Source organism: Yersinia sp. 1652 StPb PI, from assembly GCF_041538345.1.
Lineage (GTDB): Bacteria > Pseudomonadota > Gammaproteobacteria > Enterobacterales > Enterobacteriaceae > Yersinia > Yersinia enterocolitica_E.
In genome coordinates this window covers 2,992,808-3,454,180 of the sequence record NZ_JAULSM010000001.1, presented here as the reverse complement: position 1 = coordinate 3,454,180, position 461,373 = coordinate 2,992,808, and the positions used below count along the sequence as shown (strand labels likewise).

Below are 461,373 nucleotides of genomic sequence, written 5' to 3'. Positions count from 1 at the left end.
GCGTCCAGGGTGGGGGTGAGGATTGGGCCACCTGCCGAGAGCGAATAAGCCGTCGAGCCGGTAGGGGTGGCAATGATCAGGCCGTCTGAACGTTGAGAAAAAGCGAAGCGGTTATCGATATACACTTCGAATTCAATCATATGTGCCACTTTACCCGGATGCAAAACCACTTCATTGATTGCTGTGCTGATGCGGCTTTGCTGATTGGTACGAGTCACTTGTACTTCTAGTAAGAAGCGTTGTTCGCTTAGATATTCGCCTTCCAGTACATCTGAAAGTTGTTGTTGGGCATTATCCGGGTCCAAATCAGTCAGAAAGCCCAGATTGCCTCGGTTGACACCGATGACTTTGATATCATAGCGAGCGAGTACTCGCGCGGCACCGAGCATATTGCCATCGCCCCCGACCACCACGGCTAAATCGGCTTTTTGGCCAATGTCAGCCAAGCTGCCGGTAATGGCATCGGTTAAATTTAGATCTTTGGCGATCTGCTGTTCAACCATCACGTCATAACCTTTGGCGTTTAACCAGTGGTAGAGCATCTCATGGGTGGCAAGTGCAGCCGGATGCCGTGGGTGACCGACAATACCAATACAATTGAATCTTTTATTATTCATTGCCGTGATTTTCCTTACTGGGGCGTCTTTTACCCCACATTATGACCGGTTCCCTTGAATCCCCGGTTTTGATCCCCATAATAAGCCAAGTAGCGAGATTAATGCTAAAACGCGGAGATATCCATGAGTAGTAAAGAACAGAAAACACCAAACGAGCAAGTCTCGGAAGAAATGGAAAATGCAGCAGAGCAGCAAGTGGAAGCGACACAAGAGACGGGTGAAGGTGTAGATCCGCGTGTTGCCGAGCTTGAAGCGCAGTTGGCTGCAGCCGTACAGCGTGAGCGCGAAAGCTTGCTACGCGCTAAGGCTGAAGTTGAGAATATCCGTCGTCGTACTGAATTGGATGTTGAAAAAGCGCATAAGTTTGCACTGGAAAGATTTTCATCTGAATTATTGCCAGTGATCGATAATCTGGAACGTGCACTGGATACTGCTGATAAAAGCAATACCGAACTGACTTCGATGATTGAAGGTGTCGAGTTGACGCTGAAATCACTGCTCGATGCAGTAGGTAAATTCGGCATTGAGGTTGTCGCTGATACCCATGTGCCGTTTAATCCTGATGTTCATCAGGCAATGACGATGCTTGAATCTGCTGATCATGAACCAAATCATGTGATGATGGTGATGCAAAAAGGCTATACGCTAAATGGCCGTTTGCTACGCCCGGCAATGGTTGCGGTATCTAAAGCGAAAGCTTAAGGTGTCCTGACGTGAAAAAGGCACCTTCGGGTGCCTTTTTTTATTTAACTATCTTGGTATTTTATTCTGCTGTTGGTAGTTTGGGTTGCCAATCAATAGCTTGTTGATTGTGCTGTTGCAGTAGCTGATTTGCTTGTGAAAAGTGCTTACAACCAAGAAAACCACGATGGGCAGACAGCGGCGATGGGTGCGGCGCTTTTAAAATAAAGTGGCGTTGGGTATCAATGATCCGGCCCTTCTTCTGGGCATGTGCTCCCCACAGCATAAAAATCACCCCATCACGATGTTCATTCAGGGCTGCAATGACTTTATCAGTGAAGGTTTCCCAACCAAGGTTAGCATGAGAGTGCGCATTACCTGCTTCAACGGTTAGCACGGTATTGAGTAGCAAGACCCCTTGTTCGGCCCAGCTTTGCAAGAAGCCATGATTGGGGCGCTCAAAGCCTGGGATATCGGTAGCCAACTCTTTGTACATGTTCACCAAAGAGGGAGGCGCTGGCACACCAGGTAACACAGAAAATGATAATCCATGTGCTTGATTGGGGCCGTGGTAGGGGTCTTGCCCTAAAATAACCACTTTAACCTGATCCAATTCAGTCAGGCGGAATGCGTTAAATACATCTTTTTGCGCAGGATAGATAGTCTTGCCAGCACTGCGTTCTGCTGCCACATAGGCCAGCGTATCTCTAAAGTAAGGCTGTTCTTTTTCCAGGCCGATCACATCGTGCCAGGTAAGGGAGGCAGACATAAACACTCTCCTTGGTTTCTGCAAAGTATTGATGTGCGTTAGCTTACCGGTTCAAACCGGTGAGTGAAACCGTTAAACCTGACTCTGTGACGTAATGATGATTTCTTGACCTTTTTATGCAAAAAATGTTGAAAATTTACAAAAATATTTGCTGTCAGTTGTTTTGATAAAATTGATATAAAACATAAATTTGGCGATGGAGTTATTACTGATGTGGTCGAAAGATTGATTTAAGTCAAAGAATTGCGGCGGTCTGACTGGTATATAGAACAATAAGACAACAATGGTTTTACCAAATAACCAAGATAGTTTCTCCCCCTTGGAATTTATATCCGCATTATGGAGGCACCAAATGATTACTGGTATTCAAATTACTAAAGCTAACAATGAAGCCTTAGTGAACTCTTTTTGGCTGTTAGATGATGAAAAATCTGAACTGCGCTGCGTTTGCGCTAAAGCGGGTTATGCCGAAGATCAGATAGTTCCTGCCAGTGAGTTAGGCCAGATTGAATATCGCGAAGTTCCACTGGAAGTGCAGCCTACTGTGCGTGTTGAAGGTGGTCAGCATTTGAACGTTAACGTTCTGCGCCGCGAAACACTGGAAGATGCAGTGAAAAATCCAGAAAAATATCCTCAGTTGACGATTCGTGTTTCTGGCTATGCAGTGCGTTTTAACTCCCTGACACCAGAACAACAACGTGATGTAATTACTCGTACTTTCACTGAAAGTCTGTAATTTTTGTCATAACGTTTAAGTCATTCAAAAATTCTAAGGGAGCTTCGGCTCCCTTTTTCATCTCTGCTATTTAGTGGTCGATAAATTTGATAACGATCACACTTCTCTATATTTATAAGTAAATCTTATCATTTCCATTTAAGAACATCATCCGATGTGTCGATAGATAAACCCATAACGCCGAACTAATTATCTGGATTATCTTTCGACAAGGAGTTGGCATGAGTGGACCTGTCAGTTTGATTAGGCCTACTGCATTAGTAGGTTTAATGAGTCAAGTGAACCCATCGGAACTGCCAAAGAGGGATGTCACCACCGCAGACAAGCCTTCAGTGGGACAACCGACTCATCTTACAGCAGCAACACTGGCAGGTAATGAGCTTTGTTATAGTATGCAAGCTAACGTTAGCCTGACACGAAGTAACGGAGCTGCGACGGGGAGTGAGTATGTTGCGATATCAAATGGACAAGGATCACAGCAAGGGGACTATTCATTAGCATTACTCGCTAAAGATGTTTACGCTCCTGCTGCTGGTAGCATCGGCGGGTTTACACGTTTGAGTGATGGTGAGTTACTGGCTGCGGGAATAGATCCGGCGAGTTTATTTAATAGTGCTTCAGGATTTCAGGCTGGGATTTATCATGATAATCAGCAGTATGTTTTATCCTTTGCCGGTACCAATGATGTAAATGATTGGTTAAGTAACATCCGGCAAGCCACTGGCTACGATGATGTACAGTATAATCAAGCCGTTGCTGTAGGGAAAACCGCAAAAATGGCATTTGGTGATGCGCTGGTGATTACCGGGCACTCATTGGGGGGCGGTTTGGCGGCGACCGCAGCATTAGCGAGTGGAACATTTGCGGTGACATTTAATTCCGCGGGTGTTTCAGACCACACCATAAATCGCCTTGGTATGGACCCCACTCAAGCACGGATTTCAGCAGGAAACGGTGGTGTGCGCTGCTATAGCGAACAATATGATTTGCTGACAGATGCACAGGAATCTACGTGGTTAATTCCTGATGCGGTAGGCCATAAAATCACTCTGACAAATAGTGACAAACTCACTGGGATAGATGATTGGCTGCCACATAAGCACCTTGAACGCCGCTTATCGGCACACAGTATTGATAAAGTGATCAGCTCAATGAGTGAACAACAACCTTGGGAGCGGCAGTATGCCTGAATCGACACTGGCAATGAGGGTGAGGCGCCATTTGCGTTATGCCATCTACGGTGTTTTGATGCCATTAATAAGTTTTGAGGGGCAGGCGATGACAGATATTAATACAGCTTTTACTGATCCGATTGTAATACCGATCGCTGATGCGATTGTCCACGGAGATGTAAAACAGATCCATCAGTTAGCAAATGAAAAGTTGTTGCAGCAGCAAGGTGATCGGTCGGTAACCCTGATGCAGTGGGCTATTCTCAACCAACAGCCAGAAAGTTTAGCGGCGTTGCTGCAAGAGCATGCTGATCCATTTCAGTCGGGCATGCAGGGTGATACCGCCTGGCATACGGCGGCTAGTGTGCAAGATGCGCATTACCTGCAAATTTTACTTGAAGGCCGTATGAAACCTAATGCGCGCAATAGTGTAACACTGGCGACGCCATTGGCTGCGGCTGTTATGGCTGGGCGCGGAGTTCAGGTTATCCTGCTGTTAGTTGCTGGGGTCGATCCGAATATGGCTGATCGGATGGGGGATACACCACTGCATTTAGCGGGCAAAACCAATGCGCCAGATCTGGCATTGCGGCTATTAAAAGCCGGTGCTGATCCTGAATTACGCAACAAGCAGGGGGCAACCTTTCAACAATATTTTGCCATGACGCCTTTGAATATTCAAAGTGCTGAAATGCAACAAAAACACCAGCAATTGAATACCTGGCTGCGCGGGAAGAAACTCGCTGAGGTTTATCAGCAGTAGCAGAATATTAGCCGGATAGGCTAAAACGCAACTTGAGTGCGGAATACAGTAAGGTTGTCGCCATCGTGCTGATAATAAAAAAGCCGCTGTTATAAGCGGCTTTTTCGCAAGAATGCTAAATCAATCAGCACTCTTGGTATCAGGTTTTTCCTTTGGCTTACGCCGCTTACCAACATTTTTGGCATCGCGGTGACGTACCTTAACCTTTACCTTCTCTTTGCTGGCTTCTTTTAGCTCTTTACGCTTTGCTAAAACCTTTTTAGAAGGTTTACCGGTGGTTTTTTCGCTTGGTGCCTTGCTGGTCGGGCGTAATTCATCAATAACCCGTGGCTTCAATGGTTCGTTCAGATAACGGCCAATTTTACCCAGCAATAGATGGTCATGCGCTTCAACTAATGAGATAGCAACACCTTTGCGCCCGGCGCGGCCAGTACGGCCAATACGGTGCAGATAGACATCAGATGTCAGCGGCAGATCAAAGTTGAATACATGACTGATATCGTCGATGTCGAGACCGCGTGAAGCCACATCAGTGGCAACCAGAACGTTAACCCGGCCATCGCCTAAACGAATAACGGCTTCGGTGCGCTTCGCCTGAACCATTTCACCTTCGAGGAACCAGGCGTTAATTCCGGCCTCACGTAGCCAACTAACCAGTTGGTGTACCTTTTCACGGGTTCTGACGAAAATGATGGATTTCTGCACTTCCGGTTGCTTGAGCAGATGCACTAGCAGCGCGGTTTTGTGTTCGATATTGTCAGCACGATAGTACCATTGCTGAATTTTTTTACGTTCGCGACGAGATGGATCGGCTTCCAACTCTACCGGCTCATTCAGGATGCGTTCCGCAAACTCACGGATAGCTTCACCTTCAAGCGTGGCGGAGAACAGTAAGGTTTGTTTACGCCAGCGAGTCTCTGCGGCGATGGTTTCAATATCCTGCGCAAAGCCCATATCCAGCATACGGTCGGCTTCATCCAGAATCAGGGTTTCTACTGCCCGACAGTCAAAGTTCTCTTCTTTGATGTATTGCAACAAGCGGCCAGTGGTCGCAACAACGATATCCTGATTTTCACTAAACACTTCCGCGTGGTTCATATAAGCCACACCGCCGGTGATCGTGGCGATATCCAGTTGTGTATGCTTGGCCAATTCACGGGCTTGATCCGCAACTTGCATGGCTAATTCACGGGTTGGCGTCAGGATCAGTATCCGTGGCGGGCCAGATTTTTTGCGTGGGAAATCGAGCAAATGCTGCAAGGCAGGCAGCAAAAAGGCGGCAGTTTTGCCAGTACCTGTTGGAGCCGAACCCAATACATCGCGCCCATCCATAGCTGGCGGAATAGCCGCAGCTTGAATGGCGGTAGGGCGCTCATAGCCTTTGTCGCGCAGTGCGTCAATCAGGCGTTCATCGAGATCGAGTTCGGAAAAATTGGTTACAGTCATGGTCTTCCTCTACTTGGGGCGCCGATTATAGACGGGTTAGCCGAATTCTTCACCTGTTTAAGCGGTAATGATGTCTTTTCCCTTCAATCATATTGTCCTATGCTACGCCGGTTATGGATTCTGGTGACTAATGTGGGCGAACAATTGAAAAAAAAACCGGTGTTACGTGGTGGTGGTTTCACTTTTAAACAATTCTTTGTGGCACATGACTGCTGTGCGATGAAGGTAGGCACTGATGGTGTTCTACTTGGGGCTTGGGTGCCGGTGGAAAAAGCCCGTAAAGTGTTGGATATCGGTTGTGGCAGTGGACTTATTGCTCTAATGATTGCTCAACGTTCAACATCTGAGGTATTGATTGATGGCGTTGAACTGGAGCCAGAAGCCGCACGGCAGGCAAGCAGCAATGCGGCGTCATCTCCCTGGGCTGAGCGGGTTCGTATTTATCAGCAGGACGTGCACCAGTTTGCTGAAAACCACCCTCATCAGTATGATCTGATTGTCAGCAATCCACCTTATTTTGCTCCGGCGGTCGCCTGCCGGGATGAGGCCCGCGATACTGCGCGTTACACCGGCTCCTTAACGCATGATGCTTTACTAAACTGTGCTGAGAAGCTTATCACACCGAGCGGTGCGTTTTGTGTGGTTTTACCTCATGACTTGGGAATTGAACTTTCCCGCCTTGCTATTCAACAAAACTGGTTCGTTCACTGCCAAGTAGACATCAGGGATCGTCCTGGTAAGCCGCTAAATAGAATGTTATTGACGTTATCGCGCCAGACGGGAGAGACGGAGTATCAGCATTTAGCTTTGCGTCAATCTGAAGGGGTCTACTCCCCTGAGTTTTGTCAGTTGATCAGCGAGTTTTATCTCAACTATTAGTTATCGTGATAAGTGGTTGTAGTGATAAGTCAAAAATCAGGATAAGCAGGGCGCGATAGTGAACCGCGCCCTGAAAAGCTATTATGGATGAAGAATGGTAGGCTGTGGATTCTCTATTTGATCAGGATAATCAAGCGTATAATGCAAACCACGGCTCTCTTTACGTTCCATGGCACAGCGCACGATTAACTCAGCGACCTGTACGAGGTTACGTAATTCCAGCAGATTATTGGAGATACGGAAGTTGGCATAATATTCATCAATCTCCTGCTGTAATGTATTGATACGGCGTAAAGCGCGCTCTAAGCGTTTGGTGGTGCGCACAATACCGACGTAATCCCACATGAATAAACGCAGTTCATGCCAGTTATGCTGAATGACGACACGTTCATCAGAGTTATCAACACGGCTTTCATCCCAGTCTGGCAAATGTTTCGCCAATTTGGCATGTGGCAAGCGCATAAGAATATCTTCAGCGGCAGACCAGCCATACACCAGGCACTCGAGCAGAGAGTTAGAAGCCATGCGGTTAGCGCCATGCAAGCCGGTATAGCTGACTTCGCCAATCGCATATAAACCATCCAGGTCAGTACGCCCATGTTGGTCTACCATTACACCGCCACAGGTATAGTGAGCAGCAGGTACGATAGGAATGGCTTCTTTGGTCAGATCGATACCGAGCGACAGTAGTTTTTCGTAGATCATCGGGAAGTGCTGCATCACGAAATCAGTCGGTTTATGACTGATATCCAGATACATACAATCAGCACCGAGGCGCTTCATCTCATGGTCTATGGCACGGGCGACGATATCACGCGGGGCCAATTCCCCTCGGGGGTCAAAATCAAGCATAAAGCGGCTGCCGTCAGGGCGCTTAAGGTAAGCACCTTCGCCACGTAATGCTTCGGTCAGTAAGAAGTTACGCGCTTGCGGATGGAACAAGCAGGTAGGATGAAATTGGTTAAATTCTAAATTAGCGACACGACACCCAGCACGCCATGCCATGGCGATACCATCGCCAGAAGAGATATCAGGGTTAGTGGTATATTGGTAAACTTTGGCGGCACCACCGGTAGCTAAAACGACCGCTTTAGCCCGAAAAGTTTCAACTTTCTCAAGCTCCCGGTTCCAGATATAAGCGCCGACCACACGTTTAGTGCCCGTCAGACCAATTTTATTGGACGTGATGAGATCGACAGCATTACAGCGTTCTTTCACTAAAATGTTAGGGTGGGTCCTTGCTTTACCTACCAGGGTGGTTTCTACTTCTTTACCTGTAGCATCAGCAGTATGCAGTATACGGCGATGGCTATGGCCGCCTTCACGGGTAAGGTGATAACGTTCTTCGCCGCTGGCATTGGTTTCGGTATCAAACAGGACGCCTTGATCAATAAGCCATTGCACGCAAGAGCGGGCGTTACTGGCAATAAACTCTACGGCGTCTTTATCACAAAGCCCGGCCCCAGCAATCAGGGTGTCATCGACATGTGAACTAATGCTGTCAGTTTCATCAAAAACGGCAGCAATACCTCCCTGAGCATAAAAAGTGGCACCTTCATTAAGTGGCCCTTTGCTCAGAACAGTTACTTTACAATGTGGCGCCAGGCGTAAAGCCAATGACAAACCGGCAGCGCCACTCCCGATGATCAATACATCGCTAACGTGTTCAGATGATGATTGCATATCGTATGATGTGTGCAGAAGAAGAGTGAAATTCATGTTAGCCTATCTGCCAGAGCAAAAGCTATGGCTATAAGATGTCTAAAGAATATTCAGACAAATAATCTGGCAACATGGAACTTTGCAATTTTTATAAACTCCAAGCGTGTGCTTGCTCAGGAAAATAAAGATATGGCTGGCAGTACTACTTTTAGCGTGAGGATAGATTTCGGGAGAGTTCACCTCGGATGAGCGAGCAGTTAACGGATCAGATGCTGGTTGAACGGGTCCAGAAAGGTGATCAGCAATCGTTCAATTTACTGGTAATTCGATACCAGCATAAGGTTGCGAGCCTTGTATCCCGCTATGTGCCTCAGGGTGATGTCCCTGATGTAGTTCAGGAATCTTTTATCAAAGCTTATCGTGCATTGGAGTCATTTCGTGGCGATAGCGCTTTCTATACGTGGCTTTACCGTATTGCTGTGAATACAGCAAAAAATTACTTAGTTGCTCAGGGGCGGCGCCCGCCATCCAGTGATGTGGATGCAAATGATGCTGAAAATTACGAAAATGCGGGTGCATTGAAAGAAATATCGAACCCTGAGAACTTAATGTTGTCTGAAGAATTGAGGCAGATAGTTTTTAAAACCATAGAGTCACTTCCTGAAGATCTGCGGATGGCGATTACACTCAGGGAGTTAGATGGTCTAAGCTATGAAGAGATAGCTGTGATTATGGACTGTCCGGTCGGTACTGTTCGTTCCCGTATCTTCCGTGCCAGAGAGGCTATCGATAATAAAGTTCAGCCGCTAATTCAGCGATAAGCGGACACATAAAGGGTATTTGGCATGCAGAAAGAAAAGCTTTCCGCTCTGATGGACGGAGAAACTCTCGATAGTGAGCTGCTTGGTTCTTTATCGAAAGATAAAGCATTGCAGCAAAGCTGGCAGAGCTATCATTTAATCCGTGATACCCTGCGGGGGGATGTTGGTGAAGTCTTGCATCTGGATATCGCCAGCCGAGTCGCAGAGGCACTCAAAAACGAGCCTGCTCGTTTTGTACCTATTGCTGTGCCTGAATCTCAGCCACAACCTCATGTCTGGCAGAAAATGCCTTTCTGGCAAAAAGTTCGCCCATGGGCCAGCCAGATTACTCAGGTTGGGGTTGCCGCGTGTGTTTCTCTAGCGGTAATTGTTGGGGTCCAACAATACAACCAACCCGAATCAGGTAATTTGCAACCAGAATCACCTGCATTTAATACCTTACCGATGATGGGTAAAGCCTCGCCAGTAAGTTTTGGTGTGCCTGCTGATGGTTCTTTCGGAACGTCTCAACAGCATCAGGTTCAGGAGCAACGTCGGCGAGTCAATATGATGACTCAATTGCAAGATTTTGAATTGCAACGCCGCTTGCCACAAACTGACGTGTTGCAGCAGCCTTCAACATCGACACAAGCCGCTATTCAGGTTCCCGGAACTCAGTCCTTAGGAATGCAGCAGCAGTAATGAAGCAACTTTGGTTCTCCGTCTGTTTAATGACGGGCAGCCTGTTCATGCCAACAATTGCTTCGGCGGAAACGACGCCGATAGCAATGTTGCAGGAAATGAGCAGTGCCAGCCAGTCGCTCAACTATGAGCTATCCTACATTAATGTTAATAAGCAAGGGATTGATTCTCTTCGCTATCGACATGCTATTTTAGATAAAAAAACCTTTGCGCAATTGCTGCGTATGGATGGCCCACGCACTGAGATCTTACAGCGTGGTAATGAAATAAGTTATTTCGAGCCTGGTTTCGATGCTTTCACTCTGGCGGGTGAACATATAGTTGATGCATTGCCGTCTATCGTATTCCCCGATTTTGAAAAGCTGTCAAAATTCTATAACTATATTGCACTTGGCCGTGCCCGTATTGCAGACCGACCATGTCAGGTTATTCGGGTAGTCGCCCGTGACAGTACCCGATACAGCTATATTATTTGGATGGATGAAACGAGCAAACTCCCAATGCGGGTAGATTTGTTAGATCGTGATGGTGAAACACTTGAGCAATTTCGTGTGATTTCTTTTGCTATCGGTGAACCTATTCAGGATATTTTGCAAGGTATGGTAAAGCTCTCTTTACCGCCATTGCTTGCATTACCCGCTAAAACCAAGGTTGATTTTACCTGGGCCCCACGTTGGTTGCCGGAAGGTGTTTCCGAGGTTTCACGCAGTCGCCGTACATTACCGAATATGGATGCACCAACAGAATCACGGTTATATTCTGATGGGTTATTCAGTTTTTCAGTAAATATAAATCCGGCGGGTAAAGATGCGCCTTCAGAGCAATCCTTACGTCAAGGTCGTAGAACTGTGCATACTGAAGCTCGTAATAATGTTGAAATTACCATAGTTGGCGAGCTTCCGCCTACAACTGCAAAACGTATCGCTGACAGTATTGTTTTGGAATCAACAAAATGATGAAAGAATGGGCTACAGTTATTTCGTGGCAAAATGGTGTTGCTCTATTGCGTTGTGAACCACAGTCTGGTTGTGGGAGTTGCAATGCGCGCACTGGATGCGGTAGTCATTTATTAAATGAATTGGGGCCGGAGTCGGAGCACCAATTACAAATAGCTATCTCGCAACCGCTTGAACCTGGTCAAAAGGTTGAAGTTGGTATTAGTGAGGGGAGTTTATTACGTTCTGCTTCTTTGGTTTATCTAACGCCTTTAGCCGGATTGATTGCGGGTGGCGGTTTATTTCAGGCTTTATTTGTTACCGATGCTTTTACTGCTCTAGGCGCTATTTTAGGTGCTGGGCTAGGTTTTTTGCTCGCCAGAACATTAGCCAGCAGAATTGAAGGACAGAGTGACTATCAACCAATGATTCTACAGATTGGTTTACCCCCAACGACTATACGAATTCAGTAACAGAATAATTCCTTTCTCTTAGCCATGATAGGCCGGAATACGGTTTTGTATCATGTGTTCAACTAAAGCAATAAAAAGATCGGCACTGATAAGCGCTGAGTAATCTACTGAGAAAAGTATGTTACCTTTAGCATCAAATAAGCGTATTTTATCATGATCTTTCTCGCGTAACGTCTCGACACGCAGGATGTCTTCAATGCTGATAATACCGTCTGTTGTAATTAATGAGTGTGCACTAAGTGAAAGTGGAGTTGTATCCATCTGAACATTTTTCACCATGATTACATTTAAAAGACCATGGTATATGAGTGATTTTAGCCAGTTGTCATTCTTTTTAATTACATCAAATACAATTGCTTTCCCTCGGGATAAAGAGTTTAAACTTACTATCCCGACATGCATGACTTGTTGATGGATGATTGTGTTTATCAGCGGGTAAGCATTAGTTATATTATTAATTATAATATTCCATGGCTGAAGTTTAGAGGTGCGAAATGCCATTGTGTTAATTTTGCCATTAGGGTTTACTCCTGTATGGTATTTATGAATGTATTGTATTTTATTAAATGTAATAAAATAGACATTTCCACTGTGATGATTGAAGACCCGTACTCCTTTCTCATAAAGAAAGTAGGTAAACATTGGATTACAGTGTAAGCGCAAATACAGGAAGGTACTCAGCGAGATAGCTGCAATAGCGACACATAAGATCGAAAGAATTGATGGGGTTGAAAAAATAGATGTCGCCATTGATAAAGTAATTATTATAAAACTAAATACTAATATAAGTATTATTGCGACGATAGTGGCTCTGGAGTTATTTTTTCTAAACTCATGGCGGCTCAGTATTTTTCCTTCATCAATCATAATATTCTCCATATGGCCGCCAAGAGGATATTTCACTTGGTTGTTATAAAATCACATGAATACTTTAAATTATTATCCAACAGGGTAAATGAGCATTTTCCGAAAATGAATTAATCATCAGTTCGACAAAATAGAAATATGTGCACCACTAAATTAGGCGTGTAGGGTATCTATCGTGCTGATTATAATCAGTTAAATAATACACACTAGCGAGCTTTATAAGCTATAGGCACAATAAAGTTATTGGTATTAAACTATTTTTACCGGGATATCAGCACGGAACAGCGCTAAGAGTATGTACTATCAATAGCGATGTAAGGTAAGGCGTTGATACATTTTAACAGGATAAATCAGCTAACAAGCTAAGTGTGATGCCTTTCACGAGGCAGACTTACAGTGTAAGATGCGTGCATATTTATGTGGGTAGTTTTGGGTTTGAGTCCATCGCTGTGTCCACCAATAATTAATTAAAGACAACGACTAGAGAAAAATTCATATAAATGAAGCACATAAGAAACTTTTCTATTATTGCCCATATTGACCACGGTAAGTCGACGCTGTCGGACCGTATTATTCAGATTTGTGGCGGATTATCTGAGCGTGAAATGGCCGCTCAAGTACTGGATTCTATGGATCTGGAGCGTGAGCGTGGTATTACCATCAAGGCACAGAGCGTGACGCTTGATTACCATGCTAAAGATGGTCAAACCTATCAGCTCAACTTTATCGATACGCCTGGTCACGTTGACTTCTCTTATGAAGTTTCCCGCTCCTTAGCGGCTTGTGAAGGGGCATTGCTGGTTGTTGACGCCGGGCAAGGCGTTGAAGCACAAACGCTGGCGAACTGCTACACCGCGATGGAAATGAATCTGGAAGTGGTTCCTGTTTTAAATAAAATCGACCTGCCGGCTGCTGACCCTGAGCGTGTTGCGGAAGAAATTGAAGACATCGTGGGCATTGATGCGACTGATGCGGTACGTTGCTCAGCGAAAACTGGTGTAGGTGTACCCGATATCCTTGAGCGTTTGGTGCGTGATATTCCGCCGCCAGAGGGTGATCCTGATGGTCCATTACAAGCGCTAATTATCGATTCCTGGTTTGATAATTATCTGGGTGTTGTATCGTTAATTCGTATTAAAAATGGCTCATTGCGTAAAGGCGATAAGGTTAAAGTAATGAGTACCGGGCAGAGTTATAATGCTGAGCGCCTCGGTATTTTTACACCAAAACGTATAGATCGCGATATGTTGAACTGCGGTGAGGTTGGCTGGTTGGTGTGTGCGATAAAAGACATTTTAGGCGCACCGGTCGGCGATACATTGACTCTGACCCGTAACCCGGCGGAGAAGTCATTACCTGGCTTTAAGAAAGTAAAACCACAGGTTTATGCCGGTCTGTTCCCTATTAGTTCAGACGATTATGAAGCTTTCCGTGATGCTCTGGGCAAGTTGAGTCTTAATGACGCCTCTTTGTTCTACGAACCAGAAAGCTCCACCGCATTGGGCTTTGGTTTCCGCTGTGGCTTCCTCGGCTTACTGCATATGGAGATCATTCAGGAGCGTCTGGAGCGTGAGTACGATCTGGAGTTGATCACCACCGCACCGACGGTCGTATATGAAGTGATCACCACCAGTCAGGAAACCGTTTACGTTGATAGCCCATCTAAGCTGCCGGCGTTGAACAACATCGAAGAGCTACGCGAGCCAATTGCTGAGTGTCATATGCTGTTGCCGCAGGAATACCTGGGTAACGTCATCACGTTGTGTATTGAAAAACGTGGTATGCAGACCAACATGGTTTACCACGGTAACCAAGTGGCGCTGACGTATGAAATTCCGATGGCTGAAGTGGTGCTCGATTTCTTCGATCGCCTGAAGTCGACATCCCGTGGCTACGCCTCGCTGGATTACAATTTCAAACGTTTCCAGACCTCTGACATGGTGCGTGTTGATGTGTTAATCAACAACGAGCGTGTAGATGCGCTGGCGCTTATTACCCATCGTGATAATGCGCAATACCGTGGCCGTGATCTGGTTGAGAAAATGAAAGAATTGATCCCGCGCCAGCAATTTGATATTGCAATTCAGGCTGCTATCGGTAACCACATCATTGCCCGTTCTACTGTGAAACAGTTACGTAAAAACGTACTGGCGAAGTGTTATGGCGGTGACGTTAGCCGTAAGAAGAAACTTTTGCAGAAACAGAAAGACGGTAAAAAACGTATGAAACAGGTCGGTAACGTTGAATTACCGCAAGAGGCTTTCCTGGCTATTCTGCACGTTGGAAAAGACAGCAAATAAGGAGTTTTGATGGCTAACATGTTTGCCTTGATTTTAGCGATAGCAACACTGCTGACAGGGATTATCTGGTGCTTCGAGCGGTTTAAATGGGGACCGGCTCGCCAGGCAAAAATTGCGGCAGTTAATGCGCAAACTGCGGCGATCAAGGCACAAACGGGTTGTGCTGTAGATAATAAGACTTTAGCACAGGCGGCAAGGCAGCCTGGCTGGATAGAGACTTGTGCTTCAGTCTTCCCGGTGTTAGCTCTGGTATTTATCGTTCGTTCGTTTATTTACGAACCGTTCCAGATCCCTTCTGGTTCGATGATGCCAACGCTATTGATCGGTGACTTCATTCTGGTTGAGAAGTTTGCTTATGGTATTAAAGATCCCATCACGCAAACTACGCTGATCCCTACGGGACATCCAAAACGTGGTGATATCGCGGTATTTAAATATCCGCTCGATCCGCGTTTGGACTATATCAAGCGTGTAGTGGGCTTACCGGGTGACCGCGTTAGCTATAATCCAATCAGCAAGGAAGTGACGGTGCAGCCTGCATGTAATACCGGTACTTCTTGTGATAGTGCGTTGCCAATTACTTACAGTGCATCTGAGCCAAGCGATTTTGTGCAGACATTCCGCTATAGCGGCAATGGCGAGGCTTCTGCTGGCTTCTTCCAAATCCCGACAAATCAGGCAGTGCCTGATGGTGGGGTACGTTTGCGTGAGCGCACCGAAACTCTTGGGCCGGTGGCACACCATATTCTGACCGTCCCTGGGCGTCAGGAGCAGATAGGCGCTTATTATCAACAACCTAACCAGCCTTTAGGGGTTTGGGTGGTGCCGGAAGGTCACTATTTTATGATGGGCGACAACCGGGATAACAGTGCAGATAGCCGCTTCTGGGGGTTTGTGCCGGAACGTAATCTAGTTGGCAAGGCCACTGCTATTTGGATGAGTTTTGAAAAGCAAGAAGGTGAATGGCCAACGGGTGTTCGTTTAAGTCGAATTGGTGGAATCCATTAGTATCGGCTATACCCAGATGGTGGAGTTGCAGCCAGGTAGCAAACGAGCACATCCCGATGAACCGACAAAAGTCAGTAATTCGGGTGACAAATCTGCTGGGAGTAGATTTGAACGCCGCTAGCACTGCTGCAACTTCAAGTAAGCAGGGTATTTAAACGCAGCATTATATTTCCACTCGTTGTAGAATAACCCTTCGAGCGATAAAAGTTGGCTTCTTTATGGGAGCCACTGCAAACGAAACAGTTTTGTCCTGCAATATTGGCGGATCAGACCTGTTCCGTATGCTGTAGTTTTTGACGCATTCTTGATCTATTGGTAACTCATGAACCCCATCGTAATAAACAGGCTACAGCGGAAGCTGGGCTACACTTTTCAACAGCAGGAGCTCTTGCTGCAAGCACTGACTCATCGTAGCGCCAGTAGCAAACACAATGAGCGTTTGGAGTTCCTGGGTGACTCTATATTAAGTTTCGTTGTTGCCAATGAGCTGTATCGTCGCTTTCCCCGTGTCGATGAAGGGGACATGAGTCGGATGCGTGCCACATTGGTTAGAGGAAATACACTCGCTGAAATGGCCCGTGAATTTGACCTCGGTGAATGTTTACGCCTTGGGCCGGGTGAATTGAAAAGTGGTGGTTTCCGTCGCGAATCAATTTTGGCGGATACAGTAGAAGCCTTAATTGGCGGTATATTCTTAGATAGCGATATTCATATGATTGAACGGCTGATTCTCGACTGGTATCGCAGTCGGTTGGAAGAAATCAGCCCTGGTGATAAGCAGAAAGACCCGAAAACGCGCTTGCAAGAATATTTGCAAGGCCGTCATCTGCCATTGCCCTCTTATCTGGTTGTGCAGGTTCGCGGAGAAGCACATGACCAGGAATTTACTATCCACTGCCAGGTGAGTGGCTTGAATGAACCGGTAATAGGTACCGGCTCAAGTCGCCGTAAAGCTGAGCAGGCGGCAGCGGAACAAGCGCTGAAACAGTTGGAGCTTGAATGAGCGAAGTAGAAAAAACGTATTGTGGTTTTATTGCAATTGTAGGTCGCCCGAATGTGGGTAAATCTACTTTGCTAAATGAACTGTTGGGGCAAAAAGTCTCCATCACTTCACGTAAACCACAAACCACACGCCACCGTATTATGGGGATCCATACTGAAGGGCCTTATCAGGCCATTTATGTTGATACCCCGGGGCTGCATATTGAAGAAAAACGCGCGATTAACCGCTTAATGAATCGCGCGGCAAGCAGCTCTCTCGGTGATGTGGAATTAGTGATTTTTGTAGTCGAAGGCACCAATTGGACTGCCGACGATGAAATGGTCGTTAATAAGCTGCGCAGTTTACAATGCCCGGTATTATTGGCGATCAACAAAGTTGATAACGTAACAGACAAAACCAAGCTGTTGCCCCATATTCAGTTCTTAAGTAAGCAGATGAATTTCTTGGACGTCGTACCAATCTCTGCCGAGAAAGGGATGAACGTGGATACCATCGCTGGCATCGTGCGCAAGCTTATGCCGGAAGCGGGTCATCATTTCCCGGAAGATTATATCACTGACCGCTCTCAGCGTTTTATGGCGTCAGAAATCATTCGCGAAAAGTTGATGCGCTTCTTGGGTGAGGAATTACCTTACTCAGTAACAGTTGAAATTGAACAGTTTGTCCCAAATGAGCGCGGTGGTTATAACATCCATGGGCTGATTTTGGTTGAACGCGAAGGCCAGAAGAAAATGGTCATCGGTAATAAAGGTTCGAAAATCAAGACCATTGGTATTGAAGCCCGTCAGGACATGGAACAAATGTTCGAAGCAAAAGTGCATCTTGAGCTGTGGGTGAAAGTGAAATCAGGCTGGGCAGATGACGAACGTGCATTGCGCAGCTTAGGCTATACCGACGATCTGAAGTAAGACTCGCCAATGGACGGTTGGCAACGCGCATTTGTCCTGCATGGGCGACCCTATAGTGAAACCAGTTTGATGCTGGATTTATTTACTGAAGGGGAAGGTCGCATGCGGGTGCTGGCCAAAGGTGCGCGGGGTCGCCGCTCCAATCTAAAAGGCTGCTTGCAGCCTTTTACGCCATTATTGGTTCGCTGGACCGGGCGTGGTGAAGTTAAAACCTTACGCAGTGCTGAGCCAGTATCACTGGCTCTTCCATTGACTGGCTCTATGTTGTATAGCGGTTTATATGTCAATGAGCTGCTTTCCCGCGTGTTAGAACATCAAACCAATTACTCTGCTTTATTCTTCGATTATCTGCATTGCTTACAGGCTTTGGCAGGCAGTGATGGATCGCCCGAATATGCCCTGCGCCAGTTTGAATTGGCGATATTGGCTCATCTTGGCTATGGTGTGGATTTTCTCCACTGTGCGGGGAGTGGTCAGCCGGTGTCAGAGACCATGACCTACCGCTATCGGGAAGAAAAAGGATTTATCGCCAGCTTGGTGGTTGATCACTATAGCTTTACTGGCCGCCAATTATCGGCTTTGGCTAACCGTGAATTTCCTGATGCCGATACTTTACGTGCAGCCAAGCGCTTCACCCGCATCGCCCTCAAACCCTATTTGGGGGGTAAACCGTTAAAAAGTCGCGAACTGTTTCGTCAGTTTGTGATTAAGCCACCAGCGGATCCAGTGCCGTAGTAGCAATACCTTCATGTTTTAAACTGCCCATCATCAACTTTCCCGTACAGTTACCTATCCGCTGACAGTCTAGTCGGTGTAAACTGCAAGGCACTTATGCGTTTAAGGGCCGGTTTTTGCGTGCTCATTGACCTATTAAAGATGCATCCATATCTGGAGGGCTGTCATGGCTGATTTGTTGTTGGGCGTCAATATCGATCACATTGCGACATTACGAAATGCACGTGGGACCATTTACCCCGACCCTGTTCAGGCCGCGTTTATTGCCGAGCAAGCGGGTGCCGACGGTATTACCGTGCATTTACGTGAAGATCGCCGCCATATCACTGATCGAGATGTACGCATCTTGCGCCAAACTATCCAGACCCGCATGAATCTGGAGATGGCGGTTACCGATGAAATGGTTGATATTGCTTGTGAGTTACAACCGCACTTTTGCTGTCTGGTGCCGGAAAAACGCCAAGAAGTTACCACCGAAGGCGGGCTAGATGTTGCCGGTCAACTCGATAAAATGACCATTGCGGTGAGTCGATTATCTGAGGCCGGTATTCTGGTGTCACTGTTTATCGATCCCGATATGCGCCAGATTGATGCAGCCGTTACCGTGGGTGCCCCTTATATTGAAATCCACACCGGTGCGTACGCAGATGCCACCACCGATTTGGTGCGTCAAGCTGAATTAGTGCGTATCACCAAAGCTGCGACCTATGCCGCAGGCAAAGGGTTGAAAGTGAATGCCGGTCATGGCCTGACCTATCACAATGTGCAACCAATCGCAGCCTTACCAGAGATTCATGAGCTGAATATCGGCCATGCAATTATTGGTCAGGCCGTAATGACGGGCCTTGCAGCTGCCGTTACTGAGATGAAAGTATTAATGCGGGAAGCGCGTCGTTAATGGCGATTTTGGGGTTAGGCACTGATATTGTTGAAATTTCAAGGATTGAAGCGGTGGTGGAGCGCAGTGGCGAAAAACTGGCGCGGCGTATCCTTAGCCCATCGGAATGGCAGCACTATCAGCAGCATCAGCAGCCAATTCGTTTTCTGGCAAAACGCTTTGCCGTTAAAGAGGCCGCGGCCAAGGCATTTGGTACTGGTATTCGTAATGGCTTGGCATTTAATCAGTTTGAAGTTGTTAACGATGCACTGGGTAAGCCGACGCTGCGTTTACATCAGCGCGCGGCAGAATTGGCCGCTGAGCTGGGTGTTAAATCCTTACATGTAACGTTGGCCGATGAACGGCGTTATGCCTGCGCGACCGTAATTATTGAAAGCTAGGCCCGTTTTAGCCGCGAATAGTGGTGAAAGAGAGCAGGGGCGTGCATGCGAATGCCGCCCTTTTTGTTATGCGCGAGTATATTGTTGGTATTAAAAACGAGTCTTGCTGCGGGGATTACAAACGTTCGGCGTGATGCAGTTGGACAAACTTATCCCACAATTGTTCGTTACTCTCAACCCAGGCAGGATCGATAGCAATCGTATTATCGATAGGACAGACCAACTGGCAGGTTGGTGTTTCGTAATGACCGACACATTCCGTACAGCGCATCGGATCAATCTGATAGATCTCTGCACCCATGGAAATTGCCTCATTAGGGCATTCCGGCTCGCACATGTCGCAATTAATACATTTACGAGTGATCAACAGGGCCATGCTTTCTCTTACCTTAGGTCGGGTATTCTCAACTGCGGGGGATTATACCCCTCTGGTATCCTTAGACCAGTTTTTTTACCAGTGCCGCACTGTGCTTAATATGATCCTGCGCGCTTTCCAAGTCTTGTTGGATCATCGCCATAAATAATAGATCAGTCAGAGCATATTGCGCGGTACTTGAGGAGATCGCGGCACTGCGAATCGCGGGTTCTTCCGAAATGGTATATAAGCAATGATCGGCACGTTGCTGCAAACTGTTGGGGGAAAAACTGGTCAATGCCAGCACTTTGGCACCACAACGCTGTGCTTCTTCAGCCGCCAGATTTATCTCACGGCGTTCGCCGCTAAATGAGATAGCCAGCAGTAAATCCCGTGCATCCAATGCTTGTACTGCGGCCAGTTGTGCATGCATATCGGTTTCGGAGACCGCCATAATGCCTATTTTCAGTAACTTATAAGCCAGATCTTTTGCCACCAGCCCCGAAGCACCAATACCGGTTAGAATAATCCGTCGTGCCGACAATAACATCTCTAATGCTTGCGTAAGTCGTTCTTCACTATTGATATCCAAGGTGGCCCGTAGTGCTGCGGCTTTCTCGCTCAGGAGTTTTTCCCCAACGATTTTTAAACTGTCAGTGCTCAAGATCTGATTATGCAGTGTCACTGCCTGTGCCGGGGCCGCGACAATTTCACTCAGGGCCAGTTTTAGCGCCGGGAAGCCTTTATAGCCTAATTTTTGGGCAAACTTAACCACTGCAGATTGGCTAACCCCGGTTTGCAGCGCCAACTTTTGCGAACTAAGATGACGTGCCTGCTCAGGATTAGTGAGCAGAAAATCGGCTAACTTACGGTCATTTTGTGCCAGCGTTGGATAAAGCTGACGAATGCGAAGAAGACTACTCATAAATCAGTTCCTGAATGCGGGAGAGCTTAATAATACCCGGAAAGACTCAAGATAAAGGGCAAGTGATGGAGCATAGCACCCTTTTTTGCTGATCATTCGATGAATGGCGCAAGAAAATAGTCGCTTTATAGAATATAATATTCAATTATATATTATATTTTATGAATTAAATATTCAAAGAGGAACATGTCATGAATCTAGGAGCATTGATTTCAGAAAGTCGTAATCCGGCCACGATGGAGCTGGATAAGCTCTCTACGCTCGAAATGTTGACCTGCTTTAATGATGAAGATCGCAAAGTGCCGGAGGCCATTCGTTTGGTGTTACCGGCTATCGCTCAAGCGGTAGATTTAGCCGCGGAGTCCTTAAAGCAAGGTGGGCGGCTCATTTATCTGGGGGCCGGTACCAGTGGTCGGCTCGGCGTGCTGGATGCTTCCGAATGCCCACCGACCTTTGGTGTGCCTCATGGCAGGGTGATTGGTCTAATTGCCGGTGGCCCGGGTGCTTTATTCAAAGCGGTGGAAGGTGCTGAGGATGATATCGCGCTCGGTGTGCGGGATCTGCAAGATTTAAAGCTGACGGCAACTGATATGGTGGTCGGGCTGGCAGCTTCTGGTCGCACGCCTTATGTCATCGGTGCGCTACGTTATGCCCGCCAACTTGGGTGCCCAACGGCGGCTATTTCTTGTAACCCAGACTCTCCTATCGCGCAAGAAGCTCAGGTTGCGATTTCACCGGTAGTAGGGCCGGAAGCCCTCACTGGTTCTACGCGTATGAAGTCGGGCACCGCGCAGAAGTTGGTACTGAATATGCTATCCACTGGGGCGATGGTGAGACTGGGTAAGGTTTATCAAAATCTGATGGTAGATGTGAAAGCGACTAACGTGAAGTTGGTTGATCGCGCTTGTCGTATTGTGGTTGAAGCCACCGGGGCCAGCCGTGCAGAGGCTGAAAATGCCTTATCACAAACCGAGTTTAACGTAAAACCAGCCATTTTGATGATTCTGAAAGGCGTGAGTGCCGAGCAGGCTCGCCAGGATCTACAGCAACATAATGGCTATTTGCGTGCAGCATTGTAAGACGCACCCTCAGGGGATTAGCACTCGTTGGTAATTGGCCTCGATGCCGCAGGCAAAGTGATGTTGTATTTAGTCGCGATGATTGTCACCATACTTGCAGGTTTCATATTTAACTGGTTTATGGGATTCAATGATCCTGAGGAGTAACGTTTGAGCGCAGAGCAGGCCACATCGACCTTTGAGCAAACTGACAGTAACCGCGAGGGGACGGCCGAGGCATTATCAGAAAACGCCAAACGCATTGTCTTCTTTGATCTGGATGGCACGTTGCATCAACAGGACATGTTTGGCAGTTTTTTGCGTTTTTTGTTGCGACATTTACCGCTAAATCTGTTGCTGGTGGTCCCATTATTGCCGGTGATTGGGCTGGGATTGCTGCAGGGCGGTCGTTGCGCTCGTTGGCCAATGAGCCTGTTACTGTGGGCGATAACCTTCGGTCGGCGCGAAGCGCATTTGAAAGATTTGGAATTACGTTTTGTGAATGATTTTCGCCAAAAAGTTACCGAATTTCCCGTGGTCGTGATGCGTTTGCGCCAATATCTGGAGAGCCATGACGCACAGGTATGGTTGATAACTGGCTCGCCGCAACGGCTGGTGGAACAGGTTTATCATGATTCGGCGTTTATTCACCGTTTGCGGTTGGTCGGTAGCCGCATGGCGCGGCGTAATGGCGGCTGGGTGCTACCTCTGCGCTGTTTGGGGCCAGAGAAAGTGGTGCAACTGGAACAGCGTTTGGGATCGCCGCTGAAACTTTATAGCGGATACTCGGACAGTAAGCAGGATAACCCGCTATTGTATTTTTGCGAGCATCGCTGGCGGGTCAGTAAAAGCGGCGAATTACAGCAATTAGAATAAACGCCCATTGCAGTCATTCGCCATTTTAAGTGGTTGTGGCTCTAGTGTGTGACGTCATTATCATGGTGGCCGAGCCGCCATATTCGTTCGGCATGCCGACCCAGTAACCACAAGCTAATGCCGAGCAGCAGGAAGAAGATAGTTTTCGGCATCGCATCCCAGAAGAACTCAAAGAAACGGGTATACAAGTTGATGGCCAAAAATGTCAGGCCGAAGCCGCGCAACATGGCATCATCTCGTTTTAGTCCCAGCCAAATAGCGACGCTGGCGGCAATGGCAAACAATAGACTCCAATGCAGCAACTCTATCTGGCGCACCTGATACCAATAGTCCAGGTCACCGTAATTGCCAAAAATAGACAATAACCACAGGGCAATAAACAGATAAAGCAGCCCCATCGCCTGTGACACCCGATCTAGCCGACGTTGTGCCAACTGCGGTTGCAACACCAGTGCCGCTGCACAAAGTAGCAGGCCAAAAGCAATAAAGCGTATCGGGTAGCTCATTCCCAGCCAGTAGGCGCCCCAACCGGACAAATAGCCAGTTTCTGCCCCAAACGCATTACCCAGTGACAGCAAGGCAAATAGCCATACTAATGGCGCACGACCAAACCAGCCCACCACACCATAGATGACGGTACCCAACAGCAGTAATACTGAGATGCGACCACTACCATTATCCAGCCACTCACCGAGTTGGCCGATGGCGGCTGCGGTAAATATTACGCCGAGAAAGAGTACGGCTTCATTACTGTAAATCTTACTGGGATCTCGCCGGCGGCGGTTAAAGCCCCAGCCGTAAAATGCGGCGGCCAATATCGCCGTGACCACCACCCGCACCGGGGGATCAAAGCGGAAAAACTGGCTTATCCAGTTGAGTAAGAAAGTATCAGCCATCAGGCTGCCAATGGCGATAACCAGCGAAGCCAGTGCGGCAAGAAAGGCGTAACCGGCTAATCTGCGCCAGTCAAACGGTTGAACATCAATATTCTGTAACAGACGTTGATGCTCTTCCTCAGGGATAACGCCTTCACTGGCCCATCCATTCAGGGTTTTACGTACTACCGCGGCATTTTTCTTGCTGAGCTTCATGTAGCTGGCTTCCATATGCTGATAATTTATATCAGGAATGATTTATATCCTGCCGGAACATTAACCGATCATTATGGACTGAGCTACTTTATATTGGAGATAGCGGGTATAGCGGTTGTCGCTGGCTGTGTATAATGCACGCCGCCAAAGTACCAGAGAGGTTAATGTGTCTGCTGATAAAAGTTTGTTTTCTGAATTTGATTTACCTGCTGAATACAGTGATGAGTACTGGATGCTACGGGCGTTGACGCTGGCTCTGCGGGCACAAGAAGAGGGAGAAGTCCCGGTTGGCGCGGTGTTAGTGCTGGGCAACCAGGTGATTGGCGAAGGGTGGAATAAGTCTATTCGCGATAACGACCCTACCGCTCATGCAGAAATCATGGCGCTACGGCAAGGCGGGCAGGTGGTGCAGAACTATCGTCTGCTGGAAGCCACGCTATATGTGACGCTGGAGCCATGCGTAATGTGTGCCGGAGCCATGATACACAGCCGGATCCGTCGCTTGGTCTATGGGGCCAATGATTTAAAAACCGGTGCTGCCGGTTCGCTGGTGGATATCTTGCGCCATCCGGGGATGAATCATCAAATAGAGGTCAGTGCCGGGGTACTGGCACAGACGTGTTCCCACCAATTAAGTGCTTTTTTCCGCCTACGACGTGAGCAGCAAAAGGCGTTGAAACTCGCGCGGCAGCCATGATTCGGCCCATCCGTGGGCCTTGCGTCTAGGATGCGGTGGTTGGCAGCATCTTGAAATCTATTAGGTAGTTACGTGTTTTCGCATCATGTTAGTTATTGATTGACCAGCCTGGGCCGACAACCGGATAAGCTTTACCCAGTTCAGCTTCGATAGCGGCATGTTGGGCTGCTTTTTTCTCTCTTTCCTGCAAATATCCCACCAGACTGACCTGATAACGACGGATGTTTTCGACATAGTTATAAGCCTCATGGCCACGGGCGTAGCCATAAGTGGTACTTGGGTAGTAGCGCTTTTGACTCAACATCGGTAGGCGCATTTTTACATCAACCCAACTGTCTGGATTACCATTCTGATTTTTAGTCAGGCGACGAGCATCCAGCATATGACCATAACCCAGATTATAGGCGGCCAGCGCGAACCAGATGCGCTCATCTTCTGGAATACTCTCCGGCACTTTTTGCATTAACCGCTGCAAGTAAATGGAGCCACCTTTAATACTCTCCTCAGGATCAACCCGGTCTTTAACCCCTAAACCATTTGCTGTGGCGCGGGTTAGCATCATTAACCCCCGCACGCCAGTCGGTGAGGTGGCTTGTGGGTTCCAATGGGATTCCTGATAAGCAATTGCCGCCAGCAGTTTCCAGTCAATTTCCCCGGCATGTTTTTCAAACAAGGATTGGAAAGAGGGCAACACACTGTCGATGGCTGACAGGAATGTTTTGGTATCGACATAATCAAAGCTACCGACATGGCCGAGATATTTTTCCTCCAGCCGCGCCAGACTACCGTCTTCAACCATCTCGCTGTAGAAATCGAGCATGGCGGCATACAGGCTATCATCGTCCCCCTTCTGGAAATACCAGGTTACTGGCTCTTCATCCGTAACATCAAAGGCAACCGCTAATTGCGGATGGATGCGTTGCAGTAGGGCAATGGTCACCGAATCACCCAGGGTATAGTCAAGTTTGCCGTCCGCGACCTGTTCCAGTAACTCTTTGCCAGAACGATCAACGGATGATCCCCAGTTAAGATCGGGATATTTGCTCTGCTTAAGTTGTTTGAGGGTGGTCATATGGGCTGATCCAGAGGCGACAATCAATTGGCCCTTCAGATCACTGAATGATTTTGGCCGTGGTTTACCCAATCGGTATACTAACTGTTGCGAGACTGAATAATAGGCAGGGCCGGTACGCGCCCGATTAAGACGCTCACGGTTATAAATTAGCCCGGCAGCCAGCATGTCTGCATCATCGTTATCAAGTGCATCAAACAAGTCATCAATATTATGATGAGGGGTAATGACGAGCTTAACCCCCAGATAGTCCGCAAAACGGTTGGCTAGCTCATAGTCAAGACCGGAAGGGCCATCCTTTCCGGTAAAGTAGATAAGTGGTGAGCTAATCGTGCTAACACGTAGCTCGCCACGGGCTTTTATACGGTCTAGTTGTCCTTCTTGACTACTGCGCCAGGGAATATTGGGCCACAGCGCGAGGGCCAGAAGTAAGGCAACTACACCGATAACAAAGTAATTTAATTTTATGCGCGTCAAATAGTTATCTCTCGGCAGCGCTCTTTATCTGTGTGTTGTGAAGTAAGAATCGACATGGTTAAAACCCCAGTGGAGTGGCATTTTGCGCAACAAATCGTCAGTGTGCAACTTTATTGCGAGCTTATTTATTCAGTATTGGTGTTCTATAGATAACGACAATTTCTGACTCAATTATTAATAATAGCTACGCAAACGGTTTCGTCGGAGGCGTAGATTCACTATAATGCCCGCGTTTTCCCCTGTTTTGCGCCAATAAATGCTGCGCCCAATGAAGTGCTGTTCCAGTCGCTTCGAAGAGAGAGAAACTTAGATTATGGAAATACTGCGTGGTTCGCCCGCTTTGTCGGCTTTTCGTATTACCAAACTGCTGTCCCGTTGCCTGGATGCTCACCTTTTGGTGAGTGATATCTACGCCGAATATGTTCACTTTGCCGATGTTAGCGCTCCGTTAAGTGCTGATGAACACGCCAGGCTCCAACGGCTGCTTAAGTATGGACCCTCTCTCCCTGAACACGCGCCAGAAGGGCGTTTGTTACTGGTTACGCCAAGGCCGGGGACCATTTCTCCGTGGTCTTCCAAAGCGACGGATATTGCACACAACTGTGCGTTGCCACAGGTTCTGCGTCTGGAACGTGGCCTGGCTTTCTATATTCAAGGCCCAGACCTGAATGAAAACCAATGGCAACAATTGTCGGCGCTGCTGCATGACCGCATGATGGAAACGGTATTCACCGATTTGCAGCAAGCAGAGCAGTTATTCTCTCATCATCAACCCGCCCCAGTACAACGGGTGGATATCTTGGCGCAGGGCCGCAGTGCACTGGAGCTGGCTAATATTAAGCTGGGCCTGGCTCTTGCTCCAGATGAAATTGACTATTTGCTGGCCGCCTTTACCGGTCTGGGGCGTAACCCGACCGATATTGAGCTGTATATGTTTGCTCAGGCAAACTCTGAGCATTGTCGGCATAAAATCTTTAATGCAGATTGGATAATTGACGGTGTTTCTCAGCCTAAAACACTGTTTAAAATGATCAAAAATACCTTTGAACACACACCGGATTACGTATTGTCAGCCTATAAAGACAATGCGGCGGTGATGGAAGGTTCTCAGGTCGGGCGCTTCTTTGCTGCACCTGATAATGGCGTTTATGATTACCATCAGGAAGCGGCGCATATCCTGATGAAAGTAGAAACTCATAACCACCCGACGGCAATTTCACCCTGGCCGGGTGCTGCTACCGGGTCTGGTGGCGAAATCCGTGATGAAGGTGCTACCGGGCGTGGTGCTAAACCTAAAGCCGGTTTGGTGGGTTTCTCTGTTTCTAACCTGCGTATTCCCGGTTTTGAACAACCGTGGGAAGAGAATTTCGGTAAGCCGGATCGTATTGTGACTGCGCTGGATATCATGACCGAAGGTCCACTGGGCGGCGCGGCCTTTAACAACGAATTTGGCCGTCCGGCGCTGCTGGGCTACTTCCGTACTTATGAAGAGCGCGTCAACAGTCATAACGGCACTGAGTTACGTGGCTACCACAAGCCGATCATGTTGGCTGGTGGCATCGGTAATATTCGGGCCGACCATGTACAAAAAGGCGAGATAACGGTCGGTGCCAAGCTGGTGGTGCTCGGCGGCCCGTCGATGAATATCGGTCTGGGTGGCGGCGCGGCCTCTTCCATGGCATCGGGTCAGTCAGATGCGGATCTGGATTTTGCTTCGGTACAACGTGATAACCCGGAAATGGAACGCCGCTGTCAGGAAGTGATTGACCGTTGCTGGCAGTTAGGTGACCACAACCCGATTCTATTTATTCATGACGTCGGTGCAGGCGGTTTGTCTAATGCCATGCCAGAACTGGTCAGTGATGGTGGTCGTGGCGGCCGTTTTGAGCTGCGTGACATCCTCAATGATGAGCCGGGCATGAGCCCGCTGGAAGTGTGGTGTAACGAGTCTCAGGAGCGTTATGTTCTGGCTGTTGCCCCCGCGCAGATGGCTCAGTTTGATGAAATTTGTCGCCGTGAACGTGCGCCCTATGCCGTTATAGGTGAAGCCACTGAAGAAAAACATCTGACACTGAATGACCGCCACTTCGATAATCAACCAATTGACATGCCTTTGGATGTCTTGCTGGGTAAAACGCCGAAGATGCTGCGTGATGTCACCCGCCTTCAGGCACTGGGTGATGCATTGCAACGTGCTGAGATAAGCATCGCTGATGCGGTCAAACGGGTGATGCATTTACCGGCAGTGGCAGAGAAAACCTTCTTGATTACCATCGGTGACCGTAGTGTGACCGGCATGGTGACACGTGATCAAATGGTTGGCCCGTGGCAGATTCCGGTGGCCGACTGTGCGGTTACCAGTGCCAGTCTGGACAGCTACTATGGTGAAGCGATGTCATTGGGTGAACGTGCGCCAGTGGCATTGCTGGACTTTGCCGCCTCAGCCCGCCTGGCGGTAGGCGAAGCACTGACCAATATCGCGGCCACTCAGATTGGTGAGCTAAAGCGCATTAAACTGTCAGCTAACTGGATGTCAGCAGCCGGTCATCCGGGTGAAGATGCCGGTTTGTACGAGGCGGTGCGTGCGGTGGGCGAAGAGCTATGTCCTGCGCTGGAGATTACCATCCCGGTGGGCAAAGACTCCATGTCGATGAAAACTCGCTGGCAGGAAGGTGATGAGCAGCGCGAAATGACCTCGCCGCTCTCTCTGGTCATTACTGCTTTCGCCCGTATCGAAGATGTTCGCCATACGGTGACACCACAGCTACGCACTGATAAAGGCGATAACGCGCTGTTACTGATTGATTTAGGTGCCGGCCACAATGCTCTGGGTGCAACTGCCCTGACGCAAGTCTACCGCCAGTTAGGTGATAAACCTGCTGATGTGCGCGATGTACAGCAACTGGCTGGTTTCTTTAATGCGATGCAGCACTTAGTGGCCTCTCAGGCATTACTGGCCTATCACGATCGCTCTGACGGCGGCTTACTGGTGACACTGGCTGAAATGGCCTTTGCCGGTCACTGTGGGGTGCAGGTTGATATTCACACCTTGGGTGATGACGCGCTGGCGGCGCTGTTTAATGAAGAGCTGGGAGCAGTGATTCAGGTACGTGCTGAACAGCGTGCTGAGGTGGAAAAAGTTCTGGCAGACCACGGTCTGGCAAACTGTATTCACTATCTGGGCCGTGCTGTTGAGGGTGATAGCTTCGATATTCGCAGTGGTACTGAGGTGGTATACCGCGAGAAACGCAGTACTCTGCGCTTGTGGTGGGCAGAAACTACCTGGCAAATGCAGCGCCTGCGTGATAACCCTGATTGTGCTGATCAAGAGCATCAAGCTAAACAGGTTGAAACTGATCCGGGCCTGAATGCCCAACTGACCTTTGATCCCGCAGAAGATATTGCCGCACCTTATATCATCAAACAGGTACGGCCAAGAGTGGCAGTCTTGCGTGAGCAGGGGGTTAACTCCCACGTTGAAATGGCAGCTGCCTTCCATCGTGCTGGTTTTGATGCAATCGACGTGCACATGAGTGACCTGCTGGCTGGCCGAACTGATTTGCAATCGTTCCAGACCTTAGTGGCCTGTGGTGGTTTCTCTTACGGTGATGTGCTGGGCGCGGGTGAAGGTTGGGCAAAATCGATACTGTTTAACAACCGGGTTCGTGATGAGTTTGAAGCTTTCTTCCATCGCCCAGAAACATTGGCATTGGGGGTCTGCAACGGTTGTCAGATGATGTCTAATCTGCGTGAACTTATTCCGGGAGCCGAACATTGGCCACGCTTTGTCCGCAACCTGTCTGATCGCTTTGAAGCGCGCTTCAGTTTGGTTGAAGTGGCCAATAGTCCATCACTGTTTATGCAAGAGATGGCCGGATCTCGCCTGCCAATTGCTGTTTCTCACGGTGAAGGGCGAGTCGAAGTGCGTGATGCGGCCCATCTGGCGCTGCTTGAGCAGAACAATCTGGTGGCATTGCGCTTTGTGAATAATCAGGGTGAGGTGACCGAGGTTTATCCGGCTAACCCAAATGGTTCTGCTAACGGTATCACTGCGGTGACGAGTGCCAGTGGACGGGCAACGGTGATGATGCCACACCCAGAGCGGGTCTTCCGCACCGTCAGTAACTCCTGGCATCCAGAAGAGTGGGGCGAAGATAGCCCGTGGATGCGTATGTTCCGTAATGCGCGTAAGCAATTGGGTTAAGTGAATCGGCTTTGATTGTGATAACAGGGGCATCAGTTGATGCCCCTTTTTTACGCATGCTGATAAGGGTTTAAGATATATTCATTTATCTTTTATAACTTGAGTCATACCCAGTGGTCTGATTCGCTAGTGTCATATGAAAGGTTTTGCTAGAAATCTGGTGGTTGGTCGCCAATCCTGTAACAACCAATCGATAGTTTCCAGGTGGTAAGTTCACTAAAAACAAGGTCATATTCTTAGAGCGATTATCGATAAGTGTCGCGGTCTGTGTTTTCTCATCATCATATTGATCATAGAGATAGGTCGTAATTAGTAGGTGATCAAGCGTTGTTACCGTCATCGGTATCTCAGCCAAACTGTTTTCGAGCCAATAATGTGTTTGCACGCCATGTACGGAAAAATTATCAGTGAGAATATGACTATTATTTATCAGTATTGGTTTTACCCGTAAATCTTCAAGGGTTATGGGTTGTGCCATTGCAGATAAATTGATCAACATAATGTTGGCGAGAATCATAAGACTGATTTTCATATGAGTACCTTCCTAATGATAAGTTGTGAAACTCCAAGGCAGATACCTGTAAATCACCTTATGGGCATAAACAATTGCCAGTGTTTTCTTTTGCTGCATTTTGGCGGTTTCTTGTCGGTACCTGAGCCAGGTAATCAACGTGACTCATTCTTGTAAATTATTAAACATCATAATTTATAAAGTAATAATGATTTAAACAGCATGCTTCCAAAGGGAAGAGTAACCGGCAGCCAAAAGATGCACGGATAATTAAATGCCATTATGTTTTTTAATTTACTGATTTTAAATGGTTTTATTATTTTGTCGGTAAATTGCGACAATAGCCTTGTAACCTGTCTCAAATAGGAGACATATAAGCAGTTGATTTACATCATTTTTATTTAATAAGAGGATTGCTGTCGGGGATTGGCGACAAAACAGCAGTAATTGATGCAAGTTGGCGGGCATTACGTGGATAATAATCGGTATGATAAGTTTATTTTTCTTTTAAATCATGGTTTTAATTTATTTTTAATAAACTTGGCACGCAAGCTGCATTATTACTTACAGTTGCTCATTCAACTTATTATGATAGTCCCGCAGTTAAGCGGAATATGCGCTTCATAAATCATCGAATGATGCCTAAGACTGGTACCTATCGTCCACCAAACCGATATCGTGTGAATTCACTTTATCAAACATCGGACGACACGTTGAGTGAGGTACCGCCTATGTCCTGCTGTGATGAATGGTTCATCAATTTTGGACATGTTTGGATGCTATTCGTCTCATCCTCCCGATGATTGCTTCGGCTTCATCAAACTGGAGACGATGCTTAAGGGCATCCACATATTCTGCGACGGGGCAATTTATTGCCCCGTTGTCACATCTATACCCGCCATACTTCAAGCTGCATGTGCGCTGGCCGCCTCCCGCAACTCGAATTATTTAGGGTATATTATGGTCAAAGATAAGCTACGCTCTCCGTTTTTACTGCAAATAACAATAAAAGCAGGTCTGATGATGATTCTGACGATAATGGATAAGCCGCATTAATTAAAAGCACTTAGCTCAAAGCCAGGTGCTTTTTTTTTATCTCAATCAAGAGACGTTGTTCCTGGTACATACCCAATAGATTTCAAGTTGCGGGCAGGCGGAAAACGAGATACAAATCGGTCGGGAACCGATTTGAACAGCATTTATGCTCGCCCGCAGGGTGAGGCTCATTAATCCCGATGAGCTGACATAAGTCAGTGATTCGGGTTATTGAGTGCAACCAACACACCTGCAACTTAAAAAATGACGGGTAATTGTGCCACAAGCATTGTAATCCTCACGCAGTCAGTTAGCATCACCACAGCATGATAGGTAATGAGATGATTTCGTTGAAAAGATGGCGTTTATTTCCCCGTTCTTTACGTCAATTGGTACTCATGGCATTTCTGTTGGTGCTGCTACCTTTATTGGTGCTGGCATACCAGGCTTATCAAAGCCTTGACCACCTTAGCACGCAGGCGGCTGACATTAATCGTACTACGCTGGCAGATGCGCGGCGCAGTGAGGCGATGACCAGTGTGGCGCTCGAAATGGAGCGTAGTTATCGCCAGTACTGTGTATTAGATGATGCAACACTGGCAAAGTTATATCAGCATCAACGTAAACAGTACGCTCAAATGCTTGATACGCACGCCCCTATCCTGCCAGATGCCCGTTACTATCAGACTCTGAGCAGTTTACTGACACAACTTTCTGATATTAAATGTAAAAATAGTGGCCCGGAACAAAATGCGTCAACACTATTAGAGCAGTTTTCCCGCTCCAATGCCGAAATGGTACAGGCAACGCGCGATGTGATTTTCTCCCGCGGTCAGCAATTACAAAAAGATATTGCCGAACGTGGGCAATTCTTTGGTTGGCAATCCCTGTTGCTGTTTTTGGTCAGTGTGCTGTTAGTGGTGTTATTTACCCGGATGATAATTGGGCCGGTTAAAGGCATTGAGCGGATGATTAATCGCTTAGGTGAAGGGCGACCATTAGGTAATACGGCGCTATTTAAAGGGCCACGCGAGTTACGCTCACTGGCACAGCGTATTATTTGGCTCAGCGAGCGCTTAGCGTGGTTAGAGTCACAGCGCCACGAGTTTTTGCGCCACATCTCTCATGAATTGAAAACACCACTCGCCAGTATGCGCGAAGGGACCGAATTGTTAGCGGATGAGGTTGCCGGGCCATTGACGCAAGATCAAAAAGAAGTTGTGGCAATCCTTGATAACAGCAGCCGTCATTTGCAATTATTGATTGAGCAATTATTAGACTATAACCGTAAACTGGCAGATGGCCCCGGTGAACATGAGAATGTTGAACTGGCGGAAATGGTTGAGGATGTTATCTCAGCCCATAGTTTACCCGCACGGGCCAAGACTCTACATACTGAGACGGATCTGCAAGCGGACATTTGTTGGGCAGATCCGACATTATTAATGCGGGTATTGGATAATCTCTACTCCAATGCGGTGCACTATGGCGAGGAATCCGGTACCATTTGGATTCGCAGCCGTCGGGTGGATAACCGCGTACAAATTGATATTGCCAATACCGGGGCGCCGATCCCTATGTCCGAAGAAACCATGATATTTGAACCTTTTTATCAGGGAAGCCATCAGCGAAAAGGGGCCGTCAAAGGTAGTGGGTTGGGGCTGAGTATTGCTCAGGACTGCATCAGACGTATGCAGGGCGACTTGCAACTGGTGGCTGTTGATTACGCTGCGGTTTGCTTTCGTGTTGAATTGCCATTAACCGCCGAGAATGAATGAATAATGTACAAATGGTCTATGAGCAGCATTATTAAAAAGACCGTCTTTTTATCATGTCCGACATCAACTGCGGCAGCTATGCCCGCGGGCAAATCTGGTACGGGTATTTTTTGGCGAGCATTGTTGCTGGCCCCACTCTTACTTACCGGATGTACTGATAATCCAGCCAGTAGCCGTTTTTCACAAGCAGTGCAGTTGGTCATACCGGAAACGAAAATCGTTGATTATCGGACCTTATCCTGCGATGTGCTGTGGGATCTTGATGATAAAGAGACACTGGAGAACTCCCTGTACTGGCTACGGGCAATGGACTGTGCAGAGCGTATGGGGTCTACTCAAGCGCGAGCATTAGCGAAGTCATTGCCGGTAGTGGCATGGCCTTCGGCCTTCAAGCAGGGCATTTTAGTCAGCAGTGCCGAGCCTACAATGGCGGAACGTCGTCAAGTGGTTGAGCGTTTGAACAGTTATAGCCAAAGCGTCCCTGGCGCGGTGCGCCCACTGATTCAGCTATGGCGTGAGCAACAGGTGCTGCGCATCTCTCTGGCAGAAGAGCGCATTCGCTACCAGCGCTTACAGGACGAATCGGACACCCAGATTGATCGCCTGCGAGAAAGCCAGGTCCGGTTGCAATATAACTTACTGGATACTACCCGTAAGCTGGAAAACCTGACTGATATCGAACGGCAGCTTTCATCACGCAAGCAGTTGCAGAATGAAATTCCAGAAACGGATGTGGATAGCAAACCAGCCGTCGTGCCGAAACCGCTAGAAGCTAAACCACAGCCCAAAGTTGAGCCAGCTAAACCGGTTGAAGCCAAACCAACTGAAGCTAAACCGGTTGAAGCTAAACCGACCGAAACTAAACCGGTTGAAGCCAAACCGACCGAAGCTAAACCGGTTGAAGCTAAACCGACCGAAGCTAAACCGGTTGAAGCTAAACCGGTTGAAGCTAAACCCGTTGAAACCAAACCGGCAGAAACCAAGCCGACAGCGCCTCAAGCTGATACTAAACCGGCCCCACAATCGGTAGAAAAACCGGCTGATACTTATACTCCGCCAGTGGTACCACCAACGGATGTACCACCTGCCACCAATAAGGAATCTCATGACGCCACGCAAACCGGCCAATCTACTGCTGGTTGATGACGACCCCAGCTTACTTAAGTTACTGGGGATGCGTTTAACCAGCGAAGGGTTTAATGTCACCACGGCTGAAAGCGGCCAGGAAGCATTGCGTTTGTTAATGCGTGAAAAGATAGACTTGGTTATCAGTGACTTGCGTATGGATGAAATGGACGGCATGGCGCTGTTCGTCGAAATTCAGAAACATCAGCCAGGTATGCCAGTGATTATCCTGACCGCCCACGGCTCTATCCCTGATGCGGTGGCTGCCACCCAGCAAGGGGTGTTCAGTTTCCTGACCAAACCGGTTGATCGCGATGCTTTGTATAAAGCCATTGATGCAGCTTTAGAGCTTTCTATTCCTGCCGGTGATGATACCTGGCGTGAAGAGATAGTGACCCGCAGCCCGGTTATGTTGCGCCTGCTGGAGCAGGCCAAAATGGTGGCGCAATCTGACGTCAGTGTGCTGATTATCGGGCAAAGTGGAACCGGTAAAGAGGTTCTGGCGCAAGCTATCCATGCTGCCAGCCCTCGAGCGAAAAAAGCCTTTATTGCCATTAACTGTGGCGCATTGCCGGAGCAGTTATTGGAGTCAGAACTGTTTGGTCATGCCAAAGGTGCATTTACCGGTGCGGTCAGCAGCCGTGAAGGGCTATTTCAGGCCGCAGAAGGCGGCACGCTGTTTTTAGACGAAATCGGCGATATGCCGCTGTCTTTACAGGTGAAATTACTGCGAGTGCTGCAAGAACGCAAAGTACGGCCGCTGGGCAGTAACCGTGATTTAAGTATCGATGTGCGGGTCATTTCAGCCACCCACCGTGATTTGCCTAAAGCCATGGCAAAAAATGAATTCCGCGAAGATCTCTACTATCGTTTGAATGTGGTGAATCTGAAGATCCCGGCACTGCATGAGCGCTCAGAAGATATCCCGCTGCTGGCTAATCATCTGTTACGTGAATCAGCTAAGCGGCATAAGCCCTTTGTCCGCAGTTTCTCAACTGATGCTATGAAGCGGTTAATGACCGCCAGTTGGCCGGGTAACGTGCGTCAATTGGTCAACGTGATTGAACAATGTGTGGCACTCACCTCAGCTCCGGTCATTAGTGAAGCATTGGTTGAGCAGGCACTGGAAGGGGAAAACACGGCATTACCAACCTTTGTTGAAGCTCGTAATCAGTTCGAATTGAATTATTTGCGTAAGCTGCTACAAATCACCACCGGTAATGTGACCCAGGCTGCCCGGATGGCGGGGCGTAACCGTACCGAGTTTTACAAGTTATTGTCGCGCCATGAGCTGGATGCCAATGATTTTAAAGAATAACTTATACCCGTCATACTTCAAGCTGCATGTGCGTTGGCTGCTTTCGTTACTCGGCCCATCCATCGGCCTCGCCTCTACGAGGCCGCTGCAAGCAGCGTTCAAATCTGCTCCCGGCAGATTTGTCACCCGAATCATTGACTGGCGTCAACTCATCGGGATTTACTCGATTGCCGCCTTCCTGCAACTCGAATTATTTAGGTTATATATTATTTATCAATAAAATGTTAGCTACAGGCACACTGATAACCGAGTTTAAATACCCATGAGCAGAAAACTTTCCATTGCATTAGCCCAGTTGAATTGGCTGGTTGGCGATATTGAAGGCAACACTGAACGTATGTTGCAAACCTTAAATGAGCAGCAGAAGGCGGGTGCCTCACTGGTTATGTTCTCCGAGCTGGCTTTGTCCGGTTATCCGCCAGAAGACCTGCTGTATCGTGATGATTTTTATCAACGTTGTGAAGCGCAACTGGATCGTTTGCAGGCGGCAACGCAGCATACGGCGATACTGGTGGGGCATCCGTGGCGCGAAGAGGGCAACTTGTATAACGCATTGTCCCTGTTTGCTGATGGCAAATTGCTAGGGCGCTATTTTAAACAACAATTGCCTAACTACGGTGTGTTCGACGAAAAACGTTACTTCTCTGCCGGTCATGAAAGTTGTGTTGTGGAGCTGAACGGTTATCGTTTGGGGCTGCTTATCTGTGAAGATTTATGGTTCGATGGCCCGGTAGACGCCACTAAAGCTGCCGGTGCAGAGGTGATATTGTCGATCAATGCCTCGCCATATAACCGTGAAAAACCGTATATTCGTAAAACTCTGATGGCAGCACATTGCCAGCGTACCGGGTTGCCATTGGTCTATCTCAACCAGATTGGTGGGCAGGATGAACTGATTTTTGATGGTTGCTCCAAGGTATTCGATGCGGCGGGTAATATGACGCATCGTTTGGCGGCTTTTGCGGAACAGACCACCTTATTGCAATTGAATGAGTGCAATGTGGTCCCTATGACGGCCCCTGTCGCAGAGTTACCGCCATTAGCGCAAGTGTATGAAGCGCTGGTGTTGGCGGTGCGTGATTACGTGACCAAAAATGGGTTTAATGGCGCGGTGCTGGGCTTGTCCGGTGGGATTGACTCGGCGCTGACACTGGCGATTGCAGTTGATGCGCTGGGCAAAGATAAAGTCCAGGCATTGATGATGCCATTCCGCTACACCTTAGATATCAGTATTGCGGATGCTAAAGAAGAAGCTGAAATTCTCGGTATTGAATTTGATGTACTGTCCATCGAGCCGATGTTTGATGCTTTTATGGGCCAACTGGCACCGATGTTTGCCGGTACAGGGCGCGATACCACGGAAGAGAATCTACAGGCACGCTGCCGCGGTGTCGTATTGATGGCCTTGTCTAACAAGCGTCGCAGTATTGTATTAACTACCGGTAACAAAAGTGAAATGGCGGTGGGCTATGCCACGCTGTACGGTGATATGGCCGGTGGTTTTGATGTGTTGAAAGATGTGCCAAAGACCTTGGTGTTTAAACTGTCGGAATACCGTAATACCGTCTCTTATGTGATTCCACAGCGGGTGATTACTCGCCCGCCATCTGCTGAGCTGGCTCCTGATCAGAAAGATGAGGACAGTCTGCCACCTTATGATATTTTGGACGCTATTCTCGAAGGGTACGTCGAGCAGGATAAGTCGGTGGCTGATTTGGTCGCAGACGGTTTTGATGAAACTATCGTGCGTAAGGTCATTCGCCTGGTAGATATCAATGAATATAAGCGGCGTCAGTCGGCTGTCGGGCCACGTATTACTGCCCGCAATTTTGGTAAAGATAGACGCTATCCGATTACATCAGGCTTTGGCCGCAAGAATTGGTAAAACAGGGATTCACCATGAAAAAAATTGACGCGATTATTAAGCCATTCAAACTGGATGATGTCCGTGAGGCACTGGCTGAAGTCGGTATCACCGGGATGACAGTGACAGAAGTAAAAGGTTTTGGTCGCCAGAAAGGGCATACCGAACTGTACCGTGGCGCTGAGTATATGGTGGATTTCCTGCCAAAAGTAAAAATAGAAATTGTGGTTGCTGACGATATTGTCGATACCTGCGTTGAAGCGATTATGCAAACGGCCCAGACAGGTAAAATTGGCGACGGCAAAATCTTTGTCTTTGATGTCTCTCGTGTGGTGCGTATCCGCACCGGTGAGCAAGACGAAGAAGCGATTTAAATTCTGCATATTTAAGTCATCAATAAAAAGCCCGTTTCGTTTCCACGAACGGGCTTTTTTACTCTCTACGCAGCAACCCTGCAACGTCAAGTACCAAGGATTTATGCTGGAACAAATAACCCCAGCCAGTAGAACAGGTTCAACACGATACCGGCAAGAATCACCGCCACCACTGGTGCGGCAATCTTCATCACCGGGCGACCAATGGCTTCATTCAGGAAATATAAGGCGGTAGTGATAGTGAAACCGGTATAACCGGCCATCTTGATCGACGCAAAAATTGCCCCGATTAACAGCGCGTATTCCATCAGCAAGTTCATGGCGTTACGGATATTATCAGACGCATTACGTACTGACGGGAAGCGGCCTAACCATTTTCCGATGGAACGCAGCATTAGCACTTCCAGTGATATCACCACCGCGCCGATTATCCCTGCCAGTAAGGGGTTTGGAACCAGATAACCGACCACAAACACGAAAGTGAAACCTGCAACGGCATAAACACCGGTCGCCAGTGCCGTAGTAGCAATCAGCGGCACAAATCCGAGGCCACGCATAAACTCAGCCAGTGATGCCTGATGGATTAATGCCAATGACTCTTCCGGCGTGATACCCGGCGCGTAAGCTTTTGCCAGTGTATAAATTGATACTTCGCTACCACCAAAAATCTTCATACTGGCGACGGCTGAAATTAATCCACCCACTACCGCCAGCATCGGCAAGTTCTTAATAATTCGCTGGGTTCGTTCTTCAAATACCGAGTGTCCGCCACCACCTCCCAGGTGGGTTTTTGCCCGTAAGTCTTGGGCAATGGCAATGCCGATAAGCAGAATCATACCGACAAAAATTTCAATTGATTCAGGGAATAGCCCGGTGAAACGGGTAATCAGCAGACGGGTCAGCAGCACGATAAAGGCGGAAATAACCGCGGTCTTCCAGCCAAATTGGTAGAAAATAGCCACCAATGGGAATAGGGCAAAGGCGGATATCACCGGGCTACTCAATTCCCCCAGAGAACCGATAAAATTCACTGGTAATGAGGTGAGCGCAGTATTAACTGCCGGTAAGCTGGTAAGGGCCAAAATACCCCACGCAGCACCCAGAGCAAATGCCAGATAGCTATTGATTGCCAGCACACCAATGATGTCAGTCGGCAAAAACAGTAACCAGGAATTAAGTAAGCCGGTCGAGAGGGTAAATGAGATACCGACTGAGGCGATAAAACCTACACTCAGACCGAAAGCAATACTCCCCGCTTCACGGCGGCTCATATTCCCTTCAACCAACTGTGGCAAAATAGGGCGGATACCGTCATGAAACACGGCAACGGAACGGTGAGAAAGCAGCGCGGTCATCCCTGTCAGCAGAGCAACCACAACAATATGAATATAATCCACGGTGGTGTCCCCTTTAGCGCAACTGTGTAATCAGCAGTGGGATTGCATGTTCAATATGTTCGACGGATAAGCCAAATGCCACTTTGCCCTCAGTCACCAACTTCTCTATTTGCTCAGGTTTCGCCTTGATTCCAGGCTTGGCGATAGTGGCACTTTTGTTATAACCAATAATCGCGATAGCCATTGATAATGCCGCTCCGGCACCGGTGTTACAGGCACCGATATAATAGTCCAATTGGCCTTCTTTCACTTTGATAGCCGCATCCATGTCCGAGAGAATAAATGTCTCAAAGGTATTAGGTGCCGTCTGCTCAATCATTTCGCGTATTAACTCTCGTTGCAGCCCGGCAATGCCAATCTTCTTCATAATCACTTTCCTTGCGTGGCGAAAAATTTATTAGGATTGTGGCGCAACATCATTTCCACCTGAGCGTGGGAAATCCCTGCGGCCAGTAACATGGGAACAAACGAATCAACTAAGTAACTAAACCCGCTACCGCCATTGGCTTTTAAATGTGAGCGACGGGTGATATCCATCGACAACATGACTCTGTTCAGCAGCCCGCGTTCAGCCAACGCCACTAACATCGCGACCCTGCGTTGGTCCGGGAAATAACTATTTTTACCTATGGTGTCGAATTGAACATACACGCCCATCTCGATCATTTGCACAATAAGATCAGTTTGCTCTTTCAGGTCACAATGGCCGATAACGACGCGATCGAGCGGGACACCATGTTGTTTGAGTAGTGCAATTTGCTGCAATCCCATGGTACTGAAACTGGTATGGGTTGAGATGGGCAGGCCAGTTGCATGATGAGTCAGTGCTGCGGCATGAAACACTTTCTCCTCATCAGGGGTAATAACCCCTTCGCTGGTCCCTATCTCGGCAATGACGCCCGCTTTTAGTGCCGTGCCATCAATACCTGTCTCGATCTCATCAATCATGGTTTGTGCCAATTGCTGTGCGCTACTTTCACGCACCCTCGGCGGGTAAAAACTGTCAGTGTAATAACCGGTTGATGCGATGATATTTATGCCACTGTCACGCATCAGATTCAATAAAAACTGAGGGTTACGGCCCATGTATCGGTTGGTCACTTCGATGATGTTCAGCACCCCTTTACTCACCAGTTCACGCATTTCGTCACAGATCGGCTGATATTGATCGAGGCGACAGTCCAGATTATTTTTAAATCCAGACAAATCAATGTGGAGATGCTCGTGCGCGTAGGTGTATCCGTTAGGATTGATCATCGGGTAGGCTCCGAAGAAAGTCAGTGTGTAAGACTATCATGGGTATACATTAAATAAACTAACGTATTGGTCTGATGGCTTTTTTTATTGATTAACCCAGCCTATTACCCTGGCTGTCATAGCAGCCAAGAATGCGGGGAGTGCCACTTTGAATGCCATCTATCAAGACGACATCACTGCGAGTTACAAATATCTGGGAGCGGAAACACATAATAACCGGACTACCAACTGGGAACTGGCCCGCCAGACGCAGACAATAATCGATACTGTCATTATCAATCGGTAATACTGAGGATTGGCTAAATTGGTTATCGTGCCAAATTAACGCATTTTGCAAATGGCCACGGCGATAATAACCGCCGCCAAATACATAGCTATTATCAGCAAAATGATGGGAAATCTCGGACAGATATAGCATAGATATCTGTTCTGGCTGGTCGCCATGCTGATTGGTGGGCATGGTTCCGGTGAGCGCATGGCCGGGTTCGCTGTGTGTTATCCCTAATTGGGCCAACTCGGGGAGGGTGGTACAACTAGTTGCTGAGGGGGCATTTAGCTGTTCAATGGTGACACCTTCTGCTTGCAGGGTATTCCGTGCGGTCAATAAAGTTCGCATGTTGGCTGTTGGCAAAGTTTGCCGCAACTGGGGGTCATACACCATGCAAGGGAAATGCGTTATTCCAACCAATCGTACGCCCGGCATCTCTCGTAGAGCCGCAATGACAGCCGGTAAATGATGTAACTCGAATCCCGCTTCTTGCCCTGAATAGAGCAAATCTCCTGATTGGCAAACCTTCAACATTATGGGTTGGATAATATGTTGGCGATGCGCCGCCTGTGATATCTCCACTGCCTTCTCCAACGAGAAAACAGTAATGACCTCTGGCCGCTGGCGCACTATCTCCTCGACCATTGCTGAGGGCGGCTGCACTAAATGACCTACATGGGCGACAGGAATAGCATGGCGGTAGAGCTGCCGCGCCTCCTTAAAATCAACCGCGACCATTCCCTGAAAACCACATGCCAGCAGACGGCGGCATAGTTCAGGGTTACGCCCGAACTGTTTACTCATCAGATACAGTTTTATCTGGTACCGACTGGCGGTTTCAACCAGTAGACGGGCATTAGCCTCAGTTTGTTCGACGTCAATAACATAGCTGTCTGGATAAATTTCCCCCTGTTGCCAATATGATATAGCGGCATCGATTAATTTAGTATTTTGTTTTAAAAGGGTTTTTAAAAACATTTGATGTCCTAAGGGCGCCCGAGGCAGAATTATTTTGCTAAATTATTATTATTTTGAATATTTAGTGAAAAAAGACCCTGATGTTGTTTATTTAACGATACTCCCGCGAAGCCCATTTCAGCGCAGCGGAGGGACGTCACTAGAAAGGTATAGACCGTAAAGGTTCGCGAGTAAATATCCTATTTCGTTTTCTGTCGGTTTTAGTGAAAAATAGGCCAATAAATCCTGATTGATCTCACGGATATAGTGAATTTCTTCACTTTGGGTAATTTCCGCTAATATCGCCGGATCCAGGGCATGGATCTCTTCGCCCCGGCGGGTGCGCATTAATGCATTCGCCATATGGGTAATGGCCATCATGCCCTGCTCACCCCTAACCGGTAGCTGCCAAAAATTCTCTAAACGGTTGATAACTTGGTCTAAACCTTGACCAATATCGGTATCGATAACCCCTGATTGACACAGAATATTAAGACGCGCATCAATACAAATTTCCAAAGAGTTGGCCTCCTGAAAATGGCTTAGTTTGCAGCCAGGCAAATAATATTAATAGCGAGGCTCTATCTCGCCATTCTGTACTGCCCGCTGATGGTTAAGCAACAATGTCTCATTGATGCCTTTTTCCAGTAATAATTTGATCGGATGGTTATCTGGCCGGATGAGGATAACCGCCTGCGAAGCCTGAATATATCGCTCATCACCTTGTAATTTGATCGCCTGCAAGTGTTCATGAGGAATATCTTCGGCCAGATTCCAGATAGCAGCATCAATATCACCACGGTTAATATGTGCGATACAGTCACTATAAGGTAATTCAACCCGCTCAATGGGTTGGCCAGCAAATTTAATGTCAGTCAGCAAACATTGGTCAGGTGAGCGCGGGTCCAATCCTACCCGCTGGATTTTGTGCTGCTCACCAGGGCGGCAAATAAGCTGGTGGCCATCCACGTAAGAGCCATTACCCAGATTTAATGCCAGTGACACTTTCCCTTCGTTCAGATAACTTTTCGCTGCCAGATGCGACACGACGGCCATATCGTAGACACCATCTATCAGGCATTCGATACGCACTTCGGCCCCACGCATATGGGCAAAATAGAGCGGAAGTAGGGTGAATTGTTCTCTTAAGCCGCTGGCCAGGCCTTCATAAAGCTTGGTATAGGGCAGTGGCATGGCGCATACCATATTACCTAAATCAGCCTGTTGCAGTAACTGCGGCATATTCAGGTCAATAAGCAAGGTACCATTACGGCCTCGACGCTCAACGATGATAGCCCCATCAGCTTCCAGTACTTTTAATGCGTGCTGAACTACACCGACTGAGATACCGAAATCTTCTGATAATTCATCGATGGTTTTAAGTCGATTACCGGGGCGCTCACCAATTAAATAGCGCGCCATGGATACCAATGCCAACCCTTCTTTTTTTATGAATTTCTTACTCATGGTAGGTCAATTCAGCCTTATTTCACTCAGCAATAAATTCTATTACCGGGTAATAAATAGTAAGGGGATAATTGTAGCCACACTATTAATTTTAGTTGTATGGATAGCTAGACATTCATCCGAATGTCTCATCGTGGCAATATTAAGGTAGGATATATGAGATCTATATCACGTTCTACCAAATTTAAACGTAATAACCAGATGGTTTTTTTAGAACAGAAATAGAGGAGAGGCTGAGTAGCCTCTCGATGATAAATTCAATAGTTAGATGACTTTATGTGGGCCGAAACACTCATAATGTATATGCGCGGATGCTACCCCTTGCGCCAATAACTGGCGGCCAGCATATTGCATAAATGCCAGCGGGCCACAGAAATAATAATGTCTATTGGGATCGGCCGCCAGCCACTGATGTGAACTGAGATCCATCAGCCCTTGGCTGTGATAATCATCACCGGCACGGTCCTGAGCGGTGGGTTCGCGGTACCACACGTGGCGGCTAAGATTCGGCATATTCTGTGCAATAGTCGCGACTTCATCGGCAAACGCGTGTACCCGGCCATTTTCAGCGGCATGTAGCCAATGTATCGGCGCTGCATGTTGGTTATCATGAAGGGTATTGAGCATACTTAACATTGGCGTCTGGCCGACACCGGCAGAAATCAATGCAACAGGCGTTTCTGCTGAGATATCGAGAAAGAAATCGCCACGAGGGGGAGCGATACGTACACTATCTCCTTCGTGCAGTTGCTGGTGTAAATAGTTAGAAACTGTGCCTTGCTCTTCGCGTTTCACCGCAATACGGTAAGTCTTGCCATTGGGTGCCGCAGTCAGGGAGTATTGGCGGATTTCCTGATATTCAAGTTGTTCATCTTCAATATAAATTCCCAGATATTGCCCCGGTTTGAAATCCAATACCCGGCCACCGTCTTCCGGCGCTAACACAAAGCTGCAAATCACCTCGCTCTGCATCTCTTTTTTAATGATACGAAAACGGCGCAAGGTCCGCCAGCCACCGGTGCTGGCCTCTCCCTGCTGATAAATCTGACTTTCTCGCTGAATAAAAACATCTGCCAACACACCATAGGCCTTACCCCAGGCATCTAACACTTCCTGGCCGGGGGAGAACATCTCATCCAGAGTGCTGATCAGATGATGGCCGATAATGGCATAGTGCTCAGGTTGAATATTCAGGCTGGTATGTTTCTGAGCAATACGCTCAACAGCGGGCAGTAGTGCCGCCAAATTATCGATATTGGCTGCATAGGCGCAAATCGCATTAAACAGAGCTTCACGCTGATCGCCATTAAACTGATTACTCATATTGAAAATGTGCTTCAGCTCAGGATTGTGCTCAAACATGCGATCGTAAAAATGTGCAGTGAGTTTGGGGCCGGTGGCGGCAAGTAACGGAATGGTGGCCTGAACGGTAGCGATGGTTTGGTTATCTAGCATGGTGTGCTCCTTATTCCCGTGGTACTTGGCGTCACAGCGGTTTTGTTACTCGGCCCATCTACGAGCCTCGCTGTCACGCTAATTACTTTGGGTATTATAGTGTGTAAATCAATACATGTATTTTAAATGCATCTTATAGATTGCACCCTAATTTGTAAATGCAGATTCCACTTATAAGGGATTACCTTGACGTGTCAGCTCACAGAATGTGAAAAAAACACATGATGAATATGAGGATAATTCCGTTGCACTGGATGAAGTCTGAACAGGTCAAAGCCTTACGCAGTCTGAAGCCAATCGTTTGCGTAAAAACCTCTGTCAAGACCTATCTTAACGGGGGGGAAACAGTTTACACTGTGGGCTAGAACCCAAACGGGTAGCCCACTATACCCTTCGTACTTGAAGCTGCAGCGGTGTTCGCTGCTCTCACTCACCCGAATCACTGACGTGAGTCAGCTCATCGGGATTAATGAGCCTCAAAGAGGCTCACCCTGAGGGCTAGCATAAATGCTGTTCAAATCGGTCTTCAACCGATTTGTCGCTCATTGGTTGCCTAGCTGCACCTCCAATGACTTTGGGTATAGGTATAACTTGTTAGCTAAGTCAGGAGAGCCGGATGTTAAAGCGTGAAATGAACATTGCCGATTATGATGCAGATTTATGGCGTGCAATGGAGCAAGAAGTGGTGCGCCAGGAAGAGCACATTGAGCTGATTGCCTCTGAGAACTACACCAGCCCGCGTGTTATGCAGGCGCAAGGTTCTCAGTTGACGAATAAATATGCTGAAGGTTATCCAGGCAAACGTTACTACGGTGGCTGTGAGTATGTTGACGTTGTTGAGCAACTGGCCATTGACCGTGCTAAAGCGTTGTTCGGTGCCGATTACGCTAACGTTCAGCCACATTCCGGTTCTCAGGCAAACGTCTCTGTTTACTCTGCATTGCTGCAACCCGGTGATACTGTATTGGGGATGAACCTGGCCCATGGCGGCCACCTGACCCACGGCTCACCGGTTAACTTCTCCGGTAAACTGTACAATATCGTACCTTACGGTATCGATGAATCTGGTCAGATTGATTATGAAGATCTGGCGCGTCAGGCCGAAATTCATAAACCAAAAATGATTATCGGTGGCTTCTCTGCTTATTCCGGTATCGTTGATTGGGCAAAAATGCGTGAAATCGCTGATAGCATCGACGCATGGTTCTTTGTGGATATGGCTCACGTAGCAGGTCTGGTTGCTGCTGGCGTTTATCCTAACCCGGTCCCACATGCACATGTCGTTACCACGACCACGCACAAAACATTGGCTGGCCCACGTGGCGGTCTGATCTTGGCGAAAGGCGGTGATGAAGATCTGTATAAGAAACTGAACTCTTCTGTTTTCCCTGGTAACCAGGGTGGCCCATTGATGCATGTTATTGCCGGTAAAGCGGTAGCATTGAAAGAAGCCATGGAGCCTGAGTTCAAAATTTATCAGCAACAAGTAGTTAACAATGCCAAAGCGATGGTGTCAGTGTTCCAAGAGCGCGGCTATAAAGTGGTTTCTGGCGGTACTGAGAACCACCTGTTCCTGTTGGATCTGGTGGATAAAGATATCACCGGTAAAGACGCCGATGCCGCTTTGGGCCGTGCGAATATTACCGTGAACAAAAACAGCGTACCTAACGATCCGAGAAGTCCGTTTGTGACTTCAGGCGTGCGTATCGGTAGCCCAGCGATTACCCGCCGTGGCTTCAAAGAAGCGGAATCTCGCGAACTGGCTGGCTGGATGTGTGATGTGTTAGATAACATCAACGATGAAGCAACCATTGAGCGCGTGAAACAGAAAGTACTGGCTATCTGCGCCCGCTTACCGGTTTACGCATAATATTGCTGGATATCGTTAAGCTGTAATGAAAACCCGCGAATGCGGGTTTTTTTATATCTGATATTGATATCTGTAGCGTGAATGTAACGATGCGATAGCGGCCGCGCAATCTGTTGTTACTTTGTAAATCACCCTATTTAAATGTGAAGCTCATCCCAAACTGTATGTTTGCATAATTACAACATTGCCAGCGGAAGAGGCCTCTGTCACAGTATCGGGCTGAGCCTGGAGGGATTCATGGTATTGCAATCAACACGTTGGCTGTCGCTCAGCTATTTCACCTATTTTTTTTCTTATGGCATTTTCCTGCCTTTTTGGGGCATCTGGTTACAAGGGGAAGGCATTCCACCGGAAACCATTGGTATCTTGTTGGGTGCAGGCTTAATCTCCCGTTTCCTTGGCAGTCTGATCATTGCCCCCAGCGTCAAAGATCCTTCTCATCTGGTTACAGCAATCCGAATTTTGGCACTACTGACATTGGCCTTTGCGGTGGGTTTTTGGTTTGGTAATGGTTGGGCCTGGTTGATGGTGGTTATTGCGGGTTTTAACCTGTTTTTTGGCCCACTAGTGCCACTGACCGATGCGTTGGCAGCCACCTGGCAGAAACAGATAACCATGGATTATGGCAAGGTCCGGCTGTGGGGGTCACTGGCTTTTGTTATCGGTTCGGCATTGACCGGTAAGCTGGTCTCTGTTTGGGGCCACACGGCTATTCTCTATAGCCTGACTTTCGGTATCGCCGCCATGTTACTCGGGGCGTTACTCAAACCCAGTATTATGCCGCAGGGTGAGATTAAACATCGTAATGTTGTCGCCACCCACTGGAAAGTATTACTGTCTGAGCCACAGGTCTGGCGTTTTTTACTCTGCGTGACGCTATTACAAGGTGCGCATGCCGGTTATTACAGTTTTAGCTCTATTTACTGGCAAGATGCTGGTTATTCCGCCGCCACCATTGGTTATTTATGGTCGTTGGGCGTGGTCGCTGAGATTCTGGTGTTCGCATTTAGCAATGTACTATTTCGCCGCTGGACTGCCCGCAGCTTATTACTGCTTTCGGCGATCACCGGGATAGTGCGCTGGAGCTTAATGGCATCAACCACCGAATTGCCGTGGTTGATCTTGATTCAGATTTTACATTGTGGCTCGTTTACTGTCTGCCACTTGGCAGCCATGCGTTTTATTGCCGCGCGACGTGGGCCGGATGTGATCCGTTTACAGTCAGTTTATTCTGCACTGGCGATGGGCGGGGGAATTGCGGTCATGACGGTGATCTCCGGTTTCCTGTTTGAGCATTATCAGGGAGGGGTGTTCTGGGTTATGGCATTGATTGTGATCCCGGCACTGTTTATTCGCCCTCGGGTAGTGCCGAGTCAGCCAGAGTCTGCCAGTTAAGGCAGCTCCAACACACTGCGTAACTGCTTGTTTTGTTGCTCAGTGAGCGGTAGTAGTACCTGAATCAGCGGGGGCGTTGATTCAGGTTGCCGTACGGCATACGGTGTGAGCACCACAGTAGTGCCGGGCGGGGCACCCGATTGCAGATAAACGTCGTGGGGCAAATATTTAATATGTAATGGCAGTAAGGTTAACTCACGTACCTGCTGTTCCACTTGCTCTTCCAATTCTGGATTATTCCGCGTCAGCAGTAAAATCTGCTTTTCCTGTAATGCATTTTCCTGCATCAGCCAGGCACCAAAGCTAATGGCAATCAGACCGACTTCGTCGACAGAGAATTGAATCTGATATTCCTGTTCAAAAGTAGCCAGCGCCTGTCGCGTGGTTCGTAACAGCCGCGGGTATTTTTGGATAACTTCTTCCAACAAAGAATTATCAATCCCGATATTGAAATAACAGCGCTCAATTGCGGGAGCGAGATGGGCAAAAAGTTGGCTGATCAGTGCTTCATTGCTACTAAGTGTCATCCCTGAAAGTTGCTGAAAATGCGTGATCAATTGGTGAATGGCGTTGATTAGACGGGCATCTTCCGCTGATTGAGTGCTGTGATAGCTGTGTGCTTTAATCATCGTTAGCATCAGAATCAGCATATCCCGTTCAACTCTATTCAGCGCATGACCTAATAATGGATTAAATGAATCAAACAAGCTGTCAGCCGCTGCCAGTGCGGGTTTGCATTCTAACCACTGCTGCTGGGTGGGTGATAATTCTGGCAACACCTGCTGTCGATTTTCCCAAGCACAATAAGCCAAATACAGTTGTAAAAACTGACGGTCTCTTTCATTTAACTGCCGACTGAGATGGGGTTCACATTGGCTGATTATCTGTGGCAGATACTGCGATAGTACCGTGTTATCCCATGACAAAGCCTGATACAGATGGGGAGCAAACTGGTTCTCAACGAAATGCGGGCAATAGCGTAACCCACGCCGTAGCCAATGAATTAGGCACAGTCTTTTATCAAGATGGCTACCGTGAATCAGACAACTATCGTCACTATCGGCGCTGAGCTGCAAATGGTAGAAACGCTGGATTTCATTAGCAACCTCGGTTATATCTTGCCGGGTAGTCGCTAGCCCGACGCCATTGAATTGGCTGATGGTGTCCAGTTGTACCTTGTGTGCAGGCATGAATAGCATCAGCACCATATGGCAGCGTCGTTGTTGACCGGATAGCGGTTGATCGGATAACTGGGGCACAGAGGGAGTGTCCAAGCTCATATAACCTTCCGTGATGAATGTGTTGTTGTTTATCAGGCTTAAGCATAGCAAAAGAGATTCTATTCGGTTTAGTGGGGCTGTGGGCTTTTACATCGACTTATAACTTACATCACAGTTTTCCCCGGAGTGCTTGAGCTATAGGGTCGTTAGCTGACTGCCTACCGGTAACACCAATGACTTTGGGCTCATCATAGAATATCTAAGGATTGATTAATGTGTGATATGTTATACCATAACAATGTGATGATGGTTAAACGGCTGATAGCTTTGCTGCTGGCGGGGGGGATTTTTGTTTATAGCCAGTTGGCGCAGGCCCATCCGCACAGTTTTATTGATATGGATACCACTTTTGTTAGCGATAAACAGATGCTGGTGGGGATGAAAATGGTATGGACTATGGATGAAATCACATCTGCCGATCTGTTATATGATGCAGAAAATGCCAAAAGTGACTCTGAAATCTGGAAAAAACTGGCGGCTGAAGTGATGGCTAATGTGCTGGGACAGCACTATTTCACCGATATTTATCGTGACGGTAAGCCGTTGAAATATAAAAACTTACCAACAGAGTATCACTTATCCCGCAAGGGGCATCAGGCAGTTTTAGCGTTTATTTTGCCACTGGCAGAACCCCAACCGCTGGCGGGGAAGCCTTTCATCATCTCCACTTACGACCCGACCTATTTTGTTGACATGACCTATGCGGGCAACAAGGCGGTAAGGTTATCAACTGACATGGAGAAAAGTTGCCAGTTAACCTTATTTACCCCAGATCCCAATGCTTCGTTACAAGCGTATGCATTATCGTTGGATAAAAGTGATTCGCCAGGAGAAGACATGGAACTAGGAAAACAGTTTGCACAGCGGGTTACCGTACAATGTCAGTAGGTATCACGGCAGTTTCACGGCCCCGGCACTGGCTGATAAATTTATGGCCGCTAATACTGTTTTTACTGATCTTAGCCGGTGCAGCCCAGGTGGCATGGCTCTATTGGCCTGAGTTGCTGTTCAAAACAGTCATTTGGCAGAAAAGCATGCATCAGCAGATGGCCCAATTACTGCAACAAGTTAAAGCTAATCCTCATCAGACTGGTTTTACATTGATGATGTTTAGCCTGATTTATGGCGTATTGCATGCAATGGGGCCGGGGCATGGCAAAGTGGTGATTGTCACTTATCTGGCGACCCATCCGGCACAATTAAAAGAGAGTCTGAAGCTAACTTTTGCCGCCTCACTATTGCAAGGTGGTGTGGCTATCTTGTTGGTAACGTTACTGCTGGGTGTTTTACAACTCTCATCACGGTATCTGCATCAAAGCAGTTTCTGGTTGGAGAAGGGCAGTTTCCTGCTGGTTATCGCACTGGGGGTTTTGCTGTGTTTACGGGCCTTAAAGCGTCTTTATCAGCAGATTAAACTACTCAAACCGCAAAAAATCAGCATCCAACGTATACAACCGTTGCCTGCCAACCATGTTCATAGTGACCATTGTGGTTGTGGGCATCGCCATCTCCCCAGTGCTCAAGAGCTACAAGCTGGGGATGACTGGCGCACTCGTCTGGCGATTGTTCTGGCCATGGGGATGCGGCCTTGTTCCGGCGCGATTATGGTGCTGTTATTTGCCAAAGTGATCGGCGTCTACGGGTGGGGGATTTTGTCAGCGATAGCGATGGCAATCGGAACATCCCTGACCATTTCGCTACTGGCGCTGTTTGTCCATTATGCGCGGCGTCTGGCGGTGTACTTAAGCCGTCATCGTGCACCGGTAGCCTGGGGAGCTATTGCGTGGTCTACGCTGGCATTAACCGGCGGGATTATTCTGCTGTTTGCCGGTGTGCTGCTCTATCTTTCTAGTCAGCCGGAGTTTATCGGCGGCATACGGCCCTTTGGCCGCTAAAGTTAACAATGAAAAAAGCCAGTCGGTTAACCCAGACTGGCTTTTTTCATATGGCTGGATGCGTATATACCCTATAGATTTCAAGGTGTAGGAAGGCGGCAAACAAGAGAACCCCGATGAGCTTACACGAGTAAGTGATTCGGGTGAACGAGAGCAGCCAACACACCTGCAATTTGAAAGATGACGGGTATATGATATTAACGTTTCAATGCATCACTAATCTCATCGCTCATCGCTTGAACGATAGATTTAACAATACGTGGATTACCGGCTACGATATTGCCAGAACTGAAATGGTTATGACCGCCAGCAAAGTCAGTCACGATACCGCCAGACTCACGTACCAACAGTTCGCCACCAGCAAAATCCCATGGCTTCAGACCAATCTCAAAGAAACCGTCAACACGGCCAGCGGCCACATAAGCCAGATCCAGTGCCGCTGAACCGGTGCGACGAAAATCTGCACACTGTTCAAACAGTTTACCCACAACGCGCAGATAAGCTGGCGCATGTTGTTTTACTTTGAATGGGAAGCCGGTCGCCAGAATGGTGCCGTCTAAATCTTTAGCATTGGTGCCGCGCAGACGATAGCCGTTTAATTGCGCGCCCTGACCACGGGTGGCTGTAAACAATTCGTTACGCATTGGGTCATAAACCACTGCCACTTCGGTACGGCCTTTGATGCGTACAGCGATAGAAACGGCGAAATGAGGGAGGCGTTTGATGAAGTTGGTAGTGCCATCCAGTGGATCAATAACCCATTGTACATCATCGTCTTCACCAACCAACTCACCGCACTCTTCACCAATAATGGTGTGTTTTGGGTAAGATTTACGGATGACCTCGACAATCAGGCGCTCTGCATCACGGTCTACATTAGTAACAAAGTCGTTAGTCCCTTTCTGGCTCGCTTCGACAGCGTCCGGGGTTTCATAATTTTTGGCAATCAGGTTACCGGCCTTACGCGCAGCGCGTATGGCGATAGTCAGCATCGGATGCATGGGTATCTTCCACTAGGATGTTAAAGAACGAGAAACGGGGCGCAGTATAGCAGGGGTTCTGATAAATGCCTATACCCGTCACCCTTCAAGATGCAGAGGTGTTGACTGCCTTTATTTGCCCTGGCTACTTAGTTATCTAAGTAACCAGGAACTAATGAGCCTCATCCTTGAGGCTCACCCTACGGGCGAGCATAAATGCTGTTCAAATCGGTTCCCGACTGATTTGTCACTCGGTTGCCGCCTGCCTGCAACTCGAAGTAGCTTGGGTATATGTCTGTGTTAAGATATGGCGATTCCCCGTTATCTTCAGAGTTTGTATGCTACACAATATTCGTATCGTTTTGGTCGAAACCTCGCACACCGGCAATATGGGTTCAACAGCCAGGGCCATGAAAACCATGGGATTAACCAACTTGTATCTGGTTAACCCTTTAGTCAAACCCGATTCGCAGGCGATTGCGCTATCTGCCGGTGCCAGTGATGTCATTGGTAATGCTACTATTGTCGATACTTTAGATGAAGCATTGGCTGGGTGTAGTCTGGTTGTCGGTACCAGTGCCCGTTCACGCACCTTGCCTTGGCCAATGTTAGAGCCGCGTGAATGTGGTGTGCGCAGCGCCCACGAAGCAGAACATGCTCCGGTTGCATTGGTATTTGGCCGCGAGCGGGTAGGGCTGACGAATGATGAACTACAGAAGTGCCATTATCATGTGGCGATCCCGGCAAACCCCGAATACAGTTCATTAAATTTGGCGATGGCGGTACAAATTTTAGCCTATGAAGTGCGGGTAGCATTCCTTGATCGCCAGCAGGCTGCGGCACCGGTAATAGAAGAAGAGGAAGCCCCTTATCCTTTGGTGGATGATCTGGAGCGCTTTTATCTGCATTTGGAGCAGGTGTTATCCCATACTGGTTTTATCCGACAGGCACATCCAGGCCAGATTATGAGTAAATTGCGCCGTCTGTTTACCCGTGCACGCCCAGAGGCTCAAGAGCTAAATATCTTGCGCGGTATGCTGACATCCATTGAAAAACAGGATAAACACCCACAGCATGATGCGGGTGAAAGTGCGTTAGATAACAAAAAATAAGGTTTTATATCAATTGGTTATTATTAAAATCCTGCCATATTATTCAAAATGGAATAGGTTAATAATACTTGAGTAAATTACTAGGTTAAATAGTTGACTAAAACAGTCAAGAATGTCAGAATTCTGGCTTGTTTTCACCAACAGGTAATTTTAGCTATGAGACTGACATCCAAAGGCCGTTATGCCGTGACCGCCATGCTTGATGTGGCATTACATTCCCAGGACGGGCCAGTTCCTCTGGCAGATATTTCTGAACGCCAAGGGATCTCATTATCCTATTTGGAACAACTGTTTTCACGGTTACGCAAAAATGGCTTAGTTGCCAGCGTCCGTGGTCCAGGTGGCGGTTACCTGCTGGGCAAAGATGCATCAGCAATCGCGGTAGGTGCAGTAATCACCGCCGTAGACGAATCTGTCGATGCTACCCGTTGTCAGGGTAAAGAAGGCTGTCAGGGCGGAGATCGTTGCCTGACTCACACCTTGTGGCGTGATCTGAGTGAGCGCATCAGCAGCTTCCTCAACAATATTACGCTGGCAGAACTGGTGAATAACCAAGATATCCTAGAGGTTGCGGATCGTCAGAATAACGATACGCGCCGTACGGCTAATGGCCGACCGCAAGAGACGATTAACGTCAATCTGCGCGCATAAGCAGAATCTGCGGAATTTTACGTTTTGGAAGTGATGTACGGAGCATAAGAGCAATGACCGAATCAAAAATAAAGACACCTATCTATCTGGATTATGCAGCAACCACCCCGGTAGACCCTCGTGTCGCTGAAAAAATGATGCAGTATCTGACTCTGGACGGTATTTTCGGTAACCCCGCCTCGCGTTCTCATAAGTTCGGTTGGCAGGCAGAAGAAGCCGTTGATATTGCACGTAATGATATTGCTGCTCTGGTAGGTGCTGACCCTCGTGAGATTGTCTTCACCTCCGGTGCAACTGAGTCTGATAACCTTGCAATAAAAGGTGCGGCTAATTTCTATCAAAAGAAAGGCAAGCACATCATCACCTGTAAAACCGAACATAAAGCGGTGCTGGATACCTGTCGTCAACTGGAGCGTGAAGGCTTCGACGTGACTTATCTGGCACCACAGTCTAACGGTATTATCGACCTGAAACAGCTTGAAGCGGCCATGCGTGAAGACACCATTTTGGTCTCTATCATGCACGTGAATAATGAAATCGGTGTGGTGCAGGATATCGCTGAAATCGGCGAAATGTGCCGCAGTCGCGGGATCATTTTCCACGTCGATGCAACGCAAAGTGTTGGTAAATTACCGATTGATCTGAGCAAACTGAAAGTTGATTTGATGTCCTTCTCAGCCCATAAAGTTTATGGTCCGATGGGCATTGGCGCGCTGTTTGTTCGCCGTAAACCACGCATTCGCATCGAAGCACAACAGCACGGTGGTGGTCATGAGCGTGGTATGCGTTCAGGCACCTTGCCAGTCCATCAGATAGCCGGTATGGGTGAAGCTTACCGTATCGCTAAAGAAGAGATGGAAAGCGAAGCTGCGCGTCTGCGCTCACTGCGCCTGCGTTTGTGGAATGGTTTGAAAGATATCGAAGAAGTTTACCTGAATGGCGATTTAGAGAATGGCGCACCTGGCATTCTGAACATTAGCTTCAACTATGTTGAAGGTGAGTCGCTGATCATGGCACTGAAAGATCTGGCTGTTTCATCAGGTTCAGCCTGTACCTCCGCGAGTCTGGAACCTTCTTATGTGTTGCGTGCGTTGGGGATGAACGACGAACTGGCTCACAGTTCAATCCGTTTCTCTCTGGGGCGTTTCACCACTCAAGAAGAGGTAGACTACGCCATTGTGCTGGTGCGTAAATCTATTGGCCGTCTGCGTGATTTGTCCCCGTTATGGGATATGTTCAAACAGGGCGTGGATATTAGCAGCATTGAATGGTCTCACCATTAATTCCAGACTTTAAGACTCAGGAGTAATCACATGGCTTACAGCGAAAAAGTAATCGATCATTACGAAAATCCACGCAACGTCGGTTCATTCGACAACGCAGACCCTACTATTGGTAGTGGCATGGTTGGCGCACCCGCTTGTGGTGATGTCATGAAATTGCAGATCAAAGTCAACGAAGCCGGTATTATTGAAGATGCTCGTTTCAAGACTTATGGTTGCGGTTCAGCCATTGCTTCCAGCTCTCTGGTAACTGAATGGATGAAGGGCAAATCTCTCGATCAGGCTGAAGCGATCAAAAATACTCAAATCGCGGAAGAACTGGAGTTACCGCCAGTCAAAATTCACTGCTCGATTCTGGCTGAAGATGCCATTAAAGCAGCTATCGCCGACTACAAAAGCAAACATACTGCCAAGTAGTTGTAACATAGGTTATCAATTGTTAGCAGAGTTGAGGAAGATGTATGTCGATATCAATCAGCGACAGTGCTGCACAACGGGTCAGTGCCTTTTTAAATCACCGTGGTAAAGGCTTGGGTCTGCGCTTGGGCGTAAGGACATCAGGCTGCTCTGGTATGGCATATGTACTCGAATTTGTTGATGAAATGAACGACGATGACGTCATTTTTGAAGACAAAGGTGTGAAAGTGATCATCGACGGCAAAAGCATGGTCTATCTTGATGGCACCGAATTAGATTTCGTCAAGGAAGGGCTGAACGAAGGCTTTAAGTTTAACAATCCGAATGTCTCAAGTGAGTGCGGATGTGGTGAAAGCTTTAACGTCTGACTCCTGTTTTTGTTTCTACCTCAGGCACTTGTGCTTCATACAGCTCTCTTGCATAACAAGAGGGCTGTATAATATTTGCTAAGCCATCACTATATTCCAGAGCATGCTATGGATTACTTCACATTGTTCGGGCTGCCGCCTCGCTATCTGGTTGACGGCAACCAACTCACTACCCGCTATCAGGAATTACAACGTCAATTCCACCCTGACCGTTTTGCTAACCAGCCTGAACGCGAGCGTTTAGCCTCGTTGCAACAAGCCGCAACCATCAATGACGCTTACCAAACCCTCAAACATCCGTTAAAACGTGCCGAGTATATGTTATCTTTGCAGGGTTTTGATTTAGGCAATGAACAGCACACCATGCGTGATACTGCATTTCTGATAGAGCAGTTGGAACTGCGTGAAGAGCTTGATGAGATTGAACGCAAACCCGATGCCGAAACGCAGCTTGCTGCATTCAGTAGCCGCTTAGCATTGATGACACAAACGCGCAGTCAGCAAATGGTGGAGCAACTGGATAAGCAACAGTGGGAACTGGCGGCTGATACTGTGCGTAAATTGCGTTTTTTGGATAAGTTACAACAGCAGGTTGAACAACTTGAAGAGCGTTTGTTTGATGATTTATCTTGATTTATACCCGTCATACTTCAAGCTGCATGTGTGTTGGCCGCTTTCGTTCACCCGAATCATTGACTGGCGTCAACTCATCGGGATTCACTCAATTGCCGCCTGCATGCAACTCGAATTATTTAGGGTATAACCGTGGTCTCTAATTGATAAAATAACTAAAACTCAATTTATTAATTGTCGTAATGTCTGATTAATTCAGAGCCTATCACCGGATAGATTTTGCTCTTTAGACTCATGATTGATGGAAGTTCAACATGGCCTTATTACAAATTAGTGAGCCTGGTTTAACTGCGCAGCCGCATCAACGTCGGCTGGCCGCAGGCATAGACTTAGGTACGACCAATTCATTGGTCGCCACCGTGCGTAGCGGTAAAGCACAAACGCTGGTTGATGAGCAACAGCGGGATCTTTTGCCCTCAGTGGTTCATTATCAAGCAAATAGTATTGATGTTGGTTGGAATGCCCGCAATCTGGCGGCATTGGACCCGGTCAATACCATCAGTTCAATTAAACGTATGATAGGTCGCTCTTTGGCAGATATCGTACAGCGCTATCCTAATCTGCCTTACCAATTCCAGCCCAGCGAAAATGGCTTGCCGATGATCCAGACTGCCAGCGGGTTGGTGAATCCGATCCAGGTGTCTGCTGATATTCTTAAAGTATTGTCTGCTCGAGCCCAAGCGGCACTGAGTGGTGATCTGGATGGTGTGGTGATCACTGTGCCGGCGTATTTTGATGACGCTCAGCGTCAGGGTACCAAAGATGCGGCACGTCTGGCGGGGCTACATGTATTACGTCTGCTTAATGAGCCGACCGCAGCGGCAATTGCCTATGGCCTGGATTCAGGTCAGGAAGGGGTGATTGCCGTTTATGATCTTGGCGGTGGCACCTTTGATATCTCTATTCTGCGTTTGAGCCGTGGTGTGTTCGAAGTGTTGGCAACCGGTGGTGATTCTGCCCTGGGGGGCGATGACTTTGACCATCTATTAGCCGATTGGCTGCGTGAACAAGCAGGTATTGACTCCCGTGATGATCATGGTATTCAGCGGCAATTACTTGATGCAGCGATCGCGGCTAAAATCGCGTTGAGTGACGCCGAGGTTGCAGATGTCTCTGTTGCTGGCTGGCAGGGGCAAATAACCCGTGGGCAGTTTGAATCGCTGATTGCAGCGTTAATCAAACGGACATTAATGTCTTGTCGCCGTGCGTTGAAAGATGCCGCAGTGACCCCTGATGAGGTGCTGGAAGTGGTGATGGTTGGTGGTTCAACCCGTGTGCCGCTGGTGCGTGAGCAAGTCGGGCAATTCTTTGGCCGCACGCCGCTAACCTCGATTGATCCCGATAAAGTTGTGGCAATCGGTGCCGCCATCCAGGCCGATATTTTAGTGGGTAATAAGCCCGATAGTGACATGCTGCTGCTTGATGTTATCCCGCTTTCATTGGGGTTGGAAACCATGGGCGGTCTGGTGGAGAAAGTTATTCCGCGCAATACCACTATTCCAGTAGCCCGCGCGCAGGAGTTCACCACCTTTAAAGATGGGCAGAGTGGGATGAACATCCATGTGCTGCAAGGCGAGCGTGAATTGGTGCAAGATTGTCGTTCATTAGCCCGTTTTACCTTGCGTGGCCTACCGCCACTGCCTGCAGGTGGTGCGCATATTCGTGTTACTTTCCAGGTAGATGCTGACGGTCTATTGAGTGTTACCGCGATGGAGAAGTCCACCGGTGTTGAGGCATCGATTCAGGTTAAGCCATCCTATGGGCTATCTGATGATGAAATTGCCAATATGATTAAAGATTCGATGGCGAATGCGCAAAGTGATGTCAGTGCGCGTAAGTTAGCGGAACAACAGGTCGAAGCATCCCGTGTGCTGGAGAGTTTACAAGGCGCATTGGCAGAAGATGCAGCATTACTCAGTGAGCAAGAAAGTACCGCTATCGTTCAGGCGATGGCCTTATTACAGCAGCAGATGCAGGGTAACGACCCACACGCAATCGAAGCTGCGATCAAAGCGTTAGATGCGCAAACGCAAGATTTTGCTGCGCGCCGGATGGATGCTTCCATTCGCCGTGCGTTGGCTGGTCATTCAGTGGATGAGGTTTAATCATGCCCAAAATAGTATTTCTGCCCCATAAAGATCTTTGCCCGGATGGTGCAGTACTGGAAGCAACCCAAGGTGAGACTATACTCGACGTTGCCTTGCGCAATGGGATCGATATTGAGCATGCCTGTGAGAAATCCTGCGCCTGCACCACCTGCCACTGCGTGGTGCGTGAAGGGTTCGATTCCTTACCAGAAAGCAGTGAGTTGGAAGATGATATGTTGGATAAAGCCTGGGGTCTGGAGCCGGAGAGCCGCCTGAGCTGCCAAGCCAGAGTGACCGACGAAGACTTGGTAGTTGAGATCCCGCGTTATACCATTAACCATGCGCGGGAGCATTGATATGAGCTTAACGTGGCAAGATACTCGGGAAATCGGTGAAGCACTCTACGACAGATTCCCGGATACCGATCCGAAAACCGTGCGTTTTACCGATATGCATCAATGGATTTGCTCTCTGGAAGATTTTGACGACGATCCGCAGAAATCGAATGAAAAAGTGCTAGAGGCCATTCTATTAGTGTGGTTGGATGAGTTTGAGTGAGTATTGTAGGGTCGCGAAAGCGGCCTTTTTTGTACCTGATCTGATATCCTATACCCAAAGTCATTGGCGTTGCAGGCAGGCAGGCAGCAAGTGAACGACAAATCGGTTGAAGACCGATTTGAACAGCATTGATGCTAGCCCGCAGGGTGAGCCTCTTTGAGGCTCATTAATCCCGACGAGCTTACTTAAGTAAGTGATTTGGGGGAGTGCGCGCAGCTAACACCCCTGTAGCGTCAAGGACGAAGGGTATACAGCAAAAAATAATAACGAGGTAATAATGACAACAGAATTGATGCAAGTATCCCTGTCGCATAATCCGGCAGATGCCCGTTGGGGCGAGAAAGCGCTGTTGAGTACCGATGCTGAAGGGATGACTATCCACCTGACGGACAACGGTAAATTAGGTGCGATTCAACGTGCTGCACGCAAAATAGATGGGCAGGGAATCAAGCACATAAAACTGGCTGGCGAGGGCTGGGGGTTGGAGCAAAGTTGGGCATTTTGGCAAGGGTTCCGTGGGCCAAAAGGTCAGCGCAGCGTGGAGTGGGCAGAACTGCCAGAGAACGAAAAAACTGAACTGAAACAACGCATAAAAATTATCGATTGGGTACGCGACACGATCAACGCACCGGCGGAAGACCTAGGTCCAGAGCAATTGGCTAAAAATGCCATTGATTTGATGTGTGCCGTCTCGTGCGATGCGGTCAGTTACCGTATTACCAAAGGCGAAGATCTGCGCGAGCAAGGCTATGCTGGGATCTATACCGTGGGTCGTGGATCTGATCGCGCACCGGTATTGCTGGCCTTGGATTATAACCCAACCGGTAATCCTGATGCGCCGGTAATGGCCTGTCTGGTAGGTAAAGGAATTACATTTGATTCCGGCGGTTACAGCCTGAAGCAGAGTGCGTTCATGGACTCGATGAAATCCGATATGGGCGGTGCAGCCACCGTGACGGGAGCCTTGGCCCTGGCGGCGGCGCGTGGCTTGAAACAGCGTGTGAAGTTGTATCTGTGTTGTGCCGACAATATGGTTAGCGGTAATGCCTTTAAACTGGGTGATATTATCCGTTACCGCAATGGTAAAACTGTAGAAATCATGAATACCGATGCTGAAGGGCGTCTGGTACTGGCTGATGGCCTGATTGATGCCGCCGAGCAAAACGCACCGCTGATTATTGATGCTGCCACTTTAACCGGTGCGGCCAAAACGGCATTGGGTAACGACTACCATGCTCTGTTCAGCTTTGATGATGAACTGGCACAAGCGCTGTTGAACAGCGCGCAAAGTGAACATGAACCTTTCTGGCGTTTACCTTTGGCGGAATTTCATCGCAGCCAGTTGCCATCTAATTTTGCTGAATTGAATAATGTGGCGGGCGCTGCCTACAGTGCGGGTGCCAGTACTGCCGCCGCATTCCTGTCACATTTTGTGAAAAACTACCAACAAGGTTGGCTCCATATTGACTGCTCTGCCACTTACCGTAAAAGTGCGGTTGAACAATGGTCTGCCGGTGCTACCGGTTTAGGTGTTCGTACTATTGCTAATTTGTTGTTGGCGAAAGCAAAACAGTAAGTTTGGTGAATGAAGGGGCAAGCACACCTACGGGCACTCCGGCGGCTCACGCCGCTACGACCCGAACGGTGCGCTTCCCCTTCGTTTGGCTTTGTAAGCTACTAATGGGGCGTATTTACGTCCCTTTGTTCGATCTGCTTGACGTTTTTCGGAGTACAAGATGAGTTTGCTACAACCACCTGCCGATGATAACCACGATCACCACCATGATGAGGACCAGAGTCTGGAGTCGTTGCTAAAACTGGCGGCAACTGAGTCAATTTATCGCACTGCTTTTTTCCGCACGTTACTGGACGCCACAGTGTTAGTGCTGGTGGCCGGCTCAGAACCGGGCGGTGAGGATAGTGAGATGACCTTCACTGCGGGCAATGGGGTCAATATTTTACATTGGGAAAAGCAGGATGGTGAATCAGTAATTCCTTTTTTCAGTTCGCCAGAAGTATTGCAACAGGCGCTGAGCCAGGCTGAGGATGAGCAAACTGACCTCGAAAAGCAGCCTTTTGTTGCTATGCCAGTACGGGTGTTATTTGAAATGACACAGGGTGCACATCTGTTCCTGAACCCGAAATCAGAACATGGCAAAGAGTTTTGGCCGCAAGAAGTGGCGATGCTATTGGAAAATGGCGGTTTAGCCCAACCGGCTGAAATGATGGTGGATAAAGAGAGCCAAATCTTGTTGGGCCAGCCGGAAGAGTATCCGGCGGCGATGGTTGATGCTTTGATCCAACTGTTTAGCCAGCGCAAACCGGTGCGGCGTGCTTTTCTGGCATTGATGCATGATAAAAGTGTGGATGAGCAACCTAACTTACTGATTGGGTTGGAAGTGGATGGTTCGCCCGAAGAGATAGATCAGCTAATTCAGGAAGCGGGCAATGTGGCCAGTGACCATGCACCGGATGAACACCCGGTCGATTTCTGTCTGGTTAATGAGAAAGAGCGTGGGGTAAGCCACTATCTGATGACCCATACGCAGGCGTTTTATCAGCGCCGCTGGGGCAGTTGGCTGAGAAATGTTATTCCCTCGACCAGCCATTAACTCGCTGTTGGCGGGCCAGATTAGCTAGCTATAGGAAAGGGAGCCGTAAGTGGCTCCCTTTTTTGACACACAATTCTCATTGCTACATGAAGAACTTAACGTGTTATTTAGAAGGTGTAAGCAACGCCCATATTAATGGTCATTGGGGTCGCAATGTTTTTACCTTTAGAGACTTTCACTTCAGAACCGATTGACAGGTTAGAGGTCAGGTTTACATTGACACCCACACCTGCGTTAGCTCGGGTCCCTTTCAGGCTGTTATCAAACATTTCGTTGTTAACCATCACCTTGTTACTTGCCATCAGGTCATGATCCACTGAGAAGATAGCGTAAGGCTTAATTTCAGTACCACCATTCAGCACAAAGCGATAACCGGTGTTCATCCCCAGAGTACCGGTGGTAGAACGTGCGCCTTGGCTTTGTGCTTCCATACCGTTAGACAGTTGGTACTGGCTCTTACCGGAGCTAAAGGTGTTCAGCGCGACATAAGGGGAGATATACATCTCATTGATATTGATATGTTTACCTGCCTTCATGGCCAGACCCAGACCGGAGAAGTTAGTATTGCCGGTGGCGCTGCCGTCTTTAGCGGTCACACTGAGGTTCTGTTTAAACTGGTTAGTTTTCAGCACACCATTAATGTAATAACCGCTGTTAGCCAAATATTGCGCGTAAGCACCCAATGAGTTGCTTTCCACACTGCCGCTGCTCTGGTAATCCGATTTGATATTTGAGCTGCTGTAGCTGGCGAAACTACCCACACTGAATACGGCATTACCTAAATCAATGGCTTTATCGCCACCTAAAGTCATGCCATTCAACTTCTGGTTGAAGTTGGCCGCTGTGCCTTTCACGTTATAGCTGTCGTTCAGGTAAGTGAGCCACACGCCGCTTTCGTTAGCTGACGAGCTTTGCTTATCCAAACGATTCTGAATCGAACTTAATTCAGCATTAAAGATAACCGGCATGGTATTGGCGACAGCCAGCACACCCGCAGTACTTGGTGTCAGGGCTGCTTTATCGGCTACCAGTTTGAAGCCGCCTTGACCATCACTGACCAGGTTGTGCTTATAGTTACCCAGATCTACCGGGCCATTAGCCAGTGCAAAGCGCGCGTTATTGGTACCCTGTACATCAACGACATTCAGGTTAGCCGGAGCAACACCGCTGGCATCGATCTGAACGTTGAAATCACCATCAGCATCACCCGTTACATTCAGTGGTGCCGTGGTATGGCTGTGCAGGGCTGAACCTAAGTTAAAGCTACCGTTACCTGCCAATGAGTTCATGGTCAGTTGCGCTTTCGTTTGGCTCATATCGATAGAACCTCCCGCCAGCGTGACATCTTTAAAGGCGAATTTAGCGGGTTTGCCATTCATGGCGCTAAAGGCCGCACGGGAAGTTGGGTGTAGCCTGACATAAGGTGCATCTTCGGCCACCAGTACCATGTTACCGGCTAAATTCAGGTCTGCATGCTGGGTTACTGCACCGTCATGGACGCTCAGGAAACTGCCTTGGTTGGCATTAATGATCCCTTCGACAGCGGCAGTTTGGGTGAAAATGGTGGTACCGCCATTTAACTCCGCGTCTTTCAGCGAACTGTAGATCAGCGCATAACCGTCTTCAACCAGTATCTTATTGGCTTGCATGCGCGACTTAAGCTTCAAGATACCGCCGTTTACCGTGGTGTTGTCAGCTTTCGCATCGCCACTAACGGTGAATTCTGCACCGTTATTAACCGTGGTATGATGGGCGTTTGCGCTACCAGCAAGCTCGAAATGACTGTTATTCAGTTCGGTATGCTCGGCCGTGGCACCATCGTTAACAACGAACTTGCCGCCATTAACCGTGGTATACTCTGCTGTGGCACCGCTCGCCAGAGTGAAGGTACCGTTCTCAAGTGTGGTTTTATAAGCACTGGCCTTGTCATTAACCGCGAATTCGCCGCCATTGATAGTCGTATCTGTCGCTCCTGCGCCAGCTTCAACGGTGAAAACACCGCCATTCAGCGTGGTATCCATGGCAATGGCTTTATTTTGCAGGGTTAAGCTCCCACCCTTGATGATAGCTTTAGAGATAATAGCGTTATCTTTGGCAGTAATATCACCTTCACTGACCAGATCACTGACAACAGAATAATCTCCCGCTGTAACCTGGCCGCCTTTGGCAACAATAGCCCCTTCTGATATGGCTCGTTCAGTGTCACTTATCCCTGTAAGGGTCAACTGACCTTCTGCACCAACATTGGTATTTTTATCCGTACCACCGTTATTTTCCATAATGCCTTTGGTGATAACAGTGCTATTTGCCAGTGCGCCAAGCGCCAACTTTACGGTGCCATCTTCGCTAACAATGCTGCCAATGATTTCGCCGTCTTTTTCCACATTTTGTGTGCCGCCCGATACCAGGGTATCGAGTGCAAAGGTTCCCGTATCGACGGTTTGTTGCTCAGCGCTGGCAATTTTTTGCTCAAATGCAGGTATATCAACAGTCGTAGTCGTTACTTTCTGTAAATTAGCTAATGCTGCTGTCGCATTTTGCATTTCTGTGGTGCTAGTAGCGAGTTTAGCCGCAGCGTCAATTTTAATCTGATTGGCAGCAGTAACCTTAAGCTCAATGTTTTTAAAATCATCATCGGCAGACTGATGTTTCTTGGTTGCGTCATCAGCTACCTGCTGTGCTGCCGCTGCATCCTTGATGGCCTTTTGCGCGTCTTCAGCCTCGGTTTTTTTGTCCACAGGCGTGCTTGGATCATCAATCAGTTTTTGTAGCTCGTTGTCAAGATCTGGTGTCTTATCATCCCAGGCTGCATTGACAGCTTTAATTGCCGTGGTTTTTTCAGTATCAAGTTGTTTTAAGTTATCTTCAGCTTGAGTTTTTTCTTTCTCAGCGTTTTCAACACTTGTCTTAAGAAGAACGGATTTAACATTCAAGACTGCAGCATCAGCTTTTGCCTCGATGTTTGCTTTTTTGGCTTCTTCCTCTGCCTGCTTAGCAACAGCCAGCTCGTTGAACTTAGCTTGTTTCTCAGCAAAATAAGCTGCCAGTTTTTCTTTTTGTTCCTGGCTAATCACACCTTGAGTCAGGTAATTTTGCACCTTAGTCAGGGTATTTTGGCTTGCTTGTTGCTGCTGTTGGACTGCCGTGGTTTTTTGCTCAAGTTCTGGCGAAATAGCTGAGTTGTCGTTGGTTAATGATGCATTAAACAGTGAGTTGGCTTCTTCAGCGGTGAACTGCCCCGGCGCTTTGTTATTGAGTGAGGCTGTAAAGGCATCTTTTGCTGCTGCATTGAGTTTGTTTTTGTTGTCTTCGGTCTTGTCTTTTGCATAAGCAATAACGGCTTCTAACTGCTTGATATTTTTTTCAAATACATCTTTAAATTTGTCTAGTTCTTTGTGTGCTTGTTTTTGTTGTGCAGGTGCTAATGTAGCAATGCTGCTTTCAATATCTTTAGTCTGCTGCTGGTGATTCTGTTGCATTGTCGCAATTTGCGACTCAGCCTGAGTGATCATCTCTGGTGTGATTGGTTGACCCGCAGGAGCAATGCTTTCCAGCAAGATATCTTCAGGGGCTTTGGTGTTAACCACGGTGTTAGTGGTTACGATGAAGCTGCCACCATTGCCCATACCGAGAGTTGCACCGGGTGTAAATGCAGATGTTGACGCAGCAATTGACCCACCAGATATCAATGATGAGACCAAAATAGATAACGGCAATAAACGTGTATTTAATGTGTTGCGATGACCCATGGTTTATACATTCCTATTTACAGATGAATTTAAAAGACGAAATACTCAAGAGGGGTAATAACGACAAAATGTTGGATGAAATATAAAGAAGTGTGTTGGGTATTCCTATTTATTAAAATATTAATACAGGTGGTTTATATTATTTTTATTTTTAATTTTATTTTTTTTGTGGCTATTTTACTTTTATTTATTGATTTTGTTGGTTTTTATTTTAAGTTTTGCCTTGTGGTTCATTGATGGGTTGAATTATTTAATTTTTATTAAAAAAATATTAAATAGGTTTTTGGTGTGTGTTGTTTAGAAAAATAGATATAAATGCGAGCCAATGCGCATTTTTTTATCAAGATAATCACTTGATTCTTCCCTCCCTATATTCCCTTTCATACCGATGCTATAATCTTGCTATCAGCCAGGGAGCAAGATATGAATCACAATGGTTTGCGTCGGTTAATGTCAGGAATTAAAGGGTATCGAACGACTATAGTGGTCGCTGCGGCGTTGTTATTAGCCGCCTGTGATGACAGCAATAATAAGGGTGTGGTCACACCACCTGCGACTCAAACCAGTACCTCGGCGGCCAAAACACCGGCGAGTAAACCCCAAGATACGGTGGCGCTGGCGGCACTGGCAAAACGCCATGCGGGTCAGCCGCTCACCTTGCTGGATGCCTCTGAACTGCAACTTGACGGGGCCAGTGCCATGGTATTGACCTTCTCGCAGCCACTGAATCCAAATCAGGATTTCGCCGCGCAGGTGCATCTGGTTGATACCGTCAGTGGCAACATCGACGGTGCCTGGGAGCTATCCGACAATCTAATGGAGCTGCGTTTACGCCACCTCAAACCGGAGCGTAAATTGCTGTTGACTGTCGACAGCACGCTGCAAGGGGTCGGTGGCGCGCAACTGGGTGCACAACAACAGCAACAAATCACCACGCGTGATATTAAACCGAGTGTCGGTTTTGCCAGTAAAGGCTCTTTGCTGCCGGGCAAACTGGCGCAGGGCTTGCCGGTGATGGCGCTCAATGTTGATAACGTCGATGTTAACTTTTTTCGCATTAAGCAAAGCAGCCTGGCTAACTTCCTCGCTAACTGGCAGAACCGCAGTGCGCTCTCTAACTGGGAGTCGGACGAACTGCTGAAAATGGCTGATTTAGTCTATACCGGCCGTTTTGATCTCAATCCTGCGGTTAATACCCGTGAAAAGCTGTTGTTGCCCTTAGCCGATATCAAGCCGTTACAAGAATCCGGCATCTATCTGGCCGTCATGCAGCAAGCCGGTCACTACAGCTATACCAATGCTGCCACCTTATTTACCCTGAGTGATATCGGTGTTTCGCTACATAGCTACCATAACCAGATGGATGTGTTCACTCAGGCATTAGCCGGTGGTGCGGCATTGCAAGGCGTGTCACTGCAACTGTTGGATGATAAAGGCCAGGTGTTGACTCAGGCCGAAACCGACGGCAAGGGCCATGCGCAGTTGGAAAAAAACGCTAACGCCAAACTGCTGCTCGCCGCGCAAAATGGGCAGACCAGTCTGATCGACCTTAATGCACCCGCGTTGGATCTGGCCGAGTTTGATATTGCCGGTCCTGAGGGCTTCCAGAAGCAGTTCTTTGTCTTTGGCCCGCGCGACTTGTATCGGCCAGGTGAAACCTTAATTGTTAATGGGTTACTGCGCGATGCCGACGGTAAACCCCTAACAACCCAACCCGTTAAAGTCGATATCCTCAAACCGGATAATCAAGTGGTGCGCAGCTTTACCTGGCAACCACAGGATGGCCTGTATCAATACCAATATGCCATACCTGAAGGTGGCCCAACTGGCGAGTGGTCACTGCGCCTGAATTTGGGTGATAACCAGCCACGATTGTACAAATTCAAGGTAGAGGATTTTCTACCAGAGCGTATGGCGCTCGATATTGCTACCAGTAAAGAACCGATCGCCACGGACAGTGAAGCCAGCTTTGCCGTCACTGGCCGTTACTTATATGGTGCCCCGGCCTCGGGCAACCGTCTGCAAGGCCAATTATTCCTGCGCCCACTGCGTGAAGCTGTTGCCACGCTGCCCGGTTTTGAATTTGGTTCGATTATCGAAGAGAACCTCTCCCGCACCTTAGATGAGTTTGATACCACCTTAGATAACGAGGGGCAGACGAATGTTGCGGTGGATAACAGTTGGCAGCATGCCCAATCGCCACTGAAATTGATATTACAGGCCAGCTTGTTGGAGTCGGGTGGGCGGCCAGTCACACGCCGTGCTGAGCAAGCGGTGTGGCCTGCTGATGCGCTGGCGGGTATTCGCCCGCTGTTCAATAAACAGCAGGTTTATGATTACCGCAGTGACAGCTATAAATCACAGGCGATGGTGGATCAAGATACGCAGGCTGATTTTGAAATTATCTATGCTAATGCCAGCGGCGAAAAGCTGGCCGCCAATGGCATTAAAGTTAAGTTGGTACGTGAGCGGCGTGATTACTACTGGCAGTGGTCAGAAAGTGATGGCTGGCAGTCGCTGTTTGATAAAAAAGATCTGACTCTGGCGGAACAAAGCGTGAATATCGCCGCCAATGGGAGTGCTAAAGTCAGTTTCCCAGTGGAGTGGGGCGCATATCGAATTGAGGTCAGTAATCAGGATAACTCGCTGGTGAGCAGTTCTCGCTTCTGGGCCGGTTACAGTTGGCAGGATAACACCGCTGGCAGTGGTGCGGTGCGTCCTGATCAGGTCAAATTAACGTTGGATAAACCCGCTTACCGCCCGGGCGAAAAAGTGAAGTTACATATTGAAGCGCCAACGGCGGGTAATGGTTATCTGCTGGTGGAATCCAGCGACGGCCCGCTGTGGTGGCAGGAAGTGACTATTCCTGCGGGTGGCGCGGAGGTCGACGTGCCGATTAACAAAGAGTGGAATCGGCATGACCTGTATCTCAGTGCCACAGTGATTCGCCCGGGTGATAAATCACAACAGGCGACGCCAAAACGGGCGATTGGTTTATTGCATCTGCCGTTGGTGGATGAAACCCGCAAGTTGGCAGTGCAATTGGATGCCCCCGAGCGTATCCGGCCCAATCAAACTTTAACGGTAAAAGTGAAGGCCAGCCGGAGCGGCGCGCCGTTGCCGGAAAAAGTGCAAGTTTTGCTGTCAGCCGTTGACAGCGGGATCTTGAATATTACGGATTACGTCACGCCAGATCCGTACGACGCCTTTTTTGGCCGTAAGCGCTACAGCGCCGATCGCTATGATGTTTATGGGCAATTGATAGAAGGGCAAGGGCGCTTAGCCAGCTTGCGTTTTGGTGGTGATGGCGATGAGGAAGATGCGCTGTCCCGCGGGGGCAAGAAACCCATTACCGAAGTGACTATTGTAGCGCAGCAAGCCCAACCGGTGACATTAAACGCGCAGGGTGAAGGCACCGTTGAGCTGGCGATTCCAGACTTTAACGGTGAGTTACGTTTAATGGCCCAAGCCTGGAGTGATGAAGACTTCGGCAAAGCAGAATCGAAAGTGGTGGTGGCCGCACCATTGATTGCGCAACTGGCAGCGCCACGTTTTCTCGCCGGTGGCGACAGTACCCAACTGGCTCTGGACTTAAGTAATTTATCCGGTCAGGCGCAAACCTTAGCGCTGAAATTGGCCGCCAGTGATTTACTGGCGCTAAATGGCACGCAAGCTCAGTCAGTTACGCTGGCGAATGGTGAGCGTAAAACGGTACTGATCCCGGTTCGGGCGCTGAACGGGTTTGGGCAAGGTGATCTTGGTCTGACGATCAGTGGCATGGTACTGCCAAATGAAGAACTGCCAGATTACCAGCATCATTGGAAAATCGGCGTGCGGCCAGCCTATCCGGCCCAAACGCGCCATTTCGCTAATGTGCTGCGCAGTGGTGAAAGCTGGAGCCTGCCCGCGCAGGCTACGGCGGGATTGAGTGCTGAAACATTACAAGGTCAACTGCTGATAACCAGCCGCCCACCTCTCAACTTGGCACGTTATATCAGCGAGTTATACGCCTATCCTTATGGCTGTCTGGAGCAGACAGTCAGTGGACTGTATCCCTCACTGTACAGCAACCATGCACAGTTGACTGCGCTGGGTATCAAGGCCGATAGCGATGAAAAACGGCGACAGACGATTGATGTCGGGATTGAGCATCTGCTCAGTATGCAGCGCTACAACGGCGGCTTTGGTTTGTGGAGCAACGACAGCCCGGAAGAGTTCTGGCTCACCGCCTATGCCACTGACTTCCTCTACCGTGCCAGCCAACAAGGCTACAGCGTGCCTGTGGCGGCACTGACGGCGGCGAATACCCGATTACAGCGTTATTTACAGGATCCTAATCAGGTTGAAATTCGCTACAGCGAGCAAACCAAGCATACCCGTTTTGCGGTGCAAGCCTATGCGGGGCTGGTATTGGCGCAGCAGCAGCAGGCTTCGCTCGGTGCATTACGGCAGTTATATAGCCGTAACAGTGAAGCGCGTTCTGGCTTACCACTGGTGCAGTTGGGTGTGGCATTGAAATTGATGGGCGACATGCCGCGTGCCAAAGAAGCCATTACTCAGGGGTTAAATACCACACGCAGTGACAAAGATTACTGGCTGGAAGATTACGGTAGCCCGATACGCGATGATGCTCTTATTCTGGCGCTGTTAACTGACAACAATCTACTGCCGCAAGCACGTGATAGTCGTCTGCTGGCCCTGTCTGATGCCTTGACCAGCCGCAACTATCTGTCAACGCAGGAGAGCAATGCTATATTCCTTGCGGGGCGTACCTTGATGAATGGCGCTGAAACACCGTGGCAGGTTGCTATTGCGCCACAAGCTGAGCCAATTGCGGATAGCGTGACGCTGACCCAAAGTACCGCGTTAAACCAAAACTGGTCAGCATCACAACTGGCCGCGGGGATGCAACTGCAAAATCGGGGTGATACGCCATTGTATAGCCGCGTTGCTGTGGTGGGATATCCGCAGCAAACCCCTGCACCATTCAGTAATAATTTGCATATCACTCGTAGCTACATTGGGCTAGATGGCAATCCGTTGCAGTTATCACAACTGAAAAGTGGTGAGTTAGTCTTGGTGCATCTGGATGTTTGGGCCGATAGGCGGGTACCGGATGCGCTGGTGGTTGATTTGCTGCCTGCTGGTCTGGAACTGGAAAACCAGAATCTGGGCGATAGCAGCGCCAGTTTGGGAGAGAGTGCCAGCAGCGTGACTGAGCTATTACAGGATATGCAGCAATCGGATATCAAACATCAGGAGTTTCGTGATGATCGTTATGTCGCTGCCGTCAATCTCGATGGTTACCGTCACACCACGTTGCTCTATCTGGCGCGGGCGGTCACACCAGGCCTCTACCAGGTGCCTGCACCACAAGTAGAATCGATGTATGTACCCGATTGGCGTGCGCTGGGGAGTACTCCAGTGCAGCTTGAAATCGTTAAGTGAATACTCACTTCCCCTGAGTGGCGAAACAGTTGTCAGGGGAAGTAATACGATTCATGCGCAAAAATATCTATTCCCGCTATCGGCGTATGGGCTGGGCGTTGGCGCTTATCCTGGTGTTGTTTCCGGCCACTCTTTGGCTGGCAGATAGACTTTGGCCATTGCCTCTGGCCGAGGTCCAGGTCGCGCGGGTAGTGGTAGGCGAAGATGGCACACCGTTATGGCGTTTTGCCGATGCTGACGGCGTATGGCGTTATCCGGTGACGTTGAGTCAGGTTTCGCCGTATTATCTGCAAGCACTGCTCACTTTTGAAGACCGCTGGTTTTACTCTCATCCCGGGGTAAACCCATTGGCGCTAGCTCGTGCCGCCTGGCAGGATCTGCGCGCTGGTAAGATACTTTCAGGTGGCAGCACGCTATCTATGCAGGTTGCCCGCTTGATCGACCCACATCCGCGCACGTTAGCTGGCAAATTGCGTCAAGTCTGGCGTACTTTTCAGTTGGAATGGCATTTTTCCAAAGTTCAAATTCTCGAGATCTACCTTAATCGCGCTCCATTTGGTGGCACCCTACAAGGGATTGGCGCTGCCAGTTGGACCTATTTAGCTAAGCCGCCCTCTCAATTAACCGCGGCAGAAGCCGCATTGCTGGCAGCATTACCGCAAGCCCCTAGTCGGCTACGTCCCGATCGCTATCCTCTACGGGCAAAGGCTGCTCGAGACAAAGTGTTAACCCGACTGGCGGATTATCAGGTTTGGACAGCAAAGGATGTGGCTGATATTAAACAAGAAGAGGTCTGGCTGGCACCGCGTCAGATGCCACAATTGGCTCCTTTGCTAGCTCGCCGTTTAACCAGTGGTAATCAGCGCGAAGTGATCCACACCACGCTTGATACCGGATTACAGCGTCAATTGGAAGATATGGCGGCGAGTTGGCGTCACCAATTACCTGAGAAAACCTCGCTAGGCTTGCTGGTGGTTGACCATACCACGATGAAGGTGCGCGCTTATCTTGGGTCGGTGGATTTTCAGGACAACAGCCGCTTTGGTCATGTGGATATGGTCAGTGCATGGCGCTCACCGGGGTCGACACTCAAACCTTTCCTGTATGCCATGGCACTGGATGACGGCCTGATCCATGCTGAATCTTTGCTTCAGGACGTGCCACGCCGCTTTGGTGATTACCGGCCTGGCAATTTTGATACCGGATTCCATGGGCCGGTCAGTGCCAGTGAAGCTCTGGTGCGTTCGCTGAATTTACCGGCGGTTCAATTACTGGAAGCCTATGGCCCAAAACGTTTTACCGCCAATTTACGCAATGGTGGTCTGAACTTACGTTTCCCCTCTCACAGTGAACCCAGTCTGGCGGTCATTTTAGGTGGAACCGGTTCACGGTTGGATCAATTGGTTGCCGCGTATAGCGCTTTCGCCCGTGGCGGAATGGCAGCAACATTGCGTTTTGAACCGCAGCAACAAATACAAGAACGGCGACTATTCTCACCGGGAGCGGCATGGATTATCCGGCGTATTATGGCCGGTGAAGCCAGACCGTTACCGGATGATATTCTGCCGGCCAGCGTACCACTGGCATGGAAGACGGGTACCAGCTACGGCTATCGTGATGCTTGGGCTATTGGCATCAATGCGCGTTATACAATAGGCGTGTGGGTGGGGCGTCCAGATGGCACTCCGGTTGCCGGGCAGTTTGGTTATGCCACCGCAATACCGATACTTAATCAGGTCAATAACTTGTTGATGGCAGGATTGCAGCAAAGCATCCGCAGCTTACCGTCAGATCCGAGGCCATCGTCAGTCAGTCGGGAAGAGATTTGTTGGCCGGGTGGGCAACCGCTAGCAGTTGGTGATAGCAACTGTCGACAGCGGCGTCAAAGCTGGGTGCTCGATGGCACGGTACCGCCCACACTGACCGCACCCGGCCAGGAAAATATGCAGGGTAGTCAACTCAGTATCTGGCTAAATCAGCAAGGCGAGCGGGTTGCCGCGGATTGCTTAGGAGCCAAGCCAACGCAAGTGGCCTTGTGGCCACTGCCACTGGAGCCATGGTTGCCACTGGCTGAACGGCGTAATCAACGGTTACCCGCCGCAAGCCAGCAATGTCCACCGCAAGGGGAAGGTAGTGCTGCGCCATTACTGATTTTAGGTATACGTGATGGTGCTGTCGTTAAGCGCTTACCTGGTCATAATAGCCTTGATCTGCGCCTGGTGGCGCAAGGCGGGAGAGGTCAACATTGGTGGTTCCTCAATGGTGAGCAAGTAGCGGTGACCGAGAATAATCAATCATGGGTACAAAACTTATCTGTGCCGGGAGGTTATCAGCTTAATGTATTGGATGAAAGTGGCCAGGTGGGTAATATAATTTTCCGTATGGAATAGTAATATTGATAAAACTAATTAATAACAATGGTTAATTGGTTTTTGTATTTGTCATTTAAATAACATTCCTGTGATAAATAAAATGATATCAATGCTTTTATTAGCTAGATAAAGTAATCACATCACGATTTTTGACACTGTCATTTATTACTGGGGATTATTAGATGAACCATAATTACTTGATAATATTTTTCACGCTAATATTAACTGCAAACGTTTCTGCTCAACAGACAAAAGTGTGTTTCTTTGCTGATGGTGGCTATCTGGGTAAATCAATTTGTGCCAGCCAAGGACAAGAAATTGGTGATCTTAAGGAGGAATGGAATGACAAGATATCATCTATTTTTGTTCCATCGGGTATGATTGTTACGGTTTATGAAAATAATAATTTCTCAGGCAAGGCATTAACATTTAGAGATGATGTCGATTTACTCTCCTCCCGCAGTTGGGCTGATTTAAATAATGAAATTAGTTCCTTTAGAGTTAGAAGTGCTGCCTGTTTCTATGAGAAAGATAACTTTTTAGGTGAATCAATTTGCCTATCTGGTAACGAATACATTGATCTTTTCAATAATACTGATCGCCGTAGGAAACAATCACATATTTTAAACCCACTTAATGATCAAATTAGTTCGATAAAACTACCACAAAATACCCAAGTGACAGTTTATAAAAATGATAATTATAGTGGCGATTACTTTATTCTGACTGATGATTACTCAGCTTTTGACTTGCAAAAAATAGGCATGGATTATGATATTAGTAGCATTCAGGTTTCTCAGCAAGAATATTTTATTTGCGACCAATATTGTGTTGTAAAAGATAAGATGATTATCCCGATACAATACACTTTCGGTGACTATTGGGGTGACGAACGAATAGGTTCAAAACAAACCTTGGTCAGTTTTCATTTGGATAGTAAAAATAATTATTCTGTAGGAATAGTCGATGGTGGTATATTTAAGATAATGGATCGTGAGCTTTTTTTCATTCATGAAAGCAGTAATAATAGCGCTATATTCAAATTGAGCGATGAAAGCGATACATTATCAATGTTATCGACATTTAATGGTGGTTATTTCGAAGTTCAATTTATGGAATCTATTGGCGAACAGGCAGTCGATTACTATCCATTGATCACCTATTTATTCGATGCGGATAAAACGGATGTTAAATTCTTCATTAATAATAACAGTAAAACTGAACCATTAATTATAAATAAAATAGTGCTGACGGCTGAAAAAAATCAAAGTCGGGCAGGGCGCAGTTTTCTTGGGAAAAGCGCTTGCTGGTTACTTCCCCTGCTTAATATTTATAATTATGTTGTCCAAGGGCGGTGTAATCAGGCAGATCAGTTTGTCACCAATATTTATGATTTTTTCAGTGGCGGTAACAATAAGATATTGCAAGTATCCGGCTCTTCGAAGCCCCTCCCTAAATTAATGACGAATGAAGCGTTGTCTGCTGACGTGTTCTTGGCACCGCTGCCAACTGAGGCGGTTGGCATATTGACTCAAATTAATTCTGATATGAACGGGAAATCATTGACGGTACCGGCCAGTGCGCTGGCCTGTAAAGTTTCAATGAAAGATGAAGTGCTGCCTCATCTACGTTTTCGCCGCCAGCTTATTCCCCCTTGTATTGATTGGACATTGAGTATTTTGACTGACTTTACCATGCTCTTTGGTGACAGTCTTGACAGTTGGAACGCCGAAAATTTTGGTCGGGTTATTGAGCGGATTATCAGCGCAGGCGATACCGGCTATGCGGCATCAGACACAGTGACCGATGCGCGGTTTATTGAAAGTGTCCAGCTCTATGTCGCTAATAATATTGATAATGCGATACTGTTAAAAACAGCATTTGATTTTTCACAGCTCAGCTATGCCGATTATTTATATCGTAATGTTCTGGATTCTAGCGCCGAAATACCACAAGTAGCACAAATACTACCTCAAGGACGCTATGAGTTGGCACTGCAAAATTTCCAGTTTGTCGAAACCATCCCCAGAAGACGGGAAAACAGTCAATGGCTAGAACAGCCTGAAATGCATTTTGATATTGAAATCATTAGCGGCGTTACCGAAAACTCGCTGTCTGCCAGGCACAATATCCTCCCGTATATCGAAGAATGGGAACGAGTTTACAGTCGGGCCTGGCACACCTTGAAAACTGAGACGGATATTGAAAGCATTGACAATCCCAATGTGTATAAAGGGATGGATGCGGTTATTTCCGCCTCGAGTCTGGTGAGTGACGTGGTGCAGAGTTGGCTAAGAACGGCCCGCGATGATTATATCTATGTGATTGTTCGTTTATCAGGGGTGGTCATTAGCATCACGCTGGCAGTGGATATTAATGAGTTTGATGTTGGTGTTGCCGGTTCATTGACTGACCCAGCTTACGTGCTTTATCCAATGGCTGAAGGCACTATCAGAGGCGCAGGTACCGCGGCTATCAGAGCATTAGCCGACTATTTGGCCAAAAAAGGGAAACGCGCACTGGTATCGGATGTGATCAGCCAACCTTCAGCCATTGTGAAAAAAAAGGTAGGCTTTCAATTTATCAATGAACTTTGATATTAATAACGTTTTGCCTACAAAACACTGCGAGTATGACAAACGGTTTTTTATGCAAAGTGTGAGTTGTGCGTAAAAATGAGTAATTAAGATAAATATTTTTTAATGAAATGTTGTGATTCCCGTATGCAAGCGTTAATCACGCACCTATAATCGGCGGCCACTGTACAGGGGTCGGCATAATTTTGTAGTAAAGGAACCGTTCGCCAGCCAAGTTTATATCCTTATTTAGGGTATTTAGCGGGGCAGGTTCCACGTCCGGTCAATATTAGAAATTCAATAGAGGTTATCATGGCTTTAGAACGTACTTTCTCCATCATCAAACCCAATGCTGTTGCCAATAACGACATTGGTGCCATTTATGCGCGTTTTGAAAGTGCTGGTTTCGAAATCATTGCTGCAAAAATGCTGCACCTGACCAAAGAACAAGCAGAAGGTTTTTACGCAGAACATAAAGGCCGCCCGTTCTTCGATGGTTTGGTTGAATTTATGACCTCTGGCCCAATTATGGTACAAGTTCTGGCAGGCGAAAATGCCGTTCAGCGCAACCGCGATATCATGGGGGCTACTAACCCAGATAACGCACTGGCGGGTACTTTGCGTGCTGACTTTGCCGACAGTTTTACCGCTAACGCAGTACACGGTTCTGATGCGGTTGAATCAGCTCAGCGTGAAATTGCCTATTTCTTCGCTGCGGATGAGATTTTCCCCCGTCGCTAATGAGTTGATTCTGCGTAGGAATGGCCGAGATTTAATCAACTGAAACAATAAAGTTGCCCGGACACCTTTCCAATCATGGAATCCATGCTCTAAAATTTGTACAATGCCGCGCCCCGGTGGAGACATCTCTCCCGGGGCGTTCTATTATTTATTTATCGCCGTTTCGAAAGCCTATCCGGTTTAAAGCGCAGCGCCGTAAAGTGTAACAACGAGGCCACGACAACTCATGTCTGAACAATTACTAACTTCATCAGCGCCAATTGCTGCTGCCCCTACGCCTGACAGCACGGTCGTCACCACCGCGCCCGTCACTGGCAAAATTAATCTGCTCGATTTAAATCGTCAACAAATGCGCCAATTTTTTGCCGAAATGGGCGAGAAGCCTTTCCGGGCAGATCAGGTCATGAAGTGGATATATCACTATTGCTTTGATGATTTCGAGCAAATGACCGACATTAATAAAGTGCTACGCGCCAAATTGCAGCGGGTAGCAGAAATCCGTGCACCGGAAGTGACTGAAGAGCAGCGATCAACGGATGGCACCATTAAATGGGCCATCAAAGTTGGTGATCAGCAAGTTGAAACCGTCTATATCCCGGAAGGCGACCGCGCAACACTGTGTGTGTCATCCCAGGTAGGCTGCGCACTGGAGTGTAAATTCTGCTCCACGGCACAACAGGGCTTTAACCGTAACCTGCGGGTATCGGAAATCATCGGTCAGGTATGGCGTGCGGCCAAAATTATCGGCGCAGTAAAAGCCACCGGTATCCGCCCAATCACCAATGTGGTGATGATGGGGATGGGTGAACCTTTGCTCAACCTGAATAACGTGGTGCCGGCCATGGATATCATGATGGACGACTTTGGTTTCGGCTTATCTAAACGCCGTGTGACCTTGTCTACTTCCGGCGTGGTTCCGGCGTTGGACAAGCTGGGTGATATGATTGATGTGGCGTTGGCTATCTCATTGCACGCGCCGACCGATGATATCCGCGATGAAATCGTGCCAATCAACCGTAAATATAATATTGAAACCTTCCTGGCTGCGGTACGGCGTTATTTGGATAAATCCAAAGCCAATGGCGGGCGGGTTACCGTCGAATACGTTATGCTGGATCACATCAATGACAGCGTGGAACAAGCTCATCAACTGGCGGAATGTCTGAAAGACACACCATGTAAGATTAACTTGATCCCATGGAACCCGTTCCCTGGCGCACCTTATGGCCGTAGTTCAAACAGCCGGGTGGATCGTTTTTCTAAGGTATTGATGGAATATGGTTTTACCACCATTGTTCGTAAAACGCGTGGTGACGATATAGATGCTGCATGTGGCCAGTTAGCGGGTGAGGTGATTGACCGCACCAAGCGTACTTTGAAAAAGAAAATGGCCGGTGAACCTATCGCTATTAAGACAGTCTGATTGAAAGTATTGATTTGTTCTATATAACTAATTGTTATTTAACTTATAATTTGTTAGATGCTCAATACTGAAAAAGCTATACCCTAAATAATTCAAGTCGTGAGTATCGCGAACGAGCATGACGCTGAGGTATGACGGGTATCTTCACATATAAGGACAATTGAGAAAGCATGAAGCTGACAAGACTGTGGAGAGTTTGCCTGATTGCGACCGTATTGGCTGGTTGTTCCGGTTCATCGCCGGAAAAGGTTAGCCAACCCGCCGCCGGGCAGACGCGTTTACAACTGGGTTTAGAGTATTTGGCGCAGGGTGATCTTAATGCCGCGCGGCAGAATCTTGAGAAGGCTGTAGAGGCTGATCCACAGGATTATCGCGCTCAATTGGGTATGGCGTTTTACGAACAACGTATCGGTGAAAACAGTGCCGCAGAGCAGCGTTATCAGCAAGCGATGAAACTGGCACCTGGAAATGGCACGGTACTGAATAATTACGGTGCGTTTCTGTGTGGTTTAGGGCAGTATGTACCGGCCCAACAACAGTTTAGCGCAGCAGCGCTGCTGCCCGATTACGGTCAGGTGGCAGATAGTCTGGAAAACGCTGGATATTGCTTTTTACGGGCCAATCAAAATGACCAGGCTCGGATACTGTTGAGTCGGGCATTGAAGTATGATCCTGATAAAGGTGAGCCGCTGCTTGCAGAAGCTCAAAGGCATTTTGGAGAAGGGAATCGCGCTCAGGCGCAACTATTACTGGATGTTTACCAACATACACTTCCGGCCAGTGCTGAAAGTTTATGGTTACAAATTCGTTTCGCCGCGCTAGCAGGCCGTCAAGATAGTGTTCAACGCTATGGCAAGCAGCTTGCGCGAAGTTTTCCACAATCCAAACAGTACCAGCATTTTCTAGCTAATGAATACTGAAGCCTCCCAAGATCAAACTGTTCCAGAGACGACAGGTGTGCGCCTGCGTCAAGCCCGCGAAGCTCTAGGGCTAACTCAGCAGACGGTTGCAGAACGTCTGTGTTTGAAGGTATCCACAATCCGTGATCTTGAGGAGGATAAAGCGCAAGCTAATCTCGCCTCAACATTCCACCGTGGTTACATTCGTTCCTACGCCAAACTGGTTCACCTTCCTGAAGATGAACTGTTACCTATGTTGGCAAAACAAGCACCAATCAGGGCAGCAAAAGTGGCCCCAATGCAAAGTTTTTCATTGGGGAAAAAGCATAAAAAACGTGATGGCTGGTTGATGAGTTTCACCTGGCTTATTGTGTTGGTTGTGCTGGGGTTGACAGGAGCATGGTGGTGGCAAAATCATCAGGCGCAGCAAGCAGAGATAGCCACTATGGCTGATCAATCCTCTGCCCAACTGTTGCAAAATGGCGGGCAATCTGTGCCGCTGTCTGATGAGAATAGCGATCCTAACGCGCCGACCGATACCCAGGCTCCGATTGCGAATAGTCAGCCTGCCTCTACACCAACGGCAAGTGGTACTGCACCGGTAACAAACAGTACAGCACCTGTGGATACGGTAAATAACCGTGTCGAGACAGCAACTAATCAGGGAGCGACTCCGGCGGAGTCTGTGGTTGTTTCCCCGAGTCAGGCAGTTGTGCCTGATGCTTCTACCGCGCAATCACCACTACCTACAGCAGACGCTGGGGTAAATGGTGCGGCATCATCTGTGGGTTCATTGGTAATGAACTTCAAAGCTGATTGCTGGTTACAGGTTGTTGATGCGAGTGGAAAAACATTGTTTAGCGGTATCCAAAAAGGAGGCGCGACCCTCAACCTATCGGGGAAATCCCCTTATAAACTGACTATCGGTGCACCTGGTGCGCTGACAATCACATATCAGGGTAATCCGGTTGATTTGAGTAAGTTTATTAAGGCTAATCGCGTAGCGCGCCTGACTGTCGGTGTAGAGTAATATTGTGGTTTTGACAAACTATGTTGTGGTTCAGCTAAACCGCCACTGTAGTTTTGAAAAACTGCTTTGTTGTATAAACTACACGACTGTAAAGGAGAGTGTGTAATGCATAACGAAACCCCAATTATCCGACGTAAATCTACCCGGATTTACGTCGGTAAAGTGCCAATTGGTGATGGTGCGCCGATTGCAGTGCAATCGATGACCAATACTAAAACCACGGATGTTGCTGCGACTGTTGCCCAAATCGTAGCATTGCAACGTGTTGGTGTGGATATCGTGCGAGTCTCAGTACCTACCATGGAAGCGGCTGAGGCGTTTAAATTAATCAAGCAGCATAAAGACGTCATTGTGCCGCTGGTTGCTGATATTCATTTTGACTACCGTATCGCCCTGAAAGTGGCTGAGTACGGTGTTGATTGCTTGCGCATTAACCCCGGTAATATTGGCAACGAAGCCCGTATCCGAGACGTGGTTGCTAGCGCTCGCCACTACAACATCCCTATCCGTATCGGTATCAATGGTGGATCGCTGGAGAAAGATATTCAGGAGAAATACGGTGAACCTACGCCGGAAGCCCTGCTTGAATCCGCGATGCGTCATGTTGACATTCTTGACCGCCTCAATTTTGATCAGTTTAAAGTCAGTGTTAAAGCCTCAGATGTTTTCCTGGCGGTAAACTCCTATCGTTTGTTAGCCAAAAAAATCGACCAACCTTTGCATTTGGGTATCACCGAAGCGGGTGGTGCGCGCAGTGGTTCAGTTAAATCTGCCATTGGATTAGGTTTGTTGCTGTCTGAAGGTATTGGCGATACGTTGCGTATCTCGCTGGCGGCTGATCCGGTTGAAGAAGTCAAAGTCGGTTTCGATATTCTTAAATCTTTGCGCATCCGTGCCCGTGGGATTAACTTTATCGCTTGCCCAACATGCTCGCGCCAAGAGTTTGACGTTATCGGTACTGTGAATGCTTTAGAACAGCGGTTAGAAGATCTGATTACACCTATGGATGTCTCTATCATCGGTTGTGTGGTCAATGGCCCGGGTGAGGCCTTAGTGTCGACTATCGGTGTGACCGGTGCTCATAACAAAAGCGGTTTCTACGAAGACGGTGTTCGTCAAAAAGAACGCTTTGATAACAAAAATATGATTGACCAGTTGGAAGCCAAAATTCGGGCTAAAGCATCAATGCTTGATGCTAATAATCGGATTGTTATCAATCAATTGGATGATGAATAAACATCGTTGGTCATGGGTTGTCGGTCAGCACAAAAGCGGGTTTTAGCCCGCTTTACATTGCGCCAGTAGGGGTAACAAGTTGTCATCATTGAATATATGGGTGGCAAGCCTCTATAATCGGCTTTATTTTTTGCACCATGCCCAAAGTAATTAGAGTGGCTGCGAACGGCGCTGCTGCTTCAAGTAAACAGGGTATAAAACTACAGAGAACAGACGTGGCAAAGAACATTCAAGCCATCCGTGGTATGAACGACTACCTGCCAGCCGATACGGCAGTATGGCAGCGCATTGAAAGTATCTTGAAGCAAGTGCTTGCAGGCTACGGTTATAGCGAAATTCGCATGCCGATTGTAGAGCAGACCCCGTTATTCAAGCGCGCGATCGGTGAAGTCACCGACGTGGTTGAAAAAGAGATGTATACCTTTGATGATCGCAATGGCGAAAGTCTGACACTGCGTCCTGAGGGAACCGCAGGGTGTGTACGTGCAGGTATTGAACATGGTCTGCTGTACAATCAGGAACAGCGTCTGTGGTACATCGGTCCGATGTTCCGCTATGAGCGCCCACAGAAAGGCCGCTATCGTCAATTCCATCAGTTGGGTGCGGAAGTTTTCGGTCTGCAAGGGCCGGATATTGATGCTGAATTAATTTTGCTGACGGCCCGCTGGTGGCGTGCTTTAGGTATCTCAGAGCATGTGCAACTTGAACTGAACTCCATTGGATCATTGGATGCGCGTGCTGATTACCGTGAAGCGCTGGTGACTTTCCTCGAGCAACACGTTGAGGTACTGGACGAAGATTGTAAGCGCCGGATGTACAGTAATCCGCTGAGGGTGTTGGACTCCAAAAATCCCGATGTTCAATTGCTGCTAAATGATGCGCCTAAGCTATCTGAATATCTGGATGAAGAGTCAAAACAACATTTTGCAGGTCTGTGTGAACTTTTAGACCAGGCCAGCATCCCATATACCGTCAATGAGCGTTTAGTTCGTGGTTTAGATTATTATAACCGTACGGTATTTGAGTGGGTCACCAATAGCTTGGGCGCACAGGGCACTGTGTGTGCCGGTGGGCGTTACGACGGTTTGGTTGAACAACTCGGTGGGCGTGCAACGCCTGCGGTTGGTTTTGCCATGGGCCTTGAGCGTTTGGTTCTGTTAGTGCAGGCCGTAAATGCTGACTTCCAGGTACCAGCGACAGTAGATGTTTATGTCATTTCGTCTGGTCAGGGTACGCAAAGTGCCGCAATGCTACTTGCTGAAAACCTGCGTGATGCCATGCCAACGCTGAAATTAATGACCAATTACGGCGGTGGTAATGTCAAAAAGCAATTTACCCGCGCTGATAAGTGGGGTGCCCGTGTGGCATTAATGCTTGGCGAAAGCGAAGTAGCAGCACAGCAAGTGGTCGTAAAAGATTTGCGAAATGGTGAACAAGAAACGCTGGCGCAAGCGGATGTTGCTGCGCGTCTGGCTTTGATGTTGGGTTAAGGAGAGAGACACCGTGGAAGTCTATACCACTGAAAATGACCAGGTTGATGCAGTGCGCCGTTTCTTTAGTGAGAATGGTAAAGCGCTGGCCGTGGGTGTGGTGCTCGGGATTGGTGCATTAGTGGGTTGGCGTTACTGGCAGAGTCATCAGAACACTGTCTTGACGGAAGCCTCCTCTGCCTATCAGCAAGCCAGTGATGCTTTGTCAGCTAACAGTGCTGATGGTGTTGCTGTTGCTGAAAAATTTGTTCAGGGCAATAGCAATAACTACGGCGTACTGGCCGGGTTAGAGCTGGCTCATCACTTTGTTGAGCTAAATGAGTTTGATAAAGCGGCGCAACAACTCACTCAGGCGCTGGGTCAGACCAAAGATGAAAATCTGTTGTCACTGATTAATTTGCGTCTTGCACGTCTGCAATTGCAATTGAAGAAACCAGACGACGCATTGAAAACGCTGGATGCGGTGCAGGGTGATGGTTGGACTGCGATGGCTCAGGATGTCCGTGGCGATGCGCTATTGAGTAAAGGTGATACCGCAGGTGCGCGAGCTGCTTACAGCAAAGGCGTCGAATCAAATGCTTCTCAGGCGCTGCAAGCTTTGCTGCGCATGAAATTGAATAATTTGTCCAGCTAAGGGGTATTCCCATGCAATTGCGTAAAACACTCTTAGTAGGACTGGTATCTGTTGCCCTATTGAGCGGTTGTTCACTGTTTAACAGTGAAGAAGATGTGGTTACCATGTCACCACTGCCAAAAATTGAGAATCAATTCACACCAACTAAAGTGTGGAGTACCTCAGTAGGTGGTGGTGTCGGTGATTATTACTCCCATTTGCGCCCAGCCTGGCAGGGGACGACTGTCTTTGCCGCCGACCGTAAAGGTTTGGTGAAAGCCATGGACGCCGACAGCGGTAAGCAAATCTGGCAAACCGATTTGTCTGAAAAAACCAACTTCCTTTCCAGCAACCGTTCTGCAATGTTATCTGGTGGCGTCACTGCATCAGGTGCCCATGTGTATGTCGGCAGCGAGAAAGCGGTAGTTTATGCGCTTAATTCCGATGATGGTCAGGTTGCATGGCAGACCGTGGTGGCGGGTGAAGCATTATCTCGTCCGGTTGTCAGCGATGGGGTGGTACTGATCCATACATCAAATGGCATGCTGCAAGCACTGAATGAATCAGACGGTGCGATTAAGTGGACATTAAACCTCGATACACCAGCGCTCTCTCTGCGCGGTGAATCTGCGCCAGCAGTCGCATTCGGTGCAGCGATTGTCGGTGGTGACAATGGCCGCGTCAGTGCGGTAATGATGGAACAAGGCCAGTTGATCTGGCAACAGCGTATTTCCCAAGTGACAGGTACCACTGAAATTGACCGCCTGAACGACGTTGATACCACGCCTGTGGTTGTTGATGGTGTGGTTTATGCTTTGGCATACAATGGTAACTTGACTGCATTAGATCTGCGTTCCGGCCAGATCCTGTGGAAGCGTGAAATGGGATCAGTGAATGACATCATTGTCGACGCGGGTCGCATTTATCTGGTCGATCAAAATGACCGAATTGTTGCGCTGAAAACAGATGGCGGTATAACCCTTTGGAGTCAAAGCGATTTATTACATCGTAACTTGACAGCTCCTGTGATGTATAATGGGTATCTGGTTGTAGGTGATGCCGAAGGTTATCTGCACTGGGTGAATACCGATGATGGCCGTTTTGTCGCTCAGCAGAGCGTAGACAGCTCCGGCTTCCTGAGTGCGCCAGTGGTTGCCAGCGATAAGTTGTTGGTTCAGGCGAGAGGCGGCACGGTATACGCGTTCACCCGTTAATCCTGATTTAGTGCCTGTTTAACAGGCCAATAATAGGTCAATACCCAAAGTTATTGGTGTTGCAGCAAGGCAGCAAACGAATGAACCCTAATGAACTGATACCGTCAGTTATTCGGGTTAGTGAATGCCGCTAATATCGCAGCAACGTTCAAAACGCAGGGTTTTAAGCGGCTCCTGAGATTCAGGGGCCGTTTGTCTTCTAAAAACTGCGCTGTTGCAGGTTTGGTACAGCGCTGTAATGATTTGAAAATTAAGTAATGAGGCTTCAACAATGATACCTGTCATCGCGCTGGTCGGGCGCCCGAATGTGGGTAAATCCACTCTATTTAACCGTTTAACGCACACCCGTGATGCGTTAGTTGCGGACTTTCCCGGGCTAACGCGTGACCGTAAATATGGTCGTGCCGAGGTCGAGGGTCATGAGTTTATTGTTATCGATACCGGAGGTATTGATGGCACAGAAGATGGCGTAGAAACCAAGATGGCAGGTCAATCGTTATTGGCGATTGAAGAGGCCGATATTGTCCTGTTTATGGTTGATGCCCGTGCGGGCTTGATGCCTGCGGATCAGGGGATTGCCCAGCATCTGCGCAGTCGTGAAAAAGCGACTTTCCTGGTTGCCAACAAAACTGATGGTATTGATCCAGATACTGCTACAGCAGATTTCTATTCATTGGGCTTAGGTGAAGTTCATGCTATCGCGGCGTCCCATGGCCGTGGTGTGACTCAGTTGATTGAAGATGTTATGGCACCTTATATGGATGCTGTAGAACCTGAAATTGAATTGACCGATGAAGAAGCGAATGCGGCTTATTGGGCCGCACAGGAAGCTGAGGACGACGCTGTTCCTGAAGATGACGCAGAAGATGATTTTGACCCACGGACTCTGCCAATCAAACTGGCAATTGTCGGGCGTCCTAATGTAGGTAAGTCCACACTAACCAACCGCATTCTCGGTGAAGATCGGGTGGTGGTCTATGATATGCCGGGCACCACGCGTGACAGCATTTATATTCCTATGACCCGCGATGAGCGTGAATATATCCTGATTGATACTGCGGGGGTGCGTAAACGCGGCAAAATCACCGAAACGGTTGAAAAATTCTCAGTAATTAAAACCTTGCAGGCCATCGAAGATTCCAATGTTGTACTGTTGGTTATTGATGCTCGTGATGGTATTTCGGATCAGGACCTGTCGCTGTTGGGCTTTATTCTCAATAGTGGGCGCTCACTTGTTATTGCGGTCAACAAATGGGATGGCATGACAGAAGAAGCGCGTGCGCAGGTTAAAGATATGCTGGATCTGCGTCTTGGTTTTGTCGATTTTGCGCGGATTCACTTTATCTCAGCCTTACATGGCAGTGGCGTGGGTAATCTGTTTGAATCTATTCAAGAAGCTTATGACTGCTCAACCAAACGTGTGGGCACTTCCTTACTGACCCGCATTATGCAGATGGCCGAAGAAGACCATCAGCCTCCTTTGGTGCGTGGCCGTCGCGTCAAATTGAAGTATGCCCATGCTGGGGGTTACAACCCGCCGATTGTCGTAATCCACGGCAACCAGGTTACTGACCTGTCGGATTCGTATAAACGCTACCTGATGAATTACTTCCGTCGTTCATTGAAAGTAATGGGGACGCCAATTCGCATCCAGTTTAAAGAGGGCGAGAACCCATTCGCGGGTAAGCGCAATCCATTAACACCAAATCAGATGCGTAAACGTAAGCGTTTGATGTCGCACTTGAAAAAAGGTAAATAATCTACCCTTCATCTGTCAAGTTGCAGGTGTGTTGGCTGCTATCAATAACCCGAATCACTTGACTGCGTAAGCTCATCGGGATTAATGAGCCTCATCCTTGAGGCTCACCCTGCGGGCTAGCATAAATGCTGTACAAATCGGTTCCCGACCGATTTGTATCTCGCTTGCCGCTTTCCTGTATCTTGACATCTATTGGGTATACTAAAAAGCGCGGGCATTCCGCGCTTTTTGCACATTTAACGACCGCGGTCAGTAAAACGCAGCTTTGGCCGCTTAACCGTAAACAAAGGGAGTTGAAAGTCAGTCATGTCTTGGGAAACCTGGAGTTTTGCATTTAGTGTCACGATGCCTAACTTGCTGATGATGTTACTCGGTGTGCTGTTACGGCGCTTTGGCTTGATGGATGATCGCTTCTGCGATGGTGCCACCAAGCTGGTCTTCAATCTCGCCCTCCCTTGTCTACTGTTTTTTAGTGTCGCGACCAATCATGTCAGCTTATTGGATAACCTACCCTTGGTTGTTTATGGCGCTATTGGTACGTTGGTGACCTTCTTGCTGTTGGAAGTCGCCGCCAAGTGGTTGGTAAAAGACCCAAAAGAGCGTGGTGTATTCGTGCAGGGAGGGTTCAGAGCCAATACTGCTATCGTGGGGTTGGCTTTTGCCATGACGGCATATGGTGCCGAAGGGGTGGCACTCGGCTCGATGTATCTGACGGTGACAGTAATTTTATTTAATATGCTGTCGGTGATCACCCTGACTCGCAGTCTGCAAGCTGGGCAGGGCGGCAAAATCAGTAAATTGGCACTGTTACGCAGTATTGTGACTAATCCGCTGATAATTGGGCTACTGTGCGGTTTACTCTACGCACAAACGCAATTACCCCTTCCTCAGGTGATTGTCCAGACGGGGAGTTATATCTCTGCTTTGGCATTACCATTGGCTCTGTTGTGCACCGGAGCGAGCCTCGACTGGCACGCGATGTTCCGTTCTTCCAATGTGGCAGCGTTATCTTCAACAGCTAAATTATTCGTGGTGCCAATATTGATGACCGTTGGTGGCTTGTTGATGGGCTTTCGTGGGGCGACATTAGGGATTATATTTCTGTTCTCTGCCACTCCAACGGCGGCTGGCAGTTATGTTATGACCCGCGCCATGGGAGGCAATGCCACCCTGGCGGCGAATATCATTGCCATCACCACGGTCGGTTCATTCTTTACCACCGCGCTGGGGATTTACTTCCTACGATCGCTCGGGGTGATGTAGTTTTTAAGGAGAAGTCGATGGATGCATTATGCCCGGTTTGCCAAAAACTGATGACCGAAGTAAGTGGCCACTTTCATTGCTCTAATTGCCATGGCAACTATCAGCAACAGGCGGAGTGCCCTGATTGCGCCAAACCGTTGCAGGTGCTGAAGGCGTGTGGCGCGATTGATTATTTCTGCCAGCACGGTCACGGACTCATTTCGAAAAGCCGCGTTCACTTTAGTTACTTGCCGACGATATGACTGGCAGCAATTGAGCCAGGCGGCGTTACTCTTTTGCCGCTTTCCGTTGACGAACCTTCTTCGCCACATTGATTTGGGTGATTTCACTTTCTACCCAACCGTCCTGCAATCGGGTGGTCAGCTTATCACCTGTCTGCACCTGCTTAGTGGTTTTCAGCACTACCCCAGCCGGAGTCTGCGTGACACTGTAGCCACGGGCCAAGGTTGCTAATGGGCTGACGGCCTCTAACTGCGAGCAGGCGATACCAAAACGCTGCCGATAACCATTAAGCTGGCGCTCTAATGCCTGACGCAAACGGTATTCCTGCTGCTGCACTTGCTGGCTGTAACGGTGAATTTGCCCTTGCGGTTGCACTTGCGCGAGGCGCTGCTGGAGCCGTTCGGTGCGCCGGCTTAACCAGCGGATTTGGTTTTGCGCGCTCTCTTCCAGGCGGCGTTGCAGCTTTAATAACAGGGTCTGCTGACGTGCCAGTCGCAAATGTGGATGTTGTTGCTGTAAACGGTGTTCAAGGCGGGTGAATTGCTGGCCGCGCTGCGCCAGATAATAATCCATCGCCATTTCCATCCGCTGCTGCTGCCCTTGAATTTGCCTGACCAGCTCAATCTGGTTACGGCTTACTAATTCTGCGGCAGCAGACGGTGTTGGCGCCCGCAAGTCAGCGACAAAATCAGCAATAGTGATGTCGGTTTCATGGCCGACCGCACTGACTATCGGGATGTGGCTATTGAAAATAGCGCGGGCGACCCGTTCGTCGTTAAAACTCCACAGGTCTTCCAGCGATCCGCCGCCGCGCCCGACGATTAATATATCGCACTCGGCACGTAGGTTAGCTAACTGAATGGCACGGACTATCTGCAATGGAGCATCAACTCCTTGCACTGCTGTTGGGTAAATAATTACCGGCAATGATGGGTCACGGCGTTGCAAAACCTGTAGAACATCATGCAGCGCCGCACCACTGGCAGAGGTGATGACGCCAACTTGCCTGGCAGGACTTGGCAACGGTTGTTTATGATGTTGATCAAATAGCCCTTCCGCCGCCAGTTGTTGCTTGAGTTGATCAAACTGTTGTTGCAGCAATCCGTCACCGGCAGGCTGCATGCTTTCCGCAATTAACTGATAATCGCCACGCGGCTCGTACAGGGTAATCGATGCCCTGACCAACACTTGCTGACCATTTTGTGGACGAAACGTGGTGCGGCGGTTAGTGTTGCGAAACATCGCGCAACGCACCTGCGCTTGAGCGTCTTTTAGGGTGAAATACCAGTGACCGGATGACGGTTGGGAGAAATTGGATATCTCGGCCGTGAGCCAAATCTGGCCCATTTCCATTTCCAGCAGTTGTCGCACCGTCTGATTAAGACGGCTAACAGTAAAAATTGTTGATGCGGAAGATTGTGACATGTGACCTGGATCAAATTTTAAAACAAGCACTTAATTGATCGATATTACCTACCTCAGACCGGTTGGCAAGAAAAATTATGAGAAAGTGCTGGAGGCAACCGATTACGCTCTGTATAATGCCACGGCAATATTTTATCTTTTCACATCCACCTTGGTGAGATATTGCCCATGCTACGTATCAAGAAAGAAGCTCTGACATTTGACGACGTTCTCCTGGTTCCAGCCCACTCCACAGTTTTGCCTAATACGGCCGAACTTGGCACTCAACTGACCGCAACTATCCGCCTAAATATCCCTATGCTGTCCGCAGCCATGGATACCGTTACCGAAGCTCGTCTGGCCATTGCGCTGGCACAAGAGGGCGGTTTAGGTTTCATTCACAAAAATATGTCCATTGAGCGCCAGGCTGAAGAAGTCAGCCGCGTGAAAAAACACGAAAGTGGCGTTGTTACCGAGCCGCAGACTGTTACCCCAACCACCACACTGCGCCAAGTGAAAGAATTGACTGCCCGTAACGGTTTTGCTGGTTACCCGGTGGTAACCGAAGATTATGAGCTGGTTGGCATTATCACTGGCCGTGATGTGCGCTTTGTGACTGACTTAGACCAACCCGTGACGGCGGTGATGACACCGAAAGAGCGTCTGGTTACCGTCAAGGAAGGCGAAGCTCGCGAAATTGTCTTGCAAAAAATGCATGAAAAACGTGTCGAGAAAGCATTGGTTGTTGATGATAGCTTCCATCTGCGCGGCATGATTACTGTAAAAGACTTCCAGAAGGCAGAGCGCAAACCTAACGCCTGTAAGGACGAACATGGCCGTCTACGTGTTGGGGCTGCTGTGGGTGCCGGTGCCGGCAATGAAGAGCGTATCGACGCGCTGGTCACCGCAGGTGTTGATGTTTTACTGATTGACTCATCCCATGGTCACTCTGAAGGTGTTCTGCAACGAATCCGTGAAACCCGTGCCAAATATCCTAACCTGCAAATCGTTGGCGGTAACGTTGCGACGGGCGCGGGTGCAAAAGCCTTGGCTGATGCCGGTGTGAGTGCCGTAAAAGTAGGGATTGGTCCAGGTTCAATTTGCACCACCCGTATTGTGACTGGTGTAGGTGTGCCACAGATCACGGCGATTGCTGATGCGGTCGAAGCACTGGAAGGTACCGGTATTCCGGTGATTGCTGATGGCGGTATCCGTTTCTCTGGCGATATTTCTAAAGCCATTGCCGCGGGTGCTTCCTGTGTCATGGTGGGGTCTATGCTGGCAGGGACTGAAGAGTCTCCGGGCGAAATCGAACTCTATCAGGGTCGTTCATTCAAATCTTACCGTGGTATGGGCTCACTGGGCGCGATGTCCAAAGGCTCTTCTGACCGTTACTTCCAAACTGACAATGCTGCCGATAAACTGGTACCGGAAGGTATTGAAGGTCGTGTCGCATACAAAGGTTTGTTGAAAGAGATTGTACATCAGCAAATGGGGGGCTTGCGCTCCTGCATGGGGCTTACCGGTTGTGCCACTATCAATGAATTGCGTACCAAAGCTGAGTTTGTGCGCATCAGTGGTGCAGGGATTCAAGAAAGCCATGTGCATGATGTGACTATCACTAAAGAATCCCCTAACTATCGCATGGGCTAATTCCAGGGGCTTAAACCGGCGAATTTGGTCATCGTTCGCGGCTCGCATTGCTCATTGACTTAGTGTCAACTGCGTATGCTGTGCTGCGGGCGTTAACTAACTTCTTAGCTTCGCCGACTGGAATGATTCATAAATAATTATGGTAACTATTTAATTTTATTATTTCTCTGTGGAATACGCCGCACATGACAAAAAATATCCATAAGCATCGCATCCTTATTCTTGATTTCGGCTCGCAATACACCCAACTGGTGGCGCGACGCGTTCGTGAAATCGGTGTCTATTGTGAACTATGGGCGTGGGACGTAACCGAAGCTCAGATCCGCGAATTTAATCCAAGCGGCATCATTCTTTCTGGCGGTCCTGAAAGCACGACTGAGCACGACAGCCCACGCGCACCTGATTACGTGTTCACTGCGGGTGTCCCGGTATTAGGTGTGTGCTACGGTATGCAGACTATGGCGATGCAACTGGGGGGGAAAGTTGAAGGTTCAAATCAGCGCGAGTTCGGTTATGCGCAGGTGGAAATCAAAACTGACAGCGCACTGATCCGCGATATCAAAGATGCTATCAATCCAGCCAATGAAGCAATATTGGATGTATGGATGAGCCATGGTGACAAAGTCACTGCCATCCCAGCTGATTTTGTGACGGTTGCCAGCACCGATACCTGCCCGTTTGCCATTATGGCCAACGAAGAAAAGCGTTTTTATGGCGTGCAGTTCCATCCAGAAGTCACACATACCAAACAAGGCCAACGCCTGTTAGAGCGCTTTGTGTTGGATATCTGCGGCTGTGAAGCCTTATGGACCCCGGCCACCATTATCGAAGACGCCATTGTTCGTCTGCGTGAGCAAATTGGTGAAGACCATGTGATTCTTGGCCTGTCCGGTGGTGTTGACTCCTCTGTGACGGCAATGCTGCTGCATCGTGCTATTGGTGACCGCCTGACTTGTGTGTTTGTCGATAACGGGCTGCTACGGTTGAACGAAGCCGACCAAGTGCTGGAAATGTTCGGTGATAAATTCGGCCTGAATATTGTTCATGTTGCCGCCGAAAATCGTTTCCTTGCAGCGCTGGCTGGTGTCGATGAACCTGAAGCGAAGCGTAAAATCATTGGTCGCGTGTTTGTCGAACTGTTTGATGAAGAAGCGTGTAAGCAAGATCAAGTGAAGTGGTTGGCACAAGGCACCATCTACCCTGATGTGATTGAATCAGCCGCGTCTGCTACTGGTAAAGCACACGTAATTAAATCTCACCACAATGTGGGCGGTTTGCCGAAAGAGATGAAATTGGGGCTGGTTGAGCCGCTGAAAGAGCTGTTTAAAGATGAAGTACGCAAAATTGGCCTGGAATTAGGTCTGCCGTACGACATGCTATATCGCCATCCATTCCCAGGTCCAGGTTTGGGTGTACGTGTTCTGGGCGAAGTAAAAAAAGAGTATTGTGACTTGCTGCGCCGCGCTGATGCCATCTTTATCGAAGAGCTGCATAAAGCTGATCTGTACAATAAAGTGAGCCAAGCCTTTACTGTATTCCTGCCAGTGCGTTCTGTTGGTGTGATGGGCGATGGGCGTAAATACGATTGGGTGGTTTCACTGCGCGCAGTAGAAACCATCGATTTTATGACCGCACATTGGGCGCATCTGCCATACGACTTCCTGGGCCGCGTTTCAAACCGCATTATCAATGAAGTGAATGGTATTTCCCGTGTAGTTTACGATATCAGTGGCAAGCCACCCGCTACCATTGAGTGGGAATAGTATACGGCCGTTTGAATACTATTTAACACGATAGAAAAACCCTTAAGCCCTCTGCATTCATAGAGGGCTTTCTCTTTTCTACGATTGATAAAGATTGACGGAAGACTCAAATTTCTGACGGTATATTAAATGATGCTCAGTTCATTCCTACCGGCCTGGCCGATGCCGCAATGAATCGCGTTGCTACTGCGCGTGACGTGTCACTCGCTCCGGTTATTCGCATATTTCGGTTCTGATGATTTCGTTATCTAGCTGCGGCAAGGACTGAACAGTAAGTGCATTGACACTTATCCTCGCACAACAGATGATTTGATATTCAGCCAAGCGTATTACTGATTTTGAGGGCAAATACGGGGTCTGACGCGGTGTTTATCGATTTTGGCTAAGGCAGCAGCATTAAATCAGTGAGTAATAGCTGGAAAAAAGAATAGATCGCTCATCAGGCAAGGGGGATGCTCTCGTACTGACCTTTGTATTCCCAGTTACCACGCGACAGCAACATTTGCCCGGAGCCCAGCGGCAAGGCCGGTGTATTACTGATCACGACCCGTATGCGTGATTGTTATTTTGTAATAAAATTATCATTTCTTTTGATTTGGTATTATTGTCTTCCCTTTTAGAGTTCGATTTACGCGAACAATTGAAGAATCTGTACTGTCTGCTTTAAGGGGATTAGATCGATTATTTGTTCTTAATTTATTACGAGCCTCATCAAGCTGTAATGTTAATTCGAGCATGTCTTGAGATAGTTTATTATTGGTTTCTAGCATGACTTCTTTCTCTGAAATCAATTCATCCCTCTCGACAATTAGACTTTTTTTCTCAGAAATTAGTGCTTTTTTCTCAGCAATCAATTCATTTTTCTCTTTGGTTATTTCTCCTGTTTTTTCCTTGGAAATTTCAATATCTTCCTTCATTTTCTGGATTTCCTCTTGACCGCCTGTTATTTCTCTTTCATAAGCGATATCTGCGCGGGCACGTTTTTGCTCGGTGATTTTTTTTCTATCTAAGGTCGCGTCATTTCTATCCGCATATCCCTCCATGGATGCCATGGTTGGCTTGTTTTGTATCGATATAACTTTCGCCGAGATAATTGGTAATAATATAGTTATTAATACGGTTGAAATGATAGGAAATATCATCGCTGTTAGCATCGTCGAATTGTCTTTTATCATGACAATTTTATCTTCGATGGTGGCTGCGCTGAATAGCATCACAAGAATGTTATCCCAATTAAAAATTAGCCAAGAAAAGCACAGAGCACCAATTACCGGACTTTTTATACGCTCAACAGCAGTCGCACGCATAGCAGTAAAGAGTTCTTTAAAAAAATCGAGCATGACTTCACTTTGTAAGTGTTTGTGTGTGAATGTGATTATAGGCAGAAAGCACAGGGGATATAAGGGTTTTAGAGAAAAAAAGCCCCTCTGCGTAGAGGGCAAGACACAGCACTCACCGGTTAACTGGGTGTTGATGCGGTGGCTGGACTTGAACCTGCGGCCTTCTTCCCGTGTTGCTAGCTACAATTCTGTAAGCCGCTCTTTCTACTGAGTTGCCCCACAACGCTAAGAGTACTCAGGTAAAGCATTGCAGATGTACACCAGCACGATCTTATCCGCCGGATCACGCTCTATGAATGAATCGCAAGAGCCTCAGTAATCGGAATTTACCATAGTGAGGTTGTCATAATGGCTGTTAGCTTAATTCAACCCCCCATTCTTAGGGGCTTTTTATTTTGGCTGCGATTAAATAAAAATTTATATTTTACCTTCACGGATAAATAAAAAATGAACGATGCTTTTGTGAGTATCGCTTTTAAGTAAGGTTACTGTATGTGAATATAAAATTTGTGACGCTTACCTTCCCATTTGATGTGAAAAATTATATTTGGTTTCTTTATAATTAACAGGTGAAATATGAATGCTAAAATTAGTATTTTGATTGTTCCTTGTGTCTTTATATCAATATCCACAATGGCAGAGCATAATAATGAAGATAATGTCTGTTTTTATTCAAAAGATAATTATTCTGAAAAGGAGGACGGCACAAAATTTTGCGTGCCTTATTATACCGAGGATGAATGGCTATTTAGTCAATGGAATAATAATATTGCATCAATAAAAATCCCGCTAAATTTACGGGTTGAGGTTTTTAGTGATTATTCATTTTTGGGGAAGTCTGCTACGCTTTATAAAAACACCAATGCGGCTGAGTTGGCGCAGTATGGATTAACAGCAGACATCAGTTCTTATCGTGTATTACCAAAGAATTTATATCCTGAGAATAAGAGGGTGACATTCAATTACCATTCAGACATTTTCGCTGAAAAATATTTCAGCTATGATTATTATGTTAACAATGGTCATAGCATCTTTTTAACCAAGCAAAGTCAGCCTATTGGTGCTGATGGACAAAGTTCTTACTTCTTTTATAGTCATGCAGGGCAGATAATGACGGCCTTTATCGGGCAAGGGTTTGATCGCAACCTTTACTGTTTGTCACCGGTGGTTCGGCGTAGTTCCCAGCTTGATGCTGATGTGGCATTTACCTATTGTGATTTTAATAATTCTGGCCAGTATTGGTTCCCTCAGGTGGTAGAAAATGAAATAAGATTAGTCAATCAAGGGACGGGTACCGCGTTATCATTAGATCAAATCGGTTTCTATGTGAGCTTACATACTAGCCCGATTAATATTCTACATGGCAGGGAACAACATTTTCAGCAGGGAACCGTGGATAAATACACTCTATGGTTTGATGCGTCTACTATTGAAACGTGGCAGGAAAAGGCAGTCAGACCATTATTACAATATAAGGAAACGCTTGAATCAAGGGGGGTAAATGACCAACGTGAGGTAATAACCCATCGGTTGGACCAACCAGATGATACCTATATCTATTTGGGAAATAAGGAAGGTAGGAATCATATTTATTATGATGCGGAAACTCAATCACTGATGGCTTATAATAAATTAAGTAAAGGTAAAGCGTTAATAGAGTCCTCGTGCCTTTCATTATTGAATGATGGCACTGACCAACCTTCGGCGATTAGCTTTACCTACCATCGCAGTAACTACAGTGATAATAGTTTAGAGTACCGTTGTGATAATGGAGTAGCTTATAATATATACAGCAAAAAATGGTACTTTATGGCTGACTGGGAATATCATTATCTGGTTAATGGATATAAAAATAAAGTTTTGCATTTTTATATGAATGAAAAACCACCATATATTAACTTCAAAGGTGTGATGACCGGGCCAAAATTAGGTGAATACATTGGTGCAGCAGTGAACTTTAATGAGCGAACCCCCCATGATGCAGTATTCATTAATAGTCCGGCCTTAGGCTATGTGCTTGATGTAGAAAAGGCTATTTGTGCATTGCACGGATTTACCGATGATCAAGGCACACATTGTGATTATCTAAGTGCCACATGGTCTGCAACAGATGCTGATACTTGGGATGTAAGCCTCAGTCGCGACTATATGCCCTGGCTGCTGGCGCAAATTTCTCACAAGTTGCATACAAGTGAATGGACTGCTGCGTTGGATGCTTACCTGCAAAAAGTTGAAACACTGGAAACCTTCTTTGAGACCAATAAAGAGCATCCGGTCGATGATGCAATATGGCAACAAACCAAAACACTGCTGGTGGAATTTTTACGTACCTATAACTCAACCGAATATCAGCAAGTTTGGCATCAAGTGGCATATGTCCTTAATCGTATTGAAGTAATGATTGAGGTGAAGGCATGATCCGGCTCTATAGTTACAAAATGTGATATGAATCACGTTTTGCTTTACCCCTTCACTGAGGAGGTATAATCTTGACGAATCTTTACAACTCAACTAAATATTTAACATCTGCATCTCATAACTTACATCGTCAATAAGACGAGAAGTCCATTCATTATTAGTCAAGATTGCCACTGCCGCTGTGTAACACGCAGGGTAGTTTAGCTCGCAGTAGCCCGCATCTGTTAGCACATGCCGATTAGCAGCATGTTCCTAAATACAACGGATGAATACTGCGTGCGTGCTGTTTTGTGGAGAAAAAACATGTCGGTAAATCTCTCTCCGATACCTCAGGTGCGGGGTATTTCACGCCGCCGTCTGCTGGGATATATCGGCGTCGGGCTAGTCAGTAGCCTGATGAGTCCCCTTTCATTAGATGCTTTCGCGGCATCGACCCAAACCTCGCCGCAGAATTTAGAAAGATTCATGTTGGTATCACGCGCATTGACCGGTAAGCGCCAGCTTAATGTGCAGATTGGTCAACGAATCTATCAGGTTTTGCTCGGGAAAATAGGCGGTTTTGACCAAAAACTCTCCTTGTTACAACCGTTGCCTGCGGGTGAACCTCAGCAATGGCCACCTCTGCAACAGCAAATCGCTCGGCAAATATTGCAAGGCTGGTATGTCGGCGTGATCGGTGAGGGAATCGATGCGGCGGTAATCAGCTATGAGAATGCGTTGATGTTCGATGCGGTATCCGATGTGTTGGTTATTCGCTCTTATTGCCCGAATAAACCCGGATACTGGGCTGTAAAGCCTGATGTCGCCTTATAATTTTGGAGAATACATTTATGGCTGACACACTAAAGGCGGATATCGTCGTTATTGGCTCGGGTGTTGCAGGAGGGCTGGTTGCCCATCAACTGGCCATGGCTGGCAAGTCAGTACTGGTTTTAGAGGCAGGTCCGCGCCTCTCTCGCTGGGAAATTGTAGAAAACTTCCGTAATCAGCCGGATAAATCAGACAACATGGCGCCATATCCTTCCACCGCGTATGCGCCTCATCCTGAATCTAACCCAAATAATAACTATCTGATTCAAAAGGGTGAACATCCGTATGATGTGCAATATATCCGCGCAGTGGGTGGCACAACCTGGCACTGGGCGGCTTCTGCCTGGCGCTTTTTGCCTAACGATTTCAAACTGAAAACCGTGTATGGCGTCGGGCGAGATTGGCCAATTGAGTATGCGGTGTTGGAAAAGTGGTATCTGCGCGCTGAACAGGAATTAGGTGTTTGGGGGCCAAGTGATGAAGATCTAGGATCACCCCGCAGCGAACCCTATCCGATGGCACCATTGCCATTATCGTGGAATGAACAGCGCATCAAGACGGTGTTAAATAGCCATGTTTTTAACGGTGGCAGCTTTAACGGCGGAAGTTTCAATGTGGTCACTGAACCGGTCGCCCGTAACAGTCGCCCTTATGATGGCCGGCCAACCTGTTGTGGTAATAACAACTGCATGCCTATTTGCCCGATTGGCGCCATGTATAACGGTATCACTCATGTCGAAAAAGCCGAGCAGGCGGGGGCAGTCGTGCGCCCCAAAGCGGTGGTTTATAAGTTAGAAGTTAATGATAAACAGCAGATTATTGCGGCACTGTTTAAAGATGAACAAGGCAATGAGCATCGGGCTGAGGGTAAATACTTCGTACTGGCCGCCAATGGCATTGAAATTCCGAAACTGATGCTGATGTCCACCGATGAGAAAAATCCACGGGGAGTGGGTAATAGTTCCGATATGGTGGGGCGCAATCTAATGGATCACCCCGGAACTGGGGTGACTTTTATGGCCAGTGAACCCTTGTGGCCAGGGCGTGGGCCGCAGGAAATGACGTCGATGATCGGCTTCCGTGATGGTGCATTCCGCGCTGATTTTGCAGCGAAAAAAATTCATTTATCCAATTTGTCACGTACCGATCAAGTCACGATTGAATTACTCAAACAGGGGGATTTGCAACTCGGGCCACAGCTTGAGGCCAAAATCCGTGACAGGGCCGCGCGTTTTGTACAATTCGACAGCTTCCACGAGATTTTGCCTCATGTCGAAAATCGTATTATCCCCAGCGCTAGCGAGAAAGACGCCATCGGCATTGCGAAACCCGAGTTTTACTATGCAATGGATGATTATGTGCGAAAAAGTGCGGTACACACTCAGCAGGTCTATGCCGAGGCGGCAAAGCTGATGGGGGGAACCGAGGTTAAATTCAACAATAACTTCGCCAATAACAATCATATTACGGGTACCACCATTATGGGCAGTGACCCGAAAGACTCGGTAGTGGACAGCGATTGTCGTACCCATGACCATAAAAACCTGTTTATCGCCAGTAGTAGTGTAATGCCAACTGTCGGTTCAGTTAATTGTACTTTGACGATTGCCGCACTCTCGCTGCGTATCGCTGAAACATTAAAGGCCGAGGTGTAAGATGAGAAAACAAACCTTGGGCTGTTCAGTGAATCTCCTGTTTATCGCATTAGGTTTAGCCGTAACTGGGTATGCCAGTGCTGATGCTGACCTGATTGCACGTGGTGAGTACCTGACTAAGGCCGCTGACTGTGTGGCCTGCCATACCACCAAAGACGGCAAGCCTTTTGCCGGTGGACTTGCCTTCAAGACGCCGATGGGCACGCTATATTCGCCCAACATCACGCCCGATAAAGAGACCGGAATTGGCAATTGGACGGATGAAGAGTTCTTGCGCGCATTACATGAAGGGAAAGGGAAAAATGGTGAGAATCTCTACCCGGCATTCCCTTACACCTCATATACGTTGTTGACGGATGCTGACGTCAAAGCCATTAAAGCCTATCTGTTTAGTCTGCCAGCAGTGCATCAAGCTAACCGCGAAAATGACATGCCTTTCCCATTCAACCAGCGTTGGGGATTGTGGTTCTGGAATTTGGTCAATTTCGAGGGGGAGCGCTTTCAGCCGGACAACACTAAAGATGCACAATGGAATCAGGGGGCTTACTTTGTTGAAGCATTGGGGCACTGTGGTGAGTGCCATACCCCGCGTAATATCACCATGGGGATGAAAGAGAGCAAAGCCTATGGGGGGGCAGAGATTAATGGTTGGACGGCGTTTAATATTACCGCTGATCCACATGCCGGTATTGGCGGCTGGAGTCAGCAACAGGTGGTGCAATATTTGCGCACCGGCCATGTTGACGGTAAAGCACAAGCTGCCGGGCCGATGGCTGAAGTTATTGAGAACAGCACTCGCCACCTGAGCGAGAGTGATCTCAATGCCATGGCGGTGTATCTGCGTACCCTGGAGCCATTAAATCCAGATGACGAAACCAAGAGTCGTTCGGATTGGGGGCAAGCGGCGAGTAGTGTTAATTCCTTACGCGGTATGCCTTTCACGGCAGATAACAACACTGACGGCGCGCGCCTGTATTTGGGGAACTGTGCCAGTTGCCACAGTTTCACCGGTGAGGGCGTAAAAGACGGTTATTACCCTTCATTGATGAAAAACTCGGTGGTCGGGGCATCCGTGCCCAATAACCTGATTAATGTGATTCTCCACGGTGTGTCACGCAAAACCAATGACGGTGAAGTCTTTATGCCCGGGTTTGCCAACACCTTGACCGATGAGCAGGTTGTTAGTTTGAGTCATTATCTGCTACAGCAATTCGGACAACCGGCACTGAATATAAAAGCCGATGATGTGAAGGCGCTGCGCGGGGAATAGAAAATAAGCACCAGGAAACCCGGTTCCCTTGTGCTTATTTAACCTTCTCATTATGCCAATGCATTAATGTATATTCGCCATCATTACTGATGCCGGTGGCTATAGCTACCCACCCCTGTTTTTGATAAAACGCCAGCGCCTGCTGGTTTTTTGCCAGACATTTGAGTGAGCCGTGGCTGGTAAATAGCTGTTGTGCTGCCTGCAATAAGGCTTTTCCCGTACCGGACTGTTGTAGCGCAGGGTCAATAAACAGATGATGCAGGAAACTCTCTTCCATAAAAATTGAGGCAAAACCTAAGTGTTGATCGCCATCAACGGCGACCAGCACAGTTTCACCGATGGTTGAGCGATCAAAATCTTCCAGCCTAAAGTGTTCAACGTCCAGCCAGGTAAAGGCTGCTTTACGTGATGCCAGATACAAGGTGCGCAGGAATGGCCGGTCACTTTCCTGATACTGACGAATCTTGATACTCATCCTACGGTTATACCTCCAAAACAGGGTGCTTTCGCGAAATTGATCATTGGTTGAGCCAATACATGATTGATCTTCTACCACCTGCCCATGATAATAACAATTCTGACTCGGGGTGCCTGCCACAAACAGTGGCATGGCTGAGATATTACCCGTATTACCTGATCTGGATTATGCCAGCGTAGGGAAGTCTCGGCACCTTATGGTTCCGCCTTCTTGACCGCCGGTTAGGAGGAATATGTTCGTTCAACCTGCCGTTTTCTCTTTAGCTATTCTCGCTGTTGCTGCCATTCGAACTCCCATTGATATGAGTGTGGAGAGATATTCATGAAGCGAATTAATTCACTCACGATTGCCGGAACTGACCCTAGCGGTGGGGCCGGTATTCAGGCTGATTTGAAAACTTTCTCTGCTTTGCAAGCTTACGGCACCAGTGTGATCACCGCCTTGGTGGCACAAAATACCTGTGGTGTGCAGTCAGTTTATCCCATCGAACCGGCGTTTGTTGCAGCTCAACTCGATTCTGTTCTCAGTGATGTGCGCATCGATAGCGCGAAAATCGGTATGTTGGCTAATGCTGACATTGTCGAGATTGTTGCCATACAACTGCAACGTTATCCCATCCCATTTGTGGTGCTAGATACCGTTATGGTCGCCAAAAGCGGTGATCCTTTATTGGCGCCAGAGGCCGTAGACGCAGTACGTCAACTGCTGTTACCGCGGGTGGCTTTGATTACCCCGAATCTGCCAGAAGCAGCCGCGCTACTCAATTGCCAGCCTGCCCGCGATGAGCAACAAATGTGTGAACAGGGGCGAGCACTGTTGGCTCTGGGCTGTCAGGGAGTATTGATGAAAGGAGGGCATCTGAGCGGTGAGGATAGCCCCGATTGGCTGTTTACGGCACAAGGCGAACAGCGTTTTGTTACCCGCAGAGTAAATACTCGCCATACCCACGGCACCGGCTGCACCTTATCGGCCGCATTGGCGGCCTTACGGCCACGGCACCACGATTGGGCAGATACGGTGAATGCCGCCAAACACTATCTGCAAGGTGCATTAGAACAAGCCGATTCCCTTGAAGTCGGGCAGGGGATCGGGCCGGTGCATCATTTTCACCAGTGGTGGTAATCCCCTTCGTCCTTGAAGTCGCAGGGGTGTTAGCTGCGCTCACCCCCCCGAATCACTGACTTGAGTCAGCTCATCGGGATGTGTTCACTTGCCGCCTACCTGCAACTCCAATGACTTTGGGGATCCTTCGTCCTTGAAGCCGCAGGGGTGTTAGCTGCGCTCACCCCCCCGAATCACTGACTTGAGTCAGCTCATCGGGATGTGTTCACTTGCCGCCTACCTGCAACTCCAATGACTTTGGGGATCCTTCGTCCTTGAAGTCGCAGGGGTGTTAGCTGCGCGCTCCCCCCCGAATCACTGACTTGAGTCAGCTCATCGGGATATGTTCACTTGCCGCCTACCTGTAGCCCCAATGACGAAGTGCATGCCTTATCTATTGAAATAGCAGGAATTTTCATGCTAATAAATAGCGCTGAGTCATCACAAACATCGCGATGGCACGTTGTAAGTGATGGGCATCAAAACGGTTAAGCAGATAGCTGTCCGCGCCTTTGCGCGGGCGAATACACAGTGAGAGTTTTGGCTCGCCTGTTTCATCGTTAATCAGATCAAATTGATAACTGCCGATATCTTTTTCATCTTCACGCCAGGAGATTTGTACCGCAGGTAATGGGTTGCCTGCGCTAGGCTGGCGAACGGCAAAAAAGTACTCTCCGGCCCAGAACCCGGCGTAATCCCCATCAGCCTGTAGATGTTTGGTGCGAAAAATAGGCGCATCGACTAACTGACGGATAGCCTCGGGCGTTATCTGTTGTCGGGTTTGTTGCCACAGCGGGGTGTCATTTTCAAGTTGCCAGCAGGCTGCACCAAGATAATCATTCAATTCGCGCCAATCGGCATCGAGTTGCTGTAGCAACTCTTCATCGAGGATATTACGGTACTGCTGCATACCGCTGGGTTGCTCGCCCAATGTTTCGTAGGTGATTAACTCCATGGTGCGGGGTTTACGGCGAAAGCTCATCCACAACACGGCCTTAGGAATGCGAAATTCAATGGATTGAATGCTCAGACGATAGCGATCGCCTTTATTCACCACAAAACCATTGGCTGTACCGCGCTTATTTTGGTAATTACGTACCACCACCACGCTATTTAGTCCCATCCAGCCAGTGACATAATGTTCGCTGTCGGAATTGGCAACATCCAGATCGATAACCATCTGGATAATTTTATCCGTTTCAAGCTTAGCCAGCGGGTGGGCATCCCCGGCAGAGTAATACAGCTTCTCGGGTTCTTCGGGTAACTTAATGGTTAACATGGCATGGCCTTTTATCGGGTGGGATCGGCTGATAGCTATCTGGTTCATAGCTTAACTCAAGCTGTCATACAGATTGTGGTATAACTGGAATTAGGATGAAAATTCGTGCTATGGATCAACTTTTTCGCTGGTTGATGGTCATAGACAGGCAAACTAATACCACGCCCGCTAAGCCGTTGCACAGAGCCTGGCTCACTGTCCGGCGAGTAGATTAATCAGATAATAAGGATTTCGATAATGAAAGGTAACAAAACCCGCCATTGTCTTGTGGCTGCGGTGATGCTCAGTGTCAGCTCCTGGGCTTTCGCGCAGCCAGCCACCACAACTGTCACAACCACGTCAGTTGCCCAGACTTCTTCTGTCAAAAGCCGCCCGACTACGGCGGATCTGCTGCAACAGCCGGTTTATAAAAATAGTTGGCAAAAAATGGTGAAAAGCCAAAAGAATCTCCCCGCCTGGGCACGCAAAGGGGTGGGGACGTCAGCACCTTATGAGGTGATAAATTGGCAAGGGCAGCAATATAAGGTGGGGCGAATTTGTAAACCTCATGATTGCAGCAATAACTTTATGTGGGTGGCGTTTAGTCAGGATAAAAAACAAGTATGGCAGGCATGGGGAATGCGTATTTCCGTGGCGGACAAGCCACAAGCACTTGATAAACCGAGTGAGTTCGCGACCTATCAATGGCTCGGTCGCCCCAATGACAGTATCCAGGCCATGCTCAAAAAGCAGTTACAGCAAGATCCTAATTGGCACTGATTGCAGGCAGGCCGCTAATAAGTAAATTTATCTAGATTAATTGATTATATTGATGAAGATGTCACTGGCGGATTTGAATGCTGGTTGCAGCGGCCTCGCAGCAGCGAGGCCTGAATCGTGAATGCAACCAACACAGCTACAACTTGAACAATGACGGGGATATCAACCAACGCCAGCTTGATGCAGGTCGTGCAGATTAATGGCTCCGACCAGTTTCCCATCCAGATTCACCACCGGTGCGGCACTGAGATGGTGCTGATGCAGTGCCTCCAGCGCTTCTCCTGCGCGCCATTGCTCAGGTAATCGGTAGCCTGGCCGTGTGATGGCATTTTCTAAGGGGTGCTGTAAGGTGCCACCTTTTACCAGCCAGCGGCGTAAATCACCGTCGGTGAATACCCCCACAACCCGTTGCTCCGGGTCACATACAGCCACCAGCCCTAGTCCTGTACGGCTCAGTTCTAACATGGCTTCCATTACGCTGTCGGATTCATTCACCATCGGCAAGCGATCACCGGTTCTCATTAAGTGATGGACTCGATTAAGTAGCCTTGCGCCCAAGCTGCCGCCAGGATGTGAGCGGGCAAAATCTTCTGCACCGAAACCGCGATGGCGCATTAATGCCATTGCCAGAGCGTCCCCCATCATCAGGGTATTAACCGCGCTGGAGGTAGGAGCCAACCCCATCGGGCAAGCTTCGTGCTCGACACTGATATCCAAGACACAGGCAGCACCCAGCGCCAGCGGGGACTCTTTGCCGCCAGTGATGGCAATCACGGGGATCTGGCTATCCGCCAACAAGGGTAGAATCAGGTCCAGTTCTTTGGCGCGCCCTGAGTAGGAGATAAAAATCACCACATCCTGAGGGCCAATCATGCCCAAATCGCCGTGCAATGCTTCAGCCGGATGTACAAAGAAGGAGGGGGTGCCAGTGCTGGCCAGTGATGCAGCAATCTTTTTACCAATATGGCCAGATTTGCCAATCCCTGAAACTACAGCCTTACCGGTGCAGGCTAATAATAGCTCACAGGCGCGAATAAAATTATCATCTAAACGTGACAGCAGCTTATGCGCTTCTGTCAGTTCAATTTCCAGTGTTTCACGGGCATAGGTAATCAACGGATTAGTCATTTTTATCAACCAGAATGATGTTAATGCCCATGTCCTGTAGCGCTTGCAAATATTCTGGGCTAATACCTTTATCTGTAATCAGGATATCAACGGCACTTAACGGGCACACTACATTTGGGCTTTTACGGCCAAATTTGGAGGAATCAACCAGCAAAATAATGCGGCTAGCGGCACGGCACATCGCCGTACTAACATGATAAACTTCGTTAAACGTGGTGACACCTGCTTTCAGATCGACACCATCTGCACCGATAAACAGTTGATCGAAACTAAAATTATCAAATGCAGATTCTGCCAGACTACCATGAAAAGAGGCTGAACCTTTACGGTAAGTGCCACCCGGCATCAAGATAGTTTGATCGTTATCCAGCTCAACCAGTTCATTGACGATATGCAGGCTGTTGGTCATCACCGTGATATTGTTGAATTTTGTCAGGTGGGGAACCATTTGCAACACGGTACTACCGGCATCAAAAACCAGGCTATCACCGTCTTTAATCAGTTTGCTGGCAGCTTGAGCAATTTGTTTTTTCTTATCGGTATTAATGTGAGTTTTACGGTCAATGGGTTGTTCTATATCATCACGATTTAATACGACCCCACCGTAGGTACGGATAACCGCCCCTTCATTTTCAAGACTGGTTAAATCCTTACGAATAGTGGTACCGGTGGTTGAAAAATGTGCGGCGAGTTGATCGACGGCCGTCTTTCCGTGTTGTTGGAGATATTCCAGTATTGCAACCTGTCGCTGCTTTGGCTTCATAACGATCCCCGCTCAAGTATTTCCATTGCCTCTTTTTCAGGCATAACTTTCACATGAAAAAGAATAGCTTTCATTGTGAAAATATCATGATTTCGGTTTAATCGCTAATAATAGTGCAGTTTGACATGCTTTATCCGTAGGGAAGATCACATCCGGGATTAAATCCTGCTGATGTAAGCCATGAAGCTGAGGTAATGGGCGTGGGCGGGCGAAAACGCTAATGCCACGCATGATCATGCTGTCACTGACCCGCATATTTTCATCGAAAGCCAGCGCCATTACCACGCGGGGCTTAAAGCGCCCGCCAGATCGGCCAACACCAACTGATTTACTGTGCTGACACAGGCGGTCAAAAGCACGGTTAAACCGATTGATCTGCCACCAGCCAAGCATGATTTGCAGCACCCAGGCGATGATAACAATAGTGATCAGTGCTGATGTTGGAGACATATTTTTATCCTTCTTACTTGACGTTGCAGCAGTGTTAGCTGCGTTCGTTGCTTGGCCCATCCTTGGGCCTCGCCTCTGTGAGACCGCTAGAAACAGTCCCCTTCGCTTGCTGGGATGACAAACTGTTTTTTCAGACAACATCACACTTAAAACATCACCTGACCACCGGTAATATTAATTGATTGTCCGGTGCAATAGGCGGCTTTATCGCTAGCGTAGAACAACAGCATGTTAAGCACATCCTGATAATCACAACCCCGTTTTAGTGGCACTTTATCGGTGTAATATTTTTCAACTTCTTCTGGTTGAATGCCCAACTTTGCAGCGTACTGCGGTAAAAGTGATTGGAACATCGGTGATTTCAACAGATTGCCTAACATCAGGGAATGCACCGTGATACCGTAGTCAGCCAAGTCCAGAGCCAATGATTGGGTCAAACCAACGCCACCAAACTTGGCAGCACTGTAACCCGAGTTGTGTTTACTGCCCACTTTACCTGATTTGGAGTTGATCTGGATAATTCGCCCGGCAACGCCATCACGGATCATCAGGCGAGAGAATTCACGAGCACATAAGAAGTAACCGACCAGATTGACCTGTAGTGAGCGGTCAAAATCATCCAGTGGGAAATCAGTAATCGGTGCTGCCTTGGCAATGCCTGCGCTGTAAACGAGCAGGTTAGTTTGATGGAAACTTTGATCTACTGCTTTTGCCAGCATTTGCACGCTGCTTTCATTGGTGGCATCAACCTGAAAACCACGGGCGCTATCTGCGCCGTATTCGGCATTAATCTGATCAGCGACTAACTGTGCGTTAGCTGAATTTAAATCAGCAACTGCAACTTTATACCCTGCTTCGGCAAGACCATGACACAAGAATGCGCCTAATGTTTGTCCACCGCCAATAACTACTGCTACTTGTGACATAACTACCTCCAAAATTATCCTTGGTACTTGAAGCTGCAGCGGTGTTAGTCGAACTCACTCACCCGAATCACTGACGAGTGTCAGCTCATCGGGATTTGTTCGTCTACTTCCTTTGCAATTCCAATTACTTCGGCTAATACCCTTAGTACTTGAAGCTGTCGCAGGGTTAACTGCGATGCTAATGACATCGGGTATAAATGAATAAATTAACGAATAAATTTCAGTGAGCTACCGATAGGAATATCATCGGGTGTTGGCCCTATTACATGGATAGAACCGGGGAACTCAGGCTGCTTATCACCATTAAAACGAATGGTGACATGACCCAATTCACGCAGGTTCTGAGTTGCCACCTCGCCAACTGCGGTGATGACATAGCGCAGATCAGCCAGTTCCATAATGTTGCCAGCCTGTAGCTCTCCATCGGTATCGCTGTGCTGATGGATAAAACAGAACTCTTCAATATCTTTGGGTGCCCCTTCGCGGAAGGTGATAAGCATGTCATCAAGCAGCGCCTCGCGGGCGCTGTCGCCGATATTGGTAATAGTTGTCTGATAAATAGTATTCATACGTACATCCTTAACCGTTGAATGTATTACAGATAATTTTGTATTTAGTGCTTACTGATAGATAAAGGCTGATGCTGCCCAGGCAATCAATACTGTTGGCGCTCCGGTAAGGAAACGGCCAACCAGAACCGAAGGGACACCGACACGAACGGTATCTTGTTTCGCTTCGGCCAAAGACAGACCTACTGGGATAAAGTCACATGCTGCTTGGGCATTAATTGCAAATAACGCTGGCAGGGCTAATTGCGGTGGAATATTCCCCAAACCAATTTGTACCCCAACCAATACGCCGATAACTTGTGCGATAACGGCCCCTGGGCCTAAGAACGGTGACAACAGTGGGAAGGAGCAGATCAGTGCCAAGAGCACTAAGCCTATCGGGCTGCTGGCCAGCGGTGTTAAGCCGTGGGCGATAAAGTCGCCCAAACCGGATGCCATAATGATGCCGATTAACGCCGAAACGAAGGCCATAAACGGCAGGATAGTTTTCAGTACGGTATCGATGGTGTCGCGGCCTGACTGGAAGAATACCGCCACAACAGACCCCATCCCCATCCCGACTTTCGCCAGTAACCCGTCACTTTGTTCGGTAATTTTCTTGCTGGTATCGTAATCACGACCAGCTTTGCTTGCGGTTGCTGTCGCCGGTTCTGCTGGTGCAGCCGTTGCGGTGGCGTGATCGGTTCCACTGACTTTATGGATATTTTTTTCACGCACACCGGAAACATAAATATCTTCCAGTATATATTGCGCCATCGGCCCGGATTGACCGGTTGAATGGATATTAACGGTTGGAATACGGCGTTTCGGATACAGGCCACAGCGCAGGGTGCCACCACAGTCAATAATCGCCACGGCGATCTCTTCGGCTGGTGGCTCACCTTCTTTGAACCCATCCACCGCTTCCCAGCCAGTCAGTTCACTGATACGGTCAATAATGGCCGGGCGGGTACCCGCGGTGATATAGACAATTTTCTTACCCGGTACGATTGGCAACACTAATGGGCCACCCCAGCCGCCTTCGCCTTTTTCAATCCTGATGAATTCACTCATGCTCTGCTCCACACAGTATGTATTTAATTTACATATTAAAGTTGTACGTTACGGTCCAGACGGATGCCCATTTTGCGTTCAAAGATGGAGGTCGTCAGATCGGTAACCCAGCCACGGAAGAAGTTGGTGAACAACCCAACCAGGAAGTAGCTAACAGCCAGCGGGCCGAGGGGTAAGCCCAGTGTGGTTAAACCACTGGCAATACCTAAGAACACGAACAACTCACCTGGGTTAATGTGTGGGAACAAACCATTCATTGAGTGGCAACTGTAAGAGGCGGCCGCGTAATAACTTGGTTTATATTTTTCTGGCATAAAACGCCCGAGACTTAAGGTCATCGGGTTACAAAATACAAAGGTACCGATCAGTGGCAGCAACAGGTAACGGGAAACAGGGTTACCGGCACAGCGTTGAGCCAATCGTTCAATCCTATCCTGACCAACAAACTTGATCAGTGCATTCATGATTACTAACAAACTGATTAATAAAGGTAAGATCCCGGTGACCATGCCAACAAAAACTTCGCCCCCTTTTTGGAAGAGTCCGATAAACCACTCGGCTCCATGGGTTATGAGTTCAATCATTTTTTTCTCCTGTAATCGAGGTTATGGCTGTTTTTATAAACTTTTGTTTTGAAAAGAAACTTCAGGAACCGCGTAATAAAGCGGTATTCAAAATACTGAGGTTCCAGCATGGACTTCAGCATCTTGTCTGTCGCCATGTGAACTACCATAATCATTTTTTAGATCTATTTATTGCATATGGATCACACTTTGAAAGTAAAACCTTTCAAAGTGAAAATTAAATGTAAAAGAAAAGAAGTTTGAAATGAAAGGTTTTTGCGTAAAAAAATGCGTTAACTCGAGCTAAAGCCAGGTCAACGTTGAGTTAGGCAGAGCGATAAGGGTAATAAAATCGAGAGGGATCATGGGCTAACTGAAGATAGCCCACGGATAGATATTTAGCCCAGCAGTTCACAATTTGGCGGCAGACGGCAGCCAATCGCATTGGGGATTATTTCGATACGGAAATGCTTGCCTGCCAGTGGTTCGCCATCCAGATTAAAAGTGATGTCATGGGGGGCTGTGATTTCCAGCCAAGGCAAGGTAGCCTCCACTACATTTTTATTTTTCTCACCACTGAACACGCTGGTCAGTAGGGCAGGAAGCAATTCCTCTGCGGTCAGCAACCGCAATTGCAGCAAGCCATCATTAACTAGCGCATCGGGGCAGAGAGGCTGTCCACCACCGGCTTGCCGACCGTTGCCGATACCTATTACCAGTGCATCACCCGCCCATTCGAAACCCGGCCCATGTATTTCACAACTGTCTGCTTTAATCGCATCCATACGCATCAGGCCATGAATAAAGTATGAAGCCCCACCCAGTACGGCTTTGAGTTTTTCCGGTGTCTCAGTGGTAATGCGGGTGCCAAAGCCACCGGTCGCCATATTGATAAAGTAGTGTTCGCTATTTACTCGCGCGATATCAATGGTGACCGCCCGGCCTTTGACTGCCAATTGAAATGCATTTTCTATGTGCAGGGGAATGTTACAACTGGTGGCAAAATCGTTGGCTGTACCTAAGGGCACAATACCTAAATTGGGGCGGTTGTAGGAGGGCAGGGCCATCAGCGCGCTGGCGACTTCATTAATAGTGCCATCTCCCCCGCCCGCAATTACCGTATCGACCCCCAGACCGGCAGCTTCGCCAACATAACGCTTCGCATCCCCGTGTTCCCAAGTGACTCGAACATGAAGCATAATGCCTTCATCACGCAAGTTCTTGACGGCATTGCGAACTTCAAGATTACCCGATTCCTTACCGTTCAAGATGAAAAGGGTACGTGGCATTGAGGTCATAACGTGCTCCAATCGTTTCTGCGATAGGAGTAACAGTAACCCATAGCTGTTTAATTTACCTATCCCCTTCTTACTTGAACTTGCAGGGGTGTTAGCGGCGTTCACTTACCCGAATCACTTACTTGAGTAAGTTCATCGGGATTAGTGAGGGGCTAGCATAAATGCAGCTCGAATCACTTGCTGGTAGTGGGTTTGGCTTCTTTAGCTATATGAGATTATTCCGACAATATTGCAAATATCAATTATCTTTAAGTTTAATAAAAAGAGGTTTTATTTTTGTTGGGATATTTATTTAACGGAGATAATTATTATTTGATGGTGAGGTTATTCATAAAACAGGCTTTCTTATTATTAGTTAATAGCTTAACAAGAATCATTAATAATAAAATTTAGGAAAAATTAATTGTAATCAGATGGATAGAGCCGTAAAAAGAAAAGGCCAGCCCAAGGGAGATTGGGCTAGCCAAGGAGGTGGTTCCTAGTCTTGCTGTAAAACTTTTTTAGTTCTTGATTGTACTCGAGCTATGCTACCCCAGCGTAATTATAATTGATGTGATCCATTTCTAATATTTGCTAAAAATGCCATCTTGGCGATGGCATTATTTTTTTATCGCTTTACGTTACGCTTTTTCATGGGGGTTTCGGCTATTTGTCCCATTTAGATTACGTACCAGTAAGCCATATTCCACGTTAATGTCCGCGGGGATGGGCAAATACATGATATGACCATTACCCGGTGCAATATCTGCCGGCTGACCTTTTTTATCTTGCATGCTGTCGAGAATAAACTGGATATTGCCGTTTGGTGTCATCAGCTCAACACTATCACCAACCGAGAATTTGTTTTTGACCACCACTTCAGCCAAGCCGTCACGACGCACTCCGGTAAACTCACCGACAAATTGCTGGCGCTCAGAAACTGAATAGCCGTAATCGTAAGTTTGTTGCTCTTCATGCACATGACGGCGCAGGAAGCCTTCGGTATAACCCCGGTGAGCCAAGCCTTCCAGTGTGGTCAACAAGGTTGGATCAAAAGGTTTACCCGCAACCGCATCATCGATAGCACGGCGGTAAACCTGTGCGGTACGGGCGCAATAGTAGAAGGATTTAGTCCGACCCTCAATTTTCAGTGAATGCACACCTAATTGCGTCAGGCGTTCCACATGTTGAATAGCGCGTAGGTCTTTTGAGTTCATGATGTAAGTGCCGTGCTCATCTTCGGTGGCGGTCATGTACTCACCAGGGCGCTGTGCTTCCTCAATCATAAACACTTTATCGGTCGGTGCACCGATACCCAGTGTTGGCTCGATATTCTTTACCGCAATCGGTTGGTGAATATGCACGATGTTGCCGATTTCATCTTCTTTGCCTTCCTGAACATTATATTCCCAGCGGCAGGCATTGGTGCAGGTTCCCTGATTCGGGTCGCGTTTATTGATATAACCAGATAGCAGGCAACGGCCGGAATAGGCCATGCACAGTGCGCCGTGGACAAAAATCTCCAGCTCCATATCAGGAACTTGTGCGCGTATTTCTGCAATTTCTTCCAGTGATAACTCGCGGGAGAGAATAACGCGGGTCAAACCCATCTGTTGCCAAAATTTGACGGTAGCCCAGTTGACGGCGTTAGCTTGTACTGACAGATGAATATCCATCTGCGGGAATGCCTCACGTACCATCATGATCAAGCCGGGATCCGACATAATCAGTGCATCCGGCCCCATATCGATCACCGGTTTTAAATCACGCAGAAAGGTTTTCAGTTTGGAGTTGTGGGGGGCAATATTCACGACCACATAGAAGCGCTTACCGAGGGCATGCGCTTCCTGAATACCTAATGCCAGGTTCTCGTGATTAAATTCATTATTACGCACCCGCAGGCTATAACGCGGTTGGCCGGCGTAAACCGCATCCGCCCCATAAGCAAAGGCATAACGCATGTTTTTAAGGGTACCGGCAGGCGATAATAATTCCGGGGTAAAAGGAATAGATGAAGACATATAAGTGGCTCTCAGTCTGAGTTCAAGTCAGAACCACGCCCGAAGGGGTGGTTAAAAGCCGGGGATTGTAACCTCGCCAATCATGAAAATCAGCCATTGCACAATTTTTGTAGGGTTTAAATGATCTGGATCAGTTTAAGCGGATTTTAATGTCTTAGAGCCTAAGGAAATAATCCGTTAATTGAGCAGTTTTTTGCACATAAATGCTGATTTATTCTTTTTATGAGCAGTTTTTTGCTCAAGAGGTGTTGGTGGCTAAACTAACGATACAGATCTTCAATCACGGTCTTTGGCATGATGCCGCAATACTGCATTAATTAAACGGCCTGAGGGGATCTGGCTCTCGCCTATCTATAATTTTGCCCCGATGAAAGCAGATCCTAAAGGTATTCCCAGAGTGACTCAATGGGACTCGCCCTATGAAGAGGGAGGGAATTTTGACTGGAAGGGCATTATTACTGAGTTATCTGATCTTGCTGACCCTGACCCTGACCCTGACCGTGTCTTTTTGGCATTCCAGCAAATGGCTGAAAATCTAATAGGTTTGAAGGCTCGTCTTAAAATGCGAGGAGTACCGGACAGCATTCTTAATATGCCGGGAATGGCTTTTGATTATTTGGATGAAAAATTACAACGCTGGGCACATTTATGAAAGTGAAACTTTCACCGCAAGAGCGTGAGAACTTGTTGCTGCTGTTACTAAGCCAGCTATTTAGTGAACAGATATCTACAGGGGAATTACTGCGCAAACTTAGAAAAGAGATGCTAACCATGTCTCAGGACGAGTTTTCATCTTTGGTTAATATCAGCCGACGTACTTTGTCTGATATTGAAACGGATAAAGGGGGCCAGACGTTATCTGTGCTTGGGCGTGTTTTTCGGCCTTTTGGTTTGAAAATAGGTTTATTACCACGTAACCAGCAGGTATTGAAAAAAATGCTGGAGAAAGAGTTTGCAGCGGTAACCGAAGATCAGAAACGTTTGAAGTGAGATGCGCGGTCACTCGCCCCGCGCAGGTACGTTTAAGCAACGAATGTAGGTAAAATAGCGCTATCAGATAAATAAAAATTACAGCGTCAAATCTTTAATTATGGTGGTCGGGCCATTTTTTATTACGGAGGCAATGCCTTTTTTGGCAGCAGCGTCAGAACTGTAGGATTCACTGACGCCAATAACCTGATGGTTTTTCGCTTTCAAAACGAAATAAGGTTCATTTTTGACGTTGTGCTTCAGCTCATATTGGCTTTCCAGTGGGGAGTTACTTTGCACTGATGATATGCCGTTTTCAGCCGAAGCCTTACTGGCGTACATCTCACTGGAGAGAATAGTTTCGCCATTGCTGGCTTTTAGATTGAAATAGTGCTGCCCATTCTTTGCCTTATTAAGCTCATAGTAACCCATGGTCATAGTGGTTCTCCTGTTGGTTGTGATACCTCTAATGAGTGTAGTCAACGTTGACCGGATGTCAGGTCAATGCGCCATGCACCACCAACATAACGCACCTTTGGCAAAGACGGCATTACAGTAAACGACAGATCTCTGCTTCCCAGCGATACCCCATACCGTACACTGCACGGATAAATGGCTTCTTGCCATCGAGTGATTCCAGCTTGCGCCGGAGATTTTTGATATGGCTATCGATAGTGCGATCCGTCACCACGCGGTAATCGTCATACAGATTATTCAGCAGTTGCTCACGGCTAAACACATGGCCTGGTTGGGTTGCCAGTATTTTCAGCAGACGAAATTCTGCCGGGGTCAATTCCAACTGATGGCCCAGATAACTGGCCTGAAAGCGGGATTCATCAATCAGCAGTGGCACCGTATCACTTGGCTGCTGCGGTAGCGGTCGGCAGCGGCGCAGAATGGTTTTGACCCGCGCCACCACTTCCCGCGGGCTATAGGGTTTGCAGATATAGTCGTCAGCACCGATCTCCAGCCCCAGTAATCGATCAATCTCTTCGGTTTTTGCCGTCACCATCATAATCGGCACATCAGAGAAACGGCGAATTTCTCGGCAAATGGTAATGCCATCGCTACCGGGTAACATTAAATCCAGCAAAATAATGGCCGGTGGCGACTGACGGACTGCCGCCACTACCTCGTCACCCCTGGTGAGCCATTGGGTCTGATAACCCGCAGCTTGCAGGTAATCGACCAATAACTGGCCGAGCTTCGGTTCATCTTCAACAATCAATACGGAGCCAGATTGGCTGGCAGACTGAAGCGGCTCGTGCATTACAATGAACTACCCTATGGAATGGAATAGCGGAAATACTACCGTAATCCGCAGGCCACCCAAAGGTGAATGTTCGGCGCTGATTTTGCCACCGTGGGCCTCGACAATATTGTGGCATATCGCCAGCCCTAGTCCTGAGCCACCGCTTGCGCGGTTACGTGAGCTTTCGGTGCGATAAAAACGCTCAAAAATACGTTGTAGCTGTTCATCACTAAGGCCCGGTTTACTGTCCTGCCAGTGTAGGGTTAATGCTTCTTCTTCTGGCAGTGCGATAATCTCAAGCTGCCCGCCTTCATTGGTATAACGCAGACTGTTTTCCAGTAAATTATGAAATAGCTGATTCAATCGGTCGGGGTCGCCGAACATTATTGCCTGTTCAGGCAGATGGGCGGTAATGGTGATATTTTTACTTTGGAAACGACCATGAAAGCTGGCGATAGCGATTTGTAACAGACGCACGGCATCCAGTTGGGTTTTACGGTAGGCCAGTGCACCACGATCTGAGAGCGATAACTGATGCAGGTCGTTGACCAGTTTGGTCAGAATTCCTACCTCGGCTTGCAGTGAGATCAAGGATTCAGGTGTTGGTTGGCGCACACCATCCTGTAGCGCCTCCAACTCGCCGCGCAATACCGCCAGTGGCGTGCGTAATTCATGCGAGACATCGGCCATAAAGTCGCGCCGCATTTGCTCGTTTTTCTCCAACGAACTGGCAAGTTGGTTAAAATCTTGTGCCAAACGGCCCAGTTCGTCACGGCTACTGACCGCCACTCGAGTGCTGAAATCACCGGCAGCTAAGCGGTGAGTACCTTCCACTAACCGTTTTACCGGTGCCAACATCCCGCGCGATAAAACCCAGGTCACCGCTGCCGCCAGCAGGGTTGATAAGCCGACAATAATCCAACTGGTGCGGCGCTGTTGCTGGTCAAAGTTAATATCTGCATTACGCGTCAGTTTTTCGGGGGGAGTGGACATCACCCAGCCCACCACGTTTTTATTCACCTTGATGGCGCGACGGCTAGCTTCTTTCGGCACCTGACCGGTGTGCCCGACCAGTAGATTATTGTGATTATCGACCACCCAGAACTGAGCGCGCCAGCCTCGTGGCGGCAGATTGCGGCTGTTATCACCGCTCTGCTCGAAAGAGCGCATGATCTGATAAATCACCTGATCATTATTACGCAGGAAATCCCAGTTACCGTAACGCTGATATTGCACCTCAAGCGCGTCTCCCAACATGGCGATACGTTGTTCATTGCTCTGTTTGATGTAATCAATGAATCCGCGCTCGAAGCTGGCTCTAACCCCCCAGTGCATGGTGATCAACACCAGCATGCAGGTAGCAAATATTGCCATAAACAGTTTTCCGGTAATGCCGATTCTCATTATGTTTTCACCTGTTCTATCGGTTGGCCGGTTTAATGGGTTGGCGGGCCAGATTACGATTGGTGCCGGTATCCGGCGGCACGCGATTAAATATCAGGGCGGGCAGAGCAATAATAATGGCCATACACATATAGCTGTACAAGAACGCGCTGTGGGTTGCCGGGGTATTGGTTACCACCTGATTATGTGCAAACACGCCCAACAATATCCCGGCGGTACTGACCCCCAGACTCATGGAGAGTTGCATCACCATCGACAGCAAGCTATTGCCGCTACTGGCAAGGCGGTTTGGTAAATCTTTCAGGGTTAAGGTATTCATGGTGGAGAAGCGCAGTGCGTTAACCATTCCCTGGAAAAATAGCACCACTGGCAGTAGCCATAGCCAGCCCATCAGTGCCACCAGCGGGAAGCTCAGACTAACCACCGCCAGCAGCAATGTCGCGCTGACCAACACTTGCCGGTAGCCGAAGCGGTTAACCACCTGCACGATAATTCGCTTCATGCCCATACTGCCGATAATCATCGGGATCATCATTAAACCTGCATGGAACGGCGTGAATCCCAGCCCGATTTGCAGGAAAACCGGGGTCATAAAGGGCAGCATGCCACTGCCAATGCGCGCAGTCATACTTGCAGTCAGGCCAAGGGCATAGGATTTGTTTTTGAACAATCTCAGTGAAAATAGCGCAGCGTTATTACCTCGGGCATGCCACCAATATCCGGCCAGAGCCAACATCCCAGACAAGACTAAACCCGCAATTGCCAGCGGTGGCAAACCCAGCCCTTTATGGCCATCTAACGCCAGTGTTAGGGTTGCCATGCCGATAGCCAGCATGATAAAGCCGCTGATATCAAAGCGACGGGTACGCATGGTGTAGTTAGGCATCAGCAGCAGAGTAGCTAACGCGCCAATCACCCCCACCGGTAGGTTGATCAAGAAGATCCAGTGCCAACTGGCGTATTCCACCAGAAATCCCCCCAGCGCCGGGCCAACCAATGGCCCAATCTGGCCGGGTAGGGTGACAAAGGCCATCGCCGACATATATTGTTCGCGTGGCACGATCTTCATCACCGTCAGGCGGCCCACGGGTACCATCATTGCGCCACCGACCCCTTGAATCACGCGAGAGGCGATAAGCTCATTCAGGGTTTCAGATTGCGCGCACATCAGTGAACCAAGGGTAAACAGAATGATTGCTGAGAAAAATACCCACTTAACCCCGACACGATCAGCCAACCACCCGCTAGCGGGCAGCATCACCGCCACCGTCAACACATACGACACAATGACCGATTGCATACGCAATGGGTTCTCACCCAAACTGGCCGCAATCGAGGGCAGGGCGGTATTGACGATGGTGGTATCCAGCGTCTGCATAAAGAAACCGAAGGCAACGATCCACAGTTGCCAGCGTATACTCGTCATCTTTCAACCTGCTGCTGTGTTGACTGCATTCGCTTACCCGAATCACTTACGGGTTTTGACCTTAAAATATAAGTCAGCTCATCGGGACTCTCTCGCTTGCCGCCTGGATATATCGCCATAGGCTATTCCAGCTTCATTAGCGGCTGCTTACTAAAGCGGCTACGTAATCGGTCAAAATAGAGGTAAACCACCGGTGTGGTATACAGTGTTAGCAATTGGCTCATTACCAGCCCACCGACAATGGTTATCCCCAGTGGTTGACGTAACTCTGCCCCATCACCACTGCTTAGCACTAGTGGCAGCGCCCCGAACAAGGCGGCCAATGTGGTCATTAGAATCGGCCGAAAGCGCAATAAACTGGCCTGAAAAATAGCATCGCGGGCGCTGAGATTGCCATTACGTTGCGCGTCGAGGGCAAAGTCCACCATCATAATGGCGTTCTTTTTCACGATACCAATCAATAGCATAATGCCAATAAGTGCGATCAGGCTAAAGGGGGCGTCGAACAGTTCTAGCGCCAGTAGCGCGCCCACCCCAGCAGAGGGCAGTGTGGACAGAATGGTCAGTGGATGAACATAGCTCTCATACAACATCCCGAGCACGATATACACCGTAGCGATAGCGGCCATAATCAGCCACAACTGCGATTTCAGTGTTTCCTGGAATACCTGTGCGGTACCAGTAAAGGTGCCGCGCACGGTGGCAGGCACCCCAAGTTCCGTCATTACCCGCTCAACGGCAGCGGTTGCTTCAGATAAACTGCCGCCTTCCGGTAAGTTAAATGAGATGGTCGAGGCGGCGGATAAGCCTTGATGATTAACCGACAGTGGCGCATTGGCCGGTTGCCACTTGGCGAAATAAGACAATGGAATTGACTGACCGCTGCTATTAATCACAAACATCTTATCGAGCGAACTGACATCCTGAGTGTATTGGGGGGCGACTTCCATTACCACTTTGTATTGGTTCAACGGTTGATAAATGGTGGAGATCTGCCGTTGACCAAAGGCGTTGTTTAACAGGGCATTGGCTGTGGACACATCAATCCCCAAGCGCGCCATGGTCTCGCGATCGTAAGTCAGTGCCATCTCCGAGCCTTTATCCTGCTGGTCAGAGTTAACATCTGCCAGCTCCGGCAATTTAGCCAGCGCGGCGCGGACTTTGGGTTCCCATTCACGTAGTGCGGCTAAATCGTCAGCTAACAGCGTAAATTGATAACTGGCGTTGGCTTGACGGCCACCGACGCGAATGTCCTGCACTGGTGCAAGGAACAGGCTCGCCCCCGGTTCTTTGGCTAGTTTGGCACGCAGACGAGTGATAATTTGCTGAGCGCTCTCACTGCGCTCACTCAAGGGTTTGAGCGAGATAAACATCGACCCGCTATTCGTGCGTGAGCCACCGGTGAAGCCGGTGACATTGTCGACCGCCGGATCATCGTTGACTATCTTCATGAAATCCTTCAGCTTCTGCTGCATCGACTGAAACGAAATACTTTGATCAGCTTGGATAAAGCCCATCATCCGGCCAGTATCCTGCTCGGGGAAAAAGGTTTTCGGGATACTGATATAGAGCCAAACATTGAGCGCGATAGTGGAAAGCAGCACCACCATCACCCAACGTGTATGACCCAGTACCCAATTGAGTGAGCGACCATAACCTTGCTGAATAGACAGCAGCATTTTACCAAACCCGCGAATCCGGGGTTGCTGACCAACCGGGTGTGATCGTAGCAAATGGGCGCACATCATTGGCGTCAACGTGAGGGAAATGACCAGTGAGATGCCGATAGCCACCGACAGTGTTATGGCAAACTCGCGGAATAAACGGCCCGGTAACCCTTCCATCAGCAGCAGTGGAATAAACACGGCCACCAGCGAAATACTCATCGACAACACGGTAAAGCCCACTTCGCGCACCCCGCGCAGGGCGGCGGCCATTGGTTTTACCCCCGCTTCCAGATGGCGGGAAATATTCTCCAGCACCACAATGGCATCATCAACTACGAAGCCGGTGGCGATGGTCAATGCCATCAATGACAAGTTATTCAGGCTAAAACCGCACAGATACATAGCGGTAAATGTTCCGATCAACGAAACCGGCACGGCAACCGCGGGAATAAGCGTGGCACGGCCGGAGCGCAGAAACAGGAATACCACCAGAATCACCAAAGCTACGGCTATCATCAATGAGCGCTCCACTTCATCTAACGAAGCACGAATGGTCGGCGAGCGATCTTGTGCAATAGTCAACTGAATTGAGGCGGGGATCGAGGCACGCAGGGCCGGAAGTTCTGCTCGGATCCGGTCGACGGTGGCGATAATATTTGCCCCCGGCTCGCGGCTGATTACTAACAGCACCGCCGGTTTGCCATCGGACATCCCGGCGTTACGCACATCTTGCACTGAGTCCACCACCGTGGCGACATCCTGTAGCCGTACCGCTGAACCATTGTTGTAATGAATTACCAGCGGGCGATAACCCTCTGCGGTTTTGATCTCATCATTGGCCTGCACCTGCCAGTGCTGTTGGCTGGAATCGATAGCGCCTTGTGGGCGGCGGACGTTGGCGGCGCTGATTGCTTGTCGCACTGCATCCAGCGAAACGCCTTGGTTAAACAGCGCACCAGGGTTCAATTCAACCCGCACCGCAGGCAGGGAACTGCCTCCCACCGAGACATCACTGACCCCCTCGGTTTGAGCAATTTTCTGCGCCAATTTGGTAGAGGCAAAATCATACAACTGACCTTGAGTAAAGGTATCCGAGGTCAGCGTCATTATCATGATGGGTGCATCCGACGGGTTCATCTTGCGATAGGTCGGGCGGTTTGGCATGCCGGTAGGTAGCAAGCTTTGCGCGGCATTAAGCGCTGCCTGCACATCACGGGCCGCACCGTTGATATCTCGATTAAGATCAAATTGCAGAATGATCCGCGTGCTGCCCAATGAACTGGTAGAGGTCATTTCATTGACGCCCGCAATTCTGCCCAGAGCGCGTTCCAGCGGTGTGGCAATTGAGGACGCCATGGTCTCAGGATCGGCCCCTGGCATCGATGCACTCACCGAAATCACCGGATAATCCACCTGCGGCAGCGGTGATACCGGCAATAAGCTAAAACCGATAATTCCGCTGAGGGTGATAGCCAGTGTCAGCAGGGTGGTAGCCACCGGGCGATGGATGAACAGAGCGAAGAATTTCACGGCTGCTCCTGCCCATGGGGTAATTCAGGTGTGTCAGTATCCTGATGGTGATAGCGATTTTTGCCATGGGAGTTGCGTGCCAGTTTATCGAACAACAGATAGATAACCGGGGTGGTAAACAGGGTTAGTACCTGACTGACAATCAGCCCGCCGACCATACACACACCCAGCGGTTGGCGTAGCTCGGCCCCGGCCCCGGTACTGAGCATTAATGGCAATGCACCAAACAGCGCTGCCAATGTGGTCATCAGAATGGGGCGGAAACGTAACAAGCACGCCTGATAGATAGCATCATACGGGGTCATCCCCTGATCCCGTTCTGCGGCCAGTGCAAAGTCGATCATCATGATGGCATTCTTCTTCACAATCCCGATCAGCAGAATAATGCCGATAATGGCAATCACATCCAGCTCATTGCCGGTCAGCATCAGCGCCAGCAAGGCACCGACACCGGCGGTGGGCAGAGTTGACAAGATAGTGACCGGATGAATAAAGCTTTCATATAACACGCCGAGCACGATATACATCGCCACAATCGCGGCGATAATCAGCCACAGCGTGCTACCGAGTGCGGCCTGAAATGCCAGCGTAGAGCCTTGGAAGCGGGTGGTGATATCCGCCGGTAGCTGAATTGCCTGCTCAGCTTGTGTCACCGCGTTTACCCCCTCACCCAAGGAATATCCCGGCGCCAGATTGAAGGAGATAGTGGCTGACGGGAATTGATTCAAATGGTTAATCGATAATGGCCCGAAGCGCTCCTCAATGGTGGCAATACTGCTCAGCGGCACCCCTTTACCGTCGCTGCCGGTCAGGCGGATATCGTTAAACGCCGCCAACCCCGGCGTGGCCTGCACGTCATGTTCCAGCACCACGCGGTATTGGTTGGCTTGGGTATAAATGGTGGAAATCAGGCGTTGACCGAAGGCGTTATATAGCGCGCTGTCGATAGCCGCCATCGTGATACCTAAACGGCTGGCGCTATCACGATCGACATTAACAAACGCCACCAATCCTCGATCCTGCCAATCACTGGTGACATCCTGGAAGGGAGCTTGTTGCTGCAACTGACTAACCAGCTTCGGTACCCAAGTGCTCAACTCCTCAAGTGTCGTGGCTTGCAGGGTGAACTGATATTGTGTCCGGCTCAGTTGCGTATCAATGGTCAGATCCTGTACCGGCTGTAAGTAAAGTTTAATCCCCGGGACGCCGGTAACGCTTTCCTGTAAGCGGGTAATGATCTGTGGAATGCGATCGTCACGGCTGTTAAGTGGTTTAAGGTTAATCTGCAACCGGCCATTGTTCAGCGTGGCATTGGTACCGTCAACGCCGACAAATGAGGTCAAGCTTTCTACCGCTGGATCTTTAAGGATAATGGCGGCCACTTGTTGCTGGCGTTCCGCCATATTACTGAATGAAACGGATTGCGGTGCTTCCAGGGTTCCTTGAATCAGACCATTGTCTTGCAACGGGAAGAAACCTTTCGGCATCAGCAGGTAAAGCAGCACCGTCAGGACCAGTGTGCTCACCGCTACGCCCAATGTTATCCATTGATGATTAAGCACTTTTTTTAGTGCCACGGCGTAATGGGCGATCACCCAGTTAAAGAACTTCTCACTGGCGCGTGACAGGCGGTTTTGCTTACGCAGTGACTCATAACTGAGCATCCGCGCGCACATCATTGGGGTCAGGGTCAGCGAAACTACCGCTGAAATCAAGATCGCCACCGCCAGTGTTACGGCAAATTCGCGGAACAGCCGGCCCACGATATCGCCCATAAACAGCAACGGAATCAACACTGCAATTAATGAGAAGGTGAGTGAAATAATGGTAAAGCCAATCTCACCGGCCCCTTTTAGTGCCGCATCCAGCGGTCTCTCGCCTTTTTCGATATAACGGGAGATATTCTCTATCACCACGATGGCGTCATCGACCACAAAGCCGGTGGCAATGGTCAGCGCCATTAACGTCAGGTTATTGATTGAAAACCCGAGAAAATACATCGCCGCAAAGGTCCCAATCAGTGATAGCGGTACTGCGACACTGGGGATAATGGTGGCGGCGGCATTGCGCAGAAACAGATAAATCACCATCACCACCAGCACAATGGCGAGCAATAACTCAAACTGCACATCACTGACGGAGGCGCGGATGGTGGTGGTACGATCGGTGAGTACCTTGACATCAACCGACTTGGGCAAGCTTTTGATCAACTCCGGCAGCATCTCGCGAATACTGTCTGCGGTGGCAATGACGTTGACCCCCGGCTGGCGCTGGATATTCAACACAATCGCCTGCTGGGTATTGGCCCACGCAGCCAGTTTGTTATTTTCCGCGCCCTGCTCAATGGTGGCGACATCCTGCAAGCGGATCGGCGCTCCATTTTGGTATGCAATGATCAGATCACGGTAATCCTCGGCAGATTTCATCTGGTCATTAGCCGACAATGTCACCGAACGGGTGGGGCCATCGAGGCTACCCTTGGCGGAATTGACGTTAGCATTGCTGATGGCAGTACGAATGGTTTCGCTGTCCAGCCCCAATGCGGCGACCGCTGGGGCATTCAGTTTCACCCGCACGGCGGGGCGCTGTCCGCCGGAAATAGTGACCAGACCGACCCCGGTGACTTGCGATATTTTCTGCGCAATCCGGGTTTCGACCATATCTTCTACTTGCGTCATCGGGATGGCAGTGGAGGTCACAGCCAAGGTCATAATCGGCGGATCAGCCGGATTCACTTTGCTGTAAATCGGGGGATAAGGTAGGTCATTGGGCAGTAGATTGGTGGCGGAGTTAATGGCAGCCTGCACCTCTTGCTCTGCTACATCCAGTGGCAAGGTAAGCTGGAATTGCAGCGTAATCACTGACGCACCACCCGAACTTTGTGATGCCATCTGCTTGAGGCCGGACATTTGGCCAAACTGGCGCTCCAGTGGCGCGGTAATGGATGATGTCACCACATCCGGGCTGGCCCCAGGATAGAGTGTCACGACCTGAATCGTCGGGTAATCAACCTCCGGCAGGGCAGAAACCGGCAGTGCGCGGTAGCCGAGAATCCCGGCCAGCAGAATGGCAATCATAAATAATGTGGTGGCAACCGGGCGTAGGATAAACAGCCGTGACGGCCCGCCACCAGGTGTTGGAGGCATCACTTGCATCAGGATTTCTCCGCAGGAACAGTGTTACTCGCCGCTCTTGTGCCCCGATGTGTGGCTTTCTCCCCCGTGGCTGCTTTCTCTGCGACACCCGTTTGGTTTGCTGCTGCGGCCCGTGGTGTTACTACTTCGACCTGTAAGCCTTCGGTCAGGCGATCAATACCGTCAGTGACCACGCGTTGACCTGCATTGAGGCCGGCGCTAATAACCACTTGTTTGCTGTCTTGAATACCGGTAGTGACCAGATGCTTACTGACTTTATTCTCATCATTTAGGGTCCAGACAAAGCTCCCTTCGTTGCCCATTTGTACGGCGGCGGTTGGCACCACCACGGCATTTTGCAGTAAATCTACTTTGATACGGGCGTTAACAAACTGGTTGGGGAACAGGATGTCATCGTCATTGGCAAAGCGTGCTTTCAGCTTAATGGTGCCGGTGGTGGTATCAATTTGGTTATCAATACTGAGCAAATAGCCCTGTGCCAGTCGCTGTTTATTGGTGCGATCCCAAGCTTCTACTGGCACGGTAGTGTTATTTTTGGCCGCATTTTTCTGCGCTTGCATGATGGCGGGGATATCGCTTTCTGGCAGCGTAAAGACCACATCAACCGGATGTGTCTGAGTGATCACCACTATGGGGGCTGTGGTACCGCTGGTAATGTAATTACCGACATCGACCTGTTTTAGCCCCACTTTGCCAGATATGGGGGCGGTAATTCGGCTATAAGCCAGTTGCAGTTTGGCACTGTCGATAGCGCCTTGATCGGCTTTAACACTGCCTTCACTTTGGCGCACTAATGAGGCTTGAGTATCGAGCTCTTGTTGTGAAATGACCCCGGTTTTCACCAGTTTTTGGTAGCGGGCCAAATCACGGCGGGCATTGTCCAGCGTGGCCTGATCCTTTGCCAGTTGGCCCTGTGCTTGGGTCAGTTGTACCTGATAAGGGCGCGGGTCGATCTCCACCAGTAAGTCACCGGCGTTGACCTGTTGCCCTTCAGTAAAGTGGATTGCCATTAATTGGCCATCGACCCGGCTGGTCACGGTGACGGTATTGGCGGCAATCACGGTACCTAGGCCGGTAAGATAACGGGGTACGGCTTGTTCGGTGGCTGTGGCCGCCTGTACCGGCGACATGGGCATATTACGTCGGCCACCGGTGCGGGCTGTTGTCGTCCCGCCAGCGGTGTGCTGCGCACCTGGCGCGGTGTTGGTGGCGGCCGCGCTAAAATAGCGCCAGGCAAATATAGCAACAGTAATCGCCACCACCGCCCCGAGTAACATCAGTACCCTGGAAGTGCGTTTGGATTGAGCTTTCATGATGGCGGGAGTCCTTTTTGTTTATTTTGTTATGCGCACATAGATGCAATCAATTGGGTATTGATATGTTACTAGTTTAGCGGGGATTTACCGGATAAAAATGGAGGAAATATGGAAGTAGTGTCAGGGTATGTGGGATTTTGGTTTTTATAATTTTAGGATTCAAAACTGATAGGGTTTGGTTGCGGTTGATATTCGATTAAGTGATGTGATCTGTTTCTTGATTACCCACTGCGCAGTGGGTAATCAAAATAGCATTAACGATACAGGGTCTGCGCCCAACGGGCCAAACCGGCGGTCACTGAGCCGAAGTCATTGCCACCCACTAGCGGGATACCCGGTAGTTGCTGTTGCAGAGCGGCTCGCAATAACGGGGAGCGAGCACTGCCGCCTGTCAGATAGATGACATCTGGAGTGATATGGCTGGTGGATAATGCCAAACTGACTTGTTCCTGAATCCGTTGTAGTGGCTGAGATATGGCTTCAGCAAGCTGTTGCTGGTTGATAGTCTGGCCTAACTCAGGCTCGACAAAATTCAGTGCAGTCGCCACTTGTGCTTGTTCGGATAGCGCGATTTTGCTCTCTTCCGCCGCCCGAACTAAACGATAACTCAGGCGCTGTTGATACACTTTCAGCAGGCGCTCTACTTGCTGTGGATTTGCCGCGTCACGAATCAAATCACGCAGGAAGCGGCCGTTAACCGTGCTGTAGAAATCGCTCTGTGCCGGAACATCGTTAGTCGCAACGGCATTCCAATAGGGCAGTGACGGCAGAGCAATCCCTTTTTCGGTTTCGCCCCCCATACCAAACAGCGGCATCAGTTGTTTAAACGCGAGCATAATATCCAGATCGTTACCACCAACGCGACAACCACTGTGACCCAGCAGGCTTTGTTGACGGTCTGCCAGCCCCTGCCATTTAGGCCCCATCAATAGCACCGAGCAGTCAGTGGTACCACCACCGATATCCACCACGAGTACGGTTTTTTCTTCTGTCAGCGTCGCTTCAAAATCCAGCCCTGCCGCGACCGGCTCAAACTGGAAAGCAATATCGCGAAAACCGGCGCGTTGGGCGGCGCGCAGTAAAATCCCTTCCGCCTGGCGGTTAGCATCCTCACCGCCAGAGCCTTGGAAGTTGACTGGACGACCAATTACGGTCTGACTGATTTCTGATGCCAGTACGGATTCTGCCTGACGTTTGATATGGAACATCATGGCGCAGACCAAATCCTCAAACAGCGCCAATTGCTGAGGTTTCAGCCCATTGGCACCCAGGAAGGATTTAGGTGATTTTACAAAGTATACGTCTTCAGGGTCTTCGATATAGTGGGCGAGGGCAGACAGGCCAAATGTCAGACTGTCGGCGGCAACCGGAATATCCTCTTCGCGATTGAATGCCATGGCCCGGCGTAATAGCTGCTGATTTTCGTCGCTACCGGTGGGTACCTGCCAGTGGCGGTGCAGGCATTCACTGACCGCTTCCCGTGTTGGCGCGCACAACATGGAGGGCAGATAGACGTCATTATTTTCCAGTGCCAGTAAGTTGGGAGCATCATCCCGCATCACGGCAACTGAGCAGTTTGCTGTGCCGTAGTCAAAACCAATGAACATAATTGCCCCCCAGGCCAAATAAAGGGGTGCGACTTTACCCGAGAGTGGGCAGCGGGGCAATCGTCATGTTAGTGATTTTTTAATCATGGTTGAGGATGCAACATGATGAGCCGGTTATTTAATCGCAAAATAGCCACTGTTGAGTAAATCAGACAACGGCTGCGGCGGGCTAATGGTTTCACCGTCAGCTAAATCGACACCGATGGTTATCAGTTTATTGAGCGTCAGAGGGAGTTCTGCTGGCCCAGCCAGAGTGGCGATATTGGCTCGCTGAGCGGTACCATTAATGATAGAGACCAGCACTTCATCCATCTGATTAATATGGATATGGGAAATTAAGTCGCTGTTAAACTTAAGATAATCGATAGTGTGATCCGCCAGTAACTCGAAATCATTCAGGTTATGACCAAACTCTTTAACGATGAGTTTGCAGCCCAGTTGTTGCAATTTGGCGAGAAAATTGCCAATCGCGAAGGGGTATTGCAGTAAGGTGGATTCATCGACCATCCAATAGAGACTTTGTGTTGGCAGTACGGTTTGCCGCACCAAGGTCAGCAATGATTGGCGGAACTCTTCTTTGAGCAGCGCCGCCTCTGACAGCGGGATAGCCAGCGCCAGCCCTTTATGTTTGATAGCTTGGGCATGTGTCATTAACAGTTGCTCACAGACCCAATTATCAATCTGCGGCAGCAAGCTATAGAGCAGCGCGGCTTCCTGAAACTCGGCCTGGCTGATGTTAAGGCTATGTGGCCGATTAACCTCGAAACTGATTTGATAGAAACAGACAGACAACGGCGTTCTGGGGGGCGCGGTTGGGGTGAGTTGCAATACCAGTTGGTTATCATTGAGAATATTCTCAACATCTTCCCTGCTCAACAGCTCGTGTTGGCGTGCTAATAGCTGCTTTTGCCGTGGCTGATAGAGATAAACCTGACCGCGCCCACTGTGTTTAGCGGTGTAACAGGCGATATCTGCCTGTGCCATAATTTCACTGCGCTGATTGTTATTGCTACTTATTTGCGTCACACCGGCGCTGGCCCCAACACGATAGAGCTTATCTTCCCAGTAGAAATGATAGCCATTAATCAGTGATACCAGACTTTGGGTAATGGCTTTAGCATGGGGTAGGGTGCAGTTGAGCATCAGTAAGCCAAACTCATCACCGCCGAGGCGTGCAACACAATCACTGTTACGTAAGTGCTGGCGCATCAACTGGCTCAACTCTTTCAATAATGCATCTCCTGCTGGGTGCCCGGCAGTGTCATTAATGGCTTTGAAATAGTCCAAATCAAGGAAAGCCAATGCATGTTGTTGGTTAAGTTCGACGCTAATTTGGATTGCCGCTTTCAATTTATTCTCAAAATTGGCGCGGTTTGGCAGACCCGTGAGATTATCGTGAGAGGCGCTGTGGCTGAGTTTGCGCATCATTGCGCGCGATTCGCCGACATCCTGGAACACCAGTACCGCCCCGACAATGTCCCCTTCCAACGTTTTCAGCGGCGCGACCGACTCCTGAATATCATAATACTGGCCATCACGATGGTGTAATACCATTGACTCATTGAACGAAGAGTATGGGCGATGATTAAGACAATGCTCTATCGGGTTATCAATCTCCGCGCCGTCTACGCCGTTAGTCAACTTGATGATATGGTTGACCGGTTGGCCCAATGCGATGGTATTTGCCCAGCCGGTCATTTTCTCGGCCACCGGGTTCATAAAGGTAATCTTCATCTCCTGATCGGTACAGACCACAGCTTCACCGATGGAGTCCAGCGTGATATGCAGTCGCTCTTTCTCTTCGTGCAGCGCTTCCGTCAGATTTCTGATTTCCGTCATATCCAGCGTGGTGCCAATCAGACGCAGAATATTGCCATTTTTATCACATATCATATTGGCTTGATTACGCAGATGGACAATTTCACCATCCGGTAATAACAGCCGGAATTCCAGACGGTATGGCTGGCGCTGCTTGAGGGCGGCGCTATATTCGCGATTAACCCGATTGATATCTTCCTGATGAATGTATTTCTGCCAAACACGCTCATCAACCTGGGTATTAAAAGGAATATGATAGAGTTCATACATCCGCTTATCCCAACTGATAACCTGCGTTTTGATATCCAATTCCCAGATACCGATCCCCCCAGCCTCGTTAGCCAGCGTAATACGCTCCATTAGGCGGCGGTTAATAATCTCGGTTTTTTTCAGCTCATTGATATCTTCAGCCTGCGAGATGAAATAGAGCGGTTGCTGTTGGTGATCCCGCACCACACTGACCACCAGTAGTGCCCACACAATTTCACCATCGCTGCGGATATAGCGCTTTTCCATCGAATAGCTGGGGATACGGCCATGATACAGGTCGTCGAGTAATTTCAGGTCCGCAGAGAGATCGTCTGGATGAGTAATTTGCTGGAAAGTCAGGGTCAGTAATGTCTCTTGGGAATAGCCTAATAACTTGCATAAGGCCTGATTGACCTGCATCCATTGGCCTTGCGGTGAGACCAAGGCCATACCGATGGCTGAATATTCCATCGCGTTACGAAAGCGATTTTCGCTTTCAATAATATGCTCTTTCTCCATGCGAAAAGAGTGCATTACCATTGCCATGGCATGGGGCGGAATTAACACCATTAATAAAGGAATAAAGGAGAACGCTTGAATTGACAGGTTAGTATCGGAATTAATGGTATACAGCTTGAAATTAAGCATCAATGCAATCAGCAATGTTGCCATAAAGCAGATGGAAAATGTCTCAAAACGCGGTAAGCGGATTGAGGTCCAGATCAACGTCATGATGACAAAAGTAAAGGGGAAAGGCAGATAAATCAGTCCGATATAACAAGCTGATAGTGATATTATCATCATAAAAATCATATCAAACAGCGCTTTGGATTTGGTCGCGATATCGAAGTAACCTCGACGGTAAAGTAACCCGACCGGCCCTAAGGCCAACATTCCTACCGCCTCGGACATAAACCACACCGTGAGCACTTGGGTAAAGCCCCCGTTTTGTGGGGATAAATACCAAGCCGCTGCCAGCCCACTGGCCAGAGGGACCACAATCACAGTGCAAACCGAGAATTTAAGCCAACTGAGCAGGTTATTGAGCGGGTCTTTGGTTTGCAGGAATTTACGCAGTAACCAGGCCCCGGCGGATGCCTCTGCCAGGTTGATAAATGTTAGGGGTAACGGGAACCAACTGAGGCCATATAAAATAAAATTAGCGGCAACAATACATATCCCTGCGGCCAATAATTGCCATAACCAGTAGCGCATAGGATGGTGGAACAGCGCCACCATTAATACTGCCGTCGGGAACCATAATGGGGCAAGGTTTTCTGACTGTTCAGAAAGCTGGATACAAAAGAGTGCGAGCAAAAATACGACTATGCTGATGATAGTAATGTGGAGAATGGTTCTATTGTCAGGTGCCGGTTTTTCGGACGCACTGAGATCCATATAACGCCTTATTTTGCTCACACAGATTTAGATTATGATAGGAAAAGCCCATCACATAAAGAATATACCGCCGTTAAAATACGGTCATATTCAAAAGTTTAGTATAGATAAACACTGTCGAGTGTTATTCCTCTTCTCAGTGCTTAATTAATGATTTGTTTATTAGCATAATAGTCAGACCAAGAATATAGTTGCCAGTCCCAGAAAGATGAAAAACCCACCGGTATCTGTGATGGCGGTGATCATAACACTCGATCCGATAGCCGGATCACGCCCCATCCGAGCCATGGTCATCGGGATAATAACCCCCATGAGTGCTGCCATCAGCAAGTTAAGGATCATGGCTAATGTCATCACCCCCCCCATTGCCGGATCGCCATAGAGCAGATAGGTGACTACCCCCATAATCCCGCCCCACACCAAACCATTAATCAACGCCACGCCCAATTCTCTGAACATCAGGAAGGTCACGTTACCTTGTTGAATATGGTGTAATGCCAACGCTCGGACAATCATGGTAATGGTTTGATTACCGGTATTGCCGCCAATACCGGCCACAATCGGCATTAATGCTGCCAGAGCCACTAATTGTGAGATGGTGTCCTCAAATAAGCCGATCACGCGTGAGGCAACAAATGCCGTACAGAGGTTGATTGCCAGCCATGACCAGCGGGTGCGAACCGCGCGGCCTACCGGGGAGAACACATCTTCTTCCGGGCTTAAGCCCCCCATGCGTCTTAGGGTGGTGTCGCTCTCTTCGTTGACCACATCAACAATCTCTTCGATGGTCAAACGACCCATCAGTTTGCCTTTGGCATCAATTACCGCGGCACTGATTAAGTCATAACGTTCAAAAGCACCGGCAGCATCTTCTGCTTTCTGTTCGGGTTGGAACGTGGTCGGGTTGCTATCCATCACCTCAAATACTTTAGCATCGGGCGCATTGAGCAGGATAGAGGTCAATGGTAACTCGCCAAGTAAGGTATTTTTGCGGTCAACCACAAAGATTTTATCCGTGGCATCGGGAATATTTTTCCGATAACGCAAATAGCGTTGCACGGCTGCCAGCGTAATATCGGCACGTACCGTCACCAGCTCGAAATCCATCATCTGACCGACAGTGTCACGGGCATATTGGATAACTTCCCGCACTCGGGCGCGTTGATCCGGGTCCAATGAGGTGAGCAGGCGGCCCATCAAATTACGTGGCAGGTATTCAGCCAAATAAGCCTGTTCATCGACATGCAAAGTGCGCATGGCCCTCAACAGGTCTTTATCACTCATCTCTTTAATCAGCGAATCCCACACTGTTTCAGAGACTTCAACCAGCGTTTGGCCGCGTTTCTCATTTTTGACCAACCGCCACAATGCCAAACGTTCGTCATGAGGCAACGCCTCCAGTAAGTCAGCAAGGTCGGCAGCATGCAGATCATCAAGTAGACTTCTGATTTCTAACGTTTGCTCGGACAGTTGTTCATCACTGAGCTTTTCTTTCTCTTCCTGACGGCCAAGAATGCCATCAACCAAAGCCTTATTATTCAATAATAGAGAAAGTATCCGGTTGCGTATTTCAGCCAGTTTTTTCGTATTATTTTTAGTTTTATTCTTTATAACGGCAGAAATTGGCACAGGAATAATCGGCACTGGCATAATGTGTCCTTAATTCGAAAACGACCCTTTGCCCCTGAAGTCGTAGGGATAGGCACTAAAACATTAACGACAAAACATCTAGGGGCTGAGATCGCTCTCATGGGGGCCAGGTGGTTCGCCTTCTACAGTCAGTTCAAGTTGCTGTGACTGCCTGCGCTCCTGATGATGGGAAATAGAAGCGACCGCCGCATACAATAAACGGCCAAACAGAATGAGAAAGCTCACCAGTAGGATTATTTTTGTTAGCTGTGTCGATGGCCGTCTTCTCATCATTTACCTTCCTACCCTTCGCTCTTGGCGTTGCAGCTGTGTTAGCTGCTCTCACTCACCCGAATCACTGACGAGAGTCAGCTCATCGGGATTATGAGCCTTATTGAGGCTCACCCTACGGGCCAGCGCAAGCGCTGTTCAAAATGGTTTATAACCAATTTGTCTCTCGTTTGCTGCCTTGCTGCAACACCAATATCTTTGGGTAATACACTGTATTACTTGGCGTTGCAGCGGTGTTTGTCACAATTAATGTTAGCTGCTCTCACTACTCGTCCCATCCATGGGCCTCGCCTCGTTGAGGCCGCTGCAAGCAGCGTTCAAATCAGCGCCCGGCAGATTTGTCACCCGCATCACTGACTACAGTCAGTGATGCGGGATTGATTCTGATTACTCTTTGACGGTAACCACATCCGCTGCTTCTGGCTCTTCTTCTTCTTCAATGATCAGCTTCCAGCCTACTACATCATCCCAGTATGCCTGCTCACGCTCAAAATCCAGTTGTACCAGATTATTTTGTGTCAGATAACCGACGGGGAAACGTAATGTCCAATGGCTATCGTCAGTTATCAAACGCAGACTCTCTGGCGTGGTAGTCGACTGACGCTGATTATTCAGTAACGTACTCAAACGTAATAACTGAATTAACGGTAAATAATACTTTTTCTTGAATAAATTTAAACGCGGTAATTCATCCAGCTTGATGCCTTTACGATGCATCCGTACCAACGTTGCCAGCAGCAGTTGTTGCTCCTGATTAAAGCCCGGTAAGTTGGTGTTTTGCAGGATATAGGCAGAATGGCGGTGCATCCCACTGTGATTAATACTCAGACCCACTTCGTGCAACATTGCCGCCCATTTCAACAATGCTTCAAGCTGCGGCTGCACCAACTTGGTGTTCTGCGCTAACCACTGGGTATAAAGTTGTTCGGTTGTTTCCAGCACTCGGCGGGCTTGTTCGCGGTCAATATTATAGTGTTCCGCCAGGCTTTTTGCCGTGCGTTGACGAATATCCTGATGGCGGAAACGGCCTTCCATCTCATACAGCACACCTTCGCGCAGCGCGCCGTCGGATAAGCGTAACTCTTTGACTGCTAACGCATCAAATACCCCACACAAGATAGCCAGGCCCGGTACAAATACCGACTGGCGATCTTCTGACAATCCCGGCAGGCTCAGGGCTGAGAAGTGTTTGAATTGTAACACTTGCTCAACCAGCATTTCGAGGCGCTCTGGTGTTATCAAACCGTCTTTTTCGCCCATTTCCACCAACACTTCATAGGTGGCCTTAATGGTACCGGATGCCCCCAGCGCATATTGCCAACCCTGAATGCGGTATTGCCATGCCAGGTTTTCCAGTTTCTGTGCTGCCGCAAGACGGGCACGTTTGAAATTGGCCTTACTTATCTCACCGTGTGGGAAGAACTGCTGGGCAAAACTCACGCACCCCATACGGCGGCTCTCTACCAACAGAGGCTCAAAATCTTCACCAATAACTAACTCTGTTGAACCCCCACCAATATCGATGACCAGCTTGCGGCCTTTTTCCGGCTGAGTGTGTTCGACGCCCATAAAAATCAAACGGGCCTCTTCTTGGCCGGAAATGATTTCGATCGGATACGGAATAACCGCCGCCGCCCGCTTGAGGAATGCCTCCGCGTTAGCGGCTTGGCGCAGCGAATGGGTGCCAACAATACACACATTATCAGGTGAGAAACCCTGCAAGCGTTCTGCAAACAGCGCCAAACAGGCTAAACCCCGTTCGATGGCTTCTTCGCTAAGCATGTTATTGTGGTCCAAACCATCAGCCAGATGTACGCGCTGCTTTAGGCGACCTAAAACCTGTAGCGCGCCGTTGACGACCCGGGCAATGACCATATGAAAACTGTTAGAACCCAAATCGATAGCTGCAATTTCCTGCGGCTTGGTGGTCGATGAACTGTTGGATAGCGGCATAGTTTTAGCTCGATGCGTCTGGTTGTTCCAGCGCTTTTAAATAATCATAGATGGCAATCTGTGCACGTACTTTGCGCCTATTACCACGCGGTACATAACGATTACTCAGTTCTTTATCAATATAACGGGCTTTTACCGTGTCGTTGAATAACAGCTCTAAAATATCTAGCACCCGTTGTTTTAATTTCGGATCCAGCAATGAGACCGCGACTTCAATACGGTAATCGATGTTACGGGTCATCCAGTCAGCTGAAGAGAGATACACCAGTTTGTCGCCTTTATTCTCGAACACATAGACCCGGTCATGTTCCAAGAAACGGTCAACGATACTGGTGACCTGAATATTATCGCTGATCCCCGGCATATTGGGGATTAACGAGCACATGCCACGTACCAATAATCGGATTTTTACCCCAGCACTGGAGGCGCTATATAACCTATCTACCAGACCTTTATCTACTAAATTATTTATCTTCAGGGTAATACCGGCGCTTTCTCCGGCCTGAGCATGAATAATTTCCTGATCAATCAATTGATACAACATTAAACGCGAGTTCTGCGGTGACACCATCAGATTATCGAATTTGACCGGGCGATAAGGATTTTCGATAAAGTTAAATACCCGCCGTACTTCATTGGTAATACGGGCATCTGCGGTCAGTAATGAGTAGTCGGTATAGATTCGGGCGGTTTTCTCATTGAAGTTGCCGGTACCGATATGGGCATAGCGCACGATCTCCTCGCCTTCAAGGCGGGAAATCAGGAATAATTTGGCGTGGATCTTCAGACCAGGTGCTGAGAAAATAACGTGTACACCAGCGGCCGTCAGGCTTTTGGCCCAGTGGATATTGGCTTCTTCATCGAAGCGCGCCTGTAACTCTACCACTACCGTGACTTTCTTGCCGTTATGGGCGGCATGGATCATCGATTCGATGATGCGTGAATCCTTGGCGACCCGATAAATATTGATTTTAATCGCTAATACGCTGGGATCGAAAGAGGCTTGACGCAGTAATTCCAATACGTGTTCAAAGGTGTGATAAGGGTAATACAGCAGGACATCTTGTTCACGGATAGCATCAAAGCCATTGCGGAATTTATCAAACCAAATATGGCGCAGGCGCGGCATTGGCCGGTTAACCAGATTGCTTTTGCCCACATTCGGGAAGCTGATAAAGTCTTTGAAGTTATGGTAACGGCCACCTGCAATAACCGAGTCATCATTAGAGATACCCAATTTATTGCGCAGTAATTCCACCATCTCATCGGGCATATCACGTTGGTAAACAAAGCGCACCGGCTCTGCCGTCAGGCGCTGTTTAAGGCTCGACGACATCAGCTCCAGCAGGCTGGATTCCATTTCAGTGACCAAATCATATTCGGCATCACGGGTCATCTTCATGGAGTAGGCGTTTAGCGCATCGTAATCAAAGAAGCCTTTAAAAATCTCATCGAGGCAAAATCTCAATATATTATCAAGTAATATCATTGGCTTGCGGCGGCGAGGTGCTTCTGGTGGCAAATTGACAAAACGCGGGACTTTATCTGAAGGAATCTCCAGCAGGGCATAGGCAATTTCCTGCCCGCGGATAATCTCCACCGCCAGATAGGTGTAATCGTCTTTTAAGAACTGCACCAGGTTGGTGTCATGGTTAATCAAGATCGGCGTAATGTGTTGGCGCAGATGCTGTTTAAAATAGATTTTTAGCCAGGCTTGCTGATTTTCGGAAATCTGCCGTTCATTAATCAGGAAAATCTGATTACGCGCCATTTCCAGTAAAAGATCATTATATAACCCATCAAATTCTTGATCGGCTTTCACCACTTTGCTCTGAATTTTTTTCAGCAAATGGCGAGAGGTCACGGCAGAGCCTTGCTCTTCGCTGATCAAAATGCGCCGTTTCAGATCGGCAAATCGGACTTTATAGAATTCGTCCAGATTATTGGAGTAAATGCCAAGAAATCGCATCCGCTCGATGAGTGGATTGCTCTTATCTGCTGCTTCCTGCAATACCCGCTCATTAAAAGATAACCAGCTAAGTTCTTTTTCGATGTAGAGCTTTTCCTGACCCATTGCAACTCCAGTAAGATTATTGTGGGAGTATTTAGTGTCCTCAATCATTATTGCGAAAGTTTGACAAGAAAGTCCAACAGATATCATTAGTTAACTTTGTCCGTTAAACCTTATACCCAATCGATCTTAAGTTGCAGGAAAGCTGTAAGCAACAGGCAGATTGGTCAAAGACGGGTTTGAGCAACACACCTGCATTTTGAAAGATGATGGGTATAAAACATTGTCATGCAAACGCCACAAAAGTGACATAAGATGCTCGGTCATCTGGCGGTATAGATATACGCTTGGATTGATAATAGTAGACGGGGCATGGGGCAATCGAAGAGTATGCAGCGAACAGGCAAAGCAACACCATCAGGGAGAGATAAGCGCCGGGCTGCCATTGATCGTTTAGTGCACATGGCGGTGACGAGTAGTGGCTTGTTAGTGCTGCTGACACTGATGTTGATTTTCGTTTACCTATTGTATGCCGTATTACCGTTGTTTAAACCGGCCTCTATCAGTTTGCATAATCAGTTCGCTGTCACTCGCAGTGCGCCGACGGCCGCGCTGGGTATTGATATTCAAGGGCAGGTCGGATATCGCATTGATAATCAAGGCTATGGCTACTTTATTCGGCTCAATGCACTGGGGGCATCCCCGGCAGGTAGTCTGATAAGCGAACAGCGGTTATCGCCGCCACCGGTATCAATCAGCCGTGCAGCCAATGGGCAACCTTTGTATGGCGTTGGCCTGAGCAATGGCCGTCTTACTCTACTGCAACCCGATTTCTCAGCCACACCGCCACGCTGGCAATTTCCGCTGGGTGAACAGCCGCGGTTTATGGATTTGAAAGGCCAACGCTTGCAGCATTTGGTGCTGGCTGAACCGCAACCACAGCAATTTACCCTTGCCGCGGTTACCGATGATGGCCGCTTGCTGGCAGGGACGTTTACTGCCCAGGGGCAGCAGGTCACTGAACTGACGGATGTGCCGAAAACGGTCAGTCAACTGTTATTGGCACCTGACGGGCGTTTGCTCTATCTGTTATCCGGCCAGCAGTTATCTATCTATCAATTTGGTCCGGAACTGAAATTGCGTGAAACTGTGTCGTTACTGGATGACCAGCATGCGTCTGATGGGCCATTGACCCTCTCTCTGCTGCCAGGTGGCAAGTCGTTGCTGGTGCAAGCGCCGGGCGGCGTAATCAGCCAATGGTTTGATGTGCAGAAAGGGCCGGATAATCAATTTCACTTGACGCGCATACGCAGTTTCACTCCGACAGGTAAGGGCTTATTGACCACGGAGAGCGCGCGTCGGGTTTTTGCCTCATTATCGCCACAAGGCGAGCTATCACTCTTCTCCAGTATCCAGTCAACGCCTTTGCTGCAACATAAATTAGCTGACGGCGTTACCGACGCTGCGTTCTCCCCTTGGGGTGATAGTTTGCTGCTTGAGAATGCTGCCGGTTGGTCTACCTATCAATTGGACAATCGCTATCCAGACATTAGCTGGCGTAGCTTGTGGCAACGGGTGTGGTATGAGAATTACCCTGAGCCAGCCTATGTTTGGCAATCAAGCTCGGCCGAAGAGAGCTATCAGGCTAAATTCAGCCTGGTACCGATTATTTTCGGCACATTAAAGGCTGCCGCCTATGCCATGTTATTCGCCGTTCCATTGGCATTGGCGGGGGCAATTTATACGGCCTATTTTATGTCGCCAGGTTTGCGGCGAGTGGTTAAACCGGCCATTGAGATGATGGGGGCATTCCCAACCGTGGTTATAGGTTTGATTGCCGGTATTTGGTTGGCTCCGGTAATTGAACATTATCTGACGGGCATTCTGCTACTTCCGCCGCTGTTGGCGCTGGCTATTTTATTGTGTGGCTGGGGGAGTAGTTGTCTGGCGGAAAAGACACAATGGCGGTTACCTGCGGGCTGGGACGTGATTGTGCTGTTGCCGGTTATCCTGCTGACCGGCTGGTTCGCATTATGGTTGGGACCACAACTGGCGCAGTGGGTGCTAGGAGGGCCATTACATGAGTGGTTGGGTGACAACTACTCTCAACGTAATGCGCTGGTGGTCGGTGTCGCCATGGGGTTTGCGCTGATCCCGGTCATCTTTTCGCTGGCAGAGGATGCACTATTCAGTGTGCCGCCGTCACTCAGCCAAGGCTCATTGGCACTAGGGGCGACCCCGTGGCAGACGTTAACCCGGGTCATTCTGCCCTCAGCCTACGCTGGTATCTTCTCTGCACTGATGATTGGTTTTGGCCGTGCGGTGGGGGAAACCATGATTGTGCTCATGGCGACAGGCAATACACCCATTATTGATGGCAGCATTTTTCAGGGGTTACGGGCGATGGCAGCCAATATCGCTATCGAGATGCCGGAAGCGGTCGTCGGTAGCGGCCACTATCGGGTGCTATTCCTGACCGCACTGGTGCTGTTTTGCTTCACATTTTTAGTCAATACACTGGCCGAGGCTATTCGTCTGCGGTTGCGTGAACGCTATCAGATGGAGCGGACGGCGTGATGAACATTAAGCCTAACGTGTCTGGCGTGACCAAAAAGTGGTTTGCATCGGGTTCCCCGTGGATCTGGCTAACCGCCAGTGCTGTCAGTATCAGCCTGCTGGCGTTGCTTGGGATCATATTATTGTTGGCAGGCCAAGGGATGCGATATTTCTGGCCCGCCCCGGTCTATCTGTTTGAGCTTAAACAAACGGCGGCAGGCCCGGTCAAAATGATTGGCGAAATTTATCAACAGCAGACGCTGTCACGTCAGCAATTAGAACAAGCCGGCGTGATGTTACCGTCGCAGGCCGGTGAGACCGTAACCCGCTATTTGATTAAAACCGGTAACCGCGAGATTCAGGGTCAGGATTTCCATCGCCTGCTGGACAGTGATATCCAGCAACGCACTTTGCCTAAAGATCTGCTGGTGCTGGATCGCCAAAACAATGGTACGGCATACGGTTTCCTCGCTGGCATGTTGGATAACGGCCAACCGTTAGTGGGCAATGATTTGGCTCAGGAACTGCAAAAACGTATTCCTGTGATACAAGGTCTGGTCAAGCGCGCGAATGATATTCAGTTCCGTCAAATGAATATGCTCAATCAGCAGTTTGAGGCGTTGCGGCTAGAGAAAAAACGGCTACAAATGAATGGCGACCTTGACAGTAAATCGCAGGACCGTATCGAGGCGGAGTGGGGGGCGCTGCAACGTAGCCATCAAGCCATGATGGAAACATTACGCGGGCTACAAACCGAGCAAAGTCGCTACACACTGTTATTGCGCGACATGAATGGGCAAATCCACCCACTGTCACTTAGCCAGATTAACCGCGCCTGGTATCCCAATGACATGACTTTCGGGCAAAAACTACATCATTGGGCAGCACAAACTCAGAAATTCCTGACCGATAATCCGCGCAATGCCAATACCGAGGGCGGTGTGTTCCCAGCGATTTTTGGCACGGTACTGATGGTGATACTGATGTCTATCGTGGTCATGCCATTAGGGGTGATTGCAGCGGTGTATTTACATGAATATGCCGGCAAAAACTGGCTGACCCGCATGATCCGTATTTCTGTGGTGAATCTGGCTGGGGTGCCCTCTATTGTTTATGGCGTATTTGGCCTCGGTTTCTTTGTCTATCTGATTGGTGGGTCACTGGATAAACTGTTTTACCCAGAGGCGCTCCCCAACCCGACATTCGGTACCCCTGGCGTTTTATGGGCGGCGTTAACGCTAGCACTGCTGACGTTGCCAGTGGTGATTGTTGCCACCGAAGAGGGGCTGTCACGCATTCCGGCCAGCTTGCGGCAAGGCTCGCAAGCGCTGGGAGCCACTAAGGCTGAAACACTGTGGCATATTGTGTTACCGATGGCGGCACCGGCGATGATTACCGGGCTTATTTTGGCGGTGGCACGGGCTGCGGGGGAAACCGCGCCGCTGATGCTGGTAGGGGTGGTGAAATCAGCGCCGCTCTTGCCAGTCGATGGTATCTTCCCGTTCCTACATTTAGAACGTAAGTTCATGCATTTGAGCTTCCAGATATACGATATGGCATTTCAAAGCCCCAATGTGGAAGCGGCTCGCCCATTAGTCTTTGCCACAGCTCTGCTGCTGGTGATCATTGTGGTCGGCCTTAATTTAGCGGCTATTGGTATTCGCCATCATTTGCGTGAAAAATATCGAGGTTTATTGTTGTGACTGAACTTTTTAACCCGCAGGACGAAATATGGGACTTTTGACGCCGGATTCGCTGCCGCTGCTTGATGTACAGCAATTGACCGACGAGCAAACGGCGCTGGCGGTCGAAAAGCTCAATTTATTTTATGGTGACAAACAGGTGTTGCACGATATTTCATTTAATGTGCCTAAGCACCGTGTTACTGCGCTGATTGGCCCGTCTGGTTGTGGTAAATCTACCTTATTGCGCTGCTTTAACCGCATGAATGATTTGCTGGATAACTGTCATCTTGAGGGTGAAATCCGGCTAGGTAGTGAAATTATCACCGATAAAACCACTGACGTTGCCGCATTGCGTCGGCGGGTTGGCATGGTGTTTCAGCGGCCCAACCCATTCCCTAAGTCAATTTATGAGAATGTGGTATATGGCCTGCGCTTGCAGGGGATTCGTGACCGTCGGGTGCTTGATGATGCTGTTGAGCGCTCATTGCGGGCCGCAGCATTGTGGCATGAAGTGAAGGACCGATTGCGGGAAAATGCCTTTCGTCTCTCCAGCGGCCAGCAGCAGCGCCTGGTCATCGCCAGAGCCATTGCTATTGAACCTGAGGTGTTATTGCTCGATGAGCCGACATCCGCTCTGGACCCAATATCCACCCTAACCATCGAAGAGTTGATAACCACACTCAAGCAGCAGTACACCGTGGTACTGGTCACCCATAATATGCAGCAGGCGGCGCGGGTCTCGGATTACACCGCCTTCATTCATCAAGGGAGCCTGGTGGAATATAACGATACCGATGCGTTGTTCACTTCACCGCGTCAGCGCCGGACGGAAGATTATATCACCGGGCGTTACGGTTGAACATTTAGCGCCAGTACAGCAGTTTCTAAGGTGTTTGCTTTATTTATCAATTGCGATTTAAGTTTACACTTTCATGTGCCGCTCGTTATTTAGGTGACTACTGAATGGAAGCGTTAAGTGAAAGAGCTATTGATAACTCAGCCTGATTTTATGGAGACATTTAGTTGTGTCGGCACAGCATGTCGCGAACACTGCTGCAAAGGCCAAAATGTCACGCTTGATAGAAATCGTTATCAAAAATACATTAAAAGCCCTTACGCAGAAATTAAACGTATTGCCATTAACCAGATTTCTGTTACTCAAGCCAGCCTTGCCTCTTGGGCTAATATTCACCCAGATAGTCAGGGGAATTGCCCCTTTCTTGATGAACAACGGTTATGTCAAATTCACAAACATGCCGGCGCTCATGCACTGAGTCACAGTTGCGCAACTTTCCCCCGCGTTGAACATGTTTATAAAAATCAGAAAATCAAAAGCATGTCACTCTCTTGCCCTGAGGTAACCCGACAGGCGTTATTTTCCGATGACGCGCTAACGTTGCGTTTTTCTACTATCAACCAATATGACTATTACAAAGCACCGGATATTGTTATTGAAGAGCGGTTGGTTAATCGCGCTTGTGCGGCAATTGCAGCCAGCCAGCAACCGAATATTGAAGAAAATCTTTGGGCGATAAATTGTTTTTTACATAATTATCAAGCCTGGGATGACGTGAATAAAATTAAAATGGTTGAGATAGACAACCTGCGCACTGAACTTATCGCCACTATGACGGCAGGGCAAGCAGCCCATGAACTGGCAGCGATGAAGATAGCTCCGGCTATCAGTGATGAACTATTAAATTATTTGGCTGATTTTATTGCACAACTGGCTGATATTCGGGGGCGAAATACGCTGGCGGCTTATGCCCAACCGTTGCTGAGCTACGCCACTAATGATTTGGTTGGGCAAAATAATAATAAGCAACAATTAAACAATGCATGGCAACAATATGCCTTGCCCTTTTTTACCAAATACCCGTCGGTATGGCGCAATTATTTTCTGTTACGCATTCATCATGACCAATTGGCGATGGGGGATGATCAAGCGGCGGTTACGGTATTTAATCTACAAGCCATAGATTTCTTCTATTTGAAAGCACTCATTTCAGCCTATGCCAGCCAGCATGGGGAGCTAACCGAAGATGACGTGATTGGTATTATCTATTCTTATCATGCGTGTCGGGAATCCACGGATAGCTCAAGCCAGAAATTTAAACAAGACGTTATGGCTTGGGCGCTAAAAGAAGATTTTTCATTATTATCGTTGTTGGCGTGAAATAGTATTTAACTTAGTGGCGGGTTGTATCGTTTGTTATCTGTTCTTAATAGGGTGCTATCCAGTGATGAATATGTTGAATTGATATTGGGGCCAACTGAACTGGCCCCAGTGGATTAAGCACTCTTTATCGATGGTGTTTTATATTTAGCCAAATATTGTGGCTGGAAAATACACATACGAATTACAGTACGGTATTCACCATTGATAAAGAACTCTTGCTTTAATTCACCCTCTATTTCAAAGCCTAATTTTGTATAGATATGGATGGCTTTTTGATTTTCTTTATCAACAATCAGATAAAGTTTGTACAAATTCAGTACCGAAAAACCATATTCCATCGCCAGTCTTGCGGCAGCCCCGGCATGGCCTTGACCCTGATGAGCCGGATCGATAATTATCTGAAACTCAGCACGGCGGTGAATATGGTTAATTTCAACTAACTCCACCAGACCGACTTTTGTCCCCTGGCTTTCAATAATAAAGCGGCGCTCACTCTGGTCATGGATATGTTTATCATACAGATCAGACAGTTCAACAAAGGCCTCGTAAGGCTCTTCAAACCAATAGCGCATTACGCTGGCATTGTTATCTAACTGGTGAACAAACGGCAAGTCATCCCGTTCCAGTGGGCGTAACCTGACGCTGTTAGTGGTAGACATACATATTCCTCATTGGCGACAGCGGTTGCTGCCCTAAAAATTATACTATTAGCACAAGAGGTAAGCACAGGGAATTAAAAAAGGCGCTAACCATTAATGGCCGCGCCTTTAATCAATATTTATTAACTTGTTTTATTCAGCCGCGTAGCCTTGCGCAGGTAGGCGTTCACCATCCAGCCAGGCGGCATTATCACGCATAGCAAGACGGCCATCGGTAAACCAACTGACTACCAGCGGATAAATGCTGTGTTCCTGAGTTTGTACTCTTTCGACCACATCCTCTTCGCTATCCTCACTGAAAACCGGTACTTTGGCTTGCAGAATAACCGGGCCGCCGTCCAGCTCTTCAGTAACGAAATGCACCGAGGTGCCATGCTCCTGATCACCGTTTTCCAGTGCCTGACGATGAGTGTGCAGACCGGGGTATTTCGGCAACAGTGACGGATGGATATTTAACATTCGTCCAGCATAGTGCTGAACAAACTCTGCACTGAGAATGCGCATATAACCGGCTAACACCAGTAAGTCAGGCTGATAGTAGTCAATGGCTTGCGCCAATGCCAAATCAAAACTGGCGCGATCCGCATAGGACTTGGCATCCACAGCATGGTGGGGAATACCCGCCAATTCAGCTCGTTCCAACCCATAAGCATCGGGGTTATTACTGAACACGGCACTGATGGTGCCTGAAATACGCCCTTGTTGTTGGGCGTCGATCAACGCTTGTAGATTACTGCCCTGGCCGGAGACCAAAACCACTATCTTTTTCATATACCCTTCGTACTTGAAGCTGCGGGGTGTTGGCTGCGCGCATTACTCGGCCCATCCGTGGGCCTCGCCTCGTTGAGGCCGCTGCAAGCAGCGTTGAAATCTGCTCCCGGCAGATTTGTCACCCGAATCACGGACTTGAGTCAGCTCATCGGGATTTTGAAGCTGCGGGCTGAATCAGCAATGTTATGGATTGATGATGACTTGATCTGCACCATCAGTCGCCGCCGCAATCACACCGATTTTCCAGGCTTTCTCACCGGATGCGGTCAGTAACTCAACGGCGATATCAGCCAGTTCTGCCGGGAGCGCAACAACCATGCCGACACCACAGTTAAAGGTGCGATACATTTCGTGGCGGCTGACATTGCCGGCTTGCTGCAACCAACTAAATACCGCAGGCCACTGCCAGCTAGCTTCATCGATAACCGCTTGAGTCCCTGCGGGTAATACCCGTGGGATGTTTTCCCAGAAGCCGCCACCAGTCAGATGAGCAATAGCATGAATATCAAGCTGCTCAATCAGGCTGAGAATGGATTTAACGTAGATTTTGGTCGGTTCCAGCAAATGGTCAGCCAGCGATTTACCATCCAACTGAGTTTGCTCAGGATTGGTGTTGCTGACTTCCAGAATTTTGCGTACCAGGGAATAACCATTGGAATGCGGGCCGCTGGCACCTAAGGCAACCAACGCATCACCCGGTGTCACTTTGCTGCCATCAATGATTTCAGACTTTTCAACTACACCAACGCAGAAACCGGCAACGTCATAATCTTCACCGTGGTACATCCCCGGCATTTCTGCGGTTTCGCCGCCAACCAGTGCACAACCTGATTGTTTACACCCTTCGGCGATACCGGTAATCACACTGGCGGCAGTATCCACATCCAGTTTACCGGTGGCAAAGTAGTCAAGGAAGAACAGCGGTTCAGCACCCTGAACCACCAGGTCATTGACACACATGGCCACTAAATCGATACCAATGGTATCGTGGCGTTTCAGGTCCATCGCCAGGCGCAGCTTAGTGCCTACGCCGTCGGTGCCTGAGACTAAAATAGGTTCACGGTATTTTTGTGGCAAAGCACACAGGGCACCGAACCCGCCCAATCCACCCATCACTTCTGGGCGACGAGTTTGTTTAACCACACCTTTTATGCGATCAACAAGGTCATTACCGGCATCGATATCTACGCCTGCGTCTTTATAGCTGAGAGAGGTTTTGTTGGTCACAGCGAGGTCCCCACGGCGGTTGGCTGTTTGAGCTTATATCCTTCATACTTGAAGCCGCAAGAGGGCTCGCTGCACGAACTCATCCAAATCACTGACTTGAGTCAGCTCATCGGGGTTCGCTTGCTGGCAGCCTACCTGCAACGCCAATTACTTTGGCTATAGGAAGAAAACGCGACAATTCTAACAGCGCAGGCAAACGTTTGCGAGTAGCTTGTGATATCACGCTGATTTTTAGCTTTCTTGACTTAAGATTGATTTTCTATTGATCTGAATCAGGCTATTCATTGTGGTGTTCAAAAAAAAAGGCGGTATAATCTCGCGATTTTTTTGGCCGTCAACCGCCTAACCAGGAGAAAAATAATGAAGATCGTTGAGGTGAAACACCCGCTAGTAAAACATAAACTTGGTTTGATGCGTGAGAATGATATCAGCACGAAGCGTTTTCGCGAGTTAGCGTCTGAAGTAGGGAGTTTGCTGACTTACGTGGCAACCGCCGATCTGGAAACTGAGAAAGTCACCATCGAGGGTTGGAACGGGCCGGTAGAGATTGAACAGATTAAAGGTAAGAAAATTACGGTGGTGCCGATCCTACGTGCTGGTTTAGGCATGATGGAAGGGGTGTTGGAAAATATACCGAGTGCCCGCATCAGCGTGGTGGGTGTCTATCGTGATGAAGAGACACTAAAACCGGTACCGTATTTCCAGAAACTGGTTGCTGATATCAACGAACGTATGGCGTTGGTTGTTGACCCTATGCTGGCAACCGGTGGTTCGATGATTGCGACTATCGATTTGCTGAAGAAAGCCGGCTGCCAGAGCATTAAAGTGTTGGTATTGGTTGCCGCACCGGAGGGTATCAAAGCGCTGGAAGAGGCGCATCCAGACGTAGAGCTGTATACCGCCGCCATCGATCAGTGCCTGAACGAACACGGTTATATCATTCCAGGTTTGGGTGATGCCGGGGATAAGATTTTCGGAACAAAATAAAAGGTCACACCATTATGCTATTCGCTTGCCATTTTGAACCTGAGCAGTGCTCGGAATCCTCACGTACTTATGATTTACAAGGTCATGGTGTACGCTCCCGGTTTCTATGCGCTGTCCGTGTCCAAACTGCCTGTGCTCATTACCGCATACTGGAATAACCTTTAGATAGCCGACTCGATAGTCGGCTTTTTTTTGAATAACTTTTAGCATAATCATTTTTAAACACACCATTAAGAGGATAGAGAAATGAGCCGTCGCACCATCGGTGTCAGCGAGCGTCCACCGCTGCTCCAGACGATCCCCCTGAGTTTTCAACATTTGTTCGCCATGTTTGGTGCCACCGTTTTAGTTCCTATTCTATTTAAAATTAACCCGGCCACGGTGCTGCTGTTCAACGGTATCGGAACCTTGCTCTATCTGTTTATTTGTAAGGGAAAAATCCCGGCTTACCTCGGCTCAAGTTTTGCGTTTATCTCACCGGTACTGCTGCTATTACCCTTGGGATACGAAGTTGCCTTGGGTGGTTTTATCATGTGCGGCGTGCTGTTTTGTCTGGTGGCGCTGATTGTGAAAAAAGCCGGAACGGGTTGGCTGAATGTGCTGTTCCCGCCCGCGGCGATGGGGGCGATTGTTGCCGTTATCGGCCTTGAGTTAGCTGGCGTTGCTGCGGGTATGGCCGGATTATTGCCCGCCCAAGGTGTGACAGTAGATTCAACCACTATCATCATTTCAATGGTGACGTTAGGGGTAACCATTCTGGGATCGGTGCTGTTCCGTGGCTTCTTCGCCATTATCCCTATCTTGATCGGTGTGTTGGTCGGTTATGCTTTGTCATTTGTGCTGGGGGTGGTTGATTTAACCCCGATTAGTCAGGCCCATTGGTTTGCCTTACCGACGTTTTATACCCCACGTTTTGAATGGTTCGCTATTTTAACCATCTTGCCTGCGGCGCTGGTGGTTATTGCTGAACATATCGGTCACTTGGTGGTGACTGCTAATATCGTGAAAAAAGATTTGATTCGCTCACCCGGTCTGCATCGCTCGATGTTTGCCAACGGTATTTCGACGGTGATTTCCGGCTTCTTTGGCTCAACCCCCAATACCACGTATGGTGAGAATATCGGTGTTATGGCGATCACCCGTGTTTACAGTACTTGGGTGATCGGTGGCGCTGCGATTCTGGCGATCATGCTGTCTTGTATCGGTAAATTGGCTGCTGCCATTCAAGCGGTGCCGGTACCGGTGATGGGCGGTGTTTCACTACTGCTGTACGGTGTTATTGCCGCATCAGGTATCCGCGTGCTGATCGAGTCAAAAGTTGACTATAACAAAGCACAAAACCTGATCTTAACCTCCGTTATCCTGATCATCGGGGTGAGTGGCGCGAAAGTGAACATCGGCGCAACCGAACTGAAAGGCATGGCTTTGGCAACGGTTGTGGGGATTGGCTTGAGCCTGCTGTTTAAAGTGATCAGTCTGATTCGCCCTGAAGAAGAGATTATTGACGCCCAGGAGGACGAGTCCACACGTTAATATCGGTGCAATAAAAAGTGATATCTGGCCGGGCGGTTATTGTGGGTTCGGCCAGTTTTTCGCTTCAGATCAGGTTTTTATGCTGTTGTTAATTTTTGTGGTAAGCTTGCCACGTTTTCCCGCCCGTTTTGTTGGTTGAGGTGCTTCTGAATACGCCGGCACAGCTTTCACTGCCACTCTATCTTCCCGATGATGAAACTTTTGCCAGTTTTTATCCGGGGGAGAACCCGTCCCTGTTAGCGGCGATCCAGTCTACTGTTCATCAGTCCCACGGCAGTTATATCTATTTTTGGTCGCGCGAAGGCGGTGGTCGGAGTCATCTATTACATGCAGCTTGTGCGGAGTTATCGCAAAAAGGCGAGGCGGTAGGCTATGTCCCGCTCGATAAACGCGCTTATTTTGTGCCCGAAGTATTAGATGGTATGGAGCAGTTGGCGCTGGTGTGTATTGATAACATTGAGTGTATCGCGGGCGATGAGCAGTGGGAAATGGCGATATTTAATCTCTATAACCGCATTGTTGAAACCGGCCGCACCCGTTTATTGATTACCGGTGATCGCCCACCACGGCAATTAAATCTCGGTTTGCCTGATTTAGCTTCACGTCTGGATTGGGGGCAGATCTATAAATTGCAGCCGTTGTCGGATGATGAAAAATTGCAGGCTTTACAGTTACGTGCCAAATTGCGTGGTTTTGAATTACCCGAAGACGTTGGCCGTTTCTTGCTAAAACGGTTGGATCGGGAAATGCGCACACTGTTTATGACCCTGGATCAACTTGATCGGGCCTCTATCACCGCCCAGCGTAAGCTCACCATTCCTTTTGTAAAAGAAACTCTTAGCCTTTAATACCCTTCCTTTGGCAAGTGGTAGGGGGCGCTGCGTTGGTGACTCGGCCCTTCCATCGGCCTCGCTTCGATACGCAGCGTTCAATCATGGGTTGCAATCAAGTTACGGTAAAATCTCAAGCACCTGCTCTGGCGGGCGGCCGATACGTGCCTGGCCGTTATAAACCACAATCGGGCGCTCGATAAGTTTTGGATTATCGCTCATCGCTTGCAGTAACTGATCCTGCGTCAATGTCTCATCTGCCAAATTCAGTGTTTGGTAGAGATCTTCTTTGGTGCGCATAAGCTGCCGCGCGTCATGAAAGCCGAGTTGTTGCAGTAACGCTTTTAACCCCGCCACAGACGGTGGATTGTCTAAATATAATATGACCTGTGGCTGAATCCCCTGCTGTTCAACCAGTGCGAGTGTTTCCCGGCTTTTAGAGCAGCGTGGATTATGATAAAACGTGACATCTTTCATGATAAATTTCCTTAAGACTTCTGGTATTTCTGGAATCGCTTATCTAGCTGGCGTAACTGGTCAATGCGCGCATCATAACGCGCCTGTTCCAGACTCCCCAATTTCACCCGAGCACTGGCATCGCTGAGCAGGCCGATGGCCTGTGGCAATTTGCCGCTCAAAGCCAGGCTCTCTGCCCGAGCAGCCAGTTCCTGATCACGTAAACCCAGTGCAGCAGCTGCCTGGGCTAACAGATCCCAGCCATTAGGGTCGTTTGGATTAGCAAAGGTGTAGCGATTTAGTATCTTGACTGCCGCTGCCGGTTGGCCACCTTGGACATAAGCGTTGGCCAGGTTCAATTGCAACACCGGCTCATCATTTTGTTTAGCGGTTGCCGCTTGCAGGCGGGCAATGGCGGCGGCGGCTTTGTTTTGCCCCAGATCAATATCAGTCATCAAATCAAGGAACCAAATATTGCCCGGTTGTTGCGCTAACAGGGGCTGTAACAGATTGCGGGCTTCATCGTACTTTTTGGCCTGATACCACAAAATGGCCTGACCGTATTTGGCCGCCAATTGCTCGCGCACCGTGCCTTTACTCAATGTTTCCAGTAGGTCTGGCGTGAGGCTGTTCTCAGTTGAGCCATACATGCCCAGAATACGAACTTTGGCGAATAAATAATCTTGTGATGACGCGATAGGGTGCGGTTTCATCTGATTAGCACGGTTACGCGCATCAGATAAACGGCTATCTGGTAAGGGGTGAGTCAGCAGCATTTCCGGTGGTTTTGATGTATATCGTGACTGATCGGCTAACTTTTGCAGGAAGTTAGGCATGGCCTGCGGATCAAACCCCGAACGCTGTAATACCTGAATACCTATACGGTCAGCTTCCTGTTCGTTGCCTTGAGTAAAGCTGATGACGCCTTGTTGAGCGCCTGCTAACGTACCGCTCAAACCCGCCATCCCTGCTTGTGGGCTGGCCATGGTTAACAGAATAGAACCTAGTACCCCGACCCACGTCAGCGGCGCCATTCTTTGCTGTTCTTCCATCGCGCGCGCCAGATGGCGTTGAGTCACATGAGATATTTCATGTGCTAATACAGATGCTAGTTCACTTTCGTTTTCGGTATAGCGGAACAGGGCAGAGTGGAGTACCACATTGCCACCGAAGAAAGCAAAAGCGTTAATTTGATCGTTATTCACTAAATAGAAATGAAACGGCGTACGTACTGAGTAGGCATTGGCGACCAGCCGATTACCCAGCGTATTGATATATTGAGTCAATAGCGGGTCATAAATCAGCGGGGTGCTGGCGCGCATTTGGCGGACATAAAAATCCCCCATTGCCTTTTCCTGATCGATACTCAAAGTGGCACCCGCAGAGGTACCAATATCGGGCAGCAGGTCTTGTGTCTCAGCGCTGGCAGGTATTGTGCCAGTGAGCAGCAAGCTACTGAGTAGTGTGGCGATCATTGTCTTACTTAACCGACCTGTTTTAGTTAACCGATAAGTCATAAACGAGGCTGCCCTTGCTAATGTAATGACAATTAGACTCCGAGATGTGTAAGAGTTCTTCTTCCTTACTCTACTCTCCAGTACAATTGGGTATAGATCACATAAATAGCATCAAATACGTCAAAGGTTAAGCTCAACCTCCGTGCTGAGGCCCGCAACTATCTTAGCCAGCATGTGGAGATAAGGGAACGTCTGACGAAAACAATTTACCTTCGTTATGTCCCTGCATGTCGGGGCGGTTAAAGGGATCGACTAATTTGTCGATCTCTCATGGCACTTAAGGAGCAATTACGGATGCTAGAGCTGTTGTTACAGTGGTATCGTCGGCGTTTTACCGACCCGCAGGTTATCGCTTTATTGGTTATTCTGTTGGCTGGATTCTGCATTCTCTACTTCTTCAGTGGCATTTTGGCTCCTCTGCTGGCGGCGATCGTGTTGGCGTATTTGTTAGAATGGCCAACCGCCCGATTACAACGTATTGGTTGTTCTCGCCCATGGGCGGCCAGTATCGTACTGGTGATTTTCGGTGGTATCACACTACTGGCGGTATTTGTTGTGGCGCCAACGGTGTGGCAACAGGGCAATAATCTGATATCAGACATGCCGAAAATGCTAAATAAATTCAATGCGTTTGCTCAGACGTTACCTGCGCGTTATCCCGCGCTGGTGGATGCCGGCATTGTCGATATGATGGCAGAAAATCTGCGAAGCAAGCTGTCGGGGATGGGGGAGTCCGTGGTTAAAATCTCTCTCGCTTCATTGATAGGTTTACTGACATTGGCAATTTATTTGATTCTGGTGCCACTGATGCTGTTTTTCCTGCTCAAAGATAAAGAGCAGATGCTGAATGCAGTACGGCGTATTTTACCGCGTAATCGCGGTCTGGCTGGGCAAGTCTGGCTGGAAATGAACCAGCAGATAACCAATTATATTCGTGGCAAAGTATTGGAGATGGTGATTGTTGGCATCGCCACTTATTTAGTGTTCTTTGTTATGGGCATGAATTACGCGCTGTTATTGGCAGTGTTAGTCGGCTTCTCGGTACTGATCCCTTATATTGGCGCAGTGATTGTCACTATTCCAGTGGTGTTGGTGGCGTTATTCCAGTGGGGGGTTGGGGCCGATTTCTGGACACTTTTTATCGCCTATCTGGTAGTACAAGGGCTGGATGGTAACTTGCTGGTGCCGGTACTGTTCTCTGAGGCCGTAAACCTGCATCCTTTGGTGATTATTCTGTCAGTGATCATTTTTGGCGGCATGTGGGGCTTTTGGGGGGTATTTTTTGCTATCCCGTTAGCTACGCTGGTGAAAGCGGTTATTCATGCCTGGCCGGAGGAGTTTATCCCCGACGCAGATTAACTATCCCCTGTGCCCTTGATACCGCAGCGGTGTTAGCTGGCTGCGTTGCTGCAACAGCAATGGCTTTGGGGAACATTCGATCTATTGCCAATAAAAAGAGCGCTTGAGCGCTCTTTTTTTGCAACTTATCGGCCAGGACCAGGGTGTGATGACTCAGGCACTTTGGCGCAAGTAATCCATTACGATATCGTGGTGGTTGGTGGTTTTGAAATTATCAAACACATGCTCCACCTTACCGTCGGCATCAATTAAGAAACTGATACGGTGGATACCGTCGTAGGTTTTACCCATAAAGCTTTTTTCGCCCCAGACACCAAACTGCTCTGCGACCTGATGATCTTCATCAGACAGCAATGTGAAGTTCAGTAGCTCTTTTTCAGCGAAACGTGACAGCTTTTCAGGTTTATCGGTGCTAATACCGAGCACTTCGACACCCGCTTTCTTCAATTCATCCATGTTGTCGCGCAGACCGCAGGCCTGAACAGTACAGCCTGGTGTCATGGCTTTAGGGTAGAAGTAGACCAAGACACGTTGTCCCTGGAAGTCGGCCAAACTAATCTGCTCGCCATCTTGGTCGGGCAAACTAAACTTCGGCGCTATATCACCGGCTTTCAATGGGCTCATTACTAACTCTCCATTCGTGAGTCATGCTGTGGATAGTTCACAACGCTAATACTGCCTTGCGCGTTGAGTTCTGTACATAGCTGATAAAAAGCGTGTTCAATTATCGAACTGTTTTGGCTGGCGGGACTGTGCGCACTAATCTGGATATGCAACCGAGGAGGGTTGCCACCTTCAGCCGGCTGAGTTTTGGAAACCAACTCGGCGATATTCATATTGTGACAATGAAACAAGTTGGTAAACCGTTCAATAATATGGGGGGAGTCATTGACTTCAACTTTTACCCATACTGTAGCAGGCATCGCTTTTTGGTCCTGGGCATTGGTTCGCTTCATCACAATCAGCAAATCAAGCTCTGCCCCTTTTTGCGGTAAGGTGGATTCCAGTAGGGTAATCGCATTCCAACTGCCTGAAAGCAGCATAATAAATGTGAACTCCTCACCGAACATGGCTAGCCGGCTATCTTCAATATTACAACCGCAGCTACTGACATGGCGGGTGATGGTATTCACGATTCCTGGGCGGTCAGCACCCAGTGCGGTAATGACCAGATAATGTTCATCAAGCTGCGGCAAAATCGCTCTTCCTGTCATGCTCTTTGGGGTTACCATGGTAAACATAAAAAAAACCTGCTGCCAAGCGCTTACAACACAGTTGTTTGCTTGCTTTTGGATAGAGGTCAAAAGTACCATGAGGAACTTGTTTAAGGAGGGGGTGGGCAATGTTTACGGGAAGTCCAATGTTTACAGGAAGCATAGTTGCACTGGTAACGCCGATGGACGACAAAGGTGCGGTCGATCGTGCAAGCCTGAAGAAACTGATTGATTACCATGTAACCAGTGGTACTGCGGCGATTGTCTCCGTGGGCACAACTGGTGAGTCTGCAACACTGAACCATGACGAACATGTCGATGTGGTCATGCAGACGCTCGAACTGGCCGACGGCCGAATCCCAGTCATTGCCGGAACCGGCGCTAATGCCACCTCCGAAGCAATTTCTCTCACCCAACGGTTTAATAATACCGGTGTGGTGGGATGTTTGACTGTCACGCCATATTATAATCGGCCAATGCAGGAAGGGTTATATCAACACTTCAAAGCGATTGCTGAAAGTACCGATTTGCCACAAATTCTCTATAATGTGCCTTCGCGTACCGGTTGCGATATGTTACCGCCGACCATTGCTCGCTTAGCCAAAATTAAAAATATTGTTGCTGTTAAAGAAGCAACAGGGAACTTAAGTCGGGTTAGTCAGATCCAAGTGCTGGTTGATGATGAAGATTTCATCCTGCTCAGTGGTGACGATGCGAGCGGACTGGACTTTATGCAACTGGGCGGCAAAGGGGTTATTTCGGTGACAGCGAACATTGCTGCGCGTGAAATGGCTGAACTTTGTGACTTGGCTGCACAGGGTAACTTTGCAGAAGCACGCCGTTTGAATCAGCGCTTGATGCCGTTGCATCAGCATTTATTTGTAGAAGCAAACCCAATTCCGGTGAAATGGGCCGCGAAGAAGCTGGGATTAATGGCGAATGACACTCTTCGTCTGCCAATGACCCCACTGACTGACCCGGCTAAACGGATTGTGGAAGATGCGCTGAAAAGCGCAGGTTTGCTGTAACTCTTAGGGAAATTTGATGGCAATAACATTGCAAAAGTCGACGGTGGTAACGGTAGTGGGTGTTTCGCTGGCAATGCTGCTGGCAGGTTGCTCCACTGACCAACGCTACAAACGCCAGGTTGGCGGTGACGAGTCTTATCTTGAAGCTCCGGGGCTAAAGCCGCTTAACTCACCAGCAGGGATGATTCTGCCGATACAAAATGGTGAGTTTGATATCCGTTCCGTCAACTCTCAAGGTGCTGTGGGCAAACAGTTGGACATCCGTCCTCCGGTACAACCACTGGCATTGCTTAGCGGTTCTCGCGCTGAAAATGCTAACGATACCAGCAAGCTATTGTTAGAAAATAGCCCGCAAAACCGTAATCTTTGGGCGCAAGTTACCCGCGTTCTACAGGATAAAAACTGGGCGATAGCCAGCCGTCAGGATGCCAGCCAAACGTTGACAACTGACTGGGTCAAATGGAATCGTGCAGATGAAGACGTGCAGTTTGAAGGCCGTTATCAGATAAGCGTGCAGGAGCAAGGTTATCAGTTGGTGTTAGTGGTGAAATCTCTTGCTTTACAGCAAGGTGGGCAACCGGTCACCAGCTATACCGAAATCCAGCGCTACAACGGTGCAATGCTGAATGCCATTATCGAAGGTCTGGATAAGGTGCGTTCTGATAGCGAAAGCAGTCAGGCTTCCCGTAAAGTCGGCACGCTAGATGTTCAAAGCGGCAGCGATGATACTGGTTTACCGCAACTGATTGTACGTGCCCCTTATGCTGTATTGTGGGAACGTCTGCCAGCCGCCCTTGAGAAGATTGGCATGAAGGTTACTGATCGTAGCCGTCCACAAGGTTCGATTAACGTTACCAATAAATCCATGAGTAGCGGCAGTTGGGATGCGTTGGGTGCCAAAGACCCTGAATTGCCAGAAGGCGATTATAAGTTACAGGTCGGTGATCTCGATAACCGCAGTAGCTTACAGTTCATCGGTCCGAAAGGGCATACTCTGACTCAGTCTCAGAACGATGCTCTGGTCGCGGTGTTCCAGGCAGCATTTAGCCAAACTGGTGCTACAAGTACCAAATAAAACCAAAGGGGCTTCGGCCCCTTTAAACCCGTCATACTTCAAGCTGCATGTGCGTTGGCGACGTTCAATCACCCGAGTCACTTACAACACAGTAAGCTCATCGGGATTATGAGCCTCTAATGAGGCTCACCCTGCGGGCCAGCGCAGGCGCTGTTCAAAATGGTTTACAACCAATTTGTCACTCGCTTGCCGCCTTCCTGCAACTCGAATTATTTAGGGTTTAGTCATTTTATAGCGAGTTATATTTTCACATTACTGGAGTAATTAAGATGCAAAAGCTAGCTGAGTTGTATCGTGGGAAGGCGAAGACCGTCTATACCACCGAAAATCCTGACCTGTTGGTATTGGAGTTCCGTAACGATACGTCAGCACTGGATGGTCAGCGCATTGAACAATTCGATCGTAAGGGAATGGTAAATAACAAATTTAACTATTTCATTATGACTAAATTGGAAGAAGCCGGTATTCCAACGCAAATGGAACGCTTGCTGTCAGATACCGAAGTGTTGGTCAAAAAACTGGAAATGATCCCAGTTGAGTGTGTTATCCGTAATCGTGCCGCAGGCTCGTTGGTAAAACGCTTAGGAATAGAAGAAGGTTTGCAACTGAACCCACCACTGTTCGACCTGTTTTTGAAAAACGATGCCATGCATGACCCAATGGTCAATGAGTCTTATTGCAAGACCTTTGGCTGGGCGACAGAAGCACAATTGGCCCGCATGAAAGAGCTGAGCTATCTGGCGAATGATGTGTTGAGTAAACTGTTTGATGATGCCGGTTTAATCCTGGTGGACTTCAAGTTGGAGTTCGGTTTGTTCGGTGATGAAGTGGTATTGGGTGATGAGTTCTCACCTGATGGCAGCCGTTTATGGGATAAGGAAACCCTGAACAAGATGGACAAAGACCGTTACCGTCAAAGCCTGGGTGGTTTGATTGAAGCCTACGAAGAAGTTGCACACCGTATCGGCGTAAAATTAGACTAACCGCGCAATCGATTCCGTTTTGTCTGGCGCAGGGGAGATAGTCGCTATCTCCCCCATGCTTTTCTTTCTTAACGCTACAGCATTATTAGCGATGTTCACCACTCAGCCCCTCTCTGGGCCAGCCGTAGCAAGCAGCGTTTAGTTCAGCTCCAGACAGATTTGTCTCTCACTTGCCGCCTTCGCTAAGTACTTTGAGCATGTATTTGAATGCCCAACTCCGCTAATAACACCAATCATTTAAGCTTTTAATGGTATTAGCTCAACAGATTTCCTACGATAATATGTAAGGAAAATATCTGGGAGTATTGCTATGCGTTGGCAAGGTCGTCGTGAAAGTGACAATGTAGAAGATAGGCGCGGGGATGCATCCGGGGGCGGTGGTGGGTTCCGGCCTCCGATTGGCGGCAAGGGCGGTATTGTTATTCTCATTGTGGTGTTGGTTGCGGGCTACTACGGGGTTGACTTGACCCCGCTGTTAAATGGCAGTGATCCGATGTCACAAACTCAAACTCAAACACAGCCACGTTCTCCAAGTTCAGTCAGCACTAAAGATGACCAATATGCCAAATTTACCTCGGTCGTTCTGGCGGATACAGAAGACGCCTGGAAACCTATTTTCCAAAAGATGGGGCGTACCTATCAGGAGCCTAAACTGGTGATGTATCGTGGTGCAACGCGCACCGGTTGCGGTACCGGTCAGTCCGTTATGGGACCGTTTTATTGCCCAGCAGATAGCACGGTTTATATCGACTTATCTTTCTATGAAGATATGAAGAATAAACTGGGTGCGGGGGGCGACTTTGCTCAGGCCTATGTGATTGCTCATGAAGTTGGCCACCATGTGCAGCATTTGATGGGTATTGATACTAAAGTGCGTCAGCAGCAGCAGGGTGCATCTCAGGCTGAAGCTAATCGCCTCTCGGTCAAAATGGAATTGCAGGCGGACTGTTTTGCCGGCGTGTGGGGCAAAGCCATGGAAGACCAGCAGGTGTTGGAAGTGGGTGATTTACAAGCGGCACTAAATGCGGCACAGGCAATTGGGGATGATCGCTTACAGCAGCAAAGGCAAGGGCGTGTCGTTCCTGATAGCTTCACTCATGGCACATCACAACAGCGCTATACCTGGTTTAAACGTGGTTTCGATAGCGGTGATCCTAATAGCTGCAACACGTTCTCCACCCGTTAAACTGATCAGCTAAAATCATTGGCGTTACAGCGAACAGCGCTGTAGCGTCAGGTACGAAAAGTATAAATAGATTATCATAAGACCACTTTCCTCTTACCGGCACGCTAGCTGCCGGCATTTATTGCAAGGCAGGGATAACCATGGCCGCTCTTGATCCAACTTTATTGATTCTATTGGCGTTGGCTGCGCTTGGCATCATTAGCCACAATATGACCGTCACATTAGCTATTCTGACACTACTCGCCATTCGTATTACTCCGTTAAATCAGTTTTTCCCATGGATAGAAAAGTATGGCTTAACCATCGGTATTTTGATTCTGACCATTGGCGTGATGACGCCGATTGCCAGTGGTAAAATTAGCGCCAGCGAGGTGCTGCACTCCTTTGTGCAGTGGAAATCGATATTAGCCATTGTGGTCGGGGTTGCGGTCTCTTGGTTAGGTGGCCGTGGCGTGTCGTTGATGACTCACCAACCGTCCGTGGTGGCAGGGCTATTGGTCGGAACGGTACTGGGGGTTGCGTTATTTAGAGGCGTTCCGGTTGGGCCGTTGATCGCCGCGGGCTTGCTTTCACTGGTGATCGGTAAATCGTAACGTGATCGATCAAATAGTGCTCAGCCAACCACTAATGGCACGGCAGGGGATACGGCGTTTACTGGTCCTCAGCGGTTGCGCGGATTGGTCGCGCCAGCAGGCATTAAATCTGCGTCAGCAATTGCCGGGTGATTGGTTATGGATAGCAGAACAGGCCGCTGACACTGGCAATGCAATTCACCCGACAGCGGCAAAAACCTTACTCGGGCAGGAAGGGTTACATGGCGTATTTGATGCCACCGATGGTTTGAATACCGAAGCACTGGCGGTGCTGGCCGGCGCATTGCAAGCTGGTAGCTGGCTGGTGCTGCTAGTGCCGCAGTGGGATAGGTGGCCGTGCTTACCAGACGCTGATAGTTTGCGCTGGAGTGAACAACTCACCCCCATCACTACACCGAATTTTATTCACCATCTGCAACGTCAACTTCAGGCTGATCCTGATGTTATTTTGTGGCAACAGAACCAGCCGCTATCCATGACTATGCTGAACTCTCGCCCAGACTGGCAGCAGCCCGACGGTTCCCCTACCACGGAACAGCAAACTATCCTTCAACGCCTGATGCAGGCAGAACGCGGCACTTGGGTGCTGACGGCAGCCCGTGGGCGCGGTAAATCGACGCTGGCCGGTATGTTGGTAGCGCAGTGGCCCGGTCGCTGCTGGGTCACCGGGCCGGGTAAAGCAGCCACACAAGTGCTGAATCAGTGCGCGGGAGAACGAGCGCACTTCTGGGCGCCAGATGCACTATTAGACTACTGTCGGTTAAACGATGTCAGCGGAATTGACTGGTTATTGATTGATGAGGCTGCGGCTATCCCTGCCACACTCCTATCGGCGTTATTGGTGTACTTCCCACGGGCATTATTAACCACCACCGTGCAGGGTTACGAAGGCACCGGGCGTGGTTTCTTGTTGAAGTTCTGTACAACACTACACGATTGGCACCCTTTGGCGCTAACAGACCCTATTCGTTGGGCCAGCGGTGATCCGCTAGAGCGTGTCGTGGATGAAGTTATGCTATTTGACGATGAGCTACCGCGCCGCGAATCTCTCTCAGCGTCAGTCGATATTATGCCCTGTAAGCAGCGCGATTGGCTGCACTACCCCGAATTGCTGCGACGTTTTTATGGTTTGCTTGCCAGTGCGCATTATCGCACCACCCCCCTTGATTTGCGGCGTTTGATGGATGCGCCAGGGATGCATTTTTCTGCGGCCAGGGTGGCTGATTCAGTCATTGGTGCACTGTGGCTGGTGGATGAGGGGGGGCTTAGCAGTGCATTAGCCCATGCCGTTTGGGCAGGGAAACGGCGGCCAAAGGGGAGTTTGGTGGCTCAGTCACTGGCGGCTCATAGTGGGCAATGGCATGCACCCACCTTACGGTCGCGGCGAATCAGTCGAGTCGCGGTAGCACCGTCATGGCGGCGGCAGGGGATAGCACTACAGATGATTGCCGCCGAGCTTGCGCGTGGGCAGCGCGAGAGGCTTGATTATATTTCAGTCAGTTTTGGTTATACCCCCGAATTAGAACGCTTCTGGCGTGCCTGCGGCTTTCATCTGGTGCGTATTGGTAGCCATAAGGAAGCCAGCAGCGGCTGTTATGCGGCAATGGCGATATTACCCCTGAGTTTAGCGGGACAATCGCTCTGTGAGGCAGCACGGCAGCAATTAGAGCGTGATTGGTATTGGTTGCAGCAATGGGTCGACATTCCAACGCCCTTATCGCTATCCCAGCCTCAACAACCTGACATTGCCTTAAATGACGACGACTGGCGTGAACTGGCTGGTTTTGCCTTTGCTTTTCGGCCGTTAGAGGCGAGTTTACCCGCACTACAGCGTTTGTTATTACGCAGTCAATTACCCCTTCCCGCATTACGGTATTATTTACAGCAGGGTATTTCGCCCGCGCAGATTGTTAACAATCTAGCCCTAACAGGGCGAAAAGCATTAGTGGCGCGGTGGCGGCAAGAGGCAGCCGAGGGGATGGCAGAGGATTGATGACAGTTATCTTTTATTGTCTTAACACTCAATTTCTCATGATGTGGCGAAGAGGCTCTTAGGGTAAGGTATTCGCCATATTCAGGATGAGTATAGCGAGGATATCCACCGAGTCAGATCCCGCATCCGCCGTTACCTTCAATAATTCCCACCAACTCCATCAATAAAACCCAATATCTCTGCGAAACCAGCAGCGTATAGTAACGTTATTGTTATTTAATGATTAAAGGCCGCTTGATGAATCAGACTTTTATCGTAGTGCAGCAACCCGCAACGCCAGAACAATTAATACTATTGTTTCATGGTGTTGGTGATAGCGCCGCTGGAATGGCACCGGTCGGTAGCCATTTTGCACAAGCCTTTCCTCAGGCGCTGGTCGTCAGTGTTGATGGTATATTCGCCAGCAACATGGGGAGTGGGCGTCAGTGGTTCTCAGTGCAAGGTGTTACTGAAGATAATCGTCAGGAGCGAGTTGATGCAGTGATGTCGCAATTCATTGATATTATACGTTATTGGCAACAGAAGAGTGGCCTTGGGGCACAGCAGACCACCCTGGTCGGTTTTTCGCAGGGCACGATTATGTCATTGGAGGGGGTGAAAGCTCAGCCGCAGTTAGCCGGGCAAGTTATGGCGTTTAGTGGCCGTTTTGCAACATTACCACAGCAACCCATCGCTGACGTGGTGATCCATTTTATTCATGGTGAGCAGGATGGGGTGATTCGTGTGGAACATGCCAAGGCTGCAACCAGTAGCTTAATGGCTTTGGGCAGCCGCGTAACACTGAGTCTGGATGCCAATACCGGGCATGGTATTAATCAACCGATGCTCAAACTGGCTATCGACCATTTACGTGACGACCATTTGCGTGACGACATTGTTGCGAGGTAATTCACCTTGACGAAGGGGCTGACCCCTTCGTTTGATGTGACTCGAGCTTCACTTATTTTTTCTTGTTCTTATCCGGCCAGTCGTCATCGTCGTCCCATTGCGCATTGTTATCGCGATGAGGCGGTAATTCTGGTTTGTTTTTTAAAAAGCTTTTATGATCAAGACGGCGTAACTCTTTGATACCGTTTAAGATAATACCTGCAAGCAGGATAAGTATGATCCACCAATAATCTGCTAACCAGTGCATGGTTAAGTTCCTTCCGTTGATATACCTGTCATCTTTCAAACTGCCAGTGTGGCTGCATTCAAGAACCTGAATCACCTGACTGCGTAAGCACGTCGGGATTAATCAACCTTATTCTCGCTTGCCGACTTCCTGCATCTTGAAATCTATAGGGTATGAATAAATCGCGAAAAAATCATGGGTAAATGGCTTGTCAGCCACTCACTGCCTGCCACATCCTGTGATTGCCAAGCTTCTAGTAGAATGTTGGGTGTCAGTAAATGTTCCGCCGCCGCAGCTAACGGGCGATAACTTAGGTGCCAAGGTTCTGCTGCAATACCGCCGTTGTCCTCGCTAAATGGCCGGTAAAAACCAAATTCAGCCATATGAACATCCAGCCACTGGGCCAACGGATAAAAATAGCCACTCGCTTGGTATTCCCATGGCTCCAGCTGTAATTTGGTCTCTGCGGGCAACAGGGAGGGATCGTAAATATCCAGATCACTGCCCCAGTGATGGCGGCTGGCTCCCGGCAGGGCAGACCAGCGTAAAATAGCCTCACAGCGAGCCTGAGCATCAAGTTGGCAAATCTCTATCGGCTGGCTGTCTTTATCTAATACTGGTCGCTCACCGCGAAATTTACCATTCCAGATCGCTAATTGGCGGTCAAAATCGCGAAAAGTGCTGGCAGGTTGTAAATCAAACCCCGCTCGTTTAGCGGCTTGTTGCATAGCCTGAAAGGCCGCAACAGCTTGTGGTTGCAGGCGATGGTTGCCGCTTAACACCGTCAGATGATCGGTTGAACGGCCGGTAAGCATCTCTGGTGTTAATGTATTAGCTGTCATGCGATGAGCTGCTCCATAATTCGCTGATACATCCGGCTCAGTAGCTGCAAGTCAGCGGCGTGAACACATTCATTCACTTTATGGATAGTGGCATTAACCGGCCCTAACTCCACCACTTGAGCGCCCATTAACGCGATAAAACGGCCATCAGAGGTGCCCCCGGTGGTTAACAGTTGCGGCGTGATTTCAGTGTAGTGCTCAACAGCATTAATTACTGCATCGACCAGCGCACCCCTTGCGGTAAGGAAGGGTTGACCAGACAACACCCACTCGAGGGTGTAATTTAGTTGATGGCGTTCCAACAGCGCCTCTACTCGCTGCTTAATCATGCTGTCAGTCAGTTCTGTACTGAAACGGAAGTTGAACTGCACATAGAACTCACCGGGAATCACATTATTGCTGCCAGTTCCGGCATGCAAATTGGCGATCTGCATACTGGTGGCAGGGAAGAACTCATTGCCTTCATCCCATTGTGTAGCAACCAGCTCATTCAGCGCTGGTATTGCCCGGTGAACCGGATTATCTGCTAAATGAGGATAGGCCACGTGTCCTTGAATTCCATGGATACGCAAGTTGGCAGTAATAGAACCCCGGCGGCCATTTTTCACCACATCGCCGACTCGGTCAGTACTGGAGGGTTCGCCAACCAGACAGTAATCCAGCCGCTCGTTACGCGCCATCAACGCATTCACGACTTTGACCGTACCGTTAATGGCCTTGGCTTCTTCATCGGAGGTAATCATAAATGCCAACCGGCCTTTATGCTCTGGATGAGCCGCGACAAAACGTTCGGCGGCGACCACCATTGCAGCCAGTGAACCTTTCATATCAGCAGCACCACGGCCATACAGCATGCCATCACGGATGGTCGGCTCAAACGGTGGGCTGCTCCAATGGCTTTCATCACCGGTGGGGACCACATCGGTATGACCGGCAAATGCCAAGGTTTCACCTTCGCCGCGCCAGGCCCAGAAGTTAAGGGTATCGCCAAAATTCATAGGTTCTACCGTAAAACCGATAGCCTCTAAGCGCTTAATCATGATCGCCTGGCAGCCCGCATCAGAAGGGCTGAGCGACGGGCGTCTAATTAATTGTTGGGCCAGTTCGATTACCGGACAGATCATGTTATTGCACCTCGATAACGTGTTGTTTAATATTATGTTGTTGAATAAAGAGTTGATAACTTTCAATTTTGAAGCCCAGCAGCATTTCGCCATTGGTGGCTTCCAGTAGCGGGCGTTTAATTATGGCTGGCTGTTCTAGCATCAGCGCTTTGGCGGCCAGAGCATCGGTTATTGCATCACGTTGGGCTTGTGGCAATTTACGCCAGGTGGTACCGCGCGTATTGAGCAATGGTTCCCAACCCAGTTGATCGATAAAACCTTGCAGGTGTTCGTCACTCAATCCGTCTGCACGATAATCGTGAAACTGATAGGCAATACCTTGCTCTTCCAGCCAGCGGCGGGCCTTTTTTATGGTATCGCAATTTTTAATGCCATAAAGGCGCAATGATGGAGTGGCTAGGCTATCTGACATGGAAAAATAATACCTCGGCTAGAATGGCAAATCAGGTCAGCCGTATAGACGACTGCCCGGCTCAAGGGGAGCAATTTGCCCATAATGCGGGAAAATGTGATTTGAATCCAGACGGCTATGCGTTGTTGAGCGCGGCGGTAATCAGAACTGACCTGTTGATTTAGCCGATACGGTCAAGGTTAGCGGCATATTGGCGAATCGCTTTTTGGTAGAGGCTGATGTCCTGATGGCTTGAGGTTTCAGCCAGCAATATCAATAACGTAGCGACTGCCTCTTTGGTTTCACCGAGGTTATACAGTGTCATGGCACGGAATAAGGTAATCTCTTTCGCTTGTGGGAAATGGGCTAACGCGCGGTCAAATGTATCCAGTGACTCTTGATATAGCCCCAGAGCGCGATAAGTGCTGCCCAGCCCCAGATAAGCCTCCTGCAACTCTTTACCTACCAGATTGTGCTCAATAGCGGCCCGATAGAATGGGATTGCCTGCAACTCCAACCCCTGCACATCATACAGTGAGGCAATCTTATACAGCAGACTGGCGTTATCTGGTGAACGACGCAGTAAGTCCAGCGCCATTGCCACCGCATCATCATAACGGCCCAGCTCTTTTAATGAGTCGATGGAGTGTTTCATGGTTGTGCTCTGTATTTTGCCAATAACGGGTTTTGTCAAAAACGGCGTTTACCCCTATATATCTGAGCACGCTACTCTCGAATGATAAAACAGGCAAGTGATGTAATGCTGGCTGAGGAAACTCAGTGACAGGGCAAAATTCAAGATCTCTGCGACAGATCTCATTTCAACCGTTAGGTAGCTTACTTTCGATTTTGACTGTTCAAAAAATAGGCGTATAATTGGCCGCGATAATTAGAGAGGATGTTATGGTTGAATTTGAGTTAAGCACGTGGAAAGAGTTTATCGATGCTATGCTGCGTAAGGCATAAGCGAATAAACCGGCAGTAAGAGTAACTATCTTTTTGTTGTTTTAACGATTGACTTATTACACACCCAGGGGCGAAAAATCGCTCGCCAGAAAGGCAGAGACCATATTGGCTCTGCCTTTTTTATGCCCGTCATCTTTCAAACCGTAGGTGTGTTGGCGGCTCTCGTTCACCCGAATCACTGACTTGATGTCAGCTCATCGGGGTTCTCTTGCTTGCCGTCTGCCTACAGCTTGAAATCTATTGGGCATAATCAGGAGTCATCTTTCAAACCGTAGGTGTGTTGGCGGCTCTCGTTACCCGAATCACTGACTTGATGTCAGCTCATCGGGGTTCTCTTGCTTGCCGTCTACCTACAGCTTGAAATCTATTGGGCATAATCAGGAGTCATCTTTCAAACCGTAGGTGTGTTGGCGGCTCTCGTTACCCGGCCCATCCTTGGGGGTTAGCGGCTCTCGTTACTCTTTCGCGCGCGGTGGCCTGCCTGGGAAGCGACGACGCACCAGAACAAAGAACAGCGGTACAAAGAAAATCGCCAGCACGGTAGCTGAAATCATCCCCCCCATCACACCAGTACCTACGGCATGTTGGCTACCTGAGCCTGCACCCTGGCTGATAGCCATGGGTAACACACCAAAGATAAATGCCAGCGAGGTCATCAAAATAGGCCGCAACCGCTGGCGGGAAGCCTCAAGAGTGGCTTCGACTAAATCTTTACCTTTATTGTTTAATTCGCTGGCAAACTCGACGATTAAAATGGCGTTTTTGGCCGATAAGCCAATAATGGTCAGCAACCCGACCTGGAAATAAACGTCATTCTCCAACCCGCGCATCCAGGTGGCCGCCACCGCACCTATAACCCCGAGAGGCACCACCAACATCACAGAGAACGGTATTGACCAGCTCTCATACAATGCCGCCAAACACAAAAACACCACCAGTAACGAGATGGCATAGAGGGCCGGGGCCTGTGAACCCGATAGCCGCTCCTGATAGGACATACCTGTCCACTCCAGACCAAAACCATTCGGTAGCTGTTTGACCAGATTCTCCATTACATCCATTGCAGTACCGGTACTGATACCTGGTGCCGCCTCACCGACAATTTCCAGTGCAGAATAACCGTTATAGCGCTCCAATCGTGGTGAGCCATATTCCCAGCGGGTAGTAGAGAACGCCGAGAAGGGCACCATGCTGCCGCTTTTATTACGGACATACCATTTGTTAACGTCTTCCGGCAGCATACGGGCGGTGGCCTCAGACTGCACATAGACTTTCTTCACCCGCCCACGATCAACAAAGTCGTTAACATAAGTCGAACCCCAGGCCGTTTTCAGGGTGTTGTTAATATCATCCAGTGCTACGCCCAACGCTTGTGCTTTGCGTTGATCGATATCTATCTGCAACTGCGGACTATCGTCCAATCCGTTATGTCGCACCCGGGTCAGGGCTGGCTCTTTAGCAGCCATCTGTAATAACTGATCGCGAGCAGCCATCAATTTGTCATGGCCCAAACCGCCGTGATCTTGTAATTCCATATCAAAACCTGATGAGCCACCCAAGCCTGAAATGGCCGGCGGGCTACTGACCGACACTCTGGCCTCGGCAATTTTATTAAATACTTTGGTGGCGCGTTCAATAATGGCAAAAGAAGAGTTATTACTCTCTTTACGCTGATCCCAATCAGACAACCGGATGAAGAGGCGTGCCACATTTTGGCCGTTACCACCTGGGCCGGACCCCACCGTTGAGAATACCGACAATACATTATTCTTTTCTTCCGTCAGGAAGTAGTTCTCTACTTTTTCAACCACTTTCAGTGTCTGTTGTTGGGTTGAACCCACCGGGAGCTGGACTTGGGCCATAAACACACCACGGTCTTCCAATGGTAAGAACGACGTCGGTAACTTGATGAACAACAGCGCCAGCCCGCCCAACAGCAGAAAATAGAGCAACATATAGCGCAGACTATGATGTAACACCTGAGCCACACCTTTCTCGTAACGGCGAGTGTTACTATCGAACATACGGTTAAACCAACCGAAAAAGCCGCGCTTGGCGTGATGATGGCCCTGCTGAATGGGTTTGAGCATGGTGGCGCAAAGTGCTGGGGTTAGAATCAAGGCGACCAGCACCGAAAGCACCATGGCAGAAACGATGGTAATGGAGAATTGGCGGTAGATGGCCCCGGTGGTGCCACCGAAGAATGCCATTGGGATAAACACGGCAGACAGCACCAGCGCAATACCCACCAATGCGCCCTGAATTTGCCCCATAGACTTACGAGTGGCTTCGCGCGGCCCTAGTCCTTCTTCGCTCATCACTCGTTCGACGTTTTCCACCACCACGATGGCATCGTCAACTAACAGTCCGATCGCCAATACAATGGCAAACATGGTTAGGGTATTAATACTGAATCCGAACGCCGACAGTACTGCGAACGTGCCCAATAGCACCACTGGGACGGCAATTGTTGGGATAAGGGTGGCGCGGAAATTCTGCAAAAAGAGATACATCACCAGGAAAACCAACAAAATGGCTTCCAACAATGTTTTTACCACATCCTTGATTGAGGCTTTAACGAACGGTGTGGTTTCATAAGCGATTTTGGCTTCAAGACCGTGCGGGAAAAACGGGGCCAGTTCTGCTATCCGGGCCTTAACCAACTCATCGGTTTGCAATTCATTGGCACCGGAGGCGAGCTTGATACTCATCCCTGATGCAGCCTGACCATTAAAGCGACTCAGATAATCATATCTTTCAGCACCCATCTCAATTTTAGCCACATCACCCAATGTGACCAGCGACCCGTCCTGGTTGACCCGCAGCGTGATCTCCCTAAATTGCTCTGGTGTCTGTAATTGAGATTGAGCATTAATGGTGGCATTTAATGCCTGATTATCGACGGCAGGGGTTCCACCTAATTGGCCCACCGCAATCTGACTATTTTGCGATTGGATAGCGCTGACAATATCTTGGGTGGTCAGTTGATAATTATTGAGTTTATTGGGGTCGAGCCAGATACGCATAGCATATTGGGAACCGAAGGCATCAATGCTGCCGACCCCTTCGATACGGCTAAGTGGGTCTTGTAGATTACTGGCGACATAGTCGGCAATATCTTGTTTATCCATACTGCCATCGGTGGAGACAAAGGCCACCATCATCAAGGTGTTATCACCGGATTTTGAAACTGAAACCCCTTGCTGTTGTACGTCTTGTGGCAGTTTTTTAATGGCAGACTGCAACTGATTCTGTACCTGCTGCATCGCTTCGTTAGGATCAGTACCCGCTTGGAATGTCAGGGTTATTGATGCGCTGCCAGAGTTGCTGCTTTGCGATGACATATACAACAGCTTATCAAGGCCGGTCATGCTTTGCTCGATAACCTGCGTGACGGTATTTTCCAGTGTTTGTGCCGAGGCTCCTGGATATGAGGCACTGATGCGGACGTTAGGTGGTGCCAGATTCGGGTATTGCTCAACCGGCAGCGTTGAGATTGCTAAAGCCCCGGTAAGACACAAAATTATCGCCAATACCCAAGCAAAGATCGGGCGGTCGATGAAAAAATTAGCCATGCAGTGCCAGCCTCTATAAATAAAAAATCATATCCAGCAGAATCTACTGTGCACTTTACGCGGGAATGCGGGTGGAAACGTGAAGAAAATATGGAGAACCTGTAAAAAACCTCGATAAAACTGAGTTAATCCATCTCAATGTAGAAAATAATGATAAACAGGTGTTTTTTCTGGCATCAGGTAAACTGATTATATCCCAAGAATTTAGCGTGGCAGCCAGGTTGCAATGTTAAATAAGCAGGGAATAGCAGTCACTCAAAATAGGAATTTTTATGGAGCTAAATCCAGTGTTTGCCCGCCGTCTCTATCTCTGCTGGTTAATCAGCAGTGGTGACTCGCTTAATGTACCGCGCTTGATGGAATTGACCGGCTGGCCACGGCGCACTTTGCAAGATGTCTTGAAGGCGCTACCCGGTTTGGGTATCACTCTGACTTTTGTGCAGCATGGCGTGCGCAATAACGCGGGTTATTACCAGTTAGATAGTTGGGGGCCACTGAACAAAAAATGGATATACGATAACCATGATTTTATTTTAGCGGCCATTGAGTAGCCTGACAGCCAGCGAATAGTTTGGTGGCTATTAAATAATTGGGTGGTGGTTAGTACTTTTTATTTTCCAAAAACAAAATGGTTGCTGCCACTCGCGAACGCACATTTAACTTACGCAATAAATTGCGAATATGTACTTTTACGGTTTCTTCTGAAATGTGTAATTCAAATGCGACTTGCTTATTGGACATACCGCGCGCCACTTCTTGCAGCACATCTAATTCACGCTCGGTTAACTCGGAGAAAGGATTAATCTCTTCATGGCGGGAGGATAAGTACTGTGCAACTTCATTGCTGAATACATTCTCGCCACGCGCTGCCTGACGGATATTTTCCAGTAATACTTCCGGTTCGCTATCTTTGAGCAGATAACCATCAGCACCGGCATCAATCATGGCATATACATCGCTGCGCGCATCAGAAACTGTCAGCACGATAATTCGCGCATCAATCCCGTCATGTCGTAATGCTTTTAGGGTATCTAGCCCAGACATCCCTTTCATATTCAGGTCGAGCAGAATGACATCCGGCTGACATTTGGCCGCTGCGGTAATAGCCTCACTGCCGCAGTTAGCTTCGGCAACGACATCAAAACTGTGGTCCATCTCAAGTAATTGCCGAATACCACGGCGCATAAGGGGATGGTCATCAACGATCATAATGGTGTGACTTTTGGTCATATAAGTAATGTCCCTGTAACCGATATATGCCCATTATCTTGCAAATTGCATGGGGGGATTGACGGTTGATGTTACTCGGCCCCTGTGAGCGGTGAGCACATCTGTTCCTGACCGCCTTCCTGCACTTTGTAATCTATTGGGTATAGACGTTAAATATTTTGGCTGTTGAATACAGATTATTTTTGATAGCCAATTTAGCAGGCTACGTTATCCATTATTGTTAGTAAAACTGCGATCTAAGTGTACCTCAAAACTGAGGCCAAATTCATTTAACCGCAACAGTTTACCCGAAGAAATAATTACCAAAGTATCATCTTGTTTGATAGCTATTCTCATTAAACAAATCGTTATATAAAAAAGGTAATAACGCAAATAGATTTAACAGTGACAAACTGCGTAAATAACCACTAAATTAATTGATCTTGCTCAATATCTACCACCGATTAACCCTAAAGAGTAATTATTTTATTACTCATTATTCTGTATCTAATACCTAAACACTGGGGAAATCTTTTAATAAAAATAAGAATTATTATCACTAGCTAATGTAAACCTCCGGGCTTTGAATGAACTCTCTCTATCGCACATGCGGGCGCGCCAGTAGATGTTAAGGATATCAGTATGACTGATTTATCACGGCGTAAATTGCTGACTGGCCTTTGGCAAGCAGATAAACGAGAACTTTCAGTGCATAGGCCCCCCTGGTCGGTGATGGAAGCCGATTTTATTGCTGGCTGTACCCGCTGTGATGCCTGTGTGACTGCCTGTGAAACCGGCGTATTGGTGGTTGGCAGTGGCGGATTCCCCGAAATAGATTTCCAACGTGCTGAATGTAGTTTTTGCCAGGCCTGTGCACAAGTGTGTGAGGCCGGTGTTTTTACCGCAACAGCTCTGACGCCCTGGCGACTTAAAATCAACATTTCAGAGCGCTGTTTACCTTTCCACAATATTGAATGCCGTAGCTGTCAGGATAGCTGTGAGAGTAGGGCAATTCGATTTCGTCCGCGCGTAAACGGCATTGCTCAGCCCGAATTAGACCTTCCTGCTTGTAACGGATGTGGTGCCTGTGTGCCCAGTTGTCCGGTTCAGGCAGTAACCCTTACCCGGAGTGAAGATGGACGATAAAGAATGGCATGTCTGTGGATTGGTGCTGCAAGCCAAACCGGCGCGAATTGCACAACTGATCGACGACCTGTTGGCTATCCCGGGAACAGAAATACCCACCAGTGATGCCACTCTGGGCAAGTTGGTGGTGGTTATGCAGGCGGCGCGCTCAGACGTGCTCCTGAATCATATTGAGTCAGCACGTAATCTGGATGGTGTGCTGGCTGTATCGCTGGTTTATCACCAGCAGGAAAGCCAAGGTGAGGAAATGCCATGAAACTCAGCCGCCGGGATTTTATGAAGGCCAATGCTGCGGTAGCCGCAGCCGCCGCCGCCGGATTGACCATACCTACTGTCGCTAAAGCCGTGGTGGGTGAAACAACAAATGCAATAAAATGGGACAAAGCACCTTGCCGATTCTGTGGCACTGGCTGCGGTGTATTGGTCGGAACACAAAATGGCCGTATCGTGGCGTCGCAAGGGGATCCCGACTCTCCGGTTAACCGTGGGCTAAACTGCGTCAAAGGCTATTTCCTGCCGAAAATCCTGTATGGCAAAGACCGACTGACTCAACCGCTGCTGCGCATGAAAGACGGTCAGTATGATAAAGAAGGTGATTTTACCCCGATAAGTTGGGAGAAAGCCTTTGATATCATGGAGCTGAAATTCAAAAACGCGCTAAAAGAAAAAGGCCCAACCTCGGTGGGTATGTTCGGCTCTGGCCAATGGACGGTATGGGAGGGCTATGCGGCTTCCAAGTTGCTGAAAGCAGGCTTCCGCTCCAACAATCTGGACCCGAATGCTCGTCATTGTATGGCCTCTTCGGTGGTGGGTTTTATGCGTACCTTTGGTATGGATGAACCTATGGGTTGCTTCGATGATATTGAAGAAGCAGATGCATTCGTGCTCTGGGGATCCAATATGGCAGAAATGCACCCGATTTTGTGGTCGCGCATGACCAGCCGCCGCCTGACCGATGACAATGTCAGGATCGCCGTCCTTTCTACCTTTGAGCACCGTAGTTTTGAGCTGGCAGATAACCCGATCGTCTTCACGCCACAGACCGATCTAGTCATCATGAATTACATCGCCAATTACATTATCCAGAATAATGCTGTTGATCAGGGTTTCCTCGACCGCCATGTGAATTTCCGCCGTGGTGCCACCGATATCGGTTATGGTCTGCGCCCAACCCATCCGTTGGAAAAAGCCGCCAAGAATCCGGGTAGTGATGCCTCCGAGCCGATGAGTTTTGATGATTTCAAAGCCTTTGTCGCGCAATATACCCTAGAGAAAACCGCTAAAATGAGCGGCGTGCCGGAGGATCAACTGGTGTCATTGGCGCAGTTGTATGCTGATCCGAAAGTAAAATTAGTCTCCTACTGGACCATGGGTTTTAACCAACACACCCGCGGGGTTTGGGCCAACAACATGTGCTACAACCTGCACCTGTTAACCGGCAAAATCTCTAAACCGGGGTCTGGCCCATTCTCTCTGACCGGCCAGCCTTCGGCTTGTGGCACAGCCCGTGAAGTGGGGACCTTCTCCCATCGTCTACCGGCAGATATGGTGGTGACCAACGAAAAACATCGCCAGATTGCTGAAACCAAGTGGCAACTGCCTGCCGGCACTATCCCTGAGAAGGTGGGGCTGCATGCGGTGGCGCAAGATCGCGCGCTAAAAGACGGCACCCTTAATGCTTACTGGGTGATGTGTAATAACAACATGCAAGCGGGTCCGAATATCAATGAAGAGCGCATGCCGGGTTGGCGTGATCCGCGCAACTTTATTGTGGTTTCTGACCCTTATCCCACTATCAGTGCACTGGCTGCTGATCTTATTTTACCGACTGCGATGTGGGTGGAAAAAGAGGGTGCTTATGGCAATGCAGAGCGACGCACCCAATTCTGGCGTCAGCAAGTCCCTGCACCAGGCGAGGCGAAATCTGACTTATGGCAGATTGTCGAGTTCGCCAAACGCTTCAAAGTTGAAGAGGTTTGGCCTGCTGAGTTGGTCGATAAAAAACCGGAGTATCGCGGTAAGACGCTGTATGACGTGCTGTTTGCCAACGATGTGGTCAGCAAATATCCACTGAGTGAAATCCCCGCCGATCAACTGAACGACGAAGCACGCGATTTCGGCTTCTACATTCAGAAAGGGCTGTTTGAAGAGTATGCCGATTTTGGTCGCGGACACGGCCATGACTTAGCACCGTTTGACCGTTATCACCAAGAGCGCGGCCTGCGCTGGCCGGTGGTGAATGGTAAAGAAACCCTCTGGCGTTACCGTGAGGGGTTCGATCCCTTCGTGCCGAAAGGCGAAGAGGTGCGTTTCTACGGTAAACCTGACGGCAAGGCGGTAATTTTTGCGCTACCCTACGAGCCTGCGGCTGAAAGCCCGGATCAGGAATATGACCTGTGGCTCTCTACCGGCCGTGTGCTGGAGCATTGGCATACCGGTTCCATGACCCGTCGCGTTCCTGAGTTACACCGTGCTTTCCCTGAAGCGGTGCTATTCATTCACCCACTGGATGCCAAAGCCCGTGATTTGCGGCGTGGTGACAAAGTGAAAGTAATTTCACGCCGTGGCGAAGTGACTTCATTGGTAGAAACCCGTGGTCGTAACCGCCCACCACAAGGACTGGTGTATATGCCGTTCTTCGATGCCGCGCAGTTGGTCAATAACCTGACGCTGGATGCCACCGATCCGTTATCCAAAGAAACTGACTTCAAAAAATGTGCAGTGAAGTTGGCACGGGTAGTGGCGTAATTGAGATTGCCTGCCCTGCGGGGCAGGCATGAGCAGCCAGTTATAACCCTCATCCAGGGATGCTCAGGATAAAGACGGTGTACTCAGGAGAAAATAATGAATAACACGATTTTTAAATCATTCAACCGCCGGTTTTTGTCAGTTATATCGCTGCTGGCGGTGTTGGTGATCGCCGGTGCAGCCACTGCTGCCAGCAATGTCGAAATGGACTTGACTCAATCACCAGAAGTTTCTGGCACGGCTGAAGGCAAAGTGAAAATGCCGAAACAGCAACAGCGCATGGCACTGAACTATGTTAACCAACCCCCGCTGATCCCGCATAGCGTGGATGGCTATCAAATCAGTAAAAATACCAATCGTTGCCTGCAATGCCACGGTGTGGAGCACTATCGCACCACCGGAGCACCGCGTGTCAGCCCAACCCACTTTATTGACCGTGATGGCAAAGTATCGAGTGAAGTCTCACCACGTCGCTATTTCTGCCTGCAATGCCATGTGCCACAAACCGATGCCGCACCGATTGTCGGTAACAGCTTCCAGCCAGCCCCTGGCTTTGGCCAATAACCGAAATGAGCGATAAGCGAGATAAGTTATGAGCGAAACTAAAAAGCCCGGTGTTATCAGACGTATATGGCAGTGGTGGCGCAGGCCAAGCCGGCTGGCGCTCGGGACTTTACTGCTGATTGGCTTTGTCAGTGGCATCATTTTCTGGGGGGGATTTAACACTGGCATGGAGATGGCGAATACCGAGAAATTCTGTATTAGCTGCCATGAGATGAAAGATAACGTTTATCAGGAATATATGGGGACCATCCACTACAGCAACCGCAGTGGTGTGAAGGCGACCTGCCCGGATTGTCACGTTCCCCATGAGTGGGGGCCAAAGATGCTGCGTAAAATCAAGGCGAGTAAAGAGCTGTATGCCAAGGCTTTCGGCCTGATTGATACCCCGCAAAAGTTTGAGGCTCACCGCCTAACCATGGCCGAAAATGAGTGGGCGCGAATGAAAGCCAATGGCTCGCAAGAGTGCCGTAACTGCCATAATTTCGACAATATGGACTTCACCGCACAAAAAACGGTCGCGGCGAAAATGCACAGTAAGGCGATAACCGAAGGGAAAACCTGTATCGACTGCCACAAAGGGATAGCCCATAAGTTACCGGATATGAAGGATATTCCTACCGGCTTCTAACATCGCCTTTCTCCTTGGCGTTGCCGCAGTGTTAGCTGTTGAGTGACCTTGAGATGCCCTGTGGACGTCGTGTCGACAGGGCATTTTTTATTATGCGGGTTCCTATTGCAAAAAAGCAGGCACTAGCGTTAGCTAAGTAAATAAAATTTTATGATGTTGTTCGGAGTAGAGAAGGGTTTATGTCAGTCAAAATTGAAAATATTCAGAGTGAATTATTATCCAAAAACTGGTTCAAACTACACAAATACACCTTTGATTTAATAACTGATAACGGGACTCCGGTACAACAGATTCGTGAAGTGTATGACCGGGGTAACGGCGCAACCATTCTGCTGTATAACCGCCAGAAGGGTACCGTGGTACTGATTGAACAATTCCGCATGCCAACCTATGTGAATGGCAATCCTGGTGGCATGTTGCTGGAAGCCTGTGCCGGTTTGCTGGATAACGACTCACCGGAAGAGTGTATTCGCCGTGAAGCGATGGAAGAGACGGGTTATCAGGTTGATAAAGTGCAGAAGCTGTTTGAAGCTTATATGTCGCCGGGGGGCGTGACTGAAATTATCTATTTCTTTGCGGCGGAATATCATCCAGATCAGAAAATTACTGATGATGTCGGCGTGGAAGACGAGGTAATCGACGTGGTTGAACTGCCGTTTAGCGAAGCCATTGCCATGATTGCTGATGGCCGCATTAAAGATGGTAAGACGATTATGTTATTGCAATACGCCCAAATTCATAATTGGTTCAAATAAATACCTTTCTTACCGATATTGCCGTGATGTTAGCGGCATTCACTCCCCCGATTGTTGACCATCCTCTCTGATTGATAAGTAAATTCTTCAATTGAAGCAAAAATGTTATGCAGAGTATGGCCTGCTTCATAGATTGTGATAAATCACTCACTATACTGGTTCTGTTATTGGTCATATATACCCTTCGACCTTGAAACCACCGTGGTGTTAGCTACGTTCACTCACCCGAATCACTTATCATCGTGCGCTTATCGGGATTGGTTCACTTGCTGCCTGCCTGCAATTTCAAGTTTATTGGGTATAACCTCGAAGAATAAAATCAAAGGGAACCTACAATGGACGAACAGTTGAAACAGAGTGCGCTTGATTTTCACCAATATCCAACCCCAGGGAAAATTCAGGTGTCGCCAACCAAACCGCTAGCAACCCAACGGGATTTGGCGCTGGCTTACTCGCCCGGTGTGGCGGCTCCGTGTTTAGAAATTGCTGCTGATCCTTTGGCTGCTTACAAATACACGGCGCGCGGCAATCTGGTTGCTGTGATTTCCAATGGTACTGCGGTGCTGGGACTGGGCAATATTGGCGCATTGGCCGGTAAACCGGTAATGGAAGGTAAGGGCGTTCTGTTTAAGAAATTTTCAGGTATTGATGTATTTGATATTGAAGTGGATGAACTCGATCCAGACAAATTGATTGATATTATCGCGTCGCTGGAACCGACATTCGGTGGCATTAATCTGGAAGATATCAAAGCACCGGAATGTTTCTATATTGAGCAAAAATTGCGTGAACGCATGAAGATCCCGGTATTCCACGATGATCAGCATGGCACGGCGATTATCTGCACCGCTGCGGTACTCAATGGCCTGCGGGTGGTGAAGAAAGACATCAGCGATGTGAAACTGGTGGTATCAGGGGCAGGGGCGGCATCGATTGCCTGTTTAAACCTGCTGGTGGCGCTGGGATTAAAACATCACAATATCACTGCATGCGACTCCAAAGGTGTGATTTATAAAGGCCGTGAAGCCAATATGGCACAAACCAAAGCGGCGTATGCGATTGAAGATAACGGTCAACGCACGCTGGGTGATGCGATGCCAGGTGCGGACATCTTCCTCGGCTGTTCTGGCCCGGGGGTTTTAACTCAGGACATGGTGAAAACCATGGCACCGAACCCATTGATTTTGGCACTGGCGAACCCGGAACCAGAGATCCTGCCGCCGTTGGCGAAAGCGGTGCGCCCTGATGCGATTATTTGCACTGGCCGCTCGGATTATCCCAATCAGGTTAACAACGTACTGTGCTTCCCGTTCATCTTCCGTGGCGCGCTGGATGTCGGTGCCACCACCATTAATGAAGAGATGAAACTGGCTTGTGTGCATGCCATTGCGGACCTGGCGCTGGCTGAGCAGAGTGATGTGGTGGCATCCGCTTACGGTGAGCAAGACCTCTCCTTTGGCCCTGAGTACATAATTCCTAAACCATTCGACCCGCGTCTGATTGTAAAAATTGCACCGGCAGTGGCCAAAGCGGCGATGGACTCTGGTGTGGCAACCCGGCCAATTGCCGATTTTAGTGCTTACATCGAAAAGCTGTCTGAGTTTGTCTACAAAACTAACCTGTTTATGAAACCTATTTTCTCGCAGGCGAAGAAAGAGATGAAACGGGTGGTATTGGCGGAAGGGGAAGAAGAGCGGGTGCTGCATGCTACTCAGGAGTTGATCTCGCAGGAACTGGCTTATCCTATTCTGATTGGCCGCCCGAGTGTGATTGAGACCCGACTGAAGAAGTTGGGCCTGCAAATTACAGCAGGTAAAGACTTTGAGGTGGTTAACAATGAATCCGATTCGCGTTTTAACGAGTACTGGCAAGAGTATTATCAAATCATGAAACGTCGTGGCGTCTCGCAAGAGCAAGCCCGTCGTGCAGTGATTGGTAATCCCACACTGATTGGTTCGATCATGGTGCATCGTGGTGAAGCTGATGCAATGATTTGTGGCACTATCGGTACCTATCATGAACATTACGATGTGGTAGAGAAAGTATTCGGTTTCCGTGAAGGTGCTCATGTGGCGGGTGCGATGAATGCACTGTTGCTACCTACCGGTAACACTTTTATTGCGGATACTTATGTCAATGATGATCCGACACCAGAGCAGTTGGCTGAGATTACCTTAATGGCCGCTGAAACTGTGCGTCGCTTCGGGATTGAACCGAAAGTGGCACTGTTATCTCACTCCAGCTTTGGCACCTCAGACTGCCCAGCCGCGCGTAAAATGCGCCGCACGTTGGAATTGGTTAATCAGATGGCACCAGAGCTGGAAATTGACGGTGAGATGCATGGTGATGCCGCGCTGGTGGAAAGTATTCGCCATAACCTGATGCCAGACAGCCCATTGAAAGGTGCTGCCAACGTGTTGATTATGCCGAATATGGAAGCGGCACGTATCAGTTACAACCTGCTGCGGGTGACATCATCGGAAGGAGTAACGGTTGGGCCAGTGCTGATGGGGGTGGCGAAACCGGTGCATATCTTGACGCCAATTGCTTCAGTGCGTCGGATCGTGAATATGGTGGCGTTAGCGGTGGTTGAAGCGCAAACCGAACCTTTATAAGTTACTTGCGTTATAACACAATGAGCCAAGGGGCGACCGCACCTACGGGCGCTCCGGCGACTTACGTCGCTACGACCCGAACGGGGCGTTTCCCCTTGGTTTAGCATCGTCAGTTTGCTGAAACCCATCTTCTGAAGTGGATCCTATTTATATTGAATACGTTATTTGGCGGTTTTTTGTTTATCAGGATCTAACCGCAGTTTTTGCAGGCTTGCTGTAACCACTTATCCAGTTCGTTGGCAAATTGCTGGCGGTCACGCTGATTTAAGGTGTTAGGTCCACCGGTTTGAATGCCGCTGGCACGCATGGTATCCATAAAGTCACGCATATTCAGCCGTTCACGGATGGTGTCTGGCGTATAGCGCTCACCGCGTGGATTCAGGGCGATACCGCCTTTGTCTATCACTTCGGCGGCCAGGGGAATATCTGCCGTGATAACCAGATCATTTTTCTCCACCCGTTGCACGATTTCATTATCAGCAACATCAAAACCGGAGGCGACTTGTAAGGTACGGATAAATTTTGATGGTGGGGTTTTCAATGGCTGATTAGCCACCAGCGTGACCATCATGCCGGTACGATCTGCGGCGCGAAATAACACCTCTTTAATCACATTCGGACAGGCGTCCGCATCAACCCAAATTTGCATCAGTGCTGTTCTCCGGTCGCTAGCCACTCTTTTACGGGCAGAAAATCGCGATATAGCGCCGCTTCAGCGCTATCTTCTGCCGGCTGATAGTTATATTCCCAGCGCACCAGGGGTGGCAGCGACATCAAAATAGATTCGGTACGACCACCGGTTTGCAAACCGAACAAGGTGCCACGGTCCCACACCAGATTAAATTCCACATAACGGCCACGGCGATAAAGTTGGAACTGACGCTCACGCTCCCCCCAACTCAATGCTTTGCGCCGTGCAACAATAGGCATATAAGCATCAAGGAAACCATCACCTACCGCCTGAGTAAAGCGGAAACAGGTATCAAAATCAGGGCTATTCAAGTCATCGTAAAACAGGCCACCAATGCCTCGCGCTTCATTGCGATGCTTGATATAGAAGTAATCGTCACACCATTTTTTATAGCGTGGGTAGATTTCTTTACCAAAAGGTTGGCACAACTGATGGGCGGTCTGATGCCAGTGAATAGCATCTTCTTCAAAGCCGTAGTAAGGGGTTAAATCGAAACCGCCACCAAACCACCACACCGGATCTTCGCCAGGTTTCTCAGCAATAAAGAAACGCACATTGGCATGGCTGGTGGGCAGATAAGGGCTTAGTGGATGAATCACCAGCGACACCCCAAGTGCCTGAAAACTACGACCGGCCAATTCGGGGCGATGCGCAGTAGCGGATGCGGGTAATGCTGCACCAGACACATGAGAGAAATTAACCCCCGCCTGTTCAAATACCACCCCATTAACCAATACCCGACTGCGCCCACCGCCGCCTTCTTCGCGGGTCCAGCTCTCTTCTGTGAAGGTTGCTCCGCCATCGGCATGTGTCAGTGCGGCACAGATTTTATCCTGCAAAGCTAGCAGGTAGGTTTTGATTTGGGCGGTATCGGGTGAATTCATCAGCGAGGGTTCTATTAGCTTGCAAATATTTAGGGGCCAAGTATACCCCGATTCGCCGCCATTATTGTACTTTCTGTGTGGATTTGCGGCTATTAAACTACAAGATCGGCAAGATTTATCTGCTTCTTCTCAAATATCATTACTCACTATCACGGTGGGAAATATCACTTTAATATTGCGTGATATAATATTGCCACGATAATCAGAATATCCATATTACTCAAGGGTGCAAACATCCATGGAAATCCGCGTATTTCAGCAAGACGATTTTGAAGAAGTGATTCTGCTGTGGGAGCATTGCGACTTGCTGCGGCCTTGGAATGATCCAGAAATGGATATTGAGCGTAAGTTGAATCACTCGCCCGAACTGTTTTTAGTAGCGGAAGTGAGTGGGGCGATTGTGGGGTCAATCATGGGCGGTTACGATGGCCACCGTGGCTCGGCTTATTATCTGGGGGTCCATCCTGACTTCCGTGGCCGTGGCTTTGCCAATGCGCTGATCAGTCGCCTTGAGAAGAAACTCATTGCCCGTGGCTGTCCGAAGCTGAATATCATGGTGCGCGAAGACAATGATGCGGTAATTGGCATGTATGAAAAGCTTGATTACGAAACCCAAGACAGCATCATGTTGGGCAAGCGGCTGATTGTCGATCAGGAGTATTGAGGGTTTAGTTAGTTGAATTTAAAGGATATTAATTTTAAATTCACTTTTAATTCGATAGCGCCACTGGCTGAAATTACCGAGCAACAGATAAGGTGATTTTGGCCTTTGTCTCAAAAGTTTTAACCGCCAATTTTTCTGTTTTCTGCTGTTTCTCTTTCCTAAAATCGATCTTATTTGCCATAACTTATCCATGCGCATAGATAAATAAAATCTTTTTTGCCACACTCTTGCCACAGTTAGAAATAAAAGAGTGCAGAATGGCGACGATCCGCAAGCGTGGTGCCTATCAATGGGAAACTCAAATCCGTAAACGTGGCTTCCCGTCACAAACTAAAACGTTTAATACCAAAGCCGAGGCTGATGCCTGGGCAAAAATGGTTGAGTCGGAAATGGCTCGCGGCGTGTGGCTTAGCCGTAGCGAATCGGAATCGACAACGCTATATGACTCGTTAGTGCGTTATGAGAATGAAATTGTCACCAACAAAAAGGGAGCGGTGCAAGATAGGTCTATTATCCGCATCTTTAAGCGGCAACCATTAGCCAAATGTTATATGGCCAGTATTCGTAGTGCCGATGTTGCCAAATTAAGAGACGAATGGTTAAAAGACTATGCGCCGGCCACGGTGCTACGCCGGCTATCTCTGCTTTCTCACTTATTTAATATTTCCCGCAAAGAGTGGGGAATGGAAAGCCTGATTAATCCTGTTGACCTGATCCGCAAACCCCAACCCGATAATGCACGTACACGGCGTATAGCGGTTGAGGGTGTGCCAGCCATAGACGAATCAAATAATGAGCTTAAAACGCTAAGAAACAGCACTCAGAACGAAATCGAGCGGATTATTACCAATACTCAATCTCCGATATTGCCATCAGCAGTTTGCCTAGCGTTGGAAACGGCTATGCGACGTGGTGAAATTGTTGGGTTACGCTGGAAATATGTCGATTTAAAGCTGCGTGTCGCTCATCTGCCCAAGACGAAAAATGGCGATTCGCGTGATGTGCCGCTTTCCTCAAAAGCGGTAGCAGTATTAGAAAAGTTAAAGATTATCGCGGAGGCCAGGGAAGAGGACGAGAATTCAACTGATGATCGGGTATTTAAAGCCCGAGTTGACGCAATAAGCTGTGCATTCGATAGAGCCAGAAAGCGCGCTCGTAAGTTGTATGAGCAAGAATGTGCTTCTTTAGGAAAGAAAGCCAACTCAGATTATTTACTGGATTTGCGATTCCACGATTTACGCCATGAAGCCACCTCACGCCTGGCTGAAATCTTTCCCATGCACGAACTCACAAAAATAACTGGCCACAAAGACCCTAGAATGCTGATGAGATACTATCATCCTAGGGCAGAGGATTTGGCTAAGAAATTAAATTAACAAATATTAAAAACTAAAAAAAACAGTAAAACAATATTATATATTCATATGCATATTATCCGATGTAAAATATTTACATTTATAATGTATTTCGTTAGTTTTTAATTGAAACAATTTGTAAAATTAATTAGAGGTTTTTCAAATGGCAAGTCGTAATTTTGCAACAAGAATGTCGTGCTTTTCACTTATTTCCTCAATTGAAACAGACCTTAGAACTATTATAATTAACGAACTACAAGATGGAGATAATGATTATAATGAATATCTTCCTATAGACATAATTAAAGTAGCTAAGGAAAGATTTTATGAGCATAAAAAAGAAGTATTTTCTAAGGAATTGGATTTATTAGAACTTCTTGATTTTATTGATTTTTATGATTTAAGTAAGATTTTACATAAGATTAGTAATGTACAGAAAATTTTTAAAAAAGATGATGTTACTAAAATAGCAAATGATTTAGAAAAACTAACTAAATGTAGAAATAGAGTTTGCCATTCAAGACCCTTAGAGCCTAATGATTTTATGAGTTTATTAGATTTTTCTTATGAATTAATTACGATGGGAAAAATTAGTGATTGGAAAAGTATAAATAAGGCTATAAAGAATTTAGATAATCCAGGGTTCGCTCTGTCTCTTGAAATACCAAGTTTTTGGAAAGTACATACAAAAACAATTAGCAATAACTTACCACTCCCTGAATTTGATGATACAGGCTTTATGGGACGAGATAAAGATAGAAAGTCAATTAATAAACTCATAATGTCAAATACAAAGGTTATATCGATAGTTGGTGAAGGGGGGGTTGGAAAAACAGCATTAGCACAGAGGTGTTTATATGATATATTAGAAGTTTGTGAGTCAGATACATTAAGTGAATCTATATTTGATATAATTGTATGGGTATCACTGAAAACTAATCGGTTAACAGTAAATGGAACCAGCCAAATTAAGAATGCCATTAACTCTAGTTCTGGCTTGTTTCAAGAGATCTCATTCAATTTGATGGGTGATGTTAGCAATAATATAGATGTAGATCTAAATGAAATATTAGAGTACATGTCAGAGTTTAAAATATTATTATGCATTGATAATCTAGAAACTATTTCAAGCTCTGAAGTAAGGGATTTCCTAGCTGACATACCAAATAATTCAAAAGTTATTATAACTACAAGGATTGGATTAGGGGAAATAGAATATAGATACAAACTTGACAAGTTGGATGATAAACCATCAGTTGAATTGATGAAAAATATGTCTAGATTGTTAAACGTAGAGAAGTTGTATAAAAAGAAGAATGATGCATTATCTCAATTATGTAAGCTCCTTTATAATAACCCACTTTTAATTAAATGGTATGTCTTGGCCGTTGCAGCAGGAAATACAAATTCAGAGCTAATAAATAAACAAAGTAAAAACTTCCAAGAAGCACTGTGCTTCTGTTTCGAAAGCTTATACGATAAATTAGGTGAGATAGAAAAACAATTAATATCAGTAATAGCATGTATCAGAAAGCCTGTATCAGCAGTAGAGTTGAGATTTTTTCTGAGTGGCACTCCAGACCTTCAAATTGAAGAAGCATTACATCAGTTACATAACTCAAGTATGTTAATTTCCACTGGGGATAAAATAACACAGGCTGGGCAGGTTTATAATTTGACTAGTGTAGCTGAGGAATATATTAACACAGTAAGACCAGTGCCAAATGAAATATATCAAGATATTAAAATAAAGCGAAAAGAGCTTCAAAGTATTGTATCAGACACTTCGGTTAAGAAAAATCATTATAATTATGATCTAAATATTATATCTTGGTCAACGAGAGACGAAAAGATATGTTCCATTTATTTAAAGAAAGCGCTTTTTGAAGCTAAGACAGGCAGTTTTCTTCTAGCTGAAGAGCATATAAAGAAAGCGAAATCCTTAATGCCAGGCTTTTCTGAGTGTTATAGAATACATAGTTTTATTTTAAAAGATTCATCACCATTTAAAGCTGAAGTTGAAATGGAAAAAGCAATTGAAATTAATCCAGATTCCGTCGTTTCGCGGTATGCATACGCACAATTTCTAATTAGCGAAGAGGAGTTTGAAAGGGCAAATGAGCAAATAGATGAAGCCTTAAGAGTAGATAGTGAAGATATAGCACTTAAAACATGTAAGGCATGGATCCTTACTCTTAATGGGGATTATAAATCAGGGTCAAAACTTTATGAAGAGTTAATCCCAAACCAATCATCTCGTCATCGTAAATTTAGAATTAGTACTTATGATCAGGCTGCTAGTTGTTACAGAAGAATGGCAGAGCAGTATATTAAAGACTCCGATTATTCTAAAGCAAAAGTTAGTTTAGAAAGATGTGTTGAATTAATTGAGACTGCAGTAAATACTGAGGATTATGATCATGGAACTATAAAACGACTTTTCGATATATTTAATGTTACAGAAGTTTATTATACTAAGACATCTGATTTCAGTATTATTAAAAATATATTTAATTTCATTGATGCTAACCTTAATAGCATTTCTGTTAATTCATTGCAAGCAATAAAGCTAGGGTTAGAACAGCTTAATAAAAATAACATCTCACAATATAGTTATAAAATAGAAGAACTACTTGAAAAATTTAAACCTGTAACTGAGAGTTATAATTCAGGTAGAGTTATTGGAACTATAGATAAAGTTATGTCAACCGATAGGGGAGTATCCTATGGGTTTATTAATGCTTTAGACCAAAATAGGTATTTTTTCCATAGAAGTGAATTATATCCTGCTACTCTTTTAGATGATGATGATTCTATTAAAAATGTATCCTTTATAGTTGGGAACAATGATAAAGGTATGTGTGCATTAGATATTAGGAAGAGATAATATTATTTAAGCCAAGGAAGGCTTATCTAACAAGAAATCAAATGTAATATCACTAATGTTTTGGAGATAAATAATACTTCACTCCTGTGGATAGAGACTTTTATTTTTTACCCCCTAATAATTTTCCCTTGCATGGAAATAATATCTTCTTCCAATAAATCATTATATTGTGTGCGGTCGGTTGTCTTGTCTTCTGTGATAAATAACCATATAGATGCATGATTTTTGGGCTGAAAAATCCCAGTATTGATTGTCGCATCTGTAATATTAAAAAGCTTTTTGAGATCATTTCTTGTATAGAGCTGGCCAACAACCAAGCTATCTGATGTTTGAATATTATTCATTTCTTTATTTTTTTAATCCCAATAAGTAGATAGAGTCCAGCCGATTTTTATATTTTCTGTATGCTTCCATCTGGATATTTTTTAACCCATACCCCATTAACCTTCACTGGTTCCGGCAATCCAAGATCTCTATTCTCTTGGGCTGCCTTGGCCACTGCTGCTGCCATCAGCCTGTTGGCTTCTTCTCTGCCAATTAGGTCGATAATAGACTTTGCCATATTGTTCTCCCCTGAAGGTTAATAGATACTAACCTAGCACTGTTTAGTATAAATACAAGCCGATAGGAGCGATATGGATACTATTTCACGAGAGCCTACAACTGTAGCTGTCATGCTGGTTGAGGAGTTTATGAACCCAATCAGCCTATACTTGCTGAAGGGCTTGGACTTTCTATTGAGCGGGTTAGGGCGATCTGTGAAGGAACTGATCGGATAAATTGTATTAGCTCAAACTCGACCTGACACTATTACATCACAGAGCTATACCTAATCTGACAGGCTGCTCTGTGCCAGAAGCAGACATTGTTAACTTCCATACTAATAACCGGGGAGCAGATCACTGCAAATTTGATGTTTTGAGATGGGTAATTAGCCCCTATTTCCCTTCTGTTTTTTTTCGAATTTTGTCACAACGTTACTCAACTATTTGGGTTCTTCTTTGAGATCTGAGTAATAGCAATTCTCTGGAACTGCTTTCCAGAATTCAGTTATTGTGTCAGCAAACTCTACAAATTGCTCTTCTGATACATGTAAATCATCATGGTTAGGTACGTTCTGTGTACCTCGAACATCGGTAGGGTGTGGATAGTACTCAGGATGATTGAATGATAGTGTTTGATGCGCAGGGCCGTCCCCATGCTTGTATACGTTTACTACCAAGTTACAAGTTTTGATCCTTTCTCCGTATCCGGTTCCATTGATTTTGAGGCCAATCCATTCGAGCAAATCAATAAGCTGATGGAAAGTTAAATTCCAGATCATGGGAGTAATTAATTCTCTTTTGCACCAGTTGCTTAGTTCTTTGATGGTGTGTTCTCTTAGTTTTTTATCAAACTGGTGGTACATTCCTGCTGTTACTGCCAACAACACGGTATTTTGCATCTCCAGAAGCGACCATGCATAATTAATTCCCTCGTGGTAGGCTTGCTCGTAGGCAGCCATTGGATCATCGTTATCAGGATCGAAATATTTTGCGGTAGCCTCCAAATACTGTTGTTCTCTCCTTTCTGCTTCTTGTTCTAAATCGCCAAACTGCGATAGAAGTCTACGCTTGGCCTCCGAAACGTAAAATTCATGAGGTTCAAGAAAGTATGGAAGGTCGGCTCTAGCGAGCCAGAAGGTGACAAAATTTTCTGATGACATACTTTTCCTCAATGGAATGATAGACAGTTGGCGATATGTTGACTCTGAAGATGATACATGACCTGTTTTAATCAACTAAATCTTCTAGAGGGCACTAGAAATCCACTCAGCCGCACTAGCAGATGCGGAAGCATGCCGGTAGATAACCACTCTAAATCTTTGACAGCTGAGTTTTAAGAAAAGTGCCTTTTCTGGGTTTTATCTATGTAAAGTAATTAGATGTGACCATAATTACTACTCTTTAAAATTTAACGATTGTAAAAAACGCAATAAAAGAAAATCATCTGGCGCTATAAAATTAACGTATCCATCTGGCTCAACATAACCTTGCGCTATTCTAGGATGACTTAGTGTCTCTTTAGGCAGTGGATGCTTGGAAAATGGGTTGTGTAAAATATATAACCCATCCGCTAGGTGTTCTACATAGTCACTTTTTGGGGTTTGATGAACTTCAGGATATAATGAGTTTTCCTTTGGAGTAAATGATGTATAAATCGTTAGAGCTGAAGGGTTGTCCGCAAGGGCTCTTACTTTTCCCCAAGTAGCTAAACTACTATAAATCACAGCACTTACATCCGAATATTCAGGTGTGCAGAATAACCCCATATCTATATTAACATTTTCTTTTTTTACTGCAGCGTCGACGTTATAAGAAATTATACTCTTTGACCCTGATTCAATGGTTGCTTCTTCATCATGGTATAGGCCATATAATGTTGCAAGTATGGGCCTAGATGCTGCAAAGTGCGCAAAAGGTCTGTCGAATGAAGCTATGGCGATTACAAAAGGTTTTTCTTTACATTGAGGAAGTAGAGAATATCTCGATCTTAATTTTTTAACCTTTGATATAAAGCTATTACTAAGTCGAATAGATGCTTCAGAATTAAATTTATTAAAATCTCTCGGCATATCTTCCTTACTGAAACCATGCGCTCCAAGGTCTCCTTGTGCTGGAAGTGCAATGGTTGCCTCAATGCAAAATTCTGGATCATGGACGACGAAGTCAGGAGCGTCGTATGAAAAGTCGTTCCTTAAGCCCAATTCTTTCAGATAAGCAAAAAGATATAACTCCCATAGGCAAGGTTCAAAACTTGTTTGAAATTCTTTAGCAAATTTATTGTCTCGGTTTTGAAATCCTTTTGCCCATTGGTTAATTACTTCTCTCTCCGGTTTGTAGCGTTCTTCTTTCATCATTATATATATTGGATGTTGTTTTTCTAAATGCACTACATCATCGAATAAATTAATATTGGACATTTTTTCCTCAGTAAAATGCTTTATTATAAGAGATATATGATAATGCATTAGAAAATATGTAAAATAAACTTACCTCACATTTTAAAAATTACGGTGTACTCAAAGGGGGGCTTTGAACTCTTAGATTGCATTGCACTGAGATGACAGATAATATTTTTTTACTTAACCCTTTGAATAACGGTGCATTAAGTAAATATCGAGTCATAGGTCGTTCATGATTGTCTTCAACTGCCGCTTTTCGCTCATAGCAGTCCCTCAGCACCACGTCCCGCCAAAAGCTGAAGTTGCTAAATTGGTTTATTTCTTCAATATGCAACATCACAACCATCCGACGCTCTCTCGCCACTTATGATTAGTAATTTTATCATTTTCGATTATTTTTTTAGAAATAGAGCGAGGTTCCCTTCCAAGGTAATCAGATATTTCTGTTGGGGACATGTCAAAATCTACTAGCATGACTCTTAGTTTTTCCATTTCCTTTAAAGTCCAAGGTTTACCATGATTTTCATAAAGAGAAATCTTATGGTTCCTAATTTCTCGCTTTCTCAGAGTTTCTTTTTCTCTCTGAAAAACTTCACTTTCAAATTGTGAATGGAATTCTTTGCTAAAGTTTTCATCAATTTCTTTAGAAAATAAATTGTTAAAAATAATTTTGGACGCCGCGTCTACATCAGGAGAATCAATAATAAAATATTTAATCTTTTCTAAATAAGGTTTTTCAATTTTACCCAAAATACTTAAGTCTTTAGCATTAAAAAAACCCCTTAAATCAAAAGATTTAATGAGCTTTGATTGGATTACACTTTCAATTTTAGTTGCATTTGAATAAGAGTAATTGGCCATTGGAAGGGCCCACACTACCAGTTGAGGGATATACTTTTCAAATCCAATGCTCTCCCATGTAGCATCAAAAGTCTGGTTTTTTGCTAATATATTTTTAGGTGAATCAAAATATAGTGTAGTTGAACCCCATATTTCATAATTCTTTGCCAAGGACTGATAGTATTTTATATGGTTTCGAATTTTGTAAGTTGACATAAGACAATAGACGTCATCATTGTGACCTGCATTGTAAATTGTTCGATTTCCTCTCAGATAGCCTTCATAATGTTCATTTATCCTTCTACCTACATTACAACTCACTCCAACATACACAACACGATTAAAAATCCCTTGATGAACGATAAGATAAACTCCACTACAGCCAGACTTTCTGGCATCTGATATAGAACCTAAAAATCTCCATTCCATTTTAAAATTCCATCTTTGCATTAAAGTTATTTACTTATCATTATTTAATAATGATATCAACCAGTTAAATTAAACCCTGATGAATTTTTTAGTCATGTACAGTTTTATTCACTATTACCAGTGATTGTACAGTGCTGTGATATACGAAATTTTGTCATCTGACTAGAGGCGATCATGTAGTGGTCAACAAAAACTGGCCACGGCTTTAGAGTTTTTCCAGAACAATCGTTCTGATTCATTCGGCGTCAAACCACCATTATATTGATGAGGTCTGAGCTGACTGTAATATCCCGTAATGTAATTCGTTATCGCTATGCTGGCTTCGCTAAAATTCACGTAGCCATTATCCGGTATCCACTCTGTTTTCAGGCTTCTGAAGAACCGTTCCATTGGGCTGTTATCCCAGCAATTCCCCCGGCGACTCAAGCTTTGCTTTATCTGATACCTCCACAGTAACTGCCTGAAATTCCTGCTGGTATAGTGACTGCCTTGATCCGAGTGATACAGTAAATTAGCCGGCTTTCCTCGCGCTTCCCAGGCCATGGACAGCGCTTTAGCTGTCAATGCAGAATCCGGGAAAAATGACATCGCCCAGCCAACCGGTTTACGGGAAAACAAATCGAGTACAACAGCCAGATAAGCCCAGCGTTTTCCCGTCCAGATATAAGTCACATCACCGCACCAGGCCTGATTAGGCTCGGTAACAGCAAACTGGCGATCCAGATAATTAGGGATCTCAATGTGTTCCTTAGACGCCTTCTTATAACGATGGCCAGGTTGCTAACAGCTGATAATATTGAGCGCTTTCATCAGCTTTGTTGCCCGCCAGCGGCTCAGTTTTATACCTTTGGTGGTGACCATCGCGGCAATGCTTCGCGCTCCTGCTGAGCCGTTACTTTCGCGATAAACTTCACGCACAAGGCTCAGTAATGCCACTCTCGTGGCGTCAGGCTTCCTGGGCTGCCGCCAGTATTTATAACTGCTGCGATGAACCCCAAACACGTTGCACACAACGGCAACAGGAAACCGCGCCCTGAGTTTCTCAACTAATGAGAATTGTTCAGGGAGTCCGACATCAAGAGCTCGGTAGCCTTTTTTAATATATCCCTTTCTATTTCAACGCGTTGAAGTCTTTTCTTCAACTCACGTATCTCAATCTGCTCAGGTGTCATGGGTGAAGCTATGGGTGATTTTCCCCCTCGCTCTTCTTTCAGTTGTCGAACCCATTTGTCCATCGTGGATTTGCCGACATTCATCGCAGTGGCAGCGGCAGCAACGGTGTAGTGCTGATCGAGTACAAGCTGGGCAGCTTCGAGGCGAAACTCGGGGCTAAAATTGCGTCTGTTACGTCCGGTCATAATGTCACCTGTTTTGACTATGAGGTGATGATATCACCTCTATTCAGGTGGCCAAATTCACTATGCCACTACAAAGTGCCTGATACACCTCAACCGACAATCACCGTAAGCACCCCCCTGGGATTGGCGAAAAGCGATGACATACCGACCCAACTCTCCATTGACGACTTTATCGAGGGATCAGAGATGAACTTAACTGATTCACTAGCCATTGAGTTAAGCAGTAGCGATAGTGACGTTGATACCGCCTATAAAGAAGCGTTAGTGCTATTTGAGCGGTCAATGTTGGGGGAGGTCAGCGATTCGGAAGTCTATTCAGGGGCGATGATAGCTGCTGATGGCGGTAGTCCCAATGGGATGTTGTTGGTTGGTATCTGCCATGCGGACGGTATTGCTGTTAGTGTTGATTATGATCTTGCTCATTACTGGTATTCAGTCGCCGGTGATGCGGGAAGTACTGAAGCCGCTTATCGAATGGGCGAAGTATATGAATTCGGTTGGGAGGGGGTCGCTACTGATCTGCCAACTGCTGCGGAATGGTATAAAAAAGCTGATGGCTTCATTCTTGCAACTGATGCCTTAAGACGAATAGATCGCCGTTTACTGATGGAGATTGATGTGACACAGCTGGCGTCACAACCCTTAGCCAAACTTTCCGCTTCATTGGACGTTCCGGAGATGGAAAGTATAGATAGTGATGAAGTCCTTAAGCTTCATGGCAAATTAAATGAGTTGCATGTCAGAGAGTGTTTTCTTCAGGCTAATTTGCAAGATTGGCTGGCAGAGCAAAACCACCCGCGTCGGGATACCGATAGTATTGCGTTACCATCTGGCCAGGTACTTGATATACAGCGTTCAGATAATTTGGTGCTACTTAATAGCCATTTGATCAGTTGTATCAGCAAAGCTGTCACCTCGCGTAAGCAATCTGGTACTGGAGAACTATTTGTTGGTGATTATCGGGGGATGGCCATTGAGGTATGCTCATCTGAAGATGCTTTACAGTTTAAACTTAAGGGGGTCAATGAACATTGTCCTGGCTCGTTGCGTTATGAAAAAGGGGTGAGAGAGAAATTTAAGCTACCAGAATTTATAATCAGTATCGGTGATTTTATTAAGAGTATTGACCAAAATTGCCAGCAAATAAAACAGCAATTGGTTGAGGTTCGTAACAATATTGATACGGTTAAGCTGGCTATAGAACAGGTTCAGGGGAATGTGAGTCCTGTAGTACAAAGCTCGCCAGTTCATCAGAATACTGATTCTAATAGTGGGGAGCGCCTGTCACGGCCCTCAAATCACTAATTAATTTGTAACCGTGAAAGACCATCATTTGAGGCTCAATTCAACTTGATGGTCTTTTGTCTGATGTTTTTTGTATAGTAGAAGTGTTAAGGTAATGAAGTGGAAATATATTAACTTTATGATTTAACATGAATTTAGCGAAGGCTAAGTTGTAACTACCTCCGCTTGTTATACCACAAACAGGAATAAGAGCTAATTTGAACCAAAAACTGTATAGTGTCGGTCAGTTAATCGTATAATAGTTTGAGCATTTCTGTGATTAGAGCTTAAATGAATTTAAACAGCAAGATTACGTACTTACTCGTTTGAGATAAAAAAACTTTCAATTTCTTCGGCAAGGCTGATTAATTTTATATCATTATCTATTGCCCCATTTAACTCAAAACCAACGTAATAATTATCATGAGTTTTGCCTGCTGGAATAGTAATGGCTGGTAGACCAGCATTACTTGCGGGTAATGTATTTCTTAAATAGGCATAATTCGATGAAACTTCCTTTCTATTTAAGATGGCAATGTCTTCATTGCTTGTAATTTCGGTTGCAAGAGCAATTGTAGTTGGAAAAGCAATTGCATCAATATCGTTATCAATAAATAGATTTGAAAATTTATCAATAAGTTTAATTCTTTCGTTATTCATTACACTATTATAATAATCGTAGTCTATCTTAAAAGTTGCATCTGGTGACATAAAACCAACAAGTAACTGTTTTATGCTATTAGATGATATTAATTTTACAAGTTTTGTCATGTCAGTTTCTGGATGATTATTTTTTAAGTAATTTGACATGGCAGGCCAAAATTCATAAAACCCAATAACTGTACCAACGATGTCATTTAGTTCATTTAACTCAGGGAAGTCTAGTTCAATAAAATCAAAGCCATTTGCCTTGAGAAGATCAATTCGCTTTTCCACAATGGCTAATATTTTATCATCTACACCATTGAAAAAGAAATCTCTCACTATTCCTATTCTCTTACTATGTGAGGGGGAAGGAGTAGTACAAAATTTTTCATCACAGAGTAAGGCATCAACAATTTTAATATCCTTAACTGAAGCTGCTATGATTCCTGGTACATCCCGACTGGGAGTTACAGGGGTAACTCCCAGTGTCGAATAACGATTTAAAGATGGGCGAAAACCAACAACTCCATTAAGTGCAGCAGGGATTCTGACAGAACCGGCAGTATCTGTACCAATAGCTATGGGAGATAAACCCATAGCTACAGCCACCGCACTTCCACCACTTGAACCACCTGCTATAAGAGATGGATTATGCGCATTTTTAACATGTCCAAATAAACAATTATGGGAGGTGGCTCCAAGAGAAAGTTCATGCATATTGGATTTACCAACGATAATCGCTCCATGAGATTTTAATTTCTCGATAATAATTGCATCTTTATTCGGAAAAAAATTTGAGAGTGCTAATGTTCCTGCTGTATTAGAAAAATCTTTTACATGGATGTTATCTTTAACGACGACGGGTATACCGTAAAGGGTGTGTCCCTTATGTTGTAGTTTGTACTCACTATCCTTGCTTTTTATAAGGCAATATATCTCATTATACTTTTCTGATATCATGACATTATTGTTTATTGCTATTTTGTAATTGTAATGACAGCGTTCAACAATGCTTTCTGGTGTGGCTATACCACTAGATATATCCTCTAACAATGTATCTAGCGTCATGTGCTTATTTTCCTTCACTATTATTTCCTTTAATTTATCAATTGATTTTTGAAGCCGAAATTTGTAATTCTACTTTTTGAATGAAATCGTTAATCCGTGGTGATGTTAACAAACAGACTGTTGGTAATTTTATTCCAAATTTTTTATTTATATTCATTACTAAATTTATTGCACTCAGAGAATGACCCCCAGAAAGGAAAAAGTGACTGTTTTCATTAGGTTTCACAAACAGTATACTCTCCCATTGGGCATGGATAAAACTTGCCACTTCACTTTCCTTTTCTGGACATGTATCTGAATTTTCATCTAAATTAATAGGGTGTGAGGATGGATGTATATTATTCTGGCTAAGATTTTCCTTTAAGTTTAGAATGAATTTTTTTCTGTCTAACTTTCCATTAGGCAATGATGGGAATTCTATTTCTTTAACGAAAGAAACCGGGATCATATATTCTGGAAGATGTTTGATAAGATATTTTTTTAATTTTGAAAAATCCAGATCATCATTGTTTAAGTTAACATGTGCGACAAGTTGTTCATTGCCGTTAATTAAAACAATAGACGAAGTTACTTCATTGCTAAATGTATTGATTACTTCTTCTATTTCTGTAAGGTCTATGCGAAGACCCCGTAACTTAACTTGGTTATCAACTCTTTCTATGAAATGATAGTTTCCTGCCTTGTCTCTTCTTACTAAGTCACCGCTTTTGTATCTGCGGTGACCACTGCTATCATTCAATGAGAATTTATCTGCAGATTTTGATTCTAACTTATAGTAACCATCACTGACACATGGTCCTTCAATAATTAATTCACTTATTTCATTATCAGATAGTTCAAATTTTACTTTAGGTATTGGTTTTCCTATTGGAAGAAATTTGCTTATAAGTACATCACCTGGCATGTAAATAAAGTAAGAACACTGGATAGTAGCTTCTGTAGGGCCATAAAGATTTATAACTGGTATGGATAACCGATTATGTATAATGTTGGCTAATCTTACTGATAGGGATTCTCCACCACAAAAAACCTTTTTTAGAGTAACCAACTCACTGATGTCGAAATTTTTTGTGATAAATTCTAGAACAGTAGGAACTAATTGTATCACCGTCACATTGTGTTTTTTTATATTTGTGACTATATCATATGGCGATGATTCGGAAATTACCATTTTGCAACCAAGCATTAAAGGGGCGAGATATTCCCAAATAGAAGCATCGAATGATGATGACGTTTTCTGTAGGAAAATATCATCGCGTAAAAAGTTAAAGGAACTTATAAACCATTTCATATGATGGGTTAAAGCAGTGAGAGGCACAACGACCCCTTTTGGCTGTCCGGTTGAACCTGAGGTATAAATCATATAAGCAGGAGAGCTGACATCCCTGCCTCTAGATATAAAGTGACCATTGAATTCTTGAAGGGATTGTATTGAAATAGCATCCCTTATATTGCTCGTGCTTACATTTTCATCAATAATAACAGCTTTTGCTTCAGAGTTGTCAAGACAGAAGTCGATTCTACTTTTAGGATAATTAGGATCCAAGGGCACATAGGCTGCACCTGATTTTAAAATCCCTAACATTGAAATAATCCATTTTGTAGATCTTTCCATATAAATCGCAACATAGTCTCCAACACCTATACCTCTAGAGTTCAAATTGTGAGCAATATTGTTGGATTGAGTTGATATATATTCAAAGTTGTAACTACCATATTTGTCAATAACGGCAGTTTTTTGAGATGATTTTTGGGCTACTTCATCAATAAATGAAAGTAAATATTCATCATTCATAAATATGTTTCCTTGGTTTTAAAAGCTAAATTTATATATGTGTATTGGATAAAACGTCTATTGGAGTGAGATATTTCTTGCTCGAATTCAGGTGGAATATGACGGAACATACATGGTGATAATAAAGTTGTCCATAGCACTGATAGTGAAATTGAGGGTTTAGTGTGGATTGTTATACTGATTTTTTTGATAAAGCAAGTATTTTATTTTGCTTGTCTTGCGGTAGTGCAGTAGTTTTATTTATTTGTTTCTTTAATGTTAATATTAAATTTCATTTATAATATTTATGCACTTTAGTTAATTATTTCTAATGTAATTTAATTTTCCTTCACTGAATACTTCAGATTAAATGGTTATTAATCAGTGGCATGAGCTTCTTAGAGGAAAGATAGCATATGCATATCTAACGTTAAGCATTAAAAAACACTTGCAATATTGTATACATATCGATAACAATTTAGGCCATAAAATGGAATTGTAGTGCGAAGAAAAGGAATAGTTATATGATGTTATTAATTGGATTGGCTGTCCTGATTTTTGGCTTTGCGCTAAGGTTTAATCCGTTATTAGTTATTACCGCCGCAGGGATCACTCCAGGCATATTTTACGGTGTTGATATAAGTGAACTCATTAGTGAGATAGGAAAATCATTCTCAAATAGTAGATATATGGGTTTAGTTTGGCTTTCATTGCCATTGGTAGCCATGTTGGAGAAACAAGGATTAAGAATAGAAGTACGAAACCTCGTTAAGAGAATAAAATCTGCTAGTGTTGGACGTGTCCTTTTTCTCTACCTATTTATTAGACAATTAACAACAGCAATTGGTTTAGCATCATTGGGGGGGCAGGCTCAGATAGTGAGACCAATACTTGTGCCAATGCTTGAGTTTTTATCTAGCCGGAGTGGAAAAGAACTTGATGACGACATTAAGGATACCTTAAGAGCTAAAGCTGCCTCGGTAGATAATGTTGGTGCTTTTTTCGGCGAATGTTTATTCATAGGTATGCCGGCTATATTACTTATAAAAAGTTTTTTAGCTAATTATGCTGTATATTTAGATCCTTTTAATATTATAATTTGGGCTATACCAACTGGTATTGTTTCATTATTTATACATGGGTATCGGATGCTATTAATTGATAAAAATTCCGTTTCCTTGATATAGATAAAGAGAATAAGAATGTATGATAACAATTGAGTTTGTATATATTATTATAGGCATCTTGTTTTTTATTTATGCGTTAACAAGTCTTTCAAATAAAAAATTAAGTGAGAGGAAAAGGGTTTGTCAGTTTCTTTTCTGGGGGGGGTATTCTGCAACATATTTTCTTCCGGGAAAAATATCAGATATGTATATTGGTGTTTTAGTTATATTTTTAGTCTTACTTTCATTAACTGATGTTTTTAAGGCGGAAAGTCAGGGTTGCGTTAACAATGAAATATCTAAAGTTGGAAAGGATACAAAACTAGGTAAATTAATATTTATTCCAGCGTTATCTGTTCCATTGATGACTATAACGGGTATTTTTATTTCAGATCATATATCCTTGATAGAAAAAGGAAGTGAAACCTTAGTGATGTTGTCTATTTCCACATGCTTAATATTCATAATTTGTATTTTTATATTTAGAGAGAAGCCTATACCAATATTTACTGCATCAGAACGTATCATGGGCACAATTGGTATAAATGTTCTTTTACCTCAAATGTTGGCTATGCTAGGAGGTGTTATTTTAGCTCTTGGCGTGGGTGGTTCCATAGCGGAGCACTTTGATAAATACCAAGAAATAATTGGAAAAAATGCATTAATTGTAGTTTACGCGATTGGGATGTTTCTTCTATCAGTAATTATGGGTAACGCATTTGCGGCTTTCCCTATTATGACTGCTGGTATTGGCATGCCTATTATTGTAGATGTTTATGGAGGGAATCCAGCATTGCTTTCTGTATTAGGAATGTTATGTGGCTTTTGTGGGACAATGTTAACACCGATGGCTGCTAACTTTAATATAATTCCGGAAAAACTTTTGGGAATTAAGAAAAAAGGATTAGTTATTAAAGAACAAGCTATGACCGCGATCGTTGTTCTTTTCTTTAATATTATTTTTATGATTTTTTATGTGTATAAATGAGAGCGCAATGAAAAAAGTATTAATTGTATGTTTCGAACCATTTGGTGGCGAACTTAGGAATCCTGCCTGGGATGTTTTGTCCACATTTAAATATAACAGTCGCGATGATGTTATATTAAGCAATATCGTATTACCCTGCACTTTCTCTGACAGCAAGAGTATTATTTTAGGCAGACTTAATAAAGAAGATTATGATGCTATTATTATTTTTGCGCAAGCAGGAGGACGATGGGATATTAATCTTGAAAGACTATCAATAAATTTCATTGACTCACCTATTCCTGATAACAATGGTATAAAAATTGTCGATGATGAAGTTGAGACAGAGGGTCCAAGCGCGTATTTCTCCACACTTCCTATAAAGAAAATTGTTAAGCAGTTACGAGATAATAACATTCCGGCAAGTGTATCTAATAACGCAGGGACTTTTTTGTGTAACTATATATTTTATACATTGCTTCACCATGCCGCAGAAAGTAAAAGAAAAACAAGTATTGGTGTAGTGCATATTCCATACACTCCCGAACAAGTTGTCTATAGACCTGGTGTACCATACATGTCAGAAGAGGTCATTGTAAAAGCATTGGTGCATATTATTACTAACTGTATATCTTAACTATTTGGATAGTATGATGTCTTATATTAATTGGTGTGATATGGATTTAGAGTGTCAAGATAAATATGAATCAGAGTTGATCGTCGATATAAAAAAAATGCTTAATGATCAAACTAAACCAGAAAACAATCTAGGTACATATACTACAACATTAATGGATGCAGACGTAAGTGAACTTTTTGAATCACTATTACCTTATAATAAGGTAAATCAACATGAGTATCCTAAAATAAAACAGATGGAGAACTATTGTCTGTCTTTTATGTTAGATATGATTCATGCTCAGTCTGGCGAAAAATCATTTGGTGTAAGTACAAATGGATCCAGCGAAGCCATTTTACTTGCTTGTATGTCTTGGAAGCACAATAACAACGTAAAGGATGTAAGTAATATAATTATAAGTAAGAACGCTCATTCTTCATGGATAAAGATAGCCAGTATACTTGGCTTAGAAATTAAAGAAGTTACTTTTGATGCCAGTTCCTTTGAAGATGATATGTTATCTGCAATAGATAATAAAACAATTGGCATTGGTGTAACTCTGGGAACAACGAGCACAGGTTTATTTGAACCTATTGAATTAATAAATGATTTTTTAGAAAGTTATAATGATAAATTTAATAGATTTATTCCAATACATGTAGATGCTGCAAGTGGAGGATTTATAGCCCCATTTAAGTATCCGGATTTTATTTGGGATTTTCGCCTTACCCACGTTGAGTCGATAAATATTTCAGGTCATAAATATGGAATGGTTTATCCGAGTGTAGGGTGGTTGTTTTGGAAGGATAAAGATAAAATCCCAAGAAATATGATAATTCCAGTTGAATATCTTAAAAATGACTTTACTCATATTGGTGTCAATTTTAGTGCTCCTGCCGCATACATAGTTGCTCAATATTACAATTTAAAAAGATATGGTTTTTTGGGGTATCAAAATAAAGTTTCTAATTTATATAGAATAAAATTGGAACTTGAACGTGAGCTGAAAAACATATCATTAGTTGTTGTTATTTCTGATGATGATAGATATAGACTTCCAGTTGTATGTTGGTCATATAAGAATCCAGATTTATATGAAGTAATTAGTAAAAGGTTTGATGAGCTTGGATGGGTTGTTCCACACTGTAAGATCTCAAGAGGAGATAATGAGCGTTGCTTCAGAATTGTTATTAGACATAATTTTGACAACATTCATTTTCAAAAGCTAATAGATGATTTGAAATTTATTCATACATTATAAATGAGGGATGATATGGCTGGTGATGTTTATGACTTGATTGGTATTGGTTTTAATGTTTCTAATGTAGGTCTTGCCATTTCTTTAAAGGAAAAGAAGGTGGATATATCGACTTTATTTATAGAGTCGGGTGTTAATTCTATGTGGCAACCAAATATGTTAATTCCTGGTACGGACATCCAGAATTCACCACATCGGGATTTAATAACACCAATTAATCCACGAAGTAAGTATACATTCATTAATTATCTATTTGAACATGATCGTCTATTTGAATATTTTAATCTAGGATTAAGTCATCCTTTTAGAACAGAATATTCGCGATATATTAAATGGTGCGCTGATGATTTTAGCCATAATGTCATTTACAATGAAACAGTTGACTCTATTACCATTGATGATGAGACAATAAATGGAATCAGATTGTATAAGTTGACTACGATTTCAGGTAGAGAATTTTTTGCTAAAAATATAGCCATTGGCACTGGGCGGGAAATAAATATTCCTAATGAGTTCAAAAATATTAATAATAAAAGGGTATTTCATTTAACTAGTTATGTTTCATCTTTAAAAAATCTATCTGCCTTAGATAAATTTAATGTTGCTGTTATTGGAACTAGTCAAAGTGCAATAGAAATAGTTTTGGATATAAAAAAATGTTATCCAAACTCTCATGTTACAAACATATCACGTGGTTTTGGTTACAAACTGAAAGATACCAGTCCATTTAGTTATGAAGTTTACTATCCAGAGTTTATTGATTTCTTTTATAATCTGGATAAAAGTCAGAAAAAAGAAGTTTCTCATCAGTTAAGGTCTACGAACTATTCAGCAGTAGATAGTGATGTACTTCATGAATTATATAATGGAATGTATGAAGATCGGATTGTTAATAATGAAAGAGTTTGTTTGTTAAGAAATAAAGTTATTGACTCGGTTGTTGATTATGGCTCAAGAATTGATTTGAGCATTTCAGATAAATATAAAGATGAAACCAAGTTATTAAGTTTTGATTTTGTTATTTTAGCTACTGGATTCAAAGATTATGAATTTAGCAATGATACTTGTGTAACTATACCATTACTAAACAATCTAGATTATATGTTTAAGAATGATGACGGGAACTATAATATTAGTAGAGACTACAAATTAAATCCAGTATACCGAAATGATGCAATTAAAGTTGGAAATATTTATTTAAATGGCTTATGTGAATCCACTCATGGGCTTGGTGATGCAGGCTCAATTAGTTCTGTTTCTATCCGGGCTAATGCTATTGCTTTGAGCATTGTTTCTAGCATACGAGAATTAGTGTGATTATGAAAAATATTATCTTTATAGATGCATCTCATGTTAGTGCAAAAGCATCGTATGACGCATGCCTAAACTTGGGCTTTAATCCTATTTTTATTGTTAATCCTGATTCTTATAAAGGGGATACTCTAAATGGTATACCGACGGATTGTTTGAAATATGCGGATACATCAGATTACAATAATATATTGATGATTATAGAAAATGAAGAGATTAATGATGTTGTGGCTGTGTTTTCTCTGACTGATCGCGCAATGAGGAATGCAATACTTGTAGGTTCTCATTTAAAAGCTGCCACTTTAGATAAAACGTTACTTTTCTTATTACAAAAAGAAACCGTTGGAAATATTATTCCAGACCATTCCCCGAAGACTATTTCATTTACAGTTGGAAATATAAAAAAGGAAAGGTTGTATGAAATGGTGAAATATAATGGCGTGATTGTTATTAAACCATCAGAAACCAGTGCAAGTATTGGTTCTTTTTTTATAAATTCAGATGATGATGTTGATAAGTTAAGCACATACATAAATGATAATTTTTCTGAAAAACTAGCGAAAGGAACATGGTTAGCACAGCAATGCATTGAAGGTGAATTTTTTAGTGTTGAGGGTTATGTCTGTAATGGTCATGTTGTTTTTTTAGGTATTACATATCGTAAACGGATAGAAAATACTTTAACTGCAGCGTATTTCCCTGGCGAGAAACATCTTAGTGAAAGTATTATTTCTAACGCTCAGTGTGCAGTGCGCAGTTTGGTTGTTAGGTCTGGATATAAAAATGGATATTTTCACTCAGAATTCATATCTAATAGTGATAAACCTTACCTTATTGATGCTAATTTTGGAAGAATTGCAGGTGGCTCAATATCTCAATTAATTGCGGATTCTTATTCAATTCCACTTGAAAAACTGATGCGGCATGTAATAAGTCTAAGTTTATTTTCTGTATCAGAAAGCGAATTCATTTACCCTGTTAAGCAAAGAGAACCGTGTCTCGGGATTACGTATGGTGTAAGTGAAAATTGTACTTTTGAGGAAGTTGTTATTCCTAACTCATTACAAAGTAGACATATTACTCTTTCTAGAAAGGGGGACAAACTTTATAAAACAGGAATTGATGGTGCTGGATGGGTTGGTATCCTTGCAGGAAAAGAGAGAGATGTGTTATTAGAAATTGAAGAAATAAAAATCAAAAACGATTCTGGTTTATTATTATACCCAGCTTGGTAGGAGTTTTTTATGTGCGGTTTTATATGTGAATATAAATTTTCAGGGAAAGTTCAGGTTTCTAAAGTTATTACAGCACTTAAAAGTTTGCAGCATAGAGGACCAGATGAGAGTAATGTATGGGTTTCAACGAGTAATAATGTTTCATTTGGCCACTCGAGGCTAAGTATTATTGGATTAAAATCAGGTCTTCAACCATTACTTAATAATGATGATACTCTAGTTACAGTAGTAAATGGTGAGTTTTACGACTATAAGGAAATAGCTCGAGAGTTTCCTCTTCACAAATTCAAGACTGAGTCTGACAGCGAACTTATTTTACCTATCTATGAACAGCTTGGTATCAGTGGTTTCCGTAAGTTACGTGGGGAATTTGCTTTTGTCATTTGGGATGAAAAAAACAAAAAAATAGTATCAGGCAGAGATAGGTTTGGAGTTAAACCACTTTATTATACGATAACTGATGATTCAGTTATCTTAGCTTCTGAGATCAAGGCTATTATTGCGTTGGGAGTAAAGCCTATTTGGAACCCATCTGCTATTCATGGTTCTGAAAGAATGCTTTATCCAAACAAAAAATCTTGTTTTAAAAATATATATCAGGTACCACCAGGCCATGTGTTGACAGTAAGTGAAAATGAAGGTGTTTCTATTACTCCTTACTGGGAAAAAAGTGCTAGCAGCATAAGTGAAAATTTAGATGATTCTCAGCTAATTTCTACTTTCCGGGATAAATTTGATAATGCAGTAGAAACTAGATTGAAAGCTGATGTTAAAATCGCTTGTTACTTAAGTGGTGGGATTGATTCCTGTGCGGTTTTAGGGACATCGCAGTATATAACTGGAACCGCTCCAGAATCGTTTACTATAGCTTTCGATGATGATAATTATAGTGAGTTAGAACGAGCAAAACTTCAAGCAAACTATGTAAATTCTCATTTAAATGTTTTAGAAGTGTCTGAACAAGACATTGTCAATAATTATGAAAGAGCAATTCATTCATTTGAAGTTCCTTTCGGAAATACGCATGGAATTGCAAAAGTTTTGCTTAGCGAAGAAGTGCGCAAGCATGGTGTTAAGGTTGTACTTACAGGTGAGGGCGCGGATGAAGTTCTTGCTGGTTACCCTCATATTCGCGAAGATATGTTTAGATTTGAGCGAGGGTCGCTTTCTGAGCATGAAGGGTTGAGATATCTAAAGGAAATGTATAATGACTATTCAAAATTTCCAGGTTTTCTTATCCAAGGTAATGTTGAGAAAGACTTAGATGCATTTGGTGCTATATGGGGATATGTTCCTGGTATGTTGCGCACTGGCTCTCAAAGAGGGAGCATATTCTCTACCCTATATCGGAATAAGTATCTATCTTATCATCACATGGCTAAGCCATATAGTGACATATTGACTCATGTTGAGTGGCTGAAGAATCGTGATTATGATATTGTTCATCGCTCTCTTGACCTGTGGCAAAATACTGTACTCCCATCTTATATATTAACCGTTCTTGGTGATAGGGCAGAAATGGCTAATTCTGTCGAGGGTAGGGTCCCTTTCTTAGATCATCATCTTTTTGAATATTTAATGAATGTTCCTACTAGGTTAAAAATATCAGGAAAAATCGAAAAATTTATACTCAGAGAGGCTATGCGAGAACGTGTACACCCTGATATTCTTAGCCAAACTAAAATGCCTTTTATGTCACCGCCAGCTAAAATCACCAAAAACTCCTCTCCACTAAGAGAGTATATGGGTGATATATTTAATACTAAATACTTAGATGAACAGCCTTTTTATAGCCCTATGAAAACGCGAAAATTATTTGATAGTGTTAACTCAATGCCTGTCTCCCAACGCTTGGAAACTGATAGAATATTGACCTTTATTCTTTCTGTTTGTGTGATGCAAAAAGTTTTCGGATTCAGTACTGATGGAGAGTTCTAATGTCATCTTGTGTTGTTTGTTCAATTTCTAGTAGAAAATTAGATGCTTGTATCATTTTTGAGAATGACAATCTAATTTGTTTTTTAGATCATGTCCCTATAAATGAAGGGCATGTTCTAATATGCCCCAAGAAACATTACCCCAATATTACTGACTTGCCTGATAATCTTCTTTTTGAAATATTCTTAATGGCTAAAAAAGTTTCTTTTTTTTTAGAGGAAAGATTTGGCTGTGATGGTGTTTCCTTATTGCAAAATAATGGTCATTTTAATGATCTAGGTCACTTCCATCTTCATGTATTCCCTCGTTTTATAAATGATGGTTTTTCATGGAATTCGTTGAATAATGAGGCGAAAAATGTCACAGAACTTTTTAATTCAATGAATAAGTTCTCTGATTTTTAATTTTTTCCTATGTGGAGTATGGTGTTATTATCCTTACTCCTCTTTTATGTTCCGACTGTTAATTTAATTTCTGGTATATTAGTTATTGTCAGCGACCGATTCATCTATTATCAATCGTAGCCTTCAGTATTTCCTATGGTGTAGTGGCATAGTTAATTTGGCCACCTGAATAGAGGTGATATCATCGCCTCATAGTCAAAACAGGTGACATTATGACCGGACGTAACAAACGCAATTTTAGCCCCGAGTTTCGCCTCGAAGCTGCCCAGCTTGTACTCGATCAGCATTACACCGTTGCCGCCGCTGCCACGGCAATGAATGCCGGTAAATCCACGATGGATAAGTGGGTTCGGCAGTTGAAAGAAGAACGAGGAGGGAAATCACCCGTAGCGTCACCCATGACACCTGAGCAGATTGAAATACGCGAGCTGAAGAAAAGACTTCAACGCGTTGAAATGGAAAGAGATATATTAAAAAAGGCTACCGCGCTCTTGATGTCAGACTCCCTGAACAGTTCTCGTTAGTTGAGAAACTCAGGGCGCGGTTTCCTGTTGCCGTTGTGTGCAACGTGTTTGGGGTTCATCGCAGCAGCTATAAATACTGGCGGCAGCCAAAGAAGCCTGATGCCGCACGCGTGGCATTACTCAGTCTTGTTCGTGAAAGCTATCGCGAAAGTAATGGCTCCGCAGGTGCACGTAATATTGCCGCGATGGTCACTACCAAAGGCGTAAAACTGAGCCGCTGGCGGGCAACAAAGCTAATGAAAGAACTTAATCTCATCAGCTGTCAGCAGCCTGGTCATCGATATAAAAAGGCGTCTAAGGAACACGTAGAGATCCCCAATTATCTGGAACGCCAGTTTGCAGTAACAGAGCCTAATCAGGTCTGGTGCGGTGATGTGACTTATATCTGGGCGGGTAAACGCTGGGCTTATTTAGCCGTTGTGCTTGATTTGTTTTCCCGTAAACCAGTTGGCTGGGCGATGTCATTTTTCCCGGACTCTGCACTGACAGGTAAAGCGTTGTCGATGGCTTGGGAAGCGCGAGGAAAACCCGCTAATTTGCTGTATCACTCGGATCAAGGCAGCCACTATACCAGCAGGAATTTCAGACAGTTATTGTGGCGATATCAGATAAAGCAAAGCCTGAGTCGCAGAGGGAATTGCTGGGATAACAGCCCCATGGAACGTTTTTTTAGAAGTCTGAAAACGGAGTGGGTACCGGATAATGGATACGCTAATTTTAGCGAAGTCAGGACAGCGATAACGAATTACATAACTGGATATTACAGCCAGCTCAGACCTCATCAATATAATGGTGGTTTGACGCCAAATGAATCAGAGCGATTGTTCTGGAAAAACTCTAAAGCCGTGGCCAGTTTTGCTTGACCACTACACGTGTGGCATCGCTGCGGATACTGGCCACGGTTTTATGGATGATTTTAGAAAGTTGTTCGGCAGTCATTAAGTCTTGCATAAGCACTCCATCTTGCGACCATGTTTCTTGCGTTAGATCGCATCGGGTTTCACATGAGTGCAATACTTGCAGAGTGATTAAAAGACATCGCGGTAGAGGAACAGGAAAAATCTTACACTAAATCTTGATGTTACTACGCCACAATCTTGCCACACTTATAACGCACAATACTGCTATTCAACCTCGTGTTCTGCAATTCTTTGTTTGTATAATATTTTGATTTTTATTGAAAATATAGTATCAACCCCAGTTCGTACCAGAGTTTAAATTGGCTTTGCCAATGCGCTGATCAGCCGCCTGGAAAAGAAACTCATCGCCCGTGGCTGCCCGAAGCTGAATATCATGGTGCGCGAAGACAATGACGCGGTAATTGGCATGTATGAAAAGCTCGATTACGAGACGCAAGACACGATTATGCTAGGCAAGCGGCTGATTGTTGATCAGGAATATTAAGGTCGCCCTTTTGGCCTCACCCTTAATATGGTAATAACCCTATCCCCAAAAGCTGATAAAGCCGCAGAGGATAGGGTAAAGATTAATTACTTAATCTTGGTAATACTTTTCACATCAACTTCTACCGAGTTCCAGTCTTTATCAACTTCGCCTTCGATTTGGACTTTATCTTGTGGCGAGATGGTTTGACCGTTCCAGCGCTTGTTATCAATATCAACGGTAATGGTACCGGTGCTGTCGCGGAAGGTGTAAGTATCGTGGCCAAGGCGCTCGACAATATTCCCTTGCAGAGTGACATGGGTGTCATCACGCATGGTTTTGACTTTATCTACCGTGGTATTGGCCGCACTCGGACCCGCAAATCCGCCCTGAGCCGTCGGTTGTGTCTGTGTTGCTGCCGGGCCATCGAAGCCCCCTTGTGCTGTGGCACTCTGTGCCAGCAATGGCGTGCTGCATAACATAACCAAGGTTGCCGCTAAGGTTAATTTCTTCATTTTATTGCTCCTTCAATGCATGAATCATTACGTTTGAAAACAAAAACTACACAAGCCTTTGTGGTACCCAATAGTAGACCAAATTTGCGTTAAGGCGTGCTGAAGTATTGCAATACGATGGCCGCGAGTCTATCCGATTAGACCTATTTATTGGTTATAACAATTAAAGCCGGTAGTGTTATGGCACTTTTTTAGCTGTGTGGACTCAAACCACTGGTTATCATTTTTAAACTGCGCATGTAGATGCCCTCTGTAACTTGTACAATGCAGAACAGCTTACCGGATGCGGTGGTTTTATAAGGAGCTTTAGATGAATATTCGCCCACGGTTATCTGGGGTGAGATTGTTATTACTGGGTGCCCCTTTGTTGTTAGCCGGGTGCTCAACCACGTCAGGTTTTTCCTGGTCCAGTCTGTCACCACTGAATTGGTTTGGCAGCAGCAGTATGCAGGTGACTGATCAGGGGGTTGGTGGAATTACCGCCACTACTGCGTTGACTGAGAGTGATATCAAAGAGGGGTTAAAAGGCGATTTCCGGCTGCGTAGCGGTATGGCGACCAACGACGGTAAATTGATTTCCTTCTATCAGGCGATGAAAGAGAACCAAATCAAACTGGTTATCTCAGGGCAACCGAAAGGCACGGTAGAGCGCATTGATGTTATGGATAAGTCTATTCCCAGCCAATGGGGTGTTACGATTGGTACACCATTCAGTGAACTATATAAAAAAGCCTTTGGTGTTTGCCGCAAAGGCAGCGGTGATGATAGTGCGCAAATAGAGTGTGCGGCACCGGACAGCAAGCACGTCAGCTATTTATTTGATGGCGACTGGCATGGTCCTGAAGGTTTAATGCCATCCGATGATACATTGCAAAGTTGGAAAGTGAGCAAGATTATCTGGCGAGCTAAAGGCGAATAACCATCCCTTGGTTCCTGACGTTATAGCAGTGTTAGCGGCACTCATTACTCGGCCCATTATTTGGGCATCTGAAGGTGAGGCCGCTGCAAACCGCGTCCAAATTGGCTTCTGGCAGATTTATCATTACTAGCTAATAATATTCCCACCTTTGGTCTCACTTCCTCTGCCTAAATTTATTTTGCGTTGCCGCAAGGTAATCCTAATCGGTTCAGCTATTATATTCGCCATAATTAATACCGATATTTTGTGAGGAACCAAACATGACTCAAGTTCAGAGTGGCATTCTGATGGAACATTGTCGTTTTGCCATTTTTATGGAAGCAAAAGTACAGGGCGAGCTAGATGCTATTCGTCAGGGGTGCAAACAATTCTGTCAGTCATTGCAGGAGTTACAGCAAAAATTTCCTAACGAGTATTTAGGTGCTGTGATTGCTTTTGGTTCTGATATTTGGCATGACCTATCCGGTGGTAAAGGGGCTAATGAGTTAAAACCTTTTGTGCCATTAGGCAAAGCACCAATGGTTGCCCCCGCAACACAACGCGATTTATTGATTCATATTCAGTCATTGCGTCAGGATATCAACTTTACTTTAGCCCAGGCCGCGATGGCTGCTTTTGGCGATGCCATCACCGTTGAAGAAGAGACACATGGTTTTCGCTGGGTAGAAGAACGTGATTTTACTGGTTTTATTGATGGCACCGAAAACCCACAAGGGGAAAGCCGCTCGGAAGTGGCGGTGATTGCGGATGGTGAAGAAGATGCCGGTGGCAGCTATGTGTTAGTACAGCGTTATGAGCACGACCTGAAAAAATGGCAGCGTATTCCTGAACATAAGCAAGAGCAAATTGTTGGGCGTACCAAGCATGCTAGCGAAGAATTGCCATCAGATAAGCGCCCGGAGACCTCCCATGTTAGCCGGGTCGATTTAAAAGAAAATGGCAAAGGATTGAAAATTCTGCGTCAAAGCTTGCCTTACGGTACCGCCAGTGGCAAACACGGTTTGTACTTTATTGCTTATTGCGCACGCTTACATAATATCGAACAACAATTATTAAGTATGTTTGGCGCGATAGACGGTAAGCACGATCTGTTATTAGGTTTCAGTAAGCCAGTAACCGGTAGTTATTACTTCGCACCGTCGCTGACTCAATTATTATCGCTGTAATGACGAAAGGCTGAAGGGCCGGTTTTTCGCAACCGACAATTTTTACTCAATAAGTCTTTGCTATCACCCGGTGCCGGTTGGCCGGGTTTTTTAATGGGCAAAAGGGAGTGGCTTGCGACCAGCGTTGTTGCTGGCTTAGAGCATTTGATACTTGAACATCACTAAACGGTATATAAAAGCATTATAGGTATGCACCTAGTTATAAATACACTGAAGATATTAAAGGCACTGTTCACATTTAATGACATGCCTGTCGGATGAACTCAGTGAATAAGGTGCAGCATGAAACAGACTTCAGTGAAGAACGGTACGCGTAAAGGATGGCACCGTGTTGCCTTATTAAGCGCGTTAATTTTCGCCAGTGCAACTGCCTCTGCCACTGAGTTGCTTAACAGCTCTTATGATGTTTCCCGCGAGTTATTCACGGCCCTCAATCCCGGCTTCCAGCAACAGTGGGAGCAGCAAAATCCCGGCGACAAGCTGACCATCAAACAATCTCATGCTGGGTCGTCTAAACAGGCACTGGCTATCTTACAGGGCTTGAAAGCAGATGTGGTGACTTATAACCAAGTCACCGATGTGCAGATCCTACATGACCGGGGCAATCTGATCCCGGCCGACTGGCAGGCGCGGTTACCTAATAACAGCTCACCGTTTTATTCCACCATGGCATTCCTGGTACGTAAGGGTAATCCAAAGAATATCCACAATTGGGATGATCTGGTGCGTGAAGACGTCAAACTGGTGTTCCCGAATCCAAAAACTTCCGGTAATGGCCGTTACACCTATCTGGCGGCATGGGGTGCTACCCAACAAGCGAATGGTAAGGATGAGGCTAAAACCCGCGACTGGATGAAGCGTTTCCTGACCAATGTAGTGGTGTTTGATACTGGTGGCCGTGGTGCTACCACTACCTTCGTTGAACGCGGGTTGGGTGATGTGCTGATCAGTTTTGAATCGGAAGTTAACAATATCCGTAAAGAGTACGGCAGTGATAAATACGAAGTAATTGTCCCGCCGGTAGATATTTTGGCTGAATTCCCGGTTGCCTGGGTGGATAAAAATGTCGAGAAGAATGGCACTGAGAAAGCGGCTAAAGCTTATCTCAACTATCTCTACAGTCCGCCAGCACAGCAAGTGATCACCAGCTTTAATTATCGGGTTTACGACAAAGCGGCAATGGAAGCGGCCAAGTCCCAATTCCCACAAACCAAACTATTCCGTGTTGAAGATCAATTCGGTAGCTGGCCGCAGGTGATGAGTACCCATTTCGTGACTGGCGGCGTGCTGGATAAATTGTTAGCGCAAGGGCATCAGTAATGTTGTCGGCATCCAGTAAACGGGTTCTGCCCGGATTTACCCTCAGTCTCGGGAGCAGCCTGCTTTACACCTGCCTGATCTTATTATTACCGCTCAGCGCGTTAGTCATGCAGGTTGCACAGATGAGTTGGGCACAGTACTGGGAGGTGATTACTAACCCCCAAGTGGTTGCTGCTTATAAAGTGACCTTACTGGCCGCAGGCGTCGCCAGCGTATTTAATGCGGTTTTCGGTATGTTGATGGCGTGGATTCTGACCCGCTATCAGTTCCCCGGCCGTAGTTTGTTGGATGGTTTGATGGATTTGCCGTTCGCCTTACCCACGGCGGTGGCGGGTCTGACATTAGCAACGCTATTTTCGACCACCGGTTGGTACGGTGCCTGGTTGAACGAACTGGGGATTAAAGTCTCCTTTACCTGGTTGGGGATTGCCGTGGCGATGGCGTTTACCAGCTTGCCGTTTGTGGTGCGCACAGTACAACCGGTGTTGGAAGAATTGGGTCCCGAATATGAAGAAGCCGCGGAAACTCTCGGCGCCAGCCGTTGGCAGAGCTTCCGGCTGGTGGTGATGCCAGAACTGGCTCCGGCATTACTGGCAGGCACTGCTTTATCCTTTACCCGCAGTCTGGGGGAGTTTGGCGCAGTTATCTTTATCGCCGGTAACATTGCCTGGAAGACCGAAGTGACCTCGCTGATGATCTTCATCCGACTACAAGAATTTGATTACCCGGCTGCCAGTGCCATTGCCTCCGTTATTCTGGCCGTTTCATTGGTATTGCTGTTTGGTATTAACACGTTACAAAGCCGCTTTGGTCGGCGGATAGGCGGGCACTGATGGCTGATATCACTGAATTTAACGGCGTAGCCCGCCCACCAATCAATTGGGGCAAATGGACCCTGATCGCCATCGGTGCGGTGTTCTCATTTTTACTGTTAGTGATCCCGATGGTGTGGATCTTTATCACTGCTTTTTCCAAAGGGATAGCGGTGGTCGGGCAGAATTTATTAGACCCGGACATGTTGCATGCCATTTGGCTGACTGTGCTGGTGGCACTGATTACGGTGCCGGTTAATTTGGTGTTTGGTGTGGTACTGGCATGGTTGGTGACGCGGTTTGTATTTCCCGGTCGCCAGCTATTGATGACCCTAATTGATATTCCGTTTGCGGTCTCACCGGTAGTCGCCGGCCTGATGTACCTGCTGTTTTACGGTTCAAATGGTGTGGTGGGGGGCTGGTTAGATTCTCACGACATTCAATTGATGTTCTCGTGGCCCGGTATGGTGTTGGTCACCATTTTCGTCACCTGCCCATTTGTGGTGCGTGAACTGGTGCCGGTGATGATGAGTCAGGGCAGCCAGGAAGATGAAGCCGCAGTATTACTGGGTGCATCCGGCTGGCAGATGTTCCGCCGGATAACGTTACCGAACATTCGCTGGGCATTGTTGTATGGCGTGGTGTTGACCAATGCCCGCGCCATTGGCGAGTTCGGGGCAGTCTCTGTGGTATCCGGTTCTATTCGTGGCGAAACCTATACCTTGCCACTGCAAGTTGAGTTGTTGCATCAGGATTACAATACTGCCGGGGCATTTACCGCCGCCGCGTTACTGACCCTGATGGCAATATTGACCCTTTTTCTGAAAAGCGGCCTGCAATGGCGCTTAGCGCGTCAGGTTGTTCGTCTCGAACAGGAGCAAAAGCATGAGCATTGAGATTGATAATATCAGCAAGTATTTTGGTCGCACCAAGGTACTAAATGACATCCGGCTTGATATTCCTTCTGGCCAGATGGTGGCTTTGCTTGGTCCTTCTGGTTCGGGGAAAACGACCCTTCTGCGCATTATTGCCGGGCTGGAGAACCAGAACGCCGGACGTTTAAGTTTCCATGGCACTGACGTTAGCCGCCTGCATGCCCGTGATCGACGTGTCGGGTTCGTTTTTCAGCATTACGCCTTGTTCCGCCATATGACAGTATTCGATAACATTGCATTTGGTTTGACGGTGTTACCGCGCCGTGAGCGGCCGAATGCGGCAGCTATCAAACAGAAGGTGGAGCAACTGTTGGAGATGGTGCAATTAGGTCATCTTGCCAGCCGTTACCCATCACAACTTTCTGGTGGACAGAAACAGCGTGTGGCCCTGGCGCGGGCGTTGGCCGTTGAGCCGCAAATTCTGTTGCTGGATGAGCCATTCGGTGCGCTGGATGCACAGGTGCGTAAAGAGCTACGTCGCTGGTTGCGCCAGTTACATGAAGAGTTGAAATTTACCAGCGTCTTCGTCACTCATGATCAGGAAGAAGCCATGGAAGTTGCTGATCGGGTGGTGGTGATGAGCCAGGGTAATATCGAGCAGGTCGGGACGCCAGATGAAGTGTGGCGCTACCCTGCGACCCGCTTTGTGCTGGAATTCCTGGGCGAAGTTAATCGCTTGAGTGGAGAGATTCGAGGCTCACAACTCTATATTGGCGCGCACCACTGGCCGCTGGATTTGGCCCCAATGCATCAGGGCAGTGTTGATTTATTCCTGCGTCCGTGGGAGATGGAGGTCAATACACACGCCAGTGATCGTTGCCCACTGCCGGTCCAAGTGCTTGAAGTTAGCCCGCGTGGTCACTTCTGGCAACTGACGGTGCAACCTATTGGTTGGCATCAGGATCCTATCAGTGTGGTACTGCCGGAAGGCGAAATTGACGCTCCGGTGCGCGGTAACCGTTATTATGTGGGCGGGTTAAATGCACGCTTATATTCTGGCGACCAATTATTACAACCCATTGCTTTAGCCCAAAGCGCCTGATAAGTTTTTCTTCTTTTGGTAAACATAGAATTATACCCAACGTCATTGGAGTGGCAGCAAGGCAGCTAACGAGCGAATCCCGATGAGCTTACATAAGTAAGTGATTCGGGTTCGTGAGAGCAGTGAACATAGCTGCCGCTTCAAGGAAGAAGGGTATTTAATAGGTATTTACAGTGACAACCCTCGAACAATGCATCGGCAACACCCCACTCGTCAAACTGCAACGTTTAAGCCAAGGGCTGGATGCGCAGATTTGGGTCAAATTGGAAGGCAATAATCCGGCAGGCTCGGTCAAAGACCGTGCGGCACTGACCATGATCCGGCAGGCAGAATTACGTGGAGAAATAGCTCCGGGTGATGTGTTGATCGAGGCGACCAGTGGTAATACTGGTATTGCGCTGGCGATGATCGCGGCGATGAAGGGCTATAAGCTAAAGCTACTGATGCCGGAAAATATGAGTCAAGAGCGGCAGGCCGCAATGCGTGCCTACGGTGCGGAGTTAATTCTGGTGAGTCGTGAGCAAGGAATGGAAGGGGCGCGCGATGAAGCGCTAAGGATGCAGGCTGAAGGGCAGGGTAAGGTGTTGGATCAGTTCAATAACAGCGATAACCCCTACGCACATTTCAGCGGTACCGGGCCAGAAATATGGCAACAAACCGCGGGTAAAGTGAGCCATTTTGTGTCCAGCATGGGAACTACCGGGACGATTACCGGCGTTAGCCAATATCTGAAAAGCCAAAACCCGCAAGTTACCATTATCGGCCTGCAACCCGCTGAAGGAAGTAGTATTCCCGGTATCCGCCGTTGGTCACCGGGATACATGCCGGGGATTTTCCGCCCGGAGTTGGTTGATCAGGTACTGGATATCTCCCAGTACGAAGCAGAGGAAACGACACGAAGGCTGGCCACGGAAGAGGGCATTTTTTGTGGTGTCAGTTCTGGCGGTGCGGTTGCCGGCGCGCTGCGGGTGGCGGCACAGAACCCCGCAGCGGTGATCGTGGCGATTATTTGTGACCGTGGTGACCGATACTTGTCGACAGGTGTTTTTGATTAAGTAGGCCGAGCGTTACGTATCAACCCTATCTGATCGCGCTATCAGATGGGGTTGATATGATATTTTGCCTTCCTCTCAATACTTCACTTTTATAGTTTTGCACCTATAAATTATAAAACTGAGCGGATTTTTGGTGCCAGAGATTTTGATTTATAATTAATCATATTTAAAAGCCTCAGAACCCCGTAGCTGTCCTTTCCCTGTAAGCAAATTGTCTGCTAGATGCTATCTAGTGGTAAATGAAATTTATGCAATCAACTGTGGCTATTAGTACAAGCCTGCTTTGCTAATAGAGTTAATTCACGTCACATTGTTAGAATAAATATTGTAGGAATATTCGTACAATTAGCTTCATTGATTCCGTGGTGAATTTGAATGTGAGTTTTTTACAGGCATGAGTTATAAGGGTATTTTAATTTAATTTTGAGAAATTTCTTATAAATCAACTGACTATATCTAATTTATTTGGCTATCAATGGTTACATTCTGTAACATTTAACCAATTGGTGTTAGCTGTCTATTCTTCCTATACTGCTGCTGTTCGTATTTTTCTTATATTTTCTATTGGAATTACATATAGATTTTATTTGATTTTTAGTTATGTGAGTATTTATTTCACTGATTTTAGCAAGTTAACGGGTTGTAATATTTATTAAAACTCGTTAAATGTAAATTATAATTATCAACAGTGTTGTAGCCGCAATTTTTATTGATTTACCCCTTCATTTAGAGTTTTGCTGGCAAAACGTCTGTATTTTAGCCCAATGTGGGCTTATTCCTCTGGGCTAGTCGTATGTTGCGACATGTGTTGATTGAACATGATACGGACGATCGACGAATTTAATTTACCTGAGCTGGGTAATGATCATTTTATTACTCGAATTTTCTGTTGATGATTGCATTAGACGTGATGGGGAAATGCCCGCGCAAATAACAAATGATGAAACCCATGTTTATTGAAAAAATAAAGTCGGCTTGGCCAGGTGATATGTTGAAGCGCGTGCGCATGTCACACTTAACTCTGTCTAAGCTACAGCGCCATTTAGGTAAGGTTATGATTCTGATACCGATGTTGCTGCTGATTCTCTACTTGTTAATTTTTAGCCAATCACGCTATCTCAGTGAATCTAAAGTCGCCATCAAACATTCCAACGATATCAATGGCAGTAATCTGAATGTCGCTTTGCTGATGGGGGCTGGCAACCCTAGTTCTGCGGAAGATGCCTTATATCTGAAGGAATATATTAATTCTCCTGATATGTTGGCGGTCTTGGATAAACAGCTCGATTTTCGTCAGGCATTCGGCCATAGCGGTTGGGATTTTTTCTATCATTTGTCAGATAGTGCCACTCGCGAGCAATTCCTTAATTATTACCGTAACCGTATCTCCGTTTCTTACGATGACAAAACCGGTTTGCTCACCATTGGTACTCAAGGATTCTCGCCTGAATTTGCTCAACGGTTCAATCAGGCTGTTTTGAAAGAATCCGAAAGATTTATCAATGAGATCTCACACCGCATTGCCCGCGAGCAGTTGCTGTTTGCCGAAAACGAAATGCAGGAAGCACGCGTTCGTTTGAATAGCAGCAAAACCGAACTACTCACTTACCAGAACAGCAATAATATTCTTGACCCTGAAGCTCAGGCTTTGGCTGCCACTACGTTGATTAATACCTTGGTTAGCCAACGTATTCAGATGGAAGCGGAATTGCGTAACCTACTGACTTTTCTCCGTGAAGATGCACCTCAGGTCATCAGTGCGAAGAACGCACTCAAGTCGCTCTCCAGCCAGATTGATAATGAAAAAAGCAAAATTACTGCGCCCGATGGTCACAAATTGAACCGTATGGCGGTAGATTTTGAAGAGATTAAAGCCAAGGTACAGTTCGATACTGATATCTACAAATTGACCCTGACATCGATTGAAAAAACCCGTGTTGATGCGGCAAGAAAACTGAAAATGTTGTCAGTGATCAGCTCTCCTCAGCTACCGCAGGAGTCAAAGTTCCCCAACAGTTTGTATCTGCTTATCAGTTGGTTACTGGTATGTTGCTTACTTTTTGGTACTGTCAAATTATTGCTGGCGGTGGTTGACGATCATAAAGATTGACGCCGTTTTAACGCTATTTCTAGCTTGTCGGAATGACACCGCAGGCAGTAACTCAGAGCATGCTATGAAATTATTGAAATCTGTTCTTCTGATTATTGCCATACAGGCAACACCCGCTCAGGCCGTTGATCTGAATGCCGATCCAAATATGACCGGGGCCGCACCGTTACCGTCGATTATTTCAGGTCAAAGCCAGAGACCTTATAGCGATAGCCAGTTTGACGATACCCCCCCTCCGGTGATCCCGGTGGTGATGAGTCGGATGTTTGGCGCGCAACTCTTTACCTCGGTCTCGGCGGCAGATAGTGGTTCCAGTATCGGTTTCAATCCAAACTACGTAGTGAGTTTGGGGGATCAGATTCAGGTACGGTTATGGGGCGCATTTAACTTTGAAGGTGCGCTGAGTGTGGACCCGAAAGGCAATATCTTCTTGCCAAACGTTGGCCCGCTGAAAGTAGTTGGCATCCCGAATAGCCAGATCAACAGTGTGGTGACTGCCAAAGTCAAACAGGTCTATCAGTCGAATGTGAATGTCTACGCCTCTTTATTACAGGCCCAGCCGGTCAAAGTGTTTGTCACCGGTTACGTTAATAACCCCGGATTGTACGGCGGGGTGGCATCTGACTCGTTACTCTCCTATCTCAGTAAAGCCGGTGGTGTCGATACTCAGAGAGGCAGCTATGTGGATATCAGCATCAAACGCGGTAACCGCGTGCGCTCACAGGTTAATTTGTACGACTTTCTCCTCAACGGCAATTTGGGGCTATCACAGTTTGCTGACGGCGATACCATCGTAGTCGGCCCACGCCAGCACACTTTCAGTGTCGAAGGCGAAGTGTTCAACAGCTATGACTTTGAATTCCGCAACAGCACGATTCCAGTGAGTGAAGCGCTGAGTTGGGCGCGCCCTAAACCAGGGGCCACACATATGACCATTATCCGCCAGCAGGGTACGATTAAGCGCAGTGAATACTATCCACTTAGCTCTGCACCGGGGCGTTCATTACAAGATGGCGATAAGCTGATTATCAGCACTGATCGCTACTCAGGAACCATTCAGGTTCGGATCGAAGGGGCACATTCCGGCGAGCATGCCATGGTACTGCCTTATGGTGCGACTATGCGTCAGGTTCTGGCAAAAATCCGCCCTAATAGCATGTCGCAAATGGACTCGATCCAACTGTATCGCCGCTCGGTCGCGCTGCGTCAGAAAGAGATGCTTGACCTGTCACTGCAAAAACTCGAAGAAGCCTCTTTATCAGCACAGTCTTCCACTTCAGAAGAGGCTCGTCTGCGAATGCAAGAAGCGCAGCTTATCAGTCGCTTTGTTACCAAAGCCCGCAACGTGGTACCTAAGGGTGAAGTAGTGCTCAACGAAAGTAATCTTGATCAGGTGATTCTGGAAGACGGTGACATGATTAAGATCCCTGAAAAGACCTCGCTGGTCATGATCCATGGCGAAGTGATGTTCCCGAATGCGGTGAGTTGGCAGAAAGGTCTTAGCCCGGATGATTACATTACCAAGGTTGGCGGTTACACGCAAAAAGCCAGTAACACCAAAGTCATTCTGATTAAACAGAATGGTGAAGCACTGAATGCTGAAGACGTCAAAACGCTACAACCGGGTGACGAACTGATGGTATTACCGAAGTTTGAATCGAAGAACATTGAAGTGACGCGGGGAATTTCGACCATTCTTTACCAGTTGGCAGTTGCAGCTAAAGTGGTGCTAACACTCTGATGATAGGCATCTTTTCGGCAGGGATTTATCGTATCGAGCATCTGGAAAACTTTCTGGCTGAACCCTGCTGCAAGCTTTCATCGTTGCGCTCAATTCCACCGCAGATAAGTGCGGTGGCGGTGTGGGGCCATCGTCCAAGTGGTGATAAAGCGGTTGCGTTGGCGCGAGCTTCCAGCTTGCCTGTTGTTCGTCTTGAAGACGGTTTTATCCGCTCGTTGGGGTTGGGCGTGTCAGGTTGCCCGCCACTGTCGATGGTGGTGGATACTCAGGGTATCTATTACGACGCCAGCCGGCCAAGCTCGCTGGAAAGGCTGATTCTTGACCGGGCCGGCAACCAGCCACTTTATGCTGATGCGCATGAGGCAATGCAGTTGATTGTTGATGCTGACCTGTCGAAATATAACCTGGCTCCGGCATTCAGCGGCGCGCCTGCGCAGGGTGACGCGGTATTGGTCGTGGACCAGACTTTTGGTGACATGGCGGTTAAATACGGCAATGCCGATGCGGCAGACTTTGAGGCAATGTTGGATGCCGCGCTGAATGAAAATCCACAGGCTGAGGTTTGGCTGAAAATTCATCCCGATGTTTTACAGGGCAAGAAAGCCGGCTACTTCAGAGCAATACCAAAAAATCCACGCATTAAGTTGCTGGCAGAAAATGTCAGCCCGCAGTCGTTATTGCGCCAGGTCAGTCGTGTGTATGTGGTGACCTCGCAATATGGTTTTGAAGCACTGCTGGCGGGTAAATCCGTCACTGTATTTGGTCAACCCTGGTATGCCGGTTGGGGATTGACTGACGATCGCCACCCGCAAGCTGATGGGTTATCGGCACGACGTGGGCAGGCCAGTTTGTTGGATTTATTCAGCGCCGCCTATTTGCGCTACAGCCGTTATATCGATCCCTGTAGTGGCCAGCCGGCGACATTATTTGCTGTGTTAGACGGCCTGTTGATGCAAAAAAACCATCAACTACAACGCCAGGGGCAGTTATGGGCACCAGGGTTAACACTTTGGAAACGCAGCATTTTTTTACTTTTTTTAAAAACCACACTGAACAACGTCTCTTTCAGAGAAGGTAAAACATCGAATACAGCCTGTGTGGTGTGGGGCAATAAAGGCGAACAGCGCTGGCAAGCAAAGGCTCAGTCGCAAAAAGTACCGGTATGGCGTATGGAGGATGGGTTTATACGTTCATCTGGGCTGGGTTCTGACTTGCATCCGCCGCTGTCGCTGGTGTTGGATAAAAGCGGTATTTACTACGATGCCACCCGGCCAAGTGATCTTGAGTCGTTACTCAACAGCAGCCAGTTAACCGACCTACAGCGAGTGCGGGCCGCAAAGCTTCGCCAGCGATTGGTCAGTGACAAAATCAGTAAATACAACATTGGTGCGCCATTCAGTGTGCCGCCGCAAGCCAGTGGCAAACGTATTCTGCTGGTGTCAGGTCAAGTGGAGGATGATGCATCCATTTTGACCGGAACTATCAGTATTCGTACCAATAGTGAACTGCTGAAAACGGTGCGCCAGCGTAACCCGGACGCTTTCATTATTTATAAGCCGCACCCGGACGTGTTGGTTGGCAACCGGCAAGGGCATATTCCTGCGGCTGATATTGCGCGTTGGGCTAACACTCAGGCGCAGGATGCCGACATCATCCAGTGCATTCAGGCAGCGGATGAGTTGCATACCTTGACGTCGCTTTCCGGTTTTGAAGCGCTGCTGCATGGGAAGCAGGTATTTTGCTACGGCATACCCTTTTATGCCGGTTGGGGGCTGACACAGGATGAACATCGTTCACCGCGCCGGTACCGCACATTGAAGCTCGATGACTTGGTATATCAGGCGTTGATCGCTTATCCGACCTATGTTGACCCCCTCCGGCGCGAAGCAATAACCGCAGAACGGGCGTTAGACATTTTGGCGGCTCAGCCACGTGCTGAAATGCAATTTAGCAAAAAAAAATCGGGCAGGATTATGCGTAATTATAGAAAACTGCTCATGTTAACTAAAGTGACAATGAATTTATAAATCAGTCTGTTAAATAATAATGGTGACGTGTTTATGCTTACAGATTGCCGTGCACTGACAACACTTCTTGCTGGGAAGAAGTACCTACTGTTACAAGGCCCGATGGGACCTTATTTCAGTGATACCGCTGAGTGGCTTGAATCTCAGGGGTGCGAAGCGGTGAACGTGGTATTCAACGGCGGTGACAAGTTTTATTGCCGTAAGCGTGACTATTTGGTGTTCAGGCAGACGCCGAAAGAGTTCCCCACCTGGTTGAAAGATACCTGGCAAGATTACCACTTCGACACTATTTTGTGTTTTGGTGATTGCCGCCCGCTACACCAAGTTGCCAGGCTCTGGGCGCAAACCAAAGGGGTGCGTTTTCTGGCGTTTGAGGAGGGATATCTTCGCCCGCATTTTATTACCCTCGAAGAGGGCGGGGTGAATGCGTTTTCCGCCTTGCCACGTAATCCTGATTTTTACCGTAAGTTGCCAGAAATTAAAGCTCCGGTCGCCAAAAAACTGACATCGTGCTTTAGTCTGCGGGTGCGCCGCTGTATAGGTTATTATCTGGCTGGCTGGTTTTACCGCCATCAATTCCCGCAATATCGTCACCATAAATCCTTCTCGCCGTGGTACGAAGCACGTTGCTGGATACGTGCTGCCGCGCGTAAACAATGGTATCGATTCTTGCAACGAAAAGTATTGAACCAACTACAAGGCGAGCTTGACCAGCGCTACCATCTGGTGGTTTTACAGGTCTACAATGATAGCCAGATTCGCAACCACAGCCCGTACAATGACGTGCGTGATTACATCAATGACGTGATGTATTCATTCTCAAAAAAAGCTTGTAGCGACCAGTGGTTAGTTATCAAACATCACCCTATGGACCGGGGGCATCGCCTGTACGGGCCATTAATCCGTAAACTGGGTAAGCAGTACAACATCAGTGAGCGCATCAAATATGTGCATGACTTGCCAATGCCGGAATTACTGACTCACGCCAAGGCGGTGGTAACGATTAATAGCACTGCCGGGTTATCAGCACTGATCCATAATAAACCGTTGATCGTGATGGGAAACGCCCTGTATGACATGAAAGGGTTAACGTTTCAGGGACACCTTAATCAGTTTTGGCAGTCTGATTTTAAGCCCGATATGAAGTTATTCAAAAAATTCCGGTTGTATATACTGAGAAACACCCAGATTAACGCGGTTTATTATGGTGATAATCAGCTTGAACTGATACCTATGGTAAAGACCGAATATAAAGACGAATATTACCGGATCCCGGTTTAGTGAGTTTTGGGGATACTTTTCAGGATGGGGCGGAGAAATGATTATTGCTAATGCCGATAAATAATACAGATAACACTGCTGTAACCATTTCCCGATTGTTGTTGCGTTGTCGCCTCGGGTTAATATTAACCTTAGCCATCTCATTCACTTTATCTTCACAAGCTGCTCAACTGCCATGCTATTTGCCTGATGCTACCGAGTTACAAGGGAATATCGGTTTGCAGCCGCACTGTATTTATCGTCAATCCCTACTGATATCGCACAGTAATACTCATCTCGACTGTCAAGGGGCTACGCTGGAAGGGGATAATCATCTGCCCTTTGGCATAATGGTCAATAGCAAAGGCAGCCCACTGAAAAATATCAGCATCAAAAATTGCCATATCCGCAACTTTAGTCGCAGTGGTATCCGCATTACCTCTAATATTCCGGCTAATCAACTTAGCACCGATCACCAGATTAATTATCACCGAACGCCGACGGCTATTCTTATCGACGCGGTGGTAGTGACCGGCAGTGGGCGAGTGGGCATCTATTTTGATGACTACGTGACAGACTCCACACTCAGTAATTCTACTGTTCAGCAGTCTTATATGTCGGGAATATATCTGGAACACTCATCACGTTACAACCGGATTATTAATAACCGTATAGTGAATAATGGTCACGAGAGTTTTGGACGGGGCAAGCGAGAAGGATTAGCGGTGGATTCATCTGCCAATAATCTGATCGAGGGAAATCTATTTGAAGGCAATGGTGCGGGTGGTGTGTTTTTGTATAAGAACTGCGGCGAGCATTACAGTAGTGGAAAGTCGGTTATCCGCTGGCAACACAGCGACAACAATATTATCCGCAATAACACTTTTACCGACGAGCAGGTCGGCATTTGGCTAGCTTCCCGCCAAAGCAGAGATCTCTCTGGTTTTGATTGTGGTGATAAAGCCAAAGATAACTCTGGTCAGTACTTTGCGGATTATGCCAATAACAATGTGCTGGAAGGGAATAAATTTATTGGTACTCAGGTAGATATTAAAGATGAGGGGGTGGGGAATAGGGTGAGTGAGTGAGGTTATGGTCTCTTATAGCCACATGGCTATATTGCTAGCATTATGGCAATAAAAGTAAGGAAATTCTGTGTTGTTCATTAATCACACAAGGAAAGATCTGGACTAGTAAATATATATCTAATGTACTAATCATTAGGACAATACAGTACCTATCGATAATTTCACATTTCACATTTCACATTTCACATTTCACATTTCACATTTCACATTTCACATGTAGGATGCTTTTGTAACCACTCAGCTAAGTATTTCCAAAAATTGAATATCTTTCTAGCAGGGAGTATAGATCAGAACAACAGTTAAGATCAGAAAGAGCATATTGTAGTAATAGTGATATTTCTCTCAGTACTGGCATTAGTAATAGCTTATTAGAAATGTTAATTATTAACCTATACTATAAATTGATATAAAACAGTAACTCAATATAAAAAATTCACTTAAAACGATACGTCCGCCCTAGATCAAGTGTTTTGGTTGAAATGATATATTTTATTATAATTACTCATTAGATATAAGTTTTATTTCTTCTTGTTTTCTTTTTATATCTTCGGTTATAAATCTTTTTAGAGAATCTTTAAATGATTTATTTCCAGGGTTTATTTTTGTGGCTGTTCTGAAATTTATCTCAGCCATTGGATAGTTTTTTTTATCTTGAAAGAGAAGACCTAAAGTATGATAAGTATGAGCACCAAAAGGGTTTATTGATATGGCTTTTGTTAGATTATGATATGCATCATCCAATTTCCCTTTTAGTCTTTGAATTGCACCTAGCTTAGCGTGCGCTTCAAATTGATAATCACATATTTTAATACATTGTTTCCAAGCACTGATGGCACCAGTATCATCATTATTTTTTAATCTTGCTTCTCCCAACTTTGATAGGACTATTGCAGTTTTAGGGAACTCTTTATTAATTTCCTCTAATGATGATAGCCATGCATTATAATTGTTTTCTTTTTTAAGTTTTACGGAGTCGTATAATTTGGGAATTAACTTTGAATTAGGGGTGATTGAGCTTTCTCTTGGAATAGGAAGGTGTATTTCTAAAGTATCTGCAAAATCCTTGATTAGCTTACCAATTGTATTATCCATGTGAAAAATCTGTACTGAAGGATGATCCATACCACATAAAATAATATTCCTTATGTTAGGAATATTATTTGTTGCCATCCTATAGGCACTCATTAAATCTATTTCATCCATCTCTGAAGAAAATAGAATTAATTTTGAAGTGTTATTTGTTAATATAGGACTTAAATTAGGGTGGGTTTTTTTTATGTTTTTTAAAATATATTGCTTGCTTCTACTTGCAGGTAACCCCAATTCTGGTTCAACTCCAAATGCCAGACAGCCATCAGCACCACCAAGACTACAATACAATAATGCACCATATGCCCCCATAGAAGTACCGAAAGTTATAACTTTACCATTTCCGATTTTTCTTCCTATTTTGACCAGTTCTATTGCTGTAGTTTCTGGAGATTCCGATAACCCTTTTATTCCATTTTGGTACCACCTATTTCCAAAGTCATTAACAAAAATAATATTAATCTCTGATGCTAATAATATGCTATAGGGTTTAAATTTACCTGCTTCAGTATTTACTGAGGAAAATGCAATGACAGTAGGAAGTGACTTGTTAACTGAAATTATTTTTATGTATTGGCTTTCCATTTTTTTTCCAAAAATATTTTGAGATTATATATACTCTTCTTATTTATAAAATAGATAACATTTATCACATCATCAAAAAAATAATTATTTTTTCTTATAATTACTAATGCAATAGTACAATAATCTACCAAAGAGCCAAAGCTATGTGGAATACTTAAGGATTAGATTGTTTATAACATTATTTAAAAGTACTTGAGAGTTCTTCCTAGGTAAATATCTTATCAAGAGTAGTTCTCCCACCGATTAGATGATAATATAATTTAAAGGTCAGGTCAGGTCAGGTCAGGTCAGGTCGAAAGAATACTGAGATATAAGTTATTAGTTACATATAATAAGACATTTATCAATGTTATTTACCTAACAAAAAGGAGTGGTCGTAACCACTCCAACCGTATCTATATTTTATTCCCAAATACTTTCCAGTATATTACTAATGGAATACGTTTGGAGTCAGAAAAAAACATTTTTCTATTCTCAATATACTTTTCTCTTTTACGTGATTTTTTCATTAGTAATTTAAATAAAGATGATTCAATCTTAAATAGGAGTCCATTCTTCTTTGGGATAATATTATCTTTATGGTGAGATGAATAGGATGTCTTTATGGTTTTTTTATTTCTAATTTCTTTAGAAAACAAGTCTGGTCTCCTTGCAAATACTGCCGTTCCTTCTTTCCAAACAACATCGGAGATTTTATACTTTCCTATAGTTATTAGCTTTCTTGGAGGCACAATGTATCTATTCTTACTTCCTGAGAAATTATCATCGAAAATACATCCTTCAAAAATTTCGGCATCTCGACCACTAGGATTCATTATAAAGTCTGATAGTAATCTCGAGGCTGTTGTTGCGTTGATATGAAATTCATGTAGATTTCTTAGAAAGTGCTCTCTAAGGTCTTTCGCAAAAACAACCGCAGCGTCATGGGCTCTTTCAACAATAGTTTGTCTAATATTATCTGATGGGGATGTATTAAATTGCGAAACTATATTACCATTAGAGTTTTTCTTAAAACAAACAAATGTCGAGTCGGAACTACAGAATAATGTCTCAAATAAAAAACCATTTCTGCAAATTAAATCATGATGAATCGTTCGTTTAACAAAATCCCCAGCATAACCTCTCATGGCCCCTGTTTTATTTATCGATTCTAATGCTGTATCAAACGTTATGTAGTAATATCCATTAATATTTTTTGCTTTGGTTATTCTCTCCATTGCGACTTGCATCGTACCAGCGTAACCAATATCTACCACCCCTATTTTAGACGTAGAATTAACCCCAAGTTCTAGATAATGAGCTGCTAGCAGATCACGTTCTAAGGAAGCATTGTCAAGGATCTCAGCAGACAAATGATATGCAAGTTCCCGTAAACTCGCTCTTTCATTTTGAGTGACTCTTGCATCATATGCAGAAAAACCAAATTTAGTATAATCATCGCTAGGATCAAGACTAATACCAAACTTACCAAAGAAAAATGAATCAAGGGTGGTTGTTGCAATGGATGAATCAACCAGTTTAGATATATCATTTATATTATAAATAGATGCAACCCTTGCAGCTCTTCGAGAGCTCATTGCATAATCTATTTCTGGCCAGCCCTCGGAGGAGGGAAATAGAATTTTCGCCATACGCCAAAGAACTTTTCCATCTCTCGACAAGAATAGTAACTTGTGGATGCCATCCATTTTAGCCTGTGTCATCGTCCACTGTAAAAAACCAAATAGTACAGGAGCTAATCCCATATATCCCAAGGCTAAAGAGTTTCCACCGAAGTGAGTGTCTGCTGGGAATACATTATAGGGATTATCAAAATATTTACGCTGTATTAATCCATAAATAGCTGATTCTGCGTTACTTCTGGCCCTACGATCTTCTTTCAATATAGGAAATAGCTTTTTATTACTCTCAACTATACGAAATGCACTTTTAATTTGGTAAGTATTAATTCCAAATTCACGGGGTTTAGATATATCTCCATGTGGATTATCACCTACATGCAACCACTGTTCATAAGCTATATTTTCATTTTCGAAAACATAGCGGAAAAGATCTCCTTCATGTTTTCTGAGGCCAATAGTCGAAGACAGATAAAGTGTGATATTTTGTTCATAGCCTGCCTTTTTGAGCATTTTTAAAATAACGTATTCAGGTAAATACATATCACTAATTAAAATTACCTTTGCACCTGATTGTTTTGCAATATTAAATAACTTCCAACCAGATTCTCTTCTCTTCAAAACACTAACTTCATTTTCAATCTCACATTTTTTTATTTCCTCACATTGCTCTAAAGACAAGTTACAAACACTAGATATTTCAATGTAAATTTCGTTTAGTGTTATTTCCTGTTTTTGTTCAGCTACTATTTTTTCACGTAACCTTCTTTCTGCACTCTGACGTACAATTTGGAAATTTGATAATGAACCATTGGTTATTTTATCAACAGTATCTTCCATCATTTTAAATAGATGTGATGGCTGTTCTATAACGCGATCTATTAAAGTGTCAAATATATCAAATGATATCAATTTGGGTTTTTTTTCAATTATTTCATTTTTAAATGAATCTGATAATTTTGAATTATTTTTCGATGGGAAGCTACGACGTAAAATACTCTCTGAAAGATCTTTTTTGCTTAAGGAAATAAACTCATCTTCGTAATTATTAACTAATTCAAATAAATTAGGGAGCTTATTGTTATTTTCTTTTATTGATAATAACCAATTATTTAAAAATGATGGTGAATTTAACACTAATGAAGCCAAAGGTTGGTGATACGTTAGGCACCATGAAAGGATTTTATCATTTAAAATATCATTTACGGAGTTATTTGACGCTACATAATCTTTAATGTTTTTATAACTTGCGATTTTTGATAAATAGTTGTCTCTCAATGAGATTAATGGTTTTTTCCACAAAAGAGCTTGCATTCCAATCGATGAAGAGACGGTTGCGACTGCATCGACACTAGCCAATAGATATTGACTAATGTTATCTAACTTACTAAATCTCGCATCCCAAATTAAATTTGGGTATAATTCTTTTAACCTTTTAAAGTTAGATGGATTAATTACAGTGTCAGAGGTTGATGCTGTAGTATATTGCGTCACAACAACACCTATATTTAAAGGTGTTTGCATTAAAACATCAATTAATAAAGCCATCTGAGATTGGTAACCACTCTCAGATAAAAATGCATATTGGTCAGTGACCTGTAACGGAAGTAATATTAGTTTGTCAAATTTGAACAAAGGGTCAAGTTCTGACTTATCGAAAGGATTATTATCAGAAATGAATGTTAACAGCTCATTTCTGATGTAGTTAATTAAATTATGCCCCCTTTCATCCTGATTATTATAATAGCTTACATCCTGATTTAGACAGGACTCATTAAATAAACCATTTACATCTAAAATAAATAATTCTGGATAAGGTACTCGGCTTAAAAAACCTGGCATCTCATGAATAAGTGTTGCTCTAGGATAAATCTTTCGTAAAAAGTTCCCGGGTGTTTCCCAACATATTATTGTATCAATATCATCTGGTAATACCTTAGACATTAAATCTATTAAATTAACCTCCTTATTTTTATTTTTTTTATAGAGGTCAATTTCGATGTTATTTAATGTACCAGTATAAGTATAAATTTGCTGCTGCGTTATTGTATAGACTGTTGCCTCAGGAAGATTTTCTTTTAAAGATGCACTATCAATTTCGTTAACTAAAAAACTGACATCATTACCATTAGTTATTAAATTTCTCGCTTGTTTTATTAGTTTTTTTTGAATTGCACCTTCATAAAAAGATGGATTACCTCTAACGATAAATGGGTTTATGTAAAACAGTATGTTCATATTATTTTCCACTTTAATTTAAATAATATTAATTTGCCTTGAGGTTAACTGGATGCTTTCATTTGTTATTATATAATTCTAACTTTATAGATAATAATACCAGTGTGCTAACTACTTGATAAATAATCCCCATTCCTTAACTTACATAACTAACAGGATAGACTCTCTGTTAGATTAAATAATATGAACGATAGAGTTCTATAGTAAGTAATTCCAATCTTATTTTAGTTTAGTATATTGTGAACAGATGCACTTCGTATGACATTAAGTATAATAGTTAGATGGAGATTACTAACGCTTTTATTCAGAAATGAGTAATGACAATTTTTTCATCTACTTCCAGTTTCAAAATAATTATCTGTATCAGGATGTTTATTGTTCTGTGACGTATGGTTTCCTCAATGACATATCTATTTATACTAAATTAATAAATATATAAATTATCTTTGTTATTTAGTGGTTTTATAATAACTTTAATTTGTATTTTTTAACAAGAAAACTATATCCCTTCATCCACTTTATAAACCGCAATCGCTTCATCCACTGACTCGAAATATTTCACCTGATTATCTCGGCCAATAAATAGCGCGGCATCGCAGAACTCTTTCAGTGAACCGAGGCTATGGGAAACCATAAGAAAGCTTGATTCCTGGTGGCGGGATTTGAACAGGTCTGCACATTTTTGTTTAAAGCGCGCATCACCTACAGCGGTGACTTCGTCCACCAGATAGTAATCAAACTTAAATGCCATACTCAGGCCAAAACCCAGGCGGGATTTCATGCCAGAAGAGTAGGTTTTGATTGGCATATCAAAGTATTTGCCGAGTTCGGCGAACTCTTCAACAAAGGCCACTTTCTCTCGTAATTCACGCTCTGCTGCATACAGGCGGGCGACAAACTTAACATTTTCACGCCCGGTCAAACTCCCCTGAAATCCACCTGCCAGTCCTACCGGCCAGGAGATCGTTTTATCGGTAATAACTTTGCCGCTATCAGGCCGGTCGATACCACCGATAACCCGTAATAACGTTGATTTACCTGAACCATTGCGACCAATTAGGGCCACACTTTTATTGGCAGGGAACTCGACATGCAGATTTTTAAAAACATAATGGCGCCCAGCAGGGGTACGATAAGATTTGGTTAGATTTTCAATTCTGATCATGAGGTTAGCATCGCCTCTTCACCGTTACGGTACAACACAAGCCCAACAAATAGACTGACCAACGTACAGAAGGCCAGATAGTATAAGTTGGCACCTTCGCTGACATAACCCGGAACGACGGCTTCACGACATAGCTCAACGACATGAACTAACGGATTCCACAGTAAGTACGGCCAGTAATCCTTTGGAATTGAATGGAGCGGAAACATAATGCAGGAAATAAAGTAGAGCGGCTTTAACAGAATGGGTAGAAACTTCTCGGTTTCGGGGAAGGTTTTTCCTATCACCATAAAACTTAGACCGACGCCGCAGGAGAAAATGATTAGCATTAACCAGACCAGAACCAGCGAAATAAGGTTAATGACTTCAAACTCCTCGCCAAGCAGGCCGACGATCGCCATCAGTAAGATGTAAACTACCGCATAAATTAATGATTCTAAAACAGCGCGGGCAATGATGGTGTCTATCGGCCTTACCGGGCGATAGTTAAATAAGCCTTGGTTGGCTTCTATAGCACCAATCGACCGGTTACTGATATTAATGAATACGAAGTAGGGAACAATCCCATTAATCAGAAAAACCGGGAAGGAAATATCTGGCATGGTACGCTGCATAATGTAGCCGAAAATGCCTAGTAGCATGAGCATGTGAGCCATAGGCTCTAGCGCCGCCCAAAGATAACCCAGCCGATACTTGCCAAATCTGGTTTTAATTTCCCTTAGAAACAAAGCGTTAACGGCAGCTTTTTGTACTTCGAAACCACTACGAGCCATCTGTTGTTGTCCAAAAATTTAATCTGGTTTGTCCACGCTACCGCCCCTGATTTACAGCACCCAGTATGCTGAAAACAAAAATAGATTGTGGAATACCAATATGACGAAAATAACTACGCCAAAAGGATAGAGATATTTATACGTGTATTATAAAAAATAGATAATACTATGCCAGGCATGGTCTGGAATTTAAATATGTATAGCCACACATTACCGTAGGTAATTAGAGGTGTAAAGGTTCTTCAGGCTATTAGCTTAAATTTAATAAAGTTAATTTGCTATTATTGAGAATAATCTTGTTTTGTGGGAATTGTCTTATAATAATATGGCGGTTATGATTGAGTTATATCTGATGCTCTGGTTGGTCATGACTTACTTTGTTGTTGATATAGGCTGCTGTTATTTTTATGTTTCTCTATTTTATCGATAAATAATATCGAGATTGTATTGATTGTTAGTCTATTGAAGGGGATATAGATGATGATCCTAATATCCCCAATCATCTTCACTCCCGCTCTAAAGCTCTGATAGGGTCCATCTCGGCTGCCCGTTTGGCAGGGAAAAAACCAAAAATAATCCCAATCAAACTAGAACATATAAAGGCCATCATGATGGATGTTGTTGAATAAACCATTGAAAAGTTACTACTGAACTGACTGAATATCAGGCCGATTGCTAGCGATAATATTACGCCAAGGCCGCCGCCCAATAAGCACACTAATACCGCTTCTATCAAAAACTGCTGCATAATATCGCTGGCACGGGCACCAACCGCCATCCGCACGCCTATTTCTTTAGTACGTTCGGTGACCGATACCAACATAATATTCATCACTCCAATACCACCAACGACCAAGGAAATAACCGCAATCATTGATACCAGCAATGTCATGGTTGAGGTGGTCTTCTTAATGGTTTGACGGATACTGTCGGTATTCATCACGAAGAAATCCTGTGTCCCGTGACGTTGAGTGAGCAATTTTGTTACACCCTGCTCAGCATTAGCCAGATCAATATCATCGTTCACCCGCACGGTAATACTCTTGAGATAAGGCTGGCCGAGCATACGTTTCATCGCCGTCGTATAGGGGATCCACACATTGAGGTTCTCGTCGCTACCAAAACCACTTTGTTTCTTGGCCGCCACACCAATCACGCGGCAGGGCAGAGCGCCAAGTAAGATAACTTTTCCGATGGGGTTTTCGCCCTGGGCAAACAGCTTATCGCGGGTGTTTTCATCAATGACTGCCTCTTGTATCAGGCCATCGACGCTAGCACGGTTAAAGGCCATTCCCTGGTTGATATTGTAGCCACGCACCAGAAAATATTGCTCACCGACCCCATTGACGGTGCCACTGACCGATTTATTACCATAACGTAGCGTGGTGCTGGTCGAAACCGTTGGTGTCACGCTGTGAATATAACCTTGTTGTGCCAGGGCATCCGCGTCGGTCGCCCGTAGAGTATGGATCGCCGCTGAGCGCATATCACCAAAATCCTTGCCGGGGAAAATCTCCAGCGTGCTGGTCCCCATCGCATTGATATTAGCCAGAACCTGTTGTTGCGAACCTTTTCCTAGTGCCACCACCGATACCACCGAGGCAATGCCAATAATAATCCCCAGCATGGTCAGTACGGTGCGCAAACGCTGTGCGGCCATCGCCAGTATTGCCATTTTAAACGCCTCTTGTAGGCGGTCGCGCTGCGCTTTCCACGAGGTGAGTAGTGGTTTATTGGCAATGTCTGGTTCTTGTGCGACGGTTGCTATACTTACTGATGTTGTCGACTGCATTTGTCGGTCAGCAATGACCTCGCCATCTCTCAATTCAATAATTCGCTGCGCATGTTCTGCAATCGACATATCGTGGGTGACAATTACCACGGTGTGGCCTTGCTGGTGTAAGTCTTTAAGGATATTTAAGACTTCATGACCACTGTGAGTATCAAGTGCTCCGGTGGGCTCGTCGGCCAGAATAACTTCCCCGCCGTTCATTAGTGCCCTGGCAATACTGACCCGCTGCTGCTGCCCACCGGAAAGCTGGCTTGGGCGATAATCCAGCCGCTCGGCCAGACCGAGGCGAGACAACAGGCTGGCGGCTCGCTTTTTACGTTCCTCGCGATTGATACCGGCGTAAATTGCCGGAATTTCCACATTCTCCCGCGCACTCAAATCATTTAGCAGATGGTAGCGCTGAAAGATAAAGCCAAAATGTTCACGGCGCAGTTCGGCGAGCGCATCACGGTCCAAATGTTGCGGGATCCGGCCAGCGACCAGATATTCGCCTGCGCTGGGTTTATCCAGACAACCGAGAATATTCATTAGCGTTGATTTACCGGAGCCTGATGCGCCAACAATCGCCACCATTTCTCCGCTGTAAATAGTTAGATTGATATTTTTCAGCACTTGAACCGTCTGTTCGCCATTAATAAATTCACGGCTGACATTATCAAGCTGAAGTAAGATCTTACTGTGGTTGAGCTCTGGCATCAGTTACATCCCCATCGGCGGCCCCATACGTTGGGCCTTATTGTTGGCGGTGGTACTGCTGCCTTGGCTGACGATCACCTGTTCTCCGGCTTGCAGGCCTGAGAGGATCTGTGCATCAACATTGTTATTTAGCCCAACGGTCACTTCACGCCAACCGATGTTGCCGTTGTTGCTCACCACTTGAACCTGATACTTTCCTTTTACGTTGTTTAATGCGGTCGCGGGGATAACGATGGCGTTCTCGGCTTTGTTGAGCACGATGTAGACCTGCGCGGTCATTGAAATTCGTAACGCGCCATTTGGGTTAGCAACATCAAACAGGCCGTTATAATAAATGGCAGTGCTACTGGAACTGGAGCTGCTACTGGAGCTGGATGAGGTGGTGGTGGTTTCATCGTTGATCGAATCAGGCGCCGGTTCTATTGCTCGCAGCGTGGCACTGAATCGTTCTTCCGGCTCACCTAAAATAGTGAAGTAAACCGGCATACCGGCTTTAACTTTCACCACGTCAGCCTCAGAAATTTGTGCTTCTATCGTCATGGTGTCGAGCTGAGCGACTTTGATAATCGTTGGCGCACTTTGTACTGCGTTGACGGTTTGCCCCTCTTCAACCGGGATAGCCACCACGGTACCTGTGATGGGTGAGCTGATTTTAGTGTACCCAAGATTGAGTTTGGCGGTACTGACGGCAATTTCCGCCTGTGCAATCTGGGCATCGAGCGCAGTAATTTCCGCCTGAGTGCTTTCTAATGTGGCTTTGGCGCTATCAAAATCAGCGCGTACACCGAGACCTTTGGCCAAAATTTGCTGCTGCCGCTGGTAGGTCAATAGGTTGTTTTTCTGTGTTGCCACTTTCGCCGCTCGTTGGGCGAGCACATTTTTCAGCGCTTCTTCGGCATCTTTCAGGGTATTTTGCTGAGTCAGATCATCAATTTCAGCCACTAACTGGCCTTTCTCAACCTGCTGTCCTAGGGTGACATGGAGCGCTTTGATTTGCCCTGAAACCTGAGCCCCAACAGTGACTTGTTTTTGTGCCTTGATGGTGCCATCAGCCAAGACAGTTTGTTCCAGAGTGCGAGTTTCGGCGGCGGCGGTGATGTAAGCGGGTTTATCCGCCGGTGAAATCAATCTGAATAGCAGCACGCCGCCCGCTATCAGCAGCAGTACAGCCAGCCCGATAAAGCGTCGTTTCGACCTTGTAACCTGTTGCATAATCAATCAAAGATCCTTGAACCACAATGAAGAAAACGGTGAAACCAAATGCAGGGGGATAATTTACCGCCAACACCGATGAGTGTGAGTTAAGTGAGATTCAAGAATATGTAAGGATTGAGTAAAACCGGCTGCGCGCGAGTCAAATAGGCATGAAAATAGCCGAAATCAGGCAGGAGAGTTAAAAATGAAGATTTTGTTAGTCGATGATGATGTGGAACTGGGCACTATGCTGAGAGAATACCTGAGCGGTGAGGGCTTTAATGCCGAATTGGTATTGACCGGTAAAGCGGGTATTGCCGCTGCCTTATCTGGAGACTATACCGCCTTGATCCTCGATATTATGTTGCCTGATATGAGTGGTATTGATGTTTTGCGGCAAGTGCGTAAAAAAAGTCGCTTACCGATCATTATGTTAACCGCCAAAGGGGATAATATTGACCGGGTTATCGGGCTGGAAATGGGGGCAGATGACTATATGCCTAAACCCTGTTATCCCCGTGAGCTAGTCGCACGCTTGCGCGCAGTATTGCGCCGCTTTGATGAACATCCTGAAATGCCGTCAGCCGATGACAGTATCATCAGCCATGGCGACCTCACACTCAACCCGTCAACGCGCAGCAGTGAATGGCAGGGTAAACCGTTTGATCTGACTGCATCGGAATTTAACTTGTTGGAACTGCTGTTGCGTTCACCAGAGCGGGTGGTTACCAAAGATGAGTTATCCGATAAAGGATTAGGCCGACCACGGGAAGCCTATGACCGCAGTGTTGATGTGCATATCAGCAATATACGTCAAAAACTTGCAGCCCTGCCGGGGAACAATCTGAATATTGAAACGGTACGTAGTATTGGTTATCGCATCAGATAATAGCCTTGGGTGGAGTGAGATTGCTTATGCGCGGACGGTTGTTTTGGAAAATTCTGCTGGGTTTTTGGTTTACCTTTATTTTAATGACCCAGATGATGTGGCTGGTGTTCTCCTTTTACGGCAATCGCCATGAACCCCCTGAGCGTGAAATGGTGCGGCAAATTGCCAAATTACAGGTTGCCTCGGCGGCGTCGGTATTACATTCCGGTGGTTTGCCTGCGCTAAGTACCATGACAGCTAACTGGTCGGAGGCAGCTAAAGCCCATTTTTCTGTATTACCGGTGGCGGCGCTGCCACCGTTGACTGAAGAGGCGCTTACCGGGAAATCGATTCCCCAAGGCGGTGAACCTGAGTTTTATCGTCGTGAGGTTACCACTTGGGCCCAAGGCCCTGATGGACAAAACTATCGCGTCAGTTACGACATCGATGGCTTGCGCCCCGTTAATCAGCAGGATGGCCCCGATGAAAAGCGCCATGAAATACTGAATATTCCTATCCCTATGATTTGGATGGGCGTATTAGGCGGTTTGTTCTTCAGTGCGTTATTAGCCTGGAATCTAACGCGGCCGATGCGCCAGTTACGTGCCGGTTTTGAACGGGTGGCACAGGGGGATTTGTCGGTACGATTGCTGCCGGTAATGCGGCGGCGTCATGATGAGCTGACCGAAGTTGCACGTGACTTTGACTCAATGGCCGAACGGCTCGAAGCTCTGGTCAGTGCGCGGGAACAACTACTGCATGATGTGTCCCATGAGTTGCGTTCTCCGCTGGCGCGTTTGCAACTGGCGATTGGCTTAGCGCACCAGAATCCCGGCAATGTTGAAAGCTCATTACAGCGTATTGAGCATGAATCGGAACGGTTGGATAAGATGATTGGTGAGTTGCTGGCACTTTCACGAGCTGAAAACCACCTTCTGGCTGACGATGACGAGTATTTCGATTTGCATGAGTTGGTCAAAGTGGTGGTAAATGATGCGCGCTTTGAGGCACAGGTGCCGGGCGTTGAGATCTTGCTACAGGTGTTGCCCCCTATCGAGTATACCGTCAGAGGTAATGCTGAATTGATGCGACGGGCTATTGATAACATTGTCCGCAATGCGCTGCGTTTCTCCGTTCATGGGCAACAGGTAAAAGTGACACTTTCGCTGGTGGATAAGAGTTATCAGATTCAGGTTGCTGACCAAGGACCAGGCGTTGAAGAGAGCAAGTTATCCAGTATTTTTGACCCCTTTGTGCGCGTTAAGTCGGCGATGTCTGGCAAAGGTTATGGCTTGGGATTGGCCATTACGCGTAAGGTGATTCAGGCCCATGGCGGACAGGTTGAAGCACGCAATGGTGAGCAGGGGGGATTAGTGATTACACTACGGATTCCACGTTGGCTTGCAGTAGAGTAGTTTGACAGTAACGGTAATAGCAGAAAACAAAAACGGCACCCTTAGGCGCCGTTTTTTTATTCGTATGAGATTACTTCTTGATACGAATAATTGGTGTTTCACCAACGGTGACACTACCGGACAGCTTAATCAGTTCTTTGATCTCGTCCATGTTGGAGATAACAACCGGCGTCAATGTAGACTTGGCTTTCTCTTCCAGCAGGGCCAGATTGAACTCAATAACCACATCACCTTTCTTGACGCGCTGGCCTTCTTCAGCGATGCGTTTGAAGCCTTCGCCTTTCAGTTCAACAGTGTCAATACCGAAGTGGACGAACAGCTCAATGCCGCTGTCTGATTCGATAGAAAAAGCATGGTTAGTCTCGAAAATTTTACCGATGGTGCCATCAACAGGAGCAACCATTTTATTGCCTGAAGGCTTGATAGCAATACCATCACCAACGATTTTCTCTGCAAAAACAACATCAGGAACATCTTCAATGTTGACGATTTCACCAGACAATGGCGCAACGATTTCAATAGTACCACTGTCTTTTTTATCATCTGAAACCAATGATTTCAGTTTATCGAACAAACCCATGATCTTCTCCTAAGTATTTATACTCGTCATACTTCAAGCTGCATGTGCGTTGGCTACGTTCAATCACCCGAATCACTTACAACACAGTAAGCTCATCGGGACTCTCTCACTTGCCGCCTTCCCGCAACTCGAATTATTTAGAGTTTATATTGGGCAGCGTTCCAGTATCGTGGAATTAGCAGAGTGTTTTTTCTTCGATGAATGTGGTAATCAAATCCATCAATTCTTTCGCTGTTGGTTGAGCTAATGCCTGCTCTGCCAACACCTTCACATCTTCGAAATTTGTATTACGGATAATTTTCTTGATGCGTGGGATCGAAATCGCACTCATGCTGAACTCATCCAGCCCCATGCCCAATAGCAACAGTGTAGCACGTTCATCACCAGCAAGTTCACCGCACATACCGGTCCACTTACCTTCAGCGTGAGATGCATCAATAACCTGTTTGATCAGGCCCAATACCGATGGCGACATTGGATTATAGAGATGAGAAATCAGCTCATTGCCACGATCTACTGCCAGAGTATACTGAGTTAGATCGTTTGTCCCAATACTAAAGAAGTCAACTTCCTTAGCTAAATGGCGAGCGATAACCGCCGCCGCAGGTGTTTCAACCATTACACCGACCTCGATAGTTTCATCGAAGGCCTTGTTTTCTTCACGTAATTGGCCTTTCAGCAGCTCAAGTTCTGCTTTCAGTTCACGTACTTCTTCAACCGAAATAATCATCGGGAACATAATACGTAATTTGCCAAATGCTGAGGCTCGCAAGATTGCGCGCAGCTGTGCGTGCAGAATTTCTTTGCGATCCATAGCAATACGGATAGCACGCCAGCCCAGGAATGGGTTCTCTTCTTTCGGCAGGTTCATGTACGGCAAATCTTTATCGCCGCCGATATCCATGGTACGGACGATAACAGCCTGAGAGCCCATCGCTTCAGCAACGGCTTTATATGCCTGGAACTGCTCTTCTTCTGTTGGCAAAGAATCGCGGTCCATAAACAGGAATTCGGTACGATACAGACCAACACCTTCAGCGCCATTACGTTCAGCACCGGCGATATCACGCACAGTACCGATGTTGGCAACCACTTCAACCTGATGGCCATCAAGGGTGATAGCAGGCAGATCTTTTAATTTGGCCAGATCATTTTTCTCGGTGATGTATTGAGTATTCACCGCTTTCAACTGCTCAATAATATCGGCAGTCGGGTTTAAATAGACTTTGTTGTTTACTGCATCAAGGATCAAATAGTCGCCATTCTGGACTTGTTTGGTCACATCGGAGGTGCCGACGATAGCAGGGAGTTCCAACGAACGAGCCATAATCGAGGTGTGAGAGGTACGGCCACCTAAATCGGTGATAAACCCTAACACTTTATCCAGATTAAGCTGTGCGGTTTCTGATGGCGTCAAATCGGTGGCAACCAGAATAACTTCATCCTGAATGGCACTCAGATCAACAATGGTCAGACCGAGAATGTTCTTCAGCAGGCGTTTACCAATATCACGCACGTCAGCCGCGCGTTCTTTCAGGTATTCGTCATCCAGTTCTTCCAGGGCTTTTGCCTGCCCTTCAATCACTGAATAAGCGGCTGCATCAGCAGAGGCATGCTCATCTTTGATGAGGGCTATGATTTCCTGCTCAAGCTCTTCGTCTTCCAACAGCATGATATGCCCTTCGAAGATGGCAGCTTTCTCTTCGCCGAGGCTTGCTTCAGCTTTGGTCTTAATCGCTTCTAACTGCTCAGACGCTTTGGCCCGCCCAGATTTGAAACGTTCGACTTCCTGCTCCACTTGGTCAGCAGAGATCTTTTTCCGGTTGATGACAATCTCATCTTCTTTCAGCAAAAGTGCTTTACCAAAAGCGATACCCGGTGATACTAAAATGCCTGAAATCATAACCCTACCTTACTCTTGACTGGTGTTAACTAAAAAAGCGTGCGTGATTACTCAAGCTCAGCCATCAGTTTTACCAGATGCTCAACAGCTTTCTTCTCATCTTCACCAACAGCCGAGATCGTAACAACAGTACCTTGGGTCAGGCCCAGAGTTTGTAGTTTAAACAGGCTCTTGGCGCTGGCGCTTTTACCGTTAGAGATCACAGTAATTTCAGACGCAAAGCCTTTTGCTTCTTTTACGAACTGGGCAGCCGGGCGGGTATGCAGACCATTTGGTGCAGTAATAGTAACTTCTTGCTGGAACATTGTATTTCCCCAACTTATTGGATTTATGTTGTGGAGCTAAAGTTTAGTGTAGAACCCAAACTTTAGCCTGTATTGGTGCGCGTATAACAAGACCATCTGACTTGCGCATGACTATGCCTCAACCACCGGCAAGTCACAAAGACAGTTTCTGATGCAACCTGAATTCAGGTCTAAAATCGACACTGTCGTATCTAAGAATAATGCTCTCTTTGCGTTATGTCTTCAATCCACGTTCGGTGATGACATTTTTTGTCGCATTGCATAATTGTTAAATCGATTCAGCCAGAGATTCACTCAAGATACGATTAATTTCGCGTATCAAAATAATTGACCGGTTAAATACTAAACCCAGAGGGTAAAATCAATCTTTATGTAGTAAAAACTTTGAAGTGCGCCACAAAAAAAGCACCCATGAGGGTGCTTTTTTAGCATTTAGTGCGACAGCCTGACTACTGTTGCAGCTCTTGCTCAGTGAACAAATCTGCAAACAAAGCTGTGCTTAAATAACGCTCACCCGAGGAGGGAAGAATAACCACAATTGTTTTGTCAGTAAAGCCATCTTCTTCGGAAAGTTTGACTGCTGCCGCAACTGCTGCACCGGAAGAAATACCGGCCAAAATACCTTCTTCGTCCATCAAACGGCGAGCCATTGAGATAGCTTCATCATTGGTTACCAACGCTACGCGGTCAACCAAACTCAGATCGAGGTTGCCGGGAATAAAGCCAGCACCGATACCTTGGATTTTATGTGGGCCGGGTTTGATTTCCTGTCCAGCCAAAGCTTGCGTGATAACCGGGGAGTCAGTCGGTTCAACCGCCACAGTGATAATCGCTTTGCCTTTGGTATTTTTAATGTAGCGGCTAACACCGGTCAGGGTACCACCGGTACCGACACCTGCGATAAAGACGTCCACTTCACCATCGGTATCTTCCCAAATTTCCGGGCCGGTGGTTTGTTCATGAATTTCCGGATTCGCTGGATTACTGAATTGCTGCAAAATCAGGTAACGGTCAGGGTCAGTTGCTTGAATCTCTTCCGCTTTAGCAATGGCTCCTTTCATCCCTTTGGCCCCTTCGGTCAGGACCAGATTAGCGCCGAGCGCTTTTAGTAGCTTACGGCGCTCAATGCTCATGGTTTCTGGCATGGTAAGGGTTAATTTATAACCGCGAGCGGCGGCAACAAATGCCAAAGCAATGCCGGTATTACCGCTGGTAGGTTCTACCAGCTCTTTGCCTGCGGTCAGAATGCCGCGCTTTTCGGCATCCCAAATCATATTGGAACCGATACGGCATTTAACGCTGAAACTTGGATTGCGTGATTCAACCTTCGCCAAAATGCGCCCGTTACCGATACGGTTCAGACGAACCAGCGGCGTATGGCCGATTGTTAAAGAGTTGTCTTCATATATCTTGCTCATAGCCCGTCCTTTAACTCTATGAAAATGTAGGAAACGTTCAAAGCATACGCTAACAGTATGGCTATGGAAGTAAGTAATTAGTATATCGATATGTTATTAGGAAATAAGTTTTAATCCCAATAGCTTTTGATCTTAACAATGAGGGCGTGGCTGGCACGCCCAGAGGAAATTAACGAGGTGGTTGAGTAAACTGGTCGCGGTAACGATCTACCCACATTGCGGTGGCTCCGCAAACGGCAACCGGCAAAATCACCAGATTAAGGAATGGGATCATAGTAAACAAACTCACCAGTGCACCAAATTGCAAGTTATCGACTTTATTCTGTCGCAATGCACTGCGCATCTGCTGGAAACTCACTTTATGGTTATCAAAGGGATAATCGCAATATTGAATTGATAGCATCCAGGCACTGAATAAGAACCACAATACCGGCGCAACGGTCTGACCAATGCCAGGGATAAAGTAGAGCAGCAGTAGCCCTAATGCCCGGGGCAGGTAGTAAGCCAGTTTTTGCCACTCGCGCGCCATGATGCGGGGCAAATCTTTAACTATTCCCCATATACCGGTGTCTGGCAGTGGTTTACCCGTCAGACTGGCCTCCAGTTGCTCAGCCAGCAAGCCGCTAAAGGGGGCTGCGATAATATTGGCCAGGGTACTGAACAGGTAACTGAATACCAGTAGCACCGAGATAACCATTACTGGCCACAACAAATAACTCAGCCACTGTAACCAGTCGGGAACATGGCTCATCAATTGTGGAACCCAATCACCTATACGGTTGAATAACCACCAGAAAGCGCCCCCCATCAGCAGAATATTTACCAGTAAGGGCAAAATAACAAATCGCCGGATACCCGGACGGGAAATTAATTGCCATCCTTGGGCAAAATAATGGACACCACTCACCTTTTTTACCGCTTTTTGCGTATACGCCATGCCATTCAGTTCTCTGTAAGTCTATTGACCCACGTATCATATCGGTATGATTTCCCACTGCATAGTCACATATTGTGCAAAAAACGAGCGAAACATCTAGCATAATCATCTTTCTTCGAAGAAAATTGAGCACGGACTTGCACTTGTGTTCGTTGGCAAATAGAGTTAAAGGGTGAATGTTTGCCGCGGTGGCAATGTATTGGAACAACAGAGATAGTAATGATGCAGGATTTGCGTCTGATATTAATCGTTGTTGGCGCGATCGCCATAATAGCGTTGTTATTGCATGGTTTATGGACCAGCCGTAAAGAACGCTCTTCACTTTTTCGCGATCGCCCAGTTAAACGTCCGAAACAAGAACGTGTTGAAACCCCGATCGAGAGTCTCGATGAAGGGGTAGGAGAAGTGCGCGTCCGCACTGCTCATCCACAGGAGAAGCCTTCGTTTAGTCATATTGATGACGACGACGAAGACATGCCGGTTATTCAGCATACTGATACCAAACCGGCTCAGTTCAAGACGGAACCTCGTCACAAGCCTTTTGCTTCAGTGCCAACAGACTATGACGACCCTCTTTTGGGTGGGCTATCGGCTGAGCAACCACCGCATGCATCACCGCGTGATCCTTTGCTTGGATCGGTTGAAGAGTCGTATTCGCAACCGCGACACGCAGAGCCACAGCATGTGGCAGAACCTGCACCTCGTGTGGCACCACAACATGTGGAATCACAACCAGAGCCTGTCGCTCCGGCAGCAGAGGTGAAACCACAGAAACTGAAAGAGACCGTTTTGGTGCTGCATGTTGCTGCGCATCATGGTGGCGCTCTTGGCGGCGAGTTGCTGCTACAGAGTGTTCTTCAGTCTGGTTTCCAGTTTGGTGAGATGGGTATTTTCCATCGTCATCTTAGCCCGGCAGGCAGTGGCCCAGTATTATTCAGTTTGGCGAATATGGTAAAACCGGGTTCTTTCGATCCTGATACCATGTCTGATTTTTCAACGCCGGGTGTCTCAATGTTTATGATGGTGCCGTCTTATGGCGATGCCAATCAGAACTTTAAATTAATGCTGCAATCAGCCCAACGCATTGCTGATGATGTCGGTGGTGTAGTGTTGGATGATGATCGCCGCATGATGACCCCGCAGAAGCTGGAAACGTATAAGGCGCGTATCCGTGAAGTGCTGGATGCAAACGCTAGCGCCTGATAACGTTACCTCGCAATGAATCGAATTAACCCGAACCCCCGCATGCCGGGGGTTTTTTATCTTTGATGGTGAGCCATGGAATCGATAATTCAGCAAATTAATCAACTAAGAACCTCATTGCGCCATCACGAACATCTTTATCATGTGTTGGATGCCCCTGAGATCCCTGATGCTGAATATGACCGTTTGATGCAACAATTACGTTCCCTGGAAGCACAACATCCTGAACTGATTACTCATGATTCACCGACACAGCGGGTTGGTGCCGCGCCGCTTGATGCATTTGAACAGGTTAGACACGAAGTGCCGATGTTATCTCTTGATAACGTTTTCGATGAAGAGAGTTACCTGGCTTTTGACAAACGGGTGCATGACCGGCTGAAAACCGCTGAACCGTTGACCTTCTGCTGTGAGCTGAAGCTCGATGGCCTGGCGGTCAGCCTATTGTATGAGAATGGTGAGTTAGTTAGAGCAGCTACCCGTGGTGACGGTACCACGGGTGAAAATATTACCGCGAATGTGCGTACCATCCGTGCCATTCCACTGCGCCTGCATGGGGAGAATATCCCGCATCGGGTGGAAGTTCGCGGTGAAGTCTTTATGCCACAAGCCGGTTTTGAGCAACTTAACGAAGAGGCGCGTCGCAAAGGCGGTAAAATTTTTGCCAATCCACGCAATGCTGCTGCCGGATCGTTACGTCAGCTCGACCCCCGCATCACAGCCAAACGGCCATTAATGTTCTTCTGTTATGGTGTGGGTTTACTCGATGGCGGTGAGCTTGCGCGCAGTCATATTCAGCGCCTGATGCAATTTAAAGCCTGGGGTCTGCCGGTCAGTAATCGAGTGAAGTTATGCACCGGTAGTGATGAGGTAATTGCCTTCTATCGTCAGGTAGAGCAGGACCGTGCCAGTTTGGGGTTTGATATTGATGGCGTGGTTATCAAGGTTGATTCGCTCGACTTGCAAGAAAGATTGGGATTTGTAGCACGCGCTCCCCGTTGGGCTACGGCGTTTAAATTTCAAGCGCAGGAACAGATAACCCAAGTTCGCGACGTGGAGTTTCAGGTGGGGCGCACTGGTGCTATCACCCCGGTCGCACGTCTGGAACCGGTGCAGGTGGCGGGTGTGGTTGTCAGTAATGCGACACTGCATAACGCCGATGAAATTGAGCGTCTTGGTATACGCATTGGTGATACCGTTATTATTCGCCGCGCTGGAGATGTGATCCCGCAAGTGGTTGGTGTGGTGATGGAACAACGCCCGCAGGATGCCAAAGAGATAGTTTTCCCGGAGCACTGCCCGGTATGTGGTTCTGATATCGAGCGGGTAGAAGGTGAGGCGGTTGCCCGCTGCACCGGTGGTCTGTTCTGCGCAGCGCAGCGTAAAGAGGCGTTGAAGCACTTTGTCTCGCGCCGGGCGTTGGATGTGGACGGGATGGGTGACAAGATTATCGAACAACTGGTAGAGAAACAGTATGTCGAGAACCCAGCGGATCTATTTGAGCTGACCGCAGGCAAACTGACCGGTTTAGATCGGATGGGGCCAAAATCGGCACAAAATCTGATTGCGGCGCTAGAAAAGGCGAAGCAAACGACGTTTGCCCGCTTCCTGTATGCTTTGGGTATTCGTGAAGTTGGGGAGGCGACAGCGGCTAATTTAGCAGCTCATTTTCGCAATCTGACTAATTTGCGCGCGGCAGATATCGATGCATTAAAAAGTGTGCCAGATGTCGGGGAAGTGGTAGCCAGGCACGTGCGGAATTTCCTCGGTGAAGAACACAATCAGAAAGTGATCGAGGCGCTAGAGCAAGTGATTAGTTGGCCTGAGCCACAGCAAATTATTGCTGCAGAGATTGATAGCCCCTTTGCTGGGAAAACCGTGGTGTTGACGGGGTCACTGACCATTCTCTCACGGGACGAAGCGAAAGATCGTCTGGCTGCTTTAGGTGCCAAAGTGAGTGGCAGTGTTTCCAAAAAAACGGATCTGGTTATTGCTGGTGAGGCGGCTGGCTCAAAACTGGCGAAAGCGCAGGAGCTTGGGATTACAGTCATTGATGAAGCGGAAATGATTCGTCTGCTGGGTGAATAGTGGTAACGCCAGAGGGCTGTATGGAAAAAGAGAATTTGATTGAGATTGCCAATACCCGGATGCCGTTTGGTAAATACCAAGGGCGGGTATTAATCGACTTACCTGAAGAGTACCTGCTCTGGTTCGCCCGCAAAGGGGAATTCCCACCAGGCAAGTTAGGTATGTTGATGGAGCTGACGCTGACCATTAAAATCGAGGGATTGGATAGTTTGGTAAAACCCCTCAAGCGTGGTTGATTTTACTTTCTAAAACAGGGCGATAGCCGTTATGTTGCCATCGCCCTATCACTGTTTAACCGAACATCAATGTTATTAAATATAAACGTCAATCTGGTTCTGTGCGGAAGGGCGGTTTACTCCATCACCGGCGGGCGCAGTTGCCGCATTGTTGTCACCTTCTTTGGTTTTATCCGCTTCCTTGGCCTGAATACGGGCAAGCTCAGCTTGCAGCGCTGCAATTTGACTCTGAATCTGTTGCTGCTGCTTTTGCAATTCATCCGCAGTCAAACCAGAATCTTTTAAGGTACTTAATTTTTCGGTCAGTTTTTGGATCTGCTGATTAATGGATTTAATTTGTGCCGCCGCACTGTTATCAGAAGAGCTACTGCTGCTCACTGACACGGATGCTGCAGAGATAGTATTCGACATCATTATTCCTTAGTAAAACCTGGATGGAGTAATGCTTATCGACGGGAGGATATTAACCTTTAACTTTTGAGGGCTACTTTACACAATCTTATCACTTGCTTATCACTTGGTTGTTTTTTAAACGCCGCCATACGGTTCTGAAACGTTAAATTACCAAACGCAGTTCAGGCCAATGTTGCAGCCAACCTTTGCTATTTACCCGTTGGTAGTAGGTATCGACCTCACCGTTTTTCGGGTTCAAGGTGATCGTGCGGGTAAACAGTGCGTCCAAACCCAGTGGAGCCACCAGCTCAATATCGCCGCTCGCATTGAGCCTGGCACCGATTGCTGTTTCTACTTCAACCCAGTAGCTAATGGCATCGTCGGTACTGGTATAAGGTTGGCGACCCCTATGCAGGTGCATTCTGGCTTGATTTTTTACTGACCAGGGGAAGGAGAGATGCTGAGCCGTACTTTTTTGCTGTAGCTGCGCTTCGTGCTGTAAGTCATGCTGCTCGTGGGCATGTTGCTTATCGAAATAGACTAAATCGATGTCATTGAGTGCGGTCGCTAACGGGTACCCGTGCAATTGATCCCACACCAGATTACGCACAAATCCTGCCGCCAGACACCACTGCTTTAACCCGAGCTGTCGGGCAATCGACAAAGCCTGCATACGATGAGGGTCAGCCTGTAGCCATTGAATGATTTGTTGCTGCTGATTCATGCCTATTTCCACCGTAATCAATACCTTTGATTAGTTCGCAGGATAACAGAGATAAATGACAAAGAGTGAGGGAGGCTTACGCGAGAAAGCAAAAAACCGGCCATAAGCCGGTTTTTTAAAGAGTGGTGGAGCTAGACGGGATCGAACCGTCGACCTCTTGCATGCCATGCAAGCGCTCTCCCAGCTGAGCTATAGCCCCACAAATGTGGTTGTTCGTACTGACTTATCTATGATGCCACCCTTTTCCGGCCTGATGATGCAATCAAACAAGAAATTTGGTGGAGCTAGACGGGATCGAACCGTCGACCTCTTGCATGCCATGCAAGCGCTCTCCCAGCTGAGCTATAGCCCCAATGCGCACATAATAAATCGTGTGAACGGGGCGCATGATATGAAACCACTGAAACAGTGTCAACGGCTAATTCGATTTCTCGCGTTAAGCGCTGAAAAAGCCGCCAAATCAGCGGGTAATTAGCATTAAATATTATATGTCGCTCACAACTATCTAACGAACAATAATAAAAAGGCGGCCTGAGTAGCCGCCTGATTGAATGAGCAATAACCGTATTATTGTTGTGTTTCGCGCTCGCTGATAAAGGCTAATGCTTTATCAATACGTGCCAGTGAGCGTGCCTGACCGATAGCATGGACAGTGACATCCATCCCTGGCGATTGACCCGCACCAGTGACTGCGACACGCAGCGGCATCCCCACTTTACCCATACCTACACCTAACTCATCAGCCGTGCCCTGAATCGCGTTGTGAACGTTTTCAGTGGTCCAGGCGGTGATGGCAGCGAGTTTGGCTTTAACTGCTTCAAGTGGCTGGCGGGCCACTGGGCGCAAATGTTTTTTAGCCGCATCAGCATCGAACTCGTCAAACTCTTCGTAAAAGTAACGGCAGGACTCGGCCATCTCTTTCAGCGTTTTGCAGCGCTCACCTAGCAGTTTTACGATTTCAACTAACTCAGGGCCATTACGGGTATCAAGCCCCAGTTGTTCAACATGCCATGACAGGTGAACAGCAACATGCTCTGGTGGCAGGCTATTGATATAGTGATGATTCAACCACTGTAATTTTTCAGTATTGAATGCACTGGCTGACTTACTGACCGCATCGAGGGTAAACAGCTCGGTCATCTCGGCCACAGAGAAAATCTCCTGATCACCATGAGACCAACCCAAACGCACCAAATAGTTCAGTAGTGCCTCTGGCAGATAGCCGTCATCGCGGTATTGCATAACACCAACAGCCCCGTGGCGTTTAGACAGTTTTTTACCGTCATCACCCAGAATCATTGATACATGAGCATACTCAGGCACTGGCGCGCCTAATGCTTTCAGAATATTAATCTGGCGCGGTGTATTGTTGATATGGTCTTCACCACGGATAACATGGGTGATTTCCATATCCCAGTCATCGATGACGACACAGAAGTTATAGGTTGGTGAACCATCGGTACGGCGGATGATTAAGTCATCCAGTTCCTGATTGCTGAATTCAATAGGGCCACGGATTTTGTCGTCGAAAATGACCGAGCCTTCCTGCGGGTTGCGAAAACGCACCACTGATGGCTCATCAGCGCCATGAGTGCACTGGCTATCGCGGCAACGACCATCGTAGCGAGGTTTCTCGCCATTGGCCATTTGGGTTTCACGCAACTCTTCCAGGCGCTCTTTAGAACAATAGCAGCGATAAGCGGTGCCCTTTTCCAACATTTGGTCAATCACCGCATTGTAGCGATCGAACCGTTTGGTTTGGAAATACGGGCCTTCATCCCAATCCAGATTCAACCAGTTCATACCGTCCATAATAGCGTCGATGGCTTCCTGAGTTGAGCGCTCAAGATCGGTATCTTCAATGCGCAGAACAAATTCACCACCTAAATGACGGGTGAACAGCCAGGAGTACAATGCGGTGCGTGCGCCACCTACATGGAGATAGCCGGTAGGACTGGGTGCAAAACGGGTTTTGATCTTCATTGGAATCGATGCCTTATTACGCTACGCCGGTCAGCAAAAGCTGACAGTTGCTCGAAATTTGAAAAAGTAGGCGACATTCTACCACCCTGTAGTAATTCCTCAACGATGTTACCGGTATGCAATTGATGATATTCCCATCATCTTTCAAATTGCAGGTGTGTTGGCCGCACTCACTCACCCGAATCACATACTTGGGTAAGCTCATCGGGTTCATTTGTTTGCCGCCGTCCTACACCTTGAAATATTTTGGGGATCATTTAATAAAGGTTCATAGCGGCGATAAATATCGCATCCTGTTTAAATTTGCGGCGAACGATTGTTTTCGTTTTAAAAACCGTTGACTCACTTCGAACTATCCCTATAATGCGACTCCAACAACACGGCGGGGCGATTAGCTCAGTTGGTAGAGCATCTCCTTTACACGGAGGGGGTCATCAGTTCGAATCTGGTATCGCCCACCACTCATCACTCATTGTTAAAAGTATTAAGATTCAAGGTAGTAGAAGTGGGCGATTAGCTCAGTTGGTAGAGCATCTCCTTTACACGGAGGGGGTCATCAGTTCGAATCTGGTATCGCCCACCACTTCTTTTACTTCGTATTATCATATAATGGGTCGTTAGCTCAGTTGGCAGAATAGTTACTTTTAATCAATTGGTTAAAGGTTCGAGCCGAGCGAAGCGAGACAGCAACGCGTAAGCGTTGACCCGAAGGGCGAATCCGCAGGATGAGTAATCCCGTATGACTCGTGTTAAAAATGTCGAATAAATCTATATAATGGGTCGTTAGCTCAGTTGGTAGAGCAGTTGACTTTTAATCAATTGGTCGCAGGTTCGAATCCCGCACGACCCACCATTATATTTACTACCTCACTACCTCACTACCTCACTACCTCACTACCTCACTACCTCACTACCTCACTTAGAACGCCTTCTATTGCTTATTAACGTGCATATCACATCAGTCGCGGCATTAAACTTACCCACTAAAGTTCTCCAGCCTTTGATTACTCAAAGAGTCATCATCCGTGTAAATAGTCCGGGTATGGATCGCAGGTATAAAAAAAGGCGCCGTAGCGCCTCTTTAGAGATTTTTTTCTGATACTTAGAGTACCAGGCCCGCAATAGAGGCGGACAGCACACTGACCAGCGTAGAGCCGTATAACAGCTTCAAGCCAAAGCGTGAAACTACATTCCCTTGGTGCTCATTCAAACCTTTAATCGCACCGGCTACGATACCAATAGAGGAGAAGTTAGCGAATGAAACCAGGAACACTGACAGAATACCCACGCTGCGTGGTGACAGTTCTGATGCCACTTTCTGCAAGTCCATCATTGCCACGAATTCGTTAGATACCAGTTTGGTTGCCATGATGCCACCAACTTGTAAGGCTTCATGAGTCGGTACGCCCATCACCCAGGCAAACGGGAAGAAGACATAGCCCAAGATACCCTGGAAGCTGATACCGAACAGCAAACTAAATAAGGCATTCATCGCAGAAATTAACGCGATAAAACCAATCAGCATGGCTGCAACGATGATAGCAACTTTGAAACCGGCCAGAATGTACTCACCCAGCATTTCAAAGAAGCTTTGGCCTTCGTGCAAGTTGCTCAGTTGCAACTCTTCCTCGTCCTCTGCTTTATACGGGTTGATCAATGACAACACGATAAAGGTACTGAACATGTTAAGTACCAGCGCCGCAACCACAAACTTCGCGTCCAGCATTGACATATATGCACCCACGATTGACATAGAAACTGTCGACATCGCGGTTGCTGCCATGGTGTACATGCGTTTTTCAGACATTTTGCCCAAAATGTCTTTATAGGCGATGAAGTTTTCAGATTGACCCAGAATCAGTGAGCTGACGGCGTTGAATGATTCCAGCTTACCCATGCCGTTAACTTTAGACAGCAAAGTACCAATGATACGAATAACGACGGGGAGAACTTTGATATATTGCAGAATACCAATCAGAGCAGAAATAAAGACGATAGGGCACAGCACTCTCAGGAAGAAGAACGCCAAACCTTTATCACCCATATTACCAAAGACAAAGTCGGTACCGTTGGCGGCAAATCCAAGCAACTTGTCGAATAAACCGGCGAATCCTTTCACAAAACCCAATCCAGCTTCCGAATGGAGGAAGAAGTACGCCAACAACACTTCAATTACCAGCAATTGAATAACAAACCGAATGCGGATGCTTTTACGATCCTTACAGATCGCCAGAGCTAATATGGCCACCACGACTAAGGCCAACGCAAACTGCAGAATATGGGACATGTGTGCTCCAAATTTGAGGCAGGCTAGATTTCGGTGGACATTTTATGTAACGGCTACATTAAAAACGAGATGTAGGCAGCAAATATAGAAATTCACTTGCACTAATGCAAACGAATTAGTGGAGTGGATCACAAAAAATAGGATGTTAATAATTTGCTACGGAAGTAGTTTAAATATGCTAGGTTGATCAATTGTAGTCATTCGTTACGAAAAGGGCGATGGAACATTTAACCCAACTTTTCAGAAAGCTACCACGGGTGATTGCTACACGGCTGATTATACGGTGTTAGCTATCAGAGAGATAAGTTCTACCACGCCAAGTGCGCTTGATAATTATTATCATTTAGATATTATTATTGATAAGAAAGTAGACGTAAGTTTTCAAGGGTAATACTGAATGCTGAATAGCCGTGCTGTCGATACATCCCGCCGTACATCAAGGAGGATAAAACTCTCCCTGATGGGGCCTGCTTTTATCGCGGCCATCGGTTATATCGACCCCGGTAACTTCGCAACCAATATTCAGGCGGGGGCCTCTTTCGGTTATACCTTATTGTGGGTGGTGGTTTGGGCCAACATCATGGCTATGTTGATCCAATTACTGTCCGCTAAACTCGGTATTGCCACGGGTAAAAATCTGGCTGAGCATATCCGTGACCGGTTTCCACGGCCTGCGGTATGGGCCTACTGGGTACAAGCCGAAATCATCGCTATGGCCACGGATCTGGCCGAGTTTATTGGGGCGGCAATCGGGTTTAAATTACTGCTAGGTGTGACCCTGCTTGAAGGTGCTGTCCTGACCGGCATTGCCACTTTCCTGATTCTTATGCTGCAAAAGCGTGGGCAAAAACCTCTCGAACTGGTTATCGGTGGGCTGCTGTTATTTGTAGCGGCGGCTTATATTGTCGAACTTATTTTCTCCCGGCCAGAACTGGCGGCGTTGGGCCGCGGTATGTTGGTTCCTGACTTGCCTAACCGTGACGCGGTGTTTCTAGCGGCCGGGGTACTAGGTGCCACTATTATGCCGCATGTTATTTATCTGCATTCATCCTTGACGCAAACGGCGGGAGAAAACTCCAAGGCTTCTCGTTATGCTGCGACTAAATTGGATGTGGCGATTGCCATGACAATTGCCGGTTTTGTGAATCTGGCGATGATGGCAACGGCGGCGGCGGCTTTCCATTTCAATGGCTATGGCAGTATTGCTGAAATCGAGCAAGCGTACCTCACACTACAACCCCTGTTAGGTAATGCCGCAGCCACTATTTTTGGTTTGAGTCTGGTTGCCGCTGGGTTGTCATCGACAGTGGTGGGGACCTTGGCAGGGCAGGTCGTGATGCAAGGCTTTGTCCGGTTTTATATCCCTATCTGGGTGCGCCGCACGGTCACGATGTTGCCTTCCTTTATTGTCATTCTGGCGGGTATGGATGCAACACGGATCTTGGTGATGAGCCAGGTACTGCTGAGTTTTGGTATTGCGTTGGCGTTAGTTCCATTGCTGGCCTTTACTGGCAATAAAGAATTGATGGGAGAGATGGTTAACTCAAAATTGATTCAGATTTTGGGGAAGATGATTGTGTTAGTGGTGGTTGGATTAAATGCTTATCTGTTGATTAGCTTGCTCTAACTTCTTCATACTGGCGGATCGATAGCCAATCATCCGCCAGAAGCTTTTTTAATTAGTCATCATCATGATGGCGGTCATGCCCTTTCCCGCGATGATGTTTCTTGCCGTGGTTGTCATAATGTTTATCGTGTTTCTGATAGCGCCCTTCACGGTAATAATAGTTCTTTTGCCACCAGTCTCTGTTTTGCCAGCGGTGCCCATCCCAGTAATGTCCATGGCGGTTTCGTTCGCCTAAATCCCGCCCCTGATGATCCTGCCACCATCGTTGATCGCGCCAGTCATAACCATCCCAATAATTGCCACGGCGATCTTGCTCACCAATCTGCAATGAAACACTGGGGAGTAGCTCAATACTTTCGGCATTTGCCATAGGAACGAGAGGAAACCAGGCTAATATCGTTACTAATAACAGTGGTCTTAACGAAATAGGTCTAAATATCGTTGGTTTCAAAATATCCACTTTTGACATGATTTATCCTTGCGCAGCTTTATTGGCTATGGCCTATCTTAAACTGCGGTTCGGCCACTGTGATTCAGATAAAACTGTAAAATAAAAAATTGAGATTTATCTGTAACAATGGTGGATTAGGGGCACCGGAGTGCCCCTGTTGGGGGACTTTGGCGAGAGCGTTTACACCAGAATATCTTCAATACGTTTGATTTCTTCGGTGCTGAAATCAGTGTTGGCTAGCATACCAACCGCGTCGTCAATCTGGCTGATTTTGCTGGCACCAATCAGTGCTGAAGTCACCCGCCCGCCACGTAATACCCAGGCTAAAGACATCTGTGACAACTTCTGGCCGCGCTCGTGGGCCAATGCGTTCAACTGGCGCACCTTGGCCAGTTTTTCTGCGGTAAGCTGCTCGGGATTAAGGAATTTACTGCCACTGGCAGCCCTTGAGTCCTGCGGAATACCCGCCAAATAGCGATCCGTCAATACGCCGCCTGCCAACGGAGAAAAGGCAATAGATCCTACGCCATACTCATCCAAAGTATCTTGCAGCCCGGCTTCAATCCAGCGTTCGAACATAGAGTATTTAGGCTGATGAATCAGGCAAGGCGTACCAAGATTTGCCAGAATTTCACAGGCCTGACGGGCTTGCGCCGCTGGATAGTTGGACAACCCGATATACAACGCTTTACCTTGGCGCACCAGCAGGTCCAATGCGGCCATGGTTTCTTCCAATGGTGTATTAGGATCCGGGCGATGGTGGTAGAAAATATCTACATAATCTAGCCCCATACGTTGTAGGCTTTGGTTGATACTGGCTACCAGATATTTCTTCGAACCCCAGTCACCATAAGGGCCGGGCCACATGGTGTATCCCGCTTTGGAAGAGATAATCAGTTCATCACGATAGGGGCGCAGGTCTTGTTGCAGGATGCGGCCAAAGTTCAGCTCGGCTGAACCGGGTGGCGGGCCATAGTTATTGGCTAAATCAAAATGGGTGATGCCACTATCGAAAGCGCGATGCACTAAATTGCGGCTATTTTCGTACAGCGTGCTGTCACCAAAGTTATGCCACAAGCCAAGAGAAATTGCCGGAAGCATTAATCCACTACGACCACAACGATGATACTTCATCTCTTGATAACGGGAGGAAGCTGCCTGATAGACCATGATGACCCTTATTAACGAGAGTAAACGACAGTTTAGTGTATGCGTTTTCACCGACGACGTAAGCTAACGGGATCACAAGATAAGGCGGAGAAAGGGATGTCAGAAAATAATTACAGTGGTAGCTAATTAATAATTTCAAAACATTAGATCTATTGATTAATTGCTTAATACTTAATGCAATATAATAAGTATTAAGGTTGGTGTCATGATGGCAAGCAGTTACAACGTGGCTGATTATCTCTTGGATCGTCTGGCGCAAGTGGGAATCCGGCATCTATTTGGTGTTCCTGGCGATTTTAATCTGCTTTTTTTAGACCGTGTCATCAGCCATCCCGTCATTAAATGGATGGGATGTGCCAATGAACTTAATGCAGCTTATGCCGCAGATGGCTATGCCCGGGTGATGCCAGCGGCAGCACTGCTGACCACGGTTGGCGTCGGTGAATTAAGTGCTATTAATGGTATTGCAGGCAGCTTTGCTGAATACCTTCCGGTGATTCATATCGTTGGTACCCCGGCATTGCGTTCGCAAAAAGCCGCAGAGTTGTTACATCACTCACTGGGGGATGGCGACTTCAGCCATTTTTCCCGTATGGCGAAAGAGGTCACCTGTGCGCAGGCCAATCTAACCGCTGAAAATGCAGTTGCTGAAATTGACAGGCTACTGGTGGCGGCGCTAAGTCAGCGGCGTCCGGTCTATTTGCAATTACCCTGCGATGTTTCACAGGCGTCAGTCACCAGTCAGCCTGGCGCTTTGGCCCTCTATCAACCCCTGTTATCGCCATCATCATTACAAGCCTTTATTGACGCCGCACGTGAAAAGCTACAGTCAGCACACCGGGTCGCATTGTTAGCTGATTTTCTGGCGGATAGATTTGGTGGCCGGGAGTCATTGAACCACTGGGTGTCGGAGGTTAACCTGCCATATTCGACATTATTGATGGGAAAAGGATTACTGGACGAATCACATCCGAGGTTTATCGGTACTTACGCCGGGGCGGCCAGTGATGCCAGTATAAGAGAATATATCGAAGGGGCTGATGTTCTTATCACCGTTGGCGTTTGGTTTATCGATACAATTACTGCCGGATTCAGCCAGCATATCACTCAGGAAAATTGTATTGATATCCAGCCGGAACAGGCACGGATAGGGAAACAGATTTTCAGTCAGATTCCCATGCTGGCTGCGATTGGTGCCCTGCATGAGCTGTGTAAATCGTTACAAGGCGAATGGCAGCAGCCGACGATAACTCATTCAATAGCGCCGGCTACACAGCATAATTTACTGAACCAACAAACGTTTTGGTATCACATCCAACACTTTCTACGCCCAAACGACATTGTGGTTACCGATCAGGGCACCTCTTGCTTTGGTGCTGCCACATTGACCTTACCTTCCGGTTGTACTCTTATTGCTCAGTCACTGTGGGGCTCGATTGGTTTCAGTTTGCCTGCCGCTTATGGTTCGCAAGTGGCGCACCCCGCACGACGGGTTATCTTGCTCGTCGGTGATGGTTCTGCCCAACTGACCATCCAGGAACTGGGTTCCATGCTGCGAGATGGGTTAAAACCAATAATTTTCTTACTAAATAATCAAGGGTATACCGTTGAACGAGCTATTCACGGGCCACTGCAACCTTATAACGATATCGCTGCGTGGGATTGGAGCCAATTGCCACACGCATTCAGCAGGAATAAAGCCCTTTTTACCCGCACTGTCACTGAGGTTGAACAATTACAACAACTCATGGCACAACTAGAACACTGCGATCAACTGGCTTTTATCGAGGTGGTGCTGCCGCAAATGGATATTCCTGAATTATTGAACAATGTGGCGAAATCTATTCAGGCGCGTAATGCGGCAATCTGATTTAGCTGACACTATTTTTTAGCTGACACTGTTTTTTAGCTAACACTATTTTTTAGCTAACATTGTTATTACGACCAGTTAATTGGTCTAACAACCAATAGCCCGCTGGCCCCGGTGGGCTTTTTTTCGACCAAACCGCATCAATAGAGATCATTTTCGGCCAACCAATGGTGGGCAACGCGACCAGTTTTTGACGGCTGTATTGCTCCACCAGCCAGCGTGGCAAAATCGCCCAGCCGAAGCCTTGCTCCGCCATTTCTAACAACATTAAGTAGCTGGGGGCAGACCACATTAGCCCTTGCGACTGGTTGCGCTCAGTACGATTGTAAGTATTGAGGCAAAGTTGCCGGGCGGTAGCCAGTTGTTCGGGGTGAACCTGAGGGAGCTTTGCCAGCGCATGACCCTGCTGCACGAATATCGCCATTTCAGTCTGTGCAGCTAATCGGCTGGCCGCAATATCCGGTGGATAGTACGACTGAACTTCTACTACACCGATATGCGCTCGCCGTAGTTGCAGCAGGTCAATGACGTCGCCCTCTTCGGCAATCAGGCACTCAAATTCGATATCAGGGTAACGCTGCTCAAAGCGACGCAGTAAGTCCTCATGATGTGTTGGTTGATAAGTATCAGAAAGGACAAAAGTCAGTCGGGTTTCAACCTGACCTGCCAGACGTATTGATAGATTATCCAGCCGTTCGCTGGCCGCCAGAATTTCCTGCACATGGGATAGCACACGGCGACCATGGTCAGTTAATACCGGCTGGCGCGCCTGACGGTCAAATAAGGTCAAACCCAGATCGGCTTCCAGATTGGCGATGGCGGTGCTGATAGTTGATTGGCTTTTGCGTAGCTTACGGGCCGCCGCGGAGAAGGACCCAAGGGCTGCGGCTTCAACAAATGCAATTAAGGCTTCGGGAGAATAATGCATAAACTATCTATTTTATCGATGGGTTCTATTTTTAATCTATCTTAAAAAACGATGATAATCACCTCTAACAATCTGTCATCAGTTAATTTAAGTAGGTGTTTTATGCAAGTTCATCACCGATCTCTCTTGGAGCGGATTATTCATGCCGTTGGGTTTGAAGTGATTGCCGTCGCCATTTGTGCGCCCGTCGGCGCATGGTTACTGGATCGCTCCATACTGCAAATGGGAACATTGGCCTTGATCCTCTCCTCAGTGGCAATGCTGTGGAATATTGTTTACAACAGTCTGTTCGACCACTTCTGGCCAGTCAGTCGGGTAGCAAAGACTCTGCTCGTGCGAGTACTCCATGCGCTGGGTTTCGAGGGTGGTTTTATCCTGATAGGCTTACCTATTGCGGCTTTCACGTTGGGTGTTTCGCTATTACAGGCATTTATGTTGGAGATCGGTTTCTTCTTGTTCTTCCTGCCTTACACCGTATGTTACAACTGGGCCTATGACAGCCTGCGGATGCGGGTTATCCGCTCGCGCCAGCTTGCGACATTGCAGCCGGTTTCTGAGGAAGGGCGCAATTCACGCTAAATATTTACGTCATTTTTCACCTTCAGCAGCGGTATTTTGCTGTTGCTGAAACGTTTTTATGTGATCTTTATCGCAAAGCGAAAGGGTTTAGCGCATTGATATTGTTGTTTCTCCAGCCTGATTTTACAGTGGACATAGTTGAAGTTAAGCATCCCTGTAACGGAGAAGTTTCTGATGACAAGCTATGCCCTGGTGGGTGACGTTGGCGGCACTAATGCCCGTTTGGCGCTTTGCGCTGTGGCGACGGGCGAAATATCACAAGCAAAAACATATTCAGGGTTGGAATTCGACAGTCTGGAAGATGTCATTAAGCAATATCTGTCAGACCATACCGTCACCGTAAAGGATGCCTGTATTGCTATTGCTTGCCCGATTACCGGGGATTGGGTGGCGATGACCAATCATACTTGGGCATTTTCTATTGCAGCTATGCAGCAAAGCCTGGGGTTGGATCATCTGGAGGTGATCAACGATTTTACGGCAGTATCGATGGCGATTCCGGTGTTGTCCGAACAGGATGTGTTGCAATTTGGTGGCACAACGCCTCAAGCGGGTAAACCAGTGGCAGTTTATGGTGCAGGTACTGGGCTGGGGGTGGCCCATTTAGTTAATGTGGACCGCCGTTGGATTAGCTTACCGGGAGAGGGCGGTCATGTGGACTTTGCCCCGAACAGCGAAGAAGAAGACTCTATTTTGGCGGTATTGCGTCAGGAACTGGGCCATGTCTCTGCCGAGCGAGTACTTTCCGGGCCAGGGCTGGTTAATTTATACCGAGCTATTGTGATTTCTGATGCACGCCTACCGGAACATCTGGCACCGAAAGATATTACTGAACGCGCTCTGGCGGATAGCTGTACTGACTGTCGCCGCTCCTTATCACTGTTTTGTGTGATTATGGGCCGTTTTGGCGGCAATCTGGCATTGAATCTCAGCACTTTTGGCGGCGTTTATATTGCCGGCGGTATCGTGCCACGCTTTATGGAATTCTTTACAGCTTCGGGCTTTCGCAGTGCTTTTGAAGATAAAGGCCGTTTCAAAGATTTCCTGCAAGATATTCCTGTTTATATGATTACCCATCAGCAACCGGGTTTGCTGGGGGCCGGCGCTTACTTGCGTCAGACATTAGGGCATGAATTATAAGGTTTTTGTTCGCCATCGCTGAAACATGAAAGCAGAGCCAAGGCTCTGCTTTTTTACATCATTGCTTTAAACCAGCCCCCATACTTTACAAACTCTGGCTGAGTTGTATTAGTTATGGTGGTCTCCGTCACCCTCTATTAGGCATGGCTACGGGCAGTTACGCCCGCTGTTGCGGTTGGTGTACTTTCAGTCTCGGTTGCCGCACCTTTTGGCGGTTTGATTATCAACGTCAGCAGCAAGGAAAGTACTGACAGCACTGCGATAACCATAAAGGTCGCCTGATATCCACCCAGTTGTGCGGCAATAAACGAACCTGCCAGAGCACCCAAACCAAACCCTTGATAGATGACACCGTAGTTTTTACTGTGATTTTTCAGACCGAAGAAGTCGCCCACAATCGCTGGGAACACCGTAATATTGCCGCCGAAGCAGAAGGCTATCGCCCCGACACACAAGAAGAACAGCGCATGAGTCAGTGGAACAAAACTCAACACGGATACCGCTAATGTGGTGACCAGCAAGGTGAAGCTGATTACGCGCAAACGGCCCACTTTGTCTGATAGTGCGCCAAGGATAATGCGCCCGGCGGTATTAAAGATGGCAATGGCTGAAACGGTGTTGGCAGCCGTCACCAAGTCCATTCCTGCCAGTTGTACGCCTAAATCTTTCACGATACCAATCAGATATAAGCCACTCATACATGCGGTGAAGAAGATGATAAATAAGAAGTAAGACTCTTTAACCGCCAGCATCTCTTTGACACTAAAATCACGCCCGGCACGGGCGGTTTGCAGGCTGTTATTGACCTGTGGTGCCACCGCTTTTTCTTGTAGCAGGAAAGAGCCAGCCCCTACTAATACCATCACGATGAGGCCCCAGTAGAAGAATGCCAGCGACACTCCTTGGTTGGCAATCAGACTGGCATTTACATATTTGAACAATAAGCTGCCGGTACCAAATGCCCCCACTGAAATGCCGGAAATCAGCCCTTTACGTTCCGGGAACCATTTGATCAGATTCGACAGGGTGGTGATGTAGGCGGTACCATCGGCGAAACCGACCACGATACCAGCCAATAGATAAATCATTCCCAATGATGTGGCAAAAGAGCTGGCAATCAGGCCCAAACCAAGAATGATACCGGAAAGTAACGTCAGTTTACGGATACCGATGCGCTCTTGCAGGCGGCCAGCAAACAGAGTGGCAATAGCGAGAGAAAAACTGGTAATGGAAAATGTGGTTGCAACTGCCCCTAACGACCAACTGAACTTCTCTCCCAGTGGCTGATTAAATAAGCTCCAGGTATAGATAGTTCCCAACCCCATTTGAACGATGATGGTACCCGCAACAATTAGCCAACGATTTACCGGTTTACTGCTCATGCCGGACTCCTTAAACATCAATGCAATGTGGCCCGAATATGGCTATTGCGAACATAACAATGATTTGCAATAGCGTCGGAAGCCAAAGATTACGCGCTGATGGGGCACCGGAAATCTTGTCTTGAGGTGTTATCAGCCCGCCGAATGAAACCAGTATACGGGCGGGCTAATCACTATAGATCGAAAGGGGAATGAGCTGCATTCCACGCGGAATGAAATGCATTTAAAGGCGCATCAGTTGCCTGAATTCTTTTATCTTGCTGCGGCTGACTGGGACTTCAAAGTCCAAATCACTGAGCCGCAGAATATAGGTATTATTAAACCACGGCACAATTTCACGGATTTTGGCTAAATTGACACAATAGGAGCGATGGCAGCGGAAGAAGTACTCCTCCGGTAGGCGGCTGAAAAATTCAGTAATATTCATCGGCATAATGAATTCTTCGCGCCGCGTATAGACCAACGTGACCTTTTCCTGTGCTGCGGCATAATAGATATCATTGATGTCAGTGACGATAATGCGCTCATCTTTCATCAAATTGATGGTATGCGCCGCAGAACGGTGGTTGGTACTGCTGGTCTGTTCTCTATTTTGGTGCTCACGCTTATGCAGCGCTTCGAGTTTTTGCAGCATAGTGACAATACGAGACTCATGATAAGGCTTTAAAATATAGTCAAATGCTTCAATTTCAAAGGCTTCAACTGCATGCTCTTTATAGGCTGTGATAAAGATAATATAAGGCTTATGGGCAAATTTACTGATGTTCTGTGCCAATAACACGCCATCCAATGATGGAATATTGATATCGAGAAAAATAGCATCGACCTGATGGTTCTGCAGGTATTTAAGCACATCCAGCCCATCTTCAAAGGTTGCCTCAATGGTGATGTTGCTATGCTGGCGAATCAGGTAACTCAACTCTTCTTGAGCCAGAAACTCATCTTCAACAATGATTGCTTTCACGGATTAGACTCCGGCTGGAATACGGGGGTCAGCATGGATTTTGCCGCCATTTTTGCTGATATAAAAAGAGATCTCGGTGCCCGGTTCCATGCGGCGTATCTGTAAACCTTCCCCATACAGTAATTTCACTCGATGATGCACATTGAGTAAACCAATTTTATTGCCCGGCATTTCATTATTCGCCACGCGCTCAATTGTCTCTGGGTTAATACCATTACCGGTGTCTTTTACGGAAATTTTTATTTGGTCGCCACTGTCTTTAACCGCAATGACTACCACACCTTTACCACGACACGGCTGAATGCCATGCACAATGGCATTTTCAACCAAGGGTTGAATTAACAAACTGGGTATTTTCAGCGCAATATCGTCGTCAATATCATAAATCACAGTTAACTTGCTGCCGAAGCGGGCCTGCTCGATGGCGATATAATCCTGAATTTGATGTAGTTCTTTGCGAATATCAATCTGTTCGTCATTCAGCTCAAGGTTATAACGCAGATAACGGGATAAATTGATGATCAATTGGCGCGCGGTATCTGGATTAATACGAATTGAGGACGAGATAGCATTCAAGGCATTAAATAAGAAGTGCGGGTTAATTTTACTTTGTAGTGCGCGCATTTCCGCTTTATTTGCCATTTCGCGCAGTTGTTCTATACGGGAAACTTCAATCTGGGTTGAGATGATTTGTGACAAGCCGACCGCCATCACTTTCAGTGAATAGGTAATTTTATGTGCATGGCAATAGTAGATCTTCAGTGAGCCAGTGACTTCACCTTTTTCCCATAACGGAATAATGATGAGGGAGTGAATTTGTGGCGTGCGATGGACTTCATCATTATTGCGGATGGTAATCTTCCCACGCTGAATGCTCTCTTTGGTAATATCACTGATGATCTCATGACCGATATTATAGGCTTCAACGCCCACCCCCACATAAGCCAAAATATGTTGGGTGTCGGTAATGGCGACAGCATCTGCCTTAATATCGGTGCGAATAATCTCACACACACTGCGCAGTGATTCGCCATTGATATTGCGAAAATAGGGCAGGGTTTTATTGGCGATATCCAGTGCCAGTTTTGCTTGCCGCGCGGCAATAACCTCTTTTTCATCTTCGACACTCTGTACCAGCAGGACAATTAACCCGATACAAACCGCCCCTAAGATCATCGGAATTGCGATTTTAGACACAATATCAATACCTAATGCGGTCGGCCTGGCCCAAATAATCACCAATAGCATGGTGAGTGACTCACAAATCATGCCTGCCAGAATACCGATACTCCATTGCCGCTCTTTCTTTACTTTCAGATTTATATAGCCGGACATCAGGCCGGCTATAATGCTGGTAATCAGACAGGGGATTGATGTAATTCCATCAATATCAATTAAATATCGGTGAGAACCGGCGATAAGCCCGGTAATGATACCTACCCACGGGCCAAATAAAATACCGCCAGACATGACGGCAATAACCCGAACATTCACTAATGAACCTTCGACGTTAATACCGGAATAAGTACCAAAAATAGCGAACAACGAGAAGATAGCGGTTACCGCTGCCAGTTCCAGTGGTGTGTGCTTCTCTTTTTGCAATAACTGACGAAACAGGTGGGTGCGAGTCAGAAAGAATAAACAAATCAACATTAATGCGGCACGATCAAACACCGCCAGTAGCATTTCAAATATCTGGTGCACACTATTTTCTCTTGGCGACAGCCTTGAATCTTAGTTTGGGACCATCAGATTCGGCGGCGAATAAGCGGCTAACTATAAGGAAAATGAGCGGCAACTGCTACTTTATCCGCGTTATCCGGTGAATCGACGCGGCGGATTGCAGGGGAGTCTGCTGGCGGGTCGCGCCAGCAGAGATAACGTTGAGGAGATTATTTATATCGTTATTATTGGCAGAGAAACACGGGATTGATAGGAATGTTATTCAGCCATACCCAACTGTTGTTTGCCAAGGGTGGTTAGGTTATCGGCGGTGGCTCTGCCACTGAAATCCACCTCGAAATCATCGGCGGCAAAGTCTGGTGGTGAGCGGCCATCAATAAAACTGGCTAACTGGCGTGGCAGGTATGCGGCGTTCTTGTCGCACCATGGCGCCGCCGCGATATACATGACGTTGCTGTCAAACTCACCATTATGTTCATTTTCCACTGAGTGAATCACGTCGCAATGCCAGAATACCGTATCACCTGCTTCCAAATCTGGAATAGGGGAAATGGCTTCGATTAAAAGAGGATGCCACTGCTCAGAGGCGGATAAAGCGCGCCCTGGTGCTGCACCGCACAGATCATCGTCAGCAACATCATCTTGTAATGCGCGCAGCAGGATATAGGCCATGGCATTAGCGATCGGGATAACATTCAGCGTCCCCGCATGGGTTCGCTGTGGTGTCAGTGCTGTCCAGCCTTGGAAGGTGCGGAACATCGAGCACACTGCCGGTGAGGGGAACTCACGCACTTGTGGGCGGCCTTCAGCGGCGAATGGGTCATACTTCTGCCAGTCACCCGAGAACACGTGGCGGTACACATGACGGAAGTTCTCATCCAACCAGCGCTCTATGGAGCCACCATCAACGTGGGGTGATAAGCCCAGTGACGATGATTTTGGCGGGCGGCGACGGGTCCGGTCGGCATAAGTCACCACCCGGTTAGCATCAAAATGTTGCTTGCCGTTACTCTCGGTTTGCCACAGATTATTTAAGAATACCTGCACCGCATTCATGCGCTGATCCTGGCGAGCCTCAACCTGCGGTGTTGACCAGTAAATTCCGTAAATTTGCGGTTTGCTGGCAGCCAGCGTACCGAAATAGTTATCTTCCGCCGCATTTTTCAGGCGTTCGACGAAATTATTACGTTCGAGATAGTTACCGATTTCACGGTTCCACGCTGCTGCTTTTTCCGTTGGGAAGACACCGAGAATGGCGCAGCATCCTCGTTGTTTTATTTGTGCTTTTTGTTCTTCAGTGACGTTACCATTGATAATATCATCGGCATGAATTTGGGGAACAGGGTTCTCACCCTGCGCCAAACTACGGCGGATTTCGGTGACTTGCTGGCGAATATTCTCTTCCACGGCTTGGAAGACCTGCTGATAATCAGGCAGCGCCTGACGTAATTGCTGCTTCACCGCTTTGATTGCTGCGGGAATATCGTTTATTTGTAATGAAGCCATAATACTGATTCTCCGATAGCTGTAGGGGAGGGCCGTGGTAATGGCGCGCGCGATGCTGACCATTTGTTTGTTTTTTGTTATCTTGAAGTGAACATTATTTAAGTAAAATGGAGAAGAATAAAGGGATGAGGTTATGGAAAAATTTCCTCTTTAATATTCTGCGTTCTGTTTATGGCTAACATCTTCAATTCGAGGGAAAAATGTCACCAGTGATCCCGATGTTCAGTAGCTCGCCGATTTCTCTGAGAACACCACGGTTGGTGCTCGAGAGCCTCAAAGAGCAGGATTGGCCGCTGTTTTTAGGCTTATACCAGGATCCTGTGGTTCAGCGTTATATGGCAGATCCGATGGATATGGCCGAGATTCGCGCGCGGTTTGAATCACGTTTAACCCCTTGGGAAAAGACCTCCAGTCATTGGCTATGTCTGGTGGTTCGTGAACGCGCCAGCGGGCAGAGCATGGGGCTTACCGGCTTTTTGGCTGATTGGTTGCCGTTACAGCAAGCTGAAGTGGGTTATGCCATGTTACCGTCCTGCCAGGGCAAAGGTTTTGCCAAAGAATCCTTGTTGGCTGTATTGGCGTTTGGTTTCCAGCAATGTCAGTTTCATAAAATGAAAGCCACGGTTACTGTGGGTAACCATGCTTCACGCGGGTTACTGGAACGCTGTGGTTTTCAGTTGGAAGGGACGTTGCGTGATAATTATCAACTTGGCGGGCAATGGTGTGATGACTGGGTGTTAGGGATGCTGGCTAGTGAGTTTGATTCTCAGTAACTTCTCCGATGAGTTAGATATTTGTTACCAGCCACTCGACAGCCCTTTAGCGCTGGGATATGTTCATAAACAGACCATCTGATGGTCAGCGTCGCTCGGACGGTCCGGGCGCTAACGTATCCTCGAGGAAATTATGGCTGAACTCCCTGCTAAGCGTCGTTTTACCCGTATTGATCGCCTACCCCCTTATGTTTTCAATATTACCGCTGAGTTGAAAATGGCGGCCCGCCGTCGCGGTGAAGATATTATTGATTTCAGTATGGGGAATCCCGATGGTCCGACACCACCACATATCGTTGAGAAAATGTGCAGTGTCGCGCAACGTGAAGACACCCACGGCTACTCAACCTCTCGGGGTATACCGCGGCTGCGTAGGGCCATTTCTAACTGGTACGCCGAGCGTTACCAGGTGGATATTGATCCTGAAACTGAAGCTATTGTCACTATCGGTTCGAAAGAGGGGCTGGCTCATCTGATGCTGGCGACACTGGACCACGGTGATACAGTGTTGGTGCCGAATCCTAGCTACCCGATTCATATTTATGGTGCGGTGATTGCAGGGGCGCAAGTTCGCTCGGTCCCATTGACCGAAGGCATTGATTTCTTTTGTGAATTGGAACGTGCGATTCGTGAAACCATTCCTAAACCGAAAATGATGATCCTCGGCTTCCCGTCTAACCCTACAGCACAATGTGTGGAGCTGGAATTTTTTGAACGGGTGGTGGCGTTAGCGAAGCAATACGACGTGCTGGTGGTGCATGACTTGGCCTATGCCGACATTGTATATGATGGTTGGAAAGCGCCGTCAATCATGCAAGTGCCTGGGGCAAAAGACATTGCGGTTGAGTTTTTCACCTTATCCAAAAGCTACAATATGGCCGGTTGGCGTATTGGTTTTATGGTGGGTAACCCGGAATTGGTTAATGCGCTGGCTCGCATCAAAAGCTATCACGACTATGGCACTTTTACCCCGTTGCAGGTGGCGGCAATTGCTGCCTTGGAAGGGGACCAACAGTGTGTTCGTGATATCGCTGAAAAATATCGCCAGCGGCGTAACGTGTTGGTGCGTGGGTTGCATGAGGCTGGTTGGATGGTTGAAAACCCCAAAGCGTCGATGTATGTCTGGGCGAAAATCCCAGAGCCTTACGCCCATTTAGGCTCACTCGAGTTTGCCAAGCGCCTGTTGTCTGAGGCAAAAGTCTGCGTTTCGCCGGGGATAGGATTCGGTGATTACGGTGATACTCATGTCCGTTTCGCCTTGATTGAGAATCAGGACCGGACTCGTCAGGCGGTGCGCGGAATTAAGAGTATGTTCCGTACTGATGGTTTGCTGAAACCGAGTAAAGCGGTTTCAGGTGACGGTATCTAACCCCGCGCTTACCATCAACTAAATAGCTAACTCTCTATTCTGACCGGCGACCCACGCTGTCCGGTCAGAATAAAGTACCTTGTGTTCAAAACGTTATCCGCCCTCCTTAATGTTTTCTTCATCTATTTTGCACCATACTGATTATTAACTTGATGAAGTCAGTGGAGCACCACAATGAGAAATCGCTATTCACTACCCCAAATAACCCTGCACTGGCTGACGCTAGTGATGATCATTCTGACTTATGCCGCCATGTTACTCAGTGACAGGGTACCGGATGAAGATCGTACATTAGTGAAAAATCTGCATTTCAATTTTGGTATTTCTGTCTGGCTACTGATGTTGGTGCGGCTGTGGTTGCGCCAGCGCAATACAACACCAGCGATCACCCCAAGGTTACCTAACTGGCAGTTGTTAGGGGCGCAGATTATGCATTGGGGTCTGTATTTAATGTTCTTATCATTACCGGTGCTGGGCGTGTTGGCTCAGGCTTATGGTGGGAAAACCTGGTTCTTGCTGGGGTGGCAGGTACCGCAGTGGGTAACACCGGATGATGTCGCGCGTGGTTATCTTAAGCAGACTCACGAGCTAATTGCCAATTTAGGCTATTTTGTGATTGGCGCTCACGCACTGGCCGCGCTTTATCATCACTATATTCGCCGGGATGATACGTTACGCCGAATGATGCCAGGAAAATGATAAAGGGCGCGAATGCGCCCTCTATACGATGTCAGATTGTGGATGGTTCGAGTTAATATTACTCGACCATCATCATGAAGGTGCCAACCCAAACCACCAACATAATAGAGATACCCATAAAGAAATATTTCACTGAACAACTCCCCTTGGAGCTACCTCGCCAGTAACGATCCAAATTGCTGTGCTACGTTTACCGTTGTTACTTAAAATTACAGTGGTGTTCGCTACGCTCACTCACCCGAGTCACTGACTGATGTCAACTTGTCGGTATCAACTCACGTTCTGCCTGACTGTAATGCCAAGTTCTTTGGGTATTAAATGTGGACGAATCACGCTTTTAATCAATGGTAGCCATTTCATCACAACTGGCCAGCTATCAATCTGAGATACATCCGAATTGTCGTGCCAGCCTGAGCTAACTCAGTGGCATACGACAGGATCGGGCTAATGTAATCCCAACAGGGAGAAACTTTCAATACTGTAATTTTATGCATTAGATCACGTTTTCGTATATAAACCGCAAATATTGTGAGCCAATGCATTGAAGTGTGAAGCTATTAACGTTTTTTTAAATTATCGCTAAATAACAATTTGTTACTCTCTTGGTTATAATCTAAGCCAATCTGGCCGACGTTAAGACAATCAGCTTATTTTTTTCACCGCGATATTGGCCTCAAAGCCCAGTAAATACAGGGCTTGCTCCAGTGCTTCAACCTTGGAAGCGTGGTACACATCCAGCAGGCGATCCATCTGTGCGGCATTCAAACCGAGCTTGCGCGCCATATCTGCTTTGCGGGTATTGGTGGTTAACATGGCATTGTGTAATTCAGCTTTCAGTCGCACCAGAATGGGCACATGAACTGCAATATCACCCGGTTGCAGCGCTGAGGGGGCGGGGACGGGGCGGCGCTCTTCCATTTCTGCTGCAATACCATTCTTAATACCGTCCTGTGCTTCCAGTTCAATATCTTCCTGAGAGTAGGTCACTGATTCCAATTCAGGGAAGTCGCGATACTGGATGTGGTACTCGCCGCTGGCTTCATCAAGGGTATAATGGGCTGGGTAATGGAACACGGTGTCACTCCTGTGGGGTACAAGCTACTAAAGGTAGTGGCATTGTACTGACATCAGCAGGTCGGGGTTACTTATTTAACGTAGTAGCACTTTGATTCAATCGGCCATTTTGGGTGATGTCAGCCGCATTTCCAGCGCCCTTGCCGGGCATCTGAATGCACACTCACCGCAGCCATCGCACTGCGCTAAAGCCAGTATCGGCGGCTGGTGGGGCTGCCACGCCAAAGCCTGTTTATCACAGTAATCGGCGCAACTGTCGCAGTAGATATAGGTATTTTGACAGATGTTTTCTACGTGAGGGTGCGCCGTAATATAGTGGGTAGAGGGGGATAAAGCACCGGTTTGGCAAGCAGTGGTACAGGCCAGACAACGGCTGCAATATTGGGTAGAGAAATCCAACTCAGGCCGTTGACTGACCATGACTATCAGATGCTCGTCGCAGACGTGCATGCAGGCTTCACACCCCGTACACGTTTGCGTGAAAGCACTTTCAATAATGGCTCCCGGTGGTCTGATTGCGCTCCCCGATGGGAGAGTAAGTGGTTGTTGGCGGGCGCTTTTTAGCAAGCCACGAAATAGCCCACGGCGACTGATGGTGCGGTTTTCCAGATACGCCTTGTAGTAGCGCTCGTCTTTTATCACCGAAATAGCTCACGGGGCTGAGGAAATAGGCCCAGTTCAGTTTGTAAGGTTTTCAGGTAGCACTCGGCGATTTTTGCCAGCAACGGATATACCTGATGCTCGGTTTGGCTGTTGGTTACCAGCTCAAGATAGCGATAGGCCCATGGCAGTAAATGCTCAGTGAGCAGTGCTAGCGCGGCTTTATCCGATGGGGGCTTAGTTGTCGGCTGCTGTTCAATTAAATGAACCCATGCCAGTAACATGAGGCCAAATTGATCTTCCGGTTCACGTATCGCACTTTGATTCACCAACCCGAATGTTGACAGGAATTGGCGATATTGCAGGGTGCTCGCCCCCATCAAGATATTTTCTTTATCCAGATAAACTGACCCCCAAGGTGGGGCGGGCATTTCACCTTGTCCCTCAAACAAAATCGAGAAATCATATTCCAGTTGCTCGGGTTGGATACTCGGCATCTGTTGGCAATATCGTGCAATTTTAGCCGGATTGGGCCACGGAAAAATCTCAGCAATCTGTGGCAGTAGTGGCCAAAGGCGCTGTACGGTATTGGACTGTGGTGGATAGTAAAAACAGGCACCTAAAATCCTCGGCAGAGTGGTGTTCAGTAACATCAAAATTTTCTCTCTTCAGGTCCAGCTATCTCAATACGGCTTAGCCGCAGGTATCACGGCTAAACAGTTATTTGTCAGTAGGCCAATAGAATCAATATGTTAATTTACATTGGCACTTGCCAGAGATTGTAGAAAGCGATACGCCCAGCCAACTCACCGATCACCAGCGCCGAGGCACTGACCGCGAGCGTAACCCGAGGGATCCTGTCTTTCAGTAATGCTGCGGCAGCAACAAAGATACCGAGCGTTAGCAGCAGAATTTGAATTCCCCAAAACAGCGCCTGCTGGCTACTCAGTTGTGCTGAACTTTGACCCAGAAAGCTGAGGTAACCCGGTTTATTCACCAAAGTCACAATGGCACCGACCAACACGGCTGATGCGCCAAGCTGACGAGCGCCGGTCAGAATAGCGCAAGCGCCGCCCCCGACCAGTACCGTCATCCACAGTTGTAGGGAGGTGTACGAGGTATCCCAATTAGGCACGGTTGTCAGTTGATAAACTTGGGTGATTGACCAGGCGAAGGCCAGGCCGAAGATAACCGTTGCCACATTGCACAGCATTGGCAGTAATGTATTTTTGGCTATGGTTGAGAAAAATACGGTGCCACAGGCCATGGCGACAAACAATCCACTGAGCACTATCTCATTACTCATCGGTGAGCGACCAACACCCAAGAGCATGGTGGCGGCGCGCAATGGTTGCCCAACATGCAGTGTGCCAACGATCAGGCCTACCATCATCAGTATCAGGCCGATGATATTGGCTTGTTTGAGTTGCAGTGGCGTGGTCATACCGAGTTTGTGGCTCAGTAGCACCAGTGCAAACAACCCGACAGCGGTTTGCCCCAGTACGGTAAAAAACACCAAGGGTAATTCATGCATTTTATACCTCCGCCGGATTTTGGATGCGGCCTGATGTATCACCGGATGGCTTGGCATCACGGTGGCTTCTGATAACCAGATTGGGGTGTGTCAGATGCGCGTGCGGCAATGGCGCAATGGCATTCTCTTCACCGTATTTATCCCTCAATAGCGTGATTTCATCAAAATCTAACGCCCGCTGCGGGCAGGATTCGACACAAACTGGCTTATCACCTGCGGCGACCCGCTGATAGCAGCCATCGCACTTGGTCATCAGTTTCTTCTTGGCATCAAATTGTGGCGCACCATACGGGCAGCGCATCTCGCAATAGCGGCAGCCGACACAGAGATCCTGATTAACCACCACCAAACCATCTTCTTCGCGTTTATGCATGGCACCGGTTGGGCAACCCGTTACGCAGGTAGGTGATGAGCAGTGGTTACAGGCGATAGAGAGGTAGTAGTTAAAGACATTTTGTACCCAGATATTGTTCTGCTGAGTCCAACTGCCGCCGCCATATTCGTAAACCCGACGCAGCTTCGGCCCGAGATCCAACTTCTTCTCATCCTTGCAACTGATTTGGCAGGTCTTACATCCGGTGCACTTGGTGGAGTCGACAAAAAAACCATATTGCTTCATTATTCAACTCCTTATATACGTTTTACTTCAACGAGGTTGGTGTGTTGTGGGTTACCTTTTGCCAGTGGCGACGGTCGCAGTGTTGTTAACGTATTGATACACCCTCCCACATCAATGCCGTCCTTATTGGTATTTCGCCATGCACCCTGCGGCACGGTAATAACCCCCGGCAACACCCGTTCGGTAACCTTTGCTGCAATACGCATGCGGCCTCGGCTGTTAAAAATTTCGACCATATCCCCTTGTTGGATACCGCGAGGCTGGGCATCAATAGGGTTAATCCAAAACTGATGTGGTACCGCTTCCCGCAGCATGGCTACGTTGTAGTAGGAGGAGTGGGTATGGCCTTTGATATGGAAGCCTGTCATCTGCAAAGGGTAGGTTTTCATGGTTTCTACATCGCTAACACCTTCAAAGGTTGGGCAATATTCTGCGACAGCGGTAATGCGATCACCGGGTGCCAGTTGCCACTCTTTTTCCAATGTTGCCAGCGCTTGCGAGTAGATCTCAATTTTGCCAGACGGGGTTTTCAACGGGTGGTTCACAGGGTCATCACGGAAATCTTTTAACGCGATATATTGACTGCTGTCGGCATAAATACGATCGATGATGCCTTGGTCGTTGGTCTGTTCAAAAGGTGGCAAGGCAGGGTTTTTCTCACGCATTTTGTTATAACTGATTTCAATCCATTCTTGCTGGGTATGGCCTTCGGTAAAGGCATCGCCAATTCCTAACTTGGTGGCAATTTCGGCTAACACATCATAAGACGGGCGGCACTCCCACAGCGGCTCGATCGCATTTTGCAACCGTGTGACGTAGTGATAAGCCCCACTGGCGTAGGAGTTATCAATTAAATCATTTGATTCAACTGAGGTGACATCGGGCAGTAATAAATCAGCATATTTGGCAGAGTTGGTCATGTGGTTTTCCCACACCAAAATAAACTCGCACAGTGATTCATCTTGTAAAATACGGTGGGTTTTATTCAGATCAGAATGCTGATTGCCGATAACATTACTGGCGTAGTTCCACATAAACTTAATATTGGTATCAAGTTTATCTTTATTCTTCACATGCGCATTTTTCGCTGTCATTTCAGTGCCACGAAAAATAGCATCGGTCCACATAAAGCAGGGAATAGCAGTCTTCACTGGGTTCGGAATACTGAATCCCGGCACCGGATATTTCACATTCCCGCCCCAGGCTCCAGTATTGGTTCCGGCGCGGCCAATATTACCAGTCATCAATGGCAACATCATAATAGCGCGCGCCGCCTGTTCGCCATTAGCACTGCGCTGAATCCCCCAACCTTGTGATATCCATGCTGCACGGGCATTTCCCAACTCGCGGGCTAATTGAATAATCCGCGTTGGCGCAATACCGGTTATCTCACTGGCCCATTGCGGTGTTTTTTCTACCCCGTCGAGGCCGTTACCTAAAATATAGTCTTTGTAAGAACCATTGGCGGGGGCTGAGGCGGGTAATGTTGTGGCATCCCAGCCGACACAATATTGTGCCAGGAAATCTTCATCAGTCAGATTTTCTTTAATTAATACATGTCCTAATGCCGCCACCAGCGCGGCATCGGTACCTGGGAAGATGGGGACCCATTCTGCATTGAGGGTCGTTACGCTGTCGGTCATCCGTGGGTCGATAATAATGACTTTGGCTTTGCTTTGCCCCAGAGCATGAACGGTTTCGATATATTGCCCGCCGCCCGACATCCGAGTCTCTGCCAGATTATGGCCAAACATAACCACCAGGTCTGAGTTTTTAATTTCATCCAGCAAAGTTTCGTCTGCATTGCCATAGATATACGGCATTACCGTATTTATTTGGGCGGTGGAATAAGTACCGTGTTGATCGAGAAAACCACCTAGCAAGCTCAGCATTCTTTTACAGGCATTGCGGCCTTGTAAATTAGCGCCGGTCGAACCAGAACCATATTGATAATAAATTGCTTCGTTGCCGTATTGTGCAATGGTTCTTTTTAGATTATCAGCCACAATAGTGGTAGCTTCATCCCAACTGATACGTTTAAATTTACCTTCGCCGCGTTTGCCAACACGCAGCATGGGATATTTTACTCGATCCGGATTATATGTTTTCCATCTTACCGATCTGCCACGTAAACAGGGGCGAATTTGATGCTCACCAAAGGTGGAGTCATCATAAATTGCTTCATTAGCAATCTTAATAATTTCGCCATTTATCACATGTACTTTTAGTGGGCAGCGGCTACCGCAGTTGACCAGACAAGCACTGTATTTAATGGTTTCTTCTGTTGTTGCTGCGTGCTCTTCTGGCGCGGCATGTACTGAAAAAGGAAGGGTGATAGAACCGGCAATAGCCGCAGCCCCGGTGACTGCGGCGGATGTTTGAATAAATTCACGGCGGCTTAGTGAGCCGGTGATAGGTCTTTTATTGTTATTCATCGACATTACCTTTGCGGAGGACACTTTTTTAATGAAAAATAAGAAAATTAGGGTTGAGCGGCAATGTCTCACCTTAGGAAATAACTTGTTACTTTTATATGATGTAAATCAATTAAGACGATATAACGGAAATATCGCGCTGTTTTTTGTGAGTGAGGCGAAGGTTATTAATAATTTACCGTAAGATATTAACCATTTCCTATACATAAAATTAATGTATTTATATAAAGTTAGTGGTTGTAATAAAGAATCAATCTCAAATGACCGGGTGCTGTTATTATTTCCATTATTTTATGGGTTAATTTAATTTATCTTTATGATCTTAAGAAAAGTCTTAATAAAGCAACGGCTGTTTTTACCGCTATTCTTTATCACCATAACGCCAATGGTTGGTGATATTAACCCTAACTAAATAATGGCTAAAATGACATGCTGATCTATTTATCCAGATAAGAGGAGATCTACATCACGATTCTTATCTCTTCCAGCTTGCAGTCGTGCATTAACATGGTAGTTTACCGAATAGTTGGATTGTTACCGTCAATGGCGGGCAAAACCTGATTTAGTAGCGTGATGAATGCTGCTGAGTCGGGTTTTTTTGTTTTCAGGGCTAAAGCATGCAAATCGCTAAAATACTTAACAATAATGTAGTTATTGTTCTCGATCAGCATGGTCAGGAACAAGTCATTATGGGGCGTGGTCTTGGCTTTCAAAAACACCCAGGTGAATCGCTAGATAACACATTGATCGAAAAAGTGTTTGCTCTAAAAGACAATGAATTGGTTTCGCGGCTGAGTGAGTTACTGAGCTGTATTCCATTAGAAGTAATGATTGCTTGTGACTGTATCATCACGCAGGCAACGGCAAAACTGGGTAAGTTGCAGGATAACCTCTACATTTCGCTGACTGACCACTGTTTCTATGCGATTGAGCGGCATAAACAAGGTTTGGATATAACGAATGGATTGCAGTGGGAGATTCGTCGGTTGTATCCCAAAGAGTTTGCCTTGGGTCGTGAAGCCTTGCTGATTATTAAACAACGCCTTGGGGTGCAATTGCGTGAAGATGAAGCTGGATTTATCGCGCTCCATCTGGTGAATGCTCAGTTGAAGGGTGAAATGCCTGAAGTAATGCAAGTGACGAAGGTAATGCAGGAGATACTGCATATCGTGAAGTACCAATTTAAGCTGGAATATGATGAGGACGGGCTGAGTTATCACCGTTTTGTTACCCATCTGAAATTTTTCTCACAGCGAATGTTGGGCCGTAATGGGGTCACCAGTGATGATGATTCCTTACACGATGCAGTGAAAGATAATTATGCTGAGGCTTACCGCTGTGCGGGTAAGATTCAGCAGCATATGAAATTGCAGTATCAACAAGATTTGAGCAAAGAAGAGCGGATGTTTTTGACTATCCATATTGAACGCGTTCGCCGGGAAAGTTTTAATCTACCAGATTAAATGATTTAAAAGGGAAGGGTTCTAAGTAGTAAGAGAATTTCGCCAAACTGGATTGTTACTGCTTCGGCAGGCAAAACCTGAATGTACTTGTGTCGCTGGGTCGCGGTGCGGAGTGCGTTTAGGTTTTTTTTTGCCCGAATCTTTACCTGTATAAACAAGAGTGTTACCGAAGGAAAACACGATGCAATACACAACGGTCGCCAGCGAGATCCTCGCCGGAGTAGGGGGTCAGAGTAATATTAATAGCGTAGTACATTGCGCTACCCGTTTGCGCTTTAAACTCAAGGATATGGCGCGGGCTGATGCCCAAGCGCTGAAAGATAATCCTGGCGTTATTATGGTAGTGGAAAGTGGTGGCCAGTTTCAGGTGGTTATCGGAAACCATGTTAGTGAGGTCTACCAGGCGTTAGTGAACCAAGCGGGGTTGGCTGATGCTGAAGAACATGACAACAAGTCAGGTAATCAAAAAGAGAGTTTGTTCAGTCACTGTATCGATATCATTTCGGGTATTTTCACCCCCTTGCTCGGTGTATTGGCCGCCTCCGGTATTCTTAAAGGTTTTCTGGCTCTGAGTCTTGTTTGCGGCTGGTTACAACCCGACAGCGGCAGCTATACAATTTTATTTGCTGCCAGTGACTCACTGTTTTATTTCTTCCCACTGGTATTGGGTTATACCGCCGGTAAGAAGTTTGGTGGCAGCCCATTTATTACCATGGCGATTGGTGGTGCATTAGTGCACCCCTTGATGCTCGCTGCATTTAACGCAGCCGGGCAACCCGGTGCTTCTGAGACCTATTTCCTTGGTATTCCGGTCACATTTATCAATTACAGCTCGTCGGTTATCCCTATCATATTAGCGGCTTGGGTTAGTAGTCGGTTAGAAAAAGGGTTTAACCGGGTGTTACACAGCAATATTAAGAACTTTTTCACGCCATTACTGTGTCTGGTAATAACCGTTCCAGCCACCTTCTTACTGATTGGCCCGCTGGCAACCTGGCTTAGCCATTTATTGGCGTCGGGGTTCCAAATTATCTATTCGGCTGCTCCTCCTGTTGCCGGTGGTGTATTGGCAGGGCTATGGCAGATTTGCGTTATCTTTGGGCTGCACTGGGGTTTGGTCCCTTTGATGATAAACAACCTGAGTGTACTGGGCTATGACGCCATGTTGCCGCTGTTATTACCCGCAGTTATGGGGCAAGTGGGGGCCACGCTCGGTGTCTTTTTACGTACTCGCGATGCAAAAATGAAGGTGCTGGCTGGTTCGGCATTTACTGCGGGGATATTCGGTATTACTGAACCCGCTGTTTATGGGGTGACGTTACCGTCGAAAAAACCGTTTGTTTTTGGCTGCGTGGGCGGGGCGATAGGGGGTGTCATCGTCGGTTTCTGCCAGACCCATGTTTATTCATTCGGCCTTGCCAGTATCTTCTCTTTTGCCCAAATAATTCCCGCTACAGGTGTCGATGCCAGCGTATGGGGCGCCATTATTGGCACCCTGATTGCGTTGATCTTTGCTGCCATCAGCACCTTCTTTTTTGGCCTGCCAGCGCCTGTTGCTAGCGCAGAAACAGAGGATTTGTCTCACACCTCATCCATCACCGATAACCACAGTGGTATCGGCGAAGTGATATTCAGCCCGATCAGTGGCGAATTGTTAGCGCTAGCGGATGTCAGTGACAGTATTTTCGCCAGTGGTTTATTGGGGGCGGGAATTGCGATTATTCCACAACAAGGGCGGGTCGTGTCACCGGTTAATGGCGTTGTAGCGTCACTGTTTAAAACCCACCATGCGATTGGCATTGAATCTGATTCTGGTGCTGAGGTCCTTATCCACGTTGGTATTGATACCGTCAAACTCGATGGCAAATATTTTACCGCTCATGTTAAAGCCGGTGACCGGGTCAACGCAGGTGATTTACTGCTGGAGTTTGATTGTGCGGCGATTACCGGAGCAGGTTATGACCTGACGACGCCGATAATTATCAGCAACAGTGAAAATTATCAGGATGTCCTGTGTGCTAAAGGCACCTCTATTACTGAGCAAGCCCCGTTATTAACCGTAATTCGTTAATACTGATTTAGGAGAAAACCGATGAAACATGCATTTCCAGATAATTTCCTTTGGGGCGGTGCGATTGCCGCTAATCAGGTAGAAGGGGCTTATCTTACTGAGGGGAAAGGGCTATCTACCTCTGATTTACAACCCCATGGAATTTTTGGCGATATCATTCCCAGGGTGAGTGGTGACAGTTATGTCAAAGATGTCGCTATCGATTTTTATCATCGCTACCCAGAGGATATCGCGCTATTTGCTGAGATGGGGTTTAAATGTTTGCGGATATCCATTGCCTGGACACGTATTTTCCCACAGGGCGATGAGCAGCAGCCTAATGAGGCAGGCCTGGCATTCTATGATCGTGTATTTGATGAAATGGCGAAATATAACATTACGCCATTGGTGACATTATCCCACTATGAGATGCCTTACGGGCTGGTTAAGAATTATGGTGGTTGGGGTAATCGTAAAACAATTGGTTTCTTTGAACATTATGCCCGCACCGTGTTTCAGCGTTATCAGCATAAGGTTAAATTGTGGCTGACATTTAATGAGATCAATATGTCGCTGCATGCGCCATTCACCGGAGTAGGATTAGAGCAAGCAAGCAGTAAGAGTGCCGTGTATCAGGCTATCCATCACCAGTTGGTTGCCAGTGCCAAAGCGGTTGCTGCATTGCATGAAATTATCCCTGATGGCCGAATCGGGAATATGCTGTTGGGTGGGCTGATGTATCCACTAACTTGCAAGCCTGCCGATGTATTGGAAACATTACAGCAGAATCGTGAATGGCTATTCTTTGGCGATGTGCAGGTTCGCGGTTATTACCCCTCTTATATGGCTCGTTATTTTAAACAGCACGGCATTAGTGTTGAAATCACTGCTGAAGATAAACTGGCATTAAAACAGACTGTCGATTTTATCTCCTTTAGTTATTACATGAGCGGCTGCGTGACCGCCGATGAAGAGTTAAACCGTAAAGCCCGAGGTAATATTCTTAGCATGGTGCAGAACCCGCATTTGGCCAGCTCGGAATGGGGGTGGCAGATCGATCCTGACGGGCTGCGTATCCTGCTCAATGAATTATGGGATCGTTATCAAAAACCCCTGTTTATTGTTGAGAATGGGCTGGGAGCGAAAGATAAGCCGGATGTTAATGGTCATATTGAAGATGACTATCGCATTGAATATCTCAATGACCATCTGGTCCAGGTCGGTGAGGCTATCGAAGATGGCGTTGAGGTTATGGGATATACCAGTTGGGGGCCGATTGATTTGGTTAGCGCCTCAAAAGCTGAATTATCCAAACGTTATGGTTTTATTTATGTCGATCGCGATGACAGTGGTAATGGCACATTGGAACGCCGTCGTAAGAAGAGCTTCTATTGGTATCGCGATGTGATTCAGAGTAATGGCGAGGCATTGAAACGCTAATAGCGACGTTTGTATGTTGCAGTGATATAAGCAGCTCTCAACTGTTTTGCCTCACTGCAACACGACTTATTTTTGGGGAAGTACTGAGTATTTATTATTAGATGTGCGGGTTATTCTAAAAAGGGAAAATAATGAAACCAACTTTATATCTGACTCGTCAGATAAATTCTGCTGCATTTTATTTACTGACCTCTACTATTTTATTTTCATCATCGGCATTAAGTGAAGGTTTAACGGGCAGTGGTGAATATGTGGAACAATCAACGCCGGAGTGGCAGGGGATCGCATTAGGTTTTGAGCCACAGCAAACAGGGCTGCTAGGCGATATGTTAGGTATTCGCCCTATTTTATCGGAGCACGGTTTTAATTATTCACTCGGTTACTTGAGTCAATTATCATATAACGCGGGTGGTGGCTATAATCATGATAAACAAGCGTCTTATATTGATCAGTTTTCACTGACTTTTCAGCAGGATCTTGCGTTATATACGGGGATTCCCGATGCAGTAATCGAAGGGAATATTGTTAACCGCAATCATGATAACAACCTCACGCGGGATCGGTTACAAGATCCTCGGGCGAATATAACCGATTTGTCGCAGGAAAGTTTTGGTGGTCAGTCGATTACTCGCTTGGGCTGGTTAACCTTTGCGCGCAGTTTTGCGAGTCAGAAACTGCACTGGCGAATTGGTTTGATGAATAAAGTACAGGATTTTGACCAAATTATTCCCTGCGATTTTCAAACTCTTGGATTATGTGGCGGTAAATCAGCAAACTCGCTGACCTGGTTTAACTGGAACGTTCATTATTGGGGAACCACGCTGCAATATAAGCTTACCGATGGCTTAACATTAAAAACCGGGGTGATGGAGCAAAACCCTGATGCACCGAGCCGTGGTAGGGCGTGGAGTTGGTCAACCAAGGGCAGCAAAGGCATATTACTGCCGCTGGAATTGGAATTAAAAACCAATGCGTTCCAGGATTTACCCGGTATTTATAACCTTGGTGTTCTTTATACCAATGCTGAACAACGGGATCTTTATAACGGGGTCTCTGGTGCTCCCGGAGCGACTGACCCAGGTGGCTATCGTTACCATAATAATACTTGGTTCTTTTACAGTGGATTCAATCAGCAGGTAACAAAACATCAGGATGACGCCAACCGTGGTTTAAGTGTGTTTTACAGCATGTCGTTGGCGGATCAACGGACCAATTACATGCATTACGCTACCTCTGCGGGCATCCGTTATCGCGGCTTATTTGATAGCCGCCCACAAGATTGGTTGGGATTCGGCGTATCAATGGTTAAACTGAGTGATTATTATAAAGATAATCAACGCTATCTGAATCAAATCAATAATGTTTCTGATTATAATAATCCACGTTACTCTCCAATACCTGGGCATTCGGTTACTGCCGAACTGTATTATCGTTTCCGTGTCACTTCATGGCTGGAATTACAACCTGATCTACAATATTGGCACTCACCAGCAGGGGTAAGCCAAACGCAAGATGCATGGGTCACTGGATTAAAAACAGTTATTACATTCTAAGGCACCTGTATTGCAGATAATACGGTTATGACGTGGTGCTTTAACTGGCACCACGTAAACTGTTACGCTATTCTCCATCGAGTATTATATTGTAGAGAATCAGCGTGATGTTGAATATGAAAAACAGATTCGATGGTAACAACATCTTAGGTGAAAGGAATATTCACGCAGTTTTTGAACTGAGCTTATTACTGAAAGCAATCTTAGCCGTGATGGAGATTATCAGCGGTATTTTAACCTATTTTGTGACGCCGCAGTTTTTGCTAAATATTCTGCATCGCATCACGCAAGTTGAATTTATTGAAGACCGTGGCGATGTAGTAGCCCATTATTTACTGCATGCGGCACAAAACCTCTCTATCAGCAGTCTGCATTTTGCCGCATTTTATCTGCTCATCCACGGCGTGGTTAAGTTGTGGATCATTATTGGATTATGGCGCAAAAAACTGGGTTATTATCCGGCGGCAATAGTCATATTCAGCTTATTCATTATCTATCAACTCTATCGTTATACCTTCACTCACTCGGTGTTATTGATCGTAATAACTGCGCTGGATGTGGTGGTTATTGTGTTGACGTTGCTGGAGTATCGAAGATTACGCCAGCAGCATAAAGCCCCTTAGCCGGATAAAGGCCATACTGAGCAATGCGAGCCAAAAACCAAGGTTGCAATGCCCAGTGAGGTTACTCAGTTAGCAAAAATATGCGCTTGGCCAATAATTGTCAGGTCAACCATTAAACCGATACTTATACCTTCGCGGCTGATGGTTTTAACCTCTACCGTTTCATTACTTTCAACCAGATATAGGGTGAGTGTTGAGATAAAACCCGCAAAATCAATATTGATAACCTTGGCCAGACAATGAGTGGTGTAGTGATGATCTGCGGGCAAAGGGGTGATAGTAATCTGTTCTGGCCGTAACATAATCCGGCTCAATCCATGGTGTTGCTCATCATCAACCCTGACGCTGCCCAGTGCGCAATCAGCCCATCCGGTATCAATATTGGCGGAAAGAATCAATGTTTCGCCAAGGAAAGTCGCTGTCGGTTCATCAATCGGTCGCAAATAGAGTTCTTGCGGCGGGCCAACATGCGCCAGTTTACCCGCCCGCATTACCGCGACTTGCGAGGCAAATGATAATGCTTCGGTTTGATCATGCGTCACTAAAATGGAGGCAATATTTGCCTGTGCCAACAGTTCAGCCACCGCTTTGCGCGTTGAGGCGCGTAAGGCGGTATCCAGAGCTGAAAAAGGTTCATCCAACAGCATCAGTACCGGCCGCTGTGCTAACGCTCTGGCGAGAGCGACCCGCTGCTGTTGCCCACCCGAAATCTCATGGGGCCAAAGTTGTGATAACCGCCGATCCAGTGCGACCATCTCCATCAGTTCATCAATTCGGCGGGCTTTGTCCTGCTTGCTCCCTTTTAGTCCATAACCAATATTGCCCGCGACGGTAAAGTGGGGGAACAGCGCACCATCTTGCGGTACAAAACCAATCCTTCTTTTGTGCGCTGGCACGTGGGTTGAATTGTCGAATACCGGATGACCTTGCAGAATAACTTTACCGTGATCGGGGGTTTCGAACCCGGCAATAATCCGCAACAACGTGGTTTTGCCTGAGCCGGATGGCCCAACAATTGCGGTGCGACTGCCGGCGGAAACCTGCAAGTCAATTCGGTCTAATACGGTAACAGACTGGAAAGACTTACCGATTTGCTGAAGTTCAAGCGTGCTCATAATCCTGCCGTACGTTGCGATTGAGAATAAAGAAGCCAGGTTAACGGCAGAGATAGTGCCACCATCAGCAGTGCATAGGGTGATGCCGCGACATAATCAATTTCACTGGTCAACGCCCAAAAGCCAGTCGCCAGTGTTCGGGTGCCGTTCGGGGCCAGTAATAGTGTGGCGGTCAGCTCATTGGAGATAGCGAGGAACACCAGTGCCGCCCCGGCAGCGGCGCCAGGTGCAGCAAGGCGCATGGTGGTGCTCCATACGGCTTGAGTGGGTGTTTTGCCCAAGCTGCGGGCCACGTTTTCCAATTCGACCGGGGCGGTCGCAATGCCGGCCCGTAAACTGATTAAAGCGCGTGGGGTAAACATCAATAAATAAGCCAGCAAAATAGTGAATTCTGTTTGATACAGCGGGCGAGCAACACGGATAGTGATGGTCACCAGCGCCAGCGCGACCACGATACCGGGCAGCGAGCTGGTGACATAATTACAGCCTTCCATCACACGGTGCAAGCGCCCCGGATAGCGCACCGATAGCCATGCCATGGGGACGGCACACAATGTGATAATAACCGCACCGCTCAGTGCTAATGCCAGTGTTTGCTTCAAGGCTGGTAGCAGTTCAGGATTCAGCCACACATCAATTCCACCAATATAGAGCCAGCGGGCCAGCGTGATAAAGGGCACGCCGAGCGAGAGTGCAGTGAGTAGCAATGGCAATAACAGACACAGTAGTGTGATGGTTGTACCCATTGAATATGCAGTTTGGCGCCTGGCGCTACCGGAGCCGACCCGGGCATAGCGGTTGTAGCCACGGCTGGTGGCTTCGATTAATAATAGCCCCAGGCAACATAACGCCAAAACCCCTGCCAACATATTGGCCGCCGGACCGTTAAACGTGGATTGAAATTGGTCAAAAATAGCGGTGGTAAAAGTATCGAAACGGATCATGGCATACAAGCCATATTCCGCTAATAGATGCAGCGCGATCAGTATCGAGCCGCCCCATACGGCTAATTTTAGTTGCGGCAGAACCACGCGAAAGAAGACCACTGTTGGGGGACTACCCAATGATGATGCTGAGTCTTCAAGGCCGGGATCAAGGCGGCGTAATACAGCGGATGCGGGCAGATAAATAAAGGGGAAATAGGCAATTACTGAGATAAACACGCCAGCGGCAAGGCCATGCATTGATGGCACCAGACTAATCCATGCATAACTTTGTACAAAAGCCGGTACGGCTAGCGGTGCAATAGCCAATAGTGACCAAATCCGCCTGCCGGGCAGGGCCGTACGCTCGGTCAGCCATGCCAGTGCAACGCCAATAATGGCGCAAAGCGGTAAGGTAAAGAGCACCAGGAGTGCGGTGTTAATCAGTAATTCGCCCACGCGGGGGCGAAAAACCAGGGCTTTGACTGTTGGCCAACCGGTATCAATAGCGATACCAATAACAAACCCTAATGGCAGCAGGGATAGCAGTGACAGCAGAACCGCAATAGCCACAATCCCAAACCCCGGGCGATGGTTATACTGCCGTTGGGCTGCCTTATGCAGTGGAACCGATACAATATCGGTGCTTATATTAGCCATAATAGTCAAGGCGCTCGGCTTGTTAAATGCCCGTCGCCATAGTGATGTGACGGGCTAAAAATGCATTCTATCAGTCGGTTGTCCTTATTACAGCAGACCGGCTTCAGTCATTAACTCAACCACTTTTTTACTGTTGAGTTTAGACGGCTCAACGTTCGGTGCTTGCAGGTCTTTCAGTGGCACCAATTTAGGGTTTGAAGCGGCATCGACACCAACGGCATACTCAAATGCGGTGTTGGTACGCAAGATATCCTGGCCTGATTTGCTGGTGATCCATTTGACGAATTCCTGCGCTTGTTTCTGGTGCTTACTGGATGCCAGAACACCGCCGCCGGAGATACTCACAAATGCGCCAGGGTCTTGATGTTTGAAATAATGCAGTTTGGTTTTACCGCTGTTCTCACCTGTTTTGGCCTGATCGACAAAACGGTAATAGTGATAGATAACTCCGCCATCGATTTGGCCCGCATTCACCGCTTTCATCACGGTGCTATTACCTTTGTAGGCAGTGAAGTTGGTTTTCATGGCTTTTAGCCATTCCAACGTCGCTTTTTCGCCTTTCAACTCCAGCATGGCACTGACAATGGCCTGGAAGTCGGCACCCGATGGTGAGGCAGCCCAACGGCCTTTCCATTCAGGTTTTGCCAAATCCATAATGGATTTAGGTAATTCGGCTTCGCTGATTTTTTCCGGGTTATAGACAAACACGGTGCTACGAGCCGCAATACCGGTCCAGCGACCATGTTCAGGGCGATACTCTTTCGCAACCTGTGCCTGTGTGGCTGCATCCAGTGGTGCGAACAATTTGGCGTTATCGACCAGCACCATTGCCGGCGAGTTTTCAGTCAGGAAAACGTCGGCGGGGGATGAGTTGCCTTCCTGAACCAGTTGATTACCTAACTCGCTGTCGCCGCCATTACGCAGAGTCACTTTGATGCCGGTATCTTTGGTAAAACCGTCAACCCAGGATTTCACCAGATTTTCGTGTTGAGCATTATAAATCACGATACCTTCATCATTTGATGCGGCATTGACGGAGAACGCCAGCATCATTGAGGAAGCCAGTAGGGCGACAGGGCCGAAAGAGGGGAAACGTAACTTCATAAACTGAGATCCTTTTAAAAGCTCAAAGAAGAAAACGAGATTGTCAGGCAACCGCAAAACAGAGCAATTGTATAGAAAGAAATTAACAATGATAGTGAAAATCATTCGCGTTATTTGCTACCAAATGTTTCATTTTCAGCACTATTTTTTGTATGGGTAATTTGGTTCAGAATAAAATCAGTGGACTGCTGCTTACGGTTCGGTAACTTACAGGTTTTGCGCAGTGTCTGTATAATCTCCTCCTCTGGTAGTGTGGGCAGCCAACATCTATATGGATGAGGTGCATCCAGGCAAGAAAATCGCTGATTTGTCCGAACCTGATAAGAGAATTATTAGTGCGATTAGTACCTTAACTGCCGGTATCCTGGGTGGCTTAAGTACTGATAGCAGCACCGGCCTTCTCATCGGCGCGCAGGCTGGGAAGAATGCGGTGGAGAATAATGTGCTGAGCTTCGGTTCTGGCATGGACAGTATCGGTGCGGCTTATGCATCGTGGAATCAGTACGCCGTGGACCACAATCTGACGCCAGAGGAAAAGCAGGTTGGACTGGATAAGATCGCGAAAGGTGATTTGCCGGAAGGGGCGAACATAACCAAAGCGATAGTAGAAGGTTATCAGAATGGGGTTACGATAGCGGGGGCGTGGTATTTGGGGCCTGCGGCATCGTTAGGTAAAGTCATAGGTGGTGGAGTTATTGCGGAAATTGCCAACGGAAGTTATCAGTGGTTTGATCTGAGCCAGCCGGATAATGGAAACAAAGCCTGGGATTACAAGAGCAGCGTCAGTTCCGGGATCTCGGGAATGCTTGCACCGGGGAGAACTGTCTGGCAGAACGTCGGAATAGCTGCGGGTAGTGCATTCTTTACTGATGGACCGAATACTGGTTCTATTGGCGGGGCTGCTATAGGCACTTGGGCTGGAGGAATGTTCGGGGAATATGCTCCTGGTATTGTAAATTCATTAACAGGTAAAGAAATCCCAGGATTTATTTATGATTATTGGGGAAGTGTTGCCTCAGAGTTTTCATCTGGATTTATTAAAGACCTTAATAAGCCAAAAGATGCTTCTGAGGAGAAAAAATAATGAAACAGCTATATGCTTATGCAGTATTATTTCTTTATAGTTGTTTATCTTCTACGCTTATGCTGTTGCTTTTAGGCGGAGTGATTGCGACTTTTTACTATTTGAAAGGTGATGGTTTTTATTTTCCACTAAATCAAGTAAGAAGGGCTATAATTTTCGGTTGTATAGCTGGCTCTGCAATCACACTGGCTACAACAGTCTTTAATTTAATAGATAAATTTAACTCCCGTAAAAAGCCTCCTTCAGATCCTGAGTGAGATTTACAATAATCTCAGCCCATGCGGTTGGGGTTGTCGTGGAGAATAACTATCTGAGTGCAGATAAAGGACTCGCTTTCGATAAAGAATTGTCGGGTTGCCGTAAGTCGGGCGGTGACTGTCAATCGATTATCGCTAAATGGAGGCAGGTTAGTGATAAACAAAGTGCGGAAACTGACCAGAAGCTGAAAGACAACTCACTGGAAGCCCAAGTGATAGATAAGGAAATCACTCAGGGCGGTTCCGATATGTCTGAACGTCCAGGCTGGACGAAGTTTGTGGTATTTGTGTCTGACCCAGAAAATCAGACCATGCTTGCTTCTGGTGGACTATTGGTTAAAGATTTGGCCAAAGCTGCAATTTCATTTATGAGCTGCAATACGTCGACCGCGACAGTAAAAGCTTCTGAAGTGGGTATGCAATGGGGACAGGGCAACATGAAGCAGGGAATGCCATAGGAGGATTATGTAGGCAAATCATTACCAGCCGATGCCCGTTTACCGCAGAACTTTAAAACCTTTGATTACTATGATGGTGCAACTAAAACAGCGGCAATTGAAGATGTTATTCTTTATGTAGACAATTCCCCGACTGAAATCGGTGCCGGATTACGGTTCGTACTCGGTCGTTGTAAATTTTCACCTAGGCCAATAATCATCCGAAGATGATTTATAAATGCATCGGACCTAACTTTATTGTTCGAATTTTCCTGTTTGTTCGTGGCAGACAATGACTTAACATAGCTATCACTTTTTTGTATGGTTTATGGGTATTCGATGCGCTACCTGGCTATTATTGTTCCCTTACTTACGTTGCTCTCTGCCTGTAGTAGCAAACCGACACCTCCTGTTGCTGCCGAGCCCTCGGCGGGCCTGATACAAAGCGGTTTCTTGCTTGAGCCGCAACATGTGGGGCATTTGCAAAACGGTGATTTTGCTTATAACGCCGACACTGCCCGATTTGTTGACAAAATGGTGCGTGAACACGGTTTTGAGCCTCAACAACTGCATGATGTATTGGCCCAAACTAAAAAACTGGATTTTGTTATCCGCCTGATGGATAAACAAGCACCATCGGCAGGCCGCCCTTCCGGCCCTAATGGTGCGTGGAACCGCTATCGCAAACAGTTTATTACCCCTGATAATGTGCAAAACGGTGTTAACTTCTGGAATCAGCATCAAGAGGCGTTGCAACGTGCCTATGAGGTTTACGGCGTGCCACCGGAGATTATCGTCGGAATCATTGGGGTTGAGACTCGCTGGGGCCGGGTGATGGGGAAAACGCGCATCATTGATGCCCTGGCAACACTCTCCTTTGCCTATCCACGCCGTGCTGAGTACTTTTCTGGCGAGCTGGAAACCTTCCTGTTGATGGCGCGTGCGGAGGGTAATGATCCGCTCAGCTTGCGGGGGTCTTATGCGGGCGCGATGGGGTACGGCCAATTTATGCCATCGTCATTCAAAAGCTATGCTGTTGATTTTAATGGTAACGGCCACATCAATTTATGGGACCCGGAGGATGCCATCGGCAGTGTCGCTAACTACTTCAAATCCCATGGCTGGACCAAAGGTGCGATGGTCGCGGTGCCCGCTAATGGGCAAGCGCCGTACCTTGATAATGGCTTTAAGACGAAATACCCTATCTCGACGTTATCTGCCGCAGGGCTAAGCCCGTCTGGTTCGCTAGAGGGTTATCAAGAGGCCAGCTTACTGCGTCTGGATGTTGGCACCGGTTATCAATATTGGTATGGGTTACCCAATTTCTACACGATTACCCGCTACAACCACAGCACCCATTACGCGATGGCGGTATGGCAGTTAGGTGAGGCAGTAGGCAGGGCACGATCAATACAGTAAATGATGAGTGATAAGCGTTGCTGACGGTTCGTGCCGTGATGGCAAGCAGTAAAAGGGCCACATGTCACGATGTGGCCCTTTTCTATTAGTGGTTGGTGCTGCTTACAACAGGTGTGAAATATCATCTGGATTAACGGATGGCGGCGATTTACGCCAGCCGCGAGTCAGCCACAGCAAGTAGATAAAGCCTGCCAGCAACCACAATAAGCCGACTTCAAGCGCCCGTTGTTCAAGGTGAACCCACAGCCACACCGACATGACGAATCCCATCATGGGTAATAACCCGTACTTAAACATGGCCGCAGTACCGCGACGTTTCTCATTGATAATAAAATGCTTTATCACACTCAAATTAACAAAGGTGAAGGCGCCGAGGGCACCAAAGCTTATCATCGATACCACTAAGTTCAGGTCAAGGAATAGGGCCAGCAGCGAGATGGTGGCAACGAACAAAATGGCCCGCCACGGTGTGTGGAATTTGCGATGCAGATGGAAGAACACTTTGCGTGGCAGTACACCTTCACGCCCCATGGCATAGAAAATACGCGACACACTGGTCTGCGCGGTCATTGCGGAGGCATAAACGCCGGTCAAATAAGTGGCCATAAAGAAGTTATACATCCACTTCCCACCGACATGCTCGGAGATAATCAGGCTGGCGGTATCCTGATGTGGAATCAACGATTTCCAGTCGGGATAGGCCAAATGGGCAGCATAGGAAACGGCGATAAAAATAGCACCGGCGCTGATCACCGTAAAGAGAATGGCCCGTGGCAGAGTGCGTTTGGCGTCGTGCGCCTCTTCGGCCATGGTCGCGATGGCATCAAAACCGAGGAAGGCCAAACAGAGCACTGCCGCACCAGAGAGTAACCCGGATAGGTCACCGGCATTCACCAGAAGTGGCTTCATTAACGCTTCCGGGCTTAAATCGGCCTGACTGAAAGAGAGCGCAATAAATAATATGATAAAGACCATCTGTGCTGCGATCAGCGAGAAATTAACTGAGGTGAGTAAACGCACGCCCAGAATATTAAGCAGACTGACACTGATGATAGACGCAATAATAAATACCGGAGCAGGGATAGCCGGAAATGCCTCATGCAAGAAAATGCCTAAAACTAAATAATTAAGGATTGGCAGGAACAGATAATCCAAAATTTGCGCCCAACCCACCAGAAAACCGGTTTTCCCGCCAAAACTACGCTGAACATAGGAATAGGCGGAGCCAGACAGCGGCATGGCGCTGGTCATCCGGCAATAACTGAGGGCGGTAAACAGAATGGTGGCAACAGTCACCAGATAGGCAACGGGCAAATGCCCCTGACTTAATACGGTCACCTGTCCATAGGTAGTGAATACGCCTAAAGGCACCATATAGGCAAGCCCGAAAGCGACCAGCGCGGGGGTTTTAAGCACTCTGCGCAACTGAATATTTTGTGGCATTACCGTATCATCTCCTGGTGAGAAAAAGCACCGTTACGCTGCATTTTTATGCAGCTATAGAACATAAAGGAGCGGATTTTGACATAAGGGTCGCTGTAACGCCAATGACTTCCTTCTTAGCCTATGTTGTCGTGCTCAACTCTGCTCCTGACAGAGTTGTCCCCCACATCACCGACGTGCATCAATGATGCGGGGCATTTACTAGGCTTGATAAACCACATTACCGCCGATCAGCGTAGATTCCACCTGTGTCTGGTAAATAGCGTTTGGCGACTGCTCAAACAGGTTATTTTTCAGAATGATAATATCGGCGAACTTCCCTGCTTCCAGTGAACCGATATATTGCTCTTTGGCAATCATATAAGCGGCATCAATAGTGGCAGAACGTAATGTTTCAATCAGCGTCAGGTCACGATCATTATCCAGCCGTGGGCCAGCCGGATGACCGTCGAGATCCCATGCACGACGGGTCATACCCACTTGCAGGTTGTACCATTCATCTAGCCGGTCAATGGGCCAGTCACTGCCATACGCAATACGTGCGCCAGCATCAAGGAAGCGTGCTGCGGGCTCCATATGCTGGAAACGGGCCTCGCCCAACATCTCACGCTCTTCATCAATTAGCACCCCCGGCAAGCCAGCCCACTGGAAGGAAAGCACTGCTGTTGCTCCCAGTTTGGCAAAACGATCATATTGATGGGGGGCAACCAGCTCGTTATGTGCTAATCCTGGGCGGATATCTTTGCCCGGCAAGGCGGCGCGCATCTGTTCCACTGCATCCAGCACCATCTCGATGGCCCCATCACCCACGGTATGAGTGTGTGGATGAAGACCTGCGCGGGCGCACTCCAGAATCACGGCATTGACTACTGGCGCGCTAAAATAGAGGTCGCCATAGCGCTCGGTATCTTGCCAGTCAGGTTGTTGTGCTGAACCCTGGTTGGCACGATACGGCTCCAGTAATGCAGCGGTCATGGTTGGGGGTTGCAATACCCCGTCGATAAACAATTTCAGGTGATCGACGGCGAAACCCGGTGCGGGTGTCCATGCGTGGCTTCCCCATTGACGGGCGAACTCTACCACCTCTTGTACCACGCGAGCGGCGTCCTGTGGGCCTTGCAGGCTATCTGGAGTCACTTCTTTAGCGCCCAGAACCCGTAAGGTTAAGGCATCACGTTCATGCAAACGGTGGAAAGCCAACAACTGTTCGGCAAAAACACGAGTATCCATCACGGTAGTGACACCCTGCGCATTAAGTACTTGCTGCACATGGGCCGCAATTTGCACATTCTTTTCCGCTGTGGCGGAGGGGATACTGTCAAAGGCGCGCATGGCGGGCGCATCTTCCAAAATACCGGTCAATTTACCGTGGGTATCGCGGGCAATTTTGCCATCTGGCGGTACTGGAGTGTATTCATCGATACCCAGCAATTCCAGCGCGCGGCTGTTGGCCGCCAGCGTGTGGCAATCATTGGAAAACAATGCGATTGGACGGCTGGTATTGAGCGAATCCAAGGCCTTTCGGCTCATATCAGCGCCGACGGGTGTCATCGCCTGACGCTGCCAGGCGCGCACGGTCAGCCAGTCATTTTCACCGTTAAAAGGATCGCTATCGAGGTGTTTCTGGATAATATCCAGTGTCTGCTCAACACTTAGCGCAGCATAATTGAGGTTACAACCAATCAGTTGTTTCCCCCCCCAAAACGGGTGCATATGGCTGTCAATCAGGCCGGGCATCATAAACTTACCTGCCAGATCGATAAGTTGAGTTTGCGCGCTAGTGAATTGCTGTTTGATCTCATCACCGCCCGTGGCCAGAATATAACCTTGGCCGATGGCGATGGCACTGCAAACCGTGTTATCAGCATCTGCCGTATAAATTGTGCCATTGTAATAAATACAGTCGGCGACAGGAGTCTGTTTAGTCATATTATGTACTTTATAAAATGCCCTTTCCTCCTTGACGTTAGCTGCTCCCGGCATGTTTATCACCTGAATTGCTAACCTCTGTCAGCTCATCGGGATTGGTTGCTGTGCTGCCACGCCAATGACGTTGGGGATTTGAGGAATCAGATAATCATTATAGCCTGTCCTATCAGGGAAAACTCTCCGAGTTAAGTACCGGCCAAGGTGAGAATCTATTAATGGTTTTTCAATAACTCGCTTCTCATCATTGCAGCCAGATGGCGCAAGATTTCTGCTTCTGAAAAACCTAACTCGGTAAACTGGGTTAGACCATCCAGACCGCACACCAGCCCGATCAGCCGCCAGGCAACATCACTGGCATTTATGTCTGAGCGAAATTCATCGTTGGTAATGCCGGTATGGATCACCGCCACGGTAGCCGCATGCCAGTCTGACATCGACGCCGCATAGGCTTCCTTAATAAGTTCATCGCGCTCGGCTAGCATTGAAATTTCATTCCACAACCGGGTTTCTCTTCGGCCGGCTTCATCTTGTGGATAGCCCAACACTTGCTGTATCCGTTCAACGGCAGGTAAGTTTTGACTGTTTAGCGCAAAAGCAGATAACGACTGTTTAACTAAGAGTAGAAAAGCATCTGCTCGTAGTCGTGAGACTGATGTGAAATGGTGATGAACTTGCCCAACAGCCACGCCCGCTTCGCTGGCAACACGACGTACAGTGGTTGCCGCCATCCCTTCACTTATCGCGACACGCATCGCAGCCTGCAAAAGGGTGTCGTGGCGTTCCTCACGGTTCAAATAGGCCAAAGAGACTCCTTATCTGACTTATTAGTGTTTCAGCCATTATGTGATGAATTGGACGCTAGTTCAACTTTCCGCTATTATTGACATATTGAACAGGTGTTCAACATTAATCTATGCCTTATTTGAGCGTTTTGTATGTCTAAAAAGTGGATGATTTTCTACGTTATTATTCTGATGTATCTCCCAGTTTCTATTGATGCAACTGTATTACATGTGGCCGCCCCACGACTGGGTATTGCGCTGTCAGCCACGGGCAGTGAATTGCTGTGGATTATTGATATTTACTCACTGGTTATGGCCTGTTTGCTGCTGCCAATGGGGGCGCTGGGGGATCGCATCGGTTTCAAACGCTTGGCGTTGTTGGGGTCGGTACTGTTCGGGCTTGCCTCACTGGCGGCGGCTCTTGCACCATCGGTTGCCGCGCTCATTGCGGCACGCGCTTTTTTGGCGATAGGTGCGGCGATGATCCTGCCGGCAACCTTATCGGCGGTGCGCCATATCTTTACCGATGAACGAGAAAGGGCATTGGCGCTGGGGATATGGGTTGCCATCGGAACGACGGGTGCCGCGATGGGGCCACTAGTTGGTGGATTATTGATGGAATATTTCTACTGGGGTTCAGTCTTCCTGATCAATATCCCTATTATTATTGCAGTGGTTATTGCCACGCTGCTGGTTATACCGAGCCTGCCAGTGCGGGTGGAACAGTCATGGAAATTGGCTCCGGCACTGGTATTGATTACTGCGATCCTATTGCTGGTCTATGCGGCCAAAACCGGGCTGCGCGGCGGGGGAGATATGAGGGTAACTTTCCTAACCGCGTTTATCGGGGGCGCGATGCTGTTTGCTTTTGTTCGTCACCAGTTATCAACGACAGCTCCAATGATTGATTTTCGCCTGATAAGCCAGCGGGTGATCGCTGTTGGTATGGCAATGGCCATGACGGCAATGATAACGCTGGTTGGTTTTGAACTGCTGCTGACACAGGAATTGCAGTTTGTGTTAGGTAAAAGCCCACTCGAAGCGGGTATTTTTCTAATGCCATTGATGATTGCCAGTGGTGTTAGCGGGCCGATATCCGGTTGGCTGGTGGCTAAATTGGGGTTACGTACCGTTGCAAGCGCGGGTATTGCATTTAGCTCATTGAGTTTTCTCGGCCTGGCCTGGACCGATTTTGCCACGCAAGTTTATCTGGCATGGGGATGGATGATAGTGCTGGGGTTCAGTATTGAAGCCTCGTTATTAGCTTCTACCGCGGCGATTATGAGTGCGGCTCCCCCGGAAAAAGCCGGTGCGGCAGGGGCGGTTGAGGGTATGGCTTATGAGCTGGGGGCGGGATTTGGGGTGGCAATATTTGGTTTGATGTTATCGCGGGCCTATACCGCGTCTATTGAATTACCAGCAGATTTACCCGCTGATCTGGTTGAGCAGGCAAGTGCTTCTATCAGTGAAACTATTCAGGTGGTCAATAGCCTTGGTGGGAACGAGCATCTACTGACCAGCGCCAAACTTGCCTTTTCTGCCTCGCATAGTTTGGTATTAGGTACTGCCAGCGCACTGTTAATTCTGCTGGCGGTGGTGGTGTGGTTTACCCTGCCGGGGAAGAAAATACGGCAATTGGGCAAACAGAGTGCCACACCTCACTGATTAGCGGGTGGTTAACACTTCATTAATTAAACAGTCATTACTCTTACTTAACTGTGTGATATACCTATTTAGGGTTTGAAACATTAGGGTTTGAAATAGGTAAGGTCTGAGCAATGACTGAGCAAACGTCCTCCGTACAACTTGATCTCGATAGCGCGGCTCAGCCTCCCATAGTGTATATCAGGGGGGATTGGGTACTGGCGCATTACCGCTTTTTGGAACCCCAAGTGGCGCAGTTGCGCGTTAATATGCCCAGTGGCGTGGTATTTGACCTCAACCAACTCGGGGCGTTAGATACCGCCGGTGCAACGTTGCTAGCTCTGCTTCTGGGTGAGGATCGTGTGGCAAATTTACGCGAACTTGCGCCTAAATTGCCAGAAGAACGGCGAACCTTACTTGAAACGGTAAGCCATGTATTGCCTGACTTAGCCCCTGAGCCGTCAGAAAAACCCGCACGATTTTGGCTGGAGATGCTGGCTAACACCGGCCGTTCGGTCGATAACTTATGGCAAGATATTAAGTCACTATTGGGCTTTATTGGTCTGACGCTGGAAACCTTGCTGGGGACACTCTTTCGCCCCTCACGCTGGCGCATTACCTCATTAATTGCCAATATTCAACAGATTGGCCTCAATGCTGTACCGATCATTATGTTGCTCACCTTTTTGGTGGGGGCAGTTATCGCTTTTCTCGGTGCCACCGTACTCACTACCTTCGGCGCGGGCATTTTTACCGTCGATTTGGTGGTATTTTCTTTTCTGCGTGAATTTGCGGTACTGCTTACCGCGATCCTGATGGCAGGGCGGACAGCCAGTGCTTTTACCGCTGAAATTGGCTTGATGAAAGCTAATGAAGAGATTGATGCTATCCAGACGCTGGGCTTGAATCCGGTCGAATTGCTGGTGTTACCGCGCGTCTTGGCACTATTGATTTCTCTGCCGATGCTGACATTTATTGGTATGGTTTGTGGTATTTTTGGTGGCATGGTGGTGTGCGCCTTAACACTGGATATCTCTCCAACCATGTTTTTGTCGATTATGCAAAACAGTAATGGGTTGCAGCATTTTCTGGTGGGTATAAGCAAAGCCCCTATTTTTGCTTTCCTGATTGCCATTATTGGCTGTCTGGAGGGGTTCAAAGTGACGGGTAGCGCTGAATCTGTCGGGGTCCATACCACCACCAGTGTGGTGCATTCGATCTTTGTGGTGATTTTGCTTGATGCCGTGGCAGCACTATTTTTCATGGAAATGGGGTGGTGAGCCAAATGACGCAAGATGCAATTATTCAAATTCGCTCTCTGGTTAACTGCTTTGGCGCACAGTGCGTGCATCAAGGGTTAAATCTTGATGTTAAGCGCGGCGAGGTTTTGGGCGTGGTTGGCGGCTCGGGTACCGGTAAATCGGTTCTGTTACGCAGTATTGTTGGGCTACGTCGTCCGACTGACGGGCAAATTCATGTTTTTGGTGAAGATTTAATGACTCTGTCAGGTCAATCCCGCTCCATGGTCGAGCGCCGATTTGGCGTATTATTTCAACGAGGCGCACTGTTCAGCTCTCTAACCGTGACCGAGAACGTGGCGTTGCCATTAATAGAAAACGCCGGGTTACCCCGGGCTGAGGCTGAGCGTCTGGCTCAGGTTAAACTGGCACTGGCCGGGTTACCGCCGGGCACTGGCAGCAAGTATCCGGCATCACTGTCGGGTGGTATGGTCAAACGTGTTGCGTTAGCCCGTGCCTTGGCGCTGGACCCAGATATTCTGTTTCTTGATGAACCGACAGCGGGCCTTGATCCCATCGGTGCGGCGGCGTTCGACAGCTTGATCCGCACTCTGCGGGATGCCCTCAATCTGACGGTATTTTTGGTAACTCACGATCTGGATACGCTGTATACGTTGTGTGATCGTGTGGCGGTGCTTTCGCAGAAAAAAGTGCTGGTGGTTGATACTCTGGATAAAGTTGCGGCGACTGATGATGCCTGGATTCAGGCGTATTTTCATGGCCCACGAGGCCGGGCTGCTTATCAGGCAGCGGCAATTAACAGTGGAGAGAGGTGGTAATATGGAAACCCGTGCTCATCATGTTGTTATTGGATTGTTCACTCTTATTGTGGTGAGTGCCGCGCTGCTGTTTTGCCTATGGCTGACAAATTCCGGTTCTGACCGCCAGTTCAGATTGTACGATATCGTTTTCAATGAACCGGTGAGTGGCCTGTCACAGGGCAGCACCGTTCAGTACAGCGGGATTCGAGTCGGTGAGGTGACACAATTGCGGTTGGACCGAGAGAATCCTAATAAGGTTTGGGCACGTATCCGCGTCTCTGCATCTACTCCGATACGCGAGGATACTCAAGCCCGGCTGACAGTTGCGGGTATTACCGGCACTTCAAATATTCAATTCAGCAGTGGCAGCCAAGACAGCCCGCTGTTGGAAGGCAAAGATGGCGATGTTCCTATCATTATTGCCACCCCTTCGCCGATGAGTCAGCTACTGGCTAACGGTGAGAATTTCATGACCAATGCTAATGAAGTGTTGGTGCGCTTGAACCAGTTGCTGGCACCGGATAACCAGCAGCGCCTGATAACGACACTGGATAATCTCGCGCTGGTCACTCAAACCGTGGCTGATCAACGTGGTGATCTTCGTACCCTGTTGCAGCAGTTGGCGCAGGCCAGTAAACAGGCTAATGAGACACTGGCCCAAACTAATCGCCTGCTGCGTAATGCTAACGGCTTAATGGATGGGCAGGGGAAACAACTGGTCAGTGATGCCGCCAAGACCATGGCATCGTTGCAAAATACCAGTACCATCCTCAATAAATTGGTGAGTGAAAATAAAACCTCACTCAATAACGGGATGCAAGGGATGAATGAGCTGGGGCCGGCTGTGGATGAGCTGCGCAGAACATTAGCGACATTACGTGCCGCCGTTTCTCGTTTGGAAGAAAACCCAGCGGCCTTGTTGCGCGGCCGTGAAAGAACACAGGAGTTTACGCCTTAATGCTCTCTCTTAATCTAATGCGCTATGCAGGCCGCCGTGTGTGGCTATTGATGATATCCGGCGGGGCGATACTGCTCTCTGCCTGTACCATTTTACCCTCGGCCCCCGTATCACAAGTTTATCTTCTGCCGGTGCCACCAGCAGTGAGTGCGCCGCGCACGCAGACAGTAAACTGGTCATTACGGGTTTCACAACCGGCGACGAACCAGTTTCTTAATAGCTCACGCATAGCGGTGCAGCCTCAGGGCCAGGAGATTGCAGTTTATAAAAACTCTCGTTGGAGTGATTCAGCACCGATTCTGGTGCGCAATCGTCTTATTCAGGCGTTCCGTAGTGATGGCCGAATCCGCGCAGTCAGTAGCGATGATGACAGCCTACAGGCTGATGTGGAGTTGAGTGGTGATTTGTCTGCGTTCCAAGGGGTATATCATGTTGGTAGCAGCGAAGTGCTGATCCGCTTTGATGCCCGGCTGGTAAGAATTTCGGACCGTAGGATTATTGCGACCCGCCAGTTTGAAATTCGCCAACCGATAACAGGTAGCGAGATGAATGAGGTGATTCAGGCCTTTGGCCTGGCCAGTGACCAGTTAGCCACCCAAGTGCTCAACTGGACCATGCAGCAGTCTTCTCAGTAGCACGGGTTATCAAACCAGGACAGGCTGAAGCGAGTATATCGCGATAGCTTAGATTTTATTTCAGGCGAGTTGGCAGTAGCTAACTCGCCTTTTTTAATCGGCAGTTTACGGGTTCAGAGAAAGAATCTCGCCCAAGGGGGAAAATATTCTCTTTATTGTTTTGTGACTAGTATCTCATTGGGTGTAGTGCTTATGGTAAATAAATTATTTAACTTGTTGTATTGTATAAGTTTTTAATTAAATTGATCTGTGTTTTAATTTTTCATTAAAGAGAATAATATTCTCCAGCTATTAAAAACAACAGGAAAATATGAAAAGTATTTCTCCCGTTAAAACCATAAGATAAAAATAAATAAAATTACTGATTAATTATTTCAAATGCAAAAAATTACGCATCAACAGTTGCTCGATTGGTTGAAAAAAGAAGTAAAACTTTCATTAGGTTGTACTGAACCTATTGCTATTGCGTATGCTGCTGCGGTGGCTGCCAAATATCTCAACGCACCGATATTAAAAATAACGGGGGAGATATCGGAGAATCTGTATAAAAATGCGATGGGGGTCACTATCCCAGGAACAACCTATTGCGGAGTGACTCTTGCTGCGGCGATAGGGGCTATTGGCGGTAACGCGGATGCCGATTTAGAAGTATTGAAAGACATTACTGCGGCACAAATTACCCAAGCTTATATGTTCAATGAATCAGGTAAAGTGTGTTTAAACGCAGTAGATGCTGCGGACTTTATTTTTATTGATATTACGTTATATAGCCTTGATGATCACTGCCGGGTTGTGATTCAAGGTGGCCATACCAATGTCACGCAAGTATATATTAATAATATAAAACGAATATTAGCCCGAGACTTAATCACCGACAATGAAAATGGCGCACTACCCGAATTTTCACTTAACGACGCATTTAAATTTGTGACCGATGTTGGCGCTAAAGATATTATGTTTATGCTGAAAAGTGCTGAGATTAATACTGCGCTTTCTGATGAGGGGCAAAGGAAGAGCTATGGTTTGAACGTGAGTGGGGCGTTGTCGCAGGCCAGGAAAAACGGCTTTATCAGCACTGACTTACTGAGCCAAATGTTGATCAACACCACTGCGGCGTCAGATGCCCGTATGGGAGGCGCACCCTTACCCGCGATGTCAAATTATGGCTCAGGTAATCAAGGGATTACCGTGACAATGCCGGTAGTGACACTTGCCAGACATCTAAAGACCGATGATGAAACCCTGGCCAGGGCATTAGCATTGGCTCATTTGGCTGCAATTTCAATTCATATGCGTTATACCCGATTGTCTGCATTGTGTGCGGCTTCAACGGCAGCAATGGGCGCAGCGGCAGGTATGAGTTGGTTATTGACCCAGGATTTTCAGACTATCTCCTACGCGGTCAGTAATATGATCAGTGATATCAGTGGGATTATTTGTGATGGTGCATCAAATAGTTGTGCGATGAAAGTGTCTACTGCCACCGCCTGCGCATTTAAGTCGGTGTTGATGGCGCAACAAAATAGCGTTGCAGGGGAGCGTGATGGCATTGTTTCTTGTAATGTTGAAGGTTCTATCAACAATTTATGTAAATTAGTGTTATCGCCGATGAGGCAAACAGATAAAGAAATTATCAGTATAATGACACGTAAATAAATATTACGGTTTAACTGCGTGGCCTAACGTCATTATTAATAATGATCGGCGGGTTATCGTAAAAATTTAAAGGGACAAATAATGAATAAGTCAAAATCGATCGCGACTCTGGTTATCCATGCCGGAGATCAAGTTGACCGGGGCAATAATGCTATTTTTCCACCAATTACGACTGCCAGTTCTTTCATTCAACCCAATTTAGGCGAAGAAGGGGAGTTTTGTTATTCCCGTTGCAGTAACCCGACAAGATATGCGTATGAAACCGCCTTGGCTGAGTTAGAAGGTGGTATCTATGCTACGGCGACCGCTTCCGGTATGGCAGCAACTGCACTTATATTGGAGTTGCTACCTAAAGATTCCCATGTATTAGTAATGAAAGGGGTCTATGGCGGTACTTATCGGTTGTTTGAACGTCTGCGTAAACACACTTCAGGTACCACATTCAGTTATGTCGATCTTAACGATCTGGCGTCAGTAAATAGCCATATTCAGGAGAATACAGCTTTAATCTGGATTGAAACGCCCACTAACCCACTGTTGGAATTAGTTGATATTGAAGCGGTATGCCAGGTTGCCAAAAGCAGGGGCATAATGAGCTGCGTGGATAATACCTTTGCCAGTGCCTGGAACCAACGGCCGCTCACTTTAGGTGCTGATATCGTTATGCTCTCTACCAGTAAATATATTGGTGGGCATTCAGATTTAATTGGCGGTGCAGTTATTACCAATGTGCAGAATATTGCCGACCAACTGGATTTTTGTAAAACCACCGTTGGGGCTATTGCTTCGCCGTTTGATGCCTATTTGGCATTGCGCGGCATGAAAACACTTGATGTTCGTATGGAACGTCAATGCAGTAATGCTTTAAAAATCGCGCAGTTTTTAGCACAACATTCTAAGGTACTAGATGTCCATTACCCTGGTCTGGAATCACATCCTCAATATCAATTGTGTAAAAAACAGATGCGTTCTGGCGGGGCGGTAGTCAGTATCCGATTAAAAGGCGATATAACAGCGGTGAAAACCTTTATTGCCAAGCTAAATTATTTTGTTTTAGCCGAATCACTGGGGGGCGTTGAAAGTATGGTTAACCATTCTGCTTCAATGTCGCATGGTTCTATGTCTCAAAACGAGAGGGAAAATATAGGCATATACGATACAACACTACGGCTTTCAATCGGTATCGAAGATATTAATGATTTAATAGCAGACGCAGAGCAAGCCCTTTCCTTTATACAATAATTAATAGGGTAGTCATATGCATGATTATGGCGTGTGGACAATTATAACTCCACTAGTAACTATTTGTTTGGCGATTTTTACTCGGCAGGTAATATTGTCGTTATTAATGGGGATAGTTGTTGGATTTACGGTTATTAACGATCACAATCTACTTCAGGGGATCAGTGGCACTTTAAATGGAATTATTGATACATTCTCTTCTCCAGGTAATACTCGTACCGTTATTTTTATGGTGATGATTGGCGGGATCATGCGCTTAATTGTCGTGACCGGGGGCGTTCGAAGTTTAGTTCGCGCCTTAACAGAAAAAACTCAGTTTGTTACTAATAAAAAAGCAGTGCAGTTGTTGGCGATGGTGATTACGTCAATTATTTTCATTGAAAGTTCGATCAACCAACTTATTGCCGGTGCATCGACCAAAGATCTGGCAAAAAGATACGGTCTATCACCAGAGAAAATGTCTTATATTGTCCAAACCTCCTGTGTATCAGTCTGTTCTTCAGCAATGATAAATGGCTGGGGTGCGGCAATGATGGGGGTCATCGGTGTTCAGATCGCCAAAGGGTACATCGATGGACAGCCTTTTGAGATTCTGGCCAGATCGATGGTGTGGAATCTGATGGCATGGTTCTCGTTGGCGTCCGTACTGTTCTATATTTTCTCTGGGGCATCCTGGGGGCCGATGAAGAAGGCTGAAGCGAATTACATCAGCAAACAGGATCTGCACGTTGAGAAAGAAAAAGATGAAGTCATTGATCATCCGGCGTGTAATTCATTACTAAACTTCCTTATCCCTATTCTGTCGACTGTTATTGCTGTGCCGGTTGCACTTTATGTCACTGGCGATGGCGATTTCACTAAAGGTAGCGGCTCTATGTCGGTATATAGCGCCGTGATGTTTGGGACAACGGTTTCTTTTGTTTGGTTCTGTGGGCGACGGATCCTGAATATAGAATCCTTCTTTAAAGAGTTGTATATCGGTTACGCCAGTATGGTGAAAATTAGCTCAATTATGGTATTGGCATTTTTGATGGGGAATGTCTCTGCTGATCTCAATACCGGGCAATATATTGCTACTATCACCTCCGGTGTTATTTCTCCTGGATTCTCAATTGGCTTTATTTTTATTATCAGTGCAATTATGTCGCTAGCGACGGGGACGTCATGGGGCACGTTTGCCATTATGATCCCCATCGGTGTTCAGCTTGGGGTCTCTTTGGGGATGCCCGTGGAATATATGATTGGTGCGGCCATTGCAGGTTCTATTTTTGGTGACATGACATCGCCTATCTCTGGTGATGCCATTGTGGCGTCTATGGCGACGGATTGTGACCATATTGAGCATATTCGAACACAAATGCCCTATGCCATTGCAACTGCAAGTATTGTGTTGGCAATCTATCTCTATCTCGGTTTTACGGTATAACCTGATGGCCTTCTATCTTACTGTTAGATAAGAATGGTCAATGGATACCCCTCCAAATAATGCCATTATAAATATTTGTAATGGCATTATTTCTGCTTTTAACTCCTGCTATTTCCCGCTGGAAATGCTTAATTTAATGAATTCATCGCTTTTATTTCTGCTGTATTTACCTGCTTGCTTACTGTGCTTATGTCAGGTTAAGTAAAGTCCAACAATTAAACTGACCGAGTAATTATCGACTCCCGCAAAATAACTGACGGCGGTTGGAAAAATATATCTTATATAAAATAAGTGTTGATTTTATGTTTCGAAATGTTTGACTATTGCTCTGTAAATTGAGCAAAAGGGAATCATTATGCTTTGGAAAAATACCAGGGAGCAGTTCGGGCGCATGACTATTGCTATCCACTGGTTAGTGGCATTTACGGTGTATGCGTTGTTTGCCCTGGGTTTATGGATGGTAACTCTGGGCTACTACGATGGCTGGTATCACCAGGCACCTGAAATACATAAAAGCATCGGATGCATATTGTTTGCGGTGATGTTATTTCGGGTGATTTGGCGCTTTATTTCGCCGCCACCTAAACCCTTATCGAGTTATAGCCGCTTAACTCGGGTAAGCGCGATATTGGCGCATTTGATTTTATATATTGTCCTATTTTGTATCATGTTCAGCGGTTATTTGATCTCAACAGCAGATGGGCAACCAATCAATGTATTTGGTTGGTTCAATGTCCCTGCAACACTGACCAATCTACCTGACCAGGCAGATACTGCCGGAACTGTACATCTCTATTTGGCTTGGGCAGTCGTCGTGCTTTCACTCTTGCATGGACTGGCCGCGATTAAGCACCACTTTATTGATGGTGATGTAACCCTTAAGCGGATGCTGGGACGTAGCACCGATTAACCAACTGTATTATGGAGAATTAAATATGTTTAATAAGACCCTGTTGGGCCTGGCTGTAGGTGCACTGATGTTTACCGCAGGCAGTGCCGTAGCCGCCGAATATAAAATCGATAAAGAAGGGCAGCATGCCTTTATCGAATTCAGGATTAAACATTTAGGATATAGCTGGTTATACGGCAGTTTTAATGATTTTGACGGTTCTTTCACTTTTGATGAGAAAAATCCGGCCGCTGATAAAGTTAATGTGGTGATCAATACCAATAGTGTTGATACCAACCATGCAGAGCGTGACAAACATCTGCGTAGTAAAGATTTCCTGAATGTCGGTAAATTCCCACAGGCAACGTTTGAGTCGACCGACGTTAAGAAAAATGCAGAAGGTTATTCGGTCGTGGGTAACCTGACATTAAATGGTGTCACTAAGCCGGTGACATTGGAAAGCAAGTTGACTGGCCAAGGTAGTGATCCTTGGGGCGGTTATCGTGCTGGTTTTGAAGCCAATGGCACTATCAAGCTGAAAGACTTTAATATCACCACTGATTTAGGCCCGGCATCACAGGAAGTCGAACTGATTTTGTCAGTCGAAGGTGTTCGCGCCAAATAGTCAGAGCGATACCAATACCGTCGTTGTTTGACCTAAAGGAGCCTTGTGCTCCTTTTCTTTGGGGGCTACTCCGCACTGACTTCTGGCGTTAAATGCTAAACTAATTAATCAGATATCTTTCCAATGACTATACTTAAAAAACGAGCCGTAGCGTGCAAGCATCATTAAAAGATTGATCTGACTCACTAGTCGTATTTAATTGTTTGTGGGGTATATATGGCCAATGTTCCCAAAAAAACGCGCACTATCAAGCCTCCTTCCTATTTAGATGCCATTATCCCGATGTTGTCGTTGGTGTTACTCGTCGGCGCATCTGTCGCTCTGTTTGGCCTCAATGCCGTCAATGGACCATTACAGGTCGCGCTTATTCTTTGCACCATGATTACCGCTGTAATCATTATGAAGAATGGTCATGTATGGGAGGATATTGCCCAATCCACGCGTAAGGGAATATCAACAGTGGTTGGCGCGATATTTATCTTACTTGCTGTTGGTGCATTAATTGGGACCTGGAACATGTCGGGGACGATACCGACTTTAGTTTATTACGGCATTATTCTGATTACACCAAATTGGTTTTTCCCCATTACCTTTCTTGTTTGTGTCGGGGTTTCTCTAAGTATTGGCAGCTCCTGGACAACGGCGGGAACCATTGGGGTAGGCTTGGTTGGGTTATCCAATATGATTGGTGTCTCACCAGAGATAACTGCAGGTGCCGTGATTTCTGGTGCCTATGTGGGTGACAAAATCTCGCCATTATCCGAAAGTACTGTGTTGGCCGCACAGTTGAATGGTGTTGAATTGTATCGCCATATACAGGCACAACTTTGGACCACAATTCCTGCCGCATTGGTTGCTTTGGTGGCATTCATCATATTGGGTATCAATCAACAAGCCAGCTTTGATGCCACAATTACGCACGCCGAATTAGCCCGATTTGATGAGTTATTCAACATTACGCCTTGGAATTTACTGCCACTGGTATTCTTGCTTGGATTATCTGTCGGTAAAGTCCCGGCACCGTTGGCCATTATTAGCGCGGCGTTATTGGCTGGTGTGATGGCAGCATTTATTCAGCCGCAGGCCATTGCGCGTTTTATTGCTGAACCTGATACCGCGTTACCCATTGCTGCGGTGAAGGGCGTTTGGCTGGCGATGGCTAATGGTTTTCAGGAGAACTCCGGTATTCCACAGATGGATGCGTTGTTGTCGCGTGGGGGAATGGACAGCATGCTGCTGACTATCTGGTTGATTATCGGTGCAGTGACGTTCGGTATTATGGTGGATGACTTTGGCCTGCTTAATAAACTGGTAACCCCTATTTTGTTGCGGGCTAAAACCGTTGGGCAACTTTTTGCTTCAGCGGTTGCTACGGCCATTGGGCTTAATATCGTCGCGGGTGATCAATATATTGCTTTATTGCTGCCAACACGGTTATTCCACGGTGAATTTGCCAAACGCGGGTTAGCACCTGAAAATCTCTCACGCCTGGTGGGGGATGCCGGTATCGTCACCTCTCCGTTGATTCCCTGGAATTCTTGCGGTGCTTATATGGCGGCGGTATTGGGTGTATCCACCATGGGCTATCTGCCATTTGCGGTATTTAATATTGCCGCACCGATAGTCACGCTAATACTGGGTATCACCGGCTATAAGGTCCGCCGTATTGTGGTTGAGAGAGCATCATCGGTGCCACCAATAGCCAGTGATCGCCGGGAGGATGGGCTATAAACACCAGTTGGCCCTTGCTATGCCCAATATACGCCCAGTGAACTGGGCGCTTTATTGATGGTTGAGCGCTGATTGGCTTAAATATGGCCCGTCACTGATTGAATCCCTGATAATCAGTTCAGACTGAAATATATTTTCAGTTGATAAATATCCTCCGTCCAGCATTGAAATTAGCCGATTAATGACGTCATTTATCATACCGCTGACCGGGTCTTTAATACTGGATAACGATGGACTTAGAAAAGGTGCTATGGGGATATTGTCGAAGCCAATAAGAGAGACCGCTTCAGGTACTCTGATCCCTGCCTGATTTAATCTTTTCATGGCACCAATTGCCATATCATCATTGCTGGCGATAATCGCACTAAATGGTTGTTGGCTGGTTAATAACGATTCTACCGCAGTTGCACCACTGAGCGGGGTCCATTTCCCTTGAATAATAAGGTTATCGCGCAGCGGAAGAGAAAATGCATTTAATGCTTCTTTATATCCAGAAAGGCGCTCAATCGCTGTCGGTGAATCCAGTGAGCCGGTGATAAATGCAATATCCTGATGGCCCCGCTCAATGAGATATTTTGTCGCATTATAACTGGACCCTTTATGATCGCAGAAAGTACAGTGGCTGTGGTTTTTTCTTAATTTTCTGTTGACCACCATAATGGGCTGCTTATATTTATCAATAATAAGATCCATATCATCCACAGTTAAAAATCGGGGATAAATTATTATTGCGTCGCAACGTAAATCGAGCAGGAATTGGATTGCTTCTTGTTCCTCTTCCGCACTGTGTTTCCCGTCAACCAGCACCAGCTGACGGCCATTATTCTCTAATTTTTTGGCCGCTTGAGACAGTATCTCATTAAAGTAGTTACCATTATAAAGAGTATTGGTCACCACCAAACCAATGCATTGTGATTTATTGGTCGCCAGATTTCTTGCCAGCAAGTTTGGCCGATATCCGCTCTCTTCAATCGCTTTATATACCTGCGCTTTAGTCACTTCACTGACATAGCCTTTGCCTGACAGAACACGCGAAACAGTGGCTTTCGAGACACCTGCTTTTTTTGCCACTTCTAGCATTGTAGACATAGGTCTTTCCTACCCGTTGAAAATTATTGTCATTCTATACCTTTCGCCCTCGAAACTGCACGGCTGTTAGCAATATTCACTTACCCTATGGGCGGGCAGACATGCTGTTCCAATTGGGTTCTGGACCATGCGCTATAGACTGGCGGCTGACTGGCAATACTCCGTTCTTTAGGCCCACAGCTACTGTCGTGCACAATAACACGCCTAATCAATGCTGATCGTTATCACAAAATAAGAATTTAATTGCTCCATCTATTGAATTGCAGTCAGTAATTTAAGATTCTCGTGTGGAACCGGTTACCTAGTTGCCTGATAATAACTAAAAGCAAGGGTGTATCGGCAGGTAATATTTAAATAACACTATGAATATAATAGCTAATTACCATTTATGCTGGTGAGGATAGTCCCTCTTCGATTACAAATGGTTTGCTTAGCTCGGCGTGCGTCATTACGGGGAGTTGCTACTCATGTCAAAGAATTATGCCGCAGTATCTGCATCGATAGTCGATGCCATTGGTGGGGCGAATAACATCGCAGCGGTGACCCACTGTATGACGCGTTTACGCTTTGTGCTTAACGATGATAGTGCGGTTGATCTGGCGAAGTTGAAGTCCATCACCGGTGTGCTGGGTGTGGTGCGCAATGAAAACCAGTGTCAGGTTATTATTGGTAATAACGTTTCATATGCCTATGCTGAAGTGCTAAAACTGCTGCCGGAAGGCCTGGTAGCTGAAAATACGCTGCCGCAAAAAAATAAAATAACCTTGAAACGCATCGGCGCGGGGATCCTTGATGCGCTGATTGGCACCATGTCACCTCTGATTCCTGCCATTATCGGTGGTTCGATGGTCAAACTGTTGGCCATGATTCTGGATATGACCGGTGTTTTTGGCAAAGGCTCATCGACACTGATTATTCTCAATGTCATTGGTGACGGAGCGTTCTTCTTCCTTCCGGTTATGGTTGCTGCTTCTGCCGCACTCAAATTTAAAACCAATATGTCGCTGGCTATCGCCATTGCCGGGGTGTTGGTTCATCCCGCCTTTATTGATTTAATGGCTAAAGCTGCACAAGGTCAACAAGTTGAGTTTATGGGCGTTTCGGTCACGGCGGTGAAGTATACCTATACCGTAATTCCGGCATTATGTATGACCTGGCTGCTGTCTTATATTGAAAGATGGGTGGATCGCATTACACCGGCGGTGACCAAAAACTTCCTTAAACCAATGTTAATTGTGCTGATTTCCGCGCCTATTGCCATCATGTTTATTGGCCCTCTGGGAATTTGGATTGGTAGCGGTATTTCTTCGTTAGTGTACACCGTTCATGACTATCTGGGCTGGCTCTCGGTAGCGATTATGGGGGCACTCTGGCCTTTATTGGTTATGACCGGCATGCACCGTGTCTTTACCCCAACCATTATTCAGACCATTGCGGAGACCGGCAAAGAGGGCATGGTTATGCCATCAGAGATTGGCGCTAATCTTTCACTGGGTGGCTCATCGTTGGCTGTCGCATGGCGAACCAAAAACCCGGAATTACGCCAAACGGCGCTGGCTGCGGCCGCATCAGCGATTGTCGCAGGTATCTCTGAACCGGCACTTTATGGGGTGGCATTGCGCCTTAAACGCCCGCTGATCGCCAGTCTTATTAGTGGTTTTATTTGTGGTGCAGTCGCCGGAATCGGTGGGCTGGCAAGTCATTCGATGGCGTCCCCTGGATTATTTACCAGTGTCCAGTTCTTCGATCCGGCCAATCCAATGAGTATTGTATGGGTGTTTGGTGTGATGATTCTGGCCATCGTGATTTCGTTTATTACCACGCTGTTGCTGGGTTTTGAAGATATCCCGGTTGAAAATAGCGAAAGCGATACCGCCCATTCTGCTGTTGCGCCAAGCGCAGTAAAAATTAACTAAATACGAGGTATGTAATGCCAGTATCAACATTTCCCGACGGTTTCTTATGGGGCGGCGCATTAGCCGCAAACCAGGCCGAAGGTGCTTGCTTTGAAGGTGGAAAAGGGCTGACGACGGTTGATATGATCCCTCATGGACCACACCGTTTGGCAGTAAAGCTGGGGCAGGAGAAGCGTTTTACCCTAAGAGATGATGAGTTTTATCCCAGTCATCAAGCGATCGATTTCTATCATCGTTATAAAGATGATATCGCGTTAATGGCTGAAATGGGGTTCACCGTATTTCGTACCTCAATCGCATGGAGTCGGATTTTCCCTAACGGTGATGAGTTAACCCCGAATGCGCAGGGCATCGCATTTTACCGTGACCTTTTTGCCGAGTGTAAAAAGTACAATATTGAGCCGCTGGTGACGCTGTGCCACTTTGATGTTCCCATGCATCTGGTCACAGAATACGGCTCGTGGCGTAACCGGAAGATGGTTGATTTCTTCGCCCGTTATGCGCGCACATGTTTTACGGCGTTTGATGGATTAGTTAAATACTGGCTCACGTTTAACGAAATTAATATCCTATTGCATAGTCCGTTCTCTGGTGCCGGGCTGGTGTTTGAGCAACAGGAAAATCAGGAGCAAGTAAAGTATCAGGCGGCTCATCATGAGTTGCTTGCCAGTGCCTTGGCGACAAAAATTGCCCATGAGGTTAATCCGAATAATCAGGTGGGGTGCATGCTGGCGGGGGGGAACTTTTATCCGCGCACGTGTAAACCCGAGGATGTGTGGGCCGCGCTGGAGAAAGACCGTGAAAATCTGTTTTTCATTGATGTACAGGCCCGAGGTGCTTATCCGGCTTATACCAAACGGCTTTTCAGGGAGAAAGGGATTTCAATTGTTACTGAAACGGGTGACGACGAGATACTCAAGCATACAGTGGATTTTGTCTCCTTTAGTTATTATGCCTCCCGCTGTGCGTCGGCCGATATGAACGACCATAACAGCAGTGCGGCGAATATCGTAAAATCGCTGAAAAATCCTCACATTGAGGCCAGTGAATGGGGGTGGGGTATTGATCCTTTAGGTTTACGCATCACCATGAATATGATGTACGACCGCTATCAGAAACCGCTATTTTTGGTTGAGAATGGGTTAGGTGCCAAGGATGAAATTAACCCGCAAGGCGAGATTGAAGATGATTATCGCATCAGTTATTTGCGCGAGCATATCAAAGCTATGGGGGAGGCCATTGCTGATGGCATTCCGGTAATGGGTTATACCTCATGGGGTTGTATTGATCTGGTTTCTGCTTCTACCGGTGAAATGAGCAAGCGCTATGGTTTTGTTTATGTTGACCGTGATGATCAGGGCAAGGGTTCTTTAGCCCGTAAGAGAAAGAAATCCTTTTATTGGTACAAAAAAGTTATTGCCAGTAACGGTGCCGATTTGGATTAAGTCATCTGCCGGGATATCGTCTATAGCCGATATCCCCAGTGGATAAATATAGTCGGGAGCGGGTCCATTTTCTCCTTATGACGTATTACCCGGCACTATCATTACTATCGTGCGGGCCTTTCTTCAGATGAATCATGAAATCGGTAAATGCGGTGCGCAGCGGCGCAAACAGTGGGTGTTTACGGTTCTCCAGCATCGTTTCTGAAAACAGTTTCAGCCCGAGAGCAAATGCTGCGGTTTTCTCTTTGCCGAAGTCTATATCTTCTCGCATTTGTAACCGTTCGATGATGCCGAGGATCTCGTCATGATTCTCGGCTTCGAACGTTAGCGGGGCTTTCTCAATAGCGTCACCTTTGCGGTCGGTCAGCGGCTCAATGGTGATGCGATAACGATATCCCGGCATCAGCTTTTCTCCTGATCTTTTTCATCAGTTGTAGCCGAAGGCGGTGCTAACTCTTTTTCAATCACTTCTACCGCCGCCAGTAGTGCCGCGTTAATGCGCACGACTTGCTCTGGTGCGACATCAGAACGCATCATACTGCTACGTAGAATGTGGCGTAAGCGATGCATAGCATCAGCAATACCTTCTGCCAGATTCCCTTCTGGCCGGCGATTTACCTGTGCCAAGCGGGAGAAAATCACATCCACCATCTGTTGATTTTGTTGTAATTCAACTTTACCGGCATCAGTGATTTGGTAGCTTTTACGGCCATTACCGGTTGCCACTGGTGTGACAAAATCTTGCTCTTCTAGCAGGGTTAGCGTTGGGTAGATAACCCCAGGGCTTGGAACATAGAGCCCGGAGGACGCCTCTTCAATTGCCTTAATCAGCTCGTAACCGTGGCTCGGTTTTTTATCAACCAGCGCCAAGAGGACGATGCGCAAATCCCCATGTTCGAACAAGCGATGCATTTTATCACCGCGACCACGCCTGCCGCCCCTTACTGCTTCAGCGCCTTCAGCGGTTATATGATGACGACCTCCGCGATGCATCCTTTCGCTACAGTGGCGCTGCCCTTCATGGTGTTCGCCGCCCTGATGATGACCACGTTTTGAAAAACCAAACATAATGTCTCTCCTTTAGATATATCTAAACAATTTAGATATATCTAATTTAGATCGATATATCTAAATTGACAAGCAGAGAGTGATAAATAGTGGATTTTCTGGGTAAAAATAGAGAGGATTTGTACTCTATTCATTGATATTTATGATAAATATTTATTATGTGCCAACGAGGAATGGAGTGAAGATAAAGTCCATATAGTGAGGGGAATGGGTTGGCTGATGATGTTTTATCTGGAGTAAATGAGCTAAAAACTCTGTGCGTTTCCACTGCTGGTCGTCGTTAGGCAACTTTTGTTTTAGTGTTTCAACCTTGATTATTAATTCTTTGTACTGAGCTTCAAAGTAGGGAGCGTAAGTAGTCTACCCAGTCGATTCTCTGGAAAATCCATATTGTTTAGTTTTTGTCGATATCGTTGTTTTCAATTGATTTTATGGACTTATTGGGATGTGCTGAGAAGTGATAATGGTGTCCCCGACTGGAATCGAACCAGTAACTAGCCCTTAGGAGGGGCTTGTTATATCCGTTTAACTACGGGGACCCGGACATTGGCAGAGTGACTGCCGCTGAAGTGTACTGCCGAGCATTATACGCATTTTTATCCAGATAATAAGCGGTTAGCTGGCTGTTTGGTCACTCTGTCACCAACTTAGAGTGATTAAGTGATAGTAATAACCGAAAAACGATGTTTTCTCGACACAGCTACAGTTACCCAATGTGATTAAGAGCCATCATCTAAGATGAGTGTGGCTATCGAATTGCGTCAGACGCGAGAGATGATTAAATTACACAATTAAACAAGACAGCTTAAGGCTCTAAGGATAGAATTTTTTGTATTGCATCCAGCGCGCTAATTTTTTTTAAATCTTTTCGCCAAGAGAGATAAATATTAATACCGAATTTATCTTCGTAATAAGGTGTCATACGTTTATAGGCAATTCCCGCTCTGCTAACCATGCACATAGAATAAGGAATAAAGGCCATTCCACGTCCTAATGCAATTTCTGATAACATCCGTAATGGATCACCAGGCTCAGGTTTTCGGGTTAGATTAAAAGGTAACGCATTGAAAATCTTCTCACATTTATCAAAGTAATCAATATTAGCCAGCCGGCTAAACCAATATAACGGGAGATCACTGACATCTTTTAAATCAATAAACTCTTTTTGACTGGCAGGATGACTACTTGGAATAGTTATCAAGTTTATCTCTTTATAGATGAATTTAAATTCCAATAATTCATTTTGGTATGGTTTTTCTGCAACAATCGAAAAGTCCAGATGTCCGTTAAGCATTTCCATTAAGAGTTGTTTAGATGTATAGGTGTCTTTGTAGATTTTATTTGTATGCGCTAAACCATCAAGCGTGTCCTGAATTTTAGGCATTAAATTAAAGTCTAACGTTTTAGTCGTACCTGCACGAAACCCTTGATCATAAGTGCTGTGTTTTTTTATTTCTGCCAAATCAGCAACCATGGTGTTCAAGAGTTTTCTACTCTGTAATTCAAACAGTTTACCGGCTTCTGTTAGAGATACCTGATGTGTATTGCGTAGGAATAGGGCTGTTCCCAGATTTTCTTCAAGATTACGAATTTGCGTCGATAGCGGAGGTTGTGAAACCCCTAGTCGCTCGGCTGCCCGTCTGAAACTCATATCGTCACACACAGCAAGGAAAAACTGTAACTGCCTGATAGTAGGAAGTCTTTTACTAAATATCTGCATCACTTTCTCCAACATCCGTGTTCACGTTTAAGCGACATTTCAGTAAGGTCTATCTCAAGTTTTAAACCTGCTGATATCTTTATACTATCACAAAATGAATATTTCAAAACATTGTTTTAAAAACGTAAGCTCCTTTCATCGAAATAACGATTAACCCACAATTGATTGAAAAGGAAATATACAATGTCATCTAACTACCTAATGATTTCTCGCTACCCTTTAAAGAAAGGGATGGAATCCAAACTCGCAGGGTTATTGCAGTCATCCGCAATGAAAAACTATTATCTTTCGATGCAAGATGAAGATAAGGAATTGCTGGAATTCAATAGCTACACTGAGATAAGTGAAATTCAGTATGACGAGAATCATCTGAACGATATTCTTGCTGACCTTACGGCACTATTGTCTGGTGATGTAAAACGTGAACTGGTTAAGTATGTTGAAAGCCCGATTGTGTCAGAGAAATCTGTTCCTGACTCTGAATATGTCCAGTTACGACATGTAGAAGTTGTTCCAGAATTTCACTCGCAATATCGTAACTGGCGGGAAAATACAATTTTTAACGTTGTTCGTAGCAATAAGGACAAGATCGAATCTTTTGAAGCTTATCACTCAGTATTTAGTACTCAACCTGGTGTTATGTTTGTTTCATCTTTTTCGGTAGAACCTGAAGAATACATAAAATCATTCACCGATGAAAATTACCAGAGAATAATTCAACAAGCAGGTGATAGATATATCACTGGCGGCAATGACGGTTTGTATACAAAAATTTATCAAAAAATTTCATTTAATTAATGAAAAATGAGGCAGATGAACATGCTAACAAAACAAAAAACAGACCTATTGGTGGTCGGAGATAAGTTCCACGATTTCGCTATGGGTAATGATATTGTTACATTGAGTCAGTTAGACTTAATGACAAAGATTCCATCTAAAGTTTTAGCTAAAAATAATACTTTAGTTGTTGGGCAAGGTGTAAGAAAAGATACTATTAGTAATATATTAGAAAATTATCATCACTATAATAAACAGGTCAGCAATATTGACTTACATATGTTATTACAAGAGAGATATCCACAAGGTAGTAATAGTTATACCCATAAGAAAGAAGAGCATAATATCCTGATCGGCAAAGCCCAAAAGGTCGATAAAGATATTTATAACTTACCACTTATGATTGATGAGCGCTGTGAGTTAATGGGTGATCATCAATCAGGTAAACACTTGCAAGGTATGTTATTAGTTGAGGCATTTAGGCAAACATTTATTGCCGTTACTGAGGAGTTTTATCCGTTCCTCGGTGATATCAAAAAATACTTTGTTATTAATTCACTCAATATTAATTTTTATAATTTTGTTTTCCCAATCGCAGCTAATATTACCTATAAGGTTAATGATATTGATGTTAATGAGCGACGTGAGAAAATAAATTCCACGATAGAAGCATGGCAAAATGATGTTTTATGTGCCTCTATGGAAGCAAGTTTTACAGTCTACCCACTCGATATTATCAGTAAGAAAGAGGCTGAACTTGCAGAGAAAGCTATTGGCGACCATTTTATTAAAATAAACTCAAGCAAGGTGATTTCAGAGTAAATATGATGGATAGTAATAAAAAATATATTTACGAATTATCAATTACTACACAAGGGCCACTTTATCCGCCAAGTGAAGTCATCGATAAAAATGGGGATTTTGTGGTTATTGGTACTTTGCCACAAAAGGATAAAAACCTTTGGGGAATGGCGATTGTTGATAAAGAAACACTTGTCCCCCCATTTGGTAATATAGAACCTTATTTAATTAAGAAAGATTTATCTAGTGCCTCAATAGATGAATTAAGTGATATAGAGCTTTTTACATTGCCGTTACCGTTGCCTTTAAATAATTACCCAATGGTATTTGCACCGGAACAATGCCCGAAGGCTAACGGAGTGGTTCGAGATAGCTTCTCTCTTAATCAGGCATATATTTCTGATTATCGTGAAAGTGATGGACGAAGGAAAATAGACAAAATAACTTTAGCGGACTGGGTAAAAGCGGAAGGGAGACTAACTGTTACTGTTTTGGATGACAGTAGGTCGGTACGGTTTGATTTCGATTTTAGTCATCTTATTCCTAATAGTTTATATACAGTAATGAGCCTTAGAGAAGATGATTTAAATCCAGATATGCTAACCAGACCTGGACCCCTTGGTATTCCAAATGTATTTATTACTGATGCACATGGATGTGCATCTTATTGGGCTATTTTAGATAATCCATTTCCAGCGAAAGTAAATAAAGAGGCTAATCGTATTATCAATATAGTCGTGCTTTTTATGAGTTCACAGCAAAGCTATGGCGGAGCAATAGGGCTATATGGATTAGGCGGCGACATTCATGCTCATCTGAAGTTAAAACAGTCAGACTTTCACAATATTACGACACTAGGGTAGATAATTATGCCAATTATTAAGATAACGGCTTGGCCATTTGCTAATGAAAAATCGGCTAGTTTACTTATTGCAGACATCACACGAGTAGTTCATACCCAGCTAGGTTGCCAATTAGATAAAATTACAGTTTATATTGAAGAGGTCTCACCTGCTCGGTGGGGGGATGCCGGTATTGCAGGAAATGACCCTGATTTTAAGGAAAAAAGTCGAAGAATGCGCTATGAGGATGGGGAATAAATATGTGCCGGACTGCGTTTTATGATGTGGATGATACGCTAATAAATATAAAAAGCATGTTTGATTTCTTCCATTTTTGGGCAAGTGAAAATAAATTAGACAGTCAGAAAGAAAAATTTGATTCACAGTTTTCTGTTCTGGCTAGAAAAACGAATAGCCGCGAGGAATTAAATAGAGCTTATTATCGTTTTTTTAAAGACGTCCCTTTATTAAAAATTGAAGAGTGTGCAGTTAGCTGGTTCAAAAAAACATTTTCAACTACTGATATATTCATAACTTACACATTAAAAAGTATTCTAGCGCATAGAGTTTTAGGTCATAATATAGTGTTAGTGTCTGGCTCAATGGCTCCGTTATTAAAACCTATCGCTAGATTATTAGGTGTTACAGATATTCTCTGCACAGAATTAGTCATTGACAATTCAGGAGTAGTAACTGGGGAAATTTTAGGAACGCAAACAATTGGTGATGGTAAAGCTTTTGTTATTAGGCAATATGCCGAAAAAAATAACATTAAGCTATCGACGTGTTTTGCCTATGGGGATGATGTTTCTGATATACCTATGCTTTCCTGTGTTGGCCATCCAGTATGTATTGGTGAGGGAACGAAACTCAGTAATTATGCAGCAGATAATAAATGGCTTACTGTGAGTATTTAATTAACATTACCAGAATGCACATTGTGATAAATGCAATGTTATATTTTAATGATATTTTTTAGAATAATTTAAAAGGAACTCTCCGTGGAAGACATTGTTATTGTAGGTGCCAAGAGAACAGCCATAGGTTCATTTCAGGGCGGACTGTCTACTGTCCCGGCTACTGAATTAGGTACTACCGTTATAAAAGACTTACTATGTACCTATAAGATTAAAGCTGAAGATATTGACCAAGTTATTATGGGGCAAGTATTAACCGCGGGTTGTGGTCAAAACCCTGCACGTCAGGCTGCATTAAATGCTGGTCTGCCAAATGATGTTTGTGCGCTAACTATTAATAAAGTCTGTGGGTCAGGACTTATTGCAATACAATTGGCTGCTCAGGCTATCCGCAATGGAGATGCTGAAATAATTATTGCCGGAGGGCAAGAGAATATGTCTCTGTCACCACATATTTTATTGTCCTCACGTCAAGGAACTCGTGTTGGTAATAGTAATATCGTTGATTCAATGGTTAATGACGGATTAACGGATGCCTATAAGGGCTATCATATGGGGATCACCGCTGAAAATGTTGCTAGTCAATATAATATTTCGCGTGAGGACCAAGATACATACTCAATACTGTCTCATCGCAAGGCACTGACAGCAATTGAAGAAGGGAAATTCAAAGCTGAGATATCACCTGTTATCGTAATGCATAAAAAAGGCTCACAGGTTATTGATACTGATGAAGGGCCAAGAGTAACTGAGCCTGGCAGGCTAGCAAAGTTAAAACCCGCATTTGATTCTCAAGGAACAGTAACGGCTGGCAATGCATCTTCATTAAATGATGGTGCCGCTGCAGTCATTGTTTGTAGTGCCAGTAAAGCCAAAGAGCTGGGGTTGATACCTTTGGTGAAAATTTCTGCTTTCGCTAATACAGGTATTTGTCCCTCAATCATGGGTGTTGCACCCATTGCAGCAATTACTCAGTGTTTGGATAAGATCAATAAAGATATTTCTCAGATAGATCTCTTTGAATGTAATGAAGCTTTTGCTGCACAGTCGTTAGCCATTAAAAGGGCATTAGCTATCCCGAAAGAGAAGATCAATATTAATGGTGGTGCGATTGCCTTAGGACATCCGATTGGTGCTTCAGGTTGCCGCATTTTGGTTTCACTTATCTATCAACTGAGTGCTCGTAATCTAAAAAATGGAATCGCGGCGTTGTGTGTCGGTGGTGGTGAAGGTTTAGCAATGGCAGTGACACGATTATAGCTACATATATTAAATATCTTTCTGCCTTGATTTTATATTAGAGACTCTTATCTAAGTGAATCGCTGAATCTAAATCTGACTATTGTAGTGAGTTATTATACAGCGGTGCCAAGGAAACTTTGGCATAACTGATAATACCTATCTCTAGCTAAATAGCGAAAGATATTTAATTATTATAAATGAAAGTAATAGGTGTAATTATGCATTCAAATAACATACTCGGAAATAGTAATTCAGACGGCGAGTTTTCTAGCCTGATCATATCGGTTATCGGGGTTATTTTATCGGTAGGTGCAGTTTATATCACACAGCTAATTTTTCAGGAAATATCAGAAAGTTTTCATGTGGCGGTACTAGATGCACGCTATTCATTTAGTGTGTCATGCTTTATTTATGCTATTTCATTTTTTATATTTGGTCCTCTATCTGACAGAGCGTCAGCTAAGTATTTGAGCTTGTTTGGATGCGCAGGTGTTATTTTCTGTTTGATTATTTGCCTTTATATTACAAACTATAATGTTTTTCTTCTCGTTATGGCATTACTTGGATTTTTTGCTGCTGCGGTTCCTGCTGCTTTATTTGCTTATACTGCTAAAAATACTGCAGCGGATAGACTCCCACAAGCAATGGGATTAATGATATCGGCATCAATTGTCGGTATCATTTTTAGTCGTAGCATCATTGGTATTTTATCCGATCACTTTTCCTGGCGTACTGCGTTCTCTATGTATGCAGTGCTAGTTCTGATTTCAGCACTGCTGATAATTATTGGGCTAAAAGAAAACTCTACTGTCGAGCGTAATCATAAAAAATTGAGTCATGTTTATATAAATGCAGCAAAAATGCTCACTGATAGAAATATTATTCTGTTTTTATCTTTAGGTTTTCTCCTTTTCTTTAGTTATTTAGGATTGTCTTCATTTCTAACTTACTACCTTAGAGGAATGCCTTTTACTCTATCATCGACAGCTTTGGGTTGGTTGAACTTCGTTGGAATAAGTGCAGTTGGTGGGGCATTTATAAGTGCAAAACTTGCAATGGCTATTGATAAGAAAAAAATTATAATCACATTCTTATGTGGGGTATCTGCGTCTATATTAGTTATTGCCTTTAGCAATAATATTTATATTGTTGCGTTGGGGATTTTTGCTTTATTTATATTCGTTTTTGGTATACAGCCTATTGTTATGTCTATCCTTAACCAATTTGTAGATAGTTCATCTAAAGGAACAGTTTCATCATTATATCTTTTGTCCTGTCTAGCTGGAGGGAGTTTTGGCACATTTGTTCTTGGTTTAGTATGGCATTCGATGAATTGGTTGGGTGTGGTGATAGTCTGTGTTTCTGTATCAGTGATTAATATTATTCTGGCGATTAATTATATTGGGAAGTCTAAAGCCAGCAGTTTTTTAACCCTATTGAGAGTTCAAAATAAAATCATGTTAAATAAATTAGCTATAGTGACGGGGGCAACGGGTTCCATTGGTAAGGAAATAGTCCGGGGGTTGGTGGAAAACAATTATAAAGTAGTATTGGTCGGGCGCAACGATAACAAATTGGAACGAGTAAAGCAGGAGATAATTAACCAGACGAATAAGCAATCTTATGTTGTTACGCAAAAGATAGATATATCTAGTCAGATCTCTGTGGATCAAGGGGTGGCCTATATTGATGAATATTATGGTCCAATTGATGTACTGATAAATGCAGCAGGGAATGGTGAGCCGACAGATTTTTTCTCTACTACAGAGGATGACTGGCAGGTGACGATGCAGGCAAAGCTTATGGGAACAATCCGAATGACCCAAGCGGTGTCCAGGATGATGTCAAAGTATCAACGCGGGAAAATAATTATTATTAATGGCACTTTCTGCTATGATCCTGATCCACTTTTTATTATTAATAGCACTGTTAATTCAGCATTAGCTGGGTTCACCAAAGCATGTTCAAAGTATTTAGCCGCTGAGAATATCAATTTAAATGCAATTAATCCCTGGATCACTGAGACTGAGTCTTGGAGTCAGACATGCGATAAATTAGCTAAGTTTAAAGCGATTGAAAAAGATGTGTTAGATGCAAATCTACAATCTATGAATCCATATAAGAGATACGCCCGTACTGAAGATATCAATAATGCAATATTATTTTTATTAAGCGAGAAGTCATCATTTATTAATGGTGCCTCATTGAATATCGATGGTGGCGCAACTATTGGTTATTAAAGAATGCTAATAAGGAATTTTTTATGAAAAAATTAAGTGTTTTTTTATTTATACTGTCTGCTGTTTTTTTAATGAGGGACTTATGGCTGATTCATCAATTATTTATACGGGATTTAATGCACCTACAGGGATTGCTGTCAACCAACAAGGCGTTGTGTATGTAACTAATTGGTCCGCTGGCTCGATCACTAAAATAAATACTAATGGTAAAAAGGAAGTTTTCGCAGATAATATATCATCTCCTGCGGGCATTACCATTAATCAGAATGGCGATGTCTATGTGTCCTCATATTCTGACAATTACATTCTAAAAATTAGTCCCGAGGGCGTTCAGCAGAAGATATCGACAGGTTACCGAACCCCAACAGGGATTGCATTTTCTAAGTCGGGTAATTTATTGATTACGAATCGGTCATCCGGTGATATATCTTCACTTAATCTAGATACAGGCAGTGTAATAACTCTTGTTACAGGGTTAAATCTTCCTGTGGGGGTTGTTGAACTCAACGATGGAAGTTTAGTCGTGACCCAATATAGCGGTCGGTTAACTCATATCAATAAAGCGGGCGATAAGCGGGAGTTAGGTCATGACTTTATTCGCCCCGGTGTGGGTATTGTTGCTGAGTCGGATGACGTTATTGTCGCTATCGATAATGGTGCGGATGCTGTTAAACGTGTCAATGTCATTTCGGGAAAAACCGAACTATTGGATGATAATTTTAGTGGCGCAGTTGCATTAGCGAAACACGGGAATAGTTATCTCGTAGGTACTTGGAATGACGGAAATATTCATTTAGTGAGATAATTAAGAAAAGGGTTCAAGTGTAAAAATTGGATATAGATAGCGAGATTTGATCATTTAAATATAAGGAAATAAAATGAATAATAACGAATTGCCACAGCGAACTTTAGGTTCTCACTTACAGGTATCTGCGATTGGATATGGTGCTATGGGGCTGAGTGAATTCTATGGGCCTAGTGATGAGATTGATTCACTGAAAGTATTGCATACAGCGATAAATGAAGGGGTGACTTTTTTTGATACGGCAGATATGTATGGTCGTGGTCATAATGAATCATTGATTGGGCGCTGTTTGTCTGGTTTGACGGCTAATGATCGTGCAAACTTAACTATCGCCACCAAGTGTGGTATTGATCGCGGAAATAGCGCTGGTTATGAACGAAAAATCAATAATTCTCCTGATTATATAAAGCAAAGTTGTGAATCATCATTAGAACGATTGGGGTTGTAAAAAATCGACCTTTATTACATGCATAGGCTTGATGCTGAAACACCTATCGAAGAGACTATGTATACTTTGGCGAACTTAGTCAAAGAGGGCAAAATATTGCATATTGGCCTATGTGAAGTTTTTGTTGATATTCTTCAGCGGGCGCTGTCGGTATTTCCTGTCGACGCTTTGCAAACGGAGTATTCTCTTTGGACTCGGGATATTGAAGATGAAATATTACCATTTCTGAAAAATAATAATATTGGATTGGTACCTTATTCACCACTTGGCCGAGGCTTTTTAACTGGAAAATATACTTCAGTAAACGACTTTTCAGTCGATGACTTCCGGCGTTTCAATCCTCGTTTCTCTGAAGAGAATATGGCCAAGAACCTTGCTATTTTAGAGGCTATTACACCATTAAGTCATAAATATAATTGTAGTCTTGGTCAGATAGCACTTGCCTGGTTATTGGCTCAAAGTGTTAATATCGTACCTATTCCTGGCACGAAAAAAGAACGATATTTAAGAGAGAACGTCGCCTCGTGTCATATTAAATTAGAAGATGCGGATATAAAAATTTTAAATGATATTAAGAATAAACTAGATATATATGGGGAACGGTACACCAGCGAAGGAATGAAAGGAATATCATACTAATTTTACCTTGTGTACTATCATTAGATGTTTGAGAAGGGCATTATTAATAAATACTCTTCTCATTTTTTATCTCTAGCCTAGCCTCCATCTTATTTACCGATAATTTCATATTTCTCCACATGACTAATAAAAGCACGTAAGCGAGCGGGAACATAATTTCTATCTCTAAACATAAGATAAGTTGGTCTAAGCCCACCATGCCACTCCGGTAAGATATGTACCAATTCCCCACGTTCGATAAGTGATGTGACAAATTGAAAAGGAGCCAGACAAATCCCTAAGCTTTTCTTTGCCGCACGGATAACTAACTCGGTATCATCAACCACCATATAGGGAGTGGCTGAAATAAGATACTCACTACCTGATGATTTATTTATTATCTGCCATTCTGTATCTGATTTCGGCATGATCAACTTATGTTGATTAACCAAGTCTTCAGGAATTAACGGGACGGTATTTTTAGAAAGGTATTCTATTGAGGCACAAAAAACATAATGTGAATTCATGATTTTTTTTGCTATCCAGTTGCTGTCCTTCAATTTACCGACTCTAATCGCTGCATCAATATTGAGAGATTCGAGATCAATAACTCGGTTGGTCACCATTAAATCAATGCTGATATCTGGGTACTTCTGCATAAAATCAAAAATACAATTGCCGACCCACTGGTGGGTAAGATTTATTGGCGCGGTTATCACCAATTTTCCCGTTAAGCTATGGTGGTAGTCATCAAGTAATGTTGTTGCTGACAAACATTCAGATAGCGGGCCAACACAGCTATCGTAATACATACGGCCTAAAGGGGTGAGAGTGATCGTTCGGGTTGAGCGATTAAGTAGCCGGCCACCAATGCATTGTTCAAGCTTTGTTATTCGGCGACTTAAGGTAGGCAGGGGGATGTCAGTTATTTCAGATACCTTTGTCAGACTGCCAGCATCGACGACACTTATAAACAGGTTAAGGTCGTCCAGAGAAATTTTATCTTTCATTTTTGAAATTCACCTATTCAATTTCAGCTCTTATCCTCAATAGATGAATATTATAGTATTTAACCCGAGATATAAACATCGCATCAGATTTTTAGTGTAAATAAAGGAAAATAACATGAATATATTTATCACTGGTTGTGAAAGTGGAATTGGACAAAGCTTAACAAAACGGATTCTAAAAGATGGACATTCTGTTTTTGCCTGCCATTTTAAAGATATTCCAGAGAAAGAAACTACATTATTAAAAAATAAATACCAAGATAAAATACACTTTATTCAGTTGGATGTTACTCAGCGGGGAGCAGTAGAACAGGCTGTTTTAAATGCTTTAGAGGTTATGAGTTCTATTGATGTACTTATAAATGTTGCAGGTATTGCCTATTTCAGTAGTCCACTAACCACTACGGATTTAGAATGGAAAAATACATTTGATGTTAATGTGAATGGTTATTTTTATCTGACTCGCTCGCTGTTGCCGGTACTGATTAATAGCCCTTCAGCACAAATAATAAATATGTCATCAGTATGGGGTACCAGAGGAAACAAAGATATGTATGCATATTCTGTTTCTAAATATGCAGTTCAAGGTATGACTGATGGGTTACGAGAATATTGCAAACCATTAGGGATTAAAGTAACAAGTATTATATTGGATAAAGTTGATACGTCATTTAGAGAGCTAATGGATGACCATATTAATATTTCAAGGGAACAAAAGAAGAGAATGCTTGCGGCCTCTGATGTTGCTGACACGGTCAGTTATTTATTGAAAACATCCAAAAATGCACTTGCATCTTCTATTGTTCTTGACGCAGTACTTTGGAGATAGTCAGATGAATAAATATCTTGTTTTGCTTTGTGTTGTCCTCTCCACTTTTTTCTGGGGATCGAATTTTAATGTCGCAGCATTAATTGTCAACCACGTTTCTCCTCTGTTAGCTGCAACTGAGAGGTTTGTTATTGCTAGTGTCACTATATTAGCGGTACTTTTGTTACGAGAAAGAAATAGCTGGATTGTCCTGAAAAAGAATTATCTGGCATTTGTCTTACTGGGTCTTTGCGGTATTACAGGTTTTAATTTGGCTTTCTTTATTGGATTACAAACCACTACGCCGATAAATGGCGCGCTTATTATGGCCACCTCGCCAATTACAACTGCGCTTCTTTTCACTCTTTGTGAAAGGCAGAAAATATCACGGGTACAATGTGTCGGCATGCTGATCAGTTTATTAGGTGTTTTATTGGTTATCAGTAAAGGTTCTATTAGTAACCTACTTAATATGGAGTTTAATCAAGGGGATATGATTATCTTACTTGGGAATATTGCATGGGCTGCTTATACTGTTGGCTGCCGTAAATACACTGTAGGTGCTACCCCCTTGCAAATAACCAGTTTTACGATGCTGTTTGGTACGTTAGGTATCGTTATGTTTGCTTATTACACTGAAGGTACATTCAGTGGATTGTATAATATTTCCGCATTTAATCATGGCGCATTAATTTACATGGGAATTGCAGGGTCGGTATTGGCCTATTTATTCTGGAATGTGGGTATTAAGAATTTAGGCGCGGCTAACACGGCTGTTTTCTTCAACCTCGTACCGGTATTTACCATGATATTAGCTATTTTTAATCATATTTTACCTACGGGATTGCAGTTATCAGGTGCTGTTTTGGTCATCGCGGGTGTTATTTGTGCAACCCAGTCTTATAAAATGTTTATTCGCCGCAAGCCATTAACAACACCGAATGTTGGCTCCGCGTGAGAAGTGAATAGTTTAATTAAGGACACGAGGCAGTCGCCACTCGTGTCCGGGAAACTCCGCAACCAGCGGTAACCCCCAGAGTCAGAATCGCTATTTGGGGGTAACTCATTGATTAAAATATCAACTCTTCTTAACGAACTCTGATTTCAACTTCATTGGACCAAACCCATCAATTTTACAATCGATATTGTGATCCCCTTCAACCAGGCGGATGCCTTTCACTTTGGTGCCAATTTTCAGCGTTGAAGAACTGCCTTTTACTTTCAGGTCTTTAACAACAGTTACTGAGTCACCGTCAGCCAACAAATTACCGTTGGCATCGCGCACCACCAGGTCGTCCTGGCCGGTGGCTGAAGGGCTATTTTCCGACCACTCATGACCACACTCCGGGCAATTCAGTTGTTCACCTTCTTGCCATGTAAATTCAGAACTACATTTTGGACAGTTTGGTAAATCCTGCACGTTAACCTCTTGAAATTTAATTGAATAAATATAAAAAAGTGACAAATAACAGTCTGCTATATTGATGTTCACATATTTTACACTTTTTATCGCATTAAAGAATAGCCAAGTGGCCAGTAACCCAGGTAAATAATTACGGGTGTATCGGTGTAGCCATCTTTGAATCCTGCCACGTGATGGCATTTTTTATGGTTTAGATGATATAAGGATGATTGGCTGAACTAAGGGGATTTTATTAAAAATTGTCGGTATACCCTGTTACCACCTGTTAGTGGAACAGTGATAACTGAATCCCGCTTACTTTTGCCCTAAGCGCCGATGTTGTTCAAGTTCATAGTCGATAAAAGCATGGATCATCGTCCGGTAAACTTTCTCTATGATCTCTTCTGCTAATCCCGCTTTGCTGGCTTCTGCTGTGACACGATCTATTACCATCTGCACCCGATCTGGCGCCCGTACTGCGTTCTGATCCTGCTTAAATGCGGCGGCCGCTTTTACACATTGGCTCCGTTGCGCGATTAACGCGACAATTTGCGAATCTATGCCATCAATAGCCGCTCTGATATCCTCGATCGAAGAGAAATGCATTAGTTGTACCTCTTTGCTAGTACGAAATTATCACGTTAACACAGTGGTTAAGTTGGTGCTATTCAGAGGGGGGCGGAGTGTCTTTGGCTGCCTTATCACCATTTTTCGGTTGATGGGTCATATCACTGCGGATCTGCGCATGGCTTATCAGGGCAAAAATAAAAGTACCGCCGATAATGTTGCCTGCCAATGTTGGAATAGCGAACGGATAAATAAATTGCTGCCAGGGTAATGAGCCATTAAATACCAGATAGAAGATTTCGACCGAACCAACCACAATATGGGTAAGGTCGCACAGCGCCACTAAATAGGTCATCAGGAAAATGACCCAGATCTTAGCGCTTCCTGCTGATGGCATCATCCATACCATAGTGGCAATGATCCAACCGGAAAATATGCCGTTAGCAAACATCTCAGATGGCGAATTCTCCATCACCCCTTGTGCCAGAGTGACAAATGATGCGCGTGTCGACTCATCAAACACCGGCATATGGATAAAGGAATAGGCCGCAATTCCTGTACCGATAAGGTTGCCCAGTAGCACCAACCCCCATAGGCGAAATAACAGAAGAAAGTTTTGCCCACTCGGTTTTTGCATGATGGGCAGTACCGCGGTCACGGTATTTTCGGTAAATAGCTGTTGGCGGGCCATAATGACAATAATAAAACCAAAGGTATAACCGACATTCTCCAGCAGGAAACTTGCCGGTGAGTCAGGTAGTTTTGCGTGAAAAATGCCTTTGGCAATAAGCGATGCCCCCATTGAAAGGCCGGCAGCAATGGCGGACCACAGCAGTGCAAAGCTGTCGCGCTCTAACTCTTTTTGCCCCTCGAGGCGGATCAATTCATGGATTGCGGCTGCTTTTGAGGGAAGTTCCTTCTCATTTATTTCTATCTCTTTTCCCTGCTTTTGTTCCTCACTTTCCACTTTCAATTCACCCTTATTCTGCGACAGTTTTTCATCATTCATAGGGATTTCCCGGTTGGTAGATAAATAATTGTGGTGGTTGGAACACAAAAAATAAGGGAAGGCCGACATAATAAGCGTAGTCGCTATTTATTATTCTTGGGCTAATGGTGAGTTGTTAGTGGGTCTTTGTTGGGGGGAGTAAAATAGCCATCAGAAGAGGGGGAAAAGTAACCAAACGTTAATCTTGTTGGTTTTTTCTACAGAAATTTGATCTTATACCGAATAATACCTCTATAAGGGTAGGGTCAGGGTTAGACCCACGCTACGTAAGGATTAAGCCTTATGTTATCATTCGGTTTTCCTGAAACAACAATCCTACGATGGAAACCAATCCTTCATGTTGGAAGCTAAAAACCTGACCTGCATCCGAGATGAGCGAAGCTTGTTCCAACAGTTAAGCTTTTGTGTGGCTGCTGGGGAGATAGTGCAGGTTGAGGGGCAAAATGGTGCAGGTAAAACCAGTCTGTTGCGGATTTTAGCCGGACTGGCCGATGCAGATGAAGGGCAGGTGAGCTGGTTGGGGGCGAATATTCGCCGAGATCGCGCTAAATATCATCAGGATTTATTGTTTTTAGGCCATCAACCGGGAGTTAAGTCGGTACTGACGCCTTTTGAAAATCTGGCGTTTTATCAGTCGGTGTTACAAAAGGTCGATAGCGCCGCAATCTGGCAGGCTTTGTCTCAGGTCGGGTTGGTGGGTTATGAAGATTTACCGGTATCTCAATTATCGGCTGGGCAGCAACGGCGCGTGGCCTTGGCCCGTTTGTGGTTGAGCAAGGCTCCACTATGGATTCTGGATGAACCGTTGACCGCGATTGATAAGCAGGGGGTTGCTACCCTGTTAGATCTGTTTGTTGAGCATGCAGCTAACGGTGGCATGGTACTGCTTACCACACATCAGGATCTGAACGGTGTTGGTCAGAGTGTGCGTAAAATCCGTTTAACCAACACGCAGGAGAATTAATGTTTATCAGCGTGTTGCGTCGTGAATTAAAAATAGCCTTTAGAAAAGGGGCAGAGATAGTTAACCCGCTCTGGTTTTTTCTGATTGTCATCACACTGTTTCCGTTAGGGATAGGCCCAGAACCGCAATTATTGGCGCGTATTGCACCGGGGATTGTCTGGGTGGCGGCATTGCTTGCATCGTTACTCTCTTTGGAGCGGCTATTTCGCGATGATTTCTACGATGGCTCCCTTGAACAGTTGTTGTTATTACCCGCGCCACTGGCACTCACGGTGTTAGGCAAAGTGTGTGCTCACTGGGTCGTTACCGGATTACCTTTGCTTATTTTATCTCCGCTGGTCGCTCTGTTGCTGTCTCTTGATAGTAATACCGCGATTGCCATGGCGCTCACGCTGCTGTTGGGGACGCCAACCTTAAGTTTTATCGGGGCTATTGGTGTGGCACTGACGGTGGGGTTACGCAAGGGAGGGGTGCTGCTGAGTTTATTGGTGTTGCCGCTGTATATCCCGGTGCTGATATTTGCTACTGCGGCCATTGATGCGGCTTCTATGTCACTGCCGATTGATGGGTATCTGGCGATTTTGGGGGCAATGCTCGCGGGGAGTGTAACACTTGCGCCTTTTGCCACCGCCGCTGCATTGAGAGTGAGTGTGCACTAGCAGTTGAATGCCACTCAGAAGGAAACAATTTCTTAAAAGAAGCCTGTAGTTAAAATATAAGAATTTTCAGAAGCTTAAGCGCGGTAGCCAACGCAGTCAGAGCAGATTGTGCGCCGTACCCTGCGCCGGCATTGCCACTGAGTGATGCCTGTCCAATTTTACTGTGAGCAATGAAAAATGTGGAAATGGTTTCATCAATTCGCTAAACCCGAGCGGCTCTATACGCTGTGTGGTCGGTTTGTCCCGTGGCTGGGTATTGCTGCTGTGGTCTGTTTGATGGTGGGCTGGGTGTGGGGATTTGGTTTCGCCCCCTCTGATTATCAGCAAGGCAACAGTTTCCGTATCATTTACTTGCATGTCCCGGCGGCGATCTGGTCGATGGGGATCTATATGTCGATGGCGATTGCGGCACTTGTTGGCCTGGTCTGGCAAATGAAAATGTCTGATAACGTCGTAGCCGCCATGGCGCCGGTCGGCGCGGTGTTTACCTTTATTGCCTTGGTCACCGGTTCTACCTGGGGTAAACCGATGTGGGGAACCTGGTGGATTTGGGATGCGCGATTGACCTCTGAGTTAGTGTTGCTATTCCTCTATCTTGGCGTGATTGCGCTGTATAACGCATTTGACGACCGCAAGTTGGCCGGGCGGGCTGCGGGTATTTTGGTGCTGGTCGGTGTGGTCAATATTCCAATCATTCATTTCTCCGTGGTGTGGTGGAACACCTTGCATCAAGGTTCCACTAACATGCAACAAAGCATTGATCCAAGTATGCGTTCGCCGTTACGTTGGGCGATTTTTGGCTATTTGTTGTGCTTTATTACTCTGACATTAATGCGCCTGCGCAACTTGATTTTGCAGCAAGAGCGCCATCGCCCTTGGGTAAGCGCCCTATTGCGTAAGGAGCCACGTCTATGAATCCGGCCTTTAACTCTTGGGCGGCATTTTTCGCCATGGGCGGCTATGCCTTTTATGTCTGGCTGGCGGTGGCGGTTACTTTGCTGTCTCTGCTTAGTTTGTGGGGACATACGCTGTGGCAGCACAAACAATTATTAGCGGATATTCAGCGTCGTCAGGCGCGGGAACTGCGCATTCGGCAGGCAAATCAGACTCAGCATTCCGTCCGTTCGCAGGAGAAACAGCAGTGAACCCACGTAGAAAAAGTCGGCTCTATCTGGCGATGGTGGTTTTGATCGGTATCGGTCTGACCACCACTCTGGTGTTGTACGCACTGCGTGCCAATATCGATCTGTTCTATACCCCTGGCGAAATCTTGCAGGGTAAAGGGGAGCGCCACGAGAAGCCGGAAATAGGTCAGCGTTTACGTATCGGCGGCATGGTGATGCCGGGGTCGGTGAAACGTGATGATAAGACGCTGGAAATGAGTTTCAAGGTTTATGATGCGCGCGGCGCAATCACCGTCACTTATACCGGCATTTTACCGGACCTGTTCCGCGAGGGGCAGGGGGTGGTAGCGCAAGGTGTATTCGCTGAGGGCAATACGGTAAATGCGAAAGAAGTGCTGGCAAAGCATGATGAAAAATACACACCACCAGAAGTAAAAGAGGCGATGAAAGAAAACCACACCCGTCCCGCAGAGGCTTACAGTAGCACTAAGCGTGAGGATAATGCCTCATGATGCCTGAAATGGGGAGTTTTCTGTTATGCCTGGCACTGGCTATCTCGCTATTGCTGAGTTTGTATCCGCAATGGGGCGCTGCGCGTCAAGATGCCCGTATGATGGCGGTTGGCAGACCCTTGACGTACGGTATGTTCGCTACCATCGCACTGTCATTTATATGTCTGGTGTATGCGTTTGTGGTGAATGATTTCACTGTCTCCTATGTGGCGGCGAACTCAAATTCACACCTGCCGGTTTATTATCGTATTGCGGCGACCTGGGGCGCACATGAGGGATCGCTGCTGCTGTGGGTGTTGCTGCTAAGTTGCTGGTCGCTGGCCGTTGCGCTCTTTAGCCGTTCAATGCCGGATGATGCGGTAGCCCGAGTACTGTCGGTGCTGGGGATGATTACCGGCGGTTTCCTGTTGTTTATTATTCTGACGTCAAATCCGTTTACCCGCACCTTGCCGGACTTCCCAATTGACGGTAATGATTTAAATCCGTTGTTGCAGGATGTCGGGTTGATTTTCCATCCGCCACTGCTTTATATGGGGTATGTGGGGTTCTCGGTAGCTTTTGCTTTCGCGATAGCTTCCTTAATGGCTGGCCGACTTGATAGTGCCTGGGCGCGCTGGTCACGGCCGTGGACTCAAGCGGCATGGGTGTTCCTGACCATGGGGATCGTGCTCGGTTCGGCGTGGGCCTATTATGAATTAGGCTGGGGCGGCTGGTGGTTCTGGGATCCGGTTGAGAATGCCTCGTTTATGCCTTGGCTGGCAGGTACGGCGTTAATTCACTCACTGGCGGTGACCGAAAAACGTGGCACATTCAAAGCGTGGACGGTATTGCTGGCGATTACGGCATTCTCTCTATGCCTAATGGGCACCTTCCTGGTGCGTTCCGGCGTATTGGTTTCGGTGCACTCTTTTGCCTCTGATCCGGCTCGTGGCATGTTTATTCTGGCTTATCTGGTGATTGTTATCGGTGGCTCATTGCTACTGTATGCAGTTAAAGGCGCACAAGTGCGCAGCCGTACTCAGCATGAGGTGTTCTCACGCGAGACTTTCCTGCTCGGTAATAATGTGCTGCTGATCGCCGCAATGTTGGTGGTGCTTCTGGGGACTTTGTTGCCATTGGTGCACAAGCAACTGGGACTGGGCAGTATTTCAATCGGCGAACCGTTCTTTAATACCATGTTTACCTGGTTGATGGCCCCAATGGCACTGTTGATGGGGATCGGGCCGTTAGTGCGTTGGCGTCGTGATGAGCCGAGCAAACTCTGGAAACGCCTCAGTGTGGCTCTGGTCATCACTTTGTTGTTGTCGATATTGGTACCCTGGCTGCTGCAAGACACTATTGCCGGTATGACCGTGGTCGGTTTGATGATGTCTATCTGGGTTATTATCCTGACATTGATGGAGTTGCATGAGCGAGCAACTCACCGCCATGGTTTTTGGCGTGGTTTAACGCACTTATCTCGCAGTCATTGGGGCATGGTGTTGGGGCATTTGGGTGTGGCGGTGACGGTGATCGGTATTGCCTTTAGCCAAAATTACAGTGTTGAGCGTGATGTACGCATGAAGGCTGGTGATAGCATCGATATTCACGATTATCACTTCGTGTTCCGCGATGTTCACGATATCAAAGGATCGAACTATACCGGCGGTGTTGGCATTATTGATGTCACCCGTCATGGTAAACCTGAAGCCACCTTACATGCGGAGAAACGTTATTACAGTGTGGCCCGTTCTATGATGACTGAAGCTGCTATTGATGGTGGCTTCAGCCGTGATCTCTACGCCGCACTGGGTGAAGAACTGGATGACGGGTCATGGGCGGTGCGCTTGTATTACAAACCTTTTGTCCGCTGGATCTGGTTCGGTGGGGTATTTATGGCTATCGGCGGCATCTTCTGCATGCTTGATCCGCGCTATCGGATGAGCAAAAAGTTAAAGCGCAGTGCTGCATCGGAGGCTGAATAATGAAATCTCACTTTTCATTCAATAAGCTGATGTTTATTCCGCTGGTACTGTTTTTACTGCTGGTTGTGGCCTTTTTAGTGCAATTGACTCGCAATGCTAATGGCGAGGATCCGACGATGTTGGAGTCCGCGCTGATTGGTAAACCGGTGCCAACGTTCAAGCTTGAATCGCTTGAGCAACCGGGGAAAACCTTTGATCAGGCAGTATTACATGATGGTAAGCCGATGTTACTTAATGTCTGGGCAACCTGGTGTCCGACGTGCCGCGCTGAGCATCAATATCTGAATAAGCTGGCGGCCCAAGGCATCCGTGTGGTGGGCTTGAACTATAAAGATGATCGTGTCAAAGCGGTGCAATGGCTCAATGCACTGGGTAATCCTTACGCGCTGAGTTTGTATGATGGTGATGGCATGTTAGGGCTGGATCTGGGGGTTTATGGTGCGCCGGAAACTTTTCTGATCGACGGGCAGGGTATTATCCGTTATCGCCATGCCGGTGATCTGAACGATCGCGTCTGGCTGCAAGAAATTCTGCCGTTGTATAAGAAGTATCAGGGGGGCGCATGAGATTACTAAGCCTGATCTTCGGCCTTATGCTGAGTTGGAGTTTGTTTGCCGCCATCGATACCTACACCTTTAAATCGGAGGCACAAGAGCAGCAGTATCGGGAACTGACCGAACAACTGCGCTGCCCTAAATGTCAGAACAACAGCATTGCCGACTCCAACGCGATTATTGCTGCTGATATGCGTGCCAAAGTGTATGAACTGATGCAGCAGGGTAATTCCAAACAGCAAGTCATTGACTATATGGTGGCCCGCTACGGCAACTTCGTCACTTACGAGCCGCCGGTGACGGCTGCAACGCTGATTCTGTGGGTAGGGCCGGCTCTGTTTGTGCTATTTGGGGCCGTAGTGGTGATATTACGTGCACGGCGACGAGTGGAGAAAGAGACCCCACTGTCGGCGCAGGAACAGCAACGGTTACACCATCTGCTCGCCGAACATGCTCGCGGTGTGGAAAAATCGACGGTGGTGCAACACAGCATCGCGACTAAACACGCGAAGACAAACAGGAAACAACCATAATGGCTTTTTGGCTGATAGTGATCATTTTGCTGGCGGTCGCGGGTGCCTTGTTGGTTATACCTGCCATGCGGCAAGACACGGATTCACCGACGACCACCCGGGATGAATTGAACAAGGCTATTTATCAGGATCGGTTATCTGAACTGGCAGAAGATGAAGCGCAAGGCGTGGTAGAACAGCGACCTGAACTGATTCAGGAACTGCAACAAAACCTGCTGACAGATATCCCCCAACAACCGGACGAGGAGATAAGCCCGATTAACCGCTGGGTGTTACTGCCCGGGGTGGTGATACTGGTGGTGGTCGCCGTGGGGTTATACCTAAAAACCGGTGGTTTGGCTCAGGTGCAGGCATGGCATCAGGTTGTTGCACAAATGCTCGAATTACGTGCCAGAGTTGCCAATGAGCGGGCGGAGCCTTTGAGTATGGAAGAGGTCGCACGTTTAGGGCTGGGCTTGCGTACTTCTTTGCAGCAAGATATTGCTAACGTCAATGATTGGATGATGCTTGGCCGGGTGGGGATGGCACTGAATAATGCCACTACGGCGACGCAAGCTTTTGCTAAAGCTTATCAGCTTGCGCCCGATAATGAAGATGTCAGACTCGGTTATGCTGAGGTGCTGACACGTTCCAACGATCCACAAGATAATCAGCTGGCAACTCAGATGTTGCGAACGATGGTTGGACAGGATCATACCAATCTGCGCGCCATGAGTTTATTAGCTTTTAATGCTTTTGAGCAGGGTGACTTTAAACAAGCCATTGGTGCATGGGAAGTTATGCTAAAATTGCTGCCTGCTGGCGATTCCCGCATAGAAGTGATAAAACGCAGTATCCAGCAAGCCAAATCACAGGCTGGGCAGGAAACAGCTACACTGGGAATAGAGGTTTCACTCTCCTCTGATGCAGCTCAGAAATTACCTCAGCAGGGAACCCTGATTATATCGGTAACCGATGGAGCAAACCCGGTACCGGTTGCCGTCAAACAACTGCCTGTGAGCCGATTCCCGTTATCAGTAACGTTGGATGACAGTAATGCAATGATGCCAGAGCGTTTGCTCTCTTCGTTGTCTCAGGTGAAAGTGCGGGCACGTCTCTCGCAAGATGGTACGGCCAATCCGCAATCAGGTGACTGGTTTGGTGAGAGCAGCGTGCAGAGTTTCGGTGGGACAGCAAAGCCACAAACAATTAATGTACAGATAAACAAACAGATCCCTTAAGCGTAAGGGGCTGGACAGAATTTCATGGAGAAAATTATGAACTACCGCCTGACTGGGCTGGCTTTTGCCACCGTGCTATTAGTAGGGTGTGCCAGTAGCTCGCCGGATCATATGGAGCAGGGCCGCTCAGATCCGCTGGAAGGTTTTAACCGGGCAATGTTCAATTTTAACTATGAGGTTCTTGATCCTTACGTGGTGCGCCCGGTAGCCGTAGTTTGGCGTGATTACGTGCCACAACCCGCACGTAATGGCACAAGTAACTTCCTGAGTAACCTTGAAGAGCCAGCCAGTATGGTCAACAGCTTCTTGGTGGGTGACCCGTATAATGGCATGAAGCACTTTAACCGCTTCTTCCTGAATACTATTTTGGGCATGGGTGGCTTGATAGATGTGGCGAGTATGGCTAACCCTAAGCTGGCTAAACAAGTCCCTCACCGCTTTGGCAGCACACTGGGCCATTATAATGTTGGTTACGGCCCGTATGTAGTGTTACCGGGCTATGGCAGCTTCACCATTCGTGAGGATGGGGGGAATGCGGCTGATTACGTTTATCCGGTGTTGAGCTATCTCACGTTCTGGATGTCGGCAGGTAAATGGATGGTTGAAGGGATTGAAACCCGTGCTCAGCTATTGGATTCCGATGGGTTGCTGCGTAACTCGTCAGATCCTTATCTGATGGTGCGCGATGCCTACTTCCAACGTCATGATTTCCTGGCGAACGGCGGGCAGTTAAAACCGGAAGTCAATTCGAATGCACAAGCCATTCAGGGTGATTTGGACAGTATCGATTCAGCCAACTGATTCTGATACCTGATTCGAATAATAAAAAAGCGCCGAAAGGCGCTTTTTTATGGGCAAAGGAATTGCCAGTATCCGCTAATTAGAACGCGTAGTTAAAGTTCACGCCGTACAGCAGTGCCGTACCTTTGGAGTCGAACTGATAAGTAGTGCCGCCCACTGCCGCTGGTGTTTTTTCAGTAATATGCACGCTTTGGCCATGCATATAGGAAATACCAACATCCACTGAGGCATCTTTGTTGAAGGCGTAGGTAGTACCAGCACTGATCCAGAAACGGTCCTGGTCTGGAATTGAGATAGTGCGGTTATCTGCCGGAACCGGGCTGTCATCGAAGGCAATACCGGTACGGAAGGTCCAATTATCATCGTGATAATAAGTGGTACCCAGCGCGATGCGGTAAGCATCATGGAAGCCTTCATGTTTTTCAAACAGTGTCTGGCCATTAGTGCCGGTTGCTTTCAGTTCCTGGAACTGGCTCCAACTGGTGTAGGCCATGCTGTAGTGAATCGCCCACTGTGGTGCCACTTTGTTATAGCCAGACACTTCCCAGACTTCTGGTAGGTTCAGAGTTAAAGCACCCGGGATCGTATTACCGCCAGTGCCTCTTGGTGGTGGCAGTTGGTTGCTAAAATCACCATCAAAGTCGATTTTCACTTTTGAACGGTAAGTGAAGCTATAACGGTTTTCTTTATCAACTTCATACAGCACGCCCGCATTCCAACCATACCCCCACTCTTTACCTTCCATACGGGTAACTTCGGTATTAGCAGGGCGACCCGATAACGGACCAACTTCACCGAGATGGCGTACAATCTTCGCATCGGCGTACACTGCATTAAAGCCCAGGCCGAAACTGAAGTTTTCATTCAGGCGATACGCGGTGCTCAGGTTCAGGTTGGCGGTTTTCAGATCAGTCTGACCGCCAAGAGAACCCGCAGGATAGTCGTCATTGAATTCAGTAGCCAAACCGTAGTTTGAGGTACCAGAGGCACCAATTGCCCATTGCTCATTCAGTGGCATAATAAAGTGGATATTTGGGATCCACTCTGAAGGCGCGATGTTATTGGCATCGGTACTTCTGCCTGAAATGGGTGATGTCCCACTAATGTTGACGTCAGGATCAACATAAACAAAACCGCCAGAGAAAGAAGGGCGGTCGAACAAAGTCATTGCTGCGGGGTTACGGCTACCAACTGATGCGTTGTCGGCAACGGCGCCTTCACCAGAGAAAGAACGCCCCAATGCAGCGGCTGAATATTCATTCAACTGGAAGCCAGCCGCAGAAACGTTCGACGATATGATTGCCACTGCAGCTGCCAGAGCTGATCGGGTAAACAGGTTTTTCTGGTTCATGACCAAAACCTCATTGTTTTAATTAATGTTACACACCGTAACAAGAGAATGCGGGATTGTAGGGTCCGTTATCGGTCAGACAAAGCAGACCAGTGGCTGAAGTATAGGTCCGACCTGTGTCAGTGTTGCAAGTATGTTTTGGGATTTGTTCAGTTTTGATTGCAAAAAATAGACACAGTTAACAAAAAACTCACAATTTAGTATCAATTATTACATTATCAATGAATGAGCATACAATTTGACTGTGACCTTTATCACTTAATAAGCCTATAAACAGTAAGTCCTAGTGCCAAGTGACCGACGGTAGTAAAATAGTGACAGAGAAAATATTTTTTTTGCGCCATGCCTTTTTGTGCTATTTGCACTAACGAATTGGCAATTTGCACCTATTTTGAAATGTCCGTTGAGGAGAATTGAAGATGTCAGATGCAAGTATTCGATCAACAAGTAATCGCTGTAGTGCGGAAGAAACTGCTGCCTGCTGCTGTATAGATGTTGGTACTATAATGGATAATACTGATTGCACGGCCTCTTACAGTTGTGTGTTTGACAACCGTACTGAAGCTGAAGCGATGCTGAAATCGCTGACCGAAAAAGCGCGTGCTATTGAGTCAGAACCTTGCTTGATTGAGCATAAATTGGAAGAGAAGGACGGCGGTGTTTGTTTAACCATCGACTTTACTTTTGCCTGCCAGGCAGAAACCATGATTTTCCAGCTGGGTCTGCGTTAATTCATGCCGGTAGTCACCGCAACTCAGGTAAGTTGAACCGATCTCTAACGCGAAGCCTTTTGCTTCGCGTTTATTTTTGTCTAATTTCCTCTGTAAATTTATCGCGTTAGATTCATCATTCTTCCCCATCCCCAATTCATCTTTCCCACGATTTTGTCGCTAAAAGTTGCTCCTGCTCTCACTTTCCTGTTCTGTAGGTTTACCAAATGTAAATTTTTGGTTAAAAATAATTAGATCAGGTCAGACCTGTTATTTGTTATGCTTAACTAAAAGCCACTCTATTTATCAGGAGCGTTTATGAGTAAGCCATTACCGCTAGTGACGCGCCAGGGCGATCGCATTGCAATCGTCAGCGGTCTGCGGACCCCTTTTGCCAAGCAAGCAACTGCTTATCATGGCGTACCGGCCGTCGACTTAGGCAAAATTGTGGTCAGTGAGTTGCTGGCCAGAAGTGGCGTTGCTCCTGAGTTAATTGATCAACTCGTATTCGGTCAAGTGGTGCAGATGCCTGAAGCGCCAAATATTGCCCGTGAAATCGTGTTGGGTACCGGCATGAGTGTGCATACCGATGCTTACAGTGTCTCACGCGCGTGTGCCACCAGTTTTCAGGCGGTAGCCAATGTGGCAGAAAGTATTATTGCAGGCTCAGTCACGGTAGCGATAGCCGGTGGTGCCGATTCCTCTTCCGTGCTGCCAATTGGTGTCAGTAAAGCACTGGCGCGAACCTTGGTTGATGTTAATAAAGCGCGAACCCTCTCCCAGCGGCTGAAGTTGTTCAGCCGCTTAAAGTTACGCGATTTGCTTCCTGTTGCCCCGGCAGTGGCTGAATACTCTACCGGCTTGCGCATGGGGGATACCGCAGAGCAGATGGCAAAAACCTATGGTATCAGCCGTGAAGATCAGGATGCTCTGGCGCTACGATCGCACCAAATGGCCGCGATTGCCTGGCAGCAAGGGTTATTACACGATGAGGTGATGACGGCTTATATCCCGCCTTACCGTGATGCTATTACCGAAGATAACAATATCCGCAAAGACTCCACTATGGCGCAATATGCCAAGTTACGCCCCGCATTCGATCGCCAACACGGCAGTGTCACGGCGGCCAACAGCACCCCTTTGACGGACGGTGCCGCAGCCGTGATGATGATGAGTGAAGCGAAAGCAAAAGAGTTAGGTTTGCAACCGTTGGGTTATCTGCGCAGTTTCGCCTTTTCCGCCATCGATGTTTGGCAAGATATGCTGCTAGGCCCATCTTATGCCACGCCACTGGCGCTGGACCGTGCCGGCATCACGCTGGCTGATTTGACCCTTATCGATATGCATGAAGCATTTGCGGCACAAACACTGGCTAACCTGAAAATGTTTGCCAGTGATACTTTCGCGCGTGAAAAATTGGGTCGTAGCCAGGCTATTGGTGAAGTTGATATGAGCAAATTCAACGTATTGGGTGGTTCGATTGCCTACGGTCACCCCTTTGCGGCCACTGGCGCCCGGATGATTACCCAAACATTAAATGAATTGCGTCGCCGTGGCGGAGGATTAGGGCTAACGACGGCATGTGCTGCCGGCGGGTTGGGTGCCGCGATGATTTTGGAGGTGGAGTAATGCGTCAGGAAAATTTACTTAACAGCGGTAGTGAAACAGCCTCAGGGGATAGCCGTACCCCAACCGATTCGGTCTTTACCCTCAATGTGCGGCCAGACAATATCGGTGTGATCACCATTGATGTTATTGGTGACAAAGTGAATACCTTAAAGGCTGAATTTGCAGAGCAAATTGCCGAGATACTGCAACAAGCGCAGGCTTTATCACAATTGCAGGGGCTGGTTATTATTTCTGGTAAGCCAGACTCTTTTATTGCTGGTGCTGATATCACCATGATTGCCGCTTGTCGTACCGCGCACGATGCGCGTGTATTGGCACAGAAAGGGCAATCTGTTCTGGCGCAGATCGCTGCATTCCCCATACCGGTGGTGGCTGCTATCCATGGTGCTTGCCTGGGCGGTGGTTTGGAGCTGGCGCTAGCGTGCCATAGCCGCATCTGTTCGCTAGATGACAAAACGGTACTCGGTTTGCCAGAGGTTCAACTCGGTCTGTTGCCCGGATCGGGTGGCACACAACGCTTGCCGCGCTTGGTTGGTGTCAGCAAAGCACTGGATATGATTCTCACCGGCAGACAAGTCCGTGCGCGCCAGGCGCTTAAGATGGGGCTGGTGGACGATGCGGTGCCCCACGATATCTTGTTAGATGTGGCGGTCAAACGGGCCAAAGCGGGTTGGCTCGACAGGCCAGTTTTACCTTGGCAGGAACGTCTGCTTAGCGGCCCATTGGGTAAAGCATTACTGTTTAAGATTGTGCGTAAAAAAACGCTGGCGCAGACCAAGGGCCATTATCCGGCGGCGGAGCGCATTATTGATGTGGTGCGTAAAGGATTGGACTACGGTGGCCCCAGTGGTTATGAAGCAGAAGCCAGAGCCTTTGGTGATCTGGCCATGTCCCCCCAGTCAGCTGCTTTGCGTAGCTTGTTCTTTGCCACAACATCACTGAAAAAGGAGACCGGTGGTACAGCGCAGCCTCGTGCTATTCATCGTGTTGGGGTCTTGGGTGGCGGTCTGATGGGTGGCGGAATTGCCAATGTAACGGCCACTCGTGCAGGCTTACCGGTACGTATCAAAGATATTAATCCGCAAGGGATTAATCAGGCGCTAAAATACACTTGGGATGCCTTAGGCAAGCGGGTTCGCAGTAAGCGTATGCGCCCGGCTGAACGGCAGCGCCAGATGATGCTGATTTCCGGCAGCACAGATTATTGTGGTTTTGACTCGGTTGATATCGTAGTTGAAGCTGTATTTGAAGATTTATCATTGAAGCAGCAAATGGTTGCTGATATCGAACGTTTCGGCGCAGCACATACCATTTTTGCCTCCAATACCTCCTCATTGCCGATAAGCCAAATTGCTGCGCAGGCACAGCGACCAGAACAGGTGATCGGCCTGCACTACTTTAGTCCGGTCGATAAAATGCCGCTGGTTGAAGTGATTCCTCATGCAAAAACCAGCGAAGAAACTATCGCAACCACAGTAGCTTTGGCGCGTAAACAAGGTAAAACAGCTATTGTCGTGGCTGATTGCGCTGGGTTTTATGTAAACCGAATTCTGGCTCCGTATATTAACGAAGCTGCTCGTTGTGTACTGGACGGTGAACCTATCGATTCTGTTGACAAAGCGTTGGTGAATTTCGGCTTCCCGGTTGGACCGATCACGCTGTTGGATGAAGTTGGCATTGATGTGGGTACCAAAATCATGCCGATTTTGGTTGAGCAACTAGGGCCGCGTTTTGCTGCACCTCCATCATTTGATGTCATCTTGAAGGATGGACGGAAAGGGCGTAAAAATGGCCGTGGCTTTTATCTCTATCCGGCAGCAACCAAAGGTATTAACTGGAAGAAAAAGCAGGATAAACAAGTCGATACCAGTGTTTATGTCTTGCTGGGTGTGACGCCGAAAGCCCATCTCGAGTCCTCGGTGGTAGCACAGCGTTGTACCATGATGATGTTGAATGAAGCGGCACGCTGTCTGGATGAATCGATAATTCGTAACCCACGCGATGGTGATATTGGTGCTGTGTTTGGCATCGGCTTCCCGCCATTCCTGGGGGGGCCTTTCCGCTATCTGGATAGTCTGGGGGCGGAGAAGGTCGTGAAAACACTCAGATTGTTAGCACAACAATACGGCGAACGTTTTGAACCTTGCCAACTGTTGGTGAGCATGGCCGAACAGCAACAGACGTTTTACCCGCAGGAACGTAATCCAGATGAGGTGCCTGGCGAAGAGCGCTGAGTCTGCAAAAGGGTATTGCTCACGGGGCTTGGCCGCATTTTTCCACTAAACAGGCGGCCGACTAACACCTATTCTTAAGAGTGTGAGCAGGATCACCACCTGCAATTCTAAGGGATTAGGTGGCTGTACACTGGGGGCAACCCGCGCTACCTTAACCAGAATCACGTTAAGTGACTATTCGTGCCAAAATGTATTAATAGGTACTTATTGCGCAGGTGATAAAGTTTAGATTAAGCTGTTGATATGGTTATTATGTAACCATTCAAGGTTGGCTGCCGGTATGCTCGGTGTAAAAAACAGCCATTTTCTTTACCTTAAGTTTCAGGCAAAATGCCCGGCCGCCATAGAGAGACGGCGCGTTATCGTTATGAAGTTTCTTTGCCCATGGCAAAGGTTTCGGCGGTACAGCACGCAAAGCGTTTCTGTATAGCGTTATTTTGTTAACAAAAACGGTGCAATATGCAAGTTTTCATTATGCGTCACGGTGACGCGGCCCTTGATGCAGCAAGTGATGCACAACGGCCTCTTACTCTGTGTGGTCAGGATGAGTCACGTCAGATAGCAAGCTGGCTAAGCGAGCAGTCTGTTGATATCGATCAGATTTTGGTTAGCCCTTATCTACGCGCAGCGCAAACATTAGATGTCGCGCGTGAGGTGATGACGCTACCGGCAGAGCAGGAAGTGATGCCAGAATTAACGCCGGGTGGGGATGCCGCTTTTGTCTGCTGCTATTTGCAGGCATTGGCAAAAGAAGATTGTGCCGCAGTGCTGGTCATTTCGCACTTGCCGCTGGTCGGGTATCTGGTTTCTGAGCTTTGTCCAGGGCAATGCCCACCAATGTTTGCCACCTCGGCAATCGCCTGTGTTGATCTTAATGGTGATACCGGGAAGGGGACATTTGATTGGCAGGTCAGCCCGTCACAACTGTTGGCAAAGGCTTGCCACGGTTAAAACAGTGTTAGTGAATATTCAATCGGCGCGGCATCTCTGTCGCGCCGTTGTTTTTCTGTCAAACCGCATTTCGCGTCTATTCTTCTAACTCAATTAAGACCAGTAATGCCGCAGTCCCACCCCAATCTTTAGGGGCTTGATGGAATGCCAGCACATCAGGGTGTTGCGCCAGCCACAAAGGGGTTTGCTGCTTCAGAACATGTTTGCCGTGACCATGCATCACGCAGGCACAATGCACATGCTCCCGCTTACAGGCAGCAATCAGTGCGCCCAACTCCTGTTTGGCCTGTTTCTGGGTTAATCCGTGTAAATCCAAAAACATATCGGGCGAGTAATCACCGCGCCGCAGCTTTTTAACTTCAAAATGATCAACGCCAGGCCGCACATAGCGGGTGGGACCGTCGTAATCCAACTGCGGTTGGAATTCATCGGAAAAATAATAACTGGCATCAACCTGCTCTTGCAGTAATTTTTCCGGTGCGATTCTTTTGCCCAACTTGGGCGGTGTATGCAGAACAATCGTATCTTGTTTCAGCTTCTTCGCCCCAACTATTGACTCCTTAAATAGCTGTAAATCATCAGTCGTGAGGTGATATTTATTTTTCATCATCAGTTCGTTGTACTTATTTGATTACCTCCAGTTTACCTGTTGAGCGTCATCTGTCTAAATAAATGTCTATACCCGTCATATTTCAAGGTGTAGGTGTGTTGGCTGTTCTCGCAATCAAGCGGTTATCCATACAATTTTCAATGTTAATGTGCTTTTCATTATTCGGTTATCATTCAACTGATGTATTGCTGCTGATTTGTCGCGGGCTTCATGGCAAACTAGGGGGATAGATAATGATTTTTCGCACCGTTGTTGGAGAATACCTTGGACAAGATTTTCGTCGATGAAGCAGTAAATGAGCTGCACACCATTCAGGATATGCTGCGCTGGGCAGTTAGCCGGTTTAATGCGGCCAATATTTTTTATGGTCACGGTACTGATAATCCGTGGGACGAAGCAGTACAACTGGTTTTCCCAAGCCTGTTTTTACCGATAGATATTCCTGAGGATATGCGCAGTGCGCGCCTGACGTCGAGCGAGCGGCACCGTATTGTCGAACGGGTGATCCGCCGGGTTAACGAGCGAATTCCGGTTGCTTATCTGACCAATAAAGCTTGGTTCTGCGGCATGGAATATTATGTTGATGAGCGTGTATTGGTGCCACGTTCACCGATAGCTGAATTGATTAATAACAGCTTTGATGGTCTGATCAGACACCAGCCTAAGCATATTCTGGATATGTGTACCGGCAGTGGTTGTATTGCTATTGCTTGTGCCTATGCCTTCCCAGACGCTGAAGTGGATGCTGTCGATATCTCTAATGATGTTCTGGCAGTAACTGAGCATAATATTCAACAGCATGAGATGGAACATCAGGTCACACCGATTCGCTCTGACCTGTTCCGTGATTTACCACCAATCAAATATGACTTGATTGTCACTAATCCACCGTATGTCGATGCCGAAGATATGGCCGACTTACCGCAGGAGTTCCGCTTCGAGCCTGAACTTGGGTTGGCTGCTGGCACCGATGGCTTGAAACTGGCTCGCCGTATTCTGGCTTGCGCCCCGGACTTCTTGCAAGATGATGGCGTGTTGATTTGCGAAGTGGGCAACAGCATGGTGCATTTGATGGACATGTATCCTGATGTGCCGTTTACCTGGCTGGAGTTCGACAACGGCGGTGATGGCGTATTTATGCTGACCAAACAGCAACTGATTGACTGCGCTCCGCATTTTAGTATGTACCGCGACTAATCGATCTCTGCTTATAAAGTCTGTCAGTGTGATAAATATCATGCTGGCAGATTGTTTATGACTAAATGGTAAGGAGCCGTGATGGCTGGCAACAGTATTGGGCAGTTTTTCCGCGTCACCACTTTTGGTGAATCTCACGGCATCGCCTTGGGGTGTATTATTGATGGCGTCCCTCCGGGCATTCCAATCACCGAAGCTGACATTCAGTTGGATCTCGACCGGCGTCGCCCGGGTACCTCACGCTATACCACTCAACGCCGCGAGCCGGATCAGGTGCGTATTTTATCTGGCGTGTTTGAGGGGGTAACCACCGGTACCAGCATCGGGTTGATGATTGAGAATACTGACCAGCGGTCACAGGATTACAGCACGATTAAAGATGTCTTCCGCCCAGGCCATGCTGACTATACCTACGAACAAAAATACGGTGTGCGTGACTATCGGGGAGGAGGCCGCTCTTCAGCCCGTGAAACCGCGATGCGTGTTGCCGCCGGTGCCATTGCTAAAAAGTATCTGGCGCAGAAATTCGGGGTGCAGGTGCGTGGCTATCTGGCACAAATTGGTGATATTAGTTGTGATTTGATTGATTGGGATTTGGTTGAACAAAATCCGTTCTTCTGTCCAGACGCCAGTAAATTGGAGCCGCTGGATGCGCTGATGCGTGAACTGAAAAAAGCCGGTGACTCTATTGGAGCCAAAATTACCGTGGTCGCTGAACACGTGCCAGTTGGTTTGGGTGAGCCAGTATTTGACCGTTTAGATGCAGATTTGGCCCATGCGCTGATGAGTATCAATGCGGTGAAAGGGGTGGAAATCGGTGATGGCTTTGCTGTTGTTACTAAGCGTGGTAGTGAAAACCGTGATGAGATTACCCCACAAGGTTTCCAGAGCAATCATGCCGGGGGCATTTTAGGCGGCATCAGCAGCGGGCAACCGGTTGTGGCCCATATCGCTTTGAAACCGACATCCAGCATTATGGTACCAGGGCAAACCATTAACCGGCAGGGTGAGGCGGTTGAGATGGTTACCCGTGGTCGCCATGACCCTTGTGTCGGTATTCGCGCCGTCCCTATTGCTGAGGCCATGATGGCTATTGTGTTAATGGATCACTTGCTGCGCCAGCGTGCACAGTGCGGTGATGTGGTTTCCGACGTTCCGCGCTGGTAGGCACAATGAACAAATGGATTGTGGCTGCAGTGGCACTTGCCGCTACCGTAGCACTCACCGCTATAGCCCCGGTCATGGCGGCGACGCCATGGCAACAGATAGCCAACCCGGTTGCAGGTTCTCCACAGTCGATTGGTGGTTTTGCCAACGGCTGCGTTATCGGTGCAATGCCTTTGCCGCTCCAATCGGCAGATTATCAGGTGATGCGCCCGGATCAGCGCCGTTATTTCGGTCATCCTGATTTACTGAACTTTATCCACCGTCTGAGTGCGCAGGCTGAGCAACATCGCTTGGGGACGGTATTGATTGGCGATATGGCAATGCCCGCCGGTGGGCGCTTTAGTAGCGGGCATGCCAGTCACCAGTCTGGTTTGGATGTGGATATCTGGCTACAACTGCCAGTACAGCGCTGGAGCCAACAGCAATTGCTGAAACCGCAACCTGTTGATTTGGTGGCAGCCGACGGCAAACGGGTCGTCCCCGCACTCTGGCAACCTCAGGTCGAGAGTCTTATCAAGTTGGCGGCGAACGATAACGAAGTGACGCGTATTTTCGTCAATCCGGCGATTAAAAAGCAACTGTGTCTGGATGCCGGAACGGATCGTAATTGGTTGCATAAAGTGCGCCCGTGGTTCGGCCATCGTGCACATATGCATGTAAGATTGCGCTGCCCGGCAGATAGCCTGGAGTGTTTGGATCAAGACACGCCTCCTGCGGGGGATGGTTGTGGTGCAGAACTGGAAAGCTGGTTCCAGCCCCATCAACCGAGTGCTAAACCGGGTAAAACCTTACCCCCACCATTGCCGCCTTCATGTCAGGCTTTGTTGGATAACCATTTTGCTGCGGAATAAATCATGGATTGGTTTACGCTGGGCCCTGAGGTTTTAGGGATACTGTTTGTCGTCGCCTTATTGGCGGGTTTTATTGATTCCATTGCGGGTGGCGGAGGCTTGCTCACCGTGCCGGCATTACTGGCGGTTGGATTACCACCGGCACAGGCGTTGGCGACCAATAAATTGCAATCGGTCGGCGGGTCATTATCCGCCAGCCTCTATTTTATCCGCCGTGGGGCGGTGAATTTAAAAGAGCAAAAGCTAACCATTGCTCTAACGCTGGTCGGCTCAATGCTGGGTGCTATTTTGGTTCAGCATATGCGGGCCGATATTTTGCGGCAAATTCTGCCATTGCTGGTGATAGGGATTGGTGTTTATTTTCTGCTCACCCCCAAACTGGGTGAGGTTGATCGGCAACGCCGTCTATCCGCACTACCCTTTGCCTTGATTGCTGGCGGTGGTGTCGGTTTTTATGATGGTTTCTTTGGCCCCGGAGCCGGTTCTTTCTATGCGCTGGCCTTTGTGACGCTGTGCGGATTTAATCTGGCGAAATCCACCGCTCATGCCAAAGTGCTTAATTTTACCTCCAACTTGGGTGGCCTGACCTTCTTCATCGTCGGCGGCAAAGTAGTGTGGAGTATCGGGTTGGTGATGCTAGTAGGGCAGGTGTTGGGCGCACGCCTTGGTGCACATATGGTGTTGACCAAAGGCCAAAAATTAATCCGCCCAATGATTGTCGTGGTGTCATTCGTAATGAGCTGCAAGCTGCTGTATGACAGCCACGGTTCTGAGATCTCCTCCTGGTTAGGGTTACACGTTTTCGCATAACTTAAGGTATCAAAATAGCAGTGAGCCTGACTGTCGCTGACGATACCGCTCTTACGGACCCAAGTATGACCCATGATTATCAGCAATTAATCGATGTTTTTAATGCCTGTTTTAGCGACCAATATAATACCCGGCTGGTAAAAGGTGACGATGAGCCTATTTATCTGCCTGCCGATGACGAATTTCCCTATCATCGGGTGATTTTTGCCCATGGTTATTATGCCAGCGGGATGCATGAGATCTCCCATTGGTGTATTGCCGGTGAAGAGCGGCGCAAGTTGGTCGATTTTGGTTATTGGTACTGCCCGGATGGGCGTGATGCATTAACCCAGAGCCAGTTTGAAGTGGTTGAGATCAAGCCACAGGCACTGGAATGGATGTTCTGTGTAGCGGCGGGTTTCCCTTTCAACGTCAGTTGCGACAACCTGGAGGGTGATTGTGAGCCGGATCGCATCACATTCCAGCGCAAAGTACGCGAACAAGTGCTATGGAATTTAGAAAACGGTATATCCCCACGACCTGCAGGCTTTATTCAGGCACTACAATCGTTTTACAATACGCCGCCGTTGGTAGCCGCGCTTTTCCCTTACCCGGAAGATCTCGTGTAGCTTGCAGCCTGGCTGCAACGCCATTATTTTTGGATAGAGAGGAAAATTGATGATCGCAGAGTTCGAAACGCACATATTAGCGCAGATTGATGACATGGTAGAGCACGCCAGTGATGATGATTTATTTGCCGGCGGTTATCTGCGCGGCCATCTGACTCTAGCCGTGGCAGAATCTGAAGAGTTTGGTGAACATACGGCTGAGCAGTTACATGCCCGCGTGCAGACCAGCCTGGAAAAAGCGATCAAAGCCGGGGAGCTTTCCCCACCGGATCAGGTTTTGGTATTGGGCTTGTGGGATCGTTTACTTGAGCAAGCTATTAAATAGCGTTCATTGCTGGAGTCGCGGGGAGGTTAGCGATGTTCGTGATTTGGCCTCACCTCAGCGACTCCAATGACTTTGACGTCGCTGCAAGTCACCCCGCGAGCTGCCCGCTAAGATAACCTCGCAACGCGCTGTTGTACCGGCCTGCCTTTCAGCAATTTTCGAATCCAAAATCGATTGGGATTGAGTGCCGCCAGCGTCGGCGCATCTAATGGCTGCGGTTCCCCGAACATTTGTGCGGCCAAAATTTCTGCCACCAATGGCGCACTGCACAACCCCCGTGACCCCAATGCCCCCACCATGAATAATTCCGGCCATACCGGCGCTGGCGCTATCTCATCACCACGCTGAATTTTGCGTGGCAGATCCTGATATTGTGCCAGTGTTGCAGCATAATCCGGTACCGCGCCCACCATCGGTAAGTGATCACGAATAGCGCACCGCACCCCGCAGCGCGCTTGATTATCACTGATATCAACCTGATGCGGCCAATTTACTTGTGGCAGACAGCGTAACAGGCGGTCCCGGTTCTCTTGCTGTTCATCGGCACGAAAATCAGTGGCAATATCGCCGCGCTGATAACTGGCACCAATACAGTGATGCTGGTTAGCCGGGTTCACTGGCGTCAGATAGCCGTCATAGCACAGCACTTGCTGCAACTGACTGAGTACTGAGGTCGTGGGAATGTGCGAGACCTGCCCGCGCACGGCTGACAGCGGCAGATGCTGGGTTTGTTGCCACTCAGCTAAGCGGTGGCCGGTGGCCAGCACCACTGTAGCATGTTGTTTCGCCGCCAGTGGTTGTTGGCTATCGTGTTGTTGGCTATCGGTGGGGTGGGCACTGAGTTGCTGGAAGCTGAGCTGCCATTGCCCGTCAACATGCTCTAACTGGCTCAGTTCATGCTGATAGTGGCAAGCCATGCCTTTTTGTTGGGCCAGCAGCAGCAGCGCTGTGGTGAGGTCTGATGGGCATAACCAGCCTCCGGCGGGATAATGTATACCATCGTGGGCGCAATCCAGCCCAGCGAGCGCACTGAGCTGTTCACGGCTCATGGCTTCGGCGAATGATACCGGCCAGCTTATTTGCAGCATTTTATCAATCTTGCCACGGCTTTTTTCATCAAATGCCAATTGGCTGACACCGCACCATTGATGATCAAAATGAATGCCTTGTGCTAACAATTGGTCATATTGGCGGCGGGCAAAGGTAAATGCGCTGGTGAAAAAGTTTTCCAGTGCATCATCTTTGCCGTTTAGCAGGGGATAGAGCGCACCTTGCCGGTTACCTGATGCACCTTGCGCCGGTTGTGCATCGGCGCAATAGAGCGTGACCTTGGCCCCACGGCGCAATAAGGCTAATGCTGTCAATGCACTGACGATACCGCCGCCAATGATCGCGATATCATCACAACGGACCGCCGCTGGCCGATGGTACCAAGGCGCTGAGGCTGACCCGATGCTTTGTGGCAATCTGCCCGTGAGCATTTCACGTTTTTGCCCAAAACCTTTCACTTTAGCTACGTCAAAACCTGCTTGTTGCAAACCACGGCGAACAAATCCGGCGGCAGTAAATGTGGCAAAAGTGCCCCCCGGCCTTGCCATCCGCGCCATGGCATTGAACAGCATATCATTCCACATATCGGGGTTTTTCGCCGGGGCAAAGCCATCAAGAAACCAGGCATCTACTTGATTATTCAGGCTGGCATCCAACTGGGGCAGCAAGGTATTGACATCACCAAACCACAGATCCAGAGTGATACTCCCCTGCGCTAGCAGAATACGATGGCAGCCAGCAAGAGGTAACGGCCATTGCGCGCGCAATTGTTCGGCAAAAAATGCCAGTTCTGGCCAGTGGTCATGGGCGGCAGCTAAATCTGCCACCTGTAGTGGGTATTTTTCGAAGCTGATATAGTGTAATCGCTGGAGTTTTGCACTGGCGTGTTGCTGTTTGAACTGAGCAAAATCGCGCCATAATGTCAGAAAATTTAAGCCAGTTCCGAAGCCCGTTTCGGCAAAAATGCAGTTATCCCGCGGGTGTTGAATGAAACGCTCAGGGAAGCCATTCCCCTTAAGAAAAACGTAGTGAGTCTCTTCCAGGCCATCTTCATTGGAAAAATAGATGTCATCAAACTGTTCCGATACAGGTGTACCCTGTTCATTCCAGCTTAATGTCGCGGTTTGGATTGGGGGGTGGCTCACGTTGAAAGACTCGTATCTCAAGGGGTAGGGCGATTCTAACTATGTGACCGGCCGCGTGCAAATCGTAAAATTATCTGGGTATATTACGCTGATCGGACTTGTTCGGCGTACAACTGTACGCTAAAGTGCGTTGCAAAATCCCGAATGTAAAATAAGTGGAAGAGGTATTGAATGAAGCGTGCAGTAATTACTGGCTTGGGTATTGTCTCCAGCATTGGTAATAACCAGCAGGAAGTTCTGGCATCTTTGCAGGAAGGCCGCTCTGGCATTACTTTCGCTCAGGAATTTAAAGACGCAGGTATGCGCAGCCACGTATGGGGCGATGTAAAGCTGGCATCTGAGCCTAAAGACCTCATTGATCGCAAAGTGCTGCGTTTTATGAGCGACGCCTCAATTTATGCTTTTCTTGCGATGGAAGAAGCGATAGCAGACTCTGGCCTGTCAGACGATCAGGTATCTAATTTCCGCAGTGGACTGGTGGTGGGTTCCGGTGGTGGTTCACCCCGTAATCAGGTTGCCGGTTCTGATGCAATGCGTACCCCGCGCGGTTTGAAAGGTGTTGGTCCTTATATGGTGACCAAAGCCATGGCATCTGGTGTGTCCGCGTGCCTGGCAACCCCCTTTAAAATCAAAGGTGTTAACTACTCAATCAGCTCTGCCTGTGCGACGTCTGCGCACTGTATTGGCCATGCTTTGGAGTTAATCCAACTGGGCAAGCAGGATGTCGTGTTTGCGGGTGGTGGTGAAGAACTGTGCTGGGAAATGGCCTGCGAGTTCGATGCCATGGGTGCGTTGTCGACCAAATACAATGAAACCCCGGCTAAAGCCTCTCGTACTTATGATCAAGACCGTGATGGCTTCGTAATCGCCGGTGGTGGCGGTATGGTGGTGGTTGAAGAACTTGAGCATGCTCTGGCGCGTGGTGCTCACATCTACGCTGAGATTGTTGGCTACGGCGCAACCTCTGATGGTGCAGATATGGTTGCACCATCAGGTGAAGGTGCTGTGCGTTGCATGCAGATGGCAATGGCAGGTGTTGATACACCAATTGACTACATGAACGTACATGGCACTTCTACACCGGTCGGTGATGTGAAAGAGCTGGGCGCGATTCGTGAGGTGTTTGGTGATAACACGCCAGCTATTTCCTCAACAAAAGCCATGACCGGTCACTCTCTGGGTGCGGCGGGTGTGCATGAAGCTATCTTCAGCCTGTTGATGGTAGAGCACGGCTTTATCGCACCAAGCATCAATATTGAAAATCTGGATGAGAAAGCAGCAGGGATGAATATCATCACTGAGCCAACTCAACGCGAACTGACTACTGTTATGTCTAACAGCTTTGGTTTTGGTGGTACTAACGCCACTCTGGTCATGCGTAAATACCAGAAATAAGGTCAATCGCAGATATTTCTGCTCATTGATACTGAGTCATTAAGGCCCGCGAGCAATCGCGGGCCTTTTTATTCGCTATAAATAAACACTTCTACGGAAAAATACTATAATCATCAGGTGATTAACCTTTTTTAGTAATTTCATCTTTTTGTATCAAAGAAGACTAGTTGATCACTGACTATTCATAAAAATATCTTATACTCAATAACCAAGGTGAATAACATTGTAAAATGTAGGTGATTGAATATTAATGCGTTAGCCCTAATTTTAGCTATTTTTAATGTTTTTTATTCCTTTAAAGCCAAATTTGAAGTTAAAAAATCCTTGCCTGCTCAAAAACGTTAATTACAATATTAGAACAATAATTAAACAATTTTATTTTTTGTCTTTTAATTTACCAACACAGCAGGGTAGTTCAATGAGCCATAATCCAAGTGATCAGAAGGTTAAGATTGCCGATTTAAACGAGCGCGTTGTTCATGAAATTCTGGAAGTGATAAGTGATGGTATCTGGGATTGGAATGCCAACAATGGATTTGTTTATCGTAATACTGGCTGGTATGAAATGCTGGGCTATCCCGCCGATGCATTTGAAAATACAGTCCATACTTGGGAGAAAATCATCCATCCAGATGATTTTGACCGAGTGATGTTTCAGTTTGATGCCTATATTAATAATCAGGCCGAGAGATACCAGATTGAATACCGTTGCCGGACTCATGATGGCGACTATGTGTGGATTGAAGATCGCGGCAAGGTGATTGAGCGTAATAGTGATGGTTCAGTATCGAGGATGATCGGCGCTCACCGTAATATCCATGACAAAAAGCATCGTCTGGAAAAGTTAGAGTTAAAGAATAAATCTCTGGAAGCGTTAGTCGAAGAGCGAACCGTTGAATTACGCGAAACTAATTTCCGCTTACAACAGCAACTCGATATCAAAAAAAGTCTATCTGAAACAGATGTATTAACCTCTGCGGCCAACCGTTATTTGCTGGAAAAAGTACTCAAGCACGAATATAACCGCGCAAAACGATTTTGCCAGCCGTTGTCATTGCTTTCGTTGGATTTAGACAATTTTAAATCTATTAATGATAAGTATGGCCATTCTGTTGGGGACCTAACCTTGACGCATATTGTTGATGTAATTAGGAATAATATTAGGGAAATTGATGTTTTAGGCCGTTGGGGCGGCGATGAGTTTATGATTGTGTTACCTAACACGCAATTAAATGAGGCTAAATGTATCGCCGAGAAAATCAGGCAACGTATCGAAACCATGCCCGTGGAAGGGAGTATCAATGTGACAATGAGTTTAGGTGTGGTGGAGCTGGGGCAAAATGAAGCACAGGAACAACTATTAATTCGCGCAGATAAAATGCTCTATAACTCAAAAGCGGCGGGCCGGAATATTATTAGCGGTTGATATTCTTCGAACGTAATGGCGCATTGATGTAGCAGCCTTTATTACCCGGCCTATTGCTGAGCCTTGCAAGGGAGGCCGGAGTAAGCGGTGTTAAGCTCTGCTGCCATTGGGACATGGGGCATAATCACTATTAGTATTTCAGTGCATATTCTGCGGCCGCACAGGCATGTATTGCGGTGGTATCAAATACCGGCACGCTCGCGTCTTGTGCGTTAACCAACAATGTTATTTCAGTGCAACCAAAGATAATCCCTTGCACGCCTTGCTGCTCTAATTTGCCCATAATGCGGCGATATTCCTGACGGGAAGTTTCACTGATAACGCCCAGACACAGCTCTTCATAAATAATACGGTTAACAATCTCGCGATCGATACTATCGGGGGTAATCACCTCAATACCGTGTTTTTGCGTCAATCGTCCCCGATAAAAATCTTGTTCCATGGTGTAGCGGGTACCCAATAAGCCAATTTTATTGATCCCTTGCTGCTTAATTTGTGCGGCAGTGGCATCGGCGATATGCAATAACGGTAATCCGCTGGCCGCTTCAATGTCATCAGCCACTTTGTGCATAGTATTGGTGCATACCACGATGACGTCAGCCCCGGCCTTTTTTAATGAAACGGCGGCATCAGACAGCAACTGTGCTGCGGTTTCCCAGTCACCCTTGGCCTGAAGTTGTTCAATCTCATGGAAGTCGACACTGTAGAGAATGATTTTGGCACTGTGTAAACCGCCAAGTTGTTCTTTAACCTGCTGGTTAATCATCCGGTAATAAGGGATGGTTGACTCCCAACTCATTCCGCCAATAAGACCCAAAATTTTCATTAGTTTATTCCTATGCAAACATCAGCACTGAGTATGGATAAGAGTTTAACGATGCGGAAACACCCGGATACGTTGTAACGAAGCAATTAGCGGAACTGTGACAAGACTCCGGCTATAGCTGTTATCTCTGTCTATCATGTTTGTTGTAACAAATCTGTAGCAATAGAAAAATCTATTTATTCTTCTATCTATTTTTACACTATTACCATCAACAGGATGACGGAGATTAGGATGATAAAAATAAAGACGGCATATACCCTGACACTATTAGCGCTACTCTTGCCAGCGTCAACCCATGTTGTAGCACAGGATAAAAGTGACAACTATAAACTTGAACAAGTGTTGGTGATGAGCCGGCATGGTATACGCGCACCTTTAGTTAATTATGGCGATATGCTTTCCAGTGCGACACCCGATAAATGGCCACAATGGACCACCCCAGGGGGGTATCTGACACCGAAAGGGGCAGAGCTTGAGGCGATGATGGGGGGGTATTTCCGCGAGTGGCTGGTTAATGCCAAATTACTGAAAGCGGCAGGATGCCCGGCAGATACCACCGTATTTACTTATGCTAACAGCTTGCCAAGGACCATTGGTACCGCGCAGCATTTCTTATTCGGCGCTTTCCCTGGTTGTAATGTGCCAGTGGCGCACCAAAAAGATATCGGCAAAATGGATCCGGTTTTTAATCCGATCATCACGCTAGATGTCACACCAGAATTTAAAGAAAAAGCCTTGGCATCGATTAATCAACACGCCGGGCCGGGTGGGGTCGAAGGGCTGAATAAACGTTTACAGCCTAATTACGACTTACTTTCCCGCGTATTGGATTATAAAAAATCACCCGCCTGTTTAACGGATAAGAAATGTGACTGGAGTACCCAGCCAACCAATATTGTATTGGTACAAAATAAAGAGCCAGGCATTACCGGCCCGTTAAAGTTAGGTACTGGTGCATCAGATGCGTTTATGCTGCAATATTACGAGGGTTTTCCGATTAAAGATGTGGCCTGGGGACGGATTCAGTCAGCGGAAGAGTGGCGTAAATTAATCGATATCAAAAATCTCTACCATGAGACGTTATTTGGTTCTCCTGCCATTGCGGATAATGCGGCTGAGAAGTTAGTCGGTTTTATCAGTGCTGCTCTTGATCCCATCGGTGAGAAAACGCCTAATGAATTAGCGGCGCAGAAAGCTAAATTGGCGGTATTGGTTGGGCATGACTCCAATATTGCATCATTGTTGGCAGCCCTTAAGACTAAAGAGTACCAATTGCCAGACCAATATGAGAAAACGCCAATCAGCGGCAAAGTGGTATTTGAGCGTTGGAAAGATACGAAACAGAATAAAGATATGATGAAGATCGAATATATCTATCTGTCGACTGAGCAAATTCGTAATAAGACGCCGCTGACCCTTCAGGCACCACCAAAACGTGTCACGCTGGAAATTAAGGGCTGTCCGATTGATGCCAACGGGTTCTGTTCAATGGATGATTTCAGAAAAGCGATAAAACACAACACGCAAAGTTAAGTGCACACTACCTCGCCGCAGGGTGCGGCAGCCAGTAGATAATAGGGGCTGGCATAAAATGATAGGCTACGCTAACGTAATCTCTCTTTGTCAGCCCCAGGCCATTTGTAGATTTTCTGATGACATTATTTGCCACGACTCAGCGAGCAGTAAAAACACTATTCAGACCTTTTCTGGAAGATCGTCTATTACATATTCTATTGATTTTGGGGATAGGGTTAACCGTCTTAATGCCGGCCCAAATTGTCGCCTTTCCACAGTTTATTGACTGGACCACCATTGTTACTTTATTGGGATTAATGCTACTGACTAAAGGGGTTGAGGTCAGCGGTTACTTCGATTTTATTGGTCGGAAGATTATTAATACACTTCACACCGAGCGGCATTTGGCGCTGTTTTTAGTCTTAGCCGCGGCGCTGTTGTCATCCTTTCTAACCAATGATGTGGCGCTATTTATCATCATTCCACTGATTTTGACGTTGAAAAAAATATCGTCTCTGCCGGTTTCTCGTCTGATCATTTTCTCGGCGCTGGCAGTCAATGCCGGGTCGCTATTAACACCGATCGGCAATCCACAAAATATTCTGTTATGGAGCCGTTCCGAACTCTCCTTTATCGGTTTTACCCGCCAAATGGCACCTTTAGCAGCCATTATTCTGCTGACATTATTAGCGGTAACATGGTGGCGTTTTCCGGCGCGTAAAATAAAGAAACAGGCCTCAAGCCCGATTTATCCTTACCAGTTCCGCCTGTTGCTGAGTTGTTTGGCGCTGTATGTGATTTTTATTATCTGCGTGGATTTGGGCTGGGCAGGCTATGGGCTACTTATCGTTTTTGCCGGTTTATTGCTATTGGCGCGGCGGGTGTTACTGGCCATTGACTGGAGCTTGATTGTGGTCTTTATGGCGATGTTTATTGACGTGCGCCTACTGACGGAATTACCTGCTTTACAATCGCTGTTCGGTGAAATCAAAACATTGTCTACGGCTGCCGCCTATATTTTGGCTATTGGCCTATCGCAATTGATCAGTAATGTCCCCGCCACAATATTGCTGCTTAATTATCTGCCTTCCAGCGCGCTGGTGGCTTATGCGGTCAATATTGGTGGTTTTGGTTTTGCGTTGGGTTCTATGGCTAATTTAATTGCGCTGAGAATGGCGGCAGAGCCGGCCATTTGGTTAAAATTCCATGCTTACTCACTGCCATTTTTGTTGTGGAGTGCTCTGGTTGGCTGGTGGTTATTATGGTAGTCACAGGCGCGGCTCAGCGGGAAATAACCTGAGCCGACATCTGTCATTAGAAGAAGATAGCCAACAAAAAGACCATCACTATAATCAGCGCTACAAATGCCAGTGACGGTTTTTGCAACAATGGCTGTAATGATTGGGGTAAGGCGGCAATTAGCGGGTTAATCACTGGTTGCAGAATTTTTTGGTCTTCTGCTAAACGTTGGGCTGCATTGGCCCGATCCAATCTGGCGGTAAACAGGACATTGATAATGTCGTTCAACTGCGCTTGCGTCAGAGGCGTGGTGGGACTTGCCTGGAAGCGACTCTGGCTGTAATCAATTAATAATTGTTGTTCCTGCGCATCAGCGGGCTGTTTCAACGCGGTTTGCAAGTTAACCAATGTAGGTGCTGTTTGCTGGCTGAGTGCCACTTTGGTCTGTAAAAACTGGCTGAGTATCTGGAAATGGCGCGCAGGTAACGGATCATTACTTTTCACCCCCACCATATCAAACAATGCCTGCCATATTTTGGCCGGTTGCTCGCCGGTTGCGGCACTAAGTTTTGCTACTAGCGATTGAATATTCTGATGCTCCGCAGGCAGTAACGGCCGATCAGTTATTGTTGCCAGTTGTGGCTGTGGAATATTCAGTGTACCAGATTGCAGCAGCACCAGAACTTGTTGTAACTCCGAATGGCTTAACTGACTTAATACAGTATGACCAAAGTGCTGGCGGATAAAATCACTGACAGCCTGCCGGTTATTGCCTTGAGGCAGCAGTTCGGTCAGTTGTTGGCGCAACTGGTGATTGGCATGATTTTCCTGTGCCTGCGCCAGACGGATTTGCAGCAATTGCTCAGCGGGCTGGAAGTGGCGTGCCAGTAAGTCGCTAGTGCTACCCAAGGATAAATCATGACGCAGACCGGCCCAGATCTCGGCAGATTTGATTGGGCTAAGGGCCATGATCCGCACAATTAACTTCTCCAGCGTAGTGCGTTGCGCAGGGGTAAGTGCCTGATCTTCCACTTGGCCCTGATGAGGTATTTTGGTCGGTGCGACATTGCGATCATTGGCAATCGGCACACTTGGGCCGTTCAAAGGTTGCATATAACCGGTCCTTCGCTGTGGAGGCGATACTGTGGAAATTCATAAAGTACCCGGCAATAGATGCAGGCTACCAATATGATACGCGCAAATGTGGGCGACCCATACCGTCAGATTATGTTTTTTTGTTAACTACGTTTGTAATTAAATGTCACTTTGAGTGATTGTTTAAGTTCAGACATTGATAATCTTGATTATGCCGCTAAGATGGGCGCTCGGTCTTGAATGAGACTAATTTATCAATTTTACTGATGAATTATACGGGTCAGGATTAAATACGGATAATGGTTAAACACCAATAATGGTTAAACAACAGCGCGCGGCAAAGTGGTTCCTCTGCCTGGCTTGCCTGGTCATATTAGTTTGTATGACACAACGCATCGCCAGCCTGCACGCGTTGGAAAAAAACCTCCTTCAGACATCATCATCACAGGTTGCTGCCGATGCTGATGAGGCTCCCACCCCTTGTGAGCTAAGTGCCAAATCCCTGTTGGCATCCCCGCCTGTTCTGTTCGAATTAGCGATTTTTTCTCTGGGTTTATTACTCTTGCTATTGGGGCCGGTGATCCCGACCCGCATGAGGTTTCCGCCACCCCGAGTGATATCACCCAGCCGTTTGAGGGTGCATCTGCGATTGTGCATTTTCCGGGAATAGAGATGCTTTTGGCATAACTACGGCACCCCTTTGGGTTGCTGTGATTAATCTATTTCTGGAGAAGAATCATGTTCAATTTAAGCAAGACAGCGTTGTTCTGTCTGTTACTGCTATGGATGCCCACCCTTTGGGCGGCAGACAGCGGCTGGTTGGTCAGCCCACAAAACTCACATGCTAAGGTGCGGATTCGTGCCGAACCTTCAACGAGCGGTGAAACCCGCCTGTTACTTTCCGTTCAACTGGAGAAAGGCTGGAAAACCTATTGGCGCTCACCGGGTGAAGGGGGCATTGCACCGACCATTGCCTGGAGCACAGCTCTTGACGCGGTAAAATGGTACTGGCCTGTACCACAACGGTTTGATGTTTCTGGTATCTCTACTCAGGGCTATCACGAGCAGGCCATGCTGCCGATCGTCATTTCCGCTAAGGCACCCAAAACGCTAAGTGGCATCTTGACCCTATCGACCTGTAGCAATGTCTGCATTTTGACTGACTACCCGTTTAGCATCGATCTTTCCTCGCCGTTAAGTGGCGAAAACCAACAGCAATTCCAACATGATTTTGCCCAGGCGATGGGGCAGGTACCCATTGCCAATGCCCTGACCCAACAGATCCAAGCTGGTTTTGGCCATGGCGAGGTGCAAATTCTGGCGGTGCGTGACGAAGGTTGGCAACAGCCCGAGTTGTTCTTCGATACCTTGGCGGACGTGGATCTCGGTAAACCGCTGGTCAGTGTGCAGGGTAATCAGTTATCGGTACGGGTTCCTGCGACTGATGGTTGGGGGGAGGGCGTGGGGGATCTACGTGGTAAACCCCTGACGATGGTGATTACTGATGCGGGTCTGGCGCAAGAGGCCACGGTGACCATTGGGCAAGCGCTCACTTTACCGCAATCCTCCACTCGTTTTTGGTCTTGGATAGTGATGGCGCTGGCGGGCGGATTTATTCTTAATCTGATGCCTTGTGTGCTTCCGGTCCTTGCCATGAAACTGGGGTCGATTTTGCAGACTGGGCAGCAAACCCGCCGTCAGGTCCGTTGGCAGTTTCTGGCATCGTCTGCTGGGATTGTGACTTCGTTTTGGTTGTTGGCATTACTGATGACCGCCTTGCGCTTAGGTAATCATGCCCTTGGTTGGGGAATTCAGTTCCAAAGCCCTTGGTTTATCGGCTTTATGGTGTTGGTTACCGCACTCTTTACGGCCAACCTGTTCGGCTTGTTCGAAATTAACCTCTCCTCATCGCTCAATAGCCGTATTGCTGCGCCTCGTGTGGAGCAAGCGGGGGCTCGCGGTTTGGCCGGCCACTTTGGACAGGGCGCATTGGCGACGCTACTGGCAACCCCGTGTTCCGCGCCATTTCTGGGGACGGCGGTAGCCTTTGCACTGGCCGCCCCTTTACCGGCGCTGTGGGGCATATTTACCGCCCTGGGGGTTGGCATGAGCCTGCCGTGGTTGGCGGTGGCGCTATGGCCTAGATTGGTGCTGTTGTTGCCCCGTCCAGGTCGTTGGATGAACCGTCTGCGTATCGGAATGGGGGTGCTGATGCTGGCATCAAGTCTGTGGTTACTGAGCCTGATGGTGAGCCATATTGGCTCACCACTGGTGATGGTGATTAGCGGAGTGTTGCTGTTAGCGCTATTACTGGCAATTGGCTGGCGCTATGGCGTGCGTGTTGCCGCAATCGTCAGCTTAATCGGGGTGTTGATTATCGGCGGATTACTGTTGGCGGGTTCGCTGACGGCTAATCTGTGGCGCAAACCGCTACATGACACCATCCCGTGGCAGCCATTAACTGAATCAGCCATTAAGAAAGCCTTGATGGAGCATAAGCGGGTGTTTGTCGATGTCACTGCCGATTGGTGTGTGACCTGTAAAGTTAACAAAATACACGTCCTGATGCGTGACGATGTACAGCAGGCGTTGCAAGCGCCTGACGTGGTGGCGTTACGCGGTGACTGGACGCGACCTTCTGCTGATATTACTGAGTTTTTGCGCCAGCGCGGCAGTGTCGCAATCCCATTTAATCAAATTTATGGGCCACAGCAACCGCAGGGTGTGGTGCTCTCGCCACTGTTGGACCGTGACGTGTTATTAAAAATTTTGGCCGATGCTAAAGGAAATAAAGAATGAAAATTATCATGGTTGTGTTGTTAGCGCTGATCTCGACGTCACTGTGGGCGGCTGCACCCTTTACGCCGGAGCAGGAAGTGCGGATTAAAGCGTTAATCCGTGAAACGCTGGTCGCCAATCCAGACATTCTTGAACAATCTATCAATGCCTTGCAGCAGCAAGCTAATGAAGCGCAAGGGCAGCAAATGGATCAATTTATCGCCGCCAATAAGCAGGCGCTGTTCCAAGACCCTGGCAGCCCACGTTTTGGGGCTGCAACTCCAGCCCTGACATTGGTTTCATTTACCGATTACAACTGCCCATTTTGTAAAACTTTTGATCCGTTGCTGGAAAAGGTAGTGAAGGAGTACCCGCAAGTGGCGGTGGTGATAAAACCGCTACCGTTTAAAGGGGAAAGCTCGGTGACCAGTGCACGGTTGGCGTTGACACTGTGGCAACAACATCCGAATCAATTTCTGCCATTTCATCAGCGCTTGATGGCGAAAAAAGGTTTCCACGATGCTGACAGTATTGCCGCGGCGCAGAAAAAAACCGGTGTTACGCCGGTAGCACCAAGCGAGCAGAGCTTGAATGTGTTGCGTACCAACCTGAAATTAGCGGATCAACTGGGTATCCAAGGCACACCTGCCACCTTGATTGGTAATCAGATAATCCCAGGAGCTATTTCCTATGAGCAACTGGAGGAGATAGTGAAGCAGCAACTGGCTAAGGCGGGTAAATGAGTCGCTTGAAGCGGTGGGGTAAAGAGCTGGTTATTCTGCTGGTATTGGTCACGGTGGTCTCTTTGGGGATGGATTGGTTGCGTAGCCCGCAGGTACCTGCTGATTGGGGCGATGTGTCATTACAAACCCTGGAGGGCCAGACTGTCTCGCTAAAGGCGATGAGCCAGGACAAACCGTTGCTCATCTATTTTTGGGCAACATGGTGCGGCGTGTGTAAATTCACCAGTCCCAGTGTCAATCAATTGGTGCAGGAGGGCGAGAATGTGATGACAGTGGCGCTACGCTCTGGTGAAGCACCACAGCTTGAGCGCTGGCTGACCAAAAAAGGCTACCGGTTACCGGTGATAAATGACCCACGCGGCGAGTTGTCAGCGCAGTGGCAAGTCAGTGTTACACCGACGTTAGTGATCCTTTATCAAGGCAAGATGGTACAAAATACCAGCGGATGGAGCAGCTATTGGGGGATGAAACTGCGTTTATGGCTGGCCTCGTTCTGAGGTAACGCTGTTTAGCCAACGCCACAGTGAAACGCACGCCAAACGTTGGACTCAGTCTGACTTTTGGTGGTGCGTTTTTTTGATTAATATTATGCCTGGCACTGACCAATCGCCGCACTTAATCTGGCTATTCCTTGGCTAATCAGCTCGGGCGAATTAGCGGCAAAATTCAAACGTAGGGTGAACTCTCCATCTGACTCTTCGCGGTAAAACCCGCCACCTTTAGCGAAAGTGACCCCCGCCTGCCACGCCAGCGGCATTAATTGAGTCATTGGCACGTTTGCTGGCAATTGTAGCCAGATAAATAATCCCCCATCAGGAACTTCAAACTGGCAGCCGAGCGGCAGTGTCTGCTGGAGGGCATCGACCATGGCATCACGGTGCTGGCGGTACAAACGGCAAGCCCGACGAAGTTGTTTGTCATAGCGCCCGACTGTGACAAATGCATCCAACGCCCGTTGGATCAGGTTCGAGCTGGTAAAACTGTCAACATGCTTTAAGCGCGCCAGTTGGATGTAATGGGGCGCGTCTGCCACCAGATAACCAATGCGCATGCTGGGCAGTAACATTTTGGAAAAAGTACTGACATAGATAACTTCACCCGCGGCTGCCAGTGAGCGCAGCGAAGGCAGCTTTTTGCCGCTGTAACGCAAGTCACCCACATAATCATCTTCAAGTATCGGCACCCCAGCAGTTCTGGCTATTTGCACTAACTGATGGCGGCGCTCTTCACTCATACAGCGTCCGGTGGGGTTATTAAAGTTGGGAATGCAATAGATAAGTTTCGGTTGATGCCTGGCTAACAGCGCAGGCAGGGTCGCCAGATTCATGCCTTGTTGGTCGCTGGGCAGAGCAATAATATTCACTTTATGCAGGCGGAACAGGGCTAATGCTTCGGCATAAGTGGGTTCTTCTACCAGCACACTATCACCTGGGGCCAGCAGTGATTGACTGATCAGACTGATGGCGTGTTGCGAACCATTGGTTATCAACAGTTGCTCTGGCCGTGTTGGGATACCTTGTGCGGATAGAATGCGGCTGAGTGTATCGCGCAATGGATAATAGCCACAGTAATCGCCGTAACTGAATGCTTCTTCAGCATGGCGGCGCAGAATTGAATGCAAGATTTGGCGGAATTCATCCAATGGGAAAATTTTGGGGCTACCGATGCCAGCAGCAAAATTGATGGTATCTGGCGGTAAGGGGATATCGGCATACCCGTCCAGCCTTGAGGTGACAGTGGTAAAACGATCCAGTGGGAACTCACCATGTAGCCGTGGATGCGGATGGCTTGGCGGCGGCGAGAGGTGACAGACATAGGCACCGCTGCCGCGACGTTGTTGTAATAACCCCTTCGCCGCCAGCTCGGCATAAGCATTATCCACTGTGAGGCGGCTCACTGATAATTCTGCTGCCAAGGTGCGGGTTGAGGGCAGTTTGTCGCCATCAGCAAACACCCCACTGAGAATAGCACGGCGCAATGCCTCTTCGATTTGTAGATACAGTGGAATGTCTTGCTGGCGATCTAACGGAATATGCATGTCTCACCGACCAAAAGTGGCTCACTGTGGATAATATATTGTCACTATACTCAAGGTTAACAAGGCTTCAAGAGGAAAAAAGTGGCCTGTATCAATCAGTGGGAAAGTGGCTCTGGTGGCCGAGAACATGGGGGGTACAATCGCTATCTGATTAATATCCTGAAAGTAGTTATGAGGTTGTTATGGCGATTCCGGCAGATTTATTCCCATCAGCATTTGGCTCTATCGGGGCGGGCAACGGCGGGTTTAGTGGCAAACGACAAGGCTATCTGCTGGCGATCATTAGTGCCATGTTGTTGGGTTTTACCGGCATCATAATTCGCATCCTCACGGCGCATTATCATCTACCCACTTCGGTATTGGCTTTCTGGCGGGCAGCACTGGTCGCCATGGTGTTATTACCTATTTTACTTCTGACCAAACCGGAATGGGCCAAATTACGCGGGTGCCAGCTAAAGTTCTATACGGCGTATGGCTTATTGCTGGCGGTCTTTAATGGGCTGTGGACTGAATCTGTCGCTTTAAACGGTGCGTCGATCTCCACCATTCTGGTCTATTGCTCAATCGGTTTTACCGTGTTTCTCGGCTGGGTTTTCTATAACGAATATATGGGCTGGCGTGAATTACTGGTTATTATTATCAGCCTGTTGGGTTGTTTCTTAGTCAGCGATGGCCTGAATATTACTGCATCAGACTTTAATTTTGTTGGCTTATTTATCGGATTGGCCTCCGGTATTGGTTACAGCTTTTATACTCTGGCTGGGCGCATTGCGACTGAACGCCGTTATCCGGTCTGGAACACTATTCTTTACGTCTTTGGTTTCTCCGCCATCTACCAACTGATATTTAATCAGTTATTGCTGTGGTTTCCATTGCCTGGGTTACAGCCAATGGTGGGTGATCTATTTTTCTTATCCCATGGAGCTAATGGCATTCAATGGTCTGGTTGGGGGCTATTGTTAATTTTAGCCGCCGGTCCAACGTTACTAGGGTTTGGCCTGTTTAATCTCAGTTTGAAAACACTCTCTTTGGCGGTGGCCAGCCTACTATTAACGCTGGAACTGGTCTTCACTGCGGTGATTGCATATTTCTTGTTGGGTGAAACACTCTCTCCCTCCCAATTGTTGGGCAGCGCGCTGGTATTACTGGGGGTGTTGATGTTGCATCGTAAAGATAAAGCTCAAGCAGCAATGGTGGCGGTTAGCGCGGAATAAAAAAAGGGCAGGGGGTAGCCGCGCAGAATATACGCCGCTACCTTATTTTTACTGCGCCGCCGCTCTTCGCAATGGGGTGCGCAGGCGCTGAGCTAATATCACCCCAGCCAGCGTGATACCCCCGCCAATCAGGTGATAGCTGTGTAATTGCTCATGAAGGAAGGCCACGGCAATAATGGCGGTAAATACCGGTGTCAGATTCATAAATATCGACGCAGTATTTGCCCCTAACCGCATCACACCGTGGATCCACAAATAAGGCGCAATAATTGAGGCTGGGATCCCAGCAAATAGCACCAATGGAATATTCTGCGCCGTCAATTGCACATCTGAGGCCATCAGGAAATTAGGCAATAACAGCACCACGCCGAAAACGATCTGCATATAAAGGGACTGCCAGTTGGGTAATTGAATCGCCCAGCGTTTGGTTAATACGCCATACAGCGCATAGGATGCCGATGCGCCGAACATCATCAATTCGCCTTTGCCGATACCATGTTGCAACAGTTGTGCCGGGTTACCTGCACTAACCAACCACACTAGCCCCCCTAATGACAGCACGCTACCTAATGCAATGCCTACCGTGGGGGCGACACGTAACACCACAATGCTAATAAGCACAGTCAGTAAGGGAATTAACGAACTGAGAATCCCCATAAACAGGGCGCTAACACTGTGAGCCGCGTAGTACGCCAGGCTTTGGTACAGCACCATACCCAGCATCCCCAATATCATCAATTTCCACCAATAAACGCGGATTGCCCGCCAATTGCGGATAACACCCAGCAGCAAGAATGGGGTTAACGTTAGCAACGCCAGCACCCAGCGATAAAACGAGATGGCGGCGGGATCAATTGCGGTGGCAGAGACCTTACTGACCACGGCATTGATGGACCAGATGATCACCGCGAACAGGGGGAATAACATATTCATGATAATAATTCTCATCTAAATAACATGTGACGTAGTCTACAGTTGTCTGATTTATTCTATATACTGAAAATCAGACAATAACTGCTGCGATTAGGACAATCTCGGCAGGAATCATTTTTTACAGGAGACAGTTCACGATGGCAGAACCCTCTTTCCCGGTGGTTGCCACGACCGTGCCACTGAGCCTTTCCTTTCGCTGTGAGGCCTTTAATGCCAATACTGAGTTTTTGCCGCATACCCATCCTTACGGGCAGTTGATCTGCGTAAAGTCAGGTGTGGTAGCGATGAGTATCGGCGGGCAGCGTTTTCTGGCCCCCCCTGAATTCAGTGTCTGGATACCGGCCGGCATGGAGCACTCCAGCCATAACCGTAAGCCGATGCAATTTCGTGCCATTGATATTGCACCTACGCTGTGTGATGAGTTACCGCTATCAGCTTGCCTGATTAATGTCAGTCCAATCTTTAATACCATTGTGGAAGATTGCTTCTCCCGTGGTTTATTGATGCCGGAAAGCGAGCAAGATATGCGCTTAGCCCACGTATTGATTGATCAGCTCAGGTTGTCACCGGTACAGCGCACCTATCTGCCCACCTCACAGGATAAATTACTGTCACCTATTCTGGCGGCGCTAGAGCGCTGCCCGGCGGACAATACCTCGCTGGCGCAGTGGGCTAAGCGGGTCTATACCACCGAGCGGACGTTATCGCGCCGCTGCCAACAAGAACTGGGTATGGCTTTTAGCGAATGGCGGCAGCGGTTGCGTTTTTTACATGCGATCTCATTGTTAGAAAAGGGTAAAACCGTGCAAAGTGTCGCACTGGATGTAGGGTATAGCTCCGCATCAGCTTTTATCGCCATGTTCCAGCAAATTGCAGGGACTACGCCGGAGCGTTTTCGTCGCAGTAATCCCCTTCATCCTTGACGCCGCAGGGGTGTTGGCTACGCTCACGCACCCGAATCACTGACTTGAGTCAGCTCATCGGGATTTATTCGCTTGCCGCCTACCTGCAACGCCAATGATTTTGGGGATCGTCTTCATCCTGAAGCTGTAGGGGGTTGGCTGCAACTCCAACTTCTTTGGGTATATACTAAGTCCCTGCTTTTCATCTATAGGGCAGTAAGCTGCCGGAGAATAAAGTGAAAATCCTGGTTGATGAGAATATGCCGTACGCAGATGTGCTATTTCGGCGTTTAGGTGAGGTACAGGCAGTGCCGGGGCGGCCAATCCCCCGTGACGCACTGGTTGGTGCAGATGCGCTGATGGTGCGCTCGGTCACCAAAGTGAATGAGGCGTTGCTGCAAGGCACGTCAATTGGCTTTGTGGGAACGGCAACCGCCGGTACCGATCATGTCGACGATAACTGGCTACAGCAACAGGGAATCGGTTTCTCCGCAGCTCCCGGTTGTAATGCCATTGCGGTTGTGGAATATGTTTTTTCCGCACTGATGATGATGGCCGAACGTGATGGTTTCCAATTGCGTGACAAAACCGTCGGTATTATTGGGGTGGGGAATGTCGGGGCCAGATTGAATACCAGGCTACAAGCCCTTGGTGTGCGGACTTTGCTGTGCGATCCACCACGAGCAGACAGAGGTGATAACGACACTTTCTGGCCGCTGGAAAAACTGGTGCGAGAGGCAGATGTTCTCACTTTCCATACGCCGTTGAATAAAACCGGCCCTTATCAAAGCCTGCACATGGCGGATGATGAATTACTGGCAGCCTTGCCGGATGGCCGTATTCTGATTAATGCCTGCCGCGGAGCCGTGGTGGATAATGCCGCGCTGCTTGGTGCGTTGGAAAAAGGTAAAAAACTCAGCGTGGTTCTGGATGTATGGGAACCGGAACCGGAATTATCTTTGCCGCTGTTAGGGCGGATTGATATCGGGACACCACATATCGCCGGCTATACGCTGGAGGGTAAAGCTCGTGGTACCACACAAGTGTTTGAAGCTTTTAGTCAACATCTGGGGCAGCCGCAGTCGGTAGAGCTAGCTTCTTTGTTGCCTCAACCGGAGTTTAGCCACTTGAGACTTAACGGTGCGTTGGATGAAGGCAAATTAAAACGATTGATGCACTTGGTGTATGATGTGCGCCGCGATGATGCGCCACTGCGCCATGTGGCCGGTATCCCCGGTGAGTTTGATCGGCTGCGTAAGCACTATCAGGAACGCCGTGAGTGGTCATCACTCTGCGTGCAGTGCGATGATGCTGCCAGTGCTGAACTGTTGCAGAAATTAGGCTTTAGTACACAGTTATTATAAACGCGGTATAAACGTTAATTTATTGATTGTCAGGCGGTTTTTTACCGCCTTTCTCTTTCAATCGATCTTAGTATCTGAATGAACCCTTGTAATTTAATGAACGTTAGTGGAGAAAACCAACATGTCTGACGGCTGGAATATTGCTCTGTTAGGAGCAACGGGCGCAGTAGGTGAAGCTTTGCTGGAGCTGTTAAATGAGCGCCAGTTCCCGGTTGGTGAATTGTATCCGCTGGCCAGCGAACGCAGCGCCGGTGCTTCTGTGCGCTTTAATGGTAAAAGTTTACTGGTTGAAAATGTTGCTGAATTTGACTGGTCTCAGGCGCAGTTAGCTTTCTTTGTTGCCGGGCGCGAAGCCTCACAACTCTATGCGGAAGAAGCAGCGAATGCCGGTTGCCTGGTTATCGACAGCAGTGGCCTGTTCGCGATGGAACTGGATGTACCGCTGGTGGTGCCAAGTGTGAATCCTCAGGTGCTGGCAGAATATCGCAATCGCAATATTGTGGCGGTAGCCGATAGCCTGACCAGCCAGTTGCTGACTGCGATTAAACCACTGACGGAACAGGCTGGCTTGTCCCGCGTGCATGTCACTGCATTGATTTCAGCCTCCGCCCATGGCAAGGCCGCTGTGGACGATCTGGCCGGTCAAAGCGCCAAGCTGTTAAATGGTATTCCTGCTGAGCCAGGTGTTTTCGCTAAGCAATTGGCATTTAACGTGTTGCCGCTGCTGGCGGATGAAGAGGGCAGTGTGCGCGAAGAGCGCCGTCTGGTTGATCAGGTGCGCAAAGTATTGCAAGACGATGGCTTGCCTATCTCGGTGAGTTGCATTCAATCACCGGTATTTTACGGTCAGGCACAAGTGGTTCATCTGGAAGCCTTGCGCCCGATCTCCGCGGAGGACGCTCGCAGTGAGCTGGAAAATTGCGACGATATCCAGTTATCAGAAGAAGATGATTACCCAACACAAGTCACTGATGCCTCTGGCAGTGATGTTTTGAGTATTGGTTGTATCCGCAATGATTATGGCATTCCCGAAGTGTTGCAGTTCTGGTCAGTGGCCGACAACATTCGTTTCGGCGGTGCGTTGATGGCAATTGAAACGGCGGAGCGCCTGTTGCAGGAGCAACTGTACTGATGTCCGAACTTGAGTTGACTCAGCCACAAGAGATAGTGGCTGAAACGGCCGGTATAAAAATTGCGCTGGGTATTGAATATAACGGCAGCCGCTATTTCGGCTGGCAACGGCAGTTGGAGGTTGCCAGTGTGCAGGCTTGTCTGGAGGCTGCCTTGTCAAAAGTTGCCGATGAATCCATTGGCGTATTTTGTGCTGGGCGCACTGATGCTGGCGTACATGCCACCGGGCAGGTGGTGCATTTTGTCACCTCGGCGGTGCGTAAAGATGCCGCCTGGACGATGGGGGTCAATAGCCATTTACCGCCTGATATCGCCGTGCGCTGGATAAAAACAGTGGATGACGATTTTCACGCCCGTTTCAGCGCTACTGCCCGCCGTTATCGCTATATCATCTTTAACCATCGCTATCGTCCAGCGGTGTTGGCGCAAGGGGTAACTCATTGCTACCTGCCGCTGGATGCTGAAAAAATGGAACGAGCGGCGCAATGTTTACTCGGCGAGAATGATTTTACCTCGTTTCGTGCGATACAGTGCCAGTCGCGTACCCCATGGCGAAATGTAAAACATGTCAAAGTTACCCGACATGGCGCGTATATCGTGGTAGATATCAAGGCCAACGCTTTTGTTCATCATATGGTACGTAATATTGTTGGTAGCTTGATTGAGATTGGCGCTGGTAATCAGGATGTCAACTGGATGGCCCAGTTGCTGGCACTGAAAGACCGATCACGTGCTGCGGCAACAGCGAAAGCCGAAGGGTTGTATTTAGTCGCGGTTGATTACCCCGAACGCTTTGCGCTACCAACAGCGCCAATGGGACCCCTTTTTTTGGCAGACGACTGATTTCTCTACATTGATGAGTGAGGTCGCCTTGGGCTAAGGAATACCTAAGGAAGTTCAGCTAATCTCACTCACTCAAAGCACAAGTATGTTTACCATTTGAGAGTATTTATGGAATTTATACGTTTCGTTATTGATTTTATTTTGCATATTGATGTCCATCTGGCGGAGCTAGTGGCGCAGTATGGGGTTTGGGTTTACGCCATTTTATTCCTGATCTTATTCTGTGAAACCGGTCTGGTGGTGACGCCGTTCCTGCCAGGGGATTCTTTGCTGTTTGTGGCCGGTGCGTTGGCAGCATTACCGTCCAATGATATCAATGTGCACATTATGGTGGCACTGATGGTTACCGCCGCTATTTTGGGCGATGCTATTAACTACACCATTGGGCGGGTGTTCGGAGAGAAACTATTCAGTAACCCGGACTCCAAAATTTTCCGCCGCAGTTATCTGGAAAAAACCCATCAGTTCTACGAAAAACATGGCGGTAAAGCGATTGTTTTGGCACGTTTTGTCCCGATTATCCGCACTTTTGCGCCGTTTGTCGCCGGAATGGGTAAAATGTCTTATCGCCACTTTGCGGCTTATAACGTGATTGGGGCGTTGGTATGGGTGCTGTTATTCACCTATGCTGGTTATCTGTTTGGTAACGTACCTATCGTGCAGAACAATCTGAAATTGCTAATCGTTGCCATTATTGTGGTGTCAATTTTGCCGGGTGTATTTGAGGTATGGCGGCATCGGCGCGCGCAATCACGGCAAAAAAATCAGTAAAAACGTTACCTAAGCCGTGGGTTCGACCAGTTTTTTATCTACACTGTCGAGCCAATATGGTTTAATGAGTGACATTTATGGTCTGTTCCTGCGGACAACCCGAGTTCCTGTGCCTTAGCCACGTTGTAATGGCGTGTATCTCAGGCATTTTTTGTTGGGATGTTTTCAGGGAGATGGTTAAAGCATGAACAGCGGACTGGCAACAGCCAGGTTCAAACAGAAAGGTCATCGATGAGCTGGATTGAACGAATTCTTAACAAAAGCAATATTACACAAACCCGTAAAGCGAGTATTCCTGAAGGGGTGTGGACGAAATGTGACAGTTGCGGTCAGGTGCTTTACCGTGCCGAGTTAGAGCGTAATCTGGAAGTTTGTCCTAAGTGTGATCACCACATGCGTATGACAGCCCGTGCACGGTTACATATGCTACTGGATGCAGGCAGTGAAGTTGAATTGGGTAGCGAACTGGAGCCGAAGGATATCCTGAAATTTAAGGATTCCAAAAAGTATAAAGATCGCATTTCTGCCGCACAAAAAGATACCGGCGAAAAAGACGCTTTGGTTGCCATGAAAGGGACCTTACAAGGGATGCCGATCGTTGCCGCTTCATTTGAATTTGCCTTTATGGGTGGATCAATGGCGTCAGTAGTGGGTGCCCGTTTTGTGCGTGCAGTTGAGCAGGCGCTGGAAGATAATTGCCCGTTGGTGTGCTTCTCCTCCAGTGGTGGTGCTCGTATGCAGGAAGCATTGATGTCACTGATGCAGATGGCAAAAACCAGTGCTGCTCTGGCTAAAATGCAAGAGCGTGGCTTGCCGTACATTTCTGTGCTGACGGACCCTACCATGGGTGGCGTCTCCGCCAGTCTGGCAATGTTGGGTGATATCAATATCGCAGAACCAAAAGCCTTAATCGGTTTTGCTGGTCCACGGGTTATTGAGCAAACCGTTCGGGAAAAACTGCCGCCGGGCTTCCAGCGCAGTGAGTTCTTGATTGAAAAAGGCGCTATCGACATGATCGTTCGCCGCCCGGTGATGCGTCAGACAATTGCCAGCATCTTGTCTAAATTAACGCATCAGCCACAACCTGATGTGGCTGAGAGCAAAGCTGATACAGTCCAGGCGGATAATCAGGCTGAAGCCTGATTATCCCCACGGGCATCACCCTGATAAGGTGATGCCCGGTGGTTGTGCATGGTCGCAACTTAAGCTTTGCTGCTTTCAATAAGAAAAGATATACCCAAAGTAATTGGAGCCGCAGGTAGGCAGCAAGCGAATAAATCCCGAATCACTGACTTAAGTCAGTGATTCGGGTGAATGAACGCAGCTAACAACCCTGCGGCTTCAAGTACGAAGGATATAAAGGCCAGTGACGGGACTTATGAAAAACCATCAAACTCCCCAAGCCACGTCGCCTTTGGCCGCGTGGCTTTACTATCTTGAACGTTTGCACTCTCAACCCATCGAGTTGGGTCTGGAACGTGTTAAACAGGTTGCTGAGCGTTTGGATCTGCTTAACCCTGCCCCAAAAGTCTTCACCGTTGCCGGTACTAATGGCAAAGGCACCACCTGTTGTACCCTGGAATCAATTTTACTTGCAGCGGGTCTGCGGGTCGGGGTTTACAGCTCACCTCACCTTTTGCGTTACACCGAGCGAGTCCGTATTCAGGGGCAAGAACTGTCTGAGGCTGAACACAGCCACTCTTTTGCTCAAATTGAAGCCGGGCGTGCGGGTATCTCACTGACTTACTTCGAATTTGGCACCTTATCTGCGCTGCAATTATTTAAGCAGGCTAAGCTTGATGTAGTGATTCTGGAAGTGGGGCTGGGTGGACGTTTGGATGCGACCAATATAGTCGATTCTGATGTTGCGGCTATCACCAGTATTGCCATAGACCATACTGACTGGTTGGGCTTCGATCGAGAAAGCATTGGCCGCGAGAAGGCCGGTGTTTTCCGTGCGGGGAAACCTGCCGTGGTTGGCGAACCGGATATGCCGCAGTCGATTGCCGATGTTGCGGCGCAATTGGGGGCGCCGCTGTATCGCCGTGATGACGCATGGCGGTTTAGCCAACAACAGCCAGGTGAACAACAAGAAAATAGCTGGGATTGGCAGTGTGGCAACCATCATTGGACCCATCTACCCTTACCCAATGTACCCTTGGCGAATGCGGCGACAGCTCTGGCAGTATTGCACTATTCCGGCCTGCCTTTAAGCGATGAGGTTATTCGCCAGGGTTTGTTGGCTGCCAGTTTGCCGGGGCGTTTTCAGGTTGTCAGTGAGCAACCACTGCTGATTTTGGATGTAGCCCATAACCCGCATGCAGCACGTTATCTCACCGACAGGCTGGCTCGATTGCCGAAACACGGTAAAGTACGGGCTGTGGTAGGTATGCTATCAGATAAAGATATCGGCGGGACGCTGGCCTGTTTATCTGAACAAGTCGATGAATGGTACTGCGCGCCGCTTGAAGGGCCGCGTGGGGCGACGGCGGAGCAATTAGCCGAGCATTTGGTGTTATCACGCCAGTTTAGCGATGTAGAAACGGCCTGGCGTCAGGCTATGTTGGATGCAAAACCACAGGATGTGGTTATTGTCTGTGGCTCTTTCCATACTGTCGCTCATGTGATGGCTGTATTGGATTTGTGACAGCCTGAATTTGTGAAAACTTGAGTTTATCAAGGCATTGAATTGGGAGTGCGAGTGGCAAGTAAGTTCCAGAACCGTTTAGTCGGGACCATAATTCTGGTGGCGTTAGGCGTGATTGTGCTGCCGGGGCTACTGGATGGTAAAAAGAAGCATTATGAGGATGAGTTCGCCGCTATCCCATTAGTGCCAAAACCAGGTGATAGTCAGGAGATCGATGCGGTTGGTCCGGTCAGCCAACCTCTGCCTATTGCTCCACCGGAAGGTGCGGCGCAAGCCGTGGATGTCCCCAAAGATGATTCCGCCTCTCAGGCTGCTAATGATGCTGGTAACCCTCCGTCTGAACCGACTATCGTGGCACCGCCAGTGATACAGAGTAAGCCGGTTGAGGTGAAACCTGTTGAGAAGAAACCGGTTGAGGTCAAACCGCTACCGGTAGAGAAAAAACCGCAGGAAGTGAAACCTAAACCTGAGGTTAAACCGGACGTTCAGCCGGAAACTAAACCGGTCACAGAAGAAAAAGCACCGGTAGGGCAGGCTTATGTCGTCCAACTGGGCGCGTTGAAAAACGCAGCTAAAGTGAATGAAATCGTGGCGACGCTGCGCTTGTCAGGTCATCGGGCGTTTACGGTGCCAGCAACACCGGTTCAAGGCCAAATAACCCGTGTGTATGTCGGGCCAGATGCGTCAAAACAAAAATTGCAATCTGCGCTGCCAGAGCTTAATTCATTAAGCGGCCTGAATGGGCAAGTTAAGCCCTATGGCACGGCGCGTTAAGGTTTATGCCGAGAGTTAAGATATCAGGGTGTACGGGGTTTTTGAGCTAAGTTTGTGCGGCGATTGTTGTTTTTAAAATCGCCGCACTTTAATTTGTCGCGGGTAAGAATTCCCCTACGCAAACGTTTTCTTTTTCTGTTAGAATTCGCCGCGAACAGGATGCAGCGGCGATTTCGTCATTGGAATAGTCATGGTCTGGATTGATTACGTCATTATAGGGATTATCGGATTTTCTGCATTGGTCAGCTTAATCCGAGGTTTTGTCCGTGAAGCATTGTCACTTGTAACATGGGGATGTGCGTTTTTTGTTGCCAGCCATTTTTACACTTACCTTGCTGTCTATTTCACGCGTTTTGAAGATGAAGTAGTTCGCAACGGAATTGCCATCGGCATTTTGTTCATCGCGACATTGATCGTCGGGGCTATTGTTAACTATGTGATTAGTTCGTTGGTTGAACGTACTGGTTTATCAGGAACTGACAGGGTGCTGGGTGTCTGTTTTGGCGCGCTGCGAGGTGTTCTGATAGTCTCTGCCATGCTGTTCTTTCTGGATACGTTTACCGGCTTCTCACAGAGTGTTGACTGGAAACAGTCACAATTAATCCCGCAGTTCAGTTATATAATCAGGTGGTTCTTTGACTACCTGCAGAGCACGTCGAGTTTCTTACCGAATCAATTACCGATTCGGAGCGGCTTATGAGGAAAAGACAACATGTGCGGTATTGTCGGTATCGCCGGTTTTGCACCGGTAAACCAGTCGATTTATGATGCGCTGACGGTGCTTCAGCACCGAGGCCAGGATGCTGCGGGCATCGTTACCATTGATGCCCATAATGGGTTCCGGCTGCGTAAAGCAAACGGCTTGGTGAAGGATGTATTTGAAACCCGGCATATGCTGCGCTTACAGGGGAATATGGGTATTGGCCATGTTCGTTACCCGACGGCTGGCAGTTCCAGTGCTTCCGAGGCTCAGCCTTTCTACGTTAACTCACCGTTTGGCATCACTCTCGCTCATAACGGTAATCTGACTAACGCTCACCAACTGAGAAAGAAATTATTCGAAGTTTCTCGCCGTCATGTGAACACCACTTCTGACTCGGAAATTTTGCTGAATATTTTTGCCAGTGAATTGGACCGTTTCCAACATTATCCGTTGGAATCAGACAATATTTTTGCTGCTGTTGCCGCAACACATCAGTTGATCCGTGGGGCATACGCTTGTGTTGCGATGATTATCGGCCACGGGATGGTCGCGTTCCGTGACCCTAACGGTATTCGCCCGCTGGTTATTGGTAAACGCACGTTAGTTGATGGCCGCAATGAATATATGGTCGCTTCTGAAAGTGTGGCACTGGATACCCTTGGCTTTGAATTCCTGCGGGATGTTGCGCCGGGCGAAGCTGTGTATATCACGGAAAAAGGCCAGTTGTTTACCCGCCAGTGTGCTGAAAATCCGAAATACAATCCGTGCTTGTTTGAGTATGTGTATTTTGCTCGCCCAGACTCCTTTATGGATAAAATTTCTGTCTACAGTGCGCGCGTGCGCATGGGCCAGAAGTTGGGTGCCAAAATTGCCAAGCAGTGGGAAGATCTGGATATTGATGTTGTCATTCCTATCCCGGAAACATCTTGCGATATCGCGCTGGAAATCGCCCGTATTCTGGATAAACCGTACCGCCAGGGGTTTGTGAAAAACCGTTATGTTGGCCGTACCTTTATCATGCCGGGTCAGCAGGAACGTCGTAAATCTGTGCGCCGTAAACTGAATGCCAACCGCGCAGAGTTCCGTGATAAGAACGTCTTATTAGTGGATGACTCTATCGTGCGTGGCACCACATCAGAACAGATTGTCGAGATGGCGCGTGAGGCTGGGGCGAAGAAGGTCTATTTCGCCTCTGCGGCACCGGAAATTCGTTTCCCGAATGTGTATGGCATTGATATGCCAAGTGCGAACGAATTGATTGCCCATGGTCGTGAAGTGGATGAAATCCGCCAGTTGATTGGTGCCGATGCGCTGATTTTCCAGGACCTTAGCGATCTTATCGAGGCAGTACGCGAAGATAACCCAGACATCACCCAGTTTGAGTGCTCGGTCTTTAACGGCGTTTACGTGACTAAAGATGTCGATCAGAGCTATCTGGAATATCTTGAGTCGTTACGTAACGATGATGCGCAGGCATTACGTAATCATAACGAAGCCGAGAATCTGGAGATGCATAACGAAGGGTAATATACCCTTCATACGTCAAACTGCATGTACGTTGGCTGCCATCACTAACCCAAGTCATTGAGTTATCTCAACTCCTTGGGTTCATTTCGTTGCCGCCTTCCTGCAATTTGAATTATTTTGGGTATACCTGGGTATATTTAGCGAAAAGCAGATCATGAATCAAAAAGGTGCAACCAGCGTTCCGGCGCGGTGCACCTTTTTTGTTATCTAGCCGAGGGCCATGGGTATTGTGGAAAAACGGGGCCAATAACTTGCTAATCCGTACTTGATACGGCAAAGTCGGGCGATATTTCTTTATGTTATGCTCACTCTATAAGGCATAACGTCAGTGCGAGGCTATACCCCATGAAACGACTTATTATCGGCATTAGCGGTGCCAGCGGTGCCATTTATGGCGTACGGCTGTTACAGGTGCTGCAACATGTCGAGGGTGTGGAAACTCATCTTATTCTCAGTAATGCGGCGCGCCAGACGCTGGCGCTGGAAACGGAATTCAGCGTGAAGGATGTGCAGGCACTGGCCGATGTTGTACATGACTCACGTGACATTGCTGCTTGTATCTCATCCGGATCATTCAAAACGCAAGGTATGGTTATTTTACCCTGTTCAATCAAAACGTTATCTGGAATTGTCCATAGCTATACCGAGGGTTTGCTCACCCGCGCCGCGGATGTGATCTTAAAAGAGCGCCGCCCGCTAGTGTTATGTGTGCGTGAAACCCCGTTGCATTTAGGGCATTTACGCCTGCTGGTACAAGCCGCTGAGCTGGGCGCTACCATTATGCCGCCAATGCCTGCGTTTTATCATCGACCACAAACCATTCAAGATATTGTTGATCAGACCGTTAATCGGGTTATCGATCAATTTGACATCGAACTGCCTGAAGACCTGTTTACACGATGGCAAGGCAATAATTAACATTTTTCCCTTAATTGATACATTTGTGCAACATCGCACTGAAATGGGGCGGATTATGCACCACAATGATGCTGTTTTAGAACGCGTATCATGGCATGAGTGTGGTATTCGATTTTTGTATACGACTTGATGCCTGTATTTCGTGGTGATCGTGCTAATTAAGCGGTGGTGGAATTAGCTTTCCTACCAGATGATTACTGGCACGATTACTGCAAATTGATTTATGAACGCTCTGGGTTGTACAGAACATTAACGCGCTTTCTGGCATCGAAAATCAATTTGAGGGTTATGTATGAATAAGAAGATGTTGGTTCTTCCGCTAGTCTTAGCATTAGCTGCTGCCAGCAGTGCTTTTGCTGCCATTCCGAAAGATGTCAAAATTGGTACTGATCCAACTTATGCTCCTTTTGAATCCAAAAATGCCAGTGGTGAATTGGTAGGTTTTGATATCGATATAGCAAAAGAGTTATGCAAACGTATCGATACTAAATGTACTTTTGTTGAAAGTGACTTCGATGCATTAATCCCATCACTCAAAGCCAAAAAAATCGATGCCATTATCTCCTCACTCTCCATCACTGAAAAACGCCAGAAAGAGATTGCTTTCACCGACAAACTTTACGCTGCCAATGCCCGTTTAATCGCGACCAAAGACAGTAAAATCGAGCCAACATTAGTCGCCTTGAAAGGCAAACGTGTTGGGGTGTTGCAAGGCTCTACGCAGGAAGCATTCGCCAATGCTGAGTGGCAGCCAAAAGGTATCGATGTGGTTGCCTATCAAAATCAGGACTTGATCTACGCTGACTTGGCTTCAGGGCGCATTGATGCGGCTTTCCAGGATGAAGTTGCAGGCAGTGAAGGTTTCCTGAAACAAGAAGCGGGTAAAGGCTATGCTTTCGCCGGCCCATCAGTAAAAAATGATCAGTTCTTTGGCGTAGGTACCGGTATGGGCTTGCGTAAAGATGATGCGGAACTGAAAGCGGCGCTGGATAAAGCCTTTGCAGAAATGCGCAAAGATGGCACCTACGACAAGCTCGCGAAAAAATATTTCGATTTTGATGTTTACGGCGGTTAAGCACCTTTGCCGTTAGAGCCTCTGCCGAGAGTGGCAGGGGCCTCTACATGCAATTAAACATAGCAATTAACCAGACTCCTTACTCAGTAAAACAGGATAACCCAGATGCTGGATGGATATTCGAAACTGATATTTGAAGGTGCGCTGGTGACGCTGGAGTTGGCACTGTGTTCAGTGCTGCTGTCAGTGATTATCGGCTTGATTGGTGCCGGTGGAAAGTTATCATCAAACCGGCTGTTATCTGGCTTGTTTGAGTGTTACACCACGCTGATCCGTGGTGTACCCGATTTAGTCTTAATGCTGCTTATCTTCTATGGTTTGCAGATAACCCTAAATAGCATTACTGAATCAATTGGTTTTGAACAAATCAATATTGATCCTCTCTCCGCTGGGATTATTACCCTTGGCTTTATCTATGGTGCTTATTTCACTGAAACCTTCCGTGGCGCATATATGGCCGTACCCAGCGGCCAAATTGAGGCGGCGACGGCATTTGGTTTCACCCCTAGCCAGATTTTCCGCAGAATAATGTTTCCTGCCATGATGCGCTACGCACTGCCGGGTATTGGCAATAACTGGCAAGTCATTCTAAAGGCAACGGCATTGGTCTCTATTCTGGGATTAAATGATGTGGTTAAGGCCACACAGTTGGCAGGCAAAGGGACTTACCAGCCGTTTTTCTTCGCTTTAGTGGCCGGTGTGGTCTATCTCATCTTCACCACGGTATCGAATGGCGTATTACTGTGGCTAGAACGGCGCTATTCCCATGGGGTGAAGAGGGCTGAGCTATGATAGAAATCCTGCAACAATATTGGCAAGCGTTGCTCTGGAGCGATGGCTACCGCTTTACCGGGATGGCTGTCACCTTATGGTTACTTATTTCCTCGGTAGTGATGGGCGGGTTGCTGGCAATTCCTTTGGCCGTCGCAAGGGTAGCCGAACGGCGTTGGATTCGTTTGCCGGTCTGGGTTTTTACTTATATCTTTCGTGGCACGCCTTTATATGTACAATTATTGGTATTCTATTCCGGTATGTACAGTTTAGAGATTGTCCGAGGCAATGACCTGTTAAATGCCTTTTTCCGCAGTGGCTTGAATTGCACTATTTTGGCGCTGACACTGAATACCTGTGCTTATACCACTGAGATTTTCGCCGGTGCCATTCGTTCGGTGCCACACGGTGAAATCGAAGCCGCCAGAGCCTATGGTTTTTCACGTTTTAAATTGTATCGCTGTATTATTTTACCTTCTGCACTGCGTATTGCCTTACCGGCCTACAGTAATGAGGTCATCTTAATGCTGCACTCTACCGCTCTGGCATTTACTGCCACAGTGCCAGATATTCTGAAAATAGCGCGAGATATTAACGCCGCAACTTATCAGCCGTTTTATGCTTTTGGTATTGCTGCCGTACTTTATCTGATTATCTCCTTTACGCTAATTAGCCTGTTCCGCCAGGCAGAGAAACGTTGGCTGGCTCATATAAAACCTCAGGCATCGCATTAAGTACGGAGACCTTATGACTGACACATTAGAAACTAAAATAGCTGAAACCAAACTGTCTGTGACGGAATTGCATAAGCATTACGGTGAACACGAAGTACTCAAGGGCGTTTCACTTTCAGCTAAAGCAGGTGATGTTATCTCCATTATTGGTTCTTCCGGTTCAGGGAAAAGCACCTTTTTACGCTGTATCAACTTTTTGGAAAAACCCAGTGAAGGCTCGATTAGTGTAAATAATCGTGATATCCGTTTGGTACGAGATAAAGATGGGCAGTTGAAAGTTTTTGATAAAAAAGAGCTGCAACTGTTACGAACTCGCCTGACGATGGTATTCCAACATTTTAATTTGTGGAGCCATATGACGGTGTTGGAGAATGTGATGGAGGCGCCGGTTCAAGTCTTGGGGCTGAGTAAGTCAGTAGCCAAAGAGCGGGCTATCCGTTATCTGGATAAAGTCGGAATTGATGAGCGCGCACGCGCCAAATATCCGGTGCACCTATCTGGTGGGCAACAGCAACGTGTCTCCATTGCCCGGGCATTGGCGATGGAACCGGATGTATTACTGTTTGATGAACCCACCTCCGCACTGGATCCTGAATTAGTCGGTGAAGTATTGCGTATTATGCAAAAGCTGGCAGAGGAGGGGAAAACTATGGTGGTGGTAACCCATGAAATGGAGTTTGCCCGTCATGTCTCCAGCCATGTTATCTTTTTACACAAAGGCGTAATTGAAGAGGAAGGCCCGCCGGCTGAACTTTTTGGTAACCCAAAGAGTACCCGCTTGCAGCAGTTCCTTTCTGGTGCACTGAAGTAACATCGCTGCGGGATAGCGATTTTATCTATCCCGCAGCAGTTTGATTAAGCTGAGGGTTTGTGCAGCACATTGCGCAGTGCTTCTTCCAGTTCAAAATAACGAAAACCAAAACCGGCTTCTTCCAATCGTTTCGGCACTGCCCGTTGCCCGCCCAACACTAACGCTGCGGATTCACCCAGTAATAAACGAATCGCGGCGGCAGGTGTGCGGATAACCGCTGGTCTGTCTAACACGTCGGCCAGCGTGGCAATAAATTGCTCGTTATGTACCGGATAAGGCGAAACCATATTAAATGGACCCTTGAGGCCATCGGTGGTCAGCAAATAATGGATACCATGTACCATATCATCGATATGGATCCAGGGTAGATATTGGCGACCATCCCCTATCGGGCCACCCAATCCAAGACGTAATAGCGGGACCATTTTGGCTAGTGCACCGCCGTGTGGCGCTAATACAATACCGGTGCGTAACAGGCAAACACGGGTATGACTACTTTCAGCCGCCCGCGCCAGATTTTCCCAGCGCTCGCACAACTGATGGGTAAATTCATCATGTGGCGTCTCTTCTTCGGTAACCAGAGCTTGCCCCTGATCACCATAAAAGCCAACGGCGGACCCTGAAATAAATACTGCTGGCGGTGTAGTGCTGGCCTGTATTAGCGTGGTCAGGCGCTCGGTTATCTGCCAGCGGCTTTGGCATAGAATTTCTTTTTGCTGCGAGGTCCAGCGTTTTTCCGCAATAGGCTCACCGGCCAGGTTGATTACTGCATCAAAATCATTGAGATCATGTTTATCATCCAGCGTTGACCAGCAGGTGACTTGTGCGCCGAGTACCTGATTTGCCCGCTGAATGTCACGGGTCAGTGCGGTTACTTGATGGGCTTGCGATAAAAGGAAGGCAGTCAGACTGCGCCCTATTAGGCCTGTAGCTCCGGTTATTAATATACGCATAGCCAACCTCCATTTATTCCCTTCTTATTTGAAGCCGCAGAGGTGTTATCTGCGTTCACTTACCCAAATCACTTACTTGATGCCTGAATAGTGGCAGTCTGGTGTCTCTTTCAGCATAGGCTAACCTACGCTCTTCTCCTACGATACTGAGCATATCTTGAGATTAAAATTTTTATCTCATCAGAGCGTCTGGTGAGTCACATCATTTGGAAAAATAAAATTTTTTAACTAAATAAATGCACCAATCTGTCCGATTAATACGGTATTGAGTGCTTAAGTAATACCACTTCGACGGTAGAAAACGGCCGGGATGGTTATTTTTTCTGAGCAACAAGAACGACTATAAGCCATACCCTGATTATTTTTAAAACACTGATTTTGCGAATTTCTGCTAGAGTAAACAGACTAACCTGAATGGACGAGAGGGCAGTTGGCCTTCTCCCTTGTGAAGTTTGGATGTTTTATAAATAAATATTGGGTGTTTTATAAAAACTCACGGTGGCTTATAAATCCTCCGGCTGAGATCTGGTTGTGATCTCATTGTTGTCCATACACTTTTTCAGGTGCGCATGAAGCTAAATATCGAAGTTAATTGTTCTTATGTATGCGAACCCATACATAGACAAGATGGTAGCTTACTGGCAGTAGAGCTATTAAGCCGATTTTCAGCTAAATCGGTTGATTTGCCCATCGATGTTGAAAAGTTTATTAAAGAATTAGATGTCGACGGAAAGACTAATTTATTCCAGGATCAATTGCGTGCAGTAAAAGCCTATAGCGCTTGGTTTATCACGCACCATGTTTTGCTCTCAATCAATATTGATTTTGATTTGGCGGGAGTGATTGTGACTGATGCCGCAACGCGCCAGTTGTTAGATGAGATGCCCTTCCTACGGTTGGAGATCATGGAGACTTTTTCTAATTTATCCGATGGTATGAATAACCCATTGTTACGGGAATTGGCGCAGCGGTATCCGTTATGGCTGGATGATTTGGGCAGCGGCGGCTCCACCTTGAATGCGGTCACAGCCAATATTTTTGAATATGTAAAAATCGATAAGCATTTTTTCTGGCAGCACAATAAGCATACCTTCCCGATCTTAATCAATAACATTAAGAAATATTGCCTCGGTGTCATTGTGGTGGGCGTGGAAAATGAAGATGAGTCAGCGCAACTTAAGGGTAGCAATATTGATGCAATGCAGGGATATTTATTCAATCCTGTGACATTGGATGAATTGGTATCTCAACCCTCATTATAACGGTTTCCTCGTATTGTCGTTCACCTTGCGCTGATATTTTTTTTCATGTCGGCGCTGCTTTTTGCGATAAAATTTTTGCATAACAGATATCGATTTTTATCGGATTAATCCGATCAATTGGATGATAGAATAGGCTTCTTTTATCTCTCATTAAGTGCCATGGCGTTTACGTCGCCTGATTTGCTGAGAGTAGACCTAAGAGAAGACGATATCATGAAGTTAATGTTTGCTTCTGACCTGCATGGTTCGTTGCCCGCAACGGAAAAGGTGTTGGCTACCTTCGAGCGCAGTGGTGCGCAATGGCTGGTGCTATTGGGTGATTTTCTTAACCACGGGCCACGCAATGCGTTGCCCGCAGGTTATCAGCCAGCAGAGGTGGCACAGCGCCTTAATGCCTATAAAGAAAGGGTCATTGCGGTTCGTGGCAACTGCGACAGTGAAGTGGATCAGATGCTATTGCAGTTCCCGATGATGGCGGGTTGGCAGCAGATTATTATGCCAGAAACCCGTCTATTTTTGACGCATGGTCACCTTTATCACCCTGGCGCACTTCCTCCGTTGCGTAATGGTGATGTCTTAGTCTATGGTCATACTCATCTGCCTGAAGCTCGGTGGCAGGGAGAGGTTATTTGCTTTAATCCAGGTTCAGTCAGTATCCCCAAAGGTGGGTACCCGGCAAGTTATGGCATGTTAGAAGAGGGGGTTTTACAGGTTCTGACCCTACATAATGATGAATCTGTCACCCAATTGAATTTAAAAAAACTATTATAAATAGTTAGTTACCCAAAGTGATTGACGTTATGTCAGAGGGTAAACATATAATTAACAATTGCGCGAGTCTCACCGCGCCCAGATAGAAGGTTTCAGAGGATGGTGGAGCAAAATCCAGCAGCAGTCATCGAGTGGGTTGATATTGTTGATGAGCAAAATGACGTTATTGCTCAATCCAGCCGTCAACAAATGAGAGCTCAACGACTACGCCACCGTGCTACCTATATTGTGGTGCACGATGGAATGGGGAAAATTCTGGTACAACGTCGTACCGAGAGTAAAGATTTCTATCCCGGTAAACTGGATGCCACTGCGGGGGGGGTGGTGCAGAGTGGTGAAAACTACCTGGAATCTGCGCGGCGTGAGGCAGAGGAAGAGTTAGGGATAGCCGGTGTCCCGTTTGCCGAACATGGCCTGTTTTATTTTGAAGAAGAGTGCTGTCGGGTATGGGGCGGATTATTCAGTTGCGTGTCCCATGGGCCGTTTGCACTACAGGCTGAGGAAATTGAAGAAGTATGCTGGATGGTACCGGAAGATATCACTGCCCGTTGTGACGAATTTACCCCTGACTCTCTGAAAGCGCTGTCACTGTGGCTGACGCGCAACAATGAGCAGGATTACGGTAAAATTACCCCACGCGAAGATTGATTCCCGCTTAGCCATATAAAAAGCCCCTTCTCAGGGGCTTTTGTGTATCTCACCGTCATCCCACTGATTATCTTACAATAATACCCAGCAAGATACCCAGCGCACCAAAGTCGGCATCACTGAATGTGGTATTGGCAAAGCCGATATCACCCAGCACTGGCAGTAGGAAGACTGGCAGGAAGGTAATCAACAAGCCCTGTGCGAAGGCACCTAAAATAGCGCCACGGCGGCCACCGGTTGCATTACCAAATACACCCGCTGCCGCACCAACGAAGAAGTGAGGAACGACGCCTGGGATAATCACGGTCATGTTCATCAAATAGAGCGCGAACATACCGATAAGACCTGCGGCAAAGCTGCTCAGGAAGCCAACCAGAACCGCATTAGGTGCATAAGGGAACACCACCGGGCAATCCAATGCAGGTTTTGCATTAGGAACTAACTTATCTGAAATCCCTTTAAATGCTGGCACTATCTCAGCAATAACCATACGTACACCTTGCAGGATGATGTACACACCTGCGGCGAAAGTGATGGATTGCATCAGCGAGAACATGAACCAGTTCTTACCGCCACTCAGGCTTTTCACTACTTCCGGCCCGGCGAACAGGCAAGTCACGATGAAAATGATACACATGGTGAATGAGATAGCCACTGGTGTATCACGCAGAAACAGCAAGCTTTTCGGCACATTCATATCTTCAGTCGAATGTTCTTTATTACCGAATTTGCTACCAATAAAGCCAGCCAGCACATAAGACAAGGTAGAGAAGTGGCCAATTGCCACATCATCAGAACCGGTCACTTTTTTCATGTAAGGGTGGGCAATGGCTGGGAAGAACACCATCGCAACCCCAACCACCAACGAACCGATCACAATCAGTGTCACGCCACTGATACCTGCGGTGGCCAGAATTACTGCCACCATCATCGACATAAACAGGGTGTGGTGACCGGTCAGGAAGATAAATTTCCATGGCGTAAAGCGGGCAATCAGAATATTGATCACCATAGCGAAGAACATAATCATCGCCATCTCTTTACCAAAACTCTTTTGTGCCACAGAAACGATCGCTTCGTTATTTGGCACCACGCCCTGAATACCGAAAGCGTGTTGGAAGATATTGGCAAAATCACCCAGAGATGAAACCACCAGGCCAGCACCCGCACCTAAAATCACAAAGCCCATGATGGTCTTTACGGTGCCTTTAATACACTCAGTCACCGGTTTTTTCTGGGCAATCAGGCCGATTAACGCGATCAAACCGACCAGAACAGCCGGCTCAGAAAGCACATCACTCATTAAGAAACGAAAGAAATCCATACCAGCCTCCGCTTACAGCGCGCCTAATTCAGTTAATGCCACAGACAAACGTTCTTTCATGGCTTTTTTATCAATCATGTTATCAAGAGCAACGATTTTGCCACCAACGGCCTGAGCAATGAGCTGTTCGGCAATATCTTTGGTACCGATGAAGATGTCGCTTGGTGTCCCTTTGGCAGAGCCAAGATCCACATGATCCACTTCGGCTGTGACTGCCAGCTCTTTCAGAATACTTTTGATGCTGATTTCCATCATCAGGCTGGTACCTAAGCCGTTACCGCAAACCACTGTAATTTTCATTTTTTTTCCCCTTAAAATTATTATCCGTACAGAATGCTGTGATTAATAACGCGCAATGACAGATTGGATCTCTTGCGGCGTTTGCGCATTAAGTAGGGTTTGTACATCGTTATCGTTATCGAACAACTGAGCGAGTTGAGAAATAGCCTCGATGTGGCTGTTGCTGTCTGTCGCGGCTAACACTATGAGCAGTTTGACCGGGTCATTACCTTCAGCATTAAAAGTGACACCCTCGGTAATGACGGTTAATGCCAAAGCGAGTTTATTCACACCTTCTTCCGGGCGGGCATGTGGCATCGCAATGCCGGGGCCGACGACGTAATAAGGGCCAATCGCCTCATGGGAGCGATAAATAGCCTCGACATAACGCGCTTCAATAGAGCCATTATCAATCAGTGGCTTACATGAAATGGCGATGGCATCACGCCAGTCTTTTGCCTGGCTAACCACCTGAATGACGTCTGACGTTAACAGTGTTTTTAACATGATATTGATGACTCCCGATGACTGTTAACCTGAGAGTAGATAGTTATCGTTGCTATTAATGTGACGAATATCTCAATTGGTAGCGCTACCTGATAGCGCTACCAAATTTTGTGATAGCGCTATCATTTGTCGCGTCAGGGCCTTTGGCTATCTCGGAATAAGCCATATACAATGCAATGTATTGTCGAGACCCCGCGGACTGGCTTGTTTTATCCAGACAGAAAATTTTAATCGACAAGAAATTTTAATTAGGCAGGAACTCAGCATGGAAAAAACGCGCAAGCGCCGTAATACCGGGCGGGTCACTCTATCGGATGTGGCGAATTACGCTGGGGTAGGGTCGATGACTGTTTCCCGAGCGCTGCGAACGCCGGAGCAGGTTTCAGATAAGTTACGTGAGAAGATAGAGCAAGCGGTTGAAACATTGGGATATATTCCCAATCGCACGGCAGGGGCTTTGGCTTCGGGGCATAGTGATACTGTGGCGGTTTTGATTCCGTCGCTGACCGATAAAGCCAGCTCCCGATTTATGCAGGCGCTGCAACAGATTCTGAACAAAAATGAATTTCAGTTATTGCTGGGTTGCCATGAATATAGTCAGCGGAAAGAAGCTGAAATACTGATGACGTTACTGCAAAGCAATCCGGCAGCCGTGGTGATATTTGGCTCACAACTGGCAGATAAAACCTATCAACTGCTCGAGCGGGCCAATATTCCTACCGTTAATGTGGTGGGGTCCTATTTTAAAGGGGCGAAAATTACCCTTGAGGCGGCATTTTTTGAATCCGCTTATGCACTAAGCCGTCATTTACTGGAGCGCGGCTATCACAATATTGGTTTTATTGGCGCTCATATGGATAACCGCTTACAACGTCAGCAACTGAATGGCTGGCATAAAGCGATGCTGGAACATTATAAAAATGCTGATCAAACCGTCACCACACCAGAAACAGCCAGCTTACAGTTTGGTCGCTATGCCTTGACGGAAATTCTGCAACGCCAACCTGAGCTGGATGCTGTTATTTGCAGCCACGAAGATATCGCTTTGGGAGTACTGTTTGAATGCCAACGTCGCTTGCTGAAAATTCCCGGCGGGATCGCAGTTGCCTGCCTGGATGGTTCTGATAACTGCGATCAGACTCACCCGACGCTGACTTCGATGCGTATCGATTACCGGAAGATGGGTAAAGATGCTGGCAAGATGTTGATCGAACTGCTCGAGAGCGATGAAGATGACGAATGGAGTGAACCCGTTAGCCAGAGTTTCAACTATAAATTTGAGCCACGGCAAAGTACCTGAAGCTCGCGCCAAGCAATAAAGGAAAACCGCCCCGCAGGGCGGCCTACCGGGCTTACTTGCCTGACGTGTTGATTATTACCGTGATTGAGTTGTTGAAAATACGCCAACCCCCATTCCCGGATGTTAACAACGCACCAAATACAACGAGCACAATACAAAAGTATCGTTTCATTGTGCGGTCCATGCTTAAACCGCTTCACGCCAGCACCACCGGTGATACTACCGTGAATACAAGCGCTGGGGTGCGCCTGCGTTTACGGCCATTGGATATCCTTCCCTTAAACCGATGCCCGCTTGCTTAAGGCGGCGAAAAGGCCCAACGCGATTGTACACTAATGCATCCGCAGCAGATACTTGACAGTGAATAGCAACTGGCCCAAACTGTTCTGGCTGGGGTGCACTTGCGATACGTTGGTAGCTGTTGTTTTGATACCAACAACCCCGCTGGAATGGCCGCTTACCGGACCAGCACAGAGAAACCGCCTATATGGCGGTTTTTTTGTTGGCGTATTTTACCGATGCGGTCTTTTGGCGAGTGTGGTTGCGAGGTGAAAGCGTTCTAACCAATCGCTTTGCCAACAAACAAAAACGCCAGCACAAGGCTGGCGTTTCTTAGACAACGTAATCTTAGAATTAAGATGCGCTGGCGTCAGCCTGAGCGGATTGAATCGCCGTTAGTGCCACGGTATAGACGATATCGTCAACCAATGCACCACGGGACAAATCGTTAACTGGCTTACGCATACCTTGCAGCATCGGCCCGATGGAGATCAGGTCAGCAGAGCGTTGCACCGCTTTATAGGTAGTGTTACCGGTGTTCAAGTCTGGGAAGATGAACACGGTGGCTTTACCTGCAACCGGTGAGTTAGGCGCTTTGGATTTAGCCACATCCGCCATGATTGCCGCGTCATATTGCAACGGACCATCGATGATCAAATCTGGGCGTTTTTCCTGTGCCAGACGGGTCGCTTCACGTACTTTTTCGACATCGCTACCCGCACCGGAATTACCGGTAGAGTAAGAGATCATCGCCACACGTGGTTCAATGCCGAATGCCGCAGCAGAATCCGCAGATTGGATAGCAATCTCAGACAGTTGTTCAGCCGTTGGATCTGGGTTGATTGCACAGTCACCATAAACCAGAACCTGGTCAGGCAGCAGCATAAAGAACACCGAAGAAACCAGTGAACTGCCCGGCGCGGTTTTGATCAACTGCAATGGTGGGCGGATGGTGTTTGCGGTGGTATGTACTGCACCGGAAACCAGACCATCAACTTCACCTTTTTCCAGCATCAGGGTGCCGAGAACGACGTTGTCTTCCAACTGTTCACGCGCGACCACTTCGGTCATGCCTTTGCTCTTACGCAGCTCAACCAGACGCGGAACATATTGCTCACGTACAGCAACAGGATCGATGATTTCAACGCCTTTGCCCAGCTCAACACCTTGCGCGGCAGCAACGCGTTGGATCTCTTCTGGGTTACCCAGCAGCACACAAGTTGCGATACCGCGTTCAGCACAGATAGAAGCGGCTTTAACGGTACGTGGCTCATCGCCTTCTGGCAGCACGATGCGTTTACCCGCTTTACGGGCCAATTCGGTCAGCTCGTAGCGGAATGCTGGTGGTGACAAGCGACGTGAACGCTCAGACGTTGCACTCAGAGAGTCAATCCAATCACTGCTGATATGGCTGGCAACATAGTTTTGCAGCTTTTCAACACGCTCATGGTCATCTGCAGGGACTTCCAGATTGAAGCTTTGCAGGCTCAAAGAGGTCTGCCAAGTATTGGTATCAACCATAAATACTGGCAAGCCAGTTTGGAAGGCACGTTCACACAGGCTGTTGATACGCTCATCAATAGCGTAACCGCCAGTCAACAGGATGGCACCAATTTCAACGCCATTCATGGCTGCCAAACAAGCAGAAACCAACACATCAGGACGGTCGGCTGAGGTAACCAGCAGAGAACCCGGGCGGAAGTGTTCCAGCATATGCGGAATGCTACGAGCACAGAAAGTCACAGATTTAACGCGGCGAGTGTTGATATCACCTTGGTTAATGATGGTGGCTTTCAGGTGCTTGGCCATATCAATGGCGCGAGTTGCAATCAACTCGAAGCTCCACGGCACACAGCCCAGAACTGGCAGTGGGCTGTTGGCAAACAGTTGGCTTGGATCGATGTTCGCGACGCTGGCCTTGGTGGAATCATCAAAGATTTCAGACAGGTCAGGGCGGGTACGACCTTGTTCATCAACCGGCGCATTCAATTTGTTAATGATAACGCCAGTGATGTTTTTGTTTTTACTGCCACCGAAACTGGAACGAGCCAGTTCGATACGCTCTTTCAACTGATCTGGTGAGTCATTACCCAGAGCAATAACAAAGACGATTTCAGCATTCAGGGTTTTAGCAATTTCATAGTTCAATGCATTGGCAAACTGATGTTTGCGTGTTGGCACCAAGCCTTCGACCAGAACCACTTCTGCGTCTTTGGTATTTTCGTGATAACGGGCAACAATCTCTTCCATTAACACGTCTTGCTGGTTAGAACTCAGCAAGGTTTCCACATAACCCATATTCAGCGGCTCAGCAGCAGTGATGCTGGAGTTCGCACGAATGATGGTGGTGGTTTGGTCAGGTGCATCATCACCGGCACGAGGCTGGGCGATTGGCTTGAATACGCTCAGGCGTACACCTTTTTGTTCCATGGAACGGATGACACCCAAGCTTACGCTGGTTAAACCAACGCTGGTGCCGGTAGGAATCAACATTATTGTACGGGACACGGCTAAACCTCTTTACGGTTATGCCCTTCGTCCTTGAAGCCGCAGGGTTGTTGGCTACGCTCATGCACCCGAATTACTGACCTGAGTCAGCTCATCGGGATTTATTCGCTTGCCGCCTACCTGCAACTCCAATGACTTTGGGGACATCCTTCGCCCTTGAAGCCGCAGGGTTGTTGGCTACGCTCATGCACCCGAATCACTGACTAGTCGTTGACCTTAAAGTAAATAAGCTCATCGGGATTTATTCATTTGCCGCCTACCTGCAACTCCAATGACTTTGGGTATATGTCAAAAACTCTTACGCAGTCAGACGGGCTGCGTCTTGTGCGATGACCAGCTCTTCATTGGTTGGGATAACCAGAGCCAGGCGGCTGCCCTCTTTGGTGATGGTGCCTGATTTACCAAAGCGTGCTGCCAGGTTGCGTTCGTGGTCAATTTCAAAGCCCAACAGGCCCAGTTTGTTCAAAGTCAGCTCACGTACCATTGCGGCGTTCTCACCAATACCGCCGGTGAAGACCACGGCATCCAGACGACCATCCATCAGCGCAGTATATGCACCGATGTATTTCGCCAGGCGATGACAGAACACATCCATTGCGCGGCGTGCATCTGCTTTAGTTGCATAGTTGTCTTCAACATAACGGCAGTCACTGGTGACTTCAGTCAGGCCCAGCAGGCCAGATTCTTTGGTCAACAGCTTGCTGATCTGTTCCATGCTCATGCCCATGGCATCATACAAATGGAAAATGATCGCCGGGTCGATATCACCACTACGGGTGCCCATGACCAAACCTTCCAGTGGTGTCAGGCCCATAGAGGTATCAACACATTTACCGTTACGAACCGCAGTGACAGAACCACCGTTGCCCAAATGGCAAGTGATGACGTTCAGTTCTTCCAGCGGTTTGTTCAGGGTTTTAGCGGCTTCCTGACTGACGTAGAAGTGGCTGGTGCCGTGTGCGCCATAGCGACGGATACCGTTTTCTTTGTATAAACGGTACGGCAGGGCGTAGAGATAAGACTCTTCCGGCATGGTCTGATGGAAAGCGGTGTCAAAGACAGCGACATTTTTATCAGCCAGATTTGGGAATGATTTCAACGCTTCAGCGATACCAATCAAGTGAGCTGGGTTATGCAGTGGTGCAAATGGGATGGAATCTTTGATACCCTGAATAACTTCTTCGGTAACGATAGCTGATGCTGTAAATTTCTCGCCACCATGAACAATGCGGTGACCGATAGCTGTCAACTGAGCGGAAAGCTCTGGTTTTTGTGCCAGAATAGTATTAACAATGAAATTCAGTGCTTCGCTGTGTGCTGCACCAGCACCCAATGCTGCTTCCTGTTTGCCACCATCAAGTTTCCATTTGATGCGGGCTTCAGGCAGATGGAAGCATTCGGCTAAACCAGAGAGGTGTTCTTCACCGTTGGTCGCGTCGATGATAGCAAATTTTAGGGAAGAGCTACCGCAGTTAAGAACCAGTACTAGCTTACTCGACATGGAAGTACCTATTTTATAGTCGTGTTCAACATTTGTTTTGCAAAAACAGCGCGCATGCGACATTTTTGATGCAAAAACAGCGAAAAACATATGGTTAATAAAACGTCAATCATTCCAAAAGCGTAGCGCATATTGGCGTCGACATTAATGATTAACATCATGCGATAGAGAAAAAGGCATGATGATGGAAAAATCGCGGATTAAACGTTAAGTGCAAACGTTAAAACCTGGTGGTGAAAATCGGTGCGATTTAACAAAAATGATTTAAAAGCTGCAAAAAGTTGACATATTTAGTGTCATCTTCTAGCGGCCAAAAGGCCGAGTTAGGATACCGATAGCGGAGCCTAAAAACAAAATATATTTAACAGACTAATTTTTAGTTTGTGGATTACAAAAAAAATTTTAATTTTTGCTTGTGAAGTTGAGGTGAGCCATGACAACAAAACCCTCTGATTCTGTAAGTTGGTTTCAGGTACTCCAGCGCGGCCAGCTTTATATGAAGACCTGGCCTGCCGATAAGCGCCTGGCGCCGATGTTTCCCGAAAATCGCGTGGTTACGGCGACACGCTTTGGTATCCGCTTTATGCCACCACTGGCCATTTTTACCCTGACCTGGCAGATAGCCCTCGGTGGCCAGTTGGGACCAGCCATCGCTACGGCGCTGTTCGCCTGTGGTTTACCATTGCAAGGGTTATGGTGGTTAGGCAAGCGCGCGATAACCCCGTTACCGCCAACCTTACTCCAGTGGTTCCATGAGGTACGTAACAAGCTAACAGAAGCGGGGCAGGCTGTTGCGCCTATCGAGCAGACGCCGACTTATCAATCCCTGGCCGATGTGCTGAAACGAGCCTTCAAACAGTTGGATAAAACGTTTCTTGATGACCTCTAGTGGCGGTTTCATGCCAGCGGGCTTTTATGCCTCACAGGATTAGTGGTGCAAAATCCCCTGTCAAATCAAAGTATGGCCCAAGCCTGTGTGCGATGATTTCCTCATTATTTATGTCTTAGGAGTTAGTGATGGATATGACCAACGCCCAACGACTGATTCTGTCGAATCAGTACAAAATGATGACCATGCTGGATCCGGAAAATGCTGAGCGTTATCGTCGCCAGCAAACCATTGTCGAGCGCGGCTTTGGTTTGCAGATGCGTGAATTGGACCGTGATTTTGGTGAGATGAGCGAAGATACTTGCCGTACTATCATTAATATCATGGAGATGCACCACGCCCTGCAAGTCTCCTGTGGTAACCTGAAAGACAAGCAAGACTTGGATGAACGCCGTATCGCGTTCCTCGGTTTTGATGCTGCTACCGAATCCCGTTACCTGAGTTATGTGCGCTTTATGGTCAATACCGAAGGGCGCTACACCCATTTTGACTCAGGGACTCATGGTTTCAACTCTCAAACCCCAATGTGGGATAAATACCAACGTATGCTGGCTATCTGGCAATCATGTCCACGCCAATACCATTTGAGTGCTGTTGAAATTTCGCAAATTATCAATGCCTGATAGCACGTAACTTGTTTGCTATCAGTAAGTTGAAAAATAGTTTTACTGATGAGGATGTGCTTGTGGAGTGTAAAGGTTTTCTTTTTGATTTGGACGGGACTTTGGTTGATTCTTTACCTGCTGTCGAACGAGCCTGGATTGGCTGGGCGCAAGGCCGAGGCATCAACCCAGCAGAAGTTCTTGATTTTATCCATGGCAAACAAGCAATTACCTCTTTACGTCATTTTATGTCGGGTGCAAGTGAGGCTGAAATTCAGGCTGAGTTTCTGGCATTAGAGCAGGTTGAAGCTAATGATACCGATGGTGTGAGCGCATTGCCGGGGGCGGTGGCGCTGTTGGAGCGACTAAACAGCCTGTCTATTCCGTGGGCTATTGTCACTTCAGGCTCAGTACCGGTCGCTTCTGCGCGCCGTGCCGCCGGCCATCTGCCGGTACCTGAAGTGTTTATCACCAGCGAACAAGTTAAGCACGGCAAACCGCAACCAGATGCTTATCTGCTGGGGGCCGAGCGCTTAGGGCTGGCACCGGCTGATTGTATCGTAGTGGAAGATGCCCCTGCGGGGATTTTGTCAGGCTTGGCGGCGGGCTGTCAGGTGATTGCGGTCAATGCTCCGGCTGATACTCCCAAACTTGATCAGGTTGATTTAGTGCTCAGTTCGCTGGAGCAGATTAGCGTTGAGGTTACCGCTAACGGCGCGCGGGTTGTGCGAGTAGGTTAATTTTTCGCCAGATACCTTAATGTCACCACTGAGAGCGCCTGATGGCGCTCTTTTACTGTCTGGCACCTCACAAATTGATAAACTTTTTTCAGGAAAAAAACACAATAAAACCCTTTGTGGGATGGTAAGCACATAAATTTGCAGTCATTATTGATCTCAGACAGCGGCCGCTGCTGATTTTAATGTTTTACTGCCAGAGCCGGATATTCCCTTTCACTTTTTGCCAACGAGGCCATTTTGAACCGCGAACTATTGTGGGTGTTGACGCTACTTCTAATAGCTATTGTGCTGTTTACTACCAATAAACTGCGCATGGACGTGGTAGCTCTGTTGGTCATTATTGCCTTTGTGATGAGTGGTACGTTGTCATTAGGTGAGGCGACCAGCGGATTCAGTGATCCTAACGTGATATTGATTGCGGCGCTGTTTGTTATTGGTGAAGGGTTGGTCAGAACCGGTGTTGCTTATCAGGTGGGTGATTGGCTGGTCAAGGTCGCCGGTCACAGTGAAACCAAAATGCTGGCGTTATTAATGGTAACGGTTGCCGGATTAGGCGCTTTTATGAGCTCTACCGGAGTGGTGGCAATCTTTATCCCAGTGGTATTGAGTGTTGCCAGCCGGATGAAAATTTCGCCGGGGCGGTTAATGATGCCGCTAAGTTTTGCCGGCTTGATAAGTGGCATGATGACGCTGGTGGCAACGCCACCAAATATGGTAGTTAACAGTGAATTACTGCGCGAAGGTATCAAAGGGTTTGGCTTCTTTGGCGTTACCCCTATCGGCATTATCATTTTGCTGATGGGTGTCGCTTATATGTTAGTGGCTCGGCGCTGGTTGGGCGGGAAGCAGGAAAGCTCAGAGAAAGAACAGCAATGGAAACGCCGCACTTTCCGTGACCTTATCCGCGATTATAAACTGACTGGCCGTGCGCGCCGTTTGGCTATCCGCCATGATTCTCCTTTGATTGGCCGTTCTCTTGACGAACTGCATCTGCGCGCCCGCTATGGGGCGAATGTGGTGGGGATTGAACGCTGGAAGCGTTTCCGGCGTGTGATGGTGAGTGCCACCGGTTCATCTGAATTACACGAGAACGATGTCTTACTGATCGATATGTCAGATTGCGACATAGATTTACGTGAATTTTGCACTGAACAGATGCTGGAACCGATGGTGCTGCGCGGTGAATACTTCTCAGAGCAGGCGCGCAACGTCGGGATGGCCGAGGTTTCGCTCATTCCTGATTCCGCACTCTTGGGAAAGAGTCTACGTGAAGTCACTTTCCGTACCCGCTATGGTTTGAATGTGGTGGGTATTCGTCGTAATGGTAAGACTTTGGAAGGCAAACTGGTTGATGACAAATTACAGTTTGGCGATATCTTACTGGTGATCGGTGATTGGAAACTGATTCGCCAGTTGCAGTTAAAGACCCGTGATTTCATCGTACTGAACCTGCCGGCGGAAGTGGATGAAGTGGCACCGGCCATTTCGCAAGCCCCACATGCATTATTCTGTCTGGCGTTGATGGTTGCCATGATGATGACCGACGAGGTGCCAAATGTGATTGCGGCATTGGTAGCCTGTTTGCTGATGGGTCAGTTCCGATGTATTGATATGGAAAGTGCTTATCGTTCAATTCATTGGCCGAGCTTGATTTTAATCATCGGGATGATGCCCTTTGCACAAGCATTGCAAAAAACCGGTGGGGTAGATTTGATTGTCCGTGGTTTGATGGATGTGGCCGGTGGGATGGGGCCGCGCGTCATGCTGCTATGTTTGTTTGTGTTGTGTGCCACGATTGGGCTGTTTATCTCTAATACTGCCACGGCAGTTCTAATGGCACCGATTGCGATTGCTGCTGCGCGGGAGATGTCGGTCTCGCCGTATCCCTTTGCGATGATTATTGGTATTGCAGCTTCAGCGGCCTTTATGACGCCGGTTTCGTCACCGGTGAATACCTTAGTATTGGGGCCAGGTGGTTATAAATTCGGTGATTTTGTCCGCATGGGGGTGCCATTTACGATATTAGTCATGATTGTTAGTGTGATGGTGGTGCCGTTGTTATTTCCCTTCTGATTATCCTGCGTCGGGAAAGTAGTGTTAGGTTCGGTTGCCAAGCTTCTGTGCTCACTTAGATTCAGGAACCTCAACCGGTTAAGGGTGTGTTGGCGCACACCCTTAACAATCCCGCGCCTACGCACGTATCGCCTGCCCACTGCGTGGGTTTCCTCACTCATCATTTTGCTGGCGGGACGGCTATTATAGCCTCTTCGAGGCTACCCTCCGGGCCAACGCAAGCGTTGTTCAAAACTGCTTCGCAGTGTTGTCGCGTCCCTGCTCATGACGCCTAAATCCGCCGTCCATGGCGGATTTCCCTGGCTACATTCTTCACTCGGCGGCTCAAATGTGCTTTTAAACGTCAAGGGCTGGAATATTCGTTGCTGGTTAATCCAGCGAATCGAGGCTGATTTCATCCAGTGATAGGCTAAAGCTGGGCACAAACACCTCCATAAAGTAATCCATTTCTGGGCTTTGGCGCATCGCGAGGGTTTTCTCCAACCGCGCTTTGGCTTGAATAAACTCGTTATTACCCGCCGATAACTCTTCCAGACATTTTAGATAAGCACACAGGGCATCAGCTTGTTTAACCAGCGCTTTCTCTTCTTCGCTGTAATAGTGCTCATCCAGCAGACAGCGGAAATCATGTTGTAACTCTTGCGGCAGCATTTCGATCAGTTTCTGTTGGGCAACTTTTTCGATCTTTTTGTATTCGTGGGCGATTTGTGGATTGTAATACTTGATAGGTGTAGGTAAATCCCCGGTAATCACCTCGCTGGCATCGTGGTACATCGCCAGCAGCGCAATACGATCGCCATTGAGATTGCCGTTAAACTTACGGTTCTTAATGATAGCTAGCGCATGAGCGACAAATGCTACCTGCAAACTGTGTTCAGAGACATTCTCAGTGCGAACATTGCGCATCAGCGGCCAGCGGTTGATCAGTTTCAGACGAGATAGATGGGCGAAGAAGTGACTCATTATTTACTCTCTTTGTACTTTTTAAGTGCAGGCATGGGGGGAGTTTATCAGATCGGGTTTCAGTTGATGCGCGATTAGTTCGGATCAGGTTTCGGTTGTTAGAGCTTCATAGCTCATCTAACCTCTGTAGTGGATTTGATCGGATCCTATTTCGGTTGTTATTCGTTCAGTGATTACTTTATCTCTGCGGCCTCAACCGAGCAGGAGGGCAAGCCGGCCCTCCTGCACCTGCGGCTTGCGCGAAATATTACTGCTATTTGCAGTCCCCTCCGGCAGCCGTTGGCCTTGTCGAGCCAGCGCGATGGGCATCCCTGCCCAAGCGCGCTTTTCGCGGGCGTCCATGCCCGCTTACTCGGGCCATCGCCTTTGTCGGTAATATTCCTGATTGCGCTTAAGGTCAAAATCCAATTCGAAACGCGGGTTTTGACCTTGATGTTTAAAAGCACATTTGAGCCGCCGAGTGAAGAATGTAGCCAGGGAAATCCGCCATGGACGGCGGATTTAGGCGTCCCGCCAGCGGAATGATGAGTGAGGGCACCCACGAAGTGGGCAAGCGATACGTGCGTAAGCGCAGGGGTTCCAAGGGGGTTACGCGCTTGTAACCCCTTTGGCGGTTGAGGCTAGGGGAACACTGAAGCCCTAACAACCGAACCAATCACCCCAATAAAATCAAATAGTTACTGATGATATGTCTCCAGGAACCGCCCTAACTTCTTCACTGCCATCTCCAGCTCATCCACGCGCGGTAACGTTACAATCCGCACATGATCAGGATAGGGCCAGTTAAAGGCGCTGCCTTGAACCAACAGCACTTTTTCCTGCAATAGCAGATCCAATACCAGTTTCTGATCATCTTTCAGGTTAAAACGCTTCTGATCAATACGTGGGAACATATACAACGCGCCTTGAGGTTTCACGCAGGAAACCCCCGGTATTTGGTTGATCAGTTCCCAGGCACGGTCACGCTGTTCGTACAAGCGCCCGCCTGGCTGAATAAACTCGCTAATGCTCTGATAACCACCTAATGCCGTTTGAATGGCATGCTGCATAGGCACGTTGGCGCACAGACGCATTGATGCCAGCATCTCTAAACCTTCAATATAACCTTTAGCGTGTTTTTTAGGACCATTCAGCACCATCCAGCCCTGACGGAAACCGGCAACACGGTAAGTCTTGGATAAACCATTGAAGGTCACAGTTAACAAATCAGGTGCCAGAGCCGCAATAGAATGATGCTGAGCCTCGTCATATAAAATCTTATCGTAGATCTCATCGGCGAAAATAATCAGGTCATTTTGACGGGCGATTTCAACAATCTCCAGTAACAGCTCTTTGCTGTATACCGCGCCGGTCGGGTTATTCGGGTTGATAATCACAATCCCACGGGTACGCGGCGTGATTTTACTACGGATATCATCTAAATCAGGGAACCAGCCCGACTCTTCATCACACATATAATGTACGGCGGTACCACTTGAAAGCGAAACTGCCGCCGTCCATAACGGATAATCTGGTGCAGGTACCAGCATTTCATCGCCCAGATTCAGCAATGCTTGCATGGATTGCACGATCAGCTCAGAGACCCCGTTTCCAATGTAGATATCCTCGACTGTCAGGTCACGCATATCCCGTGCCTGATAGTGCTGCATAATAGCTTTGCGCGCCGAAAACAGGCCTTTGGAATCGCAATAGCCCTGTGCAGTTGGCAAATTACGGATCACATCCACCAGAATTTCATCGGGTGCATCGAAACCAAACGGGGCAGGGTTGCCGATGTTCAGTTTCAGAACTTTATTACCTTCTTCTTCAAGACGCTTAGCTTCTTTTAGCACTGGTCCACGAATGTCGTAACAGACGTTGTCCAGTTTGCTGGATTTCTCAATGGGGGACATAAAAAATTGAGCCTTTTGCTGGTAAAAGCGTGTCCTCAGCGTGGAACACTGCAAGGTATCCAATGTACTCCGACGCTGCTGCTTTTTGAAGTTCTATGCACATCTTTAGTGCCAATGGCTGCTCTTATTTTAAATGACTACCAGTTTCATTGGTATGGAATATAATCGATGTTTTTGTCTTTAAATCTACTTTTTTATGCCTTATTTATTGGATTACCTGGGTTTTTATCCTGGATAATTGCGTGACATACAGCAGTTACCAACAAAATATATCTATAAGATGAGGTTCACTTTCGCTGCCAAAATCGCGGGTTGATACCGGTGATAATGAGACGCGATTATGCTGCATCCTATTAACCGGGATCTCAATCCAACAATTTATATCATCATACATATTATTAAGATGTGAAAAGAAACAAAACTGTAGATAGGAAAACTATTAAGAATAATTAATGTTAACTAGGCTGAATCTTAGAGAATATCTATGTTATTAGTTGAATTTGCTCAATTAGATAAAAAATACACATAGAGATATATTGATATTTTTTGATATTTCGAAAAGGGTCAGTGCGGATTTGTTTAATTAAAATAGCATTTCAGCACTTAAAAATGCCTGAGGAAAAGCAAGATCCTAAAGGGAAAAAATCTTCATTAATCGAAGATTTAGTGATTTTTTATGACCGTATTCACAAATGAATACATAACTTACTCAATAGATTTTTATAAAAAGAGATAACGGTAACGAAATATAAGTAAATTTTTTGCCCTACTCTAGTGAGTGGGGTACTGTCATACTTAGCGTTGTCCCTTATTGATGGCGCGATACTTATACACCAGGGTAGTTTGTAATTAGAATTCAAAAAAGTGAAGAATACACTATGACAAATGCAAATCGTCCGATAATTAATCTCGACCTCGATCTGCTTAGAACCTTTGTAGCTGTTGCTGACTTGAATACTTTTGCCTCTGCTGCCGCAGCGGTTTGTCGCACTCAGTCAGCAGTTAGCCAACAAATGCAACGGTTAGAACAGTTAGTCGGTAAGGAGTTATTTGCCCGCCATGGGCGTAACAAATTATTGACTGAACATGGTCTCCAGTTACTTGGCTATGCCAGAAAAATTTTGCGTTTCAACGATGAAGCTTGTACGTCACTTATGTACAGCAATATAGAAGGGTCACTCATTATCGGCGCATCTGATGATACTGCCGATACGTTGTTGCCTTTCTTGCTGAACCGAGTGGCGACGCTATATCCTCGGCTAGCGATAGATGTGCGGGTAAAACGCAGTCCATTTATCGCTGATATGCTGAGTAATGGCGAAGTGGACCTGGCTATTACTACAGCCAAGGTCGACACTCATCCTCATGTGATCTTAAGGACATCACCTACGCTTTGGTACTGTTCCGCCGACTATCAGTTCCAGTCCGGTGAATCGGTACCGTTAGTGGTGATGGATGAGCCAAGCCCATTTCGCGATATGGCAATAGAAAATCTGACCAGAGCCGGTATTGCATGGCGAATCGCCTATGTAGCCTCTTCACTTTCTGCCATTCGTGCGGCAGTCAGGGCTGGGCTGGGTGTGACCGCCAGGCCAATAGAGATGATGAGTCCTGATTTACGCGTACTGGGTGAAACAGAAGGGCTACCTCGGTTGCCTGAAACACATTATGCATTATGTAAAGACAATCAGTGTGGCAACGAATTGGCTTTAGCCATTTTCGATGCCATGCAGACGGGCCACCAACATGGCTTGCAGTCTGGATCGGATTTAGTGCTGGATTCTGATTATTTAATAGACGAGAGCAGTTGATCGTCTAACGTGATTAAAAAATCGTAAGCCCCTTATTTTAGGGGCTTTTTTATTTATACCTTTTATAAAAAACAGTTTTCTACTACTCCAGTTTAATTTCATGCTTCAAACGTCGTTTTATTTCATTTAGCGGTATATCTGCGTACTGGATCAGAGGGAATAAACCAGATAAAGACAGTGGTTAATATTTCTGCTCATTTTCTGTTATTTGTTTTTTATTAAAACAGCGTTCCATTATTTATTTTTTTAAAAAAACAACTTTTCATGCCGAATATTTATGAAATAACACTCAAAACGTGTTCTGGATCAAAAAAATACCCCTAGCTAGTGAGTGGAAGAACCGGTTATTCCTGAGACAATGGTATAGTTAAAGCGAACTTTCCACGTTGGGTTATATGTGTATGTTCTGACTTAACAAATTACTGACTCGATTTAGCTTTATACTTCGCACCAAATGTTAAGTAAGATCGTGCGTTTGTAAATTAATCTGTAGTTACTTTTGTCAAAGTTGACAAAAGGTTACTGAAAGGAGTAAAAAGCCCACAGTAAAACACTGGCTAAACAGTTGTAAAGACAGTGTGTTTCGTGTGGTTTTTATCCTTCCCTTTGAATCGATGTGGTGCACTAACTGCCAACATAAGAGCAGGATGTCCGACGCCACTTTTGATGAGTAAGCAATGAGTATGTCAACAACCACTGAAGTTATCGCTCATCATTGGGCGTTCGCTGTATTTCTGATCGGCGCTATCGGGTTATGCGGCTTGATGCTATTGGGTGCGTTCTTTCTGGGTGGGAGAGCTCGGGCCCGCGCCAAAAATGTCCCCTATGAGTCCGGTATTGACTCGGTTGGCTCGGCGCGTATGCGTTTGTCCGCCAAGTTTTATCTGGTCGCCATGTTCTTCGTTATTTTCGATGTTGAAGCCCTGTACTTGTATGCGTGGTCAATCTCTATTCGTGAGAGTGGCTGGGTAGGCTTTATCGAAGCAACCATTTTCATTTTGGTGCTCTTGGCTGGTTTGGTTTATCTGGTGCGTATCGGCGCGCTGGATTGGACTCCTACGCGTTCTAATCGCCGAGTGAGCAAACCGAGCATAGTCAAATACGCCAGCAGTCCTCCACAAGATATACCTAACGATCTTGGCGTTGCAGGTCGGCAGCAAGCGGGCGATAAATCGGTCACGATTTGAACCGCATGTATGCTAGCCCGTAGGGTGAGTCTCAACCATGAGGCTCATTAATCCCGATGAACTGACTCAAGTCAGTGATTCGGGTGAGTGAAAGTAGCTAACAACCCTGCAGCTCTAAGTACAAAGGGTATAGTGGTCAATAAATACAGCGAGGCATTAACATGGACTATACGCTCACCCGCATAGACCCTAACGGTGAGAATGACCGTTACCCCCTGCAAACTCAGGAAACCGTCAGCGGCGATCCTCTCGAGCAACATGTCCACCGTAGTGTTTACATGGGTAAACTTGAGAACGCCATGCACGACATGGTGAACTGGGGGCGTAAGAACTCTCTTTGGCCGTATAACTTCGGTCTTTCCTGCTGTTATGTGGAGATGGTGACCTCGTTCACTGCCGTACATGATGTGGCACGTTTCGGTGCGGAAGTGCTGCGTGCTTCTCCGCGTCAGGCTGACTTCATGGTCGTGGCGGGCACTTGTTTTACCAAAATGGCCCCGGTTATTCAGCGCTTGTATGAACAAATGCTGGAACCCAAGTGGGTTATCTCCATGGGTGCCTGTGCCAACTCCGGCGGCATGTACGATATCTATTCCGTAGTACAAGGCGTGGATAAATTCCTACCGGTCGATGTGTATATTCCTGGCTGCCCACCGCGCCCTGAAGCTTATATGCAAGCACTGTTACTGCTACAGGAATCTATCGGTAAAGAGCGCCGTCCTCTCTCTTGGGTTGTAGGTGACCAAGGCGTTTACCGCGCCAATATGCAACCAGAAAGAGAACGTAAGCATGCTGAACGAATTGCAGTAACTAACCTGCGTACACCTGACGAGATCTAAGCTTGTTATTTTGGAAAAAATAACGGCTCAGGATCGCGGTGCGTAAGTGATTTGTTTTGGGAATGAATGATTTTCTTCCAGAACATGTGTGCGGCAAATGACCACAAAATGACACATTCAGTGTGGTGAAAAAACAGTGTGGTGAATAAATAATGACCGATTTAACGACGTCCGATAGCACTCAGCCTGCATGGCAGACCCGTGACCATCTCGATGATCCGGTGATTAGCGAGCTGTCGAACCGTTTTGGGCCTGAGGCCTTTGTTGTTCAAGCGACCCGTACCGGTATGCCCGTGGTATGGGTAAAGCGTGAGCAATTGCTGGAAGTAATGACGTTCCTGAGAAAACAACCGAAGCCGTATGTCATGCTGTTCGACTTGCATGGTGTCGATGAGCGTCTTCGTACTCACCGCCAGGGCCTCCCTGAAGCGGATTTTTCTGTTTTCTATCATCTGCTTTCCATCGAGCGTAACCGCGACATTATGCTGAAAGTGGCACTGTCTGAAAAAGACTTGCACGTGTCCACAGCGACTAAGATTTTCCCCAATGCTAATTGGTATGAGCGGGAAACTTGGGAAATGTTCGGTATTACCTTCGATGGTCACCCACATCTGACGCGCATCATGATGCCGCAGACTTGGGAAGGGCACCCGCTGCGTAAAGATTACCCGGCGCGTGCTACCGAATTCGATCCCTTTGTGCTGACCAAGCAGAAAGAGGATCTGGAGATGGAATCTCTGACCTTCAAACCCGAAGATTGGGGGATGAAGCGCGGCACCGAAAACGAGGACTTTATGTTCCTTAACCTCGGTCCGAACCATCCTTCTTCACATGGTGCGTTCCGTATCGTGTTACAGCTTGATGGTGAAGAGATTGTCGACTGCGTACCGGATGTGGGTTACCACCACCGTGGTGCGGAGAAGATGGGCGAGCGCCAGTCCTGGCACAGCTACATCCCCTACACCGACCGTATCGAATATCTGGGTGGTTGTGTTAACGAAATGCCTTATGTACTGGCAGTTGAAAAGCTGGCGGGTATTGAGGTTCCTGATCGCGTTAAAACCATCCGGGTAATGTTGTCTGAATTATTCCGTATCAACAGTCACTTACTGTATATCAGTACCTTTATTCAGGACGTAGGTGCAATGACGCCAGTGTTCTTCGCCTTTACCGATCGTCAGAAAGTGTATGACTTGGTTGAAGCGATTACCGGTTTCCGTATGCATCCGGCCTGGTTCCGTATTGGTGGTGTGGCGCATGATTTACCACGCGGCTGGGAACGTTTGCTGCGTGACTTCCTTGACTGGATGCCAAAACGGCTCGATTCCTACGTCAAAGCGGCGTTGCAGAACAGTATCCTGAAAGGGCGTTCTATCGGCGTTGCTGCTTACAATTCCAAAGAAGCACTGGAATGGGGTGTGACCGGGGCTGGCCTGCGTGCCACCGGGGTTGAGTTTGACGTGCGTAAATGGCGTCCGTATTCCGGCTATGAAAACTTTGATTTTGAAGTTCCGGTCGGGAATAACGGCGACTGTTATGACCGCGTGATGCTGAAAGTGGAAGAGTTACGTCAAAGCCTGCGCATTCTGGAGCAATGTTATAAAAACATGCCAGAAGGGCCATTTAAGGCTGACCATCCACTGACGACGCCGCCGCCGAAAGAACGTACGCTGCAACATATCGAAACGCTGATTACCCACTTCCTGCAAGTTTCATGGGGTCCGGTAATGCCAGCCAACGAATCATTCCAAATGGTTGAAGCGACCAAAGGGATCAACAGCTACTATCTGACCAGTGACGGCAGCACTATGAGCTATCGCACCCGGATACGTACGCCAAGCTATGCCCATTTGCAGCAGATCCCCTCGGTTATCCGTGGCAGCCTGGTATCTGACCTGATCGTCTATCTGGGCAGTATCGATTTTGTAATGTCTGATGTGGACCGCTAATTATGAGCTACCAAAAAGAGACTCAGAATCATAACGAAAGCCAAAATGTGGTGGATCTGGCAGTCAATGCGGCTGAACCGGCGACCACAACTGAAGTTTTTGAGTTGAGTGCTGAAGAACGTGATGCTATCGAGCATGAAAAACACCATTACGAAGATGCCCGCGCCGCGTCGATCGAAGCACTGAAAATTGTGCAGAAACAACGTGGTTGGGTGCCGGATGGGGCGATTTACGCCATTGCTGAAGTGCTGGGTATCCCGGCCAGCGATGTCGAAGGTGTGGCCACATTCTACAGTCAGATCTTCCGTCAACCGGTTGGGCGTCATGTGATCCGTTATTGTGACAGCGTGGTGTGTCACATCACCGGTTATCAAGGGATTCAGGCCGCGATTTCGAAGAAACTCAGTATTGAGCCTGGCCAGACCACGTTTGATGGCCGCTTTACGTTGCTGCCAACCTGCTGCTTGGGCAACTGTGATCGCGGTCCGACCATGATGATCGACGACGATACCCACAGCTATCTGAAACCTGAAGATATTGAGAAGTTACTGGAGCAATATCCATGACAACTAATTCGGGTTTTACCAAAGAGGTTATTCGCACGCCAGAAATGCATCCGCTGACCTGGCGTTTGCGCGATGACAAACAACCGGTATGGCTGGATGAATATCGCAGCAAAAACGGCTACTTGGGTGCTGAAAAAGCGTTAAAAGGCATGGCAGCTCCTGATGTTGTCAATTTGGTAAAAGACGCTGGCCTGAAAGGGCGCGGCGGCGCAGGCTTTTCCACCGGTTTAAAGTGGAGCCTGATGCCAAAAGACGAAAGCATGAACATCCGCTATCTGCTGTGTAACGCCGATGAAATGGAGCCGGGTACCTATAAAGACCGTCTGCTAATGGAGCAATTGCCTCATCTGCTGGTGGAAGGGATGCTGATCAGTGCGTTTGCGCTGAAAGCTTACCGCGGCTACATCTTCCTGCGTGGCGAATATATCGAAGCTGCCGTGCATTTGCGCCGTGCGATAAGCGAAGCAACCGAAGCCGGCTTGCTGGGCAAAAACATCATGGGCAGCGGTTTTGATTTTGAACTGATTGTTCATACCGGTGCTGGCCGTTATATCTGTGGTGAAGAAACCGCCCTGATTAACTCGCTGGAAGGCCGCCGCGCCAATCCACGTTCCAAGCCGCCTTTCCCGGCATCGTCCGGGGTATGGGGCAAACCGACTTGCGTCAATAACGTTGAAACCCTGTGTAACGTTCCGGCCATTCTTGAGCACGGCGTTGACTGGTATCAGGGGATCACGGCGGGTAAGAGTAACGATGCCGGTACCAAACTGATGGGCTTCTCTGGCCGGGTGAAAAACCCAGGTCTGTGGGAACTGCCCTTTGGTATTTCGGCGCGTGAAATTCTGGAAGATTACGCCGGTGGCATGCGCGATGGCTTAAAATTCAAAGCCTGGCAGCCGGGTGGGGCAGGGACCGACTTCCTGACTGCTGATCATCTGGATTTACCGATGGACTTCGAGAATATTGCCAAAGCAGGTAGCCGGTTAGGCACCGCACTGGCGATGGCGGTAGACCATGAGATCGGTATGGTACCGCTGGTGCGCAATCTGGAAGAGTTCTTTTCCCGTGAATCCTGTGGCTGGTGTACTCCTTGCCGCGATGGGTTGCCGTGGAGCGTGAAGATCCTGCGCGCACTGGAGCGCGGCGAAGGTCAGCCGGGCGACATTGAGACACTGGAACAACTTTGCCGCTTCTTGGGGCCGGGCAAAACCTTCTGTGCTCACGCGCCGGGCGCGGTTGAACCACTACAAAGTGCTATCAAATATTTCCGCGAAGAATTCGAAGCCGGGATCGCGAACAAGGACTATGGCAACACCCGAGCCATAGCCGGTATTCAACCAAACCTGTTAAAAGCGCGCTGGTAGCATAGATACCCTTACGGTTTTGCCGTGGGGTCAGAATTTTGGATTAACGCCTGCCGTAAGGTAGGTCATTTGGAAGCATGCATATGGCTACGATTCATGTAGACGGCAAAGAATACGACGTAAACGGGGCCGACAACCTGTTACAAGCTTGTCTCTCCCTGGGACTCGATATTCCTTACTTTTGCTGGCATCCGGCGCTGGGAAGCGTCGGCGCTTGCCGCCAATGTGCGGTAAAGCAATACCAAAACGCCGATGATACCCGTGGGCGTTTGGTGATGTCCTGTATGACCCCGGCCACCGATGGAACCTTTATTTCCATTGATGACGGCGAAGCCAAAGCGTTCCGTGAGAGTGTGGTTGAATGGTTGATGACTAACCACCCACACGATTGCCCGGTCTGTGAAGAAGGGGGTAACTGTCATCTGCAAGATATGACAGTGATGACCGGACACAGTTTCCGCCGCTATCGCTTCAGTAAACGTACTCATCAGAATCAGGATCTCGGTCCGTTCATCTCACACGAAATGAACCGCTGTATCGCCTGTTATCGTTGTGTGCGTTACTACAAAGATTACGCTGATGGCACCGATCTGGGTGTTTATGGCGCGCACGACAACGTCTACTTTGGTCGTACTGAGAGTGGCACGCTGGAAAGCGAGTTCTCTGGCAACCTGGTAGAAGTGTGCCCGACCGGAGTATTCACCGATAAAACCCATTCCGAACGTTATAACCGTAAATGGGATATGCAGTTTGCGCCAAGTATCTGCCAGCAGTGCAGCGTGGGTTGTAACACCAGCCCTGGCGAACGCTACGGTGAATTGCGCCGCATCGAGAACCGCTATAACGGCAGCGTCAACCACTACTTTTTGTGTGACCGTGGCCGCTTTGGCTATGGCTATGTCAACCTGAAAGACCGCCCACGTCAGCCACAACAATTGCGTGGTAATGACTGGATCCACCTGAATGCCGAACAGGCAATGCAGGGGGCGGCGGATATTTTACGTCAGGCGAAGAAAACCATCGGTATCGGTTCACCGCGTGCCAGCCTGGAAAGTAACTTCGCGTTACGCGAGCTGGTCGGTGCGGAAAACTTTTATACCGGTATTGCCGCGAGTGAACAACAACGCCTGCAACTGATGCTGAAAGTGCTGCAAGAAGGTGGGGTTTACACACCATCGCTGCGCGAGATTGAAAGCTACGATGCGGTGCTGATTCTGGGTGAGGATTTGACCCAGACTGGCGCACGTATCGCACTGTCTGTCCGTCAGGCGGTGAAAGGCAAAGCCCGTGAAATGGCCGCAGCACAGAAAGTGGCTGACTGGCAAATCGCGGCGATTATGAATATCGGTCAGCACGCTAAACATCCGCTGTTTATCACTAACGTTGATAACACCCGTATGGATGATATCGCGGCGTGGAACTACCGCGCACCGGTGGATGATCAGGCACGTTTAGGCTTTGCTATCGCTAACGCGCTGGATGCATCGTCACCGGCTGTCACGGATTTGGACCCTGCGCTGAAAGGCAAAGTGGATATCATCGTGCAGGCCCTGGCGGGCGCGAAGAAACCACTGATCGTGACCGGCAGCAATGCAGGCAGCGAAGCCATCATTGCTGCGGCAGCTAACGTGGCAACCGCGCTGAAAGGCCGTGGCTCTGATGTGGGTATCACCTTTGTTGCCAGTGCAGCGAACAGCATCGGCTTGACCATGATTGGCGGTGGTTCACTGGAGAGTGCGCTGGAATTGTTGACCCGTGGTGATGCTGACAGCGTTATCGTGATGGAGAACGACCTCTATCGCCATGCGGCGCAAGACAAAGTTGACGCCGCGCTGGAGCAAGCAGCCAACGTGATCGTGGTTGATCATCAACGCACCGCGATCATGGCAAAAGCAGACTTGATTCTGTCTGCCGCCAGCTTTGCTGAAAGCGACGGTACGCTGGTCAATCAGGAAGGCCGCGCTCAGCGTTTCTTCCAGGTTTACGATCCAACCTATTACGACGACCCGAAAAAACCGGAAAACAACAGCATCATGCTGGAAAGCTGGCGCTGGCTGCACTCGCTGCATTCAACCTATACCAATCGCCATGTGGACTGGACGCAACTGGATCACGTGATTGCGGCTTGTGTTCGTGCATTACCACAGTTGGAAGGTATTGTTGAAGCGGCACCGGATGCGACCTTCCGTATTCGTGGTCAGAAACTGGCGCGTTCACCTATCCGTTACAGCGGCCGCACGGCTATGCGCGCGGATATCAGTGTGCATGAACCGCGTCAGCCACAGGATATCGACACGCCGTTCGCTTTCTCAATGGAAGGGAACAACAGCCCATTGGCCGATCGTCAGCAGATCCCATTTGCCTGGGCACCGGGCTGGAACTCACCGCAGGCATGGAACAAATTCCAGGCTGAAGTGGGGGGGAGCTTGCGCTTTGGTGATCCGGGTGTGCGCCTGATTGAAGCAGGTGAGGGGACGCTCGGTTACTTTGATTCAGTACCGGCAGCCTTTACCGCGCAGGCTGATGGCTGGCAGATTGCCCCTTACTACCATTTATTTGGTAGTGAAGAGATGTCGCAGCGCTCAGATGTCATCCAGCAGCGCATGCCAGCACCTTATGTGATGGTCAATCCAGCCGATGCTGCAACGCTCGGGGTTAACCTCGGTACGCTGGTGGAGTTCAACTGTGCCGGTCAGACATTGCGTCTGCCAGTGCGTCTGAGTGAAACCTTGGCTCGGGGTCAGGTCGGCTTGCCGCTTGGCTTACCGGGCATTCCGCCGATGATGGTGGGCGCGCTGGTTGAGAATCTGCGGGAGGCAGTATTATGAGCTGGTTTACCCCTGAATTGATTGAGATTTTAATCTCTGTCCTGAAAGCGGTAGTGATTTTGTTGGTGGTGGTGACCTGCGGCGCATTTATGAGCTTCGGCGAGCGTCGCCTGCTGGGCTTGTTCCAGAACCGTTACGGGCCAAACCGTGTCGGTTGGGGCGGGTCATTGCAGTTGGTTGCTGACATGATCAAAATGTTCTTCAAAGAGGACTGGGTTCCGCGCTTCTCCGACAAGGCTATCTTTACATTGGCCCCGGTGATTGCCTTTACCTCACTACTGCTCTCTTTCGCCATCGTCCCGGTCAGCCCGACCTGGGCGGTTGCTGATCTTAATATCGGTATTCTGTTCTTTCTGATGATGGCCGGGCTGACGGTATATGCCGTGCTGTTCGCTGGTTGGTCCAGTAATAACAAATATTCTCTGTTAGGGGCGATGCGTGCATCTGCGCAAACCCTGAGCTACGAAGTGTTCCTCGGCTTATCATTGATGGGCGTAGTCGCACAGGCGGGTTCGTTCAATATGCAGGATATTGTTAACTCTCAGGAACACGTCTGGAATGTTATTCCGCAATTCTTTGGTTTTCTGACCTTTGCCATTGCGGGTGTTGCAGTATGTCACCGTCATCCCTTTGACCAGCCAGAAGCTGAACAAGAGCTGGCCGATGGTTACCACATTGAATATTCCGGTATGAAATTCGGTCTGTTCTTCGTCGGTGAATATATCGGTATCGTGACCGTCTCTGCTCTGATAGTCACTCTGTTCTTCGGTGGTTGGCAAGGTCCGTTCCTGCCGCCATTTATCTGGTTTGCGCTGAAAACGGCTTTCTTCATGGTGATGTTCATTCTGATCCGTGCATCCTTGCCGCGCCCACGTTATGACCAAGTGATGTCATTCGGCTGGAAAGTTTGTCTGCCGTTGACCCTGCTGAATCTGCTGGCGACTGCCGCGGTCATTTTGTACAACGCTCAATAAGGGGTGAATGAACCATGACGTTGAAAGAGTTAGTGGTTGGTTTCGGCACCCAAGTGCGCAGCCTGTGGATGATTGGCCTTCATGCCTTCCACAAGCGTGAAACCCAAATGTATCCTGAAGAGCCGGTTTACCTGCCGCCGCGCTACCGTGGTCGTATCGTGTTAACGCGTGACCCTGACGGTGAAGAGCGCTGCGTTGCTTGTAATCTGTGCGCTGTTGCTTGTCCGGTTGGCTGTATCTCATTACAGAAAGCTGAGCACCAAGATGGCCGCTGGTATCCTGAGTTCTTCCGTATCAACTTCTCCCGCTGCATTTTCTGTGGTTTGTGTGAAGAGGCTTGCCCAACAACTGCTATCCAGCTAACGCCGGATTTCGAAATGGGTGAATTTAAGCGTCAGGATCTGGTGTATGAGAAAGAAGACTTGTTGATCTCCGGCCCGGGTAAATATCCTGAATATAACTTCTACCGGATGTCCGGTATGGCAGTAGACGGCAAGCAGAAAGGCGAAGCCGAAAACGAAGCCAAACCGATTGACGTTAAAGGTCTGATGCCTTAGGAGCCGCTTTCCATGGAATTTGCATTTTATATTGCAGCATTGGTGGCAGTGGTGGCGACTATTCGCGTCATCACTCACGCCAACCCGGTACATGCGCTGCTGTACCTGATTATCTCTTTACTGGCTATTTCGGCGGTGTTTTTCTCGCTGGGTGCTTATTTCGCCGGTGCGTTGGAAATCATCGTCTACGCCGGGGCCATTATGGTGCTGTTCGTGTTCGTGGTGATGATGCTGAACTTGGGCAACGTCGAACAACAAGAGCGTGACTGGCTGAAACCGAGTCTGTGGATTGGCCCTGGCTTGCTAGCACTGGTGCTGCTGTCGGTACTGATTTATGCCATCAGTTCAGTGACTGATTCCGGTATTAGCGGTGAAATGGTCGATGCCAAAGCTGTGGGTATCAGCCTGTTTGGTCCTTATGTGCTGGCAGTTGAACTGGCGTCAATGTTGTTGCTGGCCGGCCTGGTGGTTGCCTTCCATATCGGGCGCGAACATAAGCCGGGTGACGTGATGGGCGCGAGCGACAGCGCGAAAAGAAAAACGGAGGAACAAGCATGATCCCTCTACAACATGGCCTGATTCTGGCGGCCATACTGTTTGTGCTAGGGCTGACGGGGTTGCTGATTCGTCGCAATCTGTTGTTTATGCTGATAAGCCTTGAAGTGATGATCAACGCAGCGGCGCTCGCCTTTGTTGTGGCGGGCAGTTATTGGGGTCAGGCTGACGGTCAGGTGATGTATATCCTGGCGATCACGCTGGCAGCAGCGGAGGCCAGTATTGGCTTGGCATTGCTGTTACAGCTATATCGTCGCCGTCATACTCTGAATATCGATACAGTCAGTGAGATGCGCGGATGAACCTATTATATTTAACAATTCTGCTGCCACTGCTGGGCTTCTTGCTGTTGGCATTCTCCCGTGGGCGCTGGTCTGAAAATACCTCAGCCACGGTCGGGGTGGGATCGATTGGCCTGACGGCGTTGGTCACACTGTATGTTGCTGTGGATTTTCTCAGCCAAAAGGCCACCGGTGTCCAAGTCTTTAACCAGACGTTGTGGAACTGGATGTCGGTTGGCACCTTCAACATTCCGTTGACCCTGACACTGGATGGCCTGTCGCTGACCATGTTGTCTGTGGTCACCGGCGTGGGTTTCCTGATTCACATGTATGCCTCTTGGTATATGCGTGGGGAGGAGGGTTACTCTCGCTTCTTCGCCTACACCAACCTGTTTATCGCCAGCATGGTGATTTTGGTGTTGGCAGATAACCTGATGCTGATGTATCTGGGTTGGGAAGGGGTGGGTCTGTGCAGTTACCTGCTGATCGGTTTCTACTACACCAATCCGGCCAACGGCGCGGCGGCGATGAAAGCCTTTATCGTGACCCGCGTTGGTGACGTATTCCTTGCCATTGCCCTGTTCATCCTTTACCAAGAACTGGGTACGCTGAATATTCGCGAGCTGATGGTATTGGCACCGCAGAAACTGGAAATGGGCTCTACCGCTATTACCTGGGCGACGCTGATGTTGCTCGGTGGTGCGGTGGGTAAATCGGCACAGTTGCCGTTACAAACCTGGTTGGCCGATGCAATGGCAGGCCCAACCCCGGTCTCCGCGCTTATCCATGCAGCAACCATGGTGACTGCGGGCGTCTACCTGATTGCGCGTACCCACGGCTTGTTCCTGATGGCGCCTGAAGTGCTGCATTTAGTGGGCATTATCGGTGCGGTAACCCTGGTGCTGGCAGGCTTTGCCGCGCTGGTGCAAACCGACATCAAGCGGGTGCTGGCTTATTCCACCATGAGCCAGATTGGCTACATGTTCCTGGCGCTGGGCGTTCAGGCGTGGGATGCCGCCATTTTCCACCTGATGACCCATGCCTTCTTTAAAGCGTTACTGTTCCTCTCTTCGGGTTCAGTGATTCTGGCCTGTCACCACGAGCAGAATATTTTCAAAATGGGCGGTCTGCGCAAGACGATCCCATTGGTTTATATCTGCTTCCTGGTGGGTGGTGCGGCATTGGCTGCACTGCCAGTGGTTACCGCAGGCTTCTACAGTAAAGACGAAATTCTGTGGGGCGCATTGGCCAGTGGTCATATCAATCTGATGGTCGCCGGGCTGGTTGGGGCATTCCTCACCGCGCTGTATACCTTCCGTATGATTTTCATTGTGTTCCACGGCGAGCCAAAAACCAAAGCGCATCCGGTTAAAGGGATCACTCACAGCCTGCCGCTGATGGTGCTGCTGGTGCTGTCGACTTTCGTCGGCGCGCTGATAACACCACCGCTGGCGGGTGTGTTGCCAGAGCTTCACTTCGGTGAAGAGGGTAAAATGCCACTGGAAATCTTCTCCGGCGTGTTAGTGGTTATCGGGATTGCACTGGCTGCGGCACTCTATCTGGGCAAGCGTCAGTTGGTCAACAGCATCGCGCAAAGTGCGCCGGGCCGCTTCTTTACGGTCTGGTGGTTCCATGCGTGGGGCTTCGACTGGCTGTACCACAATGTGTTTGTCCGCCCGTATTTGTGGATTGCAAGGCTATTGCAGCGTGATCCGCTGAACTCACTGATGAATACCCCGGCGATACTTTCGCGCTGGAGTAATCGCGGTTTGACGCTCAGTGAAAATGGACAGGTGCGTTGGTATGTCGCGTCTATGGGTTTGGGTGCAGTCGTCGTACTGGCTCTGTTGCTTTTCGTTTAATTAGGGACACAAAACGCCATGCTATTACCTTGGCTAATTCTTCTCCCCTTTATCGGCGGCCTGCTGTCTTGGCAGTGTGAGCGCTTCGGTACTAAGGTACCGCGTTGGATAGCGCTATTCGCGATGGGGCTGACATTGGTGCTCTCCTTGCTGTTGTGGGGGCAGGGCAACTATTCACTGGTTAACCCAGCGGGTATCCCGCAGTGGCAATCAGAGTTCATCTTGCCGTGGATCCCACGGTTTGGTATTGAATTCCATCTGGCGCTGGATGGGTTATCACTGCTGATGGTGGTGCTAACCGGCCTGCTAGGTGTGCTGGCTATCCTCTGTTCGTGGCGTGAAATTCAGCGCAATCAGGGCTTCTTCTACCTGAATCTATTGTGGATTCTGGGTGGGGTTATCGGCGTGTTCCTCGCCATCGACATGTTCCTGTTCTTCTTCTTCTGGGAAATGATGTTGGTGCCGATGTACTTCCTGATTGCCTTGTGGGGTCACAAAGCATCAGACGGTAAAACCCGTATCGCGGCGGCAACCAAGTTCTTCATCTATACCCAGGCCAGCGGTCTTATCATGCTGATTGCCATTTTGGGGTTGGTGTTTGTGCACTACAACGCCACCGGTATTTGGACCTTCAACTACGAAGATCTGTTGAAGACGCCGATGTCCCACAATGTGGAATATCTACTGATGCTGGGCTTCTTTATCGCCTTTGCGGTAAAAATGCCGGTTGTGCCACTGCACGGTTGGTTGCCAGATGCACACAGTCAGGCACCAACCGCAGGTTCTGTTGACCTGGCGGGGATTTTGCTGAAAACCGCAGCTTATGGTTTGCTGCGCTTTAGTCTGCCGCTGTTCCCGAACGCCTCTCATGAGTTTGCACCTATCGCCATGTGGTTAGGTGTCATCGGTATCTTCTACGGTGCGTGGATGGCCTTCTGTCAGACTGATATCAAACGCCTGATTGCTTATACCAGCGTGTCGCACATGGGCTTTGTATTGATTGCCATCTATACCGGCAGCCAACTGGCTTATCAAGGTGCGGTTATCCAGATGATTGCCCACGGCTTGTCTGCCGCCGGTATGTTCATCATCTGTGGCCAGTTGTATGAGCGCCTGCATACCCGTGACATGCGTCAGATGGGCGGCCTGTGGGGCCGAATCAAATACTTGCCTGCACTATCGCTGTTCTTCGCGGTAGCTACATTGGGGATGCCGGGCACCGGTAACTTCGTCGGCGAGTTTATGATCCTGTTTGGCAGCTTCCAGGTGGTTCCGGTGATTACCGTGATCTCTACCTTTGGTCTGGTCTTTGCTTCGGTTTATTCGCTTATCATGATGCAGCGTGCTTATTACGGTGCGCCAAAATCACAAGAAGCGTTACCGGGCATGAGCGCAAGGGAACTGTCCATCATCCTGCTGTTAGTGGTGTTATTAGTGTTGCTGGGGGTTTACCCGCAGCCGATTCTTGACACCTCCCATGCTGCGATGAGTAATGTACAGCAGTGGTTCAATGCTTCATCTATTACAACTACAAGGCCGTAATTCGCCATGACAATAACTCCTCAACAACTGATCGCAATGCTACCGCTGTTGATCGTCGGATTGACGGTGGTGGTTGTGATGCTCTCCATTGCGTGGCGACGCGATCACTTTATTAACGCCACCCTGACGGTCATCGGGCTTAACCTGGCGCTGCTGTCACTCTATTTTGTCGGCCAGGTCGGGCCGATGGATGTCACGCCGCTGATGCGGGTTGACGGCTATGCGATGTTCTATACCGGGCTGGTGATTGTTGCCAGTCTGGCAACCAGCACTTTTGCTTATCCTTGGCTAAATGGCTATCCAGATAACCGCGAGGAGTTCTACCTGTTGGTGCTGATTGCTACCATGGGCGGCATTCTGTTAGCCAGTGCCAACCATCTGGCGTCGCTGTTCCTGGGTATTGAGCTTATCTCCCTGCCGCTGTTTGGCCTGATTGGTTATGCCTATCGCCAGAAGCGTTCATTGGAAGCCAGTATCAAATACATGCTGCTGTCTGCGGCGGCATCGTCATTCCTGCTGTTCGGGATGGCGCTGCTGTATGCGGAGTCTGGCAGTTTGTCTTTCGCCGGTCTGGGTAAAAGCCTAAGTGACTCCGCTATCCACCAGCCGCTGATTCTGGCGGGCCTCGGGATGATGATTGTTGGTCTTGGCTTTAAGTTGTCGCTGGTGCCGTTCCAACTGTGGACGCCTGATGTGTATCAGGGGGCTCCCGCTCCGGTATCTACCTTCCTGGCGACCGCCAGTAAGATTGCCATCTTTGCGGTAGTCATGCGCTTGTTCCTGTACGCGCCGGCTGCCGACAGTGAAGCGGTGCGTTTGGTGCTCTCCTTGATTGCGGTGGCATCAATACTGTTCGGTAACTTAATGGCTATCAGCCAGACCAACATCAAGCGTCTGCTGGGTTACTCTTCTATCGCGCACCTTGGCTACTTGCTGATTGCGCTGGTGGCGGTGCAGACCCATCAGTTGGCACTGGAAACCGTCGGTGTTTATCTGGCCGGTTACCTGTTCAGCAGCTTGGGTGCGTTCGGTGTGGTTAGCTTGATGTCCAGCCCGTACAAAGGCCCGGATGCAGAGTCACTGTTCTCTTACCGTGGTCTGTTCTGGCATAAACCGATTCTGTCGGCGGTGATGACTGTAATGATGCTATCACTGGCCGGTATCCCAATGACGTTGGGCTTTATTGGTAAGTTCTTTGTGGTCGCAATGGGTGTGAGTGCCAACCTGTGGTGGTTGACTGGTGCGGTGGTCTTAGGCAGTGCCATCGGCCTGTACTACTATCTGCGTGTGACGGTGAGCCTGTTCCTCAGCGCGCCGGAAACACTGGTGCGTGACACACCAAGCAACTGGGCATTGACTGCCGGTGGTGTGGTAGTGCTGATTTCCGCGATTCTGGTACTGTTCCTGGGTATTTACCCGCAACCGCTGATTTCGCTGGTTCAGATGGCTCAGCCACTGATGTAATACTGCGTTAAGTTTGTCATGCCAACCCCCTGTAAGCTGAAACTTGCAGGGGGTTTTGTTTTTTTACTCTGCGCTGAAATTAAGGTTATTTAAGGTGGGGGTGGGGTAAATAGTGGATATGGCCGCTATTTAAGCCAGCATAAAATACAGACTTTATAGGCAACACCATTAATGAACGTATTCATTATGGGAAATGTTTTTTAAGGTGGTATTTATGGGTTTAGTGGGTATTGTTTCTCAAACTTTTTGCACTATCAAAGAATTAGTTAATCATGATCCTAACGATAAGTCTTATTTAAAGGCTAAGCCGGAGGAATTCAGCCGACAAGAAGAAATACTGTTTAATATTTTAATAGAAAGGTTAAATATAAGGCTCAACGATACGTCTATAAACGAGCGACGCTCCACTCAAAGTGAAATAGATAAAATGTTAAATAAGAGCGAAAAACACCTTGGTCATTTTCTTTTAAAAGCACAAAAATATGAAAAATCATGTGGTCATCTTATTGAACGGGCATGTTTTAATCAGTATAAAATTGAATTTAAAAACGAGCATGAAGCGAAAGAACATTTGTCTTATTATGCAATAAAAACAATTACTAATGATATTTTGGAAAAAATAAACCCTGAAATTTATTCACCTGATGGCGTATTAGATACAAAAGGAGACGTTAGCCATAAAGCTAAAGAGTATTTACCACCACACATGTGTAAAGGTCTAGTAATAAGATTGATTAATGCTGAGATGAATAATTTGACAAATGTAAAAAATAAATTATGTGCTGATATCTCTGATAAACCCTATGATAGTATGGCACTTATCTTGGCTGACTATATAAATAACCATGCCAGCTACACTGTTGGGCCTGAGAAGTTTAGTGATCTATTAATGGCATATTATGATTACAACGCGGGGAAGTTTGATTTTCCTTCGGCAGCACAGTTAAAAACAATCGTCGAGAAGACCGTAAAAAAATTTGAATTTGTAAAAAAATCTGATCTAAATATGTTAGAAAATTTGCTGAAGTGCTCTGACAACAAACGTAATGCTATATATGTGCCAGAAAGATATAATAAAGATTAAATGTGATTTTCATCACAAAATAAATGTATGTCATGTTGGTTAGTGGCTATTTTTGTGATCATTGTGCATGAAAAGGTATTGAACTCAGGTAAACTGCGTAACTTTCACTCAATAGATATTCTATTTAACGTTTTTTACGCAGGTAACACTGATGAACATTATTCTGATGATTGCCATTACCACCGGCATTCTCTCGGGTGTCTGGGGCTGGGTAGCGGTCAGTTTAGGGCTAATCAGTTGGGCTGGTTTCCTTGGCTGTACCGCCTATTTCGCTTGCCCACAAGGTGGTTTAAAAGGATTACTGATTACGCTGTTAACCTGCCTGAGCGGGGTGTTCTGGGCGATGATGATTATCCAGGGCAGTGCCTTGCAACCGGAATGGACCATCCTTGGGTATGTTTTAACAGGGCTTGTGGCGTTTTTGATGTGCATCCAGGCCTGCCAGCAGTGGTTATCATTTGTTCCAGGTACTTTTATCGGCGCTTGCGCTACTTTTGCCGGTAATGGTAATTGGAAGCTGGTGGTTGCTTCATTGTTAGTCGGGGTGGTGTTTGGCTACGCCATGAAGAACAGCGGGTTGTGGTTGGCGGCGCGGCGGGGTCAAGGGAGGCGTTCCTTGCAACCCTCGATTGGGCAGGATTGAATTTGATTGGGTTAGATGATCCGATTCGGTTGACATGAGATCGGTGTTCACTTGACCTCCTGCGCCTCAACCGCCAAAGGGGTTACAAGCGCGTAACCCCCTTGGAACCCCTGCGCTAGCGCACGTATCGCTTGCCCACTTCGCGGGTCCCCTCACTCATCATTTCGCTGGCGGGACGGCTTTACGCGGGTCCCTCCGCGTGACGCCTAAATCCGCCGTCCATGGCGGATTTCCCTTGCTACACTCTTCACTCGGCAGCTCAAATGTGCTTTAAACGTCAAAACCTAAAAGCAAGGTTTTTATTTTGACCTTGAGCGCAATTAGGAATATTACCGACAAAGACGATGGCCCGAGTGAGCCGCCATGGACGGCGGCGAAAAGCGCGCTTGAGCAGGAGCGAATCGCGCTGGCTCGATAAGGCCAACGACTGCCGGAGGGCACTGCGAATAGCAGTAATATTTCGCGCAAGCCGCAGGTGCAGGAGGGCCGGCTAGCCCTCCTGCTCGGTTGAGGCGACAGAGGTAAGGTGATAACTGAACGACTATCAACCGAAACCTGATCCGGTATCTATCAACCGAAATAATACCGAATCACAAAAGATGATTCGCCACTTTAACCACGATCTTACGAATCGGCGCGACGTCACCTAATGTTCCCATCGGGCGATGTAACTCGCCGGGGAACAGCAGGGCAATATCACCCGGCGCCAGTGTTAACAAGGTTTCGGTAGTTATACCTTCAAACAATCCATAATCCCGCTCGCTATCAAAATCCATCGTCGGGCGCTGGCCCTGTGTGGATGGCGACGTACCAATCACTTCACTACCTTCCAGCAAAATATGAATATCAATATAGTAACGGTGTAATTCAGGGGCTTGTTCATATAGTGGCTTGGTCGCGGCGATAATATGATTTAAGTAAATCTCACGCCCTTCGATTTCTTGCTCGCCTGCTGGCAGGTTAACCAAATCCATTTTGCTGATAGCCGCTAGGGTGCGGCGGATAACATCTGGATAGATTGGATTATTCGCCGCGCTTTTCAGTTCATCAAGTATCATAACTCTTCCTATATGCTTATGTGGCCCGCGCGTTTAGGCGCAATGACTCACGCTATTTTCATGCTCCAGCGCGGCAATACAGTGCTTAACCACACCGGCGACGTCGGGCGAAATATCTATCTGGATAACATCCGGTTCACTGATACCCGGTACTTCCAGGGTTGCGAATTGGCTTTGCAACAGGCTTTCAGGCATAAAATGCCCAGCGCGCTGCTGCATTCTGTGTAGCACCAAATCGTAATCACCGCTCAGCCACAGAAAACGTATCCCTTGATTGCCGGCACGCAAACGATCGCGATACTGCTTTTTCAGCGCCGAACAGACTAAAAAACCGACTTCATTTTTCTGTTGCAGGCTATAGGCCACATCACTTAACCGTTCTAACCAAGGGGCACGATCAATATCATTTAGCGGCTGACCTGAGGCCATTTTTTGGATGTTGGCGCGCGGGTGTAGGTCATCACCATCAATAAACTTGGCGTTAAGCGCTTGTGCCAGCGCTTGTCCAACACAGGATTTACCCGTGCCGGATACGCCCATAACAATAATGCATTTACCAGACATAATGTTCCTCTGTTCCCAGTTAATTGAAGCATTAACCAACGTTATTGATGGGACGAATAACGAAGGTCGCTAATCCCCCAATCACTTCAAGCGAAGGTTAAACTGCAACTAACATCCCACCATCAACAAACAACAGATGACCATTCACGAAATCAGAGGCTTTGGAGGAGAGATAAACCGCAGCACCAATCAACTCTTCCGGGTCGCCCCAACGGGCGGCCGGTGTCCGTTTGCATAACCAATCAGTAAAGGCTTTATCGTCTACCAGCGCTTTTGTCATTTCAGTTTTGAAATAGCCTGGTGCGATACCATTGACCTGAATATTATAGCGAGCCAGCTCAACACACATACCGCGAGTTAGCATTTTTACCGCACCTTTAGAGGCGGCATAGGGGGTAATAGTGTCGCGGCCTAATTCACTTTGCATCGAGCAGATATTGATAATTTTGCCGCGTTGACGTTTAACCATATAGCGGGATACGGCCTGTGAAACCAAGAATACGGACTTCTGGTTGACCGCAATCACGTCATCCCAATCTTTTTCTGGGAATTCAGTAAAGGCATGGCGGCGCTGAATGCCGGCATTATTAATTAAAATATCGATAGCACCGATGCTACTTTCTATTTGTTCAATGGCTTCATTAACCGCATCGTGATTAGTTACATTAAAGGCGGCAGCATGAGCAATAAAACCGCTAGCACGTAATTCCGCCACGGCTTTTTCCGCTCGTTCTGCGGTAATATCATTAATAACTATCTCTGCACCAAATTCGGCCAGGCCTTTCGCTAATAAAAAACCAATGCCTTGAGCAGATCCCGTAATTAATACTTTGCGGTTTTCTAACGAAAATAAATTCTTCATAGTCATTCCTGATGGCGTTAATTTGGTCGTTATTTAAAATATACTCTAAATAATTCGAGTTGCAGGAAGGCGGCAAGAGAGAGAACCCCGATGAGCTTACGTCGTAAGTGATTCGGGTGATTGAACGTAGCCAACGCACATGCAGCTTGAAGTATGACGAGTATAAATATTATTGAATAATGACGGTGTGAAAACATGTGCATATCAAACCGTTTTCCGCCTGGGTAAACTGTGATGCAGATCACTTTAAATCATGTTACAACAAGCTGTTACCACATACGTGAGCGATATCCCCTTGATGAAGGGGAAATACTGCGGTTAGCCGGTTTTTTTGCTGTTTTATTGCAGAGTTGCAGATTAACTTATTGATAATAAATTAGATTAATAATATGCCACATGACTGTTATTGTATTTTAAAGCAGTAACATGCTTTTCATTACACAAGCTAACAGTGCATAATCACCTTACCCATTGCGCACTCTTGTTCCAGGTATTTGCCATGAAAAACCAGCGTGTTACGTTACAGGATATCGCGTTACTTGCGGGAGTGACCAAAATGACTGTCAGCCGCTACTTACGCACGCCGGAAAAAGTGGCTCCAGAGACGGCTGAGCGTATTGCTCAAGTGATGGCGGAGGTTAACTATGCTACTGATTCTGAAGGGGAAAGTGGTCTTAATCAAAAGATCCCGCGTATTGGTATCTTAATACCTTCCTTTAATAACCAGATTTTCTCTGACTTGCTGGCGGGTATTGAATCGGTAACCGCTGCCAGCGGCTATCAAACGCTGGTGGTTAACTATAACTATGATAAAGAACGTGAGGAGCAGCAGATCGTTAATCTGTTGTCCTGTCAGATCTCAGGTCTGATACTCACCGATTCAGAACATACCTTACGTGCTGATAAGTATTTGAATGCAGCCGAAATTCCGGTTGCACAAGTGATGGATTTAGAGCCACAGTTCAACCGTATTACCGTTGGTTTTAATAATTATCAGGCTGCCTACGATATGACAGCGACACTATTGGCCAGTGGTAAGCAGAATATTGTCTATTTTGGCTCGATGTCAGATGTACGAGATCGCAAGCGTTATCAGGGATATAGTCAGGCGATGGTAGATACAGGTTTTACGCCATTGCATATCACTCCTAATAAGGTCTCTTCTGTCTCGATCGGGGCTGGGATGCTAGCTCTGGCACGACAAATGTATCCGCAGGTTGATGCTATTTTCTGTACTAATGATGATATGGCCGTCGGCGTGTTACAAGAATGTCTGAAAATAGGCATGGCGATACCGGCTGAAATGGCAATTTCGGGTTTCCATGGCTTAGATATCGGCCAGGCAACCACCCCGGTGCTGGCCAGTGTTACCACCCCACGGTTTGAAATGGGTAAAGTTGCAGCGGAAATTCTGATTAAGAAAATAAATAAAATCCCTACAATTGAACAGGTTGACTTGCATTATCGCATTTCACTCGGTGGGACTATCTGATCTTCTTATCACCGCTAGCAGCCATGGCTCTGGATGATGGCTGCGAATCACTGTGGTCAATGGCCGCTAAATTATCCCTCCGTCAATCAATAACAAATAACGCCAACCGATAACATTTTACTGAGTTAATTCTATAAGTTTTTAACCGGTATTTGCCTGGCTGAAACAATTCAGCACTAGCAATGATAGGTCGATCACGTTACCGGTAACATGTTTTCTTAACATGATTTACAGTGACCTGCATCACAAAATAAAACATTGAAAACAGGTCTTATAACGACATTCGCTGAATGGCTAAATCATCCGATGATTACCTGTCGCCATTCTGGTTTTTTATGATTTATTGACATGATCAGGTACCCGTAATGAAAAACAGCAAACAAGCCGTATTAATCATCGCTCCGGTAATGGACTATTTAACTGAAAAATTGGAGCAAACCTTTACTGTTCATAAACTCTTCCAGGTTACCGATCATGCTGAGTTTTTTGCAGAACAGGGTCAGAATATTAAAGGCATCGTGACCCGTGGTGATATTGGTGTCAGCAATGAGGTGTTGGCACTGTTGCCTGAAGTGCAGATAATCTCAATCTTTGGCGTCGGTACCGATGCGGTGGATTTAGCAACCACCCACGAGCGCAATATTATTGTGACTACCACTCCCGGTGTACTGACTGACGATGTTGCTGATACCGCGCTGGGGCTAATCATTGCCACGTCTCGCCGCCTGTGTCTGGCTGATAAATTCCTGCGTGCCGGACAGTGGCCGCACAGTACTTTGCCATTATCATCTAAGGTTACCGGCAAGCGTTTGGGGGTCTTCGGTATGGGGCAGATTGGCCAAGCCATTGCTCGCCGAGCCGCGGGGTTTGATATGCAAATTGCTTATACCGACAAAGCACACAACGAAACTCTGCCCTACCAATATGTGCCTGATCTTATGAGCCTTGCCAGTCAAAGCGATATTCTGGTGGTCGCAATCTCGGGAGGGAAAGACAGTGCCGGTTTGGTTAATAACACCGTTTTTGCTGCGATGCCTAATCACGCCATTCTGATCAATATTGCCCGTGGCAGTATGGTGAATCAGGATGATTTAATCCTTGCGTTGCAGCAGCAAAATATTGGTGGTGCGGGCTTAGATGTTTTTGCCGATGAGCCTAATGTGCCACTAGCATTGATCGAGATGGATAATGTGGTCTTGCTGCCACACATTGCCAGTGCAACGACTGAAACTCGAATTCAAATGAGCGATATTGTCTTCTCAAATATATTAGCCCATTTTTCTGGTGAAAAAGCCCCTACGGCGATCACCTATAAATAATAGATAATTACTTTTAATTAAATATTAAAAATGGCCAGTGAATTTTAATTAACACCAGAGAATAAACTTCTGTTTATTTGCTTGCGGCATTCCCTACACCATTATTCATGGTGCGGGTAATACTCTGCTATTATCATGAGGCGTGTTTATATGGACAGTAAGATCCCTAATGCCCGTTGGTTTCGCGTTATTGTTCCAATAATGATTGCTTGTATTATTTCTTTTATGGACCGGGTAAATATTAGTTTTGCATTACCTGGTGGTATGGAAAGTGATCTGGCAATTACCAGTCAAATGGCTGGTTTAGCGGGCGGTATTTTCTTTATTGGTTATTTATTTCTACAAGTACCGGGTGGCCGTATTGCGGTTCATGGCAGCGGCAGAAAATTTATTGCTTACTCTCTTTGTGTTTGGGCCGTCGTCTCGATTCTGACCGGTTTTGTCACTAATCATTATCAACTGCTATTCCTGCGCTTTGTGCTCGGGGTGTCAGAAGGCGGCATGCTGCCAGTGGTGCTGACTATGGTCAGTAACTGGTTCCCGGAACGCGAAATCGGCCGGGCCAATGCTTTTGTCATGATGTTTGCCCCAATTGGCGGCATGTTCACCGCACCGCTATCGGGTTTCATTATTAATGCTCTGGACTGGCGTTGGCTGTTTTTCCTCGAAGGTTCACTGTCAGCCGTGGTGCTGGTGATGTGGTGGTTTGTTATCAGTGACCGACCAGAGGAAGCCAAATGGTTGTCGGCAAGGGAGCGCGATTATCTGGTGACTGAGTTGGCGCGGGAACGGGCTGAACGGATGCTCGATGCTCCGGTGACCAATGCGCCATTAAAGGCGGTATTCCTGAATAAAGGCTTGATGAAACTGGTCGCACTGAACTTCTTTTATCAGACCGGCGATTATGGTTATACCTTATGGCTGCCGACCATCTTGAAAAACCTAACCGGCGGTAATATGGCTTCTGTCGGTATTCTGGCGATTTTACCCTTTATTGCCACCACTGCCGGTATCTACCTCATTTCTGCCTTGTCGGACAGAACCGGTAAGCGCCGGCTGCTGATTATGGTTTCCCTGTTCTGCTTCGCCGCCGGTCTGGTGACGTCGGTGATTTTCCGCCACAACGTACTGGTCTCTTACTTGGCACTGGTGGTGTGCGGTTTCTTCCTCAAAGCCGCAACCAGTCCATTTTGGTCAATTCCGGGCCGTATCGCGGTGCCAGAAGTGGCGGGTGGCGCACGCGGGGTGATCAATGGCTTAGGCAATCTGGGCGGTTTCTGCGGCCCGTATCTGGTAGGTGTGATGATTTTCTTCTATGGACAGAGTGCGGCAGTTTGCATGCTGGCAGGCTCCCTGATTATTGCGGGATTGATAACCTTAACCCTGCCGAAAGAGTGTGATGTTGAAGTTAGCACGGCGGGGAAGGGCATCGCTGACAAAGGTTTGGCTAAAGCTAAACGCGCTTAAGCCGTGGTGGGGTTTTGGTGGATAACCACTATGCCCCGCCATTTATCACCGGAGAATTTCATGAATCTACAACAGCAATTAGCTCGCTGTCAGCAGCATCAACAACTACTGCAATTGCCTCATTTTAATCATGAAACGGCCTGGCGGTTGGGTGAGAAAATAAAGTGTCAGGCTGAGCGGCAAGGCGTGGCTCTGGCCATCGATATCACGGTAAATCGTCAGACACTGTTTAGTTATGCCATGTTGGGGACTAGCGCTGAAAACCATGACTGGCTGCGACGTAAACGCAATGTGGTAGAGCTACTTAATACCAGCTCTTATGCCGCTGGCTTGATGTTACAGCAGCGTCAAACTTCACTGGAAGCACGCTATGGTGTCAGCTTGCGGGATTATGCCGCCTTGGGCGGTGGCTTTCCGTTACAGGTTCAACAGGCTGGTGTGATTGGTAGTGTGAATGTGTCCGGCGCCCCCCATCTGGATGATCACAATCTGTTGTTACAGGTATTGGCAGATTTTATCGGCCTGCCTCTGGGCAGCATTGAACTTTTAACACCCTTGAGTGAATAAGGAATGGCGATGAACGCGACCCTCACCCGAGTCACGCAACGTATTACTGCGCGATCGGTAGCCACCCGTACTGCCTATTTGCAACGTATCAGCGCGGCTAAGGAAAATACAGTTCGCCGTTCGCAACTGGCCTGTGGCAATTTGGCGCACGGTTTTGCGGCCTGTCAGCCGGACGACAAAATTGCGCTGAAGAACATGGTGCGCAGCGATATTGCGATTATTACCTCCTATAACGACATGCTATCGGCACATCAGCCGTATGAACATTATCCGCAACAACTAAAAGACGCCTTGCATACGGTGGGGGCGGTCGGCCAGGTGGCGGGCGGTGTTCCGGCGATGTGTGACGGGGTGACGCAAGGGCAGGATGGCATGGAACTGTCGCTGATGAGCCGCGATGTAATTGCGATGTCTGCGGCGATTGGCTTGTCACACAATATGTTTGATGGAGCACTCTATCTTGGGGTGTGCGACAAAATTGTCCCCGGTTTGTTAATGGCGGCGTTGTCATTCGGTCATTTACCGGCGGTTTTTGTTCCTGCCGGGCCGATGGCCAGCGGCCTGTCTAATAAAGAAAAAGTGCGGGTGCGCCAGTTGTTTGCGGAGGGCAAAGTCGATAGACAGGCTTTATTGGACGCGGAAGCTGCCTCCTACCACAGCGCCGGTACCTGTACTTTTTACGGTACCGCCAACTCCAACCAGATGGTGATGGAAGTGATGGGGTTACACTTGCCCGGCTCTTCCTTTATCCAGCCCAATACGCCGCTACGTGATGCGCTCACCGCCGCCGCCGCCCGTCAGGTCACGCGCCTGACAGAAACCAGCGGTAGCTATTTACCCATTGGTCAGTTGGTGGATGAAAAGGTGGTGGTCAATGGCATTGTGGCACTACTGGCGACCGGCGGTTCGACTAACCACACCATGCATTTAGTGGCGATGGCGCGTGCGGCGGGGATCATCATCGATTGGGATGATTTTTCTGAGTTATCGGAAGTGATACCACAGTTATGCCGCATTTATCCCAATGGCCCAGCAGATATCAACTACTTTCAGGCGGCCGGTGGTGTAGCGCTGCTGGTAAAAGAGCTGTTGCAGGGCGGTTTACTCCATGAGGATGTCCATACCGTGGCCGGATTTGGCTTGCAGCGCTATACCCAAGAGCCTTATCTGGAGCAGGGGCAATTATGTTGGCGTGACGGGGCGCAGCAATCGCTGGATGAAACTGTTATCGCCAGTATCGCGATGCCTTTCTCACCACATGGCGGCACCAAAGTCTTAAGTGGCAACCTGGGGCGGGCAGTGATGAAAACCTCGGCAGTACCGCGTGATCATCAGATCATTGAAGGCCCGGCCGTGGTGTTTGAAAGCCAGCACGACGTCGGTCCGGCATTTGACGCCGGCGCACTGGACCGCGATTGCGTGGTGGTGGTGCGTTATCAGGGGCCGCGTGCTATTGGTATGCCGGAGTTGCATAAACTGATGCCACCCTTAGGTGTATTACTGGACCGTGGATTTAAGGTGGCACTGGTCACCGATGGCCGCTTGTCTGGCGCGTCAGGTAAAGTGCCCTCAGCCATCCATGTGACACCCGAAGCGTATTGTGGTGGTTTGCTGGCGAAAATCCGTAATGGCGATCGGGTGCGTGTTGATGGTGTCACTGGCGAGCTTTCACTGTTAGTGGATCAAGCTGAATTGGCTGCCCGCCATACCGACTTGCCAGATATTGCTGCCTTCCACGTAGGATGTGGCCGTGAATTGTTTGGTGCATTGCGCGAACAACTTTCCGGTGCTGAGCAAGGGGCTTGTTGTATCCGTTTTTAGTCATAAAACAGGGGGAAGGGGCATCAGTAACCCTTTTTCCCCTCATATTACTTGCCATACAGATTAATCCTGAAAACTCCATTTCCACCTTGAATCAATATTACGCCGGCTATTTTCGACTATCCTTATGAGATGTCCTTTTTTCACTCATGGAGAACGCAGATGAACCGAGATAAAGAACAGCAAACCTCGCTGGATGACGATCTGACTATGCTGACCGATACGCTGGAAGAAGTGCTGCGCGCCTCGGGTGATGCAGCTGATGAAAGCTATCAAGAGATTAAAGCCCGGGCGGAAAAAGCATTAAAGGAGGTTCAGAACCGTTTGAATGGCCGCAGTGAATGCTATATCAAACGGGCGAAAGCACTGGCGTGTTGCACCGATGATTATGTGCGTGAAAAACCTTGGTGCAGCGTAGGGATAGGGGCGACTGCTGGCTTGATCGTGGGGCTATTGATCGCCCGTCGCTGAAGGATTGACGGCTGATCACTGGATCCATTACCCGGGGCTGCGGCCCCTTTATTTTTCAATTGCCACTTTGCTGCAACGCGACATAATTGGAGGCTAGCCAGTAGACACCTGTGCTGAGTGTCAGATAACACTTATTGAGTATACAAAACCATCAATATCAAATATTAGTGTGATAACTAACAATAACTTTTGAATCTGACTTTTCTTATTATTCACGCCCCGTATAATCCCACTCTTTCTGTTGATTTGCCGAGGTGGTCGTGAAACAACTTTCTGGTTTGCTGGGTGAATTACGGCAGAAATTACGTGCCGGTTTCCCTGACCAGGCAGGTATCCGGCAAATTATCGTGCCCGCACCGGGTCGAATCGGTAGCCAACTATTAGAGTGGCTGGCCGCCCAATGCCATTTCCCACAATTTTACTGGCTCCATCGCGAAGGCCATGAAGAGGCTGCGGTCTGCGGTCAAACTCGGCTCTTCAATGATATGCAAGCGGCTGACCATTTTATTCAGCAGCATCGGGATGCGAGCGGATTACGTATTTGGGGCTTGAATGCCTTTGAACCGGTGATCGTTAACCAGCATGCCGATGGCGCGCCACAGGCGCAGGCCAGTTTCCTGTTTCTGCCCCGCATTGAAATATTACGTCGGGGTGAGCAGACCTATTTAACGCTCAATTTGACCAGCGACTTCTCCCTACAGCAAGATGCTCTGCACGCAATTAGCTTTATCGACCAACTGGTGGCTGCCAGGCCGTTGCCTGCACTTGATACTCAGGTGCAACATGCCCACCATATGCCGGAATATCCGCAGTGGCGCCATCTTATTCAGCACGCGTTGGCTGAGATTGAGCAGCAGAAGATGGAGAAAGTGGTACTGGCGCGTGCCACCCAACTGACGCTGGATAAGCCTCTCTCCAGTGGGGCATTTATGGCCGCCAGCCGGCAGGTCAATCATCACTGTTTCCACTTTATGCTGCGTTTTGATGCGCGGCGCGCATTTCTCGGCTCCAGCCCTGAGCGCCTCTATCTACGCCAGCAGTTGCATCTGGAGACTGAGGCTCTGGCGGGCACGGTATCCAGCGCAGAAAACCCGCAGCAGGCGGCAGAACTGGCCGATTGGCTGATGCATGATGAAAAGAATCAACGCGAGAACTTGTTGGTGGTAGATGATATCTGCCAGCGATTGCAGGGCGGGGTGGCAGCAGTCGATGTAATGCCACCGGAAATCATCCGTTTGCGTAAAGTGCAGCACTTGCGTCGCTGCATTCATGCCCAACTCACCCGCGCCAGTGATACCGATTGCCTGCAGCGTTTGCAACCGACGGCGGCCGTCGCCGGTTTGCCTCGCAACGTCGCGCGGCAGTTTATTGCGCAACATGAACCTTTTTCCCGCGGCTGGTATGCCGGTTCTGCCGGTTATCTTTCGGCAAAACAGACTGAATTCAGTGTCGCCCTGCGTTCTGCCAGGGTAGAAGAACAGCAGGTCCATCTGTATGCCGGAGCCGGCATTGTGGCAGGCTCTGACCCGGAACAGGAATGGCAAGAAATTAACAATAAATCAGCCGGGCTACGCACCTTGCTGGAAAGTCAGCCGTAGGATAATAAAATGCTGTAATTAACCGCACTCATTATGTGGGCGGATTGTGACACCTAAGCGGCAGGTGTAAACTGTGAGCACTTTCCTTACTTATAACCATTAATCAGTCACTCCGGGCTTTTTTAACAGGATGAAGCACTATCCTCATGTTGATTATCGGGGTCGCAGTGTCTGTTAACTGACTGTTGAGCGAACCATGTCGACAAGTGTTTTTAACCGTCGTTGGGCGGCGTTGCTACTGGAAGCCTTGACCCGCCACGGTGTGCGTCATATCTGTATTGCTCCCGGCTCCCGCTCGACTCCGTTAACACTGGCGGCAGCGGCCAATCCCGCGCTGGTTTGTCATACCCATTTTGATGAGCGCGGTTTGGGCCATTTGGCCTTAGGTCTGGCAAAAGCTTCCACCGAGCCTGTGGCCGTTATTGTCACTTCCGGTACTGCTGCCGCCAATCTTTATCCTGCTCTGATTGAAGCCGGGCTGACCGGTGAACGGCTGGTGTTATTGACCGCAGATCGTCCGCCAGAATTGATTGATTGCGGTGCCAATCAGGCTATTCGCCAACAAGGGCTATTTGCCAGCCACCCCGCGGTAAGCCTCAACTTACCCCGCCCGACGCCCGATATTTCTGCCAATTGGCTGGTTTCTACACTTGATAATGCGATGGCGCAATCACAGCACGGTGGCTTACACATCAACTGCCCGTTTGCCGAACCCTTGTATGGCGGTGATGAGCGCGCCTATGCTGAATGGTCTGCCACCTTAGGCGACTGGTGGCAGGGGAGCCATCCGTGGTTGCGTCAATCTTTATCGGTACCACAAGGCCAGCAAGCGGACTGGTTTTTCTGGCGACAAAAGCGCGGAGTGGTGATTGCCGGGCGGATGACGGCACAAGAGGGGCAGTTACTGGCTGAATGGGCTGATCTGCTCGGTTGGCCACTGATAGGTGATGTGTTGTCACAAACCGGACAGCCGCTACCTTGTGCTGACTTATGGCTTGGGCATCCCACCGCTAAAACTATTCTCTCGCAGGCGCAGATTGTGCTGCAATTGGGTAGCAGTCTAACCGGTAAGCGGCTGTTGCAATGGCAGGCTGGGTGTCAGCCGCAAGAGTACTGGTTGGTCGATAACCTGCCCGGTCGCCTCGATCCGGCGAATCATCGTGGCCGCAGAATTATTTCACCGGTGAATGCATGGCTGGAGGAACATCCAGCACAGCGCCGCACGCCGTGGGCCGCTGAGCTGACCGTCTGCTCGGAGAATGCTCAAGCCCATGTGGCTGAAGCCTTGAATGAGCAATTTAGCGAAGCCGCGGTCGCGCATCAACTGGCAGAATTATTGCCAGATAATGGTCAGTTGTTTGTCGGTAACAGTTTAATTGTGCGTTTGATTGATGCGTTGGGCCAACTGCCTGCTGGCTATCCGGTTTACAGTAACCGTGGTGCCAGTGGCATCGACGGTTTATTGTCAACGGCAGCCGGTGTTCAGCGCGCAACCGCTAAGCCGACGTTGGTTATCGTGGGTGATTTATCGGCCTTATATGACCTTAATGCTCTCGCCTTATTGCGCCAAAGCTCGGCCCCTACGGTGCTGCTGGTGGTGAACAATAATGGTGGGCAGATTTTTTCGTTGTTGCCTACCCCAGAAGCAGACCGCCAGCGCTTTTATTGTATGCCGCAAGATGTGAGTTTTGAGCACGCCGCAGCTATGTTCAGTCTGCATTATGCCCGACCGGATAGCTGGCTCCAGCTCCAACAACAGGTGGCGCAATGTTGGTTGCAAGGTGGCGTTACATTGATTGAAATCGTGGTGCCGCCAAGTCAGGGGGCAGAAACACTACAACAACTGGTGCAACAGGTGGCCCAATTATGACGCTGGCTTGCCGTAAACTCGATCCCCACCCGCAGTCTCCCGCCCGGCATCATAGTGGGCCATGGTTGGTGTGGTTACATGGTTTGTTAGGCAGTGGTCTGGATTGGTTGCCGGTTGCTGAGTTATGTGGCGATTATCCCTCGCTGCTGATAGACCTGCCCGGCCACGGTAAATCGGCCGCCGAGACTACCTGTGGTTTTGCGGATATCAGCCGTCAGTTAGTACAAACGTTACAGGCTAACGGTATTCGCGAATATTGGCTGGCAGGCTACTCTTTAGGGGGGCGAATTGCGATGTATCACGCCTGCTATGGTAGCCATCATGGTTTGCAGGGCTTATTGGTCGAAGGGGGTAACCTCGGGCTGGAAAGCGCTGAATTGCGTGAAAAACGCTTGCAGCAAGACCGCCTGTGGGGGCAGCGTTTCCGCCAAGAGCCGTTGCCGCAGGTGCTGGCTGACTGGTATCAACAGGATGTATTTGCTGATTTAGACCCACAACAGCGCGAGAAATTGGTGTTACTGCGGGCGGACAATCATGGCCCATCTGTCGCTGATATGCTCGAAGCAACGTCACTCGGTCATCAGCCTTGGCTGCTACCGGCATTACAACGGCTCACGGTCCCTTACACTTATCTGTGTGGCGATCGCGACCATAAATTCCAGCAATTGGCTGTTCAATACCAGTTGCCATTACGCACACTGGCACGTGCCGGACACAATGCCCATCGGGCGAATCCCGGTGCTTTTGCCGCGCAGGTACTTTCATTTTTATCACAGTCTTCATTTTTGTCACTCTCCCGTTAAAGGAATGCTTACTATGCTTTATCCGAGCGAAGAACAGTTGTACGCCGCTATCGACTGGCAGGATTGCTCTACTGGATTTGAAGATATTCGTTATCACAAATCCAGCGATGGTATCGCCAAGATAACCATCAACCGCCCCCATGTGCGTAACGCATTCCGCCCGTTAACGGTTAAAGAGATGATTCAGGCGCTGGCTGATGCCCGCTATGACGACAATATCGGGGTGATCATTTTGACCGGTGAAGGTGATAAAGCGTTCTGTTCCGGCGGTGATCAGAAAGTCCGTGGCGACTACGGCGGCTATAAAGACACCAGTGGCGTCCATCATCTGAATGTGTTGGATTTCCAGCGCCAGATCCGCACCTGCCCGAAACCGGTTGTGGCAATGGTTGCAGGTTATTCCATTGGTGGCGGTCATGTATTACACATGATGTGTGACTTAACCGTCGCCGCCGATAACGCTATTTTCGGCCAGACCGGGCCAAAAGTCGGTTCATTCGACGGCGGCTGGGGTGCGGCTTATATGGCGCGCATTGTCGGCCAGAAAAAAGCGCGTGAAATCTGGTTCCTGTGCCGCCAATATGATGCTAAACAAGCCTTGGATATGGGGCTGGTGAATACCGTAGTGCCCATCGCTGAACTGGAACGTGAGACGGTGCGTTGGTGTCGTGAAATGCTGCAAAACAGCCCCATGGCGCTGCGCTGCCTGAAAGCTGCCCTGAATGCTGATTGTGATGGTCAGGCGGGTCTGCAAGAGTTGGCCGGTAACGCCACGATGCTGTTCTATATGACCGACGAAGGTCAGGAAGGGCGTAACGCATTCAATGAGAAACGCCAGCCGGACTTCAGCAAATTCAAGCGTAATCCGTAATGCGCGCGGCCACGCTTTACCACTATAGCCTTCCGATGGAAGCGGGAGTGATACTGCGCCACCAGCGGCTGAAAAGCCGCGATGGGCTACTGGTTAAATTACAGCAGGGCGACCAGATTGGCTGGGGGGAAATTGCCCCCTTACCGGAGTTCAGCCAGGAAACCCTGCCTGAAGCTCAGGTTGTGACACAGCATTGGCTGCAAAACTGGGTGAATGGGGCAGAACCTGAATTTGATGCTTTGCCATCAGTTGCTTTTGGCCTTAGTTGTGCGCTGGCGGAGCTGAATCAAACGCTGCCATTAGCGGCAAATTACCGCAAAGCACCACTGTGCACCGGTGATCCAGATGAGCTATTTGCAGTGTTACAAGCACTGCCTGGGGAAAAAGTCGCCAAGGTGAAAGTCGGGCTGTATGAAGCGGTGCGCGATGGCATGATTGTTAATGTGCTGCTGGAAGCTTTGCCGGATTTGACACTACGGCTGGATGCCAATCGTAGTTGGACGCGGGCGAAAGCTGATGGGTTTGCGAAATATGTCAATCCTGAACTGCGTGCCCGCATTGCATTTTTGGAAGAACCTTGTAAAACCCGCGCCGAGTCTCGAGAGTTTGCCCGTGACTCGGGGATTGCTATCGCTTGGGATGAGAGCGTGCGCGAGGCTGATTTTAAGGTTGAAGCCGAACCCGGCGTGGTGGCGATTGTTATCAAACCGACGCTGGTGGGCAGCATCAGCCGCTGTCAGCAACTGGTGCAGCAAGCGCATCAGGCGGGATTAGTGGTGGTGATCAGTTCCAGCATTGAATCCAGTCTTGGCTTAACCCAACTGGCCCGGCTGGCTGATTGGCTGACACCGGATACCGTGCCGGGGTTGGATACACTGAACCTGATGCAGGCACAGTTAGTCCGTCCGTGGCCGGAGAGTCCCTTGCCTATGGTAACAACCGAACAGTTGGACGTGCTATGGCACAGTTGAATGATTGGCCCTGGCAATATTCTTCTCCCTGGACTTACTCTTCTCCTTGGAAATACTGGGCCAATCTGCGACCTCAGGCGATCGCCATCCGCTCGGGGTCACAACTGATCAGTTGGCAACAATTGGCGGCTGATATCGATAGCCTGGCGGCGGGTTTTCAACTGCAAGGTGTCGTCCCCGGTAGTGGTGTGGTACTGCGTGGTAAGAATAGTCACACATTGTTGATGGCTTATCTGGCGGCATTGCAGTGTGGCGCGCGCGTTTTACCGCTCAATCCACAGTTACCTGATGCGTTGCTGGTACCGCTTCTGCCCCAGTTGGATATTGATTTTGTGCTGAACCTGGCAGCCCCGTTGTCAGCGGCTCTCTGCTTCACGCCCCTGGTACTTGATACCGATAACGCCGTTATGACACCGGTTGTCTGGGATAGTCTACGGCTGGCGACGATGACATTAACGTCGGGCTCTTCCGGTTTACCCAAAGCCGCAGTGCATTCGCTGGCGGCGCATCTGGTTAGCGCCGATGGCATATTAAAGCTGATGAGTTTCACCTCGACGGATAGCTGGTTGCTGTCGTTACCGCTGTTTCATGTCTCGGGGCAGGGGATTGTCTGGCGCTGGCTGAGTGCCGGGGCCACCTTGGTGGTGCAGGAGGGGATGGCATTGCATGATGCACTGGCCGGATGTAGCCACGCTTCTTTAGTTCCCACTCAGCTATGGCGGTTACTGGCAACAGATGACTTGGTGTTAACACTGAAAGAGGTGTTACTGGGGGGAGCAACCATCCCGACCACCCTGACACAACATGCCGAAGCCCGTGGCATCCGCTGTTGGTGCGGTTATGGACTGACGGAGTCGGCCTCAACGGTTTGTGCCAAACGTGCCGATGGCTTGCCCGGTGTGGGGGTAGCGCTGGCGGGGCGCGAGGTAAAACTGGTAGCAGATGAAGTATGGATAAAAGCAGATTGCCTTGCGGCGGGTTACTGGCAGCAGGGAAAGTTGCGGCCAATAACTGACAGTGAAGGGTGGTTTCATACCCGCGATCGCGGTCTGTGGCAGCAAGGTGAACTGCATATTCTCGGGCGGCTGGATAATCTGTTTTTCAGTGGTGGCGAGGGCATTCAGCCGGAGGATATTGAGCGGGTTTTGTCACAGTATCCGGGGATACAACAAGCTTTCGTCGTGCCGATGGTTGATGCTGAATTCGGCCACCGACCGGTCGCGGTGATAGATGCTGCCGATGAGGTGGATGAGGTGAGTTTATCAGATTGGCTGATACCACAGTTGGCGGTATTCCAGCGACCAATTGCGTTTTACCGTTTACCGGCGGCGCTTAAGCAGGGGGGGATTAAGCAGGGGGGGATTAAGGTATCCAGACAGGCGGTTATTGATTTTGTGGCTAAGTTGATTTGATTTGATTTGGTGATCGGGTTCGGTTGTTAAAGCACCGGGTAAACAGCCATCGTCTTTATCGGTAATATTCCTGATTGCGCCTCAACGTCAAAAGAGAAAATCAAAACCCTGTCTTTAGGGTCTTGACCTTAAAAAGCACATTTGAGCTGCCGAGTGAAGAATGTAGCAAGGGAAATCCGGCATGGACGCCGGATTTAGGCGTTACGCGGAGGGACCCACGACAACACTGCGAAGCAGTTTTGAACAACGCTTGCGTTGGCCCGGAGGGTAGCCTCGAAGAGGCTATAATAGCCGTCCCGTCAGCGAAATGATGAGCCGAGGGTACCTGTGAAGCAGGCAGGCGATACGTGCGCAAGCGCGGGATTCCACAAGGGGGCCGCTGCCCCCTTTAGCGGTTGGTTCATCGTAGGTTAAGTTAACTCGGTGCTTTAACAACCGGACCTGATCACCGAAGCAATTAGCAACCTAACATGATCACTTAATCGATTAACAACCGAACTAATCACGAATAATGATAGATAAGCCCTAATTTAACCCTAGCGCCTTTTTAACCCCATCACCATAATCCGGGTGAACCTGAGTAAACAACGCCACCTGACGGCGCTGAATATCTTCCGGTACTTGTGACAACTCACCGGCAATGCGGGTAAACATCCGCTGATGCTCCTCTTCACTCAGCAGGTTAAACAACGCCCGTGGCTGGGAGAAGTAATCATCATCCTCACGGTGATTCCAGTGATCTGCTGCGCCTTCCAGTGTTAATGGCGGTTCGCTGAAATCAGGTTGTTCCTGGAACAGGCCAAAACTGTTTGGCTCATAAGTTGCACCATTACCACTGTTACCATCAACACGCATTGCGCCATCGCGATGGTAGTTATGGAACGGGCATTTAGCACTGTTGACAGGGATCTGATGATGGTTCACACCTAAGCGATAGCGTGCAGCGTCGCCGTAAGAGAACAGCCGGCCTTGTAACATCCGATCAGGGGAGAAACTCACCCCCGGCACCACGTTAGCCGGATTAAATGCCGCTTGCTCAACTTCGGCAAAGTAGTTTTCCGGGTTACGGTTCAGTTCGAAGAAACCAACATCAATCAGTTGGTAATCGCCGTGTGGCCACACTTTGGTCAGATCAAACGGGTTGTAAGGTGTTTGTGAGGCTTCATGTTCCGGCATCACCTGAATTTGTAGATTCCAGCGCGGGAAGTCTTTACGCTCAATAGCGTCATACAGGTCACGTTGGGAGCTTTCCCGATCAGTTCCAACCAGTTTTTCAGCCTCATCATCCATAAGGTTTTCAATGCCTTGTTGGCAGCGGAAATGGAATTTAACCCAGAAACGCTCATTGTTGGCATTGATAAAACTGAAGGTATGGCTGCTGAACCCATGCATATGACGATAAGATTTTGGCAGGCCACGGTCACTGAAATCGATCGTTAACTGATGCAGAGACTCAGGGAGTTGGGAGAAGAAATCCCACTTATAAATAGGGTTGCGCAGGTTAGTGCGAGGGTCACGTTTAACCACGTGGTTCAGGTCAGGGAATTTCAGCGGGTCACGTAGATAGAACACCGGCGTATCGTTACCCACTAAATCCCAGTTCCCTTCCTCGGTATAATATTTCATGGCGAAGCCACGAATATCACGTTCGGCATCGGCAGCACCACGTTCACCAGCCACCGTTGAGAAGCGGACAAACATTTCGGTTTGTTTGCCTATTTCTGCGAAAATTTTTGCGCGGGTATATCGGGTAATATCGTGGGTAACAGTAAAGGTACCGTAGGCACCGGAGCCTTTAGCATGCATGCGGCGTTCTGGGATCACTTCACGATCGAAATGGGCCAGTTTTTCCAAAAACCACACATCTTGTAATAGCATTGGGCCACGTCGGCCCGCAGTAACAACATTATTATTATCAACAACGGGTGCGCCCGCAGCAGTAGTTAATCCTTTCTTTTTGCTCATCATTTTCTCCAGTATGGCTGTTGAATTGATTGCTTTCTCGGGTGTTTTACAGCATTACATCGCGTCAAAAGCCTGATTGACAAAATAATAATTTAAACAACAACAAGGGGTTATTCTTTGATCTCCACACTAGTTGTAGCCTTATTGGTTGTATTCAGCAAATAGGCATACCTTATCGTTGTTATTGTTAGCATAATACGGATCTATAGCTTCGATATTTACAATCATTTGAATTACTGTGGTATTTAATCGGTTTTTGGTATGTTTATGCTGTTTTTTTCGGTTAAACTCGGACAGGAAAAACCTGTCGGCCAGAATTTGCTCGCGGGTGACATCACGAATAACGAGAGAAAAATATGAAAAAGCATTTAATCGCGTGTGCAGCCAGCCTGCTGTTTGTGGCGGGTTCCGCCAGTGCCGTGAGTTTTAATGGTGAAGTCGGCAGTGATTACACCAATTTAGGTTTTGGCATGGGCACCAACACTGGCGGTTTGGCTATCAATGGTAACTGGGCACGTAGTGATCACGATGGTGATGTCTACGGACTGGGGCTGGGCTTCAACCTCCCCCTCGGCCCAATGATGGCAACGGTCGGTGGCAAGGGTATCTATATGGCACCGGAAGACGGTAGCAGCGGTGGTGCAATTGCGATTGGCGGTGGGTTAACCTATCCTATCAACAAATCGTTCACTCTGTACGGTGAAGGTTATTTCGCCCCGGAAGAGCTGACCAGTGGCATGAAATCCTATAGCGAAGCTAACGGTGGCTTGCGCTGGAGTGTATTCCGCCCGTTAACCGTGGATGTCGGTTACCGCTATATCAATATGAAAGGTAAAGACGGACATCGGGATAACCGTGTGGCGGATGGCGTGTATATCGGCGCAGGTTTAGCATTTTGATTATCCTTCGTCCTTGATGTTGCAGCGTTGTGGGCCGCGCTCGCTCACCCGAATCACTGACGTGAGTCAGCTCATCGGGATTTTCTCGTTTGCCGCCTAGCTGCAACGCCAATGGCTTTGGATAATAAATTGATTTTAATGATAAATCGGTAATTTTTGATTAAAAAAGGGCGCATTCCTGACAGGATATGCGCCCTTTTAATTGGGGAGGGCATTAGCCGACAGCCGGTAATGCGCCAGTCACTATCCCCACTTGAATGGCAATGACCATCACACCACAGGCAAATACCGCAGCCAGTGCTGGTTTCCCACCCCAGACCCGATAGTGCCCCTGATGGACCTTACGGGCTTTCCACGCCAGCATTGCAGGCAGCAGTAATGCCAGAACTGACAGCGCCACCGCAGCAAAGCCCAATGCCATAATAAAGCCACGCGGGTAAAACAGCGCAAACAGCAACGGGGGGGTGAAGGTGATAACCCCCGTTTGCAAGCGGCCTCGCACTGAATTACGACGTTTAAATAAGTCGGCCAGATAATCGAACAACCCTAAGGCCACACCAAGGAATGAGGTAGCCAGTGCCAGGTCTGCAAACAGGTGTACTGCCAGCTCAACGTGAGGTGAGGCCACGACATCGCGTACCGCTTGTAATAAGCCGTTCAAACCTGCCTGTTGCGCCAAAATACCGACAAAGGTATGAGAGGAAATAGCCCCAAGCGTGGTCAACTGCCAGAAGATATAGGCAACCAGCGGAATGGCGCTGCCGATAATAAATACCCAGCGCAACTTGCGAATATTGCCACCCATGTAATTGACGATACTCGGCACACTGCCGTGGAAGCCAAATGAGGTGAATATCACCGGAATAGCGGACAGTGCCAACCCTTGTTCCAGCGGCAGTGTCAGTAGGTTGGTTTTTTCGATATGCGGCATCATCAGTGCCAGCATCACAATCAGAAAAATGATTTTGGCGCTAAATAAGATGCGATTGAATAAGTCGACTGAGTGGGTGCCGATACAGACCACACCGCCCGCGACCAGTGTAAACAGCAATACGCCGAGTGAGGTTGGAAACGATTGTTGCGTCCATTGGCTGATACTGGTTGCCAGTAATTCACCGGCGCCGCTGATATAGGCAGCAGTCAGGGCATACATCAGAAACATCATACTGAAACCAGTCAACCATTGGCCCCGGTTGCCAAGATAGCGTTTGGCCAAAGTACCAAGCCCGGTATCTGCCGCTTCATGCTGATAAACTTCAACCAGCAGTAAAGCGGTGTAACACATTAATATCCAAAGAGAAATAAGCAATACAAGTGTGACACCAAAGCCCACGCCTGCGGCTGCCAATGGCATCGCCAACATACCTGCACCAATGGTGGTGCCGGCAACGATAAATATACTGCCCAGAGTGCGATTCTTCACGCTTTCCTCTACTACATGACAATTTATTGGAATTATTGAGTGCAGCAGGGTAGTGGATTGCCCTGTTTGTGTCAAATGGACGTTACGCAAGGTGTAAACTTATCGTTACTATGATGAATGCACTGAAAAATAGATTGTTCGCGGGGTTGTTTATTTCGATGATGGATAACCATTGTGTTTATACGGTGAGATTTATAAAGTGAATGTATTCCCGTCATACTTCAAGCCGCATGTGCGTTGGCTGCGTTCATTACTCGGCCCGTCCATGGGCCTGGCCTCTGTGAGGCCGCTGCCTGCCGCCTTCCTGCAACTCGAATTATTTAGGGTATATAAGTAACCACGGAGAAAAAAATGATCAGAGTTGAGATGTTGAGTACCGGAGATGAAGTGCTGCATGGGCAGATTATCGATACCAACGCGGCATGGCTGGCTGACTATTTATTTAATCAAGGCTTGCCAATCAGCAGTAGGGAAACGGTCGGTGACTCACTTTCGGCACTGATAGAAGTGCTGACCGAACGCAGTCAGGTTGCTGATGTGTTGATTGTCAACGGCGGGCTGGGGCCAACCAGTGATGATCTGAGCGCATTGGCTGCCGCCCGCGCCGCCGGAACGGAGCTGGTTGAACACCCGGAATGGATCGCACGTATGGAGGCTTTCTTCCATGAGCGCGGCAGGGTGATGTCGGCGACTAACCGTAAACAGGCACATATTCCGGCTAATGCTGAAATGCTGGATAACCCAGTAGGCACGGCGTGCGGTTTCGCGTTACGGCTAAATAAGTGCCTGATGTTCTTCACACCCGGCGTGCCATCAGAGTTTAAAGTAATGGTTGAACAGCAAATCATGCCACGTTTACGCCAACATTTTGATGTGGCCGAACCCCCATTATGCTTACGTATGACCACTTTTGGCCGCTCGGAAAGTGATTTGGCACAGGAACTGGACCCACTGCGACTCCCTGAGGGGGCGGTGTTAGGCTACCGTTCATCTGCACCGATTATTGAATTGAAGCTGACCGGTCCTGCCTCGCAACATCAGGCGATGGAACAGGTATGGCAGCAGGTGAGGGAAGTGGCGGGAGACAGCACCCTATTTGAAGGTACGCGAGGGTTGCCGGCATTGTTAGCTGAGCAATTGAACCAACGCGGCTTGCTACTGGCGGTGAGCGAACAATTTACCGGCGGGTTGATGAACTGGCAGTTGCAGAGTGCTGGTGTGCCATTGGCGGGCGGTGAACTGCTACCGGCGCATTGTCAGGAGACATTAGACGAGATTGCCTGCCGTGCACAATCGTTATCTATGTTGTGTGGTGCGCAAGTGGTGCTGGCGGTCGGCGCTATGCAAAATGATCACCTGAGTGTGGCTCTGTATACCCCTGAAGGAACATTTGCTCAAACAGTACGTTATCAGGCCAGCCGTCATGGTCTGCGTATTCGCCAGGAAAGCAGTGCGATGCTGGCGCTGGATATGGTGCGCCGTTGGTTGAATGGTCGCCCGGTGTGTGGTCAGCATGGCTGGTTAGATGTAGTTAAGATTTTGTAGTTAATCAATAACTCTCGATAATAAAAAGGCGCGTATTTAAATTGCGCCTTTTTATTATATTCATATTATTTATTATCCTGATTTTATATTTATTACTGCTCTGTTGTTTTATTTGTTGTTTTGTTTTTACACTTGCGTTATTTTTACTTTATCTATTTAACTGCTTAGGTGCTGACTTATATCTATTTTTTAATTACTTGAATCGGGTGGTTTTATTATGATTCGTAATTATTTATATTTTAGTTATGTTAAGTACCAATAATTATAAAATGCCATCACATGCTAAAAATGAGATATTATTCTGACTGCTGGCTTGTGTTTGCTTTACCAGAGATACAATCGGCGGTTAATGTTCCTTTTCATAAAAATAAACTACCACAATGGAAGGGAATTTCCATATCGACTAAAAGGTTTCTTTTATCGCATATTAAACGTTAAGGAAGAACATTATGTATCCTAAGATAAATATAAGCAGGCTGTTATGTGATAAAACGTGGGTGAGATATTTAATAACATTGTTGATAATGTTTTTACTAATGATGCCACCATTTTCTTTTGCCGAAAATCACCCCGATTTTGTTTGTGGTAAATTTAATGGTCATGTAATGGAAGTGCCGAATAGCTATGTTTTTTACTGGACAGAATATAGCGGTACCAGCGCCTGGGGCTACAGTTTTACTGAAAATACAAAAGGGTGTGATACCGATTTCGTAGCATTACCGATGATAATAAATTGGCCGGATATGCAACCTGGTGATAAATCACTATGGTATAAGAAAAAAGAAAATTTTGGTGGAATAAGAGTAAGTATTCACCCGTTAAAACGACCTGACACCGATATGAATTATAAGCGTGATGTTTATCTTGAAAAACAAAATGATAAAGTATTTGAACCTGTGGTTGATCTTGATGAATTAGAATTGTTTTCTGTCAAAGTAACCAAAAAAATAATTAGAAAAAACACAAGGGACAAAAAAAATCATTATTGGCTAGATAAGGATGTCATTACTTATTACTGGTCAGAGGTTGATGGGCGAGTACCGGTAGTATTTGACTGTAAGTGGTTGCCGATGAAGAAAATATATTATCTTTGTGAAGCTTGGTTTATCATGCCGGAAATAGGCTCACTGGTTAGGGTTATTTTCACCATAGATAAACTTCCTCAGTGGCAAGCTATTGTGAATAATACTCAGCAATTTATTTTATCGCATATTAAATATTAAGGAGAATAATGATGCCTCCTGATATAAACACCAATTGGTTATTAAATAATAAAACTCAAATGAGAAGGTTAATACTGTTACTTTTAATAATGTCACCACTCGGATTTGCCGAAAATCGCCCCGGTTTTGTTTGTGGTAAATTTAATGGTCATGTAATGGAAGTGCCGGATAGCTATATTATTTACTGGGCGGAATATGAAGGGGCCAGTGCCTGGGATCCGGACTTTATTAATAATAAAAAAGGTTGTGATGCCAATTTTGTGGTGCTGCCAATGATCGCCAGTTGGCCGGATATGCAGCCGGGGGATCAGGAGCTGTGGTATAAACAGGGGCTGGAGTATGAAGGGCTAAGAATGCGTGTTGAGCCATATAGACGCACAGATACTGATGTTGCTTTTATGCGCGATGCCTATCTTAGACTTAGAAAATACGAGAATAAAACTTTTGATCCGGTTGTTTATATTAATGAATTAGGGCTTTTTTTTGTTAAAGCTACCAGTAAATTATTCCGGGCAGAACCACAGGATAGGAATAGCCCTTATTGGTTTGATGAGGATGTTAATGGTTATTACTGGGCAGAAGTTAACGGGCGGGTGCCGGTGGTATTTGACTGTCAGTGGTTGCCGTTAGAGAAAAGATATTATATCTGTGAGGCCATTTTTGTGATGCCAGAAATAGGCTCACTGGTTGAAGTGACTTTTACAGTAGAAAAATTACCGCAATGGAGAGCCATTGTGAGTAATACCCAACAATTTCTTTTATCGCATATTAAACGTTAAGGAAGAACATTATGTTCCCTAAGATAAATATAAGCAGGTTGTTATGTGATAAAACGCGGGTGAGATATTTTGTCATATTATTTCTAATGGCTTTTCTGCTAATGTCATCACTCAGTTTCGCCGAAAATCGCCCCGGTTTTGTTTGTGGTAAATTTAATGGTCATGTAATGGAAGTGCCCAAGGCCTATATTATCTACTGGGCGGAATATGAAGGGAAAAGCTCCTGGACACCTGGTTTTACTAAAAATAAAAAAGGCTGCGATGCCAATTTTACCTCTTTACCCATGATAACCAGTTGGCCGGATATGCAGCCGGGGGATAAATCGAAATGGTATAAACAGGGGTTGGAGTATGAAGGGCTAAGAATGCGTGTTGAGCCATTTAAACGCACAGATACTGATATCACCTTTAAACGTGACTTTTTTCTAAGAAAACAAAATGATAGAACCTTTGATCCAGTTATTTATATCGATAAATTAGGGCTATTTTTCGTTAAAGCCACCAGAAAATTATTCCGGGCAGAACCACAGGATAGGAATAGTCCTTATTGGTTTGATGAGGATGTTAATGGTTATTACTGGGCAGAAGCTAACGGGAGGATACCCGTGATATTTGACTGTCAGTGGTTGCCGTTAGAGAAAAGATATTATATCTGTGAGGCCATTTTTGTGATGCCGGAAATAGGTTCACTTGTTCGCATCTTTTTTACAGTAGAAAAATTACCGCAATGGAGATCCATTGTTAGCAGTACTCAGCAGTTTCTTTTATCGCATATTAAACGTTAAGGAAGGTTATTATGCTACAACAAAATAGCAATGCAGGTAAGTTACAACTTAATGCCGCCGATCTGGCTTATGCCCGGCAATTATTGGAATCTCACAGGGAGAGTAAAGACCCCGGCCCGATGTATGATTTTTTAGCCAGCAAAGGCGATCGCTATGCCATATTAGCCAATGGTGTAGCCAGGGGGGATTCTATCGCTGGTGCCATGGCTATTCACAATATGGAAAGTGTGGGGGTCCGTCATAATAAACACCTCACTGAAACGGATATTAAGCATATTCGTTATGATATGGCGCACGGCTATCTTGATACCCAGCAAAACAGGCTGGACGAAAGCCTGACAGGCATTATCTATGGTGATATCGGCCATGAGCAAGCTGCACAGTTTCACAATAGTGTTTTTAAGAAGCATGGATTACCCGCAGAGGCCTGGACGTTAACCGAGGTTTTCAACGCGATGACTGAAGATAGTCAGCCAATTTATTGGGAACAAACGTTGAGCACCTGCGGCAGGCCATTTGAAGAACTAAAGCACTCGTTTAAAACCTATCAATTGATGGCTTACAGCTCGTCGTTTGGTCCTGATGATACCCAAAAAAGCTCCCGCCAATGGTTGGACAGAATGGATTCTCTCCCAGGTTACTGGGCGCTAGGGAAAAGTGCCACCAGCCAGCTCTTTAGCTCCGACGAAGAAGTCGCACCAGTCTCAACCGAGATGTGCAATATCGACATCACCATCAATCCAACCCCACAAGCGGTTCAGCGCATTGCCGATGAAGATCAGGCGCGGCGTGATGTCACCAACGGCTATCTGGTGAATAAGCCTACTCACAGTTTCTCCTTTACTGACGGTAGCTTGGATAACACCGATTTTGCCTCGGTGCAGATGGGCGCTATGGCATCGGGCGGAGTTCGCCCGGGTGAAGTTCAGCTTGATCCCAATATCCAGCCCAGCCGCTATTTATCTGATTACTATCTGGAACGACCCAGTTATATGCTGCCGGAAACCGGGCTGTTTGATGCCGCCACCCTCAATGGTTTATCAGCACAAACCACGGTTAACACTTATGTTGACCCGCTGCTGCTGGATTTAAGTGGCAAGGGGGTCTCCATGACCGGCATTGAAGATGGGGTGCTGTTTGATACCGATAACAGCGGCACGCTGAAACGCACCGGCTGGGCAGGGCCGGATACCGGTATGCTGGTTATCGATAATGGCAGCGGGAAAATAGATAATATCAGCCAGATGTATTCGGAATATTACGGTGGCACGGCCGGTGTGAAGGGGCAGCCGGGGGAAAAACGCTATCAGGACGGTTTTGCTGCACTGGCCAGTGAAGATGACGATAGCAGTGGTGTCATTGACCGGCGTGATCCAATCTGGCACAAATTGCGTATTTGGCAGGATAGCTCCCATAACGGCAGGGTCGATCCCGGTGAGTTGAAAACGCTGGATGACTGGGGGATTACGCAAATCAAAGTTAATGCTAACGCGGTTGAGGATAATCGTCAGGGCAATAGGGTGCTGGCGCGTAGCAAGTTTACTATCGAGGGACAGCTACGGGAAGTGCTGGCGGTGAATTTTGTCAGTTCCCCCGTCAGTAACACCGTCACTAAGCGTGGTAAGGAGGGGGCAATTATTCGTTCTGTCACCGCTGAAACGACCACCACCGCTTATGTGCATCTTGCTGATAAAGGCGCCGCGTTATCGGCCAATATTCTGAAAACAAATAATATCTATGGCGGCAGCAGGGATGACATCTTAACCGCCAGCCCTAAAGGGAGCTGGTTAGCCGGGCGTGGTGGCAGTAATAGTTATATTGGTAAGAGCGGCAACGATGTATTTGTTATCAGCGCCAGTGATGATCCAACTCGAATTCGTGGCAATGGCGGGCGCGATACGGTGTTGATTGTCGGCGATAAAGGGGTGGCGCTGAATATGGCGCGCAGTGGTATCACTATTGCGCAGGGCGGCGATGGTGACGACATTATTGTCAGTGGCGGCAATAACAGTGTGTTTATTAAAGGTGGTAACGGCAATGCCACACTGGTCGGCGGTGGCGGTAATGACGTACTGGCCGGTGGCAGTGGCAAGAACCGTATTGTCGGCGGTAGCGGTAAAGCGGTTATTTATGCCGGATCACAGGGCGATACCATCTATGCCGCTGAACAAGGCAGTATTATCCACGCTGGCGGTGGGGCAGATCGCATTTATGGCAATAAGGGCCATGATGTGATTGAAGCCGGTCAGGGCAATGCGCTCATTGATGGTGGCGGTGGTATCAATCTGGTCACCCTGCATGGCAGCTATGCAGATTACGCCATTACCCGCACTGACAGTGGCTACCAGATAAGGGATAGCGTGGCTGGTCGTGATGGCACCCTGACACTGAAAAATATTCAAAAACTGAATTTTGCTGATATCTCTGCGGTGGCGTTGGATTCGAATAATGTGATCCCGGTGGATGATCAGTTACGAATCACTAAATTTGGCAAACCAATTAATCGTAACTGGCCGCAATACATTCCTTCTGCTGATTTGTTGGGGAATGATATGCGTTTTAATGCTGGCGCACCCTTACAAATTGCTGCGCTAAGTGATGCCATCGGTTGTCGGGTTTGGCTCGTTCCGAATGGAGACGTGAAGTTTATACCTGACAACAAATACAGCGGCGTGATGAGTTTTAAATATCAAGTAAAGAGTGCCACCGGCGATCCGGCTATTTCTGTGGTTGATTTATCCAGCGGAGAATCCGCGCTGATGCAGGCAACGGTAACGCTATTAACGCCGGATATCCCTCAAGATCCCTTGGTCGCCAAACAAACTTATTTGAATAAAGTCAATGTGATACCTGTCTGGTCTGATTATACCGGTAAAGGTGTGCGCATTGGTCAGTTTGAACCGGGCGGGCAGTTCGCCACCGGCCCAGAGATTTTCGATATTCAGCATCCTGATTTAAGCGCCAATGTTGATTCCGCCTGGCTGGAAACACAAAAGAGCACCGGAACACTGCCCGCCGATGTTTCCAACCATGCCACGATGGTGGCCGGTGTGATTGTGGCGGCAAAAAATAATCTCGGTGGGGTGGGAGTGGCCTATGATGCCACTTTAGGCGGGCACTATCTTAGCAACGAAGGGGCGGATTTTACCACCCTGGGTAAGATGTCCAGTTATGATGTGGTTAATCACAGTTGGGGCTTCGCCCATGATTTTGCTCTGAGTAACTTACCGGGCAACAGTGTTAATTTACCGAATATCCTAAACATGACACTGCAATATGCAGCGGAAAATGGCCGTGGCGGATTAGGCACCATTATTGTTAGTGCGGGAGGTAATCAGCGTGAACAGGGGGGCAGCGCGCAAGGTTCACTCATCAATAACAGCCGCTTTGGTATTCAGGTCGGGGCGGTCAATGCGCTGGCTGATCTTTCCACCCTTCAGCCGCGGTCAGTGCCTTTCTCTAACCCTGGCGCCAGTTTGCTCGTGTCGGCTCCGGGGAGTCAGGTTATTTCCAGCAGCAACCAGCTTGAAACCGAGCGTGGTGCCGTGTTTGGTGCCAGATACAGCACTGAACAAGGAACCAGTTTTGCCGCCCCCATTGTTTCAGGGATTGCCGCATTGATGTTGCAAGCCAATCGCAATCTGGGTTACCGCGATGTGCAACAGATCCTCGCCTTGTCGGCTCGTCGGGTGGATGATTCAGGCACCCAATGGCGCAGCAATAATGCCAAAAATTGGAATGGTGGCGGTATGCATGTGAGCCATGATTACGGTTTTGGTGCAGTGGATGCGCGGGCGGCAGTGCGTTTGGCTGAAACATGGATCCCCCAACAGACCGGTGCTAATCAACAGGTATTGGAGAACAGCTATGATTACCCGGCAGGGGGCAGGCTATCTGCTGGGGAAGCAAACGATTCATATCTCACTTTGGCCGATGGTCTCAATGTTGAGCAGGTCGAAGTTGATTTTAGCGCCAATGTAGGTCGTTTGGGGGATTTGACCGTGAGATTAGTCTCGCCGGGTGGCAGTGAAAGTATTTTGGTTGATGGTGTTGGCAGAAAAAAAAGCGCAGATAGCCCCCATGCTACGGATACCGGTAGTACTCTTGCAGGCGATTTTAACTATACCTTTATGTCTACACATCATCGGGGTGAGAACTCGGGTGGGATATGGCGATTAGCGGTTAAAGATGCCAGTAATGGTTTACCCATCAGGTTGAATAGTTGGTCATTACGGCTGTTTGGTAACAATCTGAGTGCAGATGATACCTACTTTTATACCGACGAGTTTGCCGACCAGGCTGCGCGGCAACCCGCCCGCATGCTGCTTGATGATGCCGTTAATGGGACGGTTGGTGGGCGTAATACGCTGAATATGGCGGCGATATCAGGCGATATTAAGGCTAACTTAGCCGGTGGGAATGTGGCACTCGGCGGGGCCAATTTGATCATTCGCTCACCGGAGACTATCCATAATTTGATCAGTGGTGATGGTGACGATCATCTCACTGCGGCTGGGGGCAATAGCTTGCTTGACGGGGGGCGCGGCAGAAATGTGCTGACCGGGGGGGCAGGTAAAGATGCTTTTGTGGTTCGTCAGCGCGCCAATGGCCGGGATGAGATAATCAATTTTGATGCCAACAAAGGAGAAGCTATCCACCTGGTGGGCTTTTCTGGTTTAAAATTTAGTGAGTTAGAGTTGATGCAATTGCGGACCGACACCAGAATCTCACTGCCAGATAAGCAAAGTATTATTATCAAAAATCGACAAGTTAATACGTTCGGGCCACAAAATTTTGTCTTTCAGAATACCTTTAGCGCCCCTGTCGGCTATGTAAACAGCACGGTATTGATAAATGACTCAGCGCCAGCAGAACCCGAGCAAATGGGGATTATGCTCAACGGAGGGGCCAGTGGCATCAGTTTAACTGTTGGGGAAAATGGTAAAATGATTGCCTCACTCGCGGGAACGGTCTATCAGCGTAAGGATGCAGAGCCTGGTGTGTTTGTGGTGTTACAGCAAGAGGGTACATCGGGCTTTGGTAATGCTGTTCGGGGGTTCCGACATGGTATTGATAAAATTGATTTGAGTGCCGTGGGGATTCGGAGTTTTAGTCAATTAACGGTGACGAAAAGAAACGCGGTGATTATTAATGGGCTTGCACTTATCCAGGGAATAAATGTTGACTCTTCAGTACTCAACGCTGAAGGGGAGAGTATCAACCTGATGTATTTGGATGGGTTGGATGTTGAACAACTCGATGCGAACGATTTTATTTTTTCAGCCACTGATGCCATGCAGGCGGATGCCCCCGTTATTGATAACGATGTGGCACAACTGATAACTATAATGCCTGATTTTGTTGATTCTAACCCTGAATTTGCTGGCGTTTATCCACAGCCTAAACTGCCTCAGTTCCTTGCTCATACCCTGGCTGCAAGCAGCTATGTGTCATGAGCACGCGATTGGCTACCGCATTTAGATACCCACTCAGTTGAATGGGTATTTTTAATGTGGGTTTTTAATAATTTTGCTTATGTTTTATTTTACCTGCGCGTTTCTTACATCTTTGCCTGCTTCCCAAATGCGGTATTTCACATCAACTCCTTTTGGTACATAAACCACGATCGGTAGGCGACTGTTATAGTGCTGCATAGCGGCGTCCCCCAGATTGGCGGCGACAAATTGTGGATGGCGGCTGTTATCAGGGCATGCCATCATCGTCGAAGCGGGTGGTGAGATCTTATCCATTACCAGATAGTCAAAGCCCCAGCCAGATAAGGTTCTGGTTTCCAGCGTGCCGCCGAGCATATGGCGGTTGCAATCAACTTCCAGCGTCTTGCCAATCAGTAACTCTACTTTAAAGCGGGTTTCATCTTGCTGTGGTTCAAGGAAAATCACCTGACGGCTCATGCCTTTTTCAGGCTGCGGGTATGGTGCAATTTTATCTAACGGCTGCTGAGGATCGAGTGGCTGAGGTGTCGCCGCCATGGTACTGGCCGATACTGCCATTAGCAGACTGGTTATTGCGATTGGAAGTTTTTTCATGTTTGTCCCTATGATTTATCAGGTAATACCGGCTGCAAAATACCACACAACAAGATGGTAGATTACAGGTGAAATCTGACGTGTTCCCGATGAGGAATAAGCTAAGCTTATGTTTTGGCGGCGTAACAGGCAAGTAATGTGGTGACGAATTGGGCGATAAAATATCTTATGCGGTATATAACCAAGGCCCATCCAGACCTTGGCATCAAAGCTCTATTTCAATATCACCCACCGCCTGGCAGCAACAGGGCAGAATTTCACCGCTCTGAATAAACGCCAGTGGTTGCTGATGATAGCTAACTTCGCCTTTTAGTAACCGCAGGCGGCAAGAGCCGCAATAGCCAGAGCGGCATTGGTATTCGATCTGTACCTGATGGTGCTCGAGGGTTTCCAGCAGATTGCGGCTATCAGCAGGGCGATTAAGTTGAACACCACTGGTGCTCAACGTCACAGTATCCCCGTCATCTTTCAAGCTGCAGGGGTGTTGGCTGCCATCACTTACCCAAGTCATTGAGTTATCTCAACTCCGTGGGTTCATTCTGTTGCCGCCTACCTGCAACTCGAAAGCTATTGGGGATGGATTTCATGGATTACAGCTCGAAATCACTCAGGTCGTCAGCACTGACTTCTGAATCAATTTGACCGACCAGATAAGAGCTGACTTCAACTTCTTGCGGTGCCACCTGTACGTTATCGGAGACTAACCAGGAGTTGATCCATGGAATCGGGTTGGTTCGAGTAGCAAACGGCACACCCAGACCTACCGCCTGCATGCGGATATTGGTGATGTATTCCACGTACTGGCACAGAATCTCTTTGTTCAGACCAATCATTGAACCGTCACGGAACAGGTATTCAGCCCACTCTTTCTCTTGTTGCGCAGCCAGAACGAACAGGTCATAACACTGTTGTTGACACTCTTCGGCAATTTCGGCCATCTCCGGGTCATCTTCGCCAGAACGCATCAAATTAAGAATATGCTGGGTACCGGTTAAATGCAGGGCTTCATCGCGGGCAATCATTTTGATGATTTTGGCATTGCCTTCCATCAATTCGCGCTCCGCAAAAGCAAAGGAGCAGGCGAAACTGACATAAAAACGGATGGCTTCCAGCGCATTGACGCTCATCAGACACAGATAAAGCTGTTTTTTCAGCTCATGCAAATTGACGACGACAGTTTTACCATTAACTTGATGGGTGCCTTCCCCCAGCAGGTGGTAGTAGCTGGTCATTTCGATCAAATCATCATAATAGGCTGAGATATCTTTTGCGCGTTTGAGGATCTCTTCGTTGGTCACGATATCATCGAAAACTATCGACGGATCATTCACGATATTACGGATGATATGGGTGTACGAGCGTGAGTGGATGGTTTCTGAGAATGACCAGGTTTCCACCCAGGTTTCCAGTTCTGGAATTGAGATAAGCGGCAGTAAGGCAACGTTAGGGCTGCGGCCCTGAATTGAGTCCAGCAAGGTCTGGTATTTCAGGTTGCTGATAAAAATGTGTTTTTCATGATCTGGCAGTGCGTTGTAATCGATACGATCACGGGAGACATCTATCTCTTCTGGACGCCAGAAAAATGACAATTGCTTCTCAATCAGTTTTTCGAAAATAGCGTGTTTTTGCTGGTCGAAACGCGCCACGTTAACGGATTGACCAAAGAACATCGGTTCGAGCAACTGGTTATTTTTATTTTGCGAAAAAGTGGTATAGGCCATGATTTCCTCAGGGGACAACAATGCAAGGGCAAATGAAGAATGGCCCGGCGATAACCGTATTTGCGATTATCGCGTAGGGCCAGAACTATAAATCAGATCTTACATGCGCCGCCTTCACAGTCATCATCACCCGGCTGACTTTGAATATCTTCCTGCACATCATCAGCACCGTCGCGGGTGTTTTGATAGTAAAGGGTCTTCACACCAAATTTGTAGGTGGTCAGCAAATCTTTCAGCAACTGCTTCATCGGCACTTTGCCAGATGGGAAGCGGGTTGGGTCATAATTGGTGTTAGCTGAAATCGCCTGATCGACGAATTTCTGCATTAAGCCGACCAGTTGCAGGTAACCATCATTATTTGGCATATCCCACAGCAGTTCGTAAGCATCTTTCAAACGCTCATATTCAGGCACAACCTGGCGTAAAATGCCATCTTTCGAGGCTTTGATACTGACGTAACCACGCGGTGGCTCGATACCATTAGTGGCATTCGAGATCTGCGAAGACGTTTCTGATGGCATCAGCGCAGACAGTGTGGAGTTACGCAGGCCGTGAGTCTTAATATCGTTACGCAGCGTTTCCCAATCGTAGTGCAGTGGCTCGTTGCTGATGGCATCCAAATCTTTCTTATAGGTATCGATCGGCAGAATGCCCTGCGAATAGGTGGTTTCATTGAACCACTGGCAGGCACCTTGCTCACGAGCCAACGCGTTAGAGGCTTTCAGCAAGTAGTACTGAATCGCTTCGAAGGTGCGGTGAGTCAGGTTATTAGCGCTGCCATCGGAATAACGCACGCCATTCTTCGCTAAGTAATAAGCAAAGTTAATCACCCCAATACCTAAGGTGCGACGGCCCATCGCGCCACGCTGTGCGGCGGCAATAGGGTAATCCTGGTAATCGAGCAAGGCATCCAGCGCACGTACAGCCAGTACCGCCAACTCTTCTAAATCGTCAAGGCTATCAATGGCACCTAAGTTGAAGGCAGACAGGGTGCAGAGCGCAATTTCGCCATTCTCGTCATTGATGTCATTGAGTGGTTTGGTTGGTAATGCAATTTCCAAACACAGGTTTGACTGCCGCACGGGGGCAATTTTCGGGTCAAACGGGCTGTGGGTGTTGCAGTGGTCAACGTTCTGAATATAGATACGGCCAGTCGAAGCACGTTCTTGCATCATCAGAGAGAATAACTCAACCGCTTTTACCCGTTGCTTACGGATACTGCTGTCTTGTTCGTATTGGGTATAAAGGCGTTCAAACTCATCCTGATCAGCGAAGAACGCGTCATATAGCCCCGGTACATCCGATGGGCTAAACAGGGTGATATCTTCACCTTTTAGCAGGCGTTGATACATCAGTTTGTTGATTTGGACGCCGTAATCCATATGGCGCACGCGGTTGCCTTCAACACCACGGTTGTTCTTCAACACCAGTAGGCTTTCAACTTCCAAATGCCACATCGGGTAGAATAACGTGGCAGCACCTCCACGCACGCCACCCTGCGAACAGGATTTCACCGCAGTCTGGAAGTGTTTATAGAACGGGATACAACCGGTATGGAAAGCTTCACCACCACGGATTGGGCTACCTAACGCACGGATACGACCCGCATTGATACCGATACCGGCACGCTGTGACACATATTTAACAATGGCACTGGAGGTGGCATTGATAGAATCCAGGCTGTCACCACACTCGATTAACACACAAGAGCTGAACTGACGAGTTGGGGTACGCACCCCTGACATAATCGGTGTCGGCAGCGAAATCTTAAAGGTTGAAACCGCATCATAGAAGCGTTTCACGTAATCGAGACGAGTTTCGCGCGGGTAGTTAGAGAACAGGCAGGCGGAAACCAGAATGTACAGGAATTGGGCACTTTCATAGATCTCACCGCTGACGCGGTTCTGCACCAGATATTTACCCTCCAACTGCTTAACCGCAGCGTAGGAGAAGTTCATATCGCGCCAATGGTCGATGAAAGTGTCCATCTGTTCGAATTCTTCTGCAGTATAATCTTCCAGCAGATGCTTGTCGTATTTACCCATTTCCACCATTTTCGCGACATGATCGACGAGTTTTGGCGGTTCAAACTGGCCATAAGCTTTTTTGCGCAGATGGAAAATAGCCAGACGCGCAGCCAGATACTGATAGTCAGGCGCATCGCGCGAGATAAGATCGGCCGCTGCTTTGATGATAGTTTCATGGATATCGGCAGTCTTAATGCCATCATAAAACTGAATGTGTGAACGCAATTCTACTTGAGAGACCGAGACGTTATGTAAACCTTCTGCGGCCCAGTCGATGACCCGGTGGATTTTATCCAGATTGATGCGTTCTTTGCTGCCATCGCGTTTAGTAACAAGTAGGCTTTGGTTCATGTGTTCTTGACCTTTTATCCCCGTTCTTCATGTACAAACAGCACAAATTTACACTCTCGATGATTACGAAAATCATTGAGGCTGTAGTGTATTGTTTAGTATGTAAACACTATATGTAGGGGGTGGGTAGTGGATAGATAACAAGATAGTGAGTATTGCGGCTTTTGGCAAGTGAACAAGATCGCTTAATTGTGTGGATAACTTGGGGGTGAATTGTTACGAAACGCTCTCAGACTGCGCCATCACTGGATCTTACCTACTGTCGCTTTGGGGGATAAGATTTTACTGAAAACCTTAAAAAGTGGATCGTTTGCCGGTTTATTAAACATTAGGAAAATCCCCTTCATCTTTCGCGCCGTAGCGGTGTTGGCTATCCTCACTCACCCCAGTCACTTAGTGGACTAAGCTCCTGGGAATTAATGAACCTCATCCTTGAGGCTCACCCTACGGACTAGCATAAATGCTGTTCAAATCGGTTCCCGACCAATTTGTTGTTCAGTTGCCGCCTTGCTACAACGCGAAATCTATCGGGTATTGTTTGATTTTTACACTACCCACGCGATGAATTTATTCGCTATCTCGTTGAGTATGCACCATATAATTCACATCAACATTACCGCCAAGCTTAAAACGATCTGTTATCGGATTGTAATGTAGCCCGATAATGTGGCGCTCACGCAACAGGGTTTGATCAACCCAGCCGATAAGTTCTGATGGGCGAATAAATTTTTTCGAATCATGGGTGCCTTTCGGAACCATTTTCAATATATATTCTGCACCGACCACGGCCATCAGCCAGGATTTGGTATTGCGGTTAATAGTTGAGAAGAATACGTGGCCACCGGGTTTGACCAATTGAGCGCAGGCGCGGATAACCGAGGCGGGATCTGGCACGTGTTCGAGCATCTCCATGCAGGTCACCACATCGTAGTGTTGTGGATGCGCTTGCGCGTGGCTTTCAACTGTTTCTTGCACATAATCCAGTTTGGTACCGGTTTCCAGCGCATGTAGGCGAGCCACTTGCAACGGCTCATAGCCCATGTCCAGACCGGTGACGTGTGCCCCTTCCCGAGCCATGCTTTCGGCCAAAATTCCACCACCGCAACCGACATCCAGCACTTTCTTATCAAAAATACCGCCAGAGCGCTGTAAAATGTAATCAAGACGCAGCGGGTTAATGCGATGAAGAGGTTTGAATTCACCTTCTAAATCCCACCAGCGAGAGGCAACCGCCTCAAATTTAGCGATTTCTTGCTCGTCGACATTCTGATGGCTAGCTGTGTTATCTACACGCATGGAGAGTTCTCACTGTTCTGTTTCTTTGCGCAGATTATACATGTTCCCTTTCAATTGACGCAGAATAATACCGTTAAGTTAGGCGGATAAGCCCGACATAAAGTCGTTTCGACAAACATCACGTAGTTTCGCCAAAATCTGGGTTTTGTGATATAGTTTCGTACCTTTAAATCCGGTAATTAGTAGAGGGATAGCGGCTCAATGAGCGACCTTGCCAGAGAAATAACACCGGTCAACATCGAGGAAGAGCTGAAAAGCTCCTATCTGGATTATGCGATGTCCGTTATTGTCGGACGTGCTTTACCAGATGTCCGGGATGGACTGAAACCGGTGCACCGTCGCGTACTGTATGCGATGAATGTACTGGGTAATGACTGGAATAAACCATACAAAAAATCGGCCCGTGTAGTCGGGGACGTTATCGGTAAATATCACCCGCATGGTGACAGCGCGGTCTACGACACAATAGTGCGTATGGCCCAGCCGTTCTCACTGCGCTATATGCTGGTGGATGGGCAGGGCAACTTCGGTTCCGTCGATGGCGATTCTGCTGCGGCGATGCGTTATACCGAAATCCGTATGTCTAAAATTGCTCACGAATTGTTAGCGGATTTAGAAAAAGATACCGTTGACTTCGTGCCTAACTATGATGGTACGGAACAGATCCCCGCAGTCATGCCAACCCGAATCCCTAACCTGTTGGTTAACGGTTCGTCAGGTATTGCCGTAGGGATGGCAACCAATATTCCGCCACATAACCTGTCTGAGGTTATTGATGGCTGTCTGGCCCTGATCGAAGATGAAAACATCACCATTGAAGGGTTGATGGAGTTCATTCCGGGTCCAGACTTCCCAACAGCCGCCATTATTAATGGTCGCCGTGGTATTGAAGAGGCTTATCGTACTGGCCGTGGCAAGGTCTATATCCGTGCCCGTGCTGAAGTTGAAGCTGACGCGAAAACCGGCCGTGAAACCATTATTGTTCACGAGATCCCGTATCAGGTGAACAAAGCGCGGTTGATTGAGAAAATCGCTGAGCTGGTCAAAGAGAAACGCGTAGAAGGCATCAGCGCGTTACGTGATGAGTCTGATAAAGACGGCATGCGTATCGTGATTGAGATTAAACGTGACGCCGTCGGGGAAGTGGTTCTAAATAACCTCTATTCACTGACGCAACTTCAGGTGACTTTCGGTATCAATATGGTGGCTCTGTCCCAAGGGCAGCCTAAATTGCTTAACCTGAAAGACATTCTGGTTGCATTTGTGCGCCACCGCCGTGAAGTGGTGACGCGTCGTACCATTTTTGAACTGCGTAAAGCACGTGACCGCGCGCACATCCTTGAAGCATTGGCAATTGCACTGGCTAATATCGATCCGATTATCGAATTGATCCGCCGTGCCGCCACTCCTGCTGAAGCAAAAGCGGGCTTGATTGCCAATTCATGGGAATTAGGCAACGTGGCGTCAATGTTGGAACGTGCCGGTGATGACGCTGCCCGCCCTGAGTGGCTGGAAGCTGAATACGGTATCCGTGACGGCAGATATTTCCTCACCGAGCAACAAGCTCAGGCAATCTTGGATCTGCGTTTGCAGAAACTGACGGGCCTGGAGCATGAAAAACTGCTGGATGAGTATAAAGAGCTGTTGACCTTAATTGGTGAGTTGATCTTTATTCTGGAAAACCCGGATCGCCTGATGGAGGTTATCCGCGAAGAATTGGTTGCTATCAAAGAGCAATATAACGACGCACGTCGTACTGAGATAACGGCTAATACTTCCGACATCAACATCGAAGATCTGATTAATCAGGAAGATGTGGTTGTGACGCTGTCCCATCAGGGCTACGTCAAATATCAACCGCTGACGGATTACGAAGCTCAGCGCCGTGGTGGTAAAGGTAAGTCGGCTGCCCGCATCAAAGAAGAAGACTTCATTGATCGTCTGTTGGTTGCCAATACCCATGATACTATTTTGTGCTTCTCCAGCCGTGGCCGTCTCTATTGGATGAAGGTCTATCAGTTGCCGGAAGCCAGCCGTGGTGCACGTGGTCGTCCGATCGTCAACTTATTGCCGCTTGAGCCAAATGAGCGTATTACCGCCATTCTGCCAGTGCGGGAATATGAAGAAGGCCGTCACATCTTTATGGCGACCGCCAGCGGCACCGTGAAGAAAACCGCTTTGACCGAGTTCAGTCGTCCACGCAGCGCCGGTATTATTGCCGTCAATCTGAATGAAGGCGATGAGCTGATTGGTGTGGATCTGACCGATGGCAGCAATGAAGTCATGCTGTTCTCTGCATTGGGTAAAGTGGTTCGCTTCCCTGAGTCACAGGTCCGTTCGATGGGCCGTACTGCGACCGGTGTACGTGGTATCAACCTCAATGGTGATGATCGGGTTATTTCTCTGATTATCCCACGTGGTGATGGCGAAATCTTGACTGTGACTGAAAACGGTTATGGTAAGCGTACCGCAGTGGAAGAGTACCCAACCAAGTCCCGTGCGACTCAGGGTGTTATCTCCATTAAAGTCAGTGAGCGTAATGGTAAGGTTGTGGGGGCTGTTCAGGTGGCTCCGACTGACCAGATCATGATGATCACCGATGCGGGTACTCTGGTACGTACTCGCGTATCTGAGGTGAGTGTCGTGGGGCGTAATACCCAAGGTGTGACGCTGATCCGTACCGCAGAAGATGAGCATGTCGTTGGTCTGCAACGTGTTGCTGAGCCAGAAGAGGATGATGAAATCCTTGATGGCGAATCATTAGAAGGTGAAGAGGGCGGCGAAGACGATGCTGCACTGAATACACCAGAAGATGAAGATGCTGCTGATGAAGCAGAAGAAGGCGATGCTGAAGATGAGGACGACAACGTATAATGCGTTGTTGAAAACAAGAGCCAGCTTACGAGCTGGCTTTTTTATGGGCTATTGGTAGTGTATTCTGTTGCTCATGCAGCCTGTCTGGCCCTACTTTCCACCCTGGAATCAGATTGAAATATCTCTCTTCATTTCGCACGACACTGAAAATATCCCGTTACTTGTTTCGGGTATTGGCCATTATGTTATGGTCACTTGGTGCACTGTTGACCACTTTTTATATCCTGAACATCCTCAACGAGAAAAAATCTGACATCCGTCAGGAATATAATACTAACTTTGAGCAGGCTCAGAGCTACATCAGGCACTCTGCCGATATCATCCGCGATATCAAATATATGGCGGAAAACAGATTAAATCAGGATTCGGCGAGCAGTGATATCGCTGCTGGCGCTTTTATCAAAAACAAAACGACACCACAATATCATCCGCTTAATACCGGTGCGGATTGTGCTGCACTTAATTCGTCGCGCCACTCTTCATTAAGTTCTCTTAGTAACCTGATTCTGTACTGGAAAGAGAACTTTGCCGCAGCTTATGACCTTAACCGGATATTCTTTATTGGCAGCGACACGCTGTGCATGGTGGATTTCGATATTCGCAATACCCCGATGGAGCAGGAGAGTCTGCTTAAGTCATTGAATGAAAATATTTTAAAATATCGAGATGCAAAAAATCAGGATAAAGACAGCACGTTGTATTGGATAGTACCGGGTGTGCGGCCTGAAATTGGTACCTTATATGTCCTGACCCCCCTCTATGTGGGTAACAAGTTAGAGGCAATGGTGGGTACTGAGCAAACTATCCGCCTGGAGGATTTTATCTCTTCCGGGACATTGCCTGTCGGCGTGACATTACTTGATCAGGATAATGAGCCGGTATTACGGTTAGCAACAGGGGAACGGTATGCTTCGATGTTAGACGATTACCCTGATTCTCCGTCTTATTTTGGCTACGTTGATGACTACAACTCGCTTATTCTAAAAAAGAATTTACTGCCATCAACCCTCAGTATCGCTTATTCCTTGCCGGTTAGAACGATAATAGATACGTTCAAGTTATTAATTTTTAATGCATTTCTTCTGAACGCGCTTTCTGGTGTCGTGATCTTTACTCTGGCGTGGCTATTTGAGCGAAAAATGTTCCATCCAGCAGAAGATAACGCCTTGAGGCTGGAGGAACATGAACAGTTCAACCGCAAAATTGTCGCTTCGGCTCCAGTGGGCATTTCCATTCTGCGCATTAGTGACGGGACCAATATCCTCAGCAATGAATTGGCACATAACTATATTAATTTGCTGACGAACGAGGATCGCGAACGTATTACACGCATTATTTGTGAGCAGCAGGCGAACTTTGTCGATGTCATGACCAGCAATAACAATAATCTACAAATTAGCTTTGTTCACTCCCGTTATCGTAATGAAGATGTGGCTATCTGTGTGCTGGTTGACGTCAGCTCGCGAGTCAAAATGGAAGAGTCACTGCAAGAGATGGCGGCGGCGGCGGAGCAGGCCAGCCAATCAAAATCGATGTTTTTAGCCACGGTCAGCCATGAGTTGCGCACGCCGCTATATGGGATTATCGGTAACCTCGATTTGTTGCAAACCAAAGAGTTACCTCAGGGTGTTGAGCGGCTGGTGACGGCGATGAATAATTCGTCAGGCTTATTACTCAAAATTATCAGCGACATCCTCGATTTTTCTAAAATAGAATCTGAACAACTGAAAATTGAGCCGAGTGAGTTTTCTACCGTGGAGGTGATAACCCATATTACGGCTAACTATTTACCGCTGGTGGTCAAAAAACGCTTAGGTCTCTACTGCTTTATTGAGCCTGATGTGCCACGACAGATGCTCGGCGATCCTGTCCGTTTGCAACAGGTGATTTCTAACCTGTTGAATAATGCTATAAAATTTACAGATACTGGCTGTATTATCTTGGAAGTACGGGTGCGCGGTGATTATCTGGAATTCCGAGTGCGAGATACCGGCGTGGGGATTAATTCACGTGAGATTAACCAGTTATTTGATCCATTCTTTCAGGTCGGAACTGGGGTGCAGCGCCATTTTCAAGGGACTGGGCTAGGTCTGGCTATCTGTGAGAAGTTGGTCAACCTGATGGATGGCGATGTTGAAGTGGTTTCAGAGCTGGGAATGGGCAGTATTTTTGCTATCCGCATTCCATTATATTTTGCCGAAAATGGCAATCGGGCCAAAAATGCCGTGTTACCGCAAAGCGACCGTTGGCAAGGGAAAACCTTGTGGTTGGATATCCGCAATGCGCGGTTGGAAAGCTATTTACTTGATTTATTGCGTCATTTTGGAGCCACGATCCGGCGTTACAGTAATGAACAGACCTTGCAGGAGCAAGTGCTGATTTGTGATTACTTACCGCAAATAAACGCACCTCTATCGACGTGGATTCAAATCTCCATTGAGCACATTGGTCTGCCACAAGAGACGCGTCCAGGCTATTGGTTACTGAGCACATCGACCCTGCTAGAGATTATCCCGCTATTGGACCAGATATTGCTGGAACAACAATTAGTTGAGTGCGCGCCATTACAGTTGCCAGCACCGAAAGCAAATCAGGATGAGAATGCAGACTTGCAAATTCTGGTTGTGGACGATCATCCCATTAATCGCCGCTTGTTAGCCGATCAGCTCACCACCCTGGGCTACCAAGTGATTACCGCGAATGATGGGTTGGATGCTCTGGCAGTATTGAATGCCAATAATGTCGATATTGTACTGACTGACGTGAACATGCCAAATATGGATGGTTATCGTCTGACTCAGCGCCTGCGGCAGTTAAACCATCATTTCCCGATCATTGGCGTAACCGCCAATGCATTAGCTGAAGGCAAACAACGCTGTATTGAAGCAGGGATGGATAACTGTTTGTCCAAGCCCGTGACACTGGATACATTGCGCCAGATGTTGGTTTACTATAGCGATAAAGTCCGCCGTTCACGTTAAAGCCTTCGTACTTGAAGCCGCAGGGGTGTTAGCTGCACTCACGCACCCGAATCACTTACTTATGTAAGCTCATCGGGATTTATTCGTTTGCTGCCTACCTGCAACTCCAATTACTTTGGCTTATATCTTGGTCTTGAAGCCGCAGGGGTGTTAGCTGTTTAGGTCGTTTGGTTGTTATAACGAGAGTTAATGCATTAATAACTTGAATGGAAAAATGGATAAAAATAAGCCCGATGTCACTGAGCAAATTTTGCTGAGCAAGACCGGGCTTGAGAGTATATCGGTAGATAAAAATTATTGTTCTTTATCAACCTGACTAATGGTTACAGATGAAAGATAGTTTAACAGCGCGATATCATTATCTACGCCCAGCTTCAGCATCGCCGATTTCTTCTGGCTACTGATGGTTTTAATGCTGCGATTGAGTTTTCTGGCGATTTCAGTCACTAAGAAACCTTCAGCAAATAACCGTAAAACTTCACTCTCTTTCGGTGATAAACGTTTATCACCGTAACCATTAGCACTGATTTTCTCTAGCAGTTTAGCCACGCTCTCTGGGGTGAATTTCTTCCCTTTTTGTAGTGCGGCCAATGCCTTAGGCAAGTCGGCTGGTGCGCCTTGCTTTAATACTATCCCATCAATATCCAAGTCCAAAACTGAACTAAGAATAGCGGGGTTATTATTCATGGTCAGAACAATTATGGCTAAATCTGGGTAATGCCTTTTTATATATTTTATCAGAGTGATGCCATCACCGTACTTATCCCCAGGCATGGAGAGGTCGGTAATTAGCACATTGGCATCAAGTTTAGACAAACTGTTAATAAGCGCTGTAGAGTCTTCAAACTCCCCGACAACGTTTACCCATTCAATTTGCTCAAGCGACTTTCGGATGCCAAACAACACAATTGGATGGTCATCAGCAATAATTACATTAAGGTTGTTCATGGTTATGGGTTACCTTGCTGCAACAGTCTGGTGACGAAAGAATCAATTTGACTGATGCTATTTTCGATCTTCAACCGATCGCCATCTGCGATATGCTGTTCTAATGTTTCACATAGCTGTTTGCCAAGTATCAGGTTCAACATAGCAAATACGCCTTTCAATCGATGTGCTGTCTGCGAAAGCGATATGAAATCACGTTGCTGAACTTCAGTATACAGTTTCTTCAGATCTACCGGTACTGTCTCAACAAATAAGGAATAATAGTCACTGGACTTTAGTTGTTGCTCGTAGGTATTTATATCATCAGCAGCAATGGATTCAGACTCTTCAGGTGACTCATCTGATAAGATTCGTTGCTCGATTAATAATAATATTGCATCAATGACAGCGCTGCCCAAATTATAATTTACCCGAATATAATTATCCTGCAACTGCTGTAAACCCACCTCGTCGGAGACTAGCAATAAGGTAAAGTTATCATACTGTTGTGGGTTATCCGTTAAGGTTACATCGTAATCCCGCCCTGGCAAACGATCATCCGCGACAATGCAATTGGCACCGAATGAATTCAATAACGTGGTGATGATTGAACGTACTTCTTCTGAAGTTATATCTAATAGCGCTGTAACTCCGTCCAATAATTTTTCTTGCTCCTCCACTTGTTCATTTTGGATAGCCATGGTTACACGGATAGTATAGCGAGTACCTATATCTACTTTACTGCGAATCTCAAGTTGGCCGTTTAATTTCTTACATAATTGGTTACATAAAAAGAATGTTAACCCCGAGCCATGGTTGTATCGGTCAACCAATGTTTGACTGAGGAAAGGATAATTAAGATTACTGATCTCTTCATCAGAAATACCGACACCAGTATCGGTTATCTGGATAATCAGTTGTTCTGGATGCCCGGGTTCGTGGCCAACATTGAGCGTGATTTTCCCATAAGCTGTGGTGATAACAGAATAATGCAGTAGCAGCGACAGTATTTTACGTAAGATTTTTTCATCGCCGATGTAATCCTGATCGATATTGACATGATAGTGATTAAACAGCGTTAAACCTTTCTGATTTATCGCAGGCAGTACCTCTAGCAGTAGCGCATCGATTAATGCTGATAGAGAGAAGGCTCCCTGTTCAGGCTGCCAGTCCTGAGTCTCCAGCCGCGTTAGGAGGGTAATGTTATCGATCAACTCGGCGATAGTGTCAGTTTGCGCGACCAATTTGGCCTTCAGCGCATGCTGTTGCTGTAAGTCGGTGGTGTTCTGGAGCTCATGGGCTATCTGATTGAGGTTGTTGATAGGTTGATTCAGCTCAATCCCCAGGTTGTGCAACATCAATTTGCGAGCTTGCAGGTTTTTGTCGTATTCACGCCTTGCTTGTTGCAGCTTTTTATTTACCAGTACCTCTTTATCCTGATCATGAAGCAGGAACAGATAGGTTTCTGGTGAAATCTGGCTGCGGAACATCCGAATCTCATAAACTTCATTATTTACCGTGCCCTGAATCACCCCGTGGTGCTGTTCCGCCATATGAGCAATTTTTTGCAGATTTAGATGGGGCATCAGATTATCGGCAATCTGGTTACTGGCGACTACAGTGCTGTTGCTGAAGTTATAGACCAATAACCCTTGTGGCAGGCTGGTAATAATCTCCTGACTCAGTGATTTCTGTGTTTCTAACTGTTCGACCATATCTGCACTTGGGCGCACATATTGGCGGCGCACAAAATAGATGCCTAAAACAGCCAGTACTAGCAACAATATATTGGACAAAAGGAGCCAAAAGTTATTTCTCAGCAAATCAATGGCTAACCCTCCGACCGGGACACGATAGACAATTTTCAGCGCGGCATTTGCCAGAGGGGCTGAAAATTCTAGCCAGGAACCATTCAATGCCACGCTGGTTGCTACAATGTCCTCGGGCGCCATACCTTCATTAATGGGGGTCTTATCTTGTTGCAGCAAAAAGTTAGAACGCGCCATATTGGAAGGTATTAAGTCATTAATTGGTAAGTCAAAAGCGATAACGGTAGCCAAATGCCCAGGATGGTTAAATGTGGTTCTCAGCGTAAAATAGTAGGCGTTCTGAAAGCGAAATTTACGTAACGGTGAGAAACTTTCACGTTCGTCTAAGGTATTGGCCTGTTGCAACATTTCCGCGCGCCGAGATTCAGCAGCAACGGTCAGGTAACTTTCTTTAAAACGCGAAGTGACTTCTTTTAATGCCTGGGTGGTGATAAGTGTCAGACTATTATCTTGGCCGTTAAGATAATACATCGAGTAGGTATCATTTTGTGACCCCCAATGGCTATCAAGATAGTCAGATATCTGCAAGATCATCGGCAGTGTTGCTGGCTCGTGATTGCCAAAAATGACCGAGTCAGTTTTTCTGCGCGGCTTTTCGATATAGTAAATATCAGGGCGTAGCCGGACCTCTTGTGCGGAGAGGATACTTTTCTCAGACATATTGGGGTTATTGGCTAAATCGTATATCTGATAGGTATG

The 461,373-nt window shown here is 47.3% G+C and carries 384 protein-coding genes, 6 tRNA genes, 1 other RNA gene, 5 pseudogenes and 1 riboswitch (2 of these 397 only partly in view); of the genes and pseudogenes, 252 read left to right on the top strand and 144 right to left on the bottom strand.

The annotated features are described in order from the left end of the window. A protein-coding gene (gene nadK / locus Q2T71_RS15690) for an NAD(+) kinase (protein WP_083163112.1) crosses the window boundary here: on the bottom strand, positions 1-617 show its 5' portion. The gene continues 265 nt to the left of window position 1, outside the view; 617 of the gene's 882 nt are visible here — the first part of the coding sequence; it begins with the start codon at positions 615-617; the stop codon falls past the left edge of the window. A gap of 123 nt (positions 618-740) precedes the next feature. On the opposite strand from nadK, the gene grpE reads away from it, so the two are divergent. Further along, entirely contained in the window at positions 741-1,319 is a 579-nt protein-coding gene (gene grpE / locus Q2T71_RS15685; protein WP_372559701.1) for a nucleotide exchange factor GrpE, read from the top strand. 61 nt (positions 1,320-1,380) lie between these two features. On the opposite strand, the gene ung is transcribed toward grpE, so the two are convergent. Further along, positions 1,381-2,067 carry a uracil-DNA glycosylase gene (gene ung / locus Q2T71_RS15680; RefSeq protein WP_372559700.1) on the bottom strand — a complete coding sequence of 229 codons (687 nt, stop codon included), beginning with the start codon at positions 2,065-2,067 and terminating at the stop codon, positions 1,381-1,383. A gap of 352 nt (positions 2,068-2,419) precedes the next feature. Between ung and grcA the strand changes: the two genes are divergently transcribed. The 3 genes from grcA (at position 2,420) to Q2T71_RS15665 (ending at position 4,738) form a co-directional block, all read left to right on the top strand. Further along, a complete protein-coding gene (grcA, locus tag Q2T71_RS15675; protein ID WP_372559699.1) occupies positions 2,420-2,803 on the top strand; it encodes an autonomous glycyl radical cofactor GrcA in 384 nt (127 codons plus the stop codon). A 221-nt stretch (positions 2,804-3,024) separates the two neighbouring features. Beyond that, positions 3,025-3,993: a phospholipase gene (locus tag Q2T71_RS15670; RefSeq protein WP_372559698.1), complete on the top strand. Its 969-nt coding sequence runs from the start codon at positions 3,025-3,027 to the stop codon at positions 3,991-3,993. An 88-nt stretch (positions 3,994-4,081) separates the two neighbouring features. Next, entirely contained in the window at positions 4,082-4,738 is a 657-nt protein-coding gene (locus Q2T71_RS15665) for an ankyrin repeat domain-containing protein (protein WP_372559941.1), read from the top strand. Between the two features lie 120 nt (positions 4,739-4,858). Here Q2T71_RS15665 and srmB read toward each other — a convergent pair whose 3' ends face one another. Continuing rightward, entirely contained in the window at positions 4,859-6,184 is a 1,326-nt protein-coding gene (srmB, locus tag Q2T71_RS15660) for an ATP-dependent RNA helicase SrmB (protein WP_005188653.1), read from the bottom strand. A gap of 132 nt (positions 6,185-6,316) precedes the next feature. On the opposite strand from srmB, the gene Q2T71_RS15655 reads away from it, so the two are divergent. Beyond that, a complete protein-coding gene (locus tag Q2T71_RS15655; RefSeq protein WP_193784872.1) occupies positions 6,317-7,063 on the top strand; it encodes a tRNA1(Val) (adenine(37)-N6)-methyltransferase in 747 nt (248 codons plus the stop codon). Positions 7,064-7,144: 81 nt separating this feature from the next. On the opposite strand, the gene nadB is transcribed toward Q2T71_RS15655, so the two are convergent. Further along, positions 7,145-8,746, bottom strand: a complete 1,602-nt coding sequence (nadB, locus tag Q2T71_RS15650; RefSeq protein ID WP_193784795.1) for an L-aspartate oxidase — start codon at positions 8,744-8,746, stop codon at positions 7,145-7,147. A 224-nt stretch (positions 8,747-8,970) separates the two neighbouring features. Between nadB and rpoE the strand changes: the two genes are divergently transcribed. Genes rpoE through rseC form a run of 4 tightly spaced genes read left to right on the top strand, consistent with a single transcriptional unit; the run spans position 8,971 to position 11,635 of the window. After that, positions 8,971-9,546: an RNA polymerase sigma factor RpoE gene (gene rpoE / locus Q2T71_RS15645; protein WP_005159396.1), complete on the top strand. Its 576-nt coding sequence runs from the start codon at positions 8,971-8,973 to the stop codon at positions 9,544-9,546. Between the two features lie 24 nt (positions 9,547-9,570). Next, positions 9,571-10,227 (top strand): anti-sigma-E factor RseA, encoded by a 657-nt coding sequence (gene rseA, locus Q2T71_RS15640; protein WP_083163122.1) that lies wholly within the window; start codon positions 9,571-9,573, stop codon positions 10,225-10,227. After that, positions 10,227-11,183 (top strand): sigma-E factor regulatory protein RseB, encoded by a 957-nt coding sequence (rseB, locus tag Q2T71_RS15635; RefSeq protein ID WP_372559697.1) that lies wholly within the window; start codon positions 10,227-10,229, stop codon positions 11,181-11,183. Before rseA ends, rseB begins: the two co-directional genes overlap by 1 nt. Then, positions 11,180-11,635: a SoxR-reducing system protein RseC gene (rseC, locus tag Q2T71_RS15630; protein ID WP_083163126.1), complete on the top strand. Its 456-nt coding sequence runs from the start codon at positions 11,180-11,182 to the stop codon at positions 11,633-11,635. The genes rseB and rseC overlap by 4 nt, the downstream gene beginning before the upstream one ends. Before the next feature lie 18 nt (positions 11,636-11,653). Here rseC and Q2T71_RS15625 read toward each other — a convergent pair whose 3' ends face one another. Continuing rightward, positions 11,654-12,502, bottom strand: a complete 849-nt coding sequence (locus tag Q2T71_RS15625) for a hypothetical protein (RefSeq protein WP_372559696.1) — start codon at positions 12,500-12,502, stop codon at positions 11,654-11,656. Between the two features lie 500 nt (positions 12,503-13,002). Between Q2T71_RS15625 and lepA the strand changes: the two genes are divergently transcribed. From lepA to acpS, 7 genes are all read left to right on the top strand, one after another. Continuing rightward, the gene (gene lepA / locus Q2T71_RS15620; protein WP_083163131.1) at positions 13,003-14,802 is read left to right on the top strand and encodes a translation elongation factor 4; all 1,800 of its coding nucleotides are present in this window, start codon (positions 13,003-13,005) and stop codon (positions 14,800-14,802) included. A gap of 9 nt (positions 14,803-14,811) precedes the next feature. Beyond that, on the top strand, positions 14,812-15,810 hold the full coding sequence (gene lepB / locus Q2T71_RS15615; protein WP_083163133.1) for a signal peptidase I: 999 nt from the start codon (positions 14,812-14,814) through the stop codon (positions 15,808-15,810). A 322-nt stretch (positions 15,811-16,132) separates the two neighbouring features. Further along, positions 16,133-16,813 (top strand): ribonuclease III, encoded by a 681-nt coding sequence (rnc, locus tag Q2T71_RS15610; protein ID WP_083163135.1) that lies wholly within the window; start codon positions 16,133-16,135, stop codon positions 16,811-16,813. Beyond that, positions 16,810-17,721, top strand: a complete 912-nt coding sequence (era, locus tag Q2T71_RS15605) for a GTPase Era (RefSeq protein WP_083163137.1) — start codon at positions 16,810-16,812, stop codon at positions 17,719-17,721. The genes rnc and era overlap by 4 nt, the downstream gene beginning before the upstream one ends. A 9-nt stretch (positions 17,722-17,730) precedes the next feature. Then, positions 17,731-18,456, top strand: coding sequence for a DNA repair protein RecO (recO, locus tag Q2T71_RS15600; protein WP_083163139.1), 726 nt, complete (start codon positions 17,731-17,733; stop codon positions 18,454-18,456). A gap of 166 nt (positions 18,457-18,622) precedes the next feature. After that, a complete protein-coding gene (pdxJ, locus tag Q2T71_RS15595; RefSeq protein ID WP_083163141.1) occupies positions 18,623-19,354 on the top strand; it encodes a pyridoxine 5'-phosphate synthase in 732 nt (243 codons plus the stop codon). Continuing rightward, entirely contained in the window at positions 19,354-19,734 is a 381-nt protein-coding gene (gene acpS, locus Q2T71_RS15590) for a holo-ACP synthase (protein ID WP_083163143.1), read from the top strand. The genes pdxJ and acpS overlap by 1 nt, the downstream gene beginning before the upstream one ends. Positions 19,735-19,849: 115 nt before the next feature. On the opposite strand, the gene Q2T71_RS15585 is transcribed toward acpS, so the two are convergent. Continuing rightward, positions 19,850-20,110 (bottom strand): YfhL family 4Fe-4S dicluster ferredoxin, encoded by a 261-nt coding sequence (locus Q2T71_RS15585; protein WP_032906988.1) that lies wholly within the window; start codon positions 20,108-20,110, stop codon positions 19,850-19,852. A gap of 61 nt (positions 20,111-20,171) precedes the next feature. Next, the gene (locus tag Q2T71_RS15580; protein ID WP_372559695.1) at positions 20,172-21,014 is read right to left on the bottom strand and encodes a MurR/RpiR family transcriptional regulator; all 843 of its coding nucleotides are present in this window, start codon (positions 21,012-21,014) and stop codon (positions 20,172-20,174) included. Positions 21,015-21,205: 191 nt separating this feature from the next. On the opposite strand from Q2T71_RS15580, the gene murQ reads away from it, so the two are divergent. The 3 genes and pseudogenes from murQ to yfhb all read left to right on the top strand — a co-directional run bounded on the left by murQ (position 21,206) and on the right by yfhb (position 22,948). Next, positions 21,206-22,093: an N-acetylmuramic acid 6-phosphate etherase gene (murQ, locus tag Q2T71_RS15575; protein WP_372559694.1), complete on the top strand. Its 888-nt coding sequence runs from the start codon at positions 21,206-21,208 to the stop codon at positions 22,091-22,093. 51 nt (positions 22,094-22,144) lie between these two features. Continuing rightward, positions 22,145-22,240 (top strand): annotated as a pseudogene (locus Q2T71_RS15570) (PTS N-acetylmuramic acid IIB subunit / PTS N-acetylmuramic acid IIC subunit); the annotation flags it as partial. A gap of 3 nt (positions 22,241-22,243) precedes the next feature. Then, a complete protein-coding gene (yfhb, locus tag Q2T71_RS15565; RefSeq protein WP_193784796.1) occupies positions 22,244-22,948 on the top strand; it encodes a phosphatidylglycerophosphatase C in 705 nt (234 codons plus the stop codon). 41 nt (positions 22,949-22,989) lie between these two features. Here the strand turns inward: yfhb and Q2T71_RS15560 are convergent, their stop codons facing one another. After that, complete coding sequence (locus tag Q2T71_RS15560; RefSeq protein ID WP_372559693.1) at positions 22,990-24,039, bottom strand: DUF2157 domain-containing protein; 1,050 nt, start codon at positions 24,037-24,039, stop codon at positions 22,990-22,992. A gap of 127 nt (positions 24,040-24,166) precedes the next feature. Here Q2T71_RS15560 and tadA point away from each other — a divergent pair, with 127 nt between their 5' ends. Beyond that, positions 24,167-24,736, top strand: a complete 570-nt coding sequence (gene tadA / locus Q2T71_RS15555; protein ID WP_372559692.1) for a tRNA adenosine(34) deaminase TadA — start codon at positions 24,167-24,169, stop codon at positions 24,734-24,736. 88 nt (positions 24,737-24,824) lie between these two features. On the opposite strand, the gene mltF is transcribed toward tadA, so the two are convergent. Then, entirely contained in the window at positions 24,825-26,285 is a 1,461-nt protein-coding gene (gene mltF, locus Q2T71_RS15550) for a membrane-bound lytic murein transglycosylase MltF (RefSeq protein ID WP_372559691.1), read from the bottom strand. A 313-nt stretch (positions 26,286-26,598) separates the two neighbouring features. Between mltF and purL the strand changes: the two genes are divergently transcribed. Then, positions 26,599-30,489 (top strand): phosphoribosylformylglycinamidine synthase, encoded by a 3,891-nt coding sequence (gene purL / locus Q2T71_RS15545; protein WP_372559690.1) that lies wholly within the window; start codon positions 26,599-26,601, stop codon positions 30,487-30,489. An 85-nt stretch (positions 30,490-30,574) separates the two neighbouring features. Here the strand turns inward: purL and Q2T71_RS15540 are convergent, their stop codons facing one another. After that, positions 30,575-31,021: a hypothetical protein gene (locus Q2T71_RS15540; RefSeq protein WP_372559689.1), complete on the bottom strand. Its 447-nt coding sequence runs from the start codon at positions 31,019-31,021 to the stop codon at positions 30,575-30,577. A 1,355-nt stretch (positions 31,022-32,376) separates the two neighbouring features. Here Q2T71_RS15540 and Q2T71_RS15535 point away from each other — a divergent pair. The 5 genes from Q2T71_RS15535 to glnB all read left to right on the top strand — a co-directional run bounded on the left by Q2T71_RS15535 (position 32,377) and on the right by glnB (position 38,494). Then, a complete protein-coding gene (locus tag Q2T71_RS15535) occupies positions 32,377-33,813 on the top strand; it encodes a sensor histidine kinase (protein ID WP_372559688.1) in 1,437 nt (478 codons plus the stop codon). Positions 33,814-33,891: 78 nt separating this feature from the next. Then, a complete protein-coding gene (gene qseG / locus Q2T71_RS15530) occupies positions 33,892-34,956 on the top strand; it encodes a two-component system QseEF-associated lipoprotein QseG (protein ID WP_372559940.1) in 1,065 nt (354 codons plus the stop codon). After that, positions 34,919-36,256: a two-component system response regulator GlrR gene (gene glrR / locus Q2T71_RS15525; protein ID WP_032907964.1), complete on the top strand. Its 1,338-nt coding sequence runs from the start codon at positions 34,919-34,921 to the stop codon at positions 36,254-36,256. Before qseG ends, glrR begins: the two co-directional genes overlap by 38 nt. Positions 36,257-36,518: 262 nt before the next feature. Next, a complete protein-coding gene (locus Q2T71_RS15520) occupies positions 36,519-38,141 on the top strand; it encodes an NAD+ synthase (protein ID WP_372559687.1) in 1,623 nt (540 codons plus the stop codon). Positions 38,142-38,155: 14 nt separating this feature from the next. Then, entirely contained in the window at positions 38,156-38,494 is a 339-nt protein-coding gene (glnB, locus tag Q2T71_RS15515; protein WP_002231018.1) for a nitrogen regulatory protein P-II, read from the top strand. A 101-nt stretch (positions 38,495-38,595) separates the two neighbouring features. On the opposite strand, the gene Q2T71_RS15510 is transcribed toward glnB, so the two are convergent. The 7 genes from Q2T71_RS15510 to hmpA form a co-directional block, all read right to left on the bottom strand. Then, entirely contained in the window at positions 38,596-39,891 is a 1,296-nt protein-coding gene (locus Q2T71_RS15510) for a YhfT family protein (RefSeq protein ID WP_083163153.1), read from the bottom strand. A 13-nt stretch (positions 39,892-39,904) separates the two neighbouring features. After that, complete coding sequence (locus tag Q2T71_RS15505) at positions 39,905-40,258, bottom strand: DUF2620 domain-containing protein (protein WP_372559686.1); 354 nt, start codon at positions 40,256-40,258, stop codon at positions 39,905-39,907. A 2-nt stretch (positions 40,259-40,260) separates the two neighbouring features. Next, entirely contained in the window at positions 40,261-41,148 is an 888-nt protein-coding gene (locus tag Q2T71_RS15500) for a phosphotriesterase-related protein (protein WP_372559685.1), read from the bottom strand. Positions 41,149-41,239: 91 nt separating this feature from the next. Further along, positions 41,240-42,394, bottom strand: coding sequence for a YhfX family PLP-dependent enzyme (locus tag Q2T71_RS15495; protein WP_372559684.1), 1,155 nt, complete (start codon positions 42,392-42,394; stop codon positions 41,240-41,242). Between the two features lie 117 nt (positions 42,395-42,511). Next, the gene (locus tag Q2T71_RS15490; RefSeq protein WP_372559683.1) at positions 42,512-42,892 is read right to left on the bottom strand and encodes a PRD domain-containing protein; all 381 of its coding nucleotides are present in this window, start codon (positions 42,890-42,892) and stop codon (positions 42,512-42,514) included. Between the two features lie 48 nt (positions 42,893-42,940). After that, on the bottom strand, positions 42,941-43,840 hold the full coding sequence (gene yhfZ, locus Q2T71_RS15485; protein ID WP_372559682.1) for a GntR family transcriptional regulator YhfZ: 900 nt from the start codon (positions 43,838-43,840) through the stop codon (positions 42,941-42,943). A 264-nt stretch (positions 43,841-44,104) separates the two neighbouring features. Further along, positions 44,105-45,295: an NO-inducible flavohemoprotein gene (gene hmpA, locus Q2T71_RS15480; RefSeq protein ID WP_372559681.1), complete on the bottom strand. Its 1,191-nt coding sequence runs from the start codon at positions 45,293-45,295 to the stop codon at positions 44,105-44,107. A gap of 616 nt (positions 45,296-45,911) precedes the next feature. Here hmpA and glyA point away from each other — a divergent pair. Then, on the top strand, positions 45,912-47,165 hold the full coding sequence (gene glyA, locus Q2T71_RS15475; RefSeq protein WP_372559680.1) for a serine hydroxymethyltransferase: 1,254 nt from the start codon (positions 45,912-45,914) through the stop codon (positions 47,163-47,165). A gap of 237 nt (positions 47,166-47,402) precedes the next feature. Next, positions 47,403-48,560 (top strand): 3-phenylpropionate MFS transporter, encoded by a 1,158-nt coding sequence (locus Q2T71_RS15470; protein ID WP_372559679.1) that lies wholly within the window; start codon positions 47,403-47,405, stop codon positions 48,558-48,560. Here the strand turns inward: Q2T71_RS15470 and csiE are convergent. Further along, positions 48,557-49,840 (bottom strand): stationary phase inducible protein CsiE, encoded by a 1,284-nt coding sequence (csiE, locus tag Q2T71_RS15465; protein WP_372559678.1) that lies wholly within the window; start codon positions 49,838-49,840, stop codon positions 48,557-48,559. The two genes, Q2T71_RS15470 and csiE, sit on opposite strands and share 4 nt — an antisense overlap. 213 nt (positions 49,841-50,053) lie before the next feature. On the opposite strand from csiE, the gene Q2T71_RS15460 reads away from it, so the two are divergent. Together Q2T71_RS15460 and Q2T71_RS15455 are read left to right on the top strand one after the other, a co-directional pair. Beyond that, on the top strand, positions 50,054-50,728 hold the full coding sequence (locus tag Q2T71_RS15460) for a DUF1007 family protein (protein WP_372559677.1): 675 nt from the start codon (positions 50,054-50,056) through the stop codon (positions 50,726-50,728). After that, the gene (locus tag Q2T71_RS15455) at positions 50,719-51,735 is read left to right on the top strand and encodes a nickel/cobalt transporter (protein WP_372559676.1); all 1,017 of its coding nucleotides are present in this window, start codon (positions 50,719-50,721) and stop codon (positions 51,733-51,735) included. Before Q2T71_RS15460 ends, Q2T71_RS15455 begins: the two co-directional genes overlap by 10 nt. Before the next feature lie 197 nt (positions 51,736-51,932). Here Q2T71_RS15455 and suhB read toward each other — a convergent pair whose 3' ends face one another. Beyond that, the gene (suhB, locus tag Q2T71_RS15450; RefSeq protein ID WP_005192722.1) at positions 51,933-52,736 is read right to left on the bottom strand and encodes an inositol-1-monophosphatase; all 804 of its coding nucleotides are present in this window, start codon (positions 52,734-52,736) and stop codon (positions 51,933-51,935) included. A gap of 317 nt (positions 52,737-53,053) precedes the next feature. Here suhB and trmJ point away from each other — a divergent pair, with 317 nt between their 5' ends. From trmJ to sseB, 11 genes are all read left to right on the top strand, one after another. After that, a complete protein-coding gene (trmJ, locus tag Q2T71_RS15445) occupies positions 53,054-53,827 on the top strand; it encodes a tRNA (cytosine(32)/uridine(32)-2'-O)-methyltransferase TrmJ (RefSeq protein WP_372559675.1) in 774 nt (257 codons plus the stop codon). Positions 53,828-53,983: 156 nt separating this feature from the next. Continuing rightward, complete coding sequence (gene iscR, locus Q2T71_RS15440) at positions 53,984-54,478, top strand: Fe-S cluster assembly transcriptional regulator IscR (RefSeq protein WP_004707916.1); 495 nt, start codon at positions 53,984-53,986, stop codon at positions 54,476-54,478. A 68-nt stretch (positions 54,479-54,546) separates the two neighbouring features. After that, entirely contained in the window at positions 54,547-55,761 is a 1,215-nt protein-coding gene (locus Q2T71_RS15435) for an IscS subfamily cysteine desulfurase (protein ID WP_372559939.1), read from the top strand. A 30-nt stretch (positions 55,762-55,791) separates the two neighbouring features. Continuing rightward, positions 55,792-56,178 (top strand): Fe-S cluster assembly scaffold IscU, encoded by a 387-nt coding sequence (gene iscU, locus Q2T71_RS15430; RefSeq protein WP_005159510.1) that lies wholly within the window; start codon positions 55,792-55,794, stop codon positions 56,176-56,178. Positions 56,179-56,222: 44 nt separating this feature from the next. Beyond that, entirely contained in the window at positions 56,223-56,546 is a 324-nt protein-coding gene (gene iscA, locus Q2T71_RS15425) for an iron-sulfur cluster assembly protein IscA (protein WP_005192709.1), read from the top strand. 108 nt (positions 56,547-56,654) lie between these two features. Beyond that, positions 56,655-57,179, top strand: a complete 525-nt coding sequence (gene hscB, locus Q2T71_RS15420; RefSeq protein WP_372559674.1) for a co-chaperone HscB — start codon at positions 56,655-56,657, stop codon at positions 57,177-57,179. Between the two features lie 254 nt (positions 57,180-57,433). After that, the gene (gene hscA, locus Q2T71_RS15415; protein ID WP_372559673.1) at positions 57,434-59,284 is read left to right on the top strand and encodes a Fe-S protein assembly chaperone HscA; all 1,851 of its coding nucleotides are present in this window, start codon (positions 57,434-57,436) and stop codon (positions 59,282-59,284) included. 2 nt (positions 59,285-59,286) lie between these two features. Continuing rightward, positions 59,287-59,622, top strand: a complete 336-nt coding sequence (fdx, locus tag Q2T71_RS15410) for an ISC system 2Fe-2S type ferredoxin (protein WP_004713939.1) — start codon at positions 59,287-59,289, stop codon at positions 59,620-59,622. A 1-nt stretch (position 59,623) separates the two neighbouring features. After that, the gene (gene iscX / locus Q2T71_RS15405) at positions 59,624-59,824 is read left to right on the top strand and encodes a Fe-S cluster assembly protein IscX (RefSeq protein WP_372559672.1); all 201 of its coding nucleotides are present in this window, start codon (positions 59,624-59,626) and stop codon (positions 59,822-59,824) included. A 277-nt stretch (positions 59,825-60,101) separates the two neighbouring features. Continuing rightward, the gene (gene pepB / locus Q2T71_RS15400) at positions 60,102-61,400 is read left to right on the top strand and encodes an aminopeptidase PepB (protein WP_372559671.1); all 1,299 of its coding nucleotides are present in this window, start codon (positions 60,102-60,104) and stop codon (positions 61,398-61,400) included. Between the two features lie 160 nt (positions 61,401-61,560). Further along, positions 61,561-62,436, top strand: a complete 876-nt coding sequence (gene sseB, locus Q2T71_RS15395) for an enhanced serine sensitivity protein SseB (protein ID WP_372559670.1) — start codon at positions 61,561-61,563, stop codon at positions 62,434-62,436. A gap of 107 nt (positions 62,437-62,543) precedes the next feature. On the opposite strand, the gene Q2T71_RS15390 is transcribed toward sseB, so the two are convergent. Then, positions 62,544-66,185, bottom strand: coding sequence for an autotransporter outer membrane beta-barrel domain-containing protein (locus Q2T71_RS15390; RefSeq protein WP_372559669.1), 3,642 nt, complete (start codon positions 66,183-66,185; stop codon positions 62,544-62,546). 423 nt (positions 66,186-66,608) lie between these two features. Between Q2T71_RS15390 and Q2T71_RS15385 the strand changes: the two genes are divergently transcribed. From Q2T71_RS15385 to Q2T71_RS15320, 14 genes are all read left to right on the top strand, one after another. Continuing rightward, on the top strand, positions 66,609-71,633 hold the full coding sequence (locus tag Q2T71_RS15385) for an alpha-2-macroglobulin (RefSeq protein WP_372559668.1): 5,025 nt from the start codon (positions 66,609-66,611) through the stop codon (positions 71,631-71,633). 53 nt (positions 71,634-71,686) lie between these two features. Next, entirely contained in the window at positions 71,687-74,023 is a 2,337-nt protein-coding gene (gene pbpC / locus Q2T71_RS15380; RefSeq protein WP_372559667.1) for a peptidoglycan glycosyltransferase PbpC, read from the top strand. A gap of 164 nt (positions 74,024-74,187) precedes the next feature. After that, positions 74,188-76,602, top strand: coding sequence for a peptidase inhibitor family I36 protein (locus tag Q2T71_RS15375; RefSeq protein ID WP_372559666.1), 2,415 nt, complete (start codon positions 74,188-74,190; stop codon positions 76,600-76,602). A gap of 291 nt (positions 76,603-76,893) precedes the next feature. After that, positions 76,894-77,322: a nucleoside-diphosphate kinase gene (gene ndk, locus Q2T71_RS15370; RefSeq protein ID WP_372559665.1), complete on the top strand. Its 429-nt coding sequence runs from the start codon at positions 76,894-76,896 to the stop codon at positions 77,320-77,322. Between the two features lie 226 nt (positions 77,323-77,548). Next, complete coding sequence (locus Q2T71_RS15365) at positions 77,549-78,745, top strand: bifunctional tRNA (adenosine(37)-C2)-methyltransferase TrmG/ribosomal RNA large subunit methyltransferase RlmN (RefSeq protein WP_372559664.1); 1,197 nt, start codon at positions 77,549-77,551, stop codon at positions 78,743-78,745. A 170-nt stretch (positions 78,746-78,915) separates the two neighbouring features. Beyond that, complete coding sequence (gene pilW, locus Q2T71_RS15360) at positions 78,916-79,665, top strand: type IV pilus biogenesis/stability protein PilW (RefSeq protein ID WP_372559663.1); 750 nt, start codon at positions 78,916-78,918, stop codon at positions 79,663-79,665. Continuing rightward, entirely contained in the window at positions 79,655-80,674 is a 1,020-nt protein-coding gene (gene rodZ / locus Q2T71_RS15355) for a cytoskeleton protein RodZ (protein WP_372559662.1), read from the top strand. Before pilW ends, rodZ begins: the two co-directional genes overlap by 11 nt. A 105-nt stretch (positions 80,675-80,779) precedes the next feature. Continuing rightward, positions 80,780-81,910, top strand: coding sequence for a flavodoxin-dependent (E)-4-hydroxy-3-methylbut-2-enyl-diphosphate synthase (gene ispG, locus Q2T71_RS15350; RefSeq protein ID WP_372559661.1), 1,131 nt, complete (start codon positions 80,780-80,782; stop codon positions 81,908-81,910). Positions 81,911-82,125: 215 nt separating this feature from the next. Further along, positions 82,126-83,400 (top strand): histidine--tRNA ligase, encoded by a 1,275-nt coding sequence (gene hisS, locus Q2T71_RS15345; protein ID WP_372559660.1) that lies wholly within the window; start codon positions 82,126-82,128, stop codon positions 83,398-83,400. A 13-nt stretch (positions 83,401-83,413) separates the two neighbouring features. Continuing rightward, positions 83,414-84,034, top strand: coding sequence for a YfgM family protein (locus Q2T71_RS15340; RefSeq protein ID WP_372559659.1), 621 nt, complete (start codon positions 83,414-83,416; stop codon positions 84,032-84,034). An 11-nt stretch (positions 84,035-84,045) separates the two neighbouring features. Further along, positions 84,046-85,227, top strand: a complete 1,182-nt coding sequence (gene bamB, locus Q2T71_RS15335; protein ID WP_083163205.1) for an outer membrane protein assembly factor BamB — start codon at positions 84,046-84,048, stop codon at positions 85,225-85,227. A gap of 271 nt (positions 85,228-85,498) precedes the next feature. Then, positions 85,499-86,986 (top strand): ribosome biogenesis GTPase Der, encoded by a 1,488-nt coding sequence (der, locus tag Q2T71_RS15330; RefSeq protein ID WP_372559658.1) that lies wholly within the window; start codon positions 85,499-85,501, stop codon positions 86,984-86,986. A gap of 306 nt (positions 86,987-87,292) precedes the next feature. Continuing rightward, complete coding sequence (locus Q2T71_RS15325; RefSeq protein ID WP_083163209.1) at positions 87,293-88,249, top strand: AEC family transporter; 957 nt, start codon at positions 87,293-87,295, stop codon at positions 88,247-88,249. A 17-nt stretch (positions 88,250-88,266) separates the two neighbouring features. Beyond that, complete coding sequence (locus Q2T71_RS15320; RefSeq protein WP_372559657.1) at positions 88,267-88,491, top strand: zinc ribbon domain-containing protein; 225 nt, start codon at positions 88,267-88,269, stop codon at positions 88,489-88,491. A gap of 25 nt (positions 88,492-88,516) precedes the next feature. On the opposite strand, the gene xseA is transcribed toward Q2T71_RS15320, so the two are convergent. Continuing rightward, a complete protein-coding gene (gene xseA, locus Q2T71_RS15315; RefSeq protein ID WP_372559656.1) occupies positions 88,517-89,896 on the bottom strand; it encodes an exodeoxyribonuclease VII large subunit in 1,380 nt (459 codons plus the stop codon). A gap of 168 nt (positions 89,897-90,064) precedes the next feature. On the opposite strand from xseA, the gene guaB reads away from it, so the two are divergent. After that, positions 90,065-91,528, top strand: coding sequence for an IMP dehydrogenase (gene guaB / locus Q2T71_RS15310; RefSeq protein ID WP_083163216.1), 1,464 nt, complete (start codon positions 90,065-90,067; stop codon positions 91,526-91,528). A 185-nt stretch (positions 91,529-91,713) separates the two neighbouring features. Continuing rightward, positions 91,714-93,291 (top strand): glutamine-hydrolyzing GMP synthase, encoded by a 1,578-nt coding sequence (gene guaA / locus Q2T71_RS15305; RefSeq protein WP_083163218.1) that lies wholly within the window; start codon positions 91,714-91,716, stop codon positions 93,289-93,291. 581 nt (positions 93,292-93,872) lie between these two features. On the opposite strand, the gene Q2T71_RS15300 is transcribed toward guaA, so the two are convergent. After that, a complete protein-coding gene (locus Q2T71_RS15300) occupies positions 93,873-94,631 on the bottom strand; it encodes a hypothetical protein (RefSeq protein ID WP_372559655.1) in 759 nt (252 codons plus the stop codon). 576 nt (positions 94,632-95,207) lie between these two features. Here Q2T71_RS15300 and Q2T71_RS15295 point away from each other — a divergent pair. The 4 genes from Q2T71_RS15295 to Q2T71_RS15280 all read left to right on the top strand — a co-directional run bounded on the left by Q2T71_RS15295 (position 95,208) and on the right by Q2T71_RS15280 (position 100,784). Next, a complete protein-coding gene (locus tag Q2T71_RS15295) occupies positions 95,208-97,049 on the top strand; it encodes a hypothetical protein (RefSeq protein ID WP_372559654.1) in 1,842 nt (613 codons plus the stop codon). A 303-nt stretch (positions 97,050-97,352) separates the two neighbouring features. Next, positions 97,353-97,862, top strand: coding sequence for a sugar dehydrogenase complex small subunit (locus Q2T71_RS15290; protein WP_372559653.1), 510 nt, complete (start codon positions 97,353-97,355; stop codon positions 97,860-97,862). 17 nt (positions 97,863-97,879) lie between these two features. Beyond that, positions 97,880-99,514, top strand: coding sequence for a GMC family oxidoreductase (locus tag Q2T71_RS15285; RefSeq protein WP_372559652.1), 1,635 nt, complete (start codon positions 97,880-97,882; stop codon positions 99,512-99,514). 1 nt (position 99,515) lies between these two features. Further along, a complete protein-coding gene (locus Q2T71_RS15280) occupies positions 99,516-100,784 on the top strand; it encodes a c-type cytochrome (protein ID WP_372559651.1) in 1,269 nt (422 codons plus the stop codon). Positions 100,785-100,818: 34 nt separating this feature from the next. Here Q2T71_RS15280 and Q2T71_RS15275 read toward each other — a convergent pair whose 3' ends face one another. Next, positions 100,819-101,259 carry an N-acetyltransferase family protein gene (locus Q2T71_RS15275; RefSeq protein WP_372559650.1) on the bottom strand — a complete coding sequence of 147 codons (441 nt, stop codon included), beginning with the start codon at positions 101,257-101,259 and terminating at the stop codon, positions 100,819-100,821. 98 nt (positions 101,260-101,357) lie between these two features. Continuing rightward, positions 101,358-101,461, top strand: a riboswitch (TPP riboswitch). 122 nt (positions 101,462-101,583) lie between these two features. Between Q2T71_RS15275 and thiD the strand changes: the two genes are divergently transcribed. Next, positions 101,584-102,384, top strand: a complete 801-nt coding sequence (thiD, locus tag Q2T71_RS15270; protein WP_372559649.1) for a bifunctional hydroxymethylpyrimidine kinase/phosphomethylpyrimidine kinase — start codon at positions 101,584-101,586, stop codon at positions 102,382-102,384. 394 nt (positions 102,385-102,778) lie between these two features. Here thiD and Q2T71_RS15265 read toward each other — a convergent pair whose 3' ends face one another. After that, complete coding sequence (locus tag Q2T71_RS15265; RefSeq protein ID WP_372559938.1) at positions 102,779-103,642, bottom strand: hypothetical protein; 864 nt, start codon at positions 103,640-103,642, stop codon at positions 102,779-102,781. A 237-nt stretch (positions 103,643-103,879) separates the two neighbouring features. Between Q2T71_RS15265 and Q2T71_RS15260 the strand changes: the two genes are divergently transcribed. Then, on the top strand, positions 103,880-104,401 hold the full coding sequence (locus Q2T71_RS15260) for an inhibitor of vertebrate lysozyme family protein (protein ID WP_372559648.1): 522 nt from the start codon (positions 103,880-103,882) through the stop codon (positions 104,399-104,401). Between the two features lie 162 nt (positions 104,402-104,563). Here Q2T71_RS15260 and gutQ read toward each other — a convergent pair whose 3' ends face one another. The 9 genes from gutQ to yegQ form a co-directional block, all read right to left on the bottom strand. Continuing rightward, positions 104,564-105,529, bottom strand: coding sequence for an arabinose-5-phosphate isomerase GutQ (gutQ, locus tag Q2T71_RS15255; RefSeq protein ID WP_372559647.1), 966 nt, complete (start codon positions 105,527-105,529; stop codon positions 104,564-104,566). Then, positions 105,522-106,292 (bottom strand): DNA-binding transcriptional repressor, encoded by a 771-nt coding sequence (locus Q2T71_RS15250; protein WP_083163232.1) that lies wholly within the window; start codon positions 106,290-106,292, stop codon positions 105,522-105,524. The genes gutQ and Q2T71_RS15250 overlap by 8 nt, the downstream gene beginning before the upstream one ends. A gap of 84 nt (positions 106,293-106,376) precedes the next feature. Next, positions 106,377-106,742: a transcriptional regulator GutM gene (gene gutM, locus Q2T71_RS15245; RefSeq protein ID WP_083163234.1), complete on the bottom strand. Its 366-nt coding sequence runs from the start codon at positions 106,740-106,742 to the stop codon at positions 106,377-106,379. A 146-nt stretch (positions 106,743-106,888) separates the two neighbouring features. After that, a complete protein-coding gene (gene srlD, locus Q2T71_RS15240) occupies positions 106,889-107,668 on the bottom strand; it encodes a sorbitol-6-phosphate dehydrogenase (protein ID WP_372559646.1) in 780 nt (259 codons plus the stop codon). A 206-nt stretch (positions 107,669-107,874) separates the two neighbouring features. After that, positions 107,875-108,237, bottom strand: coding sequence for a PTS glucitol/sorbitol transporter subunit IIA (gene srlB, locus Q2T71_RS15235; RefSeq protein ID WP_083163238.1), 363 nt, complete (start codon positions 108,235-108,237; stop codon positions 107,875-107,877). A gap of 51 nt (positions 108,238-108,288) precedes the next feature. Next, positions 108,289-109,290, bottom strand: a complete 1,002-nt coding sequence (locus Q2T71_RS15230; RefSeq protein WP_083163240.1) for a PTS glucitol/sorbitol transporter subunit IIB — start codon at positions 109,288-109,290, stop codon at positions 108,289-108,291. Positions 109,291-109,325: 35 nt separating this feature from the next. Further along, positions 109,326-109,874: a PTS glucitol/sorbitol transporter subunit IIC gene (locus Q2T71_RS15225; protein ID WP_004877312.1), complete on the bottom strand. Its 549-nt coding sequence runs from the start codon at positions 109,872-109,874 to the stop codon at positions 109,326-109,328. Between the two features lie 377 nt (positions 109,875-110,251). Further along, the gene (yegS, locus tag Q2T71_RS15220) at positions 110,252-111,142 is read right to left on the bottom strand and encodes a lipid kinase YegS (RefSeq protein WP_372559937.1); all 891 of its coding nucleotides are present in this window, start codon (positions 111,140-111,142) and stop codon (positions 110,252-110,254) included. Positions 111,143-111,771: 629 nt separating this feature from the next. Continuing rightward, positions 111,772-113,151, bottom strand: coding sequence for a tRNA 5-hydroxyuridine modification protein YegQ (yegQ, locus tag Q2T71_RS15215; RefSeq protein ID WP_372559645.1), 1,380 nt, complete (start codon positions 113,149-113,151; stop codon positions 111,772-111,774). A 367-nt stretch (positions 113,152-113,518) separates the two neighbouring features. Between yegQ and Q2T71_RS15210 the strand changes: the two genes are divergently transcribed. Beyond that, the gene (locus tag Q2T71_RS15210) at positions 113,519-113,803 is read left to right on the top strand and encodes a hypothetical protein (protein ID WP_372559644.1); all 285 of its coding nucleotides are present in this window, start codon (positions 113,519-113,521) and stop codon (positions 113,801-113,803) included. Beyond that, positions 113,800-114,141: a helix-turn-helix transcriptional regulator gene (locus Q2T71_RS15205; protein WP_372559643.1), complete on the top strand. Its 342-nt coding sequence runs from the start codon at positions 113,800-113,802 to the stop codon at positions 114,139-114,141. The genes Q2T71_RS15210 and Q2T71_RS15205 overlap by 4 nt, the downstream gene beginning before the upstream one ends. Before the next feature lie 78 nt (positions 114,142-114,219). On the opposite strand, the gene Q2T71_RS15200 is transcribed toward Q2T71_RS15205, so the two are convergent. The 13 genes from Q2T71_RS15200 to ppk1 form a co-directional block, all read right to left on the bottom strand. Beyond that, positions 114,220-114,558: a YegP family protein gene (locus Q2T71_RS15200; RefSeq protein ID WP_372559642.1), complete on the bottom strand. Its 339-nt coding sequence runs from the start codon at positions 114,556-114,558 to the stop codon at positions 114,220-114,222. 112 nt (positions 114,559-114,670) lie between these two features. Next, complete coding sequence (gene baeR / locus Q2T71_RS15195) at positions 114,671-115,390, bottom strand: two-component system response regulator BaeR (protein WP_083163251.1); 720 nt, start codon at positions 115,388-115,390, stop codon at positions 114,671-114,673. Positions 115,391-115,399: 9 nt separating this feature from the next. Further along, on the bottom strand, positions 115,400-116,776 hold the full coding sequence (gene baeS / locus Q2T71_RS15190; protein WP_372559641.1) for a two-component system sensor histidine kinase BaeS: 1,377 nt from the start codon (positions 116,774-116,776) through the stop codon (positions 115,400-115,402). 16 nt (positions 116,777-116,792) lie between these two features. Next, positions 116,793-118,202 carry an MFS transporter gene (locus Q2T71_RS15185; protein WP_372559640.1) on the bottom strand — a complete coding sequence of 470 codons (1,410 nt, stop codon included), beginning with the start codon at positions 118,200-118,202 and terminating at the stop codon, positions 116,793-116,795. Positions 118,203-118,324: 122 nt separating this feature from the next. Beyond that, the gene (gene mdtC / locus Q2T71_RS15180) at positions 118,325-121,399 is read right to left on the bottom strand and encodes a multidrug efflux RND transporter permease subunit MdtC (RefSeq protein WP_372559639.1); all 3,075 of its coding nucleotides are present in this window, start codon (positions 121,397-121,399) and stop codon (positions 118,325-118,327) included. Then, positions 121,396-124,554, bottom strand: a complete 3,159-nt coding sequence (locus Q2T71_RS15175) for an MdtB/MuxB family multidrug efflux RND transporter permease subunit (RefSeq protein WP_372559638.1) — start codon at positions 124,552-124,554, stop codon at positions 121,396-121,398. The genes mdtC and Q2T71_RS15175 overlap by 4 nt, the downstream gene beginning before the upstream one ends. After that, positions 124,554-125,867, bottom strand: a complete 1,314-nt coding sequence (locus Q2T71_RS15170; protein WP_372559637.1) for an MdtA/MuxA family multidrug efflux RND transporter periplasmic adaptor subunit — start codon at positions 125,865-125,867, stop codon at positions 124,554-124,556. The genes Q2T71_RS15175 and Q2T71_RS15170 overlap by 1 nt, the downstream gene beginning before the upstream one ends. A 257-nt stretch (positions 125,868-126,124) precedes the next feature. Then, positions 126,125-127,477: a molecular chaperone gene (gene yegD, locus Q2T71_RS15165; protein WP_372559636.1), complete on the bottom strand. Its 1,353-nt coding sequence runs from the start codon at positions 127,475-127,477 to the stop codon at positions 126,125-126,127. Between the two features lie 114 nt (positions 127,478-127,591). After that, entirely contained in the window at positions 127,592-130,942 is a 3,351-nt protein-coding gene (locus Q2T71_RS15160; RefSeq protein ID WP_372559635.1) for a diguanylate cyclase, read from the bottom strand. Positions 130,943-131,116: 174 nt separating this feature from the next. Then, positions 131,117-132,592, bottom strand: coding sequence for a magnesium transporter (gene mgtE, locus Q2T71_RS15155; protein WP_083163267.1), 1,476 nt, complete (start codon positions 132,590-132,592; stop codon positions 131,117-131,119). A gap of 78 nt (positions 132,593-132,670) precedes the next feature. Then, positions 132,671-132,862, bottom strand: a complete 192-nt coding sequence (locus Q2T71_RS15150; RefSeq protein ID WP_372559936.1) for a YfgG family protein — start codon at positions 132,860-132,862, stop codon at positions 132,671-132,673. Between the two features lie 387 nt (positions 132,863-133,249). Next, on the bottom strand, positions 133,250-134,815 hold the full coding sequence (gene ppx / locus Q2T71_RS15145) for an exopolyphosphatase (RefSeq protein WP_372559634.1): 1,566 nt from the start codon (positions 134,813-134,815) through the stop codon (positions 133,250-133,252). A 4-nt stretch (positions 134,816-134,819) separates the two neighbouring features. Then, positions 134,820-136,889 (bottom strand): polyphosphate kinase 1, encoded by a 2,070-nt coding sequence (gene ppk1, locus Q2T71_RS15140; RefSeq protein ID WP_083163271.1) that lies wholly within the window; start codon positions 136,887-136,889, stop codon positions 134,820-134,822. 327 nt (positions 136,890-137,216) lie between these two features. On the opposite strand from ppk1, the gene Q2T71_RS15135 reads away from it, so the two are divergent. From Q2T71_RS15135 to fliB, 4 genes are all read left to right on the top strand, one after another. Beyond that, positions 137,217-139,403, top strand: a complete 2,187-nt coding sequence (locus tag Q2T71_RS15135; RefSeq protein ID WP_372559633.1) for an ABC transporter permease subunit — start codon at positions 137,217-137,219, stop codon at positions 139,401-139,403. Then, on the top strand, positions 139,403-141,085 hold the full coding sequence (gene pstA / locus Q2T71_RS15130; RefSeq protein WP_372559935.1) for a phosphate ABC transporter permease PstA: 1,683 nt from the start codon (positions 139,403-139,405) through the stop codon (positions 141,083-141,085). Before Q2T71_RS15135 ends, pstA begins: the two co-directional genes overlap by 1 nt. Before the next feature lie 28 nt (positions 141,086-141,113). Then, positions 141,114-141,926, top strand: a complete 813-nt coding sequence (pstB, locus tag Q2T71_RS15125) for a phosphate ABC transporter ATP-binding protein PstB (RefSeq protein WP_083163277.1) — start codon at positions 141,114-141,116, stop codon at positions 141,924-141,926. A 117-nt stretch (positions 141,927-142,043) separates the two neighbouring features. Next, positions 142,044-143,243, top strand: coding sequence for a flagellin lysine-N-methylase (gene fliB / locus Q2T71_RS15120; protein WP_372559632.1), 1,200 nt, complete (start codon positions 142,044-142,046; stop codon positions 143,241-143,243). Between the two features lie 116 nt (positions 143,244-143,359). Here the strand turns inward: fliB and speG are convergent, their stop codons facing one another. The 3 genes from speG to purM form a co-directional block, all read right to left on the bottom strand. After that, the gene (speG, locus tag Q2T71_RS15115) at positions 143,360-143,905 is read right to left on the bottom strand and encodes a spermidine N1-acetyltransferase (RefSeq protein ID WP_083163283.1); all 546 of its coding nucleotides are present in this window, start codon (positions 143,903-143,905) and stop codon (positions 143,360-143,362) included. A gap of 132 nt (positions 143,906-144,037) precedes the next feature. Then, positions 144,038-144,676: a phosphoribosylglycinamide formyltransferase gene (gene purN, locus Q2T71_RS15110; protein WP_372559631.1), complete on the bottom strand. Its 639-nt coding sequence runs from the start codon at positions 144,674-144,676 to the stop codon at positions 144,038-144,040. Positions 144,677-144,859: 183 nt separating this feature from the next. Then, a complete protein-coding gene (purM, locus tag Q2T71_RS15105) occupies positions 144,860-145,903 on the bottom strand; it encodes a phosphoribosylformylglycinamidine cyclo-ligase (RefSeq protein WP_083163287.1) in 1,044 nt (347 codons plus the stop codon). Positions 145,904-146,263: 360 nt separating this feature from the next. Here purM and upp point away from each other — a divergent pair, with 360 nt between their 5' ends. The 3 genes from upp to hda all read left to right on the top strand — a co-directional run bounded on the left by upp (position 146,264) and on the right by hda (position 149,271). Beyond that, positions 146,264-146,890: a uracil phosphoribosyltransferase gene (gene upp, locus Q2T71_RS15100; protein ID WP_005183956.1), complete on the top strand. Its 627-nt coding sequence runs from the start codon at positions 146,264-146,266 to the stop codon at positions 146,888-146,890. A gap of 246 nt (positions 146,891-147,136) precedes the next feature. Beyond that, positions 147,137-148,423: a uracil permease gene (gene uraA, locus Q2T71_RS15095; RefSeq protein WP_372559630.1), complete on the top strand. Its 1,287-nt coding sequence runs from the start codon at positions 147,137-147,139 to the stop codon at positions 148,421-148,423. A 140-nt stretch (positions 148,424-148,563) separates the two neighbouring features. Further along, positions 148,564-149,271 (top strand): DnaA inactivator Hda, encoded by a 708-nt coding sequence (hda, locus tag Q2T71_RS15090; protein ID WP_032906019.1) that lies wholly within the window; start codon positions 148,564-148,566, stop codon positions 149,269-149,271. 102 nt (positions 149,272-149,373) lie between these two features. Here the strand turns inward: hda and arsC are convergent, their stop codons facing one another. Together arsC and Q2T71_RS15080 are read right to left on the bottom strand one after the other, a co-directional pair. Beyond that, the gene (arsC, locus tag Q2T71_RS15085) at positions 149,374-149,730 is read right to left on the bottom strand and encodes an arsenate reductase (glutaredoxin) (RefSeq protein WP_372559629.1); all 357 of its coding nucleotides are present in this window, start codon (positions 149,728-149,730) and stop codon (positions 149,374-149,376) included. 11 nt (positions 149,731-149,741) lie between these two features. Then, positions 149,742-151,184, bottom strand: a complete 1,443-nt coding sequence (locus tag Q2T71_RS15080) for a M48 family metalloprotease (protein ID WP_372559934.1) — start codon at positions 151,182-151,184, stop codon at positions 149,742-149,744. A 336-nt stretch (positions 151,185-151,520) separates the two neighbouring features. Between Q2T71_RS15080 and Q2T71_RS15075 the strand changes: the two genes are divergently transcribed. Then, a complete protein-coding gene (locus Q2T71_RS15075; RefSeq protein ID WP_372559628.1) occupies positions 151,521-152,585 on the top strand; it encodes an AI-2E family transporter in 1,065 nt (354 codons plus the stop codon). Positions 152,586-152,738: 153 nt separating this feature from the next. On the opposite strand, the gene bcp is transcribed toward Q2T71_RS15075, so the two are convergent. Together bcp and Q2T71_RS15065 are read right to left on the bottom strand one after the other, a co-directional pair. Continuing rightward, positions 152,739-153,209, bottom strand: a complete 471-nt coding sequence (gene bcp / locus Q2T71_RS15070) for a thioredoxin-dependent thiol peroxidase (protein WP_372559627.1) — start codon at positions 153,207-153,209, stop codon at positions 152,739-152,741. Between the two features lie 2 nt (positions 153,210-153,211). Then, entirely contained in the window at positions 153,212-153,781 is a 570-nt protein-coding gene (locus Q2T71_RS15065) for a glycine cleavage system transcriptional repressor (protein WP_083164144.1), read from the bottom strand. Between the two features lie 164 nt (positions 153,782-153,945). Here Q2T71_RS15065 and dapA point away from each other — a divergent pair, with 164 nt between their 5' ends. From dapA to ypfH, 7 genes are all read left to right on the top strand, one after another. After that, positions 153,946-154,827, top strand: coding sequence for a 4-hydroxy-tetrahydrodipicolinate synthase (gene dapA, locus Q2T71_RS15060; RefSeq protein ID WP_372559626.1), 882 nt, complete (start codon positions 153,946-153,948; stop codon positions 154,825-154,827). Positions 154,828-154,843: 16 nt separating this feature from the next. After that, positions 154,844-155,902 (top strand): outer membrane protein assembly factor BamC, encoded by a 1,059-nt coding sequence (gene bamC, locus Q2T71_RS15055; RefSeq protein WP_083163303.1) that lies wholly within the window; start codon positions 154,844-154,846, stop codon positions 155,900-155,902. 269 nt (positions 155,903-156,171) lie between these two features. Then, on the top strand, positions 156,172-156,885 hold the full coding sequence (gene purC, locus Q2T71_RS15050) for a phosphoribosylaminoimidazolesuccinocarboxamide synthase (RefSeq protein WP_083163306.1): 714 nt from the start codon (positions 156,172-156,174) through the stop codon (positions 156,883-156,885). 310 nt (positions 156,886-157,195) lie between these two features. Next, positions 157,196-158,071 carry a neutral zinc metallopeptidase gene (locus tag Q2T71_RS15045; RefSeq protein ID WP_372559625.1) on the top strand — a complete coding sequence of 292 codons (876 nt, stop codon included), beginning with the start codon at positions 157,196-157,198 and terminating at the stop codon, positions 158,069-158,071. 140 nt (positions 158,072-158,211) lie between these two features. Then, positions 158,212-158,664, top strand: a complete 453-nt coding sequence (locus Q2T71_RS15040; protein WP_004876835.1) for a DUF441 domain-containing protein — start codon at positions 158,212-158,214, stop codon at positions 158,662-158,664. A gap of 34 nt (positions 158,665-158,698) precedes the next feature. Continuing rightward, positions 158,699-160,657 (top strand): tRNA(Met) cytidine acetyltransferase TmcA, encoded by a 1,959-nt coding sequence (locus tag Q2T71_RS15035; protein WP_372559933.1) that lies wholly within the window; start codon positions 158,699-158,701, stop codon positions 160,655-160,657. A gap of 237 nt (positions 160,658-160,894) precedes the next feature. Continuing rightward, positions 160,895-161,545, top strand: a complete 651-nt coding sequence (gene ypfH / locus Q2T71_RS15030; RefSeq protein WP_372559624.1) for an esterase — start codon at positions 160,895-160,897, stop codon at positions 161,543-161,545. A 52-nt stretch (positions 161,546-161,597) separates the two neighbouring features. Here ypfH and Q2T71_RS15025 read toward each other — a convergent pair whose 3' ends face one another. From Q2T71_RS15025 to acrD, 6 genes are all read right to left on the bottom strand, one after another. Further along, positions 161,598-161,792, bottom strand: a complete 195-nt coding sequence (locus Q2T71_RS15025; RefSeq protein WP_083163315.1) for a YpfN family protein — start codon at positions 161,790-161,792, stop codon at positions 161,598-161,600. A 143-nt stretch (positions 161,793-161,935) separates the two neighbouring features. Then, a complete protein-coding gene (locus Q2T71_RS15020) occupies positions 161,936-162,613 on the bottom strand; it encodes a M15 family metallopeptidase (RefSeq protein ID WP_372559623.1) in 678 nt (225 codons plus the stop codon). Next, the gene (gene dapE / locus Q2T71_RS15015; protein ID WP_372559622.1) at positions 162,610-163,737 is read right to left on the bottom strand and encodes a succinyl-diaminopimelate desuccinylase; all 1,128 of its coding nucleotides are present in this window, start codon (positions 163,735-163,737) and stop codon (positions 162,610-162,612) included. The genes Q2T71_RS15020 and dapE overlap by 4 nt, the downstream gene beginning before the upstream one ends. Position 163,738: 1 nt before the next feature. After that, on the bottom strand, positions 163,739-164,149 hold the full coding sequence (locus Q2T71_RS15010) for an ArsC family reductase (protein WP_372559621.1): 411 nt from the start codon (positions 164,147-164,149) through the stop codon (positions 163,739-163,741). A 160-nt stretch (positions 164,150-164,309) separates the two neighbouring features. Beyond that, positions 164,310-164,783 carry a tetratricopeptide repeat protein gene (locus tag Q2T71_RS15005; protein WP_372559620.1) on the bottom strand — a complete coding sequence of 158 codons (474 nt, stop codon included), beginning with the start codon at positions 164,781-164,783 and terminating at the stop codon, positions 164,310-164,312. A 766-nt stretch (positions 164,784-165,549) separates the two neighbouring features. Then, entirely contained in the window at positions 165,550-168,669 is a 3,120-nt protein-coding gene (gene acrD / locus Q2T71_RS15000) for a multidrug efflux RND transporter permease AcrD (protein ID WP_372559619.1), read from the bottom strand. A 272-nt stretch (positions 168,670-168,941) separates the two neighbouring features. On the opposite strand from acrD, the gene Q2T71_RS14995 reads away from it, so the two are divergent. Further along, positions 168,942-169,220 carry a helix-turn-helix domain-containing protein gene (locus Q2T71_RS14995; protein WP_372559618.1) on the top strand — a complete coding sequence of 93 codons (279 nt, stop codon included), beginning with the start codon at positions 168,942-168,944 and terminating at the stop codon, positions 169,218-169,220. A gap of 49 nt (positions 169,221-169,269) precedes the next feature. Here Q2T71_RS14995 and narP read toward each other — a convergent pair whose 3' ends face one another. Next, the gene (narP, locus tag Q2T71_RS14990; RefSeq protein ID WP_372559617.1) at positions 169,270-169,899 is read right to left on the bottom strand and encodes a nitrate/nitrite response regulator protein NarP; all 630 of its coding nucleotides are present in this window, start codon (positions 169,897-169,899) and stop codon (positions 169,270-169,272) included. Between the two features lie 621 nt (positions 169,900-170,520). On the opposite strand from narP, the gene napF reads away from it, so the two are divergent. From napF to maeB, 7 genes are all read left to right on the top strand, one after another. Next, a complete protein-coding gene (napF, locus tag Q2T71_RS14985; RefSeq protein ID WP_372559616.1) occupies positions 170,521-171,024 on the top strand; it encodes a ferredoxin-type protein NapF in 504 nt (167 codons plus the stop codon). Continuing rightward, positions 171,014-171,280 carry a chaperone NapD gene (gene napD / locus Q2T71_RS14980; protein WP_083163344.1) on the top strand — a complete coding sequence of 89 codons (267 nt, stop codon included), beginning with the start codon at positions 171,014-171,016 and terminating at the stop codon, positions 171,278-171,280. Before napF ends, napD begins: the two co-directional genes overlap by 11 nt. After that, entirely contained in the window at positions 171,277-173,772 is a 2,496-nt protein-coding gene (gene napA, locus Q2T71_RS14975; protein ID WP_372559615.1) for a nitrate reductase catalytic subunit NapA, read from the top strand. The genes napD and napA overlap by 4 nt, the downstream gene beginning before the upstream one ends. Positions 173,773-173,868: 96 nt before the next feature. Further along, on the top strand, positions 173,869-174,336 hold the full coding sequence (gene napB / locus Q2T71_RS14970) for a nitrate reductase cytochrome c-type subunit (protein WP_372559614.1): 468 nt from the start codon (positions 173,869-173,871) through the stop codon (positions 174,334-174,336). A gap of 28 nt (positions 174,337-174,364) precedes the next feature. Further along, positions 174,365-174,964, top strand: a complete 600-nt coding sequence (gene napC / locus Q2T71_RS14965; protein ID WP_372559613.1) for a cytochrome c-type protein NapC — start codon at positions 174,365-174,367, stop codon at positions 174,962-174,964. A gap of 179 nt (positions 174,965-175,143) precedes the next feature. Beyond that, positions 175,144-175,719 (top strand): GDP-mannose pyrophosphatase NudK, encoded by a 576-nt coding sequence (gene nudK / locus Q2T71_RS14960; protein WP_372559612.1) that lies wholly within the window; start codon positions 175,144-175,146, stop codon positions 175,717-175,719. Positions 175,720-176,054: 335 nt separating this feature from the next. Continuing rightward, positions 176,055-178,334, top strand: coding sequence for an NADP-dependent oxaloacetate-decarboxylating malate dehydrogenase (gene maeB / locus Q2T71_RS14955; RefSeq protein ID WP_083163356.1), 2,280 nt, complete (start codon positions 176,055-176,057; stop codon positions 178,332-178,334). A gap of 190 nt (positions 178,335-178,524) precedes the next feature. Here the strand turns inward: maeB and Q2T71_RS14950 are convergent, their stop codons facing one another. Together Q2T71_RS14950 and hemF are read right to left on the bottom strand one after the other, a co-directional pair. Further along, positions 178,525-178,983 carry a YaiI/YqxD family protein gene (locus Q2T71_RS14950; protein WP_372559611.1) on the bottom strand — a complete coding sequence of 153 codons (459 nt, stop codon included), beginning with the start codon at positions 178,981-178,983 and terminating at the stop codon, positions 178,525-178,527. Continuing rightward, on the bottom strand, positions 178,983-179,909 hold the full coding sequence (gene hemF / locus Q2T71_RS14945; protein WP_372559610.1) for an oxygen-dependent coproporphyrinogen oxidase: 927 nt from the start codon (positions 179,907-179,909) through the stop codon (positions 178,983-178,985). The genes Q2T71_RS14950 and hemF overlap by 1 nt, the downstream gene beginning before the upstream one ends. 238 nt (positions 179,910-180,147) lie before the next feature. On the opposite strand from hemF, the gene Q2T71_RS14940 reads away from it, so the two are divergent. The 3 genes from Q2T71_RS14940 (at position 180,148) to Q2T71_RS14930 (ending at position 184,815) form a co-directional block, all read left to right on the top strand. Next, complete coding sequence (locus Q2T71_RS14940) at positions 180,148-180,573, top strand: GNAT family acetyltransferase (RefSeq protein WP_005183815.1); 426 nt, start codon at positions 180,148-180,150, stop codon at positions 180,571-180,573. Positions 180,574-180,830: 257 nt separating this feature from the next. After that, positions 180,831-181,949, top strand: a complete 1,119-nt coding sequence (locus Q2T71_RS14935) for a site-specific integrase (protein WP_372559609.1) — start codon at positions 180,831-180,833, stop codon at positions 181,947-181,949. A gap of 142 nt (positions 181,950-182,091) precedes the next feature. Then, entirely contained in the window at positions 182,092-184,815 is a 2,724-nt protein-coding gene (locus tag Q2T71_RS14930; RefSeq protein WP_372559608.1) for an NB-ARC domain-containing protein, read from the top strand. 107 nt (positions 184,816-184,922) lie between these two features. Here the strand turns inward: Q2T71_RS14930 and Q2T71_RS14925 are convergent, their stop codons facing one another. From Q2T71_RS14925 to Q2T71_RS14900, 6 genes and pseudogenes are all read right to left on the bottom strand, one after another. Continuing rightward, complete coding sequence (locus tag Q2T71_RS14925; RefSeq protein ID WP_372559607.1) at positions 184,923-185,159, bottom strand: hypothetical protein; 237 nt, start codon at positions 185,157-185,159, stop codon at positions 184,923-184,925. Positions 185,160-185,206: 47 nt separating this feature from the next. After that, positions 185,207-185,377 carry a hypothetical protein gene (locus Q2T71_RS14920; protein WP_155410774.1) on the bottom strand — a complete coding sequence of 57 codons (171 nt, stop codon included), beginning with the start codon at positions 185,375-185,377 and terminating at the stop codon, positions 185,207-185,209. A 423-nt stretch (positions 185,378-185,800) separates the two neighbouring features. Next, positions 185,801-186,520, bottom strand: coding sequence for a hypothetical protein (locus tag Q2T71_RS14915; RefSeq protein WP_372559606.1), 720 nt, complete (start codon positions 186,518-186,520; stop codon positions 185,801-185,803). 234 nt (positions 186,521-186,754) lie between these two features. Next, a complete protein-coding gene (locus Q2T71_RS14910) occupies positions 186,755-187,777 on the bottom strand; it encodes a glycosaminoglycan attachment site (protein WP_372559605.1) in 1,023 nt (340 codons plus the stop codon). A 318-nt stretch (positions 187,778-188,095) separates the two neighbouring features. After that, a complete protein-coding gene (locus Q2T71_RS14905) occupies positions 188,096-189,028 on the bottom strand; it encodes a GIY-YIG nuclease family protein (RefSeq protein WP_372559604.1) in 933 nt (310 codons plus the stop codon). A 183-nt stretch (positions 189,029-189,211) separates the two neighbouring features. Next, positions 189,212-190,386: pseudogene (locus Q2T71_RS14900) on the bottom strand (IS3 family transposase). A 186-nt stretch (positions 190,387-190,572) separates the two neighbouring features. Here Q2T71_RS14900 and Q2T71_RS14895 point away from each other — a divergent pair. Then, complete coding sequence (locus tag Q2T71_RS14895; protein WP_372559603.1) at positions 190,573-191,691, top strand: tetratricopeptide repeat protein; 1,119 nt, start codon at positions 190,573-190,575, stop codon at positions 191,689-191,691. 297 nt (positions 191,692-191,988) lie between these two features. On the opposite strand, the gene Q2T71_RS14890 is transcribed toward Q2T71_RS14895, so the two are convergent. Further along, a complete protein-coding gene (locus Q2T71_RS14890; protein ID WP_050286293.1) occupies positions 191,989-193,401 on the bottom strand; it encodes an amidase family protein in 1,413 nt (470 codons plus the stop codon). Between the two features lie 19 nt (positions 193,402-193,420). After that, on the bottom strand, positions 193,421-195,178 hold the full coding sequence (locus Q2T71_RS14885) for a non-ribosomal peptide synthetase (protein WP_050286294.1): 1,758 nt from the start codon (positions 195,176-195,178) through the stop codon (positions 193,421-193,423). Between the two features lie 503 nt (positions 195,179-195,681). Here Q2T71_RS14885 and Q2T71_RS14880 point away from each other — a divergent pair. The 10 genes and pseudogenes from Q2T71_RS14880 to Q2T71_RS14835 all read left to right on the top strand — a co-directional run. Beyond that, positions 195,682-196,344, top strand: a complete 663-nt coding sequence (locus tag Q2T71_RS14880) for a 5-oxoproline transporter, DUF969 family subunit (RefSeq protein WP_050286296.1) — start codon at positions 195,682-195,684, stop codon at positions 196,342-196,344. A 19-nt stretch (positions 196,345-196,363) separates the two neighbouring features. Beyond that, on the top strand, positions 196,364-197,311 hold the full coding sequence (locus tag Q2T71_RS14875; RefSeq protein WP_050286298.1) for a 5-oxoproline transporter, DUF979 family subunit: 948 nt from the start codon (positions 196,364-196,366) through the stop codon (positions 197,309-197,311). Between the two features lie 7 nt (positions 197,312-197,318). Beyond that, entirely contained in the window at positions 197,319-197,927 is a 609-nt protein-coding gene (locus Q2T71_RS14870) for a pyroglutamyl-peptidase I (protein ID WP_050286300.1), read from the top strand. Between the two features lie 16 nt (positions 197,928-197,943). Then, positions 197,944-199,170 carry an aminotransferase class V-fold PLP-dependent enzyme gene (locus Q2T71_RS14865; protein ID WP_219648262.1) on the top strand — a complete coding sequence of 409 codons (1,227 nt, stop codon included), beginning with the start codon at positions 197,944-197,946 and terminating at the stop codon, positions 199,168-199,170. Between the two features lie 12 nt (positions 199,171-199,182). Continuing rightward, on the top strand, positions 199,183-200,484 hold the full coding sequence (locus Q2T71_RS14860; protein ID WP_372559602.1) for a SidA/IucD/PvdA family monooxygenase: 1,302 nt from the start codon (positions 199,183-199,185) through the stop codon (positions 200,482-200,484). Positions 200,485-200,486: 2 nt separating this feature from the next. After that, positions 200,487-201,713: an acetyl-CoA carboxylase biotin carboxylase subunit family protein gene (locus tag Q2T71_RS14855; RefSeq protein WP_372559601.1), complete on the top strand. Its 1,227-nt coding sequence runs from the start codon at positions 200,487-200,489 to the stop codon at positions 201,711-201,713. 9 nt (positions 201,714-201,722) lie between these two features. Next, positions 201,723-203,651, top strand: a complete 1,929-nt coding sequence (gene asnB / locus Q2T71_RS14850; protein WP_372559600.1) for an asparagine synthase (glutamine-hydrolyzing) — start codon at positions 201,723-201,725, stop codon at positions 203,649-203,651. Further along, complete coding sequence (locus Q2T71_RS14845; RefSeq protein WP_219658304.1) at positions 203,651-204,055, top strand: HIT family protein; 405 nt, start codon at positions 203,651-203,653, stop codon at positions 204,053-204,055. Before asnB ends, Q2T71_RS14845 begins: the two co-directional genes overlap by 1 nt. A 212-nt stretch (positions 204,056-204,267) precedes the next feature. Beyond that, positions 204,268-205,442, top strand: a protein-coding gene (locus Q2T71_RS14840; RefSeq protein WP_372559599.1) for an IS3 family transposase whose coding sequence is annotated in 2 segments (ribosomal slippage) — positions 204,268-204,535 and positions 204,535-205,442 — 1,176 coding nt in all. Because the reading frame shifts where the segments join, the coding sequence is not laid out codon by codon here. A gap of 358 nt (positions 205,443-205,800) precedes the next feature. Then, positions 205,801-205,983 (top strand): annotated as a pseudogene (locus Q2T71_RS14835) (GNAT family N-acetyltransferase); the annotation flags it as partial. Positions 205,984-206,069: 86 nt separating this feature from the next. Here the strand turns inward: Q2T71_RS14835 and Q2T71_RS14830 are convergent. Next, positions 206,070-206,477, bottom strand: coding sequence for a YgiW/YdeI family stress tolerance OB fold protein (locus Q2T71_RS14830; protein ID WP_372559598.1), 408 nt, complete (start codon positions 206,475-206,477; stop codon positions 206,070-206,072). 310 nt (positions 206,478-206,787) lie between these two features. Between Q2T71_RS14830 and Q2T71_RS14825 the strand changes: the two genes are divergently transcribed. The 12 genes from Q2T71_RS14825 to Q2T71_RS14770 all read left to right on the top strand — a co-directional run bounded on the left by Q2T71_RS14825 (position 206,788) and on the right by Q2T71_RS14770 (position 221,952). Then, the gene (locus tag Q2T71_RS14825; RefSeq protein ID WP_372559597.1) at positions 206,788-207,396 is read left to right on the top strand and encodes an RpoE-regulated lipoprotein; all 609 of its coding nucleotides are present in this window, start codon (positions 206,788-206,790) and stop codon (positions 207,394-207,396) included. A gap of 260 nt (positions 207,397-207,656) precedes the next feature. Then, a complete protein-coding gene (locus tag Q2T71_RS14820) occupies positions 207,657-208,562 on the top strand; it encodes a Dyp-type peroxidase (protein ID WP_372559596.1) in 906 nt (301 codons plus the stop codon). Between the two features lie 282 nt (positions 208,563-208,844). Next, positions 208,845-209,882, top strand: coding sequence for a sulfate ABC transporter substrate-binding protein (locus Q2T71_RS14815; RefSeq protein WP_372559595.1), 1,038 nt, complete (start codon positions 208,845-208,847; stop codon positions 209,880-209,882). Continuing rightward, positions 209,882-210,715, top strand: coding sequence for a sulfate/thiosulfate ABC transporter permease CysT (gene cysT, locus Q2T71_RS14810; RefSeq protein WP_372559594.1), 834 nt, complete (start codon positions 209,882-209,884; stop codon positions 210,713-210,715). The genes Q2T71_RS14815 and cysT overlap by 1 nt, the downstream gene beginning before the upstream one ends. After that, positions 210,715-211,590, top strand: a complete 876-nt coding sequence (cysW, locus tag Q2T71_RS14805; RefSeq protein WP_372559593.1) for a sulfate/thiosulfate ABC transporter permease CysW — start codon at positions 210,715-210,717, stop codon at positions 211,588-211,590. Before cysT ends, cysW begins: the two co-directional genes overlap by 1 nt. Beyond that, positions 211,580-212,671, top strand: a complete 1,092-nt coding sequence (gene cysA / locus Q2T71_RS14800) for a sulfate/thiosulfate ABC transporter ATP-binding protein CysA (RefSeq protein WP_083163403.1) — start codon at positions 211,580-211,582, stop codon at positions 212,669-212,671. The genes cysW and cysA overlap by 11 nt, the downstream gene beginning before the upstream one ends. A 173-nt stretch (positions 212,672-212,844) precedes the next feature. Then, positions 212,845-213,726 carry a cysteine synthase CysM gene (cysM, locus tag Q2T71_RS14795; protein ID WP_372559592.1) on the top strand — a complete coding sequence of 294 codons (882 nt, stop codon included), beginning with the start codon at positions 212,845-212,847 and terminating at the stop codon, positions 213,724-213,726. 937 nt (positions 213,727-214,663) lie between these two features. Continuing rightward, the gene (locus Q2T71_RS14790) at positions 214,664-215,836 is read left to right on the top strand and encodes a capsule biosynthesis protein (protein WP_372559591.1); all 1,173 of its coding nucleotides are present in this window, start codon (positions 214,664-214,666) and stop codon (positions 215,834-215,836) included. 64 nt (positions 215,837-215,900) lie between these two features. Continuing rightward, a complete protein-coding gene (locus tag Q2T71_RS14785; RefSeq protein ID WP_372559590.1) occupies positions 215,901-217,577 on the top strand; it encodes a polysaccharide biosynthesis/export family protein in 1,677 nt (558 codons plus the stop codon). Beyond that, on the top strand, positions 217,577-219,604 hold the full coding sequence (locus Q2T71_RS14780; RefSeq protein ID WP_372559589.1) for a capsular polysaccharide biosynthesis protein: 2,028 nt from the start codon (positions 217,577-217,579) through the stop codon (positions 219,602-219,604). Before Q2T71_RS14785 ends, Q2T71_RS14780 begins: the two co-directional genes overlap by 1 nt. A gap of 33 nt (positions 219,605-219,637) precedes the next feature. Then, positions 219,638-220,885, top strand: coding sequence for a capsule biosynthesis protein (locus Q2T71_RS14775; RefSeq protein WP_372559588.1), 1,248 nt, complete (start codon positions 219,638-219,640; stop codon positions 220,883-220,885). Between the two features lie 50 nt (positions 220,886-220,935). After that, complete coding sequence (locus Q2T71_RS14770) at positions 220,936-221,952, top strand: right-handed parallel beta-helix repeat-containing protein (RefSeq protein WP_372559587.1); 1,017 nt, start codon at positions 220,936-220,938, stop codon at positions 221,950-221,952. Between the two features lie 498 nt (positions 221,953-222,450). On the opposite strand, the gene Q2T71_RS14765 is transcribed toward Q2T71_RS14770, so the two are convergent. The 6 genes from Q2T71_RS14765 to Q2T71_RS14740 all read right to left on the bottom strand — a co-directional run bounded on the left by Q2T71_RS14765 (position 222,451) and on the right by Q2T71_RS14740 (position 233,121). Beyond that, the gene (locus Q2T71_RS14765) at positions 222,451-223,626 is read right to left on the bottom strand and encodes a tetratricopeptide repeat protein (RefSeq protein ID WP_372559586.1); all 1,176 of its coding nucleotides are present in this window, start codon (positions 223,624-223,626) and stop codon (positions 222,451-222,453) included. A gap of 395 nt (positions 223,627-224,021) precedes the next feature. Further along, positions 224,022-227,483, bottom strand: coding sequence for an HAD-IA family hydrolase (locus Q2T71_RS14760; protein WP_372559585.1), 3,462 nt, complete (start codon positions 227,481-227,483; stop codon positions 224,022-224,024). Positions 227,484-227,982: 499 nt separating this feature from the next. Then, complete coding sequence (locus Q2T71_RS14755) at positions 227,983-228,648, bottom strand: ABC transporter ATP-binding protein (protein WP_372559584.1); 666 nt, start codon at positions 228,646-228,648, stop codon at positions 227,983-227,985. Beyond that, positions 228,645-229,421, bottom strand: coding sequence for an ABC transporter permease (locus tag Q2T71_RS14750; protein WP_083163420.1), 777 nt, complete (start codon positions 229,419-229,421; stop codon positions 228,645-228,647). Before Q2T71_RS14750 ends, Q2T71_RS14755 begins: the two co-directional genes overlap by 4 nt. Positions 229,422-229,926: 505 nt before the next feature. Beyond that, positions 229,927-231,909 (bottom strand): MacB family efflux pump subunit, encoded by a 1,983-nt coding sequence (locus tag Q2T71_RS14745; protein WP_372559583.1) that lies wholly within the window; start codon positions 231,907-231,909, stop codon positions 229,927-229,929. Between the two features lie 3 nt (positions 231,910-231,912). After that, a complete protein-coding gene (locus tag Q2T71_RS14740) occupies positions 231,913-233,121 on the bottom strand; it encodes an efflux RND transporter periplasmic adaptor subunit (protein ID WP_083163425.1) in 1,209 nt (402 codons plus the stop codon). A 187-nt stretch (positions 233,122-233,308) separates the two neighbouring features. Between Q2T71_RS14740 and Q2T71_RS14735 the strand changes: the two genes are divergently transcribed. Beyond that, on the top strand, positions 233,309-233,992 hold the full coding sequence (locus tag Q2T71_RS14735; RefSeq protein ID WP_372559582.1) for a response regulator transcription factor: 684 nt from the start codon (positions 233,309-233,311) through the stop codon (positions 233,990-233,992). A gap of 26 nt (positions 233,993-234,018) precedes the next feature. Beyond that, positions 234,019-235,386: an ATP-binding protein gene (locus Q2T71_RS14730; RefSeq protein WP_372559581.1), complete on the top strand. Its 1,368-nt coding sequence runs from the start codon at positions 234,019-234,021 to the stop codon at positions 235,384-235,386. Positions 235,387-235,456: 70 nt separating this feature from the next. Here the strand turns inward: Q2T71_RS14730 and crr are convergent, their stop codons facing one another. The 5 genes from crr to cysZ all read right to left on the bottom strand — a co-directional run bounded on the left by crr (position 235,457) and on the right by cysZ (position 240,529). Then, positions 235,457-235,966: a PTS glucose transporter subunit IIA gene (gene crr / locus Q2T71_RS14725; protein WP_004392561.1), complete on the bottom strand. Its 510-nt coding sequence runs from the start codon at positions 235,964-235,966 to the stop codon at positions 235,457-235,459. 175 nt (positions 235,967-236,141) lie between these two features. Next, on the bottom strand, positions 236,142-237,869 hold the full coding sequence (gene ptsI / locus Q2T71_RS14720) for a phosphoenolpyruvate-protein phosphotransferase PtsI (RefSeq protein ID WP_372559580.1): 1,728 nt from the start codon (positions 237,867-237,869) through the stop codon (positions 236,142-236,144). Positions 237,870-237,916: 47 nt separating this feature from the next. Continuing rightward, a complete protein-coding gene (gene ptsH / locus Q2T71_RS14715; protein WP_083163435.1) occupies positions 237,917-238,174 on the bottom strand; it encodes a phosphocarrier protein Hpr in 258 nt (85 codons plus the stop codon). A 449-nt stretch (positions 238,175-238,623) separates the two neighbouring features. Next, entirely contained in the window at positions 238,624-239,592 is a 969-nt protein-coding gene (gene cysK / locus Q2T71_RS14710; RefSeq protein WP_083163436.1) for a cysteine synthase A, read from the bottom strand. A gap of 169 nt (positions 239,593-239,761) precedes the next feature. Next, the gene (gene cysZ, locus Q2T71_RS14705) at positions 239,762-240,529 is read right to left on the bottom strand and encodes a sulfate transporter CysZ (protein ID WP_372559579.1); all 768 of its coding nucleotides are present in this window, start codon (positions 240,527-240,529) and stop codon (positions 239,762-239,764) included. 219 nt (positions 240,530-240,748) lie between these two features. Here cysZ and zipA point away from each other — a divergent pair, with 219 nt between their 5' ends. The 3 genes from zipA to Q2T71_RS14690 all read left to right on the top strand — a co-directional run bounded on the left by zipA (position 240,749) and on the right by Q2T71_RS14690 (position 244,056). Continuing rightward, entirely contained in the window at positions 240,749-241,732 is a 984-nt protein-coding gene (gene zipA / locus Q2T71_RS14700) for a cell division protein ZipA (protein WP_372559578.1), read from the top strand. A 75-nt stretch (positions 241,733-241,807) separates the two neighbouring features. Then, positions 241,808-243,820, top strand: coding sequence for an NAD-dependent DNA ligase LigA (ligA, locus tag Q2T71_RS14695; protein ID WP_372559577.1), 2,013 nt, complete (start codon positions 241,808-241,810; stop codon positions 243,818-243,820). 20 nt (positions 243,821-243,840) lie between these two features. Continuing rightward, on the top strand, positions 243,841-244,056 hold the full coding sequence (locus tag Q2T71_RS14690) for a DUF3820 family protein (protein WP_372559576.1): 216 nt from the start codon (positions 243,841-243,843) through the stop codon (positions 244,054-244,056). 75 nt (positions 244,057-244,131) lie between these two features. On the opposite strand, the gene Q2T71_RS14685 is transcribed toward Q2T71_RS14690, so the two are convergent. The 5 genes from Q2T71_RS14685 to gltX form a co-directional block, all read right to left on the bottom strand. Then, complete coding sequence (locus Q2T71_RS14685; RefSeq protein WP_372559575.1) at positions 244,132-244,467, bottom strand: FlxA-like family protein; 336 nt, start codon at positions 244,465-244,467, stop codon at positions 244,132-244,134. A 145-nt stretch (positions 244,468-244,612) separates the two neighbouring features. Further along, positions 244,613-245,173 (bottom strand): nucleotidyltransferase family protein, encoded by a 561-nt coding sequence (locus Q2T71_RS14680; RefSeq protein WP_372559574.1) that lies wholly within the window; start codon positions 245,171-245,173, stop codon positions 244,613-244,615. A gap of 123 nt (positions 245,174-245,296) precedes the next feature. Continuing rightward, positions 245,297-245,372 (bottom strand) — tRNA-Ala (locus tag Q2T71_RS14675). 77 nt (positions 245,373-245,449) lie between these two features. Beyond that, positions 245,450-245,525, bottom strand: a tRNA-Ala gene (locus Q2T71_RS14670). Between the two features lie 215 nt (positions 245,526-245,740). Then, complete coding sequence (gene gltX / locus Q2T71_RS14665) at positions 245,741-247,156, bottom strand: glutamate--tRNA ligase (protein WP_372559573.1); 1,416 nt, start codon at positions 247,154-247,156, stop codon at positions 245,741-245,743. Between the two features lie 385 nt (positions 247,157-247,541). Here gltX and Q2T71_RS14660 point away from each other — a divergent pair. From Q2T71_RS14660 to Q2T71_RS14645, 4 genes are all read left to right on the top strand, one after another. After that, positions 247,542-247,617: transfer RNA gene (locus Q2T71_RS14660), tRNA-Val, on the top strand. A gap of 46 nt (positions 247,618-247,663) precedes the next feature. Beyond that, a tRNA-Val gene (locus Q2T71_RS14655) sits at positions 247,664-247,739 on the top strand. A 35-nt stretch (positions 247,740-247,774) separates the two neighbouring features. After that, a non-coding RNA gene (locus tag Q2T71_RS14650) (RtT sRNA) lies at positions 247,775-247,906 on the top strand. A gap of 27 nt (positions 247,907-247,933) precedes the next feature. Further along, positions 247,934-248,009, top strand: a tRNA-Lys gene (locus Q2T71_RS14645). A gap of 249 nt (positions 248,010-248,258) precedes the next feature. On the opposite strand, the gene Q2T71_RS14640 is transcribed toward Q2T71_RS14645, so the two are convergent. Continuing rightward, positions 248,259-249,443, bottom strand: a complete 1,185-nt coding sequence (locus Q2T71_RS14640; RefSeq protein ID WP_083163451.1) for a NupC/NupG family nucleoside CNT transporter — start codon at positions 249,441-249,443, stop codon at positions 248,259-248,261. A 397-nt stretch (positions 249,444-249,840) separates the two neighbouring features. On the opposite strand from Q2T71_RS14640, the gene Q2T71_RS14635 reads away from it, so the two are divergent. Then, a complete protein-coding gene (locus Q2T71_RS14635) occupies positions 249,841-251,070 on the top strand; it encodes an Nramp family divalent metal transporter (protein ID WP_372559572.1) in 1,230 nt (409 codons plus the stop codon). A 52-nt stretch (positions 251,071-251,122) separates the two neighbouring features. Here Q2T71_RS14635 and Q2T71_RS14630 read toward each other — a convergent pair whose 3' ends face one another. Further along, positions 251,123-251,539 carry a DUF2502 domain-containing protein gene (locus Q2T71_RS14630; protein ID WP_372559571.1) on the bottom strand — a complete coding sequence of 139 codons (417 nt, stop codon included), beginning with the start codon at positions 251,537-251,539 and terminating at the stop codon, positions 251,123-251,125. A 162-nt stretch (positions 251,540-251,701) separates the two neighbouring features. After that, positions 251,702-252,691 (bottom strand): aldo/keto reductase, encoded by a 990-nt coding sequence (locus Q2T71_RS14625; protein WP_372559570.1) that lies wholly within the window; start codon positions 252,689-252,691, stop codon positions 251,702-251,704. A gap of 208 nt (positions 252,692-252,899) precedes the next feature. Here Q2T71_RS14625 and Q2T71_RS14620 point away from each other — a divergent pair, with 208 nt between their 5' ends. Continuing rightward, positions 252,900-254,561: an alpha-keto acid decarboxylase family protein gene (locus tag Q2T71_RS14620; protein WP_372559932.1), complete on the top strand. Its 1,662-nt coding sequence runs from the start codon at positions 252,900-252,902 to the stop codon at positions 254,559-254,561. 52 nt (positions 254,562-254,613) lie between these two features. On the opposite strand, the gene Q2T71_RS14615 is transcribed toward Q2T71_RS14620, so the two are convergent. Next, the gene (locus tag Q2T71_RS14615) at positions 254,614-255,489 is read right to left on the bottom strand and encodes a LysR family transcriptional regulator (RefSeq protein WP_372559569.1); all 876 of its coding nucleotides are present in this window, start codon (positions 255,487-255,489) and stop codon (positions 254,614-254,616) included. A 102-nt stretch (positions 255,490-255,591) separates the two neighbouring features. Here Q2T71_RS14615 and Q2T71_RS14610 point away from each other — a divergent pair, with 102 nt between their 5' ends. Together Q2T71_RS14610 and glk are read left to right on the top strand one after the other, a co-directional pair. After that, positions 255,592-256,068, top strand: a complete 477-nt coding sequence (locus Q2T71_RS14610) for a multidrug/biocide efflux PACE transporter (protein WP_083163464.1) — start codon at positions 255,592-255,594, stop codon at positions 256,066-256,068. A gap of 174 nt (positions 256,069-256,242) precedes the next feature. Further along, a complete protein-coding gene (gene glk, locus Q2T71_RS14605; protein ID WP_372559568.1) occupies positions 256,243-257,208 on the top strand; it encodes a glucokinase in 966 nt (321 codons plus the stop codon). A gap of 137 nt (positions 257,209-257,345) precedes the next feature. Here glk and Q2T71_RS14600 read toward each other — a convergent pair whose 3' ends face one another. The 4 genes from Q2T71_RS14600 to Q2T71_RS14585 form a co-directional block, all read right to left on the bottom strand. Further along, the gene (locus tag Q2T71_RS14600) at positions 257,346-258,590 is read right to left on the bottom strand and encodes an OFA family MFS transporter (RefSeq protein WP_083163469.1); all 1,245 of its coding nucleotides are present in this window, start codon (positions 258,588-258,590) and stop codon (positions 257,346-257,348) included. A 223-nt stretch (positions 258,591-258,813) separates the two neighbouring features. Beyond that, on the bottom strand, positions 258,814-259,554 hold the full coding sequence (locus Q2T71_RS14595) for a LytR/AlgR family response regulator transcription factor (protein WP_372559567.1): 741 nt from the start codon (positions 259,552-259,554) through the stop codon (positions 258,814-258,816). Positions 259,555-259,557: 3 nt separating this feature from the next. Further along, entirely contained in the window at positions 259,558-261,258 is a 1,701-nt protein-coding gene (locus Q2T71_RS14590) for a LytS/YhcK type 5TM receptor domain-containing protein (RefSeq protein WP_372559566.1), read from the bottom strand. Positions 261,259-261,495: 237 nt separating this feature from the next. After that, positions 261,496-262,743: a DUF1479 domain-containing protein gene (locus Q2T71_RS14585; protein ID WP_372559565.1), complete on the bottom strand. Its 1,248-nt coding sequence runs from the start codon at positions 262,741-262,743 to the stop codon at positions 261,496-261,498. A 260-nt stretch (positions 262,744-263,003) separates the two neighbouring features. Here Q2T71_RS14585 and Q2T71_RS14580 point away from each other — a divergent pair, with 260 nt between their 5' ends. The 3 genes from Q2T71_RS14580 (at position 263,004) to Q2T71_RS14570 (ending at position 265,584) form a co-directional block, all read left to right on the top strand. After that, a complete protein-coding gene (locus tag Q2T71_RS14580) occupies positions 263,004-263,516 on the top strand; it encodes a GNAT family N-acetyltransferase (RefSeq protein ID WP_372559931.1) in 513 nt (170 codons plus the stop codon). A 133-nt stretch (positions 263,517-263,649) separates the two neighbouring features. After that, positions 263,650-264,885, top strand: coding sequence for an alanine transaminase (alaC, locus tag Q2T71_RS14575; RefSeq protein ID WP_372559564.1), 1,236 nt, complete (start codon positions 263,650-263,652; stop codon positions 264,883-264,885). Between the two features lie 174 nt (positions 264,886-265,059). Next, complete coding sequence (locus Q2T71_RS14570; RefSeq protein WP_372559563.1) at positions 265,060-265,584, top strand: cytochrome b; 525 nt, start codon at positions 265,060-265,062, stop codon at positions 265,582-265,584. Positions 265,585-265,642: 58 nt separating this feature from the next. Here Q2T71_RS14570 and ypdK read toward each other — a convergent pair whose 3' ends face one another. The 7 genes from ypdK to Q2T71_RS14535 all read right to left on the bottom strand — a co-directional run bounded on the left by ypdK (position 265,643) and on the right by Q2T71_RS14535 (position 271,846). Then, on the bottom strand, positions 265,643-265,717 hold the full coding sequence (gene ypdK / locus Q2T71_RS14565; protein WP_098057507.1) for a membrane protein YpdK: 75 nt from the start codon (positions 265,715-265,717) through the stop codon (positions 265,643-265,645). A 509-nt stretch (positions 265,718-266,226) separates the two neighbouring features. Continuing rightward, entirely contained in the window at positions 266,227-266,658 is a 432-nt protein-coding gene (locus Q2T71_RS14560; protein WP_372559562.1) for a hypothetical protein, read from the bottom strand. A 96-nt stretch (positions 266,659-266,754) separates the two neighbouring features. Next, a complete protein-coding gene (locus Q2T71_RS14555) occupies positions 266,755-267,300 on the bottom strand; it encodes a 4Fe-4S dicluster domain-containing protein (RefSeq protein WP_372559561.1) in 546 nt (181 codons plus the stop codon). Continuing rightward, entirely contained in the window at positions 267,297-267,911 is a 615-nt protein-coding gene (locus tag Q2T71_RS14550) for a molecular chaperone (RefSeq protein WP_372559560.1), read from the bottom strand. Before Q2T71_RS14550 ends, Q2T71_RS14555 begins: the two co-directional genes overlap by 4 nt. Before the next feature lie 104 nt (positions 267,912-268,015). Further along, entirely contained in the window at positions 268,016-268,792 is a 777-nt protein-coding gene (locus Q2T71_RS14545; protein WP_372559559.1) for a dimethyl sulfoxide reductase anchor subunit family protein, read from the bottom strand. A 1-nt stretch (position 268,793) separates the two neighbouring features. Next, positions 268,794-269,411, bottom strand: coding sequence for a DMSO/selenate family reductase complex B subunit (locus tag Q2T71_RS14540; protein ID WP_372559558.1), 618 nt, complete (start codon positions 269,409-269,411; stop codon positions 268,794-268,796). A gap of 11 nt (positions 269,412-269,422) precedes the next feature. Continuing rightward, positions 269,423-271,846 (bottom strand): DmsA/YnfE/YnfF family dimethyl sulfoxide reductase, encoded by a 2,424-nt coding sequence (locus tag Q2T71_RS14535; RefSeq protein ID WP_372559557.1) that lies wholly within the window; start codon positions 271,844-271,846, stop codon positions 269,423-269,425. A 617-nt stretch (positions 271,847-272,463) separates the two neighbouring features. Between Q2T71_RS14535 and licT the strand changes: the two genes are divergently transcribed. From licT to Q2T71_RS14510, 5 genes are all read left to right on the top strand, one after another. Next, positions 272,464-273,309: a BglG family transcription antiterminator LicT gene (gene licT, locus Q2T71_RS14530; protein ID WP_372559556.1), complete on the top strand. Its 846-nt coding sequence runs from the start codon at positions 272,464-272,466 to the stop codon at positions 273,307-273,309. Between the two features lie 181 nt (positions 273,310-273,490). After that, positions 273,491-275,380: a PTS beta-glucoside transporter subunit IIABC gene (gene bglF, locus Q2T71_RS14525; protein ID WP_372559555.1), complete on the top strand. Its 1,890-nt coding sequence runs from the start codon at positions 273,491-273,493 to the stop codon at positions 275,378-275,380. Positions 275,381-275,401: 21 nt separating this feature from the next. Then, positions 275,402-276,799 carry a glycoside hydrolase family 1 protein gene (locus Q2T71_RS14520; RefSeq protein ID WP_372559554.1) on the top strand — a complete coding sequence of 466 codons (1,398 nt, stop codon included), beginning with the start codon at positions 275,402-275,404 and terminating at the stop codon, positions 276,797-276,799. A gap of 131 nt (positions 276,800-276,930) precedes the next feature. After that, positions 276,931-278,352, top strand: a complete 1,422-nt coding sequence (locus Q2T71_RS14515) for a carbohydrate porin (RefSeq protein WP_372559553.1) — start codon at positions 276,931-276,933, stop codon at positions 278,350-278,352. Positions 278,353-278,459: 107 nt separating this feature from the next. Continuing rightward, on the top strand, positions 278,460-278,975 hold the full coding sequence (locus Q2T71_RS14510; protein WP_372559552.1) for a DUF2127 domain-containing protein: 516 nt from the start codon (positions 278,460-278,462) through the stop codon (positions 278,973-278,975). A 65-nt stretch (positions 278,976-279,040) separates the two neighbouring features. Here the strand turns inward: Q2T71_RS14510 and Q2T71_RS14505 are convergent, their stop codons facing one another. The 3 genes from Q2T71_RS14505 to Q2T71_RS14495 all read right to left on the bottom strand — a co-directional run bounded on the left by Q2T71_RS14505 (position 279,041) and on the right by Q2T71_RS14495 (position 282,777). Continuing rightward, positions 279,041-280,090 (bottom strand): ABC transporter ATP-binding protein, encoded by a 1,050-nt coding sequence (locus tag Q2T71_RS14505; protein ID WP_372559551.1) that lies wholly within the window; start codon positions 280,088-280,090, stop codon positions 279,041-279,043. Further along, complete coding sequence (locus tag Q2T71_RS14500) at positions 280,087-281,673, bottom strand: ABC transporter permease (protein WP_372559550.1); 1,587 nt, start codon at positions 281,671-281,673, stop codon at positions 280,087-280,089. Before Q2T71_RS14500 ends, Q2T71_RS14505 begins: the two co-directional genes overlap by 4 nt. Before the next feature lie 87 nt (positions 281,674-281,760). After that, on the bottom strand, positions 281,761-282,777 hold the full coding sequence (locus Q2T71_RS14495; RefSeq protein ID WP_372559549.1) for an iron ABC transporter substrate-binding protein: 1,017 nt from the start codon (positions 282,775-282,777) through the stop codon (positions 281,761-281,763). Positions 282,778-283,048: 271 nt separating this feature from the next. On the opposite strand from Q2T71_RS14495, the gene Q2T71_RS14490 reads away from it, so the two are divergent. The 5 genes and pseudogenes from Q2T71_RS14490 to mltB all read left to right on the top strand — a co-directional run bounded on the left by Q2T71_RS14490 (position 283,049) and on the right by mltB (position 285,974). Next, positions 283,049-283,861 (top strand): VENN motif pre-toxin domain-containing protein, encoded by an 813-nt coding sequence (locus tag Q2T71_RS14490; RefSeq protein ID WP_372559548.1) that lies wholly within the window; start codon positions 283,049-283,051, stop codon positions 283,859-283,861. Next, the gene (locus Q2T71_RS14485; RefSeq protein ID WP_050084865.1) at positions 283,861-284,118 is read left to right on the top strand and encodes a hypothetical protein; all 258 of its coding nucleotides are present in this window, start codon (positions 283,861-283,863) and stop codon (positions 284,116-284,118) included. The genes Q2T71_RS14490 and Q2T71_RS14485 overlap by 1 nt, the downstream gene beginning before the upstream one ends. Positions 284,119-284,156: 38 nt before the next feature. Then, a complete protein-coding gene (locus Q2T71_RS14480; protein ID WP_372559547.1) occupies positions 284,157-284,576 on the top strand; it encodes a hypothetical protein in 420 nt (139 codons plus the stop codon). 12 nt (positions 284,577-284,588) lie between these two features. Continuing rightward, positions 284,589-284,786 (top strand): annotated as a pseudogene (locus tag Q2T71_RS14475) (hypothetical protein); the annotation flags it as partial. Between the two features lie 108 nt (positions 284,787-284,894). After that, a complete protein-coding gene (gene mltB, locus Q2T71_RS14470) occupies positions 284,895-285,974 on the top strand; it encodes a lytic murein transglycosylase B (RefSeq protein ID WP_372559546.1) in 1,080 nt (359 codons plus the stop codon). Between the two features lie 102 nt (positions 285,975-286,076). On the opposite strand, the gene Q2T71_RS14465 is transcribed toward mltB, so the two are convergent. The 3 genes from Q2T71_RS14465 to Q2T71_RS14455 form a co-directional block, all read right to left on the bottom strand. Next, positions 286,077-287,417, bottom strand: coding sequence for an APC family permease (locus Q2T71_RS14465; RefSeq protein ID WP_372559545.1), 1,341 nt, complete (start codon positions 287,415-287,417; stop codon positions 286,077-286,079). Positions 287,418-287,618: 201 nt separating this feature from the next. After that, positions 287,619-289,346 (bottom strand): amidohydrolase, encoded by a 1,728-nt coding sequence (locus tag Q2T71_RS14460; RefSeq protein ID WP_372559544.1) that lies wholly within the window; start codon positions 289,344-289,346, stop codon positions 287,619-287,621. A 212-nt stretch (positions 289,347-289,558) separates the two neighbouring features. Further along, entirely contained in the window at positions 289,559-290,149 is a 591-nt protein-coding gene (locus Q2T71_RS14455) for a TetR family transcriptional regulator (RefSeq protein WP_372559543.1), read from the bottom strand. 132 nt (positions 290,150-290,281) lie between these two features. Between Q2T71_RS14455 and Q2T71_RS14450 the strand changes: the two genes are divergently transcribed. From Q2T71_RS14450 to Q2T71_RS14400, 11 genes are all read left to right on the top strand, one after another. Then, positions 290,282-291,793: a SmvA family efflux MFS transporter gene (locus Q2T71_RS14450; RefSeq protein WP_372559542.1), complete on the top strand. Its 1,512-nt coding sequence runs from the start codon at positions 290,282-290,284 to the stop codon at positions 291,791-291,793. A gap of 113 nt (positions 291,794-291,906) precedes the next feature. Continuing rightward, entirely contained in the window at positions 291,907-293,052 is a 1,146-nt protein-coding gene (locus Q2T71_RS14445; protein WP_372559541.1) for an MlaE family ABC transporter permease, read from the top strand. Positions 293,053-293,057: 5 nt separating this feature from the next. Then, the gene (locus tag Q2T71_RS14440) at positions 293,058-293,849 is read left to right on the top strand and encodes an ABC transporter ATP-binding protein (RefSeq protein ID WP_193784620.1); all 792 of its coding nucleotides are present in this window, start codon (positions 293,058-293,060) and stop codon (positions 293,847-293,849) included. 1 nt (position 293,850) lies between these two features. Then, on the top strand, positions 293,851-294,789 hold the full coding sequence (locus Q2T71_RS14435; RefSeq protein WP_372559540.1) for an MlaD family protein: 939 nt from the start codon (positions 293,851-293,853) through the stop codon (positions 294,787-294,789). Next, positions 294,789-295,424: an ABC-type transport auxiliary lipoprotein family protein gene (locus Q2T71_RS14430; RefSeq protein ID WP_372559539.1), complete on the top strand. Its 636-nt coding sequence runs from the start codon at positions 294,789-294,791 to the stop codon at positions 295,422-295,424. Before Q2T71_RS14435 ends, Q2T71_RS14430 begins: the two co-directional genes overlap by 1 nt. Positions 295,425-295,802: 378 nt before the next feature. Next, positions 295,803-297,080: a serine dehydratase subunit alpha family protein gene (locus Q2T71_RS14425; protein ID WP_372559538.1), complete on the top strand. Its 1,278-nt coding sequence runs from the start codon at positions 295,803-295,805 to the stop codon at positions 297,078-297,080. Positions 297,081-297,161: 81 nt separating this feature from the next. Then, positions 297,162-298,322, top strand: a complete 1,161-nt coding sequence (locus Q2T71_RS14420; RefSeq protein ID WP_372559537.1) for a PLP-dependent aspartate aminotransferase family protein — start codon at positions 297,162-297,164, stop codon at positions 298,320-298,322. Positions 298,323-298,338: 16 nt separating this feature from the next. Beyond that, positions 298,339-299,748 carry a Na+/H+ antiporter NhaC family protein gene (locus tag Q2T71_RS14415; RefSeq protein ID WP_372559536.1) on the top strand — a complete coding sequence of 470 codons (1,410 nt, stop codon included), beginning with the start codon at positions 298,339-298,341 and terminating at the stop codon, positions 299,746-299,748. A gap of 355 nt (positions 299,749-300,103) precedes the next feature. Beyond that, positions 300,104-300,658 (top strand): cytochrome b, encoded by a 555-nt coding sequence (locus Q2T71_RS14410; protein ID WP_372559535.1) that lies wholly within the window; start codon positions 300,104-300,106, stop codon positions 300,656-300,658. Between the two features lie 25 nt (positions 300,659-300,683). Further along, the gene (locus Q2T71_RS14405) at positions 300,684-301,262 is read left to right on the top strand and encodes a YceI family protein (RefSeq protein WP_083158188.1); all 579 of its coding nucleotides are present in this window, start codon (positions 300,684-300,686) and stop codon (positions 301,260-301,262) included. 216 nt (positions 301,263-301,478) lie between these two features. Beyond that, positions 301,479-302,993, top strand: coding sequence for a Na+/H+ antiporter NhaC family protein (locus Q2T71_RS14400; protein WP_083158189.1), 1,515 nt, complete (start codon positions 301,479-301,481; stop codon positions 302,991-302,993). A 51-nt stretch (positions 302,994-303,044) separates the two neighbouring features. Here Q2T71_RS14400 and Q2T71_RS14395 read toward each other — a convergent pair whose 3' ends face one another. Then, positions 303,045-304,082: a LacI family DNA-binding transcriptional regulator gene (locus Q2T71_RS14395; RefSeq protein ID WP_372559534.1), complete on the bottom strand. Its 1,038-nt coding sequence runs from the start codon at positions 304,080-304,082 to the stop codon at positions 303,045-303,047. A 467-nt stretch (positions 304,083-304,549) separates the two neighbouring features. On the opposite strand from Q2T71_RS14395, the gene ascF reads away from it, so the two are divergent. After that, positions 304,550-305,998, top strand: a complete 1,449-nt coding sequence (gene ascF, locus Q2T71_RS14390) for a PTS cellobiose/arbutin/salicin transporter subunit IIBC (protein WP_372559533.1) — start codon at positions 304,550-304,552, stop codon at positions 305,996-305,998. A 14-nt stretch (positions 305,999-306,012) separates the two neighbouring features. After that, positions 306,013-307,443 carry a 6-phospho-beta-glucosidase gene (locus Q2T71_RS14385; RefSeq protein WP_372559532.1) on the top strand — a complete coding sequence of 477 codons (1,431 nt, stop codon included), beginning with the start codon at positions 306,013-306,015 and terminating at the stop codon, positions 307,441-307,443. Between the two features lie 85 nt (positions 307,444-307,528). Here Q2T71_RS14385 and Q2T71_RS14380 read toward each other — a convergent pair whose 3' ends face one another. The 4 genes from Q2T71_RS14380 to Q2T71_RS14365 form a co-directional block, all read right to left on the bottom strand. Beyond that, positions 307,529-307,846: a DUF3861 domain-containing protein gene (locus Q2T71_RS14380; RefSeq protein ID WP_372559531.1), complete on the bottom strand. Its 318-nt coding sequence runs from the start codon at positions 307,844-307,846 to the stop codon at positions 307,529-307,531. Beyond that, a complete protein-coding gene (locus tag Q2T71_RS14375) occupies positions 307,846-308,511 on the bottom strand; it encodes a PadR family transcriptional regulator (protein ID WP_372559530.1) in 666 nt (221 codons plus the stop codon). The genes Q2T71_RS14380 and Q2T71_RS14375 overlap by 1 nt, the downstream gene beginning before the upstream one ends. A 464-nt stretch (positions 308,512-308,975) precedes the next feature. Next, positions 308,976-309,050: transfer RNA gene (locus Q2T71_RS14370), tRNA-Arg, on the bottom strand. A 266-nt stretch (positions 309,051-309,316) separates the two neighbouring features. Beyond that, positions 309,317-310,231 (bottom strand): LysR family transcriptional regulator, encoded by a 915-nt coding sequence (locus Q2T71_RS14365; RefSeq protein WP_372559529.1) that lies wholly within the window; start codon positions 310,229-310,231, stop codon positions 309,317-309,319. Between the two features lie 183 nt (positions 310,232-310,414). Here Q2T71_RS14365 and Q2T71_RS14360 point away from each other — a divergent pair, with 183 nt between their 5' ends. The 9 genes and pseudogenes from Q2T71_RS14360 (at position 310,415) to Q2T71_RS14320 (ending at position 318,942) form a co-directional block, all read left to right on the top strand. Continuing rightward, positions 310,415-311,029 carry a hypothetical protein gene (locus Q2T71_RS14360; protein ID WP_372559528.1) on the top strand — a complete coding sequence of 205 codons (615 nt, stop codon included), beginning with the start codon at positions 310,415-310,417 and terminating at the stop codon, positions 311,027-311,029. 21 nt (positions 311,030-311,050) lie between these two features. Then, entirely contained in the window at positions 311,051-311,830 is a 780-nt protein-coding gene (locus Q2T71_RS14355; protein ID WP_372559527.1) for an AfsA-related hotdog domain-containing protein, read from the top strand. A gap of 2 nt (positions 311,831-311,832) precedes the next feature. Continuing rightward, entirely contained in the window at positions 311,833-312,672 is an 840-nt protein-coding gene (locus tag Q2T71_RS14350; protein ID WP_372559526.1) for a hypothetical protein, read from the top strand. Positions 312,673-312,678: 6 nt separating this feature from the next. Beyond that, the gene (locus tag Q2T71_RS14345) at positions 312,679-312,909 is read left to right on the top strand and encodes a 4-oxalocrotonate tautomerase family protein (RefSeq protein ID WP_372559525.1); all 231 of its coding nucleotides are present in this window, start codon (positions 312,679-312,681) and stop codon (positions 312,907-312,909) included. A gap of 2 nt (positions 312,910-312,911) precedes the next feature. After that, the gene (locus tag Q2T71_RS14340; RefSeq protein WP_372559524.1) at positions 312,912-313,568 is read left to right on the top strand and encodes an HAD family hydrolase; all 657 of its coding nucleotides are present in this window, start codon (positions 312,912-312,914) and stop codon (positions 313,566-313,568) included. A gap of 84 nt (positions 313,569-313,652) precedes the next feature. After that, entirely contained in the window at positions 313,653-314,828 is a 1,176-nt protein-coding gene (locus tag Q2T71_RS14335; protein WP_372559523.1) for an acetyl-CoA C-acetyltransferase, read from the top strand. A gap of 200 nt (positions 314,829-315,028) precedes the next feature. Beyond that, positions 315,029-317,050, top strand: a complete 2,022-nt coding sequence (locus tag Q2T71_RS14330) for an SDR family oxidoreductase (protein ID WP_372559522.1) — start codon at positions 315,029-315,031, stop codon at positions 317,048-317,050. A gap of 82 nt (positions 317,051-317,132) precedes the next feature. Then, entirely contained in the window at positions 317,133-317,855 is a 723-nt protein-coding gene (locus tag Q2T71_RS14325; protein WP_372559521.1) for a serine/threonine protein kinase, read from the top strand. An 88-nt stretch (positions 317,856-317,943) separates the two neighbouring features. Then, positions 317,944-318,942: pseudogene (locus tag Q2T71_RS14320) on the top strand (aldo/keto reductase). Positions 318,943-319,031: 89 nt separating this feature from the next. On the opposite strand, the gene Q2T71_RS14315 reads toward Q2T71_RS14320, so the two are convergent. Further along, a complete protein-coding gene (locus tag Q2T71_RS14315) occupies positions 319,032-319,931 on the bottom strand; it encodes a LysR family transcriptional regulator (protein WP_372559520.1) in 900 nt (299 codons plus the stop codon). Positions 319,932-320,046: 115 nt separating this feature from the next. Here Q2T71_RS14315 and Q2T71_RS14310 point away from each other — a divergent pair, with 115 nt between their 5' ends. Then, the gene (locus tag Q2T71_RS14310; protein WP_372559519.1) at positions 320,047-320,760 is read left to right on the top strand and encodes an SDR family oxidoreductase; all 714 of its coding nucleotides are present in this window, start codon (positions 320,047-320,049) and stop codon (positions 320,758-320,760) included. A 4-nt stretch (positions 320,761-320,764) separates the two neighbouring features. Further along, a complete protein-coding gene (locus Q2T71_RS14305; RefSeq protein WP_372559518.1) occupies positions 320,765-321,697 on the top strand; it encodes a DMT family transporter in 933 nt (310 codons plus the stop codon). 120 nt (positions 321,698-321,817) lie between these two features. On the opposite strand, the gene Q2T71_RS14300 is transcribed toward Q2T71_RS14305, so the two are convergent. The 3 genes from Q2T71_RS14300 to Q2T71_RS14290 all read right to left on the bottom strand — a co-directional run bounded on the left by Q2T71_RS14300 (position 321,818) and on the right by Q2T71_RS14290 (position 323,717). After that, entirely contained in the window at positions 321,818-322,159 is a 342-nt protein-coding gene (locus Q2T71_RS14300; protein WP_083158195.1) for a zinc ribbon domain-containing protein YjdM, read from the bottom strand. Between the two features lie 297 nt (positions 322,160-322,456). After that, positions 322,457-322,747 carry a chorismate mutase gene (locus Q2T71_RS14295; protein ID WP_372559517.1) on the bottom strand — a complete coding sequence of 97 codons (291 nt, stop codon included), beginning with the start codon at positions 322,745-322,747 and terminating at the stop codon, positions 322,457-322,459. A gap of 58 nt (positions 322,748-322,805) precedes the next feature. After that, positions 322,806-323,717: a formate/nitrite transporter family protein gene (locus Q2T71_RS14290; protein WP_372559516.1), complete on the bottom strand. Its 912-nt coding sequence runs from the start codon at positions 323,715-323,717 to the stop codon at positions 322,806-322,808. 337 nt (positions 323,718-324,054) lie between these two features. On the opposite strand from Q2T71_RS14290, the gene ccmA reads away from it, so the two are divergent. The 10 genes from ccmA (at position 324,055) to mlaA (ending at position 332,048) form a co-directional block, all read left to right on the top strand. Beyond that, positions 324,055-324,681 (top strand): cytochrome c biogenesis heme-transporting ATPase CcmA, encoded by a 627-nt coding sequence (ccmA, locus tag Q2T71_RS14285; protein ID WP_083158198.1) that lies wholly within the window; start codon positions 324,055-324,057, stop codon positions 324,679-324,681. Further along, entirely contained in the window at positions 324,681-325,340 is a 660-nt protein-coding gene (gene ccmB / locus Q2T71_RS14280) for a heme exporter protein CcmB (RefSeq protein WP_083158199.1), read from the top strand. Before ccmA ends, ccmB begins: the two co-directional genes overlap by 1 nt. A gap of 177 nt (positions 325,341-325,517) precedes the next feature. Continuing rightward, the gene (locus tag Q2T71_RS14275; RefSeq protein WP_083158200.1) at positions 325,518-326,255 is read left to right on the top strand and encodes a heme ABC transporter permease; all 738 of its coding nucleotides are present in this window, start codon (positions 325,518-325,520) and stop codon (positions 326,253-326,255) included. Continuing rightward, positions 326,252-326,485, top strand: coding sequence for a heme exporter protein CcmD (ccmD, locus tag Q2T71_RS14270; RefSeq protein WP_372559515.1), 234 nt, complete (start codon positions 326,252-326,254; stop codon positions 326,483-326,485). Before Q2T71_RS14275 ends, ccmD begins: the two co-directional genes overlap by 4 nt. Next, positions 326,482-326,976, top strand: a complete 495-nt coding sequence (ccmE, locus tag Q2T71_RS14265) for a cytochrome c maturation protein CcmE (RefSeq protein ID WP_372559514.1) — start codon at positions 326,482-326,484, stop codon at positions 326,974-326,976. Before ccmD ends, ccmE begins: the two co-directional genes overlap by 4 nt. After that, the gene (locus tag Q2T71_RS14260) at positions 326,973-328,940 is read left to right on the top strand and encodes a heme lyase CcmF/NrfE family subunit (RefSeq protein WP_372559513.1); all 1,968 of its coding nucleotides are present in this window, start codon (positions 326,973-326,975) and stop codon (positions 328,938-328,940) included. Before ccmE ends, Q2T71_RS14260 begins: the two co-directional genes overlap by 4 nt. Then, positions 328,940-329,506, top strand: coding sequence for a DsbE family thiol:disulfide interchange protein (locus Q2T71_RS14255; RefSeq protein WP_083158204.1), 567 nt, complete (start codon positions 328,940-328,942; stop codon positions 329,504-329,506). Before Q2T71_RS14260 ends, Q2T71_RS14255 begins: the two co-directional genes overlap by 1 nt. Then, positions 329,503-330,027, top strand: a complete 525-nt coding sequence (locus tag Q2T71_RS14250) for a cytochrome c-type biogenesis protein (protein WP_372559512.1) — start codon at positions 329,503-329,505, stop codon at positions 330,025-330,027. Before Q2T71_RS14255 ends, Q2T71_RS14250 begins: the two co-directional genes overlap by 4 nt. Further along, entirely contained in the window at positions 330,027-331,247 is a 1,221-nt protein-coding gene (ccmI, locus tag Q2T71_RS14245) for a c-type cytochrome biogenesis protein CcmI (protein WP_372559511.1), read from the top strand. The genes Q2T71_RS14250 and ccmI overlap by 1 nt, the downstream gene beginning before the upstream one ends. 36 nt (positions 331,248-331,283) lie before the next feature. After that, complete coding sequence (gene mlaA / locus Q2T71_RS14240) at positions 331,284-332,048, top strand: phospholipid-binding lipoprotein MlaA (RefSeq protein WP_372559510.1); 765 nt, start codon at positions 331,284-331,286, stop codon at positions 332,046-332,048. A 79-nt stretch (positions 332,049-332,127) separates the two neighbouring features. Here the strand turns inward: mlaA and fadL are convergent, their stop codons facing one another. Then, the gene (gene fadL, locus Q2T71_RS14235; protein ID WP_193784622.1) at positions 332,128-333,399 is read right to left on the bottom strand and encodes a long-chain fatty acid transporter FadL; all 1,272 of its coding nucleotides are present in this window, start codon (positions 333,397-333,399) and stop codon (positions 332,128-332,130) included. 419 nt (positions 333,400-333,818) lie between these two features. On the opposite strand from fadL, the gene Q2T71_RS14230 reads away from it, so the two are divergent. The 4 genes from Q2T71_RS14230 (at position 333,819) to sixA (ending at position 338,923) form a co-directional block, all read left to right on the top strand. Further along, positions 333,819-334,130, top strand: a complete 312-nt coding sequence (locus Q2T71_RS14230) for a YfcZ/YiiS family protein (protein ID WP_372559509.1) — start codon at positions 333,819-333,821, stop codon at positions 334,128-334,130. A 297-nt stretch (positions 334,131-334,427) separates the two neighbouring features. Beyond that, complete coding sequence (gene fadI, locus Q2T71_RS14225; protein ID WP_083158210.1) at positions 334,428-335,738, top strand: acetyl-CoA C-acyltransferase FadI; 1,311 nt, start codon at positions 334,428-334,430, stop codon at positions 335,736-335,738. Beyond that, on the top strand, positions 335,738-337,972 hold the full coding sequence (gene fadJ / locus Q2T71_RS14220; protein WP_372559508.1) for a fatty acid oxidation complex subunit alpha FadJ: 2,235 nt from the start codon (positions 335,738-335,740) through the stop codon (positions 337,970-337,972). The genes fadI and fadJ overlap by 1 nt, the downstream gene beginning before the upstream one ends. Before the next feature lie 459 nt (positions 337,973-338,431). Continuing rightward, positions 338,432-338,923: a phosphohistidine phosphatase SixA gene (gene sixA / locus Q2T71_RS14215; RefSeq protein ID WP_372559507.1), complete on the top strand. Its 492-nt coding sequence runs from the start codon at positions 338,432-338,434 to the stop codon at positions 338,921-338,923. 76 nt (positions 338,924-338,999) lie between these two features. On the opposite strand, the gene smrB is transcribed toward sixA, so the two are convergent. After that, on the bottom strand, positions 339,000-339,530 hold the full coding sequence (gene smrB / locus Q2T71_RS14210; RefSeq protein WP_083163530.1) for an endonuclease SmrB: 531 nt from the start codon (positions 339,528-339,530) through the stop codon (positions 339,000-339,002). 267 nt (positions 339,531-339,797) lie between these two features. Between smrB and prmB the strand changes: the two genes are divergently transcribed. The 6 genes from prmB to Q2T71_RS14180 all read left to right on the top strand — a co-directional run bounded on the left by prmB (position 339,798) and on the right by Q2T71_RS14180 (position 344,491). Continuing rightward, complete coding sequence (gene prmB / locus Q2T71_RS14205; protein ID WP_372559506.1) at positions 339,798-340,730, top strand: 50S ribosomal protein L3 N(5)-glutamine methyltransferase; 933 nt, start codon at positions 339,798-339,800, stop codon at positions 340,728-340,730. An 81-nt stretch (positions 340,731-340,811) separates the two neighbouring features. Beyond that, on the top strand, positions 340,812-341,897 hold the full coding sequence (aroC, locus tag Q2T71_RS14200) for a chorismate synthase (RefSeq protein ID WP_005183428.1): 1,086 nt from the start codon (positions 340,812-340,814) through the stop codon (positions 341,895-341,897). 5 nt (positions 341,898-341,902) lie between these two features. Further along, positions 341,903-342,748, top strand: coding sequence for a penicillin-insensitive murein endopeptidase (gene mepA / locus Q2T71_RS14195; protein ID WP_372559505.1), 846 nt, complete (start codon positions 341,903-341,905; stop codon positions 342,746-342,748). Positions 342,749-342,751: 3 nt separating this feature from the next. Continuing rightward, on the top strand, positions 342,752-343,558 hold the full coding sequence (locus tag Q2T71_RS14190) for a sulfite exporter TauE/SafE family protein (RefSeq protein ID WP_372559504.1): 807 nt from the start codon (positions 342,752-342,754) through the stop codon (positions 343,556-343,558). 65 nt (positions 343,559-343,623) lie between these two features. After that, complete coding sequence (locus Q2T71_RS14185; protein ID WP_372559930.1) at positions 343,624-344,166, top strand: elongation factor P hydroxylase; 543 nt, start codon at positions 343,624-343,626, stop codon at positions 344,164-344,166. Positions 344,167-344,215: 49 nt separating this feature from the next. Next, a complete protein-coding gene (locus tag Q2T71_RS14180) occupies positions 344,216-344,491 on the top strand; it encodes a YfcL family protein (protein WP_005183422.1) in 276 nt (91 codons plus the stop codon). Between the two features lie 107 nt (positions 344,492-344,598). On the opposite strand, the gene mnmC is transcribed toward Q2T71_RS14180, so the two are convergent. Beyond that, complete coding sequence (gene mnmC / locus Q2T71_RS14175; RefSeq protein ID WP_372559503.1) at positions 344,599-346,686, bottom strand: bifunctional tRNA (5-methylaminomethyl-2-thiouridine)(34)-methyltransferase MnmD/FAD-dependent 5-carboxymethylaminomethyl-2-thiouridine(34) oxidoreductase MnmC; 2,088 nt, start codon at positions 346,684-346,686, stop codon at positions 344,599-344,601. Between the two features lie 171 nt (positions 346,687-346,857). Here mnmC and fabB point away from each other — a divergent pair, with 171 nt between their 5' ends. Both fabB and Q2T71_RS14165 read left to right on the top strand, forming a co-directional pair. Continuing rightward, a complete protein-coding gene (gene fabB / locus Q2T71_RS14170; RefSeq protein ID WP_083158217.1) occupies positions 346,858-348,081 on the top strand; it encodes a beta-ketoacyl-ACP synthase I in 1,224 nt (407 codons plus the stop codon). 418 nt (positions 348,082-348,499) lie between these two features. Further along, positions 348,500-349,507, top strand: a complete 1,008-nt coding sequence (locus tag Q2T71_RS14165) for a diguanylate cyclase (protein WP_372559929.1) — start codon at positions 348,500-348,502, stop codon at positions 349,505-349,507. A gap of 130 nt (positions 349,508-349,637) precedes the next feature. Here the strand turns inward: Q2T71_RS14165 and Q2T71_RS14160 are convergent, their stop codons facing one another. Then, positions 349,638-350,333, bottom strand: coding sequence for an aspartate/glutamate racemase family protein (locus tag Q2T71_RS14160; RefSeq protein WP_372559502.1), 696 nt, complete (start codon positions 350,331-350,333; stop codon positions 349,638-349,640). 231 nt (positions 350,334-350,564) lie between these two features. Here Q2T71_RS14160 and agp point away from each other — a divergent pair, with 231 nt between their 5' ends. Both agp and Q2T71_RS14150 read left to right on the top strand, forming a co-directional pair. Continuing rightward, positions 350,565-351,866 (top strand): bifunctional glucose-1-phosphatase/inositol phosphatase, encoded by a 1,302-nt coding sequence (gene agp / locus Q2T71_RS14155; RefSeq protein WP_372559501.1) that lies wholly within the window; start codon positions 350,565-350,567, stop codon positions 351,864-351,866. Between the two features lie 119 nt (positions 351,867-351,985). Further along, complete coding sequence (locus Q2T71_RS14150; protein ID WP_372559500.1) at positions 351,986-353,116, top strand: SLC13 family permease; 1,131 nt, start codon at positions 351,986-351,988, stop codon at positions 353,114-353,116. A gap of 46 nt (positions 353,117-353,162) precedes the next feature. Here Q2T71_RS14150 and flk read toward each other — a convergent pair whose 3' ends face one another. Beyond that, on the bottom strand, positions 353,163-354,200 hold the full coding sequence (gene flk, locus Q2T71_RS14145; RefSeq protein WP_372559499.1) for a flagella biosynthesis regulator Flk: 1,038 nt from the start codon (positions 354,198-354,200) through the stop codon (positions 353,163-353,165). A 298-nt stretch (positions 354,201-354,498) separates the two neighbouring features. Between flk and Q2T71_RS14140 the strand changes: the two genes are divergently transcribed. The 4 genes from Q2T71_RS14140 (at position 354,499) to Q2T71_RS14125 (ending at position 358,200) form a co-directional block, all read left to right on the top strand. Further along, positions 354,499-354,852: a copper resistance protein gene (locus tag Q2T71_RS14140; RefSeq protein WP_372559498.1), complete on the top strand. Its 354-nt coding sequence runs from the start codon at positions 354,499-354,501 to the stop codon at positions 354,850-354,852. A 68-nt stretch (positions 354,853-354,920) separates the two neighbouring features. After that, positions 354,921-356,981, top strand: a complete 2,061-nt coding sequence (locus Q2T71_RS14135) for a protein-disulfide reductase DsbD family protein (RefSeq protein WP_372559497.1) — start codon at positions 354,921-354,923, stop codon at positions 356,979-356,981. Then, positions 356,978-357,703, top strand: a complete 726-nt coding sequence (locus Q2T71_RS14130; protein ID WP_372559496.1) for a DsbA family protein — start codon at positions 356,978-356,980, stop codon at positions 357,701-357,703. The genes Q2T71_RS14135 and Q2T71_RS14130 overlap by 4 nt, the downstream gene beginning before the upstream one ends. After that, positions 357,700-358,200, top strand: coding sequence for a protein disulfide oxidoreductase (locus Q2T71_RS14125; protein WP_372559495.1), 501 nt, complete (start codon positions 357,700-357,702; stop codon positions 358,198-358,200). The genes Q2T71_RS14130 and Q2T71_RS14125 overlap by 4 nt, the downstream gene beginning before the upstream one ends. A gap of 89 nt (positions 358,201-358,289) precedes the next feature. Here Q2T71_RS14125 and Q2T71_RS14120 read toward each other — a convergent pair whose 3' ends face one another. After that, complete coding sequence (locus Q2T71_RS14120; RefSeq protein ID WP_083158227.1) at positions 358,290-359,741, bottom strand: PLP-dependent aminotransferase family protein; 1,452 nt, start codon at positions 359,739-359,741, stop codon at positions 358,290-358,292. Between the two features lie 182 nt (positions 359,742-359,923). On the opposite strand from Q2T71_RS14120, the gene Q2T71_RS14115 reads away from it, so the two are divergent. Beyond that, positions 359,924-360,955 carry a DMT family transporter gene (locus tag Q2T71_RS14115; protein WP_372559494.1) on the top strand — a complete coding sequence of 344 codons (1,032 nt, stop codon included), beginning with the start codon at positions 359,924-359,926 and terminating at the stop codon, positions 360,953-360,955. 48 nt (positions 360,956-361,003) lie between these two features. On the opposite strand, the gene Q2T71_RS14110 is transcribed toward Q2T71_RS14115, so the two are convergent. Beyond that, on the bottom strand, positions 361,004-361,888 hold the full coding sequence (locus Q2T71_RS14110; RefSeq protein WP_372559493.1) for a DMT family transporter: 885 nt from the start codon (positions 361,886-361,888) through the stop codon (positions 361,004-361,006). Between the two features lie 137 nt (positions 361,889-362,025). On the opposite strand from Q2T71_RS14110, the gene Q2T71_RS14105 reads away from it, so the two are divergent. The 15 genes from Q2T71_RS14105 (at position 362,026) to hisP (ending at position 376,859) form a co-directional block, all read left to right on the top strand. Then, positions 362,026-362,811: a helix-turn-helix domain-containing protein gene (locus tag Q2T71_RS14105; protein ID WP_372559492.1), complete on the top strand. Its 786-nt coding sequence runs from the start codon at positions 362,026-362,028 to the stop codon at positions 362,809-362,811. Positions 362,812-363,026: 215 nt separating this feature from the next. Beyond that, complete coding sequence (gene pdxB / locus Q2T71_RS14100; protein ID WP_372559491.1) at positions 363,027-364,154, top strand: 4-phosphoerythronate dehydrogenase PdxB; 1,128 nt, start codon at positions 363,027-363,029, stop codon at positions 364,152-364,154. A 121-nt stretch (positions 364,155-364,275) separates the two neighbouring features. Further along, positions 364,276-365,286: an aspartate-semialdehyde dehydrogenase gene (locus tag Q2T71_RS14095; protein ID WP_372559490.1), complete on the top strand. Its 1,011-nt coding sequence runs from the start codon at positions 364,276-364,278 to the stop codon at positions 365,284-365,286. Beyond that, positions 365,286-366,128: a tRNA pseudouridine(38-40) synthase TruA gene (gene truA / locus Q2T71_RS14090; RefSeq protein WP_372559489.1), complete on the top strand. Its 843-nt coding sequence runs from the start codon at positions 365,286-365,288 to the stop codon at positions 366,126-366,128. Before Q2T71_RS14095 ends, truA begins: the two co-directional genes overlap by 1 nt. A 108-nt stretch (positions 366,129-366,236) precedes the next feature. Beyond that, positions 366,237-366,899, top strand: coding sequence for a DedA family protein (locus Q2T71_RS14085; RefSeq protein ID WP_083158234.1), 663 nt, complete (start codon positions 366,237-366,239; stop codon positions 366,897-366,899). Between the two features lie 231 nt (positions 366,900-367,130). Next, positions 367,131-368,042, top strand: coding sequence for an acetyl-CoA carboxylase, carboxyltransferase subunit beta (gene accD, locus Q2T71_RS14080; RefSeq protein ID WP_372559488.1), 912 nt, complete (start codon positions 367,131-367,133; stop codon positions 368,040-368,042). Positions 368,043-368,277: 235 nt separating this feature from the next. Then, positions 368,278-369,546 (top strand): bifunctional tetrahydrofolate synthase/dihydrofolate synthase, encoded by a 1,269-nt coding sequence (folC, locus tag Q2T71_RS14075; protein ID WP_372559487.1) that lies wholly within the window; start codon positions 368,278-368,280, stop codon positions 369,544-369,546. A 54-nt stretch (positions 369,547-369,600) separates the two neighbouring features. Beyond that, positions 369,601-370,320: a cell division protein DedD gene (gene dedD / locus Q2T71_RS14070; protein ID WP_372559486.1), complete on the top strand. Its 720-nt coding sequence runs from the start codon at positions 369,601-369,603 to the stop codon at positions 370,318-370,320. 190 nt (positions 370,321-370,510) lie between these two features. Further along, entirely contained in the window at positions 370,511-371,020 is a 510-nt protein-coding gene (gene cvpA, locus Q2T71_RS14065; RefSeq protein WP_005192693.1) for a colicin V production protein, read from the top strand. Positions 371,021-371,032: 12 nt separating this feature from the next. Then, positions 371,033-372,550 (top strand): amidophosphoribosyltransferase, encoded by a 1,518-nt coding sequence (gene purF / locus Q2T71_RS14060; RefSeq protein WP_083158238.1) that lies wholly within the window; start codon positions 371,033-371,035, stop codon positions 372,548-372,550. Between the two features lie 345 nt (positions 372,551-372,895). Next, positions 372,896-373,468 carry a UbiX family flavin prenyltransferase gene (locus Q2T71_RS14055; RefSeq protein WP_083158239.1) on the top strand — a complete coding sequence of 191 codons (573 nt, stop codon included), beginning with the start codon at positions 372,896-372,898 and terminating at the stop codon, positions 373,466-373,468. A 292-nt stretch (positions 373,469-373,760) separates the two neighbouring features. Next, complete coding sequence (gene hisJ, locus Q2T71_RS14050; RefSeq protein WP_083158240.1) at positions 373,761-374,543, top strand: histidine ABC transporter substrate-binding protein HisJ; 783 nt, start codon at positions 373,761-373,763, stop codon at positions 374,541-374,543. Positions 374,544-374,648: 105 nt separating this feature from the next. Further along, positions 374,649-375,335, top strand: a complete 687-nt coding sequence (locus Q2T71_RS14045; protein ID WP_083158241.1) for a histidine ABC transporter permease HisQ — start codon at positions 374,649-374,651, stop codon at positions 375,333-375,335. Then, complete coding sequence (locus Q2T71_RS14040) at positions 375,332-376,048, top strand: ABC transporter permease (RefSeq protein ID WP_083158242.1); 717 nt, start codon at positions 375,332-375,334, stop codon at positions 376,046-376,048. The genes Q2T71_RS14045 and Q2T71_RS14040 overlap by 4 nt, the downstream gene beginning before the upstream one ends. Positions 376,049-376,061: 13 nt before the next feature. After that, positions 376,062-376,859 (top strand): histidine ABC transporter ATP-binding protein HisP, encoded by a 798-nt coding sequence (hisP, locus tag Q2T71_RS14035; protein WP_005192680.1) that lies wholly within the window; start codon positions 376,062-376,064, stop codon positions 376,857-376,859. Between the two features lie 44 nt (positions 376,860-376,903). On the opposite strand, the gene Q2T71_RS14030 is transcribed toward hisP, so the two are convergent. After that, positions 376,904-377,812 (bottom strand): TIGR01777 family oxidoreductase, encoded by a 909-nt coding sequence (locus Q2T71_RS14030; RefSeq protein WP_372559485.1) that lies wholly within the window; start codon positions 377,810-377,812, stop codon positions 376,904-376,906. A 569-nt stretch (positions 377,813-378,381) separates the two neighbouring features. On the opposite strand from Q2T71_RS14030, the gene Q2T71_RS14025 reads away from it, so the two are divergent. The 3 genes from Q2T71_RS14025 to yfcD all read left to right on the top strand — a co-directional run bounded on the left by Q2T71_RS14025 (position 378,382) and on the right by yfcD (position 380,493). Then, on the top strand, positions 378,382-379,074 hold the full coding sequence (locus Q2T71_RS14025) for an EAL domain-containing protein (RefSeq protein WP_193784623.1): 693 nt from the start codon (positions 378,382-378,384) through the stop codon (positions 379,072-379,074). Between the two features lie 213 nt (positions 379,075-379,287). Continuing rightward, positions 379,288-379,845: a phosphodiesterase gene (gene yfcE / locus Q2T71_RS14020; RefSeq protein WP_372559484.1), complete on the top strand. Its 558-nt coding sequence runs from the start codon at positions 379,288-379,290 to the stop codon at positions 379,843-379,845. Between the two features lie 99 nt (positions 379,846-379,944). Beyond that, on the top strand, positions 379,945-380,493 hold the full coding sequence (gene yfcD, locus Q2T71_RS14015; protein WP_083158246.1) for an NUDIX hydrolase YfcD: 549 nt from the start codon (positions 379,945-379,947) through the stop codon (positions 380,491-380,493). A 67-nt stretch (positions 380,494-380,560) separates the two neighbouring features. Here yfcD and Q2T71_RS14010 read toward each other — a convergent pair whose 3' ends face one another. From Q2T71_RS14010 to Q2T71_RS14000, 3 genes are read right to left on the bottom strand one after another with little or no spacing between them, the layout of a single operon-like run. Beyond that, on the bottom strand, positions 380,561-381,817 hold the full coding sequence (locus tag Q2T71_RS14010) for a PTS ascorbate transporter subunit IIC (protein WP_005277900.1): 1,257 nt from the start codon (positions 381,815-381,817) through the stop codon (positions 380,561-380,563). 12 nt (positions 381,818-381,829) lie between these two features. Then, positions 381,830-382,117, bottom strand: a complete 288-nt coding sequence (locus tag Q2T71_RS14005; protein ID WP_083158247.1) for a PTS sugar transporter subunit IIB — start codon at positions 382,115-382,117, stop codon at positions 381,830-381,832. Positions 382,118-382,159: 42 nt separating this feature from the next. Then, positions 382,160-382,603: a PTS sugar transporter subunit IIA gene (locus Q2T71_RS14000; protein ID WP_372559483.1), complete on the bottom strand. Its 444-nt coding sequence runs from the start codon at positions 382,601-382,603 to the stop codon at positions 382,160-382,162. 265 nt (positions 382,604-382,868) lie between these two features. Here Q2T71_RS14000 and Q2T71_RS13995 point away from each other — a divergent pair, with 265 nt between their 5' ends. Then, positions 382,869-383,903 (top strand): LacI family DNA-binding transcriptional regulator, encoded by a 1,035-nt coding sequence (locus Q2T71_RS13995; protein ID WP_372559482.1) that lies wholly within the window; start codon positions 382,869-382,871, stop codon positions 383,901-383,903. Positions 383,904-384,536: 633 nt separating this feature from the next. On the opposite strand, the gene pta is transcribed toward Q2T71_RS13995, so the two are convergent. Both pta and ackA read right to left on the bottom strand, forming a co-directional pair. Continuing rightward, positions 384,537-386,675 (bottom strand): phosphate acetyltransferase, encoded by a 2,139-nt coding sequence (gene pta, locus Q2T71_RS13990; protein ID WP_372559928.1) that lies wholly within the window; start codon positions 386,673-386,675, stop codon positions 384,537-384,539. A gap of 313 nt (positions 386,676-386,988) precedes the next feature. After that, positions 386,989-388,191 carry an acetate kinase gene (gene ackA, locus Q2T71_RS13985; protein WP_372559481.1) on the bottom strand — a complete coding sequence of 401 codons (1,203 nt, stop codon included), beginning with the start codon at positions 388,189-388,191 and terminating at the stop codon, positions 386,989-386,991. A 433-nt stretch (positions 388,192-388,624) separates the two neighbouring features. Here ackA and yfbV point away from each other — a divergent pair, with 433 nt between their 5' ends. From yfbV to Q2T71_RS13965, 4 genes are all read left to right on the top strand, one after another. Beyond that, on the top strand, positions 388,625-389,080 hold the full coding sequence (gene yfbV, locus Q2T71_RS13980; RefSeq protein ID WP_083158252.1) for a terminus macrodomain insulation protein YfbV: 456 nt from the start codon (positions 388,625-388,627) through the stop codon (positions 389,078-389,080). A gap of 128 nt (positions 389,081-389,208) precedes the next feature. Beyond that, entirely contained in the window at positions 389,209-389,703 is a 495-nt protein-coding gene (locus Q2T71_RS13975; RefSeq protein ID WP_083158253.1) for a YfbU family protein, read from the top strand. 62 nt (positions 389,704-389,765) lie between these two features. Then, positions 389,766-390,422: a sugar phosphatase gene (locus tag Q2T71_RS13970; protein WP_372559480.1), complete on the top strand. Its 657-nt coding sequence runs from the start codon at positions 389,766-389,768 to the stop codon at positions 390,420-390,422. 237 nt (positions 390,423-390,659) lie between these two features. Beyond that, positions 390,660-392,495 (top strand): SLC13 family permease, encoded by a 1,836-nt coding sequence (locus tag Q2T71_RS13965; protein ID WP_372559479.1) that lies wholly within the window; start codon positions 390,660-390,662, stop codon positions 392,493-392,495. Between the two features lie 369 nt (positions 392,496-392,864). Here the strand turns inward: Q2T71_RS13965 and yfbR are convergent, their stop codons facing one another. Continuing rightward, positions 392,865-393,458 (bottom strand): 5'-deoxynucleotidase, encoded by a 594-nt coding sequence (gene yfbR, locus Q2T71_RS13960; protein ID WP_372559478.1) that lies wholly within the window; start codon positions 393,456-393,458, stop codon positions 392,865-392,867. Positions 393,459-394,135: 677 nt separating this feature from the next. Then, on the bottom strand, positions 394,136-395,350 hold the full coding sequence (locus tag Q2T71_RS13955) for a pyridoxal phosphate-dependent aminotransferase (protein ID WP_372559477.1): 1,215 nt from the start codon (positions 395,348-395,350) through the stop codon (positions 394,136-394,138). A gap of 878 nt (positions 395,351-396,228) precedes the next feature. On the opposite strand from Q2T71_RS13955, the gene rovM reads away from it, so the two are divergent. The 16 genes from rovM to Q2T71_RS13875 all read left to right on the top strand — a co-directional run bounded on the left by rovM (position 396,229) and on the right by Q2T71_RS13875 (position 414,856). Then, positions 396,229-397,161 carry a virulence transcriptional regulator RovM gene (rovM, locus tag Q2T71_RS13950; protein WP_372559476.1) on the top strand — a complete coding sequence of 311 codons (933 nt, stop codon included), beginning with the start codon at positions 396,229-396,231 and terminating at the stop codon, positions 397,159-397,161. A 677-nt stretch (positions 397,162-397,838) separates the two neighbouring features. After that, positions 397,839-398,348 carry an NADH-quinone oxidoreductase subunit NuoA gene (gene nuoA / locus Q2T71_RS13945; RefSeq protein WP_372559475.1) on the top strand — a complete coding sequence of 170 codons (510 nt, stop codon included), beginning with the start codon at positions 397,839-397,841 and terminating at the stop codon, positions 398,346-398,348. A gap of 161 nt (positions 398,349-398,509) precedes the next feature. Further along, positions 398,510-399,187, top strand: coding sequence for an NADH-quinone oxidoreductase subunit B family protein (locus Q2T71_RS13940; RefSeq protein WP_002210278.1), 678 nt, complete (start codon positions 398,510-398,512; stop codon positions 399,185-399,187). Positions 399,188-399,339: 152 nt separating this feature from the next. Further along, on the top strand, positions 399,340-401,136 hold the full coding sequence (gene nuoC, locus Q2T71_RS13935) for an NADH-quinone oxidoreductase subunit C/D (RefSeq protein ID WP_083158259.1): 1,797 nt from the start codon (positions 399,340-399,342) through the stop codon (positions 401,134-401,136). Between the two features lie 2 nt (positions 401,137-401,138). After that, positions 401,139-401,702, top strand: a complete 564-nt coding sequence (gene nuoE, locus Q2T71_RS13930; RefSeq protein WP_372559473.1) for an NADH-quinone oxidoreductase subunit NuoE — start codon at positions 401,139-401,141, stop codon at positions 401,700-401,702. Next, on the top strand, positions 401,699-403,066 hold the full coding sequence (nuoF, locus tag Q2T71_RS13925; RefSeq protein ID WP_050085129.1) for an NADH-quinone oxidoreductase subunit NuoF: 1,368 nt from the start codon (positions 401,699-401,701) through the stop codon (positions 403,064-403,066). Before nuoE ends, nuoF begins: the two co-directional genes overlap by 4 nt. A gap of 83 nt (positions 403,067-403,149) precedes the next feature. After that, positions 403,150-405,894, top strand: a complete 2,745-nt coding sequence (gene nuoG, locus Q2T71_RS13920) for an NADH-quinone oxidoreductase subunit NuoG (protein ID WP_372559472.1) — start codon at positions 403,150-403,152, stop codon at positions 405,892-405,894. After that, positions 405,891-406,868 carry an NADH-quinone oxidoreductase subunit NuoH gene (nuoH, locus tag Q2T71_RS13915; RefSeq protein WP_049613037.1) on the top strand — a complete coding sequence of 326 codons (978 nt, stop codon included), beginning with the start codon at positions 405,891-405,893 and terminating at the stop codon, positions 406,866-406,868. The genes nuoG and nuoH overlap by 4 nt, the downstream gene beginning before the upstream one ends. 14 nt (positions 406,869-406,882) lie before the next feature. Further along, positions 406,883-407,425 (top strand): NADH-quinone oxidoreductase subunit NuoI, encoded by a 543-nt coding sequence (gene nuoI / locus Q2T71_RS13910; protein WP_004704400.1) that lies wholly within the window; start codon positions 406,883-406,885, stop codon positions 407,423-407,425. A 12-nt stretch (positions 407,426-407,437) separates the two neighbouring features. Then, positions 407,438-407,983, top strand: coding sequence for an NADH-quinone oxidoreductase subunit J (gene nuoJ, locus Q2T71_RS13905; RefSeq protein ID WP_372559471.1), 546 nt, complete (start codon positions 407,438-407,440; stop codon positions 407,981-407,983). Beyond that, positions 407,980-408,282 (top strand): NADH-quinone oxidoreductase subunit NuoK, encoded by a 303-nt coding sequence (gene nuoK / locus Q2T71_RS13900; RefSeq protein ID WP_032815102.1) that lies wholly within the window; start codon positions 407,980-407,982, stop codon positions 408,280-408,282. Before nuoJ ends, nuoK begins: the two co-directional genes overlap by 4 nt. Then, positions 408,279-410,123 (top strand): NADH-quinone oxidoreductase subunit L, encoded by a 1,845-nt coding sequence (gene nuoL, locus Q2T71_RS13895; RefSeq protein ID WP_372559470.1) that lies wholly within the window; start codon positions 408,279-408,281, stop codon positions 410,121-410,123. Before nuoK ends, nuoL begins: the two co-directional genes overlap by 4 nt. Before the next feature lie 18 nt (positions 410,124-410,141). After that, positions 410,142-411,665 carry an NADH-quinone oxidoreductase subunit M gene (gene nuoM / locus Q2T71_RS13890; RefSeq protein ID WP_083158262.1) on the top strand — a complete coding sequence of 508 codons (1,524 nt, stop codon included), beginning with the start codon at positions 410,142-410,144 and terminating at the stop codon, positions 411,663-411,665. A gap of 6 nt (positions 411,666-411,671) precedes the next feature. Beyond that, positions 411,672-413,129 carry an NADH-quinone oxidoreductase subunit NuoN gene (gene nuoN / locus Q2T71_RS13885; RefSeq protein WP_372559469.1) on the top strand — a complete coding sequence of 486 codons (1,458 nt, stop codon included), beginning with the start codon at positions 411,672-411,674 and terminating at the stop codon, positions 413,127-413,129. 214 nt (positions 413,130-413,343) lie between these two features. Next, positions 413,344-414,213: a hypothetical protein gene (locus Q2T71_RS13880; protein ID WP_372559468.1), complete on the top strand. Its 870-nt coding sequence runs from the start codon at positions 413,344-413,346 to the stop codon at positions 414,211-414,213. A gap of 151 nt (positions 414,214-414,364) precedes the next feature. Then, positions 414,365-414,856 (top strand): DUF1097 domain-containing protein, encoded by a 492-nt coding sequence (locus Q2T71_RS13875; RefSeq protein ID WP_372559467.1) that lies wholly within the window; start codon positions 414,365-414,367, stop codon positions 414,854-414,856. Between the two features lie 590 nt (positions 414,857-415,446). On the opposite strand, the gene Q2T71_RS13870 is transcribed toward Q2T71_RS13875, so the two are convergent. The 3 genes from Q2T71_RS13870 to idnO form a co-directional block, all read right to left on the bottom strand. After that, positions 415,447-415,914 (bottom strand): YhcH/YjgK/YiaL family protein, encoded by a 468-nt coding sequence (locus tag Q2T71_RS13870; protein ID WP_372559466.1) that lies wholly within the window; start codon positions 415,912-415,914, stop codon positions 415,447-415,449. Positions 415,915-415,947: 33 nt separating this feature from the next. Next, positions 415,948-416,478 carry a gluconokinase gene (locus tag Q2T71_RS13865; protein ID WP_372559465.1) on the bottom strand — a complete coding sequence of 177 codons (531 nt, stop codon included), beginning with the start codon at positions 416,476-416,478 and terminating at the stop codon, positions 415,948-415,950. Positions 416,479-416,575: 97 nt separating this feature from the next. After that, positions 416,576-417,340: a gluconate 5-dehydrogenase gene (idnO, locus tag Q2T71_RS13860; protein ID WP_372559464.1), complete on the bottom strand. Its 765-nt coding sequence runs from the start codon at positions 417,338-417,340 to the stop codon at positions 416,576-416,578. A gap of 499 nt (positions 417,341-417,839) precedes the next feature. Between idnO and Q2T71_RS13855 the strand changes: the two genes are divergently transcribed. From Q2T71_RS13855 to menE, 12 genes are all read left to right on the top strand, one after another. Beyond that, the gene (locus Q2T71_RS13855; protein WP_372559463.1) at positions 417,840-418,832 is read left to right on the top strand and encodes a substrate-binding domain-containing protein; all 993 of its coding nucleotides are present in this window, start codon (positions 417,840-417,842) and stop codon (positions 418,830-418,832) included. Positions 418,833-419,197: 365 nt separating this feature from the next. Next, positions 419,198-420,151 (top strand): 2-hydroxyacid dehydrogenase, encoded by a 954-nt coding sequence (locus Q2T71_RS13850; protein WP_372559462.1) that lies wholly within the window; start codon positions 419,198-419,200, stop codon positions 420,149-420,151. Between the two features lie 150 nt (positions 420,152-420,301). Beyond that, complete coding sequence (locus tag Q2T71_RS13845) at positions 420,302-421,618, top strand: MFS transporter (RefSeq protein WP_372559461.1); 1,317 nt, start codon at positions 420,302-420,304, stop codon at positions 421,616-421,618. 60 nt (positions 421,619-421,678) lie between these two features. Continuing rightward, positions 421,679-422,185 (top strand): heme-degrading domain-containing protein, encoded by a 507-nt coding sequence (locus Q2T71_RS13840; protein ID WP_372559460.1) that lies wholly within the window; start codon positions 421,679-421,681, stop codon positions 422,183-422,185. A gap of 9 nt (positions 422,186-422,194) precedes the next feature. After that, positions 422,195-424,006: a phosphogluconate dehydratase gene (gene edd / locus Q2T71_RS13835; RefSeq protein ID WP_372559459.1), complete on the top strand. Its 1,812-nt coding sequence runs from the start codon at positions 422,195-422,197 to the stop codon at positions 424,004-424,006. A 162-nt stretch (positions 424,007-424,168) separates the two neighbouring features. After that, the gene (locus tag Q2T71_RS13830) at positions 424,169-424,477 is read left to right on the top strand and encodes a DUF883 domain-containing protein (protein WP_083158274.1); all 309 of its coding nucleotides are present in this window, start codon (positions 424,169-424,171) and stop codon (positions 424,475-424,477) included. 260 nt (positions 424,478-424,737) lie between these two features. Further along, positions 424,738-426,075 carry an isochorismate synthase MenF gene (gene menF / locus Q2T71_RS13825; RefSeq protein ID WP_372559458.1) on the top strand — a complete coding sequence of 446 codons (1,338 nt, stop codon included), beginning with the start codon at positions 424,738-424,740 and terminating at the stop codon, positions 426,073-426,075. A gap of 196 nt (positions 426,076-426,271) precedes the next feature. Further along, positions 426,272-427,945, top strand: coding sequence for a 2-succinyl-5-enolpyruvyl-6-hydroxy-3-cyclohexene-1-carboxylic-acid synthase (gene menD, locus Q2T71_RS13820; protein WP_372559457.1), 1,674 nt, complete (start codon positions 426,272-426,274; stop codon positions 427,943-427,945). Further along, a complete protein-coding gene (gene menH, locus Q2T71_RS13815; protein WP_372559927.1) occupies positions 427,939-428,748 on the top strand; it encodes a 2-succinyl-6-hydroxy-2,4-cyclohexadiene-1-carboxylate synthase in 810 nt (269 codons plus the stop codon). The genes menD and menH overlap by 7 nt, the downstream gene beginning before the upstream one ends. A gap of 13 nt (positions 428,749-428,761) precedes the next feature. Continuing rightward, the gene (gene menB / locus Q2T71_RS13810; protein ID WP_005191245.1) at positions 428,762-429,619 is read left to right on the top strand and encodes a 1,4-dihydroxy-2-naphthoyl-CoA synthase; all 858 of its coding nucleotides are present in this window, start codon (positions 428,762-428,764) and stop codon (positions 429,617-429,619) included. Beyond that, positions 429,619-430,590 (top strand): o-succinylbenzoate synthase, encoded by a 972-nt coding sequence (gene menC / locus Q2T71_RS13805; protein ID WP_372559456.1) that lies wholly within the window; start codon positions 429,619-429,621, stop codon positions 430,588-430,590. The genes menB and menC overlap by 1 nt, the downstream gene beginning before the upstream one ends. Continuing rightward, positions 430,578-432,002: an o-succinylbenzoate--CoA ligase gene (gene menE / locus Q2T71_RS13800; RefSeq protein ID WP_372559455.1), complete on the top strand. Its 1,425-nt coding sequence runs from the start codon at positions 430,578-430,580 to the stop codon at positions 432,000-432,002. The genes menC and menE overlap by 13 nt, the downstream gene beginning before the upstream one ends. A 525-nt stretch (positions 432,003-432,527) precedes the next feature. On the opposite strand, the gene Q2T71_RS13795 is transcribed toward menE, so the two are convergent. After that, entirely contained in the window at positions 432,528-433,967 is a 1,440-nt protein-coding gene (locus tag Q2T71_RS13795; RefSeq protein WP_372559454.1) for a catalase, read from the bottom strand. Between the two features lie 356 nt (positions 433,968-434,323). Here Q2T71_RS13795 and Q2T71_RS13790 point away from each other — a divergent pair, with 356 nt between their 5' ends. Further along, positions 434,324-434,866: a YfaZ family outer membrane protein gene (locus Q2T71_RS13790; RefSeq protein ID WP_372559453.1), complete on the top strand. Its 543-nt coding sequence runs from the start codon at positions 434,324-434,326 to the stop codon at positions 434,864-434,866. Between the two features lie 214 nt (positions 434,867-435,080). Here Q2T71_RS13790 and tyrP read toward each other — a convergent pair whose 3' ends face one another. After that, positions 435,081-436,289 carry a tyrosine transporter TyrP gene (gene tyrP, locus Q2T71_RS13785; RefSeq protein ID WP_372559452.1) on the bottom strand — a complete coding sequence of 403 codons (1,209 nt, stop codon included), beginning with the start codon at positions 436,287-436,289 and terminating at the stop codon, positions 435,081-435,083. Positions 436,290-436,640: 351 nt separating this feature from the next. On the opposite strand from tyrP, the gene Q2T71_RS13780 reads away from it, so the two are divergent. The 5 genes from Q2T71_RS13780 to Q2T71_RS13760 all read left to right on the top strand — a co-directional run bounded on the left by Q2T71_RS13780 (position 436,641) and on the right by Q2T71_RS13760 (position 446,077). Continuing rightward, positions 436,641-437,834, top strand: a complete 1,194-nt coding sequence (locus Q2T71_RS13780) for a nicotinamide mononucleotide deamidase-related protein YfaY (protein WP_083158283.1) — start codon at positions 436,641-436,643, stop codon at positions 437,832-437,834. 449 nt (positions 437,835-438,283) lie between these two features. Then, positions 438,284-439,057: a hypothetical protein gene (locus tag Q2T71_RS13775; RefSeq protein WP_372559451.1), complete on the top strand. Its 774-nt coding sequence runs from the start codon at positions 438,284-438,286 to the stop codon at positions 439,055-439,057. Positions 439,058-439,068: 11 nt separating this feature from the next. Continuing rightward, positions 439,069-439,836: a hypothetical protein gene (locus Q2T71_RS13770; protein WP_372559926.1), complete on the top strand. Its 768-nt coding sequence runs from the start codon at positions 439,069-439,071 to the stop codon at positions 439,834-439,836. Between the two features lie 11 nt (positions 439,837-439,847). Beyond that, a complete protein-coding gene (locus Q2T71_RS13765; protein ID WP_372559450.1) occupies positions 439,848-440,621 on the top strand; it encodes a hypothetical protein in 774 nt (257 codons plus the stop codon). Between the two features lie 11 nt (positions 440,622-440,632). After that, a complete protein-coding gene (locus tag Q2T71_RS13760) occupies positions 440,633-446,077 on the top strand; it encodes a S8 family serine peptidase (RefSeq protein ID WP_372559449.1) in 5,445 nt (1,814 codons plus the stop codon). An 84-nt stretch (positions 446,078-446,161) separates the two neighbouring features. On the opposite strand, the gene eco is transcribed toward Q2T71_RS13760, so the two are convergent. The 5 genes from eco to ubiG form a co-directional block, all read right to left on the bottom strand. Beyond that, on the bottom strand, positions 446,162-446,668 hold the full coding sequence (gene eco, locus Q2T71_RS13755; RefSeq protein WP_372559448.1) for a serine protease inhibitor ecotin: 507 nt from the start codon (positions 446,666-446,668) through the stop codon (positions 446,162-446,164). A gap of 205 nt (positions 446,669-446,873) precedes the next feature. Continuing rightward, entirely contained in the window at positions 446,874-447,179 is a 306-nt protein-coding gene (gene yfaE, locus Q2T71_RS13750) for a class I ribonucleotide reductase maintenance protein YfaE (RefSeq protein ID WP_372559447.1), read from the bottom strand. Positions 447,180-447,258: 79 nt separating this feature from the next. Next, the gene (gene nrdB / locus Q2T71_RS13745) at positions 447,259-448,389 is read right to left on the bottom strand and encodes a class Ia ribonucleoside-diphosphate reductase subunit beta (RefSeq protein WP_372559446.1); all 1,131 of its coding nucleotides are present in this window, start codon (positions 448,387-448,389) and stop codon (positions 447,259-447,261) included. 92 nt (positions 448,390-448,481) lie between these two features. Then, complete coding sequence (gene nrdA / locus Q2T71_RS13740; protein WP_083158299.1) at positions 448,482-450,767, bottom strand: class 1a ribonucleoside-diphosphate reductase subunit alpha; 2,286 nt, start codon at positions 450,765-450,767, stop codon at positions 448,482-448,484. Between the two features lie 567 nt (positions 450,768-451,334). Then, positions 451,335-452,063 (bottom strand): bifunctional 2-polyprenyl-6-hydroxyphenol methylase/3-demethylubiquinol 3-O-methyltransferase UbiG, encoded by a 729-nt coding sequence (gene ubiG / locus Q2T71_RS13735; RefSeq protein WP_372559445.1) that lies wholly within the window; start codon positions 452,061-452,063, stop codon positions 451,335-451,337. 201 nt (positions 452,064-452,264) lie between these two features. On the opposite strand from ubiG, the gene gyrA reads away from it, so the two are divergent. Then, on the top strand, positions 452,265-454,937 hold the full coding sequence (gene gyrA / locus Q2T71_RS13730; protein WP_083158301.1) for a DNA topoisomerase (ATP-hydrolyzing) subunit A: 2,673 nt from the start codon (positions 452,265-452,267) through the stop codon (positions 454,935-454,937). A 113-nt stretch (positions 454,938-455,050) separates the two neighbouring features. After that, entirely contained in the window at positions 455,051-457,918 is a 2,868-nt protein-coding gene (gene rcsC / locus Q2T71_RS13725; RefSeq protein ID WP_372559444.1) for a two-component system sensor histidine kinase RcsC, read from the top strand. A gap of 294 nt (positions 457,919-458,212) precedes the next feature. Here rcsC and rcsB read toward each other — a convergent pair whose 3' ends face one another. Together rcsB and rcsD are read right to left on the bottom strand one after the other, a co-directional pair. After that, the gene (gene rcsB / locus Q2T71_RS13720) at positions 458,213-458,866 is read right to left on the bottom strand and encodes a response regulator transcription factor RcsB (RefSeq protein ID WP_372559443.1); all 654 of its coding nucleotides are present in this window, start codon (positions 458,864-458,866) and stop codon (positions 458,213-458,215) included. Positions 458,867-458,868: 2 nt separating this feature from the next. Continuing rightward, positions 458,869-461,373, bottom strand: the 3' portion of a protein-coding gene (gene rcsD, locus Q2T71_RS13715) for a phosphotransferase RcsD (RefSeq protein WP_372559442.1). Its footprint extends 189 nt past the window's final position; only the last 2,505 of its 2,694 coding nucleotides appear in the window; its start codon lies beyond the right edge, outside the window — the gene reads right to left on this strand; its stop codon occupies positions 458,869-458,871.

Coding starts and splice junctions, on each gene's coding strand:
- grpE (WP_372559701.1), top strand. CDS start 741: ATGAGTAGTAAAGAACAGAAAACACCAAACGAGCAAGTCTCGGAAGAA.
- ung (WP_372559700.1), bottom strand. CDS start 2,067: ATGTCTGCCTCCCTTACCTGGCACGATGTGATCGGCCTGGAAAAAGAA.
- grcA (WP_372559699.1), top strand. CDS start 2,420: ATGATTACTGGTATTCAAATTACTAAAGCTAACAATGAAGCCTTAGTG.
- Q2T71_RS15670 (WP_372559698.1), top strand. CDS start 3,025: ATGAGTGGACCTGTCAGTTTGATTAGGCCTACTGCATTAGTAGGTTTA.
- Q2T71_RS15665 (WP_372559941.1), top strand. CDS start 4,082: ATGACAGATATTAATACAGCTTTTACTGATCCGATTGTAATACCGATC.
- srmB (WP_005188653.1), bottom strand. CDS start 6,184: ATGACTGTAACCAATTTTTCCGAACTCGATCTCGATGAACGCCTGATT.
- nadB (WP_193784795.1), bottom strand. CDS start 8,746: ATGCAATCATCATCTGAACACGTTAGCGATGTATTGATCATCGGGAGT.
- rpoE (WP_005159396.1), top strand. CDS start 8,971: ATGAGCGAGCAGTTAACGGATCAGATGCTGGTTGAACGGGTCCAGAAA.
- rseA (WP_083163122.1), top strand. CDS start 9,571: ATGCAGAAAGAAAAGCTTTCCGCTCTGATGGACGGAGAAACTCTCGAT.
- rseB (WP_372559697.1), top strand. CDS start 10,227: ATGAAGCAACTTTGGTTCTCCGTCTGTTTAATGACGGGCAGCCTGTTC.
- rseC (WP_083163126.1), top strand. CDS start 11,180: ATGATGAAAGAATGGGCTACAGTTATTTCGTGGCAAAATGGTGTTGCT.
- Q2T71_RS15625 (WP_372559696.1), bottom strand. CDS start 12,502: ATGATTGATGAAGGAAAAATACTGAGCCGCCATGAGTTTAGAAAAAAT.
- lepA (WP_083163131.1), top strand. CDS start 13,003: ATGAAGCACATAAGAAACTTTTCTATTATTGCCCATATTGACCACGGT.
- lepB (WP_083163133.1), top strand. CDS start 14,812: ATGGCTAACATGTTTGCCTTGATTTTAGCGATAGCAACACTGCTGACA.
- rnc (WP_083163135.1), top strand. CDS start 16,133: ATGAACCCCATCGTAATAAACAGGCTACAGCGGAAGCTGGGCTACACT.
- era (WP_083163137.1), top strand. CDS start 16,810: ATGAGCGAAGTAGAAAAAACGTATTGTGGTTTTATTGCAATTGTAGGT.
- recO (WP_083163139.1), top strand. CDS start 17,731: ATGGACGGTTGGCAACGCGCATTTGTCCTGCATGGGCGACCCTATAGT.
- pdxJ (WP_083163141.1), top strand. CDS start 18,623: ATGGCTGATTTGTTGTTGGGCGTCAATATCGATCACATTGCGACATTA.
- acpS (WP_083163143.1), top strand. CDS start 19,354: ATGGCGATTTTGGGGTTAGGCACTGATATTGTTGAAATTTCAAGGATT.
- Q2T71_RS15585 (WP_032906988.1), bottom strand. CDS start 20,110: ATGGCCCTGTTGATCACTCGTAAATGTATTAATTGCGACATGTGCGAG.
- Q2T71_RS15580 (WP_372559695.1), bottom strand. CDS start 21,014: ATGAGTAGTCTTCTTCGCATTCGTCAGCTTTATCCAACGCTGGCACAA.
- murQ (WP_372559694.1), top strand. CDS start 21,206: ATGAATCTAGGAGCATTGATTTCAGAAAGTCGTAATCCGGCCACGATG.
- Q2T71_RS15560 (WP_372559693.1), bottom strand. CDS start 24,039: ATGAAGCTCAGCAAGAAAAATGCCGCGGTAGTACGTAAAACCCTGAAT.
- purL (WP_372559690.1), top strand. CDS start 26,599: ATGGAAATACTGCGTGGTTCGCCCGCTTTGTCGGCTTTTCGTATTACC.
- Q2T71_RS15540 (WP_372559689.1), bottom strand. CDS start 31,021: ATGAAAATCAGTCTTATGATTCTCGCCAACATTATGTTGATCAATTTA.
- Q2T71_RS15535 (WP_372559688.1), top strand. CDS start 32,377: ATGATTTCGTTGAAAAGATGGCGTTTATTTCCCCGTTCTTTACGTCAA.
- qseG (WP_372559940.1), top strand. CDS start 33,892: ATGCCCGCGGGCAAATCTGGTACGGGTATTTTTTGGCGAGCATTGTTG.
- glrR (WP_032907964.1), top strand. CDS start 34,919: ATGACGCCACGCAAACCGGCCAATCTACTGCTGGTTGATGACGACCCC.
- Q2T71_RS15520 (WP_372559687.1), top strand. CDS start 36,519: ATGAGCAGAAAACTTTCCATTGCATTAGCCCAGTTGAATTGGCTGGTT.
- glnB (WP_002231018.1), top strand. CDS start 38,156: ATGAAAAAAATTGACGCGATTATTAAGCCATTCAAACTGGATGATGTC.
- Q2T71_RS15505 (WP_372559686.1), bottom strand. CDS start 40,258: ATGAAGAAGATTGGCATTGCCGGGCTGCAACGAGAGTTAATACGCGAA.
- Q2T71_RS15500 (WP_372559685.1), bottom strand. CDS start 41,148: ATGATCAATCCTAACGGATACACCTACGCGCACGAGCATCTCCACATT.
- Q2T71_RS15495 (WP_372559684.1), bottom strand. CDS start 42,394: ATGTTTTTAAAAACCCTTTTAAAACAAAATACTAAATTAATCGATGCC.
- yhfZ (WP_372559682.1), bottom strand. CDS start 43,840: ATGAGTAAGAAATTCATAAAAAAAGAAGGGTTGGCATTGGTATCCATG.
- hmpA (WP_372559681.1), bottom strand. CDS start 45,295: ATGCTAGATAACCAAACCATCGCTACCGTTCAGGCCACCATTCCGTTA.
- glyA (WP_372559680.1), top strand. CDS start 45,912: ATGTTAAAGCGTGAAATGAACATTGCCGATTATGATGCAGATTTATGG.
- Q2T71_RS15470 (WP_372559679.1), top strand. CDS start 47,403: ATGGTATTGCAATCAACACGTTGGCTGTCGCTCAGCTATTTCACCTAT.
- csiE (WP_372559678.1), bottom strand. CDS start 49,840: ATGAGCTTGGACACTCCCTCTGTGCCCCAGTTATCCGATCAACCGCTA.
- Q2T71_RS15460 (WP_372559677.1), top strand. CDS start 50,054: ATGTGTGATATGTTATACCATAACAATGTGATGATGGTTAAACGGCTG.
- Q2T71_RS15455 (WP_372559676.1), top strand. CDS start 50,719: ATGTCAGTAGGTATCACGGCAGTTTCACGGCCCCGGCACTGGCTGATA.
- suhB (WP_005192722.1), bottom strand. CDS start 52,736: ATGCATCCGATGCTGACTATCGCCATACGCGCTGCGCGTAAGGCCGGT.
- trmJ (WP_372559675.1), top strand. CDS start 53,054: ATGCTACACAATATTCGTATCGTTTTGGTCGAAACCTCGCACACCGGC.
- iscR (WP_004707916.1), top strand. CDS start 53,984: ATGAGACTGACATCCAAAGGCCGTTATGCCGTGACCGCCATGCTTGAT.
- iscU (WP_005159510.1), top strand. CDS start 55,792: ATGGCTTACAGCGAAAAAGTAATCGATCATTACGAAAATCCACGCAAC.
- iscA (WP_005192709.1), top strand. CDS start 56,223: ATGTCGATATCAATCAGCGACAGTGCTGCACAACGGGTCAGTGCCTTT.
- hscB (WP_372559674.1), top strand. CDS start 56,655: ATGGATTACTTCACATTGTTCGGGCTGCCGCCTCGCTATCTGGTTGAC.
- hscA (WP_372559673.1), top strand. CDS start 57,434: ATGGCCTTATTACAAATTAGTGAGCCTGGTTTAACTGCGCAGCCGCAT.
- fdx (WP_004713939.1), top strand. CDS start 59,287: ATGCCCAAAATAGTATTTCTGCCCCATAAAGATCTTTGCCCGGATGGT.
- iscX (WP_372559672.1), top strand. CDS start 59,624: ATGAGCTTAACGTGGCAAGATACTCGGGAAATCGGTGAAGCACTCTAC.
- pepB (WP_372559671.1), top strand. CDS start 60,102: ATGACAACAGAATTGATGCAAGTATCCCTGTCGCATAATCCGGCAGAT.
- sseB (WP_372559670.1), top strand. CDS start 61,561: ATGAGTTTGCTACAACCACCTGCCGATGATAACCACGATCACCACCAT.
- Q2T71_RS15390 (WP_372559669.1), bottom strand. CDS start 66,185: ATGGGTCATCGCAACACATTAAATACACGTTTATTGCCGTTATCTATT.
- Q2T71_RS15385 (WP_372559668.1), top strand. CDS start 66,609: ATGAATCACAATGGTTTGCGTCGGTTAATGTCAGGAATTAAAGGGTAT.
- pbpC (WP_372559667.1), top strand. CDS start 71,687: ATGCGCAAAAATATCTATTCCCGCTATCGGCGTATGGGCTGGGCGTTG.
- Q2T71_RS15375 (WP_372559666.1), top strand. CDS start 74,188: ATGAACCATAATTACTTGATAATATTTTTCACGCTAATATTAACTGCA.
- ndk (WP_372559665.1), top strand. CDS start 76,894: ATGGCTTTAGAACGTACTTTCTCCATCATCAAACCCAATGCTGTTGCC.
- Q2T71_RS15365 (WP_372559664.1), top strand. CDS start 77,549: ATGTCTGAACAATTACTAACTTCATCAGCGCCAATTGCTGCTGCCCCT.
- pilW (WP_372559663.1), top strand. CDS start 78,916: ATGAAGCTGACAAGACTGTGGAGAGTTTGCCTGATTGCGACCGTATTG.
- rodZ (WP_372559662.1), top strand. CDS start 79,655: ATGAATACTGAAGCCTCCCAAGATCAAACTGTTCCAGAGACGACAGGT.
- ispG (WP_372559661.1), top strand. CDS start 80,780: ATGCATAACGAAACCCCAATTATCCGACGTAAATCTACCCGGATTTAC.
- bamB (WP_083163205.1), top strand. CDS start 84,046: ATGCAATTGCGTAAAACACTCTTAGTAGGACTGGTATCTGTTGCCCTA.
- der (WP_372559658.1), top strand. CDS start 85,499: ATGATACCTGTCATCGCGCTGGTCGGGCGCCCGAATGTGGGTAAATCC.
- Q2T71_RS15325 (WP_083163209.1), top strand. CDS start 87,293: ATGTCTTGGGAAACCTGGAGTTTTGCATTTAGTGTCACGATGCCTAAC.
- Q2T71_RS15320 (WP_372559657.1), top strand. CDS start 88,267: ATGGATGCATTATGCCCGGTTTGCCAAAAACTGATGACCGAAGTAAGT.
- xseA (WP_372559656.1), bottom strand. CDS start 89,896: ATGTCACAATCTTCCGCATCAACAATTTTTACTGTTAGCCGTCTTAAT.
- guaB (WP_083163216.1), top strand. CDS start 90,065: ATGCTACGTATCAAGAAAGAAGCTCTGACATTTGACGACGTTCTCCTG.
- guaA (WP_083163218.1), top strand. CDS start 91,714: ATGACAAAAAATATCCATAAGCATCGCATCCTTATTCTTGATTTCGGC.
- Q2T71_RS15300 (WP_372559655.1), bottom strand. CDS start 94,631: ATGCTCGATTTTTTTAAAGAACTCTTTACTGCTATGCGTGCGACTGCT.
- Q2T71_RS15295 (WP_372559654.1), top strand. CDS start 95,208: ATGAATGCTAAAATTAGTATTTTGATTGTTCCTTGTGTCTTTATATCA.
- Q2T71_RS15290 (WP_372559653.1), top strand. CDS start 97,353: ATGTCGGTAAATCTCTCTCCGATACCTCAGGTGCGGGGTATTTCACGC.
- Q2T71_RS15285 (WP_372559652.1), top strand. CDS start 97,880: ATGGCTGACACACTAAAGGCGGATATCGTCGTTATTGGCTCGGGTGTT.
- Q2T71_RS15280 (WP_372559651.1), top strand. CDS start 99,516: ATGAGAAAACAAACCTTGGGCTGTTCAGTGAATCTCCTGTTTATCGCA.
- Q2T71_RS15275 (WP_372559650.1), bottom strand. CDS start 101,259: ATGAGTATCAAGATTCGTCAGTATCAGGAAAGTGACCGGCCATTCCTG.
- thiD (WP_372559649.1), top strand. CDS start 101,584: ATGAAGCGAATTAATTCACTCACGATTGCCGGAACTGACCCTAGCGGT.
- Q2T71_RS15265 (WP_372559938.1), bottom strand. CDS start 103,642: ATGTTAACCATTAAGTTACCCGAAGAACCCGAGAAGCTGTATTACTCT.
- Q2T71_RS15260 (WP_372559648.1), top strand. CDS start 103,880: ATGAAAGGTAACAAAACCCGCCATTGTCTTGTGGCTGCGGTGATGCTC.
- gutQ (WP_372559647.1), bottom strand. CDS start 105,529: ATGACTAATCCGTTGATTACCTATGCCCGTGAAACACTGGAAATTGAA.
- Q2T71_RS15250 (WP_083163232.1), bottom strand. CDS start 106,292: ATGAAGCCAAAGCAGCGACAGGTTGCAATACTGGAATATCTCCAACAA.
- gutM (WP_083163234.1), bottom strand. CDS start 106,742: ATGTCTCCAACATCAGCACTGATCACTATTGTTATCATCGCCTGGGTG.
- srlD (WP_372559646.1), bottom strand. CDS start 107,668: ATGTCACAAGTAGCAGTAGTTATTGGCGGTGGACAAACATTAGGCGCA.
- srlB (WP_083163238.1), bottom strand. CDS start 108,237: ATGAATACTATTTATCAGACAACTATTACCAATATCGGCGACAGCGCC.
- Q2T71_RS15230 (WP_083163240.1), bottom strand. CDS start 109,290: ATGAGTGAATTCATCAGGATTGAAAAAGGCGAAGGCGGCTGGGGTGGC.
- Q2T71_RS15225 (WP_004877312.1), bottom strand. CDS start 109,874: ATGATTGAACTCATAACCCATGGAGCCGAGTGGTTTATCGGACTCTTC.
- yegS (WP_372559937.1), bottom strand. CDS start 111,142: ATGCCACGTACCCTTTTCATCTTGAACGGTAAGGAATCGGGTAATCTT.
- yegQ (WP_372559645.1), bottom strand. CDS start 113,151: ATGTCTTCATCTATTCCTTTTACCCCGGAATTATTATCGCCTGCCGGT.
- Q2T71_RS15210 (WP_372559644.1), top strand. CDS start 113,519: ATGAAAGCAGATCCTAAAGGTATTCCCAGAGTGACTCAATGGGACTCG.
- Q2T71_RS15205 (WP_372559643.1), top strand. CDS start 113,800: ATGAAAGTGAAACTTTCACCGCAAGAGCGTGAGAACTTGTTGCTGCTG.
- Q2T71_RS15200 (WP_372559642.1), bottom strand. CDS start 114,558: ATGACCATGGGTTACTATGAGCTTAATAAGGCAAAGAATGGGCAGCAC.
- baeR (WP_083163251.1), bottom strand. CDS start 115,390: ATGCACGAGCCGCTTCAGTCTGCCAGCCAATCTGGCTCCGTATTGATT.
- baeS (WP_372559641.1), bottom strand. CDS start 116,776: ATGAGAATCGGCATTACCGGAAAACTGTTTATGGCAATATTTGCTACC.
- Q2T71_RS15185 (WP_372559640.1), bottom strand. CDS start 118,202: ATGACGAGTATACGCTGGCAACTGTGGATCGTTGCCTTCGGTTTCTTT.
- Q2T71_RS15175 (WP_372559638.1), bottom strand. CDS start 124,554: ATGCAAGTGATGCCTCCAACACCTGGTGGCGGGCCGTCACGGCTGTTT.
- Q2T71_RS15170 (WP_372559637.1), bottom strand. CDS start 125,867: ATGAAAGCTCAATCCAAACGCACTTCCAGGGTACTGATGTTACTCGGG.
- yegD (WP_372559636.1), bottom strand. CDS start 127,477: ATGTTCATTGGTTTTGACTACGGCACAGCAAACTGCTCAGTTGCCGTG.
- Q2T71_RS15160 (WP_372559635.1), bottom strand. CDS start 130,942: ATGGATCTCAGTGCGTCCGAAAAACCGGCACCTGACAATAGAACCATT.
- mgtE (WP_083163267.1), bottom strand. CDS start 132,592: ATGCCAGTGCCGATTATTCCTGTGCCAATTTCTGCCGTTATAAAGAAT.
- Q2T71_RS15150 (WP_372559936.1), bottom strand. CDS start 132,862: ATGAGAAGACGGCCATCGACACAGCTAACAAAAATAATCCTACTGGTG.
- ppx (WP_372559634.1), bottom strand. CDS start 134,815: ATGCCGCTATCCAACAGTTCATCGACCACCAAGCCGCAGGAAATTGCA.
- ppk1 (WP_083163271.1), bottom strand. CDS start 136,889: ATGGGTCAGGAAAAGCTCTACATCGAAAAAGAACTTAGCTGGTTATCT.
- Q2T71_RS15135 (WP_372559633.1), top strand. CDS start 137,217: ATGCAGCGAACAGGCAAAGCAACACCATCAGGGAGAGATAAGCGCCGG.
- pstA (WP_372559935.1), top strand. CDS start 139,403: ATGAACATTAAGCCTAACGTGTCTGGCGTGACCAAAAAGTGGTTTGCA.
- pstB (WP_083163277.1), top strand. CDS start 141,114: ATGGGACTTTTGACGCCGGATTCGCTGCCGCTGCTTGATGTACAGCAA.
- speG (WP_083163283.1), bottom strand. CDS start 143,905: ATGTCTACCACTAACAGCGTCAGGTTACGCCCACTGGAACGGGATGAC.
- purN (WP_372559631.1), bottom strand. CDS start 144,676: ATGAAAAAGATAGTGGTTTTGGTCTCCGGCCAGGGCAGTAATCTACAA.
- upp (WP_005183956.1), top strand. CDS start 146,264: ATGAAGATCGTTGAGGTGAAACACCCGCTAGTAAAACATAAACTTGGT.
- uraA (WP_372559630.1), top strand. CDS start 147,137: ATGAGCCGTCGCACCATCGGTGTCAGCGAGCGTCCACCGCTGCTCCAG.
- arsC (WP_372559629.1), bottom strand. CDS start 149,730: ATGAAAGATGTCACGTTTTATCATAATCCACGCTGCTCTAAAAGCCGG.
- Q2T71_RS15080 (WP_372559934.1), bottom strand. CDS start 151,184: ATGATCGCCACACTACTCAGTAGCTTGCTGCTCACTGGCACAATACCT.
- Q2T71_RS15075 (WP_372559628.1), top strand. CDS start 151,521: ATGCTAGAGCTGTTGTTACAGTGGTATCGTCGGCGTTTTACCGACCCG.
- bcp (WP_372559627.1), bottom strand. CDS start 153,209: ATGAGCCCATTGAAAGCCGGTGATATAGCGCCGAAGTTTAGTTTGCCC.
- dapA (WP_372559626.1), top strand. CDS start 153,946: ATGTTTACAGGAAGCATAGTTGCACTGGTAACGCCGATGGACGACAAA.
- bamC (WP_083163303.1), top strand. CDS start 154,844: ATGGCAATAACATTGCAAAAGTCGACGGTGGTAACGGTAGTGGGTGTT.
- purC (WP_083163306.1), top strand. CDS start 156,172: ATGCAAAAGCTAGCTGAGTTGTATCGTGGGAAGGCGAAGACCGTCTAT.
- Q2T71_RS15045 (WP_372559625.1), top strand. CDS start 157,196: ATGCGTTGGCAAGGTCGTCGTGAAAGTGACAATGTAGAAGATAGGCGC.
- Q2T71_RS15040 (WP_004876835.1), top strand. CDS start 158,212: ATGGCCGCTCTTGATCCAACTTTATTGATTCTATTGGCGTTGGCTGCG.
- Q2T71_RS15035 (WP_372559933.1), top strand. CDS start 158,699: ATGGCACGGCAGGGGATACGGCGTTTACTGGTCCTCAGCGGTTGCGCG.
- ypfH (WP_372559624.1), top strand. CDS start 160,895: ATGAATCAGACTTTTATCGTAGTGCAGCAACCCGCAACGCCAGAACAA.
- Q2T71_RS15025 (WP_083163315.1), bottom strand. CDS start 161,792: ATGCACTGGTTAGCAGATTATTGGTGGATCATACTTATCCTGCTTGCA.
- Q2T71_RS15020 (WP_372559623.1), bottom strand. CDS start 162,613: ATGACAGCTAATACATTAACACCAGAGATGCTTACCGGCCGTTCAACC.
- dapE (WP_372559622.1), bottom strand. CDS start 163,737: ATGATCTGTCCGGTAATCGAACTGGCCCAACAATTAATTAGACGCCCG.
- Q2T71_RS15010 (WP_372559621.1), bottom strand. CDS start 164,149: ATGTCAGATAGCCTAGCCACTCCATCATTGCGCCTTTATGGCATTAAA.
- Q2T71_RS15005 (WP_372559620.1), bottom strand. CDS start 164,783: ATGAAACACTCCATCGACTCATTAAAAGAGCTGGGCCGTTATGATGAT.
- acrD (WP_372559619.1), bottom strand. CDS start 168,669: ATGGCTAATTTTTTCATCGACCGCCCGATCTTTGCTTGGGTATTGGCG.
- Q2T71_RS14995 (WP_372559618.1), top strand. CDS start 168,942: ATGGAGCTAAATCCAGTGTTTGCCCGCCGTCTCTATCTCTGCTGGTTA.
- narP (WP_372559617.1), bottom strand. CDS start 169,899: ATGACCAAAAGTCACACCATTATGATCGTTGATGACCATCCCCTTATG.
- napF (WP_372559616.1), top strand. CDS start 170,521: ATGACTGATTTATCACGGCGTAAATTGCTGACTGGCCTTTGGCAAGCA.
- napD (WP_083163344.1), top strand. CDS start 171,014: ATGGACGATAAAGAATGGCATGTCTGTGGATTGGTGCTGCAAGCCAAA.
- napA (WP_372559615.1), top strand. CDS start 171,277: ATGAAACTCAGCCGCCGGGATTTTATGAAGGCCAATGCTGCGGTAGCC.
- napB (WP_372559614.1), top strand. CDS start 173,869: ATGAATAACACGATTTTTAAATCATTCAACCGCCGGTTTTTGTCAGTT.
- napC (WP_372559613.1), top strand. CDS start 174,365: ATGAGCGAAACTAAAAAGCCCGGTGTTATCAGACGTATATGGCAGTGG.
- nudK (WP_372559612.1), top strand. CDS start 175,144: ATGTCAGTCAAAATTGAAAATATTCAGAGTGAATTATTATCCAAAAAC.
- maeB (WP_083163356.1), top strand. CDS start 176,055: ATGGACGAACAGTTGAAACAGAGTGCGCTTGATTTTCACCAATATCCA.
- Q2T71_RS14950 (WP_372559611.1), bottom strand. CDS start 178,983: ATGCAAATTTGGGTTGATGCGGACGCCTGTCCGAATGTGATTAAAGAG.
- hemF (WP_372559610.1), bottom strand. CDS start 179,909: ATGAATTCACCCGATACCGCCCAAATCAAAACCTACCTGCTAGCTTTG.
- Q2T71_RS14940 (WP_005183815.1), top strand. CDS start 180,148: ATGGAAATCCGCGTATTTCAGCAAGACGATTTTGAAGAAGTGATTCTG.
- Q2T71_RS14935 (WP_372559609.1), top strand. CDS start 180,831: ATGGCGACGATCCGCAAGCGTGGTGCCTATCAATGGGAAACTCAAATC.
- Q2T71_RS14930 (WP_372559608.1), top strand. CDS start 182,092: ATGGCAAGTCGTAATTTTGCAACAAGAATGTCGTGCTTTTCACTTATT.
- Q2T71_RS14925 (WP_372559607.1), bottom strand. CDS start 185,159: ATGAATAATATTCAAACATCAGATAGCTTGGTTGTTGGCCAGCTCTAT.
- Q2T71_RS14920 (WP_155410774.1), bottom strand. CDS start 185,377: ATGGCAAAGTCTATTATCGACCTAATTGGCAGAGAAGAAGCCAACAGG.
- Q2T71_RS14915 (WP_372559606.1), bottom strand. CDS start 186,520: ATGTCATCAGAAAATTTTGTCACCTTCTGGCTCGCTAGAGCCGACCTT.
- Q2T71_RS14910 (WP_372559605.1), bottom strand. CDS start 187,777: ATGTCCAATATTAATTTATTCGATGATGTAGTGCATTTAGAAAAACAA.
- Q2T71_RS14905 (WP_372559604.1), bottom strand. CDS start 189,028: ATGGAATGGAGATTTTTAGGTTCTATATCAGATGCCAGAAAGTCTGGC.
- Q2T71_RS14895 (WP_372559603.1), top strand. CDS start 190,573: ATGAACTTAACTGATTCACTAGCCATTGAGTTAAGCAGTAGCGATAGT.
- Q2T71_RS14885 (WP_050286294.1), bottom strand. CDS start 195,178: ATGAATGATGAATATTTACTTTCATTTATTGATGAAGTAGCCCAAAAA.
- Q2T71_RS14880 (WP_050286296.1), top strand. CDS start 195,682: ATGATGTTATTAATTGGATTGGCTGTCCTGATTTTTGGCTTTGCGCTA.
- Q2T71_RS14875 (WP_050286298.1), top strand. CDS start 196,364: ATGATAACAATTGAGTTTGTATATATTATTATAGGCATCTTGTTTTTT.
- Q2T71_RS14870 (WP_050286300.1), top strand. CDS start 197,319: ATGAAAAAAGTATTAATTGTATGTTTCGAACCATTTGGTGGCGAACTT.
- Q2T71_RS14865 (WP_219648262.1), top strand. CDS start 197,944: ATGTCTTATATTAATTGGTGTGATATGGATTTAGAGTGTCAAGATAAA.
- Q2T71_RS14860 (WP_372559602.1), top strand. CDS start 199,183: ATGGCTGGTGATGTTTATGACTTGATTGGTATTGGTTTTAATGTTTCT.
- Q2T71_RS14855 (WP_372559601.1), top strand. CDS start 200,487: ATGAAAAATATTATCTTTATAGATGCATCTCATGTTAGTGCAAAAGCA.
- asnB (WP_372559600.1), top strand. CDS start 201,723: ATGTGCGGTTTTATATGTGAATATAAATTTTCAGGGAAAGTTCAGGTT.
- Q2T71_RS14845 (WP_219658304.1), top strand. CDS start 203,651: ATGTCATCTTGTGTTGTTTGTTCAATTTCTAGTAGAAAATTAGATGCT.
- Q2T71_RS14830 (WP_372559598.1), bottom strand. CDS start 206,477: ATGAAGAAATTAACCTTAGCGGCAACCTTGGTTATGTTATGCAGCACG.
- Q2T71_RS14825 (WP_372559597.1), top strand. CDS start 206,788: ATGAATATTCGCCCACGGTTATCTGGGGTGAGATTGTTATTACTGGGT.
- Q2T71_RS14820 (WP_372559596.1), top strand. CDS start 207,657: ATGACTCAAGTTCAGAGTGGCATTCTGATGGAACATTGTCGTTTTGCC.
- Q2T71_RS14815 (WP_372559595.1), top strand. CDS start 208,845: ATGAAACAGACTTCAGTGAAGAACGGTACGCGTAAAGGATGGCACCGT.
- cysT (WP_372559594.1), top strand. CDS start 209,882: ATGTTGTCGGCATCCAGTAAACGGGTTCTGCCCGGATTTACCCTCAGT.
- cysW (WP_372559593.1), top strand. CDS start 210,715: ATGGCTGATATCACTGAATTTAACGGCGTAGCCCGCCCACCAATCAAT.
- cysA (WP_083163403.1), top strand. CDS start 211,580: ATGAGCATTGAGATTGATAATATCAGCAAGTATTTTGGTCGCACCAAG.
- Q2T71_RS14790 (WP_372559591.1), top strand. CDS start 214,664: ATGATGAAACCCATGTTTATTGAAAAAATAAAGTCGGCTTGGCCAGGT.
- Q2T71_RS14785 (WP_372559590.1), top strand. CDS start 215,901: ATGAAATTATTGAAATCTGTTCTTCTGATTATTGCCATACAGGCAACA.
- Q2T71_RS14780 (WP_372559589.1), top strand. CDS start 217,577: ATGATAGGCATCTTTTCGGCAGGGATTTATCGTATCGAGCATCTGGAA.
- Q2T71_RS14775 (WP_372559588.1), top strand. CDS start 219,638: ATGCTTACAGATTGCCGTGCACTGACAACACTTCTTGCTGGGAAGAAG.
- Q2T71_RS14770 (WP_372559587.1), top strand. CDS start 220,936: ATGCCGATAAATAATACAGATAACACTGCTGTAACCATTTCCCGATTG.
- Q2T71_RS14765 (WP_372559586.1), bottom strand. CDS start 223,626: ATGGAAAGCCAATACATAAAAATAATTTCAGTTAACAAGTCACTTCCT.
- Q2T71_RS14760 (WP_372559585.1), bottom strand. CDS start 227,483: ATGAACATACTGTTTTACATAAACCCATTTATCGTTAGAGGTAATCCA.
- Q2T71_RS14755 (WP_372559584.1), bottom strand. CDS start 228,648: ATGATCAGAATTGAAAATCTAACCAAATCTTATCGTACCCCTGCTGGG.
- Q2T71_RS14750 (WP_083163420.1), bottom strand. CDS start 229,421: ATGGCTCGTAGTGGTTTCGAAGTACAAAAAGCTGCCGTTAACGCTTTG.
- Q2T71_RS14745 (WP_372559583.1), bottom strand. CDS start 231,909: ATGCCAGAGCTCAACCACAGTAAGATCTTACTTCAGCTTGATAATGTC.
- Q2T71_RS14740 (WP_083163425.1), bottom strand. CDS start 233,121: ATGCAACAGGTTACAAGGTCGAAACGACGCTTTATCGGGCTGGCTGTA.
- Q2T71_RS14735 (WP_372559582.1), top strand. CDS start 233,309: ATGAAGATTTTGTTAGTCGATGATGATGTGGAACTGGGCACTATGCTG.
- Q2T71_RS14730 (WP_372559581.1), top strand. CDS start 234,019: ATGCGCGGACGGTTGTTTTGGAAAATTCTGCTGGGTTTTTGGTTTACC.
- crr (WP_004392561.1), bottom strand. CDS start 235,966: ATGGGTTTGTTCGATAAACTGAAATCATTGGTTTCAGATGATAAAAAA.
- ptsI (WP_372559580.1), bottom strand. CDS start 237,869: ATGATTTCAGGCATTTTAGTATCACCGGGTATCGCTTTTGGTAAAGCA.
- ptsH (WP_083163435.1), bottom strand. CDS start 238,174: ATGTTCCAGCAAGAAGTTACTATTACTGCACCAAATGGTCTGCATACC.
- cysK (WP_083163436.1), bottom strand. CDS start 239,592: ATGAGCAAGATATATGAAGACAACTCTTTAACAATCGGCCATACGCCG.
- cysZ (WP_372559579.1), bottom strand. CDS start 240,529: ATGGCGTATACGCAAAAAGCGGTAAAAAAGGTGAGTGGTGTCCATTAT.
- zipA (WP_372559578.1), top strand. CDS start 240,749: ATGATGCAGGATTTGCGTCTGATATTAATCGTTGTTGGCGCGATCGCC.
- ligA (WP_372559577.1), top strand. CDS start 241,808: ATGGAATCGATAATTCAGCAAATTAATCAACTAAGAACCTCATTGCGC.
- Q2T71_RS14690 (WP_372559576.1), top strand. CDS start 243,841: ATGGAAAAAGAGAATTTGATTGAGATTGCCAATACCCGGATGCCGTTT.
- Q2T71_RS14685 (WP_372559575.1), bottom strand. CDS start 244,467: ATGTCGAATACTATCTCTGCAGCATCCGTGTCAGTGAGCAGCAGTAGC.
- Q2T71_RS14680 (WP_372559574.1), bottom strand. CDS start 245,173: ATGAATCAGCAGCAACAAATCATTCAATGGCTACAGGCTGACCCTCAT.
- gltX (WP_372559573.1), bottom strand. CDS start 247,156: ATGAAGATCAAAACCCGTTTTGCACCCAGTCCTACCGGCTATCTCCAT.
- Q2T71_RS14640 (WP_083163451.1), bottom strand. CDS start 249,443: ATGTCCCATATTCTGCAGTTTGCGTTGGCCTTAGTCGTGGTGGCCATA.
- Q2T71_RS14635 (WP_372559572.1), top strand. CDS start 249,841: ATGCTGAATAGCCGTGCTGTCGATACATCCCGCCGTACATCAAGGAGG.
- Q2T71_RS14630 (WP_372559571.1), bottom strand. CDS start 251,539: ATGTCAAAAGTGGATATTTTGAAACCAACGATATTTAGACCTATTTCG.
- Q2T71_RS14625 (WP_372559570.1), bottom strand. CDS start 252,691: ATGGTCTATCAGGCAGCTTCCTCCCGTTATCAAGAGATGAAGTATCAT.
- Q2T71_RS14620 (WP_372559932.1), top strand. CDS start 252,900: ATGGCAAGCAGTTACAACGTGGCTGATTATCTCTTGGATCGTCTGGCG.
- Q2T71_RS14615 (WP_372559569.1), bottom strand. CDS start 255,489: ATGCATTATTCTCCCGAAGCCTTAATTGCATTTGTTGAAGCCGCAGCC.
- Q2T71_RS14610 (WP_083163464.1), top strand. CDS start 255,592: ATGCAAGTTCATCACCGATCTCTCTTGGAGCGGATTATTCATGCCGTT.
- glk (WP_372559568.1), top strand. CDS start 256,243: ATGACAAGCTATGCCCTGGTGGGTGACGTTGGCGGCACTAATGCCCGT.
- Q2T71_RS14600 (WP_083163469.1), bottom strand. CDS start 258,590: ATGAGCAGTAAACCGGTAAATCGTTGGCTAATTGTTGCGGGTACCATC.
- Q2T71_RS14585 (WP_372559565.1), bottom strand. CDS start 262,743: ATGGCTTCATTACAAATAAACGATATTCCCGCAGCAATCAAAGCGGTG.
- alaC (WP_372559564.1), top strand. CDS start 263,650: ATGGCTGAACTCCCTGCTAAGCGTCGTTTTACCCGTATTGATCGCCTA.
- Q2T71_RS14570 (WP_372559563.1), top strand. CDS start 265,060: ATGAGAAATCGCTATTCACTACCCCAAATAACCCTGCACTGGCTGACG.
- Q2T71_RS14550 (WP_372559560.1), bottom strand. CDS start 267,911: ATGTTACTGAACACCACTCTGCCGAGGATTTTAGGTGCCTGTTTTTAC.
- Q2T71_RS14545 (WP_372559559.1), bottom strand. CDS start 268,792: ATGCATGAATTACCCTTGGTGTTTTTTACCGTACTGGGGCAAACCGCT.
- Q2T71_RS14540 (WP_372559558.1), bottom strand. CDS start 269,411: ATGAAGCAATATGGTTTTTTTGTCGACTCCACCAAGTGCACCGGATGT.
- Q2T71_RS14535 (WP_372559557.1), bottom strand. CDS start 271,846: ATGAATAACAATAAAAGACCTATCACCGGCTCACTAAGCCGCCGTGAA.
- licT (WP_372559556.1), top strand. CDS start 272,464: ATGCAAATCGCTAAAATACTTAACAATAATGTAGTTATTGTTCTCGAT.
- bglF (WP_372559555.1), top strand. CDS start 273,491: ATGCAATACACAACGGTCGCCAGCGAGATCCTCGCCGGAGTAGGGGGT.
- Q2T71_RS14520 (WP_372559554.1), top strand. CDS start 275,402: ATGAAACATGCATTTCCAGATAATTTCCTTTGGGGCGGTGCGATTGCC.
- Q2T71_RS14515 (WP_372559553.1), top strand. CDS start 276,931: ATGAAACCAACTTTATATCTGACTCGTCAGATAAATTCTGCTGCATTT.
- Q2T71_RS14510 (WP_372559552.1), top strand. CDS start 278,460: ATGTTGAATATGAAAAACAGATTCGATGGTAACAACATCTTAGGTGAA.
- Q2T71_RS14505 (WP_372559551.1), bottom strand. CDS start 280,090: ATGAGCACGCTTGAACTTCAGCAAATCGGTAAGTCTTTCCAGTCTGTT.
- Q2T71_RS14500 (WP_372559550.1), bottom strand. CDS start 281,673: ATGGCTAATATAAGCACCGATATTGTATCGGTTCCACTGCATAAGGCA.
- Q2T71_RS14495 (WP_372559549.1), bottom strand. CDS start 282,777: ATGAAGTTACGTTTCCCCTCTTTCGGCCCTGTCGCCCTACTGGCTTCC.
- Q2T71_RS14490 (WP_372559548.1), top strand. CDS start 283,049: ATGGATGAGGTGCATCCAGGCAAGAAAATCGCTGATTTGTCCGAACCT.
- Q2T71_RS14485 (WP_050084865.1), top strand. CDS start 283,861: ATGAAACAGCTATATGCTTATGCAGTATTATTTCTTTATAGTTGTTTA.
- mltB (WP_372559546.1), top strand. CDS start 284,895: ATGCGCTACCTGGCTATTATTGTTCCCTTACTTACGTTGCTCTCTGCC.
- Q2T71_RS14465 (WP_372559545.1), bottom strand. CDS start 287,417: ATGCCACAAAATATTCAGTTGCGCAGAGTGCTTAAAACCCCCGCGCTG.
- Q2T71_RS14460 (WP_372559544.1), bottom strand. CDS start 289,346: ATGACTAAACAGACTCCTGTCGCCGACTGTATTTATTACAATGGCACA.
- Q2T71_RS14450 (WP_372559542.1), top strand. CDS start 290,282: ATGTCTAAAAAGTGGATGATTTTCTACGTTATTATTCTGATGTATCTC.
- Q2T71_RS14445 (WP_372559541.1), top strand. CDS start 291,907: ATGACTGAGCAAACGTCCTCCGTACAACTTGATCTCGATAGCGCGGCT.
- Q2T71_RS14440 (WP_193784620.1), top strand. CDS start 293,058: ATGACGCAAGATGCAATTATTCAAATTCGCTCTCTGGTTAACTGCTTT.
- Q2T71_RS14435 (WP_372559540.1), top strand. CDS start 293,851: ATGGAAACCCGTGCTCATCATGTTGTTATTGGATTGTTCACTCTTATT.
- Q2T71_RS14430 (WP_372559539.1), top strand. CDS start 294,789: ATGCTCTCTCTTAATCTAATGCGCTATGCAGGCCGCCGTGTGTGGCTA.
- Q2T71_RS14425 (WP_372559538.1), top strand. CDS start 295,803: ATGCAAAAAATTACGCATCAACAGTTGCTCGATTGGTTGAAAAAAGAA.
- Q2T71_RS14420 (WP_372559537.1), top strand. CDS start 297,162: ATGAATAAGTCAAAATCGATCGCGACTCTGGTTATCCATGCCGGAGAT.
- Q2T71_RS14415 (WP_372559536.1), top strand. CDS start 298,339: ATGCATGATTATGGCGTGTGGACAATTATAACTCCACTAGTAACTATT.
- Q2T71_RS14410 (WP_372559535.1), top strand. CDS start 300,104: ATGCTTTGGAAAAATACCAGGGAGCAGTTCGGGCGCATGACTATTGCT.
- Q2T71_RS14405 (WP_083158188.1), top strand. CDS start 300,684: ATGTTTAATAAGACCCTGTTGGGCCTGGCTGTAGGTGCACTGATGTTT.
- Q2T71_RS14400 (WP_083158189.1), top strand. CDS start 301,479: ATGGCCAATGTTCCCAAAAAAACGCGCACTATCAAGCCTCCTTCCTAT.
- Q2T71_RS14395 (WP_372559534.1), bottom strand. CDS start 304,082: ATGTCTACAATGCTAGAAGTGGCAAAAAAAGCAGGTGTCTCGAAAGCC.
- ascF (WP_372559533.1), top strand. CDS start 304,550: ATGTCAAAGAATTATGCCGCAGTATCTGCATCGATAGTCGATGCCATT.
- Q2T71_RS14385 (WP_372559532.1), top strand. CDS start 306,013: ATGCCAGTATCAACATTTCCCGACGGTTTCTTATGGGGCGGCGCATTA.
- Q2T71_RS14380 (WP_372559531.1), bottom strand. CDS start 307,846: ATGCCGGGATATCGTTATCGCATCACCATTGAGCCGCTGACCGACCGC.
- Q2T71_RS14375 (WP_372559530.1), bottom strand. CDS start 308,511: ATGTTTGGTTTTTCAAAACGTGGTCATCATCAGGGCGGCGAACACCAT.
- Q2T71_RS14365 (WP_372559529.1), bottom strand. CDS start 310,231: ATGCAGATATTTAGTAAAAGACTTCCTACTATCAGGCAGTTACAGTTT.
- Q2T71_RS14360 (WP_372559528.1), top strand. CDS start 310,415: ATGTCATCTAACTACCTAATGATTTCTCGCTACCCTTTAAAGAAAGGG.
- Q2T71_RS14355 (WP_372559527.1), top strand. CDS start 311,051: ATGCTAACAAAACAAAAAACAGACCTATTGGTGGTCGGAGATAAGTTC.
- Q2T71_RS14350 (WP_372559526.1), top strand. CDS start 311,833: ATGATGGATAGTAATAAAAAATATATTTACGAATTATCAATTACTACA.
- Q2T71_RS14345 (WP_372559525.1), top strand. CDS start 312,679: ATGCCAATTATTAAGATAACGGCTTGGCCATTTGCTAATGAAAAATCG.
- Q2T71_RS14340 (WP_372559524.1), top strand. CDS start 312,912: ATGTGCCGGACTGCGTTTTATGATGTGGATGATACGCTAATAAATATA.
- Q2T71_RS14330 (WP_372559522.1), top strand. CDS start 315,029: ATGCATTCAAATAACATACTCGGAAATAGTAATTCAGACGGCGAGTTT.
- Q2T71_RS14325 (WP_372559521.1), top strand. CDS start 317,133: ATGGCTGATTCATCAATTATTTATACGGGATTTAATGCACCTACAGGG.
- Q2T71_RS14315 (WP_372559520.1), bottom strand. CDS start 319,931: ATGAAAGATAAAATTTCTCTGGACGACCTTAACCTGTTTATAAGTGTC.
- Q2T71_RS14310 (WP_372559519.1), top strand. CDS start 320,047: ATGAATATATTTATCACTGGTTGTGAAAGTGGAATTGGACAAAGCTTA.
- Q2T71_RS14305 (WP_372559518.1), top strand. CDS start 320,765: ATGAATAAATATCTTGTTTTGCTTTGTGTTGTCCTCTCCACTTTTTTC.
- Q2T71_RS14295 (WP_372559517.1), bottom strand. CDS start 322,747: ATGCATTTCTCTTCGATCGAGGATATCAGAGCGGCTATTGATGGCATA.
- Q2T71_RS14290 (WP_372559516.1), bottom strand. CDS start 323,717: ATGAATGATGAAAAACTGTCGCAGAATAAGGGTGAATTGAAAGTGGAA.
- ccmA (WP_083158198.1), top strand. CDS start 324,055: ATGTTGGAAGCTAAAAACCTGACCTGCATCCGAGATGAGCGAAGCTTG.
- ccmB (WP_083158199.1), top strand. CDS start 324,681: ATGTTTATCAGCGTGTTGCGTCGTGAATTAAAAATAGCCTTTAGAAAA.
- Q2T71_RS14275 (WP_083158200.1), top strand. CDS start 325,518: ATGTGGAAATGGTTTCATCAATTCGCTAAACCCGAGCGGCTCTATACG.
- ccmD (WP_372559515.1), top strand. CDS start 326,252: ATGAATCCGGCCTTTAACTCTTGGGCGGCATTTTTCGCCATGGGCGGC.
- Q2T71_RS14260 (WP_372559513.1), top strand. CDS start 326,973: ATGATGCCTGAAATGGGGAGTTTTCTGTTATGCCTGGCACTGGCTATC.
- Q2T71_RS14255 (WP_083158204.1), top strand. CDS start 328,940: ATGAAATCTCACTTTTCATTCAATAAGCTGATGTTTATTCCGCTGGTA.
- Q2T71_RS14250 (WP_372559512.1), top strand. CDS start 329,503: ATGAGATTACTAAGCCTGATCTTCGGCCTTATGCTGAGTTGGAGTTTG.
- ccmI (WP_372559511.1), top strand. CDS start 330,027: ATGGCTTTTTGGCTGATAGTGATCATTTTGCTGGCGGTCGCGGGTGCC.
- mlaA (WP_372559510.1), top strand. CDS start 331,284: ATGAACTACCGCCTGACTGGGCTGGCTTTTGCCACCGTGCTATTAGTA.
- fadL (WP_193784622.1), bottom strand. CDS start 333,399: ATGAACCAGAAAAACCTGTTTACCCGATCAGCTCTGGCAGCTGCAGTG.
- Q2T71_RS14230 (WP_372559509.1), top strand. CDS start 333,819: ATGTCAGATGCAAGTATTCGATCAACAAGTAATCGCTGTAGTGCGGAA.
- fadI (WP_083158210.1), top strand. CDS start 334,428: ATGAGTAAGCCATTACCGCTAGTGACGCGCCAGGGCGATCGCATTGCA.
- fadJ (WP_372559508.1), top strand. CDS start 335,738: ATGCGTCAGGAAAATTTACTTAACAGCGGTAGTGAAACAGCCTCAGGG.
- sixA (WP_372559507.1), top strand. CDS start 338,432: ATGCAAGTTTTCATTATGCGTCACGGTGACGCGGCCCTTGATGCAGCA.
- smrB (WP_083163530.1), bottom strand. CDS start 339,530: ATGAAAAATAAATATCACCTCACGACTGATGATTTACAGCTATTTAAG.
- aroC (WP_005183428.1), top strand. CDS start 340,812: ATGGCTGGCAACAGTATTGGGCAGTTTTTCCGCGTCACCACTTTTGGT.
- mepA (WP_372559505.1), top strand. CDS start 341,903: ATGAACAAATGGATTGTGGCTGCAGTGGCACTTGCCGCTACCGTAGCA.
- Q2T71_RS14190 (WP_372559504.1), top strand. CDS start 342,752: ATGGATTGGTTTACGCTGGGCCCTGAGGTTTTAGGGATACTGTTTGTC.
- Q2T71_RS14185 (WP_372559930.1), top strand. CDS start 343,624: ATGACCCATGATTATCAGCAATTAATCGATGTTTTTAATGCCTGTTTT.
- Q2T71_RS14180 (WP_005183422.1), top strand. CDS start 344,216: ATGATCGCAGAGTTCGAAACGCACATATTAGCGCAGATTGATGACATG.
- fabB (WP_083158217.1), top strand. CDS start 346,858: ATGAAGCGTGCAGTAATTACTGGCTTGGGTATTGTCTCCAGCATTGGT.
- Q2T71_RS14165 (WP_372559929.1), top strand. CDS start 348,500: ATGAGCCATAATCCAAGTGATCAGAAGGTTAAGATTGCCGATTTAAAC.
- Q2T71_RS14160 (WP_372559502.1), bottom strand. CDS start 350,333: ATGAAAATTTTGGGTCTTATTGGCGGAATGAGTTGGGAGTCAACCATC.
- agp (WP_372559501.1), top strand. CDS start 350,565: ATGATAAAAATAAAGACGGCATATACCCTGACACTATTAGCGCTACTC.
- Q2T71_RS14150 (WP_372559500.1), top strand. CDS start 351,986: ATGACATTATTTGCCACGACTCAGCGAGCAGTAAAAACACTATTCAGA.
- flk (WP_372559499.1), bottom strand. CDS start 354,200: ATGCAACCTTTGAACGGCCCAAGTGTGCCGATTGCCAATGATCGCAAT.
- Q2T71_RS14140 (WP_372559498.1), top strand. CDS start 354,499: ATGGTTAAACAACAGCGCGCGGCAAAGTGGTTCCTCTGCCTGGCTTGC.
- Q2T71_RS14135 (WP_372559497.1), top strand. CDS start 354,921: ATGTTCAATTTAAGCAAGACAGCGTTGTTCTGTCTGTTACTGCTATGG.
- Q2T71_RS14130 (WP_372559496.1), top strand. CDS start 356,978: ATGAAAATTATCATGGTTGTGTTGTTAGCGCTGATCTCGACGTCACTG.
- Q2T71_RS14125 (WP_372559495.1), top strand. CDS start 357,700: ATGAGTCGCTTGAAGCGGTGGGGTAAAGAGCTGGTTATTCTGCTGGTA.
- Q2T71_RS14120 (WP_083158227.1), bottom strand. CDS start 359,741: ATGCATATTCCGTTAGATCGCCAGCAAGACATTCCACTGTATCTACAA.
- Q2T71_RS14115 (WP_372559494.1), top strand. CDS start 359,924: ATGGCGATTCCGGCAGATTTATTCCCATCAGCATTTGGCTCTATCGGG.
- Q2T71_RS14110 (WP_372559493.1), bottom strand. CDS start 361,888: ATGAATATGTTATTCCCCCTGTTCGCGGTGATCATCTGGTCCATCAAT.
- Q2T71_RS14105 (WP_372559492.1), top strand. CDS start 362,026: ATGGCAGAACCCTCTTTCCCGGTGGTTGCCACGACCGTGCCACTGAGC.
- Q2T71_RS14095 (WP_372559490.1), top strand. CDS start 364,276: ATGTCTGACGGCTGGAATATTGCTCTGTTAGGAGCAACGGGCGCAGTA.
- truA (WP_372559489.1), top strand. CDS start 365,286: ATGTCCGAACTTGAGTTGACTCAGCCACAAGAGATAGTGGCTGAAACG.
- Q2T71_RS14085 (WP_083158234.1), top strand. CDS start 366,237: ATGGAATTTATACGTTTCGTTATTGATTTTATTTTGCATATTGATGTC.
- accD (WP_372559488.1), top strand. CDS start 367,131: ATGAGCTGGATTGAACGAATTCTTAACAAAAGCAATATTACACAAACC.
- folC (WP_372559487.1), top strand. CDS start 368,278: ATGAAAAACCATCAAACTCCCCAAGCCACGTCGCCTTTGGCCGCGTGG.
- cvpA (WP_005192693.1), top strand. CDS start 370,511: ATGGTCTGGATTGATTACGTCATTATAGGGATTATCGGATTTTCTGCA.
- purF (WP_083158238.1), top strand. CDS start 371,033: ATGTGCGGTATTGTCGGTATCGCCGGTTTTGCACCGGTAAACCAGTCG.
- Q2T71_RS14055 (WP_083158239.1), top strand. CDS start 372,896: ATGAAACGACTTATTATCGGCATTAGCGGTGCCAGCGGTGCCATTTAT.
- hisJ (WP_083158240.1), top strand. CDS start 373,761: ATGAATAAGAAGATGTTGGTTCTTCCGCTAGTCTTAGCATTAGCTGCT.
- Q2T71_RS14045 (WP_083158241.1), top strand. CDS start 374,649: ATGCTGGATGGATATTCGAAACTGATATTTGAAGGTGCGCTGGTGACG.
- Q2T71_RS14040 (WP_083158242.1), top strand. CDS start 375,332: ATGATAGAAATCCTGCAACAATATTGGCAAGCGTTGCTCTGGAGCGAT.
- hisP (WP_005192680.1), top strand. CDS start 376,062: ATGACTGACACATTAGAAACTAAAATAGCTGAAACCAAACTGTCTGTG.
- Q2T71_RS14030 (WP_372559485.1), bottom strand. CDS start 377,812: ATGCGTATATTAATAACCGGAGCTACAGGCCTAATAGGGCGCAGTCTG.
- Q2T71_RS14025 (WP_193784623.1), top strand. CDS start 378,382: ATGAAGCTAAATATCGAAGTTAATTGTTCTTATGTATGCGAACCCATA.
- yfcE (WP_372559484.1), top strand. CDS start 379,288: ATGAAGTTAATGTTTGCTTCTGACCTGCATGGTTCGTTGCCCGCAACG.
- yfcD (WP_083158246.1), top strand. CDS start 379,945: ATGGTGGAGCAAAATCCAGCAGCAGTCATCGAGTGGGTTGATATTGTT.
- Q2T71_RS14010 (WP_005277900.1), bottom strand. CDS start 381,817: ATGGATTTCTTTCGTTTCTTAATGAGTGATGTGCTTTCTGAGCCGGCT.
- Q2T71_RS14005 (WP_083158247.1), bottom strand. CDS start 382,117: ATGAAAATTACAGTGGTTTGCGGTAACGGCTTAGGTACCAGCCTGATG.
- Q2T71_RS14000 (WP_372559483.1), bottom strand. CDS start 382,603: ATGTTAAAAACACTGTTAACGTCAGACGTCATTCAGGTGGTTAGCCAG.
- Q2T71_RS13995 (WP_372559482.1), top strand. CDS start 382,869: ATGGAAAAAACGCGCAAGCGCCGTAATACCGGGCGGGTCACTCTATCG.
- pta (WP_372559928.1), bottom strand. CDS start 386,675: ATGTTGATTCCTACCGGCACCAGCGTTGGTTTAACCAGCGTAAGCTTG.
- ackA (WP_372559481.1), bottom strand. CDS start 388,191: ATGTCGAGTAAGCTAGTACTGGTTCTTAACTGCGGTAGCTCTTCCCTA.
- yfbV (WP_083158252.1), top strand. CDS start 388,625: ATGACAACAAAACCCTCTGATTCTGTAAGTTGGTTTCAGGTACTCCAG.
- Q2T71_RS13975 (WP_083158253.1), top strand. CDS start 389,209: ATGGATATGACCAACGCCCAACGACTGATTCTGTCGAATCAGTACAAA.
- yfbR (WP_372559478.1), bottom strand. CDS start 393,458: ATGAGTCACTTCTTCGCCCATCTATCTCGTCTGAAACTGATCAACCGC.
- Q2T71_RS13955 (WP_372559477.1), bottom strand. CDS start 395,350: ATGTCCCCCATTGAGAAATCCAGCAAACTGGACAACGTCTGTTACGAC.
- rovM (WP_372559476.1), top strand. CDS start 396,229: ATGACAAATGCAAATCGTCCGATAATTAATCTCGACCTCGATCTGCTT.
- nuoA (WP_372559475.1), top strand. CDS start 397,839: ATGAGTATGTCAACAACCACTGAAGTTATCGCTCATCATTGGGCGTTC.
- Q2T71_RS13940 (WP_002210278.1), top strand. CDS start 398,510: ATGGACTATACGCTCACCCGCATAGACCCTAACGGTGAGAATGACCGT.
- nuoC (WP_083158259.1), top strand. CDS start 399,340: ATGACCGATTTAACGACGTCCGATAGCACTCAGCCTGCATGGCAGACC.
- nuoE (WP_372559473.1), top strand. CDS start 401,139: ATGAGCTACCAAAAAGAGACTCAGAATCATAACGAAAGCCAAAATGTG.
- nuoF (WP_050085129.1), top strand. CDS start 401,699: ATGACAACTAATTCGGGTTTTACCAAAGAGGTTATTCGCACGCCAGAA.
- nuoG (WP_372559472.1), top strand. CDS start 403,150: ATGGCTACGATTCATGTAGACGGCAAAGAATACGACGTAAACGGGGCC.
- nuoH (WP_049613037.1), top strand. CDS start 405,891: ATGAGCTGGTTTACCCCTGAATTGATTGAGATTTTAATCTCTGTCCTG.
- nuoI (WP_004704400.1), top strand. CDS start 406,883: ATGACGTTGAAAGAGTTAGTGGTTGGTTTCGGCACCCAAGTGCGCAGC.
- nuoJ (WP_372559471.1), top strand. CDS start 407,438: ATGGAATTTGCATTTTATATTGCAGCATTGGTGGCAGTGGTGGCGACT.
- nuoK (WP_032815102.1), top strand. CDS start 407,980: ATGATCCCTCTACAACATGGCCTGATTCTGGCGGCCATACTGTTTGTG.
- nuoL (WP_372559470.1), top strand. CDS start 408,279: ATGAACCTATTATATTTAACAATTCTGCTGCCACTGCTGGGCTTCTTG.
- nuoM (WP_083158262.1), top strand. CDS start 410,142: ATGCTATTACCTTGGCTAATTCTTCTCCCCTTTATCGGCGGCCTGCTG.
- nuoN (WP_372559469.1), top strand. CDS start 411,672: ATGACAATAACTCCTCAACAACTGATCGCAATGCTACCGCTGTTGATC.
- Q2T71_RS13880 (WP_372559468.1), top strand. CDS start 413,344: ATGGGTTTAGTGGGTATTGTTTCTCAAACTTTTTGCACTATCAAAGAA.
- Q2T71_RS13875 (WP_372559467.1), top strand. CDS start 414,365: ATGAACATTATTCTGATGATTGCCATTACCACCGGCATTCTCTCGGGT.
- Q2T71_RS13870 (WP_372559466.1), bottom strand. CDS start 415,914: ATGATACTTGATGAACTGAAAAGCGCGGCGAATAATCCAATCTATCCA.
- Q2T71_RS13865 (WP_372559465.1), bottom strand. CDS start 416,478: ATGTCTGGTAAATGCATTATTGTTATGGGCGTATCCGGCACGGGTAAA.
- idnO (WP_372559464.1), bottom strand. CDS start 417,340: ATGAAGAATTTATTTTCGTTAGAAAACCGCAAAGTATTAATTACGGGA.
- Q2T71_RS13855 (WP_372559463.1), top strand. CDS start 417,840: ATGAAAAACCAGCGTGTTACGTTACAGGATATCGCGTTACTTGCGGGA.
- Q2T71_RS13850 (WP_372559462.1), top strand. CDS start 419,198: ATGAAAAACAGCAAACAAGCCGTATTAATCATCGCTCCGGTAATGGAC.
- Q2T71_RS13845 (WP_372559461.1), top strand. CDS start 420,302: ATGGACAGTAAGATCCCTAATGCCCGTTGGTTTCGCGTTATTGTTCCA.
- Q2T71_RS13840 (WP_372559460.1), top strand. CDS start 421,679: ATGAATCTACAACAGCAATTAGCTCGCTGTCAGCAGCATCAACAACTA.
- edd (WP_372559459.1), top strand. CDS start 422,195: ATGAACGCGACCCTCACCCGAGTCACGCAACGTATTACTGCGCGATCG.
- Q2T71_RS13830 (WP_083158274.1), top strand. CDS start 424,169: ATGAACCGAGATAAAGAACAGCAAACCTCGCTGGATGACGATCTGACT.
- menD (WP_372559457.1), top strand. CDS start 426,272: ATGTCGACAAGTGTTTTTAACCGTCGTTGGGCGGCGTTGCTACTGGAA.
- menB (WP_005191245.1), top strand. CDS start 428,762: ATGCTTTATCCGAGCGAAGAACAGTTGTACGCCGCTATCGACTGGCAG.
- menC (WP_372559456.1), top strand. CDS start 429,619: ATGCGCGCGGCCACGCTTTACCACTATAGCCTTCCGATGGAAGCGGGA.
- menE (WP_372559455.1), top strand. CDS start 430,578: ATGGCACAGTTGAATGATTGGCCCTGGCAATATTCTTCTCCCTGGACT.
- Q2T71_RS13795 (WP_372559454.1), bottom strand. CDS start 433,967: ATGAGCAAAAAGAAAGGATTAACTACTGCTGCGGGCGCACCCGTTGTT.
- Q2T71_RS13790 (WP_372559453.1), top strand. CDS start 434,324: ATGAAAAAGCATTTAATCGCGTGTGCAGCCAGCCTGCTGTTTGTGGCG.
- Q2T71_RS13780 (WP_083158283.1), top strand. CDS start 436,641: ATGATCAGAGTTGAGATGTTGAGTACCGGAGATGAAGTGCTGCATGGG.
- Q2T71_RS13775 (WP_372559451.1), top strand. CDS start 438,284: ATGTATCCTAAGATAAATATAAGCAGGCTGTTATGTGATAAAACGTGG.
- Q2T71_RS13770 (WP_372559926.1), top strand. CDS start 439,069: ATGCCTCCTGATATAAACACCAATTGGTTATTAAATAATAAAACTCAA.
- Q2T71_RS13765 (WP_372559450.1), top strand. CDS start 439,848: ATGTTCCCTAAGATAAATATAAGCAGGTTGTTATGTGATAAAACGCGG.
- Q2T71_RS13760 (WP_372559449.1), top strand. CDS start 440,633: ATGCTACAACAAAATAGCAATGCAGGTAAGTTACAACTTAATGCCGCC.
- eco (WP_372559448.1), bottom strand. CDS start 446,668: ATGAAAAAACTTCCAATCGCAATAACCAGTCTGCTAATGGCAGTATCG.
- yfaE (WP_372559447.1), bottom strand. CDS start 447,179: ATGACTTGGGTAAGTGATGGCAGCCAACACCCCTGCAGCTTGAAAGAT.
- nrdB (WP_372559446.1), bottom strand. CDS start 448,389: ATGGCCTATACCACTTTTTCGCAAAATAAAAATAACCAGTTGCTCGAA.
- nrdA (WP_083158299.1), bottom strand. CDS start 450,767: ATGAACCAAAGCCTACTTGTTACTAAACGCGATGGCAGCAAAGAACGC.
- ubiG (WP_372559445.1), bottom strand. CDS start 452,063: ATGCGTGTAGATAACACAGCTAGCCATCAGAATGTCGACGAGCAAGAA.
- gyrA (WP_083158301.1), top strand. CDS start 452,265: ATGAGCGACCTTGCCAGAGAAATAACACCGGTCAACATCGAGGAAGAG.
- rcsB (WP_372559443.1), bottom strand. CDS start 458,866: ATGAACAACCTTAATGTAATTATTGCTGATGACCATCCAATTGTGTTG.